This is a genomic window from Enterococcus sp. AZ194 (genome assembly GCF_051713825.1).
Classification (GTDB): domain Bacteria; phylum Bacillota; class Bacilli; order Lactobacillales; family Enterococcaceae; genus Enterococcus_K.
Genome location: NZ_JBIOQR010000001.1, coordinates 950,172 through 1,411,544, shown reverse-complemented (window position 1 = coordinate 1,411,544; position 461,373 = coordinate 950,172). Strand labels below are relative to the sequence as shown.

The 461,373-nt window shown below is 37.1% G+C and carries 434 protein-coding genes, 2 tRNA genes, 9 pseudogenes and 3 other annotated features (2 of these 448 running past the window's edge); of the genes and pseudogenes, 96 read left to right on the top strand and 349 right to left on the bottom strand.

Annotated features, from left to right (window positions below; translation table 11 throughout):
* The 7 genes from IGI37_RS06725 to IGI37_RS06695 all read right to left on the bottom strand — a co-directional run.
* Window positions 1-624 carry the 5' portion of a discoidin domain-containing protein gene (locus tag IGI37_RS06725; RefSeq protein ID WP_438760746.1) on the bottom strand. It extends 177 nt beyond the left edge of the window, so the window shows 624 of its 801 coding nt (coding positions 1-624); its start codon is at window positions 622-624; its stop codon lies beyond the left edge, outside the window.
* A 3-nt stretch (window positions 625-627) separates the two neighbouring features.
* Window positions 628-2,835: an alpha-galactosidase gene (locus tag IGI37_RS06720; protein WP_438760744.1), complete on the bottom strand. Its 2,208-nt coding sequence runs from the start codon at window positions 2,833-2,835 to the stop codon at window positions 628-630.
* Between the two features lie 20 nt (window positions 2,836-2,855).
* On the bottom strand, window positions 2,856-3,977 hold the full coding sequence (locus IGI37_RS06715; protein WP_438760741.1) for a glycoside hydrolase family 88 protein: 1,122 nt from the start codon (window positions 3,975-3,977) through the stop codon (window positions 2,856-2,858).
* A 27-nt stretch (window positions 3,978-4,004) separates the two neighbouring features.
* Window positions 4,005-4,412 (bottom strand): PTS sugar transporter subunit IIA, encoded by a 408-nt coding sequence (locus IGI37_RS06710; protein WP_438760739.1) that lies wholly within the window; start codon window positions 4,410-4,412, stop codon window positions 4,005-4,007.
* A gap of 14 nt (window positions 4,413-4,426) precedes the next feature.
* On the bottom strand, window positions 4,427-5,242 hold the full coding sequence (locus IGI37_RS06705; protein ID WP_438760736.1) for a Cof-type HAD-IIB family hydrolase: 816 nt from the start codon (window positions 5,240-5,242) through the stop codon (window positions 4,427-4,429).
* A gap of 167 nt (window positions 5,243-5,409) precedes the next feature.
* Window positions 5,410-8,145: a sigma 54-interacting transcriptional regulator gene (locus IGI37_RS06700; RefSeq protein ID WP_438760729.1), complete on the bottom strand. Its 2,736-nt coding sequence runs from the start codon at window positions 8,143-8,145 to the stop codon at window positions 5,410-5,412.
* Window positions 8,146-8,629: 484 nt separating this feature from the next.
* Complete coding sequence (locus IGI37_RS06695; protein WP_438760727.1) at window positions 8,630-9,187, bottom strand: sugar O-acetyltransferase; 558 nt, start codon at window positions 9,185-9,187, stop codon at window positions 8,630-8,632.
* 305 nt (window positions 9,188-9,492) lie between these two features.
* Between IGI37_RS06695 and IGI37_RS06690 the strand changes: the two genes are divergently transcribed.
* Complete coding sequence (locus IGI37_RS06690) at window positions 9,493-10,143, top strand: ABC transporter ATP-binding protein (protein ID WP_438760725.1); 651 nt, start codon at window positions 9,493-9,495, stop codon at window positions 10,141-10,143.
* The gene (locus IGI37_RS06685) at window positions 10,140-10,898 is read left to right on the top strand and encodes an ABC transporter permease (protein ID WP_438760722.1); all 759 of its coding nucleotides are present in this window, start codon (window positions 10,140-10,142) and stop codon (window positions 10,896-10,898) included. Before IGI37_RS06690 ends, IGI37_RS06685 begins: the two co-directional genes overlap by 4 nt.
* Window positions 10,899-10,973: 75 nt before the next feature.
* Here the strand turns inward: IGI37_RS06685 and IGI37_RS06680 are convergent, their stop codons facing one another.
* From IGI37_RS06680 to IGI37_RS06605, 16 genes are all read right to left on the bottom strand, one after another.
* Window positions 10,974-11,198 carry a hypothetical protein gene (locus IGI37_RS06680; RefSeq protein WP_438760719.1) on the bottom strand — a complete coding sequence of 75 codons (225 nt, stop codon included), beginning with the start codon at window positions 11,196-11,198 and terminating at the stop codon, window positions 10,974-10,976.
* A gap of 294 nt (window positions 11,199-11,492) precedes the next feature.
* Complete coding sequence (gene ribF / locus IGI37_RS06675; protein WP_438760717.1) at window positions 11,493-12,443, bottom strand: riboflavin biosynthesis protein RibF; 951 nt, start codon at window positions 12,441-12,443, stop codon at window positions 11,493-11,495.
* A gap of 12 nt (window positions 12,444-12,455) precedes the next feature.
* Window positions 12,456-13,376, bottom strand: coding sequence for a tRNA pseudouridine(55) synthase TruB (gene truB / locus IGI37_RS06670; protein ID WP_438760715.1), 921 nt, complete (start codon window positions 13,374-13,376; stop codon window positions 12,456-12,458).
* Between the two features lie 242 nt (window positions 13,377-13,618).
* Window positions 13,619-13,969, bottom strand: a complete 351-nt coding sequence (gene rbfA, locus IGI37_RS06665; protein ID WP_438760713.1) for a 30S ribosome-binding factor RbfA — start codon at window positions 13,967-13,969, stop codon at window positions 13,619-13,621.
* Between the two features lie 21 nt (window positions 13,970-13,990).
* Window positions 13,991-16,552, bottom strand: a complete 2,562-nt coding sequence (gene infB / locus IGI37_RS06660; RefSeq protein WP_438760711.1) for a translation initiation factor IF-2 — start codon at window positions 16,550-16,552, stop codon at window positions 13,991-13,993.
* A gap of 12 nt (window positions 16,553-16,564) precedes the next feature.
* Window positions 16,565-16,870, bottom strand: coding sequence for a YlxQ-related RNA-binding protein (locus tag IGI37_RS06655; RefSeq protein WP_438760709.1), 306 nt, complete (start codon window positions 16,868-16,870; stop codon window positions 16,565-16,567).
* Entirely contained in the window at window positions 16,860-17,159 is a 300-nt protein-coding gene (gene rnpM / locus IGI37_RS06650) for an RNase P modulator RnpM (protein ID WP_438760707.1), read from the bottom strand. The genes IGI37_RS06655 and rnpM overlap by 11 nt, the downstream gene beginning before the upstream one ends.
* 24 nt (window positions 17,160-17,183) lie before the next feature.
* Window positions 17,184-18,362 (bottom strand): transcription termination factor NusA, encoded by a 1,179-nt coding sequence (gene nusA, locus IGI37_RS06645; protein WP_438760705.1) that lies wholly within the window; start codon window positions 18,360-18,362, stop codon window positions 17,184-17,186.
* 20 nt (window positions 18,363-18,382) lie between these two features.
* A complete protein-coding gene (gene rimP, locus IGI37_RS06640) occupies window positions 18,383-18,856 on the bottom strand; it encodes a ribosome maturation factor RimP (protein ID WP_438760703.1) in 474 nt (157 codons plus the stop codon).
* Between the two features lie 270 nt (window positions 18,857-19,126).
* Window positions 19,127-20,503 (bottom strand): glycoside hydrolase family 1 protein, encoded by a 1,377-nt coding sequence (locus IGI37_RS06635; protein ID WP_438760701.1) that lies wholly within the window; start codon window positions 20,501-20,503, stop codon window positions 19,127-19,129.
* A complete protein-coding gene (locus IGI37_RS06630) occupies window positions 20,500-21,864 on the bottom strand; it encodes an alpha-L-fucosidase (RefSeq protein WP_438760699.1) in 1,365 nt (454 codons plus the stop codon). Before IGI37_RS06630 ends, IGI37_RS06635 begins: the two co-directional genes overlap by 4 nt.
* 301 nt (window positions 21,865-22,165) lie before the next feature.
* Window positions 22,166-24,355 (bottom strand): AraC family transcriptional regulator, encoded by a 2,190-nt coding sequence (locus IGI37_RS06625; protein WP_438760697.1) that lies wholly within the window; start codon window positions 24,353-24,355, stop codon window positions 22,166-22,168.
* Window positions 24,356-24,411: 56 nt separating this feature from the next.
* Window positions 24,412-25,032 (bottom strand): YesL family protein, encoded by a 621-nt coding sequence (locus tag IGI37_RS06620; protein WP_438760694.1) that lies wholly within the window; start codon window positions 25,030-25,032, stop codon window positions 24,412-24,414.
* Window positions 25,033-25,393: 361 nt separating this feature from the next.
* Window positions 25,394-27,040 carry an extracellular solute-binding protein gene (locus IGI37_RS06615; RefSeq protein WP_438760692.1) on the bottom strand — a complete coding sequence of 549 codons (1,647 nt, stop codon included), beginning with the start codon at window positions 27,038-27,040 and terminating at the stop codon, window positions 25,394-25,396.
* A 51-nt stretch (window positions 27,041-27,091) separates the two neighbouring features.
* A complete protein-coding gene (locus tag IGI37_RS06610; protein WP_438760690.1) occupies window positions 27,092-28,006 on the bottom strand; it encodes a carbohydrate ABC transporter permease in 915 nt (304 codons plus the stop codon).
* 12 nt (window positions 28,007-28,018) lie between these two features.
* A complete protein-coding gene (locus IGI37_RS06605) occupies window positions 28,019-28,963 on the bottom strand; it encodes an ABC transporter permease (RefSeq protein WP_438760688.1) in 945 nt (314 codons plus the stop codon).
* A gap of 249 nt (window positions 28,964-29,212) precedes the next feature.
* Here IGI37_RS06605 and IGI37_RS06600 point away from each other — a divergent pair, with 249 nt between their 5' ends.
* Window positions 29,213-31,084 carry a beta-N-acetylhexosaminidase gene (locus IGI37_RS06600; RefSeq protein WP_438760686.1) on the top strand — a complete coding sequence of 624 codons (1,872 nt, stop codon included), beginning with the start codon at window positions 29,213-29,215 and terminating at the stop codon, window positions 31,082-31,084.
* Window positions 31,085-31,100: 16 nt separating this feature from the next.
* The gene (locus tag IGI37_RS06595; RefSeq protein ID WP_438760684.1) at window positions 31,101-31,589 is read left to right on the top strand and encodes a hypothetical protein; all 489 of its coding nucleotides are present in this window, start codon (window positions 31,101-31,103) and stop codon (window positions 31,587-31,589) included.
* Between the two features lie 88 nt (window positions 31,590-31,677).
* Here IGI37_RS06595 and IGI37_RS06590 read toward each other — a convergent pair whose 3' ends face one another.
* From IGI37_RS06590 to IGI37_RS06575, 4 genes are all read right to left on the bottom strand, one after another.
* Window positions 31,678-32,535: an ROK family protein gene (locus tag IGI37_RS06590; RefSeq protein WP_438760682.1), complete on the bottom strand. Its 858-nt coding sequence runs from the start codon at window positions 32,533-32,535 to the stop codon at window positions 31,678-31,680.
* A gap of 193 nt (window positions 32,536-32,728) precedes the next feature.
* Entirely contained in the window at window positions 32,729-33,409 is a 681-nt protein-coding gene (locus tag IGI37_RS06585; protein ID WP_438760680.1) for a fructose-6-phosphate aldolase, read from the bottom strand.
* A gap of 192 nt (window positions 33,410-33,601) precedes the next feature.
* Window positions 33,602-36,043: a glycyl radical protein gene (locus IGI37_RS06580; RefSeq protein ID WP_438760678.1), complete on the bottom strand. Its 2,442-nt coding sequence runs from the start codon at window positions 36,041-36,043 to the stop codon at window positions 33,602-33,604.
* Between the two features lie 156 nt (window positions 36,044-36,199).
* The gene (locus IGI37_RS06575) at window positions 36,200-36,946 is read right to left on the bottom strand and encodes a DeoR/GlpR family DNA-binding transcription regulator (RefSeq protein WP_438760676.1); all 747 of its coding nucleotides are present in this window, start codon (window positions 36,944-36,946) and stop codon (window positions 36,200-36,202) included.
* Window positions 36,947-37,097: 151 nt separating this feature from the next.
* Between IGI37_RS06575 and IGI37_RS06570 the strand changes: the two genes are divergently transcribed.
* Window positions 37,098-37,886, top strand: coding sequence for a glycyl-radical enzyme activating protein (locus IGI37_RS06570; protein ID WP_438760674.1), 789 nt, complete (start codon window positions 37,098-37,100; stop codon window positions 37,884-37,886).
* A gap of 125 nt (window positions 37,887-38,011) precedes the next feature.
* Here IGI37_RS06570 and ahpF read toward each other — a convergent pair whose 3' ends face one another.
* The 13 genes from ahpF to IGI37_RS06505 all read right to left on the bottom strand — a co-directional run bounded on the left by ahpF (window position 38,012) and on the right by IGI37_RS06505 (window position 57,652).
* On the bottom strand, window positions 38,012-39,547 hold the full coding sequence (ahpF, locus tag IGI37_RS06565) for an alkyl hydroperoxide reductase subunit F (protein ID WP_438760672.1): 1,536 nt from the start codon (window positions 39,545-39,547) through the stop codon (window positions 38,012-38,014).
* 129 nt (window positions 39,548-39,676) lie between these two features.
* Window positions 39,677-40,990 carry a PTS sugar transporter subunit IIC gene (locus tag IGI37_RS06560; RefSeq protein ID WP_438760670.1) on the bottom strand — a complete coding sequence of 438 codons (1,314 nt, stop codon included), beginning with the start codon at window positions 40,988-40,990 and terminating at the stop codon, window positions 39,677-39,679.
* 15 nt (window positions 40,991-41,005) lie between these two features.
* Window positions 41,006-41,326: a PTS sugar transporter subunit IIB gene (locus IGI37_RS06555; RefSeq protein ID WP_438760669.1), complete on the bottom strand. Its 321-nt coding sequence runs from the start codon at window positions 41,324-41,326 to the stop codon at window positions 41,006-41,008.
* A 24-nt stretch (window positions 41,327-41,350) separates the two neighbouring features.
* The gene (locus tag IGI37_RS06550) at window positions 41,351-41,668 is read right to left on the bottom strand and encodes a PTS lactose/cellobiose transporter subunit IIA (protein ID WP_438760667.1); all 318 of its coding nucleotides are present in this window, start codon (window positions 41,666-41,668) and stop codon (window positions 41,351-41,353) included.
* An 848-nt stretch (window positions 41,669-42,516) separates the two neighbouring features.
* A complete protein-coding gene (locus IGI37_RS06545) occupies window positions 42,517-43,515 on the bottom strand; it encodes a sugar-binding transcriptional regulator (protein WP_438760665.1) in 999 nt (332 codons plus the stop codon).
* A 338-nt stretch (window positions 43,516-43,853) separates the two neighbouring features.
* Window positions 43,854-48,206, bottom strand: a complete 4,353-nt coding sequence (locus IGI37_RS06540; protein ID WP_438760663.1) for a PolC-type DNA polymerase III — start codon at window positions 48,204-48,206, stop codon at window positions 43,854-43,856.
* 495 nt (window positions 48,207-48,701) lie between these two features.
* Window positions 48,702-50,414 (bottom strand): proline--tRNA ligase, encoded by a 1,713-nt coding sequence (locus IGI37_RS06535; protein WP_438760661.1) that lies wholly within the window; start codon window positions 50,412-50,414, stop codon window positions 48,702-48,704.
* A gap of 82 nt (window positions 50,415-50,496) precedes the next feature.
* Window positions 50,497-51,765: an RIP metalloprotease RseP gene (gene rseP / locus IGI37_RS06530; RefSeq protein ID WP_438760659.1), complete on the bottom strand. Its 1,269-nt coding sequence runs from the start codon at window positions 51,763-51,765 to the stop codon at window positions 50,497-50,499.
* A 244-nt stretch (window positions 51,766-52,009) separates the two neighbouring features.
* Window positions 52,010-52,810, bottom strand: coding sequence for a phosphatidate cytidylyltransferase (locus IGI37_RS06525; protein ID WP_438760657.1), 801 nt, complete (start codon window positions 52,808-52,810; stop codon window positions 52,010-52,012).
* A 14-nt stretch (window positions 52,811-52,824) separates the two neighbouring features.
* On the bottom strand, window positions 52,825-53,616 hold the full coding sequence (locus IGI37_RS06520; protein WP_438760655.1) for an isoprenyl transferase: 792 nt from the start codon (window positions 53,614-53,616) through the stop codon (window positions 52,825-52,827).
* Between the two features lie 252 nt (window positions 53,617-53,868).
* Window positions 53,869-55,482 carry a PASTA domain-containing protein gene (locus IGI37_RS06515; protein ID WP_438760653.1) on the bottom strand — a complete coding sequence of 538 codons (1,614 nt, stop codon included), beginning with the start codon at window positions 55,480-55,482 and terminating at the stop codon, window positions 53,869-53,871.
* Entirely contained in the window at window positions 55,475-56,146 is a 672-nt protein-coding gene (locus IGI37_RS06510; protein ID WP_438760651.1) for an ABC transporter ATP-binding protein, read from the bottom strand. The genes IGI37_RS06515 and IGI37_RS06510 overlap by 8 nt, the downstream gene beginning before the upstream one ends.
* Window positions 56,147-56,158: 12 nt before the next feature.
* Entirely contained in the window at window positions 56,159-57,652 is a 1,494-nt protein-coding gene (locus IGI37_RS06505) for an ABC transporter permease (protein WP_438760649.1), read from the bottom strand.
* 253 nt (window positions 57,653-57,905) lie between these two features.
* Here IGI37_RS06505 and IGI37_RS06500 point away from each other — a divergent pair, with 253 nt between their 5' ends.
* A complete protein-coding gene (locus IGI37_RS06500; RefSeq protein ID WP_438759476.1) occupies window positions 57,906-59,234 on the top strand; it encodes an ISL3 family transposase in 1,329 nt (442 codons plus the stop codon).
* Window positions 59,235-59,430: 196 nt separating this feature from the next.
* Here IGI37_RS06500 and frr read toward each other — a convergent pair whose 3' ends face one another.
* The 4 genes from frr to rpsB form a co-directional block, all read right to left on the bottom strand.
* Window positions 59,431-59,988 carry a ribosome recycling factor gene (gene frr, locus IGI37_RS06495; RefSeq protein ID WP_438760647.1) on the bottom strand — a complete coding sequence of 186 codons (558 nt, stop codon included), beginning with the start codon at window positions 59,986-59,988 and terminating at the stop codon, window positions 59,431-59,433.
* 2 nt (window positions 59,989-59,990) lie between these two features.
* Complete coding sequence (gene pyrH, locus IGI37_RS06490) at window positions 59,991-60,713, bottom strand: UMP kinase (protein WP_438760645.1); 723 nt, start codon at window positions 60,711-60,713, stop codon at window positions 59,991-59,993.
* Window positions 60,714-60,864: 151 nt separating this feature from the next.
* On the bottom strand, window positions 60,865-61,746 hold the full coding sequence (gene tsf, locus IGI37_RS06485; RefSeq protein WP_438760643.1) for a translation elongation factor Ts: 882 nt from the start codon (window positions 61,744-61,746) through the stop codon (window positions 60,865-60,867).
* A gap of 103 nt (window positions 61,747-61,849) precedes the next feature.
* Window positions 61,850-62,650: a 30S ribosomal protein S2 gene (gene rpsB, locus IGI37_RS06480; protein WP_438760641.1), complete on the bottom strand. Its 801-nt coding sequence runs from the start codon at window positions 62,648-62,650 to the stop codon at window positions 61,850-61,852.
* Window positions 62,651-63,154: 504 nt separating this feature from the next.
* Here rpsB and IGI37_RS06475 point away from each other — a divergent pair.
* The gene (locus IGI37_RS06475) at window positions 63,155-63,625 is read left to right on the top strand and encodes an arginine repressor (protein ID WP_438760639.1); all 471 of its coding nucleotides are present in this window, start codon (window positions 63,155-63,157) and stop codon (window positions 63,623-63,625) included.
* A 94-nt stretch (window positions 63,626-63,719) separates the two neighbouring features.
* Here IGI37_RS06475 and argS read toward each other — a convergent pair whose 3' ends face one another.
* The 7 genes from argS to IGI37_RS06440 all read right to left on the bottom strand — a co-directional run bounded on the left by argS (window position 63,720) and on the right by IGI37_RS06440 (window position 72,417).
* On the bottom strand, window positions 63,720-65,411 hold the full coding sequence (gene argS, locus IGI37_RS06470; RefSeq protein ID WP_438760637.1) for an arginine--tRNA ligase: 1,692 nt from the start codon (window positions 65,409-65,411) through the stop codon (window positions 63,720-63,722).
* Window positions 65,412-65,505: 94 nt separating this feature from the next.
* Window positions 65,506-65,702 (bottom strand) — a binding site (T-box leader).
* Window positions 65,703-65,869: 167 nt separating this feature from the next.
* A complete protein-coding gene (argF, locus tag IGI37_RS06465) occupies window positions 65,870-66,883 on the bottom strand; it encodes an ornithine carbamoyltransferase (protein ID WP_438760635.1) in 1,014 nt (337 codons plus the stop codon).
* A 300-nt stretch (window positions 66,884-67,183) separates the two neighbouring features.
* Window positions 67,184-67,816, bottom strand: a complete 633-nt coding sequence (locus IGI37_RS06460) for an ABC transporter ATP-binding protein (protein ID WP_438760633.1) — start codon at window positions 67,814-67,816, stop codon at window positions 67,184-67,186.
* Window positions 67,817-67,818: 2 nt separating this feature from the next.
* Complete coding sequence (locus IGI37_RS06455) at window positions 67,819-69,966, bottom strand: hypothetical protein (protein WP_438760631.1); 2,148 nt, start codon at window positions 69,964-69,966, stop codon at window positions 67,819-67,821.
* Between the two features lie 111 nt (window positions 69,967-70,077).
* On the bottom strand, window positions 70,078-70,431 hold the full coding sequence (locus IGI37_RS06450) for a bacteriocin (protein ID WP_438760629.1): 354 nt from the start codon (window positions 70,429-70,431) through the stop codon (window positions 70,078-70,080).
* A 403-nt stretch (window positions 70,432-70,834) separates the two neighbouring features.
* Window positions 70,835-71,743, bottom strand: coding sequence for an IS3 family transposase (locus IGI37_RS06445; RefSeq protein WP_438760627.1), 909 nt, complete (start codon window positions 71,741-71,743; stop codon window positions 70,835-70,837).
* The gene (locus IGI37_RS06440; protein ID WP_438760625.1) at window positions 71,734-72,417 is read right to left on the bottom strand and encodes a helix-turn-helix domain-containing protein; all 684 of its coding nucleotides are present in this window, start codon (window positions 72,415-72,417) and stop codon (window positions 71,734-71,736) included. Before IGI37_RS06440 ends, IGI37_RS06445 begins: the two co-directional genes overlap by 10 nt.
* 186 nt (window positions 72,418-72,603) lie before the next feature.
* Here IGI37_RS06440 and IGI37_RS06435 point away from each other — a divergent pair, with 186 nt between their 5' ends.
* The 3 genes from IGI37_RS06435 (at window position 72,604) to tnpC (ending at window position 74,851) form a co-directional block, all read left to right on the top strand.
* The gene (locus IGI37_RS06435) at window positions 72,604-72,786 is read left to right on the top strand and encodes a hypothetical protein (RefSeq protein WP_438760623.1); all 183 of its coding nucleotides are present in this window, start codon (window positions 72,604-72,606) and stop codon (window positions 72,784-72,786) included.
* 1 nt (window position 72,787) lies between these two features.
* Window positions 72,788-73,141 carry an IS66 family insertion sequence element accessory protein TnpB gene (gene tnpB / locus IGI37_RS06430; protein ID WP_438759491.1) on the top strand — a complete coding sequence of 118 codons (354 nt, stop codon included), beginning with the start codon at window positions 72,788-72,790 and terminating at the stop codon, window positions 73,139-73,141.
* A 117-nt stretch (window positions 73,142-73,258) separates the two neighbouring features.
* Entirely contained in the window at window positions 73,259-74,851 is a 1,593-nt protein-coding gene (gene tnpC, locus IGI37_RS06425; protein ID WP_438763605.1) for an IS66 family transposase, read from the top strand.
* Between the two features lie 173 nt (window positions 74,852-75,024).
* Here tnpC and tsaD read toward each other — a convergent pair whose 3' ends face one another.
* The 8 genes from tsaD to IGI37_RS06385 all read right to left on the bottom strand — a co-directional run bounded on the left by tsaD (window position 75,025) and on the right by IGI37_RS06385 (window position 82,730).
* Window positions 75,025-76,050, bottom strand: a complete 1,026-nt coding sequence (gene tsaD / locus IGI37_RS06420; protein ID WP_438760621.1) for a tRNA (adenosine(37)-N6)-threonylcarbamoyltransferase complex transferase subunit TsaD — start codon at window positions 76,048-76,050, stop codon at window positions 75,025-75,027.
* A 1-nt stretch (window position 76,051) separates the two neighbouring features.
* Window positions 76,052-76,516, bottom strand: coding sequence for a ribosomal protein S18-alanine N-acetyltransferase (gene rimI, locus IGI37_RS06415; protein ID WP_438760619.1), 465 nt, complete (start codon window positions 76,514-76,516; stop codon window positions 76,052-76,054).
* Window positions 76,513-77,064, bottom strand: a complete 552-nt coding sequence (rimI, locus tag IGI37_RS06410) for a ribosomal protein S18-alanine N-acetyltransferase (protein WP_438760617.1) — start codon at window positions 77,062-77,064, stop codon at window positions 76,513-76,515. The genes rimI (IGI37_RS06415) and rimI (IGI37_RS06410) overlap by 4 nt, the downstream gene beginning before the upstream one ends.
* Window positions 77,048-77,770: a tRNA (adenosine(37)-N6)-threonylcarbamoyltransferase complex dimerization subunit type 1 TsaB gene (tsaB, locus tag IGI37_RS06405; RefSeq protein WP_438763604.1), complete on the bottom strand. Its 723-nt coding sequence runs from the start codon at window positions 77,768-77,770 to the stop codon at window positions 77,048-77,050. Before tsaB ends, rimI (IGI37_RS06410) begins: the two co-directional genes overlap by 17 nt.
* Before the next feature lie 250 nt (window positions 77,771-78,020).
* Window positions 78,021-79,010, bottom strand: a complete 990-nt coding sequence (locus IGI37_RS06400; protein ID WP_438760615.1) for a LacI family DNA-binding transcriptional regulator — start codon at window positions 79,008-79,010, stop codon at window positions 78,021-78,023.
* A gap of 31 nt (window positions 79,011-79,041) precedes the next feature.
* On the bottom strand, window positions 79,042-80,523 hold the full coding sequence (galT, locus tag IGI37_RS06395) for a UDP-glucose--hexose-1-phosphate uridylyltransferase (RefSeq protein WP_438763603.1): 1,482 nt from the start codon (window positions 80,521-80,523) through the stop codon (window positions 79,042-79,044).
* An 8-nt stretch (window positions 80,524-80,531) separates the two neighbouring features.
* The gene (gene galE, locus IGI37_RS06390) at window positions 80,532-81,521 is read right to left on the bottom strand and encodes a UDP-glucose 4-epimerase GalE (RefSeq protein WP_438760613.1); all 990 of its coding nucleotides are present in this window, start codon (window positions 81,519-81,521) and stop codon (window positions 80,532-80,534) included.
* Window positions 81,522-81,566: 45 nt separating this feature from the next.
* Window positions 81,567-82,730: a galactokinase gene (locus IGI37_RS06385; protein WP_438760611.1), complete on the bottom strand. Its 1,164-nt coding sequence runs from the start codon at window positions 82,728-82,730 to the stop codon at window positions 81,567-81,569.
* A 165-nt stretch (window positions 82,731-82,895) separates the two neighbouring features.
* Here IGI37_RS06385 and IGI37_RS06380 point away from each other — a divergent pair, with 165 nt between their 5' ends.
* A complete protein-coding gene (locus tag IGI37_RS06380; RefSeq protein WP_438760609.1) occupies window positions 82,896-83,063 on the top strand; it encodes a DUF3042 family protein in 168 nt (55 codons plus the stop codon).
* 89 nt (window positions 83,064-83,152) lie between these two features.
* Here IGI37_RS06380 and IGI37_RS06375 read toward each other — a convergent pair whose 3' ends face one another.
* The 8 genes from IGI37_RS06375 to IGI37_RS06340 form a co-directional block, all read right to left on the bottom strand.
* The gene (locus tag IGI37_RS06375) at window positions 83,153-83,545 is read right to left on the bottom strand and encodes a DUF488 domain-containing protein (protein WP_438760607.1); all 393 of its coding nucleotides are present in this window, start codon (window positions 83,543-83,545) and stop codon (window positions 83,153-83,155) included.
* Window positions 83,546-83,830: 285 nt separating this feature from the next.
* Window positions 83,831-84,229 carry a rhodanese-like domain-containing protein gene (locus tag IGI37_RS06370; RefSeq protein WP_438760605.1) on the bottom strand — a complete coding sequence of 133 codons (399 nt, stop codon included), beginning with the start codon at window positions 84,227-84,229 and terminating at the stop codon, window positions 83,831-83,833.
* A 16-nt stretch (window positions 84,230-84,245) separates the two neighbouring features.
* Window positions 84,246-85,211 (bottom strand): ROK family glucokinase, encoded by a 966-nt coding sequence (locus IGI37_RS06365; protein ID WP_438760603.1) that lies wholly within the window; start codon window positions 85,209-85,211, stop codon window positions 84,246-84,248.
* Entirely contained in the window at window positions 85,211-85,423 is a 213-nt protein-coding gene (locus tag IGI37_RS06360; protein ID WP_438760601.1) for a YqgQ family protein, read from the bottom strand. Before IGI37_RS06360 ends, IGI37_RS06365 begins: the two co-directional genes overlap by 1 nt.
* A 330-nt stretch (window positions 85,424-85,753) precedes the next feature.
* Window positions 85,754-86,455, bottom strand: a complete 702-nt coding sequence (locus IGI37_RS06355; RefSeq protein ID WP_438760599.1) for a rhomboid family intramembrane serine protease — start codon at window positions 86,453-86,455, stop codon at window positions 85,754-85,756.
* Window positions 86,452-87,012 carry a 5-formyltetrahydrofolate cyclo-ligase gene (locus tag IGI37_RS06350; RefSeq protein ID WP_438760598.1) on the bottom strand — a complete coding sequence of 187 codons (561 nt, stop codon included), beginning with the start codon at window positions 87,010-87,012 and terminating at the stop codon, window positions 86,452-86,454. The genes IGI37_RS06355 and IGI37_RS06350 overlap by 4 nt, the downstream gene beginning before the upstream one ends.
* 201 nt (window positions 87,013-87,213) lie before the next feature.
* Window positions 87,214-87,729: a dihydrofolate reductase gene (locus IGI37_RS06345; RefSeq protein ID WP_438760596.1), complete on the bottom strand. Its 516-nt coding sequence runs from the start codon at window positions 87,727-87,729 to the stop codon at window positions 87,214-87,216.
* Window positions 87,730-87,790: 61 nt separating this feature from the next.
* A complete protein-coding gene (locus tag IGI37_RS06340; protein WP_438760594.1) occupies window positions 87,791-88,459 on the bottom strand; it encodes an aspartate/glutamate racemase family protein in 669 nt (222 codons plus the stop codon).
* Window positions 88,460-88,790: 331 nt separating this feature from the next.
* On the opposite strand from IGI37_RS06340, the gene IGI37_RS06335 reads away from it, so the two are divergent.
* The 3 genes from IGI37_RS06335 (at window position 88,791) to rpmG (ending at window position 90,344) form a co-directional block, all read left to right on the top strand.
* On the top strand, window positions 88,791-89,492 hold the full coding sequence (locus IGI37_RS06335; protein WP_438760593.1) for a hypothetical protein: 702 nt from the start codon (window positions 88,791-88,793) through the stop codon (window positions 89,490-89,492).
* Window positions 89,493-89,587: 95 nt separating this feature from the next.
* Window positions 89,588-90,067 carry a glutathione peroxidase gene (locus IGI37_RS06330; RefSeq protein ID WP_438760592.1) on the top strand — a complete coding sequence of 160 codons (480 nt, stop codon included), beginning with the start codon at window positions 89,588-89,590 and terminating at the stop codon, window positions 90,065-90,067.
* A gap of 127 nt (window positions 90,068-90,194) precedes the next feature.
* Window positions 90,195-90,344, top strand: coding sequence for a 50S ribosomal protein L33 (gene rpmG / locus IGI37_RS06325; protein ID WP_034685451.1), 150 nt, complete (start codon window positions 90,195-90,197; stop codon window positions 90,342-90,344).
* Between the two features lie 189 nt (window positions 90,345-90,533).
* On the opposite strand, the gene IGI37_RS06320 is transcribed toward rpmG, so the two are convergent.
* The 8 genes from IGI37_RS06320 to IGI37_RS06285 all read right to left on the bottom strand — a co-directional run bounded on the left by IGI37_RS06320 (window position 90,534) and on the right by IGI37_RS06285 (window position 99,954).
* The gene (locus tag IGI37_RS06320) at window positions 90,534-92,630 is read right to left on the bottom strand and encodes a penicillin-binding transpeptidase domain-containing protein (protein WP_438760591.1); all 2,097 of its coding nucleotides are present in this window, start codon (window positions 92,628-92,630) and stop codon (window positions 90,534-90,536) included.
* A 457-nt stretch (window positions 92,631-93,087) separates the two neighbouring features.
* The gene (gene thrS, locus IGI37_RS06315) at window positions 93,088-95,025 is read right to left on the bottom strand and encodes a threonine--tRNA ligase (RefSeq protein WP_438760590.1); all 1,938 of its coding nucleotides are present in this window, start codon (window positions 95,023-95,025) and stop codon (window positions 93,088-93,090) included.
* 356 nt (window positions 95,026-95,381) lie between these two features.
* Complete coding sequence (locus tag IGI37_RS06310; RefSeq protein ID WP_438760589.1) at window positions 95,382-95,561, bottom strand: 2-hydroxymuconate tautomerase; 180 nt, start codon at window positions 95,559-95,561, stop codon at window positions 95,382-95,384.
* Window positions 95,562-95,662: 101 nt separating this feature from the next.
* Complete coding sequence (locus tag IGI37_RS06305) at window positions 95,663-96,007, bottom strand: hypothetical protein (protein WP_438760588.1); 345 nt, start codon at window positions 96,005-96,007, stop codon at window positions 95,663-95,665.
* A gap of 236 nt (window positions 96,008-96,243) precedes the next feature.
* The gene (locus tag IGI37_RS06300) at window positions 96,244-96,654 is read right to left on the bottom strand and encodes a hypothetical protein (protein WP_438760586.1); all 411 of its coding nucleotides are present in this window, start codon (window positions 96,652-96,654) and stop codon (window positions 96,244-96,246) included.
* 334 nt (window positions 96,655-96,988) lie between these two features.
* Window positions 96,989-97,546 (bottom strand): adenylyl-sulfate kinase, encoded by a 558-nt coding sequence (locus tag IGI37_RS06295; RefSeq protein ID WP_438760585.1) that lies wholly within the window; start codon window positions 97,544-97,546, stop codon window positions 96,989-96,991.
* Window positions 97,547-97,640: 94 nt separating this feature from the next.
* Window positions 97,641-97,919 (bottom strand): ASCH domain-containing protein, encoded by a 279-nt coding sequence (locus tag IGI37_RS06290; RefSeq protein WP_438760584.1) that lies wholly within the window; start codon window positions 97,917-97,919, stop codon window positions 97,641-97,643.
* 247 nt (window positions 97,920-98,166) lie between these two features.
* Window positions 98,167-99,954 carry a heavy metal translocating P-type ATPase gene (locus IGI37_RS06285; protein WP_438760583.1) on the bottom strand — a complete coding sequence of 596 codons (1,788 nt, stop codon included), beginning with the start codon at window positions 99,952-99,954 and terminating at the stop codon, window positions 98,167-98,169.
* 422 nt (window positions 99,955-100,376) lie between these two features.
* On the opposite strand from IGI37_RS06285, the gene IGI37_RS06280 reads away from it, so the two are divergent.
* Window positions 100,377-101,498 (top strand): IS4 family transposase, encoded by a 1,122-nt coding sequence (locus IGI37_RS06280; RefSeq protein ID WP_438759920.1) that lies wholly within the window; start codon window positions 100,377-100,379, stop codon window positions 101,496-101,498.
* Between the two features lie 255 nt (window positions 101,499-101,753).
* On the opposite strand, the gene IGI37_RS06275 is transcribed toward IGI37_RS06280, so the two are convergent.
* Complete coding sequence (locus IGI37_RS06275) at window positions 101,754-102,641, bottom strand: aminoglycoside 6-adenylyltransferase (RefSeq protein WP_438760582.1); 888 nt, start codon at window positions 102,639-102,641, stop codon at window positions 101,754-101,756.
* 124 nt (window positions 102,642-102,765) lie between these two features.
* Between IGI37_RS06275 and IGI37_RS06270 the strand changes: the two genes are divergently transcribed.
* Entirely contained in the window at window positions 102,766-103,347 is a 582-nt protein-coding gene (locus tag IGI37_RS06270; RefSeq protein ID WP_438760581.1) for a YdcF family protein, read from the top strand.
* Between the two features lie 105 nt (window positions 103,348-103,452).
* Window positions 103,453-105,732 carry an RNA polymerase recycling motor HelD gene (gene helD / locus IGI37_RS06265; protein WP_438760580.1) on the top strand — a complete coding sequence of 760 codons (2,280 nt, stop codon included), beginning with the start codon at window positions 103,453-103,455 and terminating at the stop codon, window positions 105,730-105,732.
* A 57-nt stretch (window positions 105,733-105,789) separates the two neighbouring features.
* Here the strand turns inward: helD and IGI37_RS06260 are convergent, their stop codons facing one another.
* Complete coding sequence (locus IGI37_RS06260) at window positions 105,790-106,428, bottom strand: hypothetical protein (RefSeq protein WP_438760579.1); 639 nt, start codon at window positions 106,426-106,428, stop codon at window positions 105,790-105,792.
* A 405-nt stretch (window positions 106,429-106,833) separates the two neighbouring features.
* Between IGI37_RS06260 and IGI37_RS06255 the strand changes: the two genes are divergently transcribed.
* Window positions 106,834-107,901, top strand: coding sequence for an acyltransferase family protein (locus IGI37_RS06255; protein ID WP_438760578.1), 1,068 nt, complete (start codon window positions 106,834-106,836; stop codon window positions 107,899-107,901).
* Between the two features lie 46 nt (window positions 107,902-107,947).
* Here IGI37_RS06255 and IGI37_RS06250 read toward each other — a convergent pair whose 3' ends face one another.
* From IGI37_RS06250 to fabT, 25 genes are all read right to left on the bottom strand, one after another.
* Complete coding sequence (locus tag IGI37_RS06250) at window positions 107,948-109,645, bottom strand: metallophosphoesterase (RefSeq protein WP_438760577.1); 1,698 nt, start codon at window positions 109,643-109,645, stop codon at window positions 107,948-107,950.
* Window positions 109,646-109,940: 295 nt separating this feature from the next.
* A complete protein-coding gene (locus IGI37_RS06245; protein WP_438760576.1) occupies window positions 109,941-110,657 on the bottom strand; it encodes a YebC/PmpR family DNA-binding transcriptional regulator in 717 nt (238 codons plus the stop codon).
* Between the two features lie 106 nt (window positions 110,658-110,763).
* The gene (locus tag IGI37_RS06240; protein WP_438760575.1) at window positions 110,764-111,486 is read right to left on the bottom strand and encodes a class I SAM-dependent methyltransferase; all 723 of its coding nucleotides are present in this window, start codon (window positions 111,484-111,486) and stop codon (window positions 110,764-110,766) included.
* 1 nt (window position 111,487) lies between these two features.
* Entirely contained in the window at window positions 111,488-112,657 is a 1,170-nt protein-coding gene (locus tag IGI37_RS06235) for a nucleotidyltransferase (protein ID WP_438760574.1), read from the bottom strand.
* Window positions 112,658-112,773: 116 nt separating this feature from the next.
* Window positions 112,774-113,511 carry a class I SAM-dependent DNA methyltransferase gene (locus tag IGI37_RS06230; protein WP_438760573.1) on the bottom strand — a complete coding sequence of 246 codons (738 nt, stop codon included), beginning with the start codon at window positions 113,509-113,511 and terminating at the stop codon, window positions 112,774-112,776.
* Window position 113,512: 1 nt separating this feature from the next.
* Window positions 113,513-113,851, bottom strand: a complete 339-nt coding sequence (gene rsfS, locus IGI37_RS06225; RefSeq protein WP_438760572.1) for a ribosome silencing factor — start codon at window positions 113,849-113,851, stop codon at window positions 113,513-113,515.
* Between the two features lie 45 nt (window positions 113,852-113,896).
* Window positions 113,897-114,481 (bottom strand): bis(5'-nucleosyl)-tetraphosphatase (symmetrical) YqeK, encoded by a 585-nt coding sequence (gene yqeK / locus IGI37_RS06220; protein WP_438760571.1) that lies wholly within the window; start codon window positions 114,479-114,481, stop codon window positions 113,897-113,899.
* Window positions 114,471-115,073 (bottom strand): nicotinate-nucleotide adenylyltransferase, encoded by a 603-nt coding sequence (locus IGI37_RS06215; protein ID WP_438763602.1) that lies wholly within the window; start codon window positions 115,071-115,073, stop codon window positions 114,471-114,473. The genes yqeK and IGI37_RS06215 overlap by 11 nt, the downstream gene beginning before the upstream one ends.
* A gap of 59 nt (window positions 115,074-115,132) precedes the next feature.
* Complete coding sequence (yhbY, locus tag IGI37_RS06210) at window positions 115,133-115,444, bottom strand: ribosome assembly RNA-binding protein YhbY (RefSeq protein ID WP_438760570.1); 312 nt, start codon at window positions 115,442-115,444, stop codon at window positions 115,133-115,135.
* A gap of 15 nt (window positions 115,445-115,459) precedes the next feature.
* Window positions 115,460-116,569 carry a ribosome biogenesis GTPase YqeH gene (yqeH, locus tag IGI37_RS06205; protein WP_438760569.1) on the bottom strand — a complete coding sequence of 370 codons (1,110 nt, stop codon included), beginning with the start codon at window positions 116,567-116,569 and terminating at the stop codon, window positions 115,460-115,462.
* On the bottom strand, window positions 116,566-117,093 hold the full coding sequence (locus IGI37_RS06200; protein ID WP_438763600.1) for a YqeG family HAD IIIA-type phosphatase: 528 nt from the start codon (window positions 117,091-117,093) through the stop codon (window positions 116,566-116,568). Before IGI37_RS06200 ends, yqeH begins: the two co-directional genes overlap by 4 nt.
* A gap of 307 nt (window positions 117,094-117,400) precedes the next feature.
* Window positions 117,401-118,132 carry an amino acid ABC transporter ATP-binding protein gene (locus IGI37_RS06195; RefSeq protein ID WP_438760568.1) on the bottom strand — a complete coding sequence of 244 codons (732 nt, stop codon included), beginning with the start codon at window positions 118,130-118,132 and terminating at the stop codon, window positions 117,401-117,403.
* 11 nt (window positions 118,133-118,143) lie between these two features.
* Window positions 118,144-118,833 (bottom strand): amino acid ABC transporter permease, encoded by a 690-nt coding sequence (locus IGI37_RS06190; protein WP_438760567.1) that lies wholly within the window; start codon window positions 118,831-118,833, stop codon window positions 118,144-118,146.
* 16 nt (window positions 118,834-118,849) lie between these two features.
* Window positions 118,850-119,692 (bottom strand): transporter substrate-binding domain-containing protein, encoded by an 843-nt coding sequence (locus IGI37_RS06185; RefSeq protein WP_438760566.1) that lies wholly within the window; start codon window positions 119,690-119,692, stop codon window positions 118,850-118,852.
* Between the two features lie 346 nt (window positions 119,693-120,038).
* A complete protein-coding gene (locus IGI37_RS06180; RefSeq protein ID WP_438760565.1) occupies window positions 120,039-120,824 on the bottom strand; it encodes an acetyl-CoA carboxylase carboxyl transferase subunit alpha in 786 nt (261 codons plus the stop codon).
* Between the two features lie 3 nt (window positions 120,825-120,827).
* Entirely contained in the window at window positions 120,828-121,688 is an 861-nt protein-coding gene (accD, locus tag IGI37_RS06175) for an acetyl-CoA carboxylase, carboxyltransferase subunit beta (protein ID WP_438760564.1), read from the bottom strand.
* Between the two features lie 11 nt (window positions 121,689-121,699).
* Window positions 121,700-123,067 carry an acetyl-CoA carboxylase biotin carboxylase subunit gene (locus tag IGI37_RS06170; RefSeq protein WP_438760563.1) on the bottom strand — a complete coding sequence of 456 codons (1,368 nt, stop codon included), beginning with the start codon at window positions 123,065-123,067 and terminating at the stop codon, window positions 121,700-121,702.
* A 7-nt stretch (window positions 123,068-123,074) separates the two neighbouring features.
* Entirely contained in the window at window positions 123,075-123,494 is a 420-nt protein-coding gene (gene fabZ / locus IGI37_RS06165) for a 3-hydroxyacyl-ACP dehydratase FabZ (protein ID WP_438763599.1), read from the bottom strand.
* 20 nt (window positions 123,495-123,514) lie between these two features.
* On the bottom strand, window positions 123,515-124,015 hold the full coding sequence (gene accB, locus IGI37_RS06160; RefSeq protein ID WP_438760562.1) for an acetyl-CoA carboxylase biotin carboxyl carrier protein: 501 nt from the start codon (window positions 124,013-124,015) through the stop codon (window positions 123,515-123,517).
* 1 nt (window position 124,016) lies between these two features.
* Window positions 124,017-125,252 carry a beta-ketoacyl-ACP synthase II gene (gene fabF / locus IGI37_RS06155; protein WP_438760561.1) on the bottom strand — a complete coding sequence of 412 codons (1,236 nt, stop codon included), beginning with the start codon at window positions 125,250-125,252 and terminating at the stop codon, window positions 124,017-124,019.
* Window positions 125,253-125,268: 16 nt separating this feature from the next.
* The gene (gene fabG, locus IGI37_RS06150) at window positions 125,269-126,006 is read right to left on the bottom strand and encodes a 3-oxoacyl-[acyl-carrier-protein] reductase (protein ID WP_438760560.1); all 738 of its coding nucleotides are present in this window, start codon (window positions 126,004-126,006) and stop codon (window positions 125,269-125,271) included.
* Complete coding sequence (fabD, locus tag IGI37_RS06145; RefSeq protein WP_438760559.1) at window positions 126,006-126,938, bottom strand: ACP S-malonyltransferase; 933 nt, start codon at window positions 126,936-126,938, stop codon at window positions 126,006-126,008. The genes fabG and fabD overlap by 1 nt, the downstream gene beginning before the upstream one ends.
* Before the next feature lie 82 nt (window positions 126,939-127,020).
* Entirely contained in the window at window positions 127,021-127,248 is a 228-nt protein-coding gene (locus IGI37_RS06140) for an acyl carrier protein (protein WP_438760558.1), read from the bottom strand.
* A gap of 70 nt (window positions 127,249-127,318) precedes the next feature.
* Window positions 127,319-128,287, bottom strand: coding sequence for a beta-ketoacyl-ACP synthase III (locus tag IGI37_RS06135; protein ID WP_438760557.1), 969 nt, complete (start codon window positions 128,285-128,287; stop codon window positions 127,319-127,321).
* Entirely contained in the window at window positions 128,284-128,721 is a 438-nt protein-coding gene (fabT, locus tag IGI37_RS06130; RefSeq protein WP_438760556.1) for a fatty acid biosynthesis transcriptional regulator FabT, read from the bottom strand. The genes IGI37_RS06135 and fabT overlap by 4 nt, the downstream gene beginning before the upstream one ends.
* 335 nt (window positions 128,722-129,056) lie before the next feature.
* On the opposite strand from fabT, the gene IGI37_RS06125 reads away from it, so the two are divergent.
* The 3 genes from IGI37_RS06125 (at window position 129,057) to IGI37_RS06115 (ending at window position 131,150) form a co-directional block, all read left to right on the top strand.
* Window positions 129,057-129,590: a helix-turn-helix domain-containing protein gene (locus IGI37_RS06125; RefSeq protein ID WP_438760555.1), complete on the top strand. Its 534-nt coding sequence runs from the start codon at window positions 129,057-129,059 to the stop codon at window positions 129,588-129,590.
* Window positions 129,514-130,095, top strand: a complete 582-nt coding sequence (locus IGI37_RS06120) for an IS630 family transposase (protein WP_438760554.1) — start codon at window positions 129,514-129,516, stop codon at window positions 130,093-130,095. Before IGI37_RS06125 ends, IGI37_RS06120 begins: the two co-directional genes overlap by 77 nt.
* Window positions 130,096-130,193: 98 nt before the next feature.
* On the top strand, window positions 130,194-131,150 hold the full coding sequence (locus tag IGI37_RS06115) for a GIY-YIG nuclease family protein (protein WP_438760553.1): 957 nt from the start codon (window positions 130,194-130,196) through the stop codon (window positions 131,148-131,150).
* Between the two features lie 59 nt (window positions 131,151-131,209).
* Here IGI37_RS06115 and IGI37_RS06110 read toward each other — a convergent pair whose 3' ends face one another.
* The 5 genes from IGI37_RS06110 to IGI37_RS06090 form a co-directional block, all read right to left on the bottom strand.
* Window positions 131,210-131,440, bottom strand: coding sequence for a YkuJ family protein (locus IGI37_RS06110; RefSeq protein WP_438760552.1), 231 nt, complete (start codon window positions 131,438-131,440; stop codon window positions 131,210-131,212).
* Window positions 131,441-131,531: 91 nt separating this feature from the next.
* On the bottom strand, window positions 131,532-132,416 hold the full coding sequence (locus tag IGI37_RS06105) for an NAD(P)-dependent oxidoreductase (RefSeq protein ID WP_438760551.1): 885 nt from the start codon (window positions 132,414-132,416) through the stop codon (window positions 131,532-131,534).
* A gap of 77 nt (window positions 132,417-132,493) precedes the next feature.
* Window positions 132,494-133,717 (bottom strand): glycosyltransferase family 4 protein, encoded by a 1,224-nt coding sequence (locus IGI37_RS06100; protein WP_438760550.1) that lies wholly within the window; start codon window positions 133,715-133,717, stop codon window positions 132,494-132,496.
* Window positions 133,718-134,044: 327 nt separating this feature from the next.
* Window positions 134,045-135,772, bottom strand: a complete 1,728-nt coding sequence (gene ptsP / locus IGI37_RS06095) for a phosphoenolpyruvate--protein phosphotransferase (RefSeq protein ID WP_438760549.1) — start codon at window positions 135,770-135,772, stop codon at window positions 134,045-134,047.
* A complete protein-coding gene (locus IGI37_RS06090; RefSeq protein WP_010767242.1) occupies window positions 135,772-136,038 on the bottom strand; it encodes a phosphocarrier protein HPr in 267 nt (88 codons plus the stop codon). The genes ptsP and IGI37_RS06090 overlap by 1 nt, the downstream gene beginning before the upstream one ends.
* 500 nt (window positions 136,039-136,538) lie before the next feature.
* Between IGI37_RS06090 and IGI37_RS06085 the strand changes: the two genes are divergently transcribed.
* Window positions 136,539-138,791: an AAA family ATPase gene (locus IGI37_RS06085; protein ID WP_438763598.1), complete on the top strand. Its 2,253-nt coding sequence runs from the start codon at window positions 136,539-136,541 to the stop codon at window positions 138,789-138,791.
* A gap of 187 nt (window positions 138,792-138,978) precedes the next feature.
* Complete coding sequence (locus IGI37_RS06080) at window positions 138,979-139,299, top strand: DUF1827 family protein (RefSeq protein ID WP_438760548.1); 321 nt, start codon at window positions 138,979-138,981, stop codon at window positions 139,297-139,299.
* Between the two features lie 112 nt (window positions 139,300-139,411).
* On the opposite strand, the gene IGI37_RS06075 is transcribed toward IGI37_RS06080, so the two are convergent.
* The 4 genes from IGI37_RS06075 to IGI37_RS06060 all read right to left on the bottom strand — a co-directional run bounded on the left by IGI37_RS06075 (window position 139,412) and on the right by IGI37_RS06060 (window position 145,857).
* Window positions 139,412-140,878 carry a helix-turn-helix domain-containing protein gene (locus IGI37_RS06075; RefSeq protein ID WP_438760547.1) on the bottom strand — a complete coding sequence of 489 codons (1,467 nt, stop codon included), beginning with the start codon at window positions 140,876-140,878 and terminating at the stop codon, window positions 139,412-139,414.
* 479 nt (window positions 140,879-141,357) lie between these two features.
* Complete coding sequence (locus IGI37_RS06070; protein WP_438760546.1) at window positions 141,358-142,938, bottom strand: peptide chain release factor 3; 1,581 nt, start codon at window positions 142,936-142,938, stop codon at window positions 141,358-141,360.
* A 278-nt stretch (window positions 142,939-143,216) separates the two neighbouring features.
* A complete protein-coding gene (locus tag IGI37_RS06065; protein ID WP_438760545.1) occupies window positions 143,217-144,593 on the bottom strand; it encodes a hemolysin family protein in 1,377 nt (458 codons plus the stop codon).
* Window positions 144,594-144,711: 118 nt separating this feature from the next.
* On the bottom strand, window positions 144,712-145,857 hold the full coding sequence (locus tag IGI37_RS06060; RefSeq protein WP_438760543.1) for an AI-2E family transporter: 1,146 nt from the start codon (window positions 145,855-145,857) through the stop codon (window positions 144,712-144,714).
* 149 nt (window positions 145,858-146,006) lie between these two features.
* Between IGI37_RS06060 and IGI37_RS06055 the strand changes: the two genes are divergently transcribed.
* On the top strand, window positions 146,007-146,441 hold the full coding sequence (locus tag IGI37_RS06055) for a GNAT family N-acetyltransferase (RefSeq protein WP_438760542.1): 435 nt from the start codon (window positions 146,007-146,009) through the stop codon (window positions 146,439-146,441).
* 210 nt (window positions 146,442-146,651) lie between these two features.
* Here the strand turns inward: IGI37_RS06055 and ntdP are convergent, their stop codons facing one another.
* The 3 genes from ntdP to recX form a co-directional block, all read right to left on the bottom strand.
* Entirely contained in the window at window positions 146,652-147,185 is a 534-nt protein-coding gene (gene ntdP / locus IGI37_RS06050; RefSeq protein ID WP_438760541.1) for a nucleoside tri-diphosphate phosphatase, read from the bottom strand.
* Between the two features lie 99 nt (window positions 147,186-147,284).
* Window positions 147,285-148,448 (bottom strand): A/G-specific adenine glycosylase, encoded by a 1,164-nt coding sequence (gene mutY, locus IGI37_RS06045; protein ID WP_438760540.1) that lies wholly within the window; start codon window positions 148,446-148,448, stop codon window positions 147,285-147,287.
* Window positions 148,441-149,247 carry a recombination regulator RecX gene (recX, locus tag IGI37_RS06040; RefSeq protein ID WP_438760539.1) on the bottom strand — a complete coding sequence of 269 codons (807 nt, stop codon included), beginning with the start codon at window positions 149,245-149,247 and terminating at the stop codon, window positions 148,441-148,443. The genes mutY and recX overlap by 8 nt, the downstream gene beginning before the upstream one ends.
* A 103-nt stretch (window positions 149,248-149,350) precedes the next feature.
* Between recX and rlmD the strand changes: the two genes are divergently transcribed.
* On the top strand, window positions 149,351-150,727 hold the full coding sequence (rlmD, locus tag IGI37_RS06035) for a 23S rRNA (uracil(1939)-C(5))-methyltransferase RlmD (RefSeq protein WP_438763597.1): 1,377 nt from the start codon (window positions 149,351-149,353) through the stop codon (window positions 150,725-150,727).
* Between the two features lie 74 nt (window positions 150,728-150,801).
* On the opposite strand, the gene IGI37_RS06030 is transcribed toward rlmD, so the two are convergent.
* The 21 genes and pseudogenes from IGI37_RS06030 to IGI37_RS05930 form a co-directional block, all read right to left on the bottom strand.
* Entirely contained in the window at window positions 150,802-151,611 is an 810-nt protein-coding gene (locus IGI37_RS06030) for an ABC transporter permease (protein WP_438760538.1), read from the bottom strand.
* Window positions 151,612-151,859: 248 nt separating this feature from the next.
* Window positions 151,860-152,906: pseudogene (locus IGI37_RS06025) on the bottom strand (ABC transporter ATP-binding protein); the annotation flags it as partial.
* A 101-nt stretch (window positions 152,907-153,007) separates the two neighbouring features.
* Complete coding sequence (locus IGI37_RS06020) at window positions 153,008-154,423, bottom strand: flippase (protein WP_438760537.1); 1,416 nt, start codon at window positions 154,421-154,423, stop codon at window positions 153,008-153,010.
* 15 nt (window positions 154,424-154,438) lie between these two features.
* Window positions 154,439-155,545, bottom strand: coding sequence for a UDP-galactopyranose mutase (gene glf / locus IGI37_RS06015; protein ID WP_438760536.1), 1,107 nt, complete (start codon window positions 155,543-155,545; stop codon window positions 154,439-154,441).
* A gap of 883 nt (window positions 155,546-156,428) precedes the next feature.
* Entirely contained in the window at window positions 156,429-157,370 is a 942-nt protein-coding gene (locus IGI37_RS06010; protein ID WP_438760535.1) for an LCP family glycopolymer transferase, read from the bottom strand.
* Window positions 157,371-157,399: 29 nt separating this feature from the next.
* Entirely contained in the window at window positions 157,400-157,798 is a 399-nt protein-coding gene (gene tagD, locus IGI37_RS06005; protein ID WP_438760534.1) for a glycerol-3-phosphate cytidylyltransferase, read from the bottom strand.
* Between the two features lie 119 nt (window positions 157,799-157,917).
* Window positions 157,918-158,970, bottom strand: coding sequence for a glycosyltransferase (locus IGI37_RS06000; RefSeq protein WP_438760533.1), 1,053 nt, complete (start codon window positions 158,968-158,970; stop codon window positions 157,918-157,920).
* Complete coding sequence (locus tag IGI37_RS05995) at window positions 158,957-160,048, bottom strand: glycosyltransferase (RefSeq protein WP_438760532.1); 1,092 nt, start codon at window positions 160,046-160,048, stop codon at window positions 158,957-158,959. Before IGI37_RS05995 ends, IGI37_RS06000 begins: the two co-directional genes overlap by 14 nt.
* A complete protein-coding gene (locus IGI37_RS05990) occupies window positions 160,049-161,107 on the bottom strand; it encodes a hypothetical protein (RefSeq protein ID WP_438760531.1) in 1,059 nt (352 codons plus the stop codon).
* Between the two features lie 16 nt (window positions 161,108-161,123).
* Window positions 161,124-162,365 (bottom strand): hypothetical protein, encoded by a 1,242-nt coding sequence (locus IGI37_RS05985; protein WP_438760530.1) that lies wholly within the window; start codon window positions 162,363-162,365, stop codon window positions 161,124-161,126.
* A gap of 19 nt (window positions 162,366-162,384) precedes the next feature.
* Window positions 162,385-163,161: a DUF4422 domain-containing protein gene (locus IGI37_RS05980; protein ID WP_438760529.1), complete on the bottom strand. Its 777-nt coding sequence runs from the start codon at window positions 163,159-163,161 to the stop codon at window positions 162,385-162,387.
* A 19-nt stretch (window positions 163,162-163,180) separates the two neighbouring features.
* Window positions 163,181-163,258 (bottom strand): annotated as a pseudogene (locus IGI37_RS05975) (sugar transferase); the annotation flags it as partial.
* A gap of 33 nt (window positions 163,259-163,291) precedes the next feature.
* Window positions 163,292-163,423: a hypothetical protein gene (locus IGI37_RS05970; protein ID WP_438760528.1), complete on the bottom strand. Its 132-nt coding sequence runs from the start codon at window positions 163,421-163,423 to the stop codon at window positions 163,292-163,294.
* A 197-nt stretch (window positions 163,424-163,620) separates the two neighbouring features.
* Window positions 163,621-165,945, bottom strand: a complete 2,325-nt coding sequence (locus tag IGI37_RS05965; RefSeq protein WP_438760527.1) for a CDP-glycerol glycerophosphotransferase family protein — start codon at window positions 165,943-165,945, stop codon at window positions 163,621-163,623.
* 389 nt (window positions 165,946-166,334) lie between these two features.
* Window positions 166,335-166,535: a cold-shock protein CspD gene (gene cspD, locus IGI37_RS05960; protein ID WP_438760526.1), complete on the bottom strand. Its 201-nt coding sequence runs from the start codon at window positions 166,533-166,535 to the stop codon at window positions 166,335-166,337.
* Between the two features lie 90 nt (window positions 166,536-166,625).
* Window positions 166,626-167,597 carry a diaminopimelate epimerase gene (dapF, locus tag IGI37_RS05955; RefSeq protein WP_438763596.1) on the bottom strand — a complete coding sequence of 324 codons (972 nt, stop codon included), beginning with the start codon at window positions 167,595-167,597 and terminating at the stop codon, window positions 166,626-166,628.
* A gap of 136 nt (window positions 167,598-167,733) precedes the next feature.
* Complete coding sequence (locus IGI37_RS05950; protein WP_438760525.1) at window positions 167,734-168,681, bottom strand: glycosyltransferase family 2 protein; 948 nt, start codon at window positions 168,679-168,681, stop codon at window positions 167,734-167,736.
* 316 nt (window positions 168,682-168,997) lie between these two features.
* Window positions 168,998-171,397, bottom strand: coding sequence for a GW dipeptide domain-containing protein (locus IGI37_RS05945; protein WP_438760524.1), 2,400 nt, complete (start codon window positions 171,395-171,397; stop codon window positions 168,998-169,000).
* Window positions 171,398-171,774: 377 nt separating this feature from the next.
* Window positions 171,775-172,251, bottom strand: a complete 477-nt coding sequence (tnpA, locus tag IGI37_RS05940; protein ID WP_438760523.1) for an IS200/IS605 family transposase — start codon at window positions 172,249-172,251, stop codon at window positions 171,775-171,777.
* Between the two features lie 189 nt (window positions 172,252-172,440).
* Window positions 172,441-173,043, bottom strand: coding sequence for a superoxide dismutase (locus IGI37_RS05935; protein ID WP_438760522.1), 603 nt, complete (start codon window positions 173,041-173,043; stop codon window positions 172,441-172,443).
* 96 nt (window positions 173,044-173,139) lie between these two features.
* Window positions 173,140-173,601, bottom strand: a complete 462-nt coding sequence (locus IGI37_RS05930) for a GtrA family protein (RefSeq protein WP_438760521.1) — start codon at window positions 173,599-173,601, stop codon at window positions 173,140-173,142.
* Window positions 173,602-173,792: 191 nt separating this feature from the next.
* On the opposite strand from IGI37_RS05930, the gene IGI37_RS05925 reads away from it, so the two are divergent.
* Window positions 173,793-174,611, top strand: coding sequence for a DUF1189 domain-containing protein (locus IGI37_RS05925; RefSeq protein ID WP_438760520.1), 819 nt, complete (start codon window positions 173,793-173,795; stop codon window positions 174,609-174,611).
* A gap of 132 nt (window positions 174,612-174,743) precedes the next feature.
* Complete coding sequence (locus IGI37_RS05920) at window positions 174,744-175,694, top strand: phosphoglycerate dehydrogenase (protein ID WP_438760519.1); 951 nt, start codon at window positions 174,744-174,746, stop codon at window positions 175,692-175,694.
* A gap of 66 nt (window positions 175,695-175,760) precedes the next feature.
* On the opposite strand, the gene IGI37_RS05915 is transcribed toward IGI37_RS05920, so the two are convergent.
* From IGI37_RS05915 to map, 17 genes are all read right to left on the bottom strand, one after another.
* Entirely contained in the window at window positions 175,761-176,696 is a 936-nt protein-coding gene (locus tag IGI37_RS05915) for a glycosyltransferase family 2 protein (RefSeq protein ID WP_438760518.1), read from the bottom strand.
* 123 nt (window positions 176,697-176,819) lie between these two features.
* Window positions 176,820-177,131 carry a HesB/YadR/YfhF family protein gene (locus IGI37_RS05910; protein ID WP_438763595.1) on the bottom strand — a complete coding sequence of 104 codons (312 nt, stop codon included), beginning with the start codon at window positions 177,129-177,131 and terminating at the stop codon, window positions 176,820-176,822.
* A 15-nt stretch (window positions 177,132-177,146) separates the two neighbouring features.
* Window positions 177,147-177,812 (bottom strand): potassium channel family protein, encoded by a 666-nt coding sequence (locus IGI37_RS05905; RefSeq protein WP_438760517.1) that lies wholly within the window; start codon window positions 177,810-177,812, stop codon window positions 177,147-177,149.
* A gap of 229 nt (window positions 177,813-178,041) precedes the next feature.
* Window positions 178,042-178,674, bottom strand: coding sequence for a response regulator (locus tag IGI37_RS05900; RefSeq protein ID WP_438760516.1), 633 nt, complete (start codon window positions 178,672-178,674; stop codon window positions 178,042-178,044).
* Window positions 178,667-179,746, bottom strand: a complete 1,080-nt coding sequence (locus IGI37_RS05895; RefSeq protein ID WP_438760515.1) for a sensor histidine kinase — start codon at window positions 179,744-179,746, stop codon at window positions 178,667-178,669. Before IGI37_RS05895 ends, IGI37_RS05900 begins: the two co-directional genes overlap by 8 nt.
* On the bottom strand, window positions 179,743-180,477 hold the full coding sequence (gene liaF, locus IGI37_RS05890) for a cell wall-active antibiotics response protein LiaF (protein ID WP_438760514.1): 735 nt from the start codon (window positions 180,475-180,477) through the stop codon (window positions 179,743-179,745). Before liaF ends, IGI37_RS05895 begins: the two co-directional genes overlap by 4 nt.
* A 239-nt stretch (window positions 180,478-180,716) precedes the next feature.
* Window positions 180,717-181,196 carry a transcription elongation factor GreA gene (gene greA, locus IGI37_RS05885; protein ID WP_438760513.1) on the bottom strand — a complete coding sequence of 160 codons (480 nt, stop codon included), beginning with the start codon at window positions 181,194-181,196 and terminating at the stop codon, window positions 180,717-180,719.
* 117 nt (window positions 181,197-181,313) lie between these two features.
* A complete protein-coding gene (gene mltG / locus IGI37_RS05880; RefSeq protein ID WP_438760512.1) occupies window positions 181,314-182,714 on the bottom strand; it encodes an endolytic transglycosylase MltG in 1,401 nt (466 codons plus the stop codon).
* Window positions 182,715-182,800: 86 nt separating this feature from the next.
* Window positions 182,801-184,327 carry a glycosyltransferase family 39 protein gene (locus IGI37_RS05875; protein ID WP_438760511.1) on the bottom strand — a complete coding sequence of 509 codons (1,527 nt, stop codon included), beginning with the start codon at window positions 184,325-184,327 and terminating at the stop codon, window positions 182,801-182,803.
* A gap of 11 nt (window positions 184,328-184,338) precedes the next feature.
* On the bottom strand, window positions 184,339-185,337 hold the full coding sequence (locus tag IGI37_RS05870; RefSeq protein ID WP_438760510.1) for an XcbB/CpsF family capsular polysaccharide biosynthesis protein: 999 nt from the start codon (window positions 185,335-185,337) through the stop codon (window positions 184,339-184,341).
* A gap of 5 nt (window positions 185,338-185,342) precedes the next feature.
* Window positions 185,343-187,682, bottom strand: a complete 2,340-nt coding sequence (locus tag IGI37_RS05865; protein WP_438760509.1) for a CDP-glycerol glycerophosphotransferase family protein — start codon at window positions 187,680-187,682, stop codon at window positions 185,343-185,345.
* A gap of 12 nt (window positions 187,683-187,694) precedes the next feature.
* On the bottom strand, window positions 187,695-188,420 hold the full coding sequence (locus IGI37_RS05860; RefSeq protein ID WP_438760508.1) for a WecB/TagA/CpsF family glycosyltransferase: 726 nt from the start codon (window positions 188,418-188,420) through the stop codon (window positions 187,695-187,697).
* Window positions 188,417-189,574, bottom strand: coding sequence for a CDP-glycerol glycerophosphotransferase family protein (locus IGI37_RS05855; RefSeq protein ID WP_438760507.1), 1,158 nt, complete (start codon window positions 189,572-189,574; stop codon window positions 188,417-188,419). The genes IGI37_RS05860 and IGI37_RS05855 overlap by 4 nt, the downstream gene beginning before the upstream one ends.
* Window positions 189,575-189,804: 230 nt before the next feature.
* On the bottom strand, window positions 189,805-191,088 hold the full coding sequence (gene ltrA / locus IGI37_RS05850) for a group II intron reverse transcriptase/maturase (RefSeq protein WP_438760506.1): 1,284 nt from the start codon (window positions 191,086-191,088) through the stop codon (window positions 189,805-189,807).
* Between the two features lie 543 nt (window positions 191,089-191,631).
* Window positions 191,632-192,753 (bottom strand): glycosyltransferase family 4 protein, encoded by a 1,122-nt coding sequence (locus IGI37_RS05845; RefSeq protein ID WP_438760505.1) that lies wholly within the window; start codon window positions 192,751-192,753, stop codon window positions 191,632-191,634.
* Between the two features lie 23 nt (window positions 192,754-192,776).
* Window positions 192,777-193,697, bottom strand: coding sequence for a YihY/virulence factor BrkB family protein (locus IGI37_RS05840; RefSeq protein ID WP_438760504.1), 921 nt, complete (start codon window positions 193,695-193,697; stop codon window positions 192,777-192,779).
* A 19-nt stretch (window positions 193,698-193,716) separates the two neighbouring features.
* Complete coding sequence (gene map / locus IGI37_RS05835) at window positions 193,717-194,481, bottom strand: type I methionyl aminopeptidase (RefSeq protein ID WP_438760503.1); 765 nt, start codon at window positions 194,479-194,481, stop codon at window positions 193,717-193,719.
* A gap of 198 nt (window positions 194,482-194,679) precedes the next feature.
* Between map and IGI37_RS05830 the strand changes: the two genes are divergently transcribed.
* The gene (locus IGI37_RS05830) at window positions 194,680-195,126 is read left to right on the top strand and encodes a flavodoxin (RefSeq protein WP_438760502.1); all 447 of its coding nucleotides are present in this window, start codon (window positions 194,680-194,682) and stop codon (window positions 195,124-195,126) included.
* 127 nt (window positions 195,127-195,253) lie between these two features.
* Here IGI37_RS05830 and IGI37_RS05825 read toward each other — a convergent pair whose 3' ends face one another.
* The gene (locus tag IGI37_RS05825; protein WP_438760501.1) at window positions 195,254-195,826 is read right to left on the bottom strand and encodes a TetR/AcrR family transcriptional regulator; all 573 of its coding nucleotides are present in this window, start codon (window positions 195,824-195,826) and stop codon (window positions 195,254-195,256) included.
* Between the two features lie 257 nt (window positions 195,827-196,083).
* Here IGI37_RS05825 and IGI37_RS05820 point away from each other — a divergent pair, with 257 nt between their 5' ends.
* Complete coding sequence (locus IGI37_RS05820) at window positions 196,084-197,322, top strand: aminopeptidase (RefSeq protein WP_438760500.1); 1,239 nt, start codon at window positions 196,084-196,086, stop codon at window positions 197,320-197,322.
* 103 nt (window positions 197,323-197,425) lie between these two features.
* Here IGI37_RS05820 and IGI37_RS05815 read toward each other — a convergent pair whose 3' ends face one another.
* Entirely contained in the window at window positions 197,426-197,917 is a 492-nt protein-coding gene (locus IGI37_RS05815) for a GNAT family N-acetyltransferase (RefSeq protein WP_438760499.1), read from the bottom strand.
* Window positions 197,918-198,058: 141 nt separating this feature from the next.
* Here IGI37_RS05815 and IGI37_RS05810 point away from each other — a divergent pair, with 141 nt between their 5' ends.
* Complete coding sequence (locus tag IGI37_RS05810) at window positions 198,059-198,499, top strand: GNAT family N-acetyltransferase (protein ID WP_438760498.1); 441 nt, start codon at window positions 198,059-198,061, stop codon at window positions 198,497-198,499.
* Window positions 198,500-199,427: 928 nt separating this feature from the next.
* Here IGI37_RS05810 and IGI37_RS05805 read toward each other — a convergent pair.
* From IGI37_RS05805 to IGI37_RS05780, 6 genes and pseudogenes are all read right to left on the bottom strand, one after another.
* A pseudogene (locus IGI37_RS05805) lies at window positions 199,428-200,613 on the bottom strand (IS110 family transposase).
* 328 nt (window positions 200,614-200,941) lie between these two features.
* Window positions 200,942-201,712: an ABC transporter permease gene (locus IGI37_RS05800; RefSeq protein ID WP_438760497.1), complete on the bottom strand. Its 771-nt coding sequence runs from the start codon at window positions 201,710-201,712 to the stop codon at window positions 200,942-200,944.
* A complete protein-coding gene (locus IGI37_RS05795; protein ID WP_438760496.1) occupies window positions 201,705-202,640 on the bottom strand; it encodes an ABC transporter ATP-binding protein in 936 nt (311 codons plus the stop codon). The genes IGI37_RS05800 and IGI37_RS05795 overlap by 8 nt, the downstream gene beginning before the upstream one ends.
* 106 nt (window positions 202,641-202,746) lie before the next feature.
* The gene (locus IGI37_RS05790; protein ID WP_438760495.1) at window positions 202,747-203,025 is read right to left on the bottom strand and encodes an ArsR/SmtB family transcription factor; all 279 of its coding nucleotides are present in this window, start codon (window positions 203,023-203,025) and stop codon (window positions 202,747-202,749) included.
* Window positions 203,026-203,255: 230 nt separating this feature from the next.
* Window positions 203,256-204,641: a M24 family metallopeptidase gene (locus IGI37_RS05785; RefSeq protein ID WP_438763594.1), complete on the bottom strand. Its 1,386-nt coding sequence runs from the start codon at window positions 204,639-204,641 to the stop codon at window positions 203,256-203,258.
* Window positions 204,642-204,681: 40 nt separating this feature from the next.
* Window positions 204,682-205,446: a DeoR/GlpR family DNA-binding transcription regulator gene (locus tag IGI37_RS05780; protein ID WP_438760494.1), complete on the bottom strand. Its 765-nt coding sequence runs from the start codon at window positions 205,444-205,446 to the stop codon at window positions 204,682-204,684.
* A 207-nt stretch (window positions 205,447-205,653) separates the two neighbouring features.
* On the opposite strand from IGI37_RS05780, the gene IGI37_RS05775 reads away from it, so the two are divergent.
* From IGI37_RS05775 to IGI37_RS05765, 3 genes are all read left to right on the top strand, one after another.
* Window positions 205,654-207,285 (top strand): PTS transporter subunit EIIC, encoded by a 1,632-nt coding sequence (locus IGI37_RS05775; protein WP_438760493.1) that lies wholly within the window; start codon window positions 205,654-205,656, stop codon window positions 207,283-207,285.
* The gene (locus tag IGI37_RS05770) at window positions 207,275-207,979 is read left to right on the top strand and encodes an MBL fold metallo-hydrolase (protein ID WP_438760492.1); all 705 of its coding nucleotides are present in this window, start codon (window positions 207,275-207,277) and stop codon (window positions 207,977-207,979) included. The genes IGI37_RS05775 and IGI37_RS05770 overlap by 11 nt, the downstream gene beginning before the upstream one ends.
* A gap of 177 nt (window positions 207,980-208,156) precedes the next feature.
* Window positions 208,157-208,696 carry a DUF1697 domain-containing protein gene (locus IGI37_RS05765; RefSeq protein ID WP_438760491.1) on the top strand — a complete coding sequence of 180 codons (540 nt, stop codon included), beginning with the start codon at window positions 208,157-208,159 and terminating at the stop codon, window positions 208,694-208,696.
* Window positions 208,697-208,818: 122 nt separating this feature from the next.
* Here the strand turns inward: IGI37_RS05765 and IGI37_RS05760 are convergent, their stop codons facing one another.
* Entirely contained in the window at window positions 208,819-209,109 is a 291-nt protein-coding gene (locus IGI37_RS05760) for a hypothetical protein (protein WP_438760489.1), read from the bottom strand.
* A gap of 156 nt (window positions 209,110-209,265) precedes the next feature.
* Between IGI37_RS05760 and IGI37_RS05755 the strand changes: the two genes are divergently transcribed.
* The 4 genes from IGI37_RS05755 (at window position 209,266) to IGI37_RS05740 (ending at window position 212,372) form a co-directional block, all read left to right on the top strand.
* The gene (locus IGI37_RS05755; RefSeq protein ID WP_438760487.1) at window positions 209,266-210,042 is read left to right on the top strand and encodes a helix-turn-helix domain-containing protein; all 777 of its coding nucleotides are present in this window, start codon (window positions 209,266-209,268) and stop codon (window positions 210,040-210,042) included.
* A 65-nt stretch (window positions 210,043-210,107) separates the two neighbouring features.
* Window positions 210,108-210,497: a VOC family protein gene (locus tag IGI37_RS05750; protein WP_438760486.1), complete on the top strand. Its 390-nt coding sequence runs from the start codon at window positions 210,108-210,110 to the stop codon at window positions 210,495-210,497.
* Between the two features lie 470 nt (window positions 210,498-210,967).
* Window positions 210,968-211,834 carry an AraC family transcriptional regulator gene (locus IGI37_RS05745; RefSeq protein ID WP_438760485.1) on the top strand — a complete coding sequence of 289 codons (867 nt, stop codon included), beginning with the start codon at window positions 210,968-210,970 and terminating at the stop codon, window positions 211,832-211,834.
* Window positions 211,835-211,895: 61 nt separating this feature from the next.
* Entirely contained in the window at window positions 211,896-212,372 is a 477-nt protein-coding gene (locus IGI37_RS05740; protein WP_438760484.1) for a hypothetical protein, read from the top strand.
* 147 nt (window positions 212,373-212,519) lie between these two features.
* Here IGI37_RS05740 and IGI37_RS05735 read toward each other — a convergent pair whose 3' ends face one another.
* From IGI37_RS05735 to IGI37_RS05715, 5 genes and pseudogenes are all read right to left on the bottom strand, one after another.
* Window positions 212,520-213,170 (bottom strand): ABC-2 transporter permease, encoded by a 651-nt coding sequence (locus tag IGI37_RS05735; RefSeq protein WP_438763593.1) that lies wholly within the window; start codon window positions 213,168-213,170, stop codon window positions 212,520-212,522.
* Complete coding sequence (locus IGI37_RS05730; RefSeq protein WP_438760483.1) at window positions 213,170-213,784, bottom strand: AAA family ATPase; 615 nt, start codon at window positions 213,782-213,784, stop codon at window positions 213,170-213,172. The genes IGI37_RS05735 and IGI37_RS05730 overlap by 1 nt, the downstream gene beginning before the upstream one ends.
* Before the next feature lie 173 nt (window positions 213,785-213,957).
* Window positions 213,958-215,037: pseudogene (locus tag IGI37_RS05725) on the bottom strand (IS30 family transposase).
* A gap of 93 nt (window positions 215,038-215,130) precedes the next feature.
* Window positions 215,131-215,421 (bottom strand): ATP-binding cassette domain-containing protein, encoded by a 291-nt coding sequence (locus IGI37_RS05720; protein WP_438760482.1) that lies wholly within the window; start codon window positions 215,419-215,421, stop codon window positions 215,131-215,133.
* Window positions 215,422-215,423: 2 nt separating this feature from the next.
* Window positions 215,424-215,795, bottom strand: coding sequence for a GntR family transcriptional regulator (locus IGI37_RS05715; RefSeq protein ID WP_438760481.1), 372 nt, complete (start codon window positions 215,793-215,795; stop codon window positions 215,424-215,426).
* 400 nt (window positions 215,796-216,195) lie between these two features.
* Here IGI37_RS05715 and IGI37_RS05710 point away from each other — a divergent pair, with 400 nt between their 5' ends.
* From IGI37_RS05710 to IGI37_RS05700, 3 genes are all read left to right on the top strand, one after another.
* Window positions 216,196-216,615, top strand: coding sequence for a GNAT family N-acetyltransferase (locus tag IGI37_RS05710; RefSeq protein ID WP_438760480.1), 420 nt, complete (start codon window positions 216,196-216,198; stop codon window positions 216,613-216,615).
* Between the two features lie 214 nt (window positions 216,616-216,829).
* The gene (locus tag IGI37_RS05705; protein ID WP_438760479.1) at window positions 216,830-217,699 is read left to right on the top strand and encodes an SPL family radical SAM protein; all 870 of its coding nucleotides are present in this window, start codon (window positions 216,830-216,832) and stop codon (window positions 217,697-217,699) included.
* A 149-nt stretch (window positions 217,700-217,848) separates the two neighbouring features.
* A complete protein-coding gene (locus IGI37_RS05700) occupies window positions 217,849-218,325 on the top strand; it encodes a methylated DNA-protein cysteine methyltransferase (protein WP_438760478.1) in 477 nt (158 codons plus the stop codon).
* A gap of 218 nt (window positions 218,326-218,543) precedes the next feature.
* On the opposite strand, the gene IGI37_RS05695 is transcribed toward IGI37_RS05700, so the two are convergent.
* From IGI37_RS05695 to IGI37_RS05685, 3 genes are all read right to left on the bottom strand, one after another.
* On the bottom strand, window positions 218,544-219,086 hold the full coding sequence (locus tag IGI37_RS05695; protein WP_438760477.1) for a DUF1062 domain-containing protein: 543 nt from the start codon (window positions 219,084-219,086) through the stop codon (window positions 218,544-218,546).
* Window positions 219,087-219,296: 210 nt separating this feature from the next.
* The gene (locus IGI37_RS05690) at window positions 219,297-220,133 is read right to left on the bottom strand and encodes an AraC family transcriptional regulator (protein WP_438760476.1); all 837 of its coding nucleotides are present in this window, start codon (window positions 220,131-220,133) and stop codon (window positions 219,297-219,299) included.
* A 246-nt stretch (window positions 220,134-220,379) separates the two neighbouring features.
* Window positions 220,380-220,511 carry a hypothetical protein gene (locus IGI37_RS05685; protein WP_438760475.1) on the bottom strand — a complete coding sequence of 44 codons (132 nt, stop codon included), beginning with the start codon at window positions 220,509-220,511 and terminating at the stop codon, window positions 220,380-220,382.
* A 293-nt stretch (window positions 220,512-220,804) separates the two neighbouring features.
* On the opposite strand from IGI37_RS05685, the gene IGI37_RS05680 reads away from it, so the two are divergent.
* The 12 genes from IGI37_RS05680 to IGI37_RS05625 all read left to right on the top strand — a co-directional run bounded on the left by IGI37_RS05680 (window position 220,805) and on the right by IGI37_RS05625 (window position 236,687).
* Window positions 220,805-221,989, top strand: coding sequence for an IS110 family transposase (locus tag IGI37_RS05680; protein ID WP_438760474.1), 1,185 nt, complete (start codon window positions 220,805-220,807; stop codon window positions 221,987-221,989).
* A gap of 698 nt (window positions 221,990-222,687) precedes the next feature.
* Window positions 222,688-223,317, top strand: a complete 630-nt coding sequence (locus tag IGI37_RS05675; protein WP_438760473.1) for a TetR/AcrR family transcriptional regulator — start codon at window positions 222,688-222,690, stop codon at window positions 223,315-223,317.
* A gap of 28 nt (window positions 223,318-223,345) precedes the next feature.
* On the top strand, window positions 223,346-223,606 hold the full coding sequence (locus IGI37_RS05670; RefSeq protein WP_438760472.1) for a hypothetical protein: 261 nt from the start codon (window positions 223,346-223,348) through the stop codon (window positions 223,604-223,606).
* Between the two features lie 90 nt (window positions 223,607-223,696).
* A complete protein-coding gene (locus IGI37_RS05665; RefSeq protein WP_438760471.1) occupies window positions 223,697-223,885 on the top strand; it encodes a cysteine-rich KTR domain-containing protein in 189 nt (62 codons plus the stop codon).
* 58 nt (window positions 223,886-223,943) lie between these two features.
* Window positions 223,944-224,846 (top strand): helix-turn-helix transcriptional regulator, encoded by a 903-nt coding sequence (locus tag IGI37_RS05660; protein WP_438760470.1) that lies wholly within the window; start codon window positions 223,944-223,946, stop codon window positions 224,844-224,846.
* 211 nt (window positions 224,847-225,057) lie between these two features.
* Window positions 225,058-226,314: an MFS transporter gene (locus tag IGI37_RS05655; RefSeq protein WP_438760469.1), complete on the top strand. Its 1,257-nt coding sequence runs from the start codon at window positions 225,058-225,060 to the stop codon at window positions 226,312-226,314.
* A gap of 889 nt (window positions 226,315-227,203) precedes the next feature.
* Window positions 227,204-227,665 carry a DUF1307 domain-containing protein gene (locus IGI37_RS05650; RefSeq protein ID WP_438760468.1) on the top strand — a complete coding sequence of 154 codons (462 nt, stop codon included), beginning with the start codon at window positions 227,204-227,206 and terminating at the stop codon, window positions 227,663-227,665.
* Window positions 227,666-227,908: 243 nt separating this feature from the next.
* Window positions 227,909-228,079 carry a cysteine-rich KTR domain-containing protein gene (locus IGI37_RS05645; protein ID WP_438760467.1) on the top strand — a complete coding sequence of 57 codons (171 nt, stop codon included), beginning with the start codon at window positions 227,909-227,911 and terminating at the stop codon, window positions 228,077-228,079.
* Between the two features lie 261 nt (window positions 228,080-228,340).
* Complete coding sequence (locus IGI37_RS05640) at window positions 228,341-232,264, top strand: MucBP domain-containing protein (RefSeq protein WP_438760466.1); 3,924 nt, start codon at window positions 228,341-228,343, stop codon at window positions 232,262-232,264.
* Window positions 232,265-232,581: 317 nt separating this feature from the next.
* A complete protein-coding gene (locus IGI37_RS05635; protein ID WP_438760465.1) occupies window positions 232,582-234,930 on the top strand; it encodes an FtsX-like permease family protein in 2,349 nt (782 codons plus the stop codon).
* Window positions 234,931-234,943: 13 nt separating this feature from the next.
* Window positions 234,944-235,702 (top strand): ABC transporter ATP-binding protein, encoded by a 759-nt coding sequence (locus IGI37_RS05630; RefSeq protein WP_438760464.1) that lies wholly within the window; start codon window positions 234,944-234,946, stop codon window positions 235,700-235,702.
* Window positions 235,703-235,988: 286 nt separating this feature from the next.
* A complete protein-coding gene (locus IGI37_RS05625; RefSeq protein ID WP_438760463.1) occupies window positions 235,989-236,687 on the top strand; it encodes a hypothetical protein in 699 nt (232 codons plus the stop codon).
* Window positions 236,688-236,865: 178 nt separating this feature from the next.
* Here IGI37_RS05625 and IGI37_RS05620 read toward each other — a convergent pair whose 3' ends face one another.
* The 4 genes from IGI37_RS05620 to IGI37_RS05605 form a co-directional block, all read right to left on the bottom strand.
* Window positions 236,866-237,873, bottom strand: coding sequence for a serine hydrolase domain-containing protein (locus IGI37_RS05620; RefSeq protein WP_438760462.1), 1,008 nt, complete (start codon window positions 237,871-237,873; stop codon window positions 236,866-236,868).
* Window positions 237,870-238,697: a MerR family transcriptional regulator gene (locus tag IGI37_RS05615; RefSeq protein WP_438760461.1), complete on the bottom strand. Its 828-nt coding sequence runs from the start codon at window positions 238,695-238,697 to the stop codon at window positions 237,870-237,872. Before IGI37_RS05615 ends, IGI37_RS05620 begins: the two co-directional genes overlap by 4 nt.
* 160 nt (window positions 238,698-238,857) lie before the next feature.
* Entirely contained in the window at window positions 238,858-239,595 is a 738-nt protein-coding gene (locus IGI37_RS05610; protein ID WP_438760460.1) for an ABC transporter permease, read from the bottom strand.
* The gene (locus IGI37_RS05605; RefSeq protein WP_438760459.1) at window positions 239,579-240,553 is read right to left on the bottom strand and encodes an ATP-binding cassette domain-containing protein; all 975 of its coding nucleotides are present in this window, start codon (window positions 240,551-240,553) and stop codon (window positions 239,579-239,581) included. Before IGI37_RS05605 ends, IGI37_RS05610 begins: the two co-directional genes overlap by 17 nt.
* Window positions 240,554-240,677: 124 nt before the next feature.
* On the opposite strand from IGI37_RS05605, the gene IGI37_RS05600 reads away from it, so the two are divergent.
* From IGI37_RS05600 to leuD, 5 genes are all read left to right on the top strand, one after another.
* Window positions 240,678-241,487 (top strand): MerR family transcriptional regulator, encoded by an 810-nt coding sequence (locus tag IGI37_RS05600; protein ID WP_438760458.1) that lies wholly within the window; start codon window positions 240,678-240,680, stop codon window positions 241,485-241,487.
* A gap of 490 nt (window positions 241,488-241,977) precedes the next feature.
* Window positions 241,978-243,501, top strand: a complete 1,524-nt coding sequence (locus IGI37_RS05595) for a 2-isopropylmalate synthase (RefSeq protein ID WP_438760457.1) — start codon at window positions 241,978-241,980, stop codon at window positions 243,499-243,501.
* Window positions 243,502-243,558: 57 nt separating this feature from the next.
* Complete coding sequence (gene leuB, locus IGI37_RS05590; protein ID WP_438760456.1) at window positions 243,559-244,614, top strand: 3-isopropylmalate dehydrogenase; 1,056 nt, start codon at window positions 243,559-243,561, stop codon at window positions 244,612-244,614.
* 61 nt (window positions 244,615-244,675) lie between these two features.
* Window positions 244,676-246,049: a 3-isopropylmalate dehydratase large subunit gene (gene leuC / locus IGI37_RS05585; RefSeq protein WP_438760455.1), complete on the top strand. Its 1,374-nt coding sequence runs from the start codon at window positions 244,676-244,678 to the stop codon at window positions 246,047-246,049.
* Window positions 246,049-246,633, top strand: coding sequence for a 3-isopropylmalate dehydratase small subunit (leuD, locus tag IGI37_RS05580; RefSeq protein WP_438760454.1), 585 nt, complete (start codon window positions 246,049-246,051; stop codon window positions 246,631-246,633). The genes leuC and leuD overlap by 1 nt, the downstream gene beginning before the upstream one ends.
* A 246-nt stretch (window positions 246,634-246,879) precedes the next feature.
* On the opposite strand, the pseudogene IGI37_RS05575 reads toward leuD, so the two are convergent.
* From IGI37_RS05575 to IGI37_RS05550, 6 genes and pseudogenes are all read right to left on the bottom strand, one after another.
* A pseudogene (locus tag IGI37_RS05575) lies at window positions 246,880-247,383 on the bottom strand (ABC transporter permease subunit); the annotation flags it as partial.
* Window positions 247,384-247,424: 41 nt separating this feature from the next.
* Window positions 247,425-247,961: a ClbS/DfsB family four-helix bundle protein gene (locus IGI37_RS05570; protein WP_438760453.1), complete on the bottom strand. Its 537-nt coding sequence runs from the start codon at window positions 247,959-247,961 to the stop codon at window positions 247,425-247,427.
* 161 nt (window positions 247,962-248,122) lie between these two features.
* On the bottom strand, window positions 248,123-248,425 hold the full coding sequence (locus IGI37_RS05565; RefSeq protein WP_438760452.1) for a hypothetical protein: 303 nt from the start codon (window positions 248,423-248,425) through the stop codon (window positions 248,123-248,125).
* Window positions 248,426-248,565: 140 nt separating this feature from the next.
* Window positions 248,566-249,126, bottom strand: coding sequence for a YdeI/OmpD-associated family protein (locus IGI37_RS05560; protein ID WP_438760451.1), 561 nt, complete (start codon window positions 249,124-249,126; stop codon window positions 248,566-248,568).
* A gap of 80 nt (window positions 249,127-249,206) precedes the next feature.
* Window positions 249,207-249,500: a carboxymuconolactone decarboxylase family protein gene (locus IGI37_RS05555; RefSeq protein ID WP_438760450.1), complete on the bottom strand. Its 294-nt coding sequence runs from the start codon at window positions 249,498-249,500 to the stop codon at window positions 249,207-249,209.
* Window positions 249,501-249,742: 242 nt separating this feature from the next.
* Complete coding sequence (locus IGI37_RS05550) at window positions 249,743-250,306, bottom strand: hypothetical protein (protein WP_438760449.1); 564 nt, start codon at window positions 250,304-250,306, stop codon at window positions 249,743-249,745.
* Between the two features lie 533 nt (window positions 250,307-250,839).
* Between IGI37_RS05550 and IGI37_RS05545 the strand changes: the two genes are divergently transcribed.
* The gene (locus IGI37_RS05545; RefSeq protein ID WP_438760448.1) at window positions 250,840-251,289 is read left to right on the top strand and encodes an AraC family transcriptional regulator; all 450 of its coding nucleotides are present in this window, start codon (window positions 250,840-250,842) and stop codon (window positions 251,287-251,289) included.
* 85 nt (window positions 251,290-251,374) lie between these two features.
* On the opposite strand, the gene IGI37_RS05540 is transcribed toward IGI37_RS05545, so the two are convergent.
* The 13 genes from IGI37_RS05540 to IGI37_RS05480 all read right to left on the bottom strand — a co-directional run bounded on the left by IGI37_RS05540 (window position 251,375) and on the right by IGI37_RS05480 (window position 265,023).
* The gene (locus IGI37_RS05540; protein WP_438760447.1) at window positions 251,375-251,524 is read right to left on the bottom strand and encodes a hypothetical protein; all 150 of its coding nucleotides are present in this window, start codon (window positions 251,522-251,524) and stop codon (window positions 251,375-251,377) included.
* A 343-nt stretch (window positions 251,525-251,867) separates the two neighbouring features.
* Window positions 251,868-252,452, bottom strand: a complete 585-nt coding sequence (locus IGI37_RS05535) for an ATP-dependent Clp protease proteolytic subunit (RefSeq protein ID WP_438760446.1) — start codon at window positions 252,450-252,452, stop codon at window positions 251,868-251,870.
* A gap of 128 nt (window positions 252,453-252,580) precedes the next feature.
* A complete protein-coding gene (locus IGI37_RS05530) occupies window positions 252,581-252,991 on the bottom strand; it encodes a polyketide cyclase (protein WP_438760445.1) in 411 nt (136 codons plus the stop codon).
* A 171-nt stretch (window positions 252,992-253,162) separates the two neighbouring features.
* Window positions 253,163-253,462, bottom strand: a complete 300-nt coding sequence (locus tag IGI37_RS05525; protein ID WP_438760444.1) for a hypothetical protein — start codon at window positions 253,460-253,462, stop codon at window positions 253,163-253,165.
* A 556-nt stretch (window positions 253,463-254,018) separates the two neighbouring features.
* Window positions 254,019-254,465 (bottom strand): hypothetical protein, encoded by a 447-nt coding sequence (locus IGI37_RS05520; RefSeq protein ID WP_438760443.1) that lies wholly within the window; start codon window positions 254,463-254,465, stop codon window positions 254,019-254,021.
* Window positions 254,452-255,873: a helix-turn-helix domain-containing protein gene (locus IGI37_RS05515; RefSeq protein ID WP_438760442.1), complete on the bottom strand. Its 1,422-nt coding sequence runs from the start codon at window positions 255,871-255,873 to the stop codon at window positions 254,452-254,454. The genes IGI37_RS05520 and IGI37_RS05515 overlap by 14 nt, the downstream gene beginning before the upstream one ends.
* A 282-nt stretch (window positions 255,874-256,155) precedes the next feature.
* Window positions 256,156-259,866 carry a MucBP domain-containing protein gene (locus tag IGI37_RS05510; RefSeq protein WP_438760441.1) on the bottom strand — a complete coding sequence of 1,237 codons (3,711 nt, stop codon included), beginning with the start codon at window positions 259,864-259,866 and terminating at the stop codon, window positions 256,156-256,158.
* A 249-nt stretch (window positions 259,867-260,115) separates the two neighbouring features.
* Window positions 260,116-261,237 (bottom strand): DUF4352 domain-containing protein, encoded by a 1,122-nt coding sequence (locus tag IGI37_RS05505; protein WP_438760440.1) that lies wholly within the window; start codon window positions 261,235-261,237, stop codon window positions 260,116-260,118.
* A 576-nt stretch (window positions 261,238-261,813) separates the two neighbouring features.
* Window positions 261,814-262,344, bottom strand: a complete 531-nt coding sequence (locus IGI37_RS05500; protein ID WP_438760439.1) for a hypothetical protein — start codon at window positions 262,342-262,344, stop codon at window positions 261,814-261,816.
* Window positions 262,334-262,738 carry a DUF7006 family protein gene (locus tag IGI37_RS05495; RefSeq protein ID WP_438760438.1) on the bottom strand — a complete coding sequence of 135 codons (405 nt, stop codon included), beginning with the start codon at window positions 262,736-262,738 and terminating at the stop codon, window positions 262,334-262,336. Before IGI37_RS05495 ends, IGI37_RS05500 begins: the two co-directional genes overlap by 11 nt.
* A 214-nt stretch (window positions 262,739-262,952) precedes the next feature.
* Window positions 262,953-263,147, bottom strand: a complete 195-nt coding sequence (locus tag IGI37_RS05490) for a cysteine-rich KTR domain-containing protein (protein WP_438760437.1) — start codon at window positions 263,145-263,147, stop codon at window positions 262,953-262,955.
* 1,023 nt (window positions 263,148-264,170) lie between these two features.
* Entirely contained in the window at window positions 264,171-264,578 is a 408-nt protein-coding gene (locus IGI37_RS05485; RefSeq protein WP_438760436.1) for an FMN-binding protein, read from the bottom strand.
* Between the two features lies 1 nt (window position 264,579).
* Window positions 264,580-265,023 (bottom strand): MerR family transcriptional regulator, encoded by a 444-nt coding sequence (locus IGI37_RS05480; protein ID WP_438760435.1) that lies wholly within the window; start codon window positions 265,021-265,023, stop codon window positions 264,580-264,582.
* An 804-nt stretch (window positions 265,024-265,827) separates the two neighbouring features.
* Here IGI37_RS05480 and IGI37_RS05475 point away from each other — a divergent pair.
* A complete protein-coding gene (locus tag IGI37_RS05475; RefSeq protein WP_438760434.1) occupies window positions 265,828-266,706 on the top strand; it encodes an oxidoreductase in 879 nt (292 codons plus the stop codon).
* A gap of 448 nt (window positions 266,707-267,154) precedes the next feature.
* Here the strand turns inward: IGI37_RS05475 and IGI37_RS05470 are convergent.
* The 12 genes from IGI37_RS05470 to sfsA all read right to left on the bottom strand — a co-directional run bounded on the left by IGI37_RS05470 (window position 267,155) and on the right by sfsA (window position 277,977).
* A tRNA-Arg gene (locus tag IGI37_RS05470) sits at window positions 267,155-267,226 on the bottom strand.
* Between the two features lie 277 nt (window positions 267,227-267,503).
* Window positions 267,504-268,688 (bottom strand): GNAT family N-acetyltransferase, encoded by a 1,185-nt coding sequence (locus IGI37_RS05465; RefSeq protein ID WP_438760433.1) that lies wholly within the window; start codon window positions 268,686-268,688, stop codon window positions 267,504-267,506.
* A gap of 143 nt (window positions 268,689-268,831) precedes the next feature.
* Window positions 268,832-269,245: a DUF3284 domain-containing protein gene (locus IGI37_RS05460; protein WP_438760432.1), complete on the bottom strand. Its 414-nt coding sequence runs from the start codon at window positions 269,243-269,245 to the stop codon at window positions 268,832-268,834.
* The gene (locus IGI37_RS05455; protein WP_438760431.1) at window positions 269,245-269,439 is read right to left on the bottom strand and encodes a DUF3188 domain-containing protein; all 195 of its coding nucleotides are present in this window, start codon (window positions 269,437-269,439) and stop codon (window positions 269,245-269,247) included. Before IGI37_RS05455 ends, IGI37_RS05460 begins: the two co-directional genes overlap by 1 nt.
* Before the next feature lie 21 nt (window positions 269,440-269,460).
* A complete protein-coding gene (locus IGI37_RS05450) occupies window positions 269,461-269,682 on the bottom strand; it encodes a hypothetical protein (protein WP_438760429.1) in 222 nt (73 codons plus the stop codon).
* A gap of 111 nt (window positions 269,683-269,793) precedes the next feature.
* Window positions 269,794-271,200, bottom strand: a complete 1,407-nt coding sequence (locus tag IGI37_RS05445; RefSeq protein WP_438760427.1) for a PTS sugar transporter subunit IIC — start codon at window positions 271,198-271,200, stop codon at window positions 269,794-269,796.
* 129 nt (window positions 271,201-271,329) lie between these two features.
* Window positions 271,330-271,620 carry a PTS lactose/cellobiose transporter subunit IIA gene (locus IGI37_RS05440; protein ID WP_438763592.1) on the bottom strand — a complete coding sequence of 97 codons (291 nt, stop codon included), beginning with the start codon at window positions 271,618-271,620 and terminating at the stop codon, window positions 271,330-271,332.
* Window positions 271,621-271,676: 56 nt separating this feature from the next.
* Complete coding sequence (locus tag IGI37_RS05435; protein ID WP_438760426.1) at window positions 271,677-272,000, bottom strand: PTS sugar transporter subunit IIB; 324 nt, start codon at window positions 271,998-272,000, stop codon at window positions 271,677-271,679.
* Window positions 272,001-272,136: 136 nt separating this feature from the next.
* A complete protein-coding gene (locus IGI37_RS05430) occupies window positions 272,137-274,860 on the bottom strand; it encodes a sigma 54-interacting transcriptional regulator (protein WP_438760425.1) in 2,724 nt (907 codons plus the stop codon).
* A gap of 66 nt (window positions 274,861-274,926) precedes the next feature.
* Window positions 274,927-276,204, bottom strand: coding sequence for a DEAD/DEAH box helicase (locus tag IGI37_RS05425; RefSeq protein ID WP_438760424.1), 1,278 nt, complete (start codon window positions 276,202-276,204; stop codon window positions 274,927-274,929).
* 21 nt (window positions 276,205-276,225) lie between these two features.
* On the bottom strand, window positions 276,226-277,227 hold the full coding sequence (locus IGI37_RS05420; protein WP_438760423.1) for a Gfo/Idh/MocA family protein: 1,002 nt from the start codon (window positions 277,225-277,227) through the stop codon (window positions 276,226-276,228).
* Between the two features lie 21 nt (window positions 277,228-277,248).
* A complete protein-coding gene (gene sfsA, locus IGI37_RS05415) occupies window positions 277,249-277,977 on the bottom strand; it encodes a DNA/RNA nuclease SfsA (RefSeq protein WP_438760422.1) in 729 nt (242 codons plus the stop codon).
* Window positions 277,978-278,113: 136 nt separating this feature from the next.
* Here sfsA and IGI37_RS05410 point away from each other — a divergent pair, with 136 nt between their 5' ends.
* The 3 genes from IGI37_RS05410 (at window position 278,114) to zwf (ending at window position 280,852) form a co-directional block, all read left to right on the top strand.
* Window positions 278,114-278,458 carry a DUF4828 domain-containing protein gene (locus tag IGI37_RS05410; protein WP_438760421.1) on the top strand — a complete coding sequence of 115 codons (345 nt, stop codon included), beginning with the start codon at window positions 278,114-278,116 and terminating at the stop codon, window positions 278,456-278,458.
* 205 nt (window positions 278,459-278,663) lie between these two features.
* The gene (locus IGI37_RS05405; protein WP_438760420.1) at window positions 278,664-279,311 is read left to right on the top strand and encodes a metal-dependent transcriptional regulator; all 648 of its coding nucleotides are present in this window, start codon (window positions 278,664-278,666) and stop codon (window positions 279,309-279,311) included.
* A 14-nt stretch (window positions 279,312-279,325) separates the two neighbouring features.
* A complete protein-coding gene (gene zwf, locus IGI37_RS05400; protein ID WP_438760419.1) occupies window positions 279,326-280,852 on the top strand; it encodes a glucose-6-phosphate dehydrogenase in 1,527 nt (508 codons plus the stop codon).
* Between the two features lie 206 nt (window positions 280,853-281,058).
* Here zwf and ileS read toward each other — a convergent pair whose 3' ends face one another.
* The 17 genes from ileS to IGI37_RS05315 all read right to left on the bottom strand — a co-directional run bounded on the left by ileS (window position 281,059) and on the right by IGI37_RS05315 (window position 299,146).
* Window positions 281,059-283,854, bottom strand: a complete 2,796-nt coding sequence (gene ileS / locus IGI37_RS05395; protein WP_438760418.1) for an isoleucine--tRNA ligase — start codon at window positions 283,852-283,854, stop codon at window positions 281,059-281,061.
* A 262-nt stretch (window positions 283,855-284,116) separates the two neighbouring features.
* The gene (locus IGI37_RS05390) at window positions 284,117-284,827 is read right to left on the bottom strand and encodes a DivIVA domain-containing protein (RefSeq protein WP_438760417.1); all 711 of its coding nucleotides are present in this window, start codon (window positions 284,825-284,827) and stop codon (window positions 284,117-284,119) included.
* An 18-nt stretch (window positions 284,828-284,845) separates the two neighbouring features.
* Window positions 284,846-285,628 (bottom strand): RNA-binding protein, encoded by a 783-nt coding sequence (locus IGI37_RS05385; RefSeq protein WP_438760416.1) that lies wholly within the window; start codon window positions 285,626-285,628, stop codon window positions 284,846-284,848.
* A gap of 18 nt (window positions 285,629-285,646) precedes the next feature.
* Window positions 285,647-285,907 carry a YggT family protein gene (locus IGI37_RS05380; RefSeq protein ID WP_438760415.1) on the bottom strand — a complete coding sequence of 87 codons (261 nt, stop codon included), beginning with the start codon at window positions 285,905-285,907 and terminating at the stop codon, window positions 285,647-285,649.
* 20 nt (window positions 285,908-285,927) lie between these two features.
* Window positions 285,928-286,536: a cell division protein SepF gene (locus IGI37_RS05375; RefSeq protein WP_438760414.1), complete on the bottom strand. Its 609-nt coding sequence runs from the start codon at window positions 286,534-286,536 to the stop codon at window positions 285,928-285,930.
* A 13-nt stretch (window positions 286,537-286,549) separates the two neighbouring features.
* On the bottom strand, window positions 286,550-287,227 hold the full coding sequence (locus IGI37_RS05370; RefSeq protein WP_438760413.1) for a YggS family pyridoxal phosphate-dependent enzyme: 678 nt from the start codon (window positions 287,225-287,227) through the stop codon (window positions 286,550-286,552).
* Between the two features lie 12 nt (window positions 287,228-287,239).
* The gene (ftsZ, locus tag IGI37_RS05365; RefSeq protein WP_438760412.1) at window positions 287,240-288,481 is read right to left on the bottom strand and encodes a cell division protein FtsZ; all 1,242 of its coding nucleotides are present in this window, start codon (window positions 288,479-288,481) and stop codon (window positions 287,240-287,242) included.
* Window positions 288,482-288,503: 22 nt separating this feature from the next.
* Entirely contained in the window at window positions 288,504-289,832 is a 1,329-nt protein-coding gene (ftsA, locus tag IGI37_RS05360) for a cell division protein FtsA (protein ID WP_438760411.1), read from the bottom strand.
* A gap of 152 nt (window positions 289,833-289,984) precedes the next feature.
* Window positions 289,985-291,073 carry a cell division protein FtsQ/DivIB gene (locus IGI37_RS05355; protein ID WP_438760410.1) on the bottom strand — a complete coding sequence of 363 codons (1,089 nt, stop codon included), beginning with the start codon at window positions 291,071-291,073 and terminating at the stop codon, window positions 289,985-289,987.
* A 22-nt stretch (window positions 291,074-291,095) separates the two neighbouring features.
* Window positions 291,096-292,181, bottom strand: coding sequence for an undecaprenyldiphospho-muramoylpentapeptide beta-N-acetylglucosaminyltransferase (murG, locus tag IGI37_RS05350; protein ID WP_438760409.1), 1,086 nt, complete (start codon window positions 292,179-292,181; stop codon window positions 291,096-291,098).
* A gap of 16 nt (window positions 292,182-292,197) precedes the next feature.
* Window positions 292,198-293,565, bottom strand: coding sequence for a UDP-N-acetylmuramoyl-L-alanine--D-glutamate ligase (gene murD / locus IGI37_RS05345; RefSeq protein ID WP_438760408.1), 1,368 nt, complete (start codon window positions 293,563-293,565; stop codon window positions 292,198-292,200).
* Between the two features lie 12 nt (window positions 293,566-293,577).
* Window positions 293,578-294,540 carry a phospho-N-acetylmuramoyl-pentapeptide-transferase gene (gene mraY, locus IGI37_RS05340; protein ID WP_438760407.1) on the bottom strand — a complete coding sequence of 321 codons (963 nt, stop codon included), beginning with the start codon at window positions 294,538-294,540 and terminating at the stop codon, window positions 293,578-293,580.
* 42 nt (window positions 294,541-294,582) lie between these two features.
* Window positions 294,583-296,760 carry a penicillin-binding transpeptidase domain-containing protein gene (locus IGI37_RS05335; RefSeq protein ID WP_438760406.1) on the bottom strand — a complete coding sequence of 726 codons (2,178 nt, stop codon included), beginning with the start codon at window positions 296,758-296,760 and terminating at the stop codon, window positions 294,583-294,585.
* The gene (ftsL, locus tag IGI37_RS05330; RefSeq protein ID WP_438760405.1) at window positions 296,761-297,192 is read right to left on the bottom strand and encodes a cell division protein FtsL; all 432 of its coding nucleotides are present in this window, start codon (window positions 297,190-297,192) and stop codon (window positions 296,761-296,763) included. It lies immediately after the preceding gene.
* 4 nt (window positions 297,193-297,196) lie between these two features.
* Window positions 297,197-298,159, bottom strand: coding sequence for a 16S rRNA (cytosine(1402)-N(4))-methyltransferase RsmH (rsmH, locus tag IGI37_RS05325; RefSeq protein WP_438760404.1), 963 nt, complete (start codon window positions 298,157-298,159; stop codon window positions 297,197-297,199).
* A 14-nt stretch (window positions 298,160-298,173) separates the two neighbouring features.
* Window positions 298,174-298,605 carry a division/cell wall cluster transcriptional repressor MraZ gene (gene mraZ / locus IGI37_RS05320; protein WP_438760403.1) on the bottom strand — a complete coding sequence of 144 codons (432 nt, stop codon included), beginning with the start codon at window positions 298,603-298,605 and terminating at the stop codon, window positions 298,174-298,176.
* 178 nt (window positions 298,606-298,783) lie between these two features.
* A complete protein-coding gene (locus IGI37_RS05315) occupies window positions 298,784-299,146 on the bottom strand; it encodes a DUF3397 domain-containing protein (protein WP_438760402.1) in 363 nt (120 codons plus the stop codon).
* A 204-nt stretch (window positions 299,147-299,350) separates the two neighbouring features.
* Here IGI37_RS05315 and IGI37_RS05310 point away from each other — a divergent pair, with 204 nt between their 5' ends.
* A complete protein-coding gene (locus IGI37_RS05310) occupies window positions 299,351-300,307 on the top strand; it encodes a magnesium transporter CorA family protein (protein WP_438760401.1) in 957 nt (318 codons plus the stop codon).
* Between the two features lie 78 nt (window positions 300,308-300,385).
* Complete coding sequence (locus IGI37_RS05305; protein WP_438760400.1) at window positions 300,386-300,502, top strand: DUF4044 domain-containing protein; 117 nt, start codon at window positions 300,386-300,388, stop codon at window positions 300,500-300,502.
* A 149-nt stretch (window positions 300,503-300,651) separates the two neighbouring features.
* Here the strand turns inward: IGI37_RS05305 and recN are convergent, their stop codons facing one another.
* The 12 genes from recN to IGI37_RS05245 all read right to left on the bottom strand — a co-directional run bounded on the left by recN (window position 300,652) and on the right by IGI37_RS05245 (window position 310,753).
* Window positions 300,652-302,328, bottom strand: coding sequence for a DNA repair protein RecN (gene recN / locus IGI37_RS05300; RefSeq protein WP_438760399.1), 1,677 nt, complete (start codon window positions 302,326-302,328; stop codon window positions 300,652-300,654).
* Window positions 302,329-302,346: 18 nt separating this feature from the next.
* Entirely contained in the window at window positions 302,347-302,796 is a 450-nt protein-coding gene (locus IGI37_RS05295) for an arginine repressor (protein WP_438760398.1), read from the bottom strand.
* A 105-nt stretch (window positions 302,797-302,901) separates the two neighbouring features.
* Window positions 302,902-303,717 carry a TlyA family RNA methyltransferase gene (locus tag IGI37_RS05290; RefSeq protein WP_438760397.1) on the bottom strand — a complete coding sequence of 272 codons (816 nt, stop codon included), beginning with the start codon at window positions 303,715-303,717 and terminating at the stop codon, window positions 302,902-302,904.
* A 13-nt stretch (window positions 303,718-303,730) separates the two neighbouring features.
* Window positions 303,731-304,615 (bottom strand): polyprenyl synthetase family protein, encoded by an 885-nt coding sequence (locus IGI37_RS05285; RefSeq protein ID WP_438760396.1) that lies wholly within the window; start codon window positions 304,613-304,615, stop codon window positions 303,731-303,733.
* Between the two features lie 2 nt (window positions 304,616-304,617).
* A complete protein-coding gene (locus tag IGI37_RS05280) occupies window positions 304,618-304,839 on the bottom strand; it encodes an exodeoxyribonuclease VII small subunit (protein WP_438760395.1) in 222 nt (73 codons plus the stop codon).
* Entirely contained in the window at window positions 304,820-306,175 is a 1,356-nt protein-coding gene (gene xseA / locus IGI37_RS05275; protein WP_438760394.1) for an exodeoxyribonuclease VII large subunit, read from the bottom strand. Before xseA ends, IGI37_RS05280 begins: the two co-directional genes overlap by 20 nt.
* Window positions 306,176-306,271: 96 nt before the next feature.
* Entirely contained in the window at window positions 306,272-307,117 is an 846-nt protein-coding gene (locus tag IGI37_RS05270) for a bifunctional methylenetetrahydrofolate dehydrogenase/methenyltetrahydrofolate cyclohydrolase (protein WP_438760393.1), read from the bottom strand.
* A 95-nt stretch (window positions 307,118-307,212) separates the two neighbouring features.
* Window positions 307,213-307,662, bottom strand: coding sequence for a transcription antitermination factor NusB (nusB, locus tag IGI37_RS05265; protein WP_438760392.1), 450 nt, complete (start codon window positions 307,660-307,662; stop codon window positions 307,213-307,215).
* Complete coding sequence (locus tag IGI37_RS05260; RefSeq protein ID WP_438760391.1) at window positions 307,655-308,080, bottom strand: Asp23/Gls24 family envelope stress response protein; 426 nt, start codon at window positions 308,078-308,080, stop codon at window positions 307,655-307,657. Before IGI37_RS05260 ends, nusB begins: the two co-directional genes overlap by 8 nt.
* Before the next feature lie 325 nt (window positions 308,081-308,405).
* Window positions 308,406-309,470, bottom strand: a complete 1,065-nt coding sequence (locus IGI37_RS05255) for a M24 family metallopeptidase (RefSeq protein WP_438760390.1) — start codon at window positions 309,468-309,470, stop codon at window positions 308,406-308,408.
* A 182-nt stretch (window positions 309,471-309,652) separates the two neighbouring features.
* Window positions 309,653-310,222 carry a helix-turn-helix transcriptional regulator gene (locus IGI37_RS05250; RefSeq protein ID WP_438760389.1) on the bottom strand — a complete coding sequence of 190 codons (570 nt, stop codon included), beginning with the start codon at window positions 310,220-310,222 and terminating at the stop codon, window positions 309,653-309,655.
* A 117-nt stretch (window positions 310,223-310,339) separates the two neighbouring features.
* On the bottom strand, window positions 310,340-310,753 hold the full coding sequence (locus IGI37_RS05245; RefSeq protein ID WP_438760388.1) for a helix-turn-helix transcriptional regulator: 414 nt from the start codon (window positions 310,751-310,753) through the stop codon (window positions 310,340-310,342).
* Between the two features lie 119 nt (window positions 310,754-310,872).
* Between IGI37_RS05245 and IGI37_RS05240 the strand changes: the two genes are divergently transcribed.
* Window positions 310,873-311,523, top strand: a complete 651-nt coding sequence (locus tag IGI37_RS05240; RefSeq protein ID WP_438760387.1) for a type 1 glutamine amidotransferase family protein — start codon at window positions 310,873-310,875, stop codon at window positions 311,521-311,523.
* A gap of 137 nt (window positions 311,524-311,660) precedes the next feature.
* On the opposite strand, the gene IGI37_RS05235 is transcribed toward IGI37_RS05240, so the two are convergent.
* The 13 genes from IGI37_RS05235 to IGI37_RS05175 form a co-directional block, all read right to left on the bottom strand.
* The gene (locus IGI37_RS05235; protein ID WP_438760386.1) at window positions 311,661-313,034 is read right to left on the bottom strand and encodes a glycoside hydrolase family 1 protein; all 1,374 of its coding nucleotides are present in this window, start codon (window positions 313,032-313,034) and stop codon (window positions 311,661-311,663) included.
* 46 nt (window positions 313,035-313,080) lie between these two features.
* The gene (locus IGI37_RS05230; protein WP_438760385.1) at window positions 313,081-314,076 is read right to left on the bottom strand and encodes a LacI family DNA-binding transcriptional regulator; all 996 of its coding nucleotides are present in this window, start codon (window positions 314,074-314,076) and stop codon (window positions 313,081-313,083) included.
* Between the two features lie 222 nt (window positions 314,077-314,298).
* Window positions 314,299-314,673, bottom strand: a complete 375-nt coding sequence (locus IGI37_RS05225) for a DUF956 family protein (RefSeq protein ID WP_438760384.1) — start codon at window positions 314,671-314,673, stop codon at window positions 314,299-314,301.
* A 197-nt stretch (window positions 314,674-314,870) separates the two neighbouring features.
* The gene (locus tag IGI37_RS05220) at window positions 314,871-315,782 is read right to left on the bottom strand and encodes a PTS system mannose/fructose/sorbose family transporter subunit IID (protein ID WP_438760383.1); all 912 of its coding nucleotides are present in this window, start codon (window positions 315,780-315,782) and stop codon (window positions 314,871-314,873) included.
* Between the two features lie 19 nt (window positions 315,783-315,801).
* Window positions 315,802-316,620, bottom strand: a complete 819-nt coding sequence (locus IGI37_RS05215; protein ID WP_438760382.1) for a PTS mannose/fructose/sorbose transporter subunit IIC — start codon at window positions 316,618-316,620, stop codon at window positions 315,802-315,804.
* Between the two features lie 29 nt (window positions 316,621-316,649).
* Window positions 316,650-317,642 (bottom strand): mannose/fructose/sorbose PTS transporter subunit IIA, encoded by a 993-nt coding sequence (locus tag IGI37_RS05210; protein ID WP_438760381.1) that lies wholly within the window; start codon window positions 317,640-317,642, stop codon window positions 316,650-316,652.
* 99 nt (window positions 317,643-317,741) lie between these two features.
* Window positions 317,742-318,239 (bottom strand): mannose/fructose/sorbose PTS transporter subunit IIB, encoded by a 498-nt coding sequence (locus IGI37_RS05205; RefSeq protein WP_438763591.1) that lies wholly within the window; start codon window positions 318,237-318,239, stop codon window positions 317,742-317,744.
* Window positions 318,240-318,549: 310 nt separating this feature from the next.
* A complete protein-coding gene (locus IGI37_RS05200) occupies window positions 318,550-321,393 on the bottom strand; it encodes a sigma 54-interacting transcriptional regulator (protein ID WP_438760380.1) in 2,844 nt (947 codons plus the stop codon).
* A 525-nt stretch (window positions 321,394-321,918) separates the two neighbouring features.
* Window positions 321,919-322,431, bottom strand: coding sequence for a peptide-methionine (S)-S-oxide reductase MsrA (gene msrA / locus IGI37_RS05195; RefSeq protein ID WP_438760379.1), 513 nt, complete (start codon window positions 322,429-322,431; stop codon window positions 321,919-321,921).
* Between the two features lie 32 nt (window positions 322,432-322,463).
* On the bottom strand, window positions 322,464-323,276 hold the full coding sequence (locus IGI37_RS05190; protein WP_438760378.1) for a MetQ/NlpA family ABC transporter substrate-binding protein: 813 nt from the start codon (window positions 323,274-323,276) through the stop codon (window positions 322,464-322,466).
* 71 nt (window positions 323,277-323,347) lie between these two features.
* Window positions 323,348-323,579: a binding site (T-box leader), on the bottom strand.
* Between the two features lie 294 nt (window positions 323,580-323,873).
* Window positions 323,874-325,160: a serine hydrolase gene (locus tag IGI37_RS05185; protein ID WP_438760377.1), complete on the bottom strand. Its 1,287-nt coding sequence runs from the start codon at window positions 325,158-325,160 to the stop codon at window positions 323,874-323,876.
* A gap of 628 nt (window positions 325,161-325,788) precedes the next feature.
* Entirely contained in the window at window positions 325,789-326,565 is a 777-nt protein-coding gene (locus IGI37_RS05180; RefSeq protein ID WP_438760376.1) for a VOC family protein, read from the bottom strand.
* Window positions 326,566-326,622: 57 nt separating this feature from the next.
* A complete protein-coding gene (locus IGI37_RS05175) occupies window positions 326,623-327,162 on the bottom strand; it encodes a PadR family transcriptional regulator (RefSeq protein WP_438760375.1) in 540 nt (179 codons plus the stop codon).
* 595 nt (window positions 327,163-327,757) lie between these two features.
* Between IGI37_RS05175 and IGI37_RS05170 the strand changes: the two genes are divergently transcribed.
* Window positions 327,758-328,879 (top strand): IS4 family transposase, encoded by a 1,122-nt coding sequence (locus IGI37_RS05170; RefSeq protein ID WP_438760374.1) that lies wholly within the window; start codon window positions 327,758-327,760, stop codon window positions 328,877-328,879.
* A gap of 161 nt (window positions 328,880-329,040) precedes the next feature.
* On the opposite strand, the gene IGI37_RS05165 is transcribed toward IGI37_RS05170, so the two are convergent.
* From IGI37_RS05165 to IGI37_RS05130, 8 genes are all read right to left on the bottom strand, one after another.
* On the bottom strand, window positions 329,041-329,685 hold the full coding sequence (locus IGI37_RS05165) for an HAD family hydrolase (protein WP_438760373.1): 645 nt from the start codon (window positions 329,683-329,685) through the stop codon (window positions 329,041-329,043).
* A 9-nt stretch (window positions 329,686-329,694) separates the two neighbouring features.
* Window positions 329,695-332,424 carry a sigma 54-interacting transcriptional regulator gene (locus tag IGI37_RS05160; protein ID WP_438760372.1) on the bottom strand — a complete coding sequence of 910 codons (2,730 nt, stop codon included), beginning with the start codon at window positions 332,422-332,424 and terminating at the stop codon, window positions 329,695-329,697.
* A gap of 186 nt (window positions 332,425-332,610) precedes the next feature.
* A complete protein-coding gene (locus tag IGI37_RS05155; protein ID WP_438760371.1) occupies window positions 332,611-333,588 on the bottom strand; it encodes an SIS domain-containing protein in 978 nt (325 codons plus the stop codon).
* Window positions 333,589-333,677: 89 nt separating this feature from the next.
* Entirely contained in the window at window positions 333,678-334,493 is an 816-nt protein-coding gene (locus IGI37_RS05150) for a PTS system mannose/fructose/sorbose family transporter subunit IID (protein ID WP_438760369.1), read from the bottom strand.
* A gap of 17 nt (window positions 334,494-334,510) precedes the next feature.
* Entirely contained in the window at window positions 334,511-335,296 is a 786-nt protein-coding gene (locus tag IGI37_RS05145; RefSeq protein WP_438760368.1) for a PTS mannose/fructose/sorbose/N-acetylgalactosamine transporter subunit IIC, read from the bottom strand.
* 15 nt (window positions 335,297-335,311) lie between these two features.
* A complete protein-coding gene (locus tag IGI37_RS05140) occupies window positions 335,312-335,782 on the bottom strand; it encodes a PTS sugar transporter subunit IIB (RefSeq protein ID WP_438760366.1) in 471 nt (156 codons plus the stop codon).
* On the bottom strand, window positions 335,779-336,198 hold the full coding sequence (locus IGI37_RS05135; protein ID WP_438760364.1) for a PTS sugar transporter subunit IIA: 420 nt from the start codon (window positions 336,196-336,198) through the stop codon (window positions 335,779-335,781). The genes IGI37_RS05140 and IGI37_RS05135 overlap by 4 nt, the downstream gene beginning before the upstream one ends.
* A 248-nt stretch (window positions 336,199-336,446) precedes the next feature.
* Window positions 336,447-337,430 (bottom strand): sugar isomerase, encoded by a 984-nt coding sequence (locus IGI37_RS05130; protein ID WP_438760362.1) that lies wholly within the window; start codon window positions 337,428-337,430, stop codon window positions 336,447-336,449.
* A gap of 158 nt (window positions 337,431-337,588) precedes the next feature.
* Between IGI37_RS05130 and IGI37_RS05125 the strand changes: the two genes are divergently transcribed.
* Window positions 337,589-338,293, top strand: coding sequence for a GntR family transcriptional regulator (locus IGI37_RS05125; protein ID WP_438760360.1), 705 nt, complete (start codon window positions 337,589-337,591; stop codon window positions 338,291-338,293).
* A 412-nt stretch (window positions 338,294-338,705) separates the two neighbouring features.
* Here the strand turns inward: IGI37_RS05125 and rpmA are convergent, their stop codons facing one another.
* The 4 genes from rpmA to IGI37_RS05105 all read right to left on the bottom strand — a co-directional run bounded on the left by rpmA (window position 338,706) and on the right by IGI37_RS05105 (window position 341,495).
* Window positions 338,706-338,999, bottom strand: a complete 294-nt coding sequence (gene rpmA / locus IGI37_RS05120) for a 50S ribosomal protein L27 (protein WP_438760358.1) — start codon at window positions 338,997-338,999, stop codon at window positions 338,706-338,708.
* Between the two features lie 12 nt (window positions 339,000-339,011).
* Window positions 339,012-339,356 carry a ribosomal-processing cysteine protease Prp gene (locus IGI37_RS05115; RefSeq protein ID WP_438760356.1) on the bottom strand — a complete coding sequence of 115 codons (345 nt, stop codon included), beginning with the start codon at window positions 339,354-339,356 and terminating at the stop codon, window positions 339,012-339,014.
* Between the two features lie 22 nt (window positions 339,357-339,378).
* A complete protein-coding gene (gene rplU, locus IGI37_RS05110) occupies window positions 339,379-339,687 on the bottom strand; it encodes a 50S ribosomal protein L21 (protein WP_438760355.1) in 309 nt (102 codons plus the stop codon).
* A gap of 20 nt (window positions 339,688-339,707) precedes the next feature.
* Window positions 339,708-339,781: a sequence feature (ribosomal protein L21 leader region), on the bottom strand.
* A gap of 103 nt (window positions 339,782-339,884) precedes the next feature.
* Entirely contained in the window at window positions 339,885-341,495 is a 1,611-nt protein-coding gene (locus tag IGI37_RS05105; protein ID WP_438760354.1) for a SulP family inorganic anion transporter, read from the bottom strand.
* Window positions 341,496-341,834: 339 nt separating this feature from the next.
* On the opposite strand from IGI37_RS05105, the gene IGI37_RS05100 reads away from it, so the two are divergent.
* Both IGI37_RS05100 and IGI37_RS05095 read left to right on the top strand, forming a co-directional pair.
* On the top strand, window positions 341,835-342,347 hold the full coding sequence (locus tag IGI37_RS05100) for a TM2 domain-containing protein (RefSeq protein ID WP_438760353.1): 513 nt from the start codon (window positions 341,835-341,837) through the stop codon (window positions 342,345-342,347).
* A 314-nt stretch (window positions 342,348-342,661) separates the two neighbouring features.
* Window positions 342,662-342,735 (top strand) — tRNA-Arg (locus tag IGI37_RS05095).
* A gap of 282 nt (window positions 342,736-343,017) precedes the next feature.
* Here IGI37_RS05095 and IGI37_RS05090 read toward each other — a convergent pair.
* The 9 genes and pseudogenes from IGI37_RS05090 to IGI37_RS05050 all read right to left on the bottom strand — a co-directional run.
* Window positions 343,018-343,518, bottom strand: a pseudogene (locus IGI37_RS05090) (histidine phosphatase family protein); the annotation flags it as partial.
* Between the two features lie 18 nt (window positions 343,519-343,536).
* A complete protein-coding gene (locus IGI37_RS05085) occupies window positions 343,537-343,659 on the bottom strand; it encodes a hypothetical protein (RefSeq protein WP_438760352.1) in 123 nt (40 codons plus the stop codon).
* 9 nt (window positions 343,660-343,668) lie between these two features.
* The gene (locus IGI37_RS05080; protein WP_438760350.1) at window positions 343,669-344,238 is read right to left on the bottom strand and encodes a hypothetical protein; all 570 of its coding nucleotides are present in this window, start codon (window positions 344,236-344,238) and stop codon (window positions 343,669-343,671) included.
* A gap of 884 nt (window positions 344,239-345,122) precedes the next feature.
* Complete coding sequence (locus IGI37_RS05075) at window positions 345,123-345,395, bottom strand: hypothetical protein (RefSeq protein ID WP_438760349.1); 273 nt, start codon at window positions 345,393-345,395, stop codon at window positions 345,123-345,125.
* Between the two features lie 38 nt (window positions 345,396-345,433).
* Complete coding sequence (locus IGI37_RS05070) at window positions 345,434-345,871, bottom strand: GNAT family N-acetyltransferase (protein ID WP_438760348.1); 438 nt, start codon at window positions 345,869-345,871, stop codon at window positions 345,434-345,436.
* Between the two features lie 418 nt (window positions 345,872-346,289).
* The gene (locus IGI37_RS05065; protein ID WP_438760347.1) at window positions 346,290-346,754 is read right to left on the bottom strand and encodes a hypothetical protein; all 465 of its coding nucleotides are present in this window, start codon (window positions 346,752-346,754) and stop codon (window positions 346,290-346,292) included.
* Window positions 346,751-347,359: an ABC transporter ATP-binding protein gene (locus tag IGI37_RS05060; RefSeq protein ID WP_438760346.1), complete on the bottom strand. Its 609-nt coding sequence runs from the start codon at window positions 347,357-347,359 to the stop codon at window positions 346,751-346,753. The genes IGI37_RS05065 and IGI37_RS05060 overlap by 4 nt, the downstream gene beginning before the upstream one ends.
* Window positions 347,356-349,332, bottom strand: coding sequence for a hypothetical protein (locus IGI37_RS05055; protein ID WP_438760345.1), 1,977 nt, complete (start codon window positions 349,330-349,332; stop codon window positions 347,356-347,358). The genes IGI37_RS05060 and IGI37_RS05055 overlap by 4 nt, the downstream gene beginning before the upstream one ends.
* A gap of 815 nt (window positions 349,333-350,147) precedes the next feature.
* Entirely contained in the window at window positions 350,148-351,467 is a 1,320-nt protein-coding gene (locus IGI37_RS05050) for an IS1380 family transposase (protein ID WP_438760344.1), read from the bottom strand.
* A 265-nt stretch (window positions 351,468-351,732) separates the two neighbouring features.
* On the opposite strand from IGI37_RS05050, the gene IGI37_RS05045 reads away from it, so the two are divergent.
* From IGI37_RS05045 to IGI37_RS05030, 4 genes are all read left to right on the top strand, one after another.
* Entirely contained in the window at window positions 351,733-352,179 is a 447-nt protein-coding gene (locus tag IGI37_RS05045; RefSeq protein WP_438760343.1) for a helix-turn-helix domain-containing protein, read from the top strand.
* On the top strand, window positions 352,176-352,298 hold the full coding sequence (locus tag IGI37_RS05040; protein WP_438763590.1) for a helix-turn-helix domain-containing protein: 123 nt from the start codon (window positions 352,176-352,178) through the stop codon (window positions 352,296-352,298). The genes IGI37_RS05045 and IGI37_RS05040 overlap by 4 nt, the downstream gene beginning before the upstream one ends.
* A gap of 176 nt (window positions 352,299-352,474) precedes the next feature.
* Entirely contained in the window at window positions 352,475-352,807 is a 333-nt protein-coding gene (locus IGI37_RS05035) for an IS3 family transposase (RefSeq protein WP_438763589.1), read from the top strand.
* Window positions 352,776-353,300 carry an IS3 family transposase gene (locus tag IGI37_RS05030; protein ID WP_438760342.1) on the top strand — a complete coding sequence of 175 codons (525 nt, stop codon included), beginning with the start codon at window positions 352,776-352,778 and terminating at the stop codon, window positions 353,298-353,300. The genes IGI37_RS05035 and IGI37_RS05030 overlap by 32 nt, the downstream gene beginning before the upstream one ends.
* A 183-nt stretch (window positions 353,301-353,483) precedes the next feature.
* Here IGI37_RS05030 and IGI37_RS05025 read toward each other — a convergent pair whose 3' ends face one another.
* The 11 genes from IGI37_RS05025 to IGI37_RS04975 form a co-directional block, all read right to left on the bottom strand.
* On the bottom strand, window positions 353,484-353,660 hold the full coding sequence (locus IGI37_RS05025) for a homing endonuclease associated repeat-containing protein (protein ID WP_438763588.1): 177 nt from the start codon (window positions 353,658-353,660) through the stop codon (window positions 353,484-353,486).
* A 600-nt stretch (window positions 353,661-354,260) separates the two neighbouring features.
* Window positions 354,261-354,872, bottom strand: a complete 612-nt coding sequence (locus IGI37_RS05020) for a hypothetical protein (RefSeq protein WP_438760341.1) — start codon at window positions 354,870-354,872, stop codon at window positions 354,261-354,263.
* Window positions 354,873-355,813: 941 nt separating this feature from the next.
* Window positions 355,814-355,981, bottom strand: a complete 168-nt coding sequence (locus IGI37_RS05015) for a hypothetical protein (RefSeq protein WP_438760340.1) — start codon at window positions 355,979-355,981, stop codon at window positions 355,814-355,816.
* A gap of 380 nt (window positions 355,982-356,361) precedes the next feature.
* Window positions 356,362-357,852, bottom strand: coding sequence for an IS1182 family transposase (locus IGI37_RS05010; protein ID WP_438759380.1), 1,491 nt, complete (start codon window positions 357,850-357,852; stop codon window positions 356,362-356,364).
* Window positions 357,853-358,309: 457 nt separating this feature from the next.
* On the bottom strand, window positions 358,310-358,843 hold the full coding sequence (locus IGI37_RS05005; protein ID WP_438760339.1) for a hypothetical protein: 534 nt from the start codon (window positions 358,841-358,843) through the stop codon (window positions 358,310-358,312).
* On the bottom strand, window positions 358,830-359,246 hold the full coding sequence (locus tag IGI37_RS05000) for a thioredoxin family protein (RefSeq protein ID WP_438760338.1): 417 nt from the start codon (window positions 359,244-359,246) through the stop codon (window positions 358,830-358,832). Before IGI37_RS05000 ends, IGI37_RS05005 begins: the two co-directional genes overlap by 14 nt.
* Window positions 359,243-361,327 carry a cysteine peptidase family C39 domain-containing protein gene (locus IGI37_RS04995; protein ID WP_438760337.1) on the bottom strand — a complete coding sequence of 695 codons (2,085 nt, stop codon included), beginning with the start codon at window positions 361,325-361,327 and terminating at the stop codon, window positions 359,243-359,245. Before IGI37_RS04995 ends, IGI37_RS05000 begins: the two co-directional genes overlap by 4 nt.
* Entirely contained in the window at window positions 361,317-362,474 is a 1,158-nt protein-coding gene (locus IGI37_RS04990; RefSeq protein ID WP_438760336.1) for a glycosyltransferase, read from the bottom strand. Before IGI37_RS04990 ends, IGI37_RS04995 begins: the two co-directional genes overlap by 11 nt.
* 70 nt (window positions 362,475-362,544) lie before the next feature.
* Window positions 362,545-362,742: a hypothetical protein gene (locus IGI37_RS04985; RefSeq protein ID WP_438760335.1), complete on the bottom strand. Its 198-nt coding sequence runs from the start codon at window positions 362,740-362,742 to the stop codon at window positions 362,545-362,547.
* Window positions 362,743-363,050: 308 nt separating this feature from the next.
* Window positions 363,051-363,302, bottom strand: coding sequence for a conjugal transfer protein (locus IGI37_RS04980; protein WP_438763587.1), 252 nt, complete (start codon window positions 363,300-363,302; stop codon window positions 363,051-363,053).
* Window positions 363,303-363,309: 7 nt separating this feature from the next.
* The gene (locus IGI37_RS04975; RefSeq protein WP_438760334.1) at window positions 363,310-363,606 is read right to left on the bottom strand and encodes a conjugal transfer protein; all 297 of its coding nucleotides are present in this window, start codon (window positions 363,604-363,606) and stop codon (window positions 363,310-363,312) included.
* 236 nt (window positions 363,607-363,842) lie between these two features.
* Here IGI37_RS04975 and IGI37_RS04970 point away from each other — a divergent pair, with 236 nt between their 5' ends.
* The 3 genes and pseudogenes from IGI37_RS04970 to IGI37_RS04960 form a co-directional block, all read left to right on the top strand.
* Complete coding sequence (locus tag IGI37_RS04970) at window positions 363,843-364,082, top strand: hypothetical protein (RefSeq protein WP_438760333.1); 240 nt, start codon at window positions 363,843-363,845, stop codon at window positions 364,080-364,082.
* A 518-nt stretch (window positions 364,083-364,600) separates the two neighbouring features.
* Window positions 364,601-364,879: a transposase gene (locus IGI37_RS04965; protein ID WP_438760332.1), complete on the top strand. Its 279-nt coding sequence runs from the start codon at window positions 364,601-364,603 to the stop codon at window positions 364,877-364,879.
* Window positions 364,837-365,082: pseudogene (locus IGI37_RS04960) on the top strand (transposase); the annotation flags it as partial. The gene IGI37_RS04965 and the pseudogene IGI37_RS04960, both read left to right, overlap by 43 nt.
* A 75-nt stretch (window positions 365,083-365,157) precedes the next feature.
* Here IGI37_RS04960 and IGI37_RS04955 read toward each other — a convergent pair.
* A complete protein-coding gene (locus IGI37_RS04955) occupies window positions 365,158-365,583 on the bottom strand; it encodes a hypothetical protein (protein WP_438760331.1) in 426 nt (141 codons plus the stop codon).
* A gap of 257 nt (window positions 365,584-365,840) precedes the next feature.
* On the opposite strand from IGI37_RS04955, the gene IGI37_RS04950 reads away from it, so the two are divergent.
* On the top strand, window positions 365,841-366,965 hold the full coding sequence (locus IGI37_RS04950) for a TFIIB-type zinc finger domain-containing protein (protein WP_438760330.1): 1,125 nt from the start codon (window positions 365,841-365,843) through the stop codon (window positions 366,963-366,965).
* 89 nt (window positions 366,966-367,054) lie between these two features.
* On the opposite strand, the gene IGI37_RS04945 is transcribed toward IGI37_RS04950, so the two are convergent.
* From IGI37_RS04945 to IGI37_RS04885, 13 genes are all read right to left on the bottom strand, one after another.
* Window positions 367,055-368,188: a glycerate kinase gene (locus IGI37_RS04945; protein WP_438760329.1), complete on the bottom strand. Its 1,134-nt coding sequence runs from the start codon at window positions 368,186-368,188 to the stop codon at window positions 367,055-367,057.
* Between the two features lie 61 nt (window positions 368,189-368,249).
* Window positions 368,250-370,847 (bottom strand): mannosylglycerate hydrolase, encoded by a 2,598-nt coding sequence (gene mngB, locus IGI37_RS04940; RefSeq protein ID WP_438760328.1) that lies wholly within the window; start codon window positions 370,845-370,847, stop codon window positions 368,250-368,252.
* Window positions 370,848-370,884: 37 nt separating this feature from the next.
* A complete protein-coding gene (mngA, locus tag IGI37_RS04935) occupies window positions 370,885-372,777 on the bottom strand; it encodes a PTS 2-O-a-mannosyl-D-glycerate transporter subunit IIABC (protein WP_438760327.1) in 1,893 nt (630 codons plus the stop codon).
* Between the two features lie 126 nt (window positions 372,778-372,903).
* Window positions 372,904-373,623, bottom strand: coding sequence for a MurR/RpiR family transcriptional regulator (locus IGI37_RS04930; RefSeq protein WP_438760326.1), 720 nt, complete (start codon window positions 373,621-373,623; stop codon window positions 372,904-372,906).
* Between the two features lie 229 nt (window positions 373,624-373,852).
* Window positions 373,853-375,766 carry a beta-glucoside-specific PTS transporter subunit IIABC gene (locus IGI37_RS04925; protein ID WP_438760324.1) on the bottom strand — a complete coding sequence of 638 codons (1,914 nt, stop codon included), beginning with the start codon at window positions 375,764-375,766 and terminating at the stop codon, window positions 373,853-373,855.
* Between the two features lie 88 nt (window positions 375,767-375,854).
* On the bottom strand, window positions 375,855-376,691 hold the full coding sequence (gene licT, locus IGI37_RS04920; RefSeq protein ID WP_438760323.1) for a BglG family transcription antiterminator LicT: 837 nt from the start codon (window positions 376,689-376,691) through the stop codon (window positions 375,855-375,857).
* 42 nt (window positions 376,692-376,733) lie between these two features.
* Window positions 376,734-378,161, bottom strand: a complete 1,428-nt coding sequence (locus IGI37_RS04915) for a 6-phospho-beta-glucosidase (protein WP_438760322.1) — start codon at window positions 378,159-378,161, stop codon at window positions 376,734-376,736.
* Between the two features lie 395 nt (window positions 378,162-378,556).
* Complete coding sequence (locus IGI37_RS04910) at window positions 378,557-379,261, bottom strand: O-methyltransferase (protein ID WP_438760321.1); 705 nt, start codon at window positions 379,259-379,261, stop codon at window positions 378,557-378,559.
* A gap of 578 nt (window positions 379,262-379,839) precedes the next feature.
* The gene (locus IGI37_RS04905) at window positions 379,840-380,442 is read right to left on the bottom strand and encodes an alpha/beta hydrolase (RefSeq protein WP_438760320.1); all 603 of its coding nucleotides are present in this window, start codon (window positions 380,440-380,442) and stop codon (window positions 379,840-379,842) included.
* Window positions 380,443-380,676: 234 nt separating this feature from the next.
* The gene (locus IGI37_RS04900; protein ID WP_438760319.1) at window positions 380,677-381,681 is read right to left on the bottom strand and encodes a lipoate--protein ligase; all 1,005 of its coding nucleotides are present in this window, start codon (window positions 381,679-381,681) and stop codon (window positions 380,677-380,679) included.
* Between the two features lie 11 nt (window positions 381,682-381,692).
* Window positions 381,693-382,433 carry an MBL fold metallo-hydrolase gene (locus tag IGI37_RS04895; RefSeq protein ID WP_438760318.1) on the bottom strand — a complete coding sequence of 247 codons (741 nt, stop codon included), beginning with the start codon at window positions 382,431-382,433 and terminating at the stop codon, window positions 381,693-381,695.
* Window positions 382,434-382,729: 296 nt separating this feature from the next.
* The gene (locus tag IGI37_RS04890) at window positions 382,730-382,978 is read right to left on the bottom strand and encodes a hypothetical protein (protein ID WP_438760317.1); all 249 of its coding nucleotides are present in this window, start codon (window positions 382,976-382,978) and stop codon (window positions 382,730-382,732) included.
* Between the two features lie 122 nt (window positions 382,979-383,100).
* Complete coding sequence (locus tag IGI37_RS04885; protein ID WP_438763586.1) at window positions 383,101-383,271, bottom strand: helix-turn-helix domain-containing protein; 171 nt, start codon at window positions 383,269-383,271, stop codon at window positions 383,101-383,103.
* Between the two features lie 315 nt (window positions 383,272-383,586).
* On the opposite strand from IGI37_RS04885, the gene IGI37_RS04880 reads away from it, so the two are divergent.
* Window positions 383,587-384,207, top strand: coding sequence for a matrixin family metalloprotease (locus IGI37_RS04880; protein WP_438760316.1), 621 nt, complete (start codon window positions 383,587-383,589; stop codon window positions 384,205-384,207).
* Between the two features lie 13 nt (window positions 384,208-384,220).
* Window positions 384,221-385,030: a hypothetical protein gene (locus tag IGI37_RS04875; protein ID WP_438760315.1), complete on the top strand. Its 810-nt coding sequence runs from the start codon at window positions 384,221-384,223 to the stop codon at window positions 385,028-385,030.
* A 274-nt stretch (window positions 385,031-385,304) separates the two neighbouring features.
* On the opposite strand, the gene IGI37_RS04870 is transcribed toward IGI37_RS04875, so the two are convergent.
* The 6 genes from IGI37_RS04870 to IGI37_RS04845 all read right to left on the bottom strand — a co-directional run bounded on the left by IGI37_RS04870 (window position 385,305) and on the right by IGI37_RS04845 (window position 391,366).
* The gene (locus IGI37_RS04870) at window positions 385,305-385,430 is read right to left on the bottom strand and encodes a hypothetical protein (RefSeq protein WP_438760314.1); all 126 of its coding nucleotides are present in this window, start codon (window positions 385,428-385,430) and stop codon (window positions 385,305-385,307) included.
* 389 nt (window positions 385,431-385,819) lie between these two features.
* Entirely contained in the window at window positions 385,820-386,635 is an 816-nt protein-coding gene (locus IGI37_RS04865; protein ID WP_438760313.1) for a DUF975 family protein, read from the bottom strand.
* A 20-nt stretch (window positions 386,636-386,655) separates the two neighbouring features.
* Window positions 386,656-387,738 (bottom strand): M42 family metallopeptidase, encoded by a 1,083-nt coding sequence (locus IGI37_RS04860; RefSeq protein WP_438760312.1) that lies wholly within the window; start codon window positions 387,736-387,738, stop codon window positions 386,656-386,658.
* Between the two features lie 234 nt (window positions 387,739-387,972).
* Window positions 387,973-390,021, bottom strand: a complete 2,049-nt coding sequence (locus IGI37_RS04855; RefSeq protein WP_438760311.1) for an FtsX-like permease family protein — start codon at window positions 390,019-390,021, stop codon at window positions 387,973-387,975.
* Window positions 390,011-390,778 carry an ABC transporter ATP-binding protein gene (locus IGI37_RS04850; RefSeq protein ID WP_438763585.1) on the bottom strand — a complete coding sequence of 256 codons (768 nt, stop codon included), beginning with the start codon at window positions 390,776-390,778 and terminating at the stop codon, window positions 390,011-390,013. The genes IGI37_RS04855 and IGI37_RS04850 overlap by 11 nt, the downstream gene beginning before the upstream one ends.
* Window positions 390,779-390,991: 213 nt before the next feature.
* A complete protein-coding gene (locus IGI37_RS04845) occupies window positions 390,992-391,366 on the bottom strand; it encodes a YccF domain-containing protein (protein WP_438760310.1) in 375 nt (124 codons plus the stop codon).
* Window positions 391,367-391,749: 383 nt separating this feature from the next.
* Between IGI37_RS04845 and nrdD the strand changes: the two genes are divergently transcribed.
* Entirely contained in the window at window positions 391,750-393,942 is a 2,193-nt protein-coding gene (gene nrdD / locus IGI37_RS04840) for an anaerobic ribonucleoside-triphosphate reductase (protein ID WP_438760309.1), read from the top strand.
* Window positions 393,943-394,090: 148 nt separating this feature from the next.
* Entirely contained in the window at window positions 394,091-394,693 is a 603-nt protein-coding gene (gene nrdG / locus IGI37_RS04835; protein WP_438760308.1) for an anaerobic ribonucleoside-triphosphate reductase activating protein, read from the top strand.
* 216 nt (window positions 394,694-394,909) lie between these two features.
* Here the strand turns inward: nrdG and dinB are convergent, their stop codons facing one another.
* The 8 genes from dinB to IGI37_RS04795 all read right to left on the bottom strand — a co-directional run bounded on the left by dinB (window position 394,910) and on the right by IGI37_RS04795 (window position 399,826).
* Window positions 394,910-396,034 carry a DNA polymerase IV gene (gene dinB, locus IGI37_RS04830; RefSeq protein ID WP_438760307.1) on the bottom strand — a complete coding sequence of 375 codons (1,125 nt, stop codon included), beginning with the start codon at window positions 396,032-396,034 and terminating at the stop codon, window positions 394,910-394,912.
* Window positions 396,035-396,189: 155 nt separating this feature from the next.
* A complete protein-coding gene (locus IGI37_RS04825) occupies window positions 396,190-396,771 on the bottom strand; it encodes an IS630 family transposase (protein ID WP_438760306.1) in 582 nt (193 codons plus the stop codon).
* Window positions 396,695-396,898 carry a helix-turn-helix domain-containing protein gene (locus IGI37_RS04820; RefSeq protein WP_438760305.1) on the bottom strand — a complete coding sequence of 68 codons (204 nt, stop codon included), beginning with the start codon at window positions 396,896-396,898 and terminating at the stop codon, window positions 396,695-396,697. Before IGI37_RS04820 ends, IGI37_RS04825 begins: the two co-directional genes overlap by 77 nt.
* Window positions 396,868-397,131 (bottom strand): helix-turn-helix domain-containing protein, encoded by a 264-nt coding sequence (locus IGI37_RS04815; protein ID WP_438763584.1) that lies wholly within the window; start codon window positions 397,129-397,131, stop codon window positions 396,868-396,870. Before IGI37_RS04815 ends, IGI37_RS04820 begins: the two co-directional genes overlap by 31 nt.
* Window positions 397,132-397,353: 222 nt before the next feature.
* Window positions 397,354-397,530 carry a hypothetical protein gene (locus IGI37_RS04810; RefSeq protein WP_438760304.1) on the bottom strand — a complete coding sequence of 59 codons (177 nt, stop codon included), beginning with the start codon at window positions 397,528-397,530 and terminating at the stop codon, window positions 397,354-397,356.
* A 24-nt stretch (window positions 397,531-397,554) separates the two neighbouring features.
* A complete protein-coding gene (locus IGI37_RS04805) occupies window positions 397,555-398,007 on the bottom strand; it encodes a lanthionine synthetase LanC family protein (protein ID WP_438760303.1) in 453 nt (150 codons plus the stop codon).
* A 48-nt stretch (window positions 398,008-398,055) separates the two neighbouring features.
* Window positions 398,056-398,928 (bottom strand): ABC transporter permease, encoded by an 873-nt coding sequence (locus IGI37_RS04800; RefSeq protein WP_438760302.1) that lies wholly within the window; start codon window positions 398,926-398,928, stop codon window positions 398,056-398,058.
* Window positions 398,921-399,826 carry an ABC transporter ATP-binding protein gene (locus IGI37_RS04795; protein ID WP_438760300.1) on the bottom strand — a complete coding sequence of 302 codons (906 nt, stop codon included), beginning with the start codon at window positions 399,824-399,826 and terminating at the stop codon, window positions 398,921-398,923. The genes IGI37_RS04800 and IGI37_RS04795 overlap by 8 nt, the downstream gene beginning before the upstream one ends.
* Window positions 399,827-400,033: 207 nt before the next feature.
* On the opposite strand from IGI37_RS04795, the gene IGI37_RS04790 reads away from it, so the two are divergent.
* Window positions 400,034-400,276 (top strand): helix-turn-helix transcriptional regulator, encoded by a 243-nt coding sequence (locus IGI37_RS04790; protein WP_438760298.1) that lies wholly within the window; start codon window positions 400,034-400,036, stop codon window positions 400,274-400,276.
* An 857-nt stretch (window positions 400,277-401,133) separates the two neighbouring features.
* On the opposite strand, the gene IGI37_RS04785 is transcribed toward IGI37_RS04790, so the two are convergent.
* On the bottom strand, window positions 401,134-401,250 hold the full coding sequence (locus IGI37_RS04785; protein WP_438760296.1) for a transposase domain-containing protein: 117 nt from the start codon (window positions 401,248-401,250) through the stop codon (window positions 401,134-401,136).
* Window positions 401,251-401,410: 160 nt separating this feature from the next.
* Here IGI37_RS04785 and IGI37_RS04780 point away from each other — a divergent pair, with 160 nt between their 5' ends.
* Window positions 401,411-401,623, top strand: a complete 213-nt coding sequence (locus tag IGI37_RS04780) for a transposase domain-containing protein (RefSeq protein WP_438760295.1) — start codon at window positions 401,411-401,413, stop codon at window positions 401,621-401,623.
* 263 nt (window positions 401,624-401,886) lie between these two features.
* Here IGI37_RS04780 and rsmI read toward each other — a convergent pair whose 3' ends face one another.
* The 9 genes from rsmI to dnaX all read right to left on the bottom strand — a co-directional run bounded on the left by rsmI (window position 401,887) and on the right by dnaX (window position 408,856).
* A complete protein-coding gene (rsmI, locus tag IGI37_RS04775; protein ID WP_438760294.1) occupies window positions 401,887-402,762 on the bottom strand; it encodes a 16S rRNA (cytidine(1402)-2'-O)-methyltransferase in 876 nt (291 codons plus the stop codon).
* Window positions 402,763-402,865: 103 nt separating this feature from the next.
* Window positions 402,866-403,213, bottom strand: coding sequence for a DNA replication initiation control protein YabA (locus tag IGI37_RS04770; protein ID WP_438760293.1), 348 nt, complete (start codon window positions 403,211-403,213; stop codon window positions 402,866-402,868).
* Window positions 403,206-404,033 (bottom strand): PSP1 domain-containing protein, encoded by an 828-nt coding sequence (locus tag IGI37_RS04765; protein ID WP_438760292.1) that lies wholly within the window; start codon window positions 404,031-404,033, stop codon window positions 403,206-403,208. The genes IGI37_RS04770 and IGI37_RS04765 overlap by 8 nt, the downstream gene beginning before the upstream one ends.
* 32 nt (window positions 404,034-404,065) lie before the next feature.
* A complete protein-coding gene (gene holB / locus IGI37_RS04760) occupies window positions 404,066-405,007 on the bottom strand; it encodes a DNA polymerase III subunit delta' (RefSeq protein ID WP_438760291.1) in 942 nt (313 codons plus the stop codon).
* A gap of 13 nt (window positions 405,008-405,020) precedes the next feature.
* Window positions 405,021-405,350: a cyclic-di-AMP receptor gene (locus tag IGI37_RS04755; protein WP_438760290.1), complete on the bottom strand. Its 330-nt coding sequence runs from the start codon at window positions 405,348-405,350 to the stop codon at window positions 405,021-405,023.
* A 14-nt stretch (window positions 405,351-405,364) separates the two neighbouring features.
* A complete protein-coding gene (tmk, locus tag IGI37_RS04750) occupies window positions 405,365-406,009 on the bottom strand; it encodes a dTMP kinase (RefSeq protein WP_438760289.1) in 645 nt (214 codons plus the stop codon).
* A gap of 62 nt (window positions 406,010-406,071) precedes the next feature.
* Window positions 406,072-406,668 (bottom strand): recombination mediator RecR, encoded by a 597-nt coding sequence (gene recR / locus IGI37_RS04745; RefSeq protein ID WP_438760288.1) that lies wholly within the window; start codon window positions 406,666-406,668, stop codon window positions 406,072-406,074.
* A 109-nt stretch (window positions 406,669-406,777) separates the two neighbouring features.
* Window positions 406,778-407,092, bottom strand: a complete 315-nt coding sequence (locus IGI37_RS04740) for a YbaB/EbfC family nucleoid-associated protein (protein WP_438760287.1) — start codon at window positions 407,090-407,092, stop codon at window positions 406,778-406,780.
* Between the two features lie 12 nt (window positions 407,093-407,104).
* On the bottom strand, window positions 407,105-408,856 hold the full coding sequence (dnaX, locus tag IGI37_RS04735; RefSeq protein WP_438760286.1) for a DNA polymerase III subunit gamma/tau: 1,752 nt from the start codon (window positions 408,854-408,856) through the stop codon (window positions 407,105-407,107).
* Between the two features lie 285 nt (window positions 408,857-409,141).
* Here dnaX and IGI37_RS04730 point away from each other — a divergent pair, with 285 nt between their 5' ends.
* From IGI37_RS04730 to IGI37_RS04710, 5 genes and pseudogenes are all read left to right on the top strand, one after another.
* The gene (locus tag IGI37_RS04730) at window positions 409,142-410,374 is read left to right on the top strand and encodes an SPFH domain-containing protein (protein WP_438760285.1); all 1,233 of its coding nucleotides are present in this window, start codon (window positions 409,142-409,144) and stop codon (window positions 410,372-410,374) included.
* A gap of 18 nt (window positions 410,375-410,392) precedes the next feature.
* Window positions 410,393-410,537: pseudogene (locus IGI37_RS04725) on the top strand (TFIIB-type zinc ribbon-containing protein); the annotation flags it as partial.
* A gap of 116 nt (window positions 410,538-410,653) precedes the next feature.
* Window positions 410,654-411,526, top strand: a pseudogene (locus IGI37_RS04720) (TFIIB-type zinc ribbon-containing protein); the annotation flags it as partial.
* Window positions 411,523-412,353 carry a TPM domain-containing protein gene (locus IGI37_RS04715; protein ID WP_438760284.1) on the top strand — a complete coding sequence of 277 codons (831 nt, stop codon included), beginning with the start codon at window positions 411,523-411,525 and terminating at the stop codon, window positions 412,351-412,353. The pseudogene IGI37_RS04720 and the gene IGI37_RS04715, both read left to right, overlap by 4 nt.
* A 267-nt stretch (window positions 412,354-412,620) precedes the next feature.
* Entirely contained in the window at window positions 412,621-413,298 is a 678-nt protein-coding gene (locus IGI37_RS04710; protein WP_438760283.1) for a Fic family protein, read from the top strand.
* Between the two features lie 309 nt (window positions 413,299-413,607).
* Here IGI37_RS04710 and IGI37_RS04705 read toward each other — a convergent pair whose 3' ends face one another.
* Both IGI37_RS04705 and IGI37_RS04700 read right to left on the bottom strand, forming a co-directional pair.
* Entirely contained in the window at window positions 413,608-415,392 is a 1,785-nt protein-coding gene (locus IGI37_RS04705) for an ABC transporter ATP-binding protein (RefSeq protein WP_438760282.1), read from the bottom strand.
* The gene (locus IGI37_RS04700; protein ID WP_438760281.1) at window positions 415,393-417,135 is read right to left on the bottom strand and encodes an ABC transporter ATP-binding protein; all 1,743 of its coding nucleotides are present in this window, start codon (window positions 417,133-417,135) and stop codon (window positions 415,393-415,395) included.
* Window positions 417,136-417,287: 152 nt separating this feature from the next.
* Between IGI37_RS04700 and IGI37_RS04695 the strand changes: the two genes are divergently transcribed.
* Window positions 417,288-418,112: an AraC family transcriptional regulator gene (locus IGI37_RS04695; RefSeq protein ID WP_438760280.1), complete on the top strand. Its 825-nt coding sequence runs from the start codon at window positions 417,288-417,290 to the stop codon at window positions 418,110-418,112.
* Between the two features lie 564 nt (window positions 418,113-418,676).
* Here IGI37_RS04695 and araA read toward each other — a convergent pair.
* From araA to IGI37_RS04670, 5 genes are all read right to left on the bottom strand, one after another.
* Window positions 418,677-420,101: an L-arabinose isomerase gene (gene araA, locus IGI37_RS04690; RefSeq protein WP_438760279.1), complete on the bottom strand. Its 1,425-nt coding sequence runs from the start codon at window positions 420,099-420,101 to the stop codon at window positions 418,677-418,679.
* 69 nt (window positions 420,102-420,170) lie between these two features.
* Window positions 420,171-420,866 carry an L-ribulose-5-phosphate 4-epimerase gene (locus tag IGI37_RS04685; protein WP_438760277.1) on the bottom strand — a complete coding sequence of 232 codons (696 nt, stop codon included), beginning with the start codon at window positions 420,864-420,866 and terminating at the stop codon, window positions 420,171-420,173.
* 14 nt (window positions 420,867-420,880) lie between these two features.
* Entirely contained in the window at window positions 420,881-422,497 is a 1,617-nt protein-coding gene (locus IGI37_RS04680) for a xylulokinase (protein WP_438760275.1), read from the bottom strand.
* A gap of 138 nt (window positions 422,498-422,635) precedes the next feature.
* Window positions 422,636-423,718: a GntR family transcriptional regulator gene (locus IGI37_RS04675; RefSeq protein ID WP_438760274.1), complete on the bottom strand. Its 1,083-nt coding sequence runs from the start codon at window positions 423,716-423,718 to the stop codon at window positions 422,636-422,638.
* Between the two features lie 178 nt (window positions 423,719-423,896).
* Window positions 423,897-424,703 (bottom strand): AraC family transcriptional regulator, encoded by an 807-nt coding sequence (locus tag IGI37_RS04670; RefSeq protein WP_438760273.1) that lies wholly within the window; start codon window positions 424,701-424,703, stop codon window positions 423,897-423,899.
* Between the two features lie 135 nt (window positions 424,704-424,838).
* Between IGI37_RS04670 and IGI37_RS04665 the strand changes: the two genes are divergently transcribed.
* Both IGI37_RS04665 and IGI37_RS04660 read left to right on the top strand, forming a co-directional pair.
* Window positions 424,839-426,992, top strand: coding sequence for a glycoside hydrolase family 3 N-terminal domain-containing protein (locus IGI37_RS04665; protein WP_438760271.1), 2,154 nt, complete (start codon window positions 424,839-424,841; stop codon window positions 426,990-426,992).
* Window positions 426,992-428,398: a PTS transporter subunit EIIC gene (locus IGI37_RS04660; protein ID WP_438760270.1), complete on the top strand. Its 1,407-nt coding sequence runs from the start codon at window positions 426,992-426,994 to the stop codon at window positions 428,396-428,398. The genes IGI37_RS04665 and IGI37_RS04660 overlap by 1 nt, the downstream gene beginning before the upstream one ends.
* Window positions 428,399-428,538: 140 nt before the next feature.
* Here the strand turns inward: IGI37_RS04660 and IGI37_RS04655 are convergent, their stop codons facing one another.
* Complete coding sequence (locus IGI37_RS04655; RefSeq protein WP_438760269.1) at window positions 428,539-429,285, bottom strand: ABC transporter permease; 747 nt, start codon at window positions 429,283-429,285, stop codon at window positions 428,539-428,541.
* A complete protein-coding gene (locus IGI37_RS04650; protein WP_438760268.1) occupies window positions 429,282-430,136 on the bottom strand; it encodes an ABC transporter ATP-binding protein in 855 nt (284 codons plus the stop codon). Before IGI37_RS04650 ends, IGI37_RS04655 begins: the two co-directional genes overlap by 4 nt.
* 1,382 nt (window positions 430,137-431,518) lie before the next feature.
* Between IGI37_RS04650 and IGI37_RS04645 the strand changes: the two genes are divergently transcribed.
* Both IGI37_RS04645 and IGI37_RS04640 read left to right on the top strand, forming a co-directional pair.
* The gene (locus IGI37_RS04645; protein ID WP_438760267.1) at window positions 431,519-432,508 is read left to right on the top strand and encodes a sensor histidine kinase; all 990 of its coding nucleotides are present in this window, start codon (window positions 431,519-431,521) and stop codon (window positions 432,506-432,508) included.
* Complete coding sequence (locus IGI37_RS04640; protein ID WP_438760266.1) at window positions 432,505-433,239, top strand: LytR/AlgR family response regulator transcription factor; 735 nt, start codon at window positions 432,505-432,507, stop codon at window positions 433,237-433,239. The genes IGI37_RS04645 and IGI37_RS04640 overlap by 4 nt, the downstream gene beginning before the upstream one ends.
* A 398-nt stretch (window positions 433,240-433,637) precedes the next feature.
* Here IGI37_RS04640 and IGI37_RS04635 read toward each other — a convergent pair whose 3' ends face one another.
* The gene (locus tag IGI37_RS04635; protein ID WP_438763582.1) at window positions 433,638-434,066 is read right to left on the bottom strand and encodes an ATP-binding cassette domain-containing protein; all 429 of its coding nucleotides are present in this window, start codon (window positions 434,064-434,066) and stop codon (window positions 433,638-433,640) included.
* A gap of 275 nt (window positions 434,067-434,341) precedes the next feature.
* Window positions 434,342-434,665, bottom strand: coding sequence for a hypothetical protein (locus tag IGI37_RS04630; RefSeq protein ID WP_438760265.1), 324 nt, complete (start codon window positions 434,663-434,665; stop codon window positions 434,342-434,344).
* Between the two features lie 28 nt (window positions 434,666-434,693).
* Between IGI37_RS04630 and IGI37_RS04625 the strand changes: the two genes are divergently transcribed.
* Window positions 434,694-434,852, top strand: a complete 159-nt coding sequence (locus tag IGI37_RS04625; RefSeq protein ID WP_438760264.1) for a hypothetical protein — start codon at window positions 434,694-434,696, stop codon at window positions 434,850-434,852.
* Window positions 434,853-434,868: 16 nt separating this feature from the next.
* On the opposite strand, the gene IGI37_RS04620 is transcribed toward IGI37_RS04625, so the two are convergent.
* The 6 genes from IGI37_RS04620 to vanR all read right to left on the bottom strand — a co-directional run bounded on the left by IGI37_RS04620 (window position 434,869) and on the right by vanR (window position 440,754).
* Complete coding sequence (locus tag IGI37_RS04620) at window positions 434,869-435,132, bottom strand: type B 50S ribosomal protein L31 (RefSeq protein ID WP_161842907.1); 264 nt, start codon at window positions 435,130-435,132, stop codon at window positions 434,869-434,871.
* Between the two features lie 98 nt (window positions 435,133-435,230).
* A complete protein-coding gene (gene rho, locus IGI37_RS04615; protein WP_438760263.1) occupies window positions 435,231-436,526 on the bottom strand; it encodes a transcription termination factor Rho in 1,296 nt (431 codons plus the stop codon).
* Window positions 436,523-437,794 carry a UDP-N-acetylglucosamine 1-carboxyvinyltransferase gene (locus IGI37_RS04610; RefSeq protein ID WP_438760262.1) on the bottom strand — a complete coding sequence of 424 codons (1,272 nt, stop codon included), beginning with the start codon at window positions 437,792-437,794 and terminating at the stop codon, window positions 436,523-436,525. The genes rho and IGI37_RS04610 overlap by 4 nt, the downstream gene beginning before the upstream one ends.
* 380 nt (window positions 437,795-438,174) lie before the next feature.
* The gene (locus IGI37_RS04605) at window positions 438,175-438,837 is read right to left on the bottom strand and encodes a M15 family metallopeptidase (protein ID WP_438760261.1); all 663 of its coding nucleotides are present in this window, start codon (window positions 438,835-438,837) and stop codon (window positions 438,175-438,177) included.
* A gap of 107 nt (window positions 438,838-438,944) precedes the next feature.
* Complete coding sequence (locus tag IGI37_RS04600; RefSeq protein WP_438760260.1) at window positions 438,945-440,057, bottom strand: sensor histidine kinase; 1,113 nt, start codon at window positions 440,055-440,057, stop codon at window positions 438,945-438,947.
* Entirely contained in the window at window positions 440,050-440,754 is a 705-nt protein-coding gene (vanR, locus tag IGI37_RS04595) for a VanR-ABDEGLN family response regulator transcription factor (RefSeq protein ID WP_438760259.1), read from the bottom strand. Before vanR ends, IGI37_RS04600 begins: the two co-directional genes overlap by 8 nt.
* Before the next feature lie 375 nt (window positions 440,755-441,129).
* Here vanR and IGI37_RS04590 point away from each other — a divergent pair, with 375 nt between their 5' ends.
* Window positions 441,130-441,594 (top strand): hypothetical protein, encoded by a 465-nt coding sequence (locus tag IGI37_RS04590; protein ID WP_438760258.1) that lies wholly within the window; start codon window positions 441,130-441,132, stop codon window positions 441,592-441,594.
* Between the two features lie 226 nt (window positions 441,595-441,820).
* On the opposite strand, the gene IGI37_RS04585 is transcribed toward IGI37_RS04590, so the two are convergent.
* From IGI37_RS04585 to IGI37_RS04520, 14 genes are all read right to left on the bottom strand, one after another.
* Window positions 441,821-442,327, bottom strand: a complete 507-nt coding sequence (locus IGI37_RS04585; RefSeq protein ID WP_438760257.1) for an SMI1/KNR4 family protein — start codon at window positions 442,325-442,327, stop codon at window positions 441,821-441,823.
* A gap of 136 nt (window positions 442,328-442,463) precedes the next feature.
* Entirely contained in the window at window positions 442,464-443,330 is an 867-nt protein-coding gene (locus tag IGI37_RS04580) for a class II fructose-bisphosphate aldolase (protein WP_438760256.1), read from the bottom strand.
* Between the two features lie 418 nt (window positions 443,331-443,748).
* The gene (locus tag IGI37_RS04575; RefSeq protein ID WP_438760255.1) at window positions 443,749-445,359 is read right to left on the bottom strand and encodes a CTP synthase; all 1,611 of its coding nucleotides are present in this window, start codon (window positions 445,357-445,359) and stop codon (window positions 443,749-443,751) included.
* A gap of 243 nt (window positions 445,360-445,602) precedes the next feature.
* Window positions 445,603-446,181, bottom strand: coding sequence for a DeoR/GlpR family DNA-binding transcription regulator (locus tag IGI37_RS04570; RefSeq protein WP_438760254.1), 579 nt, complete (start codon window positions 446,179-446,181; stop codon window positions 445,603-445,605).
* A gap of 124 nt (window positions 446,182-446,305) precedes the next feature.
* Complete coding sequence (locus IGI37_RS04565) at window positions 446,306-448,903, bottom strand: ABC transporter permease (protein ID WP_438760253.1); 2,598 nt, start codon at window positions 448,901-448,903, stop codon at window positions 446,306-446,308.
* Window positions 448,904-448,917: 14 nt separating this feature from the next.
* Complete coding sequence (locus IGI37_RS04560) at window positions 448,918-449,580, bottom strand: ABC transporter ATP-binding protein (RefSeq protein ID WP_438760252.1); 663 nt, start codon at window positions 449,578-449,580, stop codon at window positions 448,918-448,920.
* 185 nt (window positions 449,581-449,765) lie between these two features.
* Window positions 449,766-450,767, bottom strand: coding sequence for a sensor histidine kinase (locus IGI37_RS04555; protein ID WP_438760251.1), 1,002 nt, complete (start codon window positions 450,765-450,767; stop codon window positions 449,766-449,768).
* Window positions 450,768-450,769: 2 nt separating this feature from the next.
* The gene (locus IGI37_RS04550; protein WP_438760250.1) at window positions 450,770-451,429 is read right to left on the bottom strand and encodes a response regulator transcription factor; all 660 of its coding nucleotides are present in this window, start codon (window positions 451,427-451,429) and stop codon (window positions 450,770-450,772) included.
* Between the two features lie 569 nt (window positions 451,430-451,998).
* Window positions 451,999-453,372, bottom strand: a complete 1,374-nt coding sequence (locus IGI37_RS04545; RefSeq protein ID WP_438760249.1) for a glycoside hydrolase family 32 protein — start codon at window positions 453,370-453,372, stop codon at window positions 451,999-452,001.
* Between the two features lie 4 nt (window positions 453,373-453,376).
* On the bottom strand, window positions 453,377-454,996 hold the full coding sequence (locus tag IGI37_RS04540; RefSeq protein ID WP_438760248.1) for an ABC transporter substrate-binding protein: 1,620 nt from the start codon (window positions 454,994-454,996) through the stop codon (window positions 453,377-453,379).
* A gap of 39 nt (window positions 454,997-455,035) precedes the next feature.
* Window positions 455,036-455,881: a carbohydrate ABC transporter permease gene (locus tag IGI37_RS04535; protein WP_438763581.1), complete on the bottom strand. Its 846-nt coding sequence runs from the start codon at window positions 455,879-455,881 to the stop codon at window positions 455,036-455,038.
* 35 nt (window positions 455,882-455,916) lie between these two features.
* Entirely contained in the window at window positions 455,917-456,831 is a 915-nt protein-coding gene (locus IGI37_RS04530; protein ID WP_438760247.1) for an ABC transporter permease, read from the bottom strand.
* Between the two features lie 141 nt (window positions 456,832-456,972).
* Window positions 456,973-457,887 carry an ROK family protein gene (locus IGI37_RS04525; protein ID WP_438763580.1) on the bottom strand — a complete coding sequence of 305 codons (915 nt, stop codon included), beginning with the start codon at window positions 457,885-457,887 and terminating at the stop codon, window positions 456,973-456,975.
* A gap of 21 nt (window positions 457,888-457,908) precedes the next feature.
* On the bottom strand, window positions 457,909-458,880 hold the full coding sequence (locus IGI37_RS04520) for a LacI family DNA-binding transcriptional regulator (protein WP_438760246.1): 972 nt from the start codon (window positions 458,878-458,880) through the stop codon (window positions 457,909-457,911).
* Window positions 458,881-459,138: 258 nt separating this feature from the next.
* Between IGI37_RS04520 and IGI37_RS04515 the strand changes: the two genes are divergently transcribed.
* Complete coding sequence (locus tag IGI37_RS04515; RefSeq protein WP_438760245.1) at window positions 459,139-459,915, top strand: LysM peptidoglycan-binding domain-containing protein; 777 nt, start codon at window positions 459,139-459,141, stop codon at window positions 459,913-459,915.
* A 157-nt stretch (window positions 459,916-460,072) separates the two neighbouring features.
* Here the strand turns inward: IGI37_RS04515 and IGI37_RS04510 are convergent, their stop codons facing one another.
* Both IGI37_RS04510 and glnA read right to left on the bottom strand, forming a co-directional pair.
* Window positions 460,073-460,714 (bottom strand): hypothetical protein, encoded by a 642-nt coding sequence (locus tag IGI37_RS04510; protein ID WP_438760244.1) that lies wholly within the window; start codon window positions 460,712-460,714, stop codon window positions 460,073-460,075.
* 141 nt (window positions 460,715-460,855) lie between these two features.
* Window positions 460,856-461,373, bottom strand: the end of a protein-coding gene (gene glnA / locus IGI37_RS04505; protein ID WP_438760243.1) for a type I glutamate--ammonia ligase. Its footprint extends 823 nt past the window's final position; only the last 518 of its 1,341 coding nucleotides appear in the window; the start codon falls outside the window, past its right edge; its stop codon occupies window positions 460,856-460,858.

Below are 461,373 nucleotides of genomic sequence, written 5' to 3'. Positions count from 1 at the left end.
GTCAGAAAATTCAACGGTCACCTGTGTCCAGTAGCTATCATGAGGATAATCGCCTCTTAACACAAGAACGATTTCCTCAACTAGAACCTCACGGCCAAAATCAACAGTGATTTCTGCGTCTTGTTGCTGATTGATTCCCCACGACTGGAAGGGGTAACTGCCATGGTTCGTATTAGCAACCATGCCGTCAATAGCATTTCTTGCAAAAAAAGTCGAGTCATTTCGTGTTTCGACATTCGCAAACGCGTGTGGAAATGCGTTAGTCACAGACTTTTGATCATGTGGATTCAAAGCTAGATTTTTCTTTCGCCGGATTTCTTCGACAGATGCCCTTCTGGCGGTCAGATAATGTCGCTCACCTGAAAATAGTTTTGGTGAATACGCGTGACGAAGTTCTTCTTCTAAAATAACTTCATACCGATACGTCTCTTCCGTTAAATAAATCAGACTCTCCGGCAGTGCCTCGTCCAACTGGAGAACATAAAAACCAGGAACGACATCTACGTGTAATTCAATAAAGTCTCCTAACTGATAGAGATATTTTTTTAAGGCTAGATAGGGCTGTTCTGCTTGGCTAGAGGCAACTATTTCTCCCCCTGAATGACACAATGTTAGTTGTAACATAGGCTACTTCCCTTCAATTTTTAGTGACCACACCGTTGAAAAATAATCATGCGTTGGTTTAGGTAAAGCTAAGCCGATATACATAAGTTCATTTCCTGTATAGGAATTTCCCAACTCATCGACATATATTTTTTCTGGCTGTAGCTCCTGAAGTTTTAATCGTTTGGGCACAGTATTTGGTTGTACTAAGATTTGAACATGGGTAACAATCACTTGGGTATCGGATGTTTTTTGCCAAGCTGTCTCATTAGCAGCATCAAGAACTTCTAATCGGGTATGTTTGCCTAATTGCAGAGTTTCTCGATTTTTTTTATAGATTTTGATATCCTTTTTGATTTGACCCAATTCTTCTTCACTTAACTCAGGTAGATTTAACTCATAACCGAAATTTCCTTGTTGAGCGACAGCCGTTCGCGTCGCTAATGGCGTTATCCGACCGATTTGATGATTTGGAACAGCAGAAACATGTCCACTCATCGCAATCGATGGATAAACATAAGAATTGCCCTCTTGAATTCGTAGTCGCGCGATAGCATCTGTTTCATCGCTTGTCCAAATTTGATTAGTGTACGCAAGCATCCCTGGATCAAAACGACCACCTCCGCCCGCGCAGCTCTCAAATAAGACTGTCGGATGGTTCTTTGTTAATTCGTTTAAAACACGATACAAACCCAAAATATAACGATGGGCAACTTCCGTTTGTTTTTCTATGGCAAGAGCTGTTGAATAGATATCAGTCAAATTACGATTCATATCCCACTTGACATAACGAATCGGGTGATGAGTTAATAGCTCTGAAATTGTTTGAATCAGGTAGTCTTGAACTTCTTTTCTGGTCAAATCAAGAACTAGCTGACTTCGAACTTCTTGTGGCTCGTTGGTAAGTGTTCGCAAGACCCATTCTGGATGTTTACGATATAAATGACTATTTTTAGAAACCATTTCTGGTTCAAACCAAAGACCAAAATCTAAGCCTAGTTGATTAATCTCTTGAATTAATTCTCCGAAGGCACCGCCTAATTTCTCTTCATTTGGGAACCAATCGCCCAAACTTGAGGTTTCGTCTGAACGCTGCCCGTACCAGCCATCATCTAACACAAATAATTCAATGCCCACTTCAGCCGCACATTTTGCCAGCTTTATTAAAGACGCTTTATTAAAATCGAAGTAGGTCGCTTCCCAATTATTGATTAGAATAGGACGGAGCTTTTTCGCATGATAAGTCGGCACCAGTGCGTTCGTATAAAATTCTGCAAAAATTTGACTCATCTTGTTCAAACCTTGGTCCGAATAAACCATCACGACTTCTGGAGAATAAAAAACCTCACCAGAAGTTAATACCCATGAAAAATCAAACGGATTTATTCCAAGCTGCACACGACTATTTTGATGCATATCAACCTCACATTCAGCAATAAAATTGCCACTGTAGATGAGATTAAAGCCATAGACGCTTCCATGGGTTTGGTCTGTCTCTTTTTCCGCCAGACAAAAAAATGGATTTTGACCATGACCAGATGCCCCTCGTGCACTTTGAACCCCTTGAAGACCTTGACTAAGTGGGCTTCTATTGACTTGCGTTTCTCTTCCCCAGGCACCTGTGAGAGTGATTTTATCCAAATCTGCTCTTAACAATGGAAAATGAAGACTCATGATTCGTTGAATGTGCACAGTTTGTTCGCTCATATTTTTTACCCTAATTGATTGAGTAAAAACATCTTCCTCTAAATGGGCGTGAATGATTACCTCGACTTGGACACTGGTTTGCTCATCTTCTAATACAAGGATCAGTGTTGTTCCGCCAGCCTGTTCTCTTGTACTAGGTAACCCAACAAGCACTGGTTTTTCCTCCGAATAGTAGTGGTTCTTATATCTAAAATTACTCAATCGACTGCCGTCTTCATACAACAGATGGAGCGCTGGCGTATTTAAATCTGTATTTGCAAAGGTTGGCAGGGTCAGTGGTAATTGTTCAACCTTATAATTTTTTGTATTGTCTGTATCCGCTAAATAGCTTGCTCGTACAAGCTCCGTCACGACATAAGATAGATCTACTTGGCCCACTTTTTTGCCAAAATATAAAGTCAATAGATGGCCTTGTTCTGTTACGCCAAAGCTCAACTGATTATTTTTTGTGAATAAATCAATTTGTTTCACTAATGAAACAGCCAACTTTTTTGCATGAACCTTTTGTTCTGAAACACCTGTCATCGCTGACTTTCCTCCTTTGTTTACCAAATAATAAAGTCTTTTTCTAGTAAGCGAACAATCGCCTCTACAAAATAGTAATCTGCATAAATGATCGGCACTTGCTTATTGGCTTCGTCATGATAGGCCCCTGTTGAAAAATCAATCACACTATCGACTGTCTCATCCCAATTGGCATAAGATTTTTCTATTGCCTGAACCAGATTCACTGCCGCTTGAATATAGAAATCCTTTTCGTATTCACCAACGTGTTTGGCAATCTCTAAAAATCCACAGGCTGCGCAGAGACCTGCCGATGTATCAATAATTACTGGTTCTTTAGGTGCACGAAAATCAACTAACGGAATCCAATCCGTTTTAGAAACCTGTGAAATAAAATAATGCGCCACTTTTTTAGCAGTATCTAAATATTCTTTCTTCTCCGTATGCAAATAACTTAGAGCAAAACCATAAATCGCCCACGCTTGCCCTCGACTCCACGAAGAACCATTCGCATAACCTTGGCCAGCGGGTGTATCAATAAGCTCGCCTGTATAAGCGTCAAATACACCAATATGATTAACTGAACCATCTTCACGAACAATATGATTCATCACAGTATCAGCATGATCTTCTGCTACAAAACCAAAACGTGGATCATCTAAGGTGTCGCGTGCCCAATAAAGTAAAGGAATATTCAACATAGAGTCAATAATCACCCAACCCGCACGATCTCGGTTCCATGAACGAATAAACTTACCACGAGGGTTGTAACGACCAGCTAATAAGTGAGCAGCATGTAACCCTCTTGCTTTTGAGCGTTCATTTTCGGTTAAGCGATAATTGGCCACTGCTGTATGCAGCCACATAAACCCAACATCGTGATGCAACCCTGTATATTGAGTAAATGCTGCATCCAGTCGAGCTTCATTCTTTTCAGCCGTTTTTGCGTAAAGTTCATTCCCTGTTGCATGATACATTTGCCAAAGAGTTCCCGACCAAAAGCCATTCGTCCACCAAATGATATCTTTTTCTCCCATATCCGGATAATGACCGTTTTCTGGAACGTAGGGGATTTTTTCTCCTAAGCGTGTAGCCTGTACCGTTAATTTTCTATCTAATTTTTCTAAAATTCCTTGTGCCCATTCCTTTGTTTTTAAATCCATCTTATTTATCCTTTCTATTCTTGTCTTTTAAAAAAAGTCTTCCTCGTTTTGCGTAATTGATTCGAGAACGAGAGGTCGTAAGCCTTCTTTGGCCTCTTCTATTACCTGCAGCAACTCACTCTTAGAAGTTGGTTCGCTTAACACCAATTGCATGACTAAGGGTAGATTCATTCCTGCAATTAATTGGATATTCGGATTTTGGGTCAGCCTTAACGCGGCATTACACACACTTCCTCCCGCAATATCGCCTAAAATGTACATTTGTTCTTCAGGAGAAATCAGTCCCTCGATTTGTTTTATAATCTCATCTGGATGGTCTCCCGGCATCAAACCAAATGCATATAGATTTTCATGAACGCCAGTAATCATTTCCAACGTTTGTTTTAGTCCTTGTGCATACTTATTATGGGAGATTAATATCACTTTACTTGCCATGCATTTGCCTTCTTTCATCGTTTGTTTTCCACTTCTTTCAAATAACGCAATAATGTGTAACCCACACCAGAAGCTTCTCGGTTATCGGCTACCCAATCAGCCTTTTCTTTGACAGAATCTTTCGCATTACTCATCGCCACACTAATTGTCGCTACTTTAAATAATTCTAAATCGTTTTCTTGGTCCCCAAAAGCAATCACGCTGTTTTCTTCTGGTACCTGTAATTTTTCAGCTAGAAAACGGATGCCCGTTCCTTTGTTTACACCCTCTGCCATCAACTCGATATAATGCGTATCGCTAAACACAACCTGTAAGCCTGCTTCAGACATTTTTTTCTTCATCCGTACCAGAATCTCAAGATCCTTGTGCATCACACCAACCTTTAAAATTGGCTGACTTCTCATCAACTGAACAGCCTCTTCATACGCCATCTCAATAAAAGGTGTTTGTCCAGGTTGTAGCTCTTGTACCTGCGCCATTTTGTCTGGTGATAAACGAACTTGATACACATTGTCTGAGCAACAAATAGAGAGGTTTGCACCAAATTCTCTCCCGATTTCTGCCATTTCAAGAGCCTTTTCAAAAACCAAGGATTTCGCATAAAGGACTTCCTTTTGATGAGTTACGATGATTGACCCATTTAACGCAACAGCATAACCTTCTACATCGAGCATTCGCAGATAGGCCGTGGCCGAATAGACACTTCTACCCGTTGCAATCACAATCACATGTTTTTTTGAGGCCTGTTGAATCGCCTGTTTATTCACTGCTGAAATCTCATGTTTTTCATTTAAAAGCGTTCCATCTAAATCAATCGCAATAATAGCCAAAGCTTTCCACTCCCTTATCAATCTATAAGCAATTTCCGTGCCAAGTTTTGTCGAGAGTCAAAATCTTTGCTAAATGAAGCATTTTATCCGCTTAATCATTTGCCTTATTTGTGTCGAAAAAATGGCCATGACAATTTGCCATAGCCACTCCCAGGTTCTCTCTTTTTCTAAAATACAATGTCATATAAATACTGCAGTTCAGCTTCTGGCACAAGAATATTGTAGGCTTGTTCGATTGTCTTCATCAAATTTCCCATCTCAGAAACCGCCTTTTTCCTTGTTAAGTTTTGTTCTGGCACCGAGTACTCCAATGTATCCATATTTCGAATAATCCGTTCGACAACTCCGGCAATATGCACATATAAAACGGCCTTCTGACCACTAGTCAACTCAATTTCAAAGAGCGACTCTAGCTCTTGAATAAACTGATCGATGTACTCTGTAACCCTTTTAACATCAAGGATTGTAATGGCTGAAACCAGGCGATCAATAGAAAGATTTTTGACCAAAGCATCGTTCAGCTGTTTTCTTTCTTCCATAGAAATGAAATCGAAAATCTGACTCGCAATTTCTTCTTGATTGCCGCTAATCAAGCTTTCCAATGAGAGGTAGTTGATTTGATCTAGGTGCGGATTGGTCGTCCCAATAATCCCTTTTACTTCATATTGTTTAAAGATTGAGTTATTTTGCCCGTATTTTTTCAAATAAGATAACTCGACTGATTCAACCGCAAAATTACAGCCAGCTGGTTTTGACGAATCTAGGAATGATTTGATTTGTTCAGCACCATCCAAGCCACTTTGACTAACGGTTAGAATCATTGGCTCCTTCTCATCAGTCGGGTAGTTGACATTAAACTGAGGATGTAACATCTCTGCTACTTTGCCACCAATCAGTTCGATATCAACCTCTTTTTTTATCATTTCGCCTACATAAAGAGCTAGTGGAGTGGTCACATTATTCATGACTAACACAGGGCCATTAGTGTACTCAACAAGCTTTTCACCAAGCTTCAATAATGACCCCATATCAACTAATACCACCAAACCGTCTTTGCAGTCGTTTAGTGAAACAAACTTAATCATTTTCTCTTCAACTTTTTCAACGGGTACATCAAAGGGCATATCAAATGATTCAAAAATATTAGCATCCAAAAAACGGTTCACCACATCAGCAATACTGCTAGCAGTCGAAAACCCATGAGATAAAATGACCCCACGCATACTTGCCTGCTTGGTTTCAAAATTTAAGCTCTTCAGATAGTAAATAATTAATAACTTTTCTTCTGTACAGAGACTGCTATCTAATCTTGTCTCAATCAATTCCAGTAAAGCATTTACAATCTTCTCCTCAATCTGAAGATTCTCTCTGGTAAAGCTAATCAATTCTTCTAGCAGTTCTTGAGGCAGAATCGGAAACTCCGAGAAAAAAGCGCCTCTCGCATAAAAATAGTGACTTAAAGCAATAATAAAATTCCCTTTGATTCTGACATAACTTGTGCTTTCAACATAAGTTACCATCTCTTTTAGCGTGGTCGCTAAAAACTGAATACCCGTTTGTGCATGTGTATCTCGTTCCAGATTCACGAGAATATCTATTACAGAATTTGCCTCTCTAGCCAGCTGTGTTTTCAAAAAGTTCGGGGCAATTTCCCCTTCTCTATAAGAAGCAAGAAGCGTTGAAAACTGCGCAAATGTATCATTGATTACCTGTATCTCTGGCGAGTATTTTTTTATAAACGTGGTAATTTGACTCTCTGCGGTAACTAACATCGGTTTACGATTGACACTATCGATTTCTTTTACCGCCATGAATTTCTCAAGTAGATCATTTTCAATCGAATCTGAGGTGATACGTAATACCTTGACATGCTCTTGTTTACTAAAAGCTGTGGCACAAATAAACTTGATTGTGTTTTTTAATTCCCCTACGTTATCCTCATATTTAATGCTCATCAAACGATTGATAATCCATGAAGAAATCTCTAAATCACGTGATAATTTTTTTGCTTCAGAAATAAAGAAAGAGTAGATGAATTCAGATAGTTCATGAACGGTTCGATTATTTAGGCTTGGAATGCCAATAGTGATAGGGATTCTTCGCAAAAATGTGCGTAGAAAGGATTCTTGAATATTTTCCGTAGTTGCAAAGATAATCCGAACTCTCGCATGTCTGACTTTATTCTCACCCAAACGACTAAATGTGCCATTGTCCAAAAAAGTAAATAGTTTTTCTTGGCTTTCTGGTCCTAGTCGATGACACTCATCAAGGAACAACACACCGCCATCACTCGCTTCTAGTAAACCAATATGATCTTCCTGTGCACCGGTAAAAGCCCCTCTTTTGTAACCAAATAAAATACTACTTAAAAGCTCTTGATTGTGATAATACTGTGCGCAATTCAGTTCAAAAAACTTGGCTTCTTCTTCAATAAGCTGCTTGGACTGACAATAATCGTAAGTTAGTTTAGCCAATAAACTTTTCCCAACGCCTGTATCGCCATAAAGCATGAACGGTAATCCAGTGTGCGGATAATGAATACAAGATTTTATTTGTTCAATTACTTGTTTCATACTGGTATCACTACCAATATAGTGAACAAACGGATCTTCCTTCTGTTTCTTTCCCTCTGCTCTCAGCTCTTGGAAATTTTCAAAAACACTTTTATTCAAAGGATAGAACAACGTCTCAAACGTCGCCTTATCAAAAAAATAGGCAGGTCGGCTTTTGACCTTTATCGCATCGCCTTCTCGAACAAGCTCATTTAAATACTGGCTGATTGTATTGCGTGCGATACCAATAGCTTCAGCGATTGCTTCAGCTGTTAGCTGCTCTTCTTCGTTAATCTCCGTCAGCTTTCGAGTGTAGATAATCAGTCGTTCCTTCACTTTATGTTTAGACATGTCAGTCACCTCAATTTCTCTCATTCTTTCCAAAACTATCAAAGATCTCCCTATAACAGAACATTCACTCTTATTCTATTCGACAAGCCAAGTGTATGACATAATCTGTCTAGCTTCAAGAAATACAAAAAGTTTCTTGATAAGAAGTCTAGATTCCTCTTTAGCCTGCCCTTTCTTTCGATTACCTTAAATAAAATAAGTGTTCTATCGATAATAGAAAGCAAATTCTATGCCAAAATGTGTCGAAAAGCCTCTTTTCACAACAGCACTTAACAAAATCATCGAAAAAATCCTCTCTCACACCGTTATTATGCCGTAATTTTCTCAAACTTCCTGAATAAGTACGCTGAAAAACTATCGACAGATTTCTCAAAGCCAAATCTGTCGAAAATGTAACCACAATCAACGACCACTGTTGCTCCGTCGATTCAGCTAAAAAAAACAATACGATTCAACTGAGTGAATCGTACTGTTTTTTTTACTCTTAAATTTTCTTCTTAACCACACATGGCGTCCCATAAGCAAGCACATTTTCAGGAATATCTTTTGTGACGATACTTCCTGCACCAATCACTGAGTTCTTACCAATTGTGATCCCTGGAAGAACAATCACTCCTGCGCCAATCCAAACATTATCGCCAATCACTATTGGAAGATTGTATTGTGCTTTTTTCAATCGAAGCTCAGGGTCTAATGGATGTGTTCCTGCTGATAACGTCACGTTTGGTCCAATCATCACATGGTTGCCGATCTCAATTCTCGTGTCATCGACTAATGTTAAATTAAAATTCGCATACACATCATTTCCAAAATGTGTATTCGCTCCCCAATTCGCTCGTAGCGGCGGTTCAATATAGACGCCATCACCAACGCTCGCAAATAATTTTTTCATTAATTCCTGCTTTTTTTCTTCATCTGACGGTCTTACTTGATTAAAATCATATAAAATCTCGTTATACTTCTTTTGCTCAGCTCCCGTTTCGGGATTTTCAAAATATATTTCTCCACTATGCATTCTTCTATAAATTTCTTCTGTATCCATAAAATTTTCCTCCTCAAAAGCCATCTTTTTTGTTTTTAGAAACTAAAGGCACACCAGTTGTCTCTTGCTGGACCTTTGTAAAAATAACTCACGAATCTATCATACCACGCTATGAAACGCTTTCCCACAGAATCTCTTTTTTCGCTTTTCTTTCTACATATTAGACAAATCAATTAAGCAGATTGACCAACAGCTGCTACCTATTCCTCTTTATTCACTAACAAAATCACACTTGTTCTTCAGGTTGTGCTATGATATTTTTGGAAATAGATTCTCTAACAATTTCACAAAGGACTGATAAATTTATGGATGCTCTACTGCAAACGGACGCACTTTGTTATGAAACCAATCATCAAACCATTCTTTCTGATATTACCCTATCCATTGAAAAAGGCAGTAACCTAACAATCACTGGTCCCTCTGGTGGTGGAAAAAGTACCTTACTCAAACTTTTGGCCACACTCATCAGCCCAACCAGTGGGAACATTTCGTTCCACAATCAACCCATCACAGCTTTTACACCTGAGGACTATCGCAAACGGGTATCTTACTGTTTTCAACAACCGACCTTATTTGGCAACACGGTCTCCGATAATTTGACATTCCCTTATACTGTCAGAAATGAAGCCTTTGATGAGTCTCATGCAGTCCAGCTTTTGGAACAGGTTCATCTAACAAAAGACTATTTAACAAAAAAAATTACAGAATTATCTGGCGGCGAAAAACAACGCATTGCCCTATTACGAAATGTCCTATTTTTACCGGAAGTTCTTTTACTTGATGAAGTCACTACTGGCTTAGATGAAGAAAGTAAAACAATTGTGAATCAATGGCTTGTACACTTAAACAAAGAACAGGGGCTCACCTTGCTTCGCGTGACACACGATAGCGGAGAAATTCAACAGGCCAATGAACTCATTTATATTGCCAATGGCCAAATGGAGGTCAACAAATGAACTTAGCAGTTAATAATCTTTCCTTATTATTCTCTGGCCTGATGGTCGTCGTTGCCTTAGGAATCAGCTACAAAGAAAAACTAGGCTTCACGAAAGAGATTATTGTAGGTGTCATTCGTGCAATTATTCAATTAGTGTGTGTCGGTTATCTTTTAAAATATATTTTTCAAGTGAACAATCAACTACTAACTATCGCTATGGCCATAATCATTGTTATTAACGCTTCCGCAAACGCCAAAAAAAGAAGCAAGCAAATCAAAAATGGCTTCCTTTTATCATTTATTGCTATCGGTTGTAGTACGGGTGTTACGATTAGTCTCTTAGTTTTATCTGGCTCCATCAAGTTTATTCCCTCTCAGATTATTCCGATTAGTGGGATGATTGCCAGCAATTCGATGGTCGCAATTGGCTTGTGTTATCGAAGTCTTGATAGCCTCTTTCACGATCAAAGACAGGCAATTTTGGAGAAGCTTTCCCTAGGAGCTGATATCAAACTAGCTTCTTTACCTATTCTCCGTCAAAGTATTCGTACAGGAATGTCTCCTACGATTGATTCAGCGAAAACAGTTGGGATTGTCAGCTTACCGGGTATGATGTCAGGGTTAATTTTTGCGGGGGTCGATCCTGTCCACGCTATCAAATACCAGATTATGGTTACCTTTATGTTACTTTCAGCCACTAGTATCGGCTCAATCATCGCCACTTATTTAGCCTATAAAAGTTACTATAATGAGCAGAAACAACTAATTATCTGAGGTTAAAAATAAGCAAAGAAAAACCATCCAAATCAGCGTTCCACTATGATGAGACTTAATTAGGATGGTTTTATTCTATGAAATATAATCAACAATGCTATAATTCTCCTGATTACTTAGTGCATCAAATTTTTCTTTTTCAAAGAGAATATACTGTTTACTCTTTGAATCTTGAACGATAATCATTTGTTTGTGTAACTCACTTCGATCTTTTTCAATTTGTGCGGCAACGTATAATGCTTTGATATCTACATCTGTATTAATTGCATTTCCTTGGTTGAATAAAACAGTCTCATCCATGGTTTTCACACTCCTTCTCTCTATACTAAAAGAATAAACGCTTTGCTTAGCCTTTGTCAATTATATCGGCTGAGTAACGTGGTTGGAGCGATATTGTTGCAGAACGCTGGGAGAACATCTTTTCAGATAGCGACTACACATCGATTGATAGCCATACGCCATTCTCGTTATAGATTAGAGGTCAGTTTCTCTCTCAAAGAATGATAATCTTGCTACCCATTACACAGTAAAAGGACTTGCCGAAATTACAAGTCCTTTTACCGGTATTCAAAAGTTCTCAACTTTTTATTACTTTCATTTACTAGTTTTTTTCTTAAAATAAGCGCGCGTATCTAACTCATCTTGTTTTAACTGCTCAATTAATGCTTCTGCACTATTAAAAGCAATTTGTCCTCTTAAATGATGGTTCCAACGTACGGCCACTTGTTCTCCGTAAATATCTCGGTGAAAGTCTAAAATAAAGACTTCAACTGTTAATTCGCGACCTGCACCAAATGTATCATTATGACCGATAGAGCTCATCGCTGGATACCAGGTGTCGCCAACCTTTAATTCAGAGACATAGACACCTTCCTCAGGTAAACGAACGGTACTTTTTGTCTTAATATTGGCTGTCGGAAATCCTAATAGTCGTCCCCGAGCATCACCATGAATGACCGTTCCTTCAATTTCATAGATATACCCTAATAGGTCCGTTACTTCTTCCATGTTGCCTTTTGACATTTCCTCACGAATACGTGTGGAGCTGATCTTTTGGCCTTCTTCTTCCTCTTTAGGGACAGTCACAATTACAAAACGTTCCTTAGCATAACCTGGCAAATGTGCGATATCCGCAATTTCTTTTGGACCATACGTATAATCGAACCCTGAGACCGCATAATCAGCGTTTAAGTCGACAATATATTGGTCAACAAAGTTTTGTGGCGGCAAATTGGCAAAATCCGAAGTAAATTCTACTTCATATAGGTAATCAACGCCTAGTTCAGCCATATGTTTTTCCTTTTGTTCAAGGCTAGTTAAATAACGCATATTTTCTGGCAATACTTTTTGAAAAACAATTGAGGGATGTTGATTGAATGTCATAACAGCCAATTTTAATTGATGTTTTTCAGCTAGCTCTCTCCCGGTTTCAATGACCTTTTTATGTCCACGATGAAGACCATCAAAAAAGCCGAGAACAAGTACAACTCTTTCAGCTGGGATTTCTGATTGTTTATAAGGATGTCGAAGTTTAATAATTTCCATTTTCTCTACCTTCTATTCATTTCTAAGAACCTTACTTGGTTTTAAAATATTTTTTTCTTTTGGATTGGGGATATAAATACTGACTACTTTCCCATCATAAAATAACGCAATTTCCTCATCTGGCATTTCTGTTAAACCAAATGCAGAGTAGGGTAAACGCATACCATTTTTTATTTTGGCAAATAACTGCTCAGAAATATCGACTCTTGTTAATGAAGAAACGCCATATTCTAACGGTAATAACTTTTCAGCGATTGTTTGATTCTCCATTGCTTGGGCTACCTGTTCTAGCGTTAATGACTGCTCTTTTGACAATCCACCACTTGCTAAGCGAGTTAAATCAGACATATGCGCTGGAAAGCCTAGACTCAAACCAGTATCGACAGCTAGCGTTCGGACATAGGTCCCTTTTCCGCAAATGACTTTAAAGCGCCAAGATTGTGTCTGTTCTGCTTCATTCCAAATAGGCTCCGTCGTTCGGACAAAAGTATGAATTGCGGCTTTTCTTTGCGGACGTTCGACTGTCTCGCCGTTTCGAGCATATTCATAGAGACGCTTGCCATTGACTTTAACCGCTGAGTACATAGGCGGAATCTGTGTAATCGTCCCAGTCATTTTTGTCATCGCAGCATCAATTTCCTCTACCAATAGAGGTGTATCAACCGCTTTGGTTTCAACAATTTCTCCTGATACATCTTCGGTAGTCGTTGAAAAACCCAAAGTGATTTCTCCCTCGTAGATTTTGCCGGAGTCGACCATGTATTCAATGACTTTTGTCGCCTTGCCAATACAAATTGGTAACACACCATCTACATCAGGATCCAGCGTGCCCCCATGACCGATTTTTTTTGTTTTCAAAATCTTTCTTAATTTAAAGACGCAGTCATGACTGGTCATGCCACGCTCTTTCCATAATGGCAAAATGCCCTCCATCACATATCCTCATTTCCTTTAATTTCAACTGTATCATTATACCATAACCAAAATAATTGCTAAACATTTGTGGTTTAGAAAGTTTCATCCGCACAAAAAGTTTAAAAATTGAATGAAGTGCCTTTCGTAGAGTAGCAGCTTATTTCAGCTTTTACCCCTTATTTATATACAGAAATTTCCGTTTTCTTTGAAACAAAAAAAACGGTAAAACCCGAATCAGTCTAGGTTTTACCGTCTTAATTTTAATCTTGCGAATTCATTTTACGAATCAATTCATCGATATGATTGCCGTATCTTACCGATTCATCTAATTCAAAAACTAGCTCAGGTGTTTTATATAAGCTTAACGCATGGCCTAATTCGCGACGAATTAAGCCTGTTGCTTTGTCTAACCCCTGTTGAGCCTTTTGTTGATCTGACGCTAAATCTGATAACAAGCTATAATAAATTGTTGCTTGTTGTAGGTCACCAGTTACGCGAACATCAGTAATCGTCACGTCTTGTACACGAGGATCACGAACTTTCTTACGTAAGATAGCATTTACTTCTTTTAAAATTTCTTGACCGACTCGACGGTCTCTATAATTAGCCATTTTTGAGCGGCCTCCTTATAATTAATCGTTTTTGATTTCTTCCATGATGAAGCCTTCGATAACATCTTCAACTTTCAAGTCGTTGAATTTATCAACCATTGCTCCACATTCAAAGCCAAGTTTGACTTCTTTTGCATCATCTTTAAAGCGTTTCAAGCTAGATAAAGTTCCTTCATAAATAACGATACCATCACGAATTACACGAACGCCACTATCACGGCGGATAAAGCCTTCTGTTACATAACATCCAGCAATTGTTCCGACTTTAGAAACTTTGTACAATTCACGAACTATCATTTGACCAGTGATTTTTTCTTCGAATTCAGGATCAAGCATCCCTTTCATCGCTGTTTCAATCTCTTCAATTGCTTTATAAATAATGCGGTGTAGACGAATATCTACTTCCTCAGATTCTGCTTGTTGTTTCGCTTGCGTTGTTGGACGAACGTTAAATCCAATGATAATCGCATTACTTGCTGCCGCAAGAGTTACATCACTTTCATTAATCGCACCTACAGCCGAGTGAACGATTTTTACTCGAACACCTTCAACATCAATTTTCTTCAATGAAGCGGCTAATGCTTCTGCCGAACCTTGTACATCAGCTTTAATGATGACGTTAACTTCTTTAAGTTCGCCATCCTTCAAGCTTTCAAATAAGTTGTCTAATGTTACTCGACTACTTACTGCACGTTGTTCTAATAACGCACGTTTTGCACGTTCTTCACCTGCTGCACGAGCTGTTTTCTCGTCTTCATACACAACAAAACGATCTCCGGCTTGTGGGACATCATTTAATCCAGTAATTTCAACTGGTGTTGCAGGACCTGCTGCCTTATCACGACGACCAATATCGTTGGTCATTACACGAACACGACCATAAGTATTTCCGACTACGATTGGGTCACCCACATGTAATGTTCCTTGTTGAACGAGTAAGGTTGAGACGGGCCCTTTGCCTTTATCCAAACGAGCTTCGATTACTGTACCGATTGCACGCATTTTTGGATCAGCTTTTAAGTCTTCTACTTCAGCTACTAAAAGAACCATTTCTAATAATTCTTCAATGTTTTGACCAAACTTCGCTGAAATCTCAACAAAGATTGTTTCGCCACCCCAAGCTTCAGGAATTAATTCATATTCACTTAATTCTTGCATAACATGTTGCGCATTGGCAGCTGGTTTATCAATCTTATTAACAGCAACAATAATTGGAACATTCGCAGCTTTCGCATGGTTGATAGCTTCAATCGTCTGAGGCATCACGCCATCATCTGCGGCTACAACTAAGATTGTAATATCAGTGATACTTGCCCCACGAGCACGCATACTTGTAAAGGCCGCGTGTCCAGGAGTATCTAAGAAAGTGATTGGTTTGCCATTAATATCAATTTGGTAGGCACCAATATGCTGCGTAATTCCGCCTGCTTCACCACTTGTCACACGTGAATGACGTAGTGTATCAAGTAAGGTTGTTTTCCCATGGTCAACGTGTCCCATGATGGTTACAACTGGAGGACGTGCAACAAGATTTTCTTCAACGATAGCATCTGGTTCGAAGAATTTATCAATATCAGCCACGTCGATTTGAACCTTTTCTTCTGCTTCCATACCATAGTCCGTTGCCAGCAATTCAATTGTATCTTTATCAAGTGCTTGGTTTTGGTTAACCATAACACCCATCATAAAGAGTTTCTTGATAATTTCAGCAGGCTCACGGTGAATTTTCTTCGCGATATCCGCTACATTCATGCCTTCTGTATACTCTAAAACTTCTGGTAACTCACGGAATTTACGTGGTGGTACTGCTGGTTTGTTTGATTGTGGTTGATGTTTCCCTTTTTTGCCTTTTTTATTAAATTTATTGCGGTTTTGGTTACCACCATAACTATTTCGATTTTGGTTGCCATAATTGTTACGGCCGCCTCCACGGTTTTGGTTATTTCCTTGACCACCAGGACGGTTTTGATTACTTTGTTGTCCTTGACCTTGGTTTGATGACGGGCCCGTTTGGTTTGTTTGTGGGCGTTGTTGTTGCCCTTGACCTGCCGTGCGATTTTGGTTGTTTTGTGGGCGTTGTTGCTGCCCTTGACCAGACGTGCGATTTTGGTTATTTTGTGGACGTTGTTGCTGTCCTTGACCAGACGTACGATTTTGGTTATTTTGTGGACGTTGTTGCTGTCCTTGACCAGACGTGCGATTTTGGTTGTTTTGCGGACGTTGTTGTTGTCCTTGACCTGTCGGACGGTTTTGGTTATTTTGTGGACGTTGTTGTTGTCCTTGACCAGACGTGCGATTTTGATTATTTTGTGGACGTTGTTGTCCTTGTTGGTTTTGCGATTTATTCTGGTTAGCTGGTTTTGGGCTTGCTGGTTTTTGGTTTTGCGGACGCGCTTGATTTGTTTTTTGTGTTGTCATATTCGTTCCCCCTGATAATGCTTGACGCAATTTTTTTTCATCATCACCAGAGATTGACCCCATATGATTTTTTACATCCATGCCTAGAGCTTGTGCTTTATCCACAACATCTTTGCTTGATTTATTGATTTCTTTTGCAAGTTCGTAAATTCGTTTTTTTCCCATGCAATCACCTTCCTAACCTAATATTAGTTCCTTGATTTTCTTTGCAAACCCTTGATCGTTGATTCCGATGACCATCCGTGGCTTACCAATTGCTTGGCTAAGCTCTTCATGGGTGAAAGATTCTAAGCAAGAAACTTCATAATGACGACTCTTGTCATTTAATTTTTTTCGTGTATTTTCACTGGCATCGCTCGCGACAAAAACTAATTTTGCTTTTTGACGGCGAATGTCTTGAATTGTCATCTCTTCACCAGTGACCAGTTTTCCAGCACGCATAGCTAGACCCAACATGTTTAGTGCCTTTTGCTTATTTGTCATTTGCAAATAACTCTCTTCGCGCTTTTTGGTGTGTCACATAGTCTAACAGCTCTTGATAAAATTCATCTGATAAAGTCGTTTCTAACACTCGATCAAGAATCTTTTTATCCCAAGCTTGTTGAACTTCAGACGGCTCAATAGAAACGTAAGCACCTCGCCCAGGCAGTTTCCCAGTTGGATCTATTGCAACTTCGCCTTCTTTAGAACGCGTAATTCGAAGCAATTCTTTTTTAGGTTTCATCTCACCTGAGACAACTGATTTTCGCAAAGGAATTTTTCTTTTTTTCATCTATTTTCGCCTCCCAAAAATTCTTTATTCTGTTTCTTCGACAGATTCTGTCTCGTTAAATTCGACATTTTCATAATCATCTGCTGTCATATCCGCATCAATCACTTCATCAACTACGTCAGATTCAACAACTTCTTCTGATTTTTCTGCCTGTTGTTGATAGAAAGCATCCATATCCGACTCAGATTTGATATCAATCTTAAAGCCAGTCAATTTTGCAGCAAGACGAGCATTTTGACCGCGTTTTCCGATAGCTAGTGATAGTTGGTAGTCAGGTACAACAACCGTACAAGCTTTGCTATTTTCAGGATCAAAAATGACATCAACCACTTGCGCTGGATTTAATGCATTGGCAATATAGATAGCTGGATCATCATTCCATTCAACAATATCCATATTTTCACCTTTTAACTCGTTGACAATCGCTTGAACACGTTGTCCTTTTGGTCCAACACATGTGCCAACTGGATCAATATTGGTATCCGTTGAACGAACAGAGATTTTTGAACGATCGCCTGCTTCACGAGCAATGCTAATGATTTCAACGATTCCGTCATAAACTTCTGGTACCTCTTGTTCAAATAGACGACGCAACAAATCAGGATGACTACGACTTACAAAGACTTGCGGCCCTTTTGAAGATTTTTCAACCCGAGCAACATACACTTTGATTCGATCATGAGGTTGATAAAACTCATTTGGCATTTGATCTTGTTTGGACAAGACTGCTTCGATTTTCCCTAAGTTCACATAAATGTAACGATGATCTTGACGTTCAACAATTCCTTGCATAATATCTTTCTCATACGCACTGAACTCATTATAAATAATGTCACGTTCTGCTTCACGAACACGTTGCAAGATAACTTGCTTCGCTGTTTGTGCGGCAATTCGACCAAAGTCTTTTGGTGTTACTTCAAAACGGATAGAATCACCAATTTCGTAAGCTGGGTTAATCAATAAAGCATCTTTTAAAGAAACCTCTAATTGAGAATCCATGACTTCTTCTGTTACTTCTTTTACTGCATAAACGTGGATATTTCCTTTTTTCTGTTCAAACTCCACAACAACGTTTTGCGCTTGACCATAGTGACGTTTGTATGCAGAAACTAGTGCTGCTTCTAGAGCTTCAATGACGATTTCTTTAGATACGCCTTTTTCAGCCTCAAGAGCGTCTAAAGCGTTCAACATTTCTTTACTCATTTTCTTTAATTCCTCCGATATTAAAATTGAATAGCTAAACGAGCTTTCGCAACATTTTTACGTTCTATAACGAGTTCTTTTTCCCGCGTTTTGATTCTGATTTTTAAAACAAGCTCTTCAGGACTTACTGATTGTAAGAATCCTTGGTATTGTTTTTCACCATCGATTGCTTGATATAGCGAAACATTCACATACTCGCCAATTGCTTTTTCATAATCAGCCTCTTTTTTCAACGGACGTTCAGCTCCAGGAGATGAAACCTCTAGAAAATAGGCTTGTGGGATAGGATCTGGATCAACAGAGTCTAACTTCTCACTCAATCGTTCACTCACTAGCGCACATTCCTCGATATCAATGCCACCTTCTTTGTCGATAAACACTCGAAGGAACCAATTTTTTCCTTCCTTTACAAATTCCACTTCTACAAGTTCAAAATTTTGTTCGTCTAAAATGGGCATTAGAAAATCGGTCACCGTTTCTACCACATTGCTCAAAATTTTTCGCCTCCTTTTTAGAGTCTAATTCCGTAATTCCATTAAAAAGAGTGAGCGAAAAATCCGCTCACTCACAATTAGTATCATTACCATAATCTACTATAGCATAGATTAACGGTAATTTCAAATATTCACTTTTCCAACTTTACTTGCCACTCGTTTAGAAGTCTTCCGTGTCTGCGTTCGTCTTCCTATTTCTAATCATTCATTAAAAATCCAGATCCACTTCTCTATCGATTGAGGATTTCTTAAGCCTATGTTCTAGGTCTATCAAAATCCTTGCTTGTTGATGACTTGTTTTAACCACTGACTGCTAGCCTTCTGCGTTCGCGCAAACTGATTCGCTAAATCAATACGATAAAACCCATACCGATTTTTATAAGCATTCAACCAAGACCAACAGTCAACAAACGTCCACATATGATAGCCAAAACATTGACTTCCTTCAGCCATTGCTTTTTGAAGCATTTCTAGATGCTCTTTGAGAAAATCGATTCGATAACTGTCTTGGATAATACCAGATTCATCCATAAATCGCTCTTCCTCTGAGACGCCCATACCATTTTCAGAGACATACCAAGGAATATTTTTGTAATCTTTTTTTAAACGCATAGCTAAATCATAAATTCCTTTAGGATAAATTTCCCAGCCACGATGAGGATTGATTTTTTTATCTGGCCAATCATAGTAGCTCGCAAAAGCGCCTGGTGATTGTGCCGGAAACTCAACCTTCTTAGGCTTTTGAACACGTAACGGCTGATAATAATTCACCCCTAAAAAATCGACCGTATTGTTTTCAAAAACCTCCTTATCTTCTGCATATATGGTTGGCGTTAACTGGTGCTCCTTGATTATTTGGATTAGCTCTTCTGGGAAGTATCCGTCCACTACGGTATCTAAAAAGCCTCTAATATAAAAGAGATCTGCTAAATGAGCCGCCTTTTGATCTTCGTCCTCACAACTTTTCGCATAAACTGGCGATAGATTTAAAATAATACCAATTTTCCCGTCGTTATGTGGCACACTACGATACATTTTGACTGCCATCGCATGTGCAAGTAAGGTGTGATAAGCCACTTGAATCGCTCGCTTAAAATCATGAACTTTCGGATAATGCGCATCGCCAAGATACCCGCATTCAATATGCACAAGCGGCTCATTAAAGGTGGCCCATTTTTTGACAAGATCACCAAACTCCTCAAAGGCTATTTTGGCATAATAGGAAAAGGCCTCTACAGATTCCCGTGCCTCCCAGCCACCTTTCTCCATCAACCACCAAGGCATATCAAAATGGAACAAATTAATAATTGGTTCAATGCCATTCTTCTTCATTTCTTCAAAATAAGCGCGGTAAAACTTAACTGCCTTTGGGTTTATTGTTTTTCCATCAGGCAATAAACGAGCCCACGAAATGGAGGTTCGATAGGAATTTAATGCCATTTTTTTCATTAACGCAACGTCTTCTTTATATTTGAAATACGTATTTGACGTGTCTTTGGGCCCAACGCCATCAAAAAAAAGCTCTGGTTCTAATTCAAACCACTTATCCCAAACGTTCTCACTTTTGCCATCAATCAGAGCAGCTCCCTCCGTTTGAGGAGCAGAGGCCGCGGCTCCCCACAAAAATTCTTTTGGAAAAGTAATCATGCGTTTTCCTCACTCTCTTTTTTTAAACAAATTTTATATACTTGATAAGCTTCATCTGTGAAAAGCGGATTAAGCGTAGTTTCAGTCACTATTTTTTTGGTATTTAAATGATAAATACTTTCTATTGGTTGATTCAACTTCCGTAAATCGAGTGGTGTGGTTTCTTTTTCTTGAAACGCGTAAATAACCTGTTCTTTTTTTGTAAATAACCATCCTTGTTGTGTCACTTCTGGAATTGCGCGCGTTTCATAGATGGCCTCACCAAAATGCGCCAACCATTCACCTAGTTTTTGCAAAATGTCAACCGCTTCTACAGGTAGTTCTCCGTTTGGTTTAGGGCCAACGCCCAAAATTAGGTTACCTCCCAAAGCGACCACTTGTACAAAACTTTTTAAAATTTCATCAAACGATTTATATTGATCATTTGGAGAAAAGCCCCAGTTATTCGCTAAAGGAATATTGCTTTCCCAAACTTTTTTCGGTGGCACATCAGGAATTTTACGTTCTGGGGTCACATAATTTTCATACGTTCCTCCAATAGTACGATCAACAATTAGCATATCCGGTTGTGAGGCGCGAACTTGTTGTGCTATCGTATCCATATCTAGTTGTTCATTTCGCGCATTCACCCAACCGCCATCTAACCATAAAATATCGATTGCACCATAATTTTTGCTGATTTCGGTTAACTGATTCGTTACAAATTGATTATATTGATCCCACCGCTCAGGAAATTCAGCAGGCTCATAACTAGCCAAACGACCTTTTGCATGCTCTTCTGGAACCCAATATAAAGGAGAATGCCAATCGGGTTTGGAATAATACGCACCCACTGAGAGTCCTTCTTTACGAAAGGCCTCAGAAACTTCAGCAAATATATCTGGATTGGTTTGATTCGCATAGGGACAAGGAGCTGCTGTAACCTTATACTCACTATACTTTGTGTCATACATCGTAAACCCATCATGATGTTTGGTTGTAAAAATCATGTAGCGGATTCCTGCATCTTTGCAGGTTTTTGCCCACTCATCTGGATGAAACTGATACGGATTAAAAAAGTGATTTAATCCCCAGTAGTCTGCTCGGATTTCTTCAACACTATTTCTCCAGCCAGGGGTTCGGGCCCAGTCATCTTCTTCAGACAATTGCCAAGATTCAACAATTCCCGCAAGTGCGTAGAGTCCCCAATGGAAGATTACGCCAAGCTTTTGATCTTGAAACCAATCTAATTTTATTTTCAGGTTTTCGGATAATTCTCGATACTCTTCATTCTCAGAAGCTTCATTGACCTCTATATCTTCACGAACATCCTTCACATAAGAATCTTTTTTTGAAAAAAAATTATTTTCTTCCTTCATCATGTCACGCTCTCCTCCTGAGGTTGGGACAGAAGTGTTTCACTCCGAGAATCAGGTACTGTACACACTCAATTCATTCTTCGTTGTATTTTACAGCACTATATTGGAGTTTCTTCTATGCCCACCGTTTTTTGGGTACTCGGAGTGTGGGACCATAACTCAAAAAGTTATGGTCCACGCTCCACCTTTTGTATGAAATACTTACTTTATTCTTCTAGCCATTATTGCCTAACAAGTAAATCTCTTTGCTCTCTATCCAGTCTTCATTACAGTCACTGATACATAGTGTAAATAAAGCATCTGCTTATCGGTTTTTTTCCCGAAATTGACCAGGTGTCATGCCGACAATCGATTTAAACTTCCTTGTATAGTTTGACACGTCATAGTAGCCTACATTCACAATAATCTCTTTGATGGGCGTATTCGTCTCTATTAATTCTTTTTTAATATGCTCTAAACGTAACTCTTGAATATATTTTGAAAATGTCAGCCCACTTTCTTTCTTAATAAAACGACTAATGAACGATAATGACACATCAAACTCACTCGCCACTTGCTCCAATGAAATATCATGCGAATGATATTCTTTTCCTAAATACTCAAAAATATCCTTATGCAGCTGTGTCTCTTGACTCTTTGGTTTCTTTTGAACTACTCCACAAATTTTTCGACTCATCAGAATCAACTCGTCTTTTAGCTCATTCAAATTTCGGAAATCTGCAGAAACCTGTGTCACAAATTCTGGCCCAATAATTTCTAAGCCAACGCCAACAACTGAATTAAGTAAGTCATAGGTATACAGCTTCAATTCTACTGGCCCCAGTTGTTTTTGGAGCGCGGTGGTAATCATTCGTTCAACCGTTTCACTAGCAATTTCAAAATCCCCTTGTAATAAACTTTGATTTAGTTTCAATTTCTCATCTTTTGGATATTCAAATCCATCGACCTCTTGTTTTTTTGATATTTTTTCATAGTAATGGACATTGGTCCGTTTTTCAAAAACTGTGCTGTACTCTAAAGCCGCCAACCCTTCGATATAGGTTCGGTTGATATTCTTTAATTCCTTAACTACACTCCCAATCCCTATAGCCGGCACTAAACTATTCGCTGAAACAATCTTTGTCAGGATTTTCTCAACAATCGTCCGTTGCGTGACACTTGTATCAAAGCTAACTAATAGAGCAATCGCTTGTTCTGATAACATCTCTGAACCATATGCTTGATAGTCAGAACCAGACAAGTCATCTAAAAAACTCATTAAAAACTCTTGGTTTTGAATACTTGTTTTCGAATTGACCATCTTCGTTTCAACTAACATGACAAAGTACCCTTCATCATATAAGTGAATATTCACCGATTGTAATAAGAGTTTTATTTCTTCTAACTGATTGAATCTGCCCATTAATAATCGCCGAATCACCTGTTCTCGTGCGTAAGGCGTTTGGCGTAAAACTTCTTGGTGAAGCTGTTCATTTTGTTTTAAAAAGTTACTTACATGGTATTCAAACTCATCGAAGTCAGATAGACCGTTTGTTTCTGTAAAATCATCGGTTTGATTTTTTAGCATCTTCTCAATTTTTCTTATCGGTTTGTATTGTCTTCTGCCAATTGTTAAAATTGCGCCTATACCTGCAATCAACACAACAAAAACAATCAGTAAAACAATCGAATTTGTTTGATTCAATTCTTTAAAAACTTGACTTGTATTGGTGAAAGAAACATAACGAATACCAAAATCGGTATCCTTTAACTGGTTTACACGGATGGTTCCTTCCGACGTTTTTATCGTAGAGGAATGGATAGCTCGCTTAACTTCGGCTGAATTCTTAAAATATGCTGGTAGTTTTTCGCCACTTGATGAAGCTAGTAACTGATTATTTTCCCCTACCATGAACACGCGCCCAGTATCCTTATCAACCGTTTTATCTAAGATACCTTCAATATCTGACATTTTCATGGTGTACATAACCAATCCATAGATACTCCCTTCAGAAGAGGTTAAAGGAACACTGTAGGTCAGAAGTCCAAGTGTTTGGTGGCGACTACTTGGTATTGTTTCAATCCGTGGCGCTTTTGTATCAAGAACTTCTTTTAGTTTATTATTATCAAAATTGTAAGACTGATATCTTTGTTTACCAAACACATCAAAATCAAGACTCCCCGCAGAAGAATAAAATCTGTTCGGCTCGTCGTAATAATAGATATAAAGCTCATCAATGATATTGCTGGTTATTTTATAACGCTGTAGTTCCTTCATCATCTCAATTGAATAATAGGGATGCTTTGCCATCTTTTCCGTAGTTTTAGGGTTGGTACCAATTTCTTTGGTTAACATATCCAACTGATTCATATTATTAGAAATTATTGAACGAACCTGCAATAAATAGTTCCTGCTAGATAACTGAATTTGATCATTTAAACTGTCGACAGAGGTCTTATACCAAATGATAGAAATTAAAGAAAAAGGAACCAAAAATACTAATAGGTAGGACAAAACATAACCTCGAATACTCTTTTTCTTGAATTTAAACTTAGGAAACTGACCTTTTTTCATAGTGTCGCAGCCTTTTGTTCTGCTTTATTCATCGCCTGAATTCCAAACCACACCAAAGGCAAACTAAAAATAGGTACGGCTGCAAAAACCAGAAGCATTGGAAATAAGGTAAGAACGATAGTTGCTAGATAAATTCCTAAAATAATGGCGATAGTTTCTATAAAGTTGCAGAAAAACAGAATGCCCACTCGTTGAATGTACTGTTTGTAGGTTAGCTCATAACGACATAACGCAGGAAAAATAAAAATACTTGCACCGAAGACTAAAACAAATAAAATGAGCAAAAAGAAATGGATGATTGGCAAATGGATATATGTAGCTGAGATTCTTAAATCCAGCCATAGGAAAATTAAACTAGCTAATGCGGTAAAACCAAGCTGGTTACTAATTTTAAAGGTTTCCTTGTAATACCTCGAGAATGTTTGTCTTGTGATTAGCTCTTTTTTTCGAATTTGCTGATATAGTCCATAAAAGACAGCGGCTAGGCTAGGGAAAAAACCTAGAATAATCCCACCTCGTAAGACGTAAACAATAAACAGCACTTGGTATTTTGCTGCTTGAATAATTTTTTCTCCGATGACATAACTCCCTTTGATAATTCCCTTTAATTCTTCCATTTCAAGTTCACTCCTTAAATAAATCTGCTGGTACATATTACAAAATATAACAAAAAAGAATATAAAAAAACTATTTTCAACTGAAAAATTAGAATCCTTCAAAACTCTTCAAAAATTTGCAAACCATTAATAAATAAGGGCATTTTCATATTTTTAAAAGAGTTTAATCCCACTAATTTTATTTTCCCAACAAATCAAGTGCTTAATAAAATTACAAATAACAGAAACTACGTAAAAATCTAAAAGGAAACTAAGACAAAAATTCAAAATGACTTTTTGTCTTAGCCTTCTATATTTAGATCTCAATTAAGCGAAAATCTAAATGGATAATCTTTACTAAACTTTCCACTTTGATCTAGTTTTATTTTGCTTTTGCCCAACGATCATAAGCTGTTTGATAGACAGATACATAGTCATTCACGCCCATACCATCAAGGGTTTTCACATATTTATCCCAGTTAGATAATGGTTCTACACCTGTGATAAACTTAGCCTCCATTTGCTTAACGTAAGTATCCATATCTGTTCCACTGTCTCGTGTTTTTTCAGTTTCTTCTTTTGTCAAATACAATAATGGGAACGGAACTTCTGCATTTGGCGTAATTTTTTCTTCTGTTTCTTTAGCGACAAAATCACTAAAGGATGTTTCAGGTTTATCATTTGCCTTAGTAAGAATAGTCGTATTTGGTGTTGTTGGTAATCCTAATGAAGGGACCGTCAAACCATAGTTTGGTGTAACTTGTGAACGGCTCTTTTCTAGATCTGTTAAGTCCACTTTATCTGTTAACACACGAACCTTTTCACCCTTATCATTTTTTGCCCATTCCCAATATGCACCTTCAGGACCCTTGTTAAAGTAGAATGATCCTTCTTCACTATAAAAATAATCGACCCAGCGAAGCATCGCTGCTGGTGAAGCACATTTGTTTGTAATCGCAAATGTTTCACGAACCATTCTTGGGCTACCAGGAACAACAGCAGTCGTAGAAACAGGAGAAGTCAATGGTTGCCACATTGGATCATCCATTGAATCACCTTCTGTTTTACCAGTAGTAAAGAATGCAAACCAATCTGGGAAGACACCTAACTGATTGTTTTGACCTTTCGCTTTTTTCTGTTCATCAGACTGACTGTAGACTTCTTGATCCAATAGCTTTTCAGAATAGAGTTTATTCATAAATTTAAGATATTCCTTATAATTATCACTAACGGGTGTATATTCAACTTTTCCATCGACTTCTTGAATACCACGTTCCTTCATTCCAAAAGCACCCATAAGCCAAGGTCGAGTACTATCCATTTTGACATCAGTCAATGGAATTTCGTCTTTTTTGCCATTGCCGTTTGGATCTTCATCGCGGAAACGAACTAACAAATCATAAAATTCATCAGTTGTTTTGGGTAATTCTTTAACACCTAATTTTTTTAGCCAATCACCACGATACCAAATAGGTCCTCTTGGCCAAATAGCTGTTGAATCACGAGCAACCATTGGTAATGAATAAATGTGACCCTCTGGCGTTGTAATCGATTTTTTGATTTCTGGTTCTGCTTCAATTAATTTTTTGAAGTTTGGCATGTTATCATCAATTAAATCTTCTAATGGAACCAAAATTCCTTGTTCGCCATAATCCATCTCCATTGCTGGTGTTAAGCTAGCCGGACCTGTCCCCATTAAAACATCAGGCAGATCACCACTGGCAAATGCAAGGTTCAGTTTGGTTGTAAAATCGTCGGATGGTGGCGTTGTAAACGTAAAGTCAATATTGGTTTTCTTAGCGTAGTCTTTAAAGAAGGCCATATCCTTCCATTCCGTATCGCCTGCATGAGGCCCCATCATAGACATAGTAATCTTTTCCTTAGTGATTGGGAACTCGCCCACTTTACCAAGCTCTACTTTGTCGCTTTTACTACTATCCTTGCCTTTGTTTCCACCGCCACATGCAGCTAATAACAAGCCACAAGTAACTAAACTTAAAAAAATTACAGATTTTTTTCCCAACTTCATCTCTTTTTTCCCCTTTGCTATTTTTATAAATACGGTTTTACCCGATATTTTTTAACCTTTGACTGATCCAACCATCATTCCTTTTACAAAGTACTTTTGTAAAAACGGATAGATAATAATAATTGGCAGTGTCGAAACAATCATGACACCGTATTTGATTACGGCAGAAAGCTGTTGACGGCTAAATAATAGTTCCGCCATTTCGCCTGTCATACTTCCATTCACTGCATTTGAACTCATATCTTGTAAAACTAAAATTTCTCTCAACACCATTTGTAATGGATACATCGATTTGTCAGACAAATAGATTAATGCGCTAAAGAAACTGTTCCAATGACCAACCCCATAAAACAGAGCCATCACAGCAATGATTGGTGTTGATAAAGGCAAAACGATTTTGGTGAATAATTTAAAATCTGAACATCCATCAATAATGGCGGCCTCTTCCATTTCTCTTGGAATTGTCGTTTGAAAGAATGTTCTGGTTACGACGATATTATAAACAGAAACTGCTCCCGGAATGACTAAGGCCCAGACCGTATTCAACATGCCTAAACTCTTAATCAATAGGTAACTTGGAATTAGTCCCCCACTGACAAACATCGTCACAAGCATAAATGAGGTAAATAATTTGTGCCCATAAAAATCGGGTCTTGATAGTGCGTAAGCTGCGGGCAGAGTCACTAATAAATTAATACTTGTTCCTAAAACCGTATAAAAAATTGTGTTTAGATAGCCACGCCAAATACTGCTATTCCCTAAAATAATTTTGTAACCTTCCCACGTGATCCCTTTTGGGAATAAATACATTTGACCAGAGTTAACCTCTTGTGGATCACTTATCGAGGCACTGATAATGTAGATTAATGGATATAAAACGATTAAAACTGATGCAACGACAAAAATATAGGTAAATATCATAAAAAGTCTATCAGTTTTTGTGTCTTTTACTAGCCGGTTATTCATTCTCTTCCCTCCTTAGAATAATGTTGATTCGCCTAATTTAGCTGCAATTCTATTTACGGCAATCAACAGAACCGCATTAATCACTGAATTAAACAGACCAACTGCTGCGGCATAACTATACTGGGCCTCTAACAGCCCTTGCTGATAGACAAAGGTTGCAATCACATTGGAAGATTGCATATTAAGAGGGTTTTGCATAAGCAATACTTTTTCATACCCTATATTCATCACCGAACCAACATTCATAATCAATAAAATGACCATGGTTGGCCGAATCGTTGGCAAGTTAATGTGCCAAATTCGTTGCAAACGACTGGCTCCATCGACAATCGCTGCCTCATGTAGTTGTGTATCAACTCCTGCAAGTGCTGCTAGATAGATAACTGAACCCCAGCCTGTCCCTTGCCAGACTCCGGATAAGACATACACCGTCTTAAACCATTTTGGATCTTCCATGAACGAAATTGGTTGAATCCCGAAGAAACTTAATGCATTGTTGATAATCCCTGTTGATGGATTTAAGAAAGCTAGAATCATCCCAACCATAACCACTGTTGAGATAAAATTTGGCGCATAAGTAACCGTTTGTGAGAATTTTTTTAAAGGACCATCCTTCACTTCATTTAATGCTAAAGCAAGAATGATCGGTAGAGGAAACCCAACAACCAATGAATAAATGCTGATTCCTAACGTATTCTTTAATAGATCCCAAAAATAGTAGGAATTAAAGAAACGTTGAAAATGCTTTAACCCTACCCAAGGACTATCCCAGACACCCAAACTTGGAACAAAGTCCTTAAACGCAATCAATACTCCATACATAGGAATATATGAAAAAATAAAAATAACCAAAAATGCTGGAAGGATAAATAAGTATAGTTGCCTACTTTTATAAAGCTTCTTTTTTTTACTTCCTCTTTCCTTACTGACTTTTGGCTTGTTCGTTACAAGCTCCATATTTTCTCCTCCATTCTTGTGAACGCTTCCATTCTATTAGGTTTATCAATGGTACTCAATATGTGGTTTTATTCACCGATAAAACCCTTGATATATCAACGTTTCTAAGGTTAAAAACTCACAAAAGTGGGTAATTTTTCTAATTCTACCCACTATGTAACTTCTATTTTTAGTATGTAGATTCTCTATTTTGTAGACCGCTTTCATAAATCTTTTTATAATAGAAGAAAGTCGTTAGGAGGAGAACAAATGAAAAATCTATTTTTTTATGGTGATACTCAACCTGTGCTTGACGGATTGAATTTATTACAGAACAAATTATCTTTCACCATCAGTCCTATTGGAGAACAAATCGAGCTTATTCACAACGAAGGCAATCTGATTTTTAAGAACTGTGGGAACAAACGTCAAATTTATTATTCTGAACCTGCACATTTATTTAGATGCTTGACTCGCATACTAAACGAACGACAACCTCTCGCTGATTATGAAGAAGCCCCTAATTTCAAAAAAGTCGGTCCGATGCTGGATTTGTCACGTAATGCCGTTTGTACGGTGGATAAAATAAAAGAACTACTTTTAACCTGCAGTACACTGGGGCTCAACCAGATGATGCTTTATATGGAGGATACCTATCAAATACCAGAATTCCCTTACTTTGGTTATCTGAGAGGAGCTTATACTTATGCTGAATTAAAAGAAATTGATACCTTTGCTGACTATCTGGGCATCGAAGTGGTCCCTGCTATCCAAGTTCTAGGGCATCTAAAAAATCCGTTAAAATGGAATTTCACTCAAGATATTCGAGATACAGAAGATATTCTGCTAGTCAATGAAAAAAAGACCTATCAATTTCTTGAAAAGGCCTTGATTGCTGCTTCTTCCCCCTTTAAAAGTAATCGTATCCATATTGGTATGGATGAAGCTCATCAATTAGGGCTGGGAAAATCATTAGAAAAGTTTGGCTTTCAAAATCGTTTTAACTTAATGAATGATCATTTAACTAACGTTTTAGAAATTACAAATCGCTTGAACTTAGAACCAGAAATGTGGAGCGATATGTTCTTTCGACTAGGTTCGAAAACTGGGGATTATTATGATCAACAATTTGAAATTTCTGATGAAGTTGTCTCAGGTATTCCAGAGATTACCATGGTTTACTGGGATTATTATCACCATCAAAAAGCAGAATATAGTCGATTACTTGCCAATCATCAAACACTTAAGAAACCAATTAGTTTTGCGGGTGGTATATGGACATGGAATGGTATAGCGCCAAATTATGGGAAAACTATCGCCACGACTAATGCTGGCTTATCGGCTTGTAAAGAAACCAATGTTACAACAATTTACGCCACACTATGGGGAGACGATGGAGCGGAAACACCGATTGATACGTGTTTATTAGGACTTCAGCTTTTTGCGGAACACCAATTTCATATGTTCGTTTCACAGGAATTTTTAGCGCATCAGTTTTCTTTATACCAAGGGGAGTCTATGGAGAGTTTCCTTTTATTGGATTCATTTGATCAAACACCAGGAGTTGCCAAGGATAATCCGCATGGGTCCTCTGTTAGTAAATTGATTCTCTATCAAGATCCACTTTTAGGGTTATATGATCAAACTATTGCAAATTATTCATTAAAAGAACACTATAAAAAATTGGCTACTCGCTTAACCAACTGCCAAACAACAGAACAGAGCAAAGAATTATTTGCCTTCTATTTAAAATTGGCGCAGCTTCTTGCCAAGAAAACAGATTTTGGGAGGAAATTACGACAGGCCTATCAAAACAACCGAAAGGATTTAATTCCTCAATTCCAAGAAAAAGTCATGATTCTCATGGAATTAACGGATACTTTACGTAGTGCACATCAAAAAATTTGGTATGCTGCGAACAAACCATTTGGCTGGGAAATTCTGGATATCCGATACGGTGGTTTGTTCACCCGCTTAGAGACAACCGCTTGGCGCCTTACACAATGGCAGCAAGGTGAACCAATTCCTGAGTTAGCAGAAACGATTCTCCCCTTTGATGGCCCATACTCAATGCCAGAGGGAATCATTGGTCGGAATTTGTATCACGGCATTATCAGCCCAAGTAAGTTATCTGATGTCTAAACTGAAAGGAGCACTTATGAAAAACAAATATAAGATTTTAGTCTGTCTTTTAATAGGCTTAGGAGGCTTAGGAATTTGGTTTTTCTCAGATTCTTCGAAGAATACCAATCAAGCACAAAGCCTTTCTGTTGAAATTACAGGAACGATATCCGATAAAAAGGCTGCTGAATCAGCTTTCACAGTTTTGAAAAAAAATATTCAAGCGGTCAACGACAAAGACATAGATGCCTATCTATCAACGATTGTTCCTTCAAGTCGTGAAGAAACAAAAAAAGAAATGACCCCTTTCTTTGAAAAATATAGTTTGAAAAATGAATTGCTTTCATTTGAAGTGAAAAAACAAGACAACGATCATATGTTAATTGAAGCACAACAAAAAAGCCAGAACCTAGGCAAAGAGAAATACCGAAGTCATATCGCAGTAGCCAATCATACCTTTGTAAAAGAAGGGGGTGAATGGCTCATCCAAGAAACTGTGATAACAGATACAAAATTCATCCAATAAAGTAATGCCGCTGCGATAAAAAAAGGTGTCCTATAGATTGTCACAAACAACAATCTATAGGACACCTTCTTATCATTTAATGAATCACTTATTTCGTAGCTAACACTCCAGCACCTAGTAAAGATGCCTCGTCAGAAAAAGTAGATAGTCGAACTTGCGGAATAATGCCACCACTCCTGTTCACAATTGTTATTAACTTACGATTAATAGCGTCAAGAATCGCTTCCTCTTGCGCAATTTCCCCACCTAAAATAATCCATTCTGGGTCAAAGCTAACTTGCAAAGTGTAGATTCCTAGGGCAACATAATGAAATAGCTCCTCGTATAATGCAGCGGCCTCTGTATCCCCCTCTTCAGAAAGCTGGAAAATCTCTTTTACCGTATACTCTTTTTCTTTATTTTGCGAATAAGTGTTGACAAGCGTTGACAGTGAGGCTAACTCGTTAAACTCCCGTTTGCCATCAAGTAGTATTTTCCCAAATGAACCTGCCTGTTGGTGCATCCCTTGATAAGTCTTTCCTTCATTAAAAATAGCTCCCGAAACCGCGCTGTCTATTTTTAAAAATAAGGCATTGATTTGTTCATCTTTTATTCCCAAAATAATTTCTGCTGTTCCTGCAGAGATTGTTTGATTTTCCATAAAAATAGGGAGTGAATACTTTTCTGAGAAATACTCTTGAAACTTGACTCCTTCAAGATAATTTAGTATAGGAGCCTCGTCAATTTGTCCCGTCGTTTGATTTAGTCGACCTGAAATACTAAAAGAAATGGCAGAAACTTCGTAGGTTCCCATATAAGTCATAATACACGCATCAATTAAGCGTCGCATCTTATCCCAAGTTTCTGGTGAACCAAACTGTTCTCTTTCAATTAGTTGCTTGGTAAACTGCGTATAAATCGCCGTTTTTAGATACTTATCTCCCAAATCAATTGCTAAGCAAACCATTCTGTTTCCTCCATTCAGCTGCTTCAATAATTTACTAGCTTTATTTTATCACATTCGGAGGCGTCTGACAGCAATTGAATAGAAGTGCGCAATTCCAACCAACATGAAATCTAAGTCTCCTACTCCAATCTAGTTTCTCGATAATCAAACACTTGTGAATTTGCTATAGAACATTTTCTTAGTTTTCAACTTTCTATAACTCGTGAATCGTATGGCCCTCACCATAAATCGATTCCCAGTCTGCTGTAAAGTCCACGACAGCTTTCTCAATAGAAGGCATATCAAATGCTTGTTTGATAATATCACACCCCATTGTTGCTGCATGTGCACCAGCTTCTAGTGCGGTGTTCACTTGAGCGACGTTTTTAAAGCTGGCTGCTAATATCTTACTTGAACTATTGGTTCGCAAAATTTCTTTTGCGATTTGCTCAATTGCTTCTTTGGGATCAATATTCAAATTTTCCATCCGATTAAAATATGGGGCTAAATAATCGACACCTGCAGCCATCGCTAAATATGCTTGAAATTTTGTATAGATTGCGGTTGCTGTTACATTAAACCCTCTTCGTTTTAATTCTTTTATGACTTTTAAACCTTGTGTGTTCGTCGGAATTTTGATATATACATCTGAATCTATTTGATCAATAATCGTTTCTGCATCCCGGATCATTCCTGCATAATCTGTTGCCACAACTTGAACATGAAGTGTTTTTTCCTTGCCAATGATTTCTCTAATTTTTTTCATATGTTGAAAAAAGTCGATTTTTCCCTCATTCTTTACGATGGAAGGATTTGATGTCACACCTGCTAACGGAATCATTTCTCCATATCGTTTAATATCTTCTAGGTTTGCTGTGTCTAATAAAAATTCCATAGTTATTTAATCTCCTTTTTGCTCCCTAAAAATTAAGGAAAGCTTTCCAATTCATCTATACACTATTTCTGTCAGGTTCGCGACTTGTCGCCTAATCCATCTCGCTTATTGAAAACGTACTCGGTGCTTTTCGAATTCTTTAAATGCCTGAGATAAGCCTATCTCTGTTCATCTCAGGCATCTGTTTGAACGTTAGATGACATGCTCTGTTCGTTCGATAATATCATCTTGTGTTGCACGAGAAAGTGCATTAAAGAAAGCAGAGTAACCGGCCACGCGAACAATCAAATCACGATGTTTTTCTGGATTTTTCTGTGCATCTAAAAGGGTCTCTCTTGAAACAACATTATATTGGATGTGATACCCTTTTAATTTATTAAAGAATGTCCGCAAGAGCATAATCAATTTTTGTTTGTCCTCTTCTTTTGCTAAGGTCTGAGGATTGACCTTTTGATTAAGCAACACGCCGCCTAAAATATCCTCTGTTGGTAGCTTGGCAACTGATTTTAAGACTGCTGTCGGACCATTTTGATCCATATTGTGCGATGGAGAACAGCCTTCAGCTAACGGCGCCCATGCTTTACGCCCATCAGGGGTTGCCATCGTCCCACGCCCTTGACCAACGTTGGCAGAGATAGATGAAGTTCCTGAATACCGAATCCCACCTATAGGACCACGACCAAAACGAGTATTCGGATATTTTTTAATTTCATCAATATACACATCGTAAGCTTTTGTCACTAATTGATCAGCATAGTCATCATCATTGCCATATTTTGGTACGTCATAGATAATCATTCCTTGAATTTCCTGACTACGTTCACTTTCCCAATCCGTAACCAACGCTTCCCATAACTCTTCTTGTGTCACTTTTTTCTCTTCGAAGACTAATTTTTTGATGGCCGCTAATGAATCGGCTAAATTGGCAATGCCGACTTGCAAAGCAGAAATGTAATCGTAGACTGCGCCACCTTCTTTTAACGTCTTTCCTCTACCGATACAATCATCGGTCAGCGCCGAACATAAAATATCTGGCACCTCTTTTTCAATTCCTAAATCAATGGCATTTTCGACAATCACACTCATCCGAGTTAATTCCCGCAACGTCTTGTCCCAAACCTCTTCTAATTCTTCAAACGATTGCATGTTTGCAAAAGAACCATACCCTTTCGTAAATCGTTTATTTGAAACAGGATCAATGCCATCATTCATCGCAATCATCAAAATTTTAGGAAAGTTGATATAACTCATACCTGTACAACGATAGCCCCATTTTCCCGGGACAGCTGTTTCTACACAACCAATCGCACTATAGTTATACGCATCTTTTTCATCCACTCCGTATTTAATGAACGAAGGAATAATCACCTCATCATTATTGAAGGCTGGCATTCCGAACCCTAGTTTCATCACTTCAATTGCTTCATTCATAAACTCTGAATTTAAACCAGCGTGGTAGCGGACAGTCAAGTTTGGTTGTGGTAATTTTGTTTGTGCAACACTCCTTAAAACTAGAAAAGATAAGTCATTTACAGCATCCTGTTTTTCAATCGTTTGCCCACCAATAGTCACATTTTGATACAACGGACTTCCTGCACTACTATAGGTATGCGCTTGGCTACGAACTTTGTTAATTGTTAAGGTCTTAATCCATAAATTCGTTAATAGCTCAACCACTTCTGCTTCAGTGATCTTTCCACTATCGATATCTGCTTTATAGAAGGGATAAATATACTGATCAAAACGCCCATAAGACAACGAGTGACCATTTGATTCAATCTGTAAAATTAATTGAATAAACCAAGTCGCTTGAACAGCCTCAGCAAATGATTCGGCTGGTTCATAAGGGACCTTGGCACAAATTCTGCTGATTTCTAACAATTCTTCTTTTCTTTGTTGATTTGGTGCTGTCTCGGCCATTTCTTTTGCCAACTTTGAATATCGTTCAGCATAGATCTTTACTGCATCAATCACAACTAACACGGAATTGTAGAAATGATATTTCTCAATGTTTTCTGTCTGCGTCAAATCTAATGCATTTTTTGCTTCAAGCGTTCGTTTTTCAAAATCTTTTAACCCATATGCTAACACTTTAGGATAGTTAACTGCTAAATGCGCATCACCCGAATTCATTTTTCCTTCCATACCGAAAAAACCAGTTTCCATATAGACTTGAACTTCTTCAGGTAGTAAGGCTCCTGCTTTAGCACGAAGATTATTATTCTCCCAAAAAGGCGCAATCGTGCGTAATTGTTCTTTTGTTTCTTCTGTAATATAGAAGATGTCGCCATCGCGCTTCTCAAATTTATCTAATTCATCAATTACAAACTCTAATGTATACTCTGGAAAAATCGGCGCATCTTTGTTTGAGCCCGCTTGGTTTCCGACAATTAATGTTTCCTCTTCAATATAGATAGACATTTTTTCTAAAATGTTCTTCAGCATCAATGCACGTTTCATGACGCTGGGCTGATTCTGATGTTCCTTATAGGCTTCAGTCGCTAGTAACGCTCGCTCTGCACAGATATAAGGTTTCTTGTCTAGCACTGACTCCCGATACTCATTCATTCGTTGCGTCAGTAACCCAAAATGATGTTGGTTAGTCACTTCTTTTTCCTTAACTTGGCTACTCATTATCAATACTCCCTTTCTTCATTTGAAACTATATTTATTTTCTTTCGAAACAAATATAGCATAATCACTGATAAAGCGTCAAATGAAATTTAAATTCCTTTCAAAAGAAAGAAACGGATGCACAATTGTGCATCCGTTGGCAATCGTTTGATTTAACTAGATTACTGTAACTAACTCGATATTTTTTTCTTTTAAAAATTGGATTTTGTCTTTTGGAATGCCTTTATCTGTATAAACCATCGCTATTTCTTCAAAAGCGAACTCAGAAACGACGCCGATTTGCGAAAACTTACTTGAATCGGTTAACACAATGGTTTTGTCGGCAGCAGTCATCATCGCATTGGCTGTATCACAGCGTGTGATATCACTTCCTGTAAAACCACGTCTTTCATCAAACCCATCAATCCCAACAAATAGCTTTCCAACATGAAACTCGTTAATCAGCTTCCTAACGAGAGGACCAACGTTAACTTGCGAATCCTTTTGATATTCTCCACCAAGTAAAACGACTTTAACCGACTCTGCCTTTCGAACATAAGACGCAATAAAACAAGAATTGGTAATGATGGTGATGTCATTTTTATTATAAGCCAATTCTTCAGCCAAGAGTGTACAAGTCGAGCCCGACTCAATCATGACCGTCTCGCCATCATCTACCAATTCAGAAGCTTTTATAGCAATTTTTCGTTTTAAATCATAATTATAAGCTAAACGATAGTTGATATCATCTTGGTTTCTTATGAGAGCAAAACCGTGCTGGCGATGGAGAATCCCTCTCGCTTCTAATTTATCTAAATCCTTACGAATCGTCACTTGCGAGACTTTCAGCAATTCTGCTAATTCGTTGACTTCCATTTTTTTATTCTTACTGACTATCGAAATTATTTCTTCTTCTCGCGACATATTCATCCCTCACTTTAATTTTATTTAGCATACCATAATTCATATTCTCTTACAATAACCGAGCATTTTAGTTTCATTCAAAACTATTTATATTTACGTTTGATTGTTCATGTGATAGAATGTACTCAAAATCAGAAAGAAGGTAATAGCTATGACCAGTCAAACTCAATTGCGTGCCTGTATTTTTAATATCCAAAAATTTAGTATCCATGATGGCCCTGGTATTCGGACAGCAGTTTTTTTCAAAGGGTGTCCGCTACGCTGCTACTGGTGCTCCAATCCTGAATCGCAAAATGCCAAGCCAGAAAAAATCTGGAATAACACCCGCAAAAGCTATACAACAGTTGGTGAATACAAAACAATCGATGAAGTGGTTGATGAAGTTATGAAAGATGTCGATTTTTATGAAGAGTCTGGTGGTGGAGTGACTTTGTCGGGCGGCGAGGTGTTATATCAAGCTGAATTTGCTACGGAGCTTGCAAAAATTTTAAAAGAAAAAGGGATACATACCGCAACCGAAACAACGGGTTATACAAAACCTGCCATCTTTAAAAAGTATATTGAACAGATTGATCTTGTCTATTTTGATGTCAAACACTATCAATCTGAAAAACATCAAGAAGGCATTGGCGTCCCAAGCGACTTAATTCTAGAAAACTTGGCTTATGCTGTGAATAATCATGCGCACTTGATTGTCAGAATTCCAGTCATTCCTAATTACAACGACCGTGTGGAAGATGCCGAACAGTTTGCTTTATTGTTTAACCGCATAGGCGTAAATCATGTAGAACTCTTACCATTTCACCAGTTTGGGCAACAAAAATATGATGATTTAAATCGCGAATACAAACTAGCTGATATGCCTCAGCTGCATACAGAGGATTTGGACTACTTCAAAAAAATTATGGAAGAGCATCAAATCGATTGTTTGGTCATATAAAACAATCCCGACTTATTCATGCAAAACTTTCCATTTACTTGCCAAAAGAACCGATTGTACAAACGCAAAACCAAACGATGTACAATCGGTTCTTTTCATTAGTTAGAACAAGTTTTTCTACCTTTCTATTGACGAATTAAATAATCAAATGCGCCTAATGCTGCTGTTGCCCCTGAGGCCATCGAAAGAACGATTTGTTTATAACGAGCATTGGTGCAATCACCTGCCGCGAAGACTCCTTGGAGATTGGTCATACCGCACTCATCGATAACGAATTCCCCCTTAGCATTGAGTTTTATCTCTGTTTCTGTCAACCAATGAGTATTTGGCATTAAGCCAATTTGGATAAAAATCCCCTCTACCTGAACAGAATGTTGTTGTTGTGTCTTCAAATTAAGATAAGTTAAGCCCTCCACACGGTTATGTCCGTAAATTTCAGTAACGTCAGCCTCCAAAACAAACGTGATATTCGGACATTTGCTGGCGCGCTGAATAAGAACTTCATCTGCTTTAAAGCTCGAGGCACGATCCAACACGTAGACATGGCTTACTTTATTCGCTAAATCAAGAGCCCCCTCTATCGCTTGATTCCCTCCGCCAATAATCGCTACATTCTTCCCATTAAACAACGGACCATCACAGTGAGGGCAATACGTTACCCCTTTTGTAAATAACTCCTCTTCACCAGGAACGTAAAGTTTTTTCCAAGTCACTCCAACTGCAAAAATAACTGTCTTGGCCTTCAAAATAGCGGTATTTTCTAAAGTTACCTCTAGAAGATTTTCTCTTTTATGAATCGCTGTTGCTCGTTGGTTGTTCATGATATCCACCGAGTACTGATTGACATGTATCTCGATCTCATTCATCAATTTTGGGCCTTCAATATAAGGAATACCAATCACATTCTCTACACCTGAGATATCCATGACCTTACCGCCATAGCTTTCAGCGATCATTCCGACGCTCAACCCTTTACGTGCGGCATAGATGGTTGCGCTGTTTCCTGCAGGTCCTCCACCAATCACTAGTACATCAAATATCCCTTTTGCTAAAAAGTCATCAATATTGTTTATCCCCAGTGCACAATCTAATAATTGTTCCATTGTTTTTGCGCCATTTGTGACCTCTTTTCCATCAATAAAAACGGTTGGAACAGCAAACACATTTTTTGACATACGCTCCTTATAAAACTGCTTTCCTTCAATCATTGTATGGCTAATATTGGGTTCTACAATAGCTAAATAATTTAATGTCTGAACAATTTTTGGACATTTTCGACAGGTAAGACTTACGTATGTCTCAAAATGAATTTTTCGATCTATTTTAAGAAAACGACTTCTAATTGATTCACTTACCTCTAACAATTGACCATCCACCTGACATAAAGCCATTAAAAAGGAGTCGAATTCATGGCCAAGCGGTAACCCAGCAAATTCTACTCGTGCTTCTTTTCCCTCTTGGCCTATACGAAACGCAGGTGTTCTTGACAGGTCAGTCTCCTCAAGAGTAATTTTGGCACTCATTTGCGCCAACTCATTTAAAAAGATGCGCATCTCCTTATCTTGCGAATCATTTTTGAGACTCGCTTGGATGACAAGTGGGTGCTCAAGTGTCTCCAATGTTTCTTTTAGCTTTATTCTCTGGCTATCCTCTAGTATCATAAACTCCTCCTAAATTTGCTATTTCGTTACAAAATAAAAACAATCCCTAAACAAAGGATAGACTATACAGGAAGCTCGCCTTTTCTTTGTAGGGATTGACTAATAAGTAACTATTTTTGCCTCACTTGTTTAAGCAGCTTCTGTTTGGCTTGATGCTTGCTCATTATCATAAGCAATTTTATCTTGTACTCTAAAGAACGGATAATAAACGATTGTTGAAATTGCCAAAATTAAGATTTGAACAACTGCTCCTTGCCAGCCAGCAACCATCAAACCAGAAATAATCGCTGGTGTACTCCATGGTAGGGTAACTCCAGCAAATGGTGTCATAAACCCAATTGCAATGGCACCATACACTAAAATTGCTGAGATAACCGGTACCAACATAAAGGGAATGAACATCACTGGATTCATTACCACAGGAAACCCGAAAACAATCGGTTCATTGACGTTAAATAAAGCCGGTAAACTTGCCACTTTTCCTAACGCTTTATACTGCTGAGATTTTGCTGCAAATAACATTGCGACAACCAAACCAAACGTAATTCCAGAGCCTGAAATCAACAAGAAACTATCTAAAAACTGTTGAGTGACAATATGTGCGCCGTTTTCTAACGAAAGATCTCCGGCTGCTAATAAGGCTTTATTGGCATCCAGATTAGATAACAATAACGCAGTAACAATGCCATTTACCACCGATTGCCCATGCACACCAAACCACCATAAGAATGAAATAAAGAAAGCAATCCCTATTGCACCAGGCAATGAACCTGTTAATCCTTGTAAAGGAACTTGGATTACATCATAAATCATCTCGATAAATGTCCCACCATTTGAGATTGCTTTTGAAACAATATAAACAATCATTGATAATAAGAAAATTGCGAACGCTGGGGTCATTGCCTCAAATTGTTTCGAGATCGCTTGAGGAACTTGTTCGGGCATTTTAATAACAATTTTACGCTTAATAAATACGGTATAAATGGCTCCCACAGTCAAACCAATGATAATTGCGCCAATAATTCCTTGCCCACCAAACCAGACTTTTGACAAAGCATCGCCAATCGGTTCACCTTCTGCTGGGATGTAGGAAGATCTTAAAGTTATGAAGAATGATGAAAGAGAAAGAACACCAGCTGGTAAAGGCTCGACACCACTATTTTTGGCATAAGAATAACCAATTGAAAAACAAGAAATTAAACCCATAATGGCAAATGTACCTGCGTGAACTTGCATGAATGGTTCTGTCCAATCCGCACCAAATATGTTCGCTACCGCATTGTTAAACCCTTCGAAGGGAATTTGTCCGATGATTAAGAAGATGGATCCCACAACGGTCAGAGGTAGGATCGACAACATGCCATCTTTTAAAGCAATAATTCCTTTCATATTAACAAATTTCATAATCGGCATAATAATTTTTTGTGAGTTACTATTTTTCATAGATGAGAAACCTCCTTAGATAGTCGCCTTCTTTTTAGATAAGCTTAATGCTAAATTTAATACCTTATCACCGTCTAACATGCCATAATCCATCATTGGAATCACTGCTAGAGGCACCTCACAGTCTTTGCAAATCGCTTCAGATTGATCAAATGTGTAACTAACTTGCGGTCCTAATAAAGCAACATCGATTCCTTCTACACAGTCACATAATTTTGATTGAGCATACGCCTCAATCTCGACTTCAACGTTTCTTTTTTCTGCCGCAATCTTCATATTGTTGACTAACATTCCTGTTGAAAAACCTGCTGCACAAAATAAACCAATTTTAATCATAACTATTCTCTCCCTCTAAATAATTTATTTTTTTAATTCTTTTCTTAAATCAATTATTTCTTTAATCAAATTAATCTCGGTAATCGTTGTCATTAAATGATCTTGCGCATGAACAAATAGCGCCGTTATTTCTGTTTTATTGCCGCTTGCTTCTTGGACTAAAAAACTAGTTTGCATATTATGCGCTTGCGTCAAGGCCTCTTCTGCTAGTTTGATCTCTTTGTCGCTTTCTGCATACTCACCTTTTTTCACATGACTTAAAGCCAAATAGATGTGCTGTTTAGCGTCTCCCGCGTGAAGTATTAACCCCATAATAATTTGATCTGGTACAATTGTTTCCAATAGAATTCGCTCCTTTATTATTTTAATTGTGCAACTTAAGAAAAAGTCGACCCTCCTCTTTTGAATTTAGGTGGCACTAATCTGACTTATTCTGATTCTTTTGACTAGCACCAGGTAAACTTACTAATTGACAAAAACGATTTTCCGGTTTCAAACGAAAGTGAAATATCGTTCCTTCACAACTAAAAAAATAACATCTGAAAGCGTATTCGTCAATAGATTGCAAGTTAGTTAGTAATCGTTTGCACGAACGTGCAAACACAAAACAATTAAATTTTTTCAATCATTCGGAGTTAAACAAAAAACTCCATGACCTCAAAAATTAGTAAGAAACAGCTACTATTAAGAACTTAATAACTAGTAGTAGGAGAACGAAGATAGAATTTAGCCCCTGATCAAAACAGATAGTTCTATTGCCCTGCAAAAAAAGACGAGGCTGGGACAGAAGTGTTTAACTCCGAGAACCGGGTAGGTACTGTGCAACATCAACTCATACTTCGTTGTGTTTTACAGCACCGAGTAGGTACTGTGCAACATCAACTCATACTTCGTTGTGTTTTACAGCAATAAGAACCTTCAACTCTAGCATGTCTCATGCGTAGAAGTTGTTGAGAGCGGAACGCAGTCCTTCAATTCTTAAGGTGTTTCACCTTTAGAAATTGATGGGGCGGAGTGCAGACCTTCAACTCTAGCATGTCCCATGCGTAGAAGTTGTTGAGAGCGGAACAACGTCCTTCAATTCTTAAGGTGTTCCACCTTTAGAAATTGATGGGGCGGAGTGAAGATGGAGTTGCTTCTGTACCCACCGTTTATTCGGATAAAGAGAGGTTAGGACATAACTCAAAAAGTTATGTCCTAACCTCAGTCTTCTCCTCTTCATCACTGGCAAAATGATGATCATTATCTAGCTGTAACATTTTTAACACAGTTATCTTATCTGTCACTAGATGATTAATATATTTTTTCTTAACTACTGCTAATATTGCTTGGGCTTTATGCTCGCCGTATGCCACAGCGATAGATTTTGGAACCTTTCCCAATTGCTCAAGGGTTAATCCCAGAATTCTCTTTTGCAATTGATTATGTACGGGTGTTCCTTCCTCATTAAAAAAGCGACAACAGACTTCGCCTAAAGCGGCTTCTTTCTTTAGATAATCATAATCTGACTGTGTCAAAAGATCTCGCCATTGACTGATGTCATAGGTCAAATTTCCACCAATTCCGACAATTGCCACATCTAGCGTATTCCAGAGCGCCATTAATTTCTGAAAATGGCTAGATTGAGAGATATTAAATGCCACTCGTTCTGATTCTTGAACAACCGCTGCATTAATAAATACCGTTTGACCGTTCATCACTCGAGACATCTCATAAACTAGCGTATTCACATGGTACTTCGTATTAATATGACTCGGACCTCCAGCCAATGGACAAAATAATACGTGCTTGACAGTCTTCACTTCTAGCTTCTCCACCATGTTGCGTAACGTCGATCCCCACGAAATGCCTACAATATCTTGTTCTTTTACCACATGTCGAACCATATTCGCTGCTCGTCTAGAGATTGCTTCAGATAAATATTCTTTTGTTCCTGCTGTTTGATTATCAATAATCTCAATTCGTTTTAACCCATATTTGGCTTGCATATACGCTTCCAATGCAAATGTCTCTATATTATAATTTTTAATTTCTATTTTTACGATTCCTTCTTCTCTCGCTTTGGTAATCATACGACTAATTGTTGTCCGATAAATATCTAATTCAACAGAAATTTCCGTTTGACTTTTCCCTTCAACAAAGTGAAGATAAGCAATCTTTGCAAGTAATCTTCTGCGTTCTTCGTTCATCAACTATCCATTCCTTTCTACTCTCTTTATTTTAATAGCGACAAAGCTCAATAGTTTTTTATGAAAACAATAAAATAACATATGAAACATGAAAATATTTCATACAACAGTTTTTTATTATATAGTCTATCATATAAAAATTTGAATCGAAAAGAAAGTCAAACTTTTTAGTTGATAAAACGACACCTAATATCGCAGCCCTATCTAAATATCCGAGCAAATGAATCAATTAATTAGAGCCCAAAATATGCTCGTGTAGATAAGCCAATAAAAAAAAGCCACCGCACACACTGAATAGTAAAGTGTGTACGACGACTTCATTTTTAGGTAACTTAATTTTAAAGCATATCAAAGAGTGATAATTGGTTTTCATCTGGTAAATCTTTTAATACACCATTTTCATTCATGTACTCAATCAATGTTTTCGAGACCTTCCCACGAGAAGCTAAATCTTCTTTAGATAAGAACGGACCATCTTTTCTTGCTTCAACAATTTGTTTAGCCACGTTAGCTCCTAAACTAGGAACAGCTCGAAATGGTGCAATCAGACGGTCACCGTCAATTACGAAGTTCTCTGCATCTGATTTATATAAGTCAATCATGCCAAAGCTGAAACCACGCTCAATCATTTCATTAGCTAATTCAAGAACCGTTAACAAATTCTTTTCTTTTGTTGAAGCATCTAAGCCTTTATCAGTAATTTCTTTCATTCGTTCTTTGACCGCATCTTTGCCTTTTGACATGGCGACCAAATCAAAGTCATCCGCGCGAACAGAAAAGTATGCACAATAATAAAGGATTGGGAAATATACTTTAAAGTAAGCCACCCGTAAGGCCATCAATACATAAGCAGCCGCATGAGCTTTTGGGAACATGTATTTGATTTTTGAACAAGAGTCAATATACCAATCAGGCACATTATTTTCCTTCATAGCAACAAGATATGTTTCACGTAAGTCATCTGGAATCTTATTCCAAAGTCCTTTACGCACCGTTTCCATAATCTTAAATGCCATCCCACTATCAAGGCCCGCATGAATCAAATAAACCATGATATCATCCCGACAACCAATAACTTCTGCCAGATTAGCTTCTCCACGACGGATAAGCTCTTCTGCATTTCCTAACCAAACATCGGTTCCGTGAGAAAGTCCGGAGATTTGAAGAAGCTCAGCAAAGGTTGATGGATGCGTTTCTTCTAACATCCCTCGAACAAAACGGGTTCCAAATTCAGGAATTCCAAGAGTTCCGGTCTTAGAATAAATCTGATCTTGTTCCACACCCAAGACTTCTGGGCCAGCAAAGATTCTCATGACTTCTGGATCATCAGTTGGGATTGTTTTGGGTTCAATCCCTGACAAATCTTGGAGCATCCGAATAACGGTTGGATCATCGTGCCCAAGAATATCAAGTTTTAAAATATTATCATGAATCGAGTGGAAATCAAAGTGGGTCGTTTTCCACTCAGAGTTTTGATCATCAGCTGGATATTGGATAGGCGAAAAATCATAGACATCCATATAATCGGGGATAACAATAATCCCCCCTGGATGCTGACCAGTCGTTCGTTTTACACCCGTTGCACCTTTGGCTAAACGATCCACTTCAGCAGCTCTGAAATGAAGATTGTTATCACGCTCATACCCTTTAACAAATCCATAGGCCGTCTTGTCAGCGACTGTACCAATCGTTCCCGCCCGAAAGACATACTCTTCACCAAACAGAACTTTGGTGTAGTTATGTGCTTCTGCTTGATAGTCTCCAGAGAAGTTCAAATCAATATCGGGTACTTTATCTCCATGGAAGCCAAGGAAGGTTTCAAACGGAATATCGTGACCGTCTTTAAACAACCGTGCGCCACAATTCGGACATTTTTTCTCTGGCATATCAAATCCTGAACCGTACGAACCATCTTCATAGAATTCAGAATATTGACACTCTGGACAATGGTAGTGAGGGGCAAGTGGGTTAACCTCTGTAATCCCCGTCATCGTTGCGACAAAACTCGAACCAACCGAACCACGAGAACCAACCAAATAACCATCTTCGTTACTCTTATGAACCAACTTTTGCGAAATCAAATAAATAACTGAAAACCCATTTCCGATAATACTGTCTAATTCTTTTTTCAGACGTTTTTCAACTATATCAGGTAGTGGATCACCATAGAGCTCTTTTGCACGGTTGTAACTTAAATCCGTAATCTCTTGTTCAGATCCAGGGATTTTTGGTGTATACAAATCATCCTTGACAGGGATAACCTCTTCACACATATCTGCAATTTTATTCGGGTTAGTAACCACTAACTCCATGGCTAATTCTTCCCCCATAAACTGAAAAGCCGTTAACATCTCATCTGTCGTTCTAAAATGAACGTCAGGCAAGCTATGACGATTTAAAGGATTGGCTCCTCCCATCGAATTAATTAAAATCTTTCGATAAATTGCATCTTCTTCATTCAGATAATGAGCGTTTCCTGTTGCTACGACAATCTTATCAAGCTCTTTACCAATTCTCACTAGATTTTTCATAATATCTTCTAAGTCTTTGTTGTTTTTAACCAGCTCTTGCTCAATCAAAGGTGCATAAACAGCTTTTGGCATAACCTCGATATAGTCGTAAAATTTTGCACGATTCTTTGCTTCCTCTACCCCTTTTTGCATCATAGCTTCAAAAATTTCACCTTTGTCACAAGCAGAACCAATCAATAGACCTTCTCTTAATTTAGTCAGCTGAGATCGAGGAATTCGCGGCACTCGCTCAAAATAATTGACATTAGACATCGAAATAAGTTTGAAAAGATTTTTTAATCCAGCTTGTGTTTGAGCCAGAATAGTCACATGAAACGGTCGTGCTCTCTTATATGAGTCACCTTCTCCGATATGACGGTTTAGCTGATCGTGAAAGAGCATCTCATGATTTTCCATAGCTTCTTTTACGAAAATCCAAGCCAAGTGACCTGTTGCTTCCGCATCAAAAATCGCTCGGTGATGCTGTTCTAGGCTGACACCAAATTTCTTAGATAAGACACCTAATCCAAAACGCTTAAATTGAGGATAAAGATAACGAGCCAATTCAAGTGTATCTATGACTGGATTTGGCGCTTCTGGAATGCCATATTTACTATAGCTTGTATTTAAGAAACCCATATCAAAAGACGCATTATGCGCAACCAAAATATCATCGCCAGTAAACTCTAAAAACATCCGTAGTACTTCTTCTTCTGATTTAGAACCACGAACCATTTCATCTGTGATTCCTGTTAAGCTAACGGTTGTATGTGAAAGTGGATGACCTGGATCAATAAATTCATCAAAGCTCGCTATAACATTTCCTTTGTGCATTTTTACTGCGGCTAATTCAATGATTGTATCGTACACAGCAGACAAACCTGTCGTTTCCACGTCAAATACAATATAGGTGCCGTCATTTAACGAAACATGTGCATCATTATAGGCAATCGGTACGCCATCATCGACCACATTGGCTTCAACTCCATAAAGAATCTTAACCCCTGCTTTTTTTCCAGCGCTATGCGCATCAGGGAAGCCTTGCGCACCTGCATGGTCAGTAATAGCAATTGCTTTATGCCCCCACTTCCCTGCTTGTGCGACAAAATCTGCTACATTATTCGTTGCATCCATCGTACTCATATTACTATGCAAATGTAGCTCTACTCGTTTTTGACCTTCAGGAGCGTAGTCTTTACGCGGCGCATGTTTAACCTCTAATAAATCTTGCGCATTCATAACTAAATCACGCATAAAGGTATCTTCTTGAACACTTCCGCGAACCTTCAACCAGCTTCCTTTAGAAATCGCATCAAAAACCTGTTCATCCTTTTCGCCATTCGAGAATTTTTTGACGATAAATGAGGATGTATAATCCGTAATCTTAACAATCAAAATTTTGCGTTTTGATCGTAATTCACGTACTTCCGTATCGAAGACATATCCTTCAATCGTTACTCGTCGTTCCTCTTCAACAATATTTGCCATAGGGGTAACTGGCTCGTCAGAAGGGATATTTCGCCCTAATTGGATAGGTCCATCTAATGCAGGAGCCTGCTCTCTTTTTTCTTTTCGCTGTTGTTCGTGATTGGCTAGATTCTCAGCCGCTTGTTGCATGAAAGCTAGCTCTTGTTCTTGTTTTCTTTCCTCAAATTGCTGCAAGACTTGTTCAGCCTTTTTCTCATCCATTTCCGCTTCAATATGAAATTTAGAAAATCCATAAGATTGATACAGACCTTCAATCAGTGGAAATGATTGTTGCTTAAGATAAGGAATAACCGCCGCATTATCAACCGACAAAATGATTTTCCGGTCTTTTACTAACGGAACCTGCGTTTTTAAAACTTGTTGTGTTAACGGTGTATCACATTGCTGATTTTGTAACGCAATCGCCCAATAATCTTGTAAAATCTGCTCGTCAAAGTTACCATCTTCTGCAAGAATATTTAGTTTGGTTGCCGCAATGTTCTTAAATGCCAACGCAATTTTTTGCGTAAATGAACGATAAAGTATGGCTGGTAAAATAGTTGGAAACTTAACCGTGAATTCCCACATCTTTGATTGACGATGGACAATTACGTTTTCCAACTCACCCTTTGAAACTAAGGGATTGTTTCGTTCTTCTTCATTTAGTTGAATCTGTTCTACTAATTTTTCAAATAAGTCACGTTTTTCTGACAAGAAACATTACTCCCTTTCTTTTATGGTAAAATATTGGTTAATTTATTTTTATTTTAAAATAAATAGCTTTCCTTCAGCACTATTAAGTATACCGTTTTTTGGCGTGAGTTTCATTAAAACTTTCCTCAAAAATTAAGAAGAACAACAAGTTTCTACCGATTGTTTTAAGGAAACATTTTCCTTGAATCGCTAAAGCTAAACTTTAGGAATCTCATTTCGTCTCTATCGCACTTCGCTTACCATCCCTGCTAGTACTAACTCAAAGGAGGTGAAATGAAACATTTCACTCTTATCGTACTACGCTTACCATCCCACTAAATGGTCATACAAAAGTGGGACTGGCAACTAGTGCTATATAAGGAAGTGAAATGAAACATTTCACTCTTATCGCACCGCGCTTACCATCCCACTAAATGGTCATACAAAAGTGGGACTGGCAAAAAAGATTGATGCTTATTTTTGGCATCAATCTTTTTTGGCTTTTGCTATTTCTAATTACTCTTCTTCAGAATTTCCTAGAATTTCTAGTGTGTTGACGAGTTCTTCTTTTCGGACCTCTAACATCGCACCAGATTTTTTAATTTTCACTTCTACAACACCGTCGACTGCTTTTTTTCCAACCGTAATTCGAATTGGGCATCCGATAAGGTCCGAATCAGCAAATTTTACACCAGCACGTTCGTTTCGATCATCTACCAATACTTCGTAACCTGCTGATGACATGATTTCTTCAACCTCTTCTGAAAGTCTGGTTTGATATTCATCACTGACATTCATCTGAACGACATGAATATCAAAAGGCGCAATGCCATTTGGCCAATGAATCCCTTCCTCATCAGAATTTTGCTCAACGATTGCCGCTAACAAACGACTAACGCCAATGCCGTAACAGCCCATTTTAATATACGTCTCTCGACCATTTTCATCTAAAACAGTGGCATCCATCGCTTGACTATACCGAGTCCCCAATTTGAATATATGACCAATTTCAATTCCCTTGACAAACTCCAATACGCCATTTCCTGATGGAGCAGGATCACCTTCTTGGACAAATCGAATATCTTCAAATAACTCTGGAGAAAAGTCACGACCTAAATTCACTTGCTGATAGTGATAACCGGCTTCATTGGCTCCCACAACAAAGTTTGCCATGTCTTGAACATATAAGTCCGCAATCACTTTGACCTCCTCAGGCACACCGATAGGACCAATTGAACCAAAATCCGCATGGAGATAGGTCTGGGCTTCTAGTTCTGAAGCTCTTTCCAATGTTTCTACACCCATTAAATTTTTTAGCTTAACTTCATTAACTTCGTGGTCTCCACGAACAACTGCTAAGACGGGCTTTTTATCAGCCATAAATAAAATGGATTTGGCAACTCTTTTAGATTCTACCTTAAAAAATTCTGCCACCTCTTCAACAGTCTGAACCTCAGGCGTTGAAACTTTCTCTAATTCCAACATTTTTGCTTGTGCTTTCTTAGGTGTATAAAGGCTTGTGGCCATTTCTAAATTAGCCGCATAGTCTGTCTCGGTAGAATAACAAATGGTATCTTCCCCAATATCAGAAATAGCCATGAATTCTTTGGAATCCTTGCCACCCATCGCACCACCATCGCCAATCACTGCTCGAAAATTCAGACCTGCTCGTTTAAAAATTGCCGAATAAGCCTGTTCAAACTGTTTATAAACGATTGCTAAGCTTTCCTCATCTGAGTGGAAAGAATACGCATCCTTCATGATAAATTCTCTTGTTCTGAGTAATCCAAAACGAGGTCTTTTTTCATCTCTAAACTTCGTTTGTATTTGATACAGTGAAATCGGCAATCGTTTATACGAGTTGATTTCATCTCGAATTAACTCAGTGAAGACTTCTTCATGGGTCGGAGCTAAAATCATCGCTCGCTGATTACGATCCTCCACATGATATAAATTTGGGCCATATGTGTCATAGCGGCCTGACTCCTTCCATAGCTCTGCAGGAAGCAAGGCTGGCATTAACATCTCAATGGCATCTATTTTAGCCAATTCTTCACGAATAATGGCTTTTAATTTCTCTAAAACGCGATTCGCCAATGGTAAATATGAATAGATACCGGCTGATACTTGACGGATAAATCCTCCTCGTAAAAGCATTTGTTGACTCAAATTCTCTGCATCACTTGGAACCTCACGTAATGTAGGAATTAGCATTTTTGATTGTTTCATTCTTTTTCTCCTTTTTATGCACGCGTATCTGTGCATCCCTGTTTATTAGTTCCCCCTAACAAACGTCTAACACATTTATCCATCAAAAAAAGAAGCGCTGGATATCGTTCCATGTAACTAGAACCATCAATACCATCAGTAACCCAAAACCGACGAATGTCAAAATTCCTTCTTTTTCTTGACTCAACGGTTTTCCTCGAACACCCTCAAAGATATTCAAGACTAATTTCCCACCATCCAAAGCTGGGATCGGCAGTAAATTCATAATTCCGAGATTCATTGAAAGCATCGCCATAAAGGCTATAATTGTCGTAATCCCTTCACTCGCTGCCTGTGAGGACATTTGGAACATCATAACCGGTCCTCCCAGTTTATTTAGACTAAACCCCGTCAGTAACGAGCCTAATGCTTTAAAAATTGTCAAAGAGCTATCAAACGCTTGGGTCACCCCACCAAAAATCTTATCTGTTAAACCAGTCTTCATTGGAACAGCAATATCTAGTTTACCGACAGACTGTTTTCCAGATTTTTCCGCTCTTGGTGTCACAGAAATCGAGAATTCTTCACCCTTTCGATCAATGATAAAGTCTAACTCCTTCTCTGGATTTTCAGAGATGACTGTTGCAAGTTCATTCCAATCAGTGATTTTTTCGCCATTGATTGAAACAACTTTATCCTCTTTTTTTAGACCAGCTTTTTCAGCGACACCATTTGGCTGAATTTCTCCAAGCTGATTCGTATTGGTCACCGAGACTCCACCACGCATAAAAGCTAAAATAATGAATAAGACGATCGCTAAAATAAAATTATTCATCGGACCGGCAAAATTAGTTAGCATCCGTTGCCATAGCTTAGCAGATTGAAATTGAACATCTCGTGGTGCAATCCGGACTTCCGTTCCATCTGCTTCAATAATTGTCGCTTCATGCAAGACAGGATAGGTCATCGCTTCTGATTCATCTCCATTGACAAAACCAGAGATCGTTAATTCATCTTCTAGATCATGACGAACCAGCTCCATTGGAATACTATTGGTCAACTGAACCTTCTTACTTGTATTAATTTTTGTAACAACACCCTCTTCATTCAGCTCAACTGAAAGAGGCATTCCTGGTGAAAGCTCTGTTTCCTCTTCGCCCATCCCTGCCATTCGAACATACCCACCAATTGGCAGCAGTCGTAAGGTGTAGGTCGTTCCATCTTTGGCTTGGTGTGCCACAATTTTTGGTCCCATGCCAATTGCAAACTCGCGAACTAATATACCTGATCGCTTGGCAAAAAAGAAATGACCAAATTCATGGACAATCACTAAGACACCAAAAACAATAATAAACGTTATAATTGTCTTCATCTATTTCCCTTCCTTTTCTCTAAAAATTCTTTTCTCGAAGTATTCACGTATGGAATGAATTTTCTAAAATTATTATATAAAACACCACTCATTTTATCATAACTACTACTAAATCGCCAAATTCTTCTATTTAGTCCCCACTTTTAATAAAAAAGACGACTGAAACATCTGTCATTTTTGACTAATGTCCCAGTCCCCTCGATTCAAAGATAAATAGTGTTAAACGTTTTTTCCCTCTTCTAATTTAAAATACGCCTAAAATGTGCATTACCGGGAAAACAAATAATAAACTATCAAAACGATCCAAAATGCCGCCGTGTCCAGGCAAAATCGTGCCTGAGTCTTTAACGCCATAGTGACGTTTAATTGAAGATTCGACTAAATCGCCAAATTGACCAACAATTGAAAAAACAATTGTTAAAAGAACCATGACAACTGCACTATAAGAAAAGAAATCTGCTTTTGGATAGATGAACAAGTAAATAGCGGCAACAACCACCGCACTGATAATTCCACCAAGTGCGCCTTCAATGGTTTTATTGGGTGAGACTTCCGGCCAAAGCTTTCTTTGTCCATATTTTCGCCCTACCATATACGCACCAATATCGGTTGCCCAAACCACAAACAAGGCAAACAATAGTACTTCAAATCCAGCCATTCGCGCATTCACGAAATTTTGGAAACCTACTCCTACATACAAACTAACAATGACAGGAAAGCCTGCTTCATCAATTGAATAGGTATTTTTTGAAAATACGCAAATGCCCAAAATAATTAATACAATCAAATAATATAACAAAAAGCTATCCGTTTTATCCGGCAAGAAAGGGAGCAAATCGTTCACAGGTAAAACCAAAATAATAGCGCCCAGGGAAGCCAAGACTCCTTCCAAACTGGCAATCGTTAATCCCTTCATCCGAAACAGCTCATATACGCCTACAACAGCTAATACCGCCGCTGAAAGTTGTAAAACTAACCCGCCTATCCAAATAATCGGAATAAATATAATGAGTGCCACCACTGCTGTAATCACTCGTTGTCTCAATGTAGTTCCTCCTCTTATGTCGTCTCTTTTAATCCACCAAAACGACGATTCCTATTCTGAAACGAAGCAATTGCCGTTTCCAGTAAGTTCGGTGTAAAATCAGGCCACAAAGCATTCGTAAAAAATAATTCACTATACGCAATCTGCCATAACAAAAAGTTGCTTATTCTTTCCTCACCACTAGTTCGAATGACTAATTCTGGGTCTCTCAAATCACCAGGTAAAAAGTTAGTCATTAGGTGATTGGCAATTGTTTCTTCCGTAATTTCTTGTGCATCCAACTGATTTTCTTCGACTTCTTTGGCAATTTCTTGTACGGCCGTCACGATTTCTGCTCGACTTCCATAGTTTAAAGCAAAGTTTAAAATCATTCCAGTGTTATCCTTCGTTTGTTGAATGGCATCTGCCACTGCTTTTTGCGTATGCTCTGGCAACAGCTTCTTGTAGCCCATCACTTGGACCTTGACGTTTTCCTCAATCAGCTCTGGCACAAACACGTCGAAAAAATCTACAGGCAACTGCATCAAAAAATTGACTTCATCACTCGGTCGTTTCCAATTTTCCGTTGAAAAAGCATAGAGTGTCAGCACTTTTATCCCAAGTCTTGATGCATGCTTAGTAATCCGCTTAACAGTCTCCATTCCTTCTTTATGACCGGCAACTCTTGGCAGCCTACGATTCTGCGCCCAACGACCGTTTCCATCCATTATTACTGCAATATGTTTAGGAATTGACCCATTCTCATCAAATAGGAATTCTGCTTCTTCTGGTACATACTTATTTTTTTGCGGAAAAAAACGTAACATTCTTTTTTCCTCCCCTTTAGAATTCAAGCTATCTTGAATATTATAACAATAAGTTTTTTCATTTCCTATGTATTTTTGATATTTTTTTTGATTGTTTACCACATCTTAAAGATTCACACGATATATATTTGTATATTACTCGCTACTCCTAAAAAAACTATCGGTGGATAGCTCGCTCGAATAAACCAAAATACTTTGTTTTATCCAATGCTAGCCCATCTGCCGATAGTTTTTTTATTCATTTACATACTTTTATTTTTTGTCTGCAGTTTCATTTATTTGCTTATCTGCTGGCGACTCATCCGATGGTGATTGATTGTCTCCATTGTTTGTTGGCGTCTCAACAGGTTTTATATTTCCCTTGCTTATACCAATGTAGATATGTGCATCTATAGGGATAAACTCACTGTAACGACTCATTTCCACCACAGTTCCCTTGCTTTCAGATGAATCGACATAATACACTTCGTAAGTGATAGATGCACCTTTTGATTCAAATTCATCATAGAAGGTTTTCTGTAAATCTCCTTCAACCGTTTGGCCTCTCAAATCTTTTAGATAGGGTTGCCCTTCAGAATAAAGAACTTTAACACTTGGCAGAACATCGCCGTCATTAAATTCTTTTCCAGCCTCTACTGATTGGCTGATGAATCGGCCATAAGGAACATTTGTCGTGAAAATACTACGAATCTGAGCTGTTATTTTTGTTTGAAGCTGACCTGCCTCTTCAACGGTATATTGAGAGTAATCTGGAACAACGATTGCTTGACCTTTTGAAACTTTTATCTTCAACGTATCGTTTTTGGCTATTTTTGTTCCTTTAGCCGTTTCTTGAGAAATGACTTTTTCTGGTTCAACCGTATCAGAGAAGACAGAAGCTGCATCTAATTTGATACCATTTTTAGTTGCCCATTCTTGAACTTCTGTTTTCATTTTCCCTTTAAAGTCAGGTACCTCAATATTCTTCTCAAAAACTTCTTTCCCTTTTGAGTAGTAAACCTGTAACTTATCTTTTCGTGCATATTCAGCAGGATCAAGATCTTTATTGCCAAATTGCGATTTGATAAAGACCCCTTTCTCAATCTTGTCGTTATATTCCTCAATGATTGAGACATTTTCGGCTTTATTCTCAGCAATCCAGTTACGTGCAGCCTCTACAGAAAAATCTTTAAACTCAGGCAAAGCAACTTTTTGATCTGGATCCGGTCCCAAACTGGCAGTAATTACTAGTTCCTTGCCTTTTTTGATTTTTTTATCTTTTGCTACACTCTGCTTGATAATCACGTTTGGCTCAGCATCAAAATCATAGACTTGATCAACCTTTAGCTTTACATCATTTTCAGTAACCCAAGTTCTCGCTTCAGATAAATCTTTTTTTACAAATTCAGGCACTTTGACATGTGTCAGCTGATAATAGACACCAAACAAAACCGCACAAGCGACTATTGCTATTCCGCCAATGATTCCGTATTTTTTAATTTGTTTCTTTTTATAGTCAGGATCTATTTCGGTTTCTTCCTCTTGGAACCGACTACGAGTCATTTCTTCATGAGCCTCAGTTGGAGTCTCGTTCTTCGTCTCTTCAGGAGAAGATTCCGTACCTAGTGTTTCTTCATCTACTGGATTGGACTGAGTGCTTCTAAAACGCTCCGTGGATGCTTCTGTCGTTTCTTTTTTCTCAGCTTCAGGTTGACTATTACGTGATATCTCTTCAGGCTTTGCCGTTTTTTCTCTAGGTTTAGAGAGTTCTTGATCTGGCTGCTTTGGAGCATCCGCTACCTTTTTTGAAGGAGTTTCTGTTTTCTTTGTCTTTTTTTGTTCTTCACTGTATTTATCACTAGTGAAATTCGATAAAAAATCACTCATGTTTTAACACACCTTTATGAAGATAATACGGTTCATCTGATTGTTTAGCAATTTCATTGGAGTGAGTAACAACAATTACACACTTGCCATGTTCTTCTGCTAAACGTTTGAAAATATCAACAATCTCTTGTTCCATCTCTTCATCTAAGTTTCCAGTTGGCTCATCGGCTAAGATAATGTCAACATTCGTAGCAAGTGCTCGAGCAATTGCGACACGCTGTTGCTCCCCACCTGATAACTGATTCACTAGACGATCTGCTTTTGCTTTTGTAATCCCGATATAATCAAGTAAGTTATAAGCGACCTCGCGATGGTTTTCAGGTAATTCATTATCTGTAATTGACATTGCCACTAACACATTCTCAACGGCAGTTAGATAAGGAACCAAGTTATAACTTTGGAAAATAATACTGATATCATTGCGACGAAACTTCTCGTAACCAATCTTTTTGATATCTTTGCCTTCTAACAATATTTCTCCCTCTTTTGGCTCATCTAAAGCACTAATCAAAGAAAGAAAAGTCGTTTTTCCTGACCCAGATTGACCTAAAATTGTATAGAATTTCCCTTTTTCAAAAGAGATATTTGTATCTTTAAGAATAAAACGGCGTTGATCGCCATCCTGATAAAAATAACTTAAATTTTTCGTTTCTAAAAGCGCCATGTGGTCCCCTCCTTACATCATAATTTTTTTTGGATTTAAGCGTAAAATATACAATAATGGCAATAAAGCTGAGACAAGCACTGTCCCTAAGCCTACCAATAAATACGTGATAATATAACCTGCTGAGAAAGTAACTTTAAATGCAGAAGTTACATCATCTGCAGTGATAGTACTTGAATATACGTCCCTTCCACCATAGAACATCATGCCATTTTCAGTACTTGTCTGTAGGAAATCAGATTGCATAAGTGAATTAGAGACCGCATTTCCTAATAAATTCCCAGTAATTAGAGACAGCACTAAAGCTAATGCACTGATAATCAGTAACTCGATCATGATTTGCCCCATTACTTTTCCACGAGTCTCACCAATCGATAGATAAATACCTAATTCATGTTTTCTATCTCTCATAAACAACAACACGACTAGTCCGATGATTAAAAGAGTCGCAATAACAGAAATAATTACTACATATTTTGATATTTGCCCCATTTTTTTCATACTTCCGCCAATTTCATCATATTGATCAGATGAAGCACGCACTTGATAATATTTTGGTAATAATGGTTCAGCCTCTTGTTTGAATGCTTCCGTGTCTTCTGGATTATTTAATATATAAGTTGGCGAATAATATTCCATCTGTTCCTCCATACCGTATTCTTCTGGATAGATAGTCGCTAACTTCTTATTAAACTCTTGGACAGTTTTATTTGGTAAATAAACACTATTCTCTAGTTCACTAGATGCAAATTTTTGATTGTAATATTCGTCGCTATTCTTTTTCGGTTCTTTCTCTGCTTTTACAGGCTCAAAAAAACCAACTATTTTGACAGGAAAATCGATTGCTTTGATATCTTCTGGTTTCACATCAACTTGATTCCCATTATTATCATAGCCCAAAGTATCTTCATTTGATGCGTTAATCACCAGTTGATCTCCAATAGAAAGATTGTTTAATTCTGCAAATCTTCTTCCAACAACGGCATTCGTTGTGCCCTCTTCAATATCCTTATCCGTGAAGACATTTCCTTCAACCATGTTAATTTTGCCTTGCTCGATATCTAAAAGTTTTGGATAATTAACCCCTTTAAGAATAAAATACTGCATGCCACTCATCTGCATGCCTCCATCTTCATCCTCATCTTCTGTCTGATAATCAAAATATTTTATTTTTTTTGTTGAAAAATGTGAATAAGCATTATAATCAAAATACTTTACATAAGATAATTGCCCAATCTTTTTGTAGACATCTAACTTTGGTGGATCAGGGTAATCTATCCCCTTAGCTGACCCCTCGTTATCCTTCTCAAATTTGTCATAATCCATATCAATGGTTGCATTTGCCCCCAATTTGGCTTTGACATCTTTCTCAACATTCGTTGTTGATTGTTGGATTGCAATCGCCCCTGCAATCACGTTTCCTAGCACAAAAATGACTAAGAATAAGATAATTGATTTACCCTTTCTTCTGGTCACACTACTTATTGCTCTTTGCAAAAAATTCACTATTCCATCTCCTTTCAATAATACCATTGTTTTCATTATTCCATAAATAGAGACTGAATACAACAGCGCTTTCAATAATCCTACGTTTATTGAATGATATTTTCGAATGCTCAACTAATAATAAATAACGGCTCTATAATATTTGGTGTTGTTACTCAAAAAATGAGTAGGAACTCCAAATTTTTTTATAACAAAAAGCATTTGGTTCCTCTATAATTAAGTCGCCTAAACAAAATATAGAAGGAGAAACCAAATGCCTATAACTAAGATTAACAGAAAAAAACAGGAAAAGACAAGTGAATTGATAAAAAAATTATTAAATATAAAAGATCCAAACCTTTACTTTGTAGAGGACCCCTTATCTAAAGAAACGATCTCCGGCAAGCTATCCAACGTCTTTACCGGTGTACTTACTTATACACCTTCTTGTTGCCCTGCTTGCGGCTCTGTCAATGAAGGACACTGTATTATTCGTCATGCGTATTATGAGAGTCTTATTCAGCTCATTCCGTATCAAGAGGTTCCTACCTACTTACGGTTATTTAAGCAGCGCTTCCGTTGTAAACAATGTACCGCCACTTTTTCTGCCCAGACGACCTATGTTCAGGAAAATTGTTACATTTCGAACCCATTGAAATTCGCTATTGCCATTGATTTGAAGCGGAAAATTTCAATGAAAGATATTGGCGAACGCTATTTTGTCTCTTTTAAAACGGTTGAACGAGTTCTAGACTCTTTTCATAGAGAACCCCGTTTTAACCCTCATTACTTGCCAGCTCATTTATTGATTGACGAGTTTAAAGGAACGAAAGATTGTGAAGGAGCCATGTGTTTTATTGTCAGTGACGCAGATACAGGACAAATTTTTGACATTTTAAGCGACCGAAGAAACTTCAAGCTACGTGCGTATTTTCAGCGTTTTACGCTAAAGGCACGAAAGAAAGTCACCCATATTGTCATGGACATGAATGCTTCTTATAGTAGCTTTGTAAAAGATGTATTTCCTTACGCCAAAATTTCGATTGATCGATTTCATGTGATTCAACAACTGAGTAGAGCTTTTAATAAACAACGAATTCAAACAATGAATCAACTAAAAAAAAGTGATGCCCTTGCCCAAAAGGACTATCGCAAGTTAAAAAAATATTGGCGGACTCTTTTAAAGAAACATAAAAATATCAACTACAGTGCGCTCAAGCAGTTTCCCCTCTTTCAAAAGAGATATGTAACAGAATCAGAGGTTTTGGACCATCTCCTAACCGTGGATTCTGACCTCAGAGAAAGCTATGAAATTTATCAAGAACTCTTAGAAACCTTTGAAACTAAGGATTATGAGGGCTTCTTTACTTGTATCGACCAACTTCCTGCGCAATTGAATAAAGGATTCAAGAAAGCCATTCTATACCTGCGAAAGCATCGAAAAGCCATTTGTAATGCCTTGATGTACAGCTATTCTAACGGGAAACTAGAAGGAAAAAACAACCTAATCAAAGTAATCAAACGTATTGCCTTTGGATTCCGAACATTTCGCCATCTACGCCTGCGGATTCTAGTCCAACAAGGTCTCTGTGAACTCATTTAAAAAACAAAAAGAGAACACCAAAAGTGTTCTCAATTCTGTGACTTATTTTTAAAACAACACCATTTGACAAAGTGCCTAAATAACTAACTTTGTTTTTTTCAAGTAAAAAAAGGAACCCTCTGGCATAGTAATCAATGTCAGAAGGTTCATGGCAATTTTCTTAAAATTTAATTAAGATAAATCAATAGTTAGAAAATTAAACTTCTAATAATTCTTTTTCTTTCTCTGCTTGAATCTTTTCAATTTCTTTCACACTGTTATCTGTAACTGTTTGAATTTCTTTTTCAAGAGAACGCAATTCATCCTCAGTAATTTCACTGTTTTTTTGTTGCTTTTTGTAATCATCGATTGCATCACGACGAATATTACGAACAGCAATTTTTGCATTTTCAGCTTCTTTTTTCACATCTTTAGCAAGCTCTTTACGGCGTTCTTCTGTTAATTGAGGAATCACCAAACGAACAACATTTCCATCATTTGTGGGGTTAATCCCAATATCACTTGTCATAATCGCTGTTTCGATGTCTTGAATTGAATTTTTATCAAACGGTGTAATCATTAATACACGCGCTTCTGGAATGTTAATAGAAGCTAATTGGTTAACTGGTGTTGGTGCCCCATAATAATCCACCATCACACGATCAAGAAGACTTGCATTCGCACGACCTGCGCGAATTTGGCCTAGTTCTCTTTGAAGATTTTGTTCTGCTTTTTGCATCTTTTCTTTTGCGTTTTGCATAATTGTATCTGCCATGTTTATTTCCCCCTTACGGTAGTTCCGATATTTTCACCAAGGATTGCTCGGCGAATGTTGCCGTGTTCGTTTAAATTAAAGACAACTAATGGAATGTCATTGTCCATACTTAGTGAACTTGCTGTTGAGTCCATCACTTGTAACCCTTTAGCAATCACTTCCATATGAGTCAACTCATCAAATTTTGTTGCTGTTTTATCCGTCTTAGGATCTGCTGAATAAACCCCATCAACATTGTTTTTAGCCATTAAAATGACATCTGCACCAACTTCTGCTGCACGTAACGCTGCTGTTGTATCTGTAGAGAAATAAGGATTCCCCGTTCCACCAGCAAAGATCACAATTCGACCTTTTTCTAGATGACGCTCTGCTTTACGACGAATGTAGGGCTCCGCAATTTGACGCATATCAATCGATGTTTGTACACGAGTTGGTACGCCTGCATTTTCCAATGTATCTTGCAAAGCTAAAGCATTCATAACTGTTGCTAGCATTCCCATGTAGTCAGCTTGAGCACGTTCCATACCCATTTGAGCACCAATTTGTCCACGCCAAATGTTTCCACCACCGACAACGATTGCCATTTCAACACCAAGCTCATGAACTTCTTTGATTTCTTCAATAATTTCTTTAATGACTGGTGGTTTAATACCAAAACCGTCATTCCCTGCTAGCGCTTCACCACTTAGTTTTAATACTACACGTTGATATTTAGGTTTAACCATTCTGATTCCTCCATTATTGTCTCTTACTATTTTAGCATATTCTTCCTACAGTGGACACTGCTCAATGAACAGATTTCTCTATATTTCACGAATTTGCCTAAAAAAAGGGAGCGCATTTCCATGCGTTCCCATCTGTTAACAAGTAACAGAATTATTTTTTCACTTGACTCATAACTTCTTCAGCAAAGTTATCTTCACGTTTTTCAATTCCTTCTCCGACTTCAAAACGAACGAAAGATTTTACAACTGCGCCTTTAGAAGCAACGTATTTTTCAACAGTCATATCAGGATCTTTAACAAACGGTTGGTCAACTAAAGCAATCTCTGCTTTGAATTTATTTAAGCGACCAATAACCATTTTTTCAACGATATTAGCAGGTTTGCCTTCATTTAAAGCTTGTTCAGTTAAGACAGCTTTCTCGTGGTCTAATTCTTCTTGAGGGATTTGAGATTCATCTAAATAACGAGGGTTAATCGCTGCAATATGCATTGATACGTCACGCGCTACAGATTCGTCAGTTGTTCCTTCAACAACGCTTAACACGGCAATACGTCCACCCATGTGTAGGTAGCCGCCAAATGCTGCATTATCAGCTTTTTCAGCTAAAACGAAACGACGGAAATTGATTCTTTCACCAATTACTTGTGTTGCTTCGATTAAATCTGATTCAATTGTTCCTTTAGCAGTTTTGATTTGCATAGCTGCTTCTAAATCAGCAGGTCTGTTTTCTGCTACTAATTCAGCAATTTCTTTTACTAAATCTTGGAACATTTCATTTTTAGAAACGAAATCAGTTTCTGAGTTAATTTCAACGATTGCTGCAGAGTTTCCTTTAACAGCAACTGATGCTAACCCTTCAGCTGCGATACGATCATTTTTCTTAGCTGCTTTAGCCATTCCTTTTTCACGTAATAAATCGACAGCTTTTTCGATGTCGCCTTCTACTTCTACTAACGCTCTTTTTGCGTCCATCATACCGACACCAGTCATGTCGCGTAATTCTTTAACTAATTTAGCTGTTACGTCTGCCATTTTCTTATTTCCTCCTAAAAATGTGGTTATCGTTTTAAAAAAAGCTGTTTCAAAGGAGATGAGGCATGGCGCCTAGCCTTTGAAACAGCTCCGAATTTAAAGATTATTCAGCTGAGTCAGCAGAAGCATTGTCGCCTTCTACAACATCAACAATTTCTTCGATTGAAGTAGCATTCTCAGTAGTTTCATCAACTACAAATGTTTCTTCAACGACTTGGTCTTCCCCTTGGTTTCCTTCGATAAATGCATCAGCCATTTTTGAAGTAATCAATTTAACGGCACGGATTGCATCGTCGTTTGAAGGGATTACTACGTCGATCTCATCTGGATCACAGTTAGTATCAACCATAGCTACGATAGGAATATTTAATTTGTGTGCTTCTTGAACAGCAATACGTTCTTTACGAGGGTCAACGATGTACATTACATCTGGAATTCTAGGCATATCAGCGATACCGCCTAAGAATTTTTCAAGACGTTCACGTTGTTTGTTTAAACCAACAACTTCTTTTTTAGGAAGAACGTCAAAAGTTCCGTCAGCTTCCATAGCGTTGATTTGTTTCAAACGGCTGATACGTTTTTGAATTGTATCCCAGTTAGTTAATGTTCCACCTAACCAACGATGGTTTACATAGTATTGACCTGAACGAATAGCTTCGTCTTTAATTGCTTCTTGTGCTTGTTTTTTTGTTCCAACAAACAAAGCAACTCCGCCTTCTTCAGCAACTTCTTTCATGTAGTTATAAGCGTTATCTACTAATTTAACTGTTTTTTGTAAGTCAATAATGTAGATTCCGTTTCTTTCTGTGAAGATATATTTCTTCATTTTTGGGTTCCAGCGACGAGTTTGGTGACCAAAGTGTACGCCGGCTTCTAGCAATTGTTTCATTGAGATTACTGCCATGTTGTGTTTCCTCCAATTGGTTTTTTAGTTTCCCCTCTCAAATTCAACTGTGTGAAGAACTCTAAAAAGAGCACCGCTCCACGCATCCTTTGAGATGTGGTATTTTGATGTATCAAGGTTGCTCTGACACACTTCTAGTATTATACAATAGGTCAAAATGGAAAGCAACCGTAAATCGCAGAGAATTTTGTGTAAATTGATTTTTATATTTTCGTTTTTTTATTTTTTTTGGATTCAGTGTTTATTCAATTTTTCTTAATGTGTACTTTTATTGTTAATCAGAAATAATACTCGCAAATTTATCTTTTGGCTCACTTTATTCCATATCTATACATTTAAGTAGCGGTTTGTCCATCTCACTTAAGTCATTCATTCCCCACACATATCAGCAAGTATTTATCCCTTTTCTCCACAAAAAATTAATTTTTATTCATGTGACTGTGTTTTTCCCTCTGAATTCGTTATAATATAGAAAATACTATTCATAAAGGAGTATATGTACCCATGCGTAAAGCTGATCGTCATTTACTAATAAAACAACTCGTTACTAGTCACCCGATTCGTACCCAAGAGGAGCTTTTGCAACAATTAAAAAATCAAGGAGTAACTGCCACCCAAGCAACGATTTCTCGTGATATTCGCGATCTAAAAATAGTGAAAACAATTGACGAAGAGGGCCTACCAATTTTCCAAATTTTCCAAGGAAACACATCTACTGAAAATGAGAAAGTTGAGGACGAGGAACGTTTGGTTCAAATGATTAAAGATATCGTTATAAACGTCCAACGTGTACACTTTCTAACCATTGTGAGCACCTTGCCTGACAATGCTCATTTATTTGCTTCAATCCTCGATGAATTAAAACCGCCGCATGTGGTTAGCACCATCGCCGGGTTTGATACAGTCGTGATTATCTCAGGTTCTGATGAAGAAGCAGAAAAGGTAGAAGATTACTTTACGAAGCATTCATTATAGAATTAGTAAAACAGCCCTATTTTAACCACAGATAAGCCTAGAGGAACAAAAAGTTTGATGATAACTTTTTGTTCCTCTAGGCTTATCTTTATTTCTACATTTTATTAGGTGCTTGTAGCCCTAACAGACGTAAATCTTCTTTTAGAAGGATGGCAACAGCATGAACCAACGCCAAGCGCGCTTCTGTTTGTTCGTCATCCACTAAGATTTTAGTTTGAGCATAATATTTATTAAATGTTTGGGCTAACTTAATCGCATGTTTTGCAATAACTGATGGTTCATATTTTTCAGCAGCTAGCATGATAGTATCTGGATACTTTTGAATCAACTTGATGACTTCCCAGCTGGTTTCGTCATTTAAACAAACATTAGCAGTAGGATTTTCTTTATAGTCAGCTTTCTCAAGCAAACTCATCGCACGGGCATGCGTATATTGTACGTATGGGCCAGTTTCTCCTTCAAAACGAACAACCTCGTCTAGTGTAAAGTCGAAATTATTCAAGCGATCATTTTTCAAATCATGGAAGATGACTGCACCGACTCCAACTTGTTTAGCCACTTCTTCTTTGTTTTCTAGGTCAGGATTTTTTTCACTAATTTGTGCTTTAGCTAACTCGATTGCTTCATTTAAAACTTCTTCTAATAAAACAATCTTCCCTTTACGTGTCGACAATTTTTTGCCACCTTGTGTGATAAGACCAAAAGGCACATGGTGCATTTCAGCTGACCAATCAAAGCCCATTTCCTTTAGAACCGCTTTTAATTGTTTGAAATGATTGCTTTGTTCATTCCCAACAACATAAAGAGATTTTGCAAACTCATACGTCCGTTTGCGGTACAAAGCAGCTGCCAAATCACGTGTAATATAAAGTGTCGCACCATCTGATTTACGAATCAATGCTGGGTTTAAATCGTAGGCGCTAAGGTCAACAATTTCTGCCCCTTGATTTTCTTTCAACAGATGTTTTTCTTCCAACATGTCAGTGATTTCTTCCATCTTGTCATTATAAAATGCTTCGCCGTTTAACGAATCAAAGCTTACGCCAAGCATATCGTATATCTTGTTAAACTCTTGCAATGATTCATCACGAAACCACTCCCACAAGCTGATAGCCTCTTTATCGCCTTCTTCCAAACGTTTAAACCAAGCGCGCGCTTCATCATTTAATTCTGGCTCATTTTCTGCTACTTCGTGGAATTCAACGTAAAGTCTCAATAATTCAGAAATTGGTTGTGCTTTCACGGCTTCCTCTGAGCCCCATTTTTTATAAGCCACGATTAACTTCCCAAACTGAGTGCCCCAGTCGCCTAGGTGATTAATGCGGATTGGTTCATAACCAATTTTTTCTAAAATAAACCCAATTGAGTTTCCGATAACTGTCGAGCGTAAATGCCCCATAGAAATTGGTTTAGCAATATTAGGTGAAGATAAGTCAATCGGAACTTTGCCATGATTGCCAATTGTACTATCGCCAAAATGGCTTTTTTGTTTCATGACTTCTTTTAAGACTTGTTCACTAATCATTCCTTTACTCATGAAAAAGTTCAAGTAAGGACCAACAACCTCGATTTTCTCAAAGTTTTGTCCATTAATCTTTTCAGCTAAATCAGCCGCAATTTGTTGTGGCGCCTTACGATAGACCTTGGCCAATGAAAAAGCTGGAAAAGCAACGTCTCCGTGATCTGCCGATTTGGGATTTTCTAGTAATTGTTGTACTTGTTCTAATGACAAGTCATCTTTCACCACGTCAAAAATAGCTTGAGCAACGATTTCTTTGTTATTCATGATTCATTCCCCCTGGTTTAATTTATCTTATCTAGATAATTTTTTAAGGTAACTAATTGCATATAAAAAAGCCTCTAGTGACAGAATAACTATCACTAGAGACGAGAATATCCCGCGGTACCACTCTACTTGTCCAATTGGACCCACTTAAATCTGATAACGGTAGATAGCCGTTTGCCTTATGCAAATTCTCTCAAGTGCGTTTCCCAAATAGTCTTTCTTTTCGGCTCCCACCTTCTCCGAAATCGCTAGTAGAAAAAACTACGGTACTCTCTTGGTCATAAAATAATTATCTTAAACTGCAACTGATTATAGCAGATTTCCCACTTATTATCTAGTTCAAATCATTTGTTTCTACAAATTATTGGGCAAACAGTTCTTTGATGGTCCCATTTTTTTCGAGCCCATTCAAAAGATGACCTGTTTTCTGTATTTATTTTACTGAGCGGAGGTTTGTCTTATACTCGTGGAATGAATAAATCTCCTAATGTTGCCGCCATAATCGCTTTTATTGAATGCATTCGATTTTCGGCCTGTTGAAATTGTCGTCCATGTAGTCCTCTAAAGACCTCATCTGTGACCTCCATCTCCGTCAAACCAAAGCGGGCTTGAATTTCTTTCCCATAGGCTGTATTTGTATCATGAAAAGCGGGTAGGCAATGTAAGAAAATTACTTGATCGTTTTGTGTTTGTTTAATTAACTCTTGATTAATCTGGTACGGCCGTAATAAGTTGACCCGTTCCTCAAACTTCGCTTCTTCACCCATTGATACCCAGACATCAGTATACAACACATCCGCATAATACACACCTTCTTTAACATCTGCAGTGATCATTAACTCAGCTCCTGACTCCTTAGCAAACTGAGTCGCCATCTCGACAATTGTTGCATCAGGCTGTAATTCTTTTGGTGCAACAATCCGAACATTGGTGCCTAGAATTGCGCCTGTCACCAACAACGAATTTGCCATATTGTTTCTGCCATCGCCACAGTAAGCCAACGTCACACCCTCTACCTTACCAAAATTCTCCTGAATCGTCAGAAAATCAGCAATCATCTGCGTTGGATGCCACTCGTCAGTTAAGCCATTCCAAACGGGCACTCCTGAAAATTCAGCAAGCTCTTCTACCACGGCTTGACTAAAACCTCTAAATTCGATTCCATCGAACATACTGCCCAGGACACGTGCCGTATCCTCAGTTGATTCCTTTTTGCCTAACTGAATATCATTGGCTCCTAGATATTCTGGATGAGCCCCCAAATCAATGGCGGCTGTAGTAAACGCAGCCCGAGTTCGGGTAGATGTTTTTTCAAATAATAAAGCGATATTTTTTCCTTCTAGATAACGGTGTGGAATATTTTGTTTCTTCATCTCTTTTAAATGTTGGGAAAAATCAATTAAGTATTGGAGCTCCGCTTTAGTAAACTCTTTTTCTGCCAAAAAACTTCTTCCCTGAAAAACTGATTTCATTTTAACTTCCTCCCGAATAACGATTTTTTCTGTTGTTTCTATTCTCAAGTATAGCTAAATAAAAATCAAGGAATATTCGCCGGGAATAGGAGTAAAACTTTTTTAACAGGAACAGAAGATACACTCGAATGCTGAATGGAACAGAAACTGTCTCTTACTTAATTTTGCCTCTATCACTAACCACAAATACCTGGCTAAAGCTAAGATGGAATTAATTACTGTCAGTTTTATTCGTAACTAAATTTTTGATTCTTTCTGTCCATTTACTACCAGATAAATTAAAAATCTTGGTTCCATAAACTAACACTGCCCTAGTTTTATTACCGTTTTGGCTCTTCCAACTAGTTCTTGATCATGACTAACAAACAACACCGTTAATCCCTCTTCTACTAAATTCTCAAGGATGCTAAAGACAATCTCGGCATTCCCTTGATCTAGATTACCAGTTGGTTCATCAGCAAAAATATAGTTCGGTTTTTTAATCAGTAACCTTGCCAATGCCACCCGCTGCTGCTCTCCACCACTTAATTCATAGATTTTTTTGCTAGCTATCTCAAACAGTCCCACCTGTTCAAGCGCTTTTTGACTCCATATTTTCTGTTCTTTTTTTGTCAGCTTTCCCCCGTAAAACGCGACGGAAAGATTTTGTTGAACAGTCTCGTTTTCTACTAATCCATAATTTTGAAATAAATACCCAATTTTTCTTTTTCGAATACTCTGCGTCTGTCTAAACGATGGATTTTTTAGCTCATCGAAAATGACCACTCCACTATCTGGTCTCTCCATTAAACCGCAAATATTTAACAAAGTGGTTTTGCCTGAACCACTGACGCCATGAATCCCAATAAAATCATTTTCTCCAATTTTCAAGGAAAAATTATTGAGAATGATTTTTTTACCAAAACTTTTGGTTACCTTTTTTAATTCAATCAAATCTACTCCCCCTTCACCTCTTGATTGAGATTCATTGTTTCTAATATATACAAGCTGTAGCTGCTTGTGATGATTACTTCCGCGACTATCCAAATAGACGTTAGCACAAAAGTTAAACTATTGCCGTTAACAATGAATAAAACAATTCCTGATAATATGGCTAATGCCGATTGACTCAGCTGATAAGGAAAAATCATATCCAAAATAGGCAACCCGAATGCTATTTGAATAGAAAATTTTCTTTTATTTTTTTCTAAGAAGAGATTTGTGCTCGAATAAGCGGACAAGAATAAAACACTTAATAAAATTGTTATCACCAATAAGCTAGTGGCTAAAAGTCTCTTTTTATCTCCAATCTCTTTAGCTTTAAAATCATAAACTGACACAGTATTCTGTATGCTAGCTAATGTCTTTGTTTCCTTAATCACCGGAAGTAGATAACTATATCCATCCGTTTTATCCGATTCAACAAACACGCTATCTGAAAGAGCACTACTATAAAATGAAGCATCTAAATTCCCTGTATCAACAATCGTAACTGGATCAATAATCGTATTGTCTTTCACTTGAACAAAGGGATTATAAGTAAAATATTTTTGATTGTTTTTTACATAAATAATATGGATTTTTAACCCTGACTCGTCATATGTTCCATCCGCTTGCTGAGGTTTCTCAAATAAATATTTACTCATAGCAAACGCACTCAGATAAAGCTGTGTAAGTTTTGTCTCATATGTCTTTAGGGAAGTAGGGACTAATAGATTCCAAACGGTATCCGCCTGATCAATATCCGCTTTACAAACATCGTTGCCATTCTCTTTTTGTATGGGGTTTTTGACTAAATAATTAATATTTGCTCTCACTGACTTACCCGAAGGCGATATTCGTTGGTAATTGGGTCCTACGTCTTGTTCCTCTGGGCTTGACATATTTGCATCATATATAAATTCGCCATTACTTAACTTTTGATAGTTATCAATCGAAAATAGAAATAAGTGTTTCTTTTCAGAAGCCTCTATATAAAAATCTTTCAAGCGCTTCTGATAAGGTCTATAGGCATCTATGTCACTTGTGATATACCTGAGCTGAGTAGCATAAATATTTTTAGTTTGGTCCCAATATTTTTGTGAATCCACTGTGTCCTGAAGGTCTTTATGAATCTCAATCGTTGTTATTGAAAGAAACAAAGCCGTCATAAAGACCAGCGTTTTTATAACTGTTGAACTTACTAGTCCTACGACAACTTTCTTTTTCCCATTAATCTTTCTGTAAATTTCTTTCTCTTGAAACACCATCAAATAAAGCCCCAAAATCAGAAACAGCGGCAGACTCATCAACAGGACAGAGATTACGTAAGCTAGATTGACTGTTGAAAAAGCATAAAAACCACCTTTGACAAGAAACCAATACCCATCAGTTGATAAGAGAACGACAAAGGAAAGAAAACAAATTTCCTTTAGAAAGGGCGTTATTATTGAAAAAAACATTCGTAATTTAGGCCAACCAAATGCCTGTAATAAGGCAATCTTTTTGGTTAAATTGATCAAATAAACAAAAAAAATACCACTATTAATGATTGTGACTAACACTAATAAAATGGGTAAGGAATAATTGCCAAAAATATCTACCAGTAACCTCTGAATAAAGTTGGCGCTACGCTCATATTTGACTGTTCCTAAATTCTTTTCAATAGTCGCAATAATACTCCGCTCATTTTTAGAGGTTAACCCTTTGATATAATACACACCAGAATTCCCGCTCTCAGCTACGGTCGTCCATGGCTTGACTGTCAGACTAGGCTGATCGGCATCCCAGATAAAATCGGTTTTAGAAACTAAGACTTGTTTTTTCTGATTGAACGGTTGGATTTGTCCTTTTAAGGTGCTATCCGTTGTGTAAATGGTGATCTCCTTATCATTTTTATAGATATACTTAGCGATAAGAAGATGATTTTGTTGCGCCACTTCCTCAAGAAAGTCCATTTGTTTTTTGGGCTCTTTAATCTTTGGTGTAGTCGGCATTAAGAGTGTCACCTTTGAAGCATCTTGATATAATAAGCGGGTTAAAGATACAGCTTGCGTCGTTGACAAAATAATGACTAGTATAAGAATAATTTGAAGCGCAAGACCTATTTGGACAATTTTTTTCATCTTCCACCTCCTAGTGGTTATTCGTTAATTCATGTGATTGAGTGTTATAAGAAAGCAGAAAAAAACAATTGTTACTTTGCTTTTTTCTGCCCATAACTTCTTACCTGTCAGTTAACGATAATTATAGTAAGCTTTATTGCCACCTAAAAGTGTCCAGCCAACTGATGCTTTGGACCATTGATATGCAGGAACCCACTTACCTTCATCAAAAGTTCCATTTCCATTTTCACAAGAGCCATGTCCTTGTTTACTGTAATCTTCGTATTCAGAGATATTCCGATTCCAATCATGGCCGCGTCTCCACCAGCCACGATTGTGTTCGACCCCAGATGATTCATATGCTGGCGTTGCTCCATCCAACACCTCCATTCCACCTTGTACCTGCGTAACTATTTCATTTGCAAAGACAGCTGTTCCGCCAATTAAACCTAAACTCATAACAACCATAATTAATAATTTTTTCATCGATCTTATCACCTTTCCAATTTTTGTTTCGTAAACGTTTACATAATTAACATACGCTTCTTTTTTGTTCTATTACTAATAATGTGTGTTTTCTAATAAATTCCAGCTTGACTACAATAAAAATACATTTGCGCTTCTTGATTTTTAAAATAGTCGAATTTGAATGATGGGAGAAAAAAATCTACTCTGCACAAACAAAAGCCATAGATGAGGCTGGGACACGATGGTGTGCTCCCCGTCAAGTGGACAGTGAAAAATAATAAAATTCTTATCAATTGTCTGTCATTTTTTTGGCAGACTTTTTTGATTTCTATTTCTAAGACTAGTCGCGCTACCGCTTAACTTGCCTGTCCGTCTCACAAGTGAAACGAAGCCCATTTCACTTATGAGACGACCAGGATGATTAAGCCACCTCCAGATAGTGTTGATGATAAGCCATTGGTGTCATAACAGATAATTTACGCTGTAATCTTCTGTTGTTGTAGTAATCTATATAATCAGAAATCATAGATACTAGGCTTTCACGGTTGGTGAACTTCCGCCCGTAATACGTTTCTCGTTTCATCATGCCCCAGAATCCTTCCATTGGTCCGTTGTCGATACAATGGGCTACGCGAGACATACTCTGCTTCATTCCTGTATTTTTTAAACGTACACAAAATTGTTGGCTAGTGTACTGAAAGCCGCGGTCACTGTGCATCAAAGGATGCGCATGAGGTTCTAGTGCAATTGCCTGATCAAAAGTGTTCATGACCAACGGATTATCGTTACGGTCACTAATAACGAAGGACACGATGCGACGATCATACAAATCAAGAATAGCGCTAAGATAGACTTTGTGTATGTCCATACCAACGTAATACTTAAATTCAGAAACATCAGTCAACCATTTTTCATTTGGTTTGTCGGTATGAAAATCCCGGTTTAACTCATTTTTTGCCGTGTGGTAAGGTCTCTTACCTCTACGTGTGATACTGTTCGCCCAATGTTTAATCGTCGATTGAATCCCTAAAGCTCGGCAAATTCTCAAGATTCTTTTATCGTTGAACTTGTGGTGATAGCGTGTACTAATTTCATCATCTAGTCTACGATAGCCCATGTCAGGGTGTTCGTCATATATTTTTCTGATTTCTTGGGCAAGCTCAGTGTTTAAATAGGCCCTGGGACTTACAGGATGTTTCAACCATTTATAGTAGGCAGAACGAGAAACATGCAAGAAATGACACATTGGCTGAATTGGATAATTTTTCTCTTCGTGTAAGCTTTTGATAGCTTCATACTCAAATAAGTGTCGGGTAAAGCTTATTCCCACTTCCTTTCTAATTCCCTTACTTTTTTTAACAAGTCATTTTCCATTTGAAGTTGTCGGTTTTTACTTTCTGATTGTGCGAGACGGTTTCGTAATTCTTCTTCCGGTGTTCGACTAGGTTGTGTGCCAATCCGGCGACCTCTGCGATCTTCTAATCCAGCAGCACCTTTCTCCTCATATCTTTTGACCCAATTTCTCACTTGTTGATAAGAAACTTGGTATTTCAAAGCCATTGCACCATAATTTTTGTTTTGTGTTAGACAGTCTAAGACGATGGTTAAACGTTCTTCTGTCGAGGTTTCTCTTGCTTTTCTCATGTAACTTCCACCACTTTCTGATTTGAAGGTTCCATGAGTATTATACACCTTTACCCATTTTTTTAGTTGGCTACTACTTCTAAGTTTGTATGTTTTGGCTAATTCCTCGTAACTTCCTTTTCCATTGAGATAATCTATGGTGGCGGATAATTTTAACGCTACTGAATAGTGCCTATTCTTGGGCGCAGTCAATAGGGCTGTTACTCCATCATTTTCATAAAGTCTCAACCATCTGACAATGGTAGGCAAAGAAACATTTCCTTCTCTCGCTGCCTCTGAAAGACTTAGTTCATTGTTTAGACAGCTTTCTACTAGTTTCACACGCTCTTCTACTTTTAGCTTCATCAATCTTTTAGTCATAATAAATACCCCCATACTGGACTTATTATGTTTCAGTGTCCTGTATAGGGGTAGCATATCACGACTTTATAAATTAGATCTCAGCCTCAATCTAACAACCGATGTAAGTGCCTAATAACTAGGTACCTATAATTAAGCAACACCTCCGAGTATACTTGGCTTAACAAGTAAATTGGAGGTGTTTGTTTGACCAAGACAAACGAAATTGTACCCATTCAGATTCATACACAGCCAGACCAGAAACAAAATCAGAAAGTAGCGAGTGCGAAGCTAGCTGCACGAATAAAAAGAAAAGATGGCTCTGAAATACATCTTTATAATGGTATCAGTAGTTATATTCTTGCCGCAGTGCTTAGGGAGTTGAGATGACGTGCTTCTTGATTTCACTAAAGTAAAGAACTTGTATATCGTCACTGGGAAAACAGACCTTCGTCGTGGAATTGACGGATTGGCGAGTCTCATCCAACAAGAGTACGAGCTAGATGTTTATTCAGATGCCCTCTTCCTTTTTTGCGGTAATCGATGTGATCGTTTCAAAATTTTGTATTGGGATGGTGACGGCTTCCTCTTATGTTATAAAAGGATTCAAGATGGCCGACTCAAGTGGCCTAGAAAAAAAGAAGAGGTTCGACAACTAACTAGTCAACAAATTCGTTGGTTATTTGAAGGGTTGGACATCGATCAACCCAGGGCGATAAAGCCAGGGAAAAGAGGCCAATTCTAATAGATAAAAACCGTAATAAACATTGATTTAATGCGGTTTTTATCTGTTTTTTTGTTCTAAAAAATGGTATAATAAAGGGAAGGAAAATAGATAGAATGGTGGTGGATTTTTTTGGATATATCGACAGATGTAAGTTCAACAAATAACGTTGAGATTGATGTAAATGTCTTACTTGAACTTTTAAAAAATCAGACTGAAACGATTGATTCTCTAAAGAAAACCAACCAAGCATTAACCACCGAAATTCAACTACTGAATGAAAAACTCAACTACTTTATGAATCGCCAATTCGGGCGCTCAAAGGAAACTATTTCCTCAGATGTTAGTGGTCAATTAAATTTATTCACAGAGGAACTCGAAGAGGCCTCTATATTTACCGTACCCAAAGAAGAAAAACCGGCCCCTGAAAAAAAGTCTAAAAGGAAGAGTGGCCAAAAAGCTGAGAAAATCGCGCACCTTCCTTTAACTGAAATACACCATGAACTTCCACAAGAAGAACGTTCTTGTGAACAGTGTGGTACTCAAATGATTGATATCGGTACAACAAAATTACGTGAAGAGGTCCGATTCCATCAAGCAATGTTGGATCGATTGGCTCACATTCAACACACTTATTGTTGTAAGGCATGTGAAAAGGCAGATGTTTCTTCCTATAAGAAGGCACCTGTTCCTAAACCAGTCGTCCCAAATAGTTTAGGCTCAAACAGTATTATTGCGGAAACAATCCGTCTAAAATTCGGTCAAAAAAGTCCAGCGAATCGCCAAGAAATTTATTGGCGAGAAACACTCGGACTCGATATCTCACGCGATAATATGACAAACTGGCATATCAAAGCTTGTCATCATGCGTTAGATCCGGTTGCCGAACGATTCAAACATTATTTGAATCAAGAAGAGATTCTTCATGCAGACGAGACGAGCTATCAAGTGATTCAGAGTAAAAAAGCAAAAACCTATTACTGGCTCTTCTCAACCGGGAAACATAGTGCACAGCCTATTGCCTATTACCATCATGCAGAGTCTAAATCTGGGACAGTACCGAAAGAGTTTTTGTCTGACTTTAAGGGGTATCTTCATTGTGATGGCTATGCAGGGTATAATTATGTAACGGATGTGAAGCTCGTCTATTGCCTTGCGCACGCACGTCGAAAGTTTTTTGAAGCCATTCCAAAAAATGGTAAGGCCGAACATACGCCAGCAGTTGTCGCTGTGAAAATGCTTGACATCTGGTTCGAGCTGGAACGTAAATGGAAGGAAGTCACCATTGAGGATCGTTTTGATAAGCGTCAAGCTTATCTGAAGCCATTAGTGAATAACTTTTATGAATGGTTAGATACGTTCGTTGCCGTCCCCAAATCGAAGCTAGCGAACGCCGTTGAATATGTACGGAAGATACGAAGCGGTTTTGAGCGAATCTTTGAGGATGGACGATTGGAATTAAGTAATAATTTGGCCGAGCGTCACATAAAAGAGCTGGTGATTGGGCGAAAAAATTACATGCATTCCTGTAGTTTAGAAGGCGCACGAACATCAGGCGTGATTTTGAGTATCTATCGAACGGCAGTGACTAATGGTCTCGACCCGATTCGGTATATAGAATTCCTATTTGATCGCGTGCCAAATATGGAGACGCTATCAGATGAAGGGTTAGATGCCTTACTTCCTTGGAAACCAGACGTTCAAGCTTTATGTACAACCACTTACAAATAGACCAAATAACCTAAGCTTAGTATAAGACTTGGGTTATTTGGCGTGTAGGTACTATTTTATTAGGCACTTACCAACCGATTCTTTGAACGTACAAAAAAATTCTTAGTCGCCCAAATCTTGGTCGCCTAAGAATTCTTAAACAGTTTATTTCACTTCATTTAATGCGCCAATTCTTACATGGTTTGAAATACAAGACTTGGATTCGCGTTTAACTCATAAGATGAAAGATGCCCTAGCTTTAATTCAACATGAGCAGCAGCTCCAATCATCGCCGCGTTATCCCCGCATAAACGTATTGGCGGTACAATCAATTCGATTTCCGGCAATCTCTTAGAAATTGCTACTTCCATTGCTGTTTTCAAACCGATATTTGCTGCCACGCCACCTGCCATAATCAACTGTTTAACTGGATATGTTTGGCACGCACGAATCGTTTTTTCGACAAGCACCTCAATCACGCTAGCTTGAAAACTAGCTGCTAGATTTTCTTTAATCAACACTTCTTCTCGTTGTTCTGCATTATGCACTAAATTGATGAAAGAGCTTTTCAAGCCACTAAAACTAAAATCAAAATTATCCTCTTTCATCATTGCGCGAGGAAAGTGATATGTATCTTCCCCCAAATGAGCTAGCTGATCGATTTCTTTTCCGCTTGGATAAGTTAAACCTAACACGCGCCCAACTTTATCATACGCCTCCCCAGCAGCATCATCTCGTGTCTCACCAATAATTTCAAAGGAACCGTCTTCTGACATGTAGACAAGCTCAGTATGACCCCCACTAACAAGTAGTGCCATCAAAGGAAATTCTAATGGTTTCACCAAACGAGCCGCATAGATGTGCCCAGCCATATGGTTCACAGGAATTAAAGGTAATTGATGGGCCCAAGCAAATGCTTTAGCAGCCGAAATTCCAATGAGTAATGAGCCAACTAGACCTGGACCATAAGTCACAGCAACCGCGGTTAATTCAGCAGGTGTAACTTTAGCTTCTTGCAAGGCATCTTCAATACATAACGTGATTTGTTCGACATGATGCCGGCTAGCAACTTCAGGCACCACGCCACCAAACCGTTTGTGACTATTAATTTGTGAAGCAACAATGTTTGTTAATATTTGAGAGCCATCTGCAATAATTGCGACACTGGTCTCATCACAGCTACTTTCAATGGCTAAAATTAATTCTCTTGTGTTTGTCAATTTAAGCTCTCACTTTCGCACTCATAATCATGGCATCTTCACAAGGATGCTGATAGTATGATTTTCTAATTCCTAATGAACGGAATTTTTCAGACTTATACAGATTTTGGGCTGCGGTATTCGAACAGCGCACTTCTAAAAATACTTGGAAAGTATCTTGTTCCTTTAACTGGGCAATTAATTCATGCAATAACTTTCGCGCAAACCCTTTTCCCTGTGCATTTTTCAAAACAGCAACATTTGTAATCTCCGCCTCATCCAGGACCAAATTGCAGCCAACAAAACCAATAATTTGTTGGTCTTCTTCCAAAACAACATAGTAAGACTGCTGTTGATTCAAATCAGCCTCAAACTGCTGGAAACTCCATGGCGAACCATGTTCATACGCGTCTTCACAAATCGTCCATAAACGAGTCGCCAACTTGGTTGTTGGAAAATCATTTTTTTTATAAAACACCACATTCACTCTTCTTCTATTATTTTTATCATATCCAGCGCATCTTCGTTTGTTTCATCATAATAGGCTGGCTTTACTGCTCTGGAGACAAACCCTTTCCTACGATACAATCGCTGCGCATCCTTATTACTCATACGCACTTCCAAAGAAAGTGTTTCACAGCGATTTATTATAGCAAATTTGACAAGTTCGTCAATCAATTTCCCACCAATTCCTCGACCTTGATATTCAGGGTCAACCGCAATATTGGTTAGATGACAGTCGTTCCCGACAATTCGGCCTCCAATAAACCCGACTAGTTGTAACTCACTAGTGACTGATAAATAAAGATGCGGAATGGCTGAAGTTAATTCCGTCAAAAAGGCACTTTTTGTCCATGGTAGCTGTTCACCGTAGACTTTTCTTTCAACTGCCAATAACGCCTTGATATCTTCTAGCTCGGTTTCTCGAATCAAAAACCGACTCTCATCTATTGTCATTTCTTTTTGTGGGTAGACTCTTTTTTTACGAAGTGGATAAAGAACTCGTTGAAAGAGGAGTTTAAACTTTTTCAACATACGCTTCATCTCCTGGTTCATGTGTTTCTAACCATTTTTCCTCCGCTTCGACACGTTTAAGATAGGCTGGTAGAAATCCTTGGATGTCACCCGTAGGGGGGACTGTTTCTCCCAACTCCGCTAAAGTAATGCCGTTTGGAACCGACCATAAAGCATGTGTATTTATTTGAGCGTGAGGCAATCTTTCGTTAATCTCTTCGACAAAATTAGCCACGTCTGTACCTACAAAATAAATAGACTCTTCTGAGTTTGATAACTCTTCTATTAAATGGTCAAAAGAGATATGACTATCTTCTCGTACGCAAACTAACTGATTGTTTTCCCAGCGATACACCCCAGTGTAGACATTTTTTCGACGTGCATCAAAAATAGGGACAATTCGCCCCTTTATATTCAAACAATTCGCTGCAAGGGTCGCGAGGCTAGAGACGCCCACCAATTCTTTTTTTAGCGTATAAGCTAAGGTCTTTGCAGTAGTCACGCCAATTCGTAAGCCTGTATAAGATCCAGGCCCTTGAGCAACCACGATTCGATCAATATCAGAGGGCTTTTTTTCTGCAGACTTCATTAACGAGTCAATCGCAGGCATCAAGGTTAAACTATGATTTTTTTTTACAGTCGTTTGCATTTGACCCAATACCCTTCCATCCTCCAATAGCCCAATCGCCAAAGTTTGATTTGAGGTATCAATAGCAAGTATAATCATCAAAAATCCCTTTCCTTTTTACAATAATAATGCACTCATTGTAGCATATTTCTTTCAAACTTAATATTACTTTATCACCAACATTTATAGAGCAAGACTCTTCAATAAATAGATACGCAGTAAATGATGAAAAATAGTCAAAAAATAACAAAAAAAGAATCAACCAAAAAGTTTTCACTTCTTAACTGATTCTTGAATGGACATTCAGCGTCACTTTATTTACAAACGAATCATATTCGTTTAGTTTTGTTCATTTCCTCGTAGATTCTCTCAGGATTAACTCAGTTCCAACCGTGATTTTCCTTGGCACGGGGGATTTATCTTTACTTAAAGAAAGAATTGTGTCAACGGCTAATTCACCCATCCATTCGGTGTAAACCTTAACTGTTGTCAACGGAGGACTCACATATTTTGCGACACTACTATCGTTAAAGCCAACGACTGCCACCTGTTCAGGAACTGAAACACCGGCTTCTTGTAAGGCACGTAACGCCCCAATCGCCAACGCATCATTCGACGCAAATAGAGCTTCTGGAAGATTCGCCGCGTGCTCAACAAGATAAGTCTTCATCGCCTTGTACCCTGCGTCCACAGAAAAATCAGCTTGAATCACCCAGTCTGGTTGAAAAAGATTATTTTGAGTCAATAATTCTCTAAACGTCGACAAACGAACATCCGGAATAAGTTGATTCGTTGGCTTAGTATATTCATTCCCAGTCAAAATGCCAATTTTATTATATCCAGAGGTAAGAAAATAGTCGACGACATCTTGCACACTTTGATGAAAATCAACCACGAGTGAATTGACCCCTTGTTTCATCGCATCAAAGTCGACAAACAGTAGATTTTCTTGACTACGCGCCAACAAAGCCACTTGTTCTGAATCAAATTTCCCCAAAGCAATCGTTCCATCAACTACCTCTTCGCTAATCTCAGATAGAACTTCTTTCAACAAACGAATGCCAAGCTCTTCTGCTTTTTTTTCAATCCCTAAACGAATAGATAGATAATATAAATCATCTAACTCCTCGACTTCGTTGTACCATTGAATCAAACGAATTTGAGACTTTTCATGCCGTTGATTTTTTTTATGTTTGGTGTAGTTTAACTCCTCAGCCACTTCAAAAATTTTCTTTTTGGTGTCATGACCGACAGAAAGCTCAGTATCGTAATTTAATACTCGTGAAACTGTTGCAGGAGAAACACCTGCCAGTTCTGCAATATCTTTAATGGTAGCCATGTTTCTCCTCCATTTATATAACAAATTTTTCTTATAGTGTCTCTATAAAACGTTGGAAAGCTTCTTGACCTTCTTTTGTCCGTTTAAAGACTCCCGCATCTAAAAGTACTCGTTCAAAAACTCTTCCGACCGCTTCTTGAACAACTTGTTTGACCGTTTCTTTATTGACCGATTTTTTTTGTTTTAAGCCATCAGCCCACTCGCGATGATACTCAGCAAGCTGGTTATCTTCATCGACTAAGTAACGCTCCACTTCAATTAATTCTTTTTCTAATCGTGGCGGTAAGACAGCTAAGCCCATTACTTCAATTAAGCCAATATTTTCTTTTTTAATATGCTGCACATCTTTATGTGGATGGAAAATTCCATCTGGATGTTCTTCTGATACATTATTATCTCTTAAAACTAAATCAAGTTCAAATAAATCTTTGTTTCGACGAGCAATTGGTGTAATTGTGTGATGAGGCGTACCATCTGCTGAAAAAGCAGAAACTTCAACAGACTCATCTGAATAGGTTTGCCATTTCTCAAAAATTTCTGTAGCAGCCTCCACTAATTCCGTTTGTTCTGTTGCCTGCAAACGAATGACTGACATCGGCCACTTTACAATTCCTGCACGAACTGCCGGGAATTTTTTTAAGGTAAATTCAGCCGCCATCTCGGCTTTTGCCATTGGAAACTCATGGGCTCCTGCTTGATAGTGGTCATGCGATAAAATAGAGCCGCCAACAATTGGCAAATCAGCATTTGAGCCCACAAAATAATGTGGTAAGACCTCGATAATTCGTAACAAACGGGCAAATGTTGTTTTCGAAATTTTCATTGGGCGATGCTCTTCTGATAGAATAATTGAATGCTCATTGTAATAAGCATAGGGCGAATATTGGAACCCCCAGCTTTCCCCGTCCAAATTCATCCGAATGATGCGATGATTGGTTCGTGCGGGATAGTTTAAACGACCCTTGTAGCCTTCATTTTCCATACAAAGCATACACTTTGGATAGTCAACCTTAGCTGCGTTTCGTTCAGCTGCAATTTGTTTAGGATCCTTTTCTGGTTTTGACAGATTAATGGTAATTTCTAACTCACCATATTCTGTTCCAACAGGAAAAATAATATTTTTAGCGATTGCTCGCGTCTTAATATAGTCATTCGCTTTGCTCAACTCATAAAAATAATTGGTCGCTTCTTGCGGACTTTTTGAATAATGTTGCGCAAAAAAGGCATTAACAACTGAAGGTGGTGGCGTTAAAAAGTCCATCAATTGGGCTTCTAAAATCTCTACCTCCGCTTGATTATCAGTGATTACTTGATTCTCTTTCGCCTTTTTAATCAATTCATCCAACAACTCTAAAGAAGGACGTGCGTGTTTTTCTGCGGAAACTGGCGCTAAAGCTTCTTCACCGATTAGCGCAGCCACTCGGTTTTGTAAATAAATTCGGTCCATTTCCATCCAACCACCAGAGGCAATGGCTAAAGTAGTAAACTCATAAATTGTTTGACTGATCACCAGTAAACCTCCTAGTCTTCATACCCGTTTGGATGGCTCACATGCCAGTCCCAAGCAGTTTTAATAATATCTTTTACAGAAGTATATTGTGGAGCCCAGCCTAAAACAGATTTTGCTTTTTCACTAGCAGCAACTAACGTACCTGGATCTCCTGCACGGCGCGGTGCCACTTTTGCCGGAATTTCTTTGCCTGTTACTTCGCGCGCAGCTTCTAACATTTCTTTTACTGAATAGCCGTTGTTACTACCCAAGTTAAAGACATTACTTTCGTTACCAGCTTTTAAATATTCTAGTGCTAGAATGTGAGCTGCAATCAAATCTTCAACATGGACATAGTCACGAATACATGTACCATCTGGCGTATCATAATCTTCACCAAAGATAGATAATGCTTCACGTTGCCCTAAAGCTACTTGTAAAATAATTGGTACCAAATGTGTTTCTGGATCGTGGTCTTCTCCAATTGATGAATCAGCTTTTGCTCCAGCCACATTAAAATAACGTAAAGCTACGTAACGCATGCCATATGCGTTGTCACACCACTTCATCATTTTTTCCATCATTAACTTGCTTTCCCCGTAAGGATTTTTTGGATTTGTTGGTGTTGTTTCACGAATCGGTGTTTCCTCAGGTTCACCATAAGTTGCCGCAGTTGAAGAAAAGACAATGTTTTTGACATCAAACTCTTCCATAACTTCAAGAAGAATTTGCATACCATAAACATTATTATTGAAATATTTTAGAGGCTTCTCAACTGATTCTCCTACTAAAGAGCTTGCTGCAAAGTGAATAACACCTTCAATGGTTTCTTTTTGGAAAACACTTTGAACGAATGTTTTATCTCTCACGTCCCCTTCGTAAAAACGAGCATCTGGATGGATGGCTTGTTTGTGACCAGTGAGTAAATTATCGATAACGACTACCTCATAGCCTTTTGATACTAATTGATTAACAGCATGTGAACCGATATAACCGGCTCCGCCTAGAACTAAAATTGACATAATTTATTTCGTCTCCTTTGTAAGTAAAATACTTTCTTTACTATCTTACAGCTTTCTCGCACCATCATCAATGCTTGCTTTATAAAAGTCAGCAGCGTAGCCAATTTTTTCTTTATAAATCTCACCAACTGTTTGAATGAAGTCTGGTAACACAGCTTCCTTGACAAGAGCAATTCCACACCCGCCAAAACCAGCACCCGTCATTCTAGCACCCAAAACACCTGGTTGTGCTTGCGCTGCTGCAACTAGTGTATCTAACTCAATTCCGGTCACTTCATAATCGTCCTTCAATGACTGATGAGAAGCATTTAATAACTGACCAAACGTAGCTAAATCATTGGCTTGTAAAGCGACTTTTGCTTTTAGCGTCCGTTGATTTTCAGTAACTGCATGTTTCGCACGACGGATTAATGTTTCATCACCAATTAAATCAGTATTTGCATAAAACGTTTCTTCGTCCAATTCTCCAAGACTTTGGATTGGTAATTTTGTTTGCAAACGGCGAAGTGCTTCTTCACATTCACCACGACGTTCATTGTATTTTGAGTCTGCCAATTCACGACGTTTATTGGTATTCATGATGGCGACCACATACTCACCAAACGCGGCTGGTACCACTTCATAAGAAAGGGTATTCGTATCCAACAATAGGGCATGGTCTTTTTTACCCATTCCTATAGCAAATTGATCCATAATTCCTGAATTCACACCGATAAACTGATTTTCAACTCGTTTCCCTAATTTGACTAAATCTAACATCTCAATTGATAAATCAAACAAGTCTCTAACAATCACTCCTGTCAAAAGCTCAATCGAAGCTGATGAAGAAAGACCTGCACCGTTTGGAATAGTTCCGTAAACAAAGATATCTAATCCTGAAGAAATTTCATAACCCTCTTCGAGTAAATAAGCAATCACACCCTTAGGATAGTTCGTCCAATCGTCTTCTTTCTTATAAGAAAGATCTTCTAATGAAAATTCAATTCGACCTAATTGCTCAAAGTTTTTTGAATACATTCTAATTATTTTATCTGCTCTTTTTCTAGCCAATCCGTAAGTTCCAATGGTGATTGACGCTGGAAAAACATAGCCCCCGTTATAATCTGTGTGCTCTCCAATCAAATTAATTCTTCCTGGTGCAAAATACTCGCCAGCTGCTTTTTCTCCATCAAACACTTGTTGAAACTCTTTTTGCAATTCTTTTAACATACGAACACCTCTCATTTTTATTTAGTAAATTTATTATAAAACATTTACTAAAATTATTCAACAAAAAAATAAACCGATTACAACTAATCTTTCTACTGGTTTTTTTCAGTGTTATCAGCGATAATATAAAGGTAGAATAATATTTAGAATAAAGAGGTGTTTCCTATGAAAAAATTCGTATCTGGTCTTCTTGTCGGAAGCGTAGCAACTATGGCAGCAATTGCTGGTACTGTAGTAGCTGCTAAAAAAATTATTATTGATCCAATCGAAGAAAAAGAAGCAATGATAGAAGAAAATCGCAAAAAAGCAATGAGAAAACGTATCACTCGCTAATTGCTACGAACAAACAGCCCTTACTAACTCATGTCTTGAGCAAGTCAGGGCTGTTTTCCTGTGTTTTAGAAGAAGGCTTTGTGCTTTATTTATTTAATTGGCTCACTCTGAACTGCACCGCCTTTTTCCTTTATTTCCTCTAACCATTTTTTTAAACAGACTGCTTGATTATCTACCGTATCCTTCGCTCCATAAACTAGCGTTACAGTGGAATTTGTTTCCACAATTTTCTTCAATTGATTAAAGGCCTCTTTTTGTATGCCGGTTGTTAACTCAAGAGCATATTTTTCTTTAAATAAAGGAAACTTTTCTGGTTCGTGATGAAACCACTTGCGCAACTCATTACTTGGAGCCACTTCTTTTAACCATTCATCTAGCTTAGCGTGCTCTTTTGAAATTCCTCTAGGCCACAAGCGATCCACCAATACGCGATAGCCATCTTGATCGGACACTTGTTCATACACTCGCTTTACTTGTATCATGCCAATCCCCCTCCCAATTAATTTCCCTCTATCTCTATACTACGCATTTTGTTATATTTGTGCAAAAATTCTTGCCTCTTTTTCCCGAGGGACTACTTTTCCAATCAAACATAATCGGCTCTTGCGTTGGTGCATAAATCCCTATTCAACTTCAGGTGTTCATTTTAATTAGTAAAAAAAGAGTAGAACATAACTTAAAATAGTTACATCCCACTCTCTTATTATAGGGTGAAAATGAAAGCAGCTCCTTCACAAATAAACTGAGCGCTTTTGCTTCAACCTTACTTAATAAGTTGTTTTCTTTTTAATTTTCCCTGTCCAGCCATCATAACCGCCTTTGAGAAGATAAATTTCTTTATATCCTTGTTTGCGTAGTTTTGAAGCAGCACGAATACTCATGCTTTTCTTTTGATCATAGAGATACACCGGCTGATCTTTACGAATTGAACCGTAAGACTGTTTTAAAACGCTATAAGGGATATTCCTTGCACCCAGAACATGCCCTGCATCAAACATATCTTTTTCTCGCACGTCGATAATTTGCGCTTTACGCATACCTTCACGAAATTCCTCTTCTGTGAGTGTTTTAGCGGAGCGCTTTCCCATGATGCGGATATAAAGTTCATATCCAGCAATCACAAGAATGATTGCTATTAATACGATATTTACTAACCATAGAGACATTGAGTTTCAAACCTTTCTATTTGTCGAGTTGTAAAGCAAGTGAAGCAGCACCAATAACACCAGCTTCATTTCCTAATTCTGCCAATTTAATTTTCGTACTGTTTCTAACTTGAGGGAAAGTAAATTCATTAAAATATTTTTCAACGCGTGAACGTAAGAATTCCCCAGCCGCTGAAACACCACCACCTAATACGATACTAGAAGGATTTAATGTGTTTCCTAAGTTCCCACAAGCTAACCCTAAATAGAAACAAACTTTATCAACAACCATTAGCGCAAATGGATCTTCGGCTTGTGCATATTCAAAGATATCTTTACTTGAAACCTCTTCACCAGCATCTAACAATTCTTTAATCTTAGAATCACCCACATATTCTTCAGACAGGTGACGAGCTACACGAACAACACCTGTCGCACTAGAAACTGTTTCTAGACAGCCGCGTTTACCACACGTGCATTCAAAGCCGTTTGGATCTACTGTTATGTGGCCCACCTCACCAGCACAACCTGCTGTTCCATGGAGAAGGTTTCCTTCAGCGACGATTCCACCGCCAACGCCTGTCCCTAAAGTAATAAACACAACATCTGGATCATTTTCTCCAGCACCTTTCCAGCGCTCACCTAATGCCGCCACATTAGCATCATTATCAAGAGCAAAAGGAATTTTTGTGCCTTTTTCAATTAATTCTCTAACTGGCTGTAAAGTTGACCAGTTAAGGTTATAGGCCCCAATGACGGTGCCTTTTTCTTGGTCGACACTTCCTGGCGTTCCCATACCAATACCAATAAAATCTTCACTCGTCATGTTGTAAAGAGCCAAACGGTGGTTAATTGATTCCACAATCTCTGGTACAATATGGCTACCTTCATCTAAAATATTTGTATCAATACTCCATTTTTGTTGAATCTCACCAGCTGTTGTTAAAATTGCAAATTTTGCTGTTGTTCCACCTAAATCAATTCCAATAATCTTTTTATCCATTAGTATTTTCCTTTCTGTCGGCTTTCTTCAATGTGGTGTTCTCGCTTTAAAATCCGCCAAGCAGTTAGATACGTATCTTTATCAATCAAGCGACCTTCATACAGATTTCTCAGCTCGATTGTCATCAATTCAATATCATAAATCCTTGCGCCCACATAAACGTAGATGCCAAATTGTTTAAATAGTTGTTGTACATCATATAAGCTTTCCATCTTTTGCACTTCCTTGAATATTATACAAGACCAGCCCTATCTTTTACAATGCTATTTCGACTCTTTTCTTCTCTTTCAATCGTTTATTTAGATTCTAAGAAAAAATAAAAACTACAAGTTCCAGTATAACAAATAATCTCTATTTTTGCTTTAGATAACTCAAAAATAGCTTCTATAAACGTATTCTCTTTTCTGTTTTTGTAAAAATCACTCTTCCACCGTATTTTCAAATAAAAAAGTCTGGAACCAAATCAGCAAAATGTGCCAATATTCCAGACTTACGACTACGTGTATCATGTATAAAATAAGTTTCCCCGCTTCTTATCACTCTTAAAGAAACCCATATTTCCTAATCCCCATCATGAAGAAAACAGCTACTAGGAAGATAAAAACACCTCCAGCAATAATTCGCTCATGAATGGAGTAACGTTCTTTATGTTGGGCAAGAGAGACAACACTACCTAACAATAAGCCACCAATAATCCCACCAACATGCCCCCAAATATCGATTGTTCGATCGAATACACCAAACAATAAACTCATCCCCACAAACAGGACAAATTGACGAGTCATTCCTTGAATTGTTGGGTTATCTTTAAAATGAATACCTAGAATCAAAAATGCCCCAAACATTCCAAACAATGCTGTACTTGATCCTGCAGCAATTATCCCTTCCCCGTTTAAAGCAAAACTTGCTAGATTGCCCATAACCCCACTTAATATATAAATCACAAAAAAGCGACCGTGCCCATAGATTGCCTCAATCTGCGAGCCCATAAAATATAAAACCACCGAGTTTAAAGCATAGTGGGAAAGACCAAAATGGATAAATATTGGCGTAACAAACCGCCAATACTCGTGATTAAACGCGACACTAGGTCCAAACATCGTCCCATTGACATAAAACCATCTATCCAGAGTTGGTGATAAAAACATTAATAAGAAAATGATTGTTTGAATGCCTAAAAATGTATAGGTTAAAAAAGGCTTGTTCAGCCAGCGTTTCAGTTTCATTTGTTGTTGATAATTCATTTATCTGCTCCTTTGTTAGCGTCTGTAAACAGATGATTGACTGGCATATCATACGAGTCGACCGACCAATCTTCTTGGAACTGCTCACTGAATACGAGACTGCATGTTTGACCGCTATAATTTGCTAAATACCGATCATAATAACCGCCACCAAAACCAATTCGATAGCCTGATTTTGAAAAAACTAAGCCAGGAACAATAATCAAATCAAGTTCTTGTGGAGAAACGACTGTTTCAGGAATGGGTTCTTTCACGCCAAATGTTGAGATTGTGTAGTCTGTCTCTGGTGTTGTTTCATAAAAGACCATCTTCCCTTTTGGAAACGACTTTGGTGAAGCCATTCGTTTGCCTTCTTGCCATCCACGCAAAAAAATTTCAGAGGTTTCAAATTCGAACCCAAGAGAAATAATCGCTGCTACAGAATGCGCGGATTGCCACAATTCACTTGTAAAAAACTCTGACAGAATCACTTGTTCTCTCTTTTTTTTCAATTCAGGAAAATTGTTTAATTCTTGTAATAGCTGGATGCTCTTTTTTCTAAATGCTTTTTTATCCATACATACTCCACTCCCTTATTGAATGGTATCGAAAAATAAAGAAAATGGCAATCTTTCTCAAAGGAATTCATATAAAAGTCATACTTCCTTCACTAAAAAAGAGCCCTTTTAACAGTCAAAATAAAGTGGCACTCTTACTAATAAATGAACGTATAACTTATTTATAGTCTGTCGATTATCCGATACTATCAACCAATCAATTTAGACCGTCCTTATAGGAAACTCAGCTTTTCTAACCCATTTTTGAAAGACATGCGGGTAGTGATTGACCTCATCGACAAGCCCTTCTATTTCTTCGACCAACTCAAACTCAGAAAAATCGATTTCTCCAATATAGGTATCACCAGAAAACTCTGCATCAATCAATGTTCGCCAAATCACTGAAGTATAGGGAAGCATTTCTTTAAAAATACGTGTTCCACCTGAAATATAGATATCCTCATCCACTTGTTTTTCGTATTCAACTAATTCACTAATAGAGGAAATTACTTCAGCATTTGCTTGAACCGTGAGCCCTTTCTGTTGTGTCAAAACAAGAATGTGGCGATATTTTTCACTTCGATAATCCATGCCCTCATAGGTTTTTCTACCCATCGCAACAATCGAGTTCAGCGTATGTGATTGGAAAAATTTCATATCATTAGGTAATCGCCAAGGTAACAATCCATCTTTACCGATTAAGCCGTTTTTGTCCTGTGCCCACACTGATAAAAACATATATTTACACCCTTTCTATGTATAGAGACCTTAAAAATGATTATCGATAGCACACCTCTACTTATTTGCACGATAATAAGTCGTAAATTTTTTCAATTAAATAACTATCTGCGTTAAGACACTTAATCGTTGAACGCCGTTGATACTCCTCAAAAAAATAAGGGAAGTGTGTGCAACCAAAGATAATCCGTTCGACTTGGTTTTTCTCAAAAAACTGAATTGATTCTTGCACTCCTTGCGTTTCTCCAAACTCAACTAGAGGAATTTGTTTTTCGACACTATCTACCCAATCAAGATTTGAAATAGCATAAACTCTCGATTGACTATTTGCTTGGACAATTACACGCTCGATTCCCGCTGCCCCTTGCGCATTTGCACTTAAGACACCAATGCGCGAATACTTTCTTGCAACCTCTTTATAGAAAACAAACGGTGTAAGGATGGGCACCTGATATTTTGTGGCCAAAGCATCAAAATCAACACTTGCGCTCAAAGAGTTACAATAAATAAAAAAGATAGCCACTTGCTCTTCCAAAATCAGGCGTTTAATCATCGCTTCGATAATCAAAAAGCGTTGTTTACTATCCATCGTTTGAAAATAGGTTTGTTCCTCAGGGGACTTCGAAACGGGATACGAAACTAGTTCATTTGAAAAATGTTTTTCCAGTAACTGTTTACCTTGTTCTGTATCCACGCGGGTTCCAGCAATTACTGCTATTTTTTTTGTCATTTCACACCTCCATATCATTCATCAGTGATTCACTTAATTTTTGGTCCGTGCAATTCTTAGTATAATGGGGAAAAGTCGTTCTTTAATCGATAAATTAACTAAACTAGCGAATACCATGATTCGACCAAAAATCATCCCTCTATTTGCTTCGTTTGCCTTTGATAAACAGCAAAAAGAGCGTTCTGCTTTCATAAAATAAGGCCTTTCTTTTGATTTCCTTATTAATATTGGTTTTATCATACTATTTTTGGCAAAAAAAGGCTAGTTAACAAAAACTCACTTATTATTCTCTTCTCATTACCCATCGATATTCAAAAAAAATTGGTGTACAATGAACGTAACTTATATGATATGGAGTGATTCTTTTGAGAAAGTCTCTTTTATTACTTATCCCCTTTTTTTGGTTTTAACTGCTTGTAAAAATCAACCGACAGCTAACAGTAGCCAGTCTAGTGTTCCTGTTCAGAATCTGTCAACCTCTTCACAAACGACTCTAAAACAAAGCACTGCCTCTAGCGAAAGCTCAACTACAACAAACAAGGAAGCTACTGAACAAGCAACTCATCAATCCTCTAGCCCAACCGTTCCATCAGCAACCAGTCAATCTCTACCATCAAGTGAAGAAACAGATCCTTTAGCTGGCTACTCTGATTTACAAATAGAATACGCTAGGGTCTGGTTAGCGACAATGGGGACTTCCTATAAAGAAGCCTTGAAGAACTCTGAGTTTGAGTTACAAGTCCGCCATAACCCAGCTGGCTCAGCTATCAATCCTTATGAAACGAACAGCGCTGTCTATCCCGAGGAAACTGTCACGCTTTTTGGTAAATATGGGTATCAAAGCCTAATTGTTTATTCAAGTAATCATGACGGAACAATCACTCAGTACCCCGTTCCTAGTCACTTTCAAGGGAAAAATGATACCAATGAAGAATCAAACAAAATTTTAAATAGCACCAAACAAGTCTCAATTCCAACAAATAACCCTGAAGACATCAAAGAATTAATAGATGTTCTAGTGATAATTAACTAACAAACTGCTTCCACTTTTTCAAATTCAGCGAGGCATCCCACTAGGGTTTTTCTCACGAAACGTTTAGAATAGTAGAAAAGTGAGGAGCGAAAACGATGACTATTTATGAATTTAAAGTAAAACAAACAAATGATGAAATGAAATCCTTGAGTGACTATCAAGGCGACGTCTTACTAATTGTCAATACAGCTACAGGATGTGGTTTTACCCCACAGTATGAAGGATTACAGAACTTATACGAGAAACATCAAGCTGAAGGATTCGAGATTTTAGATTTCCCTTGCAATCAGTTTGGCAACCAAGCACCTGGAACCAATCAAGAAATCACAGAATTTTGTCAATTGACCTATCACACGACTTTCCAAACCTTTGCTAAAATCAAGGTCAATGGAGATGATGCCGATCCACTCTATAAATACCTGAAGAGTGCGCAAGGAGGATTACTTGGCAAAACGATTAAATGGAATTTCACCAAATTTCTAGTCAATCGTAAGGGAGAAGTAATAAAACGCTACGCATCAACGGTTAAACCAGAAGATATCGAAGCTGATGTTTTAGTTGAATTAGCCAAATAAAAAAAACGTCAAGTAGTATTACTTAACAAAATTGCCAAAAAGTGTAGCTTTCTGTTTTAAAACATGGTAAACTATTCAAGTCTGAGAGTTATCTTAGAGGATTCCAGAATGTATGGGAGGGAAAATCATGCGCGTAAACATCACTTTAGAATGTACTTCTTGTAAAGAACGTAACTACCTAACAAGCAAAAACAAACGTAACACTCCAGATCGCTTGGAAAAAGAAAAATATTGCCCACGCGAAAGAAAAGTTACTTTGCACCGCGAAACTAAATAGTCGTTCAAATTAGACGCTAAAACTCTTGATATAATAAGGTTTAGCGTTTTTGTTTTATCTATTTTTCAAAAGTCTTTAGAAAAGTCTTTAGATTCTATGCGTTCCTATTTTTATTTTTCCTACTATGTTATTTGGTCTAAAAAAATCTCTGAACCGTTGTATAAGGATTCAGAGATTATTTTAATTTTCTTATTTTAGATACATATCGTAATAGGCATCTAATATTTCTTGAGCAATCACTAGATTTTTATGATCTTTTTCATCTGTTAAATTAGGTAATACGACACTTATCGCGATCTCAGGATCGTCTGATGGTGCGTAAGCTACGAGATTACTATTAACTGTCGCAATCTCAGGATGCCCAGGTGCCGTTGTTTCAGCTGTTCCTGTTTTAGCGGAGACTGACATTTTTGCATTGGCTAAACTTTTCGCTGTTGTAAATGCATCCGTCCCATGAACTGCATCATAAAATCCTTGACGAATAATATTCATTTGATCATTTGTAATATTGACTTCATTTAATACTTTAGGTCCAACCTTTTCTTTTTCAGAGCCTAAAGTCCCATCCTCTTTATTATCATAAATTCCCTTTACCACATGTGGCGCAATTCGTTTTCCACCATTTGCAACAGTCGCAGCATATTGTGCTAATTGCATCGGTGTATACGTATCATACTGACCAAATGATAAATCCAGAAGGTTTCCGGCATTCGGACCTCCCTTGCCGAAGTTTGTCCATGACAAACCAACTTCTTCATTTGGAATATCGATTTCGGTTTTTACTCCCATCCCATACTCATTAAATCCTTTACGTAACTCGCCAAAAATTCCTGCTTGTTCTGCTGCATAAGGCATAGTCATTCCACGTTCATAACTAATCCCTAACATTCTGAACACAATTTGCATCATATACACGTTTGACGATAATTCCAATGCTTTTTGAGCAGAAATCTCTTGAGGATAATCTGTAGTAAATACCGATTTTTTAACGGCTGAGCCTTGAATCAAAATAGGTTCATCAACTAAGACGTCATTTCCAGTAATAACGCCTGCTTCATAGCCTGCCGTTAACGTTCCTCCTTTTACAACAGATCCAGGAGTATACGCATCTAAAATAGTGCCTAGTGGACGAAGCTCTAACTCATTTGTCTCAGGTGTATGTTGGTACCCTGACATCGCAAGTACTTCACCCGTTTTCGGATTGATTGCTACTGCATAAGCTCCAGGAGAATATTTCGCTTTTCCACTGCTTACCATATCTTCAAGATTCTTTTTCAGAATACTATCGACTTTTTCTTGGAAATCATAATCAATACTTAGAACTAGATTGCTGCCTTTTTCTCCTGCACTTTTTTCAGTCTTACTGACCACTTCATTACTTTGATCTAAGGTGATTTCATACTTTGTTTTGGTTCCTTGTAAAACCTCTTCATATTGTTTTTCCAATAAGCTGGTTCCAACACGATCATTTCTCGCATAACCTTTCGCTAGATATTCATCTAAATCATCGGCTTGAATCCCTTCTTTTTCACTGGAAACTCGCCCAAGAATATCTGCTAATGAACCCTTATATGGGTATTCACGTTGCCAATCGGTCCCAGTTGATATACCTGGAAGATCAATCGCGTGTTCAGCAACTAACGCCAACTCTTTATCTGTCACATCTGTATTTTTGACAAAGACGGTACTCAAAGCATACGCACTATTCATCCGTTTGAAAATCGTCGCGGCTTCCATTGTAATAGCATCAAACTTGATTTCCTCTGCGGTCACTTTATCAACAGTTGCTAGATACTGCTTACTAGTATCGACTTCCTTTTGTTCCTTATCTGATAAACGATCTTGGGCCTTTTCTAAATTTGCCTTACTTCCTAACCAGTAATCCTTTTTATCACGTTCTGTTAGCTTATCAGGCTCGACTTTAATCAATTTAACTAGATTATTTGCTATCGTATATAAATCATCCGCCGTCATTGAATTCGTACGTGTAAAAGTAATCGCAGCATTGGCCTTATTCGTCACCAAGGCCCGACCCTTCGCATCATAAATCATCCCACGAGGCGTACTTACACTAACCTCAGTCGTTGATGATGCTTCAATTTTTTTATCGATATCCGTTTTATTAATAATTTGTAATGAACCTAGCTGTGCAATAAGTGCAACGAATAGGGTAAAGATAATAAAAAACAGAAAATTTAACCGAAAAGGAATATGAGAGCGTCTCGTTTGCTCCTCTTTTGTCTCATTAACTTGTTTGTTCTGACCAAAGCCTGAATCTTTCTTCATCTTATCGTAATCCTTCCAACTTTTCCTCTAAATGTAGCTATATAAACCTACCTCGTAAAATAGGTGTAATCACTCATTCTTCTATTGTAACTAAAAATCTACTATTTAAAAAGGGAAAATAGTTCTTCTAAGAAAAGATTTAATCATCTCTTAAAAAACAGTAGCCGTATTGTTTCACAAAAAATAGCTCCTTCTTTTTTATTCATTTCAAAACTCCTTAAAATCAGCATATTCATAAATTTAATACACACTTTTGCGTGAAACATTTTTCAGATGTAGGAATTTGTGGAAAACTAATAAAATATTAATTATTACAATCACACTCAGACTTGTTTTTAAGTTGAGCCAGAATGATCTAAAGGTTCTCCCTTTACAGGTCTGGACGGACTTGAAAAATATACAGTTAGACCCAGAACGGTCATACCAATTCTGGGTCTAAATAGATTTTATTTGCTAATTAACGACTATAGTTTTTAACTTCTTCAGCCATCGCATCGACAAAGATATTTAATTCTTCAACACTTGTTTCTTTACTACCGTAGCGACGAACATTGACGGTCGCTTCCTCCATTTCCTTATCACCAACTACTAATTGGTAAGGAACTTTTTGCGTTTGTGATGCACGAATTTTGTAGCCCATTTTTTCGTTTCTATCGTCTACTTCTACGCGTAAACCTTGCGCTTGTAGACGTTCTTTTACTAGATGAGCATATTCAGAATGAGCCTCTACTGAAACCGGGATAATAGTTGCTTGAATTGGTGCTAACCAAGTTGGGAAAGCGCCTTTGTAGACTTCTGTTAAATAGGCAACAAAACGTTCCATAGTTGACACGATTCCTCTATGAATAACAACAGGGCGGTGTGTATTTTCTCCGTCATCACCCACATAAGTCAAATCAAAACGTTCAGGTAACAAGAAGTCCAATTGAATCGTTGACAAGGTTTCTTCCATTCCCATTGCTGTTTTTACTTGGACATCTAGTTTTGGTCCGTAGAAAGCTGCTTCACCTTCTGCTTCAAAGTAATCCAGCTCCATCTCATCCATTGCGGCTTTCAGCATCACTTGCGCTTTTTCCCACATTGCATCATCATCAAAGTACTTATCTGTATTGTTCGGATCACGATAGCTTAAACGGAAACGATAATCGGTGATATTGAAATCAGCATAAACCGCAACCATCAACTCTAATGTCCGCTTGAACTCATCCTTAATTTGATCGGGGCGAACAAAGGTATGTCCATCATTTAGCGTCATTTCACGCACACGTTGTAAACCAGAAAGTGCCCCTGATTTTTCATAACGATGCATCATACCAAGCTCTGCAATACGAATAGGCAATTCACGGTATGAGTGGATATCATTTTTGTAAACCATCATATGATGCGGACAGTTCATTGGACGTAATACAAGCATTTCACCATCGCCCATATCCATAGGTGGGAACATATCTTCATGGTAATGATCCCAGTGGCCAGAAGTTTTATACAATTCGACGTCTGCCATAATTGGTGTATAAACGTGTTGGTAGCCTAGGCTAATTTCTTTATCAACGATATAACGTTCAATGGTACGGCGGATTGTCGCGCCTTTTGGCAACCAGAATGGTAAGCCTGAACCAACTTCTTGTGATACCATGAATAAATCTAATTCTTTACCTAATTTACGATGGTCGCGCTCTTTGGCTTCTTCTCTCATTTTGATAAATTCTTTTAAATCTTTTTTATCAAAGAAAGCTGTCCCGTAAACACGTTGCATCATATGGTTGTCAGAATTCCCTCGCCAGTAAGCTCCAGCAACAGATAATAACTTGAAGACTTGAATACGACCTGTTGAAGGAACGTGGACACCACGACATAAATCAACAAAATCTCCTTGATCATAAACAGTGATTATTTCCTCTGCAGGCAAGTCCGTAATTAATTCGACTTTATAAGGATCATCTGCAAACAAGGCCAACGCTTCTTCTTTTGTAACTACTTTGCGAACGATGGGGTTATTTTCTTTGACGATTTTCATCATTTCTGCTTCAATTGCTGGCAAATCTTCGGCAGTAATCGGATTCTCCCCGTTATCAGTATCATAATAAAAACCTGAATCAATCGCTGGTCCAACGCCAAAGTGAATAGTTGGGAACAAACGACGCATCGCATTGGCCATTAAATGAGCGCTTGAATGACGTAAAATTCCTAATGCATCTTCATGGTCAGGTGTAATAATTTCAATTTTCCCATCTGCTTCGATTGGACGAATTAAATCAATTAATTCACCATTTAATTTTCCGGCTAACGCTTTTTTCGCAAGCCCTTTTGATATTCCTTCAGCAATAGCCAAAGTAGTGATTCCTGAATCAAATTCCTTTACTGCTCCATCTGGGAAAGTAATTTTGATTGACATATCTATAGTTTCCTCCTTTAAATTCGATCTGAAAAAGTTGAGTAGTTCCTCAAAACCATTAAAAAAAGCCCTAGCATCTCTAAAGATACTAGGACGAAAATTCGTGGTTCCACCTAATGTTCAAACACTTATTGTGTTCCTCAACGTGGTAACGGTCCGACCGCCTTTGTTTCAACAAAGGTTTTGAAAGTGGTCATTCCTTGCGTCATTTCTAGAAAACTTTCAGCCAAGGTTTTCCTCTCTATTAGACGACAAACAAGTGCAGGTGTCTTTCTCATCAATCAATTATGAATTAATTTAAACACTTTTGTTAAAAAAAAGCAAGTCTTTCACGCAGGAAAGTTTCTATTCATTTCTTACTCTTTCCAAGCACCATCAACTGCATAGGTCCCTTTTTTCATTTCATTCACAATCACGTGAATATGCTCTTTAGGGGCACCGGTATTTTTATGCACGGCTTCTGTAATATCCTTCATCATTCCATCTAGCTGCTCTTTTGAACGGCCTTCGACTAATTCAACATGGATAAACGGCATCGTTTTTCATCTCCTCTCACTCTATGTACTTTAGCTTGTTTATTAGTTGTATAAAACTGATTAACTAGCCTATGTTTAATAATGGTCTGTACATTTTTTGCTTATTTCAAACACGAAATTACCTCTTCAGCTGCTTTAGGGTGATTCAAACGCTTGGCAGATTCTAAAAGCATTTCACTTATATAATCACCATCTCCCATGGTCACTAAAAAGACAATCTCCTCTTTTTTGTACCCATCTTTATTAAATTTTGTTGGCAGTTCTGCATCACTATAGCCCCACTCATTTGCAAACCAGGTAATATTTTCATACTTTGATTGTTGCAAATGTTCAACTGTCTCAAAGGCAACATACATCCCATAATAGTCATCCGTGGTAACAAATGTAACCCCGTAAACCTTCTCATCTTTTTTGTAGTCCAATATCTCAGAAATCAATTGTGGCATACATTTTTTTAATTCTTCACTAACTATTTTTTTTGCATGTCAGTTCCCCTTAAGTTTATTTACTGTAGTATCTTACACTATCTCTTTGTAGATGAACATTCCAATAGTTGGCTGTACCTACACTAACTATTTTTTTCACTTATTCCTTCGATTAAAAAAATTATTCGTTATTTTTCAACTTAAAAAATCAGCTAAAATGAGTCAAACCTCTAACCCTTCTCCCCTAGTAGAAGATATTAGCAAAAGGCCTCCTCTGCACTACCAATAGACAGTACTTCAAAACTATCTCCAACAAGCTTTACGCCAACACCATGTTCCTCATCATGAACGGAATGAAACTGAAGGCCAAAAATTAATGAGTTCGCCTCTTCTGGCAAAACATAGATAACCAGCAATTCAAAATCAGCTGATTTCATTCCCATCCCAAATTCATCTTGCTGTTCACTGATAATCGAGGCAATGACTTGATCATACCAATTCTCTTGTTGATTGATAAATTTTGCAATCATCTCGTTATAAGTTAACTGTAGGGTTGTTTCATCGGTCTCCAGAGTGTCTACATTCAGACGGACATTTTTACCTGTTTTGGAAAAATGAAAAGACAGCTCCAAATCATCATCAAACAATAATTCTGTGGCTTTTAGCATACCCCTCCACTCTCCTTTGAAAATTATAACAAAGCCTGACTATCAGGCACAAGTTTTTTTGGCAGTTGTAAACATCTGCTACAGACCGTTCTAATGCCTTTTCGTAAGTTTCTGGCTAATCATTTGCATGAAGAAAGGTGTAAAAATTTAACCAATTAACAAAACAAAATTGGTTAAGCAACATAGATGAAAGTAAATCGACATCCCTCTATGCGGGTACCTATTTTCTATGGAAACCAAAAATATATAAATTAATGGACGGACAACTAGCTGTTATCCAGTTGATTGCCCGTCCAATTAGCTTTCTTATTTGATTGTCTTTTAGGTATTGCGCTTAATCTAATCCATCAATCGCTTTCTCCACAAAAAAGTTCTGTATTTCAACCATTTTTTCGCTCAACGGCCATTCCCCATCTATAATCAAATCTACATCAGAAGAAACAATTGTTTCGTGTGCAGAAAAAATCGAACGAGCAAAGGTTAGATAAGTTTCGCACCAAGAAAGAATTGCCTCTTTTGATTGATTCTCAAAATCGCGTAAAATCATTCGCACAAACACAATATCTAAGGGCGTTTTCATATAAATAACTTGGTCGATATAAGGAACCAGTTTTTTATGTTGATAACCAAAAGGAAAATCAATATAGATAATCGGCACTCGATTAATCAGCTTCAACAAATCATCTAACAAAGGCTGAATATTAAACTGATTAATCATTTGATTGGCGTCAATCAGAATCTGATCAAGCTCCGGTGCTCCGGGCTGTGCATCAATATCATACTTATCAAAATATAAACTTGCGCAATCTGGTGTTCGTTTGACTAATTCTTTGACCAGCGTTGTCTTACCACCTGCAGTTACCCCACTAATAACAATCACCTTTGTTTTCAAAAAAGTCCTCTCCTTCTTATAAATCAGCAATATAGACAATCAAAATATTCGCATACACACATCATTTCCTCAGTAAAAGTCAAGCCATTATGCTTTAATTCTTTAGTGAAAAAAGATTCGTGGACTTTTTCCAATAGGCTAGACTTTTATCCCCCTCTCCTTCCAGAAAAGCATAAGTTTCAGAAATCTGATTAAAAGGCCGTAATTCAACTTTATTAGTTCGGATAATCGCTTTTGGATTGTCTGAACCAGCCAGTATCACACTATATTCGTCCACGGCCGGTAACTCTTCTTTTATTTCATAGAGTGGGAAAGCCGAAGTCGTCACTGTTTTTGTTCCTTGAATAACCAATTCAGCAAGTTCATCTGCCATTTCTACCTTGTTTACAAATGATCAAACCTGATAATCTGCATGAATCTTGTTTTTTTGAGCAAATTTTTGCCAGTAAGCTTTTATCGCTGTATTCTTCATCCTTTACCTCCATCTTTTACCTAAATATAGTCCACTTAGCGCAAAGATACAATCGCTGAATCTAAGTTAGTAAGTATTTTTAGCAAAAAGATAGTAAAGACCTTCCCAATCAGAATGATAAGGAAGGCCTCTTTGCTATTCAACTAAATTATCTATCATTTTTTGCTCGCAAAGCACTTAAAATCGAAACCGTGTCGACAACCTCTTGCAAAGCAGCTCCTAATAGTGCTGGAATTATCCCAGTACTAGCAATTAACATTAGGATGACACAAATAAAGATGCCAATCAAAACGGATTGTTTCGCAATTTTCATAGTCTCTTGCGCAATCTTAACAGAAATCCAAACGCGGGTTAAATCGTCCTTTAAAATCACTGCGTCAGCACTTTCACTTGCGGCAGTTGAACCATGTGCCCCCATCGCAATCCCAATATCAGCCACTGCTAAAGCCGGCGCATCATTTACCCCATCACCAACCATTACGATAGGACGTTGCTCTTTTGTTGCTTCGTTTAATAATTTAATCTTATCTTGAGGCAAACAACGGGCATGAACTTGAGTAATGCCCACTTGTTGGGCTATCTCTTGGGCTATTTCTTCTTGATCTCCCGTCAGCATAATGACATTTTGAACCCCTAATCGTTTTAGCTCAATGATTGTTTCCTTTGACTCTGTTCGAACCACATCTTTAAAAGTCATATAACCAATATACTGCCCGTCTAAAGCCGCGTAAATAATTGTCTGTTTCGTCTCAACAGGTTGAGTATTTGCAAATTCTGCTCGGCCAATTTTGATTTCTTTTTTATTCACCAAAGCTTTAATGCCTGAGCCTGTCACCTCTTCCAAATTGGAGACCGGCAATAAGTCCACTTGCCCTTTGCTCTCCGCAAGAATCGAGCGTGCCAAGATATGACTTGAGTCCTGTTCCGCACTTGCAACGTATTGAAGGAAGGTTGTTTCATCCATACTTGTTACTGGTGAAATTTTGTCAATAGAGAGTTGTCCTTTAGTAATTGTGCCTGTTTTATCAAATGCAATTGATTTTGCATCCGCTAATTTTTCTAAGGTAGTCCCCGTTTTGACAACGATCCCATTCCGACTCGAACGGCTCATCCCAGCAACCAATGCAATCGGTGCAGCTAATATCAATGGACAAGGAGAGGCAACCACTAAGACTTCAGCAAACCGGACTGGATCTTTGGTCACAAACCAAGAAACCCCACCAATCACATAAGCAATGAGGGTGAATGGAACAGCGTAACGATCTGCCATACGGACAAATTCAGCTGGTTTCATTTCTGACTCTTTTACTAACTTGATGATTGTTTGATACTGGCTATCCGCCGCAGACTTATTGACTTTTATTTTTACAGAACGATCGCCATTAATACTCCCTGACATCAATTCATCGCCAACTTTTTTAATCATTGGAGTCGATTCTCCAGTTAGTGACGATTCATCAAATGTCGAGTTTCCTTCTAAAATTACGCCATCAACGGGAACTATTTCACCAGGCTTAACTACGAGGAAATCACCAATTTTGACTTCTTCAACCTCAATATCATGTAAGGTTTCACCAACTAGATGATGAGCAATTTGCGGTGAATTATCTAGTAAGGCGCGTAATTCCTTATTGGCTTGTCGCCCTGCATAATCCTCTAAACTATCCCCACCTGTCAACATAATTAAGACCATCAAGCTAGCCCAATATTCGCCAACCAAGAGTGTCGCTACAATCGCCGTAATAGCTAATATGTCCACACCATATTTGCCAGAACGCAGTGTCTTTATCATCTCCAACAGCATAAAAAAGGCCATGATACCCCCAACAATCGCAACAAGTACATAAGCCCACGTAGGATTGTGCAAAACGAACTCCGCCAGCAGTGCCATCACACCTACTAATAAGGTAAAAAGAAATTTTTTAAAATGTCCCACTGTAAACTCCCCCTTCAAAATCGAACATTGAGTTTTGTGTCTCTTATTGACCGGTCGAAAGTCAAACTCATTTCTCATAGTTTTCTTTTGTTCTTCTATTTCAGAGTAGCTCATAAATAGGTTAGAATGAAGCAATATCCCTTAAATGAAAACAACTATCACTCTCATTGATAAAAAAACGCTTCAGATGATAATTGTAAAAATAAACTAGTCGTGTCAGCCTCCCAAAAAAAATAAAATTATTACTCTTTACCTTAGAACTAGGCTATCTAGCTTCTCTCTTTCTAGTTTTACTAAATGACACTAGTGTTGCAAAGACTCCTCAACCTATCTAAAACTTGATATAAAGCTATCCAGACAAAAAAAAATCCTTTATACTACTCTTGGATGACTTATCCAAGACCAATAAAAAGGACCACAACATGGATAAGTATAACTCAAAAACTTCATTTCAGAAATGGTTTTCTTCAATAAATTTGAATAATTTATCGGAAGAAGCCAAAAATTGGATGCAACAATTTAATTCTTACAGTAAAAAACTGGACTTCACGACCACAATTAAAGTTCTGTTACATGCCGTTTATGAAGAGCTTCCAAGCTTTCGCGAAATGGACAGATCCTTTATGGATCGAAGTCTTCGCCAAGAAATAGGCATAGATTCGCTGTGCTACAGTTCACTTTCTCGTAAAATTCCTGAAATCAGTCAAGAAGTTCTAATGGAGATCTTTGCGCAGTTGGCTCAGAAAGTGGCAAAAGAACGACCAAGTTCAAAAACAACTAGCCTTCAACTTGTTGATTCAACCACGATCCCGTTGAATAAGACGCGGTTTCCATGGGCAAATTTTCGGAAAACTAAAGCAGGTATCAAGCTTCATTTGAACCTCTGTTATCTGGACAAAACCAATCAATACCCAGAACATTTTACGATTACTAATGCCGAAGAACATGACCGGAATCATTTCGAATGTTTAGTGGACAAAACAGAAGCGACCTATGTTGTGGATCGCGGCTATTTTGATTACAAACTGCTGGATCACCTGCACAATGACGGTTATTTCTTTGTGACACGAACAAAATCCAATACGACGATTACAGTCTTAGAACAAATTGAACTCGTGAATCCAAAAACAACAGACGGTCAACTTATCAGTGATCAACACGTCATTTTAGGCGGCGGAAACAATCACGTCACCGAACGATTTCGTCTTGTGACCGTTTTGACGAAAGGTCAACGTCTCTTGCGAATCGTTACCAATCGTTTTGATATTTCGCCAAATGAAGTCGCCGACATGTATCAAGCACGTTGGCAAATTGAGCTGTTTTTCAAACATTTAAAACAGAATCTGGCAATCAAGCAACTTTACTCACGAAGCGAACAAGGTGCAATTAATCAAGTGATTCTCACCCTTATCGCGACGCTGTTAACCTATTTGGTAAAGATCGAATTGAATTCGGTAGCGACACTTTTCCAGTTAAAGCGCTCATTTCATTATCTACGTTTTGAGCCTGCAGAAATCTGGTTAGAGCGCCACAGACCCGGGTGATTTTGACTAAATACGTTGTCGACGCTTTTAGGATTCAGTTAAATACGACCAAAATTTTCTGGAAAAAAGTCATCCCTTGCGTAAGCATTCGACTTTTTTTTAAATTTTAGCGAAAGATAGTTTTCAGATTATTCTGACTATATTTGCGCAACACTAGTGACTAAATGAGCGTATTAAAACAAGTTGGGATTAAAAAACGAAAAAAAAGGACCACTAGCAGCCCTCTTCTTTCCATGAACTTATTCCCCCACCAAATTATTCAATTCCGTCGTGTTTATTAATTGACGCTTCTTTGGCTAGACTATACCAACGATGTGTATAGCTCATCAACTTCTGCCCCATCTTTCCATCATAGTGAAGACCCGTCCTCTCAGCATATTTTTCAGCTGTCTGATGAAAGAGGGCCTCTACATTACACAAGCTACGCCAACAACTCTCTTCAGTTCGAAAATCCAACAAATTATCCAACGCCTGATTCTCGTCCTCATTTAGATGATCACGTAAATACTTATAGTTTTTCCCAACACTCAACGAATAACGCGTATTTTCGCCTACCTGCCAACTAAACAAACGTAATAATTCCTGATAACAGTAGTCGTACAGATGATCACGAGCATAAGCTAGCTCTTGTCGATAAAGGCCTTTCACGACATAAGTTGAGACCCACCAAAACTCATTACAACAATCAGAAAACTCATCATTTGAAGGTTTTTTTACCCAATACTCTTTATCTGTAGCCGCCGAAACTTGAGGTAGAATATGACAAGGATCATAAATAATCTCTAACAAGTGATCTTCCTCTAACCAATTTTCAACTTCTGACAGGGGGCATAAAGTCAAATCAATCCGCGTATCATCCATAAACTGCATCAAAAAAGTAAACCGTTTGCCTAAACTTGGTTCAAACAACGTCATTTCTTCTGGCGTTTGCATAATCAAACGTTCGCCAAATGCTTCAAGCCAAGAACGCTCAGCCAAAAGTCCGTTCATATTGTTCACAACATACACAATATCATAGTCTTGAAAGATATCCTTAGGTGCTCTTTTGTTAGTTCTTGACCCATTCATTCCGATTGCTAAAATCTCAGGATGTGTTTTGGCGACTTCCATAATCACCATCATCATCTCTTCTTCTGTTCTCAAATGCCTTCCCTCCATAAATTAAAAAATAGTAAAAATTCTAAAGAAACTTCTAAATTCAAGAAAATTTTCGTGTTCCATTTCCCCATTTGTTACTATTAGTGTATCACCAGAAAGGAATTATTCAATGAAAAAATGGATGAAGTTTTTAGGACTACTTTTGGGGATTGGTTGTCTTTATACGGCTCTTGTTATCGGTTTAATTTTTAGTCAAGCAACAGCTACACCCAAAAATGAGGTCAAAACACTGCTCGTTTTAGGCGCACAAATTCGAGGAGAAACGGCAGATACAGCCTATCCAAGTCCCGTCTTAAAAGAACGTTTGAATACGGCCGCAAATTATTGGCAAAAACATCCTGAAATCACCATCATCGTAAGTGGTGGACAAGGAGCAGATGAGCCGACAAGTGAAGCTGCAGTCATGTCTGATTATTTGATAGATCAAGGCGTTGCGGCTGATAAAATATTAAAAGAAGAGCAATCAAAACGAACACAAGAAAATATTCAGTTTTCAAACGAGCTCTACTCTCTATCTGATGTTGCTGTTGTTACAAATGATTTTCACATGTATCGTTCACAAATGCTAATGAAACGTCAAGGAATCAATAATGTCAGTGGACTCTCAGCCAAATCGGAAACCACATCAACACTTTCAAACTATCTTCGCGAGATTATCGCTTTAGGGTACGGCCTCATTTTCGATTGGTAAACAACCTCCAGATTCCCAAAATCAAAAAAACGAGAAAATTATCTTTTCTCGTTTTTTTATGCTATACTTTTATGTCGCTATTGTAAGTCTAGGAGGATTTCACAGATGAATGAAAAACAAATCGAACAGCAACATGTCACTGAAACGATTTCTCTAATAAACATAGAACAACAACTCTTATCAAAACAAAAAAATAAAGCATCACAAGAGATGGAACAACAATCAAAAGAAACATCTGAATACAGAATACGAACAGGCACAAATGAAGCTTTTTACGAGTCAGTTGTTGAATATCGACAACACGAACAAGAGTTATTAATCAAATATAATTCCTTAGCCACTCAAGAAAAACGACTAAAAACCTTAGCAACCATGTCTGATAGCCCTTATTTTGCCCGAATTGATTTTAAAGAAGAAGCGGAAACGGAAACACTCTACTTAGGTATTGCTTCATTACGTGATAAACACGAGGAGACCATCATCATCGATTGGCGAGCACCTATTGCCAACCTCTATTATGAAGGTGAGCTTGGAGAGGCCTACTATGAATCTGTCGATGAACGACTTCATGTCGAGCTGCTATTAAAGCGTCAGTTTAAAATTAAAAATGGAAAGATTTTGTCGATGGTCGACACATCTGAGGCAATCAACGATGATTTTCTTTTAGAGATTCTTGATGAAGCGTCTAGCTCGCGAATGAAAAATATTGTTGCGACCATCCAAAAAGCACAAAACCAAATCATTCGAGATAGTCAAAGTAAAATTATGCTAATTGAAGGAATCGCCGGAAGTGGAAAAACTTCTGCATTATTACAACGAGTAGCCTTCATCCTTTATCATAATCGAAAGTGGTTAGATTCTGAACAAGTACTCTTATTCTCACCAAACCATTTATTCACCGATTACATTTCTACAGTCTTACCTTCTTTAGGCGAGACAGGAATCCCTACTCAGACCTTTAGAAACTATATAGAACAACTGCTTCCTGGGCTTTCACTTAAGGAAGAGGTTAACCGAGAAGAACTCTTTTTATCCGGTGATGAAAATAAACTTGAACGAGTAAAAAGTGGGCTTGACTTGGTCAAACAAATGAACCATTACACGAAAAAGATTACTGAATTTGGGCCTCTTTTTCGCGATTTAAAGTTAGACGGGCGTGTCATTTTATCCAAAGAAAAAATTCGTAACTGGTATCAAGCCACAAATGTCCAACTCCCTATGCATCAACGAGTAGTCTTGTTGCAAACCAAACTCTATAATAAACTAGGCGGTTTACAAAATGATGAACGCAGACAGCCATGGGTAAAAGAGATGGTCGACAGCAAGATTGAAGAGGTTTATGAAAATGATCCAAATCTAGATTATACCGAAGAAAAAGAAAAAAGCTTGCGCAAAAAAATTGCTAAACAACTCGTTGAAAAGAAATTTAAAAAAATTGAGCGCTTGATTCAACGCTATCGCTTCATAAATACTCAGAAACAATATTTACATTTTCTTCAAACGATTCCACAAACACTTTTAGTAAATAAAGGTGTTTCAAACAATCGTTGGACGAATTCGCTCAAAGAATTGCGTCAACATTTAATTCATAAAGAAATTCCTCAAGAAGATGCGGTTCTCTTCTTTTTACTAATGAAGAAACTTCATCCTGTTGATGTAGCACAAAAAGCGCGTTACATTTTTGTCGATGAAATGCAAGACTTCTCACCAGCGCAAGTCGCTTTGCTCCATCAGCTCTATCCGAAAGCTAACCTGACTTTCTGTGGTGATTTAAACCAAAAAGTCTTTGGAAATGAAACCATCGTTGCTTCAATTGATCAATTATTCCCACAGCAACCCGTTACTCGTTTCCAATTAACGACGAGCTATCGTTCAACAAAAGAAATCACAGACTTTGCAAACCAATTTTTATCACAAGACGAACGTGTTCAAACGACGACTCGTGATGGAAAATTACCAACGCTTATAAACAGCCAAAGTACCTCTGCAACACTGGACTGGCTGCTTACTTACCTAGAAGACACCAAGGATGAGGCACAATACTGGCGTACGGCAATCATCTGTAAACACGCCAAAGACTGCCAAGCTTTATATGAGCAGCTCCCAGAAACGATGCATCGTAGCACTCAATTGATTGTGGATGAGGATGACTTTATGAAACGTCAACTCCTAATCATTCCGGCCTATCTAGCAAAAGGTCTGGAATTTGATCGGGTTTTTGCTTGGGATGTTAAGGCAGACAACTTCTCTACTGTACAAGACAAACTTGTTTTATACACCATTTGTACTCGTGCTATGCATGAGTTAACCATTCTATCTGGTGTCAAACCAAGCCTATTACTTGAAAATATCGACAAAGATCTTGTGAATATCATCCAATTATAGGAATTGCTAAAAGCGCATCAAATTCAATTTTTTGAACTGAATTTGATGCGCTTTTATTTAGACCGTAAAACTCACCGGACCATATTTTAGACTAACTATTTTTAAAATAATTCGTAATTCTGATAGGTTTTCTTCTGAAGTCTCATCAAATACTTTACTATGACGACCGATTGATTTGTTATTAATCAATCGATAAATGCGGTTCCATTCGACAAATTGTTCAAGTGAATAAAAATTACTCAGTGGAAAGCCCGCACCATCCAAGATTTCTGACAAACGAAAATTTAAAAAAGCACTGTCTAAATAGATAGGCCCTTTCTTCATATCCGTTCGATGTTTATCCATAATAATCTTGTCTGGTTGATTATTCAAATACCACTCCAATAGTAATAAAAAGCCTTCAAAGCGATAATCATCTGAAAAAAGTAATTGAGAGTGCTCCGCTCGTCTAAATGCTAACGGGATACGATAAATTTTTTTATAAACCAATGTTGGAAGATGTTCAAATGTACAAGTTAAATAACGATTCAAATATCCTGTCGAACGAAAATTAGCTAATTGATATCCCTGAACGCCGAACAATTGATATTTTTCGCATAAATATGAACAAGCTTCCACAGGGACTGCTAATTCTTCAACTTTTTTATAGCCACTCAAAATGCGGTCAAAAGGCTCTAAGGTAATTGCTTGCATCATCCACATTCTCCTTAATATATCTTACTTTTTAGTAATTCTTCATTAAATTTATTAAGGAACTTTATGCTCGTTCACTTTCCTAAATTTCACTTACTTTATCCTTTCTTCATAGTAGCATAATTTCTTTCAGATAAAAACCAAAAAAACGTTCATTTTAAATAAAATAACATTATTTTTTTGAATATAATTCTCTAGATAATAATCGTTATAAAATAACATCCGTTCGAATTTATAATACAAGGAATCTTAATTAGCTTATCCATGAGCTTGACCTTTATGATTTCATTTTCTCTTTTATCAATAATTATTCAAAAATTTATTATACATGCTGTTGTAGAATTTGATATACTAGGATAGGCTATCAAATTCTAGCCAGCAAAATATAAAAAGGAGTCTTATCATACAATGACCTATATCCTATTTTTCTTTATGGCATTATTTATCTCTGGAATTCGGTTTGCAGCAAAAGATGAATTTCACTCAGACTATATGTCAAAAAAACAGACAACAACAATTAATGGAATTTTTGTATTTCTAGTGCTATTATCACATGCAACCCAATATTTAAATTTATCAACGCCAAATAGTGCCCTCTATCTCCAATTGCGAGCATTTCTTGGGCAAGGGGTAGTTGTTACTTTCTTATTCTATTCAGGATTTGGAATCATGACGTCTATTCAAAAAAAAGGAACCCAATATGTTAAAGGAATTCCTATAAAAATTTTCAAGCTTCTGTTGCAGTTTGACGTTGTCGTTATACTCTTTATATTGGTAAATCTATTTACTGAGTATTCTATGCTGTTAAAAACCACATTACTGGCATTTACTAGCTGGACTTCTTTAAGAAACAGCAACTGGTATATAACTTCAATGCTGATTCTATTACTTTTCACTTTTTTTGCCTTCAGCATTGCGAGAAAGTACACAGTAATAGGAGTTATTTTGACTACATTATTCACGATTGCTATTGTTTACTTCTTTATGAAAATAAATAGACCTGGCTACACATATAACACTATGATCTGCTTTCCTTTTGGTATGTTTTTCGCTTATATCAAACCTATGTTTGATAAGCTTGTTAAGAATGATTTAGTATACATCATTGTTTGTTTAATCACCTTTACAATCGCAGCATATTCCAAGGTTCATATAAGTAACGGGATAGAAATGTATTCATTATTTATGATGTTTTTGGCTTTTTCTTTTGTTGTTTTTACCAAAAAAATTAAAATTGAAAGTCCATTATTGGACTGGCTCGGATCGCATGTCTTCAGCATATATATACTGCAGCGCATCCCGATGATTCTATTATCTTATTACGGTGTGAATCGTCATTACTTTATCTTTACTATGCTTAGCTTTTTCATGACCTTAATCTTGGCATTACTATTTGACCAATATGTTATGAAATTAGTAAATTACCTAGGTGATAGTTTGCAAAGACTCTTTTCAAAAAAAGAAGTGAACAATTGAATTCTATGAATGAAAAGTGGCTAAGGTATCATACCTCGCCACTTTTTTACTCTTTACTTATCAAACTCATCAATTCAAATCCTGTATTCATATCAGAATATATCGAACACACAACAAATCGTTCCTTACCAGAAAATTCCACCAATTTATAACGACCAAAAGCTGCTGGAATATGATGGTGTCCATGAATTACACCAATAATAGGAAAATGCTCAAACAGCTGATTGATTTTAGGCTCAGAACAAATATAATCCTTGCTATACGCAGCACTTCTTGGTGAAAGTCGACTAAGCTCATTAAATAATGGCGCATGAGAAACAATAACTGTTGGTGTCACATAATCATCACCAAGTAGTTCTTTTAGCGTAGTTAAAAGAAACCGCTGAAGCTCTTTTTTTCGTTTAGTTAACGCAACAGGAATGGTCAATCCTATATAACGAACGCCTTCATGAACCACACTTTGATTGTGTAATATTCTCATCTTGGGAAAGTTCTTCTGAATCTCGTTTTTGACAACTTTATAAAAAGCATGGTTACCAATCGGCAGTAGCGGCCAAGCGTCAACAGGATTCTCTCTGAGTAATTTGAACCATTCGTAGCCAAAAAATGGCTGCCATTTTTGCCACGTTTCATCGTTCAAATCTGTCGTTTTGGGAAGAACGGCTGATAACTCATGCCCTCCTATAACATATATCCCCTTAATTTTTTTATTTATGACTTCTGAATCAAGTATATCCCCAGCTAGAATATTAAAGTTGGGATTGCTAAATGGAAATTTCCCATCCTTTATATGCATATCAGAAACAACATTCACAATGTTCGTATTCTCTGTTGGTAACATATTCTCGAAATACTTCTTCAATTCTTCTGGCGCCACACTATGTGCCACGTAACCTTTTCGCACATCTGCTAACTCTTTGCCAAACTCTGAACGTAACAGCGGCTGATTATTCGTAAGCTGCGGTTGAGTAGTTTGACTAAGTGATTGCACAATTGTTTGTCGTATTTCACTTGGTAGAAGCGTTAAGCCTTGAGAAATATCAGAATCAAAAGTTAATTGTTTGGACATCTCCTGTCCATTTAAAGAACTTTCCTGTTGCACGCCCTCTAACAATAAAATATTTTTTCCATCAGTCGTTACTGGTAACGAATGAGTGAGTTCAACGACAAATTTGAGGTATTCAGCTATATAACCAGCAATACCTGTTTTTTGATTCTCACTAAATAAAAACTTACCTGCCAAATTGGCTGAGAGCGGTCCCGTTTCATCATGCTGCAATAGTCGTCCTACCACTTGAATCTCAAGTAATGGGTTTTGCAAAATTGCTTGATACGCTTGTGCAACTTCTGACGAGTCCTTTCCTAGTTTCTTTTTGGTCACTTGAAAAAGGCTCAGCACTAGATACTGCTCAATATTTGACTTATGCATCTCAATGTACTGTCGAACATCTTCAGGATGAAGCAAGTATTGAATAGCCGCACGCTGAATATAATTTCTCCCTGTATCATAAGGAATCGCAGAGTATACAATATCTCCTTTTGATGAGATTTCTAACGTTTGACTTCGCGTGTTACAAGTCATCTGGAAATAATTGTTCTTAAATAAGGTTTTGTTGACTGGACGCCGTTTATTTTCAGGATACAGCTCAAAACGTCTCGTTAATGTTGTGGGTAACATTCCTTTCTCCGCTGCTGGTAAATACTCTTTCTTACTCATAAGTTCTTTGCCATTACTCACGCCCATTCAACCACCTCATTCATTTAAAATAATCTTCTACAACTTCGCGTCTTATTATATCATTTCTTGAGTGGTTAGTAGCCAGAAACCCCTCAAAAATTCGTATGCCCCTTCATCATAAGATAGGAATAGTCAAAAACCAGAAGGAAATAGGCTCTTTTCCTTCTGGTTTAGGTTCTCATTATTTCAATCTAGGCGCTAAAGCTAAAGTAACTTTCGTTCTACTTTTGCCCCTTATATGCCCATATTTGATCTCTCAACGCTTAAAATCTAATTCCTACCCGTTGATACACGCGCATTCTTAATCTAAATCAACATTATGGAAGATTTGTTGTACATCTTCTAAATCTTCTAAGACATCAATCATCTTTTCAAATTTTTGTAAATCGTCACCTTCTAATGTTACCTCATTTTGAGGAAGCATTTGAATTTCAGCAACAGAAAACTCTTCAATTCCTTTTTCTTTCAAGGCCTGTTGAATAGCATGGAAATCTTCAGGTTCACCATAAACAATCAACTGATCCTCTTCTTCTAGGATATCTCGAACATCGATATCTTTTTCCATTAGGTATTCAAGCAGCTCATCTGCATCTTGACCGCTAAAACCAAAGATTGCAGTGTTATCAAACATATAAGAAACAGCACCACTGACACCCATATTCCCACCATTTTTACCAAAAGCTGCACGAACATCTGCTGCTGTTCGGTTTACGTTATTCGTTAATGTATCAACAATTACCATTGAGCCATTTGGTCCGAATCCTTCATAACGTAGCTCAGAGTATTGTTCATCACCTGATCCTTTTGCTTTTTCAATCGCACGATCAATAATATGTTTTGGTACATTATATGTTTTGGCACGTTCAATAACAAAACGCAATTTTTGATTCGCATGTGGATCAGGATCCCCAGACTTTGCTGCTGCATAAATTTCAATTCCAAATTTTGCATAAATCCGGCTATTATTTGCATCTTTTGCGGTTTTTTTTGCTACAATATTTGCCCATTTACGACCCATAATATCACGTCTCTTTCTTTTCTCTGTAATTTTCTATTCTAAAACATCCTGTATTATTATACTTGTGAAATCCATTTCTGTGAAGCTTTTTTTATTTTGTAATCACTTATTTTTTTTGCGCAGAGACTAGAAGCATCATCGGCCTTCTTAATTCATCCTTCATTCCTGGTATTTCTAACATGGCTGGGTCTGGCTGAGCTTCAATCACCTCGATTAATTCAAAGCCATTTACTAATAGACTATTTAGATACGTTGTTAGCGTTTTATGATACTTCACAACTTCTGCCCCTAGAAATTGTGTCCTTCTTAATCCTTCTTCAAAGTAACGATCTACTGGCCAAGCAAGAATCTCTCCTTGTTCATCATACAGCCAATCCTCTGTTCCTTCAGCTGTAAATACCGGATGTTCCACAGAAAAGACGAACTGACCTTTCTCGTCCAATAGAGAATGGACCTTCTTAACAATTTCTTCAAATGACGAAACATAATGTAGAGCTAAAGAACTGATGACACAATCAAAAGTTCCCAATTGGTCAATTTCCTCCATCTTCATCACTTGATAATCAATCGTTGCTTCGGTCGTCATTTCTTGGGCTTTTTTAACCATCCGTGTCGAAACATCTATTCCTAAAACAGAAGAAGCACCTTGTTGACTTGCATAACGGCAATGCCAGCCATAACCACAACCCAAATCAAGTACGCGTTTATCTGTGAAATTGGGAAATAATTTTTTTAGCTGGTGCCATTCACCCGCTCCAGAGAGACCTTTTTTTGAACGAGCCATCTGAGCATATTTTTCAAAGAAATCTGGATTATCATATTCATTCATATTATTCATCCTCCACTTTAATCGGAAACCGACCAAAATTTTGTTCTGCTTTATTGATTCCTAGCTGATAAATCTTATCTCCTCTAATCAGAAGCTGGTATTGCTCTTCTTCCTTCTTACCAATTTTTGAAACAAATGGATATTGGCTCGCTTTTTTTCTTTCTTTTAGATATGCTTGACCTTTTTTTGTAAATCCTAACACATGTAAATAAGGTTTTTCCCATTGTGTCTTTATCTCATGCTCCTTAACATTCAACAATATATAACAAGCAAGTCGCTGTAATCGAGTCTGTGTATAACGTTTTGACTTCACTGCTTGAATAAACTGATCAAACGTTTTAGAAGACGTAGCAGCTTTTTTTATTCGATACTCTAACCCTTCTTTTACCTGATAAATCTGTTGCAGCTCTAACACCTCAGTGGAAAGAATTTTATAACGCAGATACGGCCAGTAATCCTCCCACGAAGTAACATGTTGCTCAAGTAAGTCAGCTTGCGTTTCTTTAGGTACGTAGCTTTCTGTCGACTGGTTGTTCTTCGCTGCATTTCGAATCGCTGTGGCACTAGCTATCGCACCTTTTGCTAACTGGTTATCATGATAACCTGCAGATTTTCTAAAGATTGGGTAGATTTTCATCGGTGATTTGTACAAGGCATTTTCTTTGGCATAACTTAGCCCTAAAATATGATTTGGTGAGATAAAATCCAATGAAATTTCTGGATACAGCTTACGAAATACTTCAGTCATTTTCTGCGCATAGGAAAGGGAAGAGTCTTCTAGCGAGTTAAATTCTTGATCAATTTTTTCTTTATTTTCTTTAACAAAAGCTCCAAACACTTCATAATCAAACGCTTGTTCACTATCTGTCCCAAAGCAAAGACTTGCGCAACCAACTGCCTGCAATAGCTGAATAGCTCCTTTAGCAAAATAGTCAGCTGACTGAACTGACCACTCAAAAGGCAACTCAATCACTAAATCCGCACCGTTTTGTAATGCTTGATTAGCGCGAATCCACTTGTCCATAATTGCAGGCTCGCCCCTTTGCAAAAAATTACCACTCATGACAGCAACAATTACCTCAGCCTTACTTGCCTCTCTTGCCTGCTTTAAATGATAAAGGTGTCCATTATGAAACGGATTATATTCTACAACCACTCCACAACTTTTCATAGGCGCTCCTTTTTATCGTTTAGTTTGACTCAGCTCGATAAAAAAGGTCAAGACGACTCACAAGGTATTGCCTCTCGTGTCCTGTCCCAACCTCTTAATAGTAAGTCAATTGATATTTATTTTTGACAAACGAAAAACCAGCGTTTACTCGTCTCTGTCGGTGCCTCATCTGTATAATCAGCATAAACTGACACTTGAGTAAAGCCCGCACTTTCAAGCATCGTTAAATAGTTCTCCATTGTATACGTCCGTTCTTGATGAAGCTCATCTTCTCGAATAAATTGACTAGGATCTTCTGGATTTTCAATAAAGAAAGTCAGAAAATGTTCAATACTATGCTCTTTTTTCCCAGGATAGCTATCCCATAAAAACGCAAAATCGTCTGTTTGATAGTGGTAGCTATATTCTGGAAAGACCGTATCCACTTGATACACCGAATGAACATCAAAGATAAATGTCCCCTCATCTTTTAACGCTTGGAACACTTCGTCAAAAACTTGCTGAACCTCTTGTCGGTTGGACATGTAACATAAAGAATCTGAAAAACATGTAATTACTTCATACTGCCCAACTTCTGATAAATCAAGCATATTTCCCTGAACAAATTGAACTTCAACCTCTTCATCAATTGCCCGATTACTGGCGATCATTAACATTTCTTCTGACAAATCTAACCCAGTCACTTGATAACCATCTTTAGCAAAAGCTACTGCTAAAGCACCTGTTCCACAAGCAAGCTCAAAGACTTCCTTAGTATTCTCCGGGAAGTGACGCTTTGAGAAAGTTAGCCATTGTTCATACAAATTCGTATCCATGACTTCATCATATACAAATGCAAAGGTCTCGTAAGCCATTTTAGCTGACCCACTCATTAATGCTAACTAATGGGGCATCTGACCACAATTTTTCTAAATTGTAGAAGCTACGTTCTGAAGCATGGAAAACATGGACAATAACATCGCCCAAATCGATTAGGACCCATTTGCCTCCTTCTTTTCCTTCTACACGTTTAACTTCTACTTTCTCTTGTTCTTCTTGATCGATGACTTCTTCAACAATCGCATTAATTTGACGTTCACTATTTCCTGAACAAATAATAAAATAATCTGCCAATAAAGAAATTTCTCTAACATCTAGAACCATAATATCCTCAGCACGTTTTGAATCGGCTGCTTTTACTGCAATCTCTAACATCTGTTGACTATCTATGATAATTCCCTCCTTGATTTAGACGGTAGCTCAATTTGCTACCCAATAGTTATACGTTTCAATAGTTTTCGGATAAATCTTTTGCTCCTGCATAAGTAAATGCTCTAGGGTATGCTTCGTTTCAAAAGCAACTACTTCATCCAAATCGACAAAAGCAAGTTCACGTGCTTCTTTGACCCCTGGAAATGAACGACCCGGTTCAATATAATCAGCAACATAAATAATTTTGTCTAATAAGCTCATCTCGGCAGCGCCGGTTGTATGCAATCGAATGGCTTGTAGAATCTCTTCATCCATAATCCCAAGCTCTCTAGATACAAAATCTGCCCCGACAAGACCATGCCAAATTGCATTCCCATAATTTAGAAGCTCTTTGTCATAACCATCGCGATTAATCACCAAAATAAATTCATCATTTGGTCGTTCTTTGGCATAGTCATGTGTTAATGCGGCAATACTGGCTTTTTCAAGTGAAACACCATACTTTTTAGCTAGCGTGATTGCCGTTTCCTCCACACCTAAAACGTGTTTGAAACGACGTTCACTCATTCGCATTTGGACCTTTTGCATCAACACTTCACGCGCATACATCGTATATTTTTCACTATAGTTCATTAAGATACAACTCCTTATCTTGAATATAGCGTCGAACTTTTTCAGGGACTAAGTAGCGGATACTACAACCACTAGTCACCTTTTTGCGAATCACGGACGAACTTAAATCATTTTCAGGCACGTCCACCCAAATAATTGGATAAGCCGGCTGCATGCCAAACTCAGGTCTCCTAATGCCTACAAAATTAACTAGCTCAAGCAATTCGTCTATACGATGCCACTTTGGAAGATAATCCACCATGTCACCACCAATAATAAAATAGTAATCAGTATCCGGATTTTTTTCTGTCAAAGCTTGCATCGTTTCATAGGTATAGCTTTTGCCTTTTCGCTCAAGTTCAATCGTTTCAACTGCCAATAAAGGATTATCTTCAACAGCGAGCTCCAACATAGCTAGTCGATGCACGGCGTCAATCGTTTTCTTTTCATCCGCATGTGGCGGAAGATAAGACGGCATCAGATACACTTTATCTAACCCTAATCCCTGCCCCACCTGATCTGCAATCATCAGATGAGTGAAATGAACAGGATTAAAATTCCCACCTAAAATACCTACTTGTTTTCTAGCTATCATTTCTGTTTTTTCAGGCATTGTTAACACGGTCGTTCTATTATTAGACTGGATATGTGTACTCATGATCGCACCACCTTTTAAATTGCGCGGACTTCTTTAGAAATTTTTTGATATTTTTCTTTGTCAGAAGGTTTATATAATACTAACACCCGTCCAATAATTTGGACAACCTGACAATGAATTTCGTTTTCCAAGATTTCAGCAACCTCTTCAGCTACTTCATCAGTATTTTGTAACAAGCTAATCTTGATTAATTCGCGTTTCATGAGCGCTTCATCAATCTGAATCCACATCGCTTCATTCATTCCGCCTTTTCCTACTTGGAAAATAGGGTTCAAATGATGCGCTTGGCTTCGTAAAAATCGTTTTTGTTTTCCTCGTAATGCCATAATTGTCCTTCTTTCTTAAATCAATGCCTTGCGTTTGATGACGTCGACCCCTTTTGGCGCCCAACCAGCCACTACTCCAGGGCTTGTCACGGTAATCCATCCTAACCCGGCAAAAACTATATCGGTTTTTTCCTTAATTGAAAACTCAAAACGGATTAATTCAGGAAAATCTGCCACTTCATCGACACGAGGAGGTTGAATAAGTCCCCCCACATGTTTTTCATAGAAAGCATCCGCATTTTCAAGCTTCGTTCGATGTGGTTCAATATCATTTGAAACATACGCAACAAATGAACTTCTATCTCCTTGAATAAAATCAAAACGAGCAAGACCACCCAAAAAGAGTGTTTGTCCCGCATTTAGCTGATAGATTTTGGGTTTTATTTCCTTTGTAGGTGCAATAATACGTAAATCTTTTTTTCCTAAATAATGAGCCATTTGATGTCGATGAATAATCCCTGGTGTATCGATTAAAAACTTTCCGTCATCTAAAGGAATTTCAATCTTATCCAATGTCGTTCCAGGAAATTGTGATGTCGTAATCAGATCTTGAACACCTGCTGTCTGTTTAATAATTTGATTAATCAGGGTTGATTTCCCGACATTCGTTACCCCGACAACATAGACGTTACGGCCTTCACGATATTTTTCGATTGTCGCTAACAGTTCTTCCATCTCATTCGGTTTTTTGGCACTCGTCAACAAGACATCAACCGGGCGTAACCCTGCTTCATGTGCTCGCTCAACCATCCATTGTTTCATTTTCGATTTCTTTAACGACTTAGGTAAAATATCGACTTTATTTCCTACTAATAACACTGGATTATTACCAACAAAACGGTGTAACCCAGGAATTAAGGACCCATTAAAGTCAAAAATATCAACGACATTCACAATCAACGCCTCTTCTTGTCCAAGTGTATTTAAAAGACGTAAAAAATCATCATCTGTCAAATGAACATCTTGAATGTCATTGTAGTGTCTCAATCGAAAACAACGCTGACAATAAACTTCACCTGATTCTAAGCCTTTTTCTAGTGCCCCTTTAGGCGTGTAGCCTAATTCACCGGGAGATTGTGTTTGAATTTCGGCCCCACAGCCGATGCAATGAATTGCTTCTGTCATTCGAGTCCACCTCGCCATTTCATTTCAGGATGTTTTTTCAGTAAAGAACGCATAATCTTTCGCTCAAAAAACCGATTAATACGTGTATTCCAACCATCTGTATCAATAATTGGTCGAACGAGGATACTGCGAATACCCGCTCGATTAGCCCCACGGATATCCGTCATAATTTGATCGCCTACCATGACAATTTCATCATCTGAAAGATTTAATTTTTTCTGCGCAGACTTAATACCTCGAGCAAATGGTTTTAAGGCTCGTGCAACATAATCTAAATCAAATTTTTGAATCGCACGCTCCACACGACTCGATTTGTTATTTGAGACAACCACTACTGGAATTCCAGCATTTTTCATCTCAAGAATCCAGTTCAAAAGCTCTTGGGTGCCATCCGGATTATTCCAAGCAATCAGTGTATTATCCAAATCAGTTAATACAGCTTTAATGCCCATTTTCTTCAATTGTTCTGGTGTAATTTGATAGATGGCATCAACCATCCACGTTGGTTTATAATTTGAAAACATATTGTCTCCTTGATTCAAAAAATGAAGGAGTACCATTTGTACTCCTCAACCCCATATTATACGTTATTTCTTTGAAAAAAACTACTATTCTGAAACAGAAATCTTGAAACCTCACTATTTCCTCGCATTCCTTGTCTTAACTCTGACTGATTCTCTTGATTTTTGATGACTTCCTCTATAAAAGAGACAAAAAAAGCTTTCACTATTTATTTCAGAAAATTTAAAATTTTATTCTGGAATAAATAGGGAGAAGCTATAATTTTTGTTTGAATGCCGTCTGTCTATTTATGATTTATGCTATTTATACTTAGAGAACCTTTGATAAAAAATCAATCGTCCGAGGGCTTCTAGTTTCCTCAAAAACTTCTGTTGGGGTTCCTTCTTCTACAATTACTCCTTGATCCATAAACAAGATACGATCGCCGACTTCTTTTGCAAAGCCCATCTCATGAGTAACAATCACCATTGTCATTCCCTCTTGCGCTAAATTTTGCATAACAGTCAAAACCTCTCCGACCATTTCTGGATCTAAAGCTGAGGTCGGTTCATCAAACAACATGACTTCAGGCTCCATAGCTAATGCACGAGCAATCGCAATCCGCTGCTTTTGTCCTCCTGATAAAGACTGAGGATACGCATCCGCTTTGTCGACTAGGCCAACCTTCTTTAATAAATCGAGTCCAATCACCTCAGCATCACTTTTCGCCATTTTTTTAACTTTAACCGGCGAAAGCGTGATATTTTCCAACACTGTCATATTTGGAAACAGATTAAACTGTTGGAAAACCATCCCTAACTTTTCTCTCATTTTATAAATATCATTGTCTTTGTGAGTAATATCGGTGCCATCCACTAGAATCGTTCCACTCGTCGGCTCCTCTAAGAGATTAATACAGCGCAAAAAGGTACTTTTCCCTGAACCTGAAGGACCAATGACCACGACCACTTCCCCTTTTTTAATTTCCGTATCCAGCCCTTTTAAAACCTCTTGTTTAGCAAATGATTTATGCAATTTCTTTATTTCAATTAATGAACTCATCCTGCTTCCTCCTACCGATGATAACCTTTCCCTAATTTCTTTTCCCATAGATTTAAGACTCTAGATAGAATAAACGTTAGGATAAAATAGATTCCTGCAGCTACATATAGCGGCTCTAACGGAATAAACGAATCAGAGACAACAATCTGAGCACTACTTAATAATTCATAAATACCAATAGTTGATAATAGAGAAGAATCTTTAATCAAAATAATAAATTCATTTCCCATGGGTGGCAAAATATTTCTAAGGGCTTGAGGTAAAATGACATAACGCATAGCTTGCATTGGTCTTAAACCTAAAGACCCTGCTGCCTCTTGTTGTCCATAGTCAACTGCAATAATCCCTGCCCGGACAATCTCCGCCACATAAGCCCCTGAATTAAGCGAAAGAACTAACATCCCTGGAATCAATCGGCCAAAATCAATGGCTAACACGCCAATTGTAATTGTTGGTGCCGAAACAATTCCTTGTAACAAACCAAATCCTATCAAAACCTGAATTAACATTGGTGTTCCCCGAAAGACCTCAATGTAAATATTTGAAAACCATCGCAAAGGGGTTACTTTGGATAACTTCATTAAAGCTAAGCAAATCCCCAGTATTGTTCCCAAGATGATGGTGACAACTGAAATAATCAGTGTAACTAATGTCCCTGATAAAAAGTAGGGAAGATAGTTCGGTAAGAAAGAAAAATTCATCGTTTATTGCTCCAATCTATTTATCCGTGCTTTCATTGGCTAATTTACTGTTTTTTTGAACATACTCTTCAACGGTTCCATCCTTAATTAGGCCTTCCAGGATTTTATCCAGCTCTGTTTTTAATTCCGTACTTCCTTTAGGCAATGCGATTGCATACGCCTCATCTTCGTTAGACACCAAATCGATGTCAGCAAACATCAAATCGGCATTTTGAGCAATGTAAGCCGCACCGATTGTTTCTTCGACAACCAACGCGTCAATTGAGCCTTGATTCAGCTCAATAACCAAGTTAGGTACTTTGGCAACCGAAACAATTTGAGCGTCCCCAATCTGCTCCTTAACCACTGATTCTTGAATCGAACCTTTTTGTGCGCCAACTTTTTTCTTACTTAATGAATCAATTGAAGTATAAGCATCGGCATTTTTCTTATTGATCATAACTTTTTGTGGTGGGTTATAGTAATTGACTGAAAAATCAAATGTTTTCTGACGTTCCTCTGTTGCAGAAATCCCGGAAATGGCAATATCGATTTTTCCTTGCTGTAAAGCAGTTAGAACTGCAGAAAACTCCATATCTATAAATTCGACTTTAACACCCAACTCTTCAGCTATTTTCTTGACCATATCTACATCTGCTCCGACAATCTCATCTTTTCCATCAACCATCTTATGAAATTCAAACGGCGCAAAGTCAGCAGAGGTCCCCACCTTTAAAACGCCTGCTTTTTTAATTGCCGCCAACTGATTTGTCTCCTCTTTATTCGCTCCACCCGACGAAGAGGTTTTTCCACCATCTCCACAAGCGGTCAAAATACAAATTGCGACAACTGATAAAATAATCCCGAAATACTTCTTCATACAAAACACTCCTTAATTTTTATGCATTACAAATCATTTATTTGTGATTATATACATAATACCACATTGTTTTTGAATTTTCATCCATTTTTCGAAAAAATTTTAAGTTTCTTTTTTCAAGAGCAGAAATGCTTTTATACCAGTGATTAAAGCCATTATTATTCGGGAAAATGAGGCAAATCAATGGATAGCTCATTTATATCCATGTAACAACCGACCTTTTGAATCACATATTTATACATTTTTTAGGTAATAGCAAATAGGCACTCACAACATTTGTGAGTTCTCTCGTTAAATTGAGCAAAAAAAAGCCAATGGTTAATATTGAAATTAACCACTGACTATTTTAGAAACGTCTAAATCGTTGATATCGTTCTTCTAAAAGAACATCTACTTCTTTTTTTGCTAATTGTGTTAGTTTTTCAACTAACGCTTTTTTCACAATTTGAAGAACCTTCTCTTGTGATAGAGGTTTTCCCTGGAAGGTCTCCGGAATGACTTTATCGATAACATTCAACTCTTTAAGTTCAGGTGCTGTAATTTTCATCAGTTCGGCAGCTTCCTGTGCGCGACTACCATCTTTCCAAAGAATCGAAGCAAAACCTTCAGGAGATAGAATTGCATAAATCGTCTGCTCCAGCATCCAAACCTCATCTGTTAAGGCCAAGGCTAGCGCGCCCCCACTGCCCCCTTCACCAATAATAATTGATAAAGTTGGAACTTTTAAATCAGCCATTTCAAACAGATTCTTAGCAATCGCCTCACCTTCTCCACGTTCCTCTGCACCAACCCCGCAAAAGGCGCCAGCCGTGTTGATAAAGGTGATTACTGGTCGTTTGAATTTCTCCGCCTGTTTCATTAGTCGTAAAGCTTTTCGATACCCTTCTGGATGAGGAGAACCAAAATTTCGTTCAATATTTTCTGGAAGATTGCGGCCTTTTTGAATCCCGATAACCGTTACTGGTTTCCCATCTAAAAGCGCAATTCCGCCTACGATTGCTTGGTCATCACTAAACAAACGATCACCATGAAATTCTTGAAACCCATCAAATATTCTTTCAAAATAATCCAAGCTAGTCAAACGATCTTTGTGTCTAGCCAACTGAACAATCTCATGTGCTGTATTTGTCATAAACTAGACCCATCCCTTCATTGTATGCAAGTGCAAGAGATCAACCAGCTTTTGTTTTAACTCAGCTCTTGGCACGATTTGGTCAACAAACCCATGTTCAAGTAGAAACTCAGCTTTTTGGAAATTCTCGGGTAACTCTTGTTTGATAGTCTGTTCAATCACTCGACGTCCAGCAAACCCAATCATACTTTGAGGCTCTGCTAAAATAATATCTCCAAGCATCGCGAAACTAGCCGTCACTCCGCCAGTCGTCGGATCCGTCAAAACAGTCAGATAAAACAGTCCAGCATTGTTATAACGTTTTACAGCAGCAGAAATTTTTGCCATTTGCATCAGCGAAAAAATTCCCTCTTGCATTCGTGCACCACCTGATGCCGTAAATAAAACAACTGGTAACTTTTCTTCTATCGCTCGCTCAAACAGACGGCAAATTTTTTCGCCAACAACGGTTCCCATACTTCCCATAATAAAGTTTGAATCCATAATTCCAATTGCAATAGGTTGTTGGTCAATCGTTGCTTTTCCAGTCAAAACTGCTTCGTGAAGCCCCGTTGCTTCTTGAACCTTCTCAACTTTTTCTAAATAGCCTGGAAAGTCTAATGGATCCTCCGTTTGACAATCGGTTCCCCATTCTTCAAAGCTTTTTTCGTCAATCAATAAGGACAAGCGTTCCCACGCACTAATTCGAAAATTATATCCGCAATGAGGGCAGGTTTTTTCTGCCCCAATTTCCTTCGTATAAAGCGTTCGTTTACAACTTGGGCATTTCGCCCACATATTATCTGGAACAGAAGGTTGATTCGACGTTTGGGTTGGTCGATTTGGATTAATTCGAATATAATTTTTCTTTTTAAACAAACCCATGTTTCATCCTCCTACTCTTCCTCAGGTGTCCAATTTGGTAAGAATGTTTCTTGTAAAAAGGCTGTGTCATAGTCTCCAGCCAAAACAGCTGGATGACTAATCAAGTCCATTTGAAACTCTGCGTTTGTAATCACACCATCCGTGACTATTTCGCCAAGGGCACGCTGCATTTTCATCAACGCATCAAAGCGGTTTTCCCCATGAACAATCACTTTTGCAATCATTGAATCATAATAGGGAGGAATACTGTAGCCTGAATACATCGCACTATCTACACGTAAACCCATTCCACCACTTGGTAATAACAAGTTGTGAATTTTCCCAGGTGACGGCGCAAAATGGAACGCCGGATTTTCTGCATTGATCCGACATTCAATCGCATGACCAGAGAAATGAATATCCTCTTGCGTCAACCCTAGAGGTTCCCCTGCAGCCACTTCGACTTGTTTTTTGACTAAATCAACACCTGTCACCATTTCTGTTACGGGATGTTCCACTTGGATTCGTGTATTCATCTCCATAAAGAAAAAATCCCCTTGTTCATCCATTAGAAATTCAATCGTCCCAGCGTTTTCATAAGAAACGGCTTTGGCTGCACGAACAGCTGCCTCGCCTAGTTTCTGTCTTTTCGCTTCTGAAATCACCACAGAAGGAGATTCCTCCATGACTTTTTGGTTATTTCTTTGTAATGAACAATCGCGTTCTCCTAAATGGATGACATTACCTGATTGGTCACCTAAAATTTGGACTTCAATATGGCGAGCTGGATAAATAATTTTTTCAATATACATATCATCATTATTAAAGGCCGCTTTCGCCTCTTGTTGAGCAGATGAGAAGTGCTGAGGTAACTCATCAGCGTTCAGAACCTTTCTGATTCCTTTTCCGCCACCCCCAGCAGCCGCTTTTAGCATCACAGGGTAGCCAATCGATTCTGCAATCTCAAGGGCTTCCTCGACACTCGAAATAACCCCTTCACTACCTGGAATCACTGGAACTTCTGCCTCAATCATCAGTTTTCTAGCATTTATTTTGTTTCCCATTGCATCAATCGTTTGACTTTTGGGACCGATAAATACAATATTACATTCCTCACACATCGAAGCAAACTGACTATTTTCCGATAGAAAACCGAATCCTGGATGAATGGCTTCAGCCTTAGTTACAATAGCTGCGCTAAGAACCGCTTGCACATTCAAATAAGAATCTGTCGCTTTAGCAGGTCCGATACAAACCGCCTCATCAGCCATCTGCGTATGAAGAGCCTCTCTGTCTGCCTCAGAATAAACAGCAACCGTCTGAATCCCCATTTCTCGACAAGCACGAATAATACGAACAGCGATTTCTCCACGATTGGCTATTAAAATTTTTGAAAACATACGTCACCTATCCAATCATAAATGTCAATTCTGCTTCAGCTACTTTTTTGCCGTCAACACGAGCAATTCCTTTACCGATTCCTGCTGAAGATTTCACTTTAAGAATCTCAACTTCTAACATTAATGTATTGCCTGGAACAACTTTTTGTCTAAATTTGGCTTTATCAATTCCACCAAAATAAGCCGTCTTCCCTTTAAATTGTTCTAATGAAAGTAACGCTACAGCTCCTGCCTGTGCCATCGCTTCAAGGATTAAGACACCTGGCATAACAGGTTCGCCCGGAAAATGCCCTTGGAAAACATGCTCATTAAAGGTCACATTCTTCTTAGCAACTACTCTCTGGCCTTCTTCGATTTCTTCAATTGTATCAATCAATAACATAGGGTAACGGTGAGGTATAATTTGTTTGATTTCTTCAATATTCATTTTCATCATTATCCTCTTTTCTATCTTGACTTAATTCGAAATAATGGCTGATGGAACTCAACCACATCTTCGTTATTTACAAGAATTTCAGTTATTTCACCATCAAATTCACTGGTAATTTCATTCATTAGCTTCATCGCTTCAATAATACATAAGACTTCACCTTTTTTGACTGTATCACCCACCGATTTATAAGCTGGTTTATCAGGTGATGGCTGTAAATAAACGACACCGACAATCGGGGAAAGGATTTCTTCTCCTTCTGCTTGTTTACCTGGCGTTTCATTAGCTGAATTACTAGTTTCAGTCGATTGAAGGGCTTGTATCGGCACAGATACAGGCGTAGCTGCTAAATCAGCAGCTGACGCTTGTATAGATTGAACAGGAGTTGACATGACTTGCTGTCTAGACTCACTGTTTTTATTCATATATAGTTCAAAGTCACCTTCACGTAAATCAAACTCTGTTAGTGAAGACACATCAAATTGATTCAATAATTCTTTAATCTCGCTGATATTCATCTTAATCCTCCCAGCGTTTTAAACAGATGACTGCATTATGACCACCGAAACCTAATGAATTACTCATAGCATAAGTTAATTCTGCAGGTTTGCTCTCATTAATCACAACGTTCAACTCAATCTCAGGATCAATTTCTTTTACGTTGATGGTTGGTGGTACAAATTGATGTTTTAAAGCAAGCAGTGTTGCAATTGCTTCAATCCCACCAGCAGCCCCTAATAAGTGACCTGTCATTGATTTTGTACTACTTACATATGTGTTCATAAAGTTTTCACCTAATGCAAGACGGATAGCTTTTGCTTCTGCTTTATCATTAGCAGGTGTACTAGTTCCATGAGCATTGATGTAACCAACATCTTCAGGCGAAATTCCAGCTTCTTCCATCGCTAAAATCATCGCTTTTGAAGCACCTGATCCATCTGGAGTCGGTGAAGTCATATGATAGGCATCACAGTTTGCACCATAACCGACAACTTCCCCTAAGATTGTTGCGCCACGTTTTTGTGCGTGCTCTAATGATTCCACTACAAAAATCCCAGCACCTTCACCCATAACAAATCCATTACGTTCTGCAGAGAAAGGAACGGAAGCTTTATCTGGGTCTGTTTCTCTTGATAAAGCAGTCAAAGAAGCAAATCCTGAAATACCAATTCCTGTAATAGAAGCTTCTGAGCCTCCTGCCAAAATAACATCAGAGTAGCCGTGTTTAATATTTCTAAACGCTTCTCCAATTGAGTGAGTCGCTGTTGCACAGGCAGTTACGATTGCCGTACAAATCCCTTTAGCGCCTACACGTAAGGCAATATTTCCTGCAGCCATATTTACAATTGACATTGGCACAAACATTGGCGATACACGTTGCGCACCCTTATCATGCATACGAATGACTTGGTCTTGAATCGTTTGTAAGCCACCAATTCCTGAACCTACCATGACGCCGAAACGATCTTGATTTACTGTTTCAGTAGTCAATCCGCTCATTTCCATTGCTTCTAAAGCAGCATAAACTCCGTAAATAGAAAATAAATCCATACGCTTGCTATCTTTTTTCACAAAATGTTTATCAAAAGGAAAATCATGGACTTCTGCTCCAACGGTAATTCCTGTATCTGTTGCGTCAAACTTAGTGATTGGACGAATTCCATTTTTTCCTTCTTTCAAACTATCTAAAAAGGCTTCGCTGTCATTTCCAATAGGAGATGCTACGCCATACCCTGTAATTACTACTCGATTCATCATTTTGCTCCTTTCCTTACCCTTGCATAACCATGCCACCATCAACATTGATGACTTGGCCTGTAATATACGAACTCTTAGCTAAAAATACAGCTGTTTCTGCGACATTTTCTGGACGACCAAAACGTTGCATTGGAATTTGCTTACACGCTTCTTCTTTGACCTTATCAGATAACACATCAGTCATATCAGTTTCAATAAATCCTGGGGCAATCGCGTTACAAGTAATACCACGTGTAGCCGCCTCTCTAGCAACTGATTTTGTCAGACCAATTACACCCGCTTTACTAGCGGCATAATTTGCTTGACCTAGGTTACCAATTAATCCTGAAACACTTGAAAGATTGATGATTGCGCCTTGACGTTGTTTCATCATTTTTTTTAAGACATGTTGGGTCATGTTGAAGGTGCCAGTCAAATTAATTTTTAACACTTTTTCAAAATCATCAGCTGTCATACGTAAGACTAACTTATCATTTGTAATTCCTGCATTATTAACTAAAACATCAACACTTCCAAGCTCTTTAATCGCTTGGTCAATCATTTCGCCGGCACTATCAAAATCTGAGATATCGCCAGAAACGCCAACACATGAAACACCTAGATTTTGTATTTCTTGAATGCTATCCGCAGAAATTTCACCGCGCCCGTTTAAAATAATATTCGCGCCTTCTTTGGCGAAAGCTGTCGCCATTGCTGCACCAAGACCTCGAGTACTTCCTGTAATAAAGACGTTTTTCCCTTTTAATTCCATCAGTTACCCCCTGCTAAAAATTCTTTTGTTTGAAGAAATGTTTCGGTATCCTCTATTCTTGAAATCTCAATAGAAGAATCAATTTTTTTAATAAAGCCACTCAATACTTTCCCTGGGCCAATCTCGACAACTCTTGTAATGCCCAGCTCTTTCATCGTTTCAATACTTTCATAAAAACGGACTGGTGACATCACTTGTCGTTTTAGTAGTTCTTTCATTTGATCATACGGCATGATTTTTGCGGTTGTATTACTGATTATAGGAATCCTTGGTTCAGAAAACGCAACAGTTGCTAAAACATCTTCAAGTTTTTTTGCTGCTGGCTCTAAAAGTCTGGTATGAAAAGGACCACTAACATTTAGTGGAATCATTCGTTTAACTCCTGCTTCTTTTAACAGTCTCATTGCTTCGTCAACGGCTTCAACCGAACCACCAATCACGATTTGCTGAGGCGTATTATAATTAGCCGGAGAAACAATTCCTAATTGGCTAGCTTTTTTGCAGCACTCTTCAATGACATCAACGGGGGCATTCATCACTGCCACCATTTTCCCTGTACCTGTTGGAGCTGCTTCACTCATAAATTTCCCACGCTTTGATACTAATTGAACCGCCGCCGAAAAATCGAGCACGCCACTAGCAACTAGTGCGGAATATTCTCCTAAACTTAGTCCCGCCATAACATCGGCAGAAAAGTTTTCTGAAGCTAATAATCGATGAAAAGCCACGCTCACGGTTAAGATTGCTGGCTGTGTATATTCTGTTTGATTTAGTTGAGGACTTTCCTCAAAACAAAGCTTCGCCATATCATAGCCAAGAGCTTGACTGGCTTCTTCAAATGTCTCACGAACAATTGATTCAGTCTTGCAAAGTTCTTGACCCATCCCTTGATATTGTGCTCCTTGTCCACTAAATAAAAATGCTGTTTTCATTGCGTTCTCCTTATCAAAACGTAGTAAATTTATTTCTTCTATAAAAGGAAAGGCCAGGCGAATCGCCTAACCTCAATAATTATTATTCAGCTTTTTGTTTTTCAACATATGTTACTAAATCTTGAACAGTTGAAATGCCATCTTCTGTTTCAATTTTCACATCGAAAGCATCTTCAATTTCGTTGATGATTTGGAATAAATCTAAGCTATCCGCTTCTAAATCATCTTGAATGTTTGTTGTTAATTGAATCTCTTCTGTATCTTTCCCTAATTCTTCTGCAATAATTTCTTGAATTTTTTCAAATACCATTTCTATATTCCTCCAATATTGTTTTCATCTTTTTGATTGAGCAAAGCTCTAAATTTATTGTAAACAGCTACTATAGAGTGAGGAGAATACTTCCCCAAGTTAACCCTCCACCGTAACCTGTAAACACAACTTTTTGTTTGGAACCTAATTGAATCTTCCCAGTTTCAACTGCTTCATCGAATAAAATCGGGATGCTCGCAGCTGAGGTATTGCCATATCTATCCATATTCGTTAAAAACTTCTCTCTAGGAACTTTTAACTTCTTAGAAATCTTCTCAATGATTCGTTCATTAGCTTGGTGTAATAAGAAATAGTCAATAGAGTCTAGTTCATCGCCAACAACTTCTTTAATATTGGCTACTACATCTCGAAGAGCAAAATCAAAGATGTCTCGGCCAACCATACTCAAGCAGTATGAAGATTCTGATTTTTCTCCATAAAATGGACTATTATTCTCATGAAAGCCGGCAGTCAATGCTTGGTTTCTGGTACCATCTGCAGCAATTTTTTCCTTTTGAATACTTGGTGTTTCGCTAGCTTCAAGTAGAACTCCAGCTGCACCATCTCCGAATAGAACTGCGGTTGAACGGTCTTCCCAATTCAATAATTTCGATAGCGTCTCGCCACCAATCACTAAACCATAACTTGAACCCGTCCGGATAAATTTTTCGGCAATAGATACGCCGTAAACAAATCCTGAACAAGCTGCACTAATGTCAAATGCCATAGCGTTTTTGGCGCCAATCAATCCCTGTACTTGGCAGGCAACTGAAGGGCTTGTATAATCTGGTGACATCGTAGCAACTAGAATAAAATCTAGTTGTTCAGCGAGAATACCTGATTTACTCAATAATTGCTCCGCCACTATCACACATAAATCTGAAGTATTTTCGTCTGTTACCACATGGCGCTCTTTAATTCCTGTTCTGGAACGAATCCATTCATCCGAAGTATCCATTAATTTCGTTAAATCTTCATTAGTCACGACCTTTTCAGGGACATAACGTGCGCTTGATATAATCTGTGCAAATCTACTCATCGCTTGTACCCTTGAAGAAAAGTGTGAAGATTTTTTAATGCTTTTAATAATGCTTCTTCTTCAGTCTTCTCCATACCGTGTAAAATATTTTTTACCATTTCACGATGGAAATGCTGATGAACTCGGAAAAGTAATTTTCCTTTTTTTGTCAGGCCAAGTTTTACAACCCGACGATCATCTTCACTACGAATTCGTTCGACATAGTCTTTTTTTACTAATCTATTAATGGCAATAGTTAGTGTACCCACAGTAATTGATAAATCTTTTGCTACTTCAGACGTTGTTTTTTTTCTATACATACCAATCGCTTCAATCGTGTGCATTTCTGTGATTGAAAGATCATTAAATTGTGATTTTTTAAGTTCGGATTCTTCAATGGTGAGAATATCATTGAAGACTGTCACCAGGTAATCATTGATTGTTTCCAGTTCCATGGGGCACCATCCATTTAGTTTGATTATCAAATCATTTGATGTTCAAACTATATCGTATTTTATTTGTGAATGCAACCCGTTTTTTGCTTTTTTTCGCTCTAAAAAATCGATTATTTTATTTTTTTATTTAAGAAATCCTCGCCATGCATTGTGTAGCAAGGACTCTATCATTTCTGATAAATTTGTCAAACAAACGAAAAATATTTTGATTATCAAAGCATTATTCCATATTTCAGTTAAAATTTTATTATCTATATAGTTCCCGTAAAGTAAAACGCATTTCAAATTAAAGCTTGCCATCCATGGTAAAATGAAACTAAAACGAGGTTTCTCCCATGAAAATAAGACATTATACTCCTGAACAAATTGAAGAAATCCGCACTCAGTTGCGAGAAACTAAAAATACAAGACTAAAACTAAAATACCAAGTCATTGATTTAAGTATGCAAGGGAAGCAAAATAAAGAAATCGCTGGAATGTTTCACTTGAACGAGACAACTGTAGGACTCTATATAAATAGTTATTTACAAGGGGGACTTACTGCACTCGTTCCCCAAAAAAAATCTAGACGTCCACCGTTCATGACAAAAGAACAGAGTCAAGCGTTATACGATGTCATACGTGATTATGTCCCTCATGACGTCGGTTTTCCAGGTCGCTACAATTGGACGGGTAAGCTTGCAGCAAAATGGTTAAAGGAAACGTATAACATAGATTATAAAGAAAGCAGTATTCTGCAACAAATGCATCAAATTGGCTTAAGTCATACGCGGCCTAGCTATGTACTAGCAAATGCCGATAAAGAGAAACAAGCCGAATTTTTGGAGCAACTGGAATCTGAAAAAAAAACTCGTAAATGGGGAGATTGAGCACCTGCTCTTTGAAGATGAATCCACTATACGTGATTATCAAGCGTTACAAGCCACTTGGTTTCCTATTGGTCAACAAAAGAAGATTAAGACGTACGGAAAACACTACAGTGTCAAGCTTACAGGAATATTGAATTACGAAACAGGTGCCGTTTATGTGGAAGAAAGTGACACATTTGACGCAAAGGTTTTCCAAGGATTTCTTGAAAATGTTCTAAAATTGTATCCTACAGGAATTATCGTCATGGTTTTAGATAACTCAAGAGTTCATCATGCCAAAATTTTACAAGATTTTTTGAGGAGAAATGTCCGATTGCGTCTCCTTTTTCTGCCACCTTATAGCCCTAATTTGAATGCCATTGAAGAGCTATGGAAATGGCTCAAGGAAACCTGTGTGAACAACGTTTTTTTCTCCAAATATTATCAAATTAAAATAGCCGTTCGTGCATTTGTTCGATGGGTAAATACCATTCCAAAAGAAACGATTGATCGGCTGTGCCTTTAATGCTTATTTATTAACAGAAACTATATACCAAGTTTTCAATTGTATTTTTGGCTATTTTCAGCTATAATCCAGTCACAATTTGTATAGGAGTCTCTACTATGTTAAAAGAAAAAGTTAAACGGTTACCGCGAACTCCCGGTGTCTATTTGATGAAGGATTATCTAGATGAAATCATCTATGTTGGAAAAGCCAAGCACTTAAAAGATCGCGTTTCAAGCTATTTTCAAAAGAATCAACAGCACTCAAAAAAAGTTTTACGGATGGTTCGCAACATTCATGATTTCGAGGTCATTCATGTGGATACAGAGTTGGATGCTTTATTGTTGGAATGCCAACTAATTCAACAATATCATCCAATGTATAACAGGATGATGAATTATTACAAAAACTATCTTTACATCAGCTACAGTCAGCAGACCTTTAGCCTTAGTACAGAAGCCTCAGCTGAATGTTACGGGCCTTTTAAAAACTATAAACGGCTACCGGAGCTACTTGTGGCCCTATCTGAAACTTATCTATTAAAAACGGTCTCCCCAATTACACGCTTAATAATTGAGGCACAGTTACCTGAAATCAAACAACTTACTATAGAAGAAAAAAATTCAGAAATACTTGGCTTTTTGTCTGGTGAGAATAAAAAAGTCCTTTCTTATTTAAAAAAACGCCAAGCTTATTGCATAGAACAAATGAACTTCGAATATGCTCAAAAGCTTCAAACGACAATCAAACAAATGGAGTCATTTATCTTTCTCATCAATCAACAAAAAGATACATTGGCCATAGAGCAGCAAATTCTCTCACTTCCGATAGATGGCTCACGAACCAAACACTATCTATTGGCGTGTGGTAGGGTACAAGAAACACTCATTACGCCCACATCTGTAGACCCTTCATTTACACAGGTGAACAAAAAGATTCTAGCACCGGCTAATTTTATCGAGAAGTCACAAATTGATCCGCTCTATATCCTATCCAGTTATGTAAACCGAGTAAAAGCGAAAGAAATCAGTGGGATAATCCGGCCCCCACTTGAAAAAGGAACCGATAAAAACTAAGACATTTGCCTTAATTTTTATCGGTTCCTTCAGAGTCTACTAGACCTAGGTAAAAAGGTTTATTGAATTAAATCATAAATTTCCATCGCAACGATATCGATATTATCGAATTGATACTGTTGTTGCGTATCTGCTTCTGTTAGTTCAAATGTATCTGTCACTTTGTCAAAAGTAACAGTACATTTTTCGACACCCTCTTTTTCAAAACGGCGAACTTGTACTTCATTGTCAGTTGCTTCAGTCATCGCTTCTAAGCGTTTAATGATGGCAACAAGTTGTGAGTGTTTCATGCGAGTGGCCTCCCTTTCTCTATTCCTGTTATATTGTAACAAAAGCTACGCTGACTTGCATGATTTTTAGCAAAAAAATTGTGCTTTTTTATTAATTTTTTTTTGGTTTTTTTCCTTGATCCCACCAAAGCTTAATTAAAGCCTGTGTTCCGTCGTTTTCATAGCCCTTTTCAGCCAGTTGAAGATATAAAGATTTCGCTAAATCCGTCGCTGGCAACTTCACAGATAACTTGTCGGCTTCATCTAAAGCAATCTTCAGGTCCTTTATAAAATGTTTGACAAAAAAACCAGCTGTATAATCTTCTCTAAGAATTCTTGGACCATAATTTAACATTGACCAATTTGCGGCACTTCCACCACCTAGCGTTTCAATCACTTTGTTTAAATCTAACCCGGCCGATTGAGCATACACCAACATCTCAGTCATTCCTGTCATCGTACCAGCAATCATAATTTGATTTGCCATTTTTGTATGTTGGCCCTTTCCGGAAGAGCCATGAAGCATAAATGTTTTCCCAAAACTTTCAAAAATCGGCAAGACCTGTTCGTAGGCTTCTTTTTCTCCACCAACCATAATCGTCAATGTGCCATTTTTTGCACCCAAATCGCCACCAGAAACAGGGGCATCCAGTGCTTGGCCACCTTTTTCTTGCGCCGTTTTTGCTATTTTAACAGCTAGAGTTGGTGTACTTGTAGTTAAATCAACCAAAATCTTACCTGCAACATCCGTTTTAAAAATGCCATGCTCCCCGTAATACACTTCCTCTACGTCTTGAGGAAAACCGACCATTGTAAAAATGATGTCACTAGCTTCCGTTATCTTTTGAGGCGTGTCCAACCATGTCGCCCCTAATTCAACCAACTCATCTGTCCGACTTTTTGTACGATTATAAACATTTACTTCATAATTTTTCTTGAACATATTTTTAATAATTGATGCCCCCATGACACCTGTCCCAATAAATCCAATTTTCATTTTACCATTCCTCCTAAAAATAAAAAATCCTTGTCTCCAGTATACTCTAGAAACAAGGATTTTACTTTATTCAAAGACTATTTTTTAAAACTAGTGAATCGAACACGAATTTTTTCCATAGAGGGTTCTAAATTTTTCAACATAAGTTGTTGTTCATGATAGTCAATCATATCTTGATAAAACGAAATCATCTCTTCCCCAAAATGAGTCGCAGATATTTCAAACATCTTTTCTTTCAAAATATCTGCATCGCGAGGAATAGAACGGTTAATATAATTTATAAGTGCTGATGCAAAAGCCTCATCAGAATCAAATGTTTCTCCTAGAGAAGGATGAGAAATTAAATTATTTAGATAAGCATTTCCTTCCACGACTAACGGTGTCCCAGCTGCCATTGCCTCTGTATAGGTCAAACCTTGCGTTTCTGAAGTCGAAGTACTTACGAAATAATCTGCTGCTTTATAATATAGCGCTACTTCATCATTTGGAACCTCACCGACAAACTGAACCTTGTCTGAAATCCCCAAATCGTGAGTCATTTCTTGTAAAACTTCCATATAAGGGCCTTTTCCAACAATCACCAAACGTGCATTTGGAAGAGAGGTAACCACTTCAGGAAATCCTTGAATAATTGCTTGAATATTTTTTTCGTATGAAAGTCTACTTAGCGATAAAATCATTAATTGGTCTTCTTGTATCCCTAATTGTTCGCGCACTTCATCGGTCATCTCCGACGTGATATCCGAACGTTTAAATTTTTCGATATCAATTCCTGTTGGGATGATTCTCATTGGTTTTACAACACCATATGAACGAAGCTTTTCAATTACTCGTTCACTAGGACAAACGACTCCAGTTGAGTGATTTGAAAATATCCGTGAGTAATACTTAACATGTGTCGGTCGTAATACCTTGCCTTTAGCAATATAATGTAGGTAATCTTCATACATAGTGTGATAAGTATGGATCACTGGAATTTTCATCTTTTTGCCTACTAATTTCCCCAGTAACCCTGTTCCAAATTCCGTGTGCGTATGAATCAAATCTAATTCTAGCTCCTTTGAAATTAAATAAGCATACCACATACCGCGAACCACAATTCGTCGATCTTTAAATGATACGAAAGGAACACTCGGCATACGAATGACTCCCTCTTCAAATTTATCTGCATTCGGGTCAGAAGTCGTAAATATATATACGTCATGCCCGTTTTTCTCTAGCTCTTCTTTTAATGTTTTAATTGAAGTTGCCACGCCACTTACCTGGGGAAAATACGTGTCTGTAAAAAAACCTATCTTCACAATACTGCCTCCAAACTATCCTAATGATATTATTTATTCAAAACTAATCCTATAATGATAAGAATTTAATTAATTCTCAAGTTCAATTAACTGGTCATTATTCTTTGAATTGTTATTCACATTATATCACAGCAAACTTCTGTGTCACTCAATCTTAAGTCTTAGTTTTTCTTTTCCATTGATTATTACAGTCAGTACCTTGTTAAATCAAGCTTTTTTCATTCAAGATGACAGAGATATGACAAAACTGTTAGATAGGAAGTGAACAAAAAACAAAAAAAGCCGCAAAAGAAATTCAGATGAACTTCATTTGCGACTAGATGGTTATTAACCAACGTATTGATTTACTAATTCAACGACTTCTTCCATCGTGTCACATTCATTTAATGCGCGTTCAGCAAGTTCAGCCATCTTAGTTGTATCCAAACGTTTCATTAGACTACGAGTTTTAAGAATTGATGTAGCACTCATAGAGAACTCATCTAATCCTAGACCCATTAACAATGGTACCGCTATTTGATCGCCAGCCATTTCTCCACACATACCTGCCCATTTACCTTCAGCGTGAGCTGCATCGATAACGTTTTTAAGTAAACGTAAAATCGATGGGTTATATGGTTGGTAAAGATAAGAAACGCGTTCGTTCATACGGTCTGCAGCCATTGTATATTGAATTAAGTCATTTGTTCCAACGCTGAAGAAGTCAACTTCTTTAGCAAATTTGTCAGCAATTACTGCTGCCGCTGGAATTTCAATCATAATTCCGACTTGGATAGTATCAGAAACTTTTGTTCCTTCGCTTTCCAATTTTTCTTTTTCTTCGACAAAAATTTGTTTTGCAGCACGGAATTCTTTTAATGTAGCAACCATTGGGAACATAATACGTAAGTTACCATGAACAGAAGCACGTAACAATGCACGCATTTGTGTGCGGAACATGTCATCGCCTTGTTCTGATAAACTAATACGTAATGCACGGTAACCCAAGAAAGGATTCATTTCGTGTGGTAATTGTAAGTAAGGTAATTCTTTGTCCCCACCGATATCCATCGTCCGAACAACGACTGGTTTGCCAGCCATTCCTTCCAATACTGCTTTGTAAGCTTTGTATTGGTCGTCTTCAGTTGGGAAATCTGGTGAATCCATGTATAAGAATTCTGTACGGTACAAACCAACTGCTTCTCCTCCATTGTTATGAACACCCTCTAAATCTTTAGGAGTTCCAATGTTGGCAGCTAATTCAATGTGTTTGCCATCAGCTGTCACAGTTGCTGCATTTTTCAGTTTTTCCCATTCTGCTTTTTGAGCAGCATAGGCTTCACCAGCTTTGATAAATTCAGCTTTTTGAACTTCAGTAGGATCAACAATGACATCCCCTTCAATCCCATTTACTGCTAACATATCATTTGCTTTTACTTTTGCAGTAATCTCTTTTGTCCCAACAATCGCCGGAATTTCAAGAGAACGTGCCATAATCGCAGAATGTGAAGTACGTCCACCAATGTCAGTGACAAAGGCTTTCACATACTTACGATCTAATTGAGCCGTATCACTAGGTGTTAAATCATGTGCTACGACAACAACCTCTTCATTGATCATTGATGGATTCGGTAAAGTTACACCCAATAAATGAGCCAATACACGTTTTGCAACGTCACGGATATCCGCAGCTCTTTCTTGCATATAAGCATTATCGTCCATTGCTTCAAACATACCAATATACATATCAGTAACTTCTTTTAAAGCAGACTCTGCATTAACTTTATTGTCTTGAATATTTTGTTTAATTTGACCAACCATTTCTGGATCTGAAAGAACCATCAAGTGTGCGTCAAATACTTGCGCTTCTGCTTCACCGAGGCTTTGCGCTGCTTTTTCCCGAATCGCTTGTAATTCTTCAGTAGACTTTGCCAAAGCATTATCTAGGCGAGTTTCCTCAGCAGCAGTATCTTCTACTGTAACTTTACTGAATGATAAATCCGGTTGAACTAGCAGGTAAGCTTTTGCTACGGCAACGCCATCGCTTGCGGCAATCCCTTTTAGCATTTCAACCATTATTCAGACAATCCTTCTTTCTGCATTGTTTCAACGATAGCAGCCATTGCATCTGCTTCGTCAGCACCTTCTGCAGTGATTGTTACATCAGAACCTTGGCCAACGCCAAGAGACATAACACCCATGATAGATTTAAGATTTACTGATTTACCTTTGTACTCAAGGTTAATATCAGAGTTAAATTTGCTTGCAGTTTGTACTAATAATGTAGCTGGACGAGCATGAATCCCTGTTTCTGCTACTACGTGAAATTGTTTGTTTTCCATGTTAATCGGTCTCCTTTATAATAAAAGTGTATTTTTATTGTGAGGGTTTTCTTTTTTCATAGTTCTGTTAGAACCATTCAAATTTCGACCCTTTCAATTGTAAAGATTACCATTTTTTTGCTAACGATACAACACTTTTCCCTCGAAATAAGCGAAAAATCCGTATATTTCGGAATATTTCTTCTAATCTATGAATCTGACCTTCTTATTCTCTACTCAAATCTACTTTACAATTATTTTAGTTTCATAAAATTAGGACCTCCTAAAAAAAGCAGTAGTTATTTCCACCGAAAAGCAACAGCTTCCCTAAATTTTTTTCCAAATCTAAAAACTTGCACACCTACAAAAAATAAGTATAATAAATTTAAAGGTCAAATTTGGTCAATTAATTTCTTTCTATCTAATCGACTCTCTACTTGACTGAGTGTTTTCTTTTTACCAAAAAGAGATTTCACGCTAAAATAAGGATAACAACCATTATGAAAGGACGTGAAGGACTGATGCTTTGTATTAATTGTGGTACAAATGAAGCAACCATTCACTTATACGCGAATGTTAATGGACAACGTAAACAGCTCGATTATTGTCAGAGTTGCTATCAAAAATTAAAAAATGAACGAGGTGAGCAACCACGTATGGCACAACAAGATCCTTTTGGTTTTGGCAGCTTGGATGATTTATTCCGCTCGATGTCTCGCCAAATGCAAAATCAAGGTATTCCAAATGATCAAACTCCCCCTACACAATTTGGTGGAGGAAATAATTTTAATAACGGACAACCTCCTCGCAGTGGTCAACCCGGTCAGGGACTCTTAGGTGAGTATGGTATTAATATTACTGAACTTGCTCGAAAGGGTGAAATTGATCCTGTTGTTGGCCGTGATGAAGAAATCAAACGAATTATTGAAATTCTTAACCGTCGAACAAAAAATAATCCAGTTCTTATTGGCGAACCTGGTGTCGGTAAAACAGCAGTAGTTGAAGGGTTAGCTCAAAAAATTGTTGACGGGGATGTTCCTCAGAAACTAATGGAAAAAGAAGTTATCCGTTTAGATGTTGTCTCTTTAGTTCAAGGAACAGGAATTAGAGGGCAATTTGAAGAGCGAATGCAAAAATTAATCGAAGAAATTAAACAAGCAGAGAATGTCATTCTGTTTATTGATGAAGTTCATGAAATTGTTGGCGCTGGTTCTGCTGGTGATGGCAATATGGACGCTGGGAATATTCTAAAACCAGCCTTAGCACGTGGCGAGCTACAAATGGTTGGAGCAACGACACTAAATGAGTATCGCGTCATTGAAAAAGATGCGGCACTTGAACGTCGGATGCAACCCGTCCGCGTGGATGAACCAAGTGTCAATGAAACGATTGCCATCTTACAAGGTCTACAAAAACGCTATGAAGACTTCCATCATGTGAAGTATACGGACGAAGCAATCAAAGCGGCCGCGGTTCTTTCAAATCGTTATATCCAAGATCGTTTTTTACCAGATAAAGCGATTGACTTGCTTGACGAATCGGGTTCTAAAATGAATTTGACCATTCAAATTGTTGATCCAAAAACAATTGAGAAAAAGTTAGCTGATGCAGAGGCTCAAAAACAACAAGCTTCTCAAGAAGAAGATTTTGAAAAAGCTGCTTATTATCGTGATCAAATCAATAAATTACAAGCAATGAAAGAAAAACAAGTCAGTGATGAAGAAACTCCTGTCATCACTGAACAAGATATGGAACAAATCGTTGAACAAAAAACGGGTATTCCAGTTGGTGAATTAAAAGAAAAAGAACAAACACAATTAAAAAACTTGGCTGACGATTTGAAAAAACATGTCATCGGTCAAGAAGAAGCTATTGATAAGGTTTCAAAAGCCATCCGAAGAAACCGCGTTGGACTTGGTAAACAAAACCGTCCGATTGGCTCCTTCCTATTTGTTGGACCGACAGGCGTCGGGAAAACAGAACTTGCCAAACAGTTGGCTTATGAAATGTTTGGTTCAGAAGATGCGATGATTCGGTTTGATATGTCCGAATATATGGAAAAGCACAGTGTTTCAAAACTGATTGGTTCTCCTCCAGGTTATGTTGGTTATGACGAAGCAGGTCAACTAACTGAAAAAGTTCGTCGCAACCCATACAGCTTAATCCTGTTAGATGAAATCGAAAAGGCACATCCTGATGTCCTTCATATGTTTTTACAAATTTTGGACGATGGTCGCTTAACTGATGCGCAAGGACGCACGGTTAGCTTCAAAGATACGCTAATTATTATGACTAGTAACGCAGGAACAGGCAATGTTGAAGCAAATGTTGGTTTTGGTGCGGCTCGTGAAGGGATTACACGTTCTGTTTTAAATCAATTAAATAACTACTTCACACCTGAGTTCTTGAACCGCTTTGATGGGATTGTTGAATTCAAATCATTGAGCAAGGAAAACTTGATGAATATTGTCAGCTTGATGTTAGACGAAGTAAATCAATTACTCATGTCTCAACATTTAACAATTGATGTGCCTGAAAGTGTCAAAGAAAAACTAGTGGATTTAGGCTTTGATCCGACCATGGGTGCTCGACCATTACGCAGAACGATTCAAGAACAAATAGAAGATGGCATTGCGGAATTCTATCTAGATCATCCAGCTATCCATGATTTAAAAGCCAAGCTTGATAAAGAAGGTAAAATTACAATTACCTCTAAACCTGAGCGACTAGCAAAAGAAATGACAGATACAGTATCCAATGAGTCAGATAAGTAGATAGATACAGAAAATAGGATATTCGTGAGTAAGCGAATATCCCATTTTTTTAAATTCTGACAAAATAAGGACGTTTTTCAAAAAAAATTTTCCATTGTGAGTCAAAGTTCTTCCTATTTTCTGTAAAAAAATTTATAATGGAGAAAGATAATAAAACGTGTTAAATTTAATAAGCGAGGTGAGCGATATGAAACTTGTAAACGTTACAAACAGTCATTCTAGACTTGTGATGAATCAATTAGAAAATACAGATGCTGAGATGGTCAAAGTATATACAGCTGGTAACACTACCGTTGTCTACACTTCTGCCTTGGCTCACAACGAAATTTTAATTGTTAATAAGAAACGTAACCTTAAACTTTCAGAGATTGAAGAGATTAAATCCTATTTTTTAAAGAAATTACCAGCTGGGTCCTACCAAGCGGATAAAATTTCTACTGTGGAACTGGAAGGAACGGTAGAAATATCTATTCCTAAGCAGAGTCAAGAAAATGGTATCGCCATTTAATCAAATACATTTTATTAGAAAGAGTCTGAGGCTGGGAGATAACTTTATTGGTTATCTGCTAGCCTCTCTTTTATATGGTTTCTCATTTCCTAAATTCCTTACAAGGATTACTTTACGCAAATTCTTCACGACATATATCATCAATTCTTTTTTGGATATGAGCAAGCATCTGTACATTTTCTGTATCTAGTATATAGTAAGGATTTTTTAAATTTTCAGGTAAATATTGTGTGGCTGAGCTTAATAATAAATCATATTCCTTATCTACTCTTTTCCCACAGATTTCGATGTCTAACCCGGTAATTTGTTTCAAATGATAGAATAAGAAATGCAGTAGGCTGTCATCGTGAACACCTGCAATTCCTAAACGAATGATTTTTTTTGATCTAGGTTCATCATAGTATGGCAACACCATCGCTGATAAAAGAAGCAATAAATCTTCTCTTCGCTGTAATTTAGACGATTCCAAACGATACTCCTCTTCTAAAAAAAGATTAATTTTATTTTTCAATCTCTGAATGGATGGATGGTAATACGCCATTAAAGGGCTAATCGATAAATTATAGCTAAACGCTACTTCCGGAAAATAATCCTTCATCAAAAATAAATTAAACAAATCAATCCAAAGCAATCGCGCCTGCTCATTCAAGACTCTTTTTGTAAATAGTTTTCTCAAACAAAAATCATAAAAATTATGTGTATGTTTATAGACTCGCTCATTAATTTCGCAATATCTTTTGACATATTTTAATCGAGGATCACTTAAAGTAAAATATTGTGTTCTATAAAACATTGTAAAGCCGATTAAATCACTTTCCCTTTTAATGTTTGTTTCGCTCTGGTGAAGATCTCTCAAGGCATCTTGGAAATTTTTATTGATTGGTGGCAAACAAAGAGTCTCAAAATCATTTTCCTCTAACGAGTATCCTTGTTGAAGTCTCAAGTAAGCAATTGCTTGATAAAGGGTCCATTCTCGTTCATCACCATAGGCCATCCATCGACTATCCTCAGGTGCGAATAATTGATTCATTTCTAACGGTTGATGATTTTTGAAATGCTCAATTAACTCTTCCCCAAAAGATACATACCAAATAAATTGTGCAAGAATCATTCGAATGACACTTTCTTTTCCAGTAAGTCTCATTTGAAAACAATTCAAACGAATACCATTCTCTCTAAAATAAGCAGTAAGTACCCCCATACGCCGCATAACTGATGACTGACTCAATCCTTCCCCTATACAAAAATCAGCCAGCTGTTTACCTGGGTTTAACAATGCATAAACAAGGAAACGATAAGGTAAGCTTTCCCTGCACAAGAGCCGTTGATAATCCTCTACTGAAGGAATCTCTCCCTCTACTTCAATCTTATCTTTTCCATTTAACAAATGAAACTCTGGATCAATTTGCTGTAATTCACTATCAAGTGCATGAATAAGCTTGGACATTTTCACATAAGAGAAACCCAATTCCGTCTCAAATTGATAAATGGGATAGACCCCATCTCCTAATTCGCGTATTCGGGTTAAGACTGCTAACTTAATTTTACTCTCTTCATTAACTAAGATATTTTGTACCATGAAAGTTCTCCTTTAGCATTAATAATTCACATAATAACACCAAAAATCGATATTTTTAAAAAAAAGAATTATCAAAAAAAGACCCGATTTCGAGTCAAAATAAAATAAAATAATATTTTTATTTAAATTTTTAAATACCAAAGAAAAAAATCAATCACTATTTAAGAAAAAAATTTTAGGAACTACAAAAAAGCATTCTATAGTAATGGCAAAATACATATGATACTTAACAAAAAATAACCTGATTGATACTTTATAGATAAATAATCTAAATAGACCCAATCTTCTATCAAACATTATAATCTTAAAATACTGACTCCTATAATAACGTTTATTATTTAATAAATTTTGGGATTCTGCTGTTCGTAATAAAAAATCCTTCTTATCAATTTCTGATAAAAAGGATTTAAAACATACACATATTTACACCTAACATTTTCGGTAGTCAGTCTATACACTGCAATCTAACTATCTTATTACTACATCAAACTTTTCAGTTCAACATCTGGATATTTATCAGCGAACCAACGCATAGCAAATTGGTTTTCAAATAAGAACAATGGCTGATCAAAACGGTCTTTTGCTAAGATATTTCGACTTGAACTCATTCGTTCATCCAGGTCTTCTGGTTGAATCCAGCGAGCAATCTTATTGCCCATTGGTGTCATAACTACTTCAGCATTGTATTCATTAAGCATCCGATATTGAAAGACTTCAAACTGCAGCTGGCCGACTGCACCAATGATATACTCATCAGTTAAGTAGGTTTTATACAATTGAATTGCACCTTCTTGAACCAACTGATAAATCCCTTTATGGAAGGATTTTTGCTTCATAACATTCTTGGCGATAACCTTCATAAACAACTCAGGAGTAAAAGAAGGAAGCTCTTCATAAGCAACTTTTAATTTCCCTTCAAAAATCGTATCCCCGATTTGATAATTTCCTGTATCATAAACTCCGATAATATCCCCAGCAACAGCCTCTTGAACATTTTCACGAGTATCAGCCATAAACTGTGTCACGTTACTTAGTTTCATTTTTTTATTGGTTCTTTCTAACGTAACATCCATTCCTCTTTCAAAAGTCCCCGAACAAATACGGACAAAAGCAATTCTATCTCGATGAGCAGGATTCATATTAGCTTGAATTTTGAAAACAAAACCGGAAAACTCTTCTTCATACGGACTAACCTCCTGTCCATTCTCTGTCTTGTGCGCATGTGGTTTGGGCGCAAATTCCAAGAATGTTTCTAACATAGTCTGAACACCAAAGTTCGTTAAGGCAGAACCGAAGAAGACGGGTGTTTGGTTACCTGCAGCAATCTTGTCTGTATCAAAGTCATCGCCAGCCTCTTGAAGTAATTCCACTTCATCTAATACTTGTTGATACACACCATTTTCGTATAGCTTATGGCCTTCAGGAATTTGCCCCTCTTCATTTAATGGAATCAGACGCTCACCATCATAGTTTTCAGGGCGATATAATTCCACTCGTCTATTATGAATATCATATAAACCTTCTAACCCTTTTCCCATACCAATCGGCCAATTCATTGGATAAGACTCAATATCTAGCAATTCTTCTAACTCTTCTAATAAATCTAGCGGTTCACGACCGTCACGATCTAGTTTATTTATAAAAGTAAAGATTGGAATTCCACGTTTTTTTACTACTTGAAATAACTTTTTTGTTTGCGCTTCAATCCCTTTTGCACTATCAATAACCATGACTGCACTATCCACAGCCATCAATGTTCGATACGTATCCTCAGAAAAATCCTCATGCCCTGGAGTATCCAAGATATTCACACGTTTGCCTTCATAATCAAATTGCATAACTGAACTAGTAACCGAAATCCCACGTTGCTTTTCAATCTCCATCCAGTCAGATTTTGCAAAGTTCCCTGTTTTTTTCCCTTTAACAGTTCCCGCTTGGCGGATAGCTCCACCAAATAGAAGAAGCTGTTCTGTTATCGTAGTTTTCCCAGCATCCGGATGGGAAATAATAGCAAATGTTCGACGAGCGTCAACCTGTTCGTTTAATTTAGGATTGTTCATTTTCGACTCCATTTCTGTAACTGTATTAGATGAGAGACGTACTCTCTTAGACACTTGATAAAATTAGCCAAGAAAAACACTAATTTTCCAACTAGCCAAGTATATCATGTAACCTATAGAAAAATAAATACTTGTTGTCTGGAAGTTGATGATTTTCGGAAATTATTCTAGCTAAAGTGTCAAAAACCCATTTTATCAAATTCCTTAAGCCAGAAAACCAGCAAAATCAATTGTGATTTTACTGGCCGTATCTGTGTGCTTAAATGCACTATTTGTTCTTATCTTCTTGGTTCTTCGTCATCAAACTCTTTTCGAAACAAGCGACGTTCCTCTTCTGGCTCGACCTCTTGTACTTTTGGATCATGAAACTTCACTCTCAGTACAAGTACTCGAGAACCTTCCATTTCCTCTGAGATCAATGTTACATTGTCCACATCAAATGACAGCTTCTCACCTTCATCAGGAATCGTTCCTAATGCTGTAATCAAATAGCCAGCCATCGTATCGACATCACTCATATGCAAATCTGTTTCAAACAGTTCATTAAACTCATCAATTAGCATTCGACCTTGTACAAGAAACTCGCAATCATCGACTTTCTCATAAAGTTTCTCTACTTCATCAGATTCATCGTCAATTTCACCAACAATTTCTTCTAATAAATCTTCTAAAGTTGCTAGACCAACCACACCACCATATTCATCTAATAAAATAGCCATCTGATTTTGTGTTTTCTTCAACTCATAAAGAAGGTCATCTATAAAGATTGTTTCTGGAACAAATAATGGCTCTTGCATAATCTGTTTTAAATCTATATTATCAAAACCATTTTTGTGGGCTTCTTTAAGTAAATTTTTTGTATGAAGAACGCCAACAACCTTATCTTTATCCTCATCATAAACAGGAATTCTAGAAAAGTTTTCTGAAAGAACCTCATTAATATTCTCTTCAATCGTGTCATTGATATCAATCATAAACGCGTCCGTACGTGGAACCATCACTTCACGGGCAACTTTTGTATCAAGAGAAAAGACACCTTGCAACATTTCCAACTCATCGTTGTCCAAAACACCTTCTGTTTCTAGCATATAACGCATCTCATCACGTGTCATCTTAGAATCTTCATCATCAAAGTCCATTGGGGTTAACCGAGACAATAAATTTGTAGAGGCTGATAATAACCATACAAACGGTTTTGCCACAATTCCAATCCCTCTAATTAAACCAGACGTTGCCTTTGCGACTTCCTCGGATTTGTTTAACGCAATTCGTTTGGGATACAATTCCCCAAATACGATTGAAACATACGTTAAGATAGCCAAAACAATGATGTTGGCAATATTTTTTCCTGCACTCCCGCCACCTAGATAAGGTGCTAGCTTAACAGATAATGTATCTGCTAGTGAAGCCCCAGATAAAATATTAACCAAAGTGATTCCAACTTGAATAGTCGATAAGAAATTATTTGGATCTTGCAAGATTTTTAGTAATTTTGCAGACTTTACATCTCCTTCACCGGCTTTTTGCTCGATACGGTTTTTGTTGATAGAAACCACCGCAATTTCCGAAGCCGCCAAAAAGGCATTAATCAATGTTAAAACAACCAAAAGTAAAATCTGCGCTAAAAGCGACTGACTGTCAGGGTCAGCATTCATAATAGCATTCTCTCCTTATATTTTTCATTTGTTTTTTTATAGAAAAAAACGTGGCTAATCATAGCCACGTTAAAATGGTATCATAAAGCAGATTCCATTGCAATACATAGACCCAATTCTATCCTTCTTCTGGGTTATCTTCTAAACCTTCTTTGCTCTCAGTCTCTGGTTCATTCGGTTTTTGATAATCCTCTCGAACGACTTTTACAACAAAGGCTACGACCGTTTTACAAATGGCATAAAAAGGAATCCCTAAGAAAATCCCTAATAAACCAGATAGATTTCCAGCTACTAATAAAACCAAAATGATAGTTAAAGGATGGATTTGAAGTGATTTCCCAATCACATTTGGATAGATAATATTGCCATCTAACTGTTGAACAATCAACACCACTATACAGCATAGAAACGCTTGTATTGGGGAGTTAAAGACTGTCACTAAAAAGGCCGGTGCTAGTCCTAAATACGGCCCTAAATAAGGAATGAGATTGGTCAAACCAGCAATCACACCAAATAAAAAGGCATAATCAACTCCTAAAATTAGGTACCCTAAGAAAGTAAAGGTTCCAACAAATACACATTCTATCGCTTGCCCACTAATATAATTGGCTAGCGTTTGATTCATTTGACCTAATAATTCAACAATTTGTGAACGCCTATTTTCAGGGAAAAAGCGTTTGATATTCGGGACTAATTTATCAGAATCCTTTAACATATAAAATAAAATGAAAGGGACTGTAACAATCGTCATCGTGGTTGATGCAATCGTTCCTACAACTGATCCTAGCCCGCTTGAAAGGCCACTTAAAAATTTCTGAATAATATCTCCATAAGACAGATTCAATTGTTCCACGTACTTCGTAATATCTAAATCCTTAAACATCGGCAAATTACTCATATCGGTCAACCAGGCTTGGGTATTTTTGACAATCGTGGGCATATTCGAAGCCAATGCTGAAATTTGACTAACTAAGCTAGGAATAAAACTCAGTGCTAACCAAACGATAGCTACCACAAAAAGAACAAAAACAAGGATGATTGCATAAATCCGCCGCAGTTTAAACTTCATCAAAAAGTTGACAATCGGATTCAACAAATAATATAAGAATCCAGCAATTAAAACTGGTGCAAATAAAGTTGAAAAAAATGTCCCTACTGGAGCAAATAGAAAGTTTATTTTAGTCAACATAAAAGCAAAACTGGCAATAATTAACAACTCTAATGACCAAAACATTAATTTTGATTTTCGAAGCTTTTCAAACAATAGACACCCTCCTCTCTCTTACTATACAGTATAAAACAACTTGAACTAAAAATCTTGTTTTAAGCTAGCTTAGTTATTTTAAAAAGGAAGTTTCCAGTTGCCAACAACGAACTTTTGTTTATACTAAAAGAGAATAGGGGGGAAAACTAATGAAGGTCGTTCAAACAAAAGATACGATGAATGAAATCTATCTTGATGCCTTGCGTATACGAAATCAAGTTTTTGTAGCAGAACAAGGGGTCCCCAGTACGCGAGAAATTGATAAGGACGAAGCCTATGCTGTCCATTTTGTTCTATATTCAGACACGCATGAACCAATGGCTACTGTTCGCTTACTTCCTATTGAAGACAATCAAATGAAGCTTCAACGTATGGCAGTAAAAAAAGAATTCAGAGGACAAGGTTTAGGCAAAATCGTGATTGCAGCTGCAGAAACCTTTGCCAAGGAACAAGGCTTCAAAAAAATCAAACTAGGGGCACAAAAAAACGCAATCGGCTTCTACCATGAATTAGCTTATCAAAGTTATGGTGAACCGTTTATGGATGCAGGCATCGAACATCTGAGCATGGAGAAAGAATTATAGCTATAAAATTTTAAAAGATCACAACATCGCTAAATAGCTGTCGTGATCTTTTTGACAGATTTATGCTTTTGTAAAACTAAAATCCTAGTCCTATCTGATAACTAAGAAAATGTTATGGATATTACGGTAATCATTCTGGCTGATTGACTTTATACTAGCAAATTATCACCCAAAAAAAGACTGCCAAGAATTTTCTTGACAGTTACTTTCTTATTTACGCGACAATTGCTTGTAACGATTGTACCAAATATCAATATAGCCTTCTGAGAACGGGCCTTTTTCGTTATTTATCCAATCTACAAGGATCTTAACGTTCTCTTTTAAAATAAAGTCTATCTCATCAGGATAGTCCATTATCTTGCTGTGAAATTCATATTCATCCACATCAAGCAAACGTTTTTCACCATCAGGAAATACTTTGATATCTAAATCATAATCAATGTACTTCAAGGCTTCTTCATCTAATAAATAAGGAGAAGCAAGATTGCAATAATAAGAAACACCTTTTTCTCGAATCATTGCTATTACATTGAACCAGTATTTTTTGTGAAAATACACAATTGCTGGTTCACGAGTTACCCAACGTCGTCCATCAGACTCCGTCACTAAGGTGTGATCATTGACACCAATCATAGAATACTCGCTTGTTTTTAATACCATGGTATCTCGCCACGTCCGATGCAAATTGCCATCGTGCTTGTAACTCTGAATCGTTACAAACTCGCCTTCTCTTGGAACTCGCATAGTAACCCTTCCCTCAACAGAATGACTTCTGTTTTTTGTTTGGGTGTTTATTACACCGACATCGTAGATTATTATAACAATAATTTCCTACTTTGCCTACTAATGATTTCTAAGAGTGCGATTTTTCTCCAACTGATCAACAAGTTTCATCTGTGGTTTTGGAAAAACAAGGGTTGAAAAATCCTGCCGCTTCGCCCATTGACTCCTACTCTCCGAAACAAATGTCTTATTTGACCGCCCATAAAACAACAGAATATGCCATTTTAAATGACTAAAAATATGAGTGACTTCCCCAAAATGTCTTTTTTGCCAAATCACTGGATATTCTGGAAAAAGCGAAAAGTCTGGATCTTCTGCCACCAAATCAAACAGATCCATCTCCTCATCTTTAGCCCAGTTTTTTTTATAGGCTGCATATTCCAATTCAGATACTTCAACTAGTGGAAATGTCCACATGTTAGCAAGAAGTCCTGTTTCTTCCCGTTGCTTCAAATAAAATTCACTCTGATCATTTTCAATAGCAGCCGCTAAATAATAAACTTTTTTTGGCTTAGCCTTTTTTGATTTCACAGGAAACTCTGTCTGTACTCCTTTTGAATAAGCCAGACAATATTGTTGAATAGGACAAACCTCACATTTAGGAGAAGTTGGTTTACAGACTCCTGAGCCCAAATCCATTAATGCTTGATTAAATTCTCCTGGATGATTCTCATCGATAATGACACGCATCGCCGTATCGAAAACTTTTCTACTACTAGCTTTCGCAATATCATCCTCGATACAAAACAGACGACTAACCACACGCATAACGTTCCCATCAATCGCCGGTTCTGGTAAACCAAAAGCAATACTGCCAATCGCACCTGCTGTATAGGGACCAATCCCTTTCAGCTTATGAATTTCCTCAATTGAATTTGGCATTTTGCCGTCATAATCTGCTAGTATTTGTTTAGCTGCAGCCTGAATATTTCTGACTCTTGAGTAATAGCCTAAGCCTTCCCAAGCTTTTAAGAGCCTTTCTTCTGGTGCATTGGCTAAATCTTTGATTGTTGGAAACCACTCCATAAACCGATAGAAATAATCAATCACCGTCTCAACTCTTGTTTGTTGAAGCATGATCTCAGAAATCCAAATTCTATACGGATCTTGGTTGACGCGCCAAGGGAGATTTCGTTTTTCCCTTTCGTACCACTCAATAAATACCTCTTGAAAGGTTTCACGTTTGTCTTTATCCCAACGAGTCCAATTTTTTTCCTTAGTCATCACTTACTTCCTTTTCATCCAAATATCGCTGTATATCATCAAAGCTATAGCCTTTTTGAAACAAAGACTGTTTGATTTTTTGATTTCTCTTCGAAGCCTCTAAACGTGCATGTCGTCGCCAAAGCTTATCTGCCTGTTGAACCAACACCGCATACTCTTCTTCCTCGTCTTTTTCAAATTCCAACATCTCCATCGCTATGCTGATAATATCGCTAGAAAAACCTTTTTGCATTAATGTCTGACGAACTTTCTGCAGAGTTTCCTTTTGACTTTTGCCATGGATTTTTTTCAATGATTTTTCTGCCGTTCGGTGGGCTATTTCAATTTGAGCCTCTTTTGGATACAAACTCAAGGCCTGTTCAATTTGTTCTGGTTTTAATCCCTTTAATTTGAGCTGTTGAGTGATTGTTTGAGGACCTTTATCGCTTATTCGGACCTGCGTGCGAACATAACTTTCTCCATAAATCAAATCATCAATTAGCGTTAATTCCTTTAATTTATTGACAATTTTGTCACGATCATCTCTTTGGATTTCCTTGTCCTTCAAATACGTTCGAATTTCTTTTTCGGTTCTTAATTGATAACTTAAATAATTCATGGCCATCTGCAAACCATAGTCATACCCACCACTTTTTCTGATTTCCTCAATCGTCTGTTCAGAAATTTCTTGTCCTTTTAACAAACGATAACGAACTAAAATATCTTCGGAGACTCTTAAATCCTCTCCTTCAGACAATTGAACATTGTAAAATGGGCCTTTTCCTTTAGCAATTCTAGCAACTGTAATTTCTTTATCCATTTTATCACTCCTAAGTCGAACGTACATTCTACTATACCATAGAATTTCTTACAAATCGAAAAAACTATGGTAAACTGTCCTTAGTTCATTTAAATAAGGAGATATTATGACTACAATCGTAAAACTAGGGCAAACGATCCCTTTAAAAATTAAACGCTTGGGAATTAATGGTGAAGGGATTGGCTACTACAAACGACTAATTATTTTTGTCCCCAACGCCTTACCTAAAGAAGAGGTCCAAGTAAAAATAACTAAAGCCACACCCAAATTTGCCGAAGCCTCTTTAGTCAAAATTTTCAAACAAAGTAAAGAACGTGTAGTTCCACCTTGTACGGTCTATGACTCATGTGGTGGTTGCCAGCTTCAGCATCTTTCCTATAACGCGCAACTAGACTTCAAACGTGATTTATTAAAACAGTCACTAGAAAAATTCAAGCCTGAAAATTATCAATCCTATGAGCTCCGTCCGACATTGGGAATGGATGATCCATGGCACTATAGAAACAAGGCTCAATTCCAGTTAAGACTAAATACTCAAACAAAACGAGTAGAAGCTGGATTATATCGAGCAGATTCACACGAGTTGGTCCCCATTGATGACTGTCTCGTTCAAGAAGAACAAACAACTGTCGTTATGAACACAATTGTACAATTATTAAATAAATATGAGCTGCCGATTTATGACGAACGGAAAAATAGCGGCATTTTCCGGACAATTATGGTTCGAATCGGGATTCAAACGCAAGAGATACAGGTGGTGTTCATAACCTCTACTCAGAAATTCCCACAAAAAAATGCGCTAGTCAGAGAAATTAACCAACGCTTACCAAAAGTCGTTTCAATTATGCAAAATGTTCAAAGCAAAAAGACTTCCTTGGTAATGGGTGATGATACAAGACATATTTGGGGAAAAGAAGCGGTTGAAGAGCAAATTAACCAAGTGGTCTTTGATCTATCCGCACGTGCTTTCTTCCAGCTAAACCCTCAACAAACAAGTGTCTTGTATGAAGAAGGAATTAAAGCTTTGGAGCTAAACAAAGATGAAACGGTAGTTGATGCCTACTGTGGTGTTGGAACAATTGGTTTGTCTATTGCACATCTCGCCAAAGAAGTCAGAGGAATGGATACCATTGAACAGGCTATTTCTAATGCGAAAGAAAATGCCCAGCGTCTTGGCTACTCCAATACACATTACGAAGTTGGAACTGCTGAAGAGCTCCTGCCAAAATGGTTAAATGAAGGCTTTAGGCCTGATGCCATTATTGTCGATCCACCTCGCACAGGGTTAGATTCAAAACTAGTTCTTGCGTTAAAAAAACAACCACCCAAAAAGATGGTCTACATTTCCTGTAATGTCTCTACTCTCGCACGTGACTTAAAGGAACTGGCAACCGTCTTTCATGTCGACTACTTACAATCAGTTGATATGTTCCCTCAAACGGCTCGCTGTGAGGTTGTCGTGAAACTAACAAAAAAATAAAATGCAATAATGTTAAAGGGACTGCAAAATCATTCCGATTTGCAGTCCCTTTTATATTTTTTCACAGGTACTTCTTAGATATAATCAACGAATCTTGCTCTAAATTTCATGTGTAGATGGCTGCCAAGAATTAGAAGAATCAGAACCATACACCAGAAAATCAAACCATACGTTCCTTTTTGCCAGAACCACTCACGAGATAAAAAGGTATCTCGGAATCCTTCAATGATGTAATAGAAAGGATTTAGTTTTAAGACATTTACTAAACTATCAGGAAGGTTTTTATTATCAATGTCCCAAATAGGTCCAGAAACATAAAATAATAAGCGCAAAATTGATTGTAAAAAGATGTGATAATCCCGAATCAACACTGTAATGGTCGCATTTAATAATCCAAAAGCGAACATAAAAGCAATCATACAGAAGAAATAGTAAATATACTGGATCCAAAAAATTGATGGTGATACACCAAATATAAACAAAGCAATCAATAAAATTCCAATCATTGGAAAATAAGAGGATAGATTACTTACGATGTTAATGGTTGGTAAAATACTTACTGGAAACTTCATCTTGGCAACCATACCTACCTGTCGATGGATACTGTTAGAAGCGCCTAAAACAGAAGTGTTCATGTAGAACCATGCAATAATCCCTATCAACATCCAAATAAAGAAAGGAAATCCACTAATTTTACGATTCTCATTTACTCCTACACCAAATACAAGGTAGTAGATTCCAACTTGAATGGCTGGATTTAATATTTGCCATGCTAAACCTAGATAATGGCTTTGATAGGTTGCTTTATCTTCATATCTAGACATCCGAAAAATCATTCCGGTATGAGAAAACTGTTCTTTTATTACTGCAACTATTTCTTTCACGTTGTTCTCCTTTAATCTGTATGTTAAGTATTGAGTGGTATCTTAATCACCTTATCTACAGTCAATACAGCTTCTTCAGATAGTTTGTTCAGTTTTGCTAGCTTTTGTAACGAGACGCCATGTTTTTCAGCAATATCTACAAGCGACTCACCTGCTGTTGCATGATATTTACTACCTACACGAATAATTTCAGCGGATTTTTTTTGTTTCTCTGCTCTGTCTCTCGCAGCCTGCCCTCCATTTCCAGCCTGCTTAAAAGTTGTTACTGGATTAGTAATTGCATAACTTAGCGAACGACCACTAAAGCTAACTATTGATAGAAACAGCAGGGCTACAATTGATAATATCAGCAATATATTAGTTGTTAAAGTCATCTTCTCGCCCAAAGGTGTTCGCTTTAAATTATATTGAATTTCTTTATCACTCAAATTCTGTTTCAACAACTCATCATTAGTCATACGGGTCTCTGTCAGCTTTTCAAGTGTAAATTCTTTTTGATCAGTTTTTTTATTCTCTTGGTATTCTTTTTGTTCTTTTTTTGACAGTTTCTTAAAGCGCTCAATAAACTCTTTATATTCAGTCATTACCTCATCAGTCGGACCAAACATTCGCAAATCTCCGTAATGCATCCACATGGTCTTATCACATAAAATTTCCACTTGAGGAAGCGCGTGACTGACAAAAAAGATTGTCTTTCCTTGCTCTTTAAACTCCATTATTTTATCGACACATTTCTGGTAAAATGTGTCATCTCCAACAGATAAGGCTTCATCAATAACTAGGATATCTGGATTATTATGCACTGCGATGGCAAAACCCAAACGAGATTTCATCCCACTAGAATAACTTTTAACAGGCTGATTAATAAAATCCCCTAAATCCGCAAAAGAAATAATTTCTTCCATTTTCTGGTCGATTTCTTTATTCGTCATACCAGACATTAGCCCTTTTAGTCGAATATTTTCAATACCTGTCAATTGAATCTTCAATCCTGCGCCAATGGCAATGATTGAGGTATCTCCATTGACTTCCATCGTTCCAGATGTTGGTGGAATGATGCCACTAATCACATTAGATAGGGTTGACTTACCCGATCCGTTAATACCAATAATCCCGACTGATTCCCCCGCATGAACCTCAAAACTAACACCTTTTAATGCCCAAAAATTAGGGATATCTTTTCTATAAAATTTGAATAAAGCTTTTACCTTATCTGTTTTTTTCTTATATAAGTCATACTCTTTTGTGACTAAGGTACTTCTCACTTTTACTTGTTTGTTTTCCATTGTGTTCATCCTATCTCTTGTTTTTCTAGACATAACTGTCTGGATTTTGAGACAACATATATCATAGCACAAAAGCCCATCAGAAAAAAGTCTCTGTGATGGACTTTAATTTATCGTTTAACAAATTTTGATAAAATCTTCAAACTTGTTGGTCTTAACAAAAAGATACTAAATACATATATCAGAATTCCCAGCATGACCTCAATAAATAAGTTTTTTATTGAAAAATCCCATGTCGTATTTAAATAATAAACTGCAACAAACATGATGATTCCTGCAACTAAATATTTCCAAATATTTAGAAACATCTCCCTTATTGGAATAAACTTTTTCACTGAATAAAACTGAACAAGACAGACCAAGGCCTCAGAAACAACTGTCGCAATACAAGCACCAACTGCTCCCCATAATGGAATCATGATGACGTTTAAAATTAAGTTAACAACAGCCCCAACTGTAACAGAATACGTAAAATATTTCATTTTATGTGTCGGCATTAAATACTGCTGACCAGTAACATTACTCCACCCAATAAATAAAATAACTGGTGATAAAACCATCACTAAAGTCTCAATTCCCTCAAAGTTGGCACCAAAAAACCAGGGTGCAAATTTAGGAGCAATTGCCATAAGACCAAACATCATCGGCGTTGCAATTAAGCTGACCATATCAAAGGAAGTATATAGATATTCTTTGACTTTTTCATTATCGCCCTTAACAAATGTATGAGCTACTCGAGGCAACATAACCGTCCCCGTCGCAGTCACGACAGCTAAGATAACTTTGACAAGTTTATCTGCATTATCAAAATATCCAGCTGAGGTAACAGAGACCATATCGCCCAACATGGTTTTGTTTAAAACTAAATAGATCTGTATCGCTATCTGCGGAATGAATAAGTTAATAGAAGGTCGCAAATGTCCCCATATGTGCAGTTTTCGTAGTTTAATCCAGCGTACTGTTTTTCTTAGGTACGGCCATAGAGTTAGATTACCGATGAAAATCGAACCAGATGTAATCAATATATAGATTCCTAAGTCGCTAGCTGTTTTGACAAAACTAAAAATAAGTATAACTGAAGCGATTTTCACCAACATATTTCTTAAGACAGGTTTTTGAAAGTCCTCCAGACCCATGAACAACCAAGAAATATCTAATCCAGCAGCTAATATCAAAATGGACTGATACAAAAAATACTCTTGGTATTGCTTCGTAAAGAATAAGAAAACTAGGAACGCCAGAAAAGCAGCTGTTACTGTGAGTAGCTTCAGAAAGGTTATCTCCCAAAAGACTTTGCTCATCTCTTTTTTATTATCTCTCACATAAGCGATGGAACGATTTCCGTATAGATTCACGCCAATACTTCCAAACAAAATGAAATATTGAATAATGGAGTTTGTATAGGCGTTGATTCCTACCCCTTGTGCACCAATGACACGTGCAATATATGGCACAGTGATTAGTGGGAGAATCATCACGAGAACTTGATAACCCACATTATAAAGATAATTTTTGATGATTCTCACTGAGTAGTCTCCTCCTTAATCTGTTAACTCTTTTTTTGCTGCATGTAGTGCGGCCTTAATCACTTGGTGCATATCAAAATACTGATACAGCCCTAATCGACCGCCAAAAATCACTTTTTGTTGGGCTTGAGCTAACTTATAATATTTACGGTATAGCTCAGAATTTCTCTGATCATTAACTGGATAGTAAGGCTCATCCCCTTGTTTCCACTCTTTAGAGTATTCCTTCGTTATGACTGTTTTTTCTTGTGTTCCAAACTCAAAATGTTTATGCTCAATAATTCGAGTATAAGGCGTTTCTTCATCCGTATAATTGACCACCGCATTTCCTTGGAAATTCTCTGTTTCAAGGGTCTCCGTTTCAAATCGTAAAGAGCGATACTCTAAGACGCCGTATTGGTAGTCAAAGAATTGATCAATCATTCCAGTATAAACAACTTTTCCCGCCAATTGCTCATAATAATCACGCTTTTCAAAAAAATCAACATTCATTTCTACTTCAATATTGGGATGATCCAACATTTTTTCAACAATCTGCGTATAACCACCAATTGGGATTCCTTGGTAGATATCATTAAAATAATTATTGTCATAGGTAAACCGAACGGGCAAACGTTTAATGATAAAACTTGGCAGATCAGCGCAAGCTCTCCCCCATTGTTTTTCGGTGTAGGATTTAATTAACTTCTCATAGATATCTGTCCCCACAAGAGAAATCGCTTGTTCTTCTAGATTATCAGGGGTCTTCCCGCTTAAAACAGAGCGTTGCTCCTCAATTTTTTGTTTTGCTTCATCCGGTGTGATGACGCCCCATAATTTATTAAATGTATTCATATTAAACGGTAAATTATAAATCTCACCATGAAAGTTCGCAACTGGTGAGTTAGTGTAACGATTAAATTCAGCAAATTGTTGAACATATTCCCAGATTGTCTTATCACTTGTATGAAAAATATGTGCGCCATATTGATGAACTTGAATTCCTTCTATCTCTTTTGTATAAATATTTCCAGCTATATGATTACGTTTTTCAATCACTTTAACCTTCTTACCTTTTTTTGCCGCTTCATTTGCAAACACAGCTCCGTATAAGCCTGAGCCGACGATTAAATAATCAAACATTCCGCTTTACCTCTTTCTTTAATTAATTTATATTTGTATTTTTCTCTCTTACACTCTATGTAGTATGAGTTTTTCACCAATGTGTTACTTTAATTCTTTTATACGAAAATGATTCATGATACTTAAACTAAAAAAGGATTTCCACATCTCAAATATACCTTGAATATTGTCCTTTATTTACATTAAACTCACATTCTATTCCGCTCAGTTGTATACTTTCATAAAAGAATTCCTATATAGCCACTTTTCAAATTTCCCTATGCTATTTATATCTATAATATAAATGTCAAAAATCAAACTCGGTCATATTATAGCCCTTGAGTTCTTTTTTCTCATAGCATATGATACTTTTTTACCAATTTAGCAAGCAAAAATCTATTTCACTCTCCTTAATAGATTTAATTCCGATTCCGGAGTATGATGTCTTCCTACAACAATCACCACTAGATCTTCAGTAGCGAAAACTACTAAGCATATGCAGTCAAACAAAAAAATGCACTCTGTCCTCAAAGTTGACAAAGCGAATCTTTTACATTAAGTAGAGATATGATATTTTTATAAATTAGTAAAAGATCAATTTTCATTTGTTCGAATGCTGCAACAATCCTAAAGTATAAAAAAATTATTATCGATGATGACTATAATATCCCATACATCACTACTTTTGGCCATACTTGAAAAAGCGGTTCATCCAAAATATAATTTACGTCCCTAGATGTGTATGAGCTAATAAAAAGTCTTGAATATTACAGTTAACAAAATTTCTTTAGTGAATTTCAAAAAATATATAATCCAAATTTACTTCTAAAAAATAAAAATAGGGCTGAGATTTCTCTAGAATAGCATACCTCAACCCTGCTGTATATTTTTGTACTCTTATAAATTACTTCTCAAGCTGATCCTTCAATAAAGTTTGGACTCGTAATAATTCATCCGGCTCCACTGTCTGATAACTAATCCCCTCTTCACCAGTCACTCCATTACCTATAAGCTCAACACCTTGTAATTGCTCTGTCTTCATAGAAGTAAGAGCAGGTGTATATTTTTTTAGAAGGGTCATAATCGTATCCCAAGAAAGATCCGTTTTGGCATTATTGCCTAGAACATCTAATATATCTTTATAATTTGAAATAGAATCTACTGACGCTAATTTGTGGAATAACGCTTCTAAAACAATTCGCTGACGTCTTTGGCGACCGTAGTCCCCTTCTGGATCTTCATAACGCATTCTAGAATACTTAACTGACTGCCAACCATCTAAATGATTCTTTCCCAAAGTAAAACTTGCACCTTCATAATCAAAAGCTAAATGGTTATCAATATCAATCCCACCAACTTCATCAATCAAAGCCGTCATTCCATCCATATTTACCAAAGCATAATGGTCAATTGGAATGTCTAAGAGATTTTCGACACTAGACATTGCCATTGCAACCCCACCATAAGCGTATGCATGGTTTAGTTTGTCCGAGGTTCCATTTCCAACAAGCTCTGTAAATGTATCACGTGGAATACTCACTAAAGTTGTTTGCTTTTTCTGAGGGTTAATTGTTGCTACCATAATTGAATCAGAACGACCTTCTGTTTGGCTTCCACGAGCTTCATCCGTATCAATTCCCAGTAAAAGGACTGAAAAAGGCTCCGCATTAGAGTAATCAAGTTCTTCTGTACGTAAACTTGGAACCTCTCTTTTAATAGGTTCATAGGCACTATCTGCCACTTTTTTTGCATCATTATAAAACACAGCCCCTACTGCTACTGCACCAATCAGAACTACTAAAATGAACATCAAAAACCCAATAACTGTTTTTTGCCAGACTTTCATAAAATGAAGTCACTCCTTCTCTCAATACATTACTTCAATTTTAAATCTTTTTTTATCTGGCTCGTCGAAATTTCAGGAGTTCTAGCCAAATACACAACTTCTGCATCAGTCTGTTCTTGAATGAAATCAAATTTGCCAGCCCAATCGTCCCCCATAACAAAGGTATCGATATGATATTCTTTGATGTCTGTAACCTTTTGTTCCCAATTATTTTCTGGAATCACTAAATCAACATAACGAATTGCTTCTAGTAGCTGTTTTCTTTTTTCGTAGGAAAAATAACATTTTTTTTGTTTTTCATCCCAATTAAATTCATCAGTAGATAAAACAACAATCAAATAATCACCTTGTTCTTTTGCACGTCTTAATAAATTTATATGACCATAATGCAATAAATCAAATGTCCCATATGTTATTACACGTTTCATGAGTTTACCTCTTCTATTCATTTTTTATCACTTACAAACCATACCAAAAGAAAACAAAACTTTCAATCACATAAAAGATTTCTGATACATCCTCAAGACTTTTTTAAATCTTCTGTAACTTAAGAAACAATTCTGTAAAGGAACTGTTCCAAAACTGTAAAATATGTCTCGGGATAAAACCTTTCAATCGAATTTTTTACCTCTAGTTGAGAAAAAACTTGTTGGCTTACTTGATGAAGTGCTTTAGACAAGCCCTCTGCATCGCCTTTTTGATAGACTAAGCCATTTTGTGCGCAAATTATATCCTCAGGGCCAGTTGGACAATTAGACGAAATACAAGGCAATCCATATGAAGCAGCCTCTAATAAGACCATCGGAAACCCTTCAAACTGTGAGGTTAGAACTAAAGCACTCGCTTCTTTTATTTGTTGCCAAGGATTAATTACCCAACCAAAAAAAGTTACCTGCGCTTCAATATTTAGCTCTTTCGTCAAGTTTTCTAACGCTTGTCGATCTTTCCCATCACCATAGATATCCAATGACCACTCTTCCTTTAGCTGAGCCAAACCATAAAATAATTCAGAGATATTTTTTTGTCCTTTGAGCATTAAACGACCGATATATACAAATTTTGTTTTTTTATTAACAGGTGCTATTGTTTTTTCTTGACGCTCAACTGGATTAAAAATTAAAAAAATCTGACTCGCTGGAATCCCTAATGATTCCAGCTGCCTCTTGATTCCGCTACTAATAGCTAGATGATAATCTGCTAAGTACAAATATTTTGGCTTAATTGCCTTCTCATCAAAAATAGAAAAATGAATCCATGACACAAGCTGAAACTTCTTTTTATATAACTTCCTAAAAAAATGAGCTATTCTAAGTGTCGTTGTATTTAAACAGATAACAATCTGAGCCTCGGTCTTCTTAAAATAGTTAGAAAGATAAAGAATCCCTGAAGCATACTGCATAAGCTTATTGGAATACTGGTGATTAGTTTCCTCATAGTCTTTAAATTCACCCAACCATTCTAAGGAGTCCATCCCTTGAGAAATAACTAGATGGAAAGTGACTTCTGCCCTTTTCTCAAAATAATCAGCGACTTTTTTTACAACGGTCTCAGTCCCACCTTTTCCTGAGTAGCGGGGGATCAATAAGTCAACTTTCATCATTTCTTTTGCCCTTTTTAAAAATAGCACGTATCTTTCTAAAAATATAAAGAACGTTTAATAGATAAAAAGATTCATTTTTTATTGCTTGAAATAATAACTTTTTCCAAAAAGGACCATTGAATTTTGGTACAGATTTAAAATAAATCATGAATTCTTCTGTTCTCCTAAAATTTAAAAATGCATATCTCCTATCCATATATGTCGCTGTATTATTTTGATTACAAAAATATAAGTTTACTAACTCCTTAGTTAACTCAAAACAATATAGTGAAAACGACTTATCAAATGCCTCTTTGTTATTGACTTTATCCCTGAACTTCAACAATTTGTATAGTAACTTAGTGAACATATTAGGTAGCTCAATCGTATATTTTCTTGATAATGAATCATTGTTATTAATTCGATATAGGTATACGACAGATTCTTCCCATGATACTTTTGGCATACAACTATACATTTGAACTGCAAATAAAGCATCCTCTCGTTTTGTTATATCTTCAGGAAATTCAATTGAATTCGCAGACAAAAAATTACGTCGAATAAGTTTTCCCCATGGCATTCCTAAGTAATATCCCGAATAAACTCCATTTGTCTCAGGTGTTCTTAAAACTGATAGAAGTAATTCTTCTGAATTCAAATTTTCCCATCTACTACGAATGACTGTTTCTGAATGTAAAGTTCGATAAACTTTATCCGTTTTATTATCTAATTCACTATAATTAAATATAATCACATCAGAATTGTTATTATTTTTTATACCTTCAAGAAGTACACTCTCTGAATTTATTGAAAGTAAGTCATCTGGGTCTAAAAAGAAAACCCATTCTGCCTGAGCTTGTCGAAGCCCCGCATTCCTTGCAGCAGAAACGCCTTTATTGCTTTGATAAAAATAATAAAACCTAACATCTGATATGTAGTCTTTAGTTATATCTTTAATATACATTTCAGAACCGTCATCAATCATAATTACTTCTATTGTTAATCGAGAAAATTGAGATAAACAATCCAAGCATTGTTTTAGAAGATCTTTATCAATATTATATATAGGTAAAATGAAACTAATTATCGGCTGCATCATTTATTCCTCCATTACTTTTTTTTCAGCACTGGCTATAGCCGAAGTCAAAAATCCTCCACTAATCACTTTTTCTTTTATTGCCTGAACATTAGCCAATAATTTTATCTCATCTTGATATTTCATCTTAGATTCAATTTCCTTTAAGTTAGAGACAGAAAAGCCGATACCATTTTTTTCAACGAATTCGCTCAATGCTGACTCCTTCCAGACAATTATCGGTATACCAACTGCTAAGTAGAGTGAAGCTTTATGCGAATTATTGTATCGCAAATATTCCCCAAAATTGCCCTCACATAAATGAATTGAGGGACCGTCCCAAACTAATCCATAACTTCCTTTAATCGACTCTAGGAGCTTATCAGGAGAAAATGAGCCATGATAGTGAATCGTTTCTTGAGATGCTGCTTCATAATTAGGCCCATATAATTCAAATGTCATTGTATCTGAAAGTTGAGTTAACTCTCTCAAATAACCTGATTTTTCTTGATTTAAGTTCCCCGCAACAACAATTCCTTTAGACGGGTCATATGCATCCGCTACTTGCGGTGTAAGATAGTCAAACAGCGCAAGTGACACCAATCGATTTTCTGAAAATCCTTCACTAATAAGATAATTTTTCATCATCAAATTATGACAAATAACAACCTCACATTTTTTCAGCATATCTAAATCAGCTAATTGATCATTTTTTTGTTTGCTGCCATGTAATTTTCTCAGTGAGTCTAAATCATGGATTAATGCAACAAACTTAACTTTTTTTCTTTTTTTCAAGGGATTCATCAGCCAATTAAAATAGACAAACCCTGTCATTGGGTGTTGCATAACGACCAATGACTTCTTAGGAATCAAAAAAAACAAACGAAAAGCATTGATAAGCGAGGTCAAGTGACGGTGAGCTTTTTCAAAGTAACTTTCTTTACGATCTTCCCTTGGCTCGTAGTTACCTATGACAATAGGGCGATACCCACGTTGTTCTAGTAACTGATCCACATCATCTCGCGCTTTGCTCCCTGCATGGGGATTTTTCCCATTTTCTGTTTTAATAAATACTTTTTCCAATGCTACGTCCTCAAATCTATAGTGAACTACTTGTTACTTGCCACCAATGTATTTTCCCATCAACTTTATTTCTTGCAAAAAATTTCCCAATGAATAATGGAAATGGGCTGAACCATAAATCTAACAGCTGCGGGTCAAACATACTATGAATGACCACAAATACTAAAGCTAAGGCTCCAATTACGTGTTTGGCTTTCATCAACTTATAGATAATCCATGTTAAACAGCTAACTACTATTATATACAATATGAAGCCTTTTGAAACCAAGATATTAATAAATGAACTATCTATAAAATTATACGGCAAATCATCGTTTCGACGTTCGAATTTTGTAATATTATCAATAAACTCAATTTCCGTTCCTGCTGGGTGAATCCCATACGTCTTTATACCTGAATAACCTAAGTACAGTCGGTTAGATAAAACACGATTGATTAATTTAAAGATTGCTAGATCTGATTGGTAAAAGTAATTTAATCCTAAAAAAACGAGCGAAAAAACTGGAGTAAAGAAAGTAGCAACATATAGCATCGCCTTTTTTTGAAAAAAATCAGACCATTTTCTAATCAATAAACTTAATAGAATAAATAGAATAGCCAATCCGAAAGGGTTTTTTGTATCTGTAACAATATACCAAAAAACTGAACCACTCAATGCAAATAGTACATCCCACCATTTAAATGCTAAGCCACGAATAAAGAAGATCATCAAAATCAAATAGAAAAACATTTGTGCTGGAAAGTTCGTCCATGAATAACCTAAAGAATAGCGACGAATCATACCGGGTCTAGCTGAGGTTCTTGCTGGCAAAAAACCCACTAAATTAAATAAAATACAGAGAACCATAATCCCAATTTGCATGACAACAAAAGCTTTCATTATTTTTTGTAGATCTTGATTTCTTGCAGAAAAAATTAAAAAACAAGTATCAAAAATAACTGTGTTTTTAGTAGTTATCGCTATTACCAGACCCAGTCCCACAAATAAAATTCCAGCAAAAAAAGGGAGCGTATTTTTTCGAGTTATCAATTGATATTCTCGTTGTTGAATATAGACAACAAGCTCAGCCAATCCTTTTAATACTAATAAAGCATAACAAAACAGGCGAATAGATACAAATCCCCACGAAGGAAGATAGATCTGGAACATTGTAATCGTCTGCAATTCCAAATAAAGCGTCCAGCCAAAAAAGGCCATAATAAATAAAATTTGATTAAGTGGATAATTCCGAAAACGGATAGTTTCAATAAAATTCACTGACTTTCCCTCATTTCACTCAGTTATTATCTGCCGAAGAAAAAAATTTCCGCTTTAAAAAGCTCGTTCCTTTTTTTAGCCAGTTTTGCGGCTCCATAAAAAGAACAGGTACTTCTTTATAGGTTTTCTGATTGGTTTGCACCCAAACATCCAGTAAACGTTCACTGATAAAACCATAAACACGTGCTTCATAGGTAGAATACGCAGAAATGTCAATCCTTTTTTCTAACTCAAATAATATTTCAAATAACCATTCACAATATGCATCAAAATCATCGCGCCTCATGATGAACATGTTGAACATATGCGCTTTGGAGCTAGCCATCGCCTTTTCAAAAGCTGGAATATACGTAGGAAATCTTTCTTGGATTATATTCTTCGTCTCATCCAAATCATTACTGTTGTGCGCATGTGCATAATGAGAATAAGAACTCTCAATATAATAGTTCCTCGGCTTAGGTAAAATCATATCAGCCTCCTGAAGAAATGATTCAATTTCTTGCTCAGTTAAAAGACTCTCTCGTTTCTGTGAAAGCTCTCGGCCTTTTTTTGATTTGATAAAATAACGACGATAGTGAACTAAGCCAACAACCTCTGCGTCCAGGTTTTTCCATGCCCAATACACTGCTGTCAGCTCATTAAAATATGGATTTTTCGGGGAAATATTCTCTCCCTCATTATCTCCAATGTAACCTAATTCTGGATGTAAACTTTTTCCTACCTGAATCGGAAGGTAGTGTTTCTCTTTTGGCATCCAATACTCTTTGTGTGTCGCTACTAAAACTTTTATATTCACTAATGTGCTCCTTCTTTTTTCAGTACATGGAACGAAATTTATAGATTTCAAATTTCTTACCATCTTTTCCTACTCTCGTTTGGCTGAAAATTAACGGTCCTTTATTTTTCTCACTAAAAAAATAAGTTACTCATAAAATCACAGCAACTAATAAAAAGAAAATCATCCCTATAGAAGCCCCAATAATATCAAGTACTCTTTTAAATAAGAGAAAAGCCAAGCTCGGATTTGGATAGATTGCAGATTTATCTGTGTTATTCATTTTTATCTTCAATCAACAAAAGTCACTCATTTCATTGTCATTAAAATTTTGCCTAGTTTCACTTTACACAGTATAACCATGAACGGTCCTTCAAGCAAGTGTTTTCCACACGAAAAAACCTATATCTATCGACCACGTTTTTGGATATATGATCAATAGATATAAGTTGTATAATATTTTATTCATCATCAGTTGGACTACAAAATATCATCTTTCAATAAATAATCTATAACCCGTTCAGTATTTTTGTTATCGTAAAATTCATTCACCATTCTGTATTTATTTACAATATCTTGACTTAAATGATAGTTATCTTTAATAGCATCTTTGACTGCAATCATCAATTCTTCATCAGTCCAAGCAATAACACCTGGTGCATTTGTTTTGTTGACTGGGGGAATAGCTTGGTATTTATCTATCAAGTAATCTGAATCCTTCCAATAAAATATTGGAAATGCACCTCGATACGCAGCATCATATATTATTGAAGAATAATCCGTAATAAAAATCACTGAAACCTCTAAAGCTTCAGTTGGATCAACACAGATTATATCCTTATATTCATTCATGTGATTGTAAATATATTCTGAAAATTTATTATGCGGAGCTATCAATAATCTATCTATTAAACCTTCACGTTCAAATAACTTGATTACTGTCATAAGTGATTTAAAATAGGTCGTATTTTCTATGTCATCATTGATAACATATGATTCTTCCCAAAATCTCCATGTTGGCATATACGTGATTTTGTCCGCAGTATCTTTTAAAAATGCACCATCTAACTTAGGTAGTCCAGTTTTCATCAAATCAGAATCGTCATAACCCATTTTGTAAAACTCTTTTGCCTCTAAATCAGAACTGATTACATTCTTCCTCACGTTGTTTACTTGATTAATTTTGTGAAAGCCCATCGCCATTGGATTATCAACGGGTTTAGCAAACATGATACCATGTTGTAGGAAATATAGCGGTGTTTTTCTAATTTTAGTGTTTAATTTATCATTTAATACTCGTGTAGCTATTACATGATTACTTAATTCACTAGCAATAAATGTATCTGACATAAAAATATAATAATAATGTCTAAATGAAAAACGTGAGATAATTTTATCCCCAAATTTTTCTTTCATATCATTAAATTGAGGAGAATCAGTATCTAGAATGAAGAAATTTTTGGATTTTAATTCCGACATGCTTTGAACCTTGTCAAATACATATAAACTAGACTCACAGGCTCTTTTTGCATCCTTCTCGAAATATAAATTGATTTTATTTCTAACAAACGGTTTCGCCAATTTAGATAAATAATAAGCCAGATTCACTTGAAACTGATGTTTTTTTTCATATACAGGTAACTTCGGAAGCTTGGTAATTCCAAAAACATTAGAATCATATAGCCTTGGAATATAAGCATTCTCACCCACTAAAAAAGGTAAACTAAACAGATGTTTGACTTCTTTTTCTGACTGAAAATAGGCAGAATGAATAGGTTTATTATTTGTTTTAAACATGATAGTCGAATGAATATTCTTAATATTTATAAGTCTTTCAGATGGAATTTTTACTGTAAACTTTTTTGCCCCATGCCAAACAACCTTCCCTAAAAAAATTCCCCTATTAGTATATGCTGAGTCAATTGGTATATTATTTTTATAATCAATAAAACCATGTAAAGTTATACCTTCACTTGAGTTTTTAAAATAAAAATTAGTTTTATTAAAGAGCAAGTCAGCTCTTTTATCATAAAAAATAAATGATTTTCCTTCACTAGGAATATATTTTAATAGAAATACATAATTATTCAATTTCAAGAAAATAGGTTTTGTTAATCCATTAGTAAATACTTTAGGTAGTAAGATTTTCTTTTCTGAAACTAACTTACTTATTAAGCAAGTAATTTCATTTCCTTCATACGATAAAATCATTTGATTATTTGATTTAAAATCAACCTGAATACCTTCTGGATTGTAATAAAAATAATAATTTAGTGATTTTAGACTATATGATTCAGTAGCTATCGTATATTCAAGAAACGAATTAAAGTTTTTATATGATACTTTCGCATATATATATGGTTCATTCGAATTGCGAGTTTTTCCTAATAAAACCTCTGTTACACCTATATTAAATAAATTTGAATCTATATCTACTTTATTCTTTGAAATATTATCCACCAATGAGTAGGAATATCTCGTACTAATCAATTCAAAACGCGGACTATATAAAACTACATCCAGATCAACACTCATGGACGAATGACCATTTAAGTACGGTGTACAGTATACATTGGCATCATTTATATGAATATAATACTCAACTTCTGCATAGGTAAAGATAGCAGCAAGTCCCGACTCTACCTCAACATCAATATCTTTAACTAAAGTAATTTCCTCTGAGTTTATTAACATATCTTCCGTAATCGCTATCTTTATTTTAGAACCTTGTATACCGAACGTAATTGAATTACATTCAGCCTCAATCAAAAAAATAACATCTTTAATGACCTTTGTCACTTCCATATATTTTCTATTCCTCCAAATTTAAGTGCAAAAATTACTTGATTACTTCAAATAGAGCTAATCTAAAACGATTATACTACATTTAAGCAATCAATTATGGCAACATCGTTTCCCTTTATAATAATAGCATATAAATTTTTACAAATATCAAAAATTTCTAATTCAGTCGAAGAAACATAAGAGTTACTTAATTCATAAAAATTTTTAAGAATCAAAACCACCCTTCAAATGAATATGCTTACCCCTATACAGGACACTGAACTATAAAAAGTCCAGTATACGAAGCATATCTAGGTGGTTTATTGTTTCCCAAGCTTCGCGTGTTCAACAGACTAAAGTCGTTAACAAAAAACAGGCGCTGAGCACCTGTTAACAATGATAATTAGTGATTATAATTTTGTTACTTCTGCAGCTTGCGGTCCACGGTTACCTTCAACAATTGAGAACTCAACTTCTTGACCTTCTTCAAGAGATTTAAAGCCATCTCCTTGAATTGCTGAAAAGTGTACAAATACATCGTCTCCGCCATCAACAGTAATAAATCCAAATCCTTTTTCATTATTGAACCATTTTACTTTTCCATGTTCCATGTATCTAGCCTCCAAAGATTTTTAACGAATAATTTCATCGCCAAGGTTATTATACCCAAGAGTGAAAACGCTAGCAATAGCATTTTAAGATTATTTGAGAACTCTATCTAGGAAATTTCGGTAAGCTTGTTGTTCACTTGTCTCTTCTATTGATAATTGGTCAAATTTTTTCTGAAGAAACACCTCAAGCTCTCCTTCTATCTCATGAGTAACCGTCGCATTCCCAATCAATTCCATCCAATAGGTTCCCTCTTCTTCATGGACAACTGTTTTTACCAAGCCACCAACGTTGCAGACGGTAATTTCTTGATAAAATTCTCCTCCGTGAAGCAAGTTGTACATCAAGCTACTTGCACACATGGCTGTCCCACACGCGCTTGTAAAGCCCACCCCACGCTCGAATGTCCGAACAAACAACTCGTTATCAGTAACGATTTCGACGAAGCTCACATTAACTCCATCTGGAAACAGCGCGTTTTGATCATTGACTAAACGAGCAATTCGTTCAAATTCATCGCTCATCAATAACTCATGATTAACAAAAGCGATTAAATGTGGATTGGGCACCGCTACCGCAGAAAAGAGGATTGTTTCTGACAATTCGGGTAAAATTTGATTGATAATTGGTTCCTCAGCATTTACAGGAATCGTTTGTGGTTCAAAACTAACCGGCGAAATCTCTACTTGGTAAGTTTTCACGCCTTCTGCCAATACTGTCGTTTGCCTAACTTTTAAGTCGGCAAACATTGTTTCCACTTTAAATGAGATCTCACCAGTTTTTTCTGACAAGTAACGGGCAACCGTTCTTAAACCGTTCCCACACATACTCGCTTGCCTACCATCACTATTAATTACACGCATTTTGCCGAGTGCTGAATTTTGTTTTGATTCTTCCACTAATAACAGCCCATCCGCTCCACCTAACAAACCATATTCTCTAGAACAAAGATTTTTTCTTAACTCATCTAGTTCATTTACGGAAAGTTTCGGTGCATCTTCCATCTGGTCTAACAAGAAAAAATCATTTTCCGATCCGTGTACTTTTTTAATAATCACAACTATCACCTAGTTCTTTCATTTATTTTTTATTTTTTTAAAATGAAATTTAGTTACTTTTTACTAGCAAATGGTACTAAAAAAGAAGGCAGTTGCAACCAATCAGGATTACTGTCCTTTTGATTATAACTCCCTTTCTCATTTATTTTTTTAAATTCTTTTCAATAACAAACCTTGGTCTTCTCTTCACTTCAGTATAAATTTTCCCAATATACTCACCCACAATAGATAAACTTATCATTTGAATTCCACCAACGAGCCAAATACTTCCAACAATCGAAGACCAGCCACTTACAGTATTTCCAGAGATGTTCCGCCCAAAAATATAGGCTAAATAGATCACGCCAATCAATAAAATAAAGAAACCTAGATTTCTAATAAATTTAATTGGTGCGATGGAAAAGGAGGTAATTCCTTCGAACGCAAAACTCAACATTTTTTTTAGAGGGTACTTTGACTCACCAGCTGCTCGTTCATTCCTAGAATAAAATACTTTGGCAGATGGATAACCAACTAATGGAACCATTCCCCTTAGAAAAAGATTTTCTTCTTTAAACTGTAATAACGTTTGTGTAGCACGTTTACTCAGCAAACGAAAATCTGCATGGTTAGGAACCATGTTAATACCTAGCTTTTTCATCACACCATAGAAACCTTCTGCAGTTCGCCGTTTAAACGCGGTATCTGTATCACGATTTCCTCGTACACCATAGACAACATCATGCTCATTGTGAAATTCATCAATCATTTTTTCAATTGTATTGATATCATCTTGAAGGTCAGCATCAATCGTCACAATTGCATCAGAATAAGGCTCCGCACAGGTCAATCCAGCAACTAAAGCATTTTGGTGCCCAAAATTACGACTAAACTTGATACCCGTATAATGTGAATCTTCGCTCGATAACCTTTCTATAATTTCCCAAGTTTTATCTCTACTACCATCATCAACAAACATAATTTGACTGGCATCACTAATTTTATTTATTTCAATCATTTTTAATAAAAATGACAATAATTCCTTACTGGAGATGGGTAATACCTCTTCTTCATTGTAGCAAGGAACAACTATTGTTAAAATTGTTTCCACTTTATATTCACCTCAAAAGCACTATGATTTTTACATACACATAAGAATATCACGTATTTTGATAATCTACAAATAACTATTAAAGTTTTCATCAATATATTTTTTTACTAAAAAATTTACTTATTGAATTTAAATTCGACAAAAAAAAAACTGAAATCCATAAAAAACAAAATCACATCTTGCAAGAAATCAATCCATGAAATATGAAATGATTTCTTGCTCCTTGCATTTTCTTGAATTCCAGCTTTTTTGAACTTACATAAACTCATTGCGTCATAGACTTCAGTTCAAATGAACTGAATTATTTGTATCCCTACTAATCTAAGCTTAGTTCATCTAGTTTTTCTACTTCACTTGAAGCTTCAACGAATGTGTCAGATGTTGAAGCTGTTGTTTCCTCAATAGTCTCTTCAGAAGAACTGTCTATACTAGTCTCTTGTGAATCAGTTGACTGTTCAGTTGACTCTTCAAGACTCGTGCTAAAATTAGTCTCAGACCTATACTCACTACTGATTTCGGAGCTATCCGAAGTATTGGTTATTGTTTCCTCAATAGATTTGCTAGTCATAGATTTTTTGGTGACTTGCTTAAAGGAAATTGAATCTAACCAAAAGACCTCCCCTTGTATCGTAACTCGCCAATAAGTAGAGCGAGTTGTTTTTACAATTTTATCTACGGTTCCACGTTTTCCAATATATTGTTGACCTTTACCGTAACTCTTAATATTAGCTTCAGTATTGTACGGTGCACTCCATACACCTTGATTTTTAGCAGCAGCAACTACCTCTACGTCATATTTTACATTGGTTTCTGAAACTTTAGGTTCGTAAAAAGCTTTCTTGTCTAACCACCCAATCACTTTTCCATTAACCACAAACTCATAATAGACAGTTCCTGTATTCAAAGTCACAATACGTGAAATTTGAACAGTTTTACCAGCATAGGCCCCACCATTACCCAAATATCTACCATCTATCGTCGTATTCCACGGGGCTGTCCATAATCCTTGTTTACTTGACTCATTTTTTGGTCTCAAGACCACCTGATATGCCACTTTCTCTGACTTATCTATTGTATACAGTATGGGAGTAAATGCCTTTTGGTCCATCCATACTTTTTTACCATTTAATGTCGTTTCAAGGTAGGTAGATCGGGTTGTTTTTACTTTACGTGTGATGCTAACTGTTCTGCCAACATACTGGCTGCCTTTTCCATAACCTTTAATACCTGGTTGTGTATTGTATGGAGAACTCCAAATCCCTTGTTTTTTTGCATCATTATTTATTTTTGCCCGATAACTTGTAACAACTTCTTCTATTGTCGGTTCGTAGAAAGCTTTCTTATCAAGCCAGCCAATCACTTTTCCGTTAACTTTAAATTCATAGTACGTTATTCCTGTATTCAAAGTCACTATACGCGAGACTCGGACATTTTGGCCAGCATAACTTCCACCATTACCTAAGTTTTTGTTACTTACTGTCGTATTATATGGGGCAGTCCATATACCTTGTTTACTCGATTCGTTTTTACTTTTTATCACTATTTTATAATTCACTGACTCTGATTTGGTAATCGTATTTAGTGCTGGTGTAAAAGCTGCCACATCTAACCAATAAACTTGTCCAGCTACTTTGAATTTCCAATAAGTAGATCTGTTAGTTGTCGCTACTGTTTCTATTGTTACGGTTTTCCCAGCAAACTTACTTCCTTTTCCAAGATATCTTATTCCTTCGCGAGTATTATAAAGACCATCCCATAATCCATGCTTATCAGAAATCTCTATTTCTTTTATTTTTGCTTTAAAACTTGTTTTTGTCTCTTTGCTTATTGAATCATATTTGTTATTCGTGAATCGGCCTAAATAGTCCATATTGATATCGAACTGTCCACCAATTGCCGTATTAACATTTGGGAAAGTCATATCAGAAGCCCATTGCCAAGCTGCATAACCCGTATGCATTAATTTATCTTTACTAGGCTTATATGGATATTGCGCCACCCAGATATTCGCTTTACCTAACGTACTTGGATTCAACTTAGGATTTACTCCAGTAATCCAAGATGCCATAGAATAGTGGATGACATTAGAGTAGCCCCTTGCTTTTAACGTATTCGCAAACGCAACTGAGTTTTTTGTCACATTACCAGCTACCATTGAGTTATCTTCAGCATCATTTACAACCACAATATTTTTTGCTACGCCTACACTATCTAATGTATTAGCAAAATGATTCGCTTCTTTTTTTGCCGCAGCTTCAGAAGCAAAATGGCTATAGTGATAGGCTGAAACAGTTAAGCCAGCACTCTGCGCGTTCTTAACTTGTGTCCCCCTCTTAGGGCTTTGATAAGTCGTTCCTTCACTAAATTTAACAACTACTCCTCGCACACCATAAGATTTCATTTTCTTATACTGATCTACAGAAATCTCTCCATTCCATGACGAGACATCAATAAAATCCTTGCTAGGTAAAGAGGTGTCATTTGCACCTAGCGACTGTGCCATCTTCCCTCTACCAAGGACTTTATACGGATCTAAACTACTCCCCATCACTGAATTCTGCTCTTCAATTCTTTCAGCGATTGTGCCATAACCGATAGAATTACTCTGTACATCGGTTTCAATAGAATTGGCTGAAACTGTCTGTCCAAAGAAAAGACTGATCAGGCTAACCCCTCCGACTAATAATGAAGAACGTAATTTACTCTTTAATTTCATTTTTTCTCCTTTAATACCTATTATTCTTATTTTATGAGGACTCTACTTTATCCCTGATTATCGATTAGATGACTCATAAGATAGATAACAATAACTAAATTACATAACCATCCAGCACATATATGTATCTTATTTTTTTGCAGTTTTTAACCCTATTGAACCAATATCATGTTAGTTATTGTCGCTTCAACAATTTTAACACAAATTATAATCAACTCAATGCTTATTTTTAGATTTCTACAAATCAAAACCTCCAGTGTGAACTGGAGGTTTGCTCTGCGGCTGAAAGCCTCTTTTGCCAGCCTTAGCCTCAAAGGCTTACTGAAAAAGTTTCCCGCTTGCACCACATTTACTCACTACTCCTTAAAGGAGCTCAATCATTTCTTTTCACGATTATTTTTCCCTGTAAACGGATCATATTCTTCAAATAATGTTAGTTGATCTGCTACATGATCTTCTCGCAATTGATTTTGAATATATTCTGCTATTTGTTTTTTGTTTCTTCCTACCGTATCCACATAATATCCTCGACACCAGAATTTTCGGTTACCGTATCTATACTTTAAATTTGCATGCCTATCAAATATCATCAAACTACTCTTTCCTTTTAAATAACCCATGAATTGTGACACACTTAGTTTTGGTGGTATACTCACTAACATATGTATATGATCTTTGCATGCGTTTGCTTCTAATATCTCCACTCCTTTTCGTTCACACAATTCTCGGATAATTTCTCCGATACTTGTTCTATATTTTCCATAGATGATTTGTCTCCTATATTTTGGAGCAAATACAATATGATACTTACATTTCCATACAGTGTGTGATAAACTTTCTTTGTCCTTTTTCATTAAGGGTTCCTCCTAAATTTGTTTTTGTAGTGGTCGGGAAACCAACTACAGTTTAACAGTTTAGGAGGCTTTTTTTCTACCCCGCTGGAAGCTTTCCGGAACCACCTGCATAGCAGGTGGTTTTCATAGCAATATAAAAAAAGTTGGCTGAAGAACCCAGTCTCCATCCAACTTAAAATATATATTTAATTAGATATTAAAATTTTTGTTTACTTGCTCCCAGTTTACTAAGTTCCAAAATGCTTCAATGTAATCTGGACGAACATTTTTATATTTTAAGTAGTATGCATGCTCCCAAACATCCAAGCCTAAAATAGGTGTTTTCCCCTCCATTAAAGGTGAATCTTGGTTTGGTGTTGAAGTCACTTCTAATTTTCCATTGTTTAATACTAACCAAGCCCAACCTGAACCAAAACGACCTGTAGCAGCGGTTTTAAATTCTTCTTTTAACTTATCAAAGCTTCCGAATGTCGAATCAATCGCTTCTTTGATTGCTCCAGTTGGTTCCCCACCAGCATTTGGTGCTAAAATTTCCCAGAAGAAGCTATGGTTAGCATGTCCACCACCATTGTTACGAACAGCAGTACGAATATCTTCAGGGATGTTAGCCATATCTGAAACTAATTCTTCTACTGACTTGTCTCCAAGTTCTGGGTGTTTTTCAATCGCAGCATTTAAGTTAGTTACATAAGTATTGTGATGTTTGTCGTGGTGTAAATGCATTGTTTCCACATCAATATAAGGTTCCAATGCATCGTAAGCATAAGGTAAATCTGGTAAAGTATAAGTCATAATAAAATTCCTCCTAAATTGTCATGATAATGTTTCCATAACTAAGATTATCAGAATCTACTTACTTTCACAATTTTTATGCTTATGAATCCTTCTTTATTTATCGTCATCTGAAATTTCAACAATCTCTGGCTCCTTATTAAATATGAATAATTTACTAAAAAAATAATTTGAAACGATGACTAGAACCTGTGTGATTATTTTTGCTAAGTAATCATTGAGATTTAGCCATTTTAGTAAGACAGCCATTGAGCCCATATCAATTCCAAATGAGAGCAAACGATAAAATACAAATTTAGAAAACTCTATAACTAATGCCTTTGCTGAATCTGTCTTTGAATGGAAAACCCAAATTTTATTAGTAATAAATGCAAAAGTGACTGATAATAGCCATGATATAGTGTTAGAGATAACAAAATCTATATTAAACAGTTCTCTACAAATAAAGTAAACAACAAAATTGATAACTGTAGTTAATCCTCCAAAAAAAACATACATAAATATCTCTAAGTAACCTTTTTTTTCTAATAAATCAGCTATTTTTTTAATTAATTTCAATTCTTCATCCCTACTTTCTCAATTATCATACCGTAAGTTTAGTCAAAAAACCATGCCGATTTATGATACCGTATCAAAATATCACTGAATCTTAAAAAGTTAGTAGCTATCCTTGTATTTCCTTGACCACTCATATAAAATTGGATGTATACTTTTATCGAGGATTTACTTGATATACGAGGGAGATTATTATGACAACTTGGCAACTTTTTACTAGCTCTATTTTTCATTTCAAAAAACTTAAGGATGCAAGACACACCCCTTTTTGGAAGACCATTCTATATACTTTTTTTCTAAGTGCATTACTATCCATTCCGATTGCTTTTAAAATATTCAGTGTTATGCAAGATATTCAAAAAGACGGGCAGGCGATTGCTGCTGAAATCCCTGATTTTACTATTGAAAACGGCAAGTTAACAACTAACCCTCAAGCAGACGGGTTCATTTATCAAACCAATTCAATTATTTTCACCTTTGATCCGGAAGGAAAAAGAGATGCAGAAGATATTTCTAATGATTTGATTGGTAACTTTTTAAGCGTTGGATTAATGAAAAATGAATTAGTGTTAAGTTTACCAAATACAGGTGGAATGACCACGGCGATTTTTGGAGATGATCAATTTCATATTTCCTACACCAATGAGACACTACAAAACTTATCCGGTGATAATTTGAGAACAACCTTAGCTAGTTCACAAATTCCTTGGTGGATTCAAGTCGTTGCATTTCTGGTTTCACTTTACCCATCTTTCATGAGTCTGATTGTGACCCTATTTTTTGCCACAATCGGTGCGAACCTATATGCTAAACTGCGACTCTATAAAGTTACGTTTTTCGAATCATTAAAAACAATGATTTATTGTGCCACACTTCCTGTCATTCTTTCAGCGATCATCTTTATGTTTTCGCCAAGTTTTGACAGTAGTCTATTGATTACCTTTATTTCACTCTTCATCTTTATACAAGCTGCAAAAGGCTTTCCAAAACAAGAGCTACCCCCATTACAATAAAAAAAGCTAAATCAGCCTATCATAAGGTTGATTTAGCTTTTTTGGCTCAGCTTTCTAGAATTCCCTTCTAAAAGTGCTTACCTTTTAGATTCCTCTTCTTTTTTGTTACACTAGTATCAAGGAGATGAGATCATGTCAAAAAAAATTATCTACTCAACAAGACCTTTTCGAAGTGAATTTGTTTCGCAGATTGCAACTATTGCTCCAGACTTGGTTTGGCGAACCTCTATTGAAGAATCAGAAATCTTAGATATTGAGATTATGCTTGGTTGGGACAAGAAACTAGCATCAACGCTTCTTTCTTCTAGTACTCAACTCAAATGGGTGCAATCAATTTCAGCAGGTGTCGATTACCTTCCATTAGAACAGTTTTCTAATAGGAGCATTCTTCTTTCAAACGCAAGTGGACTTCACTCTGACTCAATTAGCCAACATGTTTTAGGTATCATACTAAGTGATTATCGCGGTATTTATTCGTCTATACTAAATCAAGAAAAACAACAATGGAAAGATGATTCACTGAGCTTTCGTTCTCTTGAACACACGAATATGTTGATTATTGGTACTGGGAAAATAGGCCAACGATTGGCAGAATTGGCAACCCCATTTGGCCCTACTGTTATCGGGATCAATACGAGTGGTCATAAAGTAGCACATTTCAATACAACTTATCCGATGAGCCAGTTATCAGACGTACTACCAACGATGGATATTGTTATCAACATTCTCCCACTTACTATGGAAACAACTAACTTGTATAATGCGACATTTTTCTCTTCTATGAAGCCAAGTGCTAGCTTTATAAATGTTGGTAGGGGGAAATCTGTGGTTACGAAGGATATAGTGTATGCTTTAACGCACAAACAATTTCGTTTTGCAGCTCTCGATGTCTTTGAAGAAGAACCACTGCCTCAGTCTAGTTCTTTGTGGTCACTAGAGAATCTATTAATCACGCCTCACCTATCAGGTATGACACCTAATTTTCAAGAAAAATTTATGAAGATCTTCCTTAAGAATCTAAAAAGTTATACTGAAAAGCAGTCACTTTCCGTGAACTCAGTCGACTTAGCTAAAGGTTACTGAAAAAGACTGCATCGATAAATGTGTTCGCTTATCGATGCAGTCTTTTTTCTCAGTTTATCACACAACTCAACTCTTCATATCTTTTTCTGTTTCCTTAACAATATAAATCGGTCTTTTTTTTGTTTCTAAAAATATCTTGCCGATGTATTTGCCAATAATCCCCAAACACAGTAGCTGCAAGCCACCCACAAACAGAACGACAGAAACTAATGACGGCCATCCGCTTGTCGGATCTCCATATAACAAGGCCCGAACAATAATAAAAATAAGTGCAAATCCTGAGGCCACACAGGAGAACGCTCCAACAAATGAAGCAATATTTAATGGTGTATCAGAAAAATTAATAATGCCATCTATCGAGTAATTAAATAGACTCCAAAAAGACCATGATGTATTCCCTGCCACACGCTCCCTGTTTTCATACTCAAGGTATTCGGTTTTAAAACCAACCCAGCTAAAAATTCCTTTTGAAAAGCGATTATACTCAGATAATTCTAATACAGCATCGACCATCTGACGAGACATGACACGAAAATCACGTGCTCCTTCAACCATCTCAGTATCGCCAATTTTATTAATCAGTTTGTAGAAAAGTTTAGCAAAAAAACTTCTTATTGGTGGCTCACCATCTCTATTGACCCGTCTTGTCCCTATGCAATCAGTTTCAGTTGTCCGAACCTTTTCTACCATAAGTGGTAATAAATCTGGTGGATCTTGTAGATCAACGTCCATGACCGTTACTAGATCCCCTTTTGCTGCTTGTAAACCAGCGTAGAGCCCAGCCTCTTTTCCAAAATTTCTCGAAAAGGAAATATAACGGACTTGTTTTGGGTCTTCTTTAGCCAATTCCCGTAAGATAGCTAAGGTCTTATCGGTTGAACCATCATTCACAAAGATGTACTCAAAAGCCTCGTTAACTGTTTGATGTACACGTTCCATTTCTTTATAGAAAAGAAGAATCGATTCCTCTTCGTTATAACAAGGCACTACTATTGATAACATCTACTTCACTCCAATCATCACATAAAATTATAGCATAAACAACTGACTATAGAAAAAAGAAATCCAAAAAAGAACTTGTCTAGTTTGGATCTCTATTTTAAGAGAACTTTTCATAAATGATGACTATTGTTTTTCGTCTTCTTGATTTTTAGTAAACACATATTTTGGTTCATCAAGCTGGTCATCAAAGTCAACTAACAAATCATAGCCTTTAAAAAACCAATCATCTGTTTCTTCAATGAAATAGGTCACGCCAGCCACTTCCTCTTTTAATAAAGGCTGGACAGGCTGTTCTGCAGACATCCCAATAGAAAACCCTTCATGAACATCAGTTTTTCCATAAACCTTACCATAAAATCGGATCCCCATTCCAGGCGCTAAAGAGATTTCTTCTTTAAACCAAGCTTGTGCTTTAGGTGTCACTTCTAATTTCATCATCTTTCTTCCCTTCTACATGTTCATTTTTTCATCAAGAACATCGACGTCATCTGTTTCACCGATAACTAATAAATTATCGTTTTCACGGACAAACTCATTGGCGTCCGGCGATACAACCACTTTGCCATCTGAACGTCTTATCGCTACTACAGTTAAACCAAAACGCTGCCGGAAGTTTAATTCCAATAATGACTTGTTAAAGAACTTCGGATTTGCGACTCGAATTTCTACCAGCGAAAAGTCATCTGACAACTCTAGATAGTCCAAAATATTCTTAGACACTAAATTATGGGCAATTCGAACACCCATATCACGTTCTGGATGGACAACTCGATCTGCGCCAATTTTCTCTAATACACGCGCATGATAGGAATTCTGCGCTTTTGCAACAACATCTGAAACACCCATTTCTTTAACCATCAAGGTCACCAAGATGCTTGCCTGAATATCCTCACCAATTGCTATAATGACATGATCAAAATTACGAATCCCTAAAGAACGTAAAGTCATCTCATCCTGGGCATTCGCAACCACAGCATGTGTAGCAATATTCATATATTCATTCACTCGATCTTCGTTATTATCAATAGCTAGTACCTCTTGGCCAGCCTCAATCAATGTACGACAGATACTCCCACCAAATCGGCCTAGGCCTACAATTGCAAAATTCTGTTTCATCACGCGTCTCCTATTCTCATGTTCAAAATATAGTATAACAAAGGGAAGAAAAAATGACTACAAAAGAGATTTCTAACTCAACAGGTCACTACTTCAAAAACAGAACCAATCAGTAATTCCCTCTGTTTCTAACTACAAAATTCATCTGACCACTTCATTATAAAGTATAGAAGTGATTATAAAAAGAGATGACACTCTTATTCTACTAAGCGTATCATCTTTTTCATATTTACTTCACTAATCCATGCTTAAAGGCATAAATCGCCGCCTGTGTGCGATCCTCCACCTCAAGTTTTGATAAAATGTTAGAAACATGCGTCTTAACTGTTTTCAAGGTAATAAACAGTTCATCAGCAATCTCTTGATTACTCTTTCCTTGAGAAATTAACATCAAGATTTCATTTTCACGATTGGTTAACTCATCATGTAGAATGGGTTCATTTCTACGACTCATTTTTTCCATCATTTTAGTTGTCACTTCTGGCTCTAAAACACGTTCACCTCTTTGTGTCGCGCGAATCGCATCGGCAATTTCGTGTGCCGTAGAAGTTTTTAGCATATAACCTGCTGCACCAGCCTCAATCGCCGGATAAACCTTCTCATCATCAATAAAACTGGTCACAATAATAATCTTAGCTTCTGGCCAATCCGATAAAATCGCTTTTGTCGATTCTATTCCATCCATTTCATCCATCACTAAATCCATCAGAATTACATCCGGTCGAAGAGCCAAGGCTTTTTCATAACCAATCCGGCCATTTTCAGCCTCTCCAACAACCTCAATATCTTCTTGTATCGAAAGATAAGAAGAAACCCCTAACCTGACCATTTCGTGGTCATCAACTAACAATACCTTAATCATCACTTTTTACCTCCTTAAACAGGGGAATCTTTATTTCAACGCTAGTCCCTTTCCCTTTGAAACTAATAATCTTGACTGTGCCACCCATTCCGGTGACACGTTCACGGATATTGGTTAATCCGTAACTTCCTGTTTTACTTTGGCCCATATCAAAACCAACCCCATCGTCAACAGCTCGCAGTAGAACGCTCTGATCAACTTGATGTAAGTAAACCTCTAACTCATCTGCCTTCGCATGACGAAGTGTGTTAGAAAGCAGCTCTTGAACAATTCTGAATAGATGATCCTCTATTGAACTATTTAATGTAATATCTTCTACATCCCACTTGAGCTTTATTTGAATTTTACTCTTTAATTCCATCAAAAGCTGTTCAATTCCTTGCTTCAAGCTTTTTCCTTCTAAGCTAATTGGACGCAGATGCAACAGTAATGCTCGCATCTCAGATTGTGATGCATTAATAATGTCAGCCACCATTGCCAACTGTTTTTTATATGCTTCTAAGGCCTCTAGTTTTTGTGCCTGCTCATTAAGGGCGGACATTAACATCATTGCTGCAAATAACTGCTGAGAAACAGAATCATGCAGTTCTCGTGCAAGCCGATGTCGTTCTAATTCCAGAATCTCTTCCTTTGTTTCGCCATCCATCATTTGTGGTCGACTATTTAAAATTTGAAGTTCTTTTGACATCTCCATCATTTTTTCTTTAATCTTTAAAATGTCTTTATCAACTTCCTGAATATATAAATCATTACTTGGATAGGAAACTGGCTGTTCTAACTTTTTACTTTCGTAATCATTGTTCGCCAATAATCTTAACTTTTCTTCAATCTTTCCATATTGCGCTTTTTGAATTACCGTTATCAAAAAAAAGGTAATAAAACTGATGCCCAAAGAAATGACAAAAATATGAAAAAGAATCGGAACCTGAAAAATCCGCACTTCAAAAAGCTTTGACCACCAATTTTTCGTATTGCTCGCAAAAAAATACGTAAATAACGTAAAAATAATAACAAAAAAAGTGCTCAGAAATGAGTAGGCGACAAGCATCGGGCGAGAAATTTTCCCCATCATATGCGTATCACCTCAACATCTCCTAATAACGTATTCGTAATAATTTTCAAACGCCGAGGATTCTCATCATAGTCATTACTATACATTTTAACTTGTTCATTCTTTAGCATCTGCTCTTCGCCTTCAAATAAAACATTTCCCAAAAGAGCTGAGTGATCTAAGGAAACCGCAATTCCCAGTGGTACAAGAATTCTTGTGCGACCAATCCCTTTTCGGATGATGATGACACTGTCCTCTTTAGGTAACAAGGTATTCCCTAAATCAACAATAGTATCTCCTGAAACTAAATCTAAATTGATATCATCCCACTCATACGCTTGATTTCCGATACGTTCATTACCAAACCAGTGATGTTTTTTTCGCTCGCCACTATGAGATTCTGCATCTTTAGTATTGACCATAATCATTTGTTTTTTACGCCAAAATGTATTCTTGGTTAAATCGATACCGGACAGTTCGACGCCTTTTAAACCAATAAAAACAACGGCTAAAACTAACATCATCCACATAGCCGAGCTACTTAATAAACCGATAAAAACAATGACTCCACCAAGTACTAGCTGGAAGTTATTAAAATGTGTCCGTCTTTTCTTTTTTCTGATTACTAAAGCTATATTAAAAATCCCAAAAAAGAGTAAGATAAGAAGCGGTGGGTTACTCATAATTTGCCATAAAGCTAGTAGAAATAGTAGAGCCTCACCTACTAAGAATAAGCGCCATGGGTTATTCATCGTTCCTCCTCCTCACGTAGTTATTTGATTGTACACTTTATATTAACGGGTAATTGCTAAAATTACTATAGGACTTTAGCCCGACAAAATAATTTATAGAAATTCAAGATTGAAACGAATACTCCCGCAATTTTTTGGACTCAAATTTAGAGACCAGGACATCAGTCAGCTTGACTAATATCCCAGTCTCATCTATCTTGTCTCTGTTATTAAGCAATTTAGGTAAATTACTAAGTAGGTTAGCCTTGTTCGACCTTCGTAATTTTTACAAGCATGTCCCCACCCGGTGTCGTTATCGTTACTTCATCGCCAATTTTATTGCCGATTAGTGCTTGAGCAATTGGTGAATCATTGGAAATTTTACCAGAAAACGGATCTGCTTCGGCACTTCCGACAATCGTGTATTTTTCTTCTTCCTCATCTGGAAGTTCAACGAAAGTCACTGTTTTGCCGATAGATACTTCATCAGAAGCAACGCCGTTATTACTAATGATTTGAGCAAAACGAATCATATTTTCCAATGTAGTAATTCGTCCTTCAACAAAGGCTTGTTCGTCTTTAGCAGACTCGTATTCTGAGTTTTCAGAAAGGTCGCCAAAGCTACGCGCAATTTTAATTCGTTCAATTATTTCACCACGTTTGACCGTTTTTAATTCTTCTAATTCTTGTTCCAACTTCTCTTTTCCTTCAAGTGTCATCGGAAATACTTTTTCTACCATGTTATTGTCTCCTTTTATATGTTCCAAAATAATCGCAAAAGGTAATCTTTTACGGAATTGTCCAAAAAAGATTACCATGCTTTCTTCAAAATGTAAATGCTTTATTTTATTTTTCTTTTATTTGTTGACATATTCTTCAACTAATTTCAGATGTTCTTCATAGGTTTTTGCAAAATAGACCTTTCCAGTCTTCAAATCAGCTACAAAATAATAATAGTCGTTTTCAGTTGGATTCAGAACTGCTTGAACTGCTTCTTCACTCGGACTATCAAACGGTCCAGGTCCGTATCCAGTATTCAAATAAAGATTGTATGGAGAATCGACTGCTGTGTCATCATAGGTCACTAATTCTTTGTGCTCACCTAAAGCATAAAGAATGGAGATATCCGATTGTAAAGGCATGTCTGTTGCTACACGGTTAGCAAAAACCTGAGCAATATTTTTTCTATCGCCTTCTTTAACCCCTTCTTTTTCAACCAAAGAAGCAATCGTTAAGACTTCATGTAATGTCATTTTCTTCTGTTGAATTTGATCTAGATAAGGAATTAAAACGGCATTACTTTTATCGACCATTTGAGTGACAATGTCCTCTAATGAATTGCCATTATAATAGTCATAGGTTGCAGGATATAAATACCCTTCTAAACGATAACGAACACCTTCAGCTTTTGAGGCACCCTCAAGTAATTGCGGGTACTTCTCTTTTAACTTTTTAAAGAAGTCCTGATTTTTCATCAAATCCAAGAATTCTTTTTCACTGTAGCTCGTTACTTTAGCAACTTTTTTAGCAATCTGCTCAATATCATAACCCTCTGGAATGGTTAAGCGATTATCAGCAATCTCAACAGGTGTCGCGGAACCCCCATCTTCAAGCTGCTTACCGATCTCATCAAGCGTCATATTCGGTGCCATTTGATAAAATCCCGCTTGAAAACCAGTGAAGTTTTTAAACTTCGTATAATAGTTAAAAACTAACCCACTTTTAATAATTTTGCCTTTTTCTAAGATTTCACCAATTTCCTTATTCGAAGACCCACTCGGAATCTCCACTTGGACAAGCTGTTCATTTGAAGCATCTAGTGGTTGTAAACTGCTCGAGAGATATCGATAGACCGAAAAGCCAAGAATCCCTCCAATAAACAATAAAGCTACGACAATAATCAGAACGATTTTTCCAACAATTTTATCTTCCTTTTTCCGTTGCTGGCGTCGACCATTCTTTGTATCTGGTGCGTAGGTGTCGACTTCTTCCTCTATAGGGGTAGCTTCCTCTTCTATAGTCTTTTGGTTATTTCGTTCACTTCTTGAACCAACAGATTCCTCTGTCTGTGTTTGCACAGGCTCGGTTGTATTATCCTGACCAACTATTCTGTCAGAGAATCTTGTGAATTGATGATTCTCTTGATTTTCATTATTCTCCGGTTCTCTAGGTGGCTGCTCATAAGAGCCATGTAGAGAATTTAAAATTTTATCTTTAAATGATTCTTCTTCTGGATGTTGTTTTCGCTCATCAGTCAAAACAACTCCTCCTTACCTTCATGTTTATAACTTTAACTATTATACATGAAACTTCGAGAAAGGGGAACAAGATTCGAAAATACTCGTTAAATAGGCTTAATTTTTTTTGACTCGAGTTTTCTAATTATACTATTGAAAACCACAGTACCATTTGTTGCACTTAAAATAAATAAAGGAATAAAACAATAAATATATCGTGCATTGCACTCCCATATCAATTGAAATATGATCAATCCAAATATTGAAATATTCATGAAATCGATAGTCGTATTTCTTTTTTTATATAATAATGAACCAATCAAAACAAAACACCATATAATAAATATTCCAATCTGAAAATAAACGTGAAAGCCGTAATTATATTGACCTTCTTTGTCATAAAATTGTAATAGGTATCCCTGTTTTATACTCTCGCGAGAACCATAATAATCAGTCATCATCGTTCCGTCAGCCCATGTTCTAGTCATCTTATTAACAAATAAGAACTTTAATAGACCTAATGAATCAAATGAATCTATTCTCTTTTTTATTGTAGCAATTTGTAGCTCTTTCTTTTCTTCATAACTCTTTGCAGTTAGGCTCAACTCGAAATCATCTTGACTATATCGACCATCATTTTGCACATTTAATCCCATCATTACCCAGTGTGTCAACGGGAACTCATTCTCGTCTTTTGATTCTTTAGTGGTTGGTATGAATTGATTAAAAATTATCGTCGTTACGACTAATGTTATACCCACTGACACTAGCAATACCAGAGATTTTTGTATTTTCTTACGCCAATTTATATTTGATAAAAGCAATTCGATAATTATAGCCATCGCCAAGATGATTACAAAAGCTTTTAGTCTATAACCAATTCCTATAGCCATCCCCATAATTATAAGCAGCACAATATTGTTCCTCTTATTTGAAGATTTTCTTGTTTCAACATTTAGATACATTACTAAAGAAACAAAAAACAGGCCTAATGTATCAGTATAAAAAATTTCAGAATATAATAAGATTGGCGTAAATAAATACGTAATTCCGACACTCATTACTGCAACTTTTCTGTTCCAGACTCTTCTTGAACTTAAATAGATAAATAAGATGCTAATACTAATTAATAAGCTATTCCCTGCGATGATTACTTTATACATTGAAAAAATACTTGCACTGGGTGCAAACATAAAAATGAGCTTATACGCAGCTACAGATATGAGCAACATCATATTGTTATTTGGGTATCTAGCAAAATAAGATATATCCAGGTAGTTACCTGTCTTTGCAATTTCAAATGCATTTCTTTGAACAGTTCCAAAGTCCCATAAGAATCCAACTTGGCTCTCTAGACCTATGTACATGGTAACCGCCAGTGTTCCTATAAAAAACAATGAAATAAAAAGTATTTCTTTTTTTAACCCATAATTTGTCTTAAGCTTGTTCATATCACTTTTGGATATTAGAAAGAATAGACTCGCTAATACTATTATTGAGGCTAAAATAGCAACTGGGTATTGTATATAATTTATTCTAAAAGTTAAGCTTAAAATCCATAAAAATGTAATACTAAATACTAGATAGAATAGAAAATAAGCAACTGCTTTTATATTAAAGTGTTTTTTAACCATATTCTCCCCTTCTACTCTTTTGATCTAAATTCCATAAATAATATTTCGTTGATAAGCATTGATTGTATCGCTTGAGTTTGTTCTCCAAAGAAATAGACTTTACTTTCTTTTTCAGTCGGATAATTAATACTCTTTTGTTCCTTGATGCGATTAGAGCCATCTAGATAATCAGGTTGAATCACATAAAATACACCCTTATTTCCTTTATCCTCTATGGACTCGATTTTTTGATCTATATCTACATCTATACTAAACGGCAACTTTACCTTTTTTTCATATTCATTTTTCTCGTGGGTACTCAAAATAGGTGAAACAGAAACTGCAGAAAAACCGCCTAATTTTGCGTGATAATAAGCCGCAGTCCCCCCTTTGCCTTCGCCTAGACAAACTACGTTATTAGCATCTATTTTAAATTCCTCAATTACCTCAGAAATAATTTTTTGTATATTTTCTTCAAAATCAGGAAAGTTACTTGTATTCATATAATAACTTCCATAAGTTTGATTATTATCCAAGATTCGTACCACATACGTATTCTCTATAAGAGAGTTTTGTATATTGGTATAGTAAGGTTCAAATATGCGATTTGCGATCCTACCACTGGCAAACGATTTCTCAACTGGATATGAAGAAAAAATGACTACTAGATTAGCAGGTAGCATGTCATTTAATTGTTCATTAATAGGCTTATTTATAGTATAAAATGTGTCTTTAATAACATATAAATCTTTACGTTCCCATATTTCTTTTAATTCTTTTCTTTTAATAAAGTAAGAAACCCCTTTATAGTGAAGATAAAACATATAATCTAAATTTATTAACTTCAGATAGGTCTGTTTAGCTTTCACATCGTTTTCGGATAGTTGAATTATGTTCAGGTTGCTTTGAACATTTACACCAATTTTCTTTTCTGTAGGTTCATCTATTATTTCGTTTAATTCATAGATTTTGGCACGATTAAAGACTTTATCAATTAATCTATTCTTCTTATTTTTAACAATAGTTGCCATTCTTATTACTCCCAACTAATTTTATTAGATAATATATCAACAATCTCATCTGTTGATTCGCTACAATCGTCATTCATCAACTCTTGAATAATCAGCTCTGATGAAAACTCGCCAAATGGCCGGATAATTTCATCTGCCAACTGCTTTTCGGAGTACTTCTCTCCACTTATTCCTGTTAGGTTTTCTAAATCAAAATACCAACCTATCTTCTCAGCATATAATTCAGCATCTTCTTGTAAAACAATAATTTTTCTATTTAGGTGGGCATAATCAAACATTGCAGAAGAATAATCCGTAACTAGAATCTCACTAATCAAATATAACTCTTGTATATCTACTAGCTCATTATAAAAACAATGGATACGAGCATCTAAATTTGCATAGGCTTTCCTGAGATTCGATTCATTAGGGTGAAGTTTGACAATTAACTCATAATTTTTTGGTAACAGGTTTACTAGTCTAATCAAGTCAATCTTAGAGACTGCTTCACGTGTATCTTTTCTCCATGTTGGACAATATAGAATGTATCTTTTGTTTAGCAAAGGTTTACTGAAATATTTGAAATGGATTTTACTGATTTCCGTCACATCGTTTTTAAAACGGATTAGATACTCATTTCTTGGTGCACCTAACTGCAATACTTCAAGATGATTATTTTTCGATAAAGAAAACGCACTAGTAATGTACTCAGTATTTCTTTCCGATGAACTCAACAGATAATCCCATTTTAACATTCTTGGTATAAAAGCTTCTGTTTCCTCAGAACGTTGTTTTTCATTTTCTAAATCTGAAACCATCTTTTTCAAAGGAAAACCGTGCCAAGTTTGGAGAATAATCTGATTCACATTTTTCCCTGTCTTATCAAGAGTATTTCCATTAACAATTGCACACCTGCTTTGTTGGAATCTTTCGACATATAAAGCACTACCTGTTCGAACAGGTATAAAACCAAAATCATATATTTCCATATCTACAAGCTGATTCGCCGAGCTGACAAAAATATTCAATTTAGGATATGCTTTTTTCAGTGCTAAAGCCAAATATTTAGGGTCCCCAGAAAAATTTCTCCCATGAAAAGACTCCACAAATACGAAATTATCACGAAGAGGTCTAGAACTCCCCACATCGGTGTCATTCTTTCTTTTGTAATATTTTCTAATTTGATTCTGGAATTTCGGACTCAGAATGATTCGTCTTATCCCTCTAATTCTCTTCAACCTTGAGTAAATTTTAACACTTAGACTAGGTTTTGAATTCCCATGTTTTCTATAAATCTCGTTTAATATTTTCTCTTCAATCACAGGCTCCCTATAATCAACGTGGAAATTTGATGAAATTATTTTATTTATATAGTTTTCGCCATAGTCATCGATTCTTGTGAACATTTTAGCTCTTGAGACATCTCTTAAGTATGCCTCATTTGTTCTTGGCTTTTCCACATATTCAATAATCCCTTGACCATCACTTTCAATATCCTTGGTTAACCAACCAATCGTTTCAAACTCATTGTAAATTTCTTTTAGAACCCCGTCATCACCGCCATACATGATTACACGTTTACCTGCAGCAAAGGCCTCCATGATTGAATAACCAAATGTCTCGTATCTTCCTGTGGATAAGTATATATAATCTTTGGGTTGCTCAGAGTTTATATAAACATTACTAGTGAGTTTATAACTATTGATTAAGTTTTTGTATAAAACTTCACCTGGTCCGACACCATTAATATAAAGTTTAAAATCATTACGACCTAATGTATTCACTGAATAATTCATTAGTCGTATGGCATAACTAATATCTTTAGTCACCTCATCAAATCGTGAGTAGATAAAAAAGTTCTTGCTCCCTTGTGTTTCCTCGGAGATACTCGATTGATAATTAATATGATGAATACTGACCGGAAATGAGATAATACGGTCAGTATGAATTAATTTTTTTAATCTATCTAAAATACTTGGTGTACTCACTCTAAATAAATCAATCGAATCCTCATAAAAATGCTTGTCAAATTTGTCTTGATCTAATGGTGCATGAATTTCACCTACTATTTTACTTTCTGGAAACTTTGATTTGATTAATCTAGATAATAGGAATAGCGATTCTCTAGTTAATATATAGATATCATTTTGATTCAATCTAGTAATTTCACTAATATGAGCAAATGATATTTCTGAACTAAGATTTTCCTTAGCCAATAACTCTTTAACATCTTTTTTTGTAAATTCGGTTGTATTAAATACCGTAACCACACTATTTATTGCTAAGACTTCTTTCACTAGATTAATATTACTTCTACTTGTTCCGCCAACACCGAATATGTTATATCCAACGATTGCGATCTTCATTATTTTTCACACTCACTTTCTCATTTTCCACATTAGGCTTCGCCAGACGAATACTGGTAACTGGAAGATCCGTCCAATTCTTTTGGGATTACTTAAGGAGCGATAAAGCCACTCTAAATGGTAATCTATAAAAAACTGTGGGGAACGTTTTACGTGCCCACTAAACACATCAAAGCTGCCTCCAACATCTTGAAAGATAGAGACCTTCAATCGATCAACATTTCGTGCAAGCCACTGTTCCTGTCTTGGAAAACCCAAACCAACAAACAAAAAATCCGGCTGCTGCTGATTGATTTGTTGGATGATTTCTTCTTCGGTTAGATTAGTATAACCATCTATTGCACCTGCCACAACAAGGTCAGGGTACTGTTCCTGAATGTTTTTAGCTGCGTCTGCGATTACTTCTGGTTTTGCACCATAAAAAAAGACACTTTTTTTATATTCATTTGCATAGGCCAGAAACTTCGTCATCAGTTCAATCCCCGCGACTCGGGTAGTAATGGGTCCTTTTGTCAGCTTAGATACCAGCACAATTCCAATCCCATCTGGAATTCGATGTGTACTTTGATTAATAAAAGAGACAATCTCAGGATATTTTTTTGCTTCTGTTACAATCTGAGGATTGACACTAATTGCCGTCATCTTTTTGTTATTAGTCAGATAGATAGGCACATCGTTCACTATTTGTTCATAGGTTAAAGCATCAACGGGGATGCCCATCATGTTGTCTTGCATCATGTTCTCTCCTCAATTCGTTGGATTAATCGTTGGGTTGCTTGCCCATCATTATATTGATTCCACAGAGAATTAAAACTAGCTATCTCTTGTGGTTTTTGGTTAGTAATCTCAGTTGTTAATTGTTCTTGCGTTTTGGTGATTTTACTAGGGACCCAGCTTTCAAAATCCTCTTGAATACCGACTTCTTTTTGGTACTCCTCCATGTCATAACAAAAGAAGAGCACTTTTCCATTCTTTTTAACGAGTGTGTATTCAAAAGGAACCGAAGAGTAATCAGTGATTAAACAGTCCACGAAAGGCAAGAACTCTTGCAAGGAAAATCCTCTCAAATCAGAAGTCACACTTTTGGATGTACGAAGTTTCTCTTGAAGTTTATTATCATGTGGGTGTGCTTTTGCAAAAATTAACCACTCGTCACCTAACTCTTTTGCCAAACGATCAAAATCAAGTGGATTTTCTGAGTCCGTTTCTCGATAGGTTGGTGTATATAACAAGATACGTTTTTTGCCGATTTCTGAAAACCGTTCAGAAAAACGAGCTTCTTGGCGAGCACGCCAGCCACTACTCATTAATTTATCTGAAGCAGGATAACCAACTGTGAGTATTTGCTCTGGTTTTGCTAAGTAGCTTTCTTGAAAAATTGCGCCCATCTTATCTGAGCCTACCGCATAATGAGTATATTTTTTATAGACTTGTTTATATCTTTTTTTATCTGAAGCAGAACGATTTTTGGCGTAATTTGCTTCAATACCAAATTTTTTAATCGCACCATTTGCGTGCCATAATTGAATGACTTCCGAGGTTTTCGGAAAATCTATCGCACCTAAAAAAGCAAAATAATTATCACACAAAACCGTCTTTGCTCCTTTAACTAATGGAACGACATGTAGCAATAAGTCAGTCAAGTGATCAATCGAATAGATTTCAATTCCTTTATTTTGAAATTTTTGTGCCTCTTTTAGACAGTTGTTTGTATAACAAATAACTAAGCGACTTCCAAAATGTGTTGAGAGCTCTTCTAATACTGGCTCACTTGTGCTTGGAAAGCTTAGCAAGTAGATTATTTTATTATGGGTTGTTCGACTACCTTTAGCTTTTGCTTGTACAAGTAGTAAGTAACCGGCTTTTATTAACGAAAGAAATCCTTCCTTCATAGCTCACACTCCAATTTAAAATCACTCTTCATTTTACAGGAAATTCGCTGAAAAGAAAATGCTTATCGCTGTTTTCTCATCCTTATTCCGATATTGTAAAGACTTTGAAACAATTCATAAAAAGTTGAACAATTCTTTACAGAATCGAGTAGGAGACTAACCGTTAATCGGTTAGTCGGCCTCTCACACCACCCAGCGTACGGTTCCGTACTGGGCGGTTCAACTTTATTCTAAACATGTACTTTTTGGTAGTGTCTATCCGGACTGATCAATCCAAACTTAGCTAGCCGTTCATTCGTAATCGTTGTTTTTGCTATCCATGAGTTGGCTATTCTTGCATGAGATTTACTCGTGTGCCCGTTCTTATAGGCATCATATCGTTTCATCCCAAGCTTAATTAAGTTCTTTATTCGGTTCTTTGGCGTTTTCCACTTTTTCCAAATACATATCCGTAATCGGTAACGTAAATGCTGACTAATTTCTCTTAGTTTCGCTTTCATATCCCCGATTCGGTAATAATTAACCCAACCTCTTACGAGTTGGTTAATCTTTTCTACTCTGTATTTTGTGGAGACTCCCCAATTTCGTTTTGTCAGTTGTTTGAGTTTATATTTAAACTCTTCCACTGATTTGTCATGAGGTTTCGCTTTATAACCTTTTGTTCGGTAATCCCAATAGAATCCAAAGCCTAGATATTTAAATCCCTTATCTGTTGGCTTCGTGATTTTACTCTTCTCGGCATTCACAATTAATCCGAGCTTTTCCTCAATGAATCTTGTCACTGAACGTAGTACACGACGAGCTGACATTTCACTTTTTACCAGAATCACACAATCATCAGCGAATCTAGTAAATTTCAAGTTTCTACTCTCGAGTTCCTTGTCTAATTCGTTAAGCATTACGTTACTCAATAACGGCGATAGATTGCCTCCTTGTGGAAATCCGACTGTTGTTGGTTGAATGCTTCCATTCACCTCTACTCCGCACGTTAGATATTTTCGAACAAGAGAAATGACATCTCCGTCTTTTACTGTACGTGAGACAATGTTCATTAATCTATCTTGATGCACCGTATCAAAGAATCGTTCTAAGTCTATGTCTACTATCCAGTTATACCCGTCATTCATCTGTTCAAGTGCATAGATGATGGCTTGTTCCGCTCGTTTATGTGGACGGAATCCATAGCTATTTTCGTGGAACTGCTTTTCATAAATAGGTGTTAGAACTTGGTTGATAGCCTGTTGGATTGTTCTGTCCACTACTGTAGGTATCCCTAGTAGCCTGACACCACCATTTGGCTTTGGAATCTCAATTCGTTTCACTGGTTGAGGTTGATAGCTTCTTGTTTTAATCTGCCGAATAATTGTTTCTTGATTTCTCGCAAGATAAGTAGCCAATTCTTCCGTTTCCATCCCATCTACACCTGCCGCACCTTTATTTCTCACGACTTGTTTTCTCGCTTCTTTGATATTTTCTCTATCCAATATCTGCGTAAGTATCTTTTGTTCATACATGCTTTGTTATTCCTTTCTTTCTCGTGAGCTCGGTATCGACTTTCACGCGCTATGCCAGTCGTCCTTTTCCGTCTCCAATCGAGAGTTTCCTAACGATAAAGTTGTTCAGCCCTTCGCTCTTTTCGGCTTTCACCGAACGTCTTCACTACTATGGCCTCGGCTGACTTCCTACATCCCAGTCTTATATCACTATAAGGGTTTGGTATAGTAATGTAGGATCTCCCCGATTAAGGTGCGAACTCTTCCTCTCCATCTATCCGCCACATTTACACCGCTTGATTCGTTCAGTAACTATTGGACTTCAACTTCTTTTGCAGCCTTATCCTCAAACGTTGCCTTCTATGTGATTTCTGTTCGTCGGACCAGAGATTTACCTAGGGCTTTCTTCAGATTCCATCTTACAATGGACACCCTTGCCTTTAGCTATGCGTTTTCCGTTACTAGGACACGCTCGGGACTTTAACCCGTTAGAGTTCGCCCATGTCGGGCGAACAAAAAAGATGAAAGACTGTCGTCCTTCATCTCGTAAAGTGAAAGTGAAAATTAGTGTTTTCGTTTATTTCTTTTCAGGACTTCTTGTCGATAATTGCGATTACCGATAAACTTCAGTGTTTTCATTAACGGCTGTCTATTTACTCCTACAAGACCGATTAATTCAATAAACAATTCTAAGCCAATTGCGCTACTGATAATTAAGAGGACAGTTGCCCATGTACTCGCATAATTCATCAATAAAGCAATAAATGAAAAAGTCATGGCTAACGCATAAATTGTCAAAACAGCGCCCCTATGAGTGAATCCTAATGATAACAAACGATGATGTAAATGCATCTTATCCGCAGAAGAAATAGGCTGCTTATTAAACTTTCTTCGAATCATTGCATAAACTGTATCTGTGATTGGCACACCCAGGATAAACATTGGTGTTAACATCGTAATAAAGGTTGCATTCTTTAGCCCTTGTAACGAAATGACAGAGATCATAAAACCTAAAAACAAGGCCCCGGTATCCCCCAAATAAATCGTTGCTGGATAAAAGTTAAATGGGAAAAAACCGGCGATAGATGCAACTAGCGCAAAAATCATCATCGCTACATAAACCCCTGTATTTGGTAAAAAGAAATAACTAATAATCCCAATAGTCACCAACGCAATCATAGAAACTCCGGCGGCTAAACCGTCAAGTCCATCAATTAAATTGACTGAATTAGTAATCGCCAAAATCCATAAAATAGTAACAGGGAGACCTAACCAGCCTAACTCAAAATGCCCCAAGAAAGGGACCACAAATGATTTGATTTGGATGCCCGCATAGAAATAAATTTCTACTGAAGCAATCAATAATCCCGCCATCTTCTGATAGGGCTTCAACTCAAAAATATCATCTACAAGCCCAGTTGCGATAACGATGAGCGCACCAACAATAATTGGCATCATCGTTGAAAAATTGAAAATATCTTTAAATAAAACTAACACCGCAAAACTAAAAGAAATAAAAATACTTAAGCCACCTGCAGTCGGCATAGTCTTTGTATTGATTCTTCTTGCACCTGGCTTATCTGTCGCCCCAATTTTGAAAGCCAACAATTTAATAATTGGCGTAAGGACCATAGATATGAGCATGGTAATAAATAGTCGTACGATAAATTTGAACGCAAAATCCATAGCTGTACTCTCTTTCTAATAAGCTATTTTTTCAAAGTAAAAATGGCTTTAATTTTTTTTATTGCAAGACTAACCAAACTTTGGCGTTCTTCAATCTCTGAACCACTCAGATACTCTTGAACCACCGCGTTTATAATCCCACCTAAGATAAGAATCGTTGCCGAAAAATTTAACCACAGCATCAAGACAATAAAACTTCCGATAATTTGATACCCGCTAACTTTCGAAGCAAAAAAACTCGCATAAATTCCGAATACTTGAGCTAGTAACAGCCAACCGACAGTCGAAAAAACTGCTCCTGGGATGACTGAGCGAATTCGAACTTTTGCATTCGGAACAATTAGAAAAATTAACAGCATAATGAAAAACAAGACGAGAGCAACAACTGGCCATTTTAACGTTTGAAAGGTATCAATAATTTGTGTTGAAAACTTAAAAATTGGTTGCAAAGCATCGAGAATCATCTTCCCTAACCCAAGGATGACAACTACTCCAACAATAGCAATCATAAACAAAACAATCACACCTAATGAAAGCAGTCGAGTAATAATAAAGTTTTTTCTAGGCTCAACCCCATAAGCTTTATTCATGGCTGTCTGTATAGCATTTATACTCTGACTGGCAGACCATAAAGTTGCTAGTGCGGATATAGACAGTAGTCTACCTGACCCTTGTGTCAGCAAATCTTTTATCGCTGGACCCAAAAAATCATAAATTTGGCTAGGCATAATTTCCTTAACATAGGGTAACACAGAATTTGGATCAATTTTGAGATACGGTAAGATATTTCCCACCGCAATTAATAGAGGGAAAATAGATAACAGCAAATAGTAAGCTACGACGACAGAGGTGACACCCATTTCAGAATCCAAAATTCTTTTTTGAGTCGTCTCAATGAACCGCATCAAATTCTTATTTTCCTTTATTTTATCTATCATCCCCATACCCGACTCTCCTCGAAGTTTAGTAGGTTCCTTCTTCTCCCTGAGAAGTTAAAATTACTGGTCCTTCTTTGGTAATTGCTAACGTATGCTCAAACTGACAGCTAAGTCCGCCATCTTGCGTACGAGCAGTCCAGCCATTTGGATCCATCTTCATTTTCCATGTCCCCGTATTTACCATGGGCTCAATGGTAATAACCATTCCAGCTTTTAATCGTAACCCTTTTCCAGCTTCACCGTAATGAGGAATTGCTGGACTTTCATGAATGGTTGGACCAATGCCATGACCGACAAAATCGCGGACAACAGAAAGGTTTTCACCTTCTACATACGTTTGAATGGCATGACCGATATCACCAATTCGGTTGCCTTCTTGCGCTTGTTCAATTCCGATGTACATCGCTTTTTTTGTTACTTCCATTAAATGATCAATTTCTGGTGTACTTTCACCTACAACATAAGCCCAACAAGAATCAGACATTGCCCCTTTGTAGTCAACACACATATCTACTTTGATTAAATCACCTGATTTTAAGGCTTTTTTACGTGGAAATCCATGACAAATCTCATCGTTAATGCTAATACAAGTTGCATACTCATACCCTTCAAAACCGATTTGGGCTGCGACTGCATTATGATCCTCAATATATTTTCTAACAAAAAGCTCAATATCCCAGCTCGTTATACCTGGTTTAATAAATGAACGTAAACTTTTATGAACACCAGCTAAAATTTCTCCGGATTCTTTCATTGTTTCAATTTCACGCGCAGATTTTAATGTAATCATTTTCTCGTCCCCTTTTTCGAATTCTATCTATTTTACCATACAGTTTGACTGATAGACAAATGAGGAAGTTATAATATATAATCTGCGGTTTTCTTTCTGAAACGCTTTTGTTATAATCATCAGTAGAGTCCAGCCTTGGCGCTGAACCCCCAAATGAACAAAGCAGTTTATTTAAATGACCGACTAGGAGGAAGTTTCATGACTTTAGCAAAAATTGTTTATGCCAGCATGACAGGAAATACCGAAGAAATCGCGGATATTGTCGCAGAAGCGTTCGAGAATATGGATTTTGAAGTGGAGATTGATGAGTGTACACAAGTTGAAGCAGAAGATTTTAAAGACGCCGATATTTGTGTTGTCGCTACTTATACATACGGCGATGGTGAACTACCAGATGAAATTGTTGATTTTTATGAAGATCTGCAAGAAGTTGACTTATCTGGAAAAATCTTTGGCGTATGCGGCTCTGGCGATACATTTTATGATGAATTTTGTAAATCAGTCGATGATTTCGAAGCAGTCTTTTCAAAAATTGGGGCTGTAAAAGGTGCGGAATCTGTAAAAGTCGATTTGGCCGCCGAAGAAGAGGATATTGAAAAATTAGAAGCTTTTGCAAAATCTTTAGCTCAAAAAGCTCAAGCATAAAAAACAGCCAATCAAAAAGAGGTTGTGGCATTCGTCTAAGTGACGTCCACAACCTCTTTTTCTTACCGTTTAAGTTAAAACATATAGTCAAAAAAATTTTTTGATAATTCTTCAATTCATTATTGGATTAAAAGTTTACTTCTACTGGAACTTCATCACTCAAAATGTGATCAATTGTATCTTGAATCAACGACTCAATTTCCTTATCTGATAATTGGATAATCCCCGAAGTCATTAATGACGCAACACCCGTTGCAACAATCCATGTTCCCGTATGCAATGAACTGAGTTTTTCTTCGGACAAGTTCTTAAAAAAAGCATCTTGCTTTACAATATCCAAGAAGCACTCATATGAAAACTTCTGCATTTCTTCGCCTGCTCCTGTATATTCCAAATACAAGGCTCTGTACAAGCCACTCTCATTGACCGCAAAATGGATATAATTTAAAGCTAAATCGATTAACGGGCGACCTGTATGCACGGCTGGAAAAACATGTTCAGATAGATACTGATGAATTTGGTTGTATAACTCTTGTTTTAAATCATCCATATTTTTAAATTCCAAATAAATCGGTTGAGTCGAGCATTTCATCTTATTTGCAATGTTACGAGCTGTAAAACGAGAAAAACCTTCTGTAGCAACTACATTTTGAGCAGCTTTTAAAATCTGTTCTCTGGTTATGGTTTTTTTTCTTGCCATAATTTTTTAATCTCCTTATGCAATGTCAACAACGCTTCCAACAAGTTTATACGGTTATTGTAACACGTTTTCTATTTATAAAAAACATGTTTTTTAATAACGTTTATTTCTATTCTCTAGAATATAGACATTTTATACCCTAATTTTAATCATTCTCATACTCTCGTAAAACGTTCTAATTATTTTATTTGTTCTGTATTAGGTTAAATGTTATTATATTCATGTTTACTAAATATTAATTTTCAGGAGAGACGTATATGACATTAGAAAATTTTAATGAAAATCTTGCGAAATATGCTCGCTTAATTGCCGAGGTTGGTGTAAATGTTCAAAGTGGACACACCGTTGTCTTACAAATTAGCGTGGACCAAGCTCATCTTGCTCGTTTAATCACCGCAGAAGCCTACAAGTTAGGCGCTGCCGAAGTTCAAGTTCAATGGACGGACGAATTTGTTCAAAAAGAATTCCTTAGTTTTGCAGATGAATCAAGAATTAATGAAGTCCCACAATACAAAGTGGATCAGTCAGATGATTGGATTGAAAAAGGGGCAAGCCGAATTAGTGTCGTTTCTTCTAATCCTGATGCCTTAGCTGGCGTTGACTCTGACCGTGTTGCGGCTTACCAAATGGCTGCTGGAAAAGCAATGATGAATCTGCGCAAAGCCACTCAGGCTAATAAAATCAGCTGGACAGTCGTAGCAGCAGCTAGTCCTGCTTGGGCAAGTAAGGTTTTCCCAGATTTAGCTACCGAAGATGAACAAGTCGACGCGCTTTGGGATGAAATTTTCAAGACAACTCGTATTTATTCGGAAAATCCAGTCGCTGCTTGGCAAGCACATGATGAGAAGCTAGAAACTAAAGCTGATGAATTAAACAAAGAACAGTTCACAGCCCTTCACTACACCGCACCTGGTACTGATTTGATAATCGGTCTTCCTAAAAACCATTTGTGGGAAGGCGCCGGTAGCTTAAATGCGCGCAGTGAGAAATTCTTGGCAAACATGCCAACTGAGGAAGTCTTTACAGCGCCAGATAGCCGTCGTGTCGATGGCTATATCTCAAGTACCAAACCTTTAAGTTACGCAGGAACAACAATCAGTGGCATGAAATTTACCTTTAAAGATGGCCGCGTAGTCGACTTTTCTGCTGAACAAGGAGAAGAAGTTCTTGCGAAGCTTCTTGACATAGATGAAGGGGCTAAACACTTAGGTGAGGTGGCACTTGTTCCTGATCCATCCCCAATTTCTCAATCAGGAATCATCTTTTATAATACTTTGTTTGATGAAAATGCTTCAAATCACTTAGCTTTTGGTTCGGCTTACGCGTTCAATTTGCAAAATGGAACCTCTATGAGTGAAGAAGAATTAGCTGAAGCTGGTTTAAATAGAAGTCAAACCCACGTAGACTTTATGGTTGGTTCTGACAAAATGAATATTGATGGTATTCGTGAAGATGGTAGCCGTGTTCCTGTATTCCGTAACGGGGATTGGGCTTAACTCTTACTAAGGCTCCATAACCATTACATTAACCCAAAAAAAGCTAGGAGTAGCCTTTCAATTGAAAGGTAGCTCCTAGCTTTTTATCTGAGTATTGATTCACTTAAGATAAAGCAAGATACATATCATACCAAACTTCGCCTGCATGAACCGAATTAGAAATCCCCTGAACTTGATAGCCCCTCTGCTTATAATAAGGAATTAATGATTCCAAACAGGTCAGCGTAATCCCTTCTCTTTTTCGTTTAAGGCATTCTTTTTTCAAGGCTTCTAAAAGGTCTGTAGCAATACCTTGCCCTCGATATTCAGGGGCGACCGCCAAACTTAGAATTGATTGGACGCCTCCAGTAGTCGGATTTTCTACCGTTTTTTCAAATAAATCATCTGTTAAACACCGACTGGAAATAACCGGTCCTACTACATAACCCAAAATTTTTATTCCTTTAGTGGCGACTAAAAAACTATCGGAAATCACATCGATTCGTTCAGCCATTGCCTGCCTACTAGCGGCTTCTTCTTTTGTGAAGCTTCCCTCTTCGATTTCCATGATTCTATCTAAATCTTCTGTTTTTACCAAACGGAAGGTTCTCAGCATGATTTTTCTCCTCACTTTCCTAAAAAACATCTATTTTTAAGTTGAATGACACGGATTATGAACAGACAGCCTCTTATTGGTGATTGACCTTACACCGTCTTTCAGATAATCTTAGTGTAAACGAAAAGTAGGGAGAAGTATATGAAGATAACTGTAAGAGAAGTAACAAGAGCTGATCTTGATGCGTGCGTCACCTTGGCTATGGCAACCTTCACCAAAGAGCCGTGGAACGATGTCTATGAATCACGTGAACAAGCCTTCACATTTTACGAAAATCATTTGAAAAATAATTATTTTCTCGGATATGTAGCTTTCGTAGACAATCAGCTAGCTGCCTTGAGTATCGGCATGAGAAAACCTTGGATTCAAGGAATGGAATATTACATAGATGAGTTTTGCGTAGACTATAACCTACAAGGAAAAGGCATTGGTTCCGTGTTTATTGATGAGATAATCAAAGACTTGAAGAAAAAGAATTTAAACGCCATTATTCTAAACACTGATAAAAACTATCCGTCAAAAGACTTCTATATTAAGAATGGTTTCACCGTTCATGAAGACTTAATTATACTAACGCGCTAGTCAAAGACTGAAGCAGATGTACTTAGTTCCGACAATCAGGTAGGTACTATGTAACATCACTCTTAAAATTTAGTTGCCAGTTCTACTTTTGTAGGACCTTTTAGTAGAATGGTAAGCGTAGTGCGATACTAGTGAAATGTTTCATTTCGCTTCCGTACCTCAGCACTAGTTGCCAGTTCTACTTGTCTAAGCCCTTTTAGCAGAATGGTAAGCGTAGTGCGATACTAGTGAAATGTTTCATTTCGCTTCCGTACCTCAGCACTAGTTGCCAGTTCTACTTGTCTAAGCCCTTTTAGTAGAATGGTAAGCGCAGACTGATTGAGACGAAATGTTTCATTTCGTACCATGTTAATAGTCTTAGCCTGTCCATGTTTTTATGGAGTGAAGATGGCCTCCTTGTCCTCTTTTTATCCGAATAAACGGTGGATACAGAAGCAACTCCATCTTCACGTTGTTCCGCTCTCAACAACTTCTACACATGAGACATGCTAGAGTTGAAGGTTCGAAAAATAAGCTGAAATTGCTGTTCTACATCTATTTACAAAGTAAATAGATGTAGAACAGTACCTACCTGGTCACAAAAATTTGAAGAGCACCACGTAGGAATCAATCAACATCGAAAGAAAGGCTTTCGTGTTTCTTGTCATTTCCGTGAATTCCATCTACACTCCGATCCCATCAATTTCTAAAGGTGGAACACCTTAAGAATTGAAGGACTGCGTTCCGCTCTCAACAACTTCTATGCATGGGACATGCTAGAGTTGAAGGCTCTTATTGCTGTAAAACACAACGAAGCATGAGTTGATGTTGCACAGTACCTACCTGGTTCTCGGAGTTAAACACTTTATACGAAAACTAAATCTGTAAAAAAACAAAAAAAAGCTACCTCCTACTAAAAGCGTAGTTAGCTAAATTGGTCTAGAACACTCTAGTGGGTAGCTGTTAGAGGGTTCTCTCTATTTTGTAAATACGTTTCTCCAAGTTCTTTATAGCGGGACTGATCGGAAAGCATCCGATAAATAATACGTAGTAATAAATGAACTGTCGCAACGACCGCTTTTTTGTGACCGGCATTTCTTCTTACTCGAAAGAAAAATGCTTGAATTCGGTTCTTTTTCCCCTTTGAAACAGCTAAAGCACCTTGCGCTAAGACTTTCTTTAGATAAGAATTTCCTTTTCTTACCCGTTTACTTCGCGTTTTTCCGGCACTTTGATTATTTCCCGGACTCGCTCCTGCCCATGAAGCTAAATGTCCAGAAGTAGGGAAAACAGACATATCTATCCCAATCTCTGCCAGTACAACTGCGGCAGTTCTTCGATTGATTCCCGGTATTTCCTCTAACCGTTCCACGTATTCTTCATAAGGTGTAAGATAGTCGTTAATTGTTTCTTCGACTTCCTGAATTTGTTTTTCTAAACACTCAATTTGAGTGAGATGAAGAGCTAACATTTTACGATAATGAGGATTCATAAATCCTTCTAAGGCGTCCATTTAATTGAGGAACTTTTCTGCGTAGCGTTGTATAAACAGATTTGAGAATGAGTGACTCTGCGATTGTTTTATTTTCAATTAAGACATAAAGCAAGGCGCGACCAGATTTCCCATAAATATCTTTCATCACTGAGGTCAATTTGATTCCAGCATTTTGTAAGACCATATGCCCACGATTTTTTTCTCGATTCAAGTCTTCAACTAAATGTTTGCGATAACGAGTTAAGTCTCTCAATTCTTGAATGGGTTCGGGTGGCACAAAACTCGTAGGAACGACACCTAATCGAGTCAACCGAGCAATCCATTCAGCATCTTTCATATCTGTTTTTTTCCCTGGAATGTTTTTGATATGCCGAGGGTTAGCTAGTTGTAATTCAAACTGATTTTGTAAAATGCGCCACACACATTTCCAATAGACACCCGTACTTTCCATACTAATATGAGTCACTTCATAAGAAGCCAACCAATCAGAGAGTTCAAACAGACCACGAGTTGTTGTTTCAAAACTACCAAAGGCTTTTTCTGGGCGTTTTTTTCCTTCAGTAGAACGAAGAACACAAGCAACAATAACTTTTTGATGAATATCTAATCCAGCACAACAAGAATGAAATACATCTTCCATTTTACCTTCCTCCTTGAAAAAATATCCAGAAGAGGCTATTCTACTTATAGAAACAATTTATTTTTATACGCAGGTTCTATGACCTAATGATTGGTGCAAATAAGTAGAATGATCTAGTTTGTCCCTCAAGGTTACTTGGAGCAGAACCTCAATAAGTGATCGACCTACAAGCCACTCCTGTCAATTATATTATGACAGGAAATCATTTGTAGGTCGATCATTTTCGTTTTCATTCTGTTTGGTGAGGGTGATAACCCTCATGGGTGTTTGTCCCAACCTCTCTCGGCTCATCTTATTATTTTTCTAAACTCTACTACAGACTCGCCTATTAACTTCTTAAACCACGTCCTTTACTGATTAAATACCAACAAACAGAATAAAGAACAACAATAAATAAAACCAAGATCGTAACAGATAGATAGACAGGTACATCGGTTGTTCCTAAGAAACCATAACGAAAACCAGAAATCATATAGACAATCGGGTTGACTTTAGAAATTGCTTGCCAAATTGGTGGTAGCATAGAAATTGAATAGAAAACGCCACCTAGATAAGTTAACGGCTGCAACACAAAGGTCGGAACGATTGAAACATCATCATAGGACTGAGCAAAAATCCCATTAATTAAGCCAGCTAATGAGAATAAAATAGCGGTCATTAACAAGGTTAAAATAACAATTGCCCAAGAATGAACATGTAATGGAACAAAAAATAGCGAAATAACGGTAACCAGTGAACCAACTAACACGCTTCGGCCTACACCACCGATAATAAAGCCCCATATAATCACATGCGTCGGAACTGGTGCAACTAATAATTCCTCAATATTTTTCTGGAATTTTTGAGAGAAAAATGAGGAGGAAACATTCGCATACGAACTAGTAATAGCCGACATCATAATCAACCCTGGCACGATAAACTCCATATAGGAGAAGCCACCCATCTCGCCAATTCGACCACCAATCATTTTCCCAAAAATAACAAAATATAACGAAGTAGTTATAACCGGTGGAACCAAGGTTTGAACCCAAATTCGCAAGTAACGATTCGTTTCTTTTACAGCTAAGCTTTTTAGAGCAGTCATATATAAATTAAACATTTTTTTCCTCCACGTGATAATTTTCCTCAGTGATTTTCAAGAATAATTCTTCCAAACGATTTGACTTATTACGCATGGAAAGGACCTGTACGCCCTGTGCGGTCAACTGTTCAAAGACACCATTGATTCCCTGGTTTCGCTCAACCTCAACCTCCAAAGTTAACTCATCGTCAAAAAGACTCTTGTAGCCCTTAATCTCAGGTTTTGTATCGTATGGTGCAAGGTCAAAAATAAATGTTTCAAACTGTAATTTAGACAGTAACGATTTCATGCTCGTATTCTCGATTAACTCACCCGCTTGAATAATTCCAATATTTCGGCAAAGCATTTCCGCTTCCTCTAAGTAGTGAGTCGTTAAAATAATGGTCGTGCCATTTTCATTCAGCTCTTGTAAGAATGCCCACATCTCGCGTCTCAACTCGATATCAACTCCAGCTGTAGGTTCATCCAAAATAAGCAACCGAGGTTCATGCATTAATGCACGGGCAATCATCAAACGACGTTTCATCCCGCCAGATAACATTCGAGCTCGCACATTTCTTTTTTCCCAAAGATTTGATTGTTTTAAATATTTTTCGCTTCGTTTTAACGCCTCTTTTCGTGAGACACCATAATAGCCCGCTTGATTAACCACAATCTGTTGAACTGTCTCAAAAGGGTTGAAGTTAAATTCTTGTGGGACTAATCCAATTTGCTGTTTTGCGCGAACCAAATCGGTATCCAAGTCGTAACCAAAAACTTTCACGCTTCCTGAAGTTTTATTCACAAGTGAAGTGATAATTCCAATAGTGGTTGATTTTCCTGCTCCATTAGGACCTAGCAACGCATAAAAATCCCCTGCTTCCACTGATAAATTAATTCCTCTCAATGCTTCGACACCTGTATCATAAATTTTTCTTAACCCTGTTATTTCTAATGCATTTGTCATTATTTACTCTCCTAACAAAATTCATTTTCGTTATACAAAAAACTGCTTGCATGGACTCATTTATGCCAGCTTTGCTTTCTTCACACAAAAAGCCCAACGTCTTCCTCTATTTCTGACTTGAAAAAAGTTGCGCCATTGCACTCATATAAGACTCAGAAAACTCCTCTCTGAGCTCGTAATAATGCCACTGACTTTTTTTACTCATTGATACAATCCCTGCATTCTCTAAGACCTTCATGTGATGAGACAATGTGGGCTGCGTGAATTCAAAATGCTCTAGCACATGACAAGCACACATTGAACCCTTTGATAAAAGACGAATAATCTTAATTCGATTGGAATCAGCCATTGCTTTATGTACCAAAGATAAATTTGTATCATCCATGTTCTTTTCTCCTTATCCATCAGACGCATCTATTTGAATCATCATCATTCAATATAGATAAACATCTATATACTGTCAAGAAAAATAAATCACTCAGGTAAATAAATGTCAAAAAAAGCCTATAAATTTTCAGAAGAGGCTGGGACACAACTTTATAAGTTATGTCTCAGCCTCTCCTTATCCGAATAAACGTTAGGTACAGAAGTAACTTCTTCCTCTTCTGTAGACTTTTATTTGCAACAGAAAGCTTGATTTTTAGCCAAATAAAATGGGCGTAAATAAGCAACTGTATTGGATAATGGTAACAACTCTTCACCCAATTGTATGTTTAATACTTCTTTGATATAGGTTCTTCGTGCGATGATGCGCGCCCATAACTCTGGGTACTGTGTTTGTAGGTCATTTCTAAGAGAAGCATCCGCCAGTGCGATACATTCTTCCGCGCTCACTCCTGTATAGCCTGCAATAGATGGAATGATATCAATTTGGAAAATCATACCACTTTTTAATACTTCGCGCGAACCACTATAGATAGGTGAAGACATCCACTCTTCATCAGCAACCAAATGGCCTGGATTTAAATGCCAGTGATACGTATCTTTGGGCAACACTTCTTCAATAGTTTGATAGACTTGTTGACCTTCTATACCGATTTTAACCGTTTCAAGCCAAATAGCAACAGCATTAAAATACGGTTTAGCAACACGCGATAAGTAATCGTTTTGTTCAACTGGAAGCTCACTTTCATCGTGAATCACAAAACCTGTTCGACTGGATAATCCACCCTTAAAAGCCGTTGTCATAGAGAGAGGATCTCCCTGTTTGACCTTCTTATGTGTAGGATAAATGACAGCTTGTTCAAAACGCTGACCAGTTGCTGCAATTGTGACCACCGTATTGTATTGACCCTCAGCCGTTAGAAGATTGCCTAACTCAGCTTCACTAATGCCGGGCTCTACCGCATCCATCGCAGTCAAAATACAATTTGAAGATAAATTGGCCCCATACTCATAATGGGCAACCTCATTGGCATTATTTGTTGTTCGAGCGCCTTCTTCTCCTATCAAAAGAAACGCAGCATTTTCCAATAGTGCCGTTTTATTCATGCAGTTTTTGATTGCCTCAACGATAAAATACGGTACATCAAAATACGCACTCGCTAATGAATTTTTTGGCGTAAACATCTTCCAACCAACCAACCCAAGCTTTTTCTTATCTGAAAATCCAAGTTCTGAGAACAGTTCCTCCAACGATTTTTCATTGTCCATTGGCTGATTAGGTAGAGAAAAAAACGGACTGTGAAGTAATTCTGCAGAAATTCTTGAAACCTTTGCCATTTTTAAATTTTCATTTCCTAACATCAGCGTTGCTTCTCCAGTATTTTCAAGAATCAGTAGACCTTCCTCAAAGCGAGGGATAAAGCCTGTCAAATACTCAAAATTTCCACCATGCTCTTTATCAGCATAGATGATTAATGTGTCAAATCCAGTCTCTTTCATTCGCTGGAGGACCTTTTTTTTACGTGCACTCATCGTTTCATCAGATAAGTTGGTCGGTGCCACTCCCTCATACTTTTTGGGCGCTTCTATTTTCTGTAATTGAATGGTTTTTCCTATCATCCTAAATCTCCTCATCACTCTTTTTGTCTCGGTATTCTCACTTACGACCAGTTAAAATAAGTTCAACATTATTTTTTTTCAATGCCGCCAAAAACTCTGTCTCCGGCTCAATGTCTGTAATCAGATAATCGATGTCCGACAAATCACAGACCTTAAAAAAGCCTGTCGTATCAATTTTTGTGTGATCTGCCACGCCAATCACCGTAGCTGCCTGCATAGCAATTTGACGTTTCACAAGTCCTTCTTCTTCTGTATGAATAAATAAGCCCTTACTTGAAATAGCAAAAATCCCCAATATTGCATAGTCAGCATTGTACTGTGCAATCTTTTGAATTGTCTCACTCCCATGTAGAAATAGTTGTTCTTTATGTAATTTCCCAGGAAGTAGTGTAATTTCACTTCGTTCATTACGTGCTAAAAGTTTGGCATGTGTTAATGAATTAGTGATAGCATAGATATTTTTATCGCTAATCTGGGGAATTACAGCTTCTACAGTTGTCGAAGAATCAAAAATAACACTTGAATTGTCTTTAATTAATTCTGCAGTTTTTTGCGCGATTCTTTCTTTAATCAAATGAAACTTTTCAGAACGTTGATCATAATTATATATCATAGCTTCTCGATTATTAAGGACCGCACCACCATGAGTTCTTTTTACGACGTTCTGCTGCTCTAATTTAATTAAGTCGCGTCGAACTGTATCTTTTGAAACGTCAAGCTCTTCCACCAGTTTTTCAATGGTGGCACTTTTGTGCTCTTCTAATACCTGCTTGATTTTTTCTAATCGCTCTTCCATTAACATACGTTTTCTCTCCTCACGAAATAAGATAGCATCTTTTGCATTTTTTTGCAATATTTAGCTAACTAAAAATATTTTTAAATTAAACATTGCAAATTAATGCAGATTATTTTATACTAAGCTTGCACGACTAACAACAGACATTTTTCTCTCACTCACAAAAAATGTAATCGCTTTTCTACGTGCACTCTATTATTGAAAGGACTTATTATGATGAAAGATACTATTTTTAGCACTTTACAAAAAATCGGAAAATCCTTCATGTTACCCATTGCCGTTTTACCTATTGCAGGTTTACTTTTAGGAGTCGGCTCAACACTCACTAACCCTGAACGAAGCACATTTATCAAAGAAGGTAGTTTTTTATTTAAGTTATTCGGTGTTTTAACAGACAGTGGAAATATCATTTTTGGTCTCCTTCCCCTATTATTTGCTGTAGCTGTCGCTCTTGGTCTAGCTAAAAACAGCAAAGAAGTGGCAGCGTTATCAGCCTTAATCGCTTACTTCGTCATGAACATGGCGATTACTAGTACCATCAAAAATTTTATGAGTCTTGAAGACTTGCAAAAAACACCTGGTCTACTTAGTAATTTCTTAGGCTTTGAGAATACAATGAACACAAGCGTTCTTGGCGGTGTTGTCATTGGATTAATCGTTTCAATCCTGCATAATAAATATTATAAAATAAAACTACCCGAAATGCTCTCTTTCTTTGCTGGAACTCGATTTGTTCCTATTATCTCTGCATGTGTTGCAATTATCGTTGGTATTCTTTTTGCATTTGTGTGGCCAATCATCGCCCAAGGAATTGCTGCATTAGGAACAGGTATCGCAGGTCTAGGTGTCGTGGGAACTTTCCTTTACGGCTTCATTCTTCGAGCATTGATTCCAACAGGCTTACATCATGTATTCTATATGCCCTTCTGGCAAACAGCTTTAGGTGGAAGTGCAACAGTTGCTGGAGAACATTTAGTCGGTGCACAAAATATTCTTTTTGCTCAGCTAGCTAATGGAGATGTCATTAGCTCAGATGTTGCAAGATTCTACTCTGGTAACTATCCAATTATGATGTTTGGTTTCCCAGGGGCCGCACTTGCCATGTATCACACAGCTTTTAAAGAAAATAAAGAAAAAGTGAAGGGACTTTTATTCTCTTCATCTATTACTTCGTTTCTAACTGGAATCACTGAACCACTAGAATTTTCGTTCCTATTTGCTTCTCCTCTACTATATTTTGGCATTCATTGCGTGCTTGGCGGATTATCTTTTGCCATTGTTTCCTTACTTAATGCCGGAGTTGGTTATACATTCTCTGGTGGAGTTCTAGATTTCCTTATTTATGGGGTAATCCCAGGAAATGAACGAACACATTGGATTGCTGTTTTAGCAGTCGGTATCGTTTATGCCTTCTTATATTATTTTGTTTTCAAATTTATGATTCTAAAATTCAAGATTGCCACACCTGGACGAGAAGAGAATGTGAAAGAAATAAAGCTTCATACAAAAGCTGATTATTTAGAGCAAAAAGCGCAAAAAAATGAACAGACCAACACAACAACTTCTACTACAAATAGTGAAGAGACACTAAGCGCGCAAATTCTTACTGGGCTAGGTGGTCTAAGTAATATTCAAGATATAGATAACTGTGCGACTCGCTTACGTGTTACACTAGTATCAGGCGATAAACTCAATGAGCCTCTTCTAAAAGAAACAGGTGCTGCGGGTGTCTTTCTTAAAGGAAACAATGCGCAAGTCATCTATGGAACAAAGGTTAGTAATATCAAAACCGAATTAGAAGAATATATTCAAACGATTCAAGGAGACGAAACAGATGCAAATTAGAACAGGTTTATACTTACTTTCTGGAGGAACTTATGGCAAATTAGGGAATGCATATGCCTTAAAACATGAGGAGGGGTATATCTTAATTGACAGTAGTAATCCTGGCGCATTAGAAACAATTATCGACAATCTAACCTATTGGGGAATTGCCGAAAACCAAATTACACATGTCTTACTTACTCATGGACACGATGATCATGCAGGCTGCGCAGCTCATTTTCAAGAAAAAGGAGCAAAAGTCCTCGTCGGAAAAGAAGACATCGAGATGATGGCTCAGGGCGATTTCGGAGCGGAGAGTCCCTACACAAATCATGTGATGCCTCCTTGTAAAGCAGATGAAGTTTTTACAATGGATACCCAACTCTCGATTGGTGGATTAACTATTCAAGTCTATAAAATGCCTGGACATACGGATGGCAGTGTAATCTTTTATGTCCAACTTGAAAATGATGCCATCCTATTTTCTGGTGATATGTTTTTCCCTGATGGTGAAACTGGTAATATTGCCTCTACTGGTTGGAAAGGCGATATGAATTATAATTGTGCCAGATTAGGAGAAAGTTTTGCCAAGCTTTGGAAATTGAATCTTGCGCCAACTATCATTGTTGGCGGGCATGGTATCCCCCGAATTGGAAATGATGCAAAAGACAGTATCAAAATAGCTTACAAATATTACCTAACAACTAATCGATAAACAGATCAAATACACGAAAATGCGGCTTTCTCACTCATTTTCGTGTATTTTTTTGATTAGTGATTTTTCCCTAACTTAGATTAAATGTCTTCAAAAATAAGCTGAAAAAAGCCTTTCCTACTTTTAATTTTTTCCTTATTTGTTATACTGACTTTATAATAAAAGGAGTGCTCACTTATGAAAAGATATGTCGCTTTATTAAGAGGAATCAACGTCGGTGGAAAGAACAAACTTTCCATGGCTGAATTAATAGTAGGATTCACTATGCTAGGTCTCATGGAAGTTCGGACCCACTTGAACAGCGGCAACGTTATTTTTTCAAGTGAGATAGAAAATAAACAGCAGCTTTCTTCTACCATTCAGTCAATGATAACAGAACGCTTCGATTTAGAGATCCTCGTTCATGTTGTCTTACAAGAAGAATTACTGACACTACTTGAAAAAGCGCCTAACTGGTGGGGGCAAGAAGACAAATCTATCTATGATAATTTAATTTTTATCCTTGAGCCTTTTACCTATGAAGAAATCGCGCAACATATGGGTCTCCCAAATACTGAATATGAATGGATTGAACCCTCTGCTCAAGCAATTTTTTGGTCATTTATTCGAAAAGATCATCAAAAAACAAACTGGTGGGCCAAAACAGCCAGTTCAGCGGTACGTGAAAAAATCACTATTCGAACAGCTAATACTGTCAGAAAAATAGCAACGATGTAAGAAATGAGCCTTCGACGAACAAACCGACTTGAAAATCCTTTGACGAATTTCCAAGTCGGTTCATTCATTTGGCCTACTTAATCTTCTTTTGAGCTTATCAAAAAAAGACTTTCAATAGCAGTCTATAGAGGAAATAGATTCGATAACCCTTGACTTTTTTCAACAATCTCAAAACTATCTTTTTCAAGATCATATTCTTTTGAAACTAATTCAAACAGTTGCTCTTTAGTAATAGTTTTATCGACAGCAACCTCTAGTCGATCCTTTTGATTGAAGTTAATGACATCTATTGTTTCTTTTATGTAGGAATTTTCGACAAATGGGTTTAAAGTAACTGGGCGATTGAATTTTAACAGGTACCTGTTCTGGTTGATTTTTCTTTCGACAAAGGTCATTCTTTCCTCTTTGTTCATGCTGATTTTCCTCCTTAAATTGATAACTCGTATACCCAAGCATTTATAAAACACTTGATATCGCTTTCAATAAGCATACCACATCTAGTTGAAATTATACTAATCTACGCGAACTTTTTTATCTTTATAAAAATATTCCGTTTTGGAGGTAAACTTATGTACTACCCAATCCAGATCCCCTATATATTAAATGAGAAATTTATGAAACATATCAACTATCGTGAAACGATGATTCCTGAACTAACCGATTTTGTTATTTGTCAATGGGAAATGCTTCCGCTTGAAAACAAGTCTACCCAGCTAGAAAATATCATCATCCTTGATGGCTGCATTGATTTGGTGGTTGATTTTGAGGAACAAAGGATAGGTTTTTCTGGAATGAGTCAGACTGATCTCCACTTCCCCATACGGCTGCCCAGAAAATTTATGGGGTTAAGACTAATGCCGGGTGCTTTTCATCAATTAACTGGCAGAAAAGCAATAGAGGCAATGGATAATTTTTTATCTATCACAGAAGTTTATACCGAGTTTGATGCTTCTTACTTTTTCTCCTTATCCTTTGAAAAAGCCAAAATGTATTTGATTAATTTTATAAATCAGAAGACTCAAGGCATTCGACCTAGCCTTTACACTCAGTTATTTAACGAACTTATTCACGATCCACCTACTTCTGTTGCTGAGATGTCTCAACAGTTAAATATTAGTCAAAGCCAATGCCAAAGAAACTTTAATAAAAATTATGGGTTGACGCCAAAAGTTGTTCTTTCTATTATTCGGTTCCAAAAATCGCTTGGCATCTTGACTAAAACAGAACAGAAGCCTTCAGAGGTACTGGCTTCTGTTCAGTATTATGATCAGTCGCATTTTATCAATGACTTTAAACGAACTATCGGTTTAACACCACATGAACTTCTAGCACGATATCAAGAATGACTAATTTTTCCAATACATCCTCCTTTTTACTTGATAAAATACAGCTACAAAGAGGAGGAATTTTTATGTTAAAAAGTATAACACCGAACTTAATGGTGGAAAATGTTACAGAAACTATGGCTTTTTACGAACAGAAATTAGGCTTCACAACTGTTGCGTCCGTACCAAATGAGGCTGGCGGACTACAATTTGCTATTTTAGTAAAAGAAGGTCTGACATTGATGTTCCAAGAAAAAGAAAACTTTATTAACGAATATCCCGCTTTAATGACGGATAAAGTGAAACCATCCATCAGCCTTTATATCAAAACGGATGATTTTGAGGCTCTTTATCAAGAATTACAGACTACCCACACGATTTATACAGAGAAACATACTACTTTTTATGGTTCAAAAGAATTTGCGATACTTGACAATACTGGCTATGTATTGACATTTTCAGAAGACAAAGAGTAGCCTGAAGCAAGAGCTGAGGTTGGACAGAAGTTTTCACCGCAGAGATCAAATAAGTACTGTGCAATAAACTGGAATTCACGAAAATCGCTTAGATTTGTCGTGAATTCTAGTTTATTTTAGCTCTTCAACTCTGGAATGGACTTCGAATTACGGAAAAACAGCAAAATTATTTTCTCAAAAACATGACATTATCTAACAGCAGATGTCATGTTTTTCATTTCAAAGCTTGTTATTATAGAGTAGAAGAGAACTTCACGTGACCTTCCAAACGGTTAAACATGAGTAGAACATCGCTACGCACAAATCAAACATCGCCCCCTTTCATTTTTGGTACTAAGAACGCTAACTTGATGGGACATTACAAAATACTTCCAAAAATTATAGCTTCTTTCTGTAAAAAATTGGGGCGGATTGCTCTCAGTGTGTATAATAGAAAGATGAACAACTCTAAAAAATGAGGAGATGACAAGATGACTAACATTGTGACCAGCTTTAATGAAATTATTTCGTACATAGAGGAGAATCTGACGGAGAAACTAGATTACGATGAAATGGGAAAAATAGTAGGGTACTCCCCTTATCACCTTCAACGCCTATTTTTACTACTTTCGAATATTCCTATCTCTGAGTACATTCGCTGCAGACGCTTAGCTTGTTCTGCACATGATTTACTCTCTGATTCCAGTAGTGTGACAGAGGTTGCCTACAAATATGGCTATAGTTCGCCTGCTTCATTTAGTCGAGCCTTCAAAGCATTCCATGGTACTACTCCGAAAGATATCAAACGAAATGAGTCCGTCATAAAAGCTTATCCGCCTTTAAGTTTTGAGCTAACTATTAAAGGCGCTGAACCATTAGATTATCGTGTGACTCAGATGCCGGGTTTTCGAGTGATAGGAAAAAAGATTCAAACCACCATGGAAAATGAACAAGGTCGCCAAGATATCCCTCTCTTTTGGCAAGAAACGCACCAAAAAAATCTTATCTCTGAACTACTCCCTTTCATGAATCAACAGCCTTTTGGAGTGTTAGGTGTGAGTGACTATCAGCCAAATTTAGATAATAGTGCCTTTGATTATTACATTGGCGTTGCTTCAACAGAGGCCCTAAAAGAGGACTTGCATGAATTACTCGTTCCAGAAGCTACTTGGGCATGCTTTAAACATCCAGCTAGTGATACTCCTAAAGAATTACAAGAGTTTCAGAAAAAGATTGTTTTTGATTGGCTACCAACGAGTGGTTATGAGTTTACGCAAGGACCAGATGTCGAAGTTTACGGGCAAGATAACTCTGTTGAAACTTGGATTCCTGTCAAAAGAATAGCAAATGACTATTAGTAAGGAACAGGCCAATCTGGCGAATTAACTAAAATAATTAACTTATCAGGAGGGAAAGATAATGACAGTAAGCGAGTGGTATCAAGGAAAAGAAGGACGTGCAGAGCATCTAGTTTATCTCAATAATAAAGCCAAGGAATTAGAAAAATTATTGTCTAAAGAAAAGAGCATGATTATCCGTGGAGCTGCAGGAAAAAAGGTCCCTTTAGGCGGACGAGCAAAAGTTGGCGATGCCGTTTATTTTGTGGAAACTGGTGGCGATTTGATGGTTCACTATCGTGGTCTCATTAGTCATGTTATCGAGACTGAAAAAATGACCCCTGATGAGTCCATTGCTTTTGTAGATCAATATGAAAAAGAGTTAAACCTGTCTAAAGATCAATATAAACGTTGGGCTGGGAAAAAGTTTTTGGCATTATATACAATTGATAAAATCGAACAAATTGAGTCCTTCAAATATCGTCGTGACAGCAATATGGATGATTGGATTATCACAGAATCGATTGACACGATTAAGGATATAGACAGCAACACCTAAATGTCACCCGAAATTATTAAGATTAATCAATGGTGTGAAAAGACATGAATAGTTTATAGGCTCGTTTTATCAAAACAAATTTGATAAAACGAGCCTATTGTCGATGAATTATAAATGGTTTCTCATTTATCGGTAGCTCAAGTAGGACTAAAATTCTTTTTTCTTCATAATTGTTAGACTGATACGAAGGGATATTAGGTAAAATCCCACAAACAGAACGATTATTCCTACGATAAACCCACTCACTTGTAGTGTTGAAAGTTTGTTGATTATAACTGTTAAATCAATACCTAATAACCCAATCAATTTGATAACTAAGAAAACAACAACCGTCACACCTCCAATAACGCCAAACATCACTAGTCTGCCTTTTTCTATCCCATACTTCAACTGAAAAGGAGTCATAACAGCAAACAAAAAGAGAATCGCTGGCACAATCCCAAGTGCACCTAGAAGGAGACCCATAAAATCAACATTTCCACCTATTAGAGCGCCAATAAAGCTAGCAATGGTTCCAATCAGCCAAAATAATAGTCCGGTAAGCAACCCAAAAGTATACTTTTCAAGGACATATATGTTGCGTGATATAGGTAGCGTAAATAAAAATGCAAAGCCGTTATCCGTTTCATCATAGCTAATTGTGCTTATCGTAAACATTGACCCTATTAATCCCAAAAAGCCTATTGGTGTTGTCGTATCTGAAGTCCCAAAACTCATAGCAATTGCTATAAAAACAATCATCACAAAAAATCTCTTCTGATTTCCCATCAGCTTAAGATCTTTAACTATCAAACCCATCATTGTTTTTCACCTCTTATCATCAAAGTGATTACTTCATCGATTGACCCATTCTCAATCGAAATTTTAGGATAGTTTTCTATATAGTATTGTTTTTGATTCGTTAAACAACAATACCCATATGTTTCCTTCTTAATACGTAAAAGATAGTCTTTATCGAGTGTCTCAAACTGTTCTGATGATACTTTTAATAATGCATAATCACTCAACAAAATATCCGTTTCCTCATGAAAGATAATCTGACCCTCATGAATCATATAAATATCATCACATAAGGTTTCCAAATCACTTGAAATATGCGAACTAACGATAATCGCACGATCTTCGTCCTCTTCCATGAATTCTCTTAATAAATCTAATAGCTCATCTCGAGCGATAACGTCTAACCCAGCGGTCGGTTCGTCTAAAATGAGAAACTTCGCCTGATGAGAGATAGCCACTAACACCTTTAACTTCGCCTTCATCCCCGTCGAAAATTCTTTAATTTGCTTATCAAGAGGTAATTGAAAATGAGCAACCTTCTCCATAAATTCAGCAGCATCAAATTTTTTATATAATTTTTCCAAAATTGGGACAATGTCTTTGATCGCAAATTTCAAGTGCAAGTTAGCCACTTATTGAAATTTCCTCATTATTTAATTTTTCGTCGTACAAGTACAAGCTTGACAATGAGCTAGGGCATGGTAACTGCACCTAGCAGTGTTGGGCAAAAGTTCTGAGTGTAGACCGAAGAATCGCCCAACCATATTCATGCCCTAGGAGGCTCATTGTCAAGCTTGTACGGCGCTCAGACATCTAAAGTCAATTTAGACATTTCTTCCAAGAAACGTTCTCGCGGTGTCGCATAACCAAGGATTTTCCTTGGAAGATTATTCATCCAGTCCTGGACCTTACGCACAGTTGATAAAGGCACATCACTCATGCGCGTACCTTTTGGTATGAAACGTCGGATAATGCCATTATGATTTTCATTTGTCCCTCGTTCCCAAGAAGAATACGGATGCGTAAAATAGACGTCTGTAACGCCTTTGAGTAACTCAGAAAGCCCAGAGAATTCCGTTCCATTATCAGAAGTAATCGTCTTGAATAATAAATGGAAATGTTTCCCAGCAGCTTCTCTCAACGTATTGAGCGCCTGATTGACAGGGTTCGCAGCTTTTCCATCAATCTTAATGATGACTTCGTAGCGTGTTTTTCTTTCTGTTAAGGTTAACAAGGCTTGGTCAGTTTTCGTTCTCAATCCATTGACTGTATCAATTTCCCAATCACCAAATCGTTCGCGACGCTCAACAATATCTGGACGCTTTTCAATTAACTCACCTAGAATCGTTCTGTTCTTACGATTTCGAGCAGGTTTGGTATTCCGACGTGTTTTAAGGCATAAGTCAATATTTCGAGTGGTCATCAAGCCGAAATCAATGTAGTTATACATGGTGGTCGTGCAGGGGATTTTCTCGTTCGGGAATAAGTTCCCTCTCTTAGCTTCGGCAACTACGACATCAGGCGACCAACTATTTTTCTTCATCTGATGATCTGCGTAAGCCATGAAATTCGGCGCTTGAAGCCACTTCGCAGGTTTACGAGAATTCTTTCTTGCCTGTTCATAAGCTTCTTGTCCCGTGCTAGCAAAGTATTGAACGGAGGCATACTCATATATTTTTCCATTCTGCTTTTGCCGGCGAATTTGACGAGCCAGTCCATCTTTGATCTCTGTATGGATCGTTTGAGGCGCTCGACCAAGCTGTTTGGCAATTTCTCGATTGGACAACGGCTTGTCTAATTGTTTCTAAGCTTCAATTTTTACTCGTTCTTCGTAACTTAGGTGTTTTCCTTTGCGTGATTCTGTGGTATTCTCAGTTTGCGTCATCGTAAATTCATCCTTTATTGATTGTGTAGGAACTTCAATAATACATGAAATTTTACGATGACGTTTTTTTATTTTCCTAGGTGGCTAAGTTCATTATAAAATCCGCCCAATGTCTTTGATTGTCAAATAACCACTAAATCCTGAATCAGAAAGAACAACACCCATATCTTCTCTATCTTTGGGTGTTATATTTGCACCATCTTTTCCCAAAATATGAATCGATCCACTGTCAATTGAGATTAAACCTAAGATCGCTTTAAATGCGGTACTCTTCCCTGCACCATTCTGACCAATCAATCCAGTTATATTGCCTTTTTTCACCTCTAAAGAACAATCCAACGAGAAACGACCATACTGTTTTTTTAAATGATTGATTTTTAACATACTTATCCCTCCAAAATGAATTCAAATAAGCGTTTGATTTCTTCATCACTAATTCCACATCGCCTCCCCTTTTGGATTGCCTGAGCTAGTTCTGACGCCAACTCTTTTCTCTGTTCTTCCAACAAAACCTCTTTGTTGGGCGCTAAAACATAGGTCCCTTTCCCGTGAACTGTCTCGACAAACCCTTCACTTTCTAAGTGGTCATACGCTTTTTTCACCGTCAATGCACTAATCTTTAACTCTTTTGACAGAGAACGAACAGATGGTAAATTATCATCTTTTTTTAGTTCACCCTCGCGTATCAAAACTTTAATTTGGTCGACAATTTGCTCATAAATGGGAATCATTAAAGAAGTATTTATAATAATCTTCATTTAATTATCTCCCTCCCTCTTCACAAACAGTATATAACAGTTCTCAAATCATTGTAAAGTGTTATACACTGTTTATTGGTAATTTCTTTTACCTATCTTGCCTTCACCTGGTAGAGAATTTACTTTTTTATAGCCTCTATCAGCAAACAAATTCTGAATAGCCGATTCATGAACTATATAATTTCATTTAAAAAAATTCATAATTCTCCATTACAATATGGCAATATATTGTTCATCTGAGTATACTCTAAGTAAGCTAGTTCCTTCGATTACGTGACTGGCTGCTTATCTGATGCTAAACCAAACGAACACAATAAGTAACTGGTTCATCAAAAGAATTACAAATTTACTTCAAGTTCTTACTAATTTTCAAAAACAATAATTTTAGGAGACAACTTCCATGATACAAATTCGCTATGCAAAGATGACCGACGCTTCTTTTTGGTTCAGCTTAGATAAGCATTTATCAAAAGCTGAGTTTGAGAAAAAGGTTCGCGATAAAATGGCCTATCTATTGATTGAAGACGATAGACCTATCGGAATCCTAAGATACAATTTTTTTTGGGACAACCTCCCTTTTTGTACACTGCTGTATGTCGATGAAAAACAGCAACAAAACGGCTATGGCACCAAACTAATGGCATTTTGGGAAATAGAAATGAAAGAGCTAGGGTATGGTATGGTAATGACCTCTACACAAGTCGATGAGCAAGCACAATACTTCTATCGAAAATTAGGCTTTAATGATGCGGGCAGTTTGATGATCGATGTTCCTAAATACAAACAACCATTAGAGCTTTTTCTAATAAAAGAGATTTAGATAAACAAAAAATTTTGATACACGGACTAGAATTTATTTGCATACGTACGAATGAACAAATAAACTCTTAGCGTCCGAATAAACGGTGGGTACAAAAGCAGCTCCATCTTGACTACGTTCCGATCTCAACAACTTCTACGCATAAGACATGTTAGATTTGAAGGTCTTGGTTCTCGGTGTTAAATGCTTCTGCCCCAACTTCCAAGGAGAAATCATGCATTATATTCAAGCAAAAACAATCCTATCGCCTAAAAACGGCATGAACCTTTATCGTGGGTGCTCGTTTGGCTGCATTTATTGTGACTCACGAAGCAAATGTTACCAAATGACACATGCGTTCGAGGATATTCAAGTAAAAGAGAATGCTATCGAACTACTGGAAGCTGCGCTCAAACGAAAACGAACAAAATGTATGATTGGTACAGGCTCCATGACTGATCCCTACATACCGATTGAACACAAACTTCAACATGTTCGAAAAACGCTCATGTTAGTTGAAAAATATGGTTTTGGCATTACCTTGATTACAAAGTCTAGCAGAGTCCTAAGAGATTTAGACCTCTTAAAACAAATCAACCAACAAACAAAAGCGGTAGTACAAATGACTTTGACTACCTATGATGAACAACTATGTAGAAAAATCGAACCCCATGCTAGCTCAACAAAAGAGCGATTTGAAACACTAAAGGTACTTCGTGATGAAGGGATTCCAACGATTGTCTGGTTGTGCCCTATCCTGCCTTTTATCAACGACACCAAAGAGAATCTAGAGGGGATTTTAAATTATTGTATTGAAGCAAAAGTCAAAGGAATTCTCTGCTTTGGTATGGGACTGACACTGAGAGAGGGAAATAGAGAATATTTTTATGAGCAATTAGATAAACATTTCCCCACAATAAAAGAGAAATATATCAGAACATATGGCAATCAATATAGCATTCTAAGTCGAAACAACAACGCTTTGATGGAGCTATTTCATTCTATTTGTGAGGAAAACCAAATCATGCACGACAATAGACAAATATTCGATTACCTCACGACCTTTGAACAAAAAACCAATCAACAACTATCCTTATTTGATTAGTGACTCACTCCTATTTTTCAAATCAGAATATTTCTTGTAAGACGAAAGTTGTAAACATCGCTCACTACAAAATAGGTGATTATTTTTAAAACAGCCTCATTGCTTTACCTAAAACAATCCTGTTTAATTAATCTATGGAGGTGCTAGATATGGCAAATGAACACATAAAAGACTTTAATGCTATGCTTCAAAACAGTAAGGATATGCCAAAAACACAGGTACTCACTGATACAAAATCCATCGAAAAATATGGTGGACAAAAGATGTTTTTTGCTCCACCTATTGCTTATGACACCGTAATGAAAAAAATTCCTTATGGCAAATTGATTCTAGTGGGTGATATTCGCGCGTATTTTGCAAAAGAAAATCAAGCCGACTTTACTGATCCAATTACTGCAGGAATTTTTGTTTCAATTGTTGCATGGGCAAGTTCACAACGCTCTGAAAACAAGACTCCTTATTGGCGTACCTTAAAAGCAAACGGTGAGTTAAATCCTAAATATCCTTTAGGTGTATTAGGGCAAAAAAAACTACTTGAATCTGAGGGACACAAAATTATTACAAAAGGCCGAACAAACATCCGCTATTTTGTAGAAAAATTTGAAGAAAACCTTTATAAATTATAAAAAACGTAAGCTTTAAGCGAACCCTTGCGCGCGAAATCTCACTCGAATCGTTCTTGTTTTCTTAACCACTTGAGAAACAATGAAAACAGAATAAGCTCCGAAAAGTAAGCTGAAATTCACAAAAATTCGAAAGTGATTTTTGTGAATTCTTTTTACTTATCGGAGCCAAACACATCTGTTAAGCGCGAATCGTCCTCGACTTTATTGAGCTAGGCTGTCTATTCTACTTGCTTTTCATTAAACAGAACAATCTGTTTATGATGTAATTTTCCCTTGAAAATATTTGTTTGTGGACTATGAATGCCCCCTTTTCTGACATATTGTTTTAGCTCAGAATTGGACAACTCTAACTTATCTTTTAAAATCGTTGCAAGTTTCACGTCTACAGGAAAGGCGTAATTAATTTGCAGTCGGACAGATTCATCTAAAAAAAATGACTCGCCAATCACTTCATATGCAATTGTCTGCATTTTGACACCATTGCGTTTTAGAACTTCTTTATCTGAACCATATTTTCGCGAAAGTGTCACACTATTTTCTTGAAATAATTGTAAATCCTTTGCATCTATTTTGTTGGTATGAATCCGTGATAAAATAGTTGAATTCCAACTGGTTTTGCACTTCGCACAGTTATAAATGAGCCAGACATCAAGAAATTTTTTTTGTGCGTTAATACGAAAACAGTCTGAGCATATAAATTCTTCATCTTGACCACATTTTTTACAATATAGAAGAATCGTTGGTGTAGACAAATGGTTCACTGTTCAAATAATCTCTCTCATCCCATCACTTCCTTTTTTACTAATAAGCTTTAGTAAAAAAACAGGTGGCGTACATGTGTTGTTCATCCTGATCAATCCTCCTCGTATAATTGACACAAAAAAAAGACTTTATTCCACATAAGGAATCCTCTGACTTGAGTCCTCCTTATTATAGAAAAAAGTCTTTGTAAAAACTTCTGAATTCTTGCTCTATTGTATGGGGATATAAAAATCAACAGACACCCGCTCAGTCTGCCAGTTTATCTCATGATAAATAGTAAAACCAAAATTGCTTCGCATCACGTAGTTGCTTTGAGCTAACCAAACACTAAAGAAGCTTTGAAGCTCAAAAAAAATGTTTTGAATTTCTCCACAAAAGGAATAGATAGCATACAGTCCCCCTTGTATACGCATAACATTTTCTTGTGAAGTCATTTTTTCATCAACCACTAGGCATAAATCATAGACATTATTAGGATAAGTGGTAAGGGCTGGATCACTATAAAATTTTTCAACTAGAATAGTCTCTGCATGATAATACTCTTTGTTTCTTTCAAGAAAGGAATGCCAATTATTTTTTATGTCATAATAGTTTCCAACGGTCCGCTCAAACAATACATAAAAATCGGTCTTCTCTATTATTTGAACTTTTTTCTCAAATGTTTTATATGTACGTAGGCGTTCTATCCGTTGACTATCAAAAGGATTAAGAACAGTCTGCTTATCAGAAGACTTCTTGAATTCAGTAGGTGATAGATGATAATACTCCTTAAACGCCGTACTATAATTATTTGAACTATAGCCATAATTCAAGCCTATATCCGTTAGTAATTTATCTTTTTGAAGTTTTATATCTATTGCGCTTTGTTCAATTTTTAGGCGTTTAACAAACGAATAAACACTTTCACCCACAATCTCTTTAAAAATCCTACTAAAATAATACTTGGAAAGAAATAAGTAATCAGCAATCTCTGCAACCGTAATGCTGTCCTCTAAATGTTCTAGAATATAACCAATGCTTTTCTTTACCAAACTCTCTTTAGTCATAATCGTCAGCCCCTCTCTAAACTTAATACTAGGTTTAAGTTAGCCTATAAGTCAATTACAGCTATTCCTCTTATATTTCTATGGAACAAATCGAAACTCCTAGCTATTTCTACTACAGATGTTGAGGGGATACGTTTCCTGACAAAATCGGCTCGACTAATAAAATTTGGCTTCGAGAAGTGACCTCAAATGATCCTTATATCAGAAATCTCATCTTCCCTGCCAATCTATAAAAATATAATTCCTTCAATTGTCGCTTGTCTCAAGAGGATACGTCAATAGTTTCCCACTAAAATAATCATAAAAGTATTGATTCGATTGTTCAACCGAGAAATGTTGAAAAATAATTCCATCTCTAAAGAATATTCTGTCTGCCATAACCCATCATCTAGAGGTTGGGACAAACACCCATGAGGGTTATCACCCTCACCAAACAGAATGAAAACGAAAATGATCGACCTACAAATGATTTCCTGTCATAATATAATTGACAGGAGTGGCTTGTAGGTCGATCACTTATTGAGGTTCTGCTCCAAGTAACCTTGAGGGACAAACTAGATCATTCTACTTATTTGCACCAATCATTAGGTCATAGAACCTGCGTATAAAAATAAATTGTTTCTATAAGTAGAATAGCCTCTTCTGGATATTTTTTCAAGGAGGAAGGTAAAATGGAAGATGTATTTCATTCTTGTTGTGCTGGATTAGATATTCATCAAAAAGTTATTGTTGCTTGTGTTCTTCGTTCTACTGAAGGAAAAAAACGCCCAGAAAAAGCCTTTGGTAGTTTTGAAACAACAACTCGTGGTCTGTTTGAACTCTCTGATTGGTTGGCTTCTTATGAAGTGACTCATATTAGTATGGAAAGTACGGGTGTCTATTGGAAATGTGTGTGGCGCATTTTACAAAATCAGTTTGAATTACAACTAGCTAACCCTCGGCATATCAAAAACATTCCAGGGAAAAAAACAGATATGAAAGATGCTGAATGGATTGCTCGGTTGACTCGATTAGGTGTCGTTCCTACGAGTTTTGTGCCACCCGAACCCATTCAAGAATTGAGAGACTTAACTCGTTATCGCAAACATTTAGTTGAAGACTTGAATCGAGAAAAAAATCGTGGGCATATGGTCTTACAAAATGCTGGAATCAAATTGACCTCAGTGATGAAAGATATTTATGGGAAATCTGGTCGCGCCTTGCTTTATGTCTTAATTGAAAATAAAACAATCGCAGAGTCACTCATTCTCAAATCTGTTTATACAACGCTACGCAGAAAAGTTCCTCAATTAATGGACGCCTTAGAAGGATTTATGAATCCTCATTATCGTAAAATGTTAGCTCTTCATCTCACTCAAATTGAGTGTTTAGAAAAACAAATTCAGGAAGTCGAAGAAACAATTAACGACTATCTTACACCTTATGAAGAATACGTGGAACGGTTAGAGGAAATACCGGGAATCAATCGAAGAACTGCCGCAGTTGTACTGGCAGAGATTGGGATAGATATGTCTGTTTTCCCTACTTCTGGACATTTAGCTTCATGGGCAGGAGCGAGTCCGGGAAATAATCAAAGTGCCGGAAAAACGCGAAGTAAACGGGTAAGAAAAGGAAATTCTTATCTAAAGAAAGTCTTAGCGCAAGGTGCTTTAGCTGTTTCAAAGGGGAAAAAGAACCGAATTCAAGCATTTTTCTTTCGAGTAAGAAGAAATGCCGGTCACAAAAAAGCGGTCGTTGCGACAGTTCATTTATTACTACGTATTATTTATCGGATGCTTTCCGATCAGTCCCGCTATAAAGAACTTGGAGAAACGTATTTACAAAATAGAGAGAACCCTCTAACAGCTACCCACTAGAGTGTTCTAGACCAATTTAGCTAACTACGCTTTTAGTAGGAGGTAGCTTTTTTTTGTTTTTTTACAGATTTAGTTTTCGTATAAAGTGTTTAACTCCGAGAACCAGGTAGGTACTGTGCAACATCAACTCATGCTTCGTTGTGTTTTACAGCAATAAGAGCCTTCAACTCTAGCATGTCCCATGCATAGAAGTTGTTGAGAGCGGAACGCAGTCCATCAATTCTAAAGGTGTTCCACCTTTAGAAATTGATGGGGCGGAGTGCAGATGGAGTTGCTTCTGTACCCACCGTTTATTCGGGAAATAGGAGCATGGGCATAACTTTTTGAGTTATGTCCCATGCTCCTTCGCTATTTCTTAACATAAAGAAGTTATTCAACTGTTCAAATTCAAAAAAAAATTCTATTGCACAATCTATTAAAGCTTTGTCTACTACCGCACCAATCCTATGATCGGTAATTTTCATGGTAAAAGTAAATTTGTTTTTGCATAGTCCTTTAATTTCCTTTCTGCTACAATAACTATTTACTAGATTACCGTAAAAACCAAGATTTTTCTACTTCTGTTTCTAATGATTTCTCATTTCTCATCTCTCCTCTGTTCAATAACATTCAAAATTTTTATTCTATCTACCCATTGACAATAGACCATCAGTCGAGTATCATTCATTTATAGACTGTTGGTCGAGAAAGGGGATTTCATGGCACGCACAAAAGACTTTGATATAAAAAGAAACGAAATTTTAGATTGCGCAGAAAAATTATTCACTACCCGGGGGTATGAACTAACCACTGTCAATGCCATACTAAAAGAAGTTGGCATTGCTAAAGGAACTTTTTATTATTACTTTGATTCAAAAGAAGAAGTGATGGATGCATCAATCATGCGAATTATCGATGAAGAAGTCGATTTTGCAAACAACATTCTCGCAAATAAAAAATTATCTCCTATTGAAAAATTAATGACCGCTCTATTCAGTAAACCAAAATCAAATGAGAAAAAAATAATGATTGAACGACTATATGAAGCAAACAATGCCTTAATGAAACAAAGAGCCATGCAAAGGACACTTGAAATCGTTTGTCCAATCTATGCAAAAATGATTCGTGAAGGAAATGAAAGAAAGGAATTTTCTTCAAATAATCCACTTGCAGATATCCAATTTCTTGTCGCTGGAATGCAAACGTTATACGATATTAGTAGCATAAAAAATTCTACCGTCCAAGTCGATATAGACTCAATTTTACATGTCTTATTTCAGACAGTTCAAATAGATGAGGCAAAAATAAGTAAGTCCCGGGTTCGAGAGCTGATGTTAAAAAATATATAATCACAGCAAAATCAAAGGAGGAAAAAAAATGAATTTTAAAGATTTAGTAACTGATGTAAAAAAAAGAACAGGTGAAGAGTATGAGGTTTGCTCAGACATTATTAATGCTTACGAAAAGTATTGTGAAGAAAAAATCAAACGCCCTTTCAAAGATGAGGTGGATACACAAATGATTAATTGGATCAGCACCTCAACTACCCATGGTCATCAAACCGTAAATGCCGTATTGAGTGTCTTTGTCCCACTTATGAAAAGTGAAGTAAAGCAAAAAATTCCCTTTATCAACTGAAAAGAGCCTACTTATACTTTCATAACTCGATAGACTATTGCTATTTTTTTCGCTACTATGACATGATAAAAAACGAGGAGTGATTTTACTATGAATACAACATCTTGGATTATCTGCCCTACTTGTTCGGGAAAAACTCGTACAAAAATCCGACCGGATACGACCATTAAATACTTCCCTCTATATTGTCCAAAATGCAAACAAGAAAATTTAGTCAATGTTACACGATTAAAAGTTACTATAATAAAAGAGCCAGACGCTATGACGCAGAGCCAATAACTTGGAATGAGGATTCTTTGTTGTTGGCTTTTTATTTTACCTAGAAGGAGGGATCTCTATGAACCGTTTGTTTGAAATCATTGTTCTTCTCAGCGAAAAAGAGAGAATGACAGCAAAAGAACTAGCTCAACATTTTGAAGTCTCACAGCGGACCATACTGAGAGATTTAGATAAGCTCTTAATTGCAGGAATTCCAATTGAAACAGCAAAAGGCTTTAATGGCGGAATTTCGATTGATAAATCTTATCGACTTTCTACAAATTTTATGAGTGTTGGAGAAAAAGATTTATTAGTAGCCGGTTTAAGAGCCCTTGACTCAATCCATAAAGAGATGCAATCAGAAGGAATTACTAAAAAAATCTTTCAGCAGGATACGACATTGTTTTCGTATTTTGACATTGATTTATCTCCTCCACATGCATCAAATGCAAAAGAGATTATTTCAAAAATTGAGTTAATTAAAACTGCGATTAACTTGAATAAACAGATTGCTTTTTCTTATTATACGATTGATCGACAATCGTATAAGACTATTTCCCCCTATCAACTAGTTTTCCGTTGGGGATTTTGGTATGTTCATGGTTTTTGCGAAAAGAGAAAAGAGGTTCGTCTATATAAACTCACTCGAATAGAAAAACTGCAACTCATAGATAACCCCGCGACTAAAATAGCTTCTGTGCCAAAAAAGGCCAAGCATTTTGAATATGAGAAAAATTTCTACCTGGTGGCTAATTTTGATAAATCACAGAAACCACGACTGATTGACTCCTTTGGGATGGCCTCTTTCGAAGAACGAGAAAACTGTCTTCATTTTAAGCAATGGTTTGACAACAAAAACTTTTTGATTTCTTGGATACTAGGTTTTGGTTCGGCTGTTGAAGTAATCGAACCGCAAGTGATTCGTGAAGAAGTTAGAAAAAAAATACAGGAAATGAAAATAAAATACGAATATGACATATAGCTGTCGTATTTCATTTGCTAAACTATGATTTTAGACTGTTACTAGCACTCACTGATTCACCATCTTTGGGAAATATCGGGCAATCAATTTTACTTATCTTCGTTTTAGTAAAAATAAAAGACCACCTACAGATTTAAAGTTGCTCATAAAAAAAATATGCACATATTTTGTGAAATATATCTACTTATTCACATAGCTTAGGAGATAAATTATGAAAACCATTCAAATATCTGTTTATCAAACAACCTTTAATTTTATCAAGTTAGTAACAGGACAAGCCGTCTCTGTATTTGGGACTTCATTACTACGATTTGCTCTCTCTTTATACGTTCTAGATATAACCGGGCGAGCAGATATCTATGCCACCTTATTTGCTATTTCAAGTCTTCCAGTATTGTTATCACCAATTGCTGGTGCTTTAGCAGATCGGTTCAACCGCAAAACAATCATGGTAAGCCTGGACTTAGCCAATGGACTCTTCAGTCTATTTCTATTGGTTGCTTTTTTATTCAATCAATCTTCCTTGGTCATTATTACGATTGCTATGATTCTTTTTGGTTTTGTTGGTGCAATGGATACGCCCGTTGTAACGGCGATTATTCCCAGTATTTCTGCTAATGATAAATTAGAAGCGGCAAATGGAATATTGCAAGGAGTTCAATCCTTATCAGGAATTGTCGCACCCATTTTTGGTGGATTACTCTACAGTATCATTGGGATGAACAATATTTTAATAATTACTACACTTGCTTTTTTCTTAACTGCATTCTTAGAGACACGTATTTTAGTTCCTAAAAATGAAGCAAATTTCTCAGGGAATGTCTTTACCGTATTGGCAGGTGATTTGAAGGAAGGCTTTCATTACACATTAACACATAGCTTCATTCGGAAAACTATGTTGATAAGCGTAGGCTTAAATTTTGCGCTTACTCCACTCTTTATTGTCGGTGTCCCCTACATATTACGAGTCACGATGGATTTAAATACTAGCCTATATGGAATTGGCGTGGCTATTATTGAATTTGCCACTATCTTAGGTGCCCTGATGCTAGGTTTTGTATCAAAGAAATTAAAGGTTTCAAATTTTTATCTTTGGATTCTATTCATTGCATGTTTACTGCTTCCGATTGCTTTATCATGTACACCTATCCTGCTGAGCTTTGGCGTTCTCCCGTCTTTTACTCTGTTTCTACTTTGTGGAGTCCCACTTTCAGCTTGTTTATCAATTGTCTCAATTTTTGCCATTAGTAAGGTTCAAAAGATTACACCAAGTAAAAATTTAGGGAAAGTCATGGCAATTATCATGGCAACTGCCCAGTGTGTCGCGCCAATTGGTCAAATACTTTATGGTATCGGCTTCGAAATTTTTCAAGAAACGGTTTATATACCTATTCTCATGACTTTTATTGCAACCCTAATACTTGCGGTCCTAAGCAAACTACTTTATCAAAAAGAAAAGGACATCTGATTTGCTATGCTCGTCAAAAAGGGGTGAAATAAATGTAATGCGAATCTTGAGCGCTATGTTCTCTTTACTCATTACATTTGTTGGCTTACTGCTTCTTACCTATCTCTGGCCTCTAATTTTGCAATTATGATGGAGAATTATTATACCTTGAAGTTCTTATAGCTAGCTTTTTAAATAGGGAATGTTGGATTCTGAACCGATGCCGACTTGAAGTTAACAAAGAAAAATTAACTTACTATAGTCCCTTGATTAAAAAGCATTTGTCATTAATCAACTAGACACAATCACGCAAGCATCGAGTAATTCCTACCTTTTGTATGTTATTGGAAAATGAATAGGCGCTTTGAATTCAGACTTTGTTGGAAAAGAACGTTTTCTAGCTTATTGTGAATCAGCTAGTATACCGATTGTTTCAAAGTCACAATGATTTTTGTTTTAAGCTTTTTATACTCCCGACACTCCTGAAGTCTGCTACTTTCGGAGTATAAAGACTCATTGTATTAGAAATTTCTTAACAATATAGGGACAAAGTATCTATCAGAATTTCTTTTAGGAGGTCATATGATACATATCATCCTATTAATTCTTATTGTTTATAGTCTTGTTTTACAAGCCTACTTAACAAAATACATAACTAAACTTAGCTTACTTTTACCATTTCTTAGCCTATTCTATTCCTTTGTTTTATTAATTTTTTTATCAATAAAAATAGAGACGGTGAATTTTTTCTTTTTCTTAGAAGAAGACCCTAACTCTCTTTTGAAACAACCAATCAACATGCAAATATTTACAAGTATTTTAATTCGATATAATTTACTCACTATTCTTTATTTTAGTCTCCATTTTTTACTAAAAAAAAGAAAATAAATAGTGCAAGGAGCGAATCAAAATGAAACTGCGAAAAACAATACTTTTTGTCTTACTTTTACTGATAACTACCGGTTGCCAGGCAAAAAAAGAAACAACGACAATATACGAAGGTACGGGACGTGGGGGTATCACATTAAAAATCACTTTAAAAGCAAGGGATGACGTTCTCACAGAAACAAAACAAGAAAGCTCTAGACCTGTAAAACTGACCTCCAAAGATGAGCAAGAAGCTGAGCTGCAACAAGAGAAAGCTTCTAAAATTTATAATGATTATGCAGGTGTTAAACATGAATATGAAATCAAAGATGGACTAATTTATGAAACACTCACGCTTGATTTGGTAACTGGAGATTTAGAAGCGTTCAATCAAGCTGGCTTTCTTCGCCCTAAAATAGCTGATGACACTAAGTATCTTAGTTTGAAGAAAACGGCTAATTTTTATGAAAATAATTATGGCTTAACCTGTACAGAAAAACCCTAGGAGGAGAAAAAATGAAGTATTTTAGTTATTACTTTAAATGGAGACGCGCACCTTGTAACTGCTAATATTGGTGAAGATTATTCATCTATACCACCTTAATTAAAAACTGATCAACAAAGCCGTGGGGAATATAGAGACGCTACAAAAAGTCTACATTAATTTAACTATTAATTATGTACATATTTTGTACGTCCTCTTTATTTGATTAAGGTTTCGCTTAACTTAATTGTTTGGGAGGTAAATATGAACTATAGATGGGTCTATTGTCCTGTTTGTGCAAATAAAACACGGATACAGGTTAGAGAAGATACTGAACTAAAAAACTTCCCTCTCTTTTGCCCAAAATGCAAGCAGGAAAGTCTTATTAATTTGAAAAAATATAAACTAATGATCATAACTGAGCCAGACGCATGAGACGCAGTAGACGCAGAGCCAATGAAGTGGATTTTTGGGGAATCCATTTTATTGGCCTTTTGATTAAATTCGAGGGAAATAAGAATCCACATTTATCTTTATGGTTCCAATAAAAACAAAGGTAGTCAGCAATGACTTCCGAAAAATACCTGAAATCTTATAATTTAAGATGAAGAAAAAATAATAGTCTTGAGATACAACAAATAAATGGTGGACTCAGAAGTCAACTACTTCTACCCCAACCACGGAGGAAATGTAATTATGAACAAATATCTAAAAAAATTAAAAATAATTTTAAGCTGTTTGATAATGATTTTACCAACCATATTAGGAGGTATTAATGTTCAAGCAATCGATATTGGAGCAGGCATCGATACAGGTGGCGCACCAGTTGGTTACACAAAAAAAGAAGTCGAGAACATAACCACAACAGATGGCATAAATCGTGTAGGTGATGTCTTAGAATACACGATTACTTTAAGTAATGATGAACCATTTTCTACTTGGAAAAACATCACCGTGTTTGATACTTTACCTTCTGGCATTGATTTTAATAATGAATCTGGTGTCAAAAAAAATGGGCAATCAATTGCTTATACTTATGGGCAGTCAAACCGCGAGCTAGCAGTGCCTATTGGAAACCTTGCTGGAGATGATGAAACGCTTGAAGGAATTGTTACGCCTAAAGAGATCATTCGTCTACAATTCAGAGCAAGAATCAATGAAACTGCTTCTGGAACAACTATTACCAACTTTGTTTCTGCTGAAGGAGATACAGTCAGTGCACAAGCACAAGATACAGGGATTGTTGTAGAAAAGATGGTAAAAGTTGGCGCACCAGTAACCGTCATTTATCAAGACGAAGAGGGCAATAGTTTATCGGAAAATACTCAGCTCTCGGGCAATGTAGATGAACCTTATACAGCCGTTGAGAAAAAAATTGATGGGTATACCTATAAAACAGTTATCGGGAATCAAACAGGCCTATTTTCTACTGAAGAGCAGACAGTCACTTTTGTTTACTCCAAAGACCCAATACCAACCTCGTCTCTCATTGTTAAGTTTGTTGATGAGAATGGAAACATGATAGATGAAGACATGATTTTATCAGGTGAAGTTAACTCAGGATATGTATTCATTGAACGATACTTTGTTGGTTATACCCTTAAAGAAGTTATCGGAAATCAAGCAGGTGTATATACCGTCGAGGACCAAACACTTACCTTTGTTTATACAAAAGATCCTGTCCCGACTTCTTCTGTCACTGTTAGATATCAAGATGAGACAGGAAAAGCTTTAGCGGATGACATCGTTCTTTCTGGTGAAGTTGGTTCAAATTACTCGACAGAGAAAAAAGCTTTTGATGGTTATACCTTCAAAGAAGTTATAGGCAATGAAAGCGGAGTATACACTACCGAAGATCAAACGGTCACTTTTGTTTATACAAAAGACCCTATCCCGACTTCTTCTGTCACTGTTAAATATCAAGATGAGACAGGAAAAGCTTTAGCGGATGACATCGTTCTTTCTGGTGAAGTTGGGGCAAATTACTCGACAGAGAAAAAAGCTTTTGATGGTTATACCTTCAAAGAAGTTATAGGCAATGAAAGCGGAGTATACACTACCGAAGATCAAACAGTCACTTTTGTTTATACAAAAGACCCTATCCCGACTTCTTCTGTCACTGTCAAATATCAAGATGAAGAGGGCAAGTCTTTAGCGGATGACATCGTTCTTTCTGGTGAAGTTGGGGCAAATTACACGACGCAGAAAAAAGCTTTTGATGGTTATACCTTCAAAGAAGTTATAGGCAATGAAAACGGAGTATATACTACCGAAGATCAAACGGTCACTTTTGTTTATACAAAAGACCCTATTCTGACTTCTTCTGTCATTGTCAGATTCCAAGATGAAGAAGGTACGGCAATTGATGAAAACATGGTTCTATCTGGTCCAGTCGGGACAGGATATGTATTCATTGAACGACACTTTGTTGGTTATACCCTTAAAAAAGTTATCGGAAATCAAGCAGGCATATACACTACCGAAGACCAAACACTTACCTTTGTTTATACAAAAGACCCTATTCCTACTTCTTCTGTCACTGTCAGATTCCAAGATGAAGAAGGCAACTCTTTAGCAGATGACATCGTTCTTTCTGGTGAAGTTGGGGCAAATTACACGACGCAGGAAAAAGCTTTTGATGGTTATACCTTCAAAGAAGTTAGGGGCAATGAAAATGGAGTATACACTACCGAAGATCAAACGGTCACTTTTGTTTACTCCAAAGACCCTATCCCGACTTCTTCTGTCACTGTCAAATATCAAGATGAGACAGGTAAGGCTCTAGCAGATAACATCGTTCTTTCTGGTGAAGTTGGGGCAAATTACACGACGGAGAAAAAAACTTTTGATGGTTATACCTTCAAAGAAGTTATAGGCAATGAAACTGGTGTATATACTACCGAAGATCAAACGGTCACTTTTGTTTATACAAAAGACCCTATCCCGACTTCTTCTGTCATTGTCAGATTCCAAGATGAAGAAGGTACGGCAATTGATGAAAACATGGTTCTATCTGGTCCAGTCGGGACAGGATATGTATTCATTGAACGACACTTTGTTGGTTATACCCTTAAAAAAGTTATCGGAAATCAAGCAGGCATATACACTACCGAAGACCAAACACTTACCTTTGTTTATACAAAAGACCCTATTCCTACTTCTTCTGTCATTGTCAAATATCAAGATGAGACTGGACAAGCTTTAGCGGATGACATCGTTCTTTCTGGTGAAGTTGGTTCAAATTACTCGACAGAGAAAAAAACTTTTGATGGTTATACCTTCAAAGAAGTTATAGGTAATGAAACTGGTGCATATACTACCGAAGATCAAACGGTCACTTTTGTTTACTCCAAAGACCCTATCCCGACTTCTTCTGTCACTGTTAGATATCAAGATGAAGAGGGCAAATCTTTAGCGGATGACATCGTTCTTTCTGGTGAAGTTGGTTCAAATTACTCGACAGAGAAAAAAGCTTTTGATGGTTATACCTTCAAAGAAGTTAGGGGCAATGAAACTGGTGTATATACTACCGAAGGTCAAACGGTCACTTTTGTTTATACAAAAGACCCTATTCCGACTTCTTCTGTCACTGTCAAATATCAAGATGAGACAGGAAAAGCTTTAGCGGATGACATCATTCTTTCTGGTGAAGTTGGGGCAAATTACACGACGGAGAAAAAAACTTTTGATGGTTATACCTTCAAAGAAGTTATAGGCAATGAAAACGGAGTATATACTACCGAAGATCAAACGGTCACTTTTGTTTATACAAAAGACCCTATCCCGACTTCTTCTGTCACTGTCAAATATCAAGATGAGACAGGAAAAGCTTTAGCGGATGACATCGTTCTTTCTGGTGAAGTTGGGGCAAATTACACGACAGAGAAAAAAGCTTTTGATGGTTATACCTTCAAAGAAGTTATAGGCAATGAAAGCGGAGTATACACTACCGAAGATCAAACAATCACTTTTGTTTATACAAAAGACCCTATCCCGACTTCTTCTGTCACTGTCAAATATCAAGATGAGACAGGAAAAGCTTTAGCGGATGACATCGTTCTTTCTGGTGAAGTTGGGGCAAATTACACGACGCAGAAAAAAGCTTTTGATGGTTATACCTTCAAAGAAGTTATAGGCAATGAAAGCGGAGTATACACTACCGAAGATCAAACGGTCACTTTAGTTTATACAAAAGACCCTATCCCGACTTCTTCTGTCACTGTCAAATATCAAGATGAGACAGGTAAGGCTCTAGCAGATGACATCATTCTTTCTGGAAATATTGGTGCAGCTTTCAAAACGGAAGCTAAACTGTTTGAAGGCTATGAACTAAAAGAAAGAATTGGAAAAAGTCAAGGATTCTTTACAGAAGCAACTCAGACTACTACCTATGTTTATATAAAAACAAAAGAAGGTATAAACAAAACGACACCAGATAATAATGGAAAGAAAAAAATAAAACCTTCCATTTCATCAATAAAAAAACAATCTAAACCAAAAAGATTACCCAATACAGGTAGTTCAAACGAGATTTTTTCTAGCTTATTAGGTTTAATTCTCTGTAGTCTCGTGTTGTCATTTTTTGTCTTGAAACGCTTACGCAAAATTAGTAGAGACTAATCACTCTACTCTCTGTTAGAGCTCACTGATAGTTGAAAGTAGGTTTAACTAGCCTGTAACGGACAGATATAGTTTATTGCTCTCCTTTCAGCTCTAACGTATCTCATGCGTAGAAGTTTTTGAGAGCCTAGTGAAGTCTTATGAAATAGCGTTTATTCAGTTTTAGAGAGGCTGGGACATAACTCCACAAGTTATGGTCCCAGCCTCCCTATTACAAAAGAATCAATTAAACAGAGAAACCTGAGCTTTAGAATTTTATAAAATAACTTCTTAAAATGAAAAATAGAAAATAACATGGTTAATAAAGGAGGCGGCAAATGAACTATCGACTCATAAAAAAGGATTTCGCAAAAAATAAGGTGATTACTTTTACACTTTTCATATTTATTTTATTGTCCGCTATGCTAGTATCGAGTGCCTTAAGCATTGTGACAAATCTAAATGGTTCTATAAATCATCTGTTTGAACAAGCAAAAGTTCCAAGTTATGTTCAAATGTACGCTGGCGAATTATCCCCAGAAGAAATTAAAACATTTAGCCAAAAAAACAGCCTAGTAGAAGACCAACAAACTGTCACAATGCTAAACATCGCTGGTGAAAATTTATTCCTTCAAGGAAAAGATAAATCGGAAGTAAATAGTATCATTGAAAACAGTTTTGTAAAACAAAATGATTCATTTGACTTCTTACTAGATACAAGTAACAGCATTGCTAAAGTTTCCGATGGTGAAATTGGGATTCCGGTATATCATCAACAACAATATCATCTAAAGCTAGGTGATAGTATACAAGTAAGTATTGGACACTTCAAAAAAAAATTTACGATTACTTCTTTTATTCGTGATGCACAGATGAATCCTTCACTTGTTACTTCTAAACGTTTACTCGTTAGTAACAATGATTGGAACGAGTTAGCGACCTATCTAAACAATCAAGAATACTTAATCGAGTTTAAATTAAAAGATGAAAAAAAACTGTCTGATTTTGAAAAACAATATGAGGCCTCTACTCTTCCACAAAGCGGAACTGCATTGACACGCACCTTATATCAAGTATTGAATTCATTAACAGATGGGATTGTAATCGCAATTATCACATTAATTAGTCTGCTATTACTAGTGATTGCTTCCTTATGTTTAAGATTTACCATTTTAACAGCAATTGAAGAGGATTATCGTGAGATTGGAATTATGAAGGCAATTGGCATTAGCAACAAAAATACAAAAAAAATGTATCTTACAAAATACATTCTTATAACTTCAGTTGCCTGCTTGACAGGTTACATTTTTTCACTAGCTGTTACCAATTTGTTCACGCAGTCAATGGCTGTTTACATAGGAACTGCACCTAAAACTGTTAGTAGCTACCTGCTCCCTCTTTTAGGCTCTCTTCTTGTTTTTCTATTTGTTTATCTTTTTTGCAAAATTATTTTCCGACGATTCAAGAGAATTTCTGCCTATCAAGCCTTACAAACCGGAGAAATATCTGGAAATAGAAAAATTGCGCATAAAATGCGAATAAGCGGAAAAAAACATTGGCTCAGCAATCAAACACTCTTTATGGGTATTCGTGAAGTATGCACACAAATAAAAGTTTATCTGTTACTCATGTTCGTGTTTGCCATCAGCCTATTTTTAATGAGCGTCCCCTATAATTTCTTACAAACCGTTCAAGCGCCTAGCTTCATTTCTTACATGGGGGCGGGAAAAAGTGATTTACGAATTGATTTACATCAACTAGATAAATATCAAGAGGAAGGCAATCAAATAGAAACAGACTTACATAATAAAATAATGGATAAAGAATCACCCGTTGAAAAGTATGTACGTTATGAAACAAGTGCCTATCAGATAAAGAACGCAGATCATGAGCTAGTGACTATCAAAATAGAAAATACCGAAGACTACGACTCTTTTCCACTCAGTTATACCAGTGGAAGGGCACCACAAAATGAGAATGAGATTGCCTTTTCTAGTATGAATGCAGATGAATTTGAAGCAACGATTGGAGACAAACTTACTCTTATTCAGAAAGACCAAGAAAAAGTCGTTACGCTGAGCGGAATCTATCAAGATGTCACGAATGGTGGGAAAACAGCTAAAGGAATGCTGCCAAATAGCCATCCTTTATGGGTGACATTTAATATTAAACTCAGTGACCCATCTAAACTCAACCAAGTAAAAGCAGACTTAGAAAATAAGTTTAAGCATAGCAAAGTAACCGATACAGATGAATATATTAAACAGACACTGGGTGGAATTATCAAACAAGTCACCGTGATTAGTCGAGTCGCATTTGGCCTCTCTTTATTTATCGCGATTCTTATTACTTCAATGTTTTTCAAAATGATTATTGTCAAGGAAGCCAAAAATATCGCCATCATGAAAAGTCTTGGAATTTCAGTCAAAACGCTCCAATATCAATACATCACGCGCGCACTGTTTTCACTAGTAATCGGATTAGTTATGGGACTGATCTTAACAAATTTACTAGGTACACAGGTCGCCAGTCTCTTACTTTCTGGTGTCTCTAAGCTAACGTTTGTTTCAAACCCACTTATCAACTACATTGGAATTCCTTTTTCGTTAATTTTTGTAGTAAGTATTAGCATGTATGTAGTTAGTTTATCTATTCGAAAAATAAATGTCATGCTCGTCGCTGAGTAAAGGAGGATTTATCGTGATTTTAAAAGTAACTAATTTATCAAAAAGCTTTCCCATAGAAAACATGGCGCCCCAACAAATCTTAAAAAACATTAATTTAACCATTAACAAGGGAGAATTTGTCTCTATTATGGGAGCCAGTGGATCTGGAAAGTCTACTTTATTATATACTGTCAGTGGTATGAGTCAGCCTACTTCCGGAACGGTCCAATTTGCTGGCAAACCACTCGACACTTTAAACGAAGAAGAATTAACTAGCCTACGCTTGGAAAAAATGGGTTTTGTCTTTCAACAAGCAAATCTACTTAAAAACTTCAATTTAAGAGATAACGTGATACTCTCTGCCTACTTGGGAAAAAAACGAACACACAAACAAATCGATGAACGCGCCGATCAATTAATGAAACAAACAGGCGTTCATAATCTCGCTTTAAAAGATATTACCCAAGCTTCAGGGGGACAATTACAACGAGTTTCTATCTGTCGAGCGTTAATTAATGAACCTGAGATTATTTTTGGGGATGAACCGACTGGCGCATTAAACTCCAAATCGGCTGCCGAAGTGATGGTTTTATTTAATGAAATCAATCAAACAGGCACAACCATCTTATTAGTCACCCATGATGCTAAGGTTGCTTCAAAAACTGAACGTATTCTATTTATGATGGATGGTGAAATTATTTCAGAGAAGTATTTAGGAAAATTGGAAGATGCGGCTACTCTAAAAGAACGTGAAGAACAGGTCGCCCTCTGGTTAAATGAATTAGGCTTTTAAGGGAGCTGAAGGTTAGATGGAGGTTATAAACTTGGATTTGTTTTAGCTTTGATAATGTTCATTGACTACTATCTTTTACATACTGTATGATAATTCATAAAAAGAATGGTGACGAACAAGAAAGCAGAAAATGTAACCTTATTTAAGAGCAAATTCGTCGTTTCAAATATTGCCGACAGCCTGCTACAAGAGCAATCTAAGCTTTCAAAACAGCCTGGATTTAAGGCATTACTCGATAAATATCGAGAAGCTGCTAACAACTAAATACAAAAAGGATGTGTGGAGATTGACTATCAATAAAGGAACTGATTTCAATTTTTTGATAAAAAAACTAAGGCACGCTTTGGCCGAAAAGGATCTCGAATCTGTAAAACGAAGAGCGCTACAAGCACATGCCTTTGTTCATGACAAACAGTTAACCAGTAGCCAAATAGACACCTTTCAAAATGACTGTTTGTTTGGACTAGATGAGCAAAGTTTTCGCTACACAATGAGTGATAAGTATCAAGGCTATCGTACACTTGCCTTTTTTATCTTTCATATGACACGAATTGAAGATATCTGTGCAAACACATTAATAGCAAATCATACACAAATCATTTTTCAAGACAATTGGCTAGACAAATTAGCGATTACTCGTGTGGATACTGGTAATTCCATGTCAAAAGAGGAGATGTCTGAATTCTCCACCGCTATCAATCAAGAGGCCTTGTTTGATTATCGTTTAGCGGTTGCTAGACAAACAAAAAAATTGATTGAACAGTTAACAATCGACGATTTAAAAAGAAAACCGTCTAGTGACCAATTGTCTTTCTTAATAGAATCAAAATCGGTGCTCAATCACGAGGATGCCGTTTGGTTACTTGATTTTTGGGGAAAGAAGAATGTTGGTGGATTACTCCTAATGCCTGTTACTAGACATCAAAAAGTTCATTTAAGCGATTGTCATTCTATTATAAAAAAGACAATGAAACAAAATAGATAATGCTTTTAAAATGAAGAAATAATATAAGATAGACGATTATTTATGCGAGAATACGCAAAGAAAATCAGCTGTCAATTTCGGCTCACAGAAATTGACAGCTGATTTTTATTTTGATGAAAAAGGTGAATCATAGAATACATTGGCTTATTACAGTTACTATTGACGCGCTCTATTTTATTCACCTTGGTGACAAATCGCTTGTGTCAAATAATGGTTCTATATACTCATTGATAAATTTTATTCGATCATTGGCTTTAGGAACAAATAGTGAGGCAATAGCTATTACCAGTTGTTTTTCTCTATTACAATAGATTGTATTTCCTCCATCACCCATCGCACAATAGATACCTTTATTTTTATCAACAAGCCACCATAAGTATCCATAAGATAAGCCAATCTTGTCCCATCTACTATGCTCGCAAGTACTCTCCTCAATCCACTTAGAGGATACGACCCGTTCCCCTTCCCATTGGCCATCATTCAAATAGAGCTGACCGATTTTCGACATATCCTTTACAGACAAGGTTAGACCCCATCCTCCTGCATTTAAACCTTTAGGATCGCATACCCAACCACTCATGTTCGTCGATTTGTTGAAGGCTGTTTGCTCTTTTGCTGTCTGAAAAGTTATATTCTTCTCGACCTCAATGTTAAGTGGGCCAAATAAATATTCACTTGCGAAGTCAAAGACTGTCTTTCCTGTTACAGACTCCAAGACACCTGATAAAATGTCAGGACCGACAAGCGGGGTATACTTAAACTCACCAATCTTCCCTTTTCCTCCTAACAAATCTAAGGAAAATTTTTTCCAATCGTTACTCATAAAATAACGTATATAAGTGAGGGGCGCCAGCTTATATTTGTAAGGTGCTGTCATTGTCAACATATCGCGAAGTGTAATTTGTTGTATGGTCTTCTCCCTCCTCTTTGTTATATAAGAAGGGAAAAAGGATAGTACCTTTTGATCTAAGCTTTTTATATATCCTTTATCAAGTGCGATTCCAAACAGAATAGAAAGAATACTCTTTGAAACAGAATACACATGGAATTTGCTTTTTTTGGTGCACTTATTCAAATAGACTTCATATCTCTCTTCACCGTTTTGGAGAATGGTAATGCCAGCAATATTATCATACTGTTCTTTTATTATCTTCTCTAAATTGCGTTTCTCTTCAGTGTTCATCATTTGCCCCCACTTCTAACAGGATAATACACCTCTGTTACAAGCTCTGATTCATCGGACACATCTGACGGGTCAACGACATAAATTTCGTAAAGTGCATTAGTCGAAACATAATTTTTCTTCTCAGCCCACTCTCTTTGTTTCACATATACCGAAGAAAGTCCTGAATAAGCCCCTTTTAGTACGGTTTTTAAGCATAAGCCCGATAGAAAATCACGAGTACCCTTCACCGCCTCCTTTATAGGGATGGCAAATTCTGTCTCTAAACCTGACTCATCAAATGTCGATTCGTGATATAAGACCATTGGAGACGCAACCACAGTTAATCCCTCATCTGCAACTCTTTGTGTAAGCTGTTGAAAACATTCAATAAATTCTTGCTCAAAATCATCTTTAGGTACTTTCTTTCGGATAAATAGAATATTTATTGTCGGCATTTCAACCAGCTTAATATCAATTTTTTCCAGATATGACATAATTGATTTTCCTTGTTTTAGCGTAAGTAGATCATTATCTAATTGGTGAATGGATTCTTCTATTTCCTGCGTTCGTTTTCTCATCAGATCTTTCTTTTTAAGAAGAGCCGAATAGAGTATCTCTTCAGACGCATTTTCTGACTTTAAAACGATTTTAATTTCTTCTAAAGAAAAATCATATTGCTTCAAACGATCAATTAATAACATTGTCTCTAATTGATCGATAGAATAATAACGATAACCAGTATCAGGATTTACAACACTTGGCAGAATCAAATCAATGTCTGCGTAATAACGTAACGTCTTGGTGGAAACCCTACATATATTTGAAAACTCTCCAATGGTTAACATACCATTCTCCTCTCAGATACTACTTTATTTATCTCTATCTTACACTTTATCCTAAGGGCAAAGTCAAGAGACTATCGTTTTGTTTGCAAGCTGAAAATAACATGCATAGAAATTAAATTCAAATCGAGTTAGTAAAACTATCTGCAGCTGCCCCGACACACTAGTACAGTGCTTCTAACTTTTTACTTACTGCAATGATAAGAAAAATCGCTAGAACAAACATGCCTCCACATGAAGCCCCGTAAATTTGCCAGTCAATAGTCGGTCCCATAATTAGGTTCCGCAAAGAGTCGACAACATAAGAAATTGGATTGATGGATATAAGAAATTCAAGTATCGGCGATAGTTTTCCTTTTTGCACAAGCGCCGTACTAAGAAAAAAGAGTGGGAGAGTCAATGTATTTATCATAGCTATAAAGCCATTTTCATCTGGAATATGGATACTTAACAGGTATGATAATGTTGCTACCACAGCTATCATAATGATAAGTAATAACCATAAACATAAAAAACCTATGAATCCTGTTTCAATTCGCACACCAAATAAAAAAGCAATTATCAGAAGAGCTGTTATCTGAATTCCGGATAAAACGACAGCATCTAAAACATGAGCAATGATAATTGATTTTCTACTTATTGGTGAAATTATCACACGATAGTAGCTACCGTTTGCTCTCAGTGAATAGTTAGCAATTCCACTCATCCCCGAACTAAACAGAATAGCCATTACTAAAATCCCAGCCAAAATAAAGCGCATATAATTGTTGGTTCCGGTAGTAAATAAGTTGGCAAATAAGACTAACCACACGAGAGGCTGCACCATCGTCATAACAATTGTTACGGGGTTTTTGAACCGCCATTTAATACTACGTTTAGCTAGATTATTGATCTCTTTCATGCGTGACCTCCTTACTAGCAATTGCTAAAAACACGTCATCAAGTGTTGGTCGAACAATCTCTGCTCGATAAAATGAATATTCTTCTCTGATTCCGATTTTTAGTAGCTCAAAATAGTTTTTACGAATATCATTTACTTCAATGGTCACCGCATTATCTGTTACTCTTACCTCTTTCACAAAATCAATAACACGAAGGAACTCTGTCATACTTTTCTTTTCAGATTCTGTCCAATTCTCGAAAGAAAATCGGATTAGATTCTGTTGAAGATAGTGTTTTAACTCATTAGAAGTCCCTATCATTTGTTCATGCCCGTCTTTAATGATACAAACTCTATCACTTAACTGATCGGCTTCCTCCAAATAGTGAGTCGTCAGAAAAATGGTTGTCCCATAGACTTGGTTTATTTTCTTAATTAATTCCCACATAGCCAATCGTGACTCAATATCCATTCCTGTTGTTGGCTCATCTAAAAACAAAATTTCTGGCACTGAAATCATACTCATCGCAATATCCAAACGTCTTTGCACCCCGCCTGAGCATTCAGAGACCTTTTTATCCCTATAAGCCTCTAAATCAAGTGTCTGAATTAGCTCGTCAATTCGTTCCTGTAACTCATTTCCCGCTACATGATACAAGCTCCCTTGAAACGTCATATTCTCGATTAACGTCAAATAACCATCAATAGAATTTTTTTGGGCTACACTGGATAACTTCCCTCTAATCACTCGGATATCGTCTGGCAAACGACACCCTAATATTCGGACATCTCCACTTGTAAAACTTAGATAAGTGGTCAAAATATTAATCAGTGTACTTTTCCCTGCACCATTTTTCCCCAACAAACTGAAAATTTCGCCTTTTTTTACAGTTATAGTTAGTTCATCCAAAGCCCGAAAACCACTTCTGTACACCTTCGACAATTGTTTTACTTCGATTGCATTTTGCAATACTATCACCTCTTTCTCCTTCATGATAGACTCTCGGATAATCCGAGAGTCAAGAAAAAAATACTATTTCAGATAAATGACAGTCTTAAGATTTGATGTATAATAAAGAGGAGTTTATAAGGAGAATAGACATATGCTAAAAATTGGTGACTTTTCAAAATTCACAAAAATAAGTATTCATATGCTACGACATTACGATGAAATAGATTTATTGAAACCTCTTCAGGTTGATGCTGACTCTGGTTATCGCTACTACTCAGAAGAACAAATTCCTTATGCAAATAAGATTCAACTATTAAAGACCATGGGATTTGGCTTACCCAATATCAAACAAATATTAAACGATTATCACAATGAAGAAGAACTCAAAAATTACATCGAATCACAACTGAATAGAAAGTATGAAGAACAGAAAAATCTTCAGCAACAGATACATTTATTAAGGAATGCAATCACTAGCTTAAATGAAAGAAAAAATCCACTCACTTACAGTATTATTGTAAAAGAGATTCCTAAGCGACTAGTCGTTAGTTATCGAGGAATTATTTCTGATTACCATCAAGAAGGGGTTCTATGGAAAGCCTTGGATGAATATACTCTGCGTACCAATGTCAAATATAGTATCCCCACATTTGATGTGGCTATCATTCACTCAAACGATACTTCGGAGCTTATTGATGTTGAGGTGCAAAAGTCTATCGACAGGAAGATTGAAACTAGTGATAATGTTGAATGTAAAGAAATGCCTGCTACTAAAGTGGCCGTTGTAGCCTATCAAGGAGACTATCAACAATTAAGAGCTATACATGAAGAAATGGCCACTTGGATGATCAAAAACGACTACACTCTAAATGGTGAAATCATGAATATCTATCATATTTCTCCTAAAACTACACCGAAACAAGAAAAGTTTCTCACCGAGGTATGCTTTCCCATTCGATAAAAGTCTAGGCAAAAAGAGGACTTTTTAAGTTCCAACAAACGACTCTTTCTCTTTAAATAATCAAATAAAAACAAAGCAAATTTTTGAATTTTGCTTTGTTTTTTGCGTGTGTTTGTGACATATGTAAACTTTGTCTTCCTCCTTTAATTTAATAATAGACTTATGAAAATTGTCAATACAAAGCCTAATCAAAACCAATTCCAATTAATAATTAAACTAATTCTCATTTTTTTCATTTTCCTGTTGACAAGCTTCTGTTTTTCTTATACGATGAATGAAACAATTTTCAAAAAATTCTGACAATAAACGGGTGATTTATTATGATGAAGCCAATTACATATTTCAACACAACTTTATTATTATAACTGGGACTTTTTTGAAAATTTTTTCATAAAGTCCCTATTCGCATTGCATTGGAAAAGAAAGTGGTTCTTTTCCGATGGAGTGCTTTTTTTATACCCGTTTTTTGAAAAAAAGAGGAGGAACAAATATGAGAAAGATTCAATTTTTTGACACTACATTAAGAGATGGGGAACAAACGCCCGGTGTAAATTTTAACACCAAGGAGAAGGTCCAGATTGCTCTTCAATTAGAAAAATGGGGAGTAGATGTCATCGAGGCAGGCTTTCCTATCGCCTCCCCTGGGGATTTTGAAGCAGTCCAAGCGATTGCACAGGCCATCAAAAAAATGACCGTCACAGGTTTAGCTCGTTGCCAGAAAAAAGATATTGATCGTGCGTACGAAGCCCTAAAAGATGCCGTCGATCCGCAGATTCATGTTTTCTTAGCGACTAGTGAGATTCATATGCAATACAAATTGAAAATGACAAGAGAAGAAGTTCTTGGCTCGATTTCAGAGCATGTGCGTTATGCGCGTAGTTTATTTGAAAAGGTTCAATTTTCGCCTGAGGATGCCTCACGTACCGAAAAAGACTTTCTACTAGAAGCCGTTCAAACAGCGATTGACGCAGGCGCAACAATCATCAACATCCCAGATACAGTTGGATATTCAAGTCCTAGCGAGTACGGCCAGCTCTTTAAATTTTTGATTGAAAATAGCCACAGTGAACACGAAATTATCTTCTCTTCTCACTGTCATGACGATTTAGGAATGGCGACAGCAAATGCTTTGGCAGCAATCGAAAACGGCGCCAATCGAGTCGAAGGAACCGTCAATGGCATTGGCGAACGTGCGGGAAATACAGCGCTTGAGGAAGTTGCTTTAGCCTTGGCGATTCGTAAAGATTTTTATCCATGTGAATCTAAAATTGTTCTAAATGAAGCCAAACGTACTAGTGAGCTCGTCTCGCACCTCTCTGGTATTCCAGTTCCTAAAAACAAAGCAATCGTTGGCGATAATGCTTATGCGCACGAATCAGGAATTCATCAAGATGGTGTCCTAAAAAATCCAGAAACTTATGAGATTATTACACCGACACTTGTTGGCGTCAAACAAAATTCACTGCCCCTCGGTAAATTATCTGGACGCCATGCCTTTACTAGTAAATTAGAAGAACTCGGTTATCAACTAAGCGAGGAAGAAAGTCTTGAGGCCTTCAAGCGGTTTAAAGCATTGGCAGATAAGAAAAAACAGATTACCGATAAAGATTTACTTGCTTTACTAGCTGATCAATATAGAGAAGAAACCGAAAAGTATAAACTAGCAAATGTCCAAGTTCACTATAGCTCAACTGGTTATCAAGGAGCCATCATTTCAATTACTGATGAGAAAAATGAAACAAAAGTAGCTTCTCAAATTGGTTCAGGAAGCATCCAAGCAATTTATAATACGATTGATGAATTATTCCAACAAACCCCTGAACTAACTGACTACGAGATCCAAGCATTAACTGGTGGTGAAGATGCCCAAGCCGAAGTTCACGTAACTCTTTTAGATCAAGAAACCAACAATGAATTCCGTGGAATTGGCGTAGATTTTGATGTCTTACAAGCTTCTGCAAAAGCTTATGTGCAAGCCAGTAACCACTTAAAACAGGCAAAGGAGTCCATTTAATGATTCGTAATAAAAATTGGATAACTTTAAATCTTAGAACAAGAAAGGAATCATTACATGGATAAGAAAATTGTTGTTTTATCAGGAGATGGCATTGGTCCAGAAATTATGGACAGTGGTTTAAAAGTGTTTAACGCAATCAAATCAATCTGTCATCACTCATATTCCTTTGAAAAAAAACCTTTTGGCGGCGCAGGAATCGACGAATTAGGTGCCCCCTTACCGCAAACAACATTAACTGCTTGCCAAGCAGCCGATGCTATTCTACTGGGAGCGATTGGAGGGCCCAAATGGGAGAAGATGGCCGACACCCCTGAACAAGGGTTGTTAGCTTTACGTAAGTCATTGAATTTATATGCAAATATCCGACCTGTTTCCGTCTCCTCCGCCCTACTTGAGTTTTCACCGATAAAACCCGCGATTGTCGAAGGAACAAATCTGATTATCGTGCGCGAACTAAGTAGTGGTATTTATTTTGGGGAACCACGTGAATTAACTGAAACGATGGCCTATGATACGGCACGTTACAATAAAAGTGAGATTGCGCGTATCCTTCATACGGCTTTTAAAATTGCACAAGGCCGAAGCAAAAAAGTGACTTCAGTAGATAAAGCCAACGTTCTTGCTTCCAGTAAATTATGGCGTACAACAGCTGAAGAAGTCGCTAAAGAGTATCCAGATTGTCAATTAGAGCATCAATATGTTGACTCCGCTGCCATGAAGCTCATCCAAAATCCAACTGCCTTTGATGTCATAGTCACCGAAAATCTCTTTGGCGATATTTTAAGCGATGAAGCCTCTGTCCTTCCTGGCTCACTAGGCGTTTTACCGAGTGCTAGTCACAGCGAGAGTGGTCCTTCTCTCTATGAACCCATTCATGGATCTGCACCAGATATTGCTGGAAAAGGCATCGCCAATCCAATTTCCATGATTCTATCTCTAACGATGATGTTGCGTCAATCATTTGAAGAAGAGCCTGCCGCTAAGCTTATTGAAGATAGCTGTGAAGCGGTTCTAGCAAAGGGCATCTTCACACACGACTTAGGTGGCGAATCTTCGACAAACGAATTTACAGAAGCGATTATCCGAGAAATAACACGAACTACTTACTAAACAAACTAGTCATTGATGAAACCACCAAACTACGAATAAATTTATCTAAAGGAGTAAACATATGGGGAAAACATTATTTGATAAACTATGGCAGTCTCATGTCGTCCATGGTGAAGAAGGAGCGCCACAATTACTATATATTGATTTACATTTAATTCATGAGGTCACTTCACCTCAAGCCTTTTCGGGGATTCGAGAAGCTGGCCGAACGCTTCGACATCCTGAAAAAACCTTTGCAACTATGGACCATAACACACCGACTGTCGATATATTTAATTTTTCTGACTTAATTGCCAAAAAACAGATTGATACCCTTCGAGAAAACTGTCAGGAATTTGGGGTTCAGCTTTGTGACAATGGAAGCGAACATCAAGGAATCGTCCATATGGTTGGTCCAGAAACTGGGCTAACTCAGCCTGGCAAAACGATTGTTTGTGGTGATTCACACACAGCTACACACGGGGCATTCGGTGCATTAGCTTTTGGAATAGGCACTAGCGAAGTCGAACATGTTTTTGCTACCCAAGCTTTGTGGCAAAATAAGCCAAAAAACATGGGCATTAAGATTACGGGACAATTACCAAAAGGCGTGTATGCAAAGGATATTATTTTAGCCTTAATTGCCAAGTATGGGACCGACTTTGGTGTCGGATATGCAGCTGAATTCTACGGGGAGACAATCGAAGCTCTGACAATGGAAGAACGTATGACTATCTGTAACATGGCAATTGAAGGGGGCGCAAAAATCGGCTTGATTGCACCTGATGAAAAAACTTATGCTTACGTTTCAGATCGTCAATATGCCCCGAAAGATATGGAGACTGCCATTCAGGATTGGCAAGAATTATACACAGATGAAAAAGCTGTTTATGACAAAGAACTGAGCTTGGATGTCCATCAACTAGTTCCTTTTGTCACTTGGGGAACCAACCCTGAGATGGGTGTGCCAATTGATGGAACTTTCCCACCAATTACCTCGCCTGATTTACAAAAAGCTTATGACTATATGCAATTAAAACCGAACCAAACACCTGCTGATATTCCTATCGGCTATGTCTTCATTGGTTCTTGCACAAATGGTCGCTTATCTGATTTAAAAGAGGCCGCCAAAATTGTAGCCGGAAAACAAGTTCATCCCAAGGTGACCGCAATTATTGTTCCTGGCTCACGACCTGTCCGCAAGGCCGCTGAAAAGATTGGCCTAGATAAACTATTTATTGAGGCTGGCTTTGAGTGGCGCGAGCCTGGCTGTTCCATGTGTTTAGGAATGAATCCTGATCGCGTACCTAAAGGGGTGCACTGCGCCTCCACCTCGAACCGTAATTTCCAAGGGCGTCAAGGAAAAGATGCACGCACACACCTGTGTAGCCCAGCTATGGCAGCATTAGCAGCAATTCACGGGAAATTTGTTGATAGTCGTAAGGAGGTGCTATAATGGAAAAATTTACCGTCTACTCAGGGACAACGGTTCCTTTAATGAATGACAACATTGATACTGATCAAATCATTCCTAAAAACTTTTTAAAGCAAGTCGATAAAGCCGGTTTTGGCAAACATCTTTTTGACGAATGGCGCCATTTAGAAGACGGCTCATCGAATCCCGAATTCATTTTGAACGCACCTGAACGACAACAAGCGACCATTCTGATTTCTGGTGAAAATTTTGGCTCTGGCTCTTCTCGTGAACATGCTGCCTGGGCCCTTCAAGATTATGGATTTAAAGTCATCATTGCTGGTAGCTACAGTGATATTTTTTATATGAATGCGCTAAAAAACGGGCTGTTACCTATTCGCTTGAACCAAGAAATCCGGACAATTTTAAGCCAGTTGACCGCTCAACAATCAATCACCATTGATTTGCCTAAACAAGAAATTCACACACAAGAGGCTAGTTATCCATTTCAAATAGACGCTACTTGGAAGGAAAAACTGGTGAATGGTTTAGATGACATTAGTATCACCATGCAATATGAAGATGAGATTCAAGCCTACGAGAAAAATCATCCGGCCTATAAGTAATAGATGAAGCCAATAAAAACTCTCCTACAGAAAGAGAAAGTTTTTATTGGCTTATTGTTCTAACGTATTATTGAACCCCAGTCAGCTTATCGAATACCTTAAAATAGTTTTCAACTTGCCTTTTCTAACACGGTTGGCATTATTTAAATAGACTTCTCTATGCCAACTCATAACTCGTTGCAATCCTAAATCTTCTAAAAGTAAATCCATTTTAGCAAAGATGCTAATTCATCATCGAAAGAGCCTCTATGAATAATTTCGATGCAACGTGATTAGCCAGGTGAACAAATCAAGTGATACATTTTCGTTCATCAGAAACATTAGATCCATCTGAAAGACTAACAGCATTAAGAGAAAAGATAGTAAGCAAATGAACATACTTATAATAAGTGAAATTACTATTTTTGACAGAAAGATTTCTTTTAAAGTAAGTGGTGAATATAAGAGGATCTCTAATATTCGTTTTTCCTTCTCGCCTACAAAAGAACTTGCTGACATAATTGATGAAGTCCTAACTGGTATAAAAATAAAAAAGATAGGTAAAACTGAGTTTATTAAAAATCTTATTATATTCATTTGAAAACCATCGTTAAATTCAATAGACGGTACTAATTGGCGTAATTGATCCACATTTACTTGAAAGCTGGGCGTAAAGCGAAGAATTAAAATAAATATCGTTGGTGTCACCGCAACAAACAAAACTGGCACAATAAAAAATGGCGGGAACAAACGCTTATTAAACACGATTGCTCTTAAATCCTTAAGTAAACAGGCTTCCCCAGCAACTCTCGCTAATTTTCGATTATCTGTTTATGTTTTTTTATTTTCTTTATTGCCCAATCATAATGACTGGGCGCAGCAGAAACAAAGTAAGCACCAAGAGAACTTCCACCAACCCATTTGAAAACCTTCTTAGTAAATAATTCTTCATCAGAATACTGATCTGCCAGTGTCATTACCTTCGTGTGACTCTCTTTGAATAAATCATAAGCTTCATCAAACGAAGTCTCCGAATGCTTATCGATAAACAGCAGATTCATCTCACCATATGTTTTCCAGTTATACCCTTCTACTAAAAATTGTTTCTCAGTCCCGTTTTGATTTGACTCCACCCACTCTAAAAGTAGCTGATGCCATTCATATAAATGAATAAGGACATCTTTTACGTTTTTGTCTCTTTTCCAATGTGCGGCAGGATCCTTTATCTCACCAAACTGAAAAAGCTCGTTCCGCTTTTCTTTTGGGATAGAATCAAGTAAGGCAATTAACTCATCAAACTTTTGCTCTCCCTGTTTCAGTAACTCCTCTTTCGTGCGTGCTCTAGCCATCGTCAGATCCCCCTTTCTTCCATCTTATCAAGTTCCCTCCTAAAATGATAGGCAAATACCTTTTAGATAACAACCGTTACAAGTACCACCTAATTATAGTCCTACTTTATCTTAGTTAAAATAACTAAAAATATGTATGAAGGTGCTTGAATTTTGAACATTTATTCGATTATTAAGTTGACCTCTTTCACAGAAATAGCCATACGCAACGCTATTTCTTCTATGGAATACCCCTGTGTTTGAAATCTTTCAACGACAGACTTTAAATTTTCGGCAACTTCAATTAAATGATGATCTAAATCATAAAAACGGATACATTTTTGTCCCCATGGTGCTTCTTTCACAGGATATAACCATTCAATATCCGCTCTTTGGTTGAGTTTTTCTACAAAAAAATCAAATTCGAGCTTTTCAAAATATGGCTCTAAGTTGTTTTCTCTTGTTTTTATTTCATCAGCAAGCACCTTTTTCAGATTATTTTATGCGTCTACCTTTGTTGCTAGACAAGTGCGATACCCCTGTTGTTAAGATACTCGCCATTTTTTTAAACGGGAATTTCTTACTGACTATAAGTTTTCACATCCAGTTTCACCCATCAAACAAACTACATTGGTTTTAGATTCTGATTCAATCTGTCCACCATCCAGCTCAACCGTTTGACTCTACCGTCCTCCGTCTTCGTTTGCATATAGGCTTTTGTATAGGTCTTCTTGACTGAGTTAGACATGGTCATAAAATTTTGATAGGCTTGTTGATAAGGTTTTAGCAGTTCTTCAATCGCTTGTATATCTTCCTCATTGACAACAATTACATTTGATTTCTGCCATTGCCCATTTTCTTTGGCCTCATCAATCTTCTTTTGCCCATATTCTGTAATTAGCCCTTTTTTATCTAGCTCTTGAACCAGTTTTTTGTTTTTCTCAGACCATTTACTATTTGGCAACCTTTGAGCAAAATATTTATGGTAATAAGTCTCATCTATGCTTTTCATTTGCCCATCAATCCAACCAAAACAAAGTGCTTCCTCTAATGCTTCGTGAGCGCTTACCGTTTTGACTGCCTTTTTCTTACTAAATACCAACCATACACCCTCACTAGATTCTGCATTTTTAAGAAACCATTCATGAAGATCTGCTCGTTTTTCAAACAATAAAAACTCACCCATAACCAGACCTACCTTTCTCTAATTCACTAACTATTTTTGAATACCTTTTCCTAGCTGTGCAAACTCATCACGATACCTTTTTACTGATCACAGATCTCAAGAGCAATCTTCAAAATTGGCGCCACACCCATCCCAATCACTGGCATTGCCACGAGAATCGCACTCTTTATCTCTGCTCGAGTTGCACCAATCCTTAACAATTCTTTGACATGAAAATCAAGACCATCCGTCATCCCTTTTGCGGTCAAAACAGATAGGTATGCCAAGTGTTGCGTCTTTTCTTCTAATGCAGACTCAGCGGCCAAAACTTTAACAAACTTCATATAAGAGGTCCCTGTTTGTCCAAGTTCTTCAAACAAATTAATCTGATTCATCTATAGACCCTCCTTTCCAATTTTTCACCACTATTTTTAACAAAGATAATAAGCGACACGAGAAGCATCACTAGCCAACTCGCCATCCGTTAGCCTAGTTCTACCAAAACGAATAGGACAACTATCTGTAATATTTGTCGTTTTTATCCTTTTGGAACTCATCCAATTTTTAAATAAAGACAACCAGCTGTAAACAAGCAGCCTACGCATTCTTTAAAAATCCAGAAAAATTTAAAGCGCTTCTATTTTCGAGAACGTATAAAAAAACCGAGGACAAATCCTGCGATACCACAAACTAGCAAACTAATCATGACAACACTATTCATCGCTGAACTATCAAATAAACTCAATTGGTTGCCCAAATTATTGGTAACCAGAGCTGCTGGGATAGCTAAAAGAATACCTACACCTAAACAATAACCAACATTCCAATGTAGTAAATACCTAATGCCTATGTTCAGCCACAAGTAAGCAATCCAAATACATGAAATTGGCAAACCAATTGGAAGAACCCAGTAAATAGGTATCTTCAAAAAATAGGTATTTGTGACCCATTCAATCACCATAAAATAAGGAATAATTAGTATAGAAAATACGGCAATTGAACGCAGGACTCGCTTGTTCTTACTTGATATTAATGGAGAGATAATCCCTCCTAATAGTATTAAACTACTACCAACAATAACTGACCAGGTCGGTTTGCGATTGATTACTAAATCCACAACTAACGTTATTAAAAACGCTACAGTCATTAGAATTAAGAAGCCATTCCTTATTGTGTTTATCTTTTTTGTATTTGCTTTCATTATTACCCTCCTTATAGGCCAAACTACTTTTCCTTTCAAAATAAGCCAACAATGGGTGCAGGTTTAGCTACTTCCAATTATTGGCTCTCCGACTGACTTTACGTCTGGCTCTTTAATAATTATTATTTTATTGTTTTCCGACGAATTCCATTCTTTGTATATCGACAGAAAAATAAGATGCTCGGTTCCTTTGTTTAATAGGCTTTTAATGACTAATATGTACGATAAATCTACTAAAATATAGGCATTAATTTAATAGTATCATCCCTACTTGCAGATATCAAGACAATAAACGATACAAGTAAATAATCGACCCTGCAATTATTTTACGTGACTGAGTAAATGATTGTTTCTTTTTAAGCTAGACATACAGTACAGTTTTAACAGCTATTTCAGATGAACTTAGCTGAAAGATATTCTCTTAAACAGTCTGTACAAATTGATCAATTTTAAAAGTTTTGTTGCAATAAATTTTAACTCGATATATTCTGAAATCAGACATCGATGGACTACTGTTTATATAAGGAGAAGCTATGAACATTAAACAAATTTCTGAAACAAATTTGATTTATAAGAGAAGAACTGGCGCTTATGGTGTAGAAAATAAAAATTTGATGGAAGACTTTAAAAAATGGTTAGCGAATAAAGAACTACTGAATGACCAATCTGTCATCCTAGCTATTACATGGGATAATCCTCAAACCACCAAACCAGAAGATTGCCGTTATGACGTGGCGTTAGTCGTCGAAGCTTTTGAAGAAACTCAACAGCTGATGATGAATAAAGCGGTCTTACCCAGTGGCAAATATGCTATCTTTACTATTGATCATACAGAGAACGCGATTAGAGAAACCATGCAAACGATGTTCTCTGAGCTAGCTAGTCAAGGCCAGTCCTTTGATGTTCAGCGACCGATTATCGAGCGTTATGCAGTCGAAAGGATAAAAGTCGATCAGTGTGAAATTTGCGTACCTCTACTATAAAATGATTTTTTATAAAAGTTGTAAGAATTAAATGACAGACTGGCTCATCTAAAAAGCGCTCCCCATGAGCGCTTTTTGGATGAACTTAGTAGATACTTTCATAGCCGCTAACTATAGCCCCGATTAAATGATCAATTGGAACGCCCAAATTTTTTTCAATTTCTTCATAACTTAAAGATAATTCCACCTCTTGTCCTTCTTCTAGATATTTCCATAGTTGCTCATATTTACTCATGATATCCCTCCCTATTATTTAAACTATCCAACCAAATCATTTTATTATCAGCTTGACTTCTTTCACCAAACTATTCTATTTATACCCACATTTTTTAACTTATTTTCTTGTACTTGAACCCATTAGAGTGCTCGTCTAGAATATAAAAAACACGCGACCCCAGCTGAGTTAACTGTTGTCGCGGCTACTGATAGTCCCAGTTGTTAGGAGAAGCACTGTACCAAATGAACCGTTTCTTTTGGTTTAGTCTGACTCGTACAGTCAAAATCCAAACTACTGATTTCCTTCTACAAATCCTAGGCTCAGAACTCTGTCTATCCTAGGAGTCTAAAAGTGAAACTACCTACTTAATTTCACTTCGTTCTTTGATTATTTTGTTAACAATCCCATACTCTAACGCTTCTTCAGCAGTTAACCAAAAATCTCTGGCTGTATCTTTTCTTACCTTCTCGATATCTTTCCCTGTTTCTTTGGCAATCAATTGATTGATTTTTTCGCGTGTACGCAAGATTTCATTTGCCGTAATTTGCATGTCACTAGATTGTCCTTGCGTGCCACCTGAAGGCTCATGAATCATGAAACGCGTATTTGGCAAGCAATAGCGGCGTTCCTTTTCACTTGAAAGATAAATTAAAGCGCCTGCACTAACTACCCAACCGGAACCAATAATATTTACTTTAGGTTTGATAAAATTAATCATATCAAAAATTAAATAACCTGAATCTACATGACCACCATTACTGCTGATAAATAAATTAATGGGCTCATCATTGATTGACTCCAACAACAACAATTGGCTACAAACTTCTTTGGCAATCTGTTCATTGATTTCCCCAGAAAGAATGATTGTTCTCGTACCTATCATTTTTTCTGTAAATAAATCGGATTGTTTACTTTCGGGTTGGTTATTCTCTTGTTCATTTATCATAAAATTTAGCCTCCTTTTTCTATCTCAATCATATCATAGTTTCAAGAAACTACTTAATAATTGGCTAATCTTGTTTAACCACTCTCTAGTATGTGGTAATCGTCAGCTAAAAAATTAGACGCACAAACTTATTGCTCCACGGCTTGTTTGATTTTAAAAACGGCCTCTGTTGTATCATCAAAGATTTTGTTTAAGGTCGCAATACTTTCTTCATTAACTGGTGTATTCTTTATTTCTAAGGAATGTTTGATTTTGATCCCATTAGCTACTTTTTCTAATTCATGACCAAATACTAAATCTCCAAAAGGCGTAGGTGTACAATCAATAAATTCTTTGTTTTTGATAACTGAAACTAATTCAAAGTCCATTGCTGGCATACCCGTTAACTTCATGGTTCCTTTTGTTCCAGTCACAAAATCACCAGCCAAATAGTATTCTTCTAAATCTGTTTCCCATAATTTACGAAGCGTAATATCTTCATAATATGCCCAAACTTTTTCTGCCGTACTTTCTACAAATAATTCAAAAGATAATTTCATTTTCTTTTTCCCTCCAAATAGCTTTTCTTAGTATGGGTGCTCGAATAGTAAATATTTAAAACAATCGTTTTGTCTCATACACTCTACCTCGTGAAAACGATTCCATTTTTTGATTCACTTACGAAAAGCTCTTTCTTTGCTCTATGTAATTGCGTTTGAAACCTACGTAAATTAATACTTTTTAACAAATGTTGACGTCGTCATAGAGCAAGTTTTCATTTGTAACATTGCATAAAACTGTTTTGCTTCCTCTTTGCCACTTCCTGCAGTCATTGCTGACTGAGCATCCTCGATTGTTTCCCAAACAACAAAATCAGTCCATGTATCTTTGTCTAACCACTGCTCCCAAGAAATGAACCCTTTTTGCTTTGACAAAACATTATCATGTAACCTTCTTGTCGCCTCTATAAAATCTTCTTTTGTAACCCCATCCTTAAGCTTAAACGAAATCATCCATGCCGCTTTTTCCATTATATAACCTTCCTTTCGCCCCTATAGGCACTGATATTTAAGATAATAGCACAGCTACTAATCTGTATCTACTAGTTTAGCAAAAGAAATACGACAGCTATGTGTCATATTTCTATTTTTTTGATAGCATTTCTAACATTCATTCAAAGAAAGCTAACTTAGCTTCTATTTTTATGTGCTGACCGTTCAAGCAGAAGTTGTGACAAGTGTGGAATTTTCTTACTAGATAAATAACAAAAAGGACTTAGGACATAACTTCTTTTATCCGAATAAATAGTAAGCACGGAAAAGACTCCGATCTCATCAATCTCTAAAGGTGAAGCACCTTAAGAATTGAAGGATGTTGTTCCGTTCTCAGCAACTTCTACGCATGAGACATGCTAGAGTTGAAGATTCATTCATATTGCTGTAAAACACAACAAAGCATGAACTGATGTTACACATTACCTATCCGGTTCTCGGAGTTAACCCGCCTCTGTCCCAACCTCTTTTCAAAATAAAATAATTTTATCACTTTCTTAAAAAGTACGGTATGGAGATAGTCGCAGCCTCCACTCTAAAAGAAGCTGTTTGTTTTCTTTTTTCCTGCATACTCACCATAAAGAATTTTGCCACTTAATGTTCGCATCAAATCACTAACAGCATGTGTTTCTTCCCGGTGACTATTGCTGCCAAAAGAAGTCTTCCTTTGAAAACTCAGAACCTTGTTTTCTTTGGAATACAGACTGTTTTTCTTTTTCTTCAACGACTTGATATTTATTTTTTCATAGACATAAGTAACCTCTTTTTTACCAGGTTCGATGATACCAGAAGCATTTTCCGGTATTTCTTGTAAACGCCACAAGATGTTATTTTGTAGGAAGTACTTTTTGCTATTTAGACTTGCAAACGATTCGTCTTTAAAAATAGCCTTAAACCCTCTTGTAGGCAGAGTAGCCAATTCAAATTGGCCGAAAACAAAGAAAATAATAAGTATAAATAAAGTCCAATTATTCTTTTTCAAGCTTATCCCTCTTCAATTCTAAAACGACATCCGCAAAATAAGACCAGTCATTCGGGGTAGGTGGATCTCTCCAAACAATTTGTTTTGCTCGGAGTGTGGATTGAAAGTTATCCGTTAGATACAAATCTGTATTCATATCATTGTATCTTTGTACTTCGATATTTAAATCTTTATAAAATAGGATGTTTTTTTCGATAAATGAGTTATACGACTCGCCATGTGAGAAATCTATACAAACCTTGATGGGCTGCTCGATTTCAGTTATAGGAACCGTCTCAATTAGCATAAAAATTAAATCGTAATAATATTTAACCAGCTGCGTGTTGCTCACTTGCCTATTTTGCAGATGTCGACATGTGGTGTCAACAAAATCAAAGGCAATAGCATGGAAAGCAGGATACATCTCACTAAAATAATTTATTTGAAACTCATCAATAAATGAAGTTGCTTCACTTGTAAAAATAAACCAATTAGAAATTAGTAGTGCTAATTTCTGTTTTATTTCATCAGAAAAAAGCGTCTTATTTTTTATATATTTTGTAAAAATAGTAGCAAACTGATCCATTAATTGCGTGGAAATCTCACCTAGTTGAAGGGGCATGCCAGTTTTAAAAATATTAAAAAATAGAAAGGTATCTAAAAAATATAATTCCTTTGTATCACTAACTTCCTTTGCAACATAGTGATTCAACTCTTCAAAATAGCTCGTTTCGATCAGCGCAATCGATTGAATGTACCCTGATTCTTCAGAATTAAGCACATTGTCCGTGTGCACCCTACTATAATGTAAGCATAAAAACAGTTCTAATTTTTCTCTTGAAGTCCTGGTCAGGCGAAGTGCTAAATTTGTCAAAAGAAATCCTTCTATGTTCATTGCATATGTTCTGATTTTTTTTGAGAAAGGAGAAGGGAAACCACTACAATAAAAAAAATAAATAGTAAGCAACGTGTTTCTAATATGAAGTTCAGAGCCCCCTCTAATCTTCATGCCATCAATCACTAGTCCAAATTCTTCTTCAAAAAAAGTGTTGAGTTCACGCCGCTTTCGATACGCTTGGGAGAGACTCAAAAATTCATCTCTAGCAAATTTTCTTATACTGCTGTTCCCTTCAATTATATAATGAAGAAGCTTAAATTTCTTAGAACGAGTCACCAGAACATTTTTTAAGCATTCAATGTCTCCCATGGTGAGCTTCCTGTAAAGCGCTTCACCTTTTTTATTAAAAGAGACTTCTTTTTCTGATAATACATGACCTAGTTCTTCTAGATAATGTTCCATTCGAAATCTAGAAATCCCCAAAGTTTCGCATATATGTGCGTCAGTTAGTAGTTCGTTATTATGTTGTTCAAGTAATTTAGCAAGTAATAAGACATACTTGTCTTGCTCTTCTAAAATATCTAAAATCATATTCATTCCTCACATAATAGACTATCATTAAACCTATATTTTCTTCTTTCACAAATTCAGCCATATTTTTGCGAAAAATTTTACAAACAGGAGATAGCTTCTTGTTTAGCTAGTATAGCATCCTTTTCCTATTGACTGAAAATGATATGTGTATTCATTTATTGTATTTGTAAGGTAACTATTGATTAGACAGTGAAATGCGGTGCGTCGTCTATTTTATTGAAAGGAGAATCGTTACCTTCAAAAAAGTAGAATTTGACGCATCGCATTCATGTTTAATGCTTAGTCTTTCTTCTTATTTAAAATAAATGTTCCTATACCGACTGTCGTTAGAATTAAAAGACTTCCGATAACCTTAAATATCGTTGATAAGGTGACATCTTCTCCTGTTTTTGGAAGTGTCTGAGCGGGCTCGCTTGTATAAGTGTTTCCTACAGGACCTTTGATTCTTTTATCAGGGATTATTTCATCTCCTGAATCCGATCTATAATGAACATCAACTTCACCATCGTCGTCATTCGAATTATCAGGAGGTGCAGGTTGTCCATGGTTCAAATCTTTTGTGTAAACATAAGTGACGGTTTGGGCCTTGTCAGTAAACTTACCTGAGGCAGCTCCAACGACTTCTTTAAATGTGTATCCTTTGATATCTTTTTGTTCCGTTGTATAAGCTTCCCCTATATTTCCAGATTTTACAACGTCCTCTGCGATTTTGTTCCCATCTGTGTCTTGATATTTCACAGTGATATCCGCTGCTTTAACTGGATCTTTTGTGTAAACATAAGTGACAGTTTGGGCCTTGTCAGTAAACTTACCTGAGGCAGCTCCAACGACTTCTTTAAATGTGTAACCTTTGATGTCTTTTTGTTCCGTTGTATAAGCATCCCCAATATTCCCCGATTTTACAATGTTCTCTGCGATTTTGTTCCCATCTGCGTCTTGATATTTCACAGTGATATCCGCTGCTTTAACTGGGTCTTTTGTATAAACATAAGTGACAGTTTGGGCCTTGTCAGTAAACTTACCTGAGGCAGCTCCAACGACTTCTTTAAATGTGTATCCTTTGATGTCCTTTTGTTCCGTTGTATAAGCATCCCCAATATTCCCCGATTTTACAACATCCTCTGCGATTTTGTTCCCATCTGTGTCTTGATATTTCACAGTGATATCTGCTGCTTTAACTGGATCTTTTGTATAAACATAAGTGACGGTTTGAGCTTTGTCAGTAAACTTACCTGAGGCAGCTCCAACAACTTCTTTAAATGTATAACCTTTGATGTCCTTTTGTTCCGTTGTATAAGCATCCCCAATATTCCCCGATTTTACAACATCCTCTGCGATTTTGTTCCCATCTGTGTCTTGATATTTCACAGTGATATCTGCTGCTTTAACTGGATCTTTTGTATAAACATAAGTGACGGTTTGAGCTTTGTCAGTAAACTTACCTGAGGCAGCTCCAACAACTTCTTTAAATGTATAACCTTTGATGTCCTTTTGTTCCGTTGTATAAGCATTCCCAATATTCCCCGATTTTACAACATCCTCTGCGATTTTGTTCCCATCTGTGTCTTGATATTTCACAATGATATCCGCTGCTTTAACTGGGTCTTTTGTATAAACATAAGTGACGGTTTGGGCCTTGTCAGTAAACTTACCTGAAACATTTCCAACGACTTCTTTAAATGTGTATCCTTTGATATCTTTTTGTTCCGTTGTATAAACTTCCCCTATATTTCCAGATTTTACAACGTTCTCTGCAATTTTGTTCCCATCTGCGTCTTGATATTTCACAGTGATATCTGCTGCTTTAACTGGATCTTTTGTATAAACATAAGTGACGGTTTGGGCCTTGTCAGTAAATTTACCTGAGGCAGCTCCAACAACTTCTTTAAATGTATAACCTTTGATGTCCTTTTGTTCCGTTGTATAAGCTTCCCCTATATTTCCAGATTTTACAACGTTCTCTGCAATTTTATTCCCATCTGTGTCTTGATATTTCACAGTGATATCCGCTGCTTTAACTGGATCTTTTGTATAAACATAAGTGACGGTTTGGGCCTTGTCAGTAAATTTACCTGAGGCAGCTCCAACAACTTCTTTAAATGTATAACCTTTGATGTCTTTTTGTTCCGTTGTATAAGCATCCCCAATATTTCCAGATTTTACAACATCCTCTGCGATTTTGTTCCCCTCTGCGTCTTGATATTTCACAGTGATATCTGCTGCTTTAATTGGGTCTTTTGTATAAACATAAGTGACGGTTTGGGCCTTGTCAGTAAATTTACCTGAGGCAGCTCCAACAACTTCTTTAAATGTATAACCTTTGATGTCCTTTTGTTCCGTTGTATAAGCATCCCCAATATTTCCAGATTTTACAACGTCCTCTGCGATTTTGTTCCCATTTGTGTCTTGATATTTCACAGTGATATCTGCCGCAATTTTTGGTTGCCAAACATATGTCTCTGCATCTGTTGCACCATTGTAATTAATCATCAATTCATCTGAAGACCAAATAGTTTGTCCGTTCGGATGTTCTACAGTTCCATCACCAATAGTTTGCCAATTCCCTGTGTACAAATCCGTCTCTGAAATTAACGGTAAGTCAGCATCTTTCGTTTGCTGAAAATTAAAGTTCGGACCTAATGTTAATTCTTTAAGCGTCCACTTTCCGAAATAGTCTACAGATAGTATTCCACTTAAACCGTCCTTTTTCACTTGAGAAGTATCGAAGCTTGATAAATCTAAGCTTTCCAAACTTTTGTCTTCAGAAAACATATTGCTCATCATCGTAACACTAGATGTATCAAAATTGGTTACATCAATACTAATAAGATTATCCATCATTGCAAACATAGCGTCCATCATCGTAACACTAGATGTATCAAAACTGGTTACATTAAGGTTTGTAAGTTCCTTCATCCCTTGAAACATACCATACATAACACGCACTTTTGATGTATTAAATGTTGAAATATCTAAATCATCAACAGCTTGACACCCAGAAAACATCATACCCATGTCTGTAACATTTGATGTATCAAAACTGGTTAAATCTAAGCTTTGCAAACTGTAATCATTTTCAAACATTCCATGCATATCGGTTACCTGTGAGGTCTGAAAATTAGTTAAATCTAAATTTTTAAGCGAATGTATATTAGAAAACATCGCCGACATTTTTTTTACTTTTGAAGTGTCAAAGCTTGAAACATTCAAATATTCTAGGCCGGATGTTTCAAAAAACATACTAGACATGTCGCTAACATTGGAGGTATCAAAACTAGTTAAATCTAAATTTAATACTTTTTCACATCCCGAAAACATGCTACTCATATTATAAACTTCGGAGGTATCAAAACTGGTTAAATCTAAATTTAATACTTTTTCACATCCTGAAAACATGCTACTCATATTATAAACTTCGGAGGTATCTAATAAATTTAGGTTAACAAATTCAGTAACCTCAGATAAATTAGCAAACAATAAGGAACTATCCTGATCAGCTTTCACAGGACCATTAAAAACAATCTTTTTTATTTCTGATGCGTAAGCCTTCCAGTGATTGACCTGTCCTGAATCAAATGTACCTGCTTCAAATGATAGAACACCTTGCGCATCTATCCGCCAGGCAGAAGTTCCAAATACCCCTGTGGCAATATCATCTGAAGCTTTTGATGTTTTTTCTGAAGAATTAATACTAGTAGTTTGTGTTGCTTCCATTTCTTCAGTTGTACTTTGTGATGTTGTTTTTGAAACAGATGAAGTTATATCGGTCGCCTCTCTTGTTGTAGAAGTTCCAGAACTAGCCTCTGTCCCTGTATCTTCTAAAGTGGACGATTCAATGACAGAAGATGATGAGCCAGGTAAAGCGACACTCTCCGCTGTTTCTGATGAAGAAATGCTTTCAGTGGTTGTCGTTTCAGCAACTGCAAAAACGGGCAACAGAGAAGATGAAAGCAGAATACCTAATGAGATGATAGTTGATGTTTTTTTCATTCTAATTCACTCCAATAGTCGGTTATAATAAAAATTTAAAGTGTACATTGTTGCTCTAGAACATCTATTCAGATTGACAGTCTTTGATAATCACAGGAAATTATACACCCCTAAGAGAGATAGCAGATCAGTAAAATAGTATTATTATTGTCAAATATTTTAAAAATTGAAGAAAATCAGGCATATTTTGACAATATAGTTGAAAAGCACTCAAAACACTTTGATAGGAAATAAAAATTTATTCAATTTCTAACTATCTAATTCGCCCATGAAGCTTCTCACAAGATACTGGTACTCACTATTTCCACTAGAATCAGAAGAGTCAATCTGCCACTTATCTTTATTTTTAGTCAGCTTAATTTTGAAGCCATCCCCACTATCCATCATATCTGATGTCGAAATAGGCGTTACATTTAATTTGGTAGGTAATTGTTGAAGGAAAAACTTTTCCGCATCTTGGTAAACCTTATCGTAATCATCTTCAGAGTATTTTCCTTCATTTTCAGAGATAAACTTATCTTCAACAGATGTTAGATCAACATCATCTAGATTTATTGTTTCTGGTTTGATAAAAAGTACTACTTGATTAGGGAACATTGAACAAACTTTATAAGTAAGTTTGGCCTTTTTTTGATTCGCAGCTTCAATTTCTGTGACTAGTTTATTACACTCTTCACTGGAAGGCTTGTAGTATTCAAACATACTAGTCACTTCTTCAGCAAATTTTTGATTGAAATCATTGTGTTCTTTTACTAAATCGTTGGTTAAGTCACTACTCGTTTCTTCCTCTTTTTTCTGTTTCTCATTCGCGCTTTCTTTTTTCTTATTTAAAAATACTTGTGAGATATAGCTATCTACTGCTGTTTCGATATTTTTTGTGTGGTCAGTATAGTCTGCTGTATCAATTTGTAGCTCAATATCTTTTGATTCTGACTCCGAATCAAAGAGAATTGGAGAATAATGTAATTCATATTTTTTTTCTTTATCCACTTTGAATACGGCATATCCATTTAGATTTTTCCCACCGGATAGATTATCTCCAGAAAAACTTTTAAACGTATCATCATCCGAATAAATGTTCTCACCTGGTATTTTGTTATCATTTTCATCATACAATGTAAAATCTTCACTAGAAACACTCATACTTTCTTTTCCATTATTTTTAATGGATAGTTCTAAAGCTAAGTAGCCCTCATCCTCTCCAACCGTCTTTCCTTCCTCCAAGACATAGTTTCCTGATTTTACACTAATCGTTGCCTTGTCTGATTTGGCAGAAACACTTCCTTCAGTTGAATCTTTTTTTGCAGAGCCACAGCTAGCTAATAAAATAGCTGCTGACAAAATAATTCCTGATAAAACAATTTTTTTCAAAATAAATTCCTCCTAAAAACAAATCTGTTACGTATTTAAGCATATAAGAAATGGTATGAATTAAAAATCAGTAAAAGGCAATTAAATTTTCATTTTTTTTCAAAAAAAATAAATTTTTGATTCATAAACTAAAATAGACGGACAATAGTTTTCTGAATCGTAGCACTCTCGTTCATAATGAAACGTTTATTTATGGTTAGCCAACCGCGGAAAATCGAACAATGCGAAGAGACTGAGCTCAGAAGTAACTCCATCTCCAGCCTAAAATCATACTTTCTTTAATAGCTAAAAATAGCTGGTCAAGGTGACGATATATGAAGCAGAGATCGTGCACTTTAACTAGCTATTTTTAGGCGATATTATTCAAATTTTTTGTTATTTGGTGCTCTTTTATAATCTATCAATTGGTAGACATCATGTAATTCACTTTCGCTAAATATTACGATTTTTAGTGTCGTTTGTTGCCTACCATTAAATGCAGTTGGAGAATCAAGCCACATCATTTGAAATTGATTGTAATATTTACGATAAGTTAAATCCGTGTAAAATTCTGCCCCAACCTCTTAGCGTATCATGCTAAACTTTTACTTTCTCTAAATACTCCCAAACAATCGGCTCGCATAACTCTTGAATGATTTCGGGATCATCAAATTGATCAGCGGTAGTTACCAAAGCTACTATTGGTCCAACGATTTGAGCATAAGTGAGCAGTAATTCTGCAGAACATTTACTTTTTGTTTTATTGTCTGCAATTGATTCACAGAATTTCTTAAAAAAGAATGATTGTGTCTCTTCTAACGAATAACGATCCGTCGTTAGCGATAGATATTGAATTTTTTGTTCTTTCACATAACAATAAAAATTGTCCACAAAGTCATCGATGGTTCGATTTTTCAAAAAATATTTTTCTTCGATTCTTGTAAACATCAATTTGCTAGTGGCCGCTCGCAGCTCACTTATACTTTGAAATCCAACATATAATGGTTGTGTAGATATCCCTATCGACTTCGACAACCCTCGAGCCGTAATTGCACTAAGACCAGATTTTGTTGCTAATTTATAAGCTCCTTCTAAAATGAAATCAGAAGTGAATACTTTATCTCTCATGAATTTGTCCTCCTTTATACAGACAGCGATTATTTATAATAAATGGAGCGGGGATTTGCGAATTTTTGGAGATATTTAAAGCTTCTAAATAATACGTCTGACAATCCTTTTCTACGATTGCGATAACCTCGTCTTCTGAGCAATTATGTAAATTATTTTCTAGCCAAAAGAAAAACAGAATTTGTAGTTTTGCATCTAAGTAAAGAATCTTCATCAGACTATCTAAATAAGTTTCACGATGGACATTCGAAAGGACTGTTGAAAATTCCAGCTTAATCGATGCGTAGTAACTCAATAATTTTTTTTGTTCACATGGATTCATCTTTAAAGATTGATCGTAATCAGAAAAATAAGCTTCGACTTCTTGACTTGTTGACAGTCTTTCATGAACCATAATTCCCCTCCTTTTGCCTCTCCACATTTTGTAGTCGTTACAATACTCTATCCTTTGCATCTCAAGCATTAGACACCTATTCAGTAGCAGTTTGTTTTAATTACTCAATTCAACGAAAGAAAAATTCTACAATATCGCAAGCTAGTATTTTAGTTAAATTACTATTTTGACAATCAAAAAAACCAACAATATGGGTAGATGTATACTCTCCCTATTATTGGCTCTGCCTCTTTGTGTCTGGCTCTTTAATGACCGTTATTATGTTTTCTTTAATGTTAACTAAATTCTCTTGCTTGCATTTTGGACAAAACAAGGGGAAATTTTTCATTTCTGTATCAAATCGTATTTGAATTCGCGTTTTGTTATTACATATAGGACAGTATACCCAGCGACAATTTATAATTCCCACCTCTATTTTGCTCCTACTCTACACAACAAATACATAATATTCTCTGATTATTAGCAGTTGTTTCCTTTCTTATTTCATACTTCACTGCAAAGCGAACAATCAAACCACACTCTAAATAAATCAAATTCGTAAGAATAGAATATCTATTACACTCACCGCTTTTTTTATAGAACCTCCCTATAGCCTATGAACATTCATTGAATTACTGTCAGTGATAGTTTAACGATTTTCTGACTTCTATCTATAGACCTTTTTTTACCATAAATAACTCGCTTATTTCTTCTGTATGTAGCCCTCACTAACGTTTAACACAAACATTCTTTCGACTATCGGTCTATAGATATATCATAGTCGACCGATAGTCTATTGTCAATCCTTTTTTATTCATTACGAGTCCCTTGTTATTTAGCCATCAACATTAAAGCTTTCTTTAGCAATAATAGAGGAGACTGGGACAGAAATTTCTGTCCCAGCCTCTCTTTATTCAAATAAAAGGTGGGTACAAAAGCAACTCCATCTGCACGTTGTTCCGCTCTCAACAACTTCTACGCATGGGACATGCTAGAGTTGAAGGACTGCGTTCCGCTCTCAACAACTTCTACGCATAGGACATGCTAGAGTTGAAGGTCTTCACTCCGTAAAAACACTTCGATCTCATCAATCTCTAAAGGTGAAGCACCTTAAGAATTGAAGGACTCCGTAAAAACACTTCGATCTCATCAATCTCTAAAGGTGAAACACCTTAAGAATTGAAGGACTCCGTAAAAACACTTCGATCTCATCAATCTCTAAAGGTGGAACACCTTAAGAATTGAAGGACTGCGCAAAAAAACATACTCCTGGTCTGAACTTTTTTAAAGATAACTGACACTCAATCATCACTCAGAGTTGTCACTCAGATTCTCCAAAAGTCAAGATGAACGTTTTTAATACGGACAACTAATAATGTTTCCCTTTAGTTCACCGCTACTTGCCCCGTGCTAAATGGAAACATCTCAATCGCAAATCATAAAAAACCAATACTTATTTCTCGCTCAAGGCTAATTCAACTGCTTTTTGGATAACTTTGCTTGAATTAGTCGCTCCAGAAATTGCATCTACTTTTATTTTCTGTTGTTCGACCATATCTTCTTTAATTGCACTCGCTTTTTCTCCTCGATCATTATTATGATAAATATACTCAATATTCTGAATGTTGTGATTGGCAATTGTGACTTTGACTTTTGCACTGATAAAATCAACATCATACTCACCAATATACTCACCATCCTCAAGCGTCGCTAAATCGACTTCTTTAATGCGTAAATTTTTTATTGACTCCTGATACTTTTCAGTTCGATGCCAGTAATTAATACCAAACCCCGAAGCTCCAACGACAACAATAAACAATATAATTAAAACTACATTTCGCTTGCGTTTACTTTTTTTCATATCATTTTTTCTCCTCTAAATTATTGGCTTTTGTCTCTTCAAACAAATCCATGATTGTTTGCTCAAGCTCTTTTTGATTCAATTTATACAGCTCGTGTGTCTGAAAAAGTGGAAAAACATCCTCTAAAATCGTTACAACTTTTTTCAAAAACACTATTTGAGAGCGCATCATTTTTAAATTCTTAGACACCACGTCTTTTGCCAAATCATTGCAGTCAGCGCCGTCCTCCAAAACGTACAGTTTTGTTAAAATTTTTATATCCTCCAAAGAAAATCCTGCTTGCTTAAAGACAAGCACGTTCCTAAGAATATGGATATCTAAATCATCATACATTCGATAGCCGTTATCTGAGCGTTTTGTTTTAAGTATTCCTACTTTATCATAATAACGAAGGGTTACTTTACTGACGCCTATTAGCTCTGATACTTGTTTGATTGTATACATAACATTCTCCTCCTCAAATAAATGGTAACATTAAACTAAAGATTAATGTCAACAGTCATTTTGTATAATGATTAAAATCCTATATGAGCCTCACCGCTTTATATCACATATTATTGATTGTTTGATCGATTTTATCTTTTGCTTCAATTAAAACTTGTTTAAAGAAACCTTTACTTAGATCCAACTTTTGGTTAAACACGTCTATGTCTGGATTTTGAGTTTTGGATAATTGCTATTTACTCAGGTGACATAGTTTGGAAGTATAACTTGAGTTTATCTTTGTGTAAAAGTACCCTGATTCAATAAATCAAATAAGTCGTAAACATTGAAATGACTGTTACTAACAAAAACACCGAACAATTAGAAATTATGATTTGTATAAAATGAAGAAAGTCTGGATACAGTCATAACTAGCCTTATAAAAAAGGAGAGTAGGACATCGATATGATAAATTTACATATCCTATTTATCAGTAAACTAATGAAGTATCTATTACCCGCTATGGTAAAAAAGAAATCGGGACATAATATTAAACATTGCTTCTACAGGGGCTTATATTCCCTGTACAAATGATACCGTCTATACGGCTACAAAATCCTATACGCTATTCTTTTCAAAAGGCTTATTACAGAACTAAAAGAAATCGGGGTTTATGTTACAATCGTTTGCCCAGGGGCCATAAAAACAGAATTCGCTAAAAAGCAGGAATTGACCATTCATTGTTATTTAAGGTAATGGTTATGAATCCAGAACAGGTAGCGAAAAAGAGCATAAATGAAATGATGAAAAAGAAAAGAAAAAGAAATGGGTTCTCAAGTTGAAAAAAATATTCTTATCACTGGTACAGGAGGGCTGGGATATGAATCTGCAATTTCTTTAGCAGGTGCAGAAGCAAATGTTATTATAGCAGGACGTAATGCCAATAAAGGTGCAATAGCTGTGCAAAACATTAAAAAGAAATATCCTCGTGCAAAAATAGAATTTCAAAAAATTGATCTTGCCGACTTATCTTCAATAGAAAAGTTTGCAAAAGTGATTAAATCAAAATATGATAAAGTAGATGTTCTCATAAATAATGCAGGCGTTATGGCAACTCCAGATAGAAGAATTACCAAAGATAATTTTGAGCTACAGCTTGGAACAAATTATCTAGGACATTTTGCCTTGACAGCACAACTTCTTCCACTTCTTCGCAATAGTAAAAATGCTCGTGTTGTAACTGTTAGTAGTATGGCTCATCGTTCTGGAGAAATTCATTTTGATGATTTGCAATTAGAACATAATTACAATCCCAATGTTGCGTATTCTCAATCTAAATTGGCATGTTTGATGTTTGCTCTTGAACTTCATAAACGTAGTGTTGCTTCGAATTGGGGAATTATCAGTATTGGCGTTCATCCTGGTGGGGTTGCAACAGATTTAATGGATAATGGTCCTGGTAAAAATTTTTACACTAGATTAATTTCTCATACGCTTCAAATGCCTAGCCAAGGAGTTAGAGCTTCTTTACTTGCCGCAACATCACCAAAAGTTAAAAGTGGTTCCTTTTATGGTCCAACAAAACTCATGGAAATATATGGATATCCTAAATTAGTGAAACCTGCAAAACAAGCCTTAGATGCTAATGTATCCGCAAAATTATGGGAGTTATCATGCCAACTGGTTAATGTAGACTTCAAGTAAAAAATAGGTGGTGAAGATAGAAAAGTAAATGCACAGAAATTTGAAATAGCTTTTTACGCTATGAATCGTGATTTACGAGATGTAAAACCATCAAAGGAAAAGAAAGAAGAAAGTATTGCCCTTTCTGGCTTAATTAAACAACTGAAAGAATCACCAGATTAGCAAACACATGGCACACTAATATCTGCTCAAAAGCAATCTTGGCTTACTAAAATAAAAGAAACGAACCGTTTGATTCGTTTCTCTGCTAATATTCCATTAGCAAATTCTTAGCAAACAGGAAAATCACTACAAACAGTTCGTTTCCAATTAGCAAGAAATTACAGTGAATGATTGGGTGGAATTTAGCTTTCATATTTCTTATGAGGATTTTATTCTTTTTAAAAATAGAAAGTATAAAAAAGCCGAAACACCATATGAATAAAGGGTTTCGACGAGATTCCAATAACACCCCTGACCAGAATTGAACTGATAATTGACCCTTAGGAGGGGTCTGTTATATCCATTTAACTACAGGGGCATATTTAATTTTTCATTAGCAAATTTGCTATTTTCATCCTCTTAGGGATTGGAGGACATTCCCCTTAGGAAGGGTCTGTTATATCCGCTTCACTACAGAGGCATTGTTTTGTCTGTTTTCAAAAGAAACATACTAGGTTATTCTAATGCAGGGATTCGAAACTGTCAATTCATCCCTCATATTTACTTGCATATTGTACATACGTCCTTCTTTAAAAATAAGGAAATAAATCATTGAGCGCTATCTTAGGCAATAAAATGATTTATTTCCTTGCTGTTTAGAAATAATCTTCTAACGTCGGTTGTTTCTCCACTACATAATTAGAGATAGTCGCTAGCGCAGCTTCATCGCCGACTATTCGATTATGAAAGACCAATTCATCTGCTTTTCTGTAGCCAAACAAAAGCTGTGTTATTGCTTGGATATCTCCATTGATTGCAGGCACATCTGCATCTAAAGAAAGCTTCACTACCTGTGTCTTTCCATCATCAGAGATTTGCACATGGTAGGTCCCTTCATTCCATTGGGCAAATGGATCTTCGGTTACTTTCAAATAAAATTCAGTGGCCTTTCCTTGTTTGAATGGATATTTTTTTAGGAATCGTTCCATGTTGATGATTCTTCCCATCATCTCCGGGCGAAGAGTCATAGTCAAGCGAGCACTAGGCAAAAGGTAGTTTAAATTACTTCCTGAATAGGCAGACTCATACTGAAACTCTTGGAAAGCTCCGCTATGTGAGCCAATGAAACCAATAAGCGCACGAAATGCTGTATCGTTTAAGTAACCTAGTTCATCAATAATGTAGCTACCACCTTCTAATCGATACACGATATATCCTTCTATTTCACCATTTTCAGTCTCATACTGTGCAAACTTTTTCCCTGGCTTCATCGCAAATTTATAAGTAAGCCACCACTCGTCACGCTTTAGCCCTCCACGATGATGAACTGGCATCGCTTGATAGATGGCAAGAAGATTCTCTTTTATTTCTTCATAATTCACACGTCTCATTTTTCCAGGGACCTTCCCAACATTCGGCCATTCAGAAGAAGGAAGCTTGTACATCATTCGTTCAAACAACAATTCATACCCGTATCGACGATAAAAAGGATACGAGAAGGGAGCCAGGTAAGACAAATCAATCTTTTGTTCATTTAAATCGTTCAAAAGATGAGTCATCGTTCGATTAATCCCACCTTGGCCCCGATACTCAGGATAAGAAGCAACAAACCCAACTCCCGCCATACTATAAGATTGCCCGTGAAAATTGATTGTAAAAGGAGTCGCCATCACTTGGCTAGTTAGTGTTTTCCCATCTAAATCCCCATAGTTGAAAGAGTGTTTAGCTAAGACATCAAAACGTTTTCGGGATTGTTCAAATTCTTGAAAATTAAACGCATAAGCAGCTAAATCAAACATTTGTGGAATATACTCGTCCGTTAACTTTTTTGCTTCATTCATAGGATTCCTCTTTTCCGACTGATAAAAATTGTTCGAACACATCGAATCTTTCGTTTCTTATTCAGATTTTATAATATGTACAACTCTATCAGACTAGTTAAAATAACCAATAAAAAATAGAAAAGGCGTCAAAATAGACCCCTTTAATATGATTCCTCTATCATAGTCAACATTTTTTTTAATTGACGCTTTTTGAAAAAGCCTAGGACCATTCCCAGTAGGAAGTCATTTGCTTTTTGAATGAAACCAAATGATTCCATCGTTTCAGTATAATGAACTTCACAGCTTTTTTCATCAATAGGACGAATCTCATATTGTACAACATAAGAATTGCGAGTTGTTGATGTTCGAAAATGATAAGATTGGTTTTCAATAAATTTATCTATTTTTATTCTCGCCCGACTATCTTTAGAAAATTGTTTAACATATTCATAATTGCGTAATTGTTTTCTTGTAAGTGTTTTTCCTGTTGCTTTTCGAATATCAAAAATAACTGAATCGACAATCTTATCAAAGAAAAATTCTGTCGGAATATTTAATTTTTTCACAATCTCCATTACTTCTTACCTCCGTCCTCTTTTTTCTTAAGGTCTTCTTTCTTCTTGCCTTTCATGAAAAAAAAGACACCTAATCCAATGAGAGTAAATCCTGTCACCATACTTAAAATATCATATTGAAGGTTTTTCGGATTTAGGCTGTATAAAATAATCAAAAAGCCGATACTACATAAAAATAAACCATTCTTAATCATTTTCATCCGTCCAATCTTTTTTTAAACCGCCGCTGCTTGGAAGAAAAGAACACTTCCCCAAGGTTCTGCTTTAATCAATTCTTTGGCTTTTTTTGCCGCCTCAGCTTTGTCTGCAGCAGTTGTTTCAAAAATTAATTTGATTCCTTGTTTTTCTTTAAATGTAAAAGAAATTCCTTCTTCATTGTACGCTTCTAATAAATCTTTAATTGCATCTTGTTGCATCGCGCTTGCTATACTAATCATTTACGATACCTCCTTTTTTATTCATTGTATCAGTCTCTACATACTAGTTCAAATAATTAAAAAGCGAGAACCGCCGCCCCGCAAAGGTTATAGCGGTTCTCACTATATAGTTTATTCACTTAATGCTGGATCTACTTTATTTGCTGCAAGTACAAATGGTGTCCAAATCGCAAACGTAGCAAGCATACTTACTAATGTGACCACTGGTGCACGCCAGTCAGCACCTGTTGCTAAGAATGAAAGTAAGAATGGTGGTGTTACCCACACTACTTGTTGTGATACTGGATTTACTAATCCAAACTGTGTTGCATAGTAACCAATTGCTACCGCAACCACTGGAGCGACTAGGAATGGAATGAATAACAGTGCATTAAGCACGATTGGCAAACCAAACATAGCTGGTTCATTAATGTTAAAAATACCAGGTCCTGCAGATAGTCGTGCAACAGTTAGATAGTCTGCACGTTTAGAGAATAGTAATATGGCAATAATCAATACGATTGTACCACCTGAACCACCAAACCATGCAAATGCATCCCAAGAACCACGTACCCATTTGTAACCATCCTTTAATACTGCATCCATACCGCCTTCTTGGAATAAGTTCACGTTTTTCAATTGAGCAACGCCGAATACACCTTCCAAGATTGGTGCAAGTACGTTAGGTCCATGAATACCGAAGAACCAGAAGATTTGTACAAATAATGTAACAATTACAACTGCACCAAACCCTTGAGTCATACCCAATAGTGGTTTAGCAATTGTTTCTTGTAACCATTCAATAAATGTTACGTCGACAACTTTAGCAAACAACCAGTAGAAAATGCCTGCTGTATAAAGTGCAGCAGTTGCAGGAATAATCGCAGCGAAAGCTTTTGATACTGCAGGTGGTACTGAATCAGGCAATTTGATTGTCATATCTGCTAACATTAATTTTGCAAAGATAACAGTAGCAACAAACCCGACAAGCATAGCTGTAAAGTAAAAATTACTATCCATATTACTTAATGGAATCCAGCCCCAAGCACCCACATTTAATTGATCAGCAGTTGCAGACCATCCAGATTTGTCAGTAGTTGCATTGATTGCATCCATAAGTTCAGGGCTAACAACAACATCTTTTAATGAAGATGAGAAAGAGTAAGTTACCCCAGCAATTGAAGCAGCTAATGATACAATACCACCAGCTAAATCATTTACTCCGTATGCACGAGCTAAATTATACCCCCAAGAGAAAGCAAAAATTACCCCAGCAATTGCTAATGTCCCATTCCAGATAAATCCATTAATTTGAATGATTTCTTTAATAACTGGAATCGTATTTCCATCATACCCTTTGACAAATTGTGGTGGTAAATCACGAATAATTGCGTTAAGCATAACCGCCACGGAGCCGGCCATTGTTGCTGGCATTGTTCCGATAAAGGCATCACGCAAAGCCACTAAATGTTTTTGCGAACCAATTTTTGCTGCAACTGGAAGAATGTACTTTTCTAACCATGCTGTTAATGCATTCATTTTAAAATCCTCCTATAAGTGTTTTTATATAAGGAAGCCTGGGCTTCTTTATAACAAAAATAATAAAAAATCCGTTCAAAAATTTTTTATAAGGCTTACTTTTCTTCCCGTTCAAAAAAGAAAAGGTAGTTATTTTTCGTCGATACGACGGTATAAAGCAATAATCTCTTCAGCTAAATCTGTAAAGGCAATCGCTGTCATTAAGTGATCTTGACTGTGAACAGTTAAGAGGGTCACTTCCATATGATTTCCTTGTGCTTCTTGTGTTAACAAACCAGTTTGTGAGTGATGTGCTTCCACTAATGAAGCTTTTGCATCAGCAATTTTTTGATCAGCTTCTTCGAAATTCCCTTTTTTTGCTGCTGCAATTGCTTCCATTGCATCACTTTTGGCGTTCCCACCGTACATAATTAAGCCCATGATTGCTTCTAAATTCTTTTGATCTTCCACTTGTCTTTTCCTCCGAATCTCAAATATTACTTGTTGTCAATTAATGATTCGGCCTGCGCTAATACTTTTTCGCCGTTCATCATGCCATAATCTTGCATGTTAATAACATCTAAAGGAATTCCTTTAGGTGCTAATTTTTGCTCAAATTGCGCTTTCATAAAACGAACTTGTGGGCCTAATAATAAGACATCGACATTTTTTGCTTCCAAATTATTGTCTGCATCTGATGCTGATACAGCAAAGATATCTGCTTCGATTCCTTTTTCTTCAGCAGCTTTTTGCATTTTTGTAACTAGTAGGCTTGTGCTCATCCCTGCGGAACAAACTAACATGATTGTTTTTTTAGCCATTATTTTCCACTCCCTTTATAATTTTTGAATACACTATATATTAATGCAAGAAGCGTGCCAAAAATAAAATAGACCAAAAGAGCTTGAAATCGCTCTTTTGGTCTATACAGATTGTGTACACACTGCCTATTTGAAATTACACACTGAATTTGTGTGTAACATCCAAATTACTTTTAATTTTATTCTCGATAAACATTTGAGCCAAGTAAGCAATCTCATCTTCTGAGATAGACACTCGATAGGCCTTCTCAACCGCCATCAAATTGGTTCGAACGACATCAGACTCTAGACGGTATTTTTTTAAAAAGTCGGAAAGATTGGTAAATACCCGACTTTCATCGCCGTTTAGTAGCCCATCAATCAAGAAAGCCAAATGAATGACGATGCCTGCATCAACACCAGGCTCAACAATCACATGCATATCCGTTTGAATCTGATGAACAGTCTTTTGAAGAATCTGAATCAATCGTTGTAATGAAGAGACGTGCATGATCGTTCCTTGTAAAGAAGAAACAATTTTTTCAACAGGAATCTCATCGCCCGCAATTCGTTTTAAGATATTCAGCTTCTCATCATTAAATATATCTAACGCAGAGAAGAATGGAATATTCTGATATTCGACATCAACGGTGCCAGCGATTGCTTTGATCTCATATTCCTCCATCAAACTATCGATATGTTTTTTGAAGGACTCACGCTCAATAAATTGCATCTGAATAATCTCAACTTTACTTTCGTCAATCACAGGAACAATTCGTTCATATAGTTTCGCCGCCACACCTTCACCAGTAAAACAAGTCACAATCACGGCTTTCTTAATCTCTTCTCGATCTTGAGGAATGACCTTGAACTGTTGACGAACAATACTTTCAAAGGACATCTGAATGTTTTGATAGATATCTTCAAGGCTTCGTCCAATACTAGCCATTCGAATCGCTTCTAAAACAATCATCGTACTCGACATGGTGATGGCCTTAGTTCTGATGCCCGTTTCTTCATAAATCATGTTTCCAAATGAATTAAGAGAGCCCATATCTGTTAATAAAAGCATGCCATTGGTTAAATGTTCTTTATTTTTCTTTACATAATACAGTAATTGGTCATACATCGTTTGGACTTCCATCGTCAAAGACATGTTCATGGCAATCCCTGAATCAATCCCCAGTAACTCCTGAGCCGTCTCTAACATACTTGAAGCGGTAGAGCTACCATGCATCAAAACAACAACGCCCACTGTGTTTTCCTTAATCTGTTCTCTTTCTCCCACATTAATTGAAAGGAACATACTGATAAAGCCAATCTCATCAAAGGGAATTTCTATTTGTTTTTCTTCTTCTATAATAGCCGATAAATCGATAGCTACTTGAAATTCTTTTTTAAGTTTTTTTCGAACAGTATTTAAATCTGGATGAACGATCACGTGTCCTTCTTTGACTCGTTCTATCGTACTTTGTAAATGAAGGGCAAACGCAAATCGGGCCTTCTCATTGTATCGTCTATCCAACCGCTTCTCTGCTATATCATACAAACGATTCGTCAGATCCCAAATATCACCCGGTAAAAGCTCTTTATGAATCTCACTTTGCGCCAACTCATCCACATAGGTTTGAAAATACGCATCGACGTCCCCTGAGATCAATGACTCCAAATCAATGTTTTCAAGGCCATCTTTTGAAAGAGAAGAGACTTTTTCCTCAATCTCATTATAAACCTGCATGTCTCTTTCTGGGTCCTGTGACCAAACAACCTCTGATGAACCTGGCTCAAAAGTTAAATAGTTACTTTTTCCGTCTGCAAAATAGTCCAAACGATCTGGTAACTCTTTGACTCTTAGCAAGCCTTTTTGAACTTGGAGAGACAAATCTTTTTTGTAAATGACCAAACGCTTCTCATCATGTGTTCGATAATGCAGAAAGGCTTTGGCACAGACGAGTTTTAGATCCCGTTTAATCTGTCCGATATTGCCTTCTGCTTCATATAACATAAACGCTAAGATTGCATCTCGTTCCACGTCAATTCGTTGGTTTAACCGATTGGCCTCTTGTTTAATAAACAAAGAGATAATCTCATAACGCTCATCCAATGAACGTGATGCCAAGTTAGGTAACGTTATAGACATAGGAATTCGTCGGTTAAAGGTCGTCAAGAAGGTTTCTGAAGACTCAGTTGTCGCCCCTATAATCTGTACGGAAGCGTGATACACTTGTTCACTTTCCCCCAAAGGTCGATAAACACCTTTATCAATGAACGTAAACAGCATCTCTTGTCCTTCTGGAGGTAATCGATGGATTTCATCCAAAAAAAGAATCCCACCATCTGCCTTAGCCATTAATCCCAGACTATCCTCAGTAGCTCCTGTATAAGCCCCTTTTCGAATCCCAAAAATATGTCCAAATAAAAGCTGTGGGTTTTGCGCATAATCCGCACAGTTAAACGAAATGAATGGTGCATCATTTTCTAAGGTATTCGAATCAACAGCAAAATGATACATACACTCTGCGAACATCGACTTTCCTGTTCCCGTCTCCCCAAAAATAATAGTGTGTAATCCTTTGGGTGGGTAAAGAATTGCCGCCTTAGCCTGTTGGATACTCACTTTCAACGAATCATTGGCACCAACCAAATTATCAAATGTGACCTCACTCGAATGATCTACATACTCGCTTTTTTCTTCATCTACCATTGAATAAATCACTGGCCGACCACTTGATTTGGTTATTTTTTGTTCTTTATACAGCTCGCTAAGGTACCTGCTTGCATTGCTACGATCGATTTTTAGAATTTCTGCTACTTCTGCAGCTGTCATTCCTTGTTTTTTTTGTTCTAGAGTTTTCAATATCTCGCTTTTTCTTGAATTCACAAAAAGCCCTCCTATTTCGAAACGCATTCATCTACATAGTAACACAAAAACAAGAAAAAAAGGCGCTTATTTGCGCCTTGCTCCTTTGTTCTTTTGATTCTTTTGTTTCTTCTTCTTTTTGGTTTGTGGTGTCTCTGAAAATTTGTGTGTAGCTTTTATTTGCTTTTTTTCTTTTTTTATGATTTTAGTGTGTGACTCACGAGGGCCTTCCTCAGATGCAGGTCGTTCAGTGTGTAACTGCCCCCCATGGAGGAAAACCTCTGATAAAGAAATCCCCATCGTCTTCGCCAAACGTTTCAAATCATCAATCGTTCCTGGTGACACTAAGTTTAGAACCACGCCTTTGGTACCCATTCGCCCAACTCTTCCAGAACGATGAATATACCCTTCTTGCGTCATCGGAATATCTGCGTTCACAATGTAAGGCAGCTTCGGAATATCTAACCCTCGTGCCGCAATATCCGTTGTTAACAACTCGACTAGTCTTCCTTCTCTAAACTGTTGAATCGCCATTTTTCTCATTAACTTGTTCTGATCAGAAGCTAGACTGGCCACTTCAACGCCGTGATGTAACAGCTTCTCTTCTGCTGCCCCCATATCGCCAACTTGGTTAAAGAAGACCAATGCTTGAAACGCATCCAAATAGGCGAGACGTCGTAAGATATCAATTTTTTTTCTCTCGGTTATTCGTAAATAGACATGACGAACCTCACCTTGACTATCGTCCTCGGCGGTCACATCAATCACTTTGATTGCGCTATCCTTTAGCATCTGAATCGTTTCTAAGGCTCGATCTGCTGTTGCCGAAAAGAAAGCCAGCTGATAGTCAACAGGCGCTTGTGTCAGGATTTGTTTGGTTAGGTTCTCTGTTCCCTCTTGAAACAGCTGGTCCGCTTCATCCATAACAATCGTTTGAAATAAATGCGCCTTAACTTTTTTCTGTTTCATTAACTCCAGCACACGTCCAGGCGTACCAACAATTACTTCCGGTTTCTTTTTCAAGTTTTCAAGCTGCCTTTTGACATTTGCCCCACCAATTAACGGTTGGACCTTTAAGCCAATTTCTGCAGCCCACACTCTTGCAACCTCGGTTACTTGGATAGCTAACTCTTGTGAAGACGTCAAAATCAATAATTGATTTGCGTTTCCTTGTTCAACATTCATTAATAATGGCAACAGATACGCCAAAGTTTTCCCAGAGCCAGTCGGTGAAATCCCGACTACATCCTTTTTTTCACGTAAAGGTGTAAAACATTGCTCTTGTATCGATGAAGCTTTCATAAAACCAGAAGCTTGCCATTTCTTTTGCCAAACCTCTGGAAGTTGTTCTTTATAATCAGTCATAAAATTAATAGTTCCTCTTTCTCACTTGCTGTCGGCATCAAACGTGATTCCAGCACTTTTTCGTAAATTGTAAATCACTTGATTCACATTTCTAGCTAACTCGACCCACTCTTCATAGAGAACGCCATATTTTTTATCAGTCGGATGAGCAATTACTTTTGCAAATGCCCGGGCTTCCTCAACCATTGGATTTTTTTCGGTCGATAGCTCAATTTTTTCTCGTTCTTTGTGAGCCCTATCATGATAAACAGCCTCTTCTATAGCATTCACGCCGTTTAATACGAGCGTTCCTTTATCAAAATAGATTTCAGAGGTCGCATAAGAATCCCCAATTTTTCCAGGTTGAATCGTTACATCAAACAAATCATACCGGAGAATCCCCCAGCCCAAACCATCCACACCAGTCACAACCGGTCGGGCAAAGTAATGAACCTCATCTGGCATACCAAACCAAGCAACTGCCGCATAGACGAGATAAACGCCCAAATCCATTAACGCCCCTCCAGAAAAATGGGGAGAAAAAATATTGGGTTCCTGGCCATCAAGTACTTGGTCATACCGAGAAGAATATTTCATGTACGTAAAGCTCGCACCTAAAATCTCATTTTTTAAGGGAAGCAACTCACGAATTTTTTGGAAGCTTTGTTCGTGGAAGTTTCTTGCCGCTTCAAAGAAAAAGACGTGCTGAGCATTTGCTAGACGAATGATTTCATCCATTTCTTCTGGCGTTGAAAAAGCTGGTTTTTCAACGATTACATTTTTCTTAGCCAGTATTGCTTCTTTGGCCTGCTCAAAATGCAAGCTGTTGGGTGATGCAATATACACCGTGTCCATGTGCTGAATCCCGAAAAATGTTTGTAGATCTGTTGCATATTCAGCTTCACCAAAGGGCTTGGCAAATGCTTGAGCTGTTTCTAGTTTCCTAGAGTAAACCGCGGTCAGCTCATATTCCTTCGTTGATAATGCGGCCTCAACAAATTGTCCACTAATCCAATTCGTGCCAATAACACCTAAATGAATCATTTATTTCCCCTCATTTCAATTTCATTTATTTGGGTCTTCAAATGGATATTCCAATTGAAAGCTAATCTTTTCTTTTACTCGAATTTCTCCTGGGGTTACATGACAATTATACGCTAAAACTTGCAGTCCGTCTTCTTTTCCTCTTCGAATGGCCTCAAAAAGTACCGGCTGCATCTCTGTATGAATCGTCGCAAGCGCAACTTCTTCAAATTGAATAATAAAAAGCACATAACATTGATAACCTTCTTTTTGTGCTAAAGTTAACTCTTCCACATGCTTTAACCCTCGACTTGTGGGTGCATCAGGAAAGGCCCCTATTTTTTTGTTTTCTAAGGTCATTCCTTTCACTTCAACAAAAACCTTTTCATTCTGGTCAGACTCTAGATAAATATCAAACTTAGAATGTTGATAAGTTACCTCTCGTTTTAACTGCGTGATTGTCCCCTTGAGTCCAGGTAATTGAATTTCACCTGATAATAATCCCTCTGCCGCCAGTGCATTAGGAATTTGACTATCGATATTGATCCAAGCCGTCCCTTTTTTGACTGCCACCAAGTCATAAGCTGTCTTTCTCTTTTCACTTGGACAATGGACCAACGCAACCTCAGCTTCTGGCAAGAAAACTTCTCTTCCTCTGCCCGTATTTTTTACATGAGCAACCACTTCTTCTCCTGTCTCTAATCGACAATGAGCGATAAAACGATTGGGCCGCTCTAGAAATCTCGCTAAACAAACATTTGCATACTCCACAACCTTCACCTCCACTCTATCGTAGCATAAATGATGAAAAAAAACTTCTTGCTCAGACTTTTGACTGATGTATTTTTAAATTAATTTGGTATACTATAATAGTAACGAACAGTAATGATAAAGGAGTGGCTTTAACTTGAAAAAAAGATTTCCTCTATTATTAGGTGCCTCTTTACTTGGTCTAGCCGGCTCTCTAATATTGCGCAAAAAAAATCCCAGCTCTTCAGAAGATTACTCACTTTTTATGGGAGAGTGGCGTTTTTATGATAAAAGCAAGGAGCTCCACACCCTGCTAATTAACAAAGATTATTCTTTAGTGATTGATGAGCACCCTGTTAAGACAATCTTAGTTGAATTAAATATAAACCGACTTGTTTTCCAAGATGAATACGGCTATCACTTAATTATGGAAGCAGCCAATGAGCAGGCCGCCTACTTTTATGACGAAGCGGATGACGAACGATACAAGCTGTACAATTAATTTTGGCAATCATTCAATAATAATCAGTAACATCTACAAACTTCTCAAGGGATTTGTAGATGTTTTTCGTTCTAAGCTTTGGCTTGTCGTTTTATTATCAGAAAAATCCGATTTTATGCCAATTTTTCTATTAAAAAATAGTCAAAGGTTCATTTTTTTGATACACTTAAGTATGATGGTTTCTACCATGAAAGGATGGCAAAAGATGACACCAAATCGTGAAGATTATTTAAAACTCATTTTAGAACTAGGAGGAGACGAGAATAGCATAAGTAACAAACAAATTGTTTCTGGCCTAGGTGTATCGGCTGCTTCCGTCAGTGAAATGATTTCAAAGCTTGTAAAAGAGGGGCTTGTCGAACACTCGCCATATAAGGGCGCGCAGTTAACTGAGGACGGCCTAAAAAAAGCAAGTTCTTTAATTCGTAAACATCGGCTATGGGAAGTTTTTCTAGTGGAACACCTAAACTTCACTTGGAATGAAGTCCATGATGATGCGGAAGTGCTAGAACACGTGACCTCAACTCATCTTGCAAAACATCTCGAGGAGTATCTCAACCACCCAACTTATTGCCCACATGGTGGAATGATTCCAAAAGAAGGACAAATTATTCATGAAAAACTACGTAAAACACTAGCTGATTATCCAGTAGATACAAAAATTCGTATTGCGCGTGTGCTTGATGAAAAAGATTTACTCGACTATTTGGTCTCGATTGACTTGAATATTCATGATGAATTTACGATTAAAGAAATCGCCGCTTATGAAGGCCCAGTAACTCTGGAAAATGGGCACAAACAAATCGCTGTTAGTTACAAAGCAGCTAGTACAATTTTTGTAGATAAATTATAAAAGGAGCAACGACTATGGCAAATGAAAATACCGTACTTTTCACCATTTTTGGTGGAACTGGTGACTTGGCTAAAAGAAAACTATATCCGTCTTTATTCCGACTTTATAAAAAAGGCAATCTGCACGCAAACTTTGCAGTAATTGGAACGGCACGTCGTGAGTGGAGTGATGACCATTACCGTGAAATCGTTCGTGAAACGATTCAGGACTTGCAGCCAACAGAGCAAGAAGCACTTGATTTTTCAAGTCATTTTTATTATCAATCACACAATGTAACTGACTCAGATCACTATGATACGTTAAAAAACTTATCCGATCAATTGGACGAAAAATATGGTCTAAACGGCAATCGCCTGTATTATCTTGCTATGGCTCCTCAATTTTTCGGCACAATCGTCTCACATTTAAAATCTCAAAAAATCATGACGGAAAACGGCTTCAATCGTTTGGTCATTGAAAAACCATTCGGCGCTGACTATCAATCAGCTTATGAATTAAATCAACAAATCGGTTCTGTTTTCCCAGAAGAAGATATTTTCCGAATCGATCATTACTTAGGCAAAGAAATGATTCAAAATATTTCCGCTATCCGCTTTGCCAACAACATTTTCGAATCGCAATGGAACAATCGCTATATTGATAATGTTCAGATTACCTTTGCTGAAAGTCTTGGTGTTGAAGACCGTGGTGGCTATTATGAACATAGTGGTGCCTTAAAAGATATGGTTCAAAACCATATTTTACAAGTTGTTTCTCTTCTTGCTATGGAACCGCCTGTTGCCTTTTCAGAAAAAGAAATCCGGACGGAGAAAGTTAAAGCGTTAAATGCGATTCGCCTTTATGATGAAAAGGAAGCTGCAACGAACTTTGTGCGCGGCCAATATGATAACGGTGTGTTAGATGGTCAAACCTACGTGGACTATCGACATGAAGAGAATGTCTCTGAGGCTTCTGAAACGGAAACATTCGTTGCTGGGAAATTTATGATTGATAACTTCCGTTGGTCAGGTGTCCCTTTTTATGTCCGTACCGGCAAACGTCTGACGGAAAAAGGAACCCGAATTAACATTGTTTTCAAACAAGTCCCTGTTAATGTATTTAAACCTTCTGTAGATGGAACTTGTGAGAACAGTGATCTTCCACCAAACGTTTTAACTATTTATATTCAACCAACTGAAGGTTTCTCAATGACACTAAATGGAAAAGAAGTCGGTCAAGGCTTTAATACTTCTCCTGTCAAACTGGACTTCCGTCACAGTGCTGAAACAGTCAGCAACAGTCCTGAAGCCTATGAAAAATTGATTTTGGACGCGCTCAATGGGGATGGGACGAACTTCTCTCATTGGGATGAAGTGGCTCAATCTTGGCATTTGGTCGATGTTATTCGTTCTGTTTGGGACAAAACAACTCCTGATTTTCCAAACTATGCAGCTGGAACAATGGGCCCACAAGCAGCCTTTGATTTATTAGAAAAAGACGGTTTCGAATGGATCTGGCAACCAGATGTTTGGTACCGCGAACGTGGCAAATTAGATAAATAAACAGACAAGTCCTTCAACTACCTCTAAACAATCGGTAGTTGAAGGGCTTTTTGGTTATCTATATTGCGACAAAAAAATCGATTACTCATCCTCAACCCAAAAAAGCTGAAGATTGAACAGGTTTCCTTTCAATCTTCAGCTATCAAATTCCTATCATCAATCCCATTTGACAAAGAACCTATCAAATGGTCAACCGGAAAGTTTACTTACTCTTCAAAGCCTTCTGCAACAGCGTCAGGATAGTTTTCTTCGACAATATGGGCACAACGTCCGCATAGATGTGGTAATTTTTCATCTGTTCCTATATCTTTTCGTACTTGACGACAACGATCACAAGTTTCGCCATCTGCTTTTTCAACTAGAATAGCGACATCGTCAAATTTCACTGCTTTATCAGGAGCTGCTTCACCTTCATCTGCAATCGCAAAGTAATCAGGAGAAACAATTAATAGCTGTGTTAAATCAGCATCCACTGCCGTTAGTAATGTCCGAACCTGCTCATTTGGATAAATTGTCAGCTTCGCTTCAAGAGACTTTCCAATCAATTTTTCATTTCGAGCTTCTTCCAACGCTTTTAGAACCTTATCTCTAAACACCATGAAGGCTTGCCATGTGTCTAATAATTCTTCTTGGTTCGCAAACTCTTCATAGCCTGGAAATTCAGCTAATTGAACAAAGTCTTCCTCTTCCTTCAAGAATGACCAAATTTCTTCTGTTGTATGAGGAATAATTGGCGTCAATAATTTGCTTAACGCAACAGCCGTTTCATAGAAAACTGTTTGCATACAGCGACGTTGGTAATCTCCTTCAGCTTCGATATACACCACATCTTTTGCAAAATCTAAATAGAAAGATGAAAGCTCAACTGTTAAGAAATTGATTACTGTTTTGTAGATGTGAATGAAGTTATATTTATCATATCCTTCTTCACGAATTTCTTTAATGACTTGATTCAAACGAACCATCATATATTTATCAACTGAACGTAATTCGTTGTATGAAACAGCATCTTTGTCTGGTTGGAAATCAGTTGTATTGGCTAATAAGAAACGCATTGTGTTACGAATCTTACGGTAGACCTCAGAAACTTGATTCAAAATATCCATAGAAACACGGACATCTGATTCATAATCCACACTACTTACCCACAAACGAAGGATGTCTGCACCCATTTGTTTGATTACTTTATCTGGCAAAATTGTATTGCCTAAAGATTTACTCATTTTACGACCTTCGCCATCTAACGTAAAGCCTTGAGACAAGACTGCTTTGTATGGTGCCACACCATTAATCGCCACACTAGTTGTGATACTTGAGTTGAACCAGCCACGATATTGGTCAGAACCTTCCAAATACATATCCGCTGGGAAAGTTAAATCAGGACGTTGACGTAATACGGCTTCATGTGAAGAACCTGAGTCAAACCAAACATCCATAATGTCCGTTTCTTTTGTGAATTCTCCATTTGGTGAAGCAGGGTGAGTGAATCCTTCTGGTAATAACTCTTTTGCTTCTCGCTTAAACCAAACATTTGAACCATGTTCAGCAAACAAGTTGGCTACATGTTCAATTGTTTCAGGTGTAATAATTGGTTCACCGTTTTCTGCATAAAAGATTGGCAGAGGTACACCCCATGCACGTTGTCTTGAAATGACCCAATCCCCACGGTCACGAATCATGTTATATAAACGCATTTTGCCCCACGGAATAATCCAATCAACTTTTTCAACTTCATCTAAAATGTTGGCACGGAATTTATCGATTGAAGCAAACCATTGTGGTGTCGCACGATAAATAACCGGTTTTTTGCTACGCCAATCATGAGGATAACTATGCGTAAAGAAATCAAGCTTCAATAATGCGCCTTTTTCTTTCAGTAATTCAGTAACCATTGGATTGGCTTTGTCATAGAAGACACCCTCAAACCCAGGAGCTTCCTCTGTGAAGATTCCTTTATTATCAATAGGAGAAAGAACCTCTAAGTTATATTTATGCCCAGCGATATAGTCATCTTCCCCGTGTCCTGGTGCTGTATGAACGAGTCCAGTACCCGCATCCAAAGTGACATGGTCTCCTAAAATCACTAACGAAGTTCGATCATAAAACGGATGTTGAGCTTCCATGAACTCCATATCTTTTCCACTGATTTCGTTGAGAACTTCGACGGATTCCCAACCAATCGCTTCTTTGACTGTTTCAATAAGATCTTTAGCAATCACTAATTTACGACCATCTGCATTGACTAAAACATACGTATAATCTGGATTGACTGCAATTCCTTGGTTAGCTGGTAATGTCCAAGGAGTCGTTGTCCAAATAACAAATGATGTATCTGTATCCAGAATTCCTTTACCATCCTTCACTGGAAATGCTACATAGATTGAAGCTGATTTAACATCTTTATACTCAATCTCTGCTTCTGCAAGTGAAGATTCACTTGAAGGTGACCAATAAATCGGTTTTAAGCCTTTATAGATATAGCCTTTTTCAGCCATTTTCCCAAACACACGAATTTCAGCCGCTTCATAAGAAGGAGTCAATGTGATATAGGGATTGTCCCAATCACCAGAAACGCCCAGACGTTTGAAGTCTGCTCTTTGTGTGTCGACTTGTGAGCGCGCATACTCTTCGCATTTTTCGCGGTACTCAGCTAAAGTCATTTCTTTTCTTTTAATTCCTTTGTTGGTTAGCACTTGCTCGATAGGCAATCCATGTGTATCCCAACCAGGAACATACGGTGCACGGAATCCAGACATTGATTTTGACCGAACAATGATATCTTTACTAATTTTGTTTAATGAGTGTCCTAAATGGATATTTCCGTTTGCGTATGGAGGGCCGTCATGTAAGACAAAGGTTGGTTTTCCCTCGTTTAATTTTTGACGACGACCATACAGATCATTTTCTTCCCATTCTTTTTGCCATTCAACTTCTCGGTTTGGTAAATTTCCACGCATTGGAAAAGCTGTTTTTCCTAATTGAAGTGTCTCTTTCATCTTCATAGAGTAAGTCGCTCCTTTATTTAAAAATTTATTTGTTTGTATATAAAAAGACACGTGCATCCCAAGGGACGAACGTGTCGTGGTACCACCCAATTTTAGAACCCGTATTACAGATTCACTTGTGTGATTGCTAACGGAATCACCCGCTATTTCCTACTTACTTCAGAAATAATTACACATAGAGGATCTTTCTGACGATAGGGTCTTACCAAACTCTCACTATCATTGGCTCGCTTAAAGATTATCCGTCAGCTTTTCTGTTCTATTCTTCTTCTGTATCTTCAATTGTTGGTTCAGAGATTTCTGGTTGTCCAACAACTTCTTTTTCATTAATTAATAATTCATCTTCTGAATTAGAGTTTACTTCAGAATCATTTTCATTGTCAAGCTCTTTTGATAAGACTTCTTTAATTACCTCATGACTATCTGTAACAAATGATGAGAATGGTTGTAAGATTTCATCCCACTCAGGGCTCTTCACTTGTTCAAGCTGAGATTCTAGCATCAAGCTTAAACGTTGGTGGAAGACACGTGTTTTTTTCTTCAAGTCATCTGTTTCAGTTGCTAATTGACGAGCTTTCGACGTTGCATCAGTAATAATCTCTTTTGCTTTTGTCTCAGCAGCAATGTTTAATGCATTGGCACGTTTTTCAGCATTTGAAATCAATTCATTCGCTCTGTTTTGAGCAGAAGTCACAATCACTTCTGATTCTTTAGAAGCACTAGTTTTTACTTTATCTGCTGTATCTTGCGCTACAATAATTGATTGATTTAACGCGTCTTTCAACTCGTTAAAGTATTCCAGTTTTTCTTCTGCATGTTTTAATGCTTTTTCAAGCTCGCGATTTTTTTGAATAGCTATCTCATAATCTCTTCCAATTAAATCTAAAAAGTCGTCTACTTCATCAGAATTATACCCTCGCATCTTTGTAGGGAAATTTTTGTTTTGAATGTCTAATGGTGTTAATGCCATTGTGTTCACCTCTTCGTCTTATTTTCGTAAAACTCCCAGCAACAACCGATATTTATCTTTTTTCGTTTTTCCCTCTAACTCCTGAATCTGGATCCGACCAAATCCTCTTACCGAAATAATATCCAGTAAATCCAGAACAAAATCTGGTCGTGTATTTTCAGTCCAGTTAATCTTGACTTTTCCTGCTTCAATTAACTGTTTGGAACGCTGTCGAGAAATGTTATAGACTGTCGAAATCACACTATCTAACCGAAGTGAGCTGACCGTCTCATGTTCTTCTGTCCAGCCATCTTTTGGTATCAAGATGTCCGTATAATTCTTTTCTTCCAAGCGAACAGCCACTTTTCCCATTTTATCCACCTGAATACCAATAAATGAAGCCACACCTTTGTCCAAAAAGACTTGCCAGCGTTCTCCATCAGAAATGATATCACCGAAATATTCTCGTTTAACACCCGAGCCTAATAACGTCCCCAACACTTTCCCATGAGAAAGACTGACGAATTTTTTGGGATAGTTAATCTCTAATAAACTAACTTCAAAATCCTCATCTGTTGGTTCATAGTAGTCAGGATAAATCAGACATCTCTTTCGTTCAGCCGACTCATAACCCCCATAAAACGAAAATTCCAAGTCGCTATCTTGGCGAATCAAGGTTTCCAAAATATAGGCCTGACGCGGGTCTAAGAAATCAGTAAGATAAGGTGCATATTGACTTTGGACCTGTTCAAGCCAATCTCCAATTAAGTCAATAAAAGGGTGCTCATCTACTCGGAAATGTTGATACACATTCGCGTTCACAGATAATCACCCCCTTTATCAAAGAAAAGTACCTATTAAAATGACTAGTCCGTTGCTAGCTAAATTTAAGAGTAGAATAGCGGCCATAATAGTAAAATCTACTGGACCAAAATGTAAATTCATTCGATCGAACAAACTTAAGTAAGGCTCACATAGCCGAGACAATATCTTCCCGATAGTCGATTGATAACCACCAGGAAACCAAGAAAGTAGCGCATAAATGACTAATAATAGCGAATAAAGCTCTACTCCTTTAAGTAATAAATTAGTAAGTGTCATAATAATAGGAATATCCTCCTCTAGAAATCAAAAAACTGAGATTCAGCAATCGATTGTGCCGTTGAGCTATCGATTTCAACATTAGCTGGCGTGCATAAGAAAATCTCATCTCCTACACGTTTGATATCTCCATCTTCTGCATAGACAGTTCCTGTAAGAAAATCAACAATTCTTCGTGCTTGTGTTTCCTCAATTAAATGAAAATTAACAAGAACAGATTCACCTGCTAAAATTCTTTTGGCAATAGTCATTGCTTCAGAATAAACACGTGGTTCGATGATTGTAATTTTATTTGATTGCTTATGTGCATTTGTTTGTTGGCTAGGAGCTGCTCCATTTTGACGCATAGCAACAACTTTTTTCTCTTCTTGTCTGGTCGGCTGTACCGATTTTGTACTACGAAACGGTTGTTGTGCTTCTTTCGTTGTACTTGATGGACGTGCCTCAGATCTAACGTATTCTTTAGATTGAGTATTCACATTTACCTGCTGACGCACAGGTTGTCCTTGTTGTTTTACCTGAGGTCTCTTTTGAACAATCTCAGGTCTTGGTTTTGGTGAATAGTCGTATTCCTCTTCATCTGCCAGACCAAAAAAATTAGCAAGGGCTCCTTTGTTGAATAACGCCATTGTATTTCCTCCTTCACGCATCTTTAAATAATGCTGTTCCGATTCTTATGAATGTTGAGCCTTCTTCAATAGCAATCGGGAAGTCATTACTCATTCCCATACTTAACTCTGTACAAGGTGCATGAGCTAATGTTCGTTGTCTCACATCTTCTTGAAGAATTTTCAATCTACTGAATATATCGTGTAGTTCTTGTTCATTTGCTTCATGAGGGGCCATCGTCATCAAACCGACAATCGTGATTGCTGGATAGTCTCTCAGTTGATCAATAAATGAAAGTAGTTCATCAGGTGAAATGCCATGTTTGGACTCTTCCCCTGAAACATTTACTTCCACAAAACAAGAGATATTTTTCTCTGCACGCTTATTTATTTCAGCGGCTAAAGATACACTATCTAATGCGTGAAAATAATCAATCTCATTTATTATTGATTTTACCTTTCTTCGCTGCAAATTACCAATCAAATGCCACTTTATATGGATCTCATCTTTTAAATTATATTGCTTTTCCAGCAATTTATCTACCCTATTTTCAGCTAAATCGGTAATACCTGCCTCAACAAGAATTCTTGCTGCCTCAGAATCAACTGTTTTTGTAACGGCAATCAGTGTAACTTCCTCAGGTTTTCTATGAGCAAGAGCACACGAATCCCGAACGGCTTGCCTGACTTCCCGCAAGTTATCAGTAATCATGTGCTCCCCCTCCTATCTTTTACGACGGAAGAATGGTGGTGTACTTAATTCATCGTCGTCGTTAGTCTTAACTTCTTCTCTATTAAATGTTTCAAATTCTTTCTTTTCAATAGAATCGAATTGCGTATCTTCAACTTTTGGTCTCACATTTTGTTCTTTGCGGATATCCCAATCACCAAAGCCGTTTTCGTCTTCCAGTTGGACTGGTTTTGAAGATTCCATATCTAGTACAGGTTTTTGTGCAACGGATTGAATTTGAGATTGTCTAGCTGGACGGTTAGACTTTTTTTCTTTTTTTGATGAATCAATTCCTGTCGCAATCACTGTTACACGAATCTCATCACCTAGTTCTTCACTAATTGATGTACCTAAGATGATATTAACATCGCCTGTTGCAGCACTAGAAACAATATCAGAAGCATCTTGTGCTTCAAATAAAGTCATATCTAAGCCACCAGTAATGTTTAGTAGGACTTGTTCCGCGCCATCAATTGATGTTTCAAGTAATGGAGAAGAAATTGCTTTTTTCGTTGCTTCAATAACACGGTCTTCACCGCTAGCAACACCAATTCCCATAAGAGCCGTTCCTTGGTTTTCCATAACTGTCTTCACATCGGCAAAGTCCAAGTTCACGTAGCCAGGTGCAGTGATTAAATCTGAAATCCCTTGTACCCCTTGACGTAATACGTTATCTGCTTCACGGAAGGCTTCTAACATAGGTGTCTTCTTGTCAACAACCTCTAATAAACGGTTATTAGAGATGATTAATAATGTATCGACGTTTTCTTTTAATTGAGCAATACCTTCAGCCGCAAAACGACCGCGTTTTGGTCCTTCAAAGCTAAATGGACGAGTAACAACACCGACAGTTAAAGCACCTAATTCTTTTGCAATTTTGGCAACGATTGGAGCCGCTCCTGTCCCTGTTCCACCACCCATACCAGCAGTGATGAAGACCATATCTGCGCCTTCTAGTGCTTCTTGTAATGCTTGTTCACTTTCTTCAGCGGCCTTTTGACCAACTTCTGGTTGTGAACCAGCACCTAAACCACGTGTGTATTTAGGGCCTAATTGAATCACTGTTTCAGCTTTTGAATATTTAAGTGCTTGAACATCTGTGTTCGTAGCAATAAATTCAACGCCCTTTACGTTTTCTTCGATCATACGGTTTACAGCGTTTCCGCCACCACCACCGACGCCAATGACTTTAATGACTGCGCCGTCGTTAATATTGTTATCTATTGAGAATTCCATATTTTATTCCTCCTGGATTTGATTAATCAAAAATATTCTTAAAGAAATCAGAAATCTTACCTTTAACATTTTCACCAGTTGAATGTTCTTCTTCTGGCACATAATGTTGTTCTTCTGGTTCTTGGTAAGTTGTTTCATAGTTGATATCTTTTGGAGCGGCAACAGATTGTTGAGAGGTAACCACCTTTTCACCTGTTATTGCTGTTTTAGCCAAATGATAAACTTCTGTCAAGTTTGCTGAGTAATCAACAATACTAATCACGTTTGTAAAGACTGGATTACGTAAGCCCATATGATTAGGTACGTAAAGTTTTACATTTGTGTCGAAGATTTCTTGAGCCAAATCAACCACGCCAGGAAGACTCGCTGCACCACCAGTTAAAATAACTCCACCTGGTAAGTCCAAACCATCAATTTCGTCTAAAACTTCTTTTGATTTTCTGAAAATTTGTTCTACACGTGCTTCAATGACTTCAGACAAATAACGTTCATCAATCTTAATTGGTTCAGATTTTCCGATAACATCTACTGGAAACTCTTCGCTAGCAGATGTTCGTTCTGGATAGGCATCCCCGTAATTAATTTTTAAAGCCTCTGCATTATTAAATGAAGTATTTAATACGATAGAAATATCCTTCGTAACAAATTCTCCACCTTCTTGATTCACATGGGTGAATTTCAACTGTTTGTCATGCATGACAGAAGTCGTTGTTTGACCGCCACCCATATCTACCACGATGGTTCCAAAATCTTTTTCACCATCAGTTAAAATAGATTCTGTTAAAGCAAGAGGTGTGATAACTAATTCAGCAACCACTAAACCAGCACGTTCTACACACTTACGAATGTTATGAACGATTGTCTTAGGTCCTGTGAATACAAGGCCAAACATCTCCATACGAACGCCAATCATTCCTCTAGGGTCTTTAATTCCTTCAAACCCATCTACCGTAAACTCTTGCGGTAAGATAGAAACGATTTGTCGTTCTGGAGGTGTTGAGCGAACAAGAGCTGCTGAAGCCACATTACGAACATCTTCATCTGTAATTTCTTTTGATTCACTGTTCACAGCAATCATACCTTGACAGCTTTCGACTTCAAGTAGATTGGCAGGTAACCCCACATTCACGCTTTTAATCTGAATGCCAGCCTTTTCTTCTGCTTGTCTTACTGCTCTTTGTATTGCTTGAACGGTTTTGTCGATATCGACAATAATCCCCCGATTAATTCCTTCTGATTTTGCATTCCCTACACCAATAATATTCATCTGACTGTCAATATATTCAGCAACAACAACTTTTACAGATGTTGTACCAATATCAAGGCCGACATACATACCTGATTTTGCCATGAATGGGATTCCCTCCTACTTACTTTTCCTTATACAAGCGAACAATTTCCGTCCGTGTTAAACTACATATTTTAATTAATACTCACTGTTACCAATTCTAACACAAAATAGGGCTTTTTAGAAAGCAGATTCTCTAATTTCTTCATTGAAATTTATTGATTTGTGTCAGAACTTTCATTCGTTTGCGAATTATTTTCATCCGAGCTTTCATTTTTATAAGGAGAAGAAAAAATTCCAACCTCCATATCGATGATTCCTTTTTCCTTCATCTCTTTGGAAACTTGTGGATAATAAACAATTTGTTGACTCAAATTTGAGATATTCACGAGTATCTGATTGCCGTCATTCATAAATATTTCTAGCAATTCATCGTTATTTTTTCGTGGCGCATATTTAATTTGAGAAATGCTTTTTTGGATTTCTTCAGGAATATTTTTATATTCTTCTAAGAGATCCTTGATTTTCCCTTCATCTGTAAAGTTTTCCAAAATAGGTAAGCTAGCAGTGGGTTTATCGACTTTTTCTTTCACAATCGCGCCATTTTCCATAATTGGATAATACCCCTTTTTCTGTGAAAGTAAGGCAGCTTCTTTATATTCGAAAATTTGGATTTTTAAATTATTTAGACCATCGAGCGTTATCTTTGCAGATTTTACTCTCGGAAAATTTTTCTCAATAGTTTCTTCAGCTACTCCTCTTGCCCAATATTGTTCCCAAAGGCGGTCACCTGAAACGAACTTCGAATCACTTAAAATCTCTTCAGCATTCACATGGTCATTCCCAGAGATCACAACTTTGTTTAGTTTACTCAAAGGAGAGACATAGTATAAGAAAAAAAGTAAAGGAATTATTAAGATACAAATAATCAAAGTAAGTCTTCGATATAAAACCGTATTTCTTTGTTTTTTTAGCTGCGGTAATCGATCTGCAAATGAACCATTGATTGGACCATTTTCGTGTTGTTTAATTTTCAGTGACTCGTCATCATCTTCTACGTTATCTTCAGTCACATCTTCAGAAGTCTCTTCCTCTTCTTCTACTTCATCAGATGGGGTTTCACTTCTACCATCGATTACAGAAGGTTGCCAAGCAGGTCGTTCTCCTTGTTTTTCCATGTAACGCAAATTTTCCTTTTGCCAAGGAGTTAATTCCTCATCTTCTTTTTCAGGTGTCCGCTTCGACAACGATATCTCTTCATTTTCCTCTGTGTTGTCTTCTATCTTCTTTGTAATAGAAGTCACCCCCTCTCAGATATAGTGTTCTTTAAATAATTTCTTTAACCATGTTATATAATCGTTTAGCTGCATCAGGAATTCCTTCCTTTTTGGAGGCCTGTGCCATAGCTTTTTGTTTCGTCTCGTCATTCATGATAGAGTCAACAACTGCGACCAATTTTTCACCAGTCAACTCAGCATCCGCAATCATTTCAACCGCTCCGACATTAACTAGACTTTGCGCATTTTTGGTTTGATGATCATTTGTCACATATGGGCTAGGGATTAGTATAGCCGGTAACCCTAAAGCCGTGAATTCCGCAATCGAAGTTGCCCCAGCGCGCCCCACCAATAATGTTGAATTAACCATCACTTCTGCCATGTCGTGAATATAGGGCTGCACACTAATATTGAGAGCTTGCAGCTGACTACTCTTTTCTGAAACTGCAGGATAATAACGCTCACCAGAAGCATATAAAACTTGATAATCCTTTGTAGCAAAATCTGCCATGGCTTCAACAAATGCTGTATTTATTTTTAGTGCTCCTTGACTTCCCCCAAAGATAAGAACGGTCTTCTTGTTCGGATCCAGTTGATAGTTAGAAAGTATTGGTGATCGTTCTACTGTCACCACTTCTTGCGCTCGTGGGTTCCCTACAAGTGTCACCTTCTCTTTTGGAAAGTAACTTTCAACCCCAGAAAACGAAGTTGCTACTCTGGTGACATACTTACTCAAAAACTTGTTGGTGATTCCAGGCACACTATTTTGTTCATGAACAATTGTTGGAATCTTCATCTTAGCTGCGGCATACACAACCGCCCCAGAAACATACCCACCTGTCCCAATCACAACATCTGGTTGAAAATCCTTCAGAATTTTCTTTGCGGTAAAAACACTTTTTATAAATAAGTGAACTGTCTTCAAATTAGCTGGCGAAAAACTTCTTTTGAACCCTTGGATTTCAATGGTCTCAAACGGAATGCCCTGCTTAGGAACAATTTTATTTTCTAACCCACGTTTGGCCCCAACATACATAAACTCGGCATCAGGCTCGACAGATTTCACATAATTAACGAATGCCAAAGCCGGGTAAATATGTCCGCCAGTCCCACCACCAGTTACTAAAATTTTCATATAATCTCTCACTTTTCTACTTAATCTTCAACTGTTTTACGGCATCCATAAACTTATCGCCACGGACTTCAAAATTTGGGTATTGATCCCAACTAGCATTGGCAGGTGAAAGCAAAATAGCATCTCCAGTCTCACTTAGAGAAAAGGCTAAAGGAACAGCTGTTTCGACATTTTCTGTTTCTTGAACGACTGCGATTCCAGCTTTTTTAGCGGCATCCTTTAGTTTTTCTTTTGTTTCACCAAAGACAATCATCGCTTTGACATCAGTCAACGATGGAGCTAATTCATCAAAGTTGTTGCCTCGATCCAAACCACCTGCTAATAAAATCAGCTTCGAATGATCAAACCCACCAAGGGCCATTTCTGTCGCTAAAATATTGGTCGCTTTTGAATCATTATAAAACTTACGTCCATCAATTTCACCAGCAAACTGTGTTCGATGAGGAACGCCATGAAAATGACTCAATGTGTTTTTGATAGCGTCCGTTGACACACCATGTAGTTTCGCAACAATAATAGCTGCTAAAGCATTTTCGACATTATGAGCACCTGGAACACCAATTGCCTGACTTTCGATAATTGCTTCTTCCTTGTAATATAACCAGCCATCCTTCAGATAGGCTCCATTAGTCACAATCTCTTGTGTCGAAAAAGGAATCACTGTTGCTTTCGTTTTTTCAGCAAGCGCATAGGACTCTTCTTGATTCCAATTCAAAATCAAATAGTCGTCTACTGTCATATTTTCTTGAATTCGCCACTTTGCTTCAACGTATGCCTTGCGACTTCCATGATAATCAAGATGTGCCTCATATAAATTGATAATGAGGGCAATTTTAGGATGAAAGGTCTCAATCCCCATCAATTGAAAGCTTGATAATTCCATCACCATCTCATCCGCAGCGACGGCTTCTTGTGCCACTGAACTTGCTGGATAGCCGATATTTCCCGCTAACCGTGCTTTCCCCGATTGACGTTCAGCATTTAATAGTAGACCAATCATTGTCGTTGTTGTGGTTTTTCCGTTTGTTCCAGTGATACCAACAATCGGACACTCAGCGATTTGGTAAGCCAATTCAATCTCAGTCAAGACCGGAATTTTTAAAGAAATAGCTTTTGCGACCAAGGGATTTTCATACGGAATCCCAGGGTTTTTCACAACGACTGAAAAACCTTCATCTAATAATTCAATTGGATGGCTTCCAGTAATCACCTTAATCCCTAACGTCAATAAATCTTGTGCTTCTGGATTTTCCTCAAATGGTTTGCCGTCATTAACGGTAACAAGTGCGCCCAATTCATGTAACAATTTGGCCGCACTAACTCCACTCTTGGCTAATCCTAGCACAAGAACTTTTTTATTTTGATAATCTGTTATTTTTTTCATCATTGTCATCTCCTACAAAACAATCCATAAAGTGATGATGGAGCAGACAAGACTGACTGCCCAAAAGACACCATCGATTTTCCATTCAGACCAACCACCCATTTCAAAATGATGGTGGATTGGCGACATTCGAAAAATTCGTTTGCCAGTTAATTTGAATGAACTTACTTGCAAAATAACACTTGCCGTCTCACACACATAAATTAAACCGACTAACAACAATGTCCATTCTTGATGAAGTAAAATCGAAATGGCAGCTAGTAGTCCACCTAGAGCTAGTGAACCTACATCCCCCATGAATATTTTTGCAGGTTTGCGATTGTATGGAAAGAACCCAAGTAAACCACCAATCACACTAATACATACAATAAAAATATCAATCTGGTTTTGATACCAAGCAATAATTGCGTATGTTCCAAACGAAATCATGCCTAATCCTGAGACAAGGCCATCAATTCCATCTGTTAGATTCACTGCATTGGAAAAACCAACAAGCCAAAATAACACAAAAGCACCATATAAAATTCCAAGTGGCACTTCAATACCAAATAGATTCAGTGTATTCGTATTGACTTCACTTCTATAGACTAAATAAAGGATACCACCGCCAACAAGTTGACCTATTAGTTTTTGCAATGAAGTCAAACCTAGATTACGTTTTTTGAAGACTTTAATGAAGTCATCTAAAAACCCTAATAAACCATATAAAGCTAAAATAAATAGTAAAATGAATAGGGAAGGAGTCAATTCTTTTTGCCATGCAGCCACCCAAATACTCGTTAAAACACTGGCAATCAAAAAGACTACTCCACCCATTGTCGGTGTGCCTGCTTTGATATTGTGCCATGATGGACCTTCTTCACGAGTTGCCTGTCCGTATTTTTTCATTTGGAAATAACCAATAAACAACGGCATTGCTACTACGGTCATAGCAAAACTACTTGCTATTGGAATTAATATTTGTGTCCATTCCATTCTTCTTCTCCCCTAATTCTACTTAATCAGTTTCTTTTAAATTTAACCTAAGACAAACTTCAACTTATCTGTTGTTACTGTTTCAAACGCAACGATACTTTGTTCTTTACAATAGCCGTCTCCTTCAAAGGTCGCTTCAACACCTAAAATATTGGCTAACTTCATTAAATCAGCTTTCGACCAGCCAGTAACGTCAGGCATAATTTTACTACCATCCGTTAATAAAATCAGTTTTTCTGAAGCTAATAACTCTTCACCATTTGCTGTTGATTGTTTAATAATTTTTTTACCATCACCAATCACGACTGGTGTCAGATTTTTCTTTTGCGCATCTGCAGCTGCAGCGTCAGTCTCTAAGTTTCTATAATCAGGAACTTTAACAGAAGCAATATTTTCATCCGATTCTTCTTCGGTCGTATCTTCTGTAAACTCCATCGCACGCTTCATTAATGGATTGGCAATATTTGGTAAAATTTCGCGATTATAATTCTTCGGTAGTTTCATAGTTAAATATAAGATATACTCGGGGTCTTCAGCAGGAACCATCTCCACAATTGAGTAGAGATAAGAACTATCTCCATCCTTGATGTAACCACCTGTATCCGAAGCAACCTGTGCGGTTCCTGTTTTCGCAGCCACATTATAGCCTGGCACACTATAAAGACCATACGCACTTCCATAATCCGGATTTTCTACTACATCACGCATATATTCACGAACTTTTTGTGTAGCTTCAGCAGTAAACGGATGACCAACGACTTCTTTTTTCGTTACCGTTTCACTATCAGTCTGCGGATCAACCACTTTACTTATATAGTGTGGTTGCAACATGGTGCCATTATTAGCAATTGCTGTAAACCCACGCATCATTTGAAAATTAGTTACGTTAATCGCTTGCCCAAATGAGCTCATGGCTTGGTCGACTACGTTATCTGTCGGTAGAGCACCCGGAGATTCGACTAATCCAGAATGTGTACTTTGACCAAAACCTAACGATTTCAAGTAACGTGGCCAGCTATCATTCAAACGCTGTTCTAGCTTGACCATTCCAACATTACTTGACCAAGAAAGTGCTTGACGCATCGTCAAGACACCTTTTGCACCAAGGTCATGGTCTCTAATCGTCGTATCAACTACTTTTATCTCGCCAGAAGTATATGTCTCATTCTCGTTAAACTTTCCTTCATCTAAAGCCGCTGCTGTGGTAAACAACTTCATGGTAGAGCCTGGCTCATATTGATCCTCGACCAAAAGATTTCGCCAGACTTCAATATCATTAAGATTTTCAGGGTTAAAGGTCGGCCTTTGTCCTAACGAAACAATATCCCCTGTTTTTGCTTGAACCAACATAGCAGTCATACTTTCTGGTTCCGCTTCTTTAAAGCCTTCATCAAGCAAGCTTTCTAACATTGTCTGTAAACGACTATCCAAGGTTGTATAGATATTTTTGCCATCCACAGCTGGTGTTTCTTCCGCAACTGTTCCAGCAAGAGGATTTTGAGCATTATCCTTTTCGAATACTCGCTTGCCGTCTTTTCCTTTTAGAACATCGTCATAAATCAGCTCAATACCTAATTTCCCAACAAGTCCCGTGTCCTCTTCATTAGGAACTGCATAACCAATCAAATGAGAGGAGAAGATTCCATTAGGATACATTCTCGCTGTGTGTTCATCAAAGTAGAGACCTTTCATCTTTTGACTGGCCATCTCATTTTCAATTTTTTGTTTTGTCGCTAGTGTGATATTTTTTCCATAAGAGCCAAACTCAACTTGAACCAATTCATTCTTCAAGCCTTGTTCTAAAATACTGAGTGCGTCACTTTCCTTAATCTTTAGATACTTATGTAAGATTTTAGCGACCGCAGCAAAGTCTTTCTCTTGGACATATAATTTATCTTCTCCAGTAACATAGTTTTTGTCTAACATCGCTCGTATGGAGTAAGACGTCGCATCTTCAGCAATCGGAATACCGTTACGATCATAAATCGTTCCTCGTTTGGCTTTAACAACTTCGCTCCCTTGATACAGAGCCTTTGTCTTAGCCTCTAGGGAGACATCACCTATCCTACCGTTAATAACAATATAAGAGAATCGAGCGACAAATAAAAAGAACAATACAATACTCGTAGCAAATAAAAGAATACCTACTTTTTTGCGATTGTTCATCGGGTTTAATTTTTTTTGTTTTTTTGCTTCCTTGCTCTTGCGTTTACTAGGCATTTACTTCACTTTCCTTAAATTATCATCATTAATCGTCAAGCCTTGTTTTTCAGCGATTTTTTTGACTCTATCTGAGCGAGAGAGTTCATTTTTTTCTTGTTCCAAACGACTAATCTCTGATTTGTTCGTAGTAATAGTTGAAGTCATTCCTGAAATATCTCGTTCAACACTACTGATATTTGTACGTAGTCTGATTGTCATGACAGAAAGACCGATGATTACCGATGCTAAACCAACAACGAGAATTTTTTCTAGATTTGTAAATCGTTTCAAACGTTTAGCAGGAGAAATAGAAATAATCACTTCTTCTTCCACTTCTGGAGCGAATTCAGGCAGTTGATCGATGTTCGGTTCATCATGGAACTCTTCTGTTGGCTCTTCCATGGGAACATAATCATATGAATAATGATGTGCTTTTTTCAATTCAGCCATTGTCCTACTCCTCTTTCAACTTAATTTTTTCTGCTATACGTAGTTTGGCACTACGTGATCGGTTATTTTCTTCTAGTTCTTCCTCTGAAGGAAGGATTGGTTTTCTGTTTACTACTTTTAATTCAGGTTGGAATTCTTCTGGAACCACAGGAAGCCCTTGAGGTAAATCTTTTGGGGTGCTGTATTCCTTGAACATGGTTTTTACAATTCTATCCTCTAGTGAGTGGAAAGTGATGACGCTTATCCGACCATTCATCCCTAACAAATCAATTGCTTGCTCGAGTGAGTCCTCCACGGCACCTAGTTCATCGTTCACTGCAATTCGAATGGCTTGAAACACCCGTTTTGCTGGATGCCCGCCTTTTCTTCTTGCAGGAGCTGGAATGGCTGTCTTAATAATCTCAACCAATTCCTGTGTCGTCTCAATTGGTTTCAACTGTCTCACTCGCTCAATTTCTCGCGCGATTTGTTTTGAAAACTTTTCTTCTCCGTAACGGAAAAAGATTTTAACTAATTGGTGGTAATCATACGTATTCACCAAATCATATGCACTAAATGGTGCATCTTGATCCATTCTCATGTCTAAAGGTGCATCTTGGTGATAACTAAACCCTCTACTTGCTTCATCCAGCTGCGGAGAAGAAACACCCAAATCATATAGGATACCATCCACAGAAAATACAGCTTGTTCAAGTAGTCGTTGTTTTAGTTCTCTAAAGTTACTCTTGATAAAAGTAACTTGCCCTTTTTCTACAAAAGGCGCCAATCTTTTTTTAGCATGATCGATTGCTTGTTGATCTTGATCAAAAGCAAACAGATGACCGTCTTCATTTAGTTGACTCAAAAGATACTCGCTGTGTCCGGCACCGCCTAAGGTACAATCCACGTAAATACCATTTTGTTTCACTTGTAAACCATCAACAGTTTCCTTTAGTAGAACTGTATAATGTTGAAATTCTTCCGTCATCTTATGTCCTCTTTCTACAAGCCGAAATCAATCATAGTCTCAGCAATTTCATCAAAATTTTCTTCTGCCTCTGCTGAGAATTCTTTCCAACGAGCCTCATCCCAAATTTCAATTCGGTTTGAAACGCCGATGATGACACAACCTTTTTCAAGTTGTGCATGTGTGCGTAACGTGCTAGGAATATTAATTCTTCCTTGCTTATCAATCTCGCACTCTGTCGCAGCTGAGTAGAAGAAACGTACAAATGTACGCGCATCTTTTTTGGCAAGTGGCATCTCGCTTAATTTTTCTTCAAGCTTATCCCACTCTGACAAAGGGTATCCAAATAAACAACCATCTAATCCTCTTGTCACCACAAATTTTTCGCCAAGTTTCTCACGAAGTTTTGAGGGAACAATTAGACGGCCTTTTGCATCAATATTATGTTGAAATTCACCCATAAACATTGAAAATCCCCCTTATCCTCCACCAGCTAAAAATAGTCTACCACAATCCCCCACTTTCTACCACCTTTTGCGGAGAATATATTCGGATTTTTTTTGACCTTTTTTTACTTTTATGAATTATCAGGAAGAAAAGACTTTTAATCGTTCTTTAAAAGCTTTTTCTAAGGATTTTCCTTAATCAAAATACAAGACTTGTTAAAATTACAAATATATAAACGACCATACTTAATAGAAAAACGAGTCGCCAAAACATTTTAAAATAGCGTGGATAGATAATCTCACCTTTATAGTAGGCAAGAAATACCGCAATCAAAATCCCCAACAGTAAGACTGAAATTAAGAAATAGGGTAAGATTGATTTAGAGGTAGTCACCTTTGATAATTCGTGCAAACCAATTAATAAAAACGGAATGCTGATATCCGGGACTTTAATCTTGAATCTTTGTGTAAGTGAAAATGTCGTAACCAAAAAGTTACAAGCAAATAACACGATAATTGGGTAGATATACCAAAACAAAACAACCAGTGAACTCGAGCTCATTTTATATTTCCCTTCTTATTATATCTATACTAACTATACTTCATTTTCTTTACATTCATGTTTCAGTTTTTTTAAAAGTTTATGCTGATTTGACTGTTTTTTTAGGAATCTTTATCTAACTTATTTTAAAATGACAAATAAAGGCTTTTTCTGGGAATATTCGCTATAATGTAGGTATTAGTTTAGACAAAAGGATGTGCTTAAATGATTAACTATTTTTCTCTAGAAAATCGCTATTTTAAAAACCAAAATGCGGACAGCAAAGATGTTTTTTGGATTTGCGTCGAAAGTCCCACTAGTGAAGAAATTATTAAATTGACCAATCAATATAAAATGCCTTCCGACTTCATTACAGCCATCCTAGATAACGCTGAAACCTCCCGTTCTGAAGAGTTAGGACAAGTACAGTTTGAGCGGCCGGCTCTTTTATTGTTGCAATATCCTTATGCAATGACCAGCCCAAGTGGGTATTTACAAATCACTACTTTTCCGTTTTCCGTCATCATCACACCCGATAAAAAGATTATTACGGTAACCAATCATAAGCCAGTTTTTATTCAAGAAGTACTGACTCATGAATATCCAAGAAATGATATGTCAAACTCTATGAACCTCTTGCTTCAGCTTATTTGGCAGCTGTCCCTTTCCTACAATCACTATTTGCAGCTGATACGGACACAATCAGATAAACTAGAAGGTGAGCTACAGGTAGCGACAGAAAATAATCAGCTCTATCAAATTATGGATATCCAAAAAAGCCTCATCTATATTGAGGCCGCGACTTCTGCTAATTTGAAGACATTGACTAAATTGAATCAGACAGAAATCCTTAACACTAGTCATGCCTACAAGATCCACCTACATGACGTTTTAGTGGAAACTACTCAAGCACTAACTTCTTCTCAGATTCAGTTAAAAATTGTTAATCAAATGACCCAAAATTTTTCGGCCATCGTGTCAAACAATCTGAATAACGTCATGAAAATACTGACTTCATTAACGATTGTCTTAACGATTCCAACCATTATCGGTGGGTTATACGGGATGAATGTCAAACTCCCACTGGCCGAACGATCGGATGCGTTCTTTTGGATATTTATACTCACCGCCATCATCTGCATCGGAGTAATCCGATATTTGAAGAAAAAGCATCTTTTATAGAACTCTTCTTGAAGATTTACACAAAAGGAGGTAAACTATTCAAGAGAAGTCGGATTTCGAAAAAAAGGATGGTCTTTCATGAAAGAAACAAAACCAAAAACAACATTTGCCAAAGTAACCAAGATTGTTATCTGGACAATGCTTATCTTGATGCTAAGTTCTGTATTTATTACAGCATTCGTTTATTTTATGTAACAAAAGAGGCTAGGACATAACTGCAAGTTATGTCCCAGCCTCTCTTACTTCATTTCCACCACATTCACCCACCAATGATAAAAAAGTGGTGGAAAGTGGTGGCTTTTTAATTTTTCTGTTTGGTACAGGTATACTCTATTAGTGAACTTTTATTTTTTTGCCATACTCAAAAGTTCTTCTGCATGTTTTTTCGTCAAATCCGTGATTTCACTTCCAGCAAGCATCCGCGCAATCTCAGCTACTCGTTCATCCGCAGTCAATTGTTGGACTTCTGTTTCTGTCCGACCTTTTTTAACATCCTTTGAAATATAATACTGATAGTTTGCTACCGCAGCAACTTGTGGTAAATGAGTGATACATAGGACTTGCGAATTTTGAGCAACCTGATAAATTTTATCAGCAATCGCCTGTGCTACACGACCACTGACTCCAGTATCAACCTCATCAAAAACGATACTCGTAATCCCTTGTTTTTTAGAGAAAATAGTTTTTAACGCAAGCATCACTCGAGACAATTCCCCACCAGATGCAACCTTCACTAGAGGTTTTAATGGTTCACCTGGATTTGTCGTAATATAAAATTCAACTTGGTCCATTCCTTCACGATGCAGTTGGTGATCCGTCTCTAAGAACCGAACCTCAAAATCGGTATTAGCCATGTATAGCTCTTTTAACTCAGTCAAAATCGATTTCTCTAGCTTTTTGGCAATTTCTAACCGTTGGCTGTGTAAATCCTGCGCTAAACGACGAACTTCTACTTCTTTATCTGTTAACTCTTGGAGTAGCTTATCCATTTGACCATCTGAAAAATTAGACTCTGCTAGCTCCTGACTAATCTCTTCTTGATACGCCAAAATTGCTTCAATCGACTCGCCATACTTTCTCTTCAGCTGGCGAATCATTTCAAGTCGGTGATTAACTTCCTCCAAACGATTTTCGTCAAACTCCAGATTATCTAGCTGACGACTAATGTCACCCACCGAGTCTTGTAATAGATAGTACGCATTTTGAACGTTTTCAAAGATACTATTATACTCTGAGTCCAAATGTGCAATTCCTTGCAGCTGAGCTAATGCTGTTCCAACGCCATCCAGACTGCTCAAACCTTCCGCGTTCAGCGCTTCATAACTCTCAGCCAACCCATCCACAATTTTTTGATAGTTACTGAGCTTCTCTCTTTCTTCTATTAACTGTTCCTCTTCGCCCACTTCTAATTCGGCATTAGCAATCTCTTCTTGTTGGAACTGAAGCATATCTATGCGTTGCACAAACATTTTCTCATTAGCTTGAATTTTCTTAACTTGTTGTTCAAGCTGACGAAAGGCATCATAAGTTTCGTGATATTTCTTTTTTGCTCGTTTAAAAGACTGTGTTCCAAACTCATCTAATAAACCCAAATGTTTCTCTGCTTGCATCAATTCCTGATGTTCATTTTGCCCATGAATATCTACCAAAAATTCGCCAATCTTTCGCAGATTCGCTAACGTTACAATTCGCCCATTGACACGGCAAACGTTTTTTCCTGAGGCAGACATGTCACGTTGAATAATTAAGTTTTGCTCATCTATTTCAATCCCTAACTCTTCCATAAAAGCCAAAAAATCTGCTTGTTTGGGCAATTGAAATAAGCCTTCCAATGTGCATTTTTGGGCACCTTGCCGGATATAATCACTTGATCCTCTTCCTCCAGCTAACAGACCCATCGCATCGATAATAATGGATTTCCCTGCCCCTGTTTCACCCGTCAAGGCAGTCATTCCTTGATGAAATGATAGTCTAAGCTTTGAGATGATAGCAAAATTCTCTATAGTCAACTCTTGTAACAAGCTGTTTCCCTCCTGTCTCTATAAATAGCGCAAAAATTCTTGTTTCAAATAGTGCGCAGCCTCTTGTGTTTTTGTAATCATCAAAACATTATCATCATCATTAATAGTTGAAAACAACTCTTTTTTGTAGCGTTTATCAATCAGATTCGCTGCTGCAGATGCATTTCCTGGCAAGGTCTTCAAACTCACAAATTTTTCCATTTGATCCACGGAAACAAACGCATCTTTTAAAAGTTTTTCTAGCTTCATGCCCACATCTTCGCTTGTCTCCGCAGGTAAGCTATAACGATAGCCTCCGTCAGTTGAAGGAACTTTTATCAATTTCATTTCTTTAATATCGCGGGAAATCGTCGCTTGAGTAACCTCTACGCTCTTTTCTCCTAATAATTCAACAAACTCTTCTTGTTTTTGAATACTATGTTCAGTCAGCAAACGAGTAATCAGACGATGTCTATCTTTCTTTCTCATAACTATATACGCTCCTTAGTTTCAAAGTCATATTTATCATAGCTTATTTTTTCCTCTTTATAAAGAAAATTCGTTGGTCTCTTTAAAGAAACACAACGAATTTTGTTATTTATGCAATTTTTCATGCGCAGATTGAACAATTTCTTCGATGGAAATCGTCGAAGCCATTTGACCTTCTTCACTCGATTTTTTTAAATGTGCTAAAAATTCAATATTTCCTTCGCCTCCAGTAATCGGAGAGAAGCTGAGTGCCGCAATATTATAGTTTGTAGCCATCGCAAAAGATAAAACTTTTTCTAAAACCATTTTATGCACTTCAGGATCTCGAATAATCCCTTTTTTGCCGACAAATTCCTTACCAGCTTCAAACTGTGGTTTGATTAACGCCACCACATCTCCCTCTGTAGATAAAATATCATGCAAGGGTGGTAAGATTAATTTTAGCGAAATAAAAGAAACATCAATAGTCGCCACTTGTGGTTGACCATGTGTAAAATCTTTTGGTTTAGAATAACGGAAATTCGTTCGCTCCATCACAACCACTCGTTCGTCTTGACGGATTTTCCAAGCTAACTGATTATAACCAACGTCTAAAGCATAACTTAACTTAGCACCATTTTGAAGAGCCGCATCAGTAAAACCACCTGTGGAAGAGCCAATGTCTAGAATCACTTTATCTGAAACCGTCAAATCAAAAATCTCCAACGCTTTTTCTAGCTTTAAGCCCCCTCGAGAGACATACGGTAGTTTTTGCCCCTTCACCTGCAGGGCTGTCTCTACTGCAATTTTTTCACCAGGTTTATCTAAGCGTTCATTTTTTTCTGTATACACCTGCCCTGCCATCACACCACGCTTGGCTTTTTCTCGTGTTTCAAACAGACCTTGATTAAAGGCTAGGACATCTACTCGTTCTTTTTTCATGTTGTTCCTCTTTCTATAAATAAAATGCCTTGACCAATTCTTTCAAGTATCTAGCTTCAAACCCAGTAACTACTTGAATCTGCTCAATCGTTCGTTCAGCTGCAACTAATTCTTCATCTAAAGCAACCTTTGCCTCTGACAATCCCAAAAGACCTGGATACGTACTCTTGTTTAATTCCGCATCCCGTTGCGTATTTTTACCAAGCTCTTCTGTCGTGCTAGTCACATCTAATAAATCGTCACGAATCTGAAATGCCAAACCGAGGTGGGCCGCCAATTGATGCAATTTTTCAAGAATCTCAACAGGTTGGTTGGCTAATATTCCACCAGCTACCAGAGCAAATTCAATCAATTTCCCTGTTTTTTCTTCATGGATCTTGGCTAACTCTTCAACCGTAATCTGTTGATTCTCGGCTTGCATGTCTGCAGCTTGCCCACTGACCATTCCTTCTCCACCCGCAGCTTTTGAAAACAACTGAATTAATAATAATTTTTGCTCAGACTCAATTTGCGCCATACTCAATAGTTGAAACGCCATCGTTAGTAAACTATCCCCAGCTAAAATTGCCGTCGCTTCACCGAAAACTTTATGGTTAGTCGGCCGCCCCCGACGCAAATCATCATCATCCATCGCAGGTAAATCATCATGAATCAGCGAATAGGTATGAACCATCTCTAATGCGGCCGCCGTTTGATAAGCACCTTGACTAACTGTCTGATGAAAAGCCCCCACGACTGCCAATAATAGTTGTGGACGAATTCTCTTGCCACCCGCACGAACAGAATAAAGCATACTTTCTTTTAATTCTTGATTCGTAGTGTGTTCTTCAATAAATCGTACCAGCTCTTGTTCAACATAAGATAAGTGTTTTTCAAAAAAAGATTGATTGACTGACATAACTACTCAACCTTCTCTTCAAAAACGACTTCTTCGTTTGTTTCGGTCATCATTTTTGTCAAAGTTTTTTCGGCCTTAGTTAATGTATCTTGGCACTGCTTACTCAATTCCATGCCTTTTTTAAATGAATCCAACGCTTCTTCCAAGGGAACATCCCCTTGCTCTAGCTTCAAAACGATTTCTTCTAATTCTTGTAATGAAGCTTCAAATGTTTTCGTCGCCATGTAGATTCTCCTTCAACTCGATAATTTCAGCAATCGCTTGGCCATCTTGATAATGAATCGTTACTTGATCCTTTAACGCAAGCTCTGCTGTTGTTTTGATTACTTGATTTTCTTTAGTAGTGTAACTATATCCACGCCCCATAATCTTTAACGGACTTAACAAATCCAATGATTGAATCGCTGTTTCAAAGGATTGACGTTTTTTCTCCATATAACTCGTCATCTTATCTTCTAAGCGACGACTGCTATAATCCAGCTGTTGTTGCGCTTGTTTTACTCGATGACTCGGCTCCATCTGATGCATACGATGAATAATTTGGCTCGCCTGTTTATCTTTTTCAAACAAAGACTGTTGCATCGCCTGTCGTAACCGTTGCATCATCTGATCCAGTTTGACTGACTGCGCATCATACAAACGACCTGGCTGACGAAAAACATACGAATTCGCTAAGCGTTGATATCGTTCCTGTTTGCGTTGAAGCTGGTTTAAAAAGGCCTGCTCCATTCGTCCTTGCCGTTCTTTTATCCGCAAAAGCTCCTCTGAAAGGACAGGTACAGCCAATTCTGCTGCTGCAGTAGGCGTCGCTGCTCGAACATCCGCCACAAGATCAGCAATTGTCGTATCCGTTTCATGACCAACAGATGAAATGATTGGCGTTTTGGCCTCATGAATCGCCCGTGCAACACGCTCTTCATTAAACGGCCACAAATCTTCAATTGAGCCACCGCCACGCCCCATGATAATGGTATCAAAATCTCCGAGTGCCTCAACACGTTGAAGGTTTCTAACCACATCATCTGCCGCTTGATTTCCTTGAACAACCGTTGGAAACAAGACAAGCTGAGCGATAGGAAAACGTCTCTTAACCGTTGTAATAATATCTCGAATAACGGCACCACTCGGACTCGTTAAGACAGCAATTTTTTTAGGATAACGCGGTAGCATTTTTTTGGGACTTGAGAACAACCCTTCCTTACTCAGCTTTTCTCTCAACTCAGCTAAGGCCTGATATAGTGCACCCACTCCATCAGGCTCCATGTGCTCCACATAAATTTGATATGACCCACTACTCTCATAAAGTGAGATACGACCGACAACCAGAACCTTCATTCCCTCTTTGGGTTCAAATTTCAACTTTTGAAAAGCCCCTTTAAACATAATCGCCGAAATTTTTGCCTGGTCATCCTTTAAACTAAAATATTGATGGGCATTGGGTCTGGGACGAAAGTTAGAAATTTCTCCTGTCAGATACACCCGTTCAAGGTAAGGATCGGCCTCGAATTTACGTTTCAAATATTTGGTTAGAGCTGTAATTGTTAAATATTGTTGTTCCATTCACTCACCTCCACTCTGCTCTGTTTTTATACACAATACTCTATGTTTTAGACGCCAAGCTCGAATTATACCTTCATTCTCTCATTGCAGGTAACTCTAACTTTGTCTTTTTGCTGCTTCTACTGTTTGTTGCATCAACATAGTAATGGTCATCGGCCCGACCCCTTTTGGAACAGGCGTAATATAGCTTGTTAGTGGCTCCACTTCATCAAACTTGACATCACCAATTAATTTACCTGCTTCATTTCTGTTCATTCCCACATCAATGACAACCGCTCCTGGTTTAACAAATTCCTTCGTAACAAAATGACCTCGACCAATCGCCACCACCAAGATATCTGCCTCTTTTGCCACCTCAGCTAAATTTCTAGTTTTTGAATGTGCAATAGTAACTGTCGCATTTTCCATTAACAGAAGCTGTGCCATTGGTTTTCCGACAATATTACTACGACCAATAATTACTGCACGTTTGCCTTCAATCGAAATATTATACGCCTCAAACATCTTCATAATTCCATAAGGTGTACAAGGAATCATTTCTGGATCGCCTGCAAATAATTTCCCTAGGTTCATCGGATGAAACCCATCGACATCTTTTTTCGGATCAATCGCCAGTAATACTTTTTCTTCATCTATATGTTTTGGTAAAGGCAATTGAACTAAAATGCCATGAAAAGCTTCATCTTTGTTAAATCGATCAATCTCTGCTAGCAGCTCTTCTTCCGTTAAATCTGCGGAATAGCGCTCCACCTTCGAATGAATGCCAATTTTGGTTGCCGCAATCTCTTTATTTCTAACATACACTTGACTTGCAGGGTTATCACCTACTAATAAAACAACCAAGCCTGGCACTATGCCTTTCTTACGTAACTCTGAAACCTCTGTAGCAATCTCTGCTTGTAATTTTTCTGCCAGTTCTTTCCCGTTGATAACTTCTCCCACAACAACCACTCCTCATTATTATTGAACGTTTTTATTTTAGCATACAACAAATTGCCTGCGTAGATTTAGATCTACAAATATGAAAAAGCTGAGGATTATTCCCCAGCTTCAATTTCTTTCATCAGATTAGATAAAACGCCATTCACAAATTTTCTTGAACGGTCATCACTAAACGTTTTGGTTAACTCTAACGCTTCATTCAAAGCCACTGTATTTGGAACGTCTTCTACATACAGCATCTCAAATGTAGCGATTCGTAAGATAACTAAATCCATTTTTGAAATCCGGTTAATCTTCCAGTTGTCACGCAGATGCTTTTGAATGTAGCCGTCAAGTTCTGCTTTTTTCTCGCAGACGCCACCCACTAACATATCCAAATATACAGGAACAAATGCGTCTTCTTCTTCACTCAACAATTCCTCATGCTCTAATTCAATTGCACTTAAAATTGCATCCTTTTTTGTTAATTCCGTATTGAAATCTAATGGAAATAAAGCCTGTAGAGCCATCTCCCTAATTTCTCTTCGTGTTAATTCTTTACTCATTGGTGTCCTCTTCATCTTCAAACAACTCATCTAAATCAGGTTGTTCCATTTTTTCTGGTACAACGGCTACGACATGTACATTGACTTCGATTAACTCAATATCCGTCATGAAAAGAACTTGCTGTTTGACACGTTCTTGCATCTCCATAGCTACTTTCGGTACAGAAACACCATATTTTAGATAGCAATAGATATCAACTTTTAAGCCGGTCTCATCAAATGTTAGATAGACTCCTTTGCCGTGTGAAGCTCTCCCTAAAAGTTCAGTTACATTGCTGGCAAATGTCCCACGCATTCCGTAGACACCCTCAACTTTTGAAGCAGCAATCCCAATGACAACTTCTATCACTTCAGGAGCGATAACGATTTCTCCCAATTCTTGATTTGCATCTAATACTAAATTTTTTTGTTCTACCATACTAGTGCCTCCTTAATTACGCACACGATACCTTTGTATCAACTGTTGTCTCTATCAATTATTTTTGTTTACTCAGATGAATACAACGAAAAAGTCGCTCTTTTCAAAGCAAAAATAACGAGACTATTTTATAGTTGGAGAAAAAAATCCCCGCAGCTTTTCGCATCTTCATGCAAAAACTATGTTCCTATTTAGTTTATCATTATTTACATTGATTATCTATAATAAACGTACAAGGAATTACGAAATCTTTGAATTTCTTTAGAAAAGGAAACAACCTAAAATCACATCAATCATGAAATTTCAGGTTTCGTTCCGGCAAGCCTTATAAAATAATCAATTCTTTTGGTGAACTCGTTAAGATTTCATTGCCACTAGTCGTGATAAGTAAGTCGTCCTCGATACGCACGCCACCCAATCCAGCTAAGTAAATCCCTGGTTCATCAGTGATAATGTTCCCAGGCACAAACGCTTCTTCCGCTCTGAATGAAACATTCGGTCCTTCGTGAATTTCCAAGCCAATCCCATGACCAGTTGAGTGACCAAACGCTTCGCCATAGCCCATCTTGGTAATATAATCTCTAGCAACCGCGTCAAGCTGGACACCTGTCACGCCGGGCTGTGCTGCTTCAATAACTTTCAATTGTGCATCTAAGACAATTTGGTGGATTTCTTTCATCTTTTCACCTGGATCGCCAATCGCAAAGGTCCGCGTCATATCAGAAACATACCCTTGATAATAACAGCCGAAATCTAACGTGATCATTTCTCCTTGTTGAATGACCTTCTCACTGGCAACCCCATGAGGCATCGCTGAACGATACCCACTAGCCACGATAGTTTCAAATGAAACCTCAGAAGCCCCCAGAGAACGCATATGAAAATCCAACAAATTTGCCACTTCAATTTCCGTCATTCCAGGTTTAATCGTCTTCAAAATGTAAGCAAAACCAGCATCAGCAATCTGACAAGCTTTTTTGACTAAAGCAATCTCTTCTTCATCCTTGATTTCTCTTAGTTCCTCAATCAAACCTGCAACCGGAATCAATTCAGCCATTATCACTTCATCCAGTATAGAATATTCTGCAAAGGTTACGTGCATCTCTTCAAAGCCTAACTTTTGTAGCTCTTCTTTTTTCACTAAGTTAGCTACTTCATCAAAAATTGGTCCAACATTTTGAATTACTTCAAAGCCTTGTGCCTGTGCTGCCGCTTGTTCAGTGTAACGGAAATCCGTCACAAAAAAAGCTTTATCTAAGGTCACAACAGCCAAACCTGTCGTTCCTGTAAAATTAGTTAAATAGCGTAAATTATATTTGCTCGTTACTAAAATACTATCTAATCCATCTTTTTTCATTTCTTCTCTTAACTTATTCACACGCTTCATCATATATAATCCCTACTTTCTTTTACAATCTTGTTAATTATAGCATAATTCATCAAACAACTTAGCCGAAAAACTTCCACAAATTTGTTCCTCATCCAGAATATTGCGAGTATCACAGTAAGTGAAACTTTTAGATCTAAGCTATCTTTTTCATTAGATAATAGAAGAAACCTCACTCAATATTCTCACAAATTGACGTTCATTCCGCTTTTCGTTTCATAGAGTCTAGCTATCGCTTGGCTTCTCACTTTCATCTCTTCTCGCACATGTAAAGGCCTCAAACACTCACATTTGTTACCAAAGCTGAAGAGCATAGTGTAATAAAATTCATTCTCGATAAAAGGAAATTTGACATGATAATAATCTGTTCCTTCTGGCGTAAACTGCTCAAACGAACAATACTCCAACACCCTGTCCATAATTGATTGGTGAATACGAATCTCAATTTCTGTCTGCAGCGATGCTAGTCTATCAGAAAAATCTAGCTCTGGTTTTGGAAAGACTCGTGGCTCAAATTTTGTCTCGAGAATCTGAAGATTGGTTAACCGGACTAACTTAAATAGACGGAAATCTTTTCTTTTTAGGCAATAGGCTTGGATGTACCACTGATTCCCTTTTAATACTAACTGGTAAGGCTCAACGATTCGCTCGGTTTTTACCCTATAACGATCCCAATAATCAAAGGAGAATAGACAAGCTTCGCGTAAACAATGTTTGATTTGTTCCAATGTCTCTTGGATATTTCGATTCCCCAACCAAGGACTTAAATCAATATGTACTTGATCTATTTGAGGTTGGGACAGAAGTGTTTAACTCCGAGAAATAAGAAGGAATTCACGGAAATTGCTCTTCAAATTTTTGTGAATTTCAGCTTATTTCCGAAGGAGTTGCTTCTGTATCCACCGTTTATTCGGATAAAAAGAGGCTGGGACATAGCTTGTAGAGTTGTCCCAACCTCTTTCTGGAATAAAACTCTTAATCTTCGCCCGTGCATTTGCCAGCTCCTCTCCCTGCATCACGTCAGAAAGATGGGATAATCCCATTAAAATGGTGGTGAGGTCTGAGGTTGAGAAAATGTGTTTGTTCACCTTATAATTTGGCATAATCTCAAACCCACCACCCACTCCTGACGTAGCATGAATCGGAATCCCAGCCAAATTAATGCTTTCTATGTCACGATAGATTGTGCGAAGAGAAACCTCGAACATATCCGATAATTCCTGAGCGCTCACTCGCTCTCTATCAAGAAGCGTCATAATAATACTGATAAGCCTCGCTACTTTCATTTGGCTTCTCCTTAAAATTTTTTTTGTTTGATTGTATATTGTTGCCATACTGATGTCAACAATCCCTTGTTACACTATAACAGTAATTAGAAGAAAACAGAAAATGGAGGAATAATATAATGCATACGATTTATATTTACGTTCTTGAAACTTTAGCAGATTGGGAGTTAGGCTATATCACTGCTGAATTAAATTCTAAACGCTTTTTCAAAAAAAGTGCACCAAACCTGACCATTAAGACGGTCAGTCATTCAAAAGAACCCATTCAAACAATGGGTGGGTTAACAATCATTCCTGACTGTTTGATTGAAGAGATTGTTGTCGAAAAATCTTGCGTTTTACTCTTACCAGGGGCCGATACCTGGAGTGATTCGAACCATCAATCAATCATCGAAAAAGCAGAGGCCCTTCTTACTCTAGGCGCAACGGTTGCCGCAATTTGTGGGGCTACCACTGCACTTGCTGGCTATGGACTGCTAGATAAACGACCTCATACCAGTAATGGTGCTGGCTTTTTAGAAATGTTTGTCCCAAATTACAAAGGTTCAGAAGCCTATCTTGATAGTCCTTCTGTTTCCGATCAAAACCTTATCACAGCAAGCTCAACAGGGGCGCTACTTTGGACCAAACAAATTATTGAACAACTAGATGTTTTTGCGTCCGACACATTAGAGGCCTGGTATCAGTATTTTAGCACAGGCAAAGCCGAATACTTTTTCGCACTCATGCAGACACTCCCAGCGAATGACGAACCCCTAACGGCGGACTAACTGTCGCTCGCAATTTGAGTACTGTCTATTTTGACACGTAAAATCTAGCATTCAAAAAACAATCTAAGGCTATATAAAATAGAGGGGCCCACCACTACAACAGTGACGAGCTCCTCTATATTTAATTTAACCGACTATTAATACCCGTTGTTTTTAGATAACTCTTTGTACCACAGACCACTCTTCTTAAGTGTTCGTTTGTATTCATTTTCTAAGTCAACACGGTAGAAACCATAACGATTGCGATAACCATTTAACCACGACCAACAATCAACAAAGGTCCATGTATGATACCCAAAACAATTACTACCCTCTTCAATGCCTTTATGCAGGTAATCAAGATGCTCTTGCATAAATTCAATTCGGTAATCATCCTCAATCAACCCATCTTCCTTCATAAAACGTTCCTCATCTGCCACGCCCATACCATTTTCACTGACATACCAAGGAATATTCTTGTAGTCTTCTTTCATCATTATCGCAACATCATACAAAGCTTTAGGATAAATTTCCCAACCACGATAAGGATTAATTTTTTTCTCAGGCCAATCATAAGGAACATATAAATCTTCTGGCATTTGAGCTGGGACTTTAGGATTTTCAGGCGCTTGAACACGTCTTGGTTGATAATAATTTAAACCGATAAAGTCCACTGTATTTTGTTGCATCAACGCTGGATCTTCTGGCTGCGTCTCAGGGGTCAATTGATTTTCTTTGACTAATTGAATTAATTTATCAGGTAATATACCGTGCACAGCTGGATCTAAAAAGCTATTGATATTCAGTAAATCAGAAGCCTCTTTTGCTCGTTCATCTTCTGGACTATTACTACGCCCATATGCAGGCGAAATATTCAAAATAATACCTATTTCACCAGCTGGCAAGACTTTTCTAAACTCTTCAACTGCCCGAACATGTGCCAACAGCGTATTGTAGCCCACCTGTACAGCCTTTTTAAAATCGACTACATCAGGATAATGGTAACCATACAAATACCCGCATTCCACATGCACAATCGGTTCATTAAAGGTTGTCCATCTGGTAACAATATCCCCAAATTGTTCAAAAGCTGTCTTCGCATAAAAAGCAAAGGCCTCAACTGATTCCCGTACTTCCCAACCACCTTTTTCCATCAGCCACATAGGCATATCAAAATGAAAAAGGTTCATGATTGGTTCCACGCCGTTATCCTTCATTTTTTGGAAATAATCACGATAGAATGTCACAGCTTCTGTATTCAGCGTTTTTCCATCTGGTAATAAACGTGTCCAAGCAATCGAAGTTCGAATCGAATTTAAGCCGATTTCTTTCATTCTTACACAGTCATCTACATACAATTCATACATATTCGAGGTATTTTCAGGTCCTTGATTTTGGTTAAATTTCTCTGGATTTGTTTGAAACCAGTAGTCCCATGTCGATGGAGACTTGCCACCTTTTGAGCCATAGCCTTCTGTTTGTGGTGCTGACATTGCTGAGCCCCATAAGAAGCCGTCAGGAAATTTTTTCATTTTTACAACACTCGTTTCTCTTTAAATTTTGTTTATGTCTATCTATTTATTTTGTGGCAATTGAATCACGCCATAAAATTTCATTATTTAGAACCAACGTTTCCCCAGATAGCTGGTTTTTCTTTTGAATCTTATCTATCATTCGATTCGCTGCAAGGACGCCAATCTCCGTAATTGGTTGTTTAACGACTGTCAGCTTAGGAGTAAAAATTTCGCTTGCTTCAAAGTAATCATAACAGGCAAAAGAAAGATCTTTCCCCAATTGAATGCCTTCTTCATAAATCACCTGCAACGCCCCTAAAGACATGTTATAGTTACAGACAAACCAAGCAGTCACTTCTTTTTGTTCAATCAGATAGGCGGCTCCTTTTATGCCGCTTTCTTTTGAATAGTCCCCATAAAAAATAGTTAAGTTATCTTTTGAGACTCCCACTTCTTCATAGGCCGCTAAGACACCCGATAAACGTTCCTTAGCAACATAGTCCTTTTGAGGAGCCGCAATAACACCAATTTTTTCATGCCCCAAAGCCAACATCCTCAAAATAACTTCCTTTGTGCTCTGCTGATTATTGACCAAAATAGAATCCACTTTTTCAAACTCAATCGGTGTATTAATTGATAAAATAGGGATATCTAAATCCCGTAACGCCTGTACCTCAGGCCACTCCTGCTCTGCCTCAAAAAGAATCACCCCATCAACAGACCGAGAAAGCAAAAAATCAATTTTTCTTTGAAACTGAGCCGGTTCCCCTTGAAAGCCGCTTAATAACAATCCATATCCAGATTTCTCCATCTCTTCTTCAATCTTTGCAACCATCGAACTACTAAAATTACTCCGCATATGATTCATCAGTAAACCAATTGTCTGACTTTGTTTACTTTTTAATCCCTTTGCCAGCATATTCTCTTTATAGTTCAGTGCAGCAACTGCTTCAGCAATTTTTTTCATATTGTCATCTTTCAGCGTATACCCGTTCAAAAAACGTGAAACGCTCCCCACAGAAACACCAGCATACTTCGCCACTTCGTGAATAGTTGCCATATTATTTCCCCTTTTCCCCATTTTGAAAACCGAAAATTGAATCGATTCAATTATATGATAGCAAGAGCAGAATTTATTTTCAAGCTATTTTTTGAATCGATTCATTTTTGGTCGTCTTTCTCTTCATTCAGGAAACTTAGACCAAAAAAAAGAACCCTCCATGTCAGACCTTAGTCTTTCTTATGAACGATTCCTCTTTAGGATACGCGAGACTGTTCTGCCTCATTTCTTTTTGCCAATAGATACTACTGCTCGCTTAATCACATCAAAGAAGCTAAGTGATTGAACCATATTGGCCGGATCGACATATTCGCGAACCGCTCGCAGAACTTTTTTAGGTTCCTTTGAAGCAAAGGTAAAAGTCCCATTTTGTTTTGTTTTGACCGCATAGCGAGGAATCCACTTTCCTTTAAACATCACCGAAGCAATCACTGTATCTACTTCATTCCAAGGAATTTGTATGTACTTTCTCGTATCACGCCCATTATAAAATTCAAATCCTGCATCGCCAATCATAATCTTGCCATATTCTGTGATGCCATTAAAGGCTGTTGCGTCAATTGTTAAATCAACCTTTGTATTCAGTGATTGAACCATCTCATCTACCCCTTATTAGCTTGTTAACTTAATTATACGTGTCTTTTCTACTTTTATCTATTCCAAACCTTTTAAACGTCACTAGATAAAACAGGACCAAGAGCGAACCCTTGATCCCGATAGTTTTACAAACAAACCGATTCCAACCAATTTGAAAGAACATTCTATTTTGAAGTTAACTCTTCTGTTTCGTCTAATTATAATAGACCGATATAATGTCCACCAACCCCAACGATGAATAAACCAATGATAATAACGATTGGAGAAACTTTTTTCTTAAGTAACCACATACAGAAGAATGTTAGTAATAGAGCAGCAAGTCCTGGAATCAATTGATCCAAGTTATTTTGTAAAGTTGTGACCTTTGTTTCAGAAAGGGCTAATCCACTGTTGACTTGTTCAAACGCCGATTGCAGACCTTTTCCCGTCATTTTAATCTTATCCCACTCAATAAAGGCACCTTTATCTAGTTTCACTTCAGAGACAACTGGTAAGAACTTGATGGATACCCAACGTTGTACCAAAGCCGCTAGAACAAACATCCCCAGAATCGATGCCCCTTTTGTTACATCCTGTAAGATTCCACCTGAAAGGTCTTCAGTAATTTTAGAACCTGCTTTATAACCAAATTCTTGTGTATACCACATGAATGCCCAACGAATCAAATTCCAAGCTACGAAGAAAATGATTGGACCCATGATGTTTCCTGACATTGCTAATGAGGCACCTAACGCACCTAACATTGGCCGAACGGTAAACCAAAAGACAGGGTCACCAACACCCGCCAACGGACCCATCATCCCTACTTTTACCCCTTGAATCGCTACATCATCAACCGGTGCACCATTTGCTCGTTCTTCTTCCAGAGCCAAGGTTACCCCAATGATTGGTGAAGCAATATAAGGATGGGTATTGAAGAATTCCAAGTGACGTTTTAACGCCGCAGAACGATCTTCTTTTGATTTGTATAATTTTTTAATCGCTGGAATCATTGAGAAGGCCCAGCCACCATTTTGCATACGTTCATAATTCCAAGAACCTTGAATGAAGGTAGAGCGCCATGCAACAGCTAAACGATCTTTTTTCGTTAATTCAATTCTTTCTGCCATTTTTTTCTCCTCCTTCTAATTAATAGTCATTTAGAATGTCGCCTAGCGGATCACCTGAATTGCTTCCGCCGCCACTGTTACTTGAACCACCCATTTTAGAAAGGTTTAAGTAAATCAAGGCCATAGCCACACCTAACGCACCTAATGCAATCAAAGTCAATTGAGTGACCGCTGCAACCACAAAGCCAATAATAAAGAACGGCCAAACTTCTTTTGTCGCCATCATGTTGATAACCATTGCATAACCAACTGCTACGACCATGCCCCCACCGATAGCCATACCATCAGTTAACCAAGCAGGCATTGCTTCTAAGAAATTTTGAACAGTTTGAGGTGGAATAAACAATAACGCGCCTGCAGGAATCGCAATACGAATCCCTTGCATACAGACAGCTAAAACATGTAAAAATTCAATTCTTCGGATATTACCCTTCTCTGCCGCTGCATCCATCATGTGAACAATCGGTACAGCAAGTGTTCGAACAATCATTGTTAAGAACAAGCCAGCTACAGCCAATGGAATAGCTACAGCAATTGATGTTGTAATGGCTGATTGAACAGAAATATTATCAGTACCTAATGCTTTAACTAAAATAATTGCGGATGCAACAGATGCCAATGCAGCATCTGGCGCTACAGCAGCACCAATATTTGCCCAACCAAGTGCGATCATTTGTAATGATCCACCCAACATAATACCTGCAGTTAAATTTCCCGTTACCAACCCGATTAATGTACATGCGACTAACGGTTGATGGAATTGAAATTCATCGAGAATTCCTTCCATACCCGCTAGAAAGGCAACGAACACTACTAAAATTATTGATATAATAGACATGATAAGCCTCCTATTTTTTAAATGTTTTTTTACTTATTAACGTTAGCCAACTCTGTTTTCGCTTTTTTCAGCAATTCATCCATATTATCTTTTGAATCGTTTGGTACTTTACGAACATCAAAGGTAACTCCCTTGTTCTTTAATTCTTCAAACGTTGCAACATCCTCAGTTCCCATTGACAATACTTTACTTACAACGACTTTACCGACAGAGTGAGCCATTGAACCAACATTAACTTCCGGAATCTCTACGCCACCATCAATTGCTCGTAAGACATCTTCAGGATTTTCAAATAATAATAAAGCCTTAGTTCCGCCAAAACGTGGGTCCTTCGCCACCTCAATCATTTTATTAATTGGGATAACATTGGCTTTCACACCAGGAGGAGCCGCTTGTTCAATCAATTTCTTACGTAAGTCATCTTTTGCTACAGCATCAGACACGACAATAATCCGTGAAGGGTTAACTGATTTTGTCCATGCAGTTGCTACTTGTCCGTGAAGTAAACGAGAATCCACACGCGTTAAGACGATTTTGATTTTGCCATCACCAACGACTGTTCCGGGAGCTAAGGCCCCTTTTGGTTGTTGATCTTCAACCTTTTGAATTGGTTCTGTTGGCTCTAATTCTTCTGGTTTTACTTTAACTCCTTCTTTCGCTGTTTCAAGAATGTGTGCCGCAATCTCTTGTGCTGAATTCATTGAAAAACGTGAAGAGTAAGCTTCAATCACCATTGGTAAATTCATACCTGCAACAATCGCCCACTTGTCTTTGTGTTCTTCAAACAAACTGTTTGCTTGATTAAAAGGTGTACCACCCCATAAATCAACCAAGAACAATACTTCCTCTTGATTGTCAAAAGAGGCGATTGCTTCTACTAATTTGGCTTTTAAGTCATCTGGTCCTTCGCTAGGTTGTAAAGTAACTGCCTTCACATTTTCTTGCTCTCCAAAAATCATTGAACCGGATTGCAAAATGCCATTTGCGAATTCACCATGACTTGCAAGGATAATCCCTACCATGTTTATACCTCCTATTTTTCTTACTTTTGTTTTAACAACATAAATGATACACAGATAATTGCAGAGTGTAATTTTTAATTACAGTCTATTTGTGACAAGCTACTTCTCTGATTTCTTTTCTTTTTGAAGCAGTTCCATCAGATTGACTTTACGATCTGCCGGGACCTTTCGTATCTCTAACTCTACGCCTTGTTGATCTAAGTAACGAAATGCCTCAATGTCATCATCATCAATAGAAACAAAATTGGTAATCATTCGTTTCCCATCTGTGAAACGCATTCCGCCAATATTAATAGAAGAAATCGGAATGCCTGCACGAAGTAATTGCGCAACATCTGCTGGGTTAGTGAAAAGTAACATCACTTTGACTCCTTCAAACAAGTCGTTGTCATACACTTCAATCATTTTTTTGATCGTAATAACATTGGACTTGATACCAGGTGGCGCCGCTTCTTTTAACAAAAACTTACGAAGCTCATCATGTGCTACTTCGTCACTGACGACGAGAATTCGACTGATATCTGTTGACTTCGACCATGCAGTTGCGACCTGCCCATGAATCAACCGATCATCAATCCGAGCTAAACGAATATCCATTCCCACAATAACGGACCTCCTTACTCATTCACTATTTGGAAGCTGAGTGCTTGTGACCCACCGTTTATCCGGGGCTAGATGTTTAAAACGACAGTTACCCTGTCACCCGAATTTTTAACGAGACCTTAAAACCACCTCCTATGTCTATATCTACAACTGTGTTCACATTTATAATAAGCAAGAAGTATGCCAACTTACAAATGATACACTCTTTTATTTTTCCTCTAAATAAAAGGATAAAAGAAAACAATACACTATTATCAGTGTATTGTTTTCTTTTGTGTATTAATTAGTGTATTATTTTAGCAACTTACTGTATTCTTTTTAATTGCTGATTGATAATTGATTGCATCAGATAATACACTTCAGCAGGCGGAACGGTAAAGCGCACGCGTCTTTCTAATTCTTTCACTGCAACTTCAACTTGCGGATAAATTGCTTGGTCTTTCATTTGTTGCAGCTCTACCTCTTCCACAGTCAAAAATTCTCTCAGTAAGATTCGTTCCACCATCCCAGCCAGGTGCATGGTCAAATTAATCTGAAAAGCATATCTTGATGAGTCGACACCAACTTTATCAGCCACCTCCATTGAAAATTGCCATAGCGGACGAATTAACTTGGTTGGATTAATAAATGTAAAGCTCTCCACCATATAGTTCACACAAATTGTTTGGGCCTGCTCCTCATCCACCGATACATCGACCCTATCCGTCAACTCTTCCAGCTCCTCTTCTAAAAGAAGCTGATCCAAAATACGATCAACATCATGATCAATAAATCGTTCAAGCGGGATAAACGGCGCTTCAATCTTCGGATCAATAATTCCTGTAGTCGCCACAATATCGTACTGTTCTTGAATCGTGCCCATCTTTTCTCGCACATCTAATACAGATAGGGTTACCACTTCAATTGTTTCATTTTTCCTTTTTTGTAAAGCAGCATCAATAATCTCTTTAATCTTTTGGGCTGTTCCTTCTCCCGATGCACAAATAGCGAGAATTGCTTGATTACTTCCCAACTGTTTCTCGACTGTCCCTGTACTCACATCCGCGTACCCTCTAAAATTCTTCAAGGAATCATACAGGTCATCCAAATTAGCTCCCATAACCGAAGCTTTTCGAACCGTCTCTATCACCAGTGAAGTCGTCACCATATCAATCGTTCGAACTGGTACACCCGTGTCTCTTTGAATCTTCTCATTAAATGTCGCCAATGAGCCCATATCTACTAACAGCATCACGCCATTTCCTTCATCAATTTGAAGTACAGCCTGTTCAATTCGCTCCAGAGCTGTCCGCGGATGCATATCTAACGGCATATCCACCGCAATAATCTTATCCACATCTAACAACTGTTTGACTACCTGCACCATACTACTCGCTGTGCTGTTTCCGTGAGACGCAACAATCACGCCGACCCGACCGACTGATTGATCATCGCGTAAGGAAACTAACAAAACGGTCAAATAATAATCTTCACTTTCTGGAATTTTCACTTGAAACCGCTCAGCAATAAACTGACGAATTTTTTTTGCAGCCTCAAATTCTTCCGGAAAATCAACAGCCATCTCTTTAATATTATCATTTGTGTGACGTTCTTCGCCAAGATAAATCTTTTTCAAAAACGAGCTAATATGCAAACTCATCGCATAAACAAAATTTTGCTGAAACTCATGACGTAACTCTTGTTTGACCTGTTGATAAATCTGGTTAGTCACATCAATAATTGTTTGATCAACAAATTCCGATAATTTGTTTTCTGCGTTAAATGAAAAGCCATGATCTTTATAAAACGACTTCAAATGAATATTAATATCTGTGGAGATAAAATGATTAATCGCCTCTTGGTCCAATCCATCAGACTTTAATAACGTCGCTTTATCGCCAATAATATCGTATAAATTATAAGGTAACTCATAGGAATCTGACTGTATTTCAAGAATTGAGGCATTGGGAGATACATCAATCTTCGGCTCTAGCACCTTCGCAAGCTCCATAGTTGCCTCACGATCACTGGCCAACTGAATCACGCCAGCCCGAATTCCTTCAGGCAAATCATTGACTGTCAGAGGGATCTCCTCTTTTTGCATATGATTCAAAAAGCCCCGTGCACAAACTAGTTGAATATTAGACTTCAACTGACCAATATTGCCATAAGTCACGCTACCAATTAACGCCTTTACAACATCCTCAGTCAAAGTGATTCTTCTCTCAATTCGATTCGCCTCTTGGGCAACCATGACTTTCACTAGATCCACTTTTTCAGAGGCTGGTCGTTTGGCAAAAGGTGGTAACTGAATATTAATCGGAATTCTTCGGACAAATGTATCAAGTAAAGTCGAATTGGGATCCTCTGTCGTCGCACCAATGATTCGAACCGCCGCTTGATGCGTTTTGCTCGTTTCTCCTAAGCGACTATATGTTCCATGATCCATAAAATAAAAGATCATTTCTTGTCCTTCTGGCGGTAGTCGATGAATTTCATCAAGAAAGAGCATCCCACCATCCGCTTCATCAATAATTCCTGACTTTTCAGTATCCGCCCCTGTAAAAGCTCCTTTGACATACCCAAACAAATGACTCATCAATAGTTCCGGATTATTCGCATAATCTGCACAATTAAAAACAATTAATTCTTTGTCAGAGGAAATCACTTGGTTTAATTTAGCATACTGAAAGATTGCATGTGCAAAATATGTTTTTCCTGAACCTGTAGGCCCTGTGATTAAACAATTTAAGCCTTTTGGAGGATATAAGACCGCCGCTTTGGCCTGTTCGATTGAATTTCTCATACTTCCAGCAGAGCCGATAATCCGAGAAAAAATGTCCTTACTCGTCATCACCGCTTGCGCTTGTAATGTTTTATTGCCCTTCTGTTTTTTAGGTCTCTCCATATAGCTAGGAACATATTTTTTGACTGGTGGTTCTTGCCATCCCTTTGTTAAGATATAGCGCACCGGTCGCCCCTCTAGTTTTGTTAGTTTGCCCTCTTTTACCAGCTGGTTCAAATCCTTACTGCCATTGGTTCTCTGAATAGACAACACGTCAGCCACTTCTGCGGTCGTGACACCAGCGCCATCTTGAATAGCCTCCTCTGATAATTGTGCAGTTTGCTCTTTTACATACGCGTATATCCGATCGATTCGTTTTGACAAAACTTACCACCTCTATTTCAACACATTCTCATTTCTTATTGCAATTATACCTATGTTACGCAAAAATTGCATTTTTCAACTCCTCCACAGACTCTAGTGTATCGCAATCTCCTCTATAATATAGTAGCTAAAATTGGCCGACTGCCTAGTCGTATCTTAAATAATCCAACTAAAGCGCTCCACTCAACAAAAGGTTATCTCTTTATTCTAGTAAAAATTAGCTTCTTAATCCAGCACTCCTTAAAATAAAGTCTCGGCAAGACGAGGTTTTTAGGTTTCATTAAGCCATTATTTCCTACCTTTCTGCTTTAAACTTCCATGAATAAATCAGCTTGCATCCAGGCTATAAACTTTTTTCTGAAAGAAATCATGGAGGCAATCTTGCTACTTTGGCTATAAAAAAAGGGCTAAGAAGCTTACTAAGAAAAGCTTTCTAGCACCTTCAGCAGACATACCCTCTTTAACGTTAGAAACAGCCTGCTTCACTTATAGAATTTTTTGGCACTACTTAAAACACAACCTTGGTTAAGCTTGCCACACTTGACCGATAAATTGTTTTCTTTGACTCGCATTTTTTTCATAATTGTCAGGATTTTTTTTGTAATATTCCTGATGATACTGCTCAGCTGGATAAAAGATTGTAGCAGGCTCAATTTGGGTCACAATTTTCTCCTTAAAAAGTCCACTACTCTGTAATCGTTGCTTACTCGCTTCTGCCATGTGCTTTTGTTCCTCATTAAAGTAGAAAATAACAGGGCGATAACTATCTCCTCTATCCTCAAATTGACCGAATGCATCAGTAGGATCCGTTTGTTGCCAATAAATCTCAACCAGCTCTTCAAATGAAATCACTGCTGGATCAAAGATAATCTCAATCGCCTCTGTGTGCCCCGTCTCTCCCGCTTTGACTTCCTCATAAGTCGGATTTTCTTTAAATCCACCTGTATACCCTGACAAAACGGAAAGAATCCCTGGCTGTGTATCAAACGGTTTAATCATGCACCAAAAACATCCCCCTGCAAAAATTGCTCGTTCCATCTCTTTATCCTTCTTCCTTTTTTCTGATTTGTTTAATTCACAGGGACAATCGAACCGCCCCATTTTTTCTCAATCCATGACTGGACAGAGTCTTCGTGCAAAATTTTCACTAACTCTTTAATCGCCTCGTTATCCTTGTCTTTAGCTTTTGTTGCCACAATATTAACATACGGCGAGTCTTCGTTTTCAATCATCAACGAATCTTTAACCGGGTTTAACCCTTTTTCATAGGCAAAATTGGAATTAATCGCCACCAAGTCACCTTCTTTGTTTTCATAGGCAGCCGTCAGTAACGTCGGATCCACACTGTGTTCAAACACCAACTCTTTCGGATTATCGACAATATCCTCGAAAGTCGCTTTATCAATCGCCAGTCCATCCTTTAAAGTCAGCAAGTCATTTTGAACGAAAATATTTAATACGCGTCCCCACTCAGATGGTACATTGGAAACAATCACCTTTGCCCCTTTAGGAATGTCCGCCACGTTTTTTATCTCGTGAGAATAGATTCCCATCGGCTCTAAGTGAATCGCCCCGATATTTTCAAAATCATACCCATTTTCCGCCTTTTGTAACTCGAAGTACGGAACAGTTGAAAAATAATTTGCCTGAATCTCTCCCTCATTCAATGCCTTATTCGGTAAGATATAGTCATCAAATTTAACAATCTCAAGGTCAATACCTTTTTTCTTCAATTCAGGTTTAATATGCTCCAAAATCTCCGCATGTGGGGTTGGTGAAGCACCAATCTTCAACTTGCTCTCCACTTTGTCATTCTTTGCACCACACGCTGCTACTACAAATAAGCAGCTTACTAATAATCCAAAAATCCCTAATTTTTTCATCCAATTACACCCTTTCCTTTTTATGACAGAAAAAAAATATCCATCCCTTTACCTACCAATCTTTTGATAGATAAAGGGACGAATATTTCCGTGTTACCACCCTCATTTATATTGCCTTTACAGGCAATACCTCAACAGTACAAACATACTTGGCAATATAACGGTTGCTTACCGTTTGGTTTGCGTGAACAAGACCAAATGCTCAGAGCTCATCTTCATAAACCTTCAATAATCCCTATTTTCACCAGACAAGGGTCTCTTTTATTATCAGCAGTTTACTACTCTTCTCTTCAAAGCATCATGTTTAATTAATGTTATTTTAATATAAGTTCTTTCTTTTTGCAACTTAATTTGATTTTTCCATCTAAATTCATTTTTCCCCCTCAAAAAGATTAGCCTACACCTACAAAAAGAGGCACCCAAAAGAACTAGCCAATTTGATACTCTTTTTAATAAACAGGGTACTCAAAAGAATAGAACAAAAAGCTGAAGATTGAACAGGCAACCATTCAATCTTCAACTATCAAATTTCTATCATCAGTCTCCTATGCCAAAGATGCATAAGCTCCTCAGACATCCTCGTTTAAAATCACTCATTTATTTCAGCTGCAACAAACATTGATCAATCGACTCCGCCAAATCAGAAATCGCCTGCTCACTATACTCTTCAGAATAGCCATTTGTCATAATCGTGACATAATACGGTCTGTCTGCTTCAACTAAAGCAATATCATTACTGACTGCGTACATCGGCATCCAGCCCGTTTTGTGAATCACATCCACAGCTGGGACGCCAATCGCCACACCATCATCAAAAGTACTTCTCTGTAACCAACCATACAACTTTTGGATATGAGCACTGCTGTCTTTATTTTCGAAGACATACTTCATATAGCTAGTTAACACTTTTGCGGTAGAGAAGAAACGATCATTTTGAGACTCAGCATTCATGGTTTTTAAAAAGGCCACAAAATTCTCTTCACCCAAATAAGCAAGTAATTTTAGGTAGGCGACATTATCACTATAACGAATCACAAGCTCCGCCAAACGTTCCAAAGAATACTTTGACCCCACTGGATCATACTGAATAATCCCTGTTCCTCCATAATAGTCACTTGCTTCATAGGTTAATTCTTCCGACAAATTGATTGCCCCTTGATCGGCTAGTGTCATCATATAGGTAATAAACGCTAACTTAATACTGCTAGCCGTCCGTCGCACAGCAGACTCCTGATACCCATAAGAAAGCGACTGGTCTGCTGTTTCTATGTAGATACTCAAATCACCACCGTTTTGATTGATAAATGTTTTGATTTTGTCATCCAAAAGGGCTGCAACTTCTTCTGAGCTTAGTGTAGGATTCTTTAAGGCCTCACGTTTCTCTTGGACCTCTGTTCGCAAAACCAAGGTCTCTTTTTCAATAAAGCCTTTATTATGCTCTGTCAGAACTTCTACCAGCTGGTCATTACCAGGAACCTCTTTGATTGTAATAATCGCGCCTTTTGGAATTTGTTCTTCACGAACGGTTTGCTTTTGATTATCTAAATAAATAGTTGTTTTCTGAGCCACGACATATTGTGTCTGCTCATCAGATTGCTCTTTTTTCTTTTCACTATCGTTTTTATTTTCTTTCTGTTTGTCCGACTCATTCTCAGTTTGGTTCTCTGATTCAGCATTCTTATCAGACCTCTCTGATTGACTCGTTGGTACTTCTTTTTTTGTTATCTGAACTGTTTCTTTCTTATCAGGTGTAGCTGTTGTCAATTTTTGATTCAAATAAAAAAATAGAAGTACCGAACAACCCATTAGAACCACTGCCAAACTGACAATCGCTCTCCTTCGCTGTCGTCTCTGCTTTTTCACTCCCTGTTGACGTCTTCCCATACATTCTCTCCCAACGAATCATTTTATCCTTATTTCTTTCATTATATAAAAAGAGTCTACCTATTGTAACCCCTTCACTAAATAAAGATTGTTTTTTATTCAACTCTCCTCTAGTCCCTCAATAAAAAAGTCGTAAACTAGAAATGAATCAACTAGCTGCATTAGAAGCCCACTGATTTTTAGCAAGCAAAAAAATTAATCTTTCTTTTTCTGCCCAAAAATTAGTGCATAATCATTACCTAGAAAATAAAGCTCTGTTATACTATGGTCAGCAGTAGTCAACTCCTTACCATGTTTTTGTTGATGATTTTGCAAATCTCTACTGCGATTCCTCTCTAACTGATTAGGGAGGTTATTTTATTGCAGTTAAATAGATGCTTATGATTCTGAGAATACTTTGGTTCTTATTTCAGAGGAGCTTGTCCGCGTTGATTTACCCGACTTATTCATCTACTCTCTCTAATTTATCTCTATATTCAGATAGTAACTAAACCCCACCCAATTCTAAATAGAGATGAGTGGGGTTGTTAACTAGATTGGATTCTTATGTAATTTAGCTCATTCATCGTGTACTTTAATTGAAAACCTCTATGTATTTTATGATAGCTATCTGTCTTTCCATGCCAATTTACTCACTAATTGGGGGGCTACTCGTAATTATCACATTTTCAATAATTAAGGGAGAGAGGACAATCTGCTGAGAAAATAATTGAACTTCGGTCTTTACTTCACTTGAAATACAGATAGACAGAGATTGACCTTTTTCTAGAGGAATGATTAGCTGCTTATCTTTCTCCTCTATACAGATAAATATCTTTTTGAGCCACTCCAGCTCATCCTCAGTAAAAGGACCATAATATGTAATCGATTTGATTCCTGTAATTCCTTGGTCTTGACTATTCGGTACCATTTGCGTGTGCATTCTTTTTTCTATTTTTTTATTATCCACCTGTTGAAAGCCTATTTGAAATGGACTCTTGCTAAAAAACGGCAGATAAGCATTGCGCCATTTAGCTGATAGTTTAATCAAGTTAAAAAATAATGGAATAGTTATCCGTTTAGACTCCGAAATCCCAAATTGACTCAGTTTCTCTGTTGTCTCCTCAATATTTTTAGTTTTTAGAAATAAGCCGATTAATCCGCGATGACCTGCATGATATTTCTCAACCCATTTGCTTATCCAACCACCTCCATCCTTAGTTTTGATATGGATAAATTCAAGATATTCCTCTCCCAGCCATAGATTAGACGCTTGAAAACCTCTTGTTCCTTTTCCCTTTTTTGGTAAATAAGGCAGCCCCTGGCTATTAACTTCCTCTATGAACTCTTGATTTTTTTGATAATATCCCTCTACATTGACTACCAAATGATCGATAGAATATGGATTTACTTTTAGTTTTTCCATTATTATTCCTCCAAAATATATTCAATATTGACTATTCACCCAAAAATAAAATCCGAACTATTCGGTTTTATTTTCAAGTGTATGAATCACACCCTTTATTAGTTCCTTTTGAATGTCGATTGATTTAATCATGTGTTCAACAACAAGAGAAGACAAAGTTGGAAGCTCAGCATCTATCGACTCAATTTTCATTTTAATGCCTTGTTTAATTTCAGCCGCTTCTTTATCCAACGTAATCAAATTCTTTTCGAGTTCGGCAATCGCTTGATCTTTACCAACTTGATGGATTACCCCAATCCCCGAGTACAAATCCCCAGCAAAATGAATCGGTGAAGATAAAGCTTCGATAACTAATTCACTTAATAATTTCGTCCCTTTTTTAGTGATTGTATATTCGGAACGCTGTCTTTTCCCTGTCATTTCAATATTCGCAATTTTTATACACTCGCTTAACTCTAATTTTTTTATCGCATGATAAATCGAACCCGGCAAAACATTTCCCCATCGTTTGGCATCTGTTTTTTCAAGAATCTGTTTGATCTCATAACCAGACATAGGACTTTGACTTAATAGTTCCAAAACTAATAACCGAATCATCTAAACACCTCCAATATATTCAACATTGAATATATTATCCTATAATATACGCTATTTTGTCAATACTCTTTTCCATTCGCCAGTTTTATACCTTTAGGCTGCGCAGTTTCTACTAAAAAATTGTTATCGGAATAGCAGATAAATCCAAAATAATAACTTTTCTCTATACCCACTGCGTTTTCGCAAAAAATACTACACTAGTACAAAAAAACACCCAATTCCTTGTCAGACAAAGAATTGGATGTTCAAATAATTAAGCTTCTTATGCTACTGGGTAGACAGATTTTATAGTTTCAAACACTTTCTATTTGTGTAGTATTCATTTATATAAAGCTATTTGACTACGAACTATTTCACATATTTTCACTAGATTATTCCCAATAGCATTCAATATGGCATTCAAAAATTCTTCATCTAACGTGGGGCGTTATACATATAAAAAAACTATTTCTATGTTTAATTTAATATTTTATTTCACTAGTGTTGCAAAGACTCCTCAACCTATCTAAAACTTGATATAAAGCTATCCAGACAAAAAAAATCCTTTATACTACTCTTGGATGACTTATCCAAGACCAATAAAAAGGACCACAACATGGATAAGTATAACTCAAAAACTTCATTTCAGAAATGGTTTTCTTCAATAAATTTGAATAATTTATCGGAAGAAGCCAAAAATTGGATGCAACAATTTAATTCTTACAGTAAAAAACTGGACTTCACGACCACAATTAAAGTTCTGTTACATGCCGTTTATGAAGAGCTTCCAAGCTTTCGCGAAATGGACAGATCCTTTATGGATCGAAGTCTTCGCCAAGAAATAGGCATAGATTCGCTGTGCTACAGTTCACTTTCTCGTAAAATTCCTGAAATCAGTCAAGAAGTTCTAATGGAGATCTTTGCGCAGTTGGCTCAGAAAGTGGCAAAAGAACGACCAAGTTCAAAAACAACTAGCCTTCAACTTGTTGATTCAACCACGATCCCGTTGAATAAGACGCGGTTTCCATGGGCAAATTTTCGGAAAACTAAAGCAGGTATCAAGCTTCATTTGAACCTCTGTTATCTGGACAAAACCAATCAATACCCAGAACATTTTGCGATTACTAATGCCGAAGAACATGACCGGAATCATTTCGAATGTTTAGTGGACAAAACAGAAGCGACCTATGTTGTGGATCGCGGCTATTTTGATTACAAACTGCTGGATCGCCTGCACAATGACGGTTATTTCTTTGTGACACGAACAAAATCCAATACGACGATTACAGTCTTAGAACAAATTGAACTCGTGAATCCAAAAACAACAGACGGTCAACTTATCAGTGATCAACACGTCATTTTAGGCGGCGGAAACAATCACGTCACCGAACGATTTCGTCTTGTGACCGTTTTGACGAAAGGTCAACGTCTCTTGCGAATCGTTACCAATCGTTTTGATATTTCGCCAAATGAAGTCGCCGACATGTATCAAGCACGTTGGCAAATTGAGCTGTTTTTCAAACATTTAAAACAGAATCTGGCAATCAAGCAACTTTACTCACGAAGCGAACAAGGTGCAATTAATCAAGTGATTCTCACCCTTATCGCGACGCTGTTAACCTATTTGGTAAAGATCGAATTGAATTCGGTAGCGACACTTTTCCAGTTAAAGCGCTCATTTCATTATCTACGTTTTGAGCCTGCAGAAATCTGGTTAGAGCGCCACAGACCCGGGTGATTTTGACTAAATACGTTGTCGACGCTTTTAGGATTCAGTTAAATACGACCAAAATTTTCTGGAAAAAAGTCATCCCTTGCGTAAGCATTCGACTTTTTTTAAAATTTTAGCGAAAGATAGTTTTCAGATTATTCTGACTATATTTGCGCAACACTAGTGAGTTATACTAAAAAAATATTCTGATTTTCTGTTAACGCACAAAGCTCCAGTAGATTGTCAATCTGCTTATCGGCTTCTCTTTGATCTAGTGGAAAAGCTTGCTTGAGAGCAACGGTATAGAGCCCTGCTGCTTTTGCCGCGGCTATGCCAAAAGTAGAATCCTCCACAGCTATATAACCTTCACAATTTAACGCTTTTTTGCTGCGGATATATATTTCAGGATCCGGCTTGCCCTCTTTGACTTCTTCCCCGCTGATAACAAAAGAAAAATAAGCACCTAATTCACATTTTTTTAACATTTCATCAATTTCATGTCGTGGAGAGGAAGACGCCAGCCCGATAAGAATATTGCGACTTGTTAAGTCCTTCAATACTTCAGGCACTTGTTCTCGAATCGCTTTAGTAAAGTCGATAGGATGCGCCTCTCGATACGCTGCATATTCCGGGTACAACTCCGCCCTTAGCATTTCATCATCTGGCACCAATGTCTCCCATAACTGTTGCTCTGTCTTACCCACATAATCCTCTAAACGAGTGGAACCTGGAGCTATATTTTTTTCACGAAAAAAAGCCATTCTCCGCTCAAAATAAAAATGCTCGCTATCAATCAATACTCCATCCATATCAAATATAACTGCCTTTTTCATTTTTTTCTCCTATTCCTTTACGATATCATTTAGCAACCGAAGTTCTAATAACGGCAAATCGATTGTATATTCCTTTTCAACTTCTTGAAACGCTTTATGAATCAATTCAATATTCTGTCCTTCTCTTTGAACATACTCTTCAATATCCTCTTGTTCATCAACGGTTTCCTTTCGAAGAATCCGTTCAATCATCGAACAACAATGCATGTATAAAAGAAATAGTTGATTATTCGAAAAATCAATTCCCATTAAAGCTTCCATCTCTTTTACAGCCCGTTGAACTAAAAGCAAGACCTTATTGGCATCTAAAATGGTCAAGTTTTCAACAATTTTATTAATTGAAAAGTTAAAGATCAGCCGACTTTTTAGAACTTGAGGATCCAGATCAACTTGCGCATGCAACAAGTCCGCAAACTCTTCTACAGCCTCCCCATTAATTAATTTGTCTAAACTGATATACGGTACTTGATGAATCTTGGGGCTTTCTGTTCCAACAATCATCAACACATCATATAACTGAAAAGGCGCTTCATAGAGCTTGTTTTGTAATAACTTCTTGTAATCATACGGTAAAATAACCAATTCCTTAGCAGACTCTCCCAGACATTTCAAAAGAATCTCTTGAATCTGAGTCGCACTTCCAAGCCCTGTATAACAACAGGTGATAATTGCTTTTTTCTTATTGATTTCTGGAATAATCAACTGTTTCTGAATCCTTTTTTCTACCGAGATCGCTTCGTAAATTTCGGTAATACTATGGCCACTAACAATATGATGGCCGACTTCTAATACAAGAGGTGTGCTGACATTATCAATAATCACCATAGGACTTTGAATATGTTTGGCCAGCCGTTCACCCAATTGGTTAAACGAACCCATGTCCACCAACAAAATCAATCCTGCATCTGTACGGTACTCATTAATGTAGCGAATAATTTGGGATTCGACCTTCTCCAAAGTAATATTAATCGGCATGTCATACGCCTGAAAGACGTTTTTTTCTAGCATCCTATTTACAACATTAGCTAAACTACTTGCAGTTGAATACCCATGGGCTAACACGATACTCTTAACTTCGCTAGGTAAGTCGTTAATGTGCAAACTATAGAAATAAAATGCGACAAACACGATGTCCTCTTCAAACAATTCTTGATCCAATTGTTGCGATAAATGAGAAAGTAATTTTTTGGCATACCAATACGTATTCTCTAACGTTGCATTGAGAAACTCAAGCAGTGCCACTTTTTGTTCCGTCCATTCATAATGACTTCCTAGAATATCCTTGTTATCCTTCAAATACAGATAACTTGCCAAAGAAACTGCTCGATGTCCATCTTGTTCAAAACCATAATTTTCATACATAATATCAATCGTTTGACGGATATGGTAAGTCAATACGGAATAAAAAGACTCCTCTTTTTTGTAAGTCTCTTGAAACATGAATTCATCCATTATTTGAGTTACTCGATTAGCCATCGCCTCAATAAAACTTGTTGGAGAAGAAGCTTGGTGCTGTACCTTTTTGAACTCTGCCAACATCTCCCAAAAAAATTCTTTCAATAGTTGAATCTGTTTACTTTCCAAATAAATTTGTTGGGGTGTATTTGGCAAATACCGTCGATCAGGGAGCTTCTTTTTAGGTTTGCTAAACTGTTCTTTAAACTTAAGACTAAATTCTAAAGGTAAATCTCTCAGTCTCACTTGAATGACTTCTTTGTCTTTCTGATGGACATAAGCGCTTCCACAAGCATATTTAATAATGTTTTTTATCTTTCCCACATTGCCTTCTAAGTCACTATTCAACAAAAAATCAATCAGATGAGAGGAAACCTGTAGTTCTTTTTCCAAGATATTACTCTCGGCAATATAAAAAGAATCAATCAAACTCAAACGCTCTGATTGTGGACGATGCTGGAACTTAGGCAAATTGACTATCACAGGCAATCTACGTAAAAAAGTTGGCAAGAATGTTGCGTAGACATTTTCTGTCGTTGCAAAAATCAGTCGAACATCTGCACGCCTTCGAATACTCGTATCCCCCATAGGCGAAAATTCTCCAGTATCCATGAAGGTAAATAATTTTTCTTGGCCTTCCTCACTTAATCGATGGACCTCATCTAAAAAAAGGATCCCCCCATGAGCCTTTTCAATCAATCCATAGTGTGTCTGGTCAGCCCCCGTAAAGGCTCCTTTAGTGTGACCAAACAAAGCCGAAGAGAGTAGCTCCGGATTATTGTAGTATTGGGCACAATTATAGGAAATAAATGGTGCCTCACCACTAATTACTTGTTCTTCTATTGCATACTGATGGATACGTTCAGCTAGAAAGGTTTTCCCTGAACCACTCATTCCCATTAAAAGAATCGGTAAGCCATTGTGAGGATAAAGCACGGCCGTTTTAATTTGGTCAATAGCTTCCTTCAAACTTCCATTAGCACCAATAATTTCAGCTAAAGCATGGTTCTGCCCTTCGGATAACAGTTCATCTAATGACAAATATTCTTGCTTACTTAAAGTGAATTTGGCTGCTAGTAAGGCTTTCTTATGTAAAAATAAGACCGGATAACTCTTGATTTTGACTAATTCACCTTCTCGGACAGCTTGATTTAAATAACTGCTAACCGTACTGCGCGTTAATTGTAGAGCTTCGCCGATTTCATGCGCAGAAAGACGGTGCTTTGATTCATTACTAAGATTAATCGTCCATTCATATAAGTATTCATCCAATTCCTTTTTCATCCTTCTCACCCACTTTTCATCGTTTTTACGTACCTCTACATATAATGTAAAACATTTTATCTATAAATGGCAGTCTTTTTGCCAAAAAAGAGCTAAATCCGTTCACCTAGCTCATAAAATATCATAAAGTTCGAAAAAACTAAGACCACTGCCCCAGTTTTTTCGAAACTCTTAATTCAAATCAAATTAGTAAGAAAGTTTCCACATATAACGACGTTTTGTTAGCGGATGCTCTCTGCTATAAGATAACTCTTCTGCGTATACACGGAAGACTGCTGTAATCACAAATGGATTGAAGTAATCAACCACTGATTCATCTACATGTGCAGATAATCCATAATCTAACGCATCGACTACCTCTGTTTTCGCATCAAAACGATCTAAGAATGCTAAGGCACGAGAATCAATGCTACGCGTTTTTCCATCATTCATCAATAAGATAAATGGCACATCTTTGTCGACAATTTCAAAAGGGCCGTGGAAAAATTCCCCTGCATGGAAAGTGCCAGAATTAATCCATTGCATTTCCATCATCAAACAAATTGAGCTAGAGTAAGCCACTTCATGAGTTGCCCCACTACTCATTACATAAACAACCTTTTCATCTTTGAAGCGTTGAGCAAACTGTTTAGCTGCTTTACGTGCAGATTCTGCACTCTCTTGAGAAAGTTTATAAATCACATCAAAGCCCGCCATCATTTGTTCATAATGTTCATAACCTTCTACTTGATTTAATAGCTCCACAGCTAATTGTAGACAATAACCTGTCTTTTCTAACTTCGTCGCATAGTTTTCAGCAAAACCATGATAAATAACATAATCTGCATCTTTTGTTAACGCTGAATCAACAACTCGTGTTAAACTAATAACTGTAGCACCTTTATCTTTTGCAACGGCATTTGCTTCGACTGTTTCTGGAGTCGTACCTCCAAGAGACGCCGAGATAACTACTGCATTTTCGTTAACTGAATTAGGTGTTGCAAAGTTAAATTCGTTGGCTGTGTAGTGGCTGATTCGTAACTGGTTTGCGTTTTGATCTAAAAAGTATTTCGCTGGATAAAGATCTGCTTTTGATGCTCCACAGCCTACGAAAATGATATGTTTTACGTCTTTCTTTGCTACGATTTCTTTTACAATCTCTTTTGGTCCCATTGTTGAATTCATTCTTCCAATTCCTCCTGAGTTTTTCCAATTTTTTTATTTAGAGAAACAAATCACCTTTATAAAAAGCTAATCTATTTTCAACTAACACATTAAACAAAAATCCCTAAAGCACTTAACACTAACCCACCGACAATACAGATTAATAACATAATGCTAGTATTCACTTTCTTTTGTAATAGCCAATACATGAACATGGTCAATCCAAGTGGTAGCATTTGCGGCATAATTGTATCAAGTACATCTTGTAAGACAAATGTCTCGCCAAATTTGAGTGGTGTGGTAATCCCAATCATACTAGCAATCATCGCTCCAATAACCATTAATCCAATGATAGAACAAACATACATCACACGATCCATCAGTCCGCCTTCATAAAGTTTAGTTAAATATTTATTTCCCATATTATAGCCAAACTTACCTCCATAATATGTAACTAAAAAAGACGGAACAAACGAGATAATCATCGCCAAAATCGGTCCCAAAATACTTCCCTGTTGGGCTAGATTGATTCCCAATCCGAAAGCTAAAACCCGAACCGTTCCTTGGAAGAAGGAATCCCCTATTCCAGACAATGGGCCCATCAATGAAGTTTTCACCGAGCTAATTGTTTCAGGGTTAAAACCTTCTTGATCTTCATAATACTGTTCTTCCATTGAAGCAGTTAGTCCTAAGACAAAAGCACTTGTTTGAGGCGTACAATTGTAATACAACATATGACGGTTATACGCTTCTTTTTTCAACTCTTCGTCTTTCGGGTCACTATAAATTCGGTCCAGCGTTGGCGCAATACCATATAAGAAACCCATGTTCATTGCACGTTCATAATTCCAAGAATCTTGAATTGCCCATGAACGCCAGAAAAATTGCCAATATTTTAAGTTATTCGAATCTTTTCCTTGTGTCATTTTGTAGTCCCTCCTTTTTATAAATCATCCAACGGGTCTGGCTCATGTGTTGGGCCGTTTCCACCGCCACCAGATCTTGCTGCCTCAACTTGATACATGACAAATGCTACGATACACGCAAACAAAGCGACACCCGTGATTCCTAATCCTGAATAAGCTGTAATCAAAAAGCCTAGGAATAAGAAAGCCATCATTTTTTTCGTCAACATCGTTTGAAGTAACAAAGCAAACCCATAAGCCGGCAAAATTTTACTTGCTAGGTTCAAGCCGTTTGTTACCCATTCAGGAATCGCCTCAACAATCGATTTTACTAAATCTGTTCCAAAGTAAATAGCTAAGAAAATCGGTACAAAATACATTAATGAATACAGAATCGTTCCCCAGATAATATGAATCCGTTGCGCCTTTTTGAATTTTCCTTCTCCAATATACAAATCCGCTCGGTGAGTCAAACTGGCTAGTACTGTTCTCATCAAAATCCCTAACAGCTGCCCTAGTACTGCAATCGGAATGGCAATTGTCAAAGCCGTCTCTGCGTTTGAACCAGATAAAATTGCAAAAGCTGTCGCAATAACTGCGCCTAACGTCATATCTGCAGGTACAGCCGCTCCGACTTGAACCACACCTAATGAAATTAACTCAATAGATGCACCTACCAATAATCCCTTCTCCAAATCCCCTAACGCTATCCCGACCATTGTCCCAACGATTAGCGGACGCTCGAAGTTTAAACGTCCCAACAACCGGGAATCCAACATTGCAAATACACCAATCAACCCTAAAACTATCGATTGAACCAACATCTTAAAACCCTCCTTTTAAAGTAATTTATTTAGATCCTCTGATTTAGAGGTTGGTACCTGTTGTATGTATTGACTCATCCCCATTTCTTTCAATTTACGCGCTTCGTTTTGTTCCTCTGCATTTAGAAAAACTGCACTGCCGAATTGTTTGGCCTCACCATTTTTAGGAATCCCACCATAATTAATTTCCTTAATTTTGGCGTACTTTTCGCAAAAGGATAACGTCTCTTTTGTATTCCCAAAAATCATCATTATATTCTCATTTAACTGCTCGACTTTGGGCATCTTTGCTAAGGCTTCATCAACTGTGAACATATTTAACTTAACACCTGTAGGCTTAGCCAAATTTAAAGACATCTTTTTAAACTCATCCGTTGCAGCTTCATGATTAATGACGATAATTCGATTTATCCCCAACGTTTTCGTCCAAGAAAATACCACCTGCCCATGTAATAATCGATAATCAATTCGAACTAGTTTGATCATAAGTCATCTCCTCCAATAGTCATATTTGTCGCTAATAGTTGCTTACAGTCGATTAATCCCTGACGACTTTCCTCAACAATCATTTCCATTTGTTCTGTTGATAACTCAGACGTCTGAGTCGCAATTGAAATAACTAGAGGTAAATTCATGCCCGACAACAAATGGATTTCGGGGTTCATTTGTTGAATCTGTAATAAGTCATTATTGACACTGCCCCCGAAGATATCCGTTAAAAGATATACATTTTGACTTCCAATACGTTCCAATAATTCCTCTACTTGATTTTTTATAGGTTCATCTTCATCTCGGAATGCAGAAACTGCAAAAATATTCCCAGCATCTCCAATAATCATCGAAGCTGTCTGTTTCATTCCTTGTGACAGTTCTCCGTGACTTGCTAAAATAATCTTGTTCATGCGCTATCCTCCTCGTTCAACTTACATCTTTCTATAAAGCAAAATCCATGCCAATTTTTGTAACTATTGATACGTCAACGTTTTTCGCCCTTCACCAACACTTATGAAAAGATTTGTGATAGTGTTGGAAAAGAGTGTTGATTAAAATTCAATTAGATTTACCACAAAAAAAAAACGCTAAAAATCCTCAGAGATTTAAGCCTAGCTCTCTCTCATCTTAGAATCTTTCTAGCGTTTTTTATTGCTGTTTATTTATACGAAGCTTTCCACATATACGTTCGAGTATTGTAATCTTTTTTAATTTGATAAGCCAGCTCTCTCATGAACACATTATTTAAGATTGGCGCAAAAATTAAATGATTAAAATATTCGCTAATCCGTTCATCAAATTGATTAAGCCCAATCTCTTTTGCATCTAGAACAAAAACCTTATGTCCGCCAAACTGTTTCAAAAACCGAGCAGCTCGTTCATCATTAGAACGACTTCTGCCTTGACCCATAAGTAAAAAGACTGAGGTTTCCTCATTAATCACCTCAAAAGGACCATGAAAAAAGTCACAGCTATTCACTGTTGGCGAATCAATTTGTAACATTTCCATCACATTACAAATTGAAAAAATGTAGGCTGCCCCATATGTAGGACCACTTCCCATAATATGAATTGAAGTCGATTCTCGATTTTGCAATCCCCACTTGATAGCTTTCGGACGAATATCAAGAGCTGCTTGTTTGTATACTTGATCAATTTTCTTAAACTCATCTAAAGCTATTGCCATATCAAAATAGCCTTCAACCTCGTTCATCAACAACATTGCTAACCGTAAGCCATATACAGAATTCGTTTTTGAGAAGTCACTCTCATCAATGGCAAGTGATTGATATGCAATCTTATACGTACAAATTTCTGTCAACTTTGATTCATCTACATATAATGCAATTGTTGTCGCACCTAATTTTTTAGCTAATTCTGCCGCTTCAATCGTTTCAGCAGTTCCCCTCATAGAACAAATTACGGCCACAGTATTTTTACCAATAAACTTAGGCGGCGCTTTTACGAACTCATTGCTAGTTATATTTTTTGAGCGAATATGCTTAGCCTCTTGATCTAAAAAATAGTGAGCCGGATAGAAACCACCGTGACTCCCACCTGCAGCAATCCAAACAACTTCTTTTATCCCACCATCTTTCTGTTTTCTCTGACTGATTTCACTAACTATCATCTGACAATCCATTAGATTTCCTCCTAGAAACTTATATTAAAAAACAACACAAGTATAAGACATAGATTCTGAATATGTCAATACAAGTATATAACAAGATTCTAAAAGTGATCCTACTGTTGAATTAAGCAAACTGTTTATTTATAATAGAATATGGATGGTGATAGACTATGGATAAACGTTTAGTGGACACTAACAAACCGCTTTACTTACAAATAAAAGAAACAATTCTTCAGCAAATAGAAAGCCACGAATTACGCGCTGGGGATAAATTACTCTCAGAAGCTCAATTTCAAAAAGAATTTGGCGTCAGTAGAATTACTGTTCGTAAAGCTTTAGATGAACTAGTCAAAGAGGACTACTTGACGCGACTACACGGAAAAGGAACGTTCGTTAAGAGTAATGGTCATCATCAAAAGACACTTTCTTTGACACAACTCTGTTCAGAACAAGGCAAAAAGTTGACCTCAGAAGTTCTCTCTCGCTCATATAGCCCTGTGCCAGAAAGATTTGCACAATATTTTTCTACAAATAAACTGATTCGTGTCGAGCGACTTAGAAAAATCGATGGAGTAGCTATTATGCTTGAACAAACTTTTTTTCCTGAAGCGTTTGACTTTCTACTTACTAGTGATTTAAACGACTCTCTTTATCAAGTTCTCAAAAAAGAAGGAATTCACCCTGAATTTAAAGGAAGAAATCAGGTGGCTATTCATCAATTAACTCATGATCAAGCCAAGCTTTTTAATGTTCAAAGCGGCAACTCAGTCATCCATCACATCGGAACTGTTTATGATTCTGAGAATACTTTGGTTCTTATTTCAGAGGAGCTTGTCCGCGTTGATTTACCCGACTTATTCACCTACTATCTCTAATTCTCTATATTCAGATAGTAACTAAACCCCACCCAATTCTAAATAGAGACGGGTGGGGTTGTTAACTAGATTGGATTCTTATGTAATTTAGCTCATTCATCGCGTATCAGCCAAAAAAAGCACTCGACTATTTTCTATTTGCAACACGTTCACAATTATTTTGGGATGGAAACAAACGAACCGCCTCAATCATCGCAAATAAGCTAATGATTGAGGTGGGTGCTGGTCTGCAAATAATTGAAGAGTCACATCTGCGCCGTTTTAAGAAATTAATGATCGCTTTTTATGAAATAGCAGATAGATCCAAAATAAAAACTTTTCTCTATACCCACTGCGTTTTCGCAAAAAACACTACACTAGCACAAAAAAACACCCAATTCCTTGTCAGACAAAGAATTGGGTGTTCAAATAATTAAGCTTCTTGTGCTACTGGGTAGACAGAGACTTGCTTTTTGTCGCGGCCTTTACGTTCGAAACGTACCACACCGTCAACTTTAGCGAATAAAGTATCATCGCCACCGATTCCCACGTTTACACCTGGGTAGATTTTTGTTCCACGTTGGCGGTAAAGAATTGAACCACCTGAAACAGTTTGTCCATCCGCGCGTTTCGCACCTAATCGTTTAGATTCTGAATCACGTCCGTTGGAAGTAGAACCTCCACCTTTTTTATGGGCGAATAGTTGTAAGTTCATTTTTAATAACATAGTCTGCACCTCCTAGTTTTGAGTGTTTGTATCAATTTGAATATATTCAGTATTCTCTTCTTCCATCGCTTGTAAACCTAACAAAAGGTTTTCCAATAGAATTTGGGCAATATTATTTTGTTCCTGTGTCATTCCTGAAACGACTTCAGCATACAAATAGCCACCATCAATCTCATTCACATCCACAATGGGTTCAAAACCTGCCAAAGCGTCGATTCCGTTAATGGCACTGACTGCTAATGCAGAAACACCTGCACAAACAATATCATTTCCTTCGGTACCTGCTCCCGCATGCCCAGTTAGGGTAAATGAAACAATTTGACCGGAGTCATTTCGTTTAAATGTCCCTTTTATCATTTCCGAGGCCTTCTTTCGCTAATTAAGCGTTGATTGCTTCAATCATAACTTTTGTATATGGTTGACGATGACCTTGTTTACGATGAGAATGTTTTTTAGGTTTGTATTTGAAAGTAACGACTTTCTTTTGTTTGCCGTGTTTTTCAACAGTTCCTTCAACAGTAGCTCCGGCAACAGTTGGAGCGCCTACTTTTGTAGATTCACCACCGACCAAAATTACTTCGTCAAAGACAACTTTTTCACCAGCTTCTACATCTAATTTTTCGATATAGATTGCTTGGCCTACCTCAACTTTGATTTGTTTCCCACCAGTTTTGATAATTGCGTACATGCTATACAGCACCTCCTTATTTTTATACTTAGACTCGCCATCCCAAGTGACATAACTGTTCTTATTAACTTGTTCTGTGCGGTTGTAGCTGTGGAGACCACAATTACAACATTAATATCTTAACAAAATTATGGCCGTGAGTCAATATGAAATTACCCAACTCGAAAGTTTTCAAGCGTTTTTCACAGTTTTACTAACTACTTTAATGAATGAAGGGCGTGTGCAACAGAAAAATGTTGCCCCGGTTTTTCTTCCATGTGCCACAACTGTTCGAGACTTTTCTCAACTTCTGGTTGTAAAGACGTAAAGATGACTTCCTGTTCTCGGCCTTTCGCTGCTTGATAAAAATCGACAAAGGCATCTAAAGCCGTTAAATCTATACTTGGTACGCCACGCATAGAAAAGATGACCCCTTCTTTTTCGCTCAACGAAAGAAAGGCTTGTTGAAGCTTTTCAGTAGACATAAAGAATAACGGTCCACTTATGTATACAACTGCCCAATTCTTTGCAGTATCCGAGTTTGGCAAACCGATTCTTGACCAGTCGACCTCTTCAACGGTGATCGTGATTGCAGCACTTTTACCAACAAAAAAGATACAACCCGCAACGATACCAATAACAATTGCAATGCTCAAGTCAAATACTACTGTACTCATCATCGTAACCGCAAATAAAACTATCCCGGTGACATACTTTTTCTTTACCAAAACTTTAATTGTTTCCCACTCATTCATTCGCCATGCCGTCACAATCAAAACACCTGCCAATGCAGGCATCGGAATTTGAGACATAACCGGTGCTAAAACTAACATCGACAACAATAAAATAAGCGCGTGAACAATCCCTGCTAAACGAGTTTGAGCGCCTGATTTAATAACCACACTCGTCCGTGCAATCGCAGCTGTCGCAGGAATCCCACCAAGAAACGGTAAAATCAAATTCCCAACACCTTGAGCAACTAGCTCTTGATTACTATTTAAAGGTTTTCCTGTCATTCGACCTGCAGAAGCGCCACATAAGAGACTTTCAATCATTCCTAATAATGCAATACTAATAGAAGGAACAAGGACTTCTTTTAGTGAATCCAATTGAATCTCACCTAATACCAAACGCTCATCACCCAATAGTGACGTCGGAATCTTACCAACAGTCGCCACGGGTAGCTGGAACAGCATAGTTGCAGCTGTCGCAAGAATAATTGCCACTAATGACGCTGGAATTCGCTGGTTCCATTTTTTGGGGTAGACAATCATGCCAATTACGACTAACCCACCAATCACCATGGATAATACATGGGGAGAAAAACCAAGCGTTTGGTAACTCGATAACTTTTCGACTACATTATGCCCTTTTGAAGAAACACCAAAAAAATTATCCACTTGACCTAGCGCAATAATAATCGCAATCCCTGACGTAAATCCAGTAATAACAGGCGCTGGAATAAATGAAGTCAGTGCGCCTAGCTTGAACACACCTGCTAAAACCAAAAAAATACCTGCTAAAAAGGTAGCTAATAATATACCTGTCAAGCCACTTGTCGCTGCAATAGACATCAAGATAGCTGCCATTGCCCCAGTCGGTCCTGAGATTTGATAAAAACCTCCTGACAATCCGCCAATCACTACACCAGCAACAATCGCCGTCACCATTCCTGCTGCAGCAGTCGCGCCACTAGAAACACCAAACGCTAAGGCTAATGGCAAAGCAACCGCTGCTACTGTGATCCCTGCCAACAAATCCTTCTGTAATTTTGATAAATTATACCCTGCAAACTCGTTTCTTAATAAAGCTAAAAATTCTTTCCCCAATAGTTATAAAACTCCTTTTCATGAAAAATTCCAATCTCACTTACAAGAGTATCATAAATCAGACAAAACACGAACCCTTTTCACAAGCTTCTTTGTTATTTTTAAATCAACAACTAAAACGACTCACTTGATTTTCATAACAAAGAATACGGCTCTATAACAAGACACGATTTTAAATGTAACGCCCCATTTCAATTAATGGTCGTTTAATAAATCCAAGCTTATAGTACAGCCGCTGAAATTGTCAGAGATTTCTCTGGAAAAATCCTTTTATTCTTGCCTTTTATAAGGTACTATTAAGGTGCTAAACAAATAAACAATGGTTCTTAGGAGAAGAAAATGGCAAAGATAATTAAACTAGACGAAAATGAAGTAGTAATCGCCCAAGACGACAATTCAATCGTCCGTTACCCTTATCATGTGATGGATTTCGAGCCGGGAATTGGTGATTTAGTTGAGATTTTTCCTGAAGGTGATTCTGTAAGTATTTATAAAGCAGATCGGTCAATTCCAAATAATCAAATGAACCATTCGAATCAAACCAAACGATTCGATGAACAAATTCATATTAATATAGTAAATGACCATATCCGTCAACAGCCCACACAACCAATGCATCAACAAAATTATGCAATGAACGGAAAAGTAGTCAGTAAGTGGGCGTATTTTTTTCTAGCTCTCTGTTTAGGATGGTTAGGTATTCATAAATTCTATTCAGGATTTATCTTAAAGGGTGTTCTATATTTACTACTCTTTTGGACGACAGTTCCCTTTTTCATCAGCATGATTACTTGCCTATTCACTTTATTCAAATCAACGGATAGAAATGGCAATATTGTCGTCACTTCATAGAAAACAAAAGCTCTTGGCCTTTTGTTTTCTAAATAGGTTTCTTGATTGTTACATGCAGCCTAGAAATACTTATAAAAATTATCAGTTAATTTCAGTCTTATAAAATAAAACAACTCGGCTCATTTGTGTCGAGTTAGTAAGAACTGTAGCTTCTCGATACGCTTTAAATCGGCTCATATTTCTTATAAAAAATACTTTCCCACAAAATAACAAACTTTTTTCGATTTTGCCTTGAATCTCCACCGCAAATCTGCTAAAATTCAATATGTTGCTGATTTATAACACGCACTACTTAATCACTTCAGTTTTCTACTGTTCTAGTAGCTCAGCTGGATAGAGCATCCGCCTTCTAAGCGGACGGTCGGGGGTTCGAATCCCTCCTAGAACGTCAAAGGAAATTTCACTTCAAACCGCTTGAATTCAGTAATCCAAGCTAAAAAAACTGTTCGCTGATTTAAAAATCGGCAAACAGTTTTTTATTTTCTCGAAAAATCATCAAAACACTTCGTTTTTGCTAACATTTTTGCTAACATTTTCTTCGGAAACCTTTAGCACTATACCTTCATCATGCTAAGCTTGCTAACACATTGATAACACCTTGTTCATCTAATGTTAATATTTTTCTCTCAATTCATTGGGTAATTTTTTTACAATTTGAGCTATCTTTTTATCACTCACTTCTTTTTGTAGAATCATAGTGAGGGAAGTCATACAAAATAACCGATCTATTTCCTTTAGAATCTATCTCTACAATACTAATACTTCCGTTTTTAAATAGTCCATCCTTTCTGACTTCGGATACGCCATATCCTCGGGCGGTCTGTAATAATGTAGTTAACATTACACCATGGCCGACAATTAAATAATTTCCATTACCATTAATCTCTAATTCAGATAAAAGGTTTTCAAATCTTTTAATTAAAGAAAAATAGTCTTCACCATTAAACTTTGATGGAGTATATTTATCAGGATAATTTCTTAAATTAATCACTTCTTTATCAAATTTCAACGGTTCTATCAACTTACCTTCCCATTTTCCAAAATCAATTTCTCTTAAGTTTTCAGAAATGACTAGGTCCATATTACTTCTTATCTTATTAGAAATTAGTATATCTCTAGTTTCAATAGCACGACTTTGTGGACTACAATAGACTTTTGAAAATTGTATTTTGTTTAGATATCTTTTTGTTTAGCGTATATTTTTCTTCCCCTCTGAGTTTAAATTAGATTCAGTAAATCCACCATTAAATGATTCATTCAAATTGTTATCTGCCAAACCATGTCTAACAAAGTATAGCTTGGTCACTGCCATTCTATCTCCTTACTTTTGTTTAATTTGTTCAATCTCTAATTCTATAATCTTACTCAATTCTTGATTTAAAACTTCCTGAGTCTTGTCATTTTCAATTGTATAGTCTGAGATTTTTTTATACTCCAAGGCACCATGTGAAACTTTCAAAATATCTTTTTCATAGGTAAGATTTCTTACTTCTGAAACGTTTTTGCCAGTTTTTATTGATTCCCTAGCTATTCTATTCTCCAGAGTAGCCTCTAAATAAATTATAATAAAATCATTTTTAAGTTTTCTTTTAAAATACTCTCCTAGAAATGGATCATGTAAGCTTTCTATAACTATGAAAGGGTAGTGCCCATATTCTTCGTAGAGTAGGTTTATCATTTTATCTAGGAAAAAATCTGTAAAATCGCTGGGTTTGTCATATAAATATCTGTGAAAATCTTCGAGATTAAGTTCATCTTGAAAATACCTGCTCCTAAATCCCTCAATATATTTCACTATTTTAACTTTTGGTACAAAATACTTTTCGGACAAATATCGTCCTGAGTAACTTTTACCACTTTCACTTAAACCGCCTAGTCCTATAATCTTCATAAAAACCTCCATCTCGACTCGCTCCGCTCATCGAGTCAAATAGTAATGAAAACGATGCGGCTTTTCGTTTCCTTGTCGTCTATTTCCTTATAGGAGAGGTACACTAAAAGACACGTCGGGTGAGTTATAAGAATCCTCTAAGTTTGAACATAATAACTAGTGTAAGGATACATCGTTCAAGCACAGATGACTGAAACTTGAATCCGCACACTAATCATTATTTTAACAAATCCTGTTAGATTGCTAGCCCATACAGTTAATGTCTCTCCTCAACTTTATGACTGTTGGTAATATTGCCATAGATACTGTTGTTTTAGATATGTATGTCACTAGCCCTAAGAAGTCCGTGATTATTTGATTTCTACCAAAAAAATTCGAGCCCGTCTATTGTCTACCTTGCCTTATGGTTGAATGAAGCCTAAGGGGACCAGAATTGATTCAATTAGGAGGTGTAGCTTCACCCCTCTACAAATTAATCACGCCTTATGAACCGGCCATTCTACTGTTAGAAACAATCCCAAGAGTTGGTTGACAATCAGCGATTAAAACTTCACACATGGGTATGTATTATCAAGACTGCATTAATTGAATGCGCCCACTCATCCGTAAAGGTGATTCAGAAAGAAAGTATTATCAAGCAAAGTATCGACGAATTTTCAAACGTTGCGAGAAAAAGCATCAAACATGTGACGAAACTATTGATGACAGAAGGTATTTTACCGAATCGTTGTCTCAAAAAAAGGCAAGGTAATTTCTCTTGAACAGTTAAACAGCACCTACAGTTTTTAAGGTTTATTTGGTATGTCCAAAATCATTTTTTCAGAGATAATTCTTTATAATTTTGTTTTCACACTATAACCTTTCTTTGAAAAAATATTTAGTAGCTACTGACTCACTATAAAACTTTCTTTTTCCATATTTATTACCTCAATCAGAGAAGAAATAACATAATCAAATGTACTATTAAAATCTTTTTCCGATATATCTTCTCCTCTTTTTAATGACTGAGTTAACTTTTCGATAGCAGTATCTTCACAATCATTATATAAATTTGTAAATAGTAGCATTCTCAATAATGTTTTTATCGATACTCTTGTATTTGTTTGTACTTTCTTTTGAGGACGGATTAAGTGATCTACAAAATAATAAAATCGCACATTTCATTCCACAAATTTACGTACAGTACTACTATCTATTACCCCTTACCTATACTTGCTTCTAAATCCTTCTTCAAAAAGAACTCAGTAATATTTCTTTTTTTATGATGCAATTTACCGAAAATTTCATACCCATTTTTTTGATAAAAGCTTGGTGCCTGAAAGTCGAATGTATCGAGATGACACATTTCACAACCATATTCGCACAATTCTTGTTCAAGCAACTTCAAGATATTGGCGCCAATCGCTTGTCCTCTATACTCTTCAGCTACCCATAAAGTATCGATATAACCAATATAATAAAGGGATGAATAAGCGACGCCACCGCCTACTATTTGGCCGTCGATTTTAGCAACAACAGTAAATCGTTTATATTCTTCCTCTTGCTCAACGGTTCTACTTTTCTTATTAAACAAATCTAACTCGGTCTCAATGAACTCCATATCTTCCTCATTGCCAATTTCATAGTTCAACATATAAATCCTCTCCCCTCAACTCATCCAACTCCCGAAACTGAATAACATAATGAATGTGCTTAGTTATGGAATGAACAATTAGCACTCATCTCTATGTTCACTATTCATCTTACCATTATCAGATTTTATCAAGCAACCCATTTAACACACCATTCACTGATAAAGAGTCTTTAATGTTATTTGGCTAGTAGATTCTTCAAAATATTTTGTTCAAAAAAGAGCAAAGAAATTTTATCTTCCTGCTCTTAGAGGCTTTTTTATGAAATGTCAAAAGCGATTGGTTATCTAGTTAGATCATTTTTTCCAATAAATACGTTTTTCGGCAAGTTCACCTACTTCAATATAAACTGAAGCTGTGCCTTGTATTCGCAAAAAAAAGTCTATTTCTCACCGATAGTTGACTCCTTTTTTTATCCATCTATCCCAGCACGTCTTCGCCCCAAATCTTCTTGGCCTCTTTTTCCAAAGAAAGAATCATTTCTTGCTCTTTTTTAGAATAAGTAGAGTCTTTCAAATCTATCTGGCCGTTTTTTACTGATAAGTAACGATCTTGTCTTTTTTGTGGATTAGTTATCGCTACTTGAAAGCCTGTCTCTGTCTTATTATTCACTTTTGGCCAAATAATTAATGCATACTGACTATCCGCTGTTTGAACAGCTAAATTACCAGTTAATGTTCCATAGCTAGGATATTTCACATTTAGTAGAAATCCTGTTTCTGAATCATTAAAATAGTACGAACGATTTTTTTCTAATGTCGTAAATTCTTTTATATAGGGTTCGAATCGACTTCTAAAATGAAAAAACAAAAGTGTATAACTAATTGCCACAACACATAATAAAGCGATAAAAGTGATGCTGATAACCTTGACTCTCTTTCTCATAGCTCAATAATCCTTTCCACTTTTTCTTTGATAGTTTCATCATGTGTGACTAAGATGACTGTTTTCCCCATTCGTTGTAGCTTAAAAAGAAGAGCTAAAACAATTTCCCCATTCCGCTTATCTAGCGATCCTGTAGGTTCATCTGCTAATACAACCGTACATTTTTTGATTAATAACCTTGCCAAAGCTACTCTTTGTTGCTCTCCGCCTGATAATTTATACACTTTCGTATCTATTTTATTTAATAGCCCCACCTCTTCCAATGCTTCGTTAATTGATAGTTCCGAACGATATCTCTTTTTTATCAACTCTAAATTTTTTCGAACCGTCTTATTCTCAATTAAGACATAATTCTGAAACAGAAAGCCAATTTCTGTAGCAAATAGTTTTGCTCGGTTTCTCTTCTGGGAAATATCCAAGGCATGAACCCTGACTTTTCCACTATCATAAGATTCCAACCCACCTAAAATATTTAATAAAGTTGTCTTCCCGCTACCGCTGACGCCAGAAAATACAACGAATTCTCCTCGCTCAATCGTTAGGTTCATATTTTCAAATAAGGTCTGGCCTTCAAATGATTTTGTCAAATGCTCGATTGTGATCATAAAATCCCGCCTTTCAGGACTTGTACTCTATTTCGTTTTGCATATTTTTTACATAAATAAATGATAAATCCCTCTTCAACGACGATAAATACGCCAACCAAAATTAACGAAATCCCGCTCACTTTTGCATGAAATAGCGGTAACGTGTAATAGGTGATAACTAGAGATACGGCCCCTGTAATCACAGGTAATAATAAAGAAACCCAATATCTTTCAAAGAAACTGTAGCCTAAAAGTTCTTTCAATATATATTCCTGTGCTCGAACTTTTTGTTCTAAAACAACTAAAAATAGCATCATTGAAAACTCCATAAAAGCTGTAATGAACAAAATAATCCCACCTAAAAATAGTGTCCGCTTCTTGACCGTCCACTCTTGTAAGAACCATTGATAGACTCCCATAGCATAACTATTTTTTTCATCTATGGCTTGGCTATTTCTTTTTATAAATTGCTGCCACTCTTCTTCATCCATCCGAAAAAGACTGCTTCGAAGTAACGTACTGGATTCCACCAGAGTGTTCGGAATTGTAGCATCCATATTAACGAGGACAACAGGATTACGAGTATACTCAGAAACAATTGACCCAGTCGTCAAAATATTCAGTAAGCTCACATCACCTTTATAGTACTGGATAGTTATTTTTGCTGTTTGATTTCTATAAACATAATCGACACTTCCCTGGATATCAGCTATCTCATTCATGAGCGTTTCTGGTACAAGTAAATAAAAGCCCGATTTTTTTTCCTCTTCAACAATAGGAAACTTATTTTTTACCAATTCAAAAGCCTTGTTATTTGCATAGAGAATCTCTGTCGATTGATTATAATCACTTAATTTAGTCAAACTAAACATTTTTTCTTTTGCATATTCTTGTAAAAACAGATTATCCAACGAAGCTTGTGCCTTTTGAATTTTATTAAAATCTAAATTTTTTGATGCCGACTCTGACGTATTATCAATATATTTCATAATGCCACTTGGATTTATTCTGACAAACATCTGATTCCTTCTAGCCTCATAAAAACCTTTTTGAGAATAAAATTGAAGCCCGTCATTTATAAGTGGCGCTGTACTTGCTATCACAATGAGAAAAAAACAGAGCGATCCAAATTTGTATAGATAACTCAGTCTCAATAAAGTCCCCACTGAGTAATTACTGTGAATATCTTTTTTGATATCAACCTTGAATAAAATAAAGTATAACAAAGTATTGATGAATAAAAATAACGCGAAACTAACACTCGCTGTTTTTAAATAAAAAGTTGAATAAGTAAAATAATGGCTGAATAAATAGGTCAGAGCAAAAAGTGGGATATAGACACTCAAATCTGTCTGAATCCCACTATAGACGATGGAAGATAACGATTCCCCTTGAATAACTCGCAATAAAATTTCTTTTTTGATTAAAACAATTTTATAGATAGACAACAGTAAAATAAATGACAGGGAGAGTCCCCAGCAAAGAGCAATATTTAACGCTGATTGGTTAGACTCACCAGACTTTCTAGGGAAACTCCCCGCATATTTATTTACTAAACTTTTCTTAAATTGAATCATATCCTTTTCATTTCCAACTAATTGAAACGTCGATAGATTCGCATTTTCTGGTATACTTTCAAATTTTTTATTCACTATTTTCAATTTTCCAAGAAATAAACTATCGAACTCACCCGCTTGAAAGTGATTCGCTTGTCCAAGTTTTTCAAATGTCTCCTGATCAGTATATACAGTCAACACTTCATTAAAGGTCGTTCGTGTTTCTCTGTTGACCACGAAAACTTCCAGAGAATTCATCTTTGCCTCATTTTCAATCTCTTTATACATTTCTTTTTCATCGTTCGCTTGCGCATAAAAAGTCGCATAATAGTAAGCGCTATCAAATTTGTTCGCATTCCAAACAAATAGCTCACCTGCTAGAAAAAAACAAACTAGAAATAAAAATCCCGAAACTGAGAAACAAATCGTCTTCATGATCTTCTCCTATCTTGAGGTTGAATCGGCCAACTATCTTGCAACTCAAAACCCAACTCGATGAGGTAGATTGACAGGACTCTGTTTTATAATCATTGAATTACTGTAAATTAGCTTTCTTTCAAAAAGAAACTATCGGACTTATTATATTCTTATAGTTCCTTATTTTCAATGATGTTTCCTTTATAATTACTGATAATATCAATAATAGCTTGAACTAGAATGGAGAAACAGCGTAGGCATAGATTTTTATGAGTTGGGTAATAGAATTAAAAAACAAAAAAAATTGGCTGAGCGAGTGACATTTTCCGTACAATAGAGAGCAACCGAACAATAAACTGTATAAAGACGTTTATAGTACGTACGAATGAATTAGGCATTTTCGCTGATTATTTCCTTCAAGACTATATTTAGGTAGACAACTGACAAATTTAATTTCGTAGAGAAGAATTTATCAAAAGGATTGGACTGGTTTAAACGGCTTATCGATTCCTAAAAAAATTATCCCAGGTAATCGCCTAGATAAGTCAAGGACACGTTATCAGTTGCTTAGTCCATAGCTAGTCAGGGCTCTATTTTTTCCAGCAAGATTAGATGCAGCAACTAGCAAATTAGTACCTGAATTATTCATACTTTTAAAAAAATAACGAAGAAAACCTTAAAACCAAATTTTAGAGAACTTGGCACCTAATTTTGAATCTATTCAGAAGAAAAATTGGATTCAAAACTTAATTCTGCCTTCATTTCTTGGGTTTCACTTAAAAAAGGGCACACTAGCCCCTTGGTAGCACTAAAAAATTTTTTTAAGGTCTATGTCAGTTTTTTGTAGGATAAAGCTGTAAGCCTTGTATTTTTTCAAGAACCTGCCAATAAAACACATCAAATACATTCGTGCTAGAAAGTTGAATAAACGTTCGCCTTGCATGAGAGACCACACGAGCTGCGATATGAAATAGACGGAAACGAATCGTACAGATGCTAAGCTTCTTTTGAGTTTCAGGAAAGACCAGTTGTTTCATACACTGCATTAAATTGTAAGCAACACTGCTTAAAAGCATCCGAAATGCATTCGCTGTAAACGATGTACTGTCCGTTTTATCGAAGAAAAAACCGTTTTTGATTTCTTTGATTAAATTTCCCATGGCACCACGGTTTTGATACATGGGGAAAATTTGTTTTGGAGATAACTCTATTAGATTGGTTACGAGAAATGCATGAGAAAACAGAAATTCTCCAGCGTTTCGAGTCGATTTGATCACCACGCGATAGGGATGTACCCAAGTATTCGGGCAATAGTTCTCTAACGTAAACCACTGGACTTCTTCTTTGGTGAAATCAGTCTCATCACTGTATAAGACAAGTTGTTCAGCGATTTTTTGCAGTTTTCGATTGGCTTTTAGTCGAATGATGAATTTGGCATGGTGTGTTTCACAAACTTGATAGACTTCAGGTTTGGCAAATCCACTGTCTCCTCGAACAATCAGTTCTAACTCCTTTTCCTGATAACGCTGAAGGATAGGCGCTAGAAAATCTTCGGCACCTTTTGAAGTATAGTCGCACCCTGCACGCAATTCAGCACCTAATAATGCGCCAGAAATGAGGTCAAAAGCTAATAGAGGATGATAGCCAGTGGTTTTATAATGGCCATTGTAAGTTGATTCTTCTTGTTTTCCATAAGTATCACAGTGCGTAGAATCGATGTCCAAAATCATTTGTCTTTGATTCGTTTGCTCGATTAAAAATGCACCGAGAGTTTGTGCTAAATGGTGTACGCCAGGCAGTTCTTCTTGACTGACCCCATTGATAAAACGAGATAACGTTGGCTGAGAGGCACAAAGCTTATCCAGTGCAAGTTGAAAAACAGGATCCTCTTTTAATGTGTTAGCCGCTTCATCTTTCTGATATCCGGCAATCAGTTGAAGGACCAATTGCGTAAATTGGTTCTTTAGCTGATGGGTACAATATTTCCTATTGTCTTGAAAAGCGACTGTTTCTTGTAAAAAATGGTCAAATTGGATTTTTTTCATAAATTCTTTCACAAGTAAAATGCCGCCATCTGAGGAAAGCCGACCACCATCGTTAGAAATTTCCAGTTTGGGATTGAATAAAAGGGATTGTTGTTGTAATGTAGACATGAAGAGCACACTCCTTGTTTTTGTTGGTTTTTGTCAACTTTACAATAACATAAAGTGTGCTCTTTTTGTGCACCTATTGGGTGAAATGAAAGAAATCTCAAACCTTTTGAGGTTCTTAGAGTCTTGAAACTTTCTAATGATTTTATGAATAATTCAGGTAGTACCAAATTTTTTAAAAATAAAAAGAGACCTTCTCAGCTTTCTGCTATGCTGCCCCTATACAGGACACTGAAATATAAATAGTCCAGTATGGGGGTATTTTATTATGTCTAAAATTAGGATTAAGTTAGAACCAGAAGAACGTGTGGGAATAATTGAAAGATATTTGAACAATGAAATCAGTTGTTTAGAAGCAGCGAAAGAAGCTAATGTTGATCCAAGTACGATAGCTAGGTGGACAATGCTTTACGAAAATGAAGGACCCACAGCCTTATTCGCAACACAGAAGAATAGCCATTATCCAGTAGCGCTAAAATTATCTGCTGTCACAGATTATCTTAATGGCGAAGGTAGTCTCAATGAACTAGCCAAAAAGTACAAGCTCAGAAATCAATCGCAACTATTAGATTGGATAAAGGTATATAATACTCATGGAACCTTCAAATCAGAAAGTGGTGGAAGTTACATGAGAAAAGGTAGAAAAACCTCTGTAGAAGAACGTTTAGCCATCGTTTTAGACTGTCTAACAGAAAATAAAAACTATGCGCTATAGCATTAAAATATCAAGTCTCCTATCAACAAGTTAGAAATTGGGTCAAAAAATATGAAGCAAAAGATACAGCGGGTTTAGAAAATCGTAGAGGGCGACGGATTGGGACACAACCTATCTGAACACACGAAGAAGCGTTGCGATACCGTCTCGCGCAAGCAGAAAGCAGAAACCACCAACTCCAAATGGAAAACGACCTGTTAAAAAAACTAAAGTCATTAGAAAGGGAGTGGGAATAGGCTTTACCCGACATTCATTTGAGTATGAAGCCATCAAAAAAAACTATCCGATACAGTCAATGTGTCGTTTCTTGCACGTCTCTCGTTCTGCTTATTACAAGTGGTTAAAGTACCCAATCAGCCCAAGAGAATTTCTAAACACAGAACTCGCACAAGAAATTAGAAAAACCTATGAAAACCATCCGGATATGGGCTATCGCAGGATTGCCGATACAGTGAACAAGCAATATCGGCACAAGTTTAACGACAAGCGGTTTCTACGAATCTGTCGAGCTTTAAGAATTCAATCCACTATCAAACACTGGGCAAATAGTATCACTCGAAGAAGCAAGCGCCCTTATCACATGGCAAAAAAACTATTTGAATCGTGCCTTTCATGTCGAAAAGCCTAATGAGAAATGGGTGACAGATGTCTCCGAATTTAAGTATTACATAGGCAAGGAAGTTCATAAAATTTATCTCAGCGCTATTCTTGATTTGTATGCTCGACGCATTGTGTCCTTTGTTATTAGTGACCGTAACGATAATTCTTTAGTTATGAACACATTTCATCAAGCAGTTAAATCGGAACCAAAAGCACACCCATTGATGCATAGTGACCGAGGATTTCAATATACGAGTAGACAATTTTGTAATCGCTTAAAAAACGCAGGGATGAAGCAGAGCATGTCCCGTGTGTCACATTGTATCGATAATGGACCCATGGAAGGATTCTGGGGCATGATGAAGCGAGAAAAATATTATGGTCATAAATTTGTAAGTCGTGAAAACTGGGTACAAATGATTTCTGAATATATGGATTACTGCAACAACCGTAGACTACAACGAGAACTGTCCGTTATGACACCGATGGATTACCATCAACACTATCTAGAAATAGCCTAATCTTCCTGTTTGTTTCGTGACTGAAGTGGGTTCTGCTTCGTTCATGAAACAAGTAGGCAAGTTAATCGGTAGCGCGACTAGTAATTATAGAGAATAGCAAAAAAGTCTGCCAAAAAATGACAGACAATTATTAAAAAAATTATTATTTTTCACTGTCCACTTGACGGGAAGCACACCATTTATCTAAAAGTCTTCATTCTTCTTTTTTACAATACCTTTTGATTCTCTAAGCGCAAATCCTGCCGTTTCAATTAACTGATCCCATATCCCAAACTGACGAATAGCCGTGCTTGACCAACGAAACTGTTTAGCTGTAGGCGGCTCCCCATGAGTTTTCTCAAACAATTGAACGGCCTCTATAAAAAAAGTCTTATTTATATTGTTTCGGTGGACCAGTTTTTCTTCTTTTCAATCCTGCTTCTTTCAATAAATTGTTCCAGCTACCAAACTCATTGTTAGTCAATCAAAATATCGTAAAACCCGCATATTTCCCTACCTCTAAACTCATCTGACGTGCCGGCATTAACATCTAAAACACTCCTTCCAAATGTCTATTATGATACTAAATAGCTATCTAACGGGCCATTATGTAAAAAAAGAGAAACATCAGTTTTCCAATCGTTGTTTCTCTTTCATGTTTATAAAGCAGGTAGAGACTTTTTCAGCAGACTCAAATCTCAGCTTTATTTTTTATGTGTGAATTTATAAATTTTCTTAGAGTTAAGCTTAGAATTTATTCTTTGGCCAACTAAATATCTAAATTATGATGATTCCGGCTTTTGGTTTCAAATTCAGCCCAATCTACATTTGATAATTCATCCTATAATTATCGATTTCAAGTTTGATTTAATTCTCTATAACTTACATTAGTACAGAATACTGTTAAAGCATCACATCATTTATATTTAAAATCACAAATAAAACCATAAAAATATCAGAAGTTAATGACCGGGATTGCAACTATCTTTTATCCCATAATAATTTTTTAAATTTGTCTTTTGCTCGTTGAATCTTCTTCCTCGAAGAATTACAATAGTTATTTTCACTAAAAAGCATTAAACTAATTTCTTTCCCAGAGTATCCTAAAAGTAATAATAAAACAATATCATGCTGTTCAATAGATATTTTTTTTAATTCTTGTAACGATTGTTTCAAAAAAAGACTATTATCATCATCGATTCGATTTTTATCACATATTTCAAACTGACTTAGGTCTATCCATTGAGTCGCTACATAACTAGTTTCGGTCATATTATTATTCTTGTAGCTTTTCTTGTATAGACGAATTGTTTCAATTTCGGCATACTGTATTCTTCTGATAATAACGTTTTTTAATGTAGATGTATCTATTATTCTAAAATCTTCAATAGATTCCCAAAGTCTATAATAAAAATTACTGTAAAAATCTTCAAAATTTATCCATATTCCCGAGTTATTCGACTTGGACAACGCATTATTAGCACACTTTTTTAAATATGATTGAAAATATAATAGTATTTCTGTTAAATCTTCGGAACTACTAGTCTCATAATAAATATCAACAAGTTTTTCTGCTTTTTTCCAACAAAACATTCAAAATACCTCCTTTTAAAATAAAAGTAGAAAGTATTTTTAAAATGTGACATTGAAAAATGGAAAAATTAAAAAAAATGTTAAACAACAGGAATATTGCTTACAGGTCCGAAGTAGTCTCCCGTGTGCTACGCCGATTTTATACGTTCGGATACGTAATCGTAAGGAGAAATTCCCACAAATTAGTTATCCTTTTTTCAAAAAATCCTTTGTAGTATACCGATTACGGGTGTTTACAAAATAATGCTTTAAGTAAATCTCACAAGCTATCTAAAAGACGGAGCAACCTATAAGCCGTGTGTGAAATTTTCTATAATTAAATAAATTTCTCTAAATAAACTTTTTTAGCATACCCTGTATATTCTCAATAAATGTCATTTTACAATCAAGCCTTTAGTGGACGAATCGATTAAAAACTCGGATTCACACTAATCCTTTTTTCGATGACTATATATATTTGGTAATAAAAAAATAGAATCAAAAAATAAATCCCACTATTTTTATAGCACTTCTTACCTACAAAAGTTTGTTTAACCAAAAGTCTATCTAGCTATATTAATCATATATAGTTTCTGTTAACAAATGAACATTCAAGATGTATCCCTCAGAAGTGCAATTTCTTATTTTCATGGGGAAATCTCAACTTATCATTTATTGGCGGATAATTTCAGCTGTACTGAATACTGATTATTCTTGTGCGTGGGCAACAGGCCAGTTGGTCCATCGTTTTCATAAATCGTAAGCCATCTATTGATGGTAGTTGTTGAAGCGCTGCCTTCTCTCGCCGCTTCTGAGAGACTTATTTCATGGCTTAGATAACTCTCTATTATCCTCGAACGTTCTCTGGCCTCTAACTTCATCGAACTTTTAAGCATAATAAATCCCCCATACTGGACTTATTATATTCAGTGTCCTGTATGGGGGTAGCATATAAATTTCAACTAGTTTTTTACATGAAACTTCTTATTAAATGCCACCAACAATTCAAAAATTGCATATAGTACGATAGAAAAGAGTAAAAGGTATACCAATACTCCACCAATATACAAACTTAAAAATGCAGCGAATGCGATAAGCCCCATAAGAAACCTTCTAACTGTCGTAACCATTTTTTTCTCTCCTTTCCCACTTCCTAAATTCAAACTGCAACTATCAATAAATTACTATTTTTAAAGCCCCTATTATGAATCATGATTTTCGTTGTTCTTCTTAATTTTACTATACGCGAACAATTTTTTTTTATCAATAGATTACCCTTATGATATAAACTAAACATTCAGATGAATCTGCAAAGAATCTAATAGCAGCTTATAACCTAATTGTTATTTCAATAAACTGACCAAATAAATTAGGTGCTATCTATTAAAAAAAGATTCGACTACTTGCGAGGCTGCTGAAAAACACTCACAAAAAAACAGTGGAATTCTTCAAAAAAAAAGAATTTCACTGTTTTTTGTGTATTTTCATAATAATAAAGGGAATCTACCCTCTATTTCCCCGTATTTTCCTTTTCTAACTTGATAATTCGTTTCATATTAGCTAAAAACAGCGTACTCGCCCCTTGGATGGTCATCCCTAATAGACCACAGCTTTGTGCGGTTCCATAATTGTATCGACCTTTCAACTCCGCATTCTTAGCCTCTATTTTATACCGCTCTTTATAAAGCTCTTTAAATTCTTCGGTTTCCATATAATCCATATGAGCGATATGTGTATCTGACTTTATTTTTACTGAGAAAGTTTTTGTTTTCGCTCCATCAGTATAACAACCCTCGCGAAACGGACATCTTTTGCATTTTTCCACGTCAAAGAAATAGGCCTCTACACGCGAGTCTACTCCCTTTTTATCGCATTTACTTCCTGACTTTCTCTTTTTAATTGCCATGTGTCCTGCTAGGCAAACATACATTTCTGCATCTTTATTGTACGCGAATTTATCCTTGTTTTTTCCATTCCCATGAGTGACTGACTTACTTAACTTCGATACTAGTTTCATTCCGTTTGCTTTTGCGTAATTCAAATTATCCGTCTCTGAATACGCACCATCTCCAATAATTGCCTTGACTTCAATCCCTGCATGTTGGCTTTTTTCGACGAGTGTCTTCATTTCTTTGCCGTCAGGTTTTTCGCCACTGGTAATCGTCGCGGCTGTAACGATTCGTTCAGGAGTTAAAGCAAGGTGTGTTTTGTAGCCAAAAAAAGCGGTGTCCGCCGTCTTATGCCCAACTTTTGCCTCTTGATCTTTAGAAAATTCAAACGCTCCCTCTGTTTCTTCGATGCCTTCTTTTAAGTAATTCATTCGCTCCATCACGGCTGTGCAGTTATCAAAACCACCCTCTGTTTCAATCACTTTTATCACTTCATTTGCATAGTGGAGGGTGTCTTCAAGGATCCCCGTATGTTCCTTTTTCTTTGGCATTTTTTCTTTCATTTGAGGGGCAACAGCATACACGGCTTTTCTTACTTCTTTCGCTCGTTTGATAATTTCTTCTCTTGGCGAAACGTGTTGGAACATGGCATTCGAGTGGGTAGAATCTTGAATTAATTTATTTTCCACTTCAATTACGCCTTTGTCCAAGGCGATTTCGACAGTTTTTGTGAGAAGTAAGTCCAATAGATTCGTATTTTTCAAGCGTAGGTGACGGAACTTAGAAAGTAAGCTAGGAGCCATAAATTCAGTTTCTTCTGGTTCATATTCTAGGAAGTATTTCATTTGCATATCCGTACGTAAACGAGCAATCAAATCGCGGTCTGATAGCTTATACGAGGTTTTTAATAAGATTAGTTTAAAGAGGAGAATGGGGCATTCAGCTGGCCGACCAGCTGTTTCTGAATAATTTTGTTTTACTTCAGCATAAATAAAAGAAAAATCAACCGTTTCATTGATTTGTCTCCAAAAATTATCCTTTTCAATCAAAATATCATATAAACCTGAATACATGCCTACTTCTAAGCTCGTTTGACGTCCCTTATCTAGCATTTAAAACACTCCTTCCACTTCTTCTATTATACCAATAAATGGCTATACAATGGGTTTTTTATACAAAAAAAAAGAAAAATAGACGTTTTCTCAACCACTATTTTTCTTTATTTTTGTAAAATTGTCAGAGACTTTTTCAGCAGCCTCACTACTTGCTCAATATTTTTCATTCTGAGTGTTGAAAATATCTCTGCGTCAATAAATATCACTTTATTTCTATATGGTATATCAATGTAGAAACATGGTGATGGCAGGACTATTAAGTCGAAATCAGAAAAATCAGAATTTCTAATAGTAAAGGTAGTATTATATACATCAATAAAGTTAACAGTTAAATGATCCATTAGTTTCTTTTCAAATTCTATATTATTTAATGCCCTCAGAGTGGGTATATAATTCATATCACGAAATAAGAAGAGTATATTTTTCACTTTATAAGTCCCCTCGTAAAATTAATTTAATATTTTATTAATTTTATAGTACTTAGATTTTCTGAAATCCATACCGAGAAATCTTTCTCCGTAAGTCCTTCATCAGAGTCCCACTCGATTTTATCAATAACTTTGCCATCTTTATAAATTATGAATGCTGGAGTTTGAGAAAATTGATTTATATTTTTAAAATCCAACCATTTCTCTTTATCTTTTCTTAAGTAACTTCCTTCAACATATAAAATTTTATTCTCAATTTTATTTTTCATGACAACATTTTTAAAAATCGGGTAGAAAGTAGAACAGTCTAGACATTCGTTATTTCCAATATAAGTAAAAACTATTTCATTTTTTTTTACTATATTATTCAACATATTGGGAGATGCAAATTCAAAATTCTGTAGTGAATCAGAATTAATTTTTGCTATATCTAGTTCTGCTTCTGTTAATTCTAAAGTTTCTTCCTGTTGGTAAATTATCCTACTTAAATTAACTATGATAACCAATACAGTAAAAAAACTAAAAATTACAATACAAATTTTGTTATTATTTTTTTTCATAATCTTTCACCCCCAAATCACCAAAAAAAGTTTCTTCATTTACCATCCCAAAGACTCTATTTTTTTCTACTCCATTTTTGAAACGAATTACTGTAGGAGTTCCGTTAATATGCAATTCATTTTGAAAGGTATCGGAGTTATTAAGATTGTTTAGTCTTACACTAACTACATTGTAATTTGCCATTTTAGAAAGCTTGTTTACATAAGGAGTGATACTTTTACACGGCATACATCCGTCTTTACGAACAAATAGAACATAATCTTCAGTTTCCATTTCTTTAAGTTGTTCGTAAGTAATATCTTTAAAATATTCTTTTTCAGTATTACTAATGTTTTTAAATATTATTATTGTAGTCAGAGAAATAAATAACAAACAAACAATAATTATGAACTTTTTTTTCATACGACTCCCCCTATACTAAATTTTTCCATATTTACTTCATGTTCACAAAGCTCAACTATTTTTTGATCATGCGTAATAAAAATCTTTAGCCCTGGTTGATTTAGAACATATTGTAATACAGTTTCTCTATGCTCAAAATCTAAGCCATTTGAAATTTCATCAAAAATATATATATCTTTTTTCTCTAACATAGCTCTTGCAACTTTAATTAATTGTCGTTGCCCCAAGCTCAACGAAACTCCTAACTTTCCAAGTTCTGTGTCATAGCCCTTTTCAAGTTTATTAATAACCTCTAGTAAACCTATTGATTCACATACAATATTCACTTGTTTTATATCTATCTCTCTACCTAAAGTAATATTATCAAGGATTGTAGAATCGAACATCTCTTCTTCACTTTCAACAAACAATACAGATTCATTAAATTTTTTTTCTGATATCAAATTAATTGGTTGATTATTAAAGAATATCTCACCAGAATCAGGCAGATACTTTCTAGAAATTAGTTTTCCAACAGTAGTTTTTCCTGACCCGTTTGTTCCAGTGAGTGCTATTGAGGAATAACCCTTTAAGTCCATAGTTATATTTTCTAATAGTTTCTCCCTACTGCTAAATGAAAATGACACGTCCTTAAATAAAATCGAAGTTATATTGTTGTAAACAGGAAAATTTCCAGTCCCAAACAAGGTTAATTTGGTTGATAATAGATTGAATAACAATTCTTGAGAAGCTTTTCCTTGAGTCAATACAGCTTGCGTATTTAACAAGTTCATCAAGGGGTTAAACGCATAACCAATCATCGAATTATACGTTAATAATATCCCTAATGAGAATTCCCCTTTTGATATTTGAATCGCTCCAATTGTGAATAGAATAATATTGAATGTTTCGAGAATAATCTGTTTTATTCCGCCCAACTTGGCATCATAATTTAGTAATATATTTTTGTGATCAATATTCTCTAATAATTGATCTGTTCCAATATTTATATATTTGTTTTCTTGTTGGTAGCTTTTTATCGTATCTGCGTGAGAAAAGATATCAATTATTCGATCATTAAAATTTTTGTTCGAATGAAGTACTTTATGACTGAAGATCTGATAGTTTTCATTCGCATATAGTGCAATAACAGAGAGTAGTATAGTAAAACTTAAAAAAAACAAAGTTAAATATAAGTTTATCCTCATAAGTAATACACAGCTTACGATAAACCACAGGATATTCAAAGGCAAGGTTAGCACATACGTCACAAATCTTTCTCTAATCGAAATGATGTTAGATAAAGTCGATATGGTCTCACCTATACCAAAATATTCTAAAGCTCTAGCTGATTTTTCAAATAATGCAGAAAAAAATTCGGAACTTATTTTAACATCGATAGCTTTATTAATTGAATTTTGAATCCGGGTTCCTATATAAGAAATCATAAATTTCAATAAAGAGACAAATAAATATACGAACATTACATAAAGCATACTTTCAGTGAGATTAAATGGAATTATAACGTTAAAATAAGTATTATACATTGAAGCTAAAAATAACCCGATTATATATAACGAGACCGATAATGTAGCCACCCAAGAATACTTCCATTTAATGATTTTAAATATATTGCTATATTTAACGCTATTTAAATTGTCTTCTACCAAAACACGGATAGCGCTTTCTTTAGTATCGATTACTAAAATATAGCTCTCCCATTTCTTTATAAAAACCTCTATTCTTTCTTTCTCCACTTTTGATTTTGCAGTGTCAACATAATGTATGGTATTCTGAGAAATTCTCGTGACAACTACATAATGATACTGTCCTTCATCATTGACTATTTGTGTAATTAATGGGGTCTGCATCTCTTTAAATGCATTTTTATTCTTTACAACTTCATATAAAGTAGATGTAACTCCAATATGTTTCAAGCCTAATTTTAAATCTCCAAATGAAGTTCCTTCATTTGTGTTTTTTATTATTGGCCTAATCTCACAAATCGATAAATTTGTGTTAAAATAATTTAATAAAATAGTGCTAACACAAGCAGATCCACAATCTTCTTTTGAAATTTGAGGAATTATTTTAATTTTCATTAGGCACTTCACCTAATTTCAAGTTTATTTTGTTAAATATATCAGATAGCATCCCTCGATAATTATTTTGGGTTAAATTAGCATATATTTCATACGCCTTATCGTAATTTCCTATTGAAAGTAGCAGATAGCCAATCATATCATCAAAGCAGTAGCCATTTTCTACATACTTATTTTCCTCTCTAGTCAACATTGCCTTAGTATTTATTAATAATCTTAATAGTTCTTGCTGTGTCTTCGAAATTTTAGCTATTTCATTCGTGGCAGATAGATATGTTATTTTATCTGAGAGAACTTCTTTGTCTAGTTTAGTATTCTTTATAGATTCCCAATATTTTTCTAAATAATAATCAGCTTTGTCGGTCTGTCCTTCAAGGATATAGAATATAATTAGCTTATCATAAACCATCTTAGTGTAATTACTTTCAGGGAAGATATCGAAAAAATTGACTAATCCAAGTTCAAATTTTTCTTTCTCCATTAACATCTCGGCATCTCTATAGTACATAAAATAATATCTATCACTATTTGGAAAACTCCGACGCATTTTTTTGTTTAGTTCTGTATATCTTTTTGCCTTATCTTTTTTTAGCATAACTTCTGAGGTGTACCCATCGTGATAAGTTGTGACATTATCAAGTTTAACCAATAAATAATTCTTTGCAGTAACATCGTTTAAATATATAGGATACTCATGAACATACCCAAAATATTTAAATTTACCATTATTTTTAAAAATACAGCCAGAGTTATAATTAACAGAGTCGTCAGCATTAATTATCTTAGGTGCAAATACTACAGGTTCGTCACTTACATTTTCAAATTTTAATATAGACTCTTTCAAATTCTGCAAGCTATCTGGCTTTAAAATCTCATCACAATCTATATTAAATATCCAATCTTTATTTGTTAAAATTCCCATTGCATTCCTAGCTAAAGAAAAATCATCGACCCATTCAAAAAAATTCAATTTTACTTTATTAAATCTTGTTTTTATTATATTTTGAGTACTGTCATGAGATCCAGTGTCCAGTACAATAATTTCATCATTTATTCCTACTTGGGCTTCAATAGCGTCTAGACACCTAGCAATTACTCTTTCTTCATTTCTACATAATATTTGAACCGAAATAGTTGGATATACCATAATGACCTCCTTCAACTTTGCAATAATTAAGAGCGATTTAAGTAATCGCTCTTAATCTCACAGCAAAACTTTATCTACAATATTTACTAATTAAATTCATTAAGTCTCGATAGTTACCACAACTACAGCCAGCTCCGCCTGATTGTGCACAAAGTGCAGCTACAATAGGCAGTTGTGCAGCCCAAAGAGCGCAAGAACTGCTCGCCCCTCCATTATTAGTTACTTCATTTGCTTTTGTTTCAGAAATCTCTCTTAGTAGTGAACTCATAAAGTTTCATCCTTTCAATTTTTATTTGATTCGAATCATCTTTGTATACACCTAATAAGTAGAAGAAAAATCTTTTTTGTGACTTTTTTTTTTATTTTTTGACATTTTTAGAGTTAACTCAACTTAGTTTGTCAATACTAGGGATATTATTTTTATTGATATATTAAGTCTCTAATCCTATAATTTTCCAATTATCCTTCTTACAAACCGATAAAGTGTACATATAGCTATTAGAGGTTTTAGTAATCTCATCCAAATAGTTAACTACTAGTTTCACTTGTATGTTCTCGCCTTCTTTTGTGTACGATTCATAATGAATACTTTTGAAAATCGATTGGTGTCAAAGCTTGCCCATCGACATAATACTCTAATTCTTTCTCAGATGCAGTAGGATAGAGCTTAAAAAAGGTATCTAAAAAGGTTGTAATTTGTTTTTTTATTTCCCCTTCAATTGTCGCATCACTTACTATTTTTTTGGAATGGTAAGTTGCTTTTTTAGGAGTTCCAATCATAGTCGGTAAACTCGTCATAATACAATTTCCATCTCTATTTCTATACACTCCGACTTTATAAGCCAAATCTAATTGCTTTGTTTTCTTTTTTCTCAGTAATCTTTTGATTGATTACAAAGGAAACTACAAACCCTTCTTCAGTCTTATTTACATCTAAAATCTTTACAGCATCTACTTGAACACTTGTAGGAATATCTGCACGAACCATCTCTTGAACAAGAGCTAAATCTTCATTGGTCAAATAATTTCCAAGCTTCTTCATTCTCTGTTCAATAGACAATTTATTATTTTTCCAAGAAAAATATTCCTTCGCAAAATCTATAGTAAAATTTTCGATTTGCGAAGTATTCATCACCTTTTCATTTATCACTGTGTGTTCGTTTATCGTGTGCTGATCAACAGCTGAAAAGTTTTTATACACACCGAAAGATAGACTGCTCTTTTATAAAAGAGTCTGGAAGCAAGCTCTTTTTTGATGTCTAAAATGAAAAGGGAAGCGGATTTTATATTAAGACGAACAAACGAAGACGATTGTGACATTGGATGAAGATAAAAAAGTGTTACAAGAGAAAGAAGACGAGTTGATTAATGAAAATAATCAATGGAAAAAACCAATTAGTTGCCTCTTCTAAAACCTTAAAAGAATTTCAGAATCAAAACAACAATTCAGGAGGAGATAATGATACAAATACAGAATTCATCAATATAGTTACCAAGTGGTTTAAAGCCAGCTTGAATTTTACGCCTGAAAACTATGCAGAAAGAAAGCAGGAAGTATCTGGACATTTATCAGATGACTTAAAAAAAAGCGTATTTTGGTCAAAATAGGAAATCTTATCAAGATGCAAATAAGGTTATTTCAACCCTAGATTCTTTAGAAATTTATTCTGAGGAAGTACAGAATAATGAATTGAATGGTCTAGTCGTTATTTATCATAGAAATAAGCAACAGGGGCAAGAATGGGTTAATGGAATGAATATCTTTGAAGTAGAATATGATAGAGAATCAAGAAAGTTGTTCAAATTGTCAATTTAGGAAGTGGTTATTCGATAAAAAAAGTAAATTAAAGCGACTAAAATATTGGGTTATATTATTCGGCATATTGCGGAATGAACTATTAGTGTCTCAAGTATACTTATTAGCTTAAATGTGTTTGAGATCATATGTTTAGATTGAAAAATGTGAAAAGTAAGATTATATATAGTTGAGCGTGGGACATAAGTCCTAACGAAAAATCCAGATACTAATCAACTTGATTGGCATCTGGATTATTTTGTTGTACAAAAATAAGAACACTTTTGCTAGAATAAAAGTAACTACACAAATAAACAAGCGAGGTGTTCTTATGTTTAAAGATTATACCACAAATCAAGTCGTTCTTCCTCTAGATTTTAGTTTTCAGTTAGAAAAAAATGATATTGCTTTTGCCATTGATCAATTAGTCGAAAGTATTCCAGAAGAACGCTTTATTCCTTTTCGCCATCAAATGGGGCCCGCTTCTTATCATCCAAAAATGATGATGAAGATGATTTTATGTGCGTATACGCAATCTGTATTTTCTGGTCGTAAGATTGAAGCGTTAACGAAAGAAAAATTGACGTCGAACCTGTTTTCGGACATTTGAAGGCTTGTTTAGACTTCACTCGGTTCTCTGTTCGAGGGAAACAGCAGACACACAATGAAATTGGCTTCGCGTCAATGGCAGTAAATTTAAGGAAATATAGGCTAAGTAAACTAGAAAATAAGAAGGATTCTCGCAAGAAACTAAAAAAAAGAAGACTAAAAATCATTTTTATGATTTTCGGTCTTTTGTTTTATTTGTCTTAAGACTTATGTCCCAGCCTCATTTCAGTTTTTTTGATTCTATCATAAATACTGCACTAAACTTACATTTACTCCAGTTTACTTCTCTTCCTTCTGCACTTTTCGCAACTCAATAGGTGCTAATTCACCTTCAGTAGCTTCATTATCCGAATCTTCCTCAACGACATACGTTCTGTAGAGCATGATGCTGTCTTTCAGGATTTCAAAGCTGTAACGAGATTTTTCATCGCTGACTTCTCGTGTTTCCACCTTGTTTTTCCCAACTTTTTTTATTTTAAATGGGACCTCATCAAAATGAAGAACGTCCTTTGAATAGGTAATTGTATGGACTTTGCCATCGTACTTTTCGGCTAACCATTCGCCTTCTAATTTTTTAATGACTTTAGCTTCATCAATCTTCTGGGCTTCTTTCTCTTTTTTACCATTTGAACAAGCGGCTAATGCGCTCATCATCACTAAAACAAAAAATAGTTTTATCAAGGTACTTCTTTTCTTTTTAAACATGTCTATCTCCAAGTCGTTAGTTTTTCTTAGTTTGAGTATAATATAAAAATCATTATTTATAAAGATTTTTATTGAAATTGACATGAATTCCCCACATTTTAAACGATTGTTGATTCTCTGTCAGTGATTCTAGACTCATCGCATCTGTCAGACACTTACATAATTCTTAAGAATCGACTTTTTTCCCTATTCTCATTGTTGTCTTCATTTCCTTTGCTATAATGGAGGTAGAATTTTATTGAAACGAGGGACCTTTTTTGAAAAAAATTATTTGTGAGCAATGCGGAAGTAACGAGTTTGAAAAAAAGGCTGGCTTGTATGTATGCAAGTATTGTCGAACCTCTTTTACCATAGAAGAAGCAACGAGATTATCGGGTGAGGGCAGGGCTCATACTCGTGGTGAACAACTAGCTAAGCTGAAAAAAGCCCAAGAGAAAGCCTTTGACTCCAGTGATTTTGCCGCTTTTATCACCCATTCTGAACAACTTATATTAGAGGATAACGAAGATCACCTATCTATTCTTGGGCAAATTATGGCGGTAGCTCTTCAAACACCTCTTGAAACACTAACTATCGATCGACTGATTACAGATAGTTTAACGAACTGGTTAGACGCGCCTGATGAGCAAATTATTCAATTAAAAACACGCACCATCAAACTGTACGATACGTTTTTTTACAAGCTGCTTGTTGATCAAAGTCGCATGTTTACATCGTACCCTACTGAAAAGCTTGGTGACCTACTCGCTTTAAATGTTCAGCTATTTTGTGATTTTCCTCAAACCGCTTTCTCAAAAAAAATTATAGGAAAACAAGAAATTCCTGCCCTTGAGCAAAAACGACAACATTTAATCAAACGACTTTTTGAAACCATGGCCACTGATTGGAGTGCGTCCTTCAAAAAAGAAAATACGCCTCCTTTGAGTGTCTCTGACAGCATGGCACAAAATAAGATTGCTCAAGCGAATAGCATCAGAACTTTCTTGAAGACTGTGCTTGCAGATCGAATAACCGAAAACTATGAGCGCTTCATCCTTTATCTACGATGTGGCGAATTAGTTCAAGTAGCCTCCTCTATGCAGATGATTATCACCGACCGTAAAGGAGAACAACTGATTCCTATTTACAATGGCTTCACCAAAGCTGACCAAGAGATGGCCAACTATCTAAAAACAAAAAAAGAAATCTTTTCCGACTTAGTGATTCATCGCTCATGGCACGTAAACTCACTTGAAAAACAAGGTATCTACACATCACTAGAGAACCTTCAAGAGGAATTTCATTCGTTAGGATTATTTTCTGGCAATCGAAAAAAAGAGTTACTCAGCCAAATAAACACACTCAAAGACCAACTCAGACGACCGCGCACATTAGATTTTTAATTCAACTACATGCAAAAACTCTGTACCTCCCTCATTCAATAGGAAGGTGACAGAGTTTTTAATTAATTAACTATCACTAATTAGATACTTTATCGTCTCGCTTCATTTGATAACAAAAGTAGTGTGGCTTTTGTTCGAGTGGCGACTCTTTTTAGATTATCTTTGGCATTCAACATAGCCTCTTCAAGTGTCGTAATTTGGTCGATCAAAGGAATGATTACAGATAAGCCATGCTGCTTAAAATCTTCTGGATCCCCTTGAACGCTTCCCACAAAAGCAATCACTGGCTTATGATATTTCTGGGCGATATGAGCAATGCCTACTGGGACCTTTCCTTGCATACTTTGGCTATCAATCATTCCTTCTCCAGTAATTACTAGATCTGCATGCTTAATTTTATCTTCTAATGAGCTATATTGCGCCAACAATTCTAGTCCTGAACACATCCTTGCATTAACAATCCTTCTCAAAGCTAAGCCAATTCCACCAGCTGCTCCGTCGCCTTTCTCAGAGTTTGTACCTTCTAAAAGTACCTGACTATAGTTAGTCATTTTATTTTCAAAATCAGGCATTTCCTCAGCTAAAAGGCCTTTTTGCTGACCAAACATGTAAACAGCTCCTGTGTCTCCGATTATTTTACTCGCCACATCTGCAGCAATCACAAACTCAATCTGCTCAAGACCTGTGACCAAATTGGACGCATCGAACTGCCGAATTTTGTGGAAATTTTTAGGCACAGGTTCAACGATTTTTCCTAGTGAGTCTAAGAAACGAACCCCTAACCCATGCAAGACACCAATCCCGCCATCAATTGTTCCCGTACCACCGAGACCCACGATAATTTTTTTGGCTCCTTTATTCATTGCTGAAAGAATCTGCTCTGCCAATCCAAATGAATGGGTATTCTCGGGATGCGTTTGCTCTGTTCCATCTAGCAAATGAATACCACAAGTTTCCGCCGTTTCTATGATGGCCAATTTTTGAGAAGGAATCCAACCATACGTCCCCATCATCTTTTTCCCATATAAATTATGGCAACGTTCAACGATCCTTTCTCCCTTCAAATTAGACAAAAAAGCCGCAACCGTTCCTTCTCCACCATCAGCAATGGCTACTTCCTCAACAAATAGAGTTTCCTCTCTAAATGAATCCGCAACAATTGCATTTGCTTCTTGACTCGTTAATGATCCTTTCATCGAGTCAATCACCGTGAGTATCTTCAACGTCCTCTTCCTTTCCAAAAAGAATCTAAACAGCTAGTTTCGCTCCTTAGATTCTCTTGATTTAGTTAATTTTGATTGTTTTTACTTCATTTTTACCTATCTCATTAGATGTTTCTGCAGTTCGTTTTTCATTTAATTGATAGTGAACCAATGAGGGCGTGGCCTTTTGATTGACTGAAAGAGACTCTGCTTTCTCAGTTGGATTATAGAAACGAGCCAAGATATCCGCAGAGTTCTCTGCTTTTTTAACCGTACTAACGATTAATTGAGGATTTTCTTGAGAAAATAGCGAATAATTTACAGGCGCCACCACATTTGACGGATTTAACTTCATCGCATGATAGCCCATTTGATTATAAGAAATCACTGGCGTTAAATACTCTTTTGCCACTTTATAAGGATTCGCTTTGTCAATTGTTTCATCTGAGAAAGAAAGACTAAGATCTAACTCAAGCTCCTTCAACAGCTGTGAATCTGGGGTTGCCATCTTAATTCCAGAAGGTCGGCCAGGTCTTCTTAAAAGATTTTCTTTTCCTAATACACCAATACTTCTGAACAACGTAATCGCTAAACAATCGTACGTATCTCCTACGACTTCGTATTCTCTCGAACTGTTTGTTAATACAGAGACGCTTCGTTTTTCATTTGTTAGAGAAACTGTCGTCAAAAATGGATAGATACTATCAGGTCGTTCGTCCCATTCCTCTTCAGTCCATGTTGCAAGAGTTTCATCAACTACTGGACGCTTAACTGTCCCAAACTGATTATCTGCAATCGAAAAAGCTGAAGCAATCCCCGTTGGAATCAGCAAACGCACTCGGTGATCTTCGCAAGTGTTTCCAATTTGAATGCTTAAATGAATCCTTTTTGTTTGTTTTGAAACAGCCACTGTCAGTTTGACTGATAGAGTGTTCGTTTGACCGCTCTCTTTTCGCTCGACTAAACTTTTTGGTAATTTCCAAGTATAAGAAATTTCCATGGTTTCAGCATACTCACTTTTGGTGGTTTCTACAGTGGCTACAACCGAGTCTTTTGAGTAAAGGGCAACATCATTTTCAAGTGGTGAAAAATCATATTCATCCCCGTCATCAGCGACATCCTCTAAAGAAAGGATTTGATCATAGTCAACTCCCCCTTGCTTGCTAGTTAGACTAATCGTGCCATTCGTATTCGCACGGAGAATAAATTGTTCGTTTTCGATAAAATTAGTGGCCTCTACTTGGTCTGTCTGCGTCTCTTTCGGTGTCTCTGTATGAATATAGACCGTTTCATAACCCATCGCAGGTAGCGTTTGTTCGAACTGAATCGTATATTGAATAAACGGCTCGTAATTGCCGTAATGAACAATTTGTCGATCAATCAACCCAGGATCAATCACTTCATCAGCCAAAATGGTATACTCAATTGGTGTTTGGTTTGTATCGATTAACGAAAATCCTGCACGTTTGGTGATAATCTTCGTTGTAACTACCTCAGTTCTTTTATAAGGAAGTAAGTTAAAAACAACAAGCTTATCTGTATCCTCAACATCAGGAGTGCTTTCCGTAATTTTCCTCTGATAAAATTCAATCAAACGATCAAGACGTTCTTCCGCATTAATAAAGCGGCTCATGATTTCAAAATGAACTTTGTCAGAGCAGCAACAACCAATACTATCATGTGCATGGTTTTTCATAATCTCTTTCCAAATACCCTCAATTAACCCATGATGATAGGTGTGCCCTAATGAGTATGCAATCGAAGCTAACGGCTCAAGGATTGCGGTGATTTTATTTTCTATGCGGGTGTTTGCAGCCTTAATATCCATTCGTGTTGAAAAAATACTACGGTGGACCCGGCTATATTTCCCATCTATAAACTCACCTTTTACAACGGGTAAGTCTGTTTGTTTTTCCAACATGTCAAAAACATTTTCATAACGACTTAAAAAAAACTTGCGCTCTGGATATAACGTTTCGAGCTTCTCAATAATTGTAAAAATATTTTTTTGAATAGGCATTTGATCATGGCCGTTCGGGATAATCAGTTCATCGCCTGTTGCCCCTTTATCCAAAACTGCAAAATATTTATCCATCCGTTGTTTCAAGGCAGTCGCTTCTTCTGGCAGATATTTACCAATGGCATATCCTAAGGGAAAGAGCTGCGTTAGGACCTTTGAACCATCATTTCCTTGCCAATAAAATTCTGTCTTATCCGTTCCATGACGCTCGGAAATTCCTCGCCAAAAGATGGCACGGTCTATGTCAAACCCCTTCAGAATCTGAGGCATTTGACCACTTTGTCCAAATGAATCTGGTAAATAACCAATCCTCATCGGTTCTCCTAATTCCTGACTATCTTTCGTTCCATAAAGAAGATTTCTGACAATCGATTCTCCGCCAACGACCATTTCATCTGTTTGTGTATACCAAGGACCAATAATTAGCTTCCCTGCTTTAACGAGTTTTTCAACACGCTCTCTTTCTTCAGGACAAACGGCAAAATAGTCTTCTAAAACCGCTGTTTGACCATCTAAAACATAGTGGGGATACTCTGGATTGCTCTCTAACATATCCAGTATTTCTGCCATGTTATTTACCAGTAATATTCTGGACTCTTCTGTTGAAAAATACCATTCTCGATCCCAATGCATATGTGGCACAATGTGTACACTTTTCATAAAAATTCCCCACCTAATCTTCTGTTAAAATTTCTGTTTATGCTTTGTTTAATTTTTGCTGACGAGTAATGATTAATAGAATAGTTGAAATTACCGCACCTACTAATGCAGCTCCAAGCCAAATCGCAGCTGACACTAGGCTATTATCTCCTTCAAGTAAAAACATGGAGAAAATACCTGCACCGGGTACATTCAAGCCAATTCCTGCGTATGCGACAATCGCTCCAGTAACAATTGAACCACCCACAAAGGAACCAATCACACGTACGGGATCGCCCATAGCAAAAGGAATCGCTCCTTCAGTAATCCCAGCTAATCCAAGTAACCATGTTTGGTTGCCAATTTCTCTTTCTTGCTCAGTAAATAAATTTTTCTTTATTAAACAAGCAGCAGATAGTGAGAATGCCGAAACCATTTTTACAGAAGCAAAGGTACAATAAGGAATAAAGTTGCCATTAGACATAGCCGCAATACAGAACGCATAAGCCGCCTTATTGACTGGTCCTCCTAAGTCAAACGAAACCATTGCTCCAAGAACCGCACCTAAAATGAGCGCATTACTTCCTTGCAAAGTATCTAACCACCCAATGAGGCCTGTATTAATTGCTGCAACTGGCTTTCCAATCACAAACAACATAATCACACCCACCAAAAGAGAACCCATTACAGGATAAACCCAGAAAGTTACAAAACCTGAAAAAACTCCTTTGGCTTTGATATTACGTTTCATCCATTCCATAAAGAAGCCTGCAAGTAAACCTGACAGCATCCCACCAAGGAAACCACTATTAATAGTCATTGCTGCCAATCCGCCAGCTAATCCTGGAGTAAGTCCGGGCTTATCAGCGATTGAATAGGCCATATAACCTGACAATATTGGAATCATTAAATTGCCTAATAAGCCACCACCTAGCCCTTTTAATAAGAACAACCAGCTGCCTTCTGTCCCGGCTAAATCTTGTAGTCCAAATATTTGCGTAATTAATACAGCAACGGTAGAAATCATTCCCCCGGCAATAATAATCGGAATAATATAAGAAATTCCTGTCAAAATGGCGTCCTTAACCGTTTGACCGAAAGATTTTGTTTCTTCCTCTTCTAGAGCTTCTATGTGCTCTTCATCTGGCTCAAAGTTTTGGGCCTTTTCTAACAAGCGCTCGACTACTTCATTTGGATGCTTAATCGGCTCAGCAACAGTTGTATCAACTTTGGGAATATTTTTAAACCGTTCGATTCCTTTTAAACTCACATCATGAGCAAAAATGATTCCGACTGCTTGATTAACCTCTTTAGCGGTAATTCGATCTTCAATTCCTTTGGCTCCTTGTTTTTCGATACGCGCTTGATACCCCATTTGATTCGCTGCTTTCGTAATTGACTCAGCAGCCATGTAGGTATGAGCAATCCCTGCAGCACAAGCGGTGATTCCTAAAATCAAGCCTTTATTTTCAGTGTTCTGATGGCTAACTTCTTCTTTTGAATCCAACAATACTAGAATCTCTTGTGAGGTTTTCGCTTGCTTGAATTTTTCTAAGAAGGGACTATCTGACAAACGTCCCGCCAGTTTTGCCAAGATATCTAAATGCGTACTTCCAGCCTCCGAATCAGGAATCGCCAACATAAAAACAAGCGAAACTTTATTATTTGGATCTAAACTAGGGTAATCTGTCAGGGGCTCTTTCAAACGGACAATCGAAAACGATGCTTCCAAAACACTGGATGACTTTCCATGGGGGATTGCTAAGCCGTTCTCAAACCCTGTAACCGATAGACCTTCACGATCATGAATCGCTTTTAAAAACTCGGCTTGATCTGAAACCTTGCCATTTTCATATAACTTTTGGGTCATGAATTCAAATACTTCTTCACGTGTTGACAATGATTCATCTAAATAAATAAGGGCATTGGATGTTGCGTGTACTAAATTCATATCATTTCTCCTCCTTTAATGACTAGAGTCTACCATCTACAGGCCTTCTTCACTGATTTTCTAATAAAAATAAACCCCTTTCATTCAAGATGTAGGGGTTGACGTGTAATTTTACACAAGTAAATTCTATTTACTATACGCATGCAATAAACTGTTCATAATGATTAGTAACGGCGTTTTATCCGTAATATTGTAATTATTAATGGTTACTTCTGGTGAATAACAGAATAAACTGATATCAGCCATTCTAGCCAGTGAGTTATTCGTTAAACCTGTCAATGAAATCAAGGTATGGCTATACTCTTTAGTCAATCTAGCTAGTTCAAGAATTTGTTCTTTCTCCCCTGAAAGACTGACAAAGAAAAATAACTCGTTTGTGGAATGTTCAATTTTATGTCTCACTTCATTGGCATAGGTGTGAAAAAAAGCTTTGTCATTATTTATCGCATAAAAGTTGTCAACAATAATTTTGGCAGCATACGCGGTCTGTCCTATCGCAAAAAAATTAATTCGATTTGTCTGCTTAAATAACTGTATCACTCGTTTTTCCCGTTCCACATCAATTAATTCAAAGTTTTTCAACAAAATCTCTTTTTGAGGGACAGTCAGCGAACTCGTTTCACCCACTTCACGCTTTAACTCAATCTTCATCTCAGAATATCCTGAGTAGCCCAACTTATGAGCAAGCCGAGTAATCGTATTAGGAACTGTATAAAATTGACTAGCTAAATCAACAATTGTGGTTGAAGAAACAATCTGTTTATTCTGAGTGATATATCGGACAAGTTCATCCTCTAAATCAGTCAGTTTGTGCTCATTGTTGATTACACGTTCTTGAAATCTCATCAAGTGTGCCTCCCTAAAATAATCCTATCACCTTATTATAACGTATCCCACCTAAGTATTCATTCGTAAATTTTTTGTCGCCCAATTGCATTAAACAAACCAAACCTCTGCTTGATACACCGTCGATTTGTTTACAATCTTCCCAACATAACAGGGGTAGGAAAAAGCCGCAACAAAAATAAAACCCCTCACCAAACTGATGAAGAGTTTCTACTCGATAGTTCTTTACTTAAGTCAAAGCTGAGAAAAGGAACGCGTCTTTTTCTATGGTCTTTTCTGTGGTTACGACAATATCCTCGTAATCTTGTGTGTTTGTTACGATAATGGGCACTTCGACACTAAACCCGGCCGCTTCGATTGCTTGGATATCAAAGCTCAATAAGCGTTGGCCCTTCGTCACTCTTTGTCCCTGTTCTACATAACTGGTAAAATGTTGGCCATCTAACTGAACCGTATTTAGGCCAACGTGAATCAATAGCTCCAAGCCTTCATCTGACACAATTCCCAATGCGTGTTTGGTAGGAAAAACGGTAACTAATGTGCCATCAAATGGCGCGACTACTTCGCCAATTGTTGGATAAATACCTAAGCCTTTTCCTAATAAGCCTTGAGAAAAAGCAACATCCTCAATCTTTTCTTGAGGAATAACGGTCCCTGTTAATGGACTGTAAGCGGTCATTTGTTTCACCGCTAATTCAGAAGGAGTTGCCTCTTGTACTGCACTTGTTTCTAAGACTTCTTTTGGATCTTTATAGAAGATAAATGTCAAAATTAAGGCAATCGGTACAGCTATACAAATGCCGATCACTGCGACTACGATATCATCCATTCCGTGTGTCTCTGGATTAATCATCGCTGGAAATTCGAAAATACCCATACCGCCAAAAATATATTCTTTTAAGTTAGCAAACCCGTAGTAAGCGCCCGCAATTCCAGAAGCAATACAACTAATAATAAATGGCGTTTTTCTAGGTAACGTAATCCCATAAATAGCTGGCTCCGTAATCCCAAAGATACCTGAAATAACAGCTGGGAAAGCGATTTGTTTTAATTTTTTATCTTTTGTTTTAAGCATCATAGCAAGAACAACCGCTGTTTGAGCAAAGGTTGCGGCAAAAAATGGCATCATTACATTGTCATAACCAATCGTCATAATGTTATTGATATAGATGGGAATAATACCCCAATGTAACCCAAAAATAACTAAAATTTGCCAGAAGAACCCGACTAAAGCACCCGAAACCATTGGACTGAAACTTCGTACAGCGATGACCCCTTCTGCAATCAGATTAGAGCCAAACGTTGCTAATGGGCCAATCAATAAGAAACCAACCGTCAGAGAAACAACCATTGTTAACATAGGCGAAACGAAGAATTTTACAACATCTGGAATGACCTTATCAAACAGTTTTTGACAGTAGGAAGCAAAGTACACGATAATAATGATGGGAATCACTGTTGACGTGTAGTCCACACTAATCAATGGAATACCAAAGATATCTAAGTAAACAGGCGATTGAAAAACAGTGCCTTCAAATAAAGTATATAATGGCTCACCGGCTCCCGATAACGCACTTAGCTGGAGGGCTGGATAACATAACGCTAAACCTAATAAAACACCCAACAAAGGTTTTAAATTAAATTTTTTCGCTGCTGTATACCCTAAAATAACAGGCAAGTACATAAATAACGCATCCGAAATTCCGTCTAAGAAGACATAAGTGCCGCTAGTATCTGTATAAAGACCCACCACACTAAATAAAATATTGAGCCCTTTCAGCATACCGGCCGCTGACATCAAACCTAAAACAGGTTGGAAAATTCCCGAAATTACATTAATAAATCGGTCAAATAATGAACCCTGCTGTTCTGAATCGGCCGTTCCTTGAGGGATTTCACCAATAATCGGTAAAACATCATTGTACACATCTGCCACATGATTGCCTATCACGACTTGATATTGGCCGCCACTTTTCATCACAGTAACTACGCCATCCATATTTTTTAGGACGTCATCATTCGCTTTACTTTCATCCTTTAACTGAAAACGTAATCTGGTTACACAATGGGTTAGACTTGCCACATTGTCTTTACCGCCCACTTCTTCTACAATTTGTTTTGCTAATTGTTCATATTTCCTCATTTTTTTCCTCCATTACTCTTCTAAAATGAAGGTCTAGCCAACTAAATGTCACTATCCAAAAAAATTTACTTCTATCCTCCATCATTCTCTAGTCTTTATAAACAACACGATGTATATGGATCGTGAGATATAACTTTTCTTCATCGGTTAAAACGTACTGATAATTTCTTTCAATGTGTTCACTGACTTTCTCCACACAGGCATAAGCGCTTTGAAAACGAACCTTCACCACATCGACAAGGTCTTCCTCATGTTTGTCACTATGTAGCTTATTACTGGTCAAACGTTGGGCAAAAAATTTTAAATGCGTAATAAAACGATAAAAATAAAGCGACTCCTCATCAAACTCAATCTTAAAATAATAGCGGACAATATTACTAATCTCCTGCATGATTTTTGTCACTTGATAAGAATCTTGATTTGCTTCAACATCTTCCGCATTCACAAAATGAAGCGCGATAAACCCAGCTTCATCTTCTGGCAATCGTAAGTCCAACGTTTTTTGAATCATTTCTAATGCGTTAACAGCTAATCGATATTCAACAGGATAAAAACGTCGAATATCCCACAATAACGCATTTTTCATCATAATTCCTTCCTTAAATCGTTTAACTGAATTGTATAAATGATCACTGAGCGAAACATAGATACTATCATTTAATTTTTTCCCTAGCTCAGACTTAGCCATGGTGATAATCTCATCGCTCAAATTCATATATTCTAATGGAATCTCAGTCAAAAGTTCCTGGAATTTAAGGAAAACATCTGAATTAGAGAGATGAAAAATCTTTTCTACCATCTGCTCTTCCATCAGATCGCCTTTCTTTTTTTGAAAAGCAATTCCTTTTCCTAACACAATAATTTCAGCACCTGATTGATCAAGCGTGATTGCCGCATTATTATTGAGCACTCGTTTAATTTCCATAACACGTTCCTCACTTCTACTAATTACAAACCAACATCCTTATTATTTCAGACATTCTCCATTACTTGCAATCACCTGTCGATACCAATCAAATGACTTTTTCTTAAAACGCTTAAAGGTTCCTTGCCCCTCATTTTGAGCATCTACATAAATAAAGCCATAACGTTTTTTCATTTCTCCTGTACTCGCACTGACCAAATCGATACACCCCCATGCGGTAAACCCGAGTAATTCGATACCATCCAGCTCAACTGCCGCCATCATTTCCTTTATATGCTGATTCAAATAATCAATCCGATAACTATCGTCTATCTGGTCGTCTGCTGTTTTGACATCGATCGCACCCAACCCATTTTCAACAATAAATAACGGGCACTGATAACGATCATATAAGGTATTCATAGTAATTCGTAGACCCAGGGGATCAATTTGCCACCCCCATTCACTCGCTTTTAAATACGGATTTTTTAACGTTGGAAACAGATTCCCCTCACGTAATTCATTCACTTGTGGATCTGCACTGGCAACAGAGGACGAATAGTAAGAAAAAGCTAGATAATCGACTGTGTGATTCTTCAGTAGTTGTTTATCCTCTTCTGTAATATCCAACCGAATATTCTTCATCTCTAATTCTTTTAATGCGTATGCTGGATAATAACCACGAACTTGAACATCTGTAAAAAAGAAGCTTTCTCGATCAATTAATTTTGCTGCCATCACATCTTCTGGATTCGGTGTGTTAGGATAATTTTCTCCAGCTGCTAACATACAGCCAATCAAGTTTTGGTCATCTATTTCCTTGCCTCGTTTCGTCGCTAGAGCACTAGCAACTAACTCGTAATGAGCGGCAGTATATTTGACTTGTTCTCGATTTTCTCCTTCCTCAAACACCAATCCCGCTGCCATAAAAGGCGCATGCAACAACATATTTATCTCGTTAAAGGTAATCCAATGAACTACCTTTCCTTTAAAGCGTTCAAACAACGTCTCTGCATAATTCAGATAAAAATCAATCATTTTCCGATTTTTCCAGCCACCATATCTTTTCACCAAATGGATAGGGCAATCGAAGTGGCAAATAGTGACTAGCGGTTTAATTCCATATTTTAAACACTCATCAATCAGCTGCTCATAAAAACGTAAACCCTCTTCATTCGGTTTTTCCTCATCTCCCAACGGAAAAATTCGTGTCCAAGCAATTGAAAAACGATAAACCTTAAAGCCCATCTCGGCAAACAAGGCAATGTCTTCTTTGTAATGATGATACATATCAATCCCCATCTGCGCCGGATAATAATGCTCTTCATCAAAAGTAAGCATCGACAACTCTCCAGCCATTACCGCTTCACGATCCTTCCCATAAGGAAGCAAATCAACATTCGCTAAGCCACGCCCGCCTTGGTTGTATCCACCCTCTACTTGATTTGCGGCTGTTGCACCGCCCCATAAAAAATCTTTTTTTAAGCCCATATTCCGTCTCCCCTTTTTGTAAAAATGAAAAAGGCCCATTTGTACAACTAAATAAACGTGGGTCTAGTCGCCACGAACATCAGCTGACAAATGGGTCTAGCTTGTTTTTATCTAATCAAACAATGACTATGCCATTTTGTACTAATATTTACTTTTTCTTTTGAAAGCACTTTTATGATAGCACATCTTTTTTCGAGAAACAAGAAAAATTTGAAAGAGCTCACTCTTCACAACAGTTTACACGATGCTTTGCTGTGTGGATTGTTAATTTGATAGCAAATTAACAAAATAAAGAACTAGAGCAGGCAAATAGCCATGGACATTAGATTGTTGTTCTAGTTCTGCAGTTAAGATAGCTGATTATTCCACCAATCGATTCTCAAACAAATGCTCTACTATTCTTCATTCAAAGACTCCGACAAATCAATCTCGTCTTCTTCTTTCGTCATTAAAATAACGCCGTCACCCAAAGGTAATAGAGTTGAAGTCAAGCCTGGATGCTGCATGACTGTTTGTAAAAATTGATTGAGCTTGCGGTGAATTGTTCGTTGACTGCGAGGAATTTCTTCGATAGGATCAAGAATTGTTCCTGCTTGGAAAACGTCATCGACCATCAAGACCCCGCCTTTACGTAAAAGGCGTAAACATTCTGGTAAAAACTCGATATATTTTGATTTTGCACTATCCATGAAAATAAAATCATATGGACCCGTTAGTGTTGGCAATACTTCTGCAGCCTGTCCCTCGAGTAAGGTAACTTTGTCTTCTAAACCTAAACGCGCATAGTTTTTTTTTGCTTTGCGGATCATAACATCGAATCGGTCAATTGTTGTAACTTGACCAGAATCGCCGACATATTGTGCCATGACACTTGATGAAAATCCGATTGCTGCCCCAATTTCTAATATGTTTTTGGGCTTTATTTGACCTAAAAAGAATTGTAGAAAAACAACAGTCTCATGCGGAATAACTGGTATGCCATCTACATGTGCTTCTTCTTCTAGCTTGCCTAATTCTCCTGGTAATTTTTTTTGTTCATTTCTCATAAAATCCAATAGTTCAGGTTTCACTACTGGACGATGCATCATCTCATTACGCATACTTTCCCCTCATTTCCTTATCCATTATACGAAGAGTGCGCCTTTCTTTCAATAAGGAAACGCAGTTATTAAAAAAATAATTGGGTTTCGTGTCCTAAAATTTTCTTATATCTTCAAAAACTTCCTATAAATTCAAGCTAGCGTTCTTATCCGCCAAAAATTCTTGTTATCTTTACATCATCGTTTGGTGATGGTAAGCTATCGATAACAAAATTAATTTTAAAGTGAGTTGAGTCGATGAAAGAACACTATGAGAGGGAGAACAAAAAACTTTTTAGGAAAAGAAGGATTGATTATGCAATCAATGTCATGATGTTTTTTTATCTGGTTACTTTATTCTATTCACTCATCTTTAATTTCCCATTATTTAGCTTTCTCTTTATGCTGATCGTTCTTACTTCTGTAATTTTGTTTCTCGTTGAAGGAAAACGCGCACGAGATTTCGACAAACTGTATAAAGAAAAAGAATTAAAAAATAGAAGTACCTTTTCTAGAAGTTGAAAGGGGTCCTTCAACATAAATAATCGCAAGCTACTTGTTTTATACATACTAGACAAAGGGAGACGGTCATTTCCACGCTAAACAACCTCTTTTAACCAATCATTTAGAAATCGTAATTGTTCCTCTGTATGGAACCAATGCTCGCCATTTGTCATGGTAGTGACCCGTGCATTTTTATGTTCCGCCACAAATTGAGCAATTGTTTTTGGAGACGTCAGATGGTCTTTTTCCGCATAAAGAATTTCGGTTTGAACTAGCCAGTCAAGCGGATTCTCTCTTGTAAATTGCAAATAATCCCATGACAAAACTTCTCCAAAATCAGTAATGATTTCTTTTTTCTCATGCAACTTAAACTCCGTTATGTTAGCCCAGTCCATCATATCTGTAATTAGCCGACCCATGTCTAAGATAGGCGAAATAAAAAAAGCTCGTTCTACATTTTTATTTTGCAACGCATACATGGCTAGATAGGCCCCTATACTATTAGCTAACACATAGACACAATCATATTGACTCTTTAATTCATCATAAAAACCTTTTATGTTGCCTTCAATAATCCATGGTAGATACTCATCATAGTCAAAACCAACGATATCAAACCCACTGAATGCTTCCTTGTAATTCTCGGCTTCAGAAGCATGGCCTCCTTTTCCATGAATATATAAAATAACTTTCGACATATCTGACTACCTCTTTTCGTTTTGTCATCATTGTATCACAACCAATAATTCATTCAATATTACCTTTTATACATGGCCTTTGTTGCCTATCTTTTACAAACAAGTTCCAATCTGTCAACCTCTAAATAGAAAAAAAGTTACGAAAGCTATCTATGCGGCTCCCGTAACCTTCTTTATTTGGTTTAATAGTTGATTACATTCTAGCAATCCCTATCATTTGATGTAGCGCCTTTATTAATAGATTAACTCAGCTAAGTCTTCTACTTCGATATTACCGAAGTATTTTTTTACATCGATTCCTTTGACCGCTTCGTTAATCGCGTTTTTCTCATATTTTACACCAACCAAGGCTTTTTCAACGTCAGAGATTTCACCCAAACCAAAGAAGTCTCCGAAGATTTTGGCTTCAACAATTTCACCATTTGACACATTTAGACGAATTTCAATGGAACCAATGGGGAAACGGTGGCGTCTTTCAATATCAAACTCAGGTGATTTTCCGTAATTCCAGTCCCAATTACGATAATATTCATCAGAAATTTTATTGATCTCAACCCAATCTTTATCTGTTAACTCATAAGTTTTCACCTCATCAACAGAATCGACACCAAAGATTTTCAACAAGATATCTTGACGGAATTCTTTTGTTGTCATTCCTTGCTTTTCTTTAGGCAAGAAAGGTTTGATGTTGGTGACACGTGAACGAATTGATTTGATTCCTTTTGATTCGATCTTATCTTTACGAACCTTTAAGGCATTTACGACTTCGTTCACATCGCTATCAAACATAATAGTGCCGTGCGCAAACATTCTTCCGCTAGTCGCATACATCGCATTTCCTGAGAATTTCATATCATTGATGACCAAATCATTGCGACCTTTTAATTGTGCCCCATCAATTCCTAATTCATGTAAAGCTTGAATGATTGGTTTGGTTAACTTCGCAAAGTCACGGAAAGAATTCCCATCATCTGGCATAATAAAGCTAAAGTTTAAATTCCCGTAGTCATGATACACAGCTCCCCCACCACTTAAACGACGAACCACATGAATGCCATGCTCTTCTACATAATCAACATTAATTTCTTCGATAGTATTTTGGTTACGGCCGATAATAATTGAAGGCTCATTAATATAGAACAACAAAATCGGCTCATCTAATGGGAATTCTTTTAACAAATACGTTTCAATAGCCAGGTTTACTCGTGGATCATTATTTTCATTAGGTACAAAAATCACAAAAATTCCTCCTAAATAATAAATTGTTTATTTGGCTCAGCAAGCTCTACAAAAATCTCAGGACCTGCTGCAGCGACCGCTTCATCTCTTAATTGGTTCAAATCACCCAGCTGTGGCAAATGAGTCAGCACGAGCTTTTTAACACCGGCTGCTTTTGCTATCTCACCAGATTCTTTTGAAGTAAAATGGGCTTTGTGTCGTTCATTTCCTTCAAACAAATACGTATCTGCTAAAAATAAGTCTGCATCTTTAGCAAACGGCACAAAACTTTCTAAATAACCCGAATCTCCTGTGAAGACAAACACTTTTCCCGTCGCCTTCTCCACAAAACGCATCGCATAACAAGGAACAGGATGAATCGTTTTCATAAAGGTGATCGTAAACGGCCCTAACACTAGCTCATCTGATCCAAGATAAGGATACCCTTGACTGACATTTTCTAAGGTCAACTCTAAAAAGTGCCGTTCATCTTCTGTATGCCCATAAATAGGCAAAATTGGTTTCTTTTCTTCTGTTGGAAATAATTGAAAATAGTATTGCAAAACACCCAAGTCTGCAATATGGTCATGATGATAATGACTTAAAATAACTGCATCCAAGGTCAATGGATCAATATGTTTTTCCAAATTCACTAACGTTGTACTACCAGCGTCGACCAATAAACGGTAGTCTCCCGATTCTAATAAATACCCCGTCGTCCCTTGTCCATTATAAGGGTAGGCACCTAAACAACCAAGTACTGTTAATTTCATCAAACCTCTCCTTTCCATATAAACATCGTATCACAAAAAAGAAAATCACACCAAAGACCTGTCTTACTTTCGGGCTTTTTTTCTCGCCGCCTCTATCTCAAGTATGTTTGTTCTATTTTATTCCTTCATTTTAAAAAAAGTAAAACCTTTTCAGTAACAAATCTAACCCTAGAGAACACTTTTTTGATACATATTAACACATAAAATATTAGTATGATTGATGTCCTGTCCTTACCATTAATTTTATTTAAATCTTCATCGCAACATTGTGTTTCCTTAAATATCGCTATCTTAAATTATTTAAACAAATCCGCAAATTGTGCTCTAAAAACGGGGATCATATAGATTAACTGAAAACTATCCGAGGTATGTTTCACTATACTATTTAACTTGTTGTAATATACAAAATCAGCGATTTCTCGCCAATAGTCGTTTGTCCAAGCTAACTGATGAATCAATCTCTTTAATATCCTTAATTCTTTTTCAGAGTCTCCTTCTCTCCTTGCTTTTTCTGCTTCTGCTCGATAAGATTCCCATGTTTTCATATGAATTCAGAATGAGGAACAATTTACTTTAAAATCCTTTAAAATCAGCGTTTGTGGTAGTCTTGTTTTTACTCATGATGACTACAAATAAAGCTACTGTTCTCAAAATTAAATAGGCTAGATTATATACTTTTTTTGCACGCAAATCCTTCTTTGATTTCGGTATAAATGGTTTGAGGTACACGACCTAAAAGACGAGCAATCTCTCGCTTAAACACAGAAGGCTCAAGCTGCCTCCAAGCCTCAATTTTTATCCGTTCCTCGTTATTTAGGTACTTTGCGTCATTGTAAATTCATCCTTTATTGATAGTGTGGGAACTTCAATAATACATGAAAATTTGCAATGGCTTTTTTTATTTTACCAAGTGGCTAAGTTCATTATACAATCTGCCAAAGTATTTGAACTGTGACCAAATATTTTAAATAGATAAAATTTAGCCACACGAAAAGAAAACGCTAACATTTTTTGCGGTTTGTGGTATCATTAAGTCAATTAAAAAACATATGTAATTTAATGGTTTTATTAGGTAGTTTATTTTAGCAGAAAGGAGTTAGAAGTAAATTTGTAAAGTGTTTATGATCTTATTTTTTAGGTAGGAGGTTGGAAAATGAAGAATATTTTGAATTTTAAAAAAATGGTTGTTGTTGTTTTTATAGCAACTATAGTTAGCGGTTTATTTTTTAATATGCGTACTGCATATGCTGCAGAGTATGTACTTTATGGGAAAAAGATGACGGGTGGAATAGGTAATTATGGAAACAATCCAAGATACTATTGGATGTCTAGCTATTTTAATACTAGCGCCAAAAAGAAACCTGTAACAGATGCGATGTATATGTGGAATTATAGTAATGGAACGGGTGCATGGACACCGCTTATGTTTTATAATTCAGCTCAACAATATGGATGTATTCTTGATATACATAAGGTTTCTGGAAGACCAGGAATTGGTGCGGAAACAACCTGGTTCACTTGGAAAGGTCAAAGCGTAGTTCCTGAAAGAAATAATTGGGATTGGTGTAAAATTGAGGTAACTAATTTATATCAGGCAGCAAATAGTACAAAACAAAAAGGGACTATGGTTCACGAGATAGGTCATGTACTTGGATTAGCTCATAATGATACTTTCCCTAATGGTGGAACAGTAATGAGATGGATGTATGCGGATACAATGTCTAAGGGTCCTACTTTAAATGATTTTAAAGGGATTAATAGGCTATATAAATAAAGGGTGGTTATTTATGAAAAAAATAATATTATTGATTACGATATTAATCTTGACTGGCTGTGGGGTGAATAAAGCAAAGACTGAAAAAGTATTACTTAGAAATGATGGTGGAAATACAGTAAAAAATATAGATAAGAATCAAAGCATTAGTTCCAAACAATTAAAAGAGTTAAAAGAGTATGGGATAACAATGAGTAAAGAGTATGAAGCTAAAGAAAAAATAACTACAACTTCACTAGCTATGGTTGAAGTGAATACTATGGAGGATGTAGAAGACTTAACAGAAATTGGCATTGAAGGAGTTGTGATGTCAGCTGAACCCTTTGTATTTCATGAATATGAAAATGGAGCTCCTTTCACCAAGATAGTTGTTCATGTTAGGACTGCTTTACATAATAGTGAAGAGTTGGTTGGAAAAGAAATTACCATTTATGAGCCAGGAGGTTTAATTACTAAAGAAGAACTTGGGTTTCTTGAAAAAAGAGCACCAGAAGCTCCAACGCTTAGTCAAGAGGAGCTGTCAGAAGAGGTCGTTGTAAATATTAACGGTGTTAAAAATTCGTTTCCTGGGGATGAAGTTGCTCTTTACTTAATAAAAGTTCCCGGTAATGAATTGGGTTTAGAGGAAGATTTTTATCAGATAATGGCAGACTACTTAACAAGATTTGATAAAAATGATGAAACAGAATTGTATGAAAGACCCGATACAGAAATAGTTTCAGATGATTCTTTGGCAGAATTACAAGAAAATCCTATTGAAATTGAGGATTTAGAGATATTGAATGAAACTATATCTGAAATAGTGGAAGAAAAGGAAGAGTAGTTTTCCTGTATTATTATTGCTACCTAATAGAAAGGTGTCGTGCGTCTCTTTCTACCATGCAAGTATTCAGTTAAATTAAATAGGCTAGATCATATGTTGAAAAAAAGTATATGATCCAGCCTATTTTTATTAAAAAAATAGGTTGCAGAACTCTTTTAACGTAAGTGACTAATAAAATAGTACCTAAACGCCAAATAGCCCAAGCCTTATACTAAGATTAGGTTATTTGGTCTATTTGTACGTGGGTTGTACATAACGCTTGAACGTCTGTTTTTTAGGAAAGTAAGACATCCAACCCTTCATCTGATACAGTTTCCATATTTGGCACACGATCAAATAGGGATTCTATATACCGAATCAGGTCGAGACCAGTAGCCACTGCCGTTCGATAGATAATCAAAATCACCAGCTCTTTTATGTGATGCTAGGCCACTAACGCTGGGAAGAAAGAACTGGCTTCAGTCAAGTGGACAGGCCAATGCCATCTACTTGAGTCTTGTCGCAACAGCAAAGGCGAACGACTTAAACTCCAAAGATTACCTGACGTAGCTTTTCCGACAGCTACTGAATAAACCGTTCCTTGAGAATCCAGAAATTCTTTATGAATTTTTGCCTTGGTCGGATTCTATGCAGACTACTTGTAAAAGATTGTCTCGCAAAGAAACGAAAAAGTAAAAAATAGCTTGATTTCTGCCAAAAAAATTGGAGAAACCAGGCTATTTGTGTTGCCCTTCAATTACTCACTAATAAAGTTTACTTCGGGCTTACTTTTGTTCTTGTTTTATCGACCTATCTGCCAATTGATAATTCTTGTGGGTTGCCTTTTTGCTGACGTGCCTCATCATAAAAAGCTGAAGTGCAGACGTTTTGATAAGCCATCACCCAAAAAACACCAACAACTAAGCAGATTGTCCCTAGAATATACCAGCCGATAAATGACAGTTGTAGCAATAAATATTGTCCCATGCGATCTTTTAATAACAACCATGCATAACGAAGGGCTTCAATGATTGTAAGGTGTGGAAAGTCCATTTTTGCTAGAACAGTGAACCGGAATACAGCTGAGATTAAATAAGTTACAATAGCGACCACGATAAAAAATAGTACTGCAACAACAACCAAACCGATACTCACACCATTCATCATAGAATCAAATGCTTTAATTTGTGTATAAGCTGATTGAGTAGAAATAGTAATTGCAGCATAGATTGACGCCCCTGCGATTAAAAAGACTGGAATCAATAAAATGAAACCAATAATTAATTGGACAACTGTTTCAAGCAAATTGATTAATAATAATGGAAAATAATATTTACTTTGAAAGACACTAAAAATTTGACCAATATTGGCACGTCCACCACGGATAACAAACAAACCTACATAATAACTGCCATAAGTAAAAGCAAATAATATGAAAATTGAAATCATCCAATTGAAGATCTCATTTTGTGGCGACTCTGGTGGATAATTTGAAAGGCTGGTAACAATTGATGTCACAATGACTGTTGTCAAACCAATCATAAAGAAAACGCCCGCGTTTACGCCCCATTGACCTGCTAGAGCTTCTTTCGCTCTTCTTTTATATTCTGAAATACTAACTTTCATTTTTTCTCCTTATGTTCTTTCTAGTAACTTCTAAGTTCTTCGACTGTTTCTCTATCCAATCGGCGAACCACTTCTGTGACTAATTTGACTGTATTAAAATAATCGTCTTCATGAATAACTGACGTATGAGAGTGCAGATAACGAACCGGTACGGTAATGGCTACTGAAGGAACCCCATCACGCGTTAAATGCATTTGCCCCGCGTCTGTTCCACCGCCTGTAATCACGGTGTATTGGAACGGAATCTCTAATTCTTCAGCCACACGAATCACAAAGTTCAATAATTTTTTATGAGGGATCATTGATGCGTCAAAAATAAGAATTTGCGGTCCTTCTCCTAAAACGGAATCTGCTTCTTTTGCTGTCATTCCAGGAGTATCCCCTGCTGTTCCTGTATCCAAAGCCAAGGCAACATCTGGATTAACTAAATGGGTACTCGTTCTTGCACCGCGTAAACCAACTTCTTCTTGCACATCGCTTCCAGCAAACAAGACATTTGGATGTTCTTCTTTTGATAAGTTTTCTAACACACGTAAAGAAACAGCTGTTCCAATTCGATTATCCCACGCTTTTGCTAACAAGAATTTGCTATCATTCAGACGTTTATATTCGATATAAGGCGTCACCATATCGCCTGGGCGAAGGCCCCAACCTTTTGCTTCATCTGCACTTGAGGCACCAATATCGATAAACATATCCTTGATGTCGTATGGTTTATTACGAACAGCCGGTGTCAAAACGTGTGGTGGTTTCGATCCAATCACCCCATGGATAATTTTACCCTCTTGCGTTTTAATCTCTACTTGTTGGGCCAACATCACTTGTCCCCACCAACCGCCAAGCGTTTGAAATTCGATAAAGCCTTTGTCCGTAATTTTGGTAACCATAAACCCAACTTCATCCATGTGACCTGAAATAAAGATTTTAGGTCCGCCTCCTGTCCCAGAATGTTTAGCAATTACACTACCTAGACCATCGAAAAAGATATCTTCTGCGTATGGTTGTGCATATTTTTTAAAGACTTCGCGAACCTCTTCTTCATTTCCAGGAACGCCTCTAGCGCTTGTTAACTCAATTAGTAAATTTTCCTCTTTTTTATTCATCGAAAAAACTCCTTTCTTCTCTTAAAAAGTATATCATGCTCCTCAAAGAATGATAAGTGTTATCGGGTTCTTTTATTTGAATCATGTGGTTCTATTTCGGCTCGTCAGCTCCATTGTACTCCGATGACTCCAGAGTCGCTCGCCTATAAATTAAAGTTCACAGATTCCCCTACACGCTTTTAAGGAGTTCTGACATGACTCCTAGTGACAATCCTTATCGAATAATTGGCCTATTTATTTTTCAACAATCTTGCCATAAAGTAAAATAGTTAAGACATAAAAGAAACTATAGACAATCACGAGTAATCCACAGAAAAGATAGGCTAACCAATAACTAGCTTCAGACACCAGCTCGCTGAAAAATCGGATAGCAAAATAGGCATGCAAAAACCCGATAATCATCGGTGTAAAAAAAACGCGCGCATTTTCTTGATAGATAAAATGGTTTAATTGTTTTCTTGGAATCCCCATCTTCTTTAATAAACGATAATTTTCACGCTCTGAACTCGCTTCTGAAAATTGGCGAAGCATCAAGATACTTCCGGTCGCAATCATACAAATCATACCGATAAACACAGCTACATAAACCAAAATCCCCATCTGCCGTCTTGCTGCACGGATATTTGGATGCCGGTTACTCAGATTTAAGCGTAAGTAACTCAACTCTTCTTCCTGACCGTTTTTGGTTACAGGTTTAATTGAGCCAACTAAGCCTGATTGACTGGCACGATAGCTAGAGACAATTTCGTTGCCCCAGGTTTGTGTCAATTGACCATCCAATTCTTTGCCCAATCGCTCCTCATCTTTTGCTGAAATATTGATTGAATCCACTTGGTAGACAAGGCCTTCTGCTTGATTAAAGACTTCATCTGAAACAACACAAGTCATGCCTGCGCCCCCCATATATCGAAGTAACGAGTCGCCTAAATAATCCGGCTGACTCTTCTGGTAAACAGCCGCAATATTTCCCGAAAAGAGGATGTCCGACCCGTATTGTTCAAATCCATTAAGGATCGTCTTCAAACTATCCAAAATCACCACATGCTTTTCATCGACCAAAGAAACCTCTGGCAACTTGGGATTGATTTGTTTAAATGATTGATACTCTTCTTCTGAAATCAAGTTAGAAACCGTGACATACGTGTCGCTCTCATCTCCTAGCGAGGTCGTCACTTCTGCAGCAACAGCCTTATAGGTCAACGACACTTCAGCTAAAATTGGGGATTGGTTCTCAGCAAGAACCTGTTTAACCCTGCCGACATCCTCTGAGCGAACTTGAAAGGAAGCAGGGTTATCAATTTGGATAGTCTTCATTGCCACTGAAACAAAAAAGGCCGTCCCCCCAATTGAGGCCAACGAGATACCTAAAATAATTGCTACCCACGCCATCATCCGCCAGTTTTTGGCCAAATGAACCTTTGCATTCCCTAAAGAGAGCACATGCAAATCTTTGTACGCGCGATTTCTCCAAGAACCGGCCAAATAATAGATGACTTTCATCGTTTGACCAAAAAACAGATACGTCCCTATCACACATAACAGAAAAATCAGAAACGGCATCCCAAGAATCCAACCGTAGCTATCTGTTAAGAGAATCATTTTCGGTAAGACATGACGGATGTATGTTGATAGGCCATATCCGGCGCCCATCATCACCACACCCAAAAAGCCAAATAGAAACGTCCAGCCGGTCACTCGAACTTTTTTTGTTAATGACCGGCTTTTTCGTTTAAAAAATCCATTTAGCTGATATTGAAAAATCATTAAGGTACTTCTAATTGAAACCAGTAGTAAGATAAAGAAAAAGACCACAATCGTATTTGAGATGGAGGGCCAAGAAATAAAAAAGTCGCTGCCGACTGATAAGTCCATTGCCTTCACTAAAATCATCGAAAACAACTTAGAGAATACCACCCCAAAAAAGACACCCACAATTAAGGAGATACTGCCCAAAACCATCGTTTCACAAAAAAAGAGTGCAGATATTCGTAATTTACTCATCCCAAAAAGTCGATACAGACCAACCTCTTTGTAGCGTTTATTAACAAAAAAACGGTTGGCACTCACCATAAAAAACAAAATGACGAGAATCACCATAACACTACCCATTCGTAAGAAGCTTTCAATCCGCACATCTTGACTGGCCCGGCGCAACAACGGCTGGTCATAAGTCATCGCACTGAATGAATAATAAATCATCACCGCGATAGCCATACTTACAAAATAGCCAAAATAGACTTGTAGTTGTCGGAAAAAACTGCGCGCGGCTAATTTATAAACCATTCAGCTTGCCACCTCCACCAATTGCTGCTTGCATATCGATGACTTTATTGAAGAAGTCTTGGCGGCTCCCTTTACGAACAACCTCTGAAAAAATTGCCCCATCTTTAATAAATAAGATACGATTGCAAAAGCTCGCTGTATAAGGATCGTGAGTCACCATAACAATCGTCGTATCTTCTTGTAGATTAATCTCCGATAGATAGTGGAGCAATTCTGTTGCTGCTTTTGAATCCAACGATCCCGTGGGCTCATCGGCAAAGATAACACTTGGCCTAGTTACAAGCGCTCGGGCAGCCGCAATACGTTGACGCTGACCGACAGAAATTTCATCTGGATATTTATCTAAAACAGCCGTCACGTTCAAAATTTCGCAGACCTTTTGAATTCGCTGATTAATTTCCTCTGTGGGAATCCGATTCACGGCTAGCGGCAACACAATATTGTCTCTATTGGTTAGGGTGTCTAATAAATTAAATTCTTGGAAAATAAAGCCTAACTCTTTTCTTCTAAACGAATTTAATTGATCCTCTTTCATCCGTGTAATATCGCGTCCATCAATTTGAACACTACCGATAGTTGGTAGGCTAATCGTTGCAAGAATGTTCAACAGAGTGGTTTTCCCTGCGCCACTAGGCCCCATAACTCCTACAAATTCGCCCTCTTCAACCCTAAAAGAAAGATTATCCAAGACTTTGGCGTGATTGCCTTTATTTCCATAGGTCTTGCTCAAATGTTTGACATCAATCATCGTTTTTATAGGGACCCCTCCTCATGATCAGTAGATAGTAGACAAAAAAATTTGCCTGTTTGTTCCGCTCATTCTTTTTGATTGTTTTTTTATCATGGTAGCACATTTCAGCGCATCCTAACAGTTAACGTGACTTGCAAAAAAGGAACACATTGAAAAAAATATTCGTCAACTCGTGCAACTGAAACTGGCTAAACGCTCACTTATTTCAGGAGCTAAGCTTTAGTATCTAGTAGAAAGAACGACTTGCGCACCAAACGGCATGAGCGCCAATTTCGCTAGTTTGAATGATTGTAAGCCAAACGGAATCCCAATCACGGTGATGCATAAAAGCACGCCACTAATACAATGAGCTACAGCTAACCAAAAACCACTGAAAATTAGCCAAAGAAAATTGACAAGAAATGAGACGGTACTGGCACTATAAACAACCTCTTTTCCAAACGGCCAAAAGCTCAAGTCTGCTAATTTAAAACATTGCAGGCCAATCGGAATCCCGACAATCGTGATACACCAAAGCACCCCTGCTGCAAACCACGTCAGTCCACCGACAAATCCGCCAAAGATAAACCAAATTATATTTCCTAAGCACCCCATTAAAACGCCCACTTTCTTCTATTCATATAAATAGTATACTATAAAACCACCTGCTCGTTTTCTTCGACTGAAAAAGGCAGCTTCCTCTTTTAAACAAAAATTGGTTTGTACAGACGACCTCCTGATGAAAGCCTTTCATTTATTTCTGGCAAATGGTATTCAAAAAAATAATTTTTTTGCTAAAAAAAGGTTGAAAATTTACACATCTTATGAAAGCTATCACAAAACCAATAACCATGAGTTTTCATAAATTTTCAATTCTTGTGCACACTACATATAGTGTGCACGATTAATTTTTTATCTAAAAAAACACTATATCTAGTTGATACTTCCCGTAAATTGTTTTATGATGTTAATGAACAAAAAATTAGGAGTGAATACAAATGATGGAAATTAAAGAAACGAGTGCACAAGATAAAGCAGAACAAACTCGTTTATCAAGTATGAAAATTATCAAGCGCGATGGCCGTCTAGTCGATTTCGATGATCAAAAAATTTATGATGCGCTACTAAAGGCAGAACAAAAGCTAACCAATGAATTGACTCCTCTTGCACATGAACGTATCCAAGATATTGTGGACCGTGTGGATCAAGAAATTGTCGAACGATTCAACCAAAATATCAAAATTTACGAAATCCAAAATGTCGTTGAACATATTTTATTAGAAAAAAATGAATATCAACTGGCTGAAGAATATATCAATTACCGAACTCGTCGTGACTTTGAGAGAAGTAAATCGACAGATATCAACTTCACTATTGGCAAACTAATTAACAAGGATCAATCGGTAGTTAACGAAAATGCCAATAAAGATAGTGATGTTTTTAACACACAACGTGATTTAACAGCTGGAATTGTTGGTAAATCAATCGGCTTAAAAATGCTTCCTCCTCATGTAGCTAACGCCCATCAAAAAGGAGACATTCATTATCACGATCTTGATTACCATCCATATACTCCTATGACCAATTGTTGTCTAATTGATTTTAAAGGTATGTTAACTAAAGGCTTCAAAATCGGTAATGCAGAAGTAGAGTCGCCAAAATCAATCCAAACCGCTACTGCACAAATCTCGCAAATCATTGCCAATGTGGCTTCTAGCCAATACGGCGGATGTTCAGCTGACCGAACAGACGAATTACTTGCGCCTTTCGCTGAGTTGAACTATCAAAAACATTTGAAAGACGCTGAGGAATGGATTGAAACGCCAGAACGCCGTGAAGAATATGCTAAATCAAAAACTCGAAAAGATATCTTTGATGCTATGCAAAGCTTAGAGTATGAGATTAATACTCTCTTCACTTCAAATGGTCAAACACCTTTCACCTCTCTTGGATTTGGCTTAGGAACAAGTTGGTTTGAACGAGAAATTCAACGAGCAATTTTACAAATCCGAATCAATGGTTTAGGTAGTGAACATCGAACAGCGATTTTCCCTAAACTAATCTTCACGTTAAAACGTGGCGTAAATATGGAGAAAAATGACCCTAACTATGAAATTAAAGAGCTGGCTTTAGAATGTGCAACCAAACGTATGTATCCAGATATTTTAAACTACGAAAAAATTGTTGAATTAACAGGTAGTTTCAAAGTGCCAATGGGTTGTCGTTCATTCCTTCAAGGATGGAAAGACGAACAAGGCGAAGAAATTAATGTCGGCCGCATGAACTTAGGTGTTGTCACATTAAACTTACCTCGAATTGCACTTGAAGCAAATGGGGATGTTGACAAATTCTGGTCTTTACTTGAAGAACGTCTGGGAACGATGAAGGATGCCCTTGTGTATCGTGTCGAACGTTGTAAAGAAGCAACGCCTGCCAATGCACCAATTCTTTACATGTATGGTGCATTTGGCAAACGTTTGGAACGCAAAGACTCCGTTAATGAGTTGTTCAAAAACCGCCGTGCGACAGTTTCAATGGGTTATATTGGTCTTTATGAAGTTGCCTCTTCTTTCTTTGGCGGCGAGTGGGAAAAAACACCTGAAGCGAAAGAATTTACATTAAGTATCTTGAAATCTTTGAAAGCTCATGCAGATGCGTGGAGTGATGAATATGGGTACCATTTCAGCGTGTACTCAACACCTAGTGAAAGCTTAACTGACCGTTTCTGTCGATTAGATACAGAAAAATTTGGTCTTGTTGAAAACATTACGGATAAAGATTACTACACAAATAGTTTCCATTATGATGTGCGTAAGAATCCAACACCTTTTGAGAAACTTGATTTTGAAAAAGATTATCCTGCTTATTGTTCGGGTGGTTTTATTCATTATTGTGAATATCCAGTACTTCAACAAAATCCGAAAGCACTTGAAGCGGTTTGGGATTACGCCTACGATAAAGTTGGCTACCTAGGAACAAACACACCGATTGACCATTGTTACGCATGTGGGTTTGAAGGAGACTTCACACCAACTGAACGTGGCTTCGAGTGTCCTGAATGTGGTAACCATGATCCGAAAACATGTGACGTAGTGAAACGAACTTGCGGTTACCTTGGAAACCCTCAAGCACGCCCAATGGTTCACGGCCGTCACAAAGAAATCTCTTCACGTGTTAAACACATGAAATAAATTCGAACATTTTAGAAACAAAAAAGATAAGGAGTCAGGATAATTGATTGCAAGTCACTTGTGTCAAACAAAGACACTGTAAGGCTTTCAACTTATCCTGGCTTGCCTTTTATACGAAATTATCCTGTTGAAGAAAGAAGTTTTCCCTATGAATAATCCTCAACCAAAAGAATGGCTCTCACAAGACTATAGCCAAAACTATATTGCTGATTATAAAGCTTTTAACTTTGTCGATGGCGAAGGCGTTCGTAATAGTTTGTACGTTAGTGGTTGCTTATTTGCTTGTGAAGGCTGCTTCAATAAAGCCGTTCAAAATTTCCGATATGGCAAACCATTCACCCAAGAGTTAGAAGAGCAGATTATCACGGATCTAACCCCTGACTACATCCAAGGATTAACACTACTAGGCGGTGAGCCCTTTTTAAATATAGAGGTCTGCCTCAAAGTGGTCAACCGAGTTCGTGACACATTTGGCACAACCAAAGATATCTGGTCTTGGTCTGGTTATACTTTTGAAGAACTCTTATTAGAATCTGAAGACAAACTAGAATTATTACAAAAAATTGATATCCTCGTTGATGGTCGTTTTGAACTTTCAAAGCGCGATCTCAAGCTGCAATTTCGTGGGAGTAGCAATCAGCGTATTGTTGATGTCAAGAAGTCGCTAGAGGCTCAACAAGTCGTACTTTGGGACAAATGTACGGATGGCAAAGAGACCTTCGAACAAATCAAAAAAGCCGATTTAATTTAATTATCAAAAAAGAGAATCGTTACGCGGATTAGGCGTGACTGATTCTCTTTTTTGATAATTAACTGTATTCGATTGATCCGATAATTTTTGAAAAAAGATGGCACTATTTAATACTGCTAAATCTTCGGGCTTTGTGACATTTCCAGCCTGCTTCTACTTGCCAAAAGATGAGTCTTTTTATCGGATCTTCAAAAATTCAAAACCATACTCACCCACTCAGTTTTTGTCTTCTTTCTCCCATAGAGGTAAGACTATATTTTCATACGACATTGGATCAAGATTGGTCACGGTAATTCCTAACAATCGAATCCCTTTTTCGACACCCAAAACATCTTCCCAAATAAGACTCGCTTCATGAAAAAGAGCTTCCTTTTTATAAAGATATTCTGGTAAAGTGACACGCTTTGTGACGGTTGAATAATCCGTATATCTAACCTTAAGAACCACTGTCTTCCCATGCTTTTGAACCCGCCGCAACGAATTTTCAACACTTTCAGAAAGCTTCCTCAATTGCCCCAAGACTTCCTCTTCTGTCTGTAGTGGCGTACCATACGTGTTCTCTCTTCCTACTGATTTTCTATCTCTGGTCACACTCACTGGTGAATTATGGATACCACGAACTTTTCGATACAAAGAATAGCCCATTTTACCAAAATAACGAATCAAGTCCATCTCACTTTGTTCATATAAATCTGCACCTGTAAAAATCCCAAGCTCATTCATCCTAGGCACCGTTTTTTTCCCCACCCCATGAAACTTCTCAATCGGCAAGGCCTTCAAAAAAGCAACTGCATCCTCGGGCATCACAACGGTCATTCCCTTGGGCTTTTGGTAATCAGAAGCAAGCTTAGCGATAAATTTATTGTAGCTGACCCCAGCAGAACAAGTCAGTCGTAACTCCTGCCAAACATCTCGCTGAATCATGCGGGCAATCTTAATCGCCGACTTGGATTGAACTTTATTTTCAGTCACATCTAAGTAGGCTTCATCAATCGACATTGGCTCAATTATGTCAGTATAGCGAGCGAAAATTTTTCGAATTTCTTTTGATATTTCTGTATATTTTTCATAACTTCCTGGCTTAAAAATAGCCTGTGGACACAGCTCAAATGCCTTCTGCGCACTCATTGCAGAATGAATCCCATATTGTCGCGCAATATAATTAGCCGTTGTCACTACCCCACGCCCACCAGTATCACTAGGATGTCGCGCAATAACTAACGGATGACCCACAAGCTCCGGATGATCCCGCTCTTCAACAGCCGCAAAAAAAGCATCCATATCGATATGAATAATTTTTCTAGAGGTATCATTTTTCAATGGAAAGCGCATCTCTACCACTATTGTCACCCTTTCTATTCAGTCAACTATCAGAAGTGTTCAAATCTGTCCTTCTCATTATAATGACTCACTTCATTATAATACAAACATCCGTTCCCGTTCAATCTTTCTGATTAAAAATTTTGAAATAGATAGTTTCTGTTAATAAACAAGCATTAAAGGCACAGCCGATCAATCGTTTCTTTTGGAATGGTATTTACCCATCGAACAAATGTACGAACGGCTATTTTAATTTGATAATATTTGGAGAAAAAAACGTTGTTCACACAGGTTTCCTTGAGCCATTTCCATAGCTCTTCAATGGCATTCAAATTAGGGCTATAAGGTGGCAGAAAAAGGAGACGCAATCGGACATTTCTCCTCAAAAAATCTTGTAAAATTTTGGCATGATGGACTCTTGAGTTATCTAAAACCATGACGATAATTCCTGTAGGATACAATTTTAGAACATTTTCAAGAAATCCTTGGAAAACCTTTGCGTCAAATGTGTCACTTTCTTCCACATAAACGGCACCTGTTTCGTAATTCAATATTCCTGTAAGCTTGACGCTGTAGTGTTTTCCGTACGTCTTAATCTTCTTTTGTTGACCAATAGGAAACCAAGTGGCTTGTAACGCTTGATAATCACGTATAGTGGATTCATCTTCAAAGAGCAGGTGCTCAATCTCCCCATTTACGAGTTTTTTTTTCAGCTTCCAGTTGCTCCAAAAATTCGGCTTGTTTCTCTTTATCGGCATTTGCTAATACATAGCTAGGCCGCGTATGACTTAAGCCAATTTGATGCATTTGTTGCAGAATACTGCTTTCTTTATAATCTATGTTATACGTTTCCTTTAACCATTTTGCTGCAAGCTTACCGTCCAATTGTAGCGACCTGGAAAACCGACGTCATGAGGGACATAATCACGTATGACATCGTATAACGCTTGACTCTGTTCTTTTGTCATGAACGGTGGACGTCCAGATTTTTTTTGGGGAACGAGTGCAGTAAGTCCCCCTTGTAAATAACTATTTATATAGAATCCTACAGTTGTCTCGTTCAAGTGAAACATTCCAGCGATTTCTTTATTTTGCTTCCCTTGCATACTTAAATCAATGACTTGGTATTTTTAGTTTTAGTCTTGTATTTTTAGTTTCTCGCAACTGAGTGCGGATTTCTTCAATTTGTTCAGGAGTATAATGTTTTATTTTCATGGGAGAAACCTCGTTTTAGTTTCATTTTACCATGGATGGCAAGCTTTAATTTGAAATGCGTTTTACTTTACGGGAACTATATATTAAAAGAATATACCTTAGGTATCACTTTCTTTATTTACCGTTTACTTATTTATTGTCGGATTTTTTTTATTTTTGTCATCATTACATTTTGAATCATCATCCTGCTTTTCATCTAAATTCAGAATATCATCAACAGTATCTTTATCTAAGAATGCTCCTAATGCTTGTGCAATTTGCTTTGATTGTCTCATTATAAAATCATTATCCTCAATAGGCATAACAACCCTCTTTCCCATTATTTTTTAGATTAGATACATTTCTTCTAACAATTTTTTGTCTTCTTCATTTTGGTACTTAAAGAGGTTCAAAATTATTATTGAGATGAAACCGTCAATATGGTTATAGATACCTAGTATATCTGAATTAATAATATCAAAATTCGATATGTAATCATTCATTTTTTTTCTTATCTTATTGAGTTTTTTACTAGACACCAGTTCATTTTTTTCTAGAATATAAGAACTGCCTACTAAGCCATGACAAAAATTCATGTCTCTACATTCTATTTCCTCTTGTTGATAAAATTGATTTGCTAACTCCTTAAGCCAGTTGGCAGTTTCTTTATTGTCATAAACTTTTGTAGAATACTTGATTGCATTAAAAATACTCAGTGTTCCATAGCACCATGATAAATAATTTAACTGTAAGTCATCAAGAAAACCAACAGTCTTTATACCTACTTTTATTCCAGGCATATATATTTTTTCATCAATTTTAACTTGGGATTCTAATTTAGTGTGCTTTTAATTTTTTCTGAAAATTAACTTTTCAGAAAAATTAAGAGCATTTTTATTATAAATTCTCATAGATATGAGAATAGAAATAACAGAATAAAATAGTAACAAAACAACTGATAGTATAATCGCCCCATTATCTACATTTGTACTAGCTAATCTTGCTGGCATAACAAATGGTGAAAAAAATGGTAGCTGTGAAGCAACTTTGACAACTAAACTATTGGGAGATGTATTGGCTAGCCACAAACCAATGTATAGCCCTATTAGAGCTACTGTAAGTATTGGATTTGCAGCATTTGAAACATCTTCTTTTTTAGTAACTAATGAACCAAACATAGCTGCTATAGTGGTATAAGATATTATGCCTAGAATCAGAAAAAGAACATTCCAGATATTGACCACCTCAGCCAAACTCATAAAGATTTGAGTCATACTTCCACCATTCTGGTCTATAGAATCAAAGATACGAATGCCGATTAGAAATATAAGAATATACCCTATTAATTGTAGTAACCCTATTAGAAATACCCCAACTAATTTTCCTATAAAATATCTTTCAGGAGGCACACTAGTCAATATAATTTCCATTAACCTAGACCCTTTATCTGAACCAATCTCTTGAGCAATAATGTTGGCACAACTTCCTATAAATAAGAAAATTATTAATGTTGAAAAAATAGGAATAATTTTTTCTCTAACTTCTTGGCTGTTATTAATTGCATTTTCTATCATGGCAAAGTTCATGTTCTGATTTGAATACACCACAAAAATTATAATAAAACCTAAAAAAATTAATGGAAGGAACATAGTAATTAAAAAACTTTTAGATGTCACCCTTTTTTTAAAGGTTTTCCTAACGACAACTACAGATTTATTCATCCCTATTCACTACCTTTCGAAAGATTTCATCTAAAGTTGGATAACCTTGACAAAAGGTTGTTATATATTGATTATTTGAAACTTCAAAAAATATTTTTTCTCCAACTTCTTCATCTTTCAAAGTAACTTTAAGCGTTTCTGAATCATACTCAGTAACTTTAATAATTCTATCTTTATTGTTCTCAAGAACATTTCTTACAGCTTTGTTATCTGTAATTATCAAAGTCTTTCTCCCAAAATTTTCTTTTATTAATTTCAAGTCATCATTCAGTAAAACTTTACCTTTATCAATAAGGATCAATTGATCACATAGCTCTTCGACATGATCCATATTATGACTTGAAAAAATAATATTAGTTTCACTGTCATTTTTTAATTCTAAGATTTTTTGTTTTAATAAATGTGAATTGACTGGATCTAACCCGCTAAACGGTTCATCCAAAATAACTAATTTTGGTTTATGAATTAAAGTGGCTAATAATTGTATTTTTTGTTGGTTTCCTTTAGATAAAATTTTAACCTTATCTTTTTTAGAACCTTTCACTTGTAAAGCATCCATCCATTCATCGATTAGACCAAGTGTTTCATTTTTTGTTTTATTTTTTAATTGAGCTAAGTAAATAATATGCTCCTCAACAGTCATCTCACCGTCAAGACCTCTTTCTTCTGGTAAATATCCTATCTCATCAGTATTAATATTATTTATTATTTCACCATTCCATAATATTTCACCATTGTTTGATTCTATTAAATTCAAAATCATACGAAAAGTTGTTGTTTTTCCAGAACCGTTAGTACCAATTAATCCTATGATTTTAGATGGTATCAAATTAAAAGATAAATCTTTTATAGCTGTAACTGAGCTAAAACTTTTTGAAATATTTTTCACTTCCAACAATGTTCTCCACCTACCTCATAGTTATTTATGGATAATATTTTTAACCTTTGCTTTATATCCTTTTTTCTTGTAAAATACAACGTGTACATTTTTTTACAACCTACGTTAACTTTTATAAAGACAAAATTATAAATTTTATAAGTTGACTTTACTTTTTATTGTCTTAAGTCTATTATAATTTACTCATGATTGCAAGAGGTGATTTTTATGAAAAAAAAATTTGATGATTCAATTGGTAATAAAGTATATGATTTTAGAGTTCTAAACAGAATGTCTCAGACAGAACTTGGTGAAGTAGTAGGTGTTTCTAAACAAACAATCTTTGTTATGGAAAAAGGGAACTATGTACCTTCTCTTTTAGTTGCATATAGAATTGCTAACTTTTTTAAAGTAGAAATATCAGAGATTTTTGAATATATTGATAAGGGGGAAACAGATGATATCAACTAGTTTTATAATCAATTTGTCAAATAACATTAATTCATGGTTAGCTGAAAATGGGGATAAGTTTATAGATATACTAACTGCTGTTTTTGTTTTTATTTCTGTATTATTGATTTCAGGGATATTTTTAATATTGTATAGAATGGGAGATGATGAACGAACTGATTCTCTAATCTTTAAAATCGGTACTTTTTCTCTTTTGATCTATGTATTTCTAAATAGTATAGTTGTCAATCTCAACTTAACACATTGGAAATTATTCTTGACTGTGAATTTATCCCTTACTGCGTTAACAGGGTTTATTTATACCGTAGTTAAGTATTACAAATTTTTAAAATAATGGAAAAAGCTAGGGAAATATTTGCATTTTTGCATACTATGCCCCTAGCTCTTTTATTTTCATAAATTCAGATAGTCTCTATCACTAACTAAAAGATTTATTTTTATTGCAATGGTAATTATTTGTAAGCGCCTAATAACTAGGTACCTACAATCAAGCAACATCTCCGAGCATATTTGGCTTATCAAGTAAATTGGAGGTGTTTGTTTGCCTAAGACAAACGAAATTGTACCCATCCAGCTTCATACGCTGCCAGACCAGAAACAAAATTAAAAAATAGCGAGTGCGAAGCTAGCTGCACGAATAAAAAGAAAAGATGATTCTGAAATACATCTATATAATGTTATCAGTAGTTATATTGTAAGCCCGAAGTAAACTTTATTAGTGAGTAATTAAAAGGACAACACAAACAGCCTGGTTTCTCCAATTTTTTGGCAGAAATCAAGCTATTTTTTGCTTTTCCGTTTTTTTGCGAGACAATCTTTTACAAATAGTCTGCATAGAATCTGACCAAGGCAAAAATTCATAAAAGAATTTCTGGCTTCTCAAGGAACGGTTTATTCGGTAGCTGTTGGAAAAGTCGCGTTAGGTAATCTTTAGGGTCTAAGTCGTTTGCCTTCGCTGTTGCGACAAGACTCAAGTAGATGGCATTGCCTGTCCACCTGCTTCGCTTGTTGACTGAAGCCAGTTCTTTTTTCCCAGCGTTAGTAGTCGAATGACTTGCTCGGCCAATTATCCTAAATTAAGGATAAGCAACGGAGCGTCACATAAAAGAGCTGGTGATTGGACGAAAAAATTACATGCATTCCTATAGCTTAGAAGGTGCACGAACATCAGGCGTGATTTTTAGTATCTATCGAACGGCAGTGGCTAATGGTCTCGACCCGATTCGGTATATAGAATTCCTATTTGATCGCGTGCCAAATATGGCGACTCTATCAGATGAAGGGTCAGATGCCTTATTTCCCTGGCAACTAGACGTTCAAGCGTTATGTACAATCACTTACAAATAGCCTAAGCTTAGTATAAGGCTTGGGTTATTTGGCGTGTAGGTACTATTTTATTAGGCACTTACCTCGTTTATCAGATTTCCCCTTAGCAAAAATGAAGAATTGTAGCCAAAATTCCTTCTTTTTTTATTAGAAAATTGTGTTACATAAAAGACTAAAAATTGGTGAAACGGGTCATCAGAGAAAACACACCATTACCTAGTTTCTTGGCAAAAAAAGGTGCGGATGGGGAGTGATTTTATACTCACTACCCATCCATACCTTCTTTATTCGTTTTCAAGTTCATGATACACGCGATAGACGTCTTGTTTTTTCAGACTATTTTCTACGGCTACTTCCTTTATTGCCGCTTTTGGGGAAAGGCCCGTTTGAATTTTCAACTCAACCTGCTCTTTTAGACTGCCTTTAGGTTCATCCTGACTAATCTGTGCCCCATCATTTCCAGAAACAAGTAGACAACACTCGCCTTTAATTTCGGTGTTCTCTAAGTATTCAATCAGCTCATCAACTGTCCCTCGCAGATACTCCTCATGAATTTTTGTCAATTCACGACAAACTACGGCGTTTCTTTGTCCCCCAAACACTTCTTGCATATTTTTTAGGGTAGCCGCAACTCGGTAAGGTGATTCATAAAAAATCAAGGTGCTTTCCTGTGTGTTCAGTTTTGTTAAAGCTGCTTGTTGTTCCTTCTTCTTTCTTGGCAAAAAACCATAAAATAAAAACGGCTGAGGCAATAATCCAGAAGCAATCAAAGCAGTCATCCCAGCAGTCGGTCCAGGCAAAGAAACCACAGGAATATTATTTTCAATACAGGCCAAAACTAACTCATGACCTGGGTCACTTATAGAAGGCATCCCCGCATCGCTGACTTGAGCAATCTGCACGCCAGATAGAAGTTGTTCCACAAGCTGTGGAACACGTTCTTTATAATTATGCTCATGTAGACTCTTTTGAGGAACTTGTATTTCAAAATGATTTAGTAATTTTTGGGTATTTCTGGTGTCCTCACTTGCAATCAAATCCGCTGATTTTAGGGTTTGAACCGCCCGAAAAGTCATATCCTCAAGGTTTCCTATAGGGGTTGGTACAAGGTAGAGTGTCCCACTTGTCTGGGGTCCTTTAAAACTTTTTTGTTTGTTCATAAAGGCTCTCCTTTCATTTGTTTTTTAGAGTTATCCACAAAAAAAGTTGAGATGAACAATATAGATTCAGTCTCAACCTTTTGATTTCCCATCAAACACTCGTTTATTTGATACTTTCTCGATAAATGACCTCAAGACAAAATGCGCAAGGTTCGTCATTTTCACGACGAGAGCCATACAAATCATAACAAACATGGAAGCCTTCTTCATAGATTTTTTCCAAGTTCATCCGTGATTTTGAAAGGGCCTGCTTCATTTTTTCAGAAGGTGCTTCTGCGACTTGATTCAACTCGCGTAAATGCTCACGTAAGCGTTGATTTTCCATCTCTAATGTCGTATTTTTTTCGACGATTTCATGGAAGCCCTCTTTAAGCTCCATAAGCTCAGTTAATGTGTTACGTAATTCTGCTTCAAGCTGAGTTAAGCCGTCATAAAGGGAACGTTTATCCATGAATGTCACCTACTTTTGCGGTAGCTTCTTTTAATTCTTCATAGTCATATTCGACAGGCGTCTCTTTTCCGACTAGACGGACTTTGATGACACGACTTAATAAATTCAAGCCGACAACGCGTCCTTTACCATCTGGCGTTTCAATTTCCTTACCATAGTCTGGTAATTCTTTTTTAGCCTTCTCATATTCATCGTTTTCATATTTTAGACAACACATCAAACGACCACACAATCCAGAGATCTTTGTTGGATTCAAAGACAGACCTTGATCTTTTGCCATCTTAATTGAAACGGGAATAAAATCACCTAAAAAAGTCGAACAGCATAACTGACGTCCACAAGGTCCAATACCACCCAATATCTTGGCTTCATCACGTACACCAATCTGGCGCAACTCAATTCGTGTCCGGAAGATCCCCGCCAAGTCTTTTACAAGCTCACGAAAATCAACACGCCCGTCTGCTGTGAAGTAAAAAATCATTTTACTCCGATCAAACGTATACTCTGCACGAATCAACTTCATCTCTAATTCATGCGCTCTAATTTTCTCTTTAGCCACTTTAAAGGCATCCGTTGCATCTACTAGATTTTGTGCTTCTTTCTCCAATTCCTGTGGAGAAGCTTTGTGTAAGATTGGCTTTAATTCATCTGGTAAATCTTCTACGTTCATCTCTTTTTTGGGAATGGCAACTGTCGCTATCTGTTTGGCTTGCTGTGATTCAACAAGAACTTTATCGTTGTAAACATACTCTGATTTCCCAGGAGTAAAATAATAGATATGTCCTGCTTCACGATATCGGACTCCTACAACTTCTACCATTTTCATCCTCCTTCATCAATTCGTTAGTTAATCTATTTATAAATAATTCTCAATGCGAGTTGTTCAGCTGTGCTCTGAAAAGAAACATTCGTTCCTAATTTTTGCTCAGCTTGTAAAATGAGCTCAATCACTTGATTTATCTCTGCAATTTCTTTTAAAGATCTCCCAGAAGCTTTCTCCAAAAGCAGCTCTTGATAGAAAAATAAAAGCATACTAAATGATTCGATTTGTTGTGTTTTTTCTTTAAAAACCTTTAGTAATTTTTTTTGCACATAAATAAATGCTTGCGGATCTGCTTTTTTCAGATAATTAAACCATTGCTGAACAGAATCCCTAGCTTCATTAAACCATTCATTTTGCGAGATTTCAACTGCTTTATCGAAACTATTTGTTAAGGAAGATAAAAGTTTTGCTGTCTGTAGACCCAAGCCATTTTCTTTTAGTTTCATTTGTAATAATTCTTTGGAAAGTGGTTGAAAATGCAAAATCTGACAACGTGATTGAATCGTTGGTAAAATCCGTCCGACAGAGTCTGTTTCTAAGATAGCTAGAAATAACCCTACTGGCTCCTCCAAAAATTTTAATAAACTATTGGCTGCACTACTATTCATCTTATCTGAATCCTTGATAATGAAAACCTTTTGTTTGGTCTCAAACCCACTCGTCGCAAATTCTGACTGTAGCTTACGGATTTGATCCACCTTAATTGTTTGGCCATCCGGTTCAACAATCTGAACATCAGGATGCTCATTTCTCTGGATTCTTTGACAATTATTACACTGTTCACAAGGCTGGTTATCTTTCAAATCCGTACAAAACAAATGCTTAGCAAGCCATATACTCGCTTCATGTTTTCCTGTGCCTGTCTCACCTTCAAAAAGATAAGCATGGGCAAGACGCCCATGCTCAAAGCTTTTTTGAAGTTGCGTAAACACAATGGGTTGATTCTTTTCTAGAAATTGCGCTTCTCCCATAATGTTCTCCTTCTTAATATTGATGGAATCCTTCAACAGGAAGAACAAAGACCGTTGCTCCTCCAACTTCAACCTCAACAGGATAAGGAACTTGGCCATCCATAGAAATATCTAATGTCACTGGTGTTGAAACATATTGTTTTCTAGATTGACAAGTTTTTTTGATTAACTCAAGTGTGTCTTCCACTCGTTCATCATCAATCCCGATAATAAATGTACTGTTACCGGCTTTAAGGAAACCCCCAGTTGATGATAGTTTCGTTGCACGAATATTTGAATCAATAAACTCATTAGCCAAACGATTACTATCCTTATCTTGAACAATAGCTAATATGATTTTCATACGTAAACACCCTCCTATTTAGTAAATTTCTCTGGATAACGACTGACAATTGCTTGAAAACAAGCTTCAATAACATTCAATAAGTCTTGTCGCGCATCGATTTTGGTAATACGTGTCGGATTTTCTTCCACTAGTTTTAGATACGCATGACGCACCCGTTGATGAAATTCTAATCCTTCTGAATCCAGACGATCCATTTGATGCGTTCGATGTTGAGCGATACGGCGAAGACCTGTATCAGAATCCACATCTAAATATAATGTAAAGTTTGGTGAAAGGCCTTCTGTTGCAAATTCATTCATCTCAGCAATCGCTGCAACACCAATTCTGCGTCCAGCCCCTTGATAAGCAAGAGAACTATCTACAAAACGATCACACAAGACAATCTTTCCTTCATTTAATGCTGGAAAAACTTTTTCCACCAAATGTTGACGACGAGCAGCCGCATAAAGTAATGCTTCTGTTCGTTCATCCATCGCATCATTTTTCGGATCCAAGATAACTTGACGAATTTTTTCTGCAATAGCTATTCCGCCAGGCTCGCGGGTTTTGATGATTTCTTGATTGGTTAATGCTTGTAGCCTTGGGTAGAGTTCTTCGATTACACTTGTTTTTCCTGCGCCATCTGGTCCTTCAACCGTGATAAATAGTCCGTCCACGTTTTTGCCTCCATCTATCCAATACCTCTCTATTGTACTGGAAAACATATTCAATTGAAAACTTATAACTCTCGGCGACCTTCAACCGCCTTTAATAATGTTACTTCATCTGCATATTCAATATCACTACCAACAGACAATCCATGGGCCAAACGTGTAACTTTAATGCCAGCTGGTTTAATTAAGCGCGATAGATACATGGCTGTCGCTTCCCCTTCTGTTGTCGCATTTGTGGCAATAATAATTTCTTTTACTTCTTCATCATGAAGGCGTTGAATGAGTGGCGCGATATTAATATCTTCTGGGCCCGTCCCCTCCATCGGTGACAACACGCCATGTAAGACGTGATACAGCCCGTGAAACTCACGCATTTTTTCCATCGCCATAACATCTTTTGGCTCTTCCACAACCAAGATCATACTTCTATCTCTTGTTGCATCCTGACAAATTTCGCAAGGATCTTCCTCCGTGATGTTTCCACAGATACTACAAAAATGCAAATCACGCTTAACACTTAATAAGGATTTAGCGAACTCGTTGACCACTTCATCCTTCATATCAATCGTATAAAAAGCTAATCTAGTCGCTGTCTTTTGCCCAATTCCAGGCAATTTCATATAACTATCAATCAACTTAGCGATTGGTTCTGGGTATTGCATGGGCGTACGTCTCCTTACATTGATTGTTTGATTTTTTCACTTATTTCAGTCGTTTGTCTCAACAGGTTCATGCACTCTTTGGAGATCCTTCAGACAAATGACGTGTTGTTTAGAACCCTGGCATACCTTTTGTATATTTACCCATGGTTTGTTCTGTCTCTGATTCAACTTTAGAAAGGGCATCATTTACAGCCATAATCACCAAATCTTGCAGCATATCGCTGTCTTCTGGGTCAATAATTTCAGTATTAATTTGGATGTCCTTCATTTTTCTATCACCAGTGAACACTGCTTTAACTAATTGGTTTGTAGCTTCGCCAACAAATTCTTTCTCATTTAAAGTTTCTTGTGCCTTCACCATTTCTTTTTGCATCTTTTGAACTTGTTTCATCATGCCTTGCATATTTCCCATGCCTCGCATCATTATACTTCACTCCTAGTCATCAATAATTGTAATCAGTTCTTCACCGAAAAATTCTTTTGCTTTTTCCACGGCCACTTCTTCTTCAGAAGGTCCGCTTGTTTCTATCTCCTCTTCAGGTGAGATAAAGGTTTCTGTTGGTTTCTCTTGATGTTTGTTTTGACGAACATACGACTGTCTGATTTCAGGCCAGCTTTCGCGCGTAATATAAATCGCAGTCGGCGCATAATTCGCAATCATCCGACTGATTGTATTACTCAACATCAGAGATAACTCTTCATCGCCCGTTGCTTTTTGACAAACAATATCATATTCAAAGGCAATCACCAAACTATTCGGTCCGGCTGCAACCGGCTCACTTGATTTTAGCATCGCTCGTTGCGTCACTGACATCGCCATCAACACATCGTCCCAAACATTCTTGATATTCAATAAATCCTGTTTGGTTGCTTCTGCTAAAACTTGGAAAACCCGTTCAGTCGGTACACGGAAGCTGGATTTTGGTGCCTTCGCTTTTGGTTTAGGCGCTGCCTGTTCCGCCGCGTGTCCGCCACCAGTTTGTTTTAAGGTCTGAACTTCTTTTTGTAGTGCTGTTACCTGTGCTTGCAATTGATGTAGCTCAGCTGAATCAGCTGGTTGAACATTTCCCTCGACACTTGCAGAAGAACTTTGTACCACTGTCAACTTGTTTGGTGTTGCTAGTTTGACTGTCGCTACCTCTAGATAAATCGTGGCATTGTTCGTAAAACGAACTTCATTTTGTGTCTCGCTTAAGATTTGAATCATTTGATAAAGCGTTTCTGGTGCAACTTGATTGGCTAACTCCTTAAAGGCCTCCGTCAAATGACCTGATTTTTCAGAAAGAAGCTGTGGTGCTTGTTGATACATCAGTAAATCACGACAATACAACAATAAATCTTCTAAAAATCGACGTGCTTCTTTTCCTTCTGATAGAATTTGTTCCAAGTAAGTCAACGCTTGCTGCACTTCTTTGTTCACACAAGCCCCGATATACTGATCCATCATCTCAAAAGTCAGACTACCTGTGACTTGCATCGCATTTTCTGTTGTAATCGTGCCATCGCTAAAGGAAATTGCTTGATCGAGAATACTCAACGCATCCCGCATGCCTCCCTCAGCTGCTCGAGCAATAATGTAAAGCGCCTGTTCATCAAACGACACTTGAATTTCATTGAGAATATGCGTCAAATGATCAACTATATCCTGTGCATTGATTCGTTTAAAATCAAATCGCTGTGTTCTTGAAATAATCGTTAAGGGAATTTTATGCGGCTCAGTGGTCGCTAAAATAAAGATGACATGCTCTTTTGGTTCCTCTAATGTTTTCAGTAATGCGTTAAATGCGCCCGTTGACAGCATATGCACTTCATCGATGATATACACTTTATACGCAGCCTTTGTTGGTGCATAGTTTGCGCGGTCACGAATAAAACGAATCTCTTCCACACCGTTATTACTTGCCGCATCAATCTCAATCACATCTTCTTGACTACCTGCAGTAATCGATTGGCACATCTCACATTCGTTACAAGGTTCCCCGTTTTGACTATTGGGGCAGTTAATCGCCTTGGCAAAAATCTTAGCTGCACTGGTCTTCCCTGTTCCCCGAGGACCTGTGAATAAATAGGCGTGGGAGGTCTTCTTTTGAGTAATCGCATTTTTTAATGTTTGAGTAATTGCTTTTTGACCCACAACATCATCAAACCGTTGCGACCGCCAGACCCGATAGAGCGCTTGATAAGCCATAATGGACCCCTTTCTTAGAAAATTTCACTAGTACACATTATACGTGATTTATCTTAAAAAAACTACAAAATGGAGAGAATCAGCATAAAAAATTTACATTTTTTTGCTGAAAAAGATGAAGCCATTTTTGACAAAACACTTTTGATAAAACTGTTCTAAGCAACCACTCAAATTTTTAATCACCCAATGAGAATTTTTAACTTGTCAGCCTTCCGACCTATTAGCAAACGAACTTGCTGTGTTATAATGTGACTAGCATTAAAATTGATTTTAGGAGGAACTTTCATGGGAATTATAAAAGCTGCAACAAGTGCAATCGGCGGAGGTTTGGCAGATCAATGGCTTGAGGTCATCGAACCTGCCAACATGAGCGATACAACTGTTATGACAAAAGGGGTTAAAGTCCGTCGTAATGACAAACGTGGATCAAATAATAAAGGAACAGATGATGTGATTACAGATGGTTCCGTTGTTCATGTCTATCCAAATACAATGATGCTTTTAGTCGATGGTGGCAAAATTATCGATTATACTGCAGAAGAAGGCTATTATACTGTCAAAAATGATTTGGCTCCTTCTATGTTTAACGGCACCTTAAAAGAAGCTGTAGCAGAAACTTTTTCACGTTTCAAATTTGGTGGTGTGACGCCACAAAGTCAAAAGGTTTATTACATTAACTTACAAGAAATCAAAGGAATCAAGTTTGGTACACAAGCGCCTTTGAACTATTTTGACAATTTCTACAACGCAGAATTATTCTTGCGTGCACATGGGAACTATTCGATTTCTATCGTTGACCCCATTCTTTTCTATACGAATGCCATTCCAAAAAACAAGAGTCAAGTTGAGTTAGAGGACATTAACGAACAATATCTGGCTGAATTTTTAACTGCTTTACAAGCGGCAATTAATCAGATGTCAGCAGACGGGCAACGAATTTCTCACGTGTCTTCTAAGAGTATGGAATTAAGCAAATACATGGCTGACGTTCTTGACGATAGCTGGCGCGACCTTCGTGGAATGGAAATTCTATCTGTCGCTGTAGCAAGTATTTCATACACAGATGATTCTATGAAGCTAATTAACATGCGAAATGAAGGCGCAATGTTGGGCGATCCTGGCGTTCGTGAAGGTTATGTTCAAGGTTCAATCGCTCGCGGAATGGAAGCTGCTGGTAAAAATGACGCCGGCGCTATGACTGGCTTTATGGGCATGGGTATGGGCATGAATGCAAACGGCTCTTACCTCACACAAGCTTCTCAAAATAATCAACAAGCCCAACAACAGGCTCAAGCACAAAACCAGGCTGGTGAAGCTACAGACACATGGACTTGTAGCCAATGTGGTACAGAAAACACAGGTAAGTTCTGCACCAATTGTGGTACGCCAAAACCGGCAGCCGCTTCTGGTTTACAAATGAAATGTAACGACTGTCATGAAGTAGTTGACTTAGGCCATGGCATTCCAAAATTCTGTCCACATTGTGGCAAACCTTTTGTCGGGGTTCCTCTCGACTAAAGAAAGGAAATAGTAAAGATGGAAGTTCTTACACATAAATGTCCCAATTGCGGCGGCCCTTTAACTTTCGAGCCAAAAGACCAAAAATTTCATTGCGACTTCTGTTTAAGCATCTTCACAGAAGAAGAAGTCAGTGAATATGAAGCAAAACAACAGGCAGCGTCAGTCGGCGGAGAATCAACCGCCGACAAAGCTGCTGAAACGACATCAAACCAGACAGAACAAACCACTCAGTCTGAAGAATTTACCCAGTCAAAAGAGTCGACAACTTCTTCTACGATGGAACTCTTTTTATGTCCGAGCTGTGGTGCTGAGATTGTCACTGATGCAACAACTGCTGCAACTTATTGTTATTATTGCCATAATCCAGTGGTCTTATCCGGACGCTTAAGTGGCGAGTTTTTACCTGAAAAGGTTCTGCCCTTCGCTGTAGAAAAAGAAGAGGCCGTCGAACAGTTTTTAGCTTGGACGAAGAAAAAATGGTTTATTCCAAAAGACTTCTTTGACAAGAGTCAAATTGATAAATTAACAGGCGTCTATTTCCCTTACTGGACGGTTAATGCCAAAATTTCTGGTCAACTATCAGCGAATGCGACAGCTATCCGAGTTTGGCGTATTGGCGATATAGAATATACCGAAACCAAACAATTCCGTGTCTTTCGTAAGGGGCTACTCTCTTTCAAAGAATTACTGAAGAATGCCCTCTCCAAAAATACACAACAAAAGATGGTTGAACAGGTCCAGCCTTTCCCATTAGACAAGGCTGTCGATTTCAAAAGTCAATATTTAGCTGGTTTCCAAGCAGAAAAACGCGATATTGAATATGGAGCTATTCGAGATTCTGTCAGAAATGAACTTGAGGATTATTCAGAGGATTTGTTAAGAGAAACCGCTTCTGGTTATGCTACTCTGACAGGTGTCAACACAGATATTGCCATCAATGAAGAAAACAATCACTATGTTCTCTTGCCTGTTTGGCTAGTGACTTATCGCGGAGATAGTCAGGGGAAAACCTATTACTACGCCATGAATGGGCAAACCGGAAAAGTCAGTGGTGTCCTTCCTATGAGTTACAAACGACTAGGCCTTGCGACAGCCGGACTATTCGGCTTACTAACAATTCTCTTTCTGTTAGGAGGCTACTTCATATGAGAAAAAAAGTATACACAAATAACAAACATTTTCTACTTGCCCTTATCGGTCTTCTGTTTGTCTGTTTTGCTTTTTCTACTACTGGGTTGGCTGAAACAGTCACAGTAGATGACCGTGCGGGCCTTTTCTCGGAGGAGCAGATTCAGACGATTGAACAAAAAGCTCATTCACTGGATGAAACCATCAAAGGTCGAATCTTCATTGTCACCACTGCTGAGTATGTGGGAGATCAAGAAGAATTCTCTGATAAGTATCTATTAGATACGATTGGGGCAGACAATAATGGCGCAGTTCTGTTATTAGATATGTACGATCGTGAACTGTATGTCTCTACCTCAGGAAATATGATTGATTATGTCACCAATTCTAGAAAAGAAGACATGTTAGATGCCATTCAAGAGGATATGAAACGCGCAAGTTACTTTGACGCAACACAGACTTACCTTTCCAATTTAACAAAATTTGTTGAGAAAGGTGTTCCTGGAGGTCATTATCGAATCGACCGTGATACTGGGAAAATTACTCGTTACAAAGTGCTTACCGCTACGGAAGCGACGATTGGTGTGTTGGCAGCGCTCATTCTCAGCATTGTTTTTTTTGTATTAATCAAATTAAAATATCAGTTAAAATTTGGCACGTACAAATATCCGTACAGAGATAAATCTTCTTTACAGCTAACTGATCGTGACGACACACTAGTTAATTCCTTTGTTACTACTCGCAGAATCCCCAAACCAAGCAACAACGGGGGTGGCGGAGGCGGTGGTGGAAGCACCACTCATTCCTCTGGCGGCGGCACATTCGGTGGTGGCGGAAGAAGCTTCTAAGCTGCAACTTAAGTCGTTGGATAAAATGATTTTAGACTCAAAAGGATGCTGAAGGCTAGATGAAGCTAATAGATAGTTCAGGTTTTAGGTTTGACGATACTGATATTTTTTATCTTTTGCTGAAAAAGAACTTCTTGAAAGAGCTTCGAAACGTTTATCATCGGGTAATAAAAGATCAACATTTAAAATTTCTGTTAAATTCTTAAAAAGAAGAAAAGGCCATTCGCAATTTGCTAATTTCACAGGATTTTAAAAGGAGGACCATTCATGGCAATCACACAAAACTATTTAGATGATGTATTAATTAGAATGGCTTATCATTCTAGTGCCATAGAAGGAAACACAATAACGCTTGCTGAAACAGTTTCAATTATTTTAGAAGATACCATTATTGCACCAGAAAAAGGAATTAAACTGCGTGAATTTTATGAGGTAGCAAATCATAAACAGGCGTTTGATTATATTATCAGTACTTTAAATAATGATGCGCCTTTTTCTGAACGAGTAATAAAGAAAATACATGAATTGCTATTAGATCGCATTCAATTTGATAAAGGACAATATAAATCAACTCAAAATGCCATTGTAGGAGCTACTTTTGAAACTGCTAAACCTCATGAAGTACCTAATCTTATATTACAATGGGTTGAAAATACAATTTATAGACTAGAGATGGCCCAAAATATAGATGACGCTGCCGAAGTGTTAGCAGATAGTCACATTCAATTTGAACGTATTCATCCGTTTAGTGATGGTAACGGGCGGACTGGTAGAATGATCAGTATTTTCCTAGCTCTTAAATATGACTGTGCCCCCATCGTTGTTAAGGTTGATGACAGAGCTTTATACATTACTTTACTATCTAGAGAAGATACAGATGGTTTGGCTAAACTTTTTAAAGAATCTATGGCATTTGAAGCCGAAAGAATGCTTAAATTTTCTTAATGCATAGACTGTTTAATACAAAGAAGATGATGTACTAAAAATACCAATATAACAGCATTCCTAGCACATCATAAACGCTCTATACTTTATGATGTTGGTGATAAATCACTGCTATCTTTTTTGTAAAAACTAGAACAGCTTCTTCGATACTTTAGATTTGAACCTTGTTTTATAAAAGAATACTCAAAAAAGTCTTACTCACTCTTTAGAATGTTGAGTTCTTGCTAGATAAACACAAGAACCCAACTCCATAGAGCAGTAAGACTTTTTTGTTTTTCAAACCATTCAAGCTATCAGCAAAACTGACGCTTATTCTGTGACTTGAAGTAAATCATATTGCGATTGATATAAGTGGTGATACAGCCCTCTTTGAGCCATCAACTCATCATGTGTTCCCGCTTCAGCAATTCGTCCACCTTCGACATAGAAGATTTGTGAGCTATTTTTAATCGTCGACAAACGGTGAGCGATGATAAAGGACGTCCGACCTTTTAGAAGCTGTTGCAGCCCTTCTTGCAATAATTCTTCTGTTTTGGTATCAATACTTGATGTCGCTTCATCCAAAATCAAAATCTTCGGATTGGCTAACAAGGCTCTTGCAAAAGAAATCAATTGTCGTTGGCCAGCAGATAAGGTACTTCCTCGCTCTTCAACCACTGTATTGTAGCCATCTTTTAAGTCTTTAATAAACTCATGCGCACGAACAACTTTAGCGGCCTCAATGACTTCTTCTTCAGTCGCATCTAATTTTCCGTAACGAATATTATCTAAAATTGTGCCAGAAAAGACAAATGTATCTTGAAGCATGACACCCATTTGTGTTCTCAGTGAAGCTAAGGTCACAGAACGAACATCATGACCATCCACTTTGACACTTCCTTCATTCACATCATAAAAACGGCTCAACAAATTAATGATTGTGGTTTTCCCCGCACCAGTCGGTCCAACCAACGCAATACTTTGTCCTTGATCAATATGGAAGCTAACCTCGTTTAAAATATTTTTGCCTTCTTCATAACGGAAAGTTACATCCTCAAAATCAACCATTCCTTGAATCGGTGGCAACGTATCCGCACCTGGTTCATCCTGGATATCAGGCACTTCATCCATCGTTTCAAAAATACGTTCCAAGTAAGCCGTTGCTGTAATCAGTGAATTATAGAAATTCCCGATGTTGATAACAGGATTCCAAAAGTTATTAATATACCCAATAAAAGCAATCAACGTCCCTGTTGTCACATCAACACCAAACTGGCGAATCCCAACAAAATAAATCAAACAAGTCGTCATAACCGAAATATTTTGAACACCCGGCCATAATAGGAATTGAACCTTGACGGCTTTCATCCAAGAAGAACGATACTCTTCACTGACTTCATTAAAAATTTGATAATTCTCTTCTTCACGAGCAAATGATTGCGTAATCTTTATCCCTGAAATACTTTCATGAATATAGGCATTCATATTGGATTGTTTATTACTCAACACTTGATAGGCTTTTCGCTGTTTCGTTTTGATGACCATGACCATCGCAAACAAGACTGGCAACAATAACATACTGTAAAGTGTCAACTTAACATCAATCATGAGCATAAAGATCAGCGTAATAATTACGTTAAAAATGTCCGAAATCAAGTTGATTAAACCATTACTTAATAAATCGCTCAGCGTATTGATGTAATTTACTACACGAATTAAGATCTTCCCATGGGGGCGGTTATCAAAATAAGAAAACGGCAAACGTTGCAAATGTTCAAAAATTGAATACCGCATATCTTTTAGGATATCTTGACCAATCTCAGTAATTGCATAAATTCTGTAACGCATACACCAACCAATAATAAAGAGTGAAAGTAAGAAAACAGCACTCAATTGCATCAATAACGTTAAATTACCATTTGGAATGACATCATCAATCGCAATTTTTGTAAAGTAAGGGCCAAGCATCCCCGCAATATTCGCTAATATAATAACAAACAAAGCTTTTAAAATAGGGGCTTTATAAGGTTTTACATACTGCACTAAACGTTTGTAGTGAGACCAGTTAAACTCCTGTTCTAATTCCTCATCGACGTCAAATTTATTACGTGCCATTTAGTTCACCTCCCCATTCTCTAACCCAAGTTGTTTCTGATAAACTTCGTAATATAGGCCTTTTTTTGCGACTAGTTCTCTATGCGTTCCTTGCTCAACTACGTGACCCTTCTCCATCATCAAAATTAAATCCGCGTCACGCACAGATGAAATTCTGTGGGCAATAATAAAGGTCGTTTTTTCTTCTGTTAACGAAGTTAATTCTCGTTGAATTTTTGATTCGGTTTCCATGTCGACTGCTGAAGTCGTATCATCTAAAATCAAGATAGAGGGATCTTTTGTTAATGCACGAGCAAGAGAAATTCGTTGTTTTTGCCCGCCAGAAAGTCCGACACCACGTTCGCCAACAATCGTGGCATATCCTTCTGGCATCCGTGAAATAAATTCATGGGCATCTGCAATTTGAGCCATTCGTTGCACATATCCTTCATCTGCGAATGGGTTTCCAAAAGCAATGTTGTCTTCAATTGTATTAGAAAATAAGAAAACATCCTGCATAACCATTGAAATATTTTCTCGTAGCTGACGAACTGGATAGTCCTTAACGTTTTTCCCGTCAATTAGGACCTCTCCAGCTGTCGCATCGTAAAAACGACCTACTAAATTGACTAAAGTCGTCTTCCCTGAACCAGTCTCTCCTAAAATCCCAATCGTTTGTCCTGGGTGAATCTTAAATGAAACATCATTTAAGACTTGTGTATGTGGATCATCAGAGAAGTGGAAAGAAACATGTTTAAATTCCACAAACCCTTTGACTCTATCATCTGTTTCTTTTAAAACAACCGGAATCTGTGGTTCTGTGTTTAGCATTTGACGAATCTTAATGCAGGCAGCTGAGAACCGTTGCACATCATTAATTAACCAACCACTCATACGCATTGGCTGATTCAACATCCACAAGAAACCATTGAAGGCAATCAAATCACCTAATGTCATTTTCCCTTGAACCACGAATAATCCACCTAAAACTAAAGCAATCAAGTTCAAGCTACCAGCTAATCCATCCAACCAAGGAAGATATTTTCGAGAAATTTTTGCTGAGGCCATATTTTTTGCCTTATAATCTTCATTGTGTTCGTTAAATTTTTGAATTTCAAACTCTTCACGCGCAAAGGCCTTGACTACCCGATTTCCACCAATATTTTCTTCAACCATCGAGTTTAAGCGTGAGAAGCTTTCACGAATTTCAAAAAAGATTGGATGGGCTTCTTTTGACATTCTTTGTGTTAAAATGAAAATAAATGGCGTTACAGCGACTAAAGCTAACATCAGCTGCCAATTGATTGTTGCCATAACAACTACTGCGGTCACAAACCATAGGACGCATTCTAAAATATTATAAACCACCCATGAAACAAAATGGCGTATTGCATCCGTATCTCCCGTCATTCGTGCCATAATATCTCCAACACGCGTGTGGTTAAAGAAGTCAAAATCCAGTTCCTGTAACTTCTTATACATATCCTGACGCAATTCAAATAAAGTATTTTGCCCAACCCGTTCAAACAGCAGTTGATACAAATAACGAATCACCGTTCGAAACAATGTAATCCCTATCATCAAAGCCAAAAATGGGATTAATAATCCTGCCTGATTGTTGTCAATTACCTTATCGACAATCTCCCCTGTAATTAATGGATTAATAACAATTAAAATCGCATTTACAAGTAAGAAAATAATGGCTAAAATTGCTTTTCCTGAATATTTTTTTGCGTATTGCCAAATCCATTGATAATTACTCATTTTTCATCCCTCCTACAATAAAAAACAGTACTTTCTGATTTGTATTTATCAAATCGTGTACTAGCTTACCTTCAATTTAAGTGAAAAGAAATGGTCATTCTTACTTGTTTTGATGTACAATATTAGTAGAGAATAAGAAAGGGCTTCTGACTATGAGCTATACAAATTCACAAATTTTTAACCCAGAAATTATTTATGCCTTCGATCCATGGAATCAGTCAGGAAATGAAGGCAATATTCACCATCATGATTTTTTAGAAATTAGTATCGTTTTGGAAGGGGAAGTCGAGTATACCATTGGGGAGCGCACGACACGTATTGGTGCTGGTCGAATCATGCTTTTTAATCCTGGGGTCAGACATGGTGAACGCCAACCAGAAAATACTTACTCACATCAGCTACATATTGGCTTATCCAATATCTCTTTAGATGGATTGACGAGAAATCATTTTCCAAACAAAGAAGCCTTGCTTGATTTAGGTGAATATCAATGTGCGTTTTTAGATAAAGCTTGGCGCTTAACCAAAGAATATAATGAGGAAAAGCCAGAATTTCAGTTGATGGTCAAAGCCTTAATCATCGAAATGCTCGTGTTAATTTTGCGTAGTCTTCAAAACGAACAAGGCAGTACCGTCACGGTTGAACTATCTAAAACTGCTAAACGAAAACAAAATATCGTCAATCACGCCATCTACTATCTAGAAAATCATCACAATCAAGAGATTACGCTAGAACAGTTAGCTGAGATTTTGTATGTCAGTCCGACCCATCTGTCCAAAATATTCAAAGAATCAACAGGAATGAGTCCGATAAATTATCTCATCCAAGTCCGTCTAAAACATGCTAAGGAACTCTTAAAAAACGATCAGTTAACGATTCGAGATGTGGCACAAGCAGTCGGTTATCAAGATGCTTATCATTTTAGTAAGCTCTTCAAAAAATATTATGGCGTCTCGCCTTCTCAAATTGAGGTGTAAGAACAAAATCCCTAGGAAGTCAAAATACCCTATACACGTATAGACACGTTTACAGGGTATTTTGACTCCATTGCGATTTCTTTGGCTAAGCCAACTGATATTTAGTCACAATCATTTCATTAAGCAAATTTCCTTCGTACTTATTAATAAGGAGGCAATAGAATGTTAAAAAAACTCGTACCGCTCCTATACTTTATTTTATGTATTTATATTATTTGGTTTGCCCCCATTGATACCAATATAAGAAATTTCCTTATACTTCTTTTGATATTGGTTTTATTTCTTTACAGAAAAATAGAAAAACCAAAATGAATTCGTTGCTCTGCGTAGAACAACCTCCTCAGATTAAGCAGCCCATAAAGAAAGTGGTCGGCCCTAGAAAACTGATTTGGTTACAGACGCACAATAAGTATAAAAATGATACATGACCGTTTTTATCTTAATTTTTGGTTACAGAAAATCAACATTTATCCTAGATAACAACAAAACAGAGGATGGGCCATAACTTTGGCTATGCCCTATCCTCTGTTTTGATTTCACAAAGTATTCATTTACATCGGTCGTTTATTTAATCAATGCAACTTCCAATCCAACTAACTTCGCCCAAGTTAAAATTTGATCCGTCGTTAATGACAAGGAAACCACAGTATGGTGACCGCCGCCCGCTTCAATCCATGCTTGGACCCCTTCATGGAAGTTTGGTTTGACCTCCCAAAGGATGCGCGCAACTGGAAGGTTTGGTGCTTCTTCTGTTGGCTCAAAACAAGACACTTCATTGACTAATAATTTGTAGTGCGTGCCAAAATCTGCCATTGAAACCACGACACCATCTCCTGATTTCCCATCAAAAACCAAACGCGCTGGGTCTTCTCTATCACCCATTGATAAAGGAGAAACGACAACTCTTGGTTTTGTATGCGCTAGAGTTGGATCAACCTCCATCATATGTGATTGCAGGATTGCTTCTTTGCCAGCCGCTAACTCATAAGTATAATCTTCCATAAAGCCAGTCTCTGAATTACGCGCCATGACTTTTAACAACCGGTCAATCGCCGCTGTTTTCCAATCTCCCTCGCCAGCAAAACCGTAGCCTTCAGCCATCAAACGTTGAACAGCTAAGCCTGGCAATTGTTGCATCCCATATAAATCTTCAAAATTGGTGGTGAAAGCTGTATAACCACCCGCTTCTAAGAAACGACGCAAGCCAATCTCTTGTTTCGCTTGAACTTTGACATGGGCTTCCCACGTTTTTTCATCATAGTCGCCATACTCAAACGTATAGAGCTCTTTGTACTCAGCAAATGTCTTTTCGACTTCTTCGTCACTAACCGCATCAATAATCGCCACTAAATCGCCGATACCAAAATAGTCAACCGTCCAACCAAATTGAATCTGTGCCTCTACTTTATCGCCTTCAGTGACTGCGACATTCCGCATATTATCCCCAAAGCGTGCGACTTTAATATCAAAGCTTTCATTATAAGCCACCGCAACATCCATCCAATCTGCAATTTGTTGCTGCACTTCCGGACGTTCCCAGTAACCGACAACAATTTTATTTTGTTTGTTCAGACGCGCGTTAATAAAGCCATACTCACGATCTCCATGAGCAGATTGATTCAAATTCATGAAATCCATATCAATGGTTTTCCATGGAATACTTTCATTATATTGTGTAGCCAAATGAAGTAACGGTTTTTGAAGAAGCTTAGTGCCGCGTATCCACATTTTAGCAGGTGAGAAGGTATGCATCCAGGTAATTACACCGGCAACTTCTTCTCGATAGTTGACTTCTTTCATAATTTTTGTAATGGTATCCGCCGTTACCGCCAATTCTTGAAGAACAATTGGATACGGCAAGCTGCCACTCTCATTTAAGCTTGCGACTAATTTTTCAGCATGACTTTTGACTTCTTGTAAGGCTTCTTCTCCGTATAAATGTTGTGACCCTACAACAAACCAAAATTCTTTTTTTCCTGTTTCTAACATACGATTCTCTCCTCGTTTATCAATTTTTTTTGCTACGCCATTCATCGTCAAATTTTTATTTGGGATTATCTACTTTTGACCGTAATACGCATCTTTCCCATGTTTTCTTAAATAATGTTTGTCTAAGACACGTTGTGGTAATTCTTGTGCATAAGCGTTCAACTGTCGTGCCACATAGTTTGTTTGACAAACTTCATCTAATACGACTGCATTCATGACTGCATCGCTTGGCGTTTTGCCCCAAGTGAATGGGCCATGTCCGTGTAAAAGAACTCCAGGAATTTCTAGTGGTTGGATGCCTCTCTCTTTAAACGTTTCCACAATCACATGGCCTGTTTCAGCTTCATATCCTCGATCAATTTCTTCTTGAGTTAAGAAACGTGCACAAGGTACTGTCCCATAAAACGTATCTGCATGCGTTGTCCCCATGGCCGGAACATCCAAACCAGACTGAGCCCAAGCCGTTGCCCAAGTCGAATGGGTATGCACGATTCCACCGATCTCAGGAAATTTTTGATACAAAACCGCATGTGTTGGTGTATCAGAAGAAGGATTTAATTCCCCTTCCACGACGTTTCCTGCCAGATCACAAACGACCATATCACTAGCCTTCATATTGTCATAGCTGACGCCACTTGGTTTAATAACAAAAAGTCCTTTTTCTCGGTCAATCCCACTGACGTTTCCCCATGTATATTTGATTAATCCTTGTTTTGGAAGTTCAAGATTGGCTTGAAAAACTTCTTCCTTTAATTGTTCTAACATCCTTGACACTCCTTTCAATTTAGAAACTCTACTGCTGCTTGCTCAATGGCTAATCCTTTTTTGTAACGTTCGATAAACTGTTCAAAACCGGCAATCTCTTTTTCATCAGGTGCAATCTCGCTCCCTGATTCTCCATGAAATACCTCATGCATTAAATACTCTGCAAGTGATTGTGTTGGCTCTTTCCTTTGTACAAATGCCGCTAATAAGGCAATCCCCCACGCACCACCTTCGCCCGCCGTTTCCATCACAGAGACAGGGGAATTCATTGCGGATGCCATGACTTTTTGCCCAACCTCTTTTGTTTTAAACAATCCGCCATGACCAAATATCTTATCAATTTGAACTTGTTCTTCTTTGTTTAATATATCCATGCCAATTTTTAAAGCGCCCAATGCAGAAAAGAGGTGTGTTCTCATGAAGTTGGCCAAGGTAAATCGACTATCGGGCGTCCGAACAAATAAAGGTCGCCCTTCCTTCAAGACAGTAATGTTTTCCCCCGAGTAATAACCATAAGATAACAAACCACCACCATCTTGGTCTCCTTTTAAAGCCTGATTAAATAACATTTCAAACAGATGATTCATGTCAACAGTCATCCCCATAGCTTCCATAAATTCTGCAAACAGTTTGACCCAAGCGTTAATATCTGAGGAACAGTTATTTGCATGAACCATGGCCACTGCTTCTCCTGAAGGCGTCGTTACCAAATCAATTTCTGGATGAACATTTTTTAATTGATTTTCTAACACAATCATGGCAAAAACAGACGTACCTGCTGAGACATTCCCCGTCCGTTTGGCTACGCTATTTGTTGCGACCATTCCCGTTCCAGCATCCCCTTCTGGCGGACAAACCTTCATTCCTGCCTCCAAAGAGCCGGAGATATCTAAGCGTTTTGCTCCTTCCTCTGTTAAATACCCAGCCTGTTCACCGGCTAATAACACAGTCGGTAAGATGTCTGTTAACCGCCAAGGAAACGTTTGAGCGCCAATCTTTTCTTCGAACTGTGCCATCATTTTCTGGTCATAATCAGCTCCCACTTCACTAATCGGAAACATCCCAGAAGCATCCCCCACGCCAAGGACTTTTTCACCAGTTAACTGCCAATGAATATACCCTGCGAGAGTCGTGAAATAATCAATCTGTGGCACATGCGCTTCTTTGTTTAAAATAGCTTGATATAAGTGTGCGATACTCCAACGCTGTGGAATGTTAAATTGAAAGATCTCCGTCAATTCTTTTTCCGCTTGTTCAGTCATCGCATTTCGCCATGTCCGAAACGGCACTAATAAGTTCCCTTCCTTATCAAAAACCATGTACCCATGCATCATGGCACTAATTCCTAATGAGCCGATTTTTGTCAATAAAAGGTCATATGTTGCAAAAACTTCTGCTGCCATTTCTCGATAGCTCGCTTGAAGTCCCTGCCAGATTTCCTCCAAACTATACGTCCAAATGCCCTCAACTAACTGGTTTTCCCATTCAAAACTGCCCGAAGCAATCGGCTGATGTCTGGAGTCAATCAAAACCGCTTTTATCCGGGTAGAACCTAGCTCAATCCCTAACGCCGTCCGACAATTCCGGATATCATCAATTATCTGCGTCTGTTTTTGTTCTGTCTTCGCCACGTTCATTCCTCCTCCATCGTCTATTCAAACAAAAAAATTCTTTTTGCCAAAAGCGATTTTGTTATCGCTTTCTACAAAAAGAATTATAGAATATTTGTCCGTACATGTCAAACTTGATTCCAAAATTGTCCGTATAAATTAACGAGTAATCGTCCGAACAGAATCTCTTAGCACTAGCTGCGGTTCATAATAGATATTCCCTTTATTTTCACCTAATTCAATCGCTTGAATAATCCAATTGGCGGCCTCAACACCCATCTTTTCTTTTGGATGAGTCACGGTGGATAGCGCCACGTCACCAATCAAACTTAAGTAGGAGTCATCCTCGCCAATAATCGAAAAATCCTCAGGCACACGGTAACCTTTTTTATTTATTTCTTGAACCATTCGATTGGCAATCTCATCGTTGTAACAGACAATCCCTGTTGGCCGCTCCTCTTCATTTAACATCGCTTCAAATACTTCTTTTGCCACACTTTCCTTGGTTTCTGTAGTATAGGTAAATAAGCTCTCGGCACGTAACGACAACCGATTTTTTTCATGTGCCTTGATAAAACCCTTCATTCGATATTTTCCTTGCAAGTCATCAATCTTCGTAATCAACGCAAGATTTTTATGTCCCTGACTCACCAGATGTTCTGTAGCAATTAACCCAGCCTTCGTATCATTCACGCAAATGTGAGGTATATCTAGCTCCTCATAATAAGCATTAATCATAACAATGGGTACATTCCGTTCTTTAAACGAAAGATACAACGCGAGATTTGGATTAAACTGATTACTTTTTGTTGGCTCAACAATCAGCCCTTGAACCCCTTGTTCCAGCATTCTTTCCAAACACTCTTTCTCCTGTATCGGATCATTATTGGTACTGGCTAACAACAATGAATAGCCGTTTTCTCGCAGTTCTTGTTCAATCCCACGAATAATTGAAGGAAAAATATAATCAGATAGGTAGGTTGTAATTACCCCAATTGTTTTTTTCCCTGTTGTTCGCACCGACGTTTGAAAGGCATCGTCCACATATGTTCCTGAGCCTTTTTCTTTGCGCAAATACCCGTCATTGACCAATAAAGCAATCGCCTGACGAACGGTATGGCGACTCACCCCATAATCTTTTTGCAGCTGTAACTCAGGCGGAATCACTGTCCCCACAGGATAGTCATTACTTAATATTTTCGAACGAATCTCATCCGCAATTTGTTGGTATTTAGACTTCATTTTCTAAGCTCCTTAAAAGTTGTACGTACATTTAGTATAGACGGTTTTGATAAGACACTCAAGTGGGAACTGATTTACGTTAATCATTCACGTGAACTATCTCTGTGAAAATTCCCAAAAATAATTCATTACTAACAAGTTGATTGCAAAAATAGCATTAACTTATTAAAAATTACCTCTATTGATTAATCGAAGTATATTTTTTTCTCAACTGTTTCGGCGACATTCCCGTATGCTTAAGTAAGTAATTGGTAAAATAACTGGGTGTCTTAAAGCCAGCAGAATAAGCAATTTCTGTTATTGAGTCATTCGTAAAAATCAGCATTTTTTTGATGTGACTAACTTTAGTTTCGTCAATATAACTAAGAATTGTTTTTCCCGTTTCTTTCTTAAACACTTTCATCAAATAAGGTTTACTAACGCCCATCCTAGTAACAAGATCATCGATTCTAACCTCTCGCCAATTTGTTTGAATATATGCTAGACACTCTGATACATAGACATTATGGACATTAAACTCTTTTTGAAAAGCTTTTGCCTCTGGATGAAAAAAAGCAAGTAAAATATAAACTAACTTGTTTAATTGGTAGTCAAAGAAATAATTGGAAATATCATTTTGATTGATACGTTCATTGAAAATATCCTCGATAATTGGTGCTAGCTGTTTGGTGACTCTTCCTTCAGATATTGGTGGTATCCTCTTTTTTGCAATCTCTTCAAACAGTCTATCCTCGATATAAAAACGAAGAGCATAACACGAGTAGGGTAAAACACCTTGTGTTGTCTGTCCAGGGTATCTAAAAATCAAATCGCCTTTCTTAATTGAGTAATATTGATCGTCAATATACATTCCTCCACGACTCTCTGTAATTACCTCTATCTCATAACAATCTACTAAACGATGTTCTATAGGTTCACAAACGTAATTTTCTACGGGTCTACTGAAGAAATAACTATCAATTATTTTTAATTTTTTTGGATCCACAACATCCCTCCTAGGTTGCTATTTTGTAAAAAAAAGTAATCATATATAAAGAAACCGATTCCATTGACTGATATGATAAGTATGAATCTAGCTAGTTCACCTTAGTATATTATAAAAAAACTGGATGTGAAAGTATTGAAAGTTACATCAGAAATTTCTGAAGAAGTCTTTATCAAAGATTTGTTATCAAAAATGACGATTGAAGAAAAGATTGGTCAAATGAATCAAGTAGGAACATCAATCTACGGGGGCAAAGAAGAACACTATGAACAATTAGTACGTACGAGCTCAGTGGGTTCCTTTTTATCGATAAAAGAAATTGAAAAGGCAAATAGCTTACAACATATAGCGGTTAATGAAACGCGCCTGGGAATTCCTTTATTATTCGCAGAAGATGTCGTTCATGGATTTTTGACGACCTTCCCTATCCCTCTAGCAGAATCTTGTACATGGAATACAGAATTGCTAAAAAGATCAGCTGAAATAGCGGCCGAAGAAGCTTCTGCTGCCGGTATTCATTGGACATTCGCACCAATGATTGACGTCAGTCGCGATGCTCGTTGGGGGCGTGTAGCAGAATCTTTTGGGGAAGATCCTTATCTTACATCTGAATTTGGTGCAGCGAAAGTAACAGGCTTTCAAGGGCCAGATACTGATGGAAGGATAGACCCTAACCATCTACTTGCATGTGCCAAACACTTCGTCGGTTACTCTGAGGCCGAGGCGGGTAGAGACTATAACACTGCGGATATTTCCTGGTACAAGCTTGCCAATATCTATTTACCTCCTTTTAAGCGATTAATAGATGAAAAAGTTCTATCAATTATGAGTAGTTTTAACCTACTAAATGGAATCCCCGCGACAACAAATAAAACTCTTTTAGTGACTACACTTCGTGAAAAACTTTTTTTTTCTGGTCTACTTATCTCTGACTGGAATGCTCTGAAAGAAACAATCACTCATGGTTTCTCTAGAGATTACGAAGATGCGGTAAAGAAAGCCATTGACTGTCAATTAGACGTAGATATGTCTTCTCTACTTTATATAACTTCTCTAAAAGAGCTGGTAGAGCAGCATATCGTTGATGAAATTCTTTTAGACAAGGCTGTCTATCGAGTACTCTCACTAAAATTTAGACTAGGCTTATTTGATAATCCTTATCGCTCTTCTACTGACAACTATAACAATATAATAAAAAGAAGAGATGAATTTCGTAAAACAGCTTTACAAATTGCTGAAGAATCAATCGTTTTATTAAAAAACGAGCAGCTTCTTCCACTAAAAAAAGAGGATCGCGTCGGATATGCAGGGATTTTTCTCGATGATCAAGAGAGCATGCTAGATACTTGGTCATGTATGGGGGATGCCTCGGAGATTACTTCAATTGCAAAAGCCGTCTCAACTAAAAATAATAAAAATTACTTTCTATTACCAGATGCTTATAGTGAATTTGAAAAAACTAAAACGTTAGGCAGTCAAACGAATAAACAGCTAACTCAATTGGATAAAATCGTTTTGGTTTTAGGAGAAAAAGCTACGGACTCTGGTGAAGCAAAATCAAAAGCCATGCTAAGTCTTGACGAGACTCAAATTAAGTTTATCAAAGCCATCTCAGCTATCAATCCAAATATTATCGTCGTCTTGATGAATGGACGTCCGCTAGTTCTTGCAGATATTTTACCTCACACTAAATCACTCGTTGAGGCATGGCACTTGGGCTGTGAAGCTGGCACTGCTATTTTAAATATCCTCGAAGGAACCGTCAACCCTGCAGGAAAACTGACGATGACTTTTCCTCGTCATGAAGGCCAATTGCCAATTTACTATAGTCATTACCGTACTGGACGGCCTTATCAAATTGACAAATTCAATACGACTAGATATATTGACCTGTCTAATGAACCGGAATTCCCTTTCGGATTTGGACTAAGTTATACTAGTTTTTTAATAGATAATTTGACAGTCAACCATCTCAAAAAAAATCATTGGTGCGTTTCAGTCGATGTAACCAACACTGGTAGCACTGCAGGCCAAGAAGTCGTTCAATTATATATTGGCGCACACTATGGCACTTACGCTCGGCCAATCAAAGAGTTAAAAAATTTCAAAAAAATCCAGCTAAATTCGCAGGAAAAAAAGACCGTCCGTTTCCAAATCAATCGCGACACCTTCATTTATTACGATGAATTATTGAATCAAATCTTTGATGCAGGTGACTATTCAATCATGATTGGAAATAGTTCTCGTATAGAACCAAAAAATAGTTTAAGAATTGAGGTTGAAAAGTAATGAATTATCAAAATGAAGCAGAAGAAATTATTAAAGGCGTGGGTGGTAAAGAAAATATTGCCGCATTAACGCATTGTGTGACTCGGTTACGTTTTGTTCTACATGATGAAAAAAAAGCAAATCAAGAATTACTTGAAAGCTTGGAAGACGTTAAGGGAACCTTCAGAGCAAACGGGCAATATCAAGTGGTAATTGGGCCAAATGTTACGCAAGTTTATGACATGGTTATTGAACAATCTGGTCTAGCATCGCTGTCAAAACAAGAGGTTAAAGATATTGCAGCGGAAGTTCATTTAAATCCGTTACAACGTGTAATCAAAATTTTAGGGGATGTTTTTGTCCCTATTTTACCCGCCATTGTTACTGCAGGTTTACTTATGGGTTTAAATAATTTACTAACTAATCCGGGAATATTTTTTGCTAAATCCGTCATTGAAACATTTCCAGCTATTGCAGATTTATCAAGTATGATAAACACGATTGCAAATACCTCTTTTCAATTTTTACCGGCATTAATTACTTGGTCGACAGTTAAGTACTTCAAGGGAAGCCCCTTATTGGGAATTGTTTTAGGGTTAGTTTTTGTTCACCCTGACTTAATGAATGCTTGGAATTATGGTCAAGCTTTAACTTCCGGCGACATTCCTCACTGGACAATATTAGGCTTCTCCATTACAAAAATGGGCCTACAAGCACAGGTACTCCCTGCGTTAGTCTCAGGTTATGTTTTAGCAAAAATGGAGATTGGCTTACGCAAACGTGTTCCTGAAACAATCCAGTTATTGGTCGTTGCTCCAGTTACCATTCTAATCACCAGTATTCTGACTTTTGTATTAATTGCTCCTGTGACCATTTTCATTGGAAATACAGTTGTTGGTGGGATTGTTTGGCTGTTTAACCACGTGCCTTTTTTAGGCGGTATCGCTTATGGTACTGGACTAGCACCCTTAGTGGTAACAGGGATGCACCATGCGTTCTTACCAATCCATATTCAACTAATGGCTAACGGCGGTGACTACATTTGGCCAATTGGCGTAATGTCTAGCCTGGCTCAAGGTTCAGCTGCAATCGCGATGAACTTCTTAATTAAAGACAAAAAGTTAAAAGGTGTGGGGTTAGCGGCTGGTTTATCGGCCTATATGGGAATCACCGAGCCGGCAATGTTTGGTATCAACTTAAAATACAAATTCCCATTTGTATTTGCTATCTTAACTTCAGGATTAATTGGTGGTTTTATGGCAACGCAACATGTCATTGCAACCTCGGTTGGGATCAGTGGGCTTCCAGGTTTCTTATCCATTCCATTAGAATTTTGGCCAACATTTTTCATCTGTATGGCCTTAAGTTGTGTGATTTCTTTCTCTTCAACTTATTTTTATGGAAAAATTAAAAATCCGACATTATAGACACGCTCTTTTTCGTACTATAAAATTTCCACTCCAAAAATGACAAACAGACTACCCACACAAGATAGTCTGTTTGTCGCTTATAAATCCTGGTTTACTTGATTCTCTAATCTTCTTTTTCTTCTTTTTTTTCAATTAAATTAATCTTTATCAAATCCATTCCTCGAATACAACCACAAAAACCAAATAATTGATAATAGAAGTTCGCCAATCAGCACTGCCCAATTTTGTATACTTAAATTAAGCGACTGATTAGCAACCAATTTTGGAATTGAATTCATCAAAATACCTGTATATAGATTATCAGCTATTGTTTTCATCATCTGTGATAGATTTTTCAACATTGGAATGAGCATCAGCAACATTGTCAAAGGCATTGTAATCAAGGTAGCACTCATCTGGCTTTGAGACAGAATACCAACACACATCCCTAAAACAGAGCTACTCACAATTCCAAGAAGACTAACTAATAAATAAATCCCTAACTGCTCAACAGAAAAATGGATTCCAAGTAATGGAACGATAGACATCTGTACAACTGAACTAACTACTACAACAGGTAATAAATTGCCAAGAAAAAATTCAAAACCACTTATACTTGATACCATCAATACGCGTAATGTATTCTTTTCTTTTTCTTCTGCAAGCAATGTCGCCGGTGTCACATAAGCAACATAAGATACGTTTAAAATTGCACTAATATTGATACACATTGTTAATTCCTCTACAGACAGTTGTCGATTATTAATTTGTTCATTGAGAAATTTCATTATCAAAGCAATCCCCAGTGGAAAAATCAAGTAACTGCCAATCAATTTGTTATAATAAAAACTCTTAAATTTAGTTTCTGATAACACCCAAATACGTTTTATTGACGCCCTGTTCATACTAGTTCCTCCCCAGTCACTGCTAAGAATACTTTTTCCAATGAAGGTTCATTAGAATGAATTGTCTCAATCTGATCTGACTTTAACCACTCACTTACTTGAATAATTGCACTAGATTTCTGCGATACATGATGGAGCTCTCCATTTCTTAATAATACATTGTAAGTAATATTTTGATTGTATTTAAGACAAAGCTGACTTGGCTTTCCAAACTCAACGACTCGCCCTTTATTAATCAAAGCAACCTTATCACATAATTTCTTTGCTTCATTCATATTATGTGTAGTCAAAAAAATTGCCATACCTTCTTTCTTCAAGTTTAACAATAATTTATGAATTCCTTCTGCCGTTGCTGGATCTAGCCCACTAGTCGGCTCATCCAAAAAAAGTAACTCTGGTTTATGTAAAATTGCTCTTGCTAGAATCAAACGCTGGATTTGTCCACGAGAAAGTTTGCTGACCTTCTTTTTTTTGTGTTCATAAAGTCCAACTTGTTTCATCAGTTCATCTACTTGAGAAAGAGAAACATTCAATAATCTTGCAAAAATACGTAAATTCTCATACACATCTAACTTCTCATAGATGCCACTGTTATCAGATACAATACCTATTCGCTGATATATTTTCTGATTGATTCCTCTAGAATCCATTCCTAGTATCATAGCCTCTCCAGAAGTTTGTTTCAATTGCCCAGTCACAATTTTAATTGTTGTCGTTTTTCCTGCACCAGATGGACCTAAAAATCCGACAATCTCCCCTTGTTTTACTTCAAAACTAATATCATTCAAGATAGTATAGCCATTAAACTGCTTAGAAATATGGTCAATTCTCAATTTCACGTTTTTTTCCATTCAATTCTCTCCCTTATCTTCCTACTTAATGCGAAAAAATGATTTTAAATTTCTCTAAAAAAAGAGATACCCTAACATAGTTACTGTACTTTTATAAATTTTAACTACTAGTGTTATCACTCTGCTTGGTTTATCCTATAGTGGCAAGCAAGTACGTTCATAGTTAATATAATAGAAATCTATTCTTTTCTACTCAATACAATACCAGGATACGATTAATTCATCATTCAGAACATCACTTTTTGTTTTTCTCTATAGAAAACTATACAGTGGAAAAAAATTTTTTAAATACTAATACCCTATTTGGTCAACTTTTCACCTTAAATGGTTTAAATTAAGTCGTATTAGGGTTTGATTTTTCATAAAATTCTTATATTTCACAAAAAATTGCTATATAATACACTATGCAAAAGTATTACTCGTAATAATAAAATAAGGAAATTTTTATATAAAAATTAGCATCATTAAAAAGAGACTATTCATTCTAATGTTGAAATCATCTCTTAACTTTGGTAAATTGAAAGAAAATCAATGAAATTTACACACATGACAAAAGATATTTATTGAAAGAGACCATGTAAAAAATCTTTTTCGTCTAGAAATGTTATAATCAAATTAGCCATCTAGAAAAATAAAATAGCATTATGTAACGATTGTGAATGAGTTGATTATGCGCAGATGTGACGATCGGCATCGTAAAAATAATGGACTATTATTATTTCCCCTTCAAAAGTTGTTTCTCAGTCATTCATATTTAGGTATTGAATAAATCGGAACTGTGTACTTTTCTTTTATTCAATCTAACTCTGAGATTTGAGAATCACTGCTGATAAGATATTAATATTACATAATTCATTTATAAACTAACGAAAAGGATTTGTAAAAACTATGAATATTACGAAGAAGAATGACAATATCTTGAAAGAAAAAATCGTGAAGAGACTGATAAAATACTCTCCACCAACAATAAAAAAAAAAACGTACCTGAGTTTCATTTTTAATGATTCTGCTCTTCTAACAACTAAATGGATGCAAAAAAAATGTTAGTTGGGTTCCTAATTTTTTTAATTCACACAAGTCAATCAATTGCATATAGCATTATTTACCAAAGTATAAGTAAAGATAAGCTATCCTACTTGGAACTTTTTATTCTCATTACCTTTTTTAATGCTGTCACAATGCTATTCAATTTACTTGGATCGGTATTCATTTTTCTTTCTCTATTTTTTCATGGCTATAGAAAAAATAGAGAAGACAACAAAAATCTACTATGGTTTTACAGTATTTATACCCTTCTTGTCACGTCATTTCTTGGATACATATTCCTTAATTCCGTGTCATTCTTATTAGGATTAAAAAACGAAATTAACCTGAGTACGTTATTGTTAAATTTAATTGCACCAATATTTCCTGTGCTTGCTAATTATATTTTATTAAAATTATTAAAACCGAATATCGACTTTCTAAGAAAGAACAGAGATTTAAATAATACTATATTTTTTACAGCGATTAATTCAATATTAAGTCTTTGTAGTATTATTTACATTTCCAATCTTTGGTTCGAAAATTATTTCTTAAATTCAGATATCAATCCCTTGCGTAATTATTTAATTATTATTTTTGTGGGGACAATTTTTGTCTTGTTAAGTTATCTAAGAGTCAAAACTAAAGAGCTCTACAGTCAACAAATTCAGCAACTCAAAGATGAGCAAATAACAGATTTAACTAATCATGTTGAACAAATCGAGAACTTATATAATGACATTCGTAGCTTTCGACATGATTACCATAATATGTTGATTAGCTTCAAAGAGAGTATTAAAACAGGTGATATAGACATAATCAAGGAATCTTATGAAACAATTTTAGCGAATGAACAAATTGAATTACAAGATGATAAATATAATCTCACTGCTTTGAGCAATCTGAAACTCCTTCCAATCAAAGGAATTATTTCGGCAAAAATAATTAAAGCACTACAAGAAAACATCCAGGTTTCTCTTGAAATCACTAATCCTATTACTAAAACAAGCTTAGACATATTTGACTATATTCGAATCTTATCAATTTTATTGGATAATGCAATCGAAGCCGCTATCCAGACATCAAATCCATCTATCTCCATTGTTTTTTTGGTGAATAATGAAGAAGATGAACAAACAATCATCATCGAAAATTCTTGTTCTAGTAAACAGATAAATCTTTCCAAAATTTATGAGTGGGGGGTTTCAACAAAAGGAAAAAATCGGGGAATCGGCTTATATACACTCAAAAATATTTTCAATCGCTATAACTATCTTTCACTAGAAACAGAATACCTAGATGATATGTTTCGACAATTGATAACTATAAAGGGAGAAAACGAGTTATGAATATTTTTATTTTAGAAGATGACTTGATGCAACAGCAACGATTAGAGCAATTGATTAAGGAAATTCTTTCTGAATATAAATGGTTTCCTCGCTTAATTAGCACAACTGCCCAACCTCAACGATTACTTAAAAAAGCAGAAAAAGCACAGGGAAAGAGTATTTATTTTCTCGACATTGAGATAAAAAATGAAAAAAAGAATGGATTGGAAGTAGCACAGGACATTCGCAAGTTCGATCCCTATGGTATGATAGTTTTTGTGACCACTCATTTTGAGTTTGCACCACATACCTATAAGTATAAAGTTTCAGCGTTAGATTTTATTAATAAAGAAAACGATGAAATTGTAATTAAAAGTCAGGTAACGGAATGTATGGCTTTGTTATTTAACCCAGGAAATCAATTAGTTTCTGACGAAGCTTTCATTTTCGAAAATAAACATAGTCATTTTCAAATTCCTTTTTCAAATATTCTTTATTTTGAAACCAGTAGTATCTCACATAAAATACGACTCATTGGAAAAACAAAAATTATTGAATTTTATGCGACCCTAGATGAAATCGAACAGCTTGATTCTCGTTTCTTTAAATGCCACAGGTCATTTGTTATTAACCTATCAAATGTAGAATCTATCAATCGTTCCGAGAATATTGTTGCTTTCGAAAATAATCATACTTGCTTAATCTCTCGAAGAAAAGTAAAGAAAGCAATATATTTAATTGACGGATCTTAAAAAGCAAATTGTACAATGAGCTTAGCCATCTAGTAAAGTAAATCCTGATTCTCTAGTCTTCTTTCTCTAAGTTTCCTACTACAAAAATATAAAAGCAAGCATCGATGAACACAATGATGGCCACAAATAGTAACGCATAAGAAAAATCCCCCAGCGACTCAAAAAGCCGATGAAAATTGGAATAACAATTGATGATAAAGCCCCACATAAATTGAATATGCCTCCATCAAGACCCAGCAATTGATTAGAAGTGAAGAAAGCTTTTTTTGGTTTTATACTTCTTGAAAATTAGGATTACGTACTTAATTAACTTGATTATATTGTAACAAATGAACCATCTTTAATCCTAGAAGCGCTAGTTTTTTATTTAATGTATATTCATAAATGATATTCTTTATTCACAATGTGATTAAACTCATTTCATGTGTAATAAATATACATATTTTCTCTTTCAAATGTGTCAAAATAATTTTCTCCAATTCTATTTTACTCTCATAATCAATGTGCGCAGTCGCTTCATCAAAAAGAAATATCTCAGGTTTCTTCAAGAAGGCTCGAGCTATGACAATCCTTTGAATTTGTCCGCCTGATAAATTCAATCCATTTTCTTCTACCAAAGTATTTTTCCTATTAGGTAAACTTGCAAATAATTGTTCTAAGCTTAACATATCTATTACTCGCTCAACCTCAAAATCTGAAACATCTTCTACACCATACTTTATATTTTCTTCTATCGATCCTTTAAATAGATATATCTTTTGAGAAACTATACCTATTTTGTTCCTCAAAGATTCCCTTGATATATTGCTAATATCAACGCCATTAATTTGAAAAATCCCTTGTCAGATTAACATTTGGCAAGGATTTTTTTATTTTGCTTCTTACTTATAACATATAAGCAACTTAATTATTTTACAAAAAATTGGTCATTTCGTACCACTTTATTTGCCGATGTGTAATTCAAATGAAATAGACAAGAACAATCATAATGATAGTATGCAAATTATTTTAAATTCACCTTTCTTGTACTCACATTCTAATAAAACAGTTTTTTCCCTTTCCAGATTACAACTTCATAAGATCTTAACGTCGAGGGAATCGTTCAATAATTCATATATGTTGCAGAAGCAGTCCAGCCATTTGCTAAGGCAATGAAATTATTTGTTGTCTTTCCGCGCTTACCTGTCATAGCCCCTTGCACAAAGACTGTATGCCCTGAAACACCTCCGTCTTTTTTATTGTAGATTACAGATAACGCCACTGGATAGCTCTGTGCAATAGCTGTTTGGATTAATGAAAAGCTTGGGGATTGTGTCGTTGTCTGTTTTAAAGTTACTCCTTTTTCTTTCGCATAACTCACCAAAGCAGGACCGATATTTTTAGTTAAAGTTGCCCCTTCTTTATCTGTTTTTGCCAGATTCCACAATCGATTATAAGCTGTTTTTAAAACAACAATGGATATCTATGCCCATGTAAGTAAGAAACCAACCAAAGAAACTGCCAATCGTTTTGCGGACTTCATGGGTGATTCCAAAGAATATCAAGAATCAATTGGTATAGTCAAAACGACAAAAAAGCAGACTCCATCTGTAATGGAGTCTGCCAAACGTTGATATAACAATGTTTTGTTTATTCTGCAGCGTTTGTGTCTTTGATACCGTATTTTTTGTTGAAACGATCCACACGTCCATCTGCTTGTGTGAATTTTTGACGTCCAGTGTAGAATGGATGAGAGTCAGAAGTTACTTCGACACGGATCACTGGGTAAGTGTTTCCGTCTTCCCATTCAACTGTTTCTTGTGAAGATTTTGTAGAACCTGACAAGAATTTGAAACCAGTTGTTGAGTCCATAAATACTACTGGATGATATTCTGGATGGATATTTTGTTTCATCTTTCGTTCGCTCCTTTGCCCTGATTCATTTGCTGAGTCAGAGTTGATTTGTCGATTTACAACAGTAATATCGTACCATGATTTGAGTCAATATGCAATTATCTTTTTGGATTTCTTTTCGGTGTCCGATTGCCAAATGAAACATCTTGGAAAGCCTCAAAAAAGTCATTATTTGTTTTGGTCTTTTTCAAGAATTGAATCAGCTGTTCTGTATAAACTAGTGAGTCGCCGGTCATATTGTTTCTAAGCTTCCACAAGTCTTCTAACTTATCAGGCGCAATCAACAATTCTTCTTTACGTGTACCTGATTTCTTAATATCAATCGCCGGGAAGATTCGACGCTCTGCTAAATCACGCGATAAATGCAGCTCCATGTTCCCAGTTCCTTTGAATTCTTCGTAAATGATATCATCCATTCGACTGCCTGTATCCACTAAGGCTGTTGCCAAAATCGTCAGACTTCCGCCTTCTTCGATGTTTCTTGCTGCACCAAAAAATTTCTTAGGTTTATACAAAGCCGCTGGGTCAATCCCGCCACTCAATGTCCGGCCACTCGGTGGGATAACTAAGTTGTAAGCTCTCGCCAAACGAGTGATACTATCCATTAAAATAACGACATCACGTTTATCTTCTACTAAGCGCATCGCACGCTCCAATACAAGTTCAGCAACGCGTGTATGGTTTTGTGGCTGTTGATCAAAGGTTGAAGAGACCACATCTCCTTTGACACTTCTTTCGAGATCCGTCACTTCTTCAGGACGCTCATCAATCAAGAGTAAGATGAGTTCCACTTCAGGATGGTTATCTGTAATGCCGTTAGCGATTTCCTTTAGGACGCTTGTTTTCCCGGCTTTTGGTGGGGCCACAATCAATCCACGTTGACCAAAGCCAACGGGTGAAAAAATATCAATCATGCGTGTTGCCAAACGGCCTGGTGTGGTTTCAAGTTTGATTTGTTTATCTGGATAAAGAGGAGTTAATGCTGGAAAATGAGGACGTTCTTTTGCTTCCTCGGGATCTTTTCCGTTGACACTTTCGACATGCATCAAGCCATAATAACGTTCTGACTCTTTTGGTGGACGAGCTTTCCCCGCCACTTTGTCTCCGTTTCGTAGACTGAATCTACGGATTTGAGAAGATGAAATGTAGATGTCTTCAACACTCGGACCATAGTTAATCGGGCGTAAAAAGCCGTAGCCTTCTTGACCGACGATATCCAAGATTCCTTCCATATAGAAGAAACCTTGTTTCTCAGCCTGCGCACGAATGACAGACAGAGACAATTCTTTCTTATTCATTTGGCTGTAATAAGGAATCTTAAAATCTTTTGCGTAAGTATAGATTTCTTTTAGAGTCTTATTCTCGAGCTCCGCCATTGTTAAATAATCGCTCATTTTTCCGCCTCCTCTTCGATCATTTCAATATCTGCTCCTAAAGCAGTTAACTTTTCAATAATATGATCATAACCGCGAAGAATGTACTCCACATTATAAATGGTCGTGGTGCCTTCTGCCATTAATCCAGCAATGACCAAACAAGCACCCGCCCGTAAATCAGAGGCCACAACTTCTGCCCCATGTAATTTATTGGGACCATTCAAAACAATTAGGTTGCCTTCGACTGTTGCATCGGCCCCCATACGAGCCAGCTCAGGGATATGATTTACACGTTTTGAGTAGATAGTGTCAGTTATTTCAGCTGTTCCTTTTGCTTTAAGAAGTAAAGGTGTTAGAGGTTGTTGAAGATCCGTTGCAAACCCAGGATAAGGATAAGTCATCACCTGAACGGCTTTTAAATCATGTGAAGGTAAGACTTCAATTGCGTCTTCTCCGATGTTCATTTGCACGCCAATTTCTTGTAATTTGGCAATGAAGCTTTCTAAATGTTCAAAAATAACATTTCTTACAACGATTCCCTCACCGACTGCTGCGGCCATTGCTAAATAAGTCCCCGCTTCAATTCTGTCAGGAATAATCGAATGACGGCACCCATGTAATTCGGTGACCCCTTCAATACGAATAATATCCGTTCCTGCGCCACGGATATTCGCACCCATGTTATTTAAAAGGGTTGCTACATCGATAATTTCCGGCTCTCTCGCGGCATTTTCGATAATCGTTTTTCCTTCTGCTTTAACGGCCGCTAACATCACGTTAATCGTTGCCCCAATCGACACCATATCCATAAAGATACGCGTTGCTTTTAACGGGCCGTTCTCTGTTCGTAAATACATTGCGCCATGTTCGTTGTTGACTGTTGCCCCCAACGCTTCAAACCCTTTGATATGTAAATCAATTGGACGAGGACCTAGATAACAACCTCCTGGAAGTCCCACTACGGCCTCACCAAACTTACCTAATAAAGACCCCATAAAATAATAAGAAGCTCGTAAACTATTGATTTTGCCACTTGGCATTGGAACAGATACGACTTCTCTTGGATCAATTTCTAACTGGTTATTCTCAAATTTAATTTTTGCACCCATAATTTCTAGAATTTCGATGAGTGAATGAACGTCTTGGATATCTGGAACTCCTTCTAATATAACCGGAGAATCAGCTAAAATCGCAGCTGGAATCAACGCCACTGCACTGTTTTTTGCGCCACTTATTGTTACTTCGCCTTTTAATGGGCGATTACCATTTATTTTAATTTTTTTCATTATTTTACTCACCTATGCTTTTTGGTTTAAGAATTTAGAGAGTGCCTAATTGCACTAGTACTCATTTTACCATATTGTCGAGGAAGAAAAAAGATAATCTGGCGAAGACTGACCAACACGAGTCAATATCTATTTTAGAGACTCAAAACGAAGGGCTTTCAAAAAACATCCCCATAGACTCTATCACTAGACCAATAGCTGACTCAAAAAAAAGACCTTCACGAAGAAGGTACTTTCCCTGTTTTTCACTGATTTAGCTTTAGCCACACAAAAATTCAAAAGGTTGCTCTACGGATTGTTATTCTAAGACTTCAATGAGTCCTCTCAACATGTTTATTTTGAAATATTTTATGATTGGTCACAATCCCTTGTTCAATCAACTAACTCGTTTTTGAACCCGTATACTCTTCCAAACAAACGCCCGACTGATAGATATCTTTTGCCGCCTTTTTACCAACATAACGATAGTGCCAAGGCTCATAATCTACCCCAGTCAACTGAACTTTGTTTGAAGGATACCTCAAAATAAACCCATACTGATAAGCATTTTTAGCTAGCCAGTTGTATACCTCTTTGTCAGATGAAGTCTCTGTGGCATTAATATCGACTGCTAGCCCCAGCTCATGCTCGCTTGTTCCCGGTATAGCCACCCATTTTTCAGCCTCTACCTTTGCTTTTTCAGATGTGTACCCTTGCTGGATAAACCCTGCAATCTTGTCTTCCATAATTTGAATCTGTTCCGCATGTGTTCGATAGCTTGAACTAATTTTGGGATTCACGCCTTGCACTCTCGCAGCATCAAACATCTCCTGTAACGATTGATAAATACGCTTATCGACCGCTTGTTCATTAGCTAATTCTTGTAAATCCACCTGGTAATTATCTGGAATCTCATGCGTTTTATTTACTAAAATCAGTTCCCATGATACTTTTTCTTGCGCCGTTGCTTGGATAGGAACAGCCCCCTTTCTAAAAAAGAGAACGCCTCCGATGACTAAACCGACTGCAAAAATTCCAATGATTCCTTTAATAATTGCTTTCATTCTACCTGCCTCCAAAAAAATAAACTGTCCTGCTCTTGCATTGGTAAGTTTACCAAGGAAGAAATGGACAGTTTTCTTTTCTTTGCCAAGAATTTCTTACAATTTTCCTACGAAAATGGTAAATAAATGGTTAAGGTCGTCATTTCATTGTGACTTTCAGCTTTCAATTGCCCACCATGTAACTCTACAATCTGCTTGGTAATCGCTAATCCAAGCCCTGCACCACCACGATTGGTTTGGCGTGAAGTATCCAGTCGGAAAAATTGTTCAAAAATGCGGGTCAGTTTTTCAGGCGGGATGATCGGCCCATGATTCGTAAAAGAAAGAAGCAACTGCTTTTTTGCCTCATCACTCTTCACTCGAACCACAATTTCTTCGCCTTCGTAACTGTAGTTGACAGCATTTTGCAACAAATTATCAAACACTCGTTGCATTTTATCTACATCAATAGAAGCAAAAGTATTTCCTTCAATTTCACGTGTTAAGGTTAGATTTTTGGCAGAAAGTACAGGCAGAAACTCATAACTAAGCTGTTCAAACATCATGGTCAGATTAACTTTGGTAGGACTCAGTTCAATATTGGATAAATTAAAACGCGCAATCTCAAAGAACTCATTAATTAATTCCTCTAAACGTTCAGCTTTCTCCAGTGAAATGTGCAAATATTTTTTTCGTAATTCAGGAGAAAACATTTCTTGTTCATCTCTCAAAAGAGTCAAATAACCAATCACTGAAGTAAGAGGGGTTTTCAAATCATGAGCCAAATAAACAATTAAATCATTTTTGCGTTGTTCCGCCTCTTTGGCTGTCCGCTGATTGACATCAATCTCGTACTTGATTTGATTCAACTCTATTTCAAACTCTTGTAGCTCATTGGACAAGTGAAGGGGAACCTCTTGATTTTTGTAGAGCGTTCGAGAAGCGTCCAACACTTCATCTAACTGCTCAACACTTTGTAGCCACGTTTGAACCAAGGCCACAATAGAAACAATCAAAATGATAATAATCAGTAACCAAGGATACAGATACTCGACTCGCTTGGCTAACTGGTAGATTGGATTTTCCCACTTCCAAGTATACAAACTAAAAAGAAACGTACCTCCCGCAAAAATAACTGCTGCAGTAATAATCGCACTAGCCACATACATTGCTAATCGGCGCACTAACTGCTTAATCAAACGCTCCTTCAGTTGAGAACTTCTCCATGTTTTTTTAGTCAACTTTATAGCCCACTCCCCAGACAGTCTTGATAAACTTTGGCTTACGCGGAGGCTCCTTTAACTTCTCTCGCAACCGTCCGATATGTGCCATGACTGTATTGTTATTATTTTCTAAATATTTTTCTCCCCAGACCTCCTCAAAAAGCTGTTCAGCTGGTACCACTTGCCCTCGTCTTTCCGCAAGGTACCAAAGAATTGAAAACTCTAAGGGCGTCAAGGAGATTTTCTCTCCATACAATGAAGTGGTATGCAACACTTGATTGATAACTAAGCCGTGAAGATCAATTTCTTGAGTGGTTTCCTCGAGAGCAACCTCCGCTTTAGCGTTGTACTTACGAAAACGTCTCAGCTGCGTTTTAATCCGTGCCACGACCTCCAATGGATTAAAGGGTTTTGTTATATAATCATCCGCACCCAAAGTCAGTCCCGTAATTTTATCGAGGTCTTCCACTTTAGCGGTTAACATAATAATCGGGAAAAAGTGGCGTTCGCGGATTTTTTGAACCATCTTAAACCCATCAATATCTGGTAGCATCACATCTAAAACTGCTAAATCAAAGCGTTCCTTTTCCACACACGCAAGTGCTTCTTGCCCGCGATAGAACTTTTTTATCTCATACCCATCACCCTTTAAATAGACCTCAAGAAGATCAGCAATTTCCTCTTCATCATCTACAATCAAAATCTTCTCCACCATACAATAGCTCCCTTTCAACGCCTTTTTTTACTGAATTATACCATAGATAACAGTCTGCTCGCAGTTCCCAAAAGTTCGCCATCTTAAAGCGCCAAATGTGTTCACTTGAACACATTTTTAATAAACTTAGCAAATACTACTCACTTCATTCGCTAAGTTTATCAAGAGTCCTGTAAGAATTTCTCTTTTCTTTCCTATGATTTTCTTACATTTTTCTTACGAAGAAACTTATCATAATAGCACTTTGTCATTTAGATACCCACATCTCTTTGCTTTTATGATTCTCTCCAATCCCATCAAAAGTAACAATCGTTATTGACATTCAATGTGGATTCTGAAAAAATAAAACGTAGTACAGAAAGGAAGATTACAGACATGGGTGACGATTATGGAGAATTACTTTTTAGGAGAAAAACGGTTAACTTTGCCATAAGAATAACAATTATTCTTATTCTCTTCTTATGCCTCGTATTTGTTTTAGGTCTGCCAACACTGGCTGGAAAACTTATTTTTGGCGCATTGGGTGCTTATCTTCTTCATTACATGTTCACAAGAGGAAAAGAATCCGTCTCTATTTATGAAAAAGCGATTGTTTTGACAGGTGGAGCCAACCTAGTTATCCGTAAAAACGAGGTGATTAATCTCAGTTTTCAAACGCAGAATGTAACAGCTGTTGCTAACCAACTGACGATTACTCAACACCACTATCCAGTTCTTGTGATTCGACAAAACAATCAAAGAAAAACCGTCCAGCTTGCTCTGCCACTAAATCGACGCTTTGAGAAAAAAGCCATTCAAGCATTCAGTCAGTTTCTTGGAACAGAGCTCGTCTTAACTTAAGATGACAGTCACTGTCGCAAATAAGCTACCCACAAATTGCTCGTCAATCTCATCATTGCGTATACAAGTTTCCTAGACAACACGAATGTAGTGGCTAGTTGTACGAAAAAGCTCTGCCAGGGATAGTTATTCCCTGACAGAGCTTTTATTATCTCGTTTGACTCTGAAAAAACTACAGCGTTTCTTGTTTCCTAAAAAATAACCCATTTTGGTTTTTAGCAACTAGTTACATCGTCAAATGATTGATAAAAGAATCAAAACTCTCTGAAATCTTGTATAAGTTCCCTGTTTCTTCACTCGACTCAGGAAAATAAGGCTCATCATAAAATAAGTCCAATGCACAAACCCCACTAAAACCTTCTTCATCAGTAATTAGTACTATTGCAAGATACCCGTTTCCTGTATTAGGGACCTCACCAATAACCAAACAAGAAGCGTCTAAAGAATAGTTTTTATTATACCACCACGCATCCTTTACACCCTTATGCTGTGGAGAAGAATCCTCTAGTGCAAAAAGAGTTTCAAGTTCAAAATAGTCGTTAAAAAAGGGAATTTTAAATTTGGGACACTTCAAGAATTTTACCCCGTTATACTTCAATAACCATTGTTGATAATCCTCTGGAAGCTTGGCACCACTTATATGTATAAAATTATTTATCTCATCGATACTTAAAGACTCTTCACCAATTCTCTGAATGTTGTTTTCTACAAAGACCTTATGATCTCTTCCCATCTTATTTCCTCCTCATCCATTAAGACTGTTTTAATAGCTGAGTATTTAATTAAATGCTTTTCACTATGTTATTTTGAGATTAAATAAAGGACAGTCCATAGACTGTCCTCAAGTTGCCTTTATTATTTGGAATAAATTATGCTTTGTTAGTAGAACCGAACCATTCGATACGTTGTTCAACTAGTTCTTCAACAGCTTTTGTTCCTGGTGCTAATAATTTACGAGGGTCAAAGCCTTTACCTTCAAGATCTTTGCCTTCTTCGATATATTTACGAGTTGCAGCAGCAAACACTTCTTGACATTCAGTATTTACGTTGATTTTAGATACGCCCATAGAGATCGCTTTTTGAACTTGTTCTAAAGGAATACCAGAACCTCCGTGTAATACTAATGGAATATCGCCAACAGCGTCTGAGATAGCTTGTAAATGATCAAAAGCTAAACCAGTCCAGTTATCAGGATATGAACCATGAATGTTACCAATTCCGCATGCTAGGTAATCAATACCAGTAGCAACCATTTGTTTACATTCTTCAATGTCAGCTAATTCGCCAGAACCGATGATACCATCTTCTTCTCCGCCGATTGAACCAACTTCACATTCTACAGAAACACCTTTAGCATGTGCTTTTGCAACAACGTCTTTAGCTTTTTCGATATTTTCTTCAAATGGTAAATGAGAACCATCAAACATTACTGAAGTATAACCAACTTCGATACATTCTAATGCATCTTCGTATTCACCGTGGTCTAAGTGAATTGCAACTGGTACTGTAATACCCATTGAGTCAACTAAGTCTTTTACTAAATCGTAACATACTTTGTAACCACCCATGTATTTTGCAGCGCCCATAGAAGTTTGAATCAATACTGGTGCTTTTTTAGCTTCAGCAGCTTCAAGAATCGCTTTTGTCCATTCCAAATTGTTTGTGTTGAATCCTCCAACACCATACCCACCTTCGCGAGCAGCTTTAAGAAATTCTGTTCCTGATACTAATGGCATAAAAAATTCCTCCTAATGTTTGTCTAAACAAATTTGTTAAGGATAATCCCTAACCAACAGTTATATTTTATCAAACATTGCGGTACTTTTCTACTAAAATCATCGAATTTGAAAATTTCCATAACTATTTTCACGTTAAATATCAGACAAGGCTGCTGTTATTTTTTATAAAGCGCTACTTTATCATAAAGTAAACGGTAACTTTGTTCATTAGATAACAAACTATAAAAACAAGTTTTTTCTGATAATCCCTGACAATTCCCTTCCTGACTCAGTCACTCACCTTGTCAATACCCCATTAAAGTGGTTTTCTGCGCATCTGAGCACAAGAAAAAGCACGAAAGAAAATCGAATTGACTTTCTCTCATGCTCGGATAAAATAAATTACTTTTTTACCATCTATTGGATTGACGGCATATTATTTTTCTTCACGACTTTCTAGTGATGCGCCAACGAAGGCTTTAATTAATTGTTGTGGACGATTTGGACGAGAAATTAACTCTGGGTGGAACTGACAACCCACAAAGAATTTTTTCTCAGGAATTTCCACGATTTCGACTAAACGATTGTCTGGTGAAACGCCAGAGAAAACTAAGCCGTTTTCTTCAAACATTTCACGATATTTGTTATTGAATTCATAACGATGACGATGACGTTCTTGAACAACTTCTTCATTATTATATGCTGTAGAAGTTTTTGTGCCTTTTTTCAATTTACATGGATAAAGGCCTAGGCGTAAGGTACCACCTAAGTTTTCAATATTTTCTTGATCTGACATTAAATCAATAATATTATTTTTAGCATTTGGGTAAGTTTCAGCAGAACCGGCATCCTCTAGTCCTACAACATTACGACCAAATTCCACACAAGCCATTTGCATACCTAGACAAATTCCTAAGAAAGGCACATCGTTTTCACGCGCAAAACGAATCGCTTCAACTTTACCTTCGACTCCGCGATCGCCAAAACCACCAGGAACCAAAATCCCATCAAGATGACGTAGTTTTTCAGTTGCATTTTCTTGTGTAATATCTTGTGCTTGAATCCAATCAATCTCAATATCAGAATCATAAGCAAACCCCGCATGCTTTAATGATTCTACAACAGAAAGATAAGCATCAGGTAACTCAACATATTTACCGACCAAACCAATTCGAACCGTTTTCTTCAAGTTTAAGACTTTTTCTTCTAGTTTGCGCCATTCAGTCATATCAGCAGCTGGTGCATCTAATTTCAAATGATCGCACACAAACTGATCCATACCTTGTGCTTGTAAAGCTAAAGGAATTGAATACAACGTCTCAACATCGCGAGACTCAATGACCGCTTCTGGTGCTACATCACAGAATTGAGCCAATTTATTTTTCACATCTTGAGAAACCGGCTGCTCTGTACGAACCACTAAAATATTTGGTTGAATACCTAGTCCACGCAATTCTTTTACACTATGTTGTGTTGGTTTTGTTTTCATTTCTCCGGCAGCTTTTAAGTAAGGAATCAAGGTTGTGTGAATATACATCACATTATCAGAACCAACATCTGCCTTCATTTGACGTAAAGCCTCTAGGAATGGTAGTGATTCGATATCACCAACTGTTCCACCCACCTCTGTAATAATCACATCAGAATCGGTCATGCTTGCCGCTCTCATAATCTTTTCTTTAATTTCGTTTGTGATATGAGGAATCACTTGAACTGTTGCGCCAAGATACTCACCTTTACGTTCTTTGCGTAACACTTCAGAATAAATTTTACCGGTTGTAACATTGGAGTATTTATTCAAATTAATGTCAATAAAGCGTTCGTAATGACCTAAATCCAAGTCAGTTTCCGCGCCATCGTCAGTTACAAAAACTTCCCCATGTTGGTATGGACTCATTGTTCCTGGGTCCACATTAATGTACGGATCGAATTTTTGAATTGTAACCTTTAGTCCACGATTTTTTAGCAAGCGGCCTAATGATGCTGCGACAATCCCTTTACCAATAGAAGATACCACGCCGCCTGTCACAAAAATGTATTTTGTCATAAAATGAAAAACTCCTTCTTTAAATTTTTTATGCTTATCTAGGATATTGCTTAGTAAATAAAAAAAGAAAACTCCCCATTCATAGTGAACAGGGAGCTATTATTTACGTGAAAACAATTGACCTTTTAGAAAGGTGCCCAAGCAATATAATACAAGTTATGACCCCTTGTGTCAAGAAAAATTCTGAGATTTAGCTACCAAAGTTGCAAGACTCACTCTGTTGCTCCCCACCATTTTCCTTCACTACGCCATTGTCCACGCACCAATATCGAACTCACTGGAATAAACTTCATTTTTTTCTAAGTCGACACCATTCGCACCAATGAAGGCTTTGTCAATTCGGAACTCTTTTAGCTGCTCAATAGAACTTGGCCCATAACAAGTCTCATATTTTGGGTTATACATTCCGCCTAACATATAGATATCCCCTAGATCAAGAGTCAATCTAGACAGTAAGAAATAACTATTGGTCACCACTTTTATCTTTTTTTCATTCAAAAACGGTAGAATATGAACCGGGGTCGTACCCGAATCCAAAAAGACCATATCGCCATCTCTAATCTCGGCGGCAGCCACTTCACAGATACGTTTTTTTTCTTCAATATTCACCTCAAACTTTTCAAGAACGGGAACTTCAGTTAAATCACTCAACGTTTCTTCAAAGTTGGTCTGCGTTGCCCCACCGCGTTCGCGAGCTAGACGCCCATCATCCTCTAGTTTTTTTAAATCACGTTGAACGGTCGATTTTGAAACGCCTAACTCTCGACACAAATCATTAATTGAAATAGAAGGCTGTACCTGTAGCCGTTTTAATATACACAAGCCTTTCTTTTGCTAGCAAATGACCACTCCTTGTCACTTCATTTTTCTTACAAGTATATAGACATTTGGCTAGCAAAACAAGTGGACAAAGATAAGGCTCGCCTATTTTCACTAATCTAGTCAGCTATTCCGTTGTTTCTCTCAAACGCTCAATGATACTTTGATTGGTCAGGCGACGATAGACTAGTAATGGTAAACTGATACAAATAATAATCAAACTACAAATAATAACTCCCATAGGAAGATACGGGAAGAAAAATTGTGCATAACCTAGTCTCGAACGAATCAGTTTGAATAATAGAACGATTCCCCCAGAACCTAACGTCAACAACAGAATAGATGAAAAGCCACTATATAATAGACCTTCTAACACTAAGAGACTTCTCAGCTGTTTTCTAGTCATTCCGATACTTTCCATCACCGCGAATTCACTGCGTCGACTTAATAAACTACTGATTGTTGCGTTAATATAATTGACGAGGCCCAAGCTAATCAATAGGAAACTAATCGAATACATAGCAATTTGCATCGTTTTGATTTCATCTTGTGCGGCTGCTAACCTGTCTGAAGTTATGCTTAAATATGGTAATTTACTATCCTGTTCACTGGGTAATATAGATAGTTCCTTATTTTCTATAAACTTCTTTAGTTTCTTCTTAATTGTGGGTTCTTTTTCTTCATCTACATAAAGTCTGATGTTAAGCGGGCGTTTTGATATCCCCAACTCGTCAAAACTAGCCTCTCTGATGAGAAGTTCAGGGCCAATTTTCATTGAGATATGCTTATCTGGAAAACCTTCAACACTCGGGTTTACATAACCACCAAATTTTTTTGACAAACTCTCTTTTCCAGCAGTCTCATCACTCAATTGAACCGTTTGACCGATTGTAGAAACAGAATTTTTCATTAATTTTTCTGAGAAATAATCACCATCTGTACTAATCACACTTGTACCTTGTCTTAGTCCAGCCATATCTAGGGTTAACTTATTTTCTTTGACAAACATTTCTAACGCATCTAAATAACTCTCCTCTGCCGTTAAGACTGTCGCATAAAAAGAGCTCTTAATTTCTTCCATTGCTTGTTTGCCATCCTCTGTATCTAGGTCAATACGACTCATAGACTGCCACCCCTTAAAATAAGGCTCCCAGACGGCTTCATCTGGATTCAAACGAATATACCCACCGTAAATCACTTCTGCTTTCTCCACTCCATCTAGTGACTGTAGGTAAGCTGCTTCCTCCTTAGTGATCGCTAGAAAAGAATCATCGTAAGGGCCTTCCAAATCATCTGGACTATAATGTACTTTTAATTCAAAATCAGGAGACGCCTTAATATTGTTTGTATAATCTAATGCTGTAACAACCATGATTGAGCTTAAAGCAATCCCTAGTCCAAGGAAAATCGAGGTCATTGAAAGAAGTGTCGCTCGTTTGTTGCGCCACATGTTTCGCCAAGCCATCGACAACAGCTTGGTCCCACGCTTTCCTTTGCGGGTTTTTCTTCGGCCCACCTTAGGCCCTATATAAGTCAGCGACTCCATTGGGCTGATTTTACCCGCTTTATACGCGGGAAAAAGAATACTTACAAACGAAACAATCACTGCTACAAGCAGGCTGCCCACTAAGAGAAAGGGGTCAAATTGCATCATTTGCGAAGATAAACCGTAATTGTTCAGATAGAAGTTCGCTAAAAGGCGCGGAGCAATACCTAAAATAAGCACAAAACTAATTCCGCTCCCCAACAAGAGGCCAATTCCAGCAATTTTTGCAAACTGTTGATAAATCGTTTTTCTTATTTGCCGATTGGTGGCGCCAATTGTTTTGAGTAAACCAAAGTAACGAACTTCTTGGTTGATAGAGATGTTCATAATGTTATAGTTCAATAAGAACACACACACAAACAAAATACCGATGCTAATAAGGGCAATATCATAACCACCTACCGTTCGTCGGATGACATTATAGTTGACAGAATTGTCGCTTTCAAAACGCTGGGTTTCATCAATGGTCTCAATATCTTGATAGAGTCTTTTTTCAACATCTTCTCCAGGATACCAATTTTTTTGTTGAATCAATAAAGCGGTGGCCTGATTCATTGCCCCCCCCCATTGATGCAAATAACTTTCAGAGAAAAAGCCGATTGGAGGACCTTCTATTGGATGGACATAATCCGTGTAAAAACCCGACAACTTAAAGGTTTCCAGCGCCGATTTCCCTTTATCGAGGTAAATTTCAACAGGAATCGCCATCCCTAACTTAGGTTTTGTAATACCCAATTCCGCCAACCCTCGAAGGGAAAGCATCAATTCATCTGCTCTTTTTGGGTAACTCCCTTCAACATCAGAATAGGCTGGCAAAAGCATGTCCGTATACGCCACCTGATCTGCAACTACTCCAACAAAACGACTCTGGCCTTCTGTTCTTCCTTCAGAAAACGCATGCACTTTCCCCGTCTTTTCTATGTATGAAAGTCGCTCAATTTGCTTTTTTTGAAGGTTCGTTGGTCGGTCTAACATAGTCGTGACTGCTTGTCCGTTATGTCTGATCTCCATCAAATATTCGGCATCAATTCGCCCCTTCATAAAGCTAAAAACACAAAATAAAACGAGTACCGTTGTTGCCACTGCACCAATCATTAGCCAATTTCGAAATTTATTATGGGCATAATCCGCACGAGATAACAGACGGATCACTTGACGGTTATTATTTCTTAATTTCATCGTTCTCCCTCTTTCTAACAGACTTTTCCATCTTCAATTCGGATAATTCGATCAGCCATCTGTGCAATTTCTTCACTGTGCGTCACGACTGCAATCGTTTGATTAAAATCATAAGCAGACGACTTTAATAAGGCCACCACTTCCAAACTGTTTTTGGAGTCAAGATTTCCTGTGGGTTCATCTGCTAAAATAATTGCCGGTTTTGTCAGTAAAGCTCGCGCAATCGCGACTCGTTGTTGTTGACCGCCCGATAAATTCCCCGGCATTTGCTCTAACTTTTGCTGTAGCTGCAATTTTTTAGTGACCCGTTCAAAATAGACTTCATCAATTTCAATGCCATCCAACTTTAACGGTAAGGTAATATTTTCATACACATTCAAAATAGGAACCAGGTTATAATTTTGGAAAACAAACCCAATATTCCGTCTTCTAAAGATGGTTAATTCATCATTACTCAGCTGATTCAGGCGCTTGCGTCTGACAATCACTTCCCCACTATCTGGGGTATCTAAACCACCAAGCATATTCAAAAGGGTACTTTTGCCACTTCCGGAGCTACCGACAATCGCAATAAATTCCCCCTCGTCGATTTGAATGGTCACCTCATCCAATGCGTGTACTTGTGTTTCACCGGTTCCGTATGTTTTTTTTAATTGATTGGTTTTTAAAATCACCATCATCGTCCTCACTTTCACTCTTGCTAAATTCAGTATAACGGGCATTTCTAACAAACTTCTTACAGAATCAAACAAATCTAATTCTTTTTGTGCCTTCTTACTAGCCTTCCTCAAATTTGAAGCCTGTCCCATTAGCCAAAGTTGACTAATGGGACAGGCTTTAAAATAACCAAAAGGATCTGCTTTTATTTTGGCAAGTAGATAGTTGTACTAAGTCCAGGTTGTTCACGTTTAATATTCATAAGCCCCTTATGACACATGATAATTCTCCGTGCAGTATACAGCCCAATCCCAAAACCCTCTTGCGTTGTTACGTTTTTCCCTCGATAAAAACGCTGATAGAGATTTGCTTCTTCCTCTTTTTCAATCCCTATTCCATAATCTCGAATGTTAATTTGAGCAAACATTTCATTATCAATCAATTCGATTTCAATTGTTGAATGTTTAGGAGAATACTTGATACTATTGTCAATCAAGTTATAAAAAGCTTCTCCTAACCAATTCTTGTCATGAGGAAGAATGATTTCTGTAGGGGCTATCACCGTAACCTCAATTTCTTTAAATTCCGCTTGCTTATGTAACTGAAACACTGCCCCAACAACCGTTTCCTTCAACGATAAATTCGCATTTTTAAGCTGAATTAAATGCTGATCTAAGCGAGACATTTTGATAAAACTTTCTACTAAAAAAGAGATCTTTTTCTGCGAAGCTTCAAGTGCATTAACAGCTTGTCTCTTCTCTGACTCTGACACATCAGGAAGTTTCAAAATTTCTAAATAGGTTTCAATACTAACCAATGGGGTACGCAATTGATGCGCAATTTCAGTGATCAGTTTTTGGATACTATTCTTATCTTTACTAGCTGATCGCTTGATACTGATGACCGTTTCTTCTAAACGTTGAAGCTGCTTATAGACTTTAGAAACAAGCTCATCTCTATTTTCAGGAACGTTTTCTAACAGACCTTCCTCAAAAACCGTTTGGATAGATTTGCCAATCCCCTCAACGATTCGTTCATACCTTCTTCGTTCACAAAAAGCGAGTAGTAAAAAAAGAAACAATAGACTCAGCACAAGTAAGCTGAAACCAATCTGCTGAGTATAATAGTAGGCGAGACCAACAATAAACCCTGCAATCCCTAGTTGAACCAACTGAATCCAATACTGTTTTATCCAAGTTTTTATCATCATCACTCCCCAAATACGTAGCCCATTCCAAATATATTTTTGATATAGTTCATTTCTCGTTCGGTCGGTTCAATTTTCTTTTTTAAACGATTGATTGTCACGCTGACTGTATTCTCTCCGACAAATGAGCCCTCCAAATCCCAGACACGGTGCAGAATCGCTTCTTTAGAAACCACCTGTCCAGCATTTCTAGTCAAATACTCTAATAGCTGATACTCTTTTGCTGTCAAACGAATCAATTGATTGGCTTGAATGACTTGTTTCTTTTTATAGTCTATCGTTAATGTTTCATGCCGAAAAATATCTAGCGTCACTGCGTTTCGTTTTAAAACCACCTGAATCTTTTTCTTTAAGACCTCTGTTGAAAAAGGCTTCACTACATAATCCTCACAACCAGAATCATAGGCCTGTAACATATCCACTTCGTCATCTCTAGCCGTCAAAAAAATAACAGGTATCTGCTTAGCCGCGTCACACACTTGAAACCCCAAGCCGTCAGGTAAATTAATATCTAACAAGAGAATGTCTGGATGTTCCTTCAACAAATCCATTCCATCTTGACAGGTAAATGCGTGAAGCACCTCATACCCTTCTTTTCTTAATAGAATGTCTAACGCTTCTTGCAGTAAGCGGTCATCCTCTACAATTCCAATTTTAACCATGGTTTCACTTCCTTTTGCTCCTCCTAGTCTACTTGAATTTATTTCTCTGGTAAACCTATTTTTTCAATGAAAAATTCTTTTCCCTTGAGAACTGTAAGGATAGATTAAAAAACAAACAATCGGATAATTTTCCACCTTTTTACGATGAATTTCATCTGCCCTCGCATTCTCGTTTGCCTATAAGTCCATCATTTTTCTTGATGTCTCTATGATATACGAAAAAGAGAGTCCCTAACCATTTCTGTCCTAAACGGTCGAAAATCGGTCATAATCGTTAAAAAAGTACCCAAAATGACCTTTTCCAGGAGTAAAAAACGAGAGAAAATACCAATAAATCTAGCGTCTATTTCAAAATTCGACTTCCTTCCCGAAAAATTTTGATATAAAAATATATGCTTAGATCGAAAGTAAAGACTAGCGACTATTTTTCACAATAGATTGTTCCAACGATGAGCCGCTTCATTCGAAAGAGTCATTTCGAAACAAAAAGAGAGCGTGAAACCGTAACTCAAAGAGTTAGGTCTCACGCTCCTAGTATTCGATTAAACGGTGGGTAAAGAACCATCCCACTAGCTGTACGTAGTTACTTTTAGCTCGGCTCCAGTGATTTTTATCTCAGGTGTTTCTGTTTCTAAATAAAAGGTGGTTGAAAAAGCGACTTCGTCATTGACGATGATCTCACAACAAGACTCATCCACGTATAGTCTGACTACCAATTTTTCAGAAGAGTATTCTTTTTTACGAACACTAGAATAGGTTTCTTCTCCTTGAATTTGTCGAGTGAGCTTGGTTCGGTCAATCGTTAAGACTGCTCCATCATAAGTAAATTCAAGAGAATCAGAAGCCGAACCAATTTCGATAGAGAATGCTTCTTTTGTCTCTATTTGTGTGTACAGTGTCACAGGTCCTTTGTAACGATCTTTAACAATCTGTGAAGAAGATAGCTTTAGCTTTTCATGAAACTCAGAGACAACCGATTGGGTCAACTTACCATCGACCAAACGAAGCTCTCTAGGAATCACCATACTTCCTGCCCAACGATGACCCAGCTCATCTGTTGGCATCGTTCGGCCCCACATTTGTTGCCAAGCAATCAGCAGTCGGCGCTTCTTATCATCCACCAACGTCTGAGGTGCATAGAAGTCTAGGCCAGAGTCAATTTCATCATAACTCTCTGGTATAAATGTATAGGTGGCCCAATCTACTTTCCCAACGAAATACACAGAGCTGTTCACATTTGTATAACGATAGCCGTCTGGTGCAAACGCAATAGGGGAGACAATCAAGATATCTTTTCCATCTAATTCAAACAAATCTGGACACTCCCAAATTCTGCCCTGATGAGGTTTGGCCGTCAAGAAGGTTGACTTAAATCTCCAGTCAGCCAAATCATCTGACTCAAATAACAAGACATTGCCAATTCCCTCTTCGGTTGAAGCAACTAAGGAGTAATATTTATTCTCTCTCATAAAAATTTTAGGGTCCCGAAAATCAGCCGTATTTTTCACATGACGCTCGTCAATCACTGGATTATGCGGTGATTTTTCAAAATGAAGGCCGTCTGTGCTCTCTGCGATACACTGAACTTGACAGGCCTGCCCCTCTTTTTCTGAGACTCCTGTGTACATCAGAATTAGTTTATCACCTTGTACCAAAGCAGTACCTGAAAAACAACCGCCTTTATCATAAGGTTGATCTGGAGTTAACGCGACGGGCAAATGCGTCCAGTTCACCAAATCCTGACTCTTTGCATGCCCCCAATGCATTGGACCCCATTTCGCAGAATAGGGGTGAAATTGGTAAAACAAGTGATACTCTCCTTTATAATACACAAACCCATTTGGGTCATTAATCCATCCAATTGGTGCCGAAAAGTGGGCCTTGGGTTTGTAAGTTGTATTCACCTGTGCTGTATTATCTAAAATCCATTTATCAACTGTCATTCTCTCATCCTTTAGTATAATTCGTATAATTTTTTTGTTTAATTTCTAACCACTCATCCAAACCAAATGATTTCAATTGTGCTAAATAGTCATCCCACTCTTTATCAATATTTCCTTTTGTAATCCATTCATCGCGTTTTCTTAAAATAAAATCTTGCATATCTGCATCAATATCCGCTAAACGTTTGGTATCTTCAGCCGAAAGGAAAATGTTTGGATAATTATTTTCATTTTGAACATAAGGGAAAATATATTGATCCATCAAATCAAGACGCCATTTTGCATCATCAGGCATTGTTGTATACGTACCGTAATAACTATCCAAAATCGCTAACGGACCGCCGACTGCTGTTTTTTGACGAACTTCAACAGGCGCTGCACCATCAAGTGGTTCATGAGTTAATTGATTTTTTTCTTCATCGTATTTGAAAATATTTTGACCCTCGTCGCCATATGTTCCCCAGTTATTTTGAACGGATTGTACAGGTGCATACATTTGGTCAATCCATTTAGCTGTCAGCTCCAAGTTTTTATTCGCTGAGGTAATCACAAACCGGTCTCTTGAAAAACCGAAGTTATTGGTTCTGGTCACATTTACTTTGCCTGTTTCGTTAGCCATTGGTTGATACATCACATAATCATCTGTCGCCCCAGTCACATTGTGTGGATCCCAAGTAAAGTACAATCCATACTTTTGATCGTTGCCTTTTGCAACATAACGAGACCAGTCCTGCTCAAAACTTTCTGTATCAATTAATCCTTCTTCATAAGCTTTATTAAAGAACTTAACGGCTTTTTTGTAGTTTTCCGTATTCGCTGTAAACTGAACCTTGCCATTATCATCGACAACTAAGTGGTTTCCATTATCACCCGTGCCATCGCCAAATGCCGCAAATAACATTTTCAAATCATTGCCGTCATCATTTGAGATAAAACTCATTGGGATTTCATCTGCTTTGCCGTTACCGTTTGGATCTTTTTCCTTAAAGGCTTTTAACACATTGTATAATTCTTCTGCATTTTTTGGATGCTCCAAGCCTAACTTAGTCAACCAAGCCTGATTAATCCACCCTAATGAATTCACGGTATGAATCGATTTTTTACCTTCGCCAAGCTCTTCAATCCAAGGTAGCGAATAAATATGACCATCAGGAGCTGTCAACATTTGTTTGTATTCAGGTGCTTCTTCAAAAACTTTTTGTAGGTTCGGCATATACTTGTCAATCGCTTCTTCAAGAGGAACGATTACGCCGTTTTCACCCCAAGTCAACAGATCCTGCTCACTTGCACCTGCATTAAAGATTGCGTCAGGTAAGTCACCTGATGCAATATCTAGATTCCTTTTTTCAGCAAAATCGTTGGCATAATTGGTCCAGTTAATATGCACGTTGCTTTGTTCCTCTAAGCGTTTAAAAATTAACATGTCATTTGGATTATCTGGAGCAGTTGGACTTTCTGACACCAACATATTCAATTCAACTTTGTCTTTTAAGGGGAATTCCACCTTAGTTAATTCGTAGTCTTTACTAGCGCTCTGATCACTGTTTCCTTTTTTGCCACATGCTCCTAAAGCGAATAAAACTGCAGCAGACATCCCTAAAACCATTAATTTTTTTGTTTTCATTTTTCAAATCCCTCTCTTAGTTAAAATTTTTCAATGAAACTAGCCCTTGACAGAACCAATCAATACACCCTTATCAAAATATTTTTGGAAGAATGGATACATAATAATTAGTGGCAAGCTTGAGATAATAATCGTCGCGTATTTAATTAATTGCGCGACTTTCTCCATCTCTGCCATAGCCGCTTGTGAGCCAACCATATTGGTATCAATCTGGTTTTGAATCAAAATGTTCCGTAAAATCAATTGTAACGGTTGTAAATTGGGATCTTTAATATAGATCATGGCATCAAAATAGCTATTCCACTGACCCACAAAGGCATATAAAAATAAGACAAACATAATTGGTTTAGCCAAAGGTAACATGATTCTGAAAAAGACTTGCATGTCGTTGGCCCCATCAATTTTGGCCGCCTCCTCTAGCTCATCAGGCAGCCCTTGGAAATACGTTCTAGCGAGAATAATATTCCAAATATTAATGGCTCCAGGCAAAATAATAGCCCATGGTGTATCCAGAATACCTAACCCTTTGACCACCATATAAGTCGGAACTAACCCTCCACCGAAAAACATTGTCAACATGAAGAAAGACATAATCACATTGCGCCCAACAAACTCCTTTTTCGATAGAGGATACGCACAAATCATCGTGATAAACGTTGAAAACGCAGCATAAGCAAAAGAATATAACATCGAATTCACAAACCCACGCAGAATTGAATCGTTGGCTAAAACTTTTTGATAACCAGCTAAAGTCCAATCTTTTAGATTAAAGCTAATTCCTTTACTCATTAATGTATCAGGATTTTGAAACGACGCGGCCAAGACATAGGCTAACGGAACGACGGTAATGAAGACGAGTAAACCAATTAATAGTTTATTAATCATCAAAACGTTTCTATCAAACCGAGTATTATTAGACATTACAAACCCTCCCCATCGTTTAATTTTTTCACTGTTTGGTTAACAACCACAATCAAAATAAGATTGATCACTGAGTTGAATAAACCAACCGCAGTTGAATAACTATAATCCCCTGATTGAAGCCCCACTTTATAGACGTAGGTTGCGATAATTTCAGAGCTTGGCAGATTCATCGTCGTTTGCATCAGATAGGCTTTTTCATAGCCGACACTCATAATGCCTCCTGCAGCCAAGATAAAACTAATCACCATTACTGGCTTAATTGCTGGTAAATCAACATGCCAGACCCGTTGCAACACGTTAGCCCCATCAATTTTGGCTGCATCAATCAACTCGGGTGACACATTGGATAGCGTCGCAGTATAGAGAATAGAGGACCAGCCAATTCCTTGCCAAATTCCCGAGAAAATATAAAGGGGTCGGAAGAAATCAGGCTCTGTCAGAAACGGTAACGTCTTCCCAGTGAAAAACTCATAAATGCTGTTTACAGGCCCTTTATTGGAAAAGAATAAAAAGAGCATCCCCACAATAATTACAACGGAAATAAAATTAGGGGCATATAAGATTAGCTGCAACCGTTTCTTCAATTTATCACTCGCCAACAAATTAAAAGAAAGCGCTAATATTATTGGTGGAAAGAAACCAAGTAAAAGTCCATATACACTAAGCTTTAATGTATTCACCAATAAATTCATAAAATTCGGGGAAGATAAAAAGCGTGAAAAATGTTCGAACCCTACCCACTCACTTCCCAGAATCCCTTGAAGAGGATTGTAATTTTTAAAGGCAATCAGCAATCCATAGATCGGTACATATTTGAAAATAAACGTCAAAATAAGTGCAGGTAAAACCAGCATATAAAGCATGTAGTTTTTTTTCATGTACCTCAAGTTTTGTTTAACTTTGTGTTTCATAACTTTCTCCCTTCTTTTTGAAACGTTTCCAGTTTGTTCCAAAAAATAAATCATCTCGTTTTTGAAACGTTTCCGATATGGATATTCTATACTAGATGATTTATTTTTTCAACCACTTTTTTTAAATTTTATTTGCCGAAGTTACATGAGCTTTTTGGCTAACGCAAAATTCCCGATTGTGGCAGAACCGTTTTCTACTACAGCTGGCAGGCTTAAATACGTGTCCATATTCTCTATTTCAACATAATTATTCAAGGTTTTTTTGAACTCTTTTTTGACAATTTCTAAAAGCGTTGGGCTCATGACTCCTCCACCAAGTACGATAATATTCGGACGAATCGTTAACGTCACTTGGACACAAGCTTGTGCGATATAATTGCCAATAATCTCGAATACGGGGTGATCTAATGCCACATTCTCTCCTCGAATTCCCAGTCTTGCTTCTAATGTCGGCCCACTTGCCAAGCCTTCAAGACAGTCTTTGTGATACGGACAGACTCCTTCAAACTCAGCGTCATCTGCCAATCGTTTAACGCTGACATGCCCCATCTCAGGGTGGCCGGTAACTCCGACAATTTCGCCGTTTAACACGATACCCGCACCAATTCCTGTACCAATCGTATAATAAACCAGTCCATCTGCCTTCTCTCTAGAGATAAATTCCCCATAGGCTGACGAATTCACATCTGTCGTGAAATAAATGGGAACATCGAGTGCCTCTTTTAGCGGGCGCACCACGTCAACGTCTGCCCAGCCCTCTTTTGGGGTACTTGTGATATACCCGTATTTTTCGTGTGTTAGTCGATTTTCTAACGGGCCAAACATGCCCATCCCAATAGCTGAAACCGACTTTCCTTCAAAGAATTTAATGACTTTTTGTAACGTCTCTTCTGGCGTTGTTGTCTTAAAAACCACCTTTTCAACAACTTCTAACTGTTCATTTCCAATCGCGCAGACAAATTTTGTCCCGCCCCCTTCAATACTACCGAATAAGCGCGAATCTGAGGTAATCGGCGCGTCGATGGTTGTTTTTATTTGCTGTTTGTTCTCTTGCATGTTCATAGCTCCTGACCTCTCTTAATTTTTTGTTGTCCAGCCTTCAATAAATGTGACTGGAAGAATCGTTTTATAGTTAATCGGCTCACCGTTAATTGCATTCATAATCTGCTCAACAGCTACTTTAGCCATTGTCTCTAACGGCTGACGAATTGTTGTCATCAAATACTCTCGTTCTTCTGAAAGCTTCACACCATCAAAACCAATAACTTGAATATCCTCTGGGACTTTTTTACCTAATACTTCTAGTTCTTTCATCACATTTATCGCTAAAAAGTCGTTAATACCAAACAAACCATCGATGGTTGGATTCTCAATAAAAAACTGTTGCACTCGTTCTTTAAAATCAACAAGTGGTTCTTCAAAGTCCAAAATTGAAATCTTTTTCCCTGCAGCTCGTGCACTCTTCTCAAAATAAATTCGTCGATTCTTTGTTTCACTTTCTTTGTCTTGATGTGTTCCTACAAAAGCAAAATGCTGGCAACCCCTTTTATTTAACTCATTAAAAGCAATCTCGCCACCTTCTTTACTATCTGCTGCAACAATTGCTACCTTACTTGTAAAATGGCGGTCAATACTAACAAAAGGAATGTCAGAGGAGACACTTTTATCAATGTCTGTGTAGGTAATCCCGATAATGCCATCTACTTTGTTTTGTTTAATCATTTGAATATACTCATCTTCTACAGCTGGATCCCCAGTTGAATTACATAAGAAAATTTTGTATCCCAATGCTTTCAATTCCTTCTCCACATGGAAACCAAACTCTGAAAAGAATGGGTGCCAAATAGTCGGAACAATCAATGCAATGGTATTGGAACGGTTCGTTTTCATTCCTCTAGCATAAATATCCGGCTCATAACCTAGCTCCTCAATCGCCTTATTAACCTTTTCGAGCGTGCTATCCTTCACTTTCACTCCATTGATTACGCGAGAGACGGTTCCAACACCTACCCCAGCCAACTTCGCCACATCTTTCATGGTCGCTTTCAATACTATCCCTCCTCGTTTTTTTACTAGTATAGCACATTAAACCAAGCAATTGAAACGTTTCCGATTTAACTTTAAAAAATTTTCTCACAGTCATCGTTGACTGTTCTTGTTCTCAATTTTTTATGTAAATAGTTAAATAAACTTTTGTAAACAATAGACTCCTAGACTCTTAGAGTAGAAATTTCCCTCTTATTTTGAGCTGTTTCTGTTTCTCTATTTTTGATATAATAACTATGATTATTGAATGGAGGAAATGTTGTGAAAAAAGTGTTACTGGGTATCGCATTATTTACTATCTTAAGCTTGAGTGGCTGTTCAAAAGAAAAGGTCAGCACGACAACAAGCTCTAGCCAACCAACTATGAACACCTCGACAACTACAAGTAGTCAAGAGGAAAAAGAAACCTATCAGTCCATCTTAGATGACTATACAGAAAAACTAAAAGAGGCCTCCCCAAAATTAGTGGCCGAATACAATACAGAATATCCTTTTATTCAGGGGGGAACTGATGCTCTAGCAAAATTGTCAAATGACAAACTTGCAAAGCTTGCTGAACTATCCAATGAAGGAGTCGCAAAAATGGCACAGATCCAATTAGATGCCAAAGACAGCCCCTCCACTTATGAAAAATGGGCGGCGAAGTTGATCGACGTCTATTCTGAAGAAGGCTTGAAAATAACTGGTGTTTATCTGACTTCAATCGCATCAGACTACGAGCAGTCTAAAGATCGTTTTAGTCAACCAATCAATGAGCCTAATCAACAGGCAAAAGCTCCGGTAAGTAGCCCCTCAAGTGAGCCTTCGTACAGTGAATATTACGAAGAAAACAGGCCTGATCAATCGACAGTCGAGCACCCTACAGAACCTGAAAATAAATCAGAAGACGGTGCTGAATACACAACTGCTCAGGCCGGTGAAGGTCCACAGCAGATCGCGAATCGAACCGGCGTTCCTGTAGAAAAAATCTACGAGCTAAACGGGATGTCCGCAGAGAATTTCTTTTTGTCTCCTGGTGACTCGATTCGAATAAAATAAAACCAAAGATAACGACACATCTAAGGGAAGATTCTGTGTTACTTTTGACACAAATAAGTCACGCCGTTTAACTCGTCTAAATCAAAAAAGGCTTGAACAAATAAAACTAGCCAAGCGCCTGAGAATTATGGCTCTTGGCTAGTTATTTATTCCTCTTTCAATTTGATGGGTACATACCGCTGTTGTTGGCGATAGCCCAAGCCTTTTCAATATCCTTATGATAGGTATTTTCTTCATCCAAGTACGGCATATTGAACATAAAATGACGGCTTGTATCCAATTCAAAATTGGTCGTCTCTATCCATCTGTGAATTTTTTCTTGGACTTTTATGATGCTCTCATCATCTTCATCAATCGTCACTGCCATTGCGTACAAACCACCAGGAAAATCAATTAACTCAAAAGGAGAAACTTCTTCTGGCGTGACACCATCTTTAACCGCACATAAAAATTCTCCTTTATTGTCATTCACAAGGCAAAAATCTTGGCAGTCAAAAAACACGGGTCTAAACAGATGAACATGTTGCCACATTTGAAACATAAGTCCCCCAGGTTTAAATATCTCTTCCCAGGTATGCTCTCCTGCCGTTAGGGCTGTAAATTTAGGAACTCTGACAACCATCACATCGGGCACTTTTTTATCAAGTTTATCCGTAATTTCAATCAACCGATTAATGTTTGCCGGCTTCCCTATGTAGTCCGTACTAATAAATTGGCTCTCAATTTGCTTCGCTTTATCATACAGCTGCTTAATATCTCCATTTGCAGTAAAATTCATTTTTTCGATTTCTTGAAACATAGATGCGGCCTTGCCACTTTGGTCTCATGAAAGGTGCTGGAAAGCCTATTACCAATAGCTTTCTTACACCTCGATATTATAAATCCCTTTGCAGTTAAAAAACCGCCACAAGCATTGCTGTGTGGCGGTTCAAATAGCTGATTAATACAGCTCTAAATATTGTTCTCTTTCCCATTCAGAAACAGTTTGACGGAAGGCTGCCCATTCCATACGTTTTGCTTCGACAAAGTTTGAGTAGATATGTTGACCTAATGCATCAATCATCACTGGGTCTTTACGTAACTCTTTAATAGCATTGTGAATAGTTGATGGAAGATCTTGAATTTGAGCTGCTTCTCGTTCTTCTTCATTCATCACATAGATGTTGCGATCCACAGCTGGTGGCGGTGTTAATTCATTACGAATGCCATCCAAACCAGCTTGTAATAATACAGCCATCGCCAAATATGGATTAGCAGAAGGATCGACTGAACGTAACTCTAGTCGTGTCGATAATCCACGAGATTCTGGGACACGTACTAACGGCGAACGGTTGTGACCACTCCATGCCACATAAACAGGTGCTTCATAACCTGGAACCAAACGTTTGTATGAGTTAACAGTTGGGTTACAAACTGCTGTGTAAGAACGTGCATGTTTTAATAAACCGCCAAGGAAAT

Bases quoted from the DNA above. Each gene is read 5' to 3' on its own strand.
- IGI37_RS06720 (WP_438760744.1), bottom strand. From the start codon at position 2,835: ATGACAGGTGTTTCAGAACAAAAGGTTCATGCAAAAAAGTTGGCTGTT.
- IGI37_RS06715 (WP_438760741.1), bottom strand. From the start codon at position 3,977: ATGGATTTAAAAACAAAGGAATGGGCACAAGGAATTTTAGAAAAATTA.
- IGI37_RS06710 (WP_438760739.1), bottom strand. From the start codon at position 4,412: ATGGCAAGTAAAGTGATATTAATCTCCCATAATAAGTATGCACAAGGA.
- IGI37_RS06700 (WP_438760729.1), bottom strand. From the start codon at position 8,145: ATGTCTAAACATAAAGTGAAGGAACGACTGATTATCTACACTCGAAAG.
- IGI37_RS06695 (WP_438760727.1), bottom strand. From the start codon at position 9,187: ATGGATACAGAAGAAATTTATAGAAGAATGCATAGTGGAGAAATATAT.
- IGI37_RS06690 (WP_438760725.1), top strand. From the start codon at position 9,493: ATGGATGCTCTACTGCAAACGGACGCACTTTGTTATGAAACCAATCAT.
- IGI37_RS06685 (WP_438760722.1), top strand. From the start codon at position 10,140: ATGAACTTAGCAGTTAATAATCTTTCCTTATTATTCTCTGGCCTGATG.
- IGI37_RS06680 (WP_438760719.1), bottom strand. From the start codon at position 11,198: ATGGATGAGACTGTTTTATTCAACCAAGGAAATGCAATTAATACAGAT.
- ribF (WP_438760717.1), bottom strand. From the start codon at position 12,443: ATGGAAATTATTAAACTTCGACATCCTTATAAACAATCAGAAATCCCA.
- truB (WP_438760715.1), bottom strand. From the start codon at position 13,376: ATGGAGGGCATTTTGCCATTATGGAAAGAGCGTGGCATGACCAGTCAT.
- rbfA (WP_438760713.1), bottom strand. From the start codon at position 13,969: ATGGCTAATTATAGAGACCGTCGAGTCGGTCAAGAAATTTTAAAAGAA.
- infB (WP_438760711.1), bottom strand. From the start codon at position 16,552: ATGGGAAAAAAACGAATTTACGAACTTGCAAAAGAAATCAATAAATCA.
- IGI37_RS06655 (WP_438760709.1), bottom strand. From the start codon at position 16,870: ATGACAAATAAGCAAAAGGCACTAAACATGTTGGGTCTAGCTATGCGT.
- rnpM (WP_438760707.1), bottom strand. From the start codon at position 17,159: ATGAAAAAAAGAAAAATTCCTTTGCGAAAATCAGTTGTCTCAGGTGAG.
- nusA (WP_438760705.1), bottom strand. From the start codon at position 18,362: ATGAGTAAAGAAATGTTGAACGCTTTAGACGCTCTTGAGGCTGAAAAA.
- IGI37_RS06635 (WP_438760701.1), bottom strand. From the start codon at position 20,503: ATGATTACTTTTCCAAAAGAATTTTTGTGGGGAGCCGCGGCCTCTGCT.
- IGI37_RS06630 (WP_438760699.1), bottom strand. From the start codon at position 21,864: ATGATGAAGGAAGAAAATAATTTTTTTTCAAAAAAAGATTCTTATGTG.
- IGI37_RS06620 (WP_438760694.1), bottom strand. From the start codon at position 25,032: ATGGAAGAATTAAAGGGAATTATCAAAGGGAGTTATGTCATCGGAGAA.
- IGI37_RS06615 (WP_438760692.1), bottom strand. From the start codon at position 27,040: ATGAAGTTGGGAAAAAAATCTGTAATTTTTTTAAGTTTAGTTACTTGT.
- IGI37_RS06610 (WP_438760690.1), bottom strand. From the start codon at position 28,006: ATGAATAACCGGCTAGTAAAAGACACAAAAACTGATAGACTTTTTATG.
- IGI37_RS06605 (WP_438760688.1), bottom strand. From the start codon at position 28,963: ATGGAGCTTGTAACGAACAAGCCAAAAGTCAGTAAGGAAAGAGGAAGT.
- IGI37_RS06600 (WP_438760686.1), top strand. From the start codon at position 29,213: ATGAAAAATCTATTTTTTTATGGTGATACTCAACCTGTGCTTGACGGA.
- IGI37_RS06595 (WP_438760684.1), top strand. From the start codon at position 31,101: ATGAAAAACAAATATAAGATTTTAGTCTGTCTTTTAATAGGCTTAGGA.
- IGI37_RS06590 (WP_438760682.1), bottom strand. From the start codon at position 32,535: ATGGTTTGCTTAGCAATTGATTTGGGAGATAAGTATCTAAAAACGGCG.
- IGI37_RS06585 (WP_438760680.1), bottom strand. From the start codon at position 33,409: ATGGAATTTTTATTAGACACAGCAAACCTAGAAGATATTAAACGATAT.
- IGI37_RS06580 (WP_438760678.1), bottom strand. From the start codon at position 36,043: ATGAGTAGCCAAGTTAAGGAAAAAGAAGTGACTAACCAACATCATTTT.
- IGI37_RS06575 (WP_438760676.1), bottom strand. From the start codon at position 36,946: ATGTCGCGAGAAGAAGAAATAATTTCGATAGTCAGTAAGAATAAAAAA.
- IGI37_RS06570 (WP_438760674.1), top strand. From the start codon at position 37,098: ATGACCAGTCAAACTCAATTGCGTGCCTGTATTTTTAATATCCAAAAA.
- ahpF (WP_438760672.1), bottom strand. From the start codon at position 39,547: ATGATACTAGAGGATAGCCAGAGAATAAAGCTAAAAGAAACATTGGAG.
- IGI37_RS06560 (WP_438760670.1), bottom strand. From the start codon at position 40,990: ATGAAAAATAGTAACTCACAAAAAATTATTATGCCGATTATGAAATTT.
- IGI37_RS06555 (WP_438760669.1), bottom strand. From the start codon at position 41,326: ATGATTAAAATTGGTTTATTTTGTGCAGCAGGTTTTTCAACAGGAATG.
- IGI37_RS06545 (WP_438760665.1), bottom strand. From the start codon at position 43,515: ATGAACGAAGAACGCAGAAGATTACTTGCAAAGATTGCTTATCTTCAC.
- IGI37_RS06535 (WP_438760661.1), bottom strand. From the start codon at position 50,414: ATGAAACAATCAAAAATGCTAATTCCTACATTACGTGAGGTTCCAAGT.
- rseP (WP_438760659.1), bottom strand. From the start codon at position 51,765: ATGAAGACAATTATAACGTTTATTATTGTTTTTGGTGTCTTAGTGATT.
- IGI37_RS06520 (WP_438760655.1), bottom strand. From the start codon at position 53,616: ATGTTACGTTTTTTTCCGCAAAAAAATAAGTATGTACCAGAAGAAGCA.
- IGI37_RS06515 (WP_438760653.1), bottom strand. From the start codon at position 55,482: ATGAGTGATTTTTTATCGAATTTCACTAGTGATAAATACAGTGAAGAA.
- IGI37_RS06510 (WP_438760651.1), bottom strand. From the start codon at position 56,146: ATGGCGCTTTTAGAAACGAAAAATTTAAGTTATTTTTATCAGGATGGC.
- IGI37_RS06500 (WP_438759476.1), top strand. From the start codon at position 57,906: ATGCCTATAACTAAGATTAACAGAAAAAAACAGGAAAAGACAAGTGAA.
- frr (WP_438760647.1), bottom strand. From the start codon at position 59,988: ATGGCAGATACAATTATGCAAAACGCAAAAGAAAAGATGCAAAAAGCA.
- pyrH (WP_438760645.1), bottom strand. From the start codon at position 60,713: ATGGTTAAACCTAAATATCAACGTGTAGTATTAAAACTAAGTGGTGAA.
- tsf (WP_438760643.1), bottom strand. From the start codon at position 61,746: ATGGCAGACGTAACAGCTAAATTAGTTAAAGAATTACGCGACATGACT.
- rpsB (WP_438760641.1), bottom strand. From the start codon at position 62,650: ATGGCAGTAATCTCAATGAAACAATTGCTAGAAGCCGGCGTACACTTT.
- IGI37_RS06475 (WP_438760639.1), top strand. From the start codon at position 63,155: ATGCGTAAAGCTGATCGTCATTTACTAATAAAACAACTCGTTACTAGT.
- argS (WP_438760637.1), bottom strand. From the start codon at position 65,411: ATGAATAACAAAGAAATCGTTGCTCAAGCTATTTTTGACGTGGTGAAA.
- argF (WP_438760635.1), bottom strand. From the start codon at position 66,883: ATGAAATCAGTTTTTCAGGGAAGAAGTTTTTTGGCAGAAAAAGAGTTT.
- IGI37_RS06455 (WP_438760631.1), bottom strand. From the start codon at position 69,966: ATGAAAAAAATTGTCCAAATAGGTCTTGCGCTTCAAATTATTCTTATA.
- IGI37_RS06450 (WP_438760629.1), bottom strand. From the start codon at position 70,431: ATGAAAAAATTATTAATTATGGTTGTTATGAGTTTAGGTTTAATTGGC.
- IGI37_RS06440 (WP_438760625.1), bottom strand. From the start codon at position 72,417: ATGACTAAAAGATTGATGAAGCTAAAAGTAGAAGAGCGTGTGAAACTA.
- rimI (WP_438760617.1), bottom strand. From the start codon at position 77,064: ATGTTGAAAAAGTTTAAACTCCTCTTTCAACGAGTTCTTTATCCACTT.
- tsaB (WP_438763604.1), bottom strand. From the start codon at position 77,770: ATGATTATACTTGCTATTGATACCTCAAATCAAACTTTGGCGATTGGG.
- IGI37_RS06400 (WP_438760615.1), bottom strand. From the start codon at position 79,010: ATGGCTACCATTAAAGATATTGCAGAACTGGCAGGTGTTTCTCCTGCA.
- galE (WP_438760613.1), bottom strand. From the start codon at position 81,521: ATGTCAATTTTAGTTCTAGGCGGAGCCGGTTATATCGGTTCACATGCT.
- IGI37_RS06385 (WP_438760611.1), bottom strand. From the start codon at position 82,730: ATGTTAAAAGAATTGCAAAAAGAGTTTCAACAAGTGTTTGATGGAGAA.
- IGI37_RS06380 (WP_438760609.1), top strand. From the start codon at position 82,896: ATGAAAAAATTCGTATCTGGTCTTCTTGTCGGAAGCGTAGCAACTATG.
- IGI37_RS06375 (WP_438760607.1), bottom strand. From the start codon at position 83,545: ATGATACAAGTAAAGCGAGTGTATGAACAAGTGTCCGATCAAGATGGC.
- IGI37_RS06370 (WP_438760605.1), bottom strand. From the start codon at position 84,229: ATGTCTCTATGGTTAGTAAATATCGTATTAATAGCAATCATTCTTGTG.
- IGI37_RS06365 (WP_438760603.1), bottom strand. From the start codon at position 85,211: ATGGATAAAAAGATTATTGGAATTGATTTAGGTGGAACAACAGCAAAA.
- IGI37_RS06360 (WP_438760601.1), bottom strand. From the start codon at position 85,423: ATGGAAAGCTTATATGATGTACAACAACTATTTAAACAATTTGGCATC.
- IGI37_RS06355 (WP_438760599.1), bottom strand. From the start codon at position 86,455: ATGAATTATCAACAACAAATGAAACTGAAACGCTGGCTGAACAAGCCT.
- IGI37_RS06350 (WP_438760598.1), bottom strand. From the start codon at position 87,012: ATGGATAAAAAAGCATTTAGAAAAAAGAGCATCCAGCTATTACAAGAA.
- IGI37_RS06345 (WP_438760596.1), bottom strand. From the start codon at position 87,729: ATGTTTTTATCAGTGTGGGCACAGGACAAAAACGGCTTAATCGGTAAA.
- IGI37_RS06340 (WP_438760594.1), bottom strand. From the start codon at position 88,459: ATGACAAAAAAAATAGCAGTAATTGCTGGAACCCGCGTGGATACAGAA.
- IGI37_RS06335 (WP_438760593.1), top strand. From the start codon at position 88,791: ATGAACGTAACTTATATGATATGGAGTGATTCTTTTGAGAAAGTCTCT.
- IGI37_RS06330 (WP_438760592.1), top strand. From the start codon at position 89,588: ATGACTATTTATGAATTTAAAGTAAAACAAACAAATGATGAAATGAAA.
- rpmG (WP_034685451.1), top strand. From the start codon at position 90,195: ATGCGCGTAAACATCACTTTAGAATGTACTTCTTGTAAAGAACGTAAC.
- IGI37_RS06320 (WP_438760591.1), bottom strand. From the start codon at position 92,630: ATGAAGAAAGATTCAGGCTTTGGTCAGAACAAACAAGTTAATGAGACA.
- thrS (WP_438760590.1), bottom strand. From the start codon at position 95,025: ATGTCAATCAAAATTACTTTCCCAGATGGAGCAGTAAAGGAATTTGAT.
- IGI37_RS06310 (WP_438760589.1), bottom strand. From the start codon at position 95,561: ATGCCGTTTATCCATGTTGAATTAGTCGAAGGCCGTTCAAAAGAGCAG.
- IGI37_RS06305 (WP_438760588.1), bottom strand. From the start codon at position 96,007: ATGCCACAATTGATTTCTGAGATATTGGACTACAAAAAAGATGAGAAG.
- IGI37_RS06300 (WP_438760586.1), bottom strand. From the start codon at position 96,654: ATGCTAAAAGCCACAGAATTATTGTTTGATGATGATTTGGAGCTGTCT.
- IGI37_RS06290 (WP_438760584.1), bottom strand. From the start codon at position 97,919: ATGGCAGATGAACTTGCTGAATTGGTTATTCAAGGAACAAAAACAGTG.
- IGI37_RS06280 (WP_438759920.1), top strand. From the start codon at position 100,377: ATGGATAAGTATAACTCAAAAACTTCATTTCAGAAATGGTTTTCTTCA.
- IGI37_RS06270 (WP_438760581.1), top strand. From the start codon at position 102,766: ATGAAAAAATGGATGAAGTTTTTAGGACTACTTTTGGGGATTGGTTGT.
- helD (WP_438760580.1), top strand. From the start codon at position 103,453: ATGAATGAAAAACAAATCGAACAGCAACATGTCACTGAAACGATTTCT.
- IGI37_RS06260 (WP_438760579.1), bottom strand. From the start codon at position 106,428: ATGATGCAAGCAATTACCTTAGAGCCTTTTGACCGCATTTTGAGTGGC.
- IGI37_RS06255 (WP_438760578.1), top strand. From the start codon at position 106,834: ATGACCTATATCCTATTTTTCTTTATGGCATTATTTATCTCTGGAATT.
- IGI37_RS06250 (WP_438760577.1), bottom strand. From the start codon at position 109,645: ATGGGCGTGAGTAATGGCAAAGAACTTATGAGTAAGAAAGAGTATTTA.
- IGI37_RS06245 (WP_438760576.1), bottom strand. From the start codon at position 110,657: ATGGGTCGTAAATGGGCAAATATTGTAGCAAAAAAAACCGCAAAAGAT.
- IGI37_RS06240 (WP_438760575.1), bottom strand. From the start codon at position 111,486: ATGAATGAATATGATAATCCAGATTTCTTTGAAAAATATGCTCAGATG.
- IGI37_RS06235 (WP_438760574.1), bottom strand. From the start codon at position 112,657: ATGAAAAGTTGTGGAGTGGTTGTAGAATATAATCCGTTTCATAATGGA.
- IGI37_RS06230 (WP_438760573.1), bottom strand. From the start codon at position 113,511: ATGGCTTACGAGACCTTTGCATTTGTATATGATGAAGTCATGGATACG.
- rsfS (WP_438760572.1), bottom strand. From the start codon at position 113,851: ATGTTAGAGATTGCAGTAAAAGCAGCCGATTCAAAACGTGCTGAGGAT.
- yqeK (WP_438760571.1), bottom strand. From the start codon at position 114,481: ATGAACTATAGTGAAAAATATACGATGTATGCGCGTGAAGTGTTGATG.
- IGI37_RS06215 (WP_438763602.1), bottom strand. From the start codon at position 115,073: ATGCCTGAAAAAACAGAAATGATAGCTAGAAAACAAGTAGGTATTTTA.
- yhbY (WP_438760570.1), bottom strand. From the start codon at position 115,444: ATGGCATTACGAGGAAAACAAAAACGATTTTTACGAAGCCAAGCGCAT.
- yqeH (WP_438760569.1), bottom strand. From the start codon at position 116,569: ATGACAGAAGCAATTCATTGCATCGGCTGTGGGGCCGAAATTCAAACA.
- IGI37_RS06200 (WP_438763600.1), bottom strand. From the start codon at position 117,093: ATGTTTTCAAATTATAAACCAACGTGGATGGTTGATGCCATCTATCAA.
- IGI37_RS06195 (WP_438760568.1), bottom strand. From the start codon at position 118,132: ATGAGTTCATTAATTGAAATAAAGAAATTGCATAAATCATTTGCTAAA.
- IGI37_RS06190 (WP_438760567.1), bottom strand. From the start codon at position 118,833: ATGAATTTTTCTTTCTTACCGAACTATCTTCCCTACTTTTTATCAGGG.
- IGI37_RS06185 (WP_438760566.1), bottom strand. From the start codon at position 119,692: ATGAAGAAGTATTTCGGGATTATTTTATCAGTTGTCGCAATTTGTATT.
- IGI37_RS06180 (WP_438760565.1), bottom strand. From the start codon at position 120,824: ATGACAAATACAGCACATGAGATTGTTCAGTTGGCTAGACACAAAGAT.
- accD (WP_438760564.1), bottom strand. From the start codon at position 121,688: ATGGGTTTGTTTAAAAAGAAAAATTATATTCGAATTAATCCAAATCGA.
- IGI37_RS06170 (WP_438760563.1), bottom strand. From the start codon at position 123,067: ATGTTTTCAAAAATTTTAATAGCCAATCGTGGAGAAATCGCTGTTCGT.
- fabZ (WP_438763599.1), bottom strand. From the start codon at position 123,494: ATGAATATTGAAGAAATCAAACAAATTATACCTCACCGTTACCCTATG.
- accB (WP_438760562.1), bottom strand. From the start codon at position 124,015: ATGAATATCAGCGAGATTAAAGAATTATTGAATCAATTTGATGTGTCT.
- fabF (WP_438760561.1), bottom strand. From the start codon at position 125,252: ATGAATCGAGTAGTAATTACAGGGTATGGCGTAGCATCTCCTATTGGA.
- fabG (WP_438760560.1), bottom strand. From the start codon at position 126,006: ATGGAATTAAAAGGGAAAAACGTCTTTATTACAGGAAGTACTCGAGGT.
- fabD (WP_438760559.1), bottom strand. From the start codon at position 126,938: ATGAAAACAGCATTTTTATTTAGTGGACAAGGAGCACAATATCAAGGG.
- IGI37_RS06140 (WP_438760558.1), bottom strand. From the start codon at position 127,248: ATGGTATTTGAAAAAATTCAAGAAATTATTGCAGAAGAATTAGGGAAA.
- IGI37_RS06135 (WP_438760557.1), bottom strand. From the start codon at position 128,287: ATGAGTAGATTTGCACAGATTATATCAAGCGCACGTTATGTCCCTGAA.
- fabT (WP_438760556.1), bottom strand. From the start codon at position 128,721: ATGGAACTGGAAACAATCAATGATTACCTGGTGACAGTCTTCAATGAT.
- IGI37_RS06125 (WP_438760555.1), top strand. From the start codon at position 129,057: ATGAAAATAAGACATTATACTCCTGAACAAATTGAAGAAATCCGCACT.
- IGI37_RS06120 (WP_438760554.1), top strand. From the start codon at position 129,514: ATGCCGATAAAGAGAAACAAGCCGAATTTTTGGAGCAACTGGAATCTG.
- IGI37_RS06115 (WP_438760553.1), top strand. From the start codon at position 130,194: ATGTTAAAAGAAAAAGTTAAACGGTTACCGCGAACTCCCGGTGTCTAT.
- IGI37_RS06110 (WP_438760552.1), bottom strand. From the start codon at position 131,440: ATGAAACACTCACAACTTGTTGCCATCATTAAACGCTTAGAAGCGATG.
- IGI37_RS06105 (WP_438760551.1), bottom strand. From the start codon at position 132,416: ATGAAAATTGGATTTATTGGGACAGGTGTCATGGGGGCATCAATTATT.
- ptsP (WP_438760549.1), bottom strand. From the start codon at position 135,772: ATGGTTGAAATGCTAAAAGGGATTGCCGCAAGCGATGGCGTTGCCGTA.
- IGI37_RS06090 (WP_010767242.1), bottom strand. From the start codon at position 136,038: ATGGAAAACAAACAATTTCACGTAGTAGCAGAAACAGGGATTCATGCT.
- IGI37_RS06085 (WP_438763598.1), top strand. From the start codon at position 136,539: ATGCTTTGTATTAATTGTGGTACAAATGAAGCAACCATTCACTTATAC.
- IGI37_RS06080 (WP_438760548.1), top strand. From the start codon at position 138,979: ATGAAACTTGTAAACGTTACAAACAGTCATTCTAGACTTGTGATGAAT.
- IGI37_RS06075 (WP_438760547.1), bottom strand. From the start codon at position 140,878: ATGGTACAAAATATCTTAGTTAATGAAGAGAGTAAAATTAAGTTAGCA.
- IGI37_RS06070 (WP_438760546.1), bottom strand. From the start codon at position 142,938: ATGAACAATCCTAAATTAAACGAACAGGTTGACGCTCGTCGAACATTT.
- IGI37_RS06065 (WP_438760545.1), bottom strand. From the start codon at position 144,593: ATGAATGCTGACCCTGACAGTCAGTCGCTTTTAGCGCAGATTTTACTT.
- IGI37_RS06055 (WP_438760542.1), top strand. From the start codon at position 146,007: ATGAAGGTCGTTCAAACAAAAGATACGATGAATGAAATCTATCTTGAT.
- ntdP (WP_438760541.1), bottom strand. From the start codon at position 147,185: ATGCGAGTTCCAAGAGAAGGCGAGTTTGTAACGATTCAGAGTTACAAG.
- mutY (WP_438760540.1), bottom strand. From the start codon at position 148,448: ATGACTAAGGAAAAAAATTGGACTCGTTGGGATAAAGACAAACGTGAA.
- recX (WP_438760539.1), bottom strand. From the start codon at position 149,247: ATGGATAAAGAAATTACAGTTGCTAGAATTGCTAAAGGAAAAGGCCCA.
- glf (WP_438760536.1), bottom strand. From the start codon at position 155,545: ATGTTTGATTATTTAATCGTCGGCTCAGGCTTATACGGAGCTGTGTTT.
- IGI37_RS06010 (WP_438760535.1), bottom strand. From the start codon at position 157,370: ATGAAAGTCTGGCAAAAAACAGTTATTGGGTTTTTGATGTTCATTTTA.
- tagD (WP_438760534.1), bottom strand. From the start codon at position 157,798: ATGAAACGTGTAATAACATATGGGACATTTGATTTATTGCATTATGGT.
- IGI37_RS06000 (WP_438760533.1), bottom strand. From the start codon at position 158,970: ATGATGAAAGTTGACTTATTGATCCCCCGCTACTCAGGAAAAGGTGGG.
- IGI37_RS05995 (WP_438760532.1), bottom strand. From the start codon at position 160,048: ATGATGCAGCCGATAATTAGTTTCATTTTACCTATATATAATATTGAT.
- IGI37_RS05970 (WP_438760528.1), bottom strand. From the start codon at position 163,423: ATGAATAACACAGATAAATCTGCAATCTATCCAAATCCGAGCTTGGCT.
- IGI37_RS05965 (WP_438760527.1), bottom strand. From the start codon at position 165,945: ATGGAAGTGACAAAGGTCATTAAAGATGTTATTTTTTTGATTGAGGCT.
- cspD (WP_438760526.1), bottom strand. From the start codon at position 166,535: ATGGAACATGGAAAAGTAAAATGGTTCAATAATGAAAAAGGATTTGGA.
- IGI37_RS05945 (WP_438760524.1), bottom strand. From the start codon at position 171,397: ATGAAATTAAAGAGTAAATTACGTTCTTCATTATTAGTCGGAGGGGTT.
- tnpA (WP_438760523.1), bottom strand. From the start codon at position 172,251: ATGAAAAAGGACAAAGAAAGTTTATCACACACTGTATGGAAATGTAAG.
- IGI37_RS05935 (WP_438760522.1), bottom strand. From the start codon at position 173,043: ATGACTTATACTTTACCAGATTTACCTTATGCTTACGATGCATTGGAA.
- IGI37_RS05925 (WP_438760520.1), top strand. From the start codon at position 173,793: ATGACAACTTGGCAACTTTTTACTAGCTCTATTTTTCATTTCAAAAAA.
- IGI37_RS05920 (WP_438760519.1), top strand. From the start codon at position 174,744: ATGTCAAAAAAAATTATCTACTCAACAAGACCTTTTCGAAGTGAATTT.
- IGI37_RS05915 (WP_438760518.1), bottom strand. From the start codon at position 176,696: ATGTTATCAATAGTAGTGCCTTGTTATAACGAAGAGGAATCGATTCTT.
- IGI37_RS05910 (WP_438763595.1), bottom strand. From the start codon at position 177,131: ATGAAATTAGAAGTGACACCTAAAGCACAAGCTTGGTTTAAAGAAGAA.
- IGI37_RS05905 (WP_438760517.1), bottom strand. From the start codon at position 177,812: ATGAAACAGAATTTTGCAATTGTAGGCCTAGGCCGATTTGGTGGGAGT.
- IGI37_RS05900 (WP_438760516.1), bottom strand. From the start codon at position 178,674: ATGATTAAGGTATTGTTAGTTGATGACCACGAAATGGTCAGGTTAGGG.
- IGI37_RS05895 (WP_438760515.1), bottom strand. From the start codon at position 179,746: ATGATGGGGAAAATTTCTCGCCCGATGCTTGTCGCCTACTCATTTCTG.
- liaF (WP_438760514.1), bottom strand. From the start codon at position 180,477: ATGAATAACCCATGGCGCTTATTCTTAGTAGGTGAGGCTCTACTATTT.
- greA (WP_438760513.1), bottom strand. From the start codon at position 181,196: ATGGTAGAAAAAGTATTTCCGATGACACTTGAAGGAAAAGAGAAGTTG.
- IGI37_RS05875 (WP_438760511.1), bottom strand. From the start codon at position 184,327: ATGGTTAAAAAACACTTTAATATAAAAGCAGTTGCTTATTTTCTATTC.
- IGI37_RS05870 (WP_438760510.1), bottom strand. From the start codon at position 185,337: ATGGCAACTATTGTTAAAAATAAGAAGAATAGATTAATTGATAAAGTC.
- IGI37_RS05865 (WP_438760509.1), bottom strand. From the start codon at position 187,682: ATGAAGATCGCAATCGTTGGATATAACATATTCGGTGTTGGCGGAACA.
- IGI37_RS05860 (WP_438760508.1), bottom strand. From the start codon at position 188,420: ATGATGCAAGACAACATGATGGGCATCCCCGTTGATGCTTTAACCTAT.
- IGI37_RS05855 (WP_438760507.1), bottom strand. From the start codon at position 189,574: ATGAAGGAAGGATTTCTTTCGTTAATAAAAGCCGGTTACTTACTACTT.
- ltrA (WP_438760506.1), bottom strand. From the start codon at position 191,088: ATGTATGAACAAAAGATACTTACGCAGATATTGGATAGAGAAAATATC.
- IGI37_RS05845 (WP_438760505.1), bottom strand. From the start codon at position 192,753: ATGGATTTTGCGTTCAAATTTATCGTACGACTATTTATTACCATGCTC.
- IGI37_RS05840 (WP_438760504.1), bottom strand. From the start codon at position 193,697: ATGGGGATGATAGATAAAATAAAGGAAAATAAGAATTTGATGCGGTTC.
- map (WP_438760503.1), bottom strand. From the start codon at position 194,481: ATGATTACATTAAAATCTGCGCGTGAAATTGAAACAATGAAAGAATCC.
- IGI37_RS05830 (WP_438760502.1), top strand. From the start codon at position 194,680: ATGACTTTAGCAAAAATTGTTTATGCCAGCATGACAGGAAATACCGAA.
- IGI37_RS05825 (WP_438760501.1), bottom strand. From the start codon at position 195,826: ATGGCAAGAAAAAAAACCATAACCAGAGAACAGATTTTAAAAGCTGCT.
- IGI37_RS05820 (WP_438760500.1), top strand. From the start codon at position 196,084: ATGACATTAGAAAATTTTAATGAAAATCTTGCGAAATATGCTCGCTTA.
- IGI37_RS05815 (WP_438760499.1), bottom strand. From the start codon at position 197,917: ATGCTGAGAACCTTCCGTTTGGTAAAAACAGAAGATTTAGATAGAATC.
- IGI37_RS05810 (WP_438760498.1), top strand. From the start codon at position 198,059: ATGAAGATAACTGTAAGAGAAGTAACAAGAGCTGATCTTGATGCGTGC.
- IGI37_RS05800 (WP_438760497.1), bottom strand. From the start codon at position 201,712: ATGTTTAATTTATATATGACTGCTCTAAAAAGCTTAGCTGTAAAAGAA.
- IGI37_RS05795 (WP_438760496.1), bottom strand. From the start codon at position 202,640: ATGACAAATGCATTAGAAATAACAGGGTTAAGAAAAATTTATGATACA.
- IGI37_RS05790 (WP_438760495.1), bottom strand. From the start codon at position 203,025: ATGGATGATACAAATTTATCTTTGGTACATAAAGCAATGGCTGATTCC.
- IGI37_RS05780 (WP_438760494.1), bottom strand. From the start codon at position 205,446: ATGTTAATGGAAGAGCGATTAGAAAAAATCAAGCAGGTATTAGAAGAG.
- IGI37_RS05775 (WP_438760493.1), top strand. From the start codon at position 205,654: ATGATGAAAGATACTATTTTTAGCACTTTACAAAAAATCGGAAAATCC.
- IGI37_RS05770 (WP_438760492.1), top strand. From the start codon at position 207,275: ATGCAAATTAGAACAGGTTTATACTTACTTTCTGGAGGAACTTATGGC.
- IGI37_RS05765 (WP_438760491.1), top strand. From the start codon at position 208,157: ATGAAAAGATATGTCGCTTTATTAAGAGGAATCAACGTCGGTGGAAAG.
- IGI37_RS05760 (WP_438760489.1), bottom strand. From the start codon at position 209,109: ATGAACAAAGAGGAAAGAATGACCTTTGTCGAAAGAAAAATCAACCAG.
- IGI37_RS05755 (WP_438760487.1), top strand. From the start codon at position 209,266: ATGTACTACCCAATCCAGATCCCCTATATATTAAATGAGAAATTTATG.
- IGI37_RS05750 (WP_438760486.1), top strand. From the start codon at position 210,108: ATGTTAAAAAGTATAACACCGAACTTAATGGTGGAAAATGTTACAGAA.
- IGI37_RS05745 (WP_438760485.1), top strand. From the start codon at position 210,968: ATGACTAACATTGTGACCAGCTTTAATGAAATTATTTCGTACATAGAG.
- IGI37_RS05740 (WP_438760484.1), top strand. From the start codon at position 211,896: ATGACAGTAAGCGAGTGGTATCAAGGAAAAGAAGGACGTGCAGAGCAT.
- IGI37_RS05735 (WP_438763593.1), bottom strand. From the start codon at position 213,170: ATGGGTTTGATAGTTAAAGATCTTAAGCTGATGGGAAATCAGAAGAGA.
- IGI37_RS05720 (WP_438760482.1), bottom strand. From the start codon at position 215,421: ATGTTAAAAATCAATCATTTAAAAAAACAGTATGGTCGTTTCTCGTTG.
- IGI37_RS05715 (WP_438760481.1), bottom strand. From the start codon at position 215,795: ATGAAGATTATTATAAATACTTCTTTAATGATTCCCATTTATGAGCAA.
- IGI37_RS05710 (WP_438760480.1), top strand. From the start codon at position 216,196: ATGATACAAATTCGCTATGCAAAGATGACCGACGCTTCTTTTTGGTTC.
- IGI37_RS05705 (WP_438760479.1), top strand. From the start codon at position 216,830: ATGCATTATATTCAAGCAAAAACAATCCTATCGCCTAAAAACGGCATG.
- IGI37_RS05700 (WP_438760478.1), top strand. From the start codon at position 217,849: ATGGCAAATGAACACATAAAAGACTTTAATGCTATGCTTCAAAACAGT.
- IGI37_RS05690 (WP_438760476.1), bottom strand. From the start codon at position 220,133: ATGACTAAAGAGAGTTTGGTAAAGAAAAGCATTGGTTATATTCTAGAA.
- IGI37_RS05685 (WP_438760475.1), bottom strand. From the start codon at position 220,511: ATGGCAGACAGAATATTCTTTAGAGATGGAATTATTTTTCAACATTTC.
- IGI37_RS05680 (WP_438760474.1), top strand. From the start codon at position 220,805: ATGGAAGATGTATTTCATTCTTGTTGTGCTGGATTAGATATTCATCAA.
- IGI37_RS05675 (WP_438760473.1), top strand. From the start codon at position 222,688: ATGGCACGCACAAAAGACTTTGATATAAAAAGAAACGAAATTTTAGAT.
- IGI37_RS05670 (WP_438760472.1), top strand. From the start codon at position 223,346: ATGAATTTTAAAGATTTAGTAACTGATGTAAAAAAAAGAACAGGTGAA.
- IGI37_RS05665 (WP_438760471.1), top strand. From the start codon at position 223,697: ATGAATACAACATCTTGGATTATCTGCCCTACTTGTTCGGGAAAAACT.
- IGI37_RS05660 (WP_438760470.1), top strand. From the start codon at position 223,944: ATGAACCGTTTGTTTGAAATCATTGTTCTTCTCAGCGAAAAAGAGAGA.
- IGI37_RS05655 (WP_438760469.1), top strand. From the start codon at position 225,058: ATGAAAACCATTCAAATATCTGTTTATCAAACAACCTTTAATTTTATC.
- IGI37_RS05650 (WP_438760468.1), top strand. From the start codon at position 227,204: ATGAAACTGCGAAAAACAATACTTTTTGTCTTACTTTTACTGATAACT.
- IGI37_RS05645 (WP_438760467.1), top strand. From the start codon at position 227,909: ATGAACTATAGATGGGTCTATTGTCCTGTTTGTGCAAATAAAACACGG.
- IGI37_RS05640 (WP_438760466.1), top strand. From the start codon at position 228,341: ATGAACAAATATCTAAAAAAATTAAAAATAATTTTAAGCTGTTTGATA.
- IGI37_RS05635 (WP_438760465.1), top strand. From the start codon at position 232,582: ATGAACTATCGACTCATAAAAAAGGATTTCGCAAAAAATAAGGTGATT.
- IGI37_RS05620 (WP_438760462.1), bottom strand. From the start codon at position 237,873: ATGATGAACACTGAAGAGAAACGCAATTTAGAGAAGATAATAAAAGAA.
- IGI37_RS05615 (WP_438760461.1), bottom strand. From the start codon at position 238,697: ATGTTAACCATTGGAGAGTTTTCAAATATATGTAGGGTTTCCACCAAG.
- IGI37_RS05610 (WP_438760460.1), bottom strand. From the start codon at position 239,595: ATGAAAGAGATCAATAATCTAGCTAAACGTAGTATTAAATGGCGGTTC.
- IGI37_RS05600 (WP_438760458.1), top strand. From the start codon at position 240,678: ATGCTAAAAATTGGTGACTTTTCAAAATTCACAAAAATAAGTATTCAT.
- IGI37_RS05595 (WP_438760457.1), top strand. From the start codon at position 241,978: ATGAGAAAGATTCAATTTTTTGACACTACATTAAGAGATGGGGAACAA.
- leuB (WP_438760456.1), top strand. From the start codon at position 243,559: ATGGATAAGAAAATTGTTGTTTTATCAGGAGATGGCATTGGTCCAGAA.
- leuC (WP_438760455.1), top strand. From the start codon at position 244,676: ATGGGGAAAACATTATTTGATAAACTATGGCAGTCTCATGTCGTCCAT.
- leuD (WP_438760454.1), top strand. From the start codon at position 246,049: ATGGAAAAATTTACCGTCTACTCAGGGACAACGGTTCCTTTAATGAAT.
- IGI37_RS05570 (WP_438760453.1), bottom strand. From the start codon at position 247,961: ATGGCTAGAGCACGCACGAAAGAGGAGTTACTGAAACAGGGAGAGCAA.
- IGI37_RS05560 (WP_438760451.1), bottom strand. From the start codon at position 249,126: ATGGGTGAGTTTTTATTGTTTGAAAAACGAGCAGATCTTCATGAATGG.
- IGI37_RS05555 (WP_438760450.1), bottom strand. From the start codon at position 249,500: ATGAATCAGATTAATTTGTTTGAAGAACTTGGACAAACAGGGACCTCT.
- IGI37_RS05550 (WP_438760449.1), bottom strand. From the start codon at position 250,306: ATGAAAGCAAATACAAAAAAGATAAACACAATAAGGAATGGCTTCTTA.
- IGI37_RS05545 (WP_438760448.1), top strand. From the start codon at position 250,840: ATGAACATTAAACAAATTTCTGAAACAAATTTGATTTATAAGAGAAGA.
- IGI37_RS05540 (WP_438760447.1), bottom strand. From the start codon at position 251,524: ATGAGTAAATATGAGCAACTATGGAAATATCTAGAAGAAGGACAAGAG.
- IGI37_RS05535 (WP_438760446.1), bottom strand. From the start codon at position 252,452: ATGATAAATGAACAAGAGAATAACCAACCCGAAAGTAAACAATCCGAT.
- IGI37_RS05530 (WP_438760445.1), bottom strand. From the start codon at position 252,991: ATGAAATTATCTTTTGAATTATTTGTAGAAAGTACGGCAGAAAAAGTT.
- IGI37_RS05525 (WP_438760444.1), bottom strand. From the start codon at position 253,462: ATGGAAAAAGCGGCATGGATGATTTCGTTTAAGCTTAAGGATGGGGTT.
- IGI37_RS05515 (WP_438760442.1), bottom strand. From the start codon at position 255,873: ATGATTTTAGATATTTTAGAAGAGCAAGACAAGTATGTCTTATTACTT.
- IGI37_RS05510 (WP_438760441.1), bottom strand. From the start codon at position 259,866: ATGAAAAAAACATCAACTATCATCTCATTAGGTATTCTGCTTTCATCT.
- IGI37_RS05500 (WP_438760439.1), bottom strand. From the start codon at position 262,344: ATGAGAGATAAAGTATTCACTTCTGATTTCATTTTAGAAGGAGCTTAT.
- IGI37_RS05495 (WP_438760438.1), bottom strand. From the start codon at position 262,738: ATGGTTCATGAAAGACTGTCAACAAGTCAAGAAGTCGAAGCTTATTTT.
- IGI37_RS05485 (WP_438760436.1), bottom strand. From the start codon at position 264,578: ATGAAAAAAAGTAAACGCAAGCGAAATGTAGTTTTAATTATATTGTTT.
- IGI37_RS05480 (WP_438760435.1), bottom strand. From the start codon at position 265,023: ATGTATACAATCAAACAAGTATCAGAGCTAATAGGCGTCAGTAAAGTA.
- IGI37_RS05475 (WP_438760434.1), top strand. From the start codon at position 265,828: ATGGGTTCTCAAGTTGAAAAAAATATTCTTATCACTGGTACAGGAGGG.
- IGI37_RS05465 (WP_438760433.1), bottom strand. From the start codon at position 268,688: ATGAATGAAGCAAAAAAGTTAACGGACGAGTATATTCCACAAATGTTT.
- IGI37_RS05460 (WP_438760432.1), bottom strand. From the start codon at position 269,245: ATGGAGATTGTGAAAAAATTAAATATTCCGACAGAATTTTTCTTTGAT.
- IGI37_RS05455 (WP_438760431.1), bottom strand. From the start codon at position 269,439: ATGATTAAGAATGGTTTATTTTTATGTAGTATCGGCTTTTTGATTATT.
- IGI37_RS05450 (WP_438760429.1), bottom strand. From the start codon at position 269,682: ATGATTAGTATAGCAAGCGCGATGCAACAAGATGCAATTAAAGATTTA.
- IGI37_RS05445 (WP_438760427.1), bottom strand. From the start codon at position 271,200: ATGAATGCATTAACAGCATGGTTAGAAAAGTACATTCTTCCAGTTGCA.
- IGI37_RS05440 (WP_438763592.1), bottom strand. From the start codon at position 271,620: ATGGGCTTAATTATGTACGGTGGGAACGCCAAAAGTGATGCAATGGAA.
- IGI37_RS05435 (WP_438760426.1), bottom strand. From the start codon at position 272,000: ATGGCTAAAAAAACAATCATGTTAGTTTGTTCCGCAGGGATGAGCACA.
- IGI37_RS05425 (WP_438760424.1), bottom strand. From the start codon at position 276,204: ATGACTGATTATAAAGAACAACTTCCAGAGGTTTGGCAAAAGAAATGG.
- IGI37_RS05420 (WP_438760423.1), bottom strand. From the start codon at position 277,227: ATGATTCATTTAGGTGTTATTGGCACGAATTGGATTAGTGGACAATTT.
- IGI37_RS05405 (WP_438760420.1), top strand. From the start codon at position 278,664: ATGACACCAAATCGTGAAGATTATTTAAAACTCATTTTAGAACTAGGA.
- zwf (WP_438760419.1), top strand. From the start codon at position 279,326: ATGGCAAATGAAAATACCGTACTTTTCACCATTTTTGGTGGAACTGGT.
- ileS (WP_438760418.1), bottom strand. From the start codon at position 283,854: ATGAAGATGAAAGAGACACTTCAATTAGGAAAAACAGCTTTTCCAATG.
- IGI37_RS05390 (WP_438760417.1), bottom strand. From the start codon at position 284,827: ATGGCATTAACACCATTAGACATTCAAAACAAAAATTTCCCTACAAAG.
- IGI37_RS05380 (WP_438760415.1), bottom strand. From the start codon at position 285,907: ATGACACTTACTAATTTATTACTTAAAGGAGTAGAGCTTTATTCGCTA.
- IGI37_RS05375 (WP_438760414.1), bottom strand. From the start codon at position 286,536: ATGGCGTTATTCAACAAAGGAGCCCTTGCTAATTTTTTTGGTCTGGCA.
- IGI37_RS05370 (WP_438760413.1), bottom strand. From the start codon at position 287,227: ATGATTACTGATAACTTGCGGGAAGTCAGGCAAGCCGTTCGGGATTCG.
- ftsZ (WP_438760412.1), bottom strand. From the start codon at position 288,481: ATGGAATTCTCAATAGATAACAATATTAACGACGGCGCAGTCATTAAA.
- ftsA (WP_438760411.1), bottom strand. From the start codon at position 289,832: ATGGCAAAATCAGGTATGTATGTCGGCCTTGATATTGGTACAACATCT.
- murG (WP_438760409.1), bottom strand. From the start codon at position 292,181: ATGAAAATTTTAGTAACTGGTGGTGGGACTGGCGGACATATTTACCCG.
- murD (WP_438760408.1), bottom strand. From the start codon at position 293,565: ATGAAAAAAATAACAGATTATCAAAATAAAAAAGTTCTTGTGCTAGGA.
- mraY (WP_438760407.1), bottom strand. From the start codon at position 294,540: ATGGAATGGACACAAATATTAATTCCAATAGCAAGTAGTTTTGCTATG.
- IGI37_RS05335 (WP_438760406.1), bottom strand. From the start codon at position 296,760: ATGCCTAGTAAACGCAAGAGCAAGGAAGCAAAAAAACAAAAAAAATTA.
- ftsL (WP_438760405.1), bottom strand. From the start codon at position 297,192: ATGGCTGAATTGAAAAAAGCACATCATTATTCATATGATTATGTTCCC.
- rsmH (WP_438760404.1), bottom strand. From the start codon at position 298,159: ATGACGGAAGAATTTCAACATTATACAGTTCTACTAAAGGAAACTGTT.
- mraZ (WP_438760403.1), bottom strand. From the start codon at position 298,605: ATGTTTATGGGTGAATTTCAACATAATATTGATGCAAAAGGCCGTCTA.
- IGI37_RS05315 (WP_438760402.1), bottom strand. From the start codon at position 299,146: ATGAGCTCGAGTTCACTGGTTGTTTTGTTTTGGTATATCTACCCAATT.
- IGI37_RS05310 (WP_438760401.1), top strand. From the start codon at position 299,351: ATGATTAACTATTTTTCTCTAGAAAATCGCTATTTTAAAAACCAAAAT.
- IGI37_RS05305 (WP_438760400.1), top strand. From the start codon at position 300,386: ATGAAAGAAACAAAACCAAAAACAACATTTGCCAAAGTAACCAAGATT.
- IGI37_RS05295 (WP_438760398.1), bottom strand. From the start codon at position 302,796: ATGAGAAAGAAAGATAGACATCGTCTGATTACTCGTTTGCTGACTGAA.
- IGI37_RS05290 (WP_438760397.1), bottom strand. From the start codon at position 303,717: ATGAAAAAAGAACGAGTAGATGTCCTAGCCTTTAATCAAGGTCTGTTT.
- IGI37_RS05285 (WP_438760396.1), bottom strand. From the start codon at position 304,615: ATGTCAGTCAATCAATCTTTTTTTGAAAAACACTTATCTTATGTTGAA.
- IGI37_RS05280 (WP_438760395.1), bottom strand. From the start codon at position 304,839: ATGGCGACGAAAACATTTGAAGCTTCATTACAAGAATTAGAAGAAATC.
- xseA (WP_438760394.1), bottom strand. From the start codon at position 306,175: ATGGAACAACAATATTTAACAATTACAGCTCTAACCAAATATTTGAAA.
- nusB (WP_438760392.1), bottom strand. From the start codon at position 307,662: ATGAGTAAAGAATTAACACGAAGAGAAATTAGGGAGATGGCTCTACAG.
- IGI37_RS05260 (WP_438760391.1), bottom strand. From the start codon at position 308,080: ATGGTAGAACAAAAAAATTTAGTATTAGATGCAAATCAAGAATTGGGA.
- IGI37_RS05255 (WP_438760390.1), bottom strand. From the start codon at position 309,470: ATGATGAAGCGTGTGAATAAGTTAAGAGAAGAAATGAAAAAAGATGGA.
- IGI37_RS05245 (WP_438760388.1), bottom strand. From the start codon at position 310,753: ATGAAAGTAGCGAGGCTTATCAGTATTATTATGACGCTTCTTGATAGA.
- IGI37_RS05240 (WP_438760387.1), top strand. From the start codon at position 310,873: ATGCATACGATTTATATTTACGTTCTTGAAACTTTAGCAGATTGGGAG.
- IGI37_RS05235 (WP_438760386.1), bottom strand. From the start codon at position 313,034: ATGAAAAAATTTCCTGACGGCTTCTTATGGGGCTCAGCAATGTCAGCA.
- IGI37_RS05230 (WP_438760385.1), bottom strand. From the start codon at position 314,076: ATGGCAACTATTCACGAAGTGGCGAAGTATGCTGGTGTTTCTGTGGGG.
- IGI37_RS05225 (WP_438760384.1), bottom strand. From the start codon at position 314,673: ATGGTTCAATCACTGAATACAAAGGTTGATTTAACAATTGACGCAACA.
- IGI37_RS05220 (WP_438760383.1), bottom strand. From the start codon at position 315,782: ATGGCAGAAAGAATTGAATTAACGAAAAAAGATCGTTTAGCTGTTGCA.
- IGI37_RS05215 (WP_438760382.1), bottom strand. From the start codon at position 316,620: ATGTCTATTATATCAATAATTTTAGTAGTGTTCGTTGCCTTTCTAGCG.
- IGI37_RS05210 (WP_438760381.1), bottom strand. From the start codon at position 317,642: ATGGTAGGGATTATCCTTGCAAGTCATGGTGAATTCGCAAATGGCATT.
- IGI37_RS05205 (WP_438763591.1), bottom strand. From the start codon at position 318,239: ATGGATATTCGTTTAGCTCGGATTGATGATCGGTTGATTCATGGGCAG.
- msrA (WP_438760379.1), bottom strand. From the start codon at position 322,431: ATGGAACGAGCAATTTTTGCAGGGGGATGTTTTTGGTGCATGATTAAA.
- IGI37_RS05190 (WP_438760378.1), bottom strand. From the start codon at position 323,276: ATGAAAAAATTAGGGATTTTTGGATTATTAGTAAGCTGCTTATTTGTA.
- IGI37_RS05185 (WP_438760377.1), bottom strand. From the start codon at position 325,160: ATGGGAAGACGTCAACAGGGAGTGAAAAAGCAGAGACGACAGCGAAGG.
- IGI37_RS05180 (WP_438760376.1), bottom strand. From the start codon at position 326,565: ATGGAAAAACTAAAAGTAAATCCATATTCTATCGATCATTTGGTAGTC.
- IGI37_RS05175 (WP_438760375.1), bottom strand. From the start codon at position 327,162: ATGATTCGGTTATTAGTTTTGGAACTATTAAGTCAAAGTCCTATGTCT.
- IGI37_RS05170 (WP_438760374.1), top strand. From the start codon at position 327,758: ATGGATAAGTATAACTCAAAAACTTCATTTCAGAAATGGTTTTCTTCA.
- IGI37_RS05165 (WP_438760373.1), bottom strand. From the start codon at position 329,685: ATGAAAAAGGCAGTTATATTTGATATGGATGGAGTATTGATTGATAGC.
- IGI37_RS05160 (WP_438760372.1), bottom strand. From the start codon at position 332,424: ATGAAAAAGGAATTGGATGAATACTTATATGAATGGACGATTAATCTT.
- IGI37_RS05155 (WP_438760371.1), bottom strand. From the start codon at position 333,588: ATGAATTCAACAATGGGACCAAAAGAGATTGTAAAAGAAATCGTAGCA.
- IGI37_RS05150 (WP_438760369.1), bottom strand. From the start codon at position 334,493: ATGACACAAGGAAAAGATTCGAATAACTTAAAATATTGGCAATTTTTC.
- IGI37_RS05145 (WP_438760368.1), bottom strand. From the start codon at position 335,296: ATGTTGGTTCAATCGATAGTTTTAGGGTTGATTGGTGTATTTGCAATG.
- IGI37_RS05140 (WP_438760366.1), bottom strand. From the start codon at position 335,782: ATGATCAAACTAGTTCGAATTGATTATCGATTATTACATGGGCAGGTG.
- IGI37_RS05135 (WP_438760364.1), bottom strand. From the start codon at position 336,198: ATGAACAAGATTATTTTAGCAAGTCACGGAGAACTGTCACAAGGAATG.
- IGI37_RS05130 (WP_438760362.1), bottom strand. From the start codon at position 337,430: ATGGATTGTCAGATGATAGTTAGTGAAATCAGTCAGAGAAAACAGAAA.
- IGI37_RS05125 (WP_438760360.1), top strand. From the start codon at position 337,589: ATGGATAAACGTTTAGTGGACACTAACAAACCGCTTTACTTACAAATA.
- rpmA (WP_438760358.1), bottom strand. From the start codon at position 338,999: ATGTTATTAAAAATGAACTTACAACTATTCGCCCATAAAAAAGGTGGA.
- IGI37_RS05115 (WP_438760356.1), bottom strand. From the start codon at position 339,356: ATGATAAAAGGGACATTTAAACGAAATGACTCCGGTCAAATTGTTTCA.
- rplU (WP_438760355.1), bottom strand. From the start codon at position 339,687: ATGTACGCAATTATCAAAACTGGTGGGAAACAAATCAAAGTTGAGGTA.
- IGI37_RS05100 (WP_438760353.1), top strand. From the start codon at position 341,835: ATGGCAAAGATAATTAAACTAGACGAAAATGAAGTAGTAATCGCCCAA.
- IGI37_RS05085 (WP_438760352.1), bottom strand. From the start codon at position 343,659: ATGGCAGTGACCAAGCTATACTTTGTTAGACATGGTTTGGCAGATAAC.
- IGI37_RS05080 (WP_438760350.1), bottom strand. From the start codon at position 344,238: ATGAAGATTATAGGACTAGGCGGTTTAAGTGAAAGTGGTAAAAGTTAC.
- IGI37_RS05070 (WP_438760348.1), bottom strand. From the start codon at position 345,871: ATGTTGAACTATGAAATTGGCAATGAGGAAGATATGGAGTTCATTGAG.
- IGI37_RS05065 (WP_438760347.1), bottom strand. From the start codon at position 346,754: ATGAGAAAGAGAGTCAAGGTTATCAGCATCACTTTTATCGCTTTATTA.
- IGI37_RS05060 (WP_438760346.1), bottom strand. From the start codon at position 347,359: ATGATCACAATCGAGCATTTGACAAAATCATTTGAAGGCCAGACCTTA.
- IGI37_RS05055 (WP_438760345.1), bottom strand. From the start codon at position 349,332: ATGAAGACGATTTGTTTCTCAGTTTCGGGATTTTTATTTCTAGTTTGT.
- IGI37_RS05050 (WP_438760344.1), bottom strand. From the start codon at position 351,467: ATGTCTACATTACAACAACAATCCCTTTTATTCAATCCCAAACTGGAA.
- IGI37_RS05045 (WP_438760343.1), top strand. From the start codon at position 351,733: ATGTCTAAAATTAGGATTAAGTTAGAACCAGAAGAACGTGTGGGAATA.
- IGI37_RS05035 (WP_438763589.1), top strand. From the start codon at position 352,475: ATGTGTCGTTTCTTGCACGTCTCTCGTTCTGCTTATTACAAGTGGTTA.
- IGI37_RS05020 (WP_438760341.1), bottom strand. From the start codon at position 354,872: ATGTTTTGTTGGAAAAAAGCAGAAAAACTTGTTGATATTTATTATGAG.
- IGI37_RS05015 (WP_438760340.1), bottom strand. From the start codon at position 355,981: ATGGTTACGACAGTTAGAAGGTTTCTTATGGGGCTTATCGCATTCGCT.
- IGI37_RS05010 (WP_438759380.1), bottom strand. From the start codon at position 357,852: ATGCTAGATAAGGGACGTCAAACGAGCTTAGAAGTAGGCATGTATTCA.
- IGI37_RS05005 (WP_438760339.1), bottom strand. From the start codon at position 358,843: ATGAAAAAAAATAATAACAAAATTTGTATTGTAATTTTTAGTTTTTTT.
- IGI37_RS05000 (WP_438760338.1), bottom strand. From the start codon at position 359,246: ATGAAAAAAAAGTTCATAATTATTGTTTGTTTGTTATTTATTTCTCTG.
- IGI37_RS04995 (WP_438760337.1), bottom strand. From the start codon at position 361,327: ATGAAAATTAAAATAATTCCTCAAATTTCAAAAGAAGATTGTGGATCT.
- IGI37_RS04990 (WP_438760336.1), bottom strand. From the start codon at position 362,474: ATGGTATATCCAACTATTTCGGTTCAAATATTATGTAGAAATGAAGAA.
- IGI37_RS04985 (WP_438760335.1), bottom strand. From the start codon at position 362,742: ATGAGTTCACTACTAAGAGAGATTTCTGAAACAAAAGCAAATGAAGTA.
- IGI37_RS04975 (WP_438760334.1), bottom strand. From the start codon at position 363,606: ATGAATACTTCGCAAATCGAAAATTTTACTATAGATTTTGCGAAGGAA.
- IGI37_RS04970 (WP_438760333.1), top strand. From the start codon at position 363,843: ATGAAAATAATCAATGGAAAAAACCAATTAGTTGCCTCTTCTAAAACC.
- IGI37_RS04965 (WP_438760332.1), top strand. From the start codon at position 364,601: ATGTTTAAAGATTATACCACAAATCAAGTCGTTCTTCCTCTAGATTTT.
- IGI37_RS04955 (WP_438760331.1), bottom strand. From the start codon at position 365,583: ATGTTTAAAAAGAAAAGAAGTACCTTGATAAAACTATTTTTTGTTTTA.
- mngB (WP_438760328.1), bottom strand. From the start codon at position 370,847: ATGAAAAGTGTACACATTGTGCCACATATGCATTGGGATCGAGAATGG.
- mngA (WP_438760327.1), bottom strand. From the start codon at position 372,777: ATGAATTTAGTACACGCAACATCCAATGCCCTTATTTATTTAGATGAA.
- IGI37_RS04930 (WP_438760326.1), bottom strand. From the start codon at position 373,623: ATGAGATTTCAAGAACGTGTAATCAACAATGAGCACAAACTGACTGAT.
- IGI37_RS04925 (WP_438760324.1), bottom strand. From the start codon at position 375,766: ATGAGGAAATATGAACAATTAGCAAAACAAATTGTAGAAGAAGTGGGC.
- licT (WP_438760323.1), bottom strand. From the start codon at position 376,691: ATGGAAATTAAACGAGTGCTCAATAATAATGCGGCAATCACGCTTGAT.
- IGI37_RS04915 (WP_438760322.1), bottom strand. From the start codon at position 378,161: ATGGGCTTAAAAAAAGATTTTTTATGGGGCGGTGCAACAGCCGCAAAT.
- IGI37_RS04910 (WP_438760321.1), bottom strand. From the start codon at position 379,261: ATGCGTAATGAGATGATGCATCGTCCAGTAGTGAAACCTGAACTATTG.
- IGI37_RS04905 (WP_438760320.1), bottom strand. From the start codon at position 380,442: ATGTCGAAAGTTATTTTATATATTCATGGAAAAGGAGGCCATGCTTCT.
- IGI37_RS04895 (WP_438760318.1), bottom strand. From the start codon at position 382,433: ATGAAATTAACAGTACTTGGTTGTTTAGGTGCCTACCCTTATAATGGA.
- IGI37_RS04890 (WP_438760317.1), bottom strand. From the start codon at position 382,978: ATGAAAACATGGGAATCTTATCGAGCAGAAGCAGAAAAAGCAAGGAGA.
- IGI37_RS04880 (WP_438760316.1), top strand. From the start codon at position 383,587: ATGAAGAATATTTTGAATTTTAAAAAAATGGTTGTTGTTGTTTTTATA.
- IGI37_RS04875 (WP_438760315.1), top strand. From the start codon at position 384,221: ATGAAAAAAATAATATTATTGATTACGATATTAATCTTGACTGGCTGT.
- IGI37_RS04865 (WP_438760313.1), bottom strand. From the start codon at position 386,635: ATGAAAGTTAGTATTTCAGAATATAAAAGAAGAGCGAAAGAAGCTCTA.
- IGI37_RS04860 (WP_438760312.1), bottom strand. From the start codon at position 387,738: ATGAATAAAAAAGAGGAAAATTTACTAATTGAGTTAACAAGCGCTAGA.
- IGI37_RS04855 (WP_438760311.1), bottom strand. From the start codon at position 390,021: ATGGTTTATAAATTAGCCGCGCGCAGTTTTTTCCGACAACTACAAGTC.
- IGI37_RS04845 (WP_438760310.1), bottom strand. From the start codon at position 391,366: ATGGGGTGCTTAGGAAATATAATTTGGTTTATCTTTGGCGGATTTGTC.
- nrdD (WP_438760309.1), top strand. From the start codon at position 391,750: ATGATGGAAATTAAAGAAACGAGTGCACAAGATAAAGCAGAACAAACT.
- nrdG (WP_438760308.1), top strand. From the start codon at position 394,091: ATGAATAATCCTCAACCAAAAGAATGGCTCTCACAAGACTATAGCCAA.
- IGI37_RS04825 (WP_438760306.1), bottom strand. From the start codon at position 396,771: ATGCCGATAAAGAGAAACAAGCCGAATTTTTGGAGCAACTGGAAGCTG.
- IGI37_RS04810 (WP_438760304.1), bottom strand. From the start codon at position 397,530: ATGCCTATTGAGGATAATGATTTTATAATGAGACAATCAAAGCAAATT.
- IGI37_RS04805 (WP_438760303.1), bottom strand. From the start codon at position 398,007: ATGCCTGGAATAAAAGTAGGTATAAAGACTGTTGGTTTTCTTGATGAC.
- IGI37_RS04800 (WP_438760302.1), bottom strand. From the start codon at position 398,928: ATGAATAAATCTGTAGTTGTCGTTAGGAAAACCTTTAAAAAAAGGGTG.
- IGI37_RS04790 (WP_438760298.1), top strand. From the start codon at position 400,034: ATGAAAAAAAAATTTGATGATTCAATTGGTAATAAAGTATATGATTTT.
- IGI37_RS04780 (WP_438760295.1), top strand. From the start codon at position 401,411: ATGCATTCCTATAGCTTAGAAGGTGCACGAACATCAGGCGTGATTTTT.
- rsmI (WP_438760294.1), bottom strand. From the start codon at position 402,762: ATGAACAAACAAAAAAGTTTTAAAGGACCCCAGACAAGTGGGACACTC.
- IGI37_RS04770 (WP_438760293.1), bottom strand. From the start codon at position 403,213: ATGGATAAACGTTCCCTTTATGACGGCTTAACTCAGCTTGAAGCAGAA.
- IGI37_RS04765 (WP_438760292.1), bottom strand. From the start codon at position 404,033: ATGGTAGAAGTTGTAGGAGTCCGATATCGTGAAGCAGGACATATCTAT.
- holB (WP_438760291.1), bottom strand. From the start codon at position 405,007: ATGGGAGAAGCGCAATTTCTAGAAAAGAATCAACCCATTGTGTTTACG.
- IGI37_RS04755 (WP_438760290.1), bottom strand. From the start codon at position 405,350: ATGAAAATCATATTAGCTATTGTTCAAGATAAGGATAGTAATCGTTTG.
- recR (WP_438760288.1), bottom strand. From the start codon at position 406,668: ATGCAATACCCAGAACCAATCGCTAAGTTGATTGATAGTTATATGAAA.
- IGI37_RS04740 (WP_438760287.1), bottom strand. From the start codon at position 407,092: ATGATGCGAGGCATGGGAAATATGCAAGGCATGATGAAACAAGTTCAA.
- dnaX (WP_438760286.1), bottom strand. From the start codon at position 408,856: ATGGCTTATCAAGCGCTCTATCGGGTCTGGCGGTCGCAACGGTTTGAT.
- IGI37_RS04730 (WP_438760285.1), top strand. From the start codon at position 409,142: ATGGGAATTATAAAAGCTGCAACAAGTGCAATCGGCGGAGGTTTGGCA.
- IGI37_RS04715 (WP_438760284.1), top strand. From the start codon at position 411,523: ATGAGAAAAAAAGTATACACAAATAACAAACATTTTCTACTTGCCCTT.
- IGI37_RS04710 (WP_438760283.1), top strand. From the start codon at position 412,621: ATGGCAATCACACAAAACTATTTAGATGATGTATTAATTAGAATGGCT.
- IGI37_RS04705 (WP_438760282.1), bottom strand. From the start codon at position 415,392: ATGGCACGTAATAAATTTGACGTCGATGAGGAATTAGAACAGGAGTTT.
- IGI37_RS04700 (WP_438760281.1), bottom strand. From the start codon at position 417,135: ATGAGTAATTATCAATGGATTTGGCAATACGCAAAAAAATATTCAGGA.
- IGI37_RS04695 (WP_438760280.1), top strand. From the start codon at position 417,288: ATGAGCTATACAAATTCACAAATTTTTAACCCAGAAATTATTTATGCC.
- araA (WP_438760279.1), bottom strand. From the start codon at position 420,101: ATGTTAGAAACAGGAAAAAAAGAATTTTGGTTTGTTGTAGGGTCACAA.
- IGI37_RS04685 (WP_438760277.1), bottom strand. From the start codon at position 420,866: ATGTTAGAACAATTAAAGGAAGAAGTTTTTCAAGCCAATCTTGAACTT.
- IGI37_RS04675 (WP_438760274.1), bottom strand. From the start codon at position 423,718: ATGAAGTCTAAATACCAACAAATTGCGGATGAGATTCGTTCGAAAATA.
- IGI37_RS04660 (WP_438760270.1), top strand. From the start codon at position 426,992: ATGAATTATCAAAATGAAGCAGAAGAAATTATTAAAGGCGTGGGTGGT.
- IGI37_RS04655 (WP_438760269.1), bottom strand. From the start codon at position 429,285: ATGAACAGGGCGTCAATAAAACGTATTTGGGTGTTATCAGAAACTAAA.
- IGI37_RS04650 (WP_438760268.1), bottom strand. From the start codon at position 430,136: ATGGAAAAAAACGTGAAATTGAGAATTGACCATATTTCTAAGCAGTTT.
- IGI37_RS04640 (WP_438760266.1), top strand. From the start codon at position 432,505: ATGAATATTTTTATTTTAGAAGATGACTTGATGCAACAGCAACGATTA.
- IGI37_RS04625 (WP_438760264.1), top strand. From the start codon at position 434,694: ATGGATATCTATGCCCATGTAAGTAAGAAACCAACCAAAGAAACTGCC.
- IGI37_RS04620 (WP_161842907.1), bottom strand. From the start codon at position 435,132: ATGAAACAAAATATCCATCCAGAATATCATCCAGTAGTATTTATGGAC.
- rho (WP_438760263.1), bottom strand. From the start codon at position 436,526: ATGAGCGATTATTTAACAATGGCGGAGCTCGAGAATAAGACTCTAAAA.
- IGI37_RS04610 (WP_438760262.1), bottom strand. From the start codon at position 437,794: ATGAAAAAAATTAAAATAAATGGTAATCGCCCATTAAAAGGCGAAGTA.
- IGI37_RS04605 (WP_438760261.1), bottom strand. From the start codon at position 438,837: ATGAAAGCAATTATTAAAGGAATCATTGGAATTTTTGCAGTCGGTTTA.
- vanR (WP_438760259.1), bottom strand. From the start codon at position 440,754: ATGGTGGAGAAGATTTTGATTGTAGATGATGAAGAGGAAATTGCTGAT.
- IGI37_RS04590 (WP_438760258.1), top strand. From the start codon at position 441,130: ATGGGTGACGATTATGGAGAATTACTTTTTAGGAGAAAAACGGTTAAC.
- IGI37_RS04585 (WP_438760257.1), bottom strand. From the start codon at position 442,327: ATGGGAAGAGATCATAAGGTCTTTGTAGAAAACAACATTCAGAGAATT.
- IGI37_RS04580 (WP_438760256.1), bottom strand. From the start codon at position 443,330: ATGCCATTAGTATCAGGAACAGAATTTCTTAAAGCTGCTCGCGAAGGT.
- IGI37_RS04575 (WP_438760255.1), bottom strand. From the start codon at position 445,359: ATGACAAAATACATTTTTGTGACAGGCGGCGTGGTATCTTCTATTGGT.
- IGI37_RS04565 (WP_438760253.1), bottom strand. From the start codon at position 448,903: ATGAAATTAAGAAATAATAACCGTCAAGTGATCCGTCTGTTATCTCGT.
- IGI37_RS04560 (WP_438760252.1), bottom strand. From the start codon at position 449,580: ATGGTGATTTTAAAAACCAATCAATTAAAAAAAACATACGGAACCGGT.
- IGI37_RS04555 (WP_438760251.1), bottom strand. From the start codon at position 450,767: ATGATAAAAACTTGGATAAAACAGTATTGGATTCAGTTGGTTCAACTA.
- IGI37_RS04550 (WP_438760250.1), bottom strand. From the start codon at position 451,429: ATGGTTAAAATTGGAATTGTAGAGGATGACCGCTTACTGCAAGAAGCG.
- IGI37_RS04545 (WP_438760249.1), bottom strand. From the start codon at position 453,372: ATGACAGTTGATAAATGGATTTTAGATAATACAGCACAGGTGAATACA.
- IGI37_RS04540 (WP_438760248.1), bottom strand. From the start codon at position 454,996: ATGAAAACAAAAAAATTAATGGTTTTAGGGATGTCTGCTGCAGTTTTA.
- IGI37_RS04535 (WP_438763581.1), bottom strand. From the start codon at position 455,881: ATGATTAATAAACTATTAATTGGTTTACTCGTCTTCATTACCGTCGTT.
- IGI37_RS04530 (WP_438760247.1), bottom strand. From the start codon at position 456,831: ATGAAACACAAAGTTAAACAAAACTTGAGGTACATGAAAAAAAACTAC.
- IGI37_RS04525 (WP_438763580.1), bottom strand. From the start codon at position 457,887: ATGCAAGAGAACAAACAGCAAATAAAAACAACCATCGACGCGCCGATT.
- IGI37_RS04510 (WP_438760244.1), bottom strand. From the start codon at position 460,714: ATGTTTCAAGAAATCGAAAAAATGAATTTTACTGCAAATGGAGATATT.